This is a genomic window from Tamlana sp. s12 (assembly GCF_016767215.1).
Taxonomy (GTDB): domain Bacteria; phylum Bacteroidota; class Bacteroidia; order Flavobacteriales; family Flavobacteriaceae; genus Pseudotamlana; species Pseudotamlana agarivorans.
Map to the genome: position 1 here is coordinate 288,356 of NZ_CP068547.1, position 461,373 is coordinate 749,728.

At 35.2% G+C, this 461,373-nt stretch carries 377 protein-coding genes, 7 tRNA genes, 2 pseudogenes and 1 riboswitch (1 of these 387 running past the window's edge); of the genes and pseudogenes, 179 read left to right on the forward strand and 207 right to left on the reverse strand.

From position 1 onward, the window contains the following. Together JJL45_RS01250 and JJL45_RS01255 are read left to right on the forward strand one after the other, a co-directional pair. Positions 1-1,658 carry the 3' portion of a TonB-dependent receptor gene (locus JJL45_RS01250; protein WP_068601258.1) on the forward strand. The gene continues 1,147 nt to the left of window position 1, outside the view, so 1,658 of the gene's 2,805 nt are visible here — the last part of the coding sequence; its start codon lies off the left edge, out of view; the stop codon is at positions 1,656-1,658. Positions 1,659-1,668: 10 nt separating this feature from the next. Beyond that, complete coding sequence (locus JJL45_RS01255; RefSeq protein ID WP_068601256.1) at positions 1,669-3,171, forward strand: SGNH/GDSL hydrolase family protein; 1,503 nt, start codon at positions 1,669-1,671, stop codon at positions 3,169-3,171. 202 nt (positions 3,172-3,373) lie between these two features. Here the strand turns inward: JJL45_RS01255 and JJL45_RS01260 are convergent, their stop codons facing one another. Continuing rightward, complete coding sequence (locus tag JJL45_RS01260; protein ID WP_067144950.1) at positions 3,374-3,691, reverse strand: toxin-antitoxin system YwqK family antitoxin; 318 nt, start codon at positions 3,689-3,691, stop codon at positions 3,374-3,376. A gap of 375 nt (positions 3,692-4,066) precedes the next feature. Here JJL45_RS01260 and JJL45_RS01265 point away from each other — a divergent pair, with 375 nt between their 5' ends. From JJL45_RS01265 to JJL45_RS01280, 4 genes are all read left to right on the forward strand, one after another. Continuing rightward, complete coding sequence (locus JJL45_RS01265; protein WP_068601254.1) at positions 4,067-5,263, forward strand: porin; 1,197 nt, start codon at positions 4,067-4,069, stop codon at positions 5,261-5,263. Positions 5,264-5,334: 71 nt separating this feature from the next. Further along, the gene (locus JJL45_RS01270; protein ID WP_068601251.1) at positions 5,335-7,668 is read left to right on the forward strand and encodes an inorganic phosphate transporter; all 2,334 of its coding nucleotides are present in this window, start codon (positions 5,335-5,337) and stop codon (positions 7,666-7,668) included. A 162-nt stretch (positions 7,669-7,830) separates the two neighbouring features. After that, positions 7,831-8,112, forward strand: a complete 282-nt coding sequence (locus JJL45_RS01275; protein WP_068601249.1) for a pyrimidine/purine nucleoside phosphorylase — start codon at positions 7,831-7,833, stop codon at positions 8,110-8,112. Between the two features lie 81 nt (positions 8,113-8,193). Beyond that, positions 8,194-9,024 carry a flagellar motor protein MotB gene (locus JJL45_RS01280; RefSeq protein WP_067144954.1) on the forward strand — a complete coding sequence of 277 codons (831 nt, stop codon included), beginning with the start codon at positions 8,194-8,196 and terminating at the stop codon, positions 9,022-9,024. Between the two features lie 169 nt (positions 9,025-9,193). Here the strand turns inward: JJL45_RS01280 and JJL45_RS01285 are convergent, their stop codons facing one another. The 3 genes from JJL45_RS01285 to JJL45_RS01295 all read right to left on the reverse strand — a co-directional run bounded on the left by JJL45_RS01285 (position 9,194) and on the right by JJL45_RS01295 (position 13,287). Further along, entirely contained in the window at positions 9,194-10,984 is a 1,791-nt protein-coding gene (locus JJL45_RS01285; RefSeq protein ID WP_068601247.1) for a ribonucleoside-diphosphate reductase subunit alpha, read from the reverse strand. Positions 10,985-10,986: 2 nt separating this feature from the next. Beyond that, complete coding sequence (locus JJL45_RS01290) at positions 10,987-12,261, reverse strand: ribonucleotide-diphosphate reductase subunit beta (RefSeq protein ID WP_068601245.1); 1,275 nt, start codon at positions 12,259-12,261, stop codon at positions 10,987-10,989. 462 nt (positions 12,262-12,723) lie between these two features. After that, the gene (locus JJL45_RS01295; protein WP_068601244.1) at positions 12,724-13,287 is read right to left on the reverse strand and encodes a DUF3109 family protein; all 564 of its coding nucleotides are present in this window, start codon (positions 13,285-13,287) and stop codon (positions 12,724-12,726) included. Between the two features lie 203 nt (positions 13,288-13,490). On the opposite strand from JJL45_RS01295, the gene JJL45_RS01300 reads away from it, so the two are divergent. From JJL45_RS01300 to JJL45_RS01310, 3 genes are read left to right on the forward strand one after another with little or no spacing between them, the layout of a single operon-like run. Then, a complete protein-coding gene (locus tag JJL45_RS01300; RefSeq protein ID WP_067144958.1) occupies positions 13,491-14,084 on the forward strand; it encodes a MarC family protein in 594 nt (197 codons plus the stop codon). Between the two features lie 14 nt (positions 14,085-14,098). Next, positions 14,099-14,302, forward strand: coding sequence for a hypothetical protein (locus JJL45_RS01305; protein ID WP_068601242.1), 204 nt, complete (start codon positions 14,099-14,101; stop codon positions 14,300-14,302). Further along, positions 14,302-14,910 (forward strand): FAD-dependent oxidoreductase, encoded by a 609-nt coding sequence (locus tag JJL45_RS01310; protein WP_068601239.1) that lies wholly within the window; start codon positions 14,302-14,304, stop codon positions 14,908-14,910. The genes JJL45_RS01305 and JJL45_RS01310 overlap by 1 nt, the downstream gene beginning before the upstream one ends. 93 nt (positions 14,911-15,003) lie before the next feature. On the opposite strand, the gene JJL45_RS01315 is transcribed toward JJL45_RS01310, so the two are convergent. The 4 genes from JJL45_RS01315 to JJL45_RS01330 form a co-directional block, all read right to left on the reverse strand. Next, entirely contained in the window at positions 15,004-16,635 is a 1,632-nt protein-coding gene (locus tag JJL45_RS01315) for a S41 family peptidase (protein WP_068601237.1), read from the reverse strand. 6 nt (positions 16,636-16,641) lie between these two features. Next, a complete protein-coding gene (locus JJL45_RS01320; RefSeq protein WP_068601235.1) occupies positions 16,642-17,073 on the reverse strand; it encodes a deoxycytidylate deaminase in 432 nt (143 codons plus the stop codon). A 284-nt stretch (positions 17,074-17,357) separates the two neighbouring features. Beyond that, entirely contained in the window at positions 17,358-17,948 is a 591-nt protein-coding gene (locus JJL45_RS01325) for a HupE/UreJ family protein (RefSeq protein ID WP_067144967.1), read from the reverse strand. 35 nt (positions 17,949-17,983) lie between these two features. Continuing rightward, a complete protein-coding gene (locus tag JJL45_RS01330) occupies positions 17,984-18,934 on the reverse strand; it encodes an NAD-dependent epimerase/dehydratase family protein (RefSeq protein ID WP_068601232.1) in 951 nt (316 codons plus the stop codon). A 154-nt stretch (positions 18,935-19,088) separates the two neighbouring features. Between JJL45_RS01330 and JJL45_RS01335 the strand changes: the two genes are divergently transcribed. Beyond that, positions 19,089-19,613 (forward strand): hypothetical protein, encoded by a 525-nt coding sequence (locus JJL45_RS01335; RefSeq protein ID WP_202664213.1) that lies wholly within the window; start codon positions 19,089-19,091, stop codon positions 19,611-19,613. Between the two features lie 246 nt (positions 19,614-19,859). Further along, positions 19,860-20,324: a CBS domain-containing protein gene (locus JJL45_RS01340; RefSeq protein ID WP_067144970.1), complete on the forward strand. Its 465-nt coding sequence runs from the start codon at positions 19,860-19,862 to the stop codon at positions 20,322-20,324. Between the two features lie 71 nt (positions 20,325-20,395). Here the strand turns inward: JJL45_RS01340 and JJL45_RS01345 are convergent, their stop codons facing one another. Together JJL45_RS01345 and JJL45_RS01350 are read right to left on the reverse strand one after the other, a co-directional pair. After that, on the reverse strand, positions 20,396-20,746 hold the full coding sequence (locus JJL45_RS01345; protein ID WP_068601228.1) for a hypothetical protein: 351 nt from the start codon (positions 20,744-20,746) through the stop codon (positions 20,396-20,398). Positions 20,747-20,816: 70 nt separating this feature from the next. Next, positions 20,817-21,164, reverse strand: a complete 348-nt coding sequence (locus JJL45_RS01350; RefSeq protein WP_068601226.1) for a hypothetical protein — start codon at positions 21,162-21,164, stop codon at positions 20,817-20,819. Positions 21,165-21,432: 268 nt separating this feature from the next. On the opposite strand from JJL45_RS01350, the gene JJL45_RS01355 reads away from it, so the two are divergent. After that, complete coding sequence (locus JJL45_RS01355) at positions 21,433-21,765, forward strand: single-stranded DNA-binding protein (RefSeq protein WP_068601225.1); 333 nt, start codon at positions 21,433-21,435, stop codon at positions 21,763-21,765. 346 nt (positions 21,766-22,111) lie between these two features. Here JJL45_RS01355 and nadB read toward each other — a convergent pair whose 3' ends face one another. From nadB to JJL45_RS01375, 4 genes are all read right to left on the reverse strand, one after another. Next, positions 22,112-23,671: an L-aspartate oxidase gene (gene nadB, locus JJL45_RS01360; protein ID WP_068601750.1), complete on the reverse strand. Its 1,560-nt coding sequence runs from the start codon at positions 23,669-23,671 to the stop codon at positions 22,112-22,114. 2 nt (positions 23,672-23,673) lie between these two features. Continuing rightward, complete coding sequence (nadA, locus tag JJL45_RS01365) at positions 23,674-24,600, reverse strand: quinolinate synthase NadA (protein ID WP_067144975.1); 927 nt, start codon at positions 24,598-24,600, stop codon at positions 23,674-23,676. A gap of 278 nt (positions 24,601-24,878) precedes the next feature. Continuing rightward, positions 24,879-25,154, reverse strand: a complete 276-nt coding sequence (locus tag JJL45_RS01370; protein WP_068601222.1) for a hypothetical protein — start codon at positions 25,152-25,154, stop codon at positions 24,879-24,881. Between the two features lie 39 nt (positions 25,155-25,193). Beyond that, positions 25,194-27,002 (reverse strand): hypothetical protein, encoded by a 1,809-nt coding sequence (locus tag JJL45_RS01375; RefSeq protein ID WP_068601219.1) that lies wholly within the window; start codon positions 27,000-27,002, stop codon positions 25,194-25,196. 294 nt (positions 27,003-27,296) lie between these two features. Between JJL45_RS01375 and JJL45_RS01380 the strand changes: the two genes are divergently transcribed. After that, complete coding sequence (locus tag JJL45_RS01380) at positions 27,297-29,888, forward strand: phosphoenolpyruvate carboxylase (protein WP_068601217.1); 2,592 nt, start codon at positions 27,297-27,299, stop codon at positions 29,886-29,888. Positions 29,889-30,242: 354 nt separating this feature from the next. Here the strand turns inward: JJL45_RS01380 and JJL45_RS01385 are convergent, their stop codons facing one another. From JJL45_RS01385 to JJL45_RS01400, 4 genes are all read right to left on the reverse strand, one after another. Then, on the reverse strand, positions 30,243-31,469 hold the full coding sequence (locus JJL45_RS01385) for an ammonium transporter (RefSeq protein ID WP_068601215.1): 1,227 nt from the start codon (positions 31,467-31,469) through the stop codon (positions 30,243-30,245). A gap of 34 nt (positions 31,470-31,503) precedes the next feature. Further along, entirely contained in the window at positions 31,504-31,842 is a 339-nt protein-coding gene (locus tag JJL45_RS01390; RefSeq protein WP_068601213.1) for a P-II family nitrogen regulator, read from the reverse strand. A gap of 213 nt (positions 31,843-32,055) precedes the next feature. After that, a complete protein-coding gene (locus JJL45_RS01395; protein ID WP_068601211.1) occupies positions 32,056-33,342 on the reverse strand; it encodes an ammonium transporter in 1,287 nt (428 codons plus the stop codon). 97 nt (positions 33,343-33,439) lie between these two features. After that, on the reverse strand, positions 33,440-34,459 hold the full coding sequence (locus tag JJL45_RS01400) for an outer membrane beta-barrel protein (protein ID WP_068601208.1): 1,020 nt from the start codon (positions 34,457-34,459) through the stop codon (positions 33,440-33,442). Between the two features lie 513 nt (positions 34,460-34,972). Here JJL45_RS01400 and gltB point away from each other — a divergent pair. The 3 genes from gltB (at position 34,973) to JJL45_RS01415 (ending at position 43,040) form a co-directional block, all read left to right on the forward strand. Then, on the forward strand, positions 34,973-39,487 hold the full coding sequence (gltB, locus tag JJL45_RS01405; protein ID WP_242521403.1) for a glutamate synthase large subunit: 4,515 nt from the start codon (positions 34,973-34,975) through the stop codon (positions 39,485-39,487). Positions 39,488-39,491: 4 nt separating this feature from the next. Continuing rightward, positions 39,492-40,955, forward strand: a complete 1,464-nt coding sequence (locus tag JJL45_RS01410) for a glutamate synthase subunit beta (RefSeq protein WP_068601207.1) — start codon at positions 39,492-39,494, stop codon at positions 40,953-40,955. Positions 40,956-41,282: 327 nt separating this feature from the next. Continuing rightward, positions 41,283-43,040: a carbohydrate-binding protein gene (locus tag JJL45_RS01415; protein WP_068601205.1), complete on the forward strand. Its 1,758-nt coding sequence runs from the start codon at positions 41,283-41,285 to the stop codon at positions 43,038-43,040. Positions 43,041-43,134: 94 nt separating this feature from the next. On the opposite strand, the gene fbp is transcribed toward JJL45_RS01415, so the two are convergent. Further along, positions 43,135-44,148, reverse strand: a complete 1,014-nt coding sequence (fbp, locus tag JJL45_RS01420) for a class 1 fructose-bisphosphatase (RefSeq protein WP_067144986.1) — start codon at positions 44,146-44,148, stop codon at positions 43,135-43,137. A 121-nt stretch (positions 44,149-44,269) separates the two neighbouring features. On the opposite strand from fbp, the gene JJL45_RS01425 reads away from it, so the two are divergent. The 5 genes from JJL45_RS01425 (at position 44,270) to JJL45_RS01445 (ending at position 49,170) form a co-directional block, all read left to right on the forward strand. Further along, a complete protein-coding gene (locus JJL45_RS01425) occupies positions 44,270-44,749 on the forward strand; it encodes a GNAT family N-acetyltransferase (protein ID WP_068601203.1) in 480 nt (159 codons plus the stop codon). 1 nt (position 44,750) lies between these two features. Then, positions 44,751-46,001, forward strand: coding sequence for an aspartate kinase (locus JJL45_RS01430; protein ID WP_068601202.1), 1,251 nt, complete (start codon positions 44,751-44,753; stop codon positions 45,999-46,001). Positions 46,002-46,023: 22 nt separating this feature from the next. After that, on the forward strand, positions 46,024-47,871 hold the full coding sequence (locus JJL45_RS01435; RefSeq protein ID WP_068601200.1) for a GNAT family N-acyltransferase: 1,848 nt from the start codon (positions 46,024-46,026) through the stop codon (positions 47,869-47,871). A 123-nt stretch (positions 47,872-47,994) separates the two neighbouring features. Further along, positions 47,995-48,522, forward strand: coding sequence for a hypothetical protein (locus JJL45_RS01440; RefSeq protein WP_068601198.1), 528 nt, complete (start codon positions 47,995-47,997; stop codon positions 48,520-48,522). Between the two features lie 255 nt (positions 48,523-48,777). Then, complete coding sequence (locus JJL45_RS01445) at positions 48,778-49,170, forward strand: DUF805 domain-containing protein (RefSeq protein WP_068601196.1); 393 nt, start codon at positions 48,778-48,780, stop codon at positions 49,168-49,170. 205 nt (positions 49,171-49,375) lie between these two features. On the opposite strand, the gene JJL45_RS01450 is transcribed toward JJL45_RS01445, so the two are convergent. From JJL45_RS01450 to JJL45_RS01460, 3 genes are all read right to left on the reverse strand, one after another. After that, the gene (locus JJL45_RS01450; protein WP_068601194.1) at positions 49,376-49,780 is read right to left on the reverse strand and encodes a TM2 domain-containing protein; all 405 of its coding nucleotides are present in this window, start codon (positions 49,778-49,780) and stop codon (positions 49,376-49,378) included. Positions 49,781-49,925: 145 nt separating this feature from the next. Beyond that, the gene (locus JJL45_RS01455) at positions 49,926-50,384 is read right to left on the reverse strand and encodes a DUF1801 domain-containing protein (protein ID WP_068601192.1); all 459 of its coding nucleotides are present in this window, start codon (positions 50,382-50,384) and stop codon (positions 49,926-49,928) included. Positions 50,385-50,405: 21 nt separating this feature from the next. Next, the gene (locus JJL45_RS01460; RefSeq protein ID WP_068601190.1) at positions 50,406-51,341 is read right to left on the reverse strand and encodes a 2-hydroxyacid dehydrogenase; all 936 of its coding nucleotides are present in this window, start codon (positions 51,339-51,341) and stop codon (positions 50,406-50,408) included. A gap of 299 nt (positions 51,342-51,640) precedes the next feature. Between JJL45_RS01460 and JJL45_RS01465 the strand changes: the two genes are divergently transcribed. The 3 genes from JJL45_RS01465 to JJL45_RS01475 all read left to right on the forward strand — a co-directional run bounded on the left by JJL45_RS01465 (position 51,641) and on the right by JJL45_RS01475 (position 60,696). Further along, entirely contained in the window at positions 51,641-55,810 is a 4,170-nt protein-coding gene (locus tag JJL45_RS01465) for a two-component regulator propeller domain-containing protein (protein ID WP_068601188.1), read from the forward strand. 300 nt (positions 55,811-56,110) lie between these two features. Then, complete coding sequence (locus JJL45_RS01470) at positions 56,111-59,137, forward strand: SusC/RagA family TonB-linked outer membrane protein (RefSeq protein WP_068601186.1); 3,027 nt, start codon at positions 56,111-56,113, stop codon at positions 59,135-59,137. Between the two features lie 20 nt (positions 59,138-59,157). Beyond that, entirely contained in the window at positions 59,158-60,696 is a 1,539-nt protein-coding gene (locus JJL45_RS01475) for a RagB/SusD family nutrient uptake outer membrane protein (protein ID WP_068601184.1), read from the forward strand. Positions 60,697-61,265: 569 nt separating this feature from the next. On the opposite strand, the gene JJL45_RS01480 is transcribed toward JJL45_RS01475, so the two are convergent. The 5 genes from JJL45_RS01480 to JJL45_RS01500 form a co-directional block, all read right to left on the reverse strand. Next, positions 61,266-63,512 carry a glycoside hydrolase family 3 N-terminal domain-containing protein gene (locus JJL45_RS01480; RefSeq protein ID WP_082935831.1) on the reverse strand — a complete coding sequence of 749 codons (2,247 nt, stop codon included), beginning with the start codon at positions 63,510-63,512 and terminating at the stop codon, positions 61,266-61,268. 11 nt (positions 63,513-63,523) lie between these two features. Then, complete coding sequence (locus tag JJL45_RS01485) at positions 63,524-64,420, reverse strand: SMP-30/gluconolactonase/LRE family protein (protein WP_068601744.1); 897 nt, start codon at positions 64,418-64,420, stop codon at positions 63,524-63,526. A gap of 80 nt (positions 64,421-64,500) precedes the next feature. Beyond that, positions 64,501-66,714, reverse strand: a complete 2,214-nt coding sequence (locus JJL45_RS01490) for a beta-glucosidase family protein (protein WP_068601182.1) — start codon at positions 66,712-66,714, stop codon at positions 64,501-64,503. 443 nt (positions 66,715-67,157) lie between these two features. Next, on the reverse strand, positions 67,158-67,496 hold the full coding sequence (locus tag JJL45_RS01495; RefSeq protein WP_068601180.1) for a hypothetical protein: 339 nt from the start codon (positions 67,494-67,496) through the stop codon (positions 67,158-67,160). Between the two features lie 96 nt (positions 67,497-67,592). Continuing rightward, a tRNA-Leu gene (locus JJL45_RS01500) sits at positions 67,593-67,672 on the reverse strand. Between the two features lie 145 nt (positions 67,673-67,817). Between JJL45_RS01500 and JJL45_RS01505 the strand changes: the two genes are divergently transcribed. The 3 genes from JJL45_RS01505 to pth all read left to right on the forward strand — a co-directional run bounded on the left by JJL45_RS01505 (position 67,818) and on the right by pth (position 70,150). After that, the gene (locus JJL45_RS01505; RefSeq protein WP_067145000.1) at positions 67,818-68,759 is read left to right on the forward strand and encodes a ribose-phosphate pyrophosphokinase; all 942 of its coding nucleotides are present in this window, start codon (positions 67,818-67,820) and stop codon (positions 68,757-68,759) included. 66 nt (positions 68,760-68,825) lie between these two features. Continuing rightward, on the forward strand, positions 68,826-69,449 hold the full coding sequence (locus tag JJL45_RS01510) for a 50S ribosomal protein L25/general stress protein Ctc (RefSeq protein ID WP_068601177.1): 624 nt from the start codon (positions 68,826-68,828) through the stop codon (positions 69,447-69,449). Positions 69,450-69,523: 74 nt separating this feature from the next. Then, on the forward strand, positions 69,524-70,150 hold the full coding sequence (gene pth / locus JJL45_RS01515) for an aminoacyl-tRNA hydrolase (RefSeq protein ID WP_068601176.1): 627 nt from the start codon (positions 69,524-69,526) through the stop codon (positions 70,148-70,150). Between the two features lie 14 nt (positions 70,151-70,164). On the opposite strand, the gene JJL45_RS01520 is transcribed toward pth, so the two are convergent. Together JJL45_RS01520 and JJL45_RS01525 are read right to left on the reverse strand one after the other, a co-directional pair. Further along, complete coding sequence (locus JJL45_RS01520; protein WP_068601174.1) at positions 70,165-70,488, reverse strand: HNH endonuclease; 324 nt, start codon at positions 70,486-70,488, stop codon at positions 70,165-70,167. A gap of 104 nt (positions 70,489-70,592) precedes the next feature. After that, entirely contained in the window at positions 70,593-73,289 is a 2,697-nt protein-coding gene (locus JJL45_RS01525) for a reprolysin-like metallopeptidase (RefSeq protein ID WP_068601171.1), read from the reverse strand. Positions 73,290-73,360: 71 nt separating this feature from the next. On the opposite strand from JJL45_RS01525, the gene JJL45_RS01530 reads away from it, so the two are divergent. The 11 genes from JJL45_RS01530 (at position 73,361) to JJL45_RS01580 (ending at position 84,615) form a co-directional block, all read left to right on the forward strand. Next, on the forward strand, positions 73,361-74,299 hold the full coding sequence (locus JJL45_RS01530; protein WP_068601169.1) for a bifunctional riboflavin kinase/FAD synthetase: 939 nt from the start codon (positions 73,361-73,363) through the stop codon (positions 74,297-74,299). Then, positions 74,289-75,599: an HTTM domain-containing protein gene (locus JJL45_RS01535; protein ID WP_068601167.1), complete on the forward strand. Its 1,311-nt coding sequence runs from the start codon at positions 74,289-74,291 to the stop codon at positions 75,597-75,599. Before JJL45_RS01530 ends, JJL45_RS01535 begins: the two co-directional genes overlap by 11 nt. A 73-nt stretch (positions 75,600-75,672) precedes the next feature. After that, complete coding sequence (gene serS / locus JJL45_RS01540) at positions 75,673-76,944, forward strand: serine--tRNA ligase (protein WP_068601165.1); 1,272 nt, start codon at positions 75,673-75,675, stop codon at positions 76,942-76,944. Positions 76,945-77,478: 534 nt separating this feature from the next. Further along, positions 77,479-79,254, forward strand: a complete 1,776-nt coding sequence (locus JJL45_RS01545) for a tetratricopeptide repeat protein (protein ID WP_068601163.1) — start codon at positions 77,479-77,481, stop codon at positions 79,252-79,254. A gap of 37 nt (positions 79,255-79,291) precedes the next feature. Continuing rightward, the gene (locus JJL45_RS01550; RefSeq protein ID WP_068601161.1) at positions 79,292-79,615 is read left to right on the forward strand and encodes a DUF4286 family protein; all 324 of its coding nucleotides are present in this window, start codon (positions 79,292-79,294) and stop codon (positions 79,613-79,615) included. Between the two features lie 55 nt (positions 79,616-79,670). Continuing rightward, on the forward strand, positions 79,671-80,465 hold the full coding sequence (gene rsmA, locus JJL45_RS01555) for a 16S rRNA (adenine(1518)-N(6)/adenine(1519)-N(6))-dimethyltransferase RsmA (protein WP_068601159.1): 795 nt from the start codon (positions 79,671-79,673) through the stop codon (positions 80,463-80,465). Between the two features lie 20 nt (positions 80,466-80,485). Further along, positions 80,486-81,859 (forward strand): magnesium transporter, encoded by a 1,374-nt coding sequence (mgtE, locus tag JJL45_RS01560; RefSeq protein ID WP_082935829.1) that lies wholly within the window; start codon positions 80,486-80,488, stop codon positions 81,857-81,859. 92 nt (positions 81,860-81,951) lie between these two features. Then, on the forward strand, positions 81,952-82,809 hold the full coding sequence (locus JJL45_RS01565) for a YicC/YloC family endoribonuclease (RefSeq protein ID WP_068601158.1): 858 nt from the start codon (positions 81,952-81,954) through the stop codon (positions 82,807-82,809). Positions 82,810-82,847: 38 nt separating this feature from the next. Beyond that, entirely contained in the window at positions 82,848-83,438 is a 591-nt protein-coding gene (gene gmk / locus JJL45_RS01570) for a guanylate kinase (protein ID WP_067145013.1), read from the forward strand. A 13-nt stretch (positions 83,439-83,451) separates the two neighbouring features. Further along, entirely contained in the window at positions 83,452-84,030 is a 579-nt protein-coding gene (gene nadD, locus JJL45_RS01575) for a nicotinate (nicotinamide) nucleotide adenylyltransferase (RefSeq protein WP_068601156.1), read from the forward strand. Between the two features lie 186 nt (positions 84,031-84,216). Next, positions 84,217-84,615 carry a hypothetical protein gene (locus JJL45_RS01580; protein WP_068601154.1) on the forward strand — a complete coding sequence of 133 codons (399 nt, stop codon included), beginning with the start codon at positions 84,217-84,219 and terminating at the stop codon, positions 84,613-84,615. A gap of 141 nt (positions 84,616-84,756) precedes the next feature. Here JJL45_RS01580 and JJL45_RS01585 read toward each other — a convergent pair whose 3' ends face one another. Next, a complete protein-coding gene (locus JJL45_RS01585) occupies positions 84,757-85,689 on the reverse strand; it encodes a nicotinic acid mononucleotide adenyltransferase (RefSeq protein ID WP_068601152.1) in 933 nt (310 codons plus the stop codon). Between the two features lie 133 nt (positions 85,690-85,822). Here JJL45_RS01585 and JJL45_RS01590 point away from each other — a divergent pair, with 133 nt between their 5' ends. Further along, positions 85,823-86,824 (forward strand): NAD(P)H-dependent glycerol-3-phosphate dehydrogenase, encoded by a 1,002-nt coding sequence (locus JJL45_RS01590; protein WP_067145017.1) that lies wholly within the window; start codon positions 85,823-85,825, stop codon positions 86,822-86,824. A 27-nt stretch (positions 86,825-86,851) separates the two neighbouring features. Here JJL45_RS01590 and JJL45_RS01595 read toward each other — a convergent pair whose 3' ends face one another. The 11 genes from JJL45_RS01595 to JJL45_RS01645 all read right to left on the reverse strand — a co-directional run bounded on the left by JJL45_RS01595 (position 86,852) and on the right by JJL45_RS01645 (position 99,327). Beyond that, positions 86,852-87,247, reverse strand: coding sequence for a hypothetical protein (locus JJL45_RS01595; protein ID WP_068601150.1), 396 nt, complete (start codon positions 87,245-87,247; stop codon positions 86,852-86,854). Positions 87,248-87,427: 180 nt separating this feature from the next. After that, a complete protein-coding gene (locus tag JJL45_RS01600; RefSeq protein WP_068601148.1) occupies positions 87,428-88,849 on the reverse strand; it encodes an efflux transporter outer membrane subunit in 1,422 nt (473 codons plus the stop codon). Positions 88,850-88,851: 2 nt separating this feature from the next. After that, positions 88,852-91,986 carry an efflux RND transporter permease subunit gene (locus JJL45_RS01605; RefSeq protein WP_068601145.1) on the reverse strand — a complete coding sequence of 1,045 codons (3,135 nt, stop codon included), beginning with the start codon at positions 91,984-91,986 and terminating at the stop codon, positions 88,852-88,854. 12 nt (positions 91,987-91,998) lie between these two features. Beyond that, positions 91,999-93,126 (reverse strand): efflux RND transporter periplasmic adaptor subunit, encoded by a 1,128-nt coding sequence (locus tag JJL45_RS01610; RefSeq protein ID WP_068601143.1) that lies wholly within the window; start codon positions 93,124-93,126, stop codon positions 91,999-92,001. Positions 93,127-93,132: 6 nt separating this feature from the next. Continuing rightward, on the reverse strand, positions 93,133-93,642 hold the full coding sequence (locus tag JJL45_RS01615) for a transcriptional regulator (RefSeq protein ID WP_317191976.1): 510 nt from the start codon (positions 93,640-93,642) through the stop codon (positions 93,133-93,135). A gap of 179 nt (positions 93,643-93,821) precedes the next feature. Continuing rightward, positions 93,822-95,054 carry an ATP-dependent Clp protease ATP-binding subunit ClpX gene (clpX, locus tag JJL45_RS01620; protein ID WP_067145022.1) on the reverse strand — a complete coding sequence of 411 codons (1,233 nt, stop codon included), beginning with the start codon at positions 95,052-95,054 and terminating at the stop codon, positions 93,822-93,824. 73 nt (positions 95,055-95,127) lie between these two features. After that, positions 95,128-95,802 carry an ATP-dependent Clp endopeptidase proteolytic subunit ClpP gene (clpP, locus tag JJL45_RS01625; protein WP_067145023.1) on the reverse strand — a complete coding sequence of 225 codons (675 nt, stop codon included), beginning with the start codon at positions 95,800-95,802 and terminating at the stop codon, positions 95,128-95,130. A gap of 139 nt (positions 95,803-95,941) precedes the next feature. Continuing rightward, on the reverse strand, positions 95,942-97,270 hold the full coding sequence (gene tig / locus JJL45_RS01630; RefSeq protein ID WP_068601141.1) for a trigger factor: 1,329 nt from the start codon (positions 97,268-97,270) through the stop codon (positions 95,942-95,944). 214 nt (positions 97,271-97,484) lie between these two features. Further along, positions 97,485-97,826 carry a phage holin family protein gene (locus JJL45_RS01635; protein WP_068601139.1) on the reverse strand — a complete coding sequence of 114 codons (342 nt, stop codon included), beginning with the start codon at positions 97,824-97,826 and terminating at the stop codon, positions 97,485-97,487. A gap of 26 nt (positions 97,827-97,852) precedes the next feature. After that, positions 97,853-98,614, reverse strand: coding sequence for an alpha/beta fold hydrolase (locus JJL45_RS01640; protein WP_068601137.1), 762 nt, complete (start codon positions 98,612-98,614; stop codon positions 97,853-97,855). Continuing rightward, on the reverse strand, positions 98,614-99,327 hold the full coding sequence (locus JJL45_RS01645; protein ID WP_068601135.1) for a pyridoxine 5'-phosphate synthase: 714 nt from the start codon (positions 99,325-99,327) through the stop codon (positions 98,614-98,616). Before JJL45_RS01645 ends, JJL45_RS01640 begins: the two co-directional genes overlap by 1 nt. Before the next feature lie 88 nt (positions 99,328-99,415). On the opposite strand from JJL45_RS01645, the gene JJL45_RS01650 reads away from it, so the two are divergent. The 8 genes from JJL45_RS01650 to murI all read left to right on the forward strand — a co-directional run bounded on the left by JJL45_RS01650 (position 99,416) and on the right by murI (position 107,708). After that, on the forward strand, positions 99,416-100,075 hold the full coding sequence (locus JJL45_RS01650) for a CBS domain-containing protein (protein ID WP_068601134.1): 660 nt from the start codon (positions 99,416-99,418) through the stop codon (positions 100,073-100,075). Positions 100,076-100,078: 3 nt separating this feature from the next. Further along, positions 100,079-100,966, forward strand: coding sequence for an NAD kinase (locus JJL45_RS01655; protein WP_068601132.1), 888 nt, complete (start codon positions 100,079-100,081; stop codon positions 100,964-100,966). A 122-nt stretch (positions 100,967-101,088) separates the two neighbouring features. Further along, positions 101,089-101,775 (forward strand): DUF6089 family protein, encoded by a 687-nt coding sequence (locus JJL45_RS01660; RefSeq protein ID WP_068601130.1) that lies wholly within the window; start codon positions 101,089-101,091, stop codon positions 101,773-101,775. A 2-nt stretch (positions 101,776-101,777) separates the two neighbouring features. Further along, positions 101,778-102,518, forward strand: a complete 741-nt coding sequence (locus JJL45_RS01665; protein WP_068601128.1) for an isoprenyl transferase — start codon at positions 101,778-101,780, stop codon at positions 102,516-102,518. Next, positions 102,451-105,090, forward strand: a complete 2,640-nt coding sequence (locus tag JJL45_RS01670; RefSeq protein ID WP_068601127.1) for an outer membrane protein assembly factor — start codon at positions 102,451-102,453, stop codon at positions 105,088-105,090. The genes JJL45_RS01665 and JJL45_RS01670 overlap by 68 nt, the downstream gene beginning before the upstream one ends. 165 nt (positions 105,091-105,255) lie before the next feature. Continuing rightward, on the forward strand, positions 105,256-106,323 hold the full coding sequence (locus JJL45_RS01675) for an OmpH family outer membrane protein (RefSeq protein WP_242521404.1): 1,068 nt from the start codon (positions 105,256-105,258) through the stop codon (positions 106,321-106,323). A 31-nt stretch (positions 106,324-106,354) separates the two neighbouring features. Beyond that, entirely contained in the window at positions 106,355-106,855 is a 501-nt protein-coding gene (locus JJL45_RS01680) for an OmpH family outer membrane protein (RefSeq protein WP_067145033.1), read from the forward strand. 73 nt (positions 106,856-106,928) lie between these two features. Beyond that, the gene (gene murI, locus JJL45_RS01685; protein ID WP_068601125.1) at positions 106,929-107,708 is read left to right on the forward strand and encodes a glutamate racemase; all 780 of its coding nucleotides are present in this window, start codon (positions 106,929-106,931) and stop codon (positions 107,706-107,708) included. Between the two features lie 202 nt (positions 107,709-107,910). Here the strand turns inward: murI and JJL45_RS01690 are convergent, their stop codons facing one another. Beyond that, positions 107,911-108,426, reverse strand: coding sequence for a gamma carbonic anhydrase family protein (locus JJL45_RS01690; RefSeq protein WP_068601123.1), 516 nt, complete (start codon positions 108,424-108,426; stop codon positions 107,911-107,913). Positions 108,427-108,498: 72 nt separating this feature from the next. After that, a complete protein-coding gene (locus tag JJL45_RS01695) occupies positions 108,499-109,509 on the reverse strand; it encodes a type IX secretion system membrane protein PorP/SprF (RefSeq protein WP_068601121.1) in 1,011 nt (336 codons plus the stop codon). 412 nt (positions 109,510-109,921) lie between these two features. On the opposite strand from JJL45_RS01695, the gene JJL45_RS01700 reads away from it, so the two are divergent. The 4 genes from JJL45_RS01700 to JJL45_RS01715 all read left to right on the forward strand — a co-directional run bounded on the left by JJL45_RS01700 (position 109,922) and on the right by JJL45_RS01715 (position 112,525). After that, a complete protein-coding gene (locus tag JJL45_RS01700; RefSeq protein ID WP_068601119.1) occupies positions 109,922-110,824 on the forward strand; it encodes a NifU family protein in 903 nt (300 codons plus the stop codon). A gap of 50 nt (positions 110,825-110,874) precedes the next feature. Next, the gene (locus JJL45_RS01705) at positions 110,875-111,075 is read left to right on the forward strand and encodes a dodecin family protein (RefSeq protein WP_067145039.1); all 201 of its coding nucleotides are present in this window, start codon (positions 110,875-110,877) and stop codon (positions 111,073-111,075) included. Between the two features lie 189 nt (positions 111,076-111,264). Next, positions 111,265-111,621, forward strand: coding sequence for a DUF1304 domain-containing protein (locus tag JJL45_RS01710; RefSeq protein WP_068601117.1), 357 nt, complete (start codon positions 111,265-111,267; stop codon positions 111,619-111,621). 88 nt (positions 111,622-111,709) lie between these two features. Continuing rightward, positions 111,710-112,525: a mechanosensitive ion channel family protein gene (locus JJL45_RS01715; protein WP_068601115.1), complete on the forward strand. Its 816-nt coding sequence runs from the start codon at positions 111,710-111,712 to the stop codon at positions 112,523-112,525. 5 nt (positions 112,526-112,530) lie between these two features. Here the strand turns inward: JJL45_RS01715 and tsaB are convergent, their stop codons facing one another. The 33 genes from tsaB to JJL45_RS01880 all read right to left on the reverse strand — a co-directional run bounded on the left by tsaB (position 112,531) and on the right by JJL45_RS01880 (position 153,968). Further along, positions 112,531-113,211: a tRNA (adenosine(37)-N6)-threonylcarbamoyltransferase complex dimerization subunit type 1 TsaB gene (gene tsaB, locus JJL45_RS01720; protein ID WP_242521405.1), complete on the reverse strand. Its 681-nt coding sequence runs from the start codon at positions 113,209-113,211 to the stop codon at positions 112,531-112,533. Between the two features lies 1 nt (position 113,212). Beyond that, positions 113,213-114,589 carry a TolC family protein gene (locus JJL45_RS01725; RefSeq protein WP_202664215.1) on the reverse strand — a complete coding sequence of 459 codons (1,377 nt, stop codon included), beginning with the start codon at positions 114,587-114,589 and terminating at the stop codon, positions 113,213-113,215. 4 nt (positions 114,590-114,593) lie between these two features. Next, positions 114,594-115,727 (reverse strand): efflux RND transporter periplasmic adaptor subunit, encoded by a 1,134-nt coding sequence (locus JJL45_RS01730; RefSeq protein WP_068601111.1) that lies wholly within the window; start codon positions 115,725-115,727, stop codon positions 114,594-114,596. A gap of 15 nt (positions 115,728-115,742) precedes the next feature. Further along, positions 115,743-116,987 (reverse strand): ABC transporter permease, encoded by a 1,245-nt coding sequence (locus JJL45_RS01735; protein WP_068601109.1) that lies wholly within the window; start codon positions 116,985-116,987, stop codon positions 115,743-115,745. Between the two features lie 2 nt (positions 116,988-116,989). Beyond that, a complete protein-coding gene (locus JJL45_RS01740) occupies positions 116,990-118,219 on the reverse strand; it encodes an ABC transporter permease (RefSeq protein WP_068601107.1) in 1,230 nt (409 codons plus the stop codon). Continuing rightward, the gene (locus JJL45_RS01745; protein ID WP_067145045.1) at positions 118,212-118,913 is read right to left on the reverse strand and encodes an ABC transporter ATP-binding protein; all 702 of its coding nucleotides are present in this window, start codon (positions 118,911-118,913) and stop codon (positions 118,212-118,214) included. Before JJL45_RS01745 ends, JJL45_RS01740 begins: the two co-directional genes overlap by 8 nt. Positions 118,914-118,995: 82 nt before the next feature. Beyond that, positions 118,996-119,220: a hypothetical protein gene (locus tag JJL45_RS01750; RefSeq protein WP_068601105.1), complete on the reverse strand. Its 225-nt coding sequence runs from the start codon at positions 119,218-119,220 to the stop codon at positions 118,996-118,998. A 10-nt stretch (positions 119,221-119,230) separates the two neighbouring features. Next, on the reverse strand, positions 119,231-119,767 hold the full coding sequence (locus JJL45_RS01755; protein ID WP_068601103.1) for a DUF420 domain-containing protein: 537 nt from the start codon (positions 119,765-119,767) through the stop codon (positions 119,231-119,233). A 22-nt stretch (positions 119,768-119,789) separates the two neighbouring features. Beyond that, complete coding sequence (locus tag JJL45_RS01760) at positions 119,790-120,533, reverse strand: SCO family protein (RefSeq protein ID WP_068601101.1); 744 nt, start codon at positions 120,531-120,533, stop codon at positions 119,790-119,792. After that, positions 120,520-121,242 (reverse strand): hypothetical protein, encoded by a 723-nt coding sequence (locus JJL45_RS01765; protein WP_068601099.1) that lies wholly within the window; start codon positions 121,240-121,242, stop codon positions 120,520-120,522. Before JJL45_RS01765 ends, JJL45_RS01760 begins: the two co-directional genes overlap by 14 nt. A gap of 120 nt (positions 121,243-121,362) precedes the next feature. After that, positions 121,363-121,743, reverse strand: coding sequence for a cytochrome C oxidase subunit IV family protein (locus JJL45_RS01770; RefSeq protein ID WP_067145050.1), 381 nt, complete (start codon positions 121,741-121,743; stop codon positions 121,363-121,365). 59 nt (positions 121,744-121,802) lie between these two features. Beyond that, the gene (locus JJL45_RS01775; protein ID WP_068601097.1) at positions 121,803-122,783 is read right to left on the reverse strand and encodes a cytochrome c oxidase subunit 3; all 981 of its coding nucleotides are present in this window, start codon (positions 122,781-122,783) and stop codon (positions 121,803-121,805) included. A 150-nt stretch (positions 122,784-122,933) separates the two neighbouring features. After that, on the reverse strand, positions 122,934-123,515 hold the full coding sequence (locus JJL45_RS01780; RefSeq protein ID WP_068601095.1) for a heme-copper oxidase subunit III: 582 nt from the start codon (positions 123,513-123,515) through the stop codon (positions 122,934-122,936). 2 nt (positions 123,516-123,517) lie between these two features. Next, positions 123,518-124,411 carry a heme o synthase gene (gene cyoE / locus JJL45_RS01785; RefSeq protein ID WP_068601094.1) on the reverse strand — a complete coding sequence of 298 codons (894 nt, stop codon included), beginning with the start codon at positions 124,409-124,411 and terminating at the stop codon, positions 123,518-123,520. A gap of 110 nt (positions 124,412-124,521) precedes the next feature. After that, positions 124,522-126,621: a gliding motility protein RemB gene (locus JJL45_RS01790; protein WP_068601092.1), complete on the reverse strand. Its 2,100-nt coding sequence runs from the start codon at positions 126,619-126,621 to the stop codon at positions 124,522-124,524. 241 nt (positions 126,622-126,862) lie between these two features. Beyond that, a complete protein-coding gene (locus tag JJL45_RS01795; protein WP_082935827.1) occupies positions 126,863-127,651 on the reverse strand; it encodes an energy transducer TonB in 789 nt (262 codons plus the stop codon). Positions 127,652-127,790: 139 nt separating this feature from the next. Beyond that, positions 127,791-128,510: an energy transducer TonB gene (locus tag JJL45_RS01800; RefSeq protein ID WP_067145055.1), complete on the reverse strand. Its 720-nt coding sequence runs from the start codon at positions 128,508-128,510 to the stop codon at positions 127,791-127,793. A 71-nt stretch (positions 128,511-128,581) separates the two neighbouring features. Next, a complete protein-coding gene (locus tag JJL45_RS01805; protein ID WP_082935826.1) occupies positions 128,582-128,950 on the reverse strand; it encodes a VanZ family protein in 369 nt (122 codons plus the stop codon). Continuing rightward, a complete protein-coding gene (gene gcvH, locus JJL45_RS01810; protein WP_067145056.1) occupies positions 128,943-129,323 on the reverse strand; it encodes a glycine cleavage system protein GcvH in 381 nt (126 codons plus the stop codon). Before gcvH ends, JJL45_RS01805 begins: the two co-directional genes overlap by 8 nt. A gap of 71 nt (positions 129,324-129,394) precedes the next feature. Next, the gene (gene sprA, locus JJL45_RS01815; RefSeq protein ID WP_202664216.1) at positions 129,395-136,636 is read right to left on the reverse strand and encodes a cell surface protein SprA; all 7,242 of its coding nucleotides are present in this window, start codon (positions 136,634-136,636) and stop codon (positions 129,395-129,397) included. Between the two features lie 6 nt (positions 136,637-136,642). Continuing rightward, complete coding sequence (gene ruvA / locus JJL45_RS01820) at positions 136,643-137,224, reverse strand: Holliday junction branch migration protein RuvA (RefSeq protein WP_067145058.1); 582 nt, start codon at positions 137,222-137,224, stop codon at positions 136,643-136,645. A gap of 69 nt (positions 137,225-137,293) precedes the next feature. After that, positions 137,294-139,576, reverse strand: a complete 2,283-nt coding sequence (locus JJL45_RS01825) for an NADP-dependent malic enzyme (RefSeq protein WP_068601088.1) — start codon at positions 139,574-139,576, stop codon at positions 137,294-137,296. 150 nt (positions 139,577-139,726) lie between these two features. Beyond that, positions 139,727-140,656, reverse strand: coding sequence for a tRNA epoxyqueuosine(34) reductase QueG (queG, locus tag JJL45_RS01830; protein ID WP_068601086.1), 930 nt, complete (start codon positions 140,654-140,656; stop codon positions 139,727-139,729). A gap of 74 nt (positions 140,657-140,730) precedes the next feature. Further along, complete coding sequence (locus tag JJL45_RS01835; protein WP_068601084.1) at positions 140,731-141,267, reverse strand: hypothetical protein; 537 nt, start codon at positions 141,265-141,267, stop codon at positions 140,731-140,733. Between the two features lie 44 nt (positions 141,268-141,311). Beyond that, positions 141,312-142,334: a Holliday junction branch migration DNA helicase RuvB gene (gene ruvB / locus JJL45_RS01840; protein WP_068601081.1), complete on the reverse strand. Its 1,023-nt coding sequence runs from the start codon at positions 142,332-142,334 to the stop codon at positions 141,312-141,314. Between the two features lie 208 nt (positions 142,335-142,542). Further along, positions 142,543-144,336 carry a cbb3-type cytochrome c oxidase subunit I gene (locus tag JJL45_RS01845; RefSeq protein ID WP_068601078.1) on the reverse strand — a complete coding sequence of 598 codons (1,794 nt, stop codon included), beginning with the start codon at positions 144,334-144,336 and terminating at the stop codon, positions 142,543-142,545. A gap of 32 nt (positions 144,337-144,368) precedes the next feature. Next, positions 144,369-145,436 (reverse strand): cytochrome c oxidase subunit II, encoded by a 1,068-nt coding sequence (locus JJL45_RS01850; protein ID WP_068601076.1) that lies wholly within the window; start codon positions 145,434-145,436, stop codon positions 144,369-144,371. A 34-nt stretch (positions 145,437-145,470) separates the two neighbouring features. Then, on the reverse strand, positions 145,471-146,838 hold the full coding sequence (locus JJL45_RS01855; RefSeq protein WP_068601074.1) for a quinol:cytochrome C oxidoreductase: 1,368 nt from the start codon (positions 146,836-146,838) through the stop codon (positions 145,471-145,473). 22 nt (positions 146,839-146,860) lie between these two features. Continuing rightward, complete coding sequence (locus JJL45_RS01860; RefSeq protein ID WP_068601072.1) at positions 146,861-147,412, reverse strand: c-type cytochrome; 552 nt, start codon at positions 147,410-147,412, stop codon at positions 146,861-146,863. An 8-nt stretch (positions 147,413-147,420) separates the two neighbouring features. Next, positions 147,421-147,951, reverse strand: a complete 531-nt coding sequence (locus tag JJL45_RS01865; RefSeq protein ID WP_068601070.1) for a DUF3341 domain-containing protein — start codon at positions 147,949-147,951, stop codon at positions 147,421-147,423. Positions 147,952-147,960: 9 nt separating this feature from the next. Continuing rightward, a complete protein-coding gene (nrfD, locus tag JJL45_RS01870; RefSeq protein ID WP_068601068.1) occupies positions 147,961-149,409 on the reverse strand; it encodes an NrfD/PsrC family molybdoenzyme membrane anchor subunit in 1,449 nt (482 codons plus the stop codon). A gap of 92 nt (positions 149,410-149,501) precedes the next feature. Continuing rightward, a complete protein-coding gene (locus JJL45_RS01875; protein ID WP_068601067.1) occupies positions 149,502-152,612 on the reverse strand; it encodes a TAT-variant-translocated molybdopterin oxidoreductase in 3,111 nt (1,036 codons plus the stop codon). 60 nt (positions 152,613-152,672) lie between these two features. Further along, a complete protein-coding gene (locus JJL45_RS01880; RefSeq protein ID WP_068601064.1) occupies positions 152,673-153,968 on the reverse strand; it encodes a c-type cytochrome in 1,296 nt (431 codons plus the stop codon). Positions 153,969-154,183: 215 nt separating this feature from the next. Between JJL45_RS01880 and JJL45_RS01885 the strand changes: the two genes are divergently transcribed. Then, complete coding sequence (locus JJL45_RS01885; protein ID WP_068601062.1) at positions 154,184-154,567, forward strand: SPOR domain-containing protein; 384 nt, start codon at positions 154,184-154,186, stop codon at positions 154,565-154,567. Positions 154,568-154,721: 154 nt separating this feature from the next. On the opposite strand, the gene infB is transcribed toward JJL45_RS01885, so the two are convergent. The 3 genes from infB to rimP all read right to left on the reverse strand — a co-directional run bounded on the left by infB (position 154,722) and on the right by rimP (position 159,372). After that, the gene (gene infB / locus JJL45_RS01890) at positions 154,722-157,586 is read right to left on the reverse strand and encodes a translation initiation factor IF-2 (protein WP_068601060.1); all 2,865 of its coding nucleotides are present in this window, start codon (positions 157,584-157,586) and stop codon (positions 154,722-154,724) included. Positions 157,587-157,665: 79 nt separating this feature from the next. Next, positions 157,666-158,898: a transcription termination factor NusA gene (nusA, locus tag JJL45_RS01895; protein ID WP_067145072.1), complete on the reverse strand. Its 1,233-nt coding sequence runs from the start codon at positions 158,896-158,898 to the stop codon at positions 157,666-157,668. A 12-nt stretch (positions 158,899-158,910) separates the two neighbouring features. After that, positions 158,911-159,372 (reverse strand): ribosome assembly cofactor RimP, encoded by a 462-nt coding sequence (gene rimP, locus JJL45_RS01900; protein ID WP_067145073.1) that lies wholly within the window; start codon positions 159,370-159,372, stop codon positions 158,911-158,913. A 407-nt stretch (positions 159,373-159,779) separates the two neighbouring features. Here rimP and JJL45_RS01905 point away from each other — a divergent pair, with 407 nt between their 5' ends. After that, entirely contained in the window at positions 159,780-160,610 is an 831-nt protein-coding gene (locus JJL45_RS01905; protein WP_068601058.1) for a universal stress protein, read from the forward strand. Between the two features lie 53 nt (positions 160,611-160,663). Here JJL45_RS01905 and JJL45_RS01910 read toward each other — a convergent pair. Beyond that, positions 160,664-160,736, reverse strand: a tRNA-Gln gene (locus JJL45_RS01910). Positions 160,737-160,888: 152 nt separating this feature from the next. On the opposite strand from JJL45_RS01910, the gene JJL45_RS01915 reads away from it, so the two are divergent. Together JJL45_RS01915 and JJL45_RS01920 are read left to right on the forward strand one after the other, a co-directional pair. Further along, positions 160,889-164,197, forward strand: coding sequence for a DUF2723 domain-containing protein (locus tag JJL45_RS01915; RefSeq protein WP_068601056.1), 3,309 nt, complete (start codon positions 160,889-160,891; stop codon positions 164,195-164,197). Positions 164,198-164,214: 17 nt separating this feature from the next. After that, positions 164,215-164,877: a polysaccharide deacetylase family protein gene (locus tag JJL45_RS01920; protein WP_068601054.1), complete on the forward strand. Its 663-nt coding sequence runs from the start codon at positions 164,215-164,217 to the stop codon at positions 164,875-164,877. Here JJL45_RS01920 and JJL45_RS01925 read toward each other — a convergent pair. Together JJL45_RS01925 and JJL45_RS01930 are read right to left on the reverse strand one after the other, a co-directional pair. Further along, entirely contained in the window at positions 164,874-165,170 is a 297-nt protein-coding gene (locus JJL45_RS01925; RefSeq protein WP_068601051.1) for a thioredoxin family protein, read from the reverse strand. The two genes, JJL45_RS01920 and JJL45_RS01925, sit on opposite strands and share 4 nt — an antisense overlap. Positions 165,171-165,649: 479 nt before the next feature. Beyond that, positions 165,650-166,885, reverse strand: a complete 1,236-nt coding sequence (locus JJL45_RS01930; RefSeq protein ID WP_068601049.1) for a metallophosphoesterase — start codon at positions 166,883-166,885, stop codon at positions 165,650-165,652. 471 nt (positions 166,886-167,356) lie between these two features. Between JJL45_RS01930 and polA the strand changes: the two genes are divergently transcribed. The 6 genes from polA (at position 167,357) to JJL45_RS01960 (ending at position 179,216) form a co-directional block, all read left to right on the forward strand. Then, positions 167,357-170,212 (forward strand): DNA polymerase I, encoded by a 2,856-nt coding sequence (gene polA, locus JJL45_RS01935; RefSeq protein ID WP_068601047.1) that lies wholly within the window; start codon positions 167,357-167,359, stop codon positions 170,210-170,212. Positions 170,213-170,315: 103 nt separating this feature from the next. Then, positions 170,316-171,557 (forward strand): DNA cytosine methyltransferase, encoded by a 1,242-nt coding sequence (locus tag JJL45_RS01940; protein ID WP_068601045.1) that lies wholly within the window; start codon positions 170,316-170,318, stop codon positions 171,555-171,557. A gap of 1 nt (position 171,558) precedes the next feature. Then, a complete protein-coding gene (locus tag JJL45_RS01945; RefSeq protein ID WP_068601043.1) occupies positions 171,559-173,028 on the forward strand; it encodes an ATP-binding protein in 1,470 nt (489 codons plus the stop codon). After that, positions 173,025-175,853, forward strand: a complete 2,829-nt coding sequence (locus tag JJL45_RS01950; RefSeq protein WP_068601041.1) for a Z1 domain-containing protein — start codon at positions 173,025-173,027, stop codon at positions 175,851-175,853. Before JJL45_RS01945 ends, JJL45_RS01950 begins: the two co-directional genes overlap by 4 nt. 2 nt (positions 175,854-175,855) lie before the next feature. After that, positions 175,856-176,836 (forward strand): PD-(D/E)XK motif protein, encoded by a 981-nt coding sequence (locus JJL45_RS01955; protein ID WP_068601039.1) that lies wholly within the window; start codon positions 175,856-175,858, stop codon positions 176,834-176,836. After that, complete coding sequence (locus tag JJL45_RS01960; RefSeq protein WP_068601037.1) at positions 176,829-179,216, forward strand: AIPR family protein; 2,388 nt, start codon at positions 176,829-176,831, stop codon at positions 179,214-179,216. Before JJL45_RS01955 ends, JJL45_RS01960 begins: the two co-directional genes overlap by 8 nt. Before the next feature lie 44 nt (positions 179,217-179,260). Here the strand turns inward: JJL45_RS01960 and JJL45_RS01965 are convergent, their stop codons facing one another. After that, the gene (locus JJL45_RS01965; RefSeq protein WP_068601036.1) at positions 179,261-179,512 is read right to left on the reverse strand and encodes a hypothetical protein; all 252 of its coding nucleotides are present in this window, start codon (positions 179,510-179,512) and stop codon (positions 179,261-179,263) included. 93 nt (positions 179,513-179,605) lie between these two features. Continuing rightward, positions 179,606-179,749: a hypothetical protein gene (locus JJL45_RS01970; protein WP_202664217.1), complete on the reverse strand. Its 144-nt coding sequence runs from the start codon at positions 179,747-179,749 to the stop codon at positions 179,606-179,608. A 217-nt stretch (positions 179,750-179,966) separates the two neighbouring features. Here JJL45_RS01970 and JJL45_RS01975 point away from each other — a divergent pair, with 217 nt between their 5' ends. Together JJL45_RS01975 and JJL45_RS01980 are read left to right on the forward strand one after the other, a co-directional pair. Continuing rightward, on the forward strand, positions 179,967-180,209 hold the full coding sequence (locus JJL45_RS01975; protein WP_068601034.1) for a type II toxin-antitoxin system ParD family antitoxin: 243 nt from the start codon (positions 179,967-179,969) through the stop codon (positions 180,207-180,209). Beyond that, on the forward strand, positions 180,206-180,508 hold the full coding sequence (locus JJL45_RS01980) for a type II toxin-antitoxin system RelE/ParE family toxin (RefSeq protein WP_068601032.1): 303 nt from the start codon (positions 180,206-180,208) through the stop codon (positions 180,506-180,508). The genes JJL45_RS01975 and JJL45_RS01980 overlap by 4 nt, the downstream gene beginning before the upstream one ends. A gap of 125 nt (positions 180,509-180,633) precedes the next feature. Here the strand turns inward: JJL45_RS01980 and JJL45_RS01985 are convergent, their stop codons facing one another. The 3 genes from JJL45_RS01985 to JJL45_RS01995 form a co-directional block, all read right to left on the reverse strand. Continuing rightward, entirely contained in the window at positions 180,634-182,592 is a 1,959-nt protein-coding gene (locus JJL45_RS01985) for a YgiQ family radical SAM protein (protein WP_068601029.1), read from the reverse strand. 135 nt (positions 182,593-182,727) lie between these two features. Further along, positions 182,728-183,699 (reverse strand): lipase family protein, encoded by a 972-nt coding sequence (locus JJL45_RS01990; RefSeq protein WP_202664218.1) that lies wholly within the window; start codon positions 183,697-183,699, stop codon positions 182,728-182,730. 610 nt (positions 183,700-184,309) lie between these two features. After that, a complete protein-coding gene (locus tag JJL45_RS01995) occupies positions 184,310-185,941 on the reverse strand; it encodes an ABC-F family ATP-binding cassette domain-containing protein (protein WP_068601025.1) in 1,632 nt (543 codons plus the stop codon). A gap of 221 nt (positions 185,942-186,162) precedes the next feature. Between JJL45_RS01995 and rplM the strand changes: the two genes are divergently transcribed. The 11 genes from rplM to JJL45_RS02050 all read left to right on the forward strand — a co-directional run bounded on the left by rplM (position 186,163) and on the right by JJL45_RS02050 (position 198,205). Next, positions 186,163-186,618, forward strand: a complete 456-nt coding sequence (gene rplM, locus JJL45_RS02000; RefSeq protein ID WP_067145100.1) for a 50S ribosomal protein L13 — start codon at positions 186,163-186,165, stop codon at positions 186,616-186,618. After that, a complete protein-coding gene (gene rpsI / locus JJL45_RS02005; protein WP_067145102.1) occupies positions 186,619-187,005 on the forward strand; it encodes a 30S ribosomal protein S9 in 387 nt (128 codons plus the stop codon). It begins immediately after the preceding gene. A 239-nt stretch (positions 187,006-187,244) separates the two neighbouring features. Next, positions 187,245-188,015, forward strand: coding sequence for a 30S ribosomal protein S2 (gene rpsB, locus JJL45_RS02010; protein WP_068601023.1), 771 nt, complete (start codon positions 187,245-187,247; stop codon positions 188,013-188,015). An 85-nt stretch (positions 188,016-188,100) separates the two neighbouring features. Next, the gene (tsf, locus tag JJL45_RS02015) at positions 188,101-189,075 is read left to right on the forward strand and encodes a translation elongation factor Ts (RefSeq protein WP_068601021.1); all 975 of its coding nucleotides are present in this window, start codon (positions 188,101-188,103) and stop codon (positions 189,073-189,075) included. A gap of 182 nt (positions 189,076-189,257) precedes the next feature. Further along, positions 189,258-189,965, forward strand: a complete 708-nt coding sequence (pyrH, locus tag JJL45_RS02020; protein WP_067145107.1) for a UMP kinase — start codon at positions 189,258-189,260, stop codon at positions 189,963-189,965. A 39-nt stretch (positions 189,966-190,004) separates the two neighbouring features. Then, positions 190,005-190,562 (forward strand): ribosome recycling factor, encoded by a 558-nt coding sequence (gene frr, locus JJL45_RS02025; RefSeq protein WP_067145109.1) that lies wholly within the window; start codon positions 190,005-190,007, stop codon positions 190,560-190,562. Positions 190,563-190,618: 56 nt separating this feature from the next. Further along, positions 190,619-191,893 (forward strand): hypothetical protein, encoded by a 1,275-nt coding sequence (locus JJL45_RS02030; protein ID WP_068601020.1) that lies wholly within the window; start codon positions 190,619-190,621, stop codon positions 191,891-191,893. Positions 191,894-191,939: 46 nt separating this feature from the next. Beyond that, positions 191,940-194,348, forward strand: a complete 2,409-nt coding sequence (locus JJL45_RS02035; protein WP_068601018.1) for an efflux RND transporter permease subunit — start codon at positions 191,940-191,942, stop codon at positions 194,346-194,348. 125 nt (positions 194,349-194,473) lie between these two features. After that, the gene (asnS, locus tag JJL45_RS02040; protein ID WP_068601730.1) at positions 194,474-195,907 is read left to right on the forward strand and encodes an asparagine--tRNA ligase; all 1,434 of its coding nucleotides are present in this window, start codon (positions 194,474-194,476) and stop codon (positions 195,905-195,907) included. Positions 195,908-196,139: 232 nt separating this feature from the next. Then, positions 196,140-197,600, forward strand: a complete 1,461-nt coding sequence (gene rpoN / locus JJL45_RS02045; protein WP_068601015.1) for an RNA polymerase factor sigma-54 — start codon at positions 196,140-196,142, stop codon at positions 197,598-197,600. Then, on the forward strand, positions 197,600-198,205 hold the full coding sequence (locus JJL45_RS02050; protein ID WP_068601013.1) for a hypothetical protein: 606 nt from the start codon (positions 197,600-197,602) through the stop codon (positions 198,203-198,205). The genes rpoN and JJL45_RS02050 overlap by 1 nt, the downstream gene beginning before the upstream one ends. A 158-nt stretch (positions 198,206-198,363) precedes the next feature. Here the strand turns inward: JJL45_RS02050 and JJL45_RS02055 are convergent, their stop codons facing one another. The 11 genes from JJL45_RS02055 to JJL45_RS02105 all read right to left on the reverse strand — a co-directional run bounded on the left by JJL45_RS02055 (position 198,364) and on the right by JJL45_RS02105 (position 206,030). Further along, positions 198,364-199,539, reverse strand: coding sequence for a C45 family autoproteolytic acyltransferase/hydolase (locus JJL45_RS02055; protein WP_202664219.1), 1,176 nt, complete (start codon positions 199,537-199,539; stop codon positions 198,364-198,366). Between the two features lie 158 nt (positions 199,540-199,697). Then, positions 199,698-200,342, reverse strand: a complete 645-nt coding sequence (locus tag JJL45_RS02060; RefSeq protein ID WP_068601009.1) for a hypothetical protein — start codon at positions 200,340-200,342, stop codon at positions 199,698-199,700. A gap of 169 nt (positions 200,343-200,511) precedes the next feature. Next, positions 200,512-200,847, reverse strand: coding sequence for a hypothetical protein (locus tag JJL45_RS02065; protein ID WP_068601006.1), 336 nt, complete (start codon positions 200,845-200,847; stop codon positions 200,512-200,514). 27 nt (positions 200,848-200,874) lie between these two features. Further along, positions 200,875-201,567 carry a porin family protein gene (locus tag JJL45_RS02070; RefSeq protein WP_068601004.1) on the reverse strand — a complete coding sequence of 231 codons (693 nt, stop codon included), beginning with the start codon at positions 201,565-201,567 and terminating at the stop codon, positions 200,875-200,877. Positions 201,568-201,669: 102 nt separating this feature from the next. Further along, entirely contained in the window at positions 201,670-202,146 is a 477-nt protein-coding gene (locus JJL45_RS02075) for an ExbD/TolR family protein (RefSeq protein WP_067145129.1), read from the reverse strand. Positions 202,147-202,169: 23 nt separating this feature from the next. Beyond that, positions 202,170-202,757: an ExbD/TolR family protein gene (locus tag JJL45_RS02080; RefSeq protein ID WP_068601001.1), complete on the reverse strand. Its 588-nt coding sequence runs from the start codon at positions 202,755-202,757 to the stop codon at positions 202,170-202,172. Positions 202,758-202,761: 4 nt separating this feature from the next. Beyond that, positions 202,762-203,193 (reverse strand): hypothetical protein, encoded by a 432-nt coding sequence (locus JJL45_RS02085; protein WP_067145133.1) that lies wholly within the window; start codon positions 203,191-203,193, stop codon positions 202,762-202,764. A 27-nt stretch (positions 203,194-203,220) separates the two neighbouring features. After that, positions 203,221-203,991, reverse strand: a complete 771-nt coding sequence (locus JJL45_RS02090; RefSeq protein ID WP_068600999.1) for a MotA/TolQ/ExbB proton channel family protein — start codon at positions 203,989-203,991, stop codon at positions 203,221-203,223. Between the two features lie 75 nt (positions 203,992-204,066). Continuing rightward, positions 204,067-204,154 (reverse strand) — tRNA-Ser (locus tag JJL45_RS02095). A gap of 73 nt (positions 204,155-204,227) precedes the next feature. After that, positions 204,228-205,259, reverse strand: coding sequence for an asparaginase (locus JJL45_RS02100; protein WP_068600997.1), 1,032 nt, complete (start codon positions 205,257-205,259; stop codon positions 204,228-204,230). Between the two features lie 3 nt (positions 205,260-205,262). Continuing rightward, a complete protein-coding gene (locus JJL45_RS02105; protein ID WP_082935846.1) occupies positions 205,263-206,030 on the reverse strand; it encodes a TatD family hydrolase in 768 nt (255 codons plus the stop codon). An 84-nt stretch (positions 206,031-206,114) separates the two neighbouring features. Here JJL45_RS02105 and JJL45_RS02110 point away from each other — a divergent pair, with 84 nt between their 5' ends. Together JJL45_RS02110 and JJL45_RS02115 are read left to right on the forward strand one after the other, a co-directional pair. Then, positions 206,115-206,558 carry a retropepsin-like aspartic protease gene (locus JJL45_RS02110; RefSeq protein ID WP_067145140.1) on the forward strand — a complete coding sequence of 148 codons (444 nt, stop codon included), beginning with the start codon at positions 206,115-206,117 and terminating at the stop codon, positions 206,556-206,558. 9 nt (positions 206,559-206,567) lie between these two features. Further along, positions 206,568-207,212 carry a response regulator gene (locus tag JJL45_RS02115; RefSeq protein ID WP_067145142.1) on the forward strand — a complete coding sequence of 215 codons (645 nt, stop codon included), beginning with the start codon at positions 206,568-206,570 and terminating at the stop codon, positions 207,210-207,212. 484 nt (positions 207,213-207,696) lie between these two features. Here JJL45_RS02115 and odhB read toward each other — a convergent pair whose 3' ends face one another. Both odhB and JJL45_RS02125 read right to left on the reverse strand, forming a co-directional pair. After that, a complete protein-coding gene (odhB, locus tag JJL45_RS02120; RefSeq protein WP_068600992.1) occupies positions 207,697-208,905 on the reverse strand; it encodes a 2-oxoglutarate dehydrogenase complex dihydrolipoyllysine-residue succinyltransferase in 1,209 nt (402 codons plus the stop codon). A 35-nt stretch (positions 208,906-208,940) separates the two neighbouring features. After that, complete coding sequence (locus JJL45_RS02125) at positions 208,941-211,685, reverse strand: 2-oxoglutarate dehydrogenase E1 component (protein WP_068600990.1); 2,745 nt, start codon at positions 211,683-211,685, stop codon at positions 208,941-208,943. Positions 211,686-211,842: 157 nt separating this feature from the next. Between JJL45_RS02125 and JJL45_RS02130 the strand changes: the two genes are divergently transcribed. Further along, complete coding sequence (locus tag JJL45_RS02130) at positions 211,843-212,376, forward strand: alpha-ketoglutarate decarboxylase (RefSeq protein ID WP_317191978.1); 534 nt, start codon at positions 211,843-211,845, stop codon at positions 212,374-212,376. 123 nt (positions 212,377-212,499) lie between these two features. After that, positions 212,500-213,000: a c-type cytochrome gene (locus tag JJL45_RS02135; RefSeq protein ID WP_068600987.1), complete on the forward strand. Its 501-nt coding sequence runs from the start codon at positions 212,500-212,502 to the stop codon at positions 212,998-213,000. Positions 213,001-213,151: 151 nt separating this feature from the next. Here JJL45_RS02135 and JJL45_RS02140 read toward each other — a convergent pair whose 3' ends face one another. From JJL45_RS02140 to JJL45_RS02160, 5 genes are all read right to left on the reverse strand, one after another. Further along, positions 213,152-213,445, reverse strand: coding sequence for a F0F1 ATP synthase subunit epsilon (locus JJL45_RS02140; RefSeq protein WP_068600985.1), 294 nt, complete (start codon positions 213,443-213,445; stop codon positions 213,152-213,154). Positions 213,446-213,548: 103 nt separating this feature from the next. Then, entirely contained in the window at positions 213,549-215,057 is a 1,509-nt protein-coding gene (gene atpD / locus JJL45_RS02145) for a F0F1 ATP synthase subunit beta (RefSeq protein ID WP_068600983.1), read from the reverse strand. A 293-nt stretch (positions 215,058-215,350) separates the two neighbouring features. Then, positions 215,351-217,540 carry a hypothetical protein gene (locus JJL45_RS02150; RefSeq protein WP_202664220.1) on the reverse strand — a complete coding sequence of 730 codons (2,190 nt, stop codon included), beginning with the start codon at positions 217,538-217,540 and terminating at the stop codon, positions 215,351-215,353. 38 nt (positions 217,541-217,578) lie between these two features. Beyond that, a complete protein-coding gene (locus tag JJL45_RS02155) occupies positions 217,579-220,377 on the reverse strand; it encodes a TonB-dependent receptor (RefSeq protein ID WP_202664221.1) in 2,799 nt (932 codons plus the stop codon). Between the two features lie 310 nt (positions 220,378-220,687). Beyond that, a complete protein-coding gene (locus JJL45_RS02160) occupies positions 220,688-221,080 on the reverse strand; it encodes a carboxypeptidase-like regulatory domain-containing protein (protein WP_068600977.1) in 393 nt (130 codons plus the stop codon). Between the two features lie 188 nt (positions 221,081-221,268). Between JJL45_RS02160 and dgt the strand changes: the two genes are divergently transcribed. Then, entirely contained in the window at positions 221,269-222,609 is a 1,341-nt protein-coding gene (gene dgt, locus JJL45_RS02165; RefSeq protein ID WP_068601728.1) for a dGTP triphosphohydrolase, read from the forward strand. Between the two features lie 226 nt (positions 222,610-222,835). Here the strand turns inward: dgt and JJL45_RS02170 are convergent, their stop codons facing one another. Then, on the reverse strand, positions 222,836-223,309 hold the full coding sequence (locus tag JJL45_RS02170; RefSeq protein WP_068600975.1) for a regulatory protein RecX: 474 nt from the start codon (positions 223,307-223,309) through the stop codon (positions 222,836-222,838). 92 nt (positions 223,310-223,401) lie between these two features. Here JJL45_RS02170 and JJL45_RS02175 point away from each other — a divergent pair, with 92 nt between their 5' ends. After that, entirely contained in the window at positions 223,402-225,825 is a 2,424-nt protein-coding gene (locus JJL45_RS02175; RefSeq protein WP_068600973.1) for a hypothetical protein, read from the forward strand. A gap of 92 nt (positions 225,826-225,917) precedes the next feature. On the opposite strand, the gene recO is transcribed toward JJL45_RS02175, so the two are convergent. From recO to gdhA, 3 genes are all read right to left on the reverse strand, one after another. Beyond that, a complete protein-coding gene (recO, locus tag JJL45_RS02180) occupies positions 225,918-226,637 on the reverse strand; it encodes a DNA repair protein RecO (protein WP_068600971.1) in 720 nt (239 codons plus the stop codon). Further along, a complete protein-coding gene (locus JJL45_RS02185; protein ID WP_082935845.1) occupies positions 226,637-228,985 on the reverse strand; it encodes an ABC transporter substrate-binding protein in 2,349 nt (782 codons plus the stop codon). The genes recO and JJL45_RS02185 overlap by 1 nt, the downstream gene beginning before the upstream one ends. Positions 228,986-229,142: 157 nt before the next feature. After that, the gene (gene gdhA / locus JJL45_RS02190) at positions 229,143-230,486 is read right to left on the reverse strand and encodes an NADP-specific glutamate dehydrogenase (protein WP_068600967.1); all 1,344 of its coding nucleotides are present in this window, start codon (positions 230,484-230,486) and stop codon (positions 229,143-229,145) included. Between the two features lie 197 nt (positions 230,487-230,683). Between gdhA and JJL45_RS02195 the strand changes: the two genes are divergently transcribed. Next, entirely contained in the window at positions 230,684-231,487 is an 804-nt protein-coding gene (locus JJL45_RS02195; protein WP_068600965.1) for a THC0290_0291 family protein, read from the forward strand. A 122-nt stretch (positions 231,488-231,609) separates the two neighbouring features. Continuing rightward, positions 231,610-232,326: a DUF3298 and DUF4163 domain-containing protein gene (locus JJL45_RS02200; protein ID WP_068600963.1), complete on the forward strand. Its 717-nt coding sequence runs from the start codon at positions 231,610-231,612 to the stop codon at positions 232,324-232,326. Between the two features lie 14 nt (positions 232,327-232,340). On the opposite strand, the gene JJL45_RS16290 is transcribed toward JJL45_RS02200, so the two are convergent. Further along, positions 232,341-232,712: a DinB family protein gene (locus JJL45_RS16290; protein WP_082935823.1), complete on the reverse strand. Its 372-nt coding sequence runs from the start codon at positions 232,710-232,712 to the stop codon at positions 232,341-232,343. A 123-nt stretch (positions 232,713-232,835) separates the two neighbouring features. On the opposite strand from JJL45_RS16290, the gene JJL45_RS02210 reads away from it, so the two are divergent. From JJL45_RS02210 to JJL45_RS02230, 5 genes and pseudogenes are all read left to right on the forward strand, one after another. Next, complete coding sequence (locus tag JJL45_RS02210) at positions 232,836-233,186, forward strand: arsenate reductase family protein (RefSeq protein WP_068600961.1); 351 nt, start codon at positions 232,836-232,838, stop codon at positions 233,184-233,186. 213 nt (positions 233,187-233,399) lie between these two features. Further along, a complete protein-coding gene (locus JJL45_RS02215; RefSeq protein WP_068600959.1) occupies positions 233,400-233,840 on the forward strand; it encodes a PID-CTERM protein-sorting domain-containing protein in 441 nt (146 codons plus the stop codon). After that, positions 233,827-234,423 (forward strand): exosortase/archaeosortase family protein, encoded by a 597-nt coding sequence (locus JJL45_RS02220; protein WP_068600957.1) that lies wholly within the window; start codon positions 233,827-233,829, stop codon positions 234,421-234,423. Before JJL45_RS02215 ends, JJL45_RS02220 begins: the two co-directional genes overlap by 14 nt. Next, positions 234,401-234,856, forward strand: a complete 456-nt coding sequence (locus JJL45_RS02225) for a hypothetical protein (RefSeq protein ID WP_068600955.1) — start codon at positions 234,401-234,403, stop codon at positions 234,854-234,856. The genes JJL45_RS02220 and JJL45_RS02225 overlap by 23 nt, the downstream gene beginning before the upstream one ends. 733 nt (positions 234,857-235,589) lie before the next feature. Further along, positions 235,590-236,544: pseudogene (locus JJL45_RS02230) on the forward strand (ISL3 family transposase). An 85-nt stretch (positions 236,545-236,629) separates the two neighbouring features. Here JJL45_RS02230 and JJL45_RS02235 read toward each other — a convergent pair. Both JJL45_RS02235 and rseP read right to left on the reverse strand, forming a co-directional pair. Then, a tRNA-Asn gene (locus JJL45_RS02235) sits at positions 236,630-236,703 on the reverse strand. 73 nt (positions 236,704-236,776) lie between these two features. Further along, positions 236,777-238,120 (reverse strand): RIP metalloprotease RseP, encoded by a 1,344-nt coding sequence (gene rseP / locus JJL45_RS02240; RefSeq protein ID WP_068601726.1) that lies wholly within the window; start codon positions 238,118-238,120, stop codon positions 236,777-236,779. A 199-nt stretch (positions 238,121-238,319) separates the two neighbouring features. On the opposite strand from rseP, the gene JJL45_RS02245 reads away from it, so the two are divergent. The 5 genes from JJL45_RS02245 to JJL45_RS02265 all read left to right on the forward strand — a co-directional run bounded on the left by JJL45_RS02245 (position 238,320) and on the right by JJL45_RS02265 (position 244,648). Further along, positions 238,320-238,985 carry an SCO family protein gene (locus tag JJL45_RS02245; RefSeq protein ID WP_068600953.1) on the forward strand — a complete coding sequence of 222 codons (666 nt, stop codon included), beginning with the start codon at positions 238,320-238,322 and terminating at the stop codon, positions 238,983-238,985. Between the two features lie 554 nt (positions 238,986-239,539). Continuing rightward, entirely contained in the window at positions 239,540-239,776 is a 237-nt protein-coding gene (locus JJL45_RS02250) for a ferrous iron transport protein A (protein WP_067145183.1), read from the forward strand. Then, positions 239,769-241,868, forward strand: coding sequence for a ferrous iron transport protein B (gene feoB, locus JJL45_RS02255; RefSeq protein WP_068600948.1), 2,100 nt, complete (start codon positions 239,769-239,771; stop codon positions 241,866-241,868). Before JJL45_RS02250 ends, feoB begins: the two co-directional genes overlap by 8 nt. A 20-nt stretch (positions 241,869-241,888) precedes the next feature. Further along, positions 241,889-242,026 carry a FeoB-associated Cys-rich membrane protein gene (locus JJL45_RS02260; protein WP_082935822.1) on the forward strand — a complete coding sequence of 46 codons (138 nt, stop codon included), beginning with the start codon at positions 241,889-241,891 and terminating at the stop codon, positions 242,024-242,026. A gap of 378 nt (positions 242,027-242,404) precedes the next feature. Then, positions 242,405-244,648 (forward strand): TonB-dependent receptor, encoded by a 2,244-nt coding sequence (locus tag JJL45_RS02265; protein WP_068600945.1) that lies wholly within the window; start codon positions 242,405-242,407, stop codon positions 244,646-244,648. Positions 244,649-244,684: 36 nt separating this feature from the next. On the opposite strand, the gene JJL45_RS02270 is transcribed toward JJL45_RS02265, so the two are convergent. Both JJL45_RS02270 and JJL45_RS02275 read right to left on the reverse strand, forming a co-directional pair. Continuing rightward, positions 244,685-247,216, reverse strand: a complete 2,532-nt coding sequence (locus JJL45_RS02270) for a hypothetical protein (RefSeq protein WP_202664222.1) — start codon at positions 247,214-247,216, stop codon at positions 244,685-244,687. A 509-nt stretch (positions 247,217-247,725) separates the two neighbouring features. Further along, the gene (locus JJL45_RS02275; protein ID WP_068600942.1) at positions 247,726-248,175 is read right to left on the reverse strand and encodes a DUF3157 family protein; all 450 of its coding nucleotides are present in this window, start codon (positions 248,173-248,175) and stop codon (positions 247,726-247,728) included. Positions 248,176-248,471: 296 nt separating this feature from the next. Here JJL45_RS02275 and JJL45_RS02280 point away from each other — a divergent pair, with 296 nt between their 5' ends. From JJL45_RS02280 to bioB, 6 genes are all read left to right on the forward strand, one after another. After that, entirely contained in the window at positions 248,472-249,623 is a 1,152-nt protein-coding gene (locus tag JJL45_RS02280; RefSeq protein ID WP_068600940.1) for an aminotransferase class I/II-fold pyridoxal phosphate-dependent enzyme, read from the forward strand. Further along, on the forward strand, positions 249,620-250,033 hold the full coding sequence (locus JJL45_RS02285; protein ID WP_068600938.1) for a DUF2007 domain-containing protein: 414 nt from the start codon (positions 249,620-249,622) through the stop codon (positions 250,031-250,033). The genes JJL45_RS02280 and JJL45_RS02285 overlap by 4 nt, the downstream gene beginning before the upstream one ends. 48 nt (positions 250,034-250,081) lie before the next feature. After that, complete coding sequence (gene bioD, locus JJL45_RS02290; protein WP_068600937.1) at positions 250,082-250,702, forward strand: dethiobiotin synthase; 621 nt, start codon at positions 250,082-250,084, stop codon at positions 250,700-250,702. Positions 250,703-250,848: 146 nt separating this feature from the next. Beyond that, complete coding sequence (gene bioA / locus JJL45_RS02295; protein WP_068600934.1) at positions 250,849-252,114, forward strand: adenosylmethionine--8-amino-7-oxononanoate transaminase; 1,266 nt, start codon at positions 250,849-250,851, stop codon at positions 252,112-252,114. 1,121 nt (positions 252,115-253,235) lie between these two features. Then, positions 253,236-254,450, forward strand: a complete 1,215-nt coding sequence (locus JJL45_RS02300; protein WP_068601724.1) for a beta-ketoacyl synthase N-terminal-like domain-containing protein — start codon at positions 253,236-253,238, stop codon at positions 254,448-254,450. Between the two features lie 128 nt (positions 254,451-254,578). Then, positions 254,579-255,679: a biotin synthase BioB gene (bioB, locus tag JJL45_RS02305; RefSeq protein ID WP_068600932.1), complete on the forward strand. Its 1,101-nt coding sequence runs from the start codon at positions 254,579-254,581 to the stop codon at positions 255,677-255,679. Between the two features lie 109 nt (positions 255,680-255,788). Here the strand turns inward: bioB and JJL45_RS02310 are convergent, their stop codons facing one another. The 3 genes from JJL45_RS02310 to JJL45_RS02320 all read right to left on the reverse strand — a co-directional run bounded on the left by JJL45_RS02310 (position 255,789) and on the right by JJL45_RS02320 (position 269,433). Further along, complete coding sequence (locus JJL45_RS02310) at positions 255,789-259,745, reverse strand: LamG-like jellyroll fold domain-containing protein (protein ID WP_202664223.1); 3,957 nt, start codon at positions 259,743-259,745, stop codon at positions 255,789-255,791. A gap of 221 nt (positions 259,746-259,966) precedes the next feature. After that, positions 259,967-263,905 (reverse strand): discoidin domain-containing protein, encoded by a 3,939-nt coding sequence (locus JJL45_RS02315; protein ID WP_082935820.1) that lies wholly within the window; start codon positions 263,903-263,905, stop codon positions 259,967-259,969. Positions 263,906-264,354: 449 nt separating this feature from the next. After that, positions 264,355-269,433 (reverse strand): LamG-like jellyroll fold domain-containing protein, encoded by a 5,079-nt coding sequence (locus JJL45_RS02320; protein ID WP_068600925.1) that lies wholly within the window; start codon positions 269,431-269,433, stop codon positions 264,355-264,357. Between the two features lie 309 nt (positions 269,434-269,742). On the opposite strand from JJL45_RS02320, the gene JJL45_RS02325 reads away from it, so the two are divergent. Both JJL45_RS02325 and JJL45_RS02330 read left to right on the forward strand, forming a co-directional pair. After that, entirely contained in the window at positions 269,743-270,219 is a 477-nt protein-coding gene (locus JJL45_RS02325) for a CAP domain-containing protein (RefSeq protein WP_068600923.1), read from the forward strand. A 160-nt stretch (positions 270,220-270,379) separates the two neighbouring features. Then, positions 270,380-271,933 carry an aldehyde dehydrogenase family protein gene (locus JJL45_RS02330; RefSeq protein WP_068601722.1) on the forward strand — a complete coding sequence of 518 codons (1,554 nt, stop codon included), beginning with the start codon at positions 270,380-270,382 and terminating at the stop codon, positions 271,931-271,933. Between the two features lie 129 nt (positions 271,934-272,062). Here the strand turns inward: JJL45_RS02330 and JJL45_RS02335 are convergent, their stop codons facing one another. Genes JJL45_RS02335 through JJL45_RS02345 form a run of 3 tightly spaced genes read right to left on the reverse strand, consistent with a single transcriptional unit; the run spans position 272,063 to position 273,956 of the window. Further along, positions 272,063-272,938, reverse strand: a complete 876-nt coding sequence (locus tag JJL45_RS02335) for an endonuclease/exonuclease/phosphatase family protein (RefSeq protein ID WP_068600921.1) — start codon at positions 272,936-272,938, stop codon at positions 272,063-272,065. Beyond that, complete coding sequence (locus tag JJL45_RS02340) at positions 272,935-273,495, reverse strand: YciI family protein (RefSeq protein WP_068600919.1); 561 nt, start codon at positions 273,493-273,495, stop codon at positions 272,935-272,937. Before JJL45_RS02340 ends, JJL45_RS02335 begins: the two co-directional genes overlap by 4 nt. After that, positions 273,483-273,956 carry a CYTH domain-containing protein gene (locus JJL45_RS02345; RefSeq protein ID WP_068600916.1) on the reverse strand — a complete coding sequence of 158 codons (474 nt, stop codon included), beginning with the start codon at positions 273,954-273,956 and terminating at the stop codon, positions 273,483-273,485. The genes JJL45_RS02340 and JJL45_RS02345 overlap by 13 nt, the downstream gene beginning before the upstream one ends. A gap of 95 nt (positions 273,957-274,051) precedes the next feature. Between JJL45_RS02345 and dinB the strand changes: the two genes are divergently transcribed. The 3 genes from dinB to JJL45_RS02360 all read left to right on the forward strand — a co-directional run bounded on the left by dinB (position 274,052) and on the right by JJL45_RS02360 (position 279,263). After that, a complete protein-coding gene (dinB, locus tag JJL45_RS02350; protein ID WP_068600914.1) occupies positions 274,052-275,149 on the forward strand; it encodes a DNA polymerase IV in 1,098 nt (365 codons plus the stop codon). Positions 275,150-275,409: 260 nt separating this feature from the next. Further along, on the forward strand, positions 275,410-277,866 hold the full coding sequence (locus tag JJL45_RS02355) for a TonB-dependent receptor (protein ID WP_068600912.1): 2,457 nt from the start codon (positions 275,410-275,412) through the stop codon (positions 277,864-277,866). A 17-nt stretch (positions 277,867-277,883) separates the two neighbouring features. Further along, positions 277,884-279,263: a hypothetical protein gene (locus tag JJL45_RS02360; RefSeq protein ID WP_068600910.1), complete on the forward strand. Its 1,380-nt coding sequence runs from the start codon at positions 277,884-277,886 to the stop codon at positions 279,261-279,263. Between the two features lie 133 nt (positions 279,264-279,396). Here the strand turns inward: JJL45_RS02360 and pyk are convergent, their stop codons facing one another. The 11 genes from pyk to JJL45_RS02415 all read right to left on the reverse strand — a co-directional run bounded on the left by pyk (position 279,397) and on the right by JJL45_RS02415 (position 288,989). Further along, positions 279,397-280,842, reverse strand: a complete 1,446-nt coding sequence (gene pyk, locus JJL45_RS02365; protein WP_068600908.1) for a pyruvate kinase — start codon at positions 280,840-280,842, stop codon at positions 279,397-279,399. Then, complete coding sequence (locus tag JJL45_RS02370) at positions 280,842-281,327, reverse strand: IPExxxVDY family protein (RefSeq protein ID WP_068600906.1); 486 nt, start codon at positions 281,325-281,327, stop codon at positions 280,842-280,844. Before JJL45_RS02370 ends, pyk begins: the two co-directional genes overlap by 1 nt. Positions 281,328-281,518: 191 nt before the next feature. Continuing rightward, complete coding sequence (locus JJL45_RS02375) at positions 281,519-281,935, reverse strand: hypothetical protein (RefSeq protein WP_202664224.1); 417 nt, start codon at positions 281,933-281,935, stop codon at positions 281,519-281,521. A gap of 296 nt (positions 281,936-282,231) precedes the next feature. Then, a complete protein-coding gene (locus JJL45_RS02380; protein ID WP_068600902.1) occupies positions 282,232-282,558 on the reverse strand; it encodes a hypothetical protein in 327 nt (108 codons plus the stop codon). 4 nt (positions 282,559-282,562) lie between these two features. Further along, positions 282,563-282,904, reverse strand: coding sequence for a hypothetical protein (locus JJL45_RS02385; protein WP_068600900.1), 342 nt, complete (start codon positions 282,902-282,904; stop codon positions 282,563-282,565). Between the two features lie 67 nt (positions 282,905-282,971). Continuing rightward, the gene (locus JJL45_RS02390) at positions 282,972-283,910 is read right to left on the reverse strand and encodes a hypothetical protein (RefSeq protein WP_202664225.1); all 939 of its coding nucleotides are present in this window, start codon (positions 283,908-283,910) and stop codon (positions 282,972-282,974) included. A 64-nt stretch (positions 283,911-283,974) separates the two neighbouring features. Next, a complete protein-coding gene (locus tag JJL45_RS02395; RefSeq protein ID WP_068600895.1) occupies positions 283,975-286,029 on the reverse strand; it encodes a hypothetical protein in 2,055 nt (684 codons plus the stop codon). Next, positions 286,030-286,419 (reverse strand): PAAR domain-containing protein, encoded by a 390-nt coding sequence (locus JJL45_RS02400; protein ID WP_068600893.1) that lies wholly within the window; start codon positions 286,417-286,419, stop codon positions 286,030-286,032. It lies immediately after the preceding gene. A 225-nt stretch (positions 286,420-286,644) separates the two neighbouring features. Further along, positions 286,645-287,385 carry a ribonuclease III gene (gene rnc / locus JJL45_RS02405; protein WP_068600890.1) on the reverse strand — a complete coding sequence of 247 codons (741 nt, stop codon included), beginning with the start codon at positions 287,383-287,385 and terminating at the stop codon, positions 286,645-286,647. A gap of 97 nt (positions 287,386-287,482) precedes the next feature. Next, positions 287,483-288,733, reverse strand: a complete 1,251-nt coding sequence (fabF, locus tag JJL45_RS02410; protein ID WP_068600888.1) for a beta-ketoacyl-ACP synthase II — start codon at positions 288,731-288,733, stop codon at positions 287,483-287,485. 22 nt (positions 288,734-288,755) lie between these two features. Next, positions 288,756-288,989 carry an acyl carrier protein gene (locus JJL45_RS02415; RefSeq protein ID WP_007647141.1) on the reverse strand — a complete coding sequence of 78 codons (234 nt, stop codon included), beginning with the start codon at positions 288,987-288,989 and terminating at the stop codon, positions 288,756-288,758. Positions 288,990-289,429: 440 nt separating this feature from the next. On the opposite strand from JJL45_RS02415, the gene JJL45_RS02420 reads away from it, so the two are divergent. The 4 genes from JJL45_RS02420 to JJL45_RS02435 all read left to right on the forward strand — a co-directional run bounded on the left by JJL45_RS02420 (position 289,430) and on the right by JJL45_RS02435 (position 293,891). Beyond that, complete coding sequence (locus JJL45_RS02420) at positions 289,430-289,996, forward strand: phosphoribosylglycinamide formyltransferase (protein WP_068600887.1); 567 nt, start codon at positions 289,430-289,432, stop codon at positions 289,994-289,996. Between the two features lie 169 nt (positions 289,997-290,165). Then, on the forward strand, positions 290,166-290,807 hold the full coding sequence (locus tag JJL45_RS02425) for a viroplasmin family protein (RefSeq protein WP_068600885.1): 642 nt from the start codon (positions 290,166-290,168) through the stop codon (positions 290,805-290,807). Positions 290,808-290,950: 143 nt separating this feature from the next. Further along, positions 290,951-291,877 (forward strand): PfkB family carbohydrate kinase, encoded by a 927-nt coding sequence (locus JJL45_RS02430; RefSeq protein WP_067145243.1) that lies wholly within the window; start codon positions 290,951-290,953, stop codon positions 291,875-291,877. Between the two features lie 115 nt (positions 291,878-291,992). Beyond that, the gene (locus JJL45_RS02435) at positions 291,993-293,891 is read left to right on the forward strand and encodes an amidophosphoribosyltransferase (RefSeq protein ID WP_068600883.1); all 1,899 of its coding nucleotides are present in this window, start codon (positions 291,993-291,995) and stop codon (positions 293,889-293,891) included. 471 nt (positions 293,892-294,362) lie between these two features. Here JJL45_RS02435 and JJL45_RS02440 read toward each other — a convergent pair whose 3' ends face one another. Both JJL45_RS02440 and JJL45_RS02445 read right to left on the reverse strand, forming a co-directional pair. Continuing rightward, positions 294,363-296,402, reverse strand: a complete 2,040-nt coding sequence (locus tag JJL45_RS02440) for a carbohydrate-binding protein (protein ID WP_068600881.1) — start codon at positions 296,400-296,402, stop codon at positions 294,363-294,365. 202 nt (positions 296,403-296,604) lie between these two features. Further along, a complete protein-coding gene (locus JJL45_RS02445) occupies positions 296,605-297,213 on the reverse strand; it encodes a superoxide dismutase (RefSeq protein WP_067145251.1) in 609 nt (202 codons plus the stop codon). 123 nt (positions 297,214-297,336) lie between these two features. Here JJL45_RS02445 and JJL45_RS02450 point away from each other — a divergent pair, with 123 nt between their 5' ends. From JJL45_RS02450 to JJL45_RS02475, 6 genes are all read left to right on the forward strand, one after another. Then, complete coding sequence (locus JJL45_RS02450) at positions 297,337-300,474, forward strand: UvrD-helicase domain-containing protein (RefSeq protein ID WP_068600879.1); 3,138 nt, start codon at positions 297,337-297,339, stop codon at positions 300,472-300,474. Between the two features lie 21 nt (positions 300,475-300,495). Then, positions 300,496-301,689 (forward strand): glycine C-acetyltransferase, encoded by a 1,194-nt coding sequence (gene kbl, locus JJL45_RS02455; RefSeq protein WP_068600877.1) that lies wholly within the window; start codon positions 300,496-300,498, stop codon positions 301,687-301,689. A gap of 146 nt (positions 301,690-301,835) precedes the next feature. Then, a complete protein-coding gene (locus tag JJL45_RS02460; protein ID WP_067145258.1) occupies positions 301,836-303,194 on the forward strand; it encodes an OmpA family protein in 1,359 nt (452 codons plus the stop codon). 75 nt (positions 303,195-303,269) lie between these two features. After that, complete coding sequence (locus JJL45_RS02465; RefSeq protein WP_068600875.1) at positions 303,270-306,023, forward strand: PD-(D/E)XK nuclease family protein; 2,754 nt, start codon at positions 303,270-303,272, stop codon at positions 306,021-306,023. 1 nt (position 306,024) lies between these two features. Beyond that, positions 306,025-306,864 carry an alpha/beta hydrolase family protein gene (locus JJL45_RS02470; RefSeq protein WP_068600874.1) on the forward strand — a complete coding sequence of 280 codons (840 nt, stop codon included), beginning with the start codon at positions 306,025-306,027 and terminating at the stop codon, positions 306,862-306,864. A 23-nt stretch (positions 306,865-306,887) separates the two neighbouring features. After that, a complete protein-coding gene (locus JJL45_RS02475; RefSeq protein WP_068600871.1) occupies positions 306,888-308,567 on the forward strand; it encodes a glycerol-3-phosphate dehydrogenase/oxidase in 1,680 nt (559 codons plus the stop codon). A 203-nt stretch (positions 308,568-308,770) separates the two neighbouring features. On the opposite strand, the gene JJL45_RS02480 is transcribed toward JJL45_RS02475, so the two are convergent. Further along, positions 308,771-309,010 (reverse strand): hypothetical protein, encoded by a 240-nt coding sequence (locus tag JJL45_RS02480; RefSeq protein WP_068600869.1) that lies wholly within the window; start codon positions 309,008-309,010, stop codon positions 308,771-308,773. A gap of 66 nt (positions 309,011-309,076) precedes the next feature. Then, the gene (locus tag JJL45_RS02485; RefSeq protein ID WP_202664226.1) at positions 309,077-309,322 is read right to left on the reverse strand and encodes a hypothetical protein; all 246 of its coding nucleotides are present in this window, start codon (positions 309,320-309,322) and stop codon (positions 309,077-309,079) included. Between the two features lie 133 nt (positions 309,323-309,455). Between JJL45_RS02485 and JJL45_RS02490 the strand changes: the two genes are divergently transcribed. After that, positions 309,456-310,328 (forward strand): helix-turn-helix domain-containing protein, encoded by an 873-nt coding sequence (locus JJL45_RS02490; protein ID WP_068600865.1) that lies wholly within the window; start codon positions 309,456-309,458, stop codon positions 310,326-310,328. An 11-nt stretch (positions 310,329-310,339) separates the two neighbouring features. Here the strand turns inward: JJL45_RS02490 and JJL45_RS02495 are convergent, their stop codons facing one another. Then, a complete protein-coding gene (locus JJL45_RS02495; RefSeq protein ID WP_068600863.1) occupies positions 310,340-310,897 on the reverse strand; it encodes a hypothetical protein in 558 nt (185 codons plus the stop codon). 7 nt (positions 310,898-310,904) lie between these two features. After that, positions 310,905-311,327, reverse strand: a complete 423-nt coding sequence (locus JJL45_RS02500; protein WP_068600860.1) for a hypothetical protein — start codon at positions 311,325-311,327, stop codon at positions 310,905-310,907. Positions 311,328-311,570: 243 nt separating this feature from the next. Here JJL45_RS02500 and JJL45_RS02505 point away from each other — a divergent pair, with 243 nt between their 5' ends. The 7 genes from JJL45_RS02505 (at position 311,571) to arsB (ending at position 315,240) form a co-directional block, all read left to right on the forward strand. Further along, entirely contained in the window at positions 311,571-311,900 is a 330-nt protein-coding gene (locus JJL45_RS02505; RefSeq protein ID WP_068600858.1) for a YtxH domain-containing protein, read from the forward strand. Between the two features lie 6 nt (positions 311,901-311,906). Next, the gene (locus tag JJL45_RS02510) at positions 311,907-312,254 is read left to right on the forward strand and encodes a hypothetical protein (RefSeq protein WP_068600856.1); all 348 of its coding nucleotides are present in this window, start codon (positions 311,907-311,909) and stop codon (positions 312,252-312,254) included. 1 nt (position 312,255) lies between these two features. Further along, a complete protein-coding gene (locus JJL45_RS02515) occupies positions 312,256-312,471 on the forward strand; it encodes a hypothetical protein (protein WP_068600854.1) in 216 nt (71 codons plus the stop codon). Positions 312,472-312,681: 210 nt separating this feature from the next. After that, positions 312,682-313,014 (forward strand): ArsR/SmtB family transcription factor, encoded by a 333-nt coding sequence (locus tag JJL45_RS02520; protein ID WP_067145283.1) that lies wholly within the window; start codon positions 312,682-312,684, stop codon positions 313,012-313,014. A gap of 48 nt (positions 313,015-313,062) precedes the next feature. Further along, positions 313,063-313,536, forward strand: coding sequence for a DUF6428 family protein (locus tag JJL45_RS02525; RefSeq protein WP_068600853.1), 474 nt, complete (start codon positions 313,063-313,065; stop codon positions 313,534-313,536). A 29-nt stretch (positions 313,537-313,565) separates the two neighbouring features. Then, entirely contained in the window at positions 313,566-314,183 is a 618-nt protein-coding gene (locus JJL45_RS02530; protein WP_068600851.1) for a low molecular weight phosphatase family protein, read from the forward strand. 1 nt (position 314,184) lies between these two features. Continuing rightward, positions 314,185-315,240, forward strand: a complete 1,056-nt coding sequence (arsB, locus tag JJL45_RS02535; protein ID WP_068600849.1) for an ACR3 family arsenite efflux transporter — start codon at positions 314,185-314,187, stop codon at positions 315,238-315,240. Between the two features lie 98 nt (positions 315,241-315,338). On the opposite strand, the gene JJL45_RS16210 is transcribed toward arsB, so the two are convergent. Further along, complete coding sequence (locus JJL45_RS16210; protein ID WP_262895024.1) at positions 315,339-315,467, reverse strand: hypothetical protein; 129 nt, start codon at positions 315,465-315,467, stop codon at positions 315,339-315,341. 386 nt (positions 315,468-315,853) lie between these two features. Here JJL45_RS16210 and hutH point away from each other — a divergent pair, with 386 nt between their 5' ends. The 10 genes from hutH (at position 315,854) to JJL45_RS02585 (ending at position 330,183) form a co-directional block, all read left to right on the forward strand. Beyond that, a complete protein-coding gene (hutH, locus tag JJL45_RS02540) occupies positions 315,854-317,389 on the forward strand; it encodes a histidine ammonia-lyase (protein WP_068600847.1) in 1,536 nt (511 codons plus the stop codon). Positions 317,390-317,407: 18 nt separating this feature from the next. After that, positions 317,408-318,142: a 3-oxoacyl-ACP reductase FabG gene (gene fabG, locus JJL45_RS02545; RefSeq protein WP_068600846.1), complete on the forward strand. Its 735-nt coding sequence runs from the start codon at positions 317,408-317,410 to the stop codon at positions 318,140-318,142. A gap of 11 nt (positions 318,143-318,153) precedes the next feature. Beyond that, complete coding sequence (locus tag JJL45_RS02550) at positions 318,154-319,371, forward strand: beta-ketoacyl-[acyl-carrier-protein] synthase family protein (RefSeq protein ID WP_068600844.1); 1,218 nt, start codon at positions 318,154-318,156, stop codon at positions 319,369-319,371. Positions 319,372-319,378: 7 nt separating this feature from the next. Beyond that, positions 319,379-319,621, forward strand: a complete 243-nt coding sequence (locus JJL45_RS02555) for an acyl carrier protein (protein WP_067145297.1) — start codon at positions 319,379-319,381, stop codon at positions 319,619-319,621. Positions 319,622-319,925: 304 nt separating this feature from the next. After that, the gene (locus JJL45_RS02560) at positions 319,926-321,122 is read left to right on the forward strand and encodes a DUF2062 domain-containing protein (protein ID WP_068600841.1); all 1,197 of its coding nucleotides are present in this window, start codon (positions 319,926-319,928) and stop codon (positions 321,120-321,122) included. Then, on the forward strand, positions 321,115-324,795 hold the full coding sequence (locus JJL45_RS02565) for an MMPL family transporter (RefSeq protein ID WP_068600839.1): 3,681 nt from the start codon (positions 321,115-321,117) through the stop codon (positions 324,793-324,795). Before JJL45_RS02560 ends, JJL45_RS02565 begins: the two co-directional genes overlap by 8 nt. Before the next feature lie 2 nt (positions 324,796-324,797). Next, complete coding sequence (locus JJL45_RS02570; RefSeq protein WP_068600837.1) at positions 324,798-326,342, forward strand: phytoene desaturase family protein; 1,545 nt, start codon at positions 324,798-324,800, stop codon at positions 326,340-326,342. Between the two features lie 4 nt (positions 326,343-326,346). Continuing rightward, positions 326,347-327,222, forward strand: a complete 876-nt coding sequence (locus JJL45_RS02575; RefSeq protein ID WP_067145305.1) for a cupin-like domain-containing protein — start codon at positions 326,347-326,349, stop codon at positions 327,220-327,222. A gap of 1 nt (position 327,223) precedes the next feature. Next, complete coding sequence (locus JJL45_RS02580) at positions 327,224-328,897, forward strand: C45 family autoproteolytic acyltransferase/hydolase (protein WP_068600835.1); 1,674 nt, start codon at positions 327,224-327,226, stop codon at positions 328,895-328,897. Then, positions 328,894-330,183, forward strand: a complete 1,290-nt coding sequence (locus tag JJL45_RS02585) for a phenylacetate--CoA ligase family protein (RefSeq protein ID WP_068600833.1) — start codon at positions 328,894-328,896, stop codon at positions 330,181-330,183. Before JJL45_RS02580 ends, JJL45_RS02585 begins: the two co-directional genes overlap by 4 nt. A gap of 163 nt (positions 330,184-330,346) precedes the next feature. On the opposite strand, the gene JJL45_RS02590 is transcribed toward JJL45_RS02585, so the two are convergent. From JJL45_RS02590 to JJL45_RS02615, 7 genes and pseudogenes are all read right to left on the reverse strand, one after another. Further along, positions 330,347-330,871, reverse strand: a complete 525-nt coding sequence (locus tag JJL45_RS02590) for a hypothetical protein (protein WP_068600831.1) — start codon at positions 330,869-330,871, stop codon at positions 330,347-330,349. A 2-nt stretch (positions 330,872-330,873) separates the two neighbouring features. Next, positions 330,874-330,948, reverse strand: a pseudogene (locus JJL45_RS16295) (hypothetical protein); the annotation flags it as partial. 442 nt (positions 330,949-331,390) lie between these two features. After that, on the reverse strand, positions 331,391-332,119 hold the full coding sequence (locus JJL45_RS02595; protein ID WP_068600829.1) for a glycosyltransferase family 2 protein: 729 nt from the start codon (positions 332,117-332,119) through the stop codon (positions 331,391-331,393). Between the two features lie 14 nt (positions 332,120-332,133). After that, positions 332,134-333,273 carry a His-Xaa-Ser system radical SAM maturase HxsC gene (gene hxsC, locus JJL45_RS02600; protein ID WP_068600828.1) on the reverse strand — a complete coding sequence of 380 codons (1,140 nt, stop codon included), beginning with the start codon at positions 333,271-333,273 and terminating at the stop codon, positions 332,134-332,136. 2 nt (positions 333,274-333,275) lie between these two features. Further along, positions 333,276-334,769, reverse strand: coding sequence for a His-Xaa-Ser system radical SAM maturase HxsB (gene hxsB / locus JJL45_RS02605; protein ID WP_202664227.1), 1,494 nt, complete (start codon positions 334,767-334,769; stop codon positions 333,276-333,278). Continuing rightward, a complete protein-coding gene (gene hxsD / locus JJL45_RS02610) occupies positions 334,766-335,098 on the reverse strand; it encodes a His-Xaa-Ser system protein HxsD (RefSeq protein WP_082935818.1) in 333 nt (110 codons plus the stop codon). The genes hxsB and hxsD overlap by 4 nt, the downstream gene beginning before the upstream one ends. Positions 335,099-335,100: 2 nt before the next feature. Then, on the reverse strand, positions 335,101-335,367 hold the full coding sequence (locus JJL45_RS02615; protein WP_068600823.1) for a hypothetical protein: 267 nt from the start codon (positions 335,365-335,367) through the stop codon (positions 335,101-335,103). A gap of 33 nt (positions 335,368-335,400) precedes the next feature. Between JJL45_RS02615 and JJL45_RS02620 the strand changes: the two genes are divergently transcribed. After that, positions 335,401-336,753 (forward strand): hypothetical protein, encoded by a 1,353-nt coding sequence (locus JJL45_RS02620; RefSeq protein WP_068600821.1) that lies wholly within the window; start codon positions 335,401-335,403, stop codon positions 336,751-336,753. 273 nt (positions 336,754-337,026) lie between these two features. On the opposite strand, the gene JJL45_RS02625 is transcribed toward JJL45_RS02620, so the two are convergent. The 3 genes from JJL45_RS02625 to JJL45_RS02635 all read right to left on the reverse strand — a co-directional run bounded on the left by JJL45_RS02625 (position 337,027) and on the right by JJL45_RS02635 (position 339,558). Continuing rightward, positions 337,027-337,100: transfer RNA gene (locus JJL45_RS02625), tRNA-Ala, on the reverse strand. Between the two features lie 136 nt (positions 337,101-337,236). After that, positions 337,237-337,890, reverse strand: a complete 654-nt coding sequence (locus JJL45_RS02630) for a hypothetical protein (RefSeq protein ID WP_202664228.1) — start codon at positions 337,888-337,890, stop codon at positions 337,237-337,239. 156 nt (positions 337,891-338,046) lie between these two features. Then, complete coding sequence (locus JJL45_RS02635; RefSeq protein ID WP_242521408.1) at positions 338,047-339,558, reverse strand: arylsulfatase; 1,512 nt, start codon at positions 339,556-339,558, stop codon at positions 338,047-338,049. Between the two features lie 328 nt (positions 339,559-339,886). Here JJL45_RS02635 and JJL45_RS02640 point away from each other — a divergent pair, with 328 nt between their 5' ends. The 4 genes from JJL45_RS02640 (at position 339,887) to JJL45_RS02655 (ending at position 344,179) form a co-directional block, all read left to right on the forward strand. Next, positions 339,887-340,450: a TetR/AcrR family transcriptional regulator gene (locus JJL45_RS02640; RefSeq protein ID WP_068600818.1), complete on the forward strand. Its 564-nt coding sequence runs from the start codon at positions 339,887-339,889 to the stop codon at positions 340,448-340,450. 69 nt (positions 340,451-340,519) lie between these two features. Continuing rightward, positions 340,520-341,086 (forward strand): carboxymuconolactone decarboxylase family protein, encoded by a 567-nt coding sequence (locus JJL45_RS02645; protein ID WP_068600817.1) that lies wholly within the window; start codon positions 340,520-340,522, stop codon positions 341,084-341,086. A gap of 305 nt (positions 341,087-341,391) precedes the next feature. After that, a complete protein-coding gene (locus JJL45_RS02650) occupies positions 341,392-343,536 on the forward strand; it encodes a tetratricopeptide repeat-containing sensor histidine kinase (RefSeq protein WP_068600816.1) in 2,145 nt (714 codons plus the stop codon). After that, the gene (locus tag JJL45_RS02655) at positions 343,526-344,179 is read left to right on the forward strand and encodes a response regulator (protein ID WP_068600815.1); all 654 of its coding nucleotides are present in this window, start codon (positions 343,526-343,528) and stop codon (positions 344,177-344,179) included. The genes JJL45_RS02650 and JJL45_RS02655 overlap by 11 nt, the downstream gene beginning before the upstream one ends. A gap of 15 nt (positions 344,180-344,194) precedes the next feature. On the opposite strand, the gene JJL45_RS02660 is transcribed toward JJL45_RS02655, so the two are convergent. After that, positions 344,195-345,133, reverse strand: a complete 939-nt coding sequence (locus JJL45_RS02660; RefSeq protein ID WP_068600809.1) for a PorP/SprF family type IX secretion system membrane protein — start codon at positions 345,131-345,133, stop codon at positions 344,195-344,197. A gap of 3 nt (positions 345,134-345,136) precedes the next feature. After that, the gene (locus JJL45_RS02665; RefSeq protein ID WP_202664230.1) at positions 345,137-352,543 is read right to left on the reverse strand and encodes a BspA family leucine-rich repeat surface protein; all 7,407 of its coding nucleotides are present in this window, start codon (positions 352,541-352,543) and stop codon (positions 345,137-345,139) included. 181 nt (positions 352,544-352,724) lie between these two features. On the opposite strand from JJL45_RS02665, the gene JJL45_RS02670 reads away from it, so the two are divergent. From JJL45_RS02670 to JJL45_RS02695, 6 genes are all read left to right on the forward strand, one after another. After that, complete coding sequence (locus JJL45_RS02670; protein ID WP_068605106.1) at positions 352,725-353,987, forward strand: cellulase family glycosylhydrolase; 1,263 nt, start codon at positions 352,725-352,727, stop codon at positions 353,985-353,987. A gap of 129 nt (positions 353,988-354,116) precedes the next feature. After that, complete coding sequence (locus JJL45_RS02675) at positions 354,117-357,482, forward strand: VIT domain-containing protein (RefSeq protein WP_068605104.1); 3,366 nt, start codon at positions 354,117-354,119, stop codon at positions 357,480-357,482. A gap of 253 nt (positions 357,483-357,735) precedes the next feature. Then, complete coding sequence (locus tag JJL45_RS02680; RefSeq protein WP_068605102.1) at positions 357,736-358,296, forward strand: hypothetical protein; 561 nt, start codon at positions 357,736-357,738, stop codon at positions 358,294-358,296. Positions 358,297-358,430: 134 nt separating this feature from the next. Further along, positions 358,431-358,868, forward strand: a complete 438-nt coding sequence (locus tag JJL45_RS02685) for a DUF6646 family protein (RefSeq protein ID WP_317191981.1) — start codon at positions 358,431-358,433, stop codon at positions 358,866-358,868. Between the two features lie 207 nt (positions 358,869-359,075). After that, entirely contained in the window at positions 359,076-360,410 is a 1,335-nt protein-coding gene (locus JJL45_RS02690) for an MATE family efflux transporter (RefSeq protein ID WP_068605100.1), read from the forward strand. A 28-nt stretch (positions 360,411-360,438) separates the two neighbouring features. Further along, positions 360,439-360,609, forward strand: coding sequence for a hypothetical protein (locus JJL45_RS02695; RefSeq protein ID WP_202664231.1), 171 nt, complete (start codon positions 360,439-360,441; stop codon positions 360,607-360,609). A 651-nt stretch (positions 360,610-361,260) separates the two neighbouring features. Here JJL45_RS02695 and JJL45_RS02700 read toward each other — a convergent pair. Beyond that, on the reverse strand, positions 361,261-361,902 hold the full coding sequence (locus JJL45_RS02700) for a 2OG-Fe(II) oxygenase (RefSeq protein WP_202664232.1): 642 nt from the start codon (positions 361,900-361,902) through the stop codon (positions 361,261-361,263). Positions 361,903-362,014: 112 nt separating this feature from the next. On the opposite strand from JJL45_RS02700, the gene JJL45_RS02705 reads away from it, so the two are divergent. The 7 genes from JJL45_RS02705 (at position 362,015) to JJL45_RS02730 (ending at position 367,091) form a co-directional block, all read left to right on the forward strand. Beyond that, the gene (locus tag JJL45_RS02705) at positions 362,015-362,470 is read left to right on the forward strand and encodes a 6-pyruvoyl trahydropterin synthase family protein (RefSeq protein ID WP_202664233.1); all 456 of its coding nucleotides are present in this window, start codon (positions 362,015-362,017) and stop codon (positions 362,468-362,470) included. 240 nt (positions 362,471-362,710) lie between these two features. Next, entirely contained in the window at positions 362,711-363,784 is a 1,074-nt protein-coding gene (locus tag JJL45_RS02710) for an endonuclease/exonuclease/phosphatase family protein (protein ID WP_202664234.1), read from the forward strand. 195 nt (positions 363,785-363,979) lie between these two features. Further along, a complete protein-coding gene (locus tag JJL45_RS16215; RefSeq protein WP_262895026.1) occupies positions 363,980-364,111 on the forward strand; it encodes a hypothetical protein in 132 nt (43 codons plus the stop codon). 38 nt (positions 364,112-364,149) lie between these two features. Next, entirely contained in the window at positions 364,150-365,346 is a 1,197-nt protein-coding gene (locus JJL45_RS02715; RefSeq protein ID WP_068605094.1) for a hypothetical protein, read from the forward strand. A 30-nt stretch (positions 365,347-365,376) separates the two neighbouring features. Continuing rightward, on the forward strand, positions 365,377-365,901 hold the full coding sequence (locus JJL45_RS02720) for a hypothetical protein (RefSeq protein ID WP_068605093.1): 525 nt from the start codon (positions 365,377-365,379) through the stop codon (positions 365,899-365,901). 96 nt (positions 365,902-365,997) lie between these two features. Then, on the forward strand, positions 365,998-366,561 hold the full coding sequence (locus JJL45_RS02725) for a Crp/Fnr family transcriptional regulator (RefSeq protein ID WP_068605092.1): 564 nt from the start codon (positions 365,998-366,000) through the stop codon (positions 366,559-366,561). Positions 366,562-366,704: 143 nt separating this feature from the next. Then, positions 366,705-367,091: a RidA family protein gene (locus JJL45_RS02730; protein ID WP_068605091.1), complete on the forward strand. Its 387-nt coding sequence runs from the start codon at positions 366,705-366,707 to the stop codon at positions 367,089-367,091. Positions 367,092-367,210: 119 nt separating this feature from the next. Here JJL45_RS02730 and JJL45_RS02735 read toward each other — a convergent pair whose 3' ends face one another. Further along, complete coding sequence (locus JJL45_RS02735) at positions 367,211-367,585, reverse strand: cupin domain-containing protein (protein WP_067145375.1); 375 nt, start codon at positions 367,583-367,585, stop codon at positions 367,211-367,213. A 271-nt stretch (positions 367,586-367,856) separates the two neighbouring features. Here JJL45_RS02735 and JJL45_RS02740 point away from each other — a divergent pair, with 271 nt between their 5' ends. Next, on the forward strand, positions 367,857-368,615 hold the full coding sequence (locus tag JJL45_RS02740) for a UDP-2,3-diacylglucosamine diphosphatase (protein WP_068605089.1): 759 nt from the start codon (positions 367,857-367,859) through the stop codon (positions 368,613-368,615). Between the two features lie 6 nt (positions 368,616-368,621). Further along, on the forward strand, positions 368,622-369,182 hold the full coding sequence (locus JJL45_RS02745) for a hypothetical protein (RefSeq protein WP_068605087.1): 561 nt from the start codon (positions 368,622-368,624) through the stop codon (positions 369,180-369,182). 71 nt (positions 369,183-369,253) lie between these two features. On the opposite strand, the gene JJL45_RS02750 is transcribed toward JJL45_RS02745, so the two are convergent. From JJL45_RS02750 to JJL45_RS02760, 3 genes are all read right to left on the reverse strand, one after another. Next, positions 369,254-370,522: an MFS transporter gene (locus tag JJL45_RS02750; protein WP_068605085.1), complete on the reverse strand. Its 1,269-nt coding sequence runs from the start codon at positions 370,520-370,522 to the stop codon at positions 369,254-369,256. Between the two features lie 172 nt (positions 370,523-370,694). Next, a complete protein-coding gene (gene recJ, locus JJL45_RS02755) occupies positions 370,695-372,386 on the reverse strand; it encodes a single-stranded-DNA-specific exonuclease RecJ (RefSeq protein WP_068605084.1) in 1,692 nt (563 codons plus the stop codon). Between the two features lie 155 nt (positions 372,387-372,541). Beyond that, positions 372,542-372,964, reverse strand: coding sequence for an OsmC family protein (locus JJL45_RS02760; RefSeq protein ID WP_067145384.1), 423 nt, complete (start codon positions 372,962-372,964; stop codon positions 372,542-372,544). Between the two features lie 322 nt (positions 372,965-373,286). On the opposite strand from JJL45_RS02760, the gene JJL45_RS02765 reads away from it, so the two are divergent. Continuing rightward, the gene (locus JJL45_RS02765; RefSeq protein WP_068605083.1) at positions 373,287-373,904 is read left to right on the forward strand and encodes an HPP family protein; all 618 of its coding nucleotides are present in this window, start codon (positions 373,287-373,289) and stop codon (positions 373,902-373,904) included. On the opposite strand, the gene JJL45_RS02770 is transcribed toward JJL45_RS02765, so the two are convergent. The 6 genes from JJL45_RS02770 to JJL45_RS02795 form a co-directional block, all read right to left on the reverse strand. Next, positions 373,901-374,470 carry a uracil-DNA glycosylase family protein gene (locus tag JJL45_RS02770; protein ID WP_068605082.1) on the reverse strand — a complete coding sequence of 190 codons (570 nt, stop codon included), beginning with the start codon at positions 374,468-374,470 and terminating at the stop codon, positions 373,901-373,903. The genes JJL45_RS02765 and JJL45_RS02770 overlap by 4 nt on opposite strands. 509 nt (positions 374,471-374,979) lie before the next feature. Further along, complete coding sequence (locus JJL45_RS02775; protein ID WP_068605080.1) at positions 374,980-375,324, reverse strand: HopJ type III effector protein; 345 nt, start codon at positions 375,322-375,324, stop codon at positions 374,980-374,982. A gap of 39 nt (positions 375,325-375,363) precedes the next feature. Further along, positions 375,364-376,125 (reverse strand): hypothetical protein, encoded by a 762-nt coding sequence (locus tag JJL45_RS02780; protein ID WP_068605079.1) that lies wholly within the window; start codon positions 376,123-376,125, stop codon positions 375,364-375,366. Continuing rightward, positions 376,112-376,813, reverse strand: coding sequence for a hypothetical protein (locus JJL45_RS02785; protein ID WP_068605078.1), 702 nt, complete (start codon positions 376,811-376,813; stop codon positions 376,112-376,114). Before JJL45_RS02785 ends, JJL45_RS02780 begins: the two co-directional genes overlap by 14 nt. 22 nt (positions 376,814-376,835) lie before the next feature. Continuing rightward, a complete protein-coding gene (gene rsmI, locus JJL45_RS02790; protein ID WP_068605077.1) occupies positions 376,836-377,507 on the reverse strand; it encodes a 16S rRNA (cytidine(1402)-2'-O)-methyltransferase in 672 nt (223 codons plus the stop codon). Between the two features lie 36 nt (positions 377,508-377,543). Beyond that, positions 377,544-378,344: a hypothetical protein gene (locus JJL45_RS02795; RefSeq protein WP_068605075.1), complete on the reverse strand. Its 801-nt coding sequence runs from the start codon at positions 378,342-378,344 to the stop codon at positions 377,544-377,546. 107 nt (positions 378,345-378,451) lie between these two features. Between JJL45_RS02795 and JJL45_RS02800 the strand changes: the two genes are divergently transcribed. The 6 genes from JJL45_RS02800 to JJL45_RS02825 all read left to right on the forward strand — a co-directional run bounded on the left by JJL45_RS02800 (position 378,452) and on the right by JJL45_RS02825 (position 385,280). Next, positions 378,452-379,099: a thymidine kinase gene (locus tag JJL45_RS02800; protein WP_068605073.1), complete on the forward strand. Its 648-nt coding sequence runs from the start codon at positions 378,452-378,454 to the stop codon at positions 379,097-379,099. Then, complete coding sequence (gene alr, locus JJL45_RS02805; protein ID WP_068605070.1) at positions 379,092-380,201, forward strand: alanine racemase; 1,110 nt, start codon at positions 379,092-379,094, stop codon at positions 380,199-380,201. The genes JJL45_RS02800 and alr overlap by 8 nt, the downstream gene beginning before the upstream one ends. Positions 380,202-380,330: 129 nt before the next feature. Next, entirely contained in the window at positions 380,331-380,732 is a 402-nt protein-coding gene (mscL, locus tag JJL45_RS02810) for a large-conductance mechanosensitive channel protein MscL (protein WP_068605068.1), read from the forward strand. A gap of 146 nt (positions 380,733-380,878) precedes the next feature. Beyond that, complete coding sequence (locus tag JJL45_RS02815; RefSeq protein ID WP_067145406.1) at positions 380,879-381,868, forward strand: aspartate-semialdehyde dehydrogenase; 990 nt, start codon at positions 380,879-380,881, stop codon at positions 381,866-381,868. 270 nt (positions 381,869-382,138) lie between these two features. Then, positions 382,139-384,235 (forward strand): prolyl oligopeptidase family serine peptidase, encoded by a 2,097-nt coding sequence (locus tag JJL45_RS02820; RefSeq protein WP_242521409.1) that lies wholly within the window; start codon positions 382,139-382,141, stop codon positions 384,233-384,235. Between the two features lie 133 nt (positions 384,236-384,368). Further along, positions 384,369-385,280: an ABC transporter ATP-binding protein gene (locus JJL45_RS02825; protein ID WP_068605064.1), complete on the forward strand. Its 912-nt coding sequence runs from the start codon at positions 384,369-384,371 to the stop codon at positions 385,278-385,280. Positions 385,281-385,328: 48 nt separating this feature from the next. On the opposite strand, the gene JJL45_RS02830 is transcribed toward JJL45_RS02825, so the two are convergent. From JJL45_RS02830 to pdxA, 10 genes are all read right to left on the reverse strand, one after another. Next, positions 385,329-386,096, reverse strand: coding sequence for a zinc-dependent peptidase (locus tag JJL45_RS02830; RefSeq protein WP_068605063.1), 768 nt, complete (start codon positions 386,094-386,096; stop codon positions 385,329-385,331). A gap of 142 nt (positions 386,097-386,238) precedes the next feature. Then, positions 386,239-386,847 (reverse strand): superoxide dismutase family protein, encoded by a 609-nt coding sequence (locus JJL45_RS02835; RefSeq protein WP_068605122.1) that lies wholly within the window; start codon positions 386,845-386,847, stop codon positions 386,239-386,241. A gap of 236 nt (positions 386,848-387,083) precedes the next feature. After that, a complete protein-coding gene (locus JJL45_RS02840; RefSeq protein WP_068605062.1) occupies positions 387,084-387,542 on the reverse strand; it encodes a 3-oxoacyl-ACP synthase in 459 nt (152 codons plus the stop codon). After that, a complete protein-coding gene (gene mtgA, locus JJL45_RS02845) occupies positions 387,529-388,218 on the reverse strand; it encodes a monofunctional biosynthetic peptidoglycan transglycosylase (protein WP_068605061.1) in 690 nt (229 codons plus the stop codon). Before mtgA ends, JJL45_RS02840 begins: the two co-directional genes overlap by 14 nt. A gap of 85 nt (positions 388,219-388,303) precedes the next feature. Next, positions 388,304-389,647: an acetyl-CoA carboxylase biotin carboxylase subunit gene (gene accC, locus JJL45_RS02850; RefSeq protein WP_067145421.1), complete on the reverse strand. Its 1,344-nt coding sequence runs from the start codon at positions 389,645-389,647 to the stop codon at positions 388,304-388,306. Between the two features lie 89 nt (positions 389,648-389,736). After that, complete coding sequence (accB, locus tag JJL45_RS02855; RefSeq protein ID WP_067145423.1) at positions 389,737-390,222, reverse strand: acetyl-CoA carboxylase biotin carboxyl carrier protein; 486 nt, start codon at positions 390,220-390,222, stop codon at positions 389,737-389,739. Positions 390,223-390,244: 22 nt separating this feature from the next. Further along, positions 390,245-391,246, reverse strand: a complete 1,002-nt coding sequence (locus JJL45_RS02860; RefSeq protein ID WP_067145425.1) for a beta-ketoacyl-ACP synthase III — start codon at positions 391,244-391,246, stop codon at positions 390,245-390,247. Between the two features lie 181 nt (positions 391,247-391,427). Beyond that, complete coding sequence (rpmF, locus tag JJL45_RS02865) at positions 391,428-391,631, reverse strand: 50S ribosomal protein L32 (protein ID WP_067145427.1); 204 nt, start codon at positions 391,629-391,631, stop codon at positions 391,428-391,430. A 9-nt stretch (positions 391,632-391,640) separates the two neighbouring features. Beyond that, the gene (locus tag JJL45_RS02870) at positions 391,641-392,186 is read right to left on the reverse strand and encodes a YceD family protein (protein ID WP_068605060.1); all 546 of its coding nucleotides are present in this window, start codon (positions 392,184-392,186) and stop codon (positions 391,641-391,643) included. A 124-nt stretch (positions 392,187-392,310) separates the two neighbouring features. After that, positions 392,311-393,363, reverse strand: a complete 1,053-nt coding sequence (gene pdxA, locus JJL45_RS02875) for a 4-hydroxythreonine-4-phosphate dehydrogenase PdxA (RefSeq protein WP_202664235.1) — start codon at positions 393,361-393,363, stop codon at positions 392,311-392,313. Positions 393,364-393,429: 66 nt separating this feature from the next. Between pdxA and JJL45_RS02880 the strand changes: the two genes are divergently transcribed. Next, complete coding sequence (locus JJL45_RS02880; RefSeq protein ID WP_068605057.1) at positions 393,430-394,023, forward strand: riboflavin synthase; 594 nt, start codon at positions 393,430-393,432, stop codon at positions 394,021-394,023. Between the two features lie 4 nt (positions 394,024-394,027). Here the strand turns inward: JJL45_RS02880 and JJL45_RS02885 are convergent, their stop codons facing one another. From JJL45_RS02885 to mce, 3 genes are all read right to left on the reverse strand, one after another. Next, positions 394,028-394,231 carry a hypothetical protein gene (locus JJL45_RS02885; protein ID WP_202664236.1) on the reverse strand — a complete coding sequence of 68 codons (204 nt, stop codon included), beginning with the start codon at positions 394,229-394,231 and terminating at the stop codon, positions 394,028-394,030. A gap of 228 nt (positions 394,232-394,459) precedes the next feature. Beyond that, positions 394,460-394,533, reverse strand: a tRNA-Ile gene (locus JJL45_RS02890). Positions 394,534-394,581: 48 nt separating this feature from the next. Further along, positions 394,582-394,986, reverse strand: a complete 405-nt coding sequence (gene mce / locus JJL45_RS02895; RefSeq protein WP_068605055.1) for a methylmalonyl-CoA epimerase — start codon at positions 394,984-394,986, stop codon at positions 394,582-394,584. A 233-nt stretch (positions 394,987-395,219) separates the two neighbouring features. On the opposite strand from mce, the gene rbfA reads away from it, so the two are divergent. The 4 genes from rbfA (at position 395,220) to JJL45_RS02915 (ending at position 398,872) form a co-directional block, all read left to right on the forward strand. Then, complete coding sequence (gene rbfA / locus JJL45_RS02900; protein ID WP_067145483.1) at positions 395,220-395,618, forward strand: 30S ribosome-binding factor RbfA; 399 nt, start codon at positions 395,220-395,222, stop codon at positions 395,616-395,618. Positions 395,619-395,841: 223 nt separating this feature from the next. Beyond that, the gene (locus JJL45_RS02905; protein ID WP_068605053.1) at positions 395,842-397,044 is read left to right on the forward strand and encodes an ABC transporter permease; all 1,203 of its coding nucleotides are present in this window, start codon (positions 395,842-395,844) and stop codon (positions 397,042-397,044) included. Between the two features lie 268 nt (positions 397,045-397,312). Further along, entirely contained in the window at positions 397,313-398,467 is a 1,155-nt protein-coding gene (locus JJL45_RS02910) for an ATP-binding protein (protein ID WP_068605051.1), read from the forward strand. Between the two features lie 9 nt (positions 398,468-398,476). Then, positions 398,477-398,872: a hypothetical protein gene (locus tag JJL45_RS02915; RefSeq protein ID WP_068605050.1), complete on the forward strand. Its 396-nt coding sequence runs from the start codon at positions 398,477-398,479 to the stop codon at positions 398,870-398,872. A gap of 149 nt (positions 398,873-399,021) precedes the next feature. Here the strand turns inward: JJL45_RS02915 and JJL45_RS02920 are convergent, their stop codons facing one another. The 8 genes from JJL45_RS02920 to JJL45_RS02955 all read right to left on the reverse strand — a co-directional run bounded on the left by JJL45_RS02920 (position 399,022) and on the right by JJL45_RS02955 (position 411,857). After that, on the reverse strand, positions 399,022-399,861 hold the full coding sequence (locus tag JJL45_RS02920; protein ID WP_202664237.1) for a DUF4249 domain-containing protein: 840 nt from the start codon (positions 399,859-399,861) through the stop codon (positions 399,022-399,024). Between the two features lie 6 nt (positions 399,862-399,867). After that, positions 399,868-402,237 carry a TonB-dependent receptor gene (locus JJL45_RS02925; RefSeq protein WP_068605046.1) on the reverse strand — a complete coding sequence of 790 codons (2,370 nt, stop codon included), beginning with the start codon at positions 402,235-402,237 and terminating at the stop codon, positions 399,868-399,870. Positions 402,238-402,353: 116 nt separating this feature from the next. Then, on the reverse strand, positions 402,354-403,232 hold the full coding sequence (locus JJL45_RS02930) for a LytTR family DNA-binding domain-containing protein (RefSeq protein WP_068605044.1): 879 nt from the start codon (positions 403,230-403,232) through the stop codon (positions 402,354-402,356). 114 nt (positions 403,233-403,346) lie between these two features. Continuing rightward, positions 403,347-403,856, reverse strand: a complete 510-nt coding sequence (locus JJL45_RS02935) for an OmpH family outer membrane protein (protein WP_068605043.1) — start codon at positions 403,854-403,856, stop codon at positions 403,347-403,349. Between the two features lie 239 nt (positions 403,857-404,095). Continuing rightward, positions 404,096-404,944, reverse strand: a complete 849-nt coding sequence (locus JJL45_RS02940; RefSeq protein WP_068605042.1) for a class I SAM-dependent methyltransferase — start codon at positions 404,942-404,944, stop codon at positions 404,096-404,098. A gap of 1,133 nt (positions 404,945-406,077) precedes the next feature. Then, entirely contained in the window at positions 406,078-407,949 is a 1,872-nt protein-coding gene (mnmG, locus tag JJL45_RS02945; RefSeq protein ID WP_068605119.1) for a tRNA uridine-5-carboxymethylaminomethyl(34) synthesis enzyme MnmG, read from the reverse strand. A gap of 79 nt (positions 407,950-408,028) precedes the next feature. After that, entirely contained in the window at positions 408,029-408,439 is a 411-nt protein-coding gene (ybeY, locus tag JJL45_RS02950; protein WP_068605041.1) for an rRNA maturation RNase YbeY, read from the reverse strand. Further along, positions 408,432-411,857 (reverse strand): DUF4175 family protein, encoded by a 3,426-nt coding sequence (locus JJL45_RS02955; protein ID WP_068605040.1) that lies wholly within the window; start codon positions 411,855-411,857, stop codon positions 408,432-408,434. Before JJL45_RS02955 ends, ybeY begins: the two co-directional genes overlap by 8 nt. A gap of 151 nt (positions 411,858-412,008) precedes the next feature. Between JJL45_RS02955 and gltX the strand changes: the two genes are divergently transcribed. Beyond that, positions 412,009-413,526 carry a glutamate--tRNA ligase gene (gene gltX, locus JJL45_RS02960; protein WP_068605038.1) on the forward strand — a complete coding sequence of 506 codons (1,518 nt, stop codon included), beginning with the start codon at positions 412,009-412,011 and terminating at the stop codon, positions 413,524-413,526. 268 nt (positions 413,527-413,794) lie between these two features. Next, positions 413,795-414,727, forward strand: a complete 933-nt coding sequence (locus JJL45_RS02965) for an SPFH domain-containing protein (protein ID WP_067145507.1) — start codon at positions 413,795-413,797, stop codon at positions 414,725-414,727. A gap of 332 nt (positions 414,728-415,059) precedes the next feature. Here the strand turns inward: JJL45_RS02965 and JJL45_RS02970 are convergent, their stop codons facing one another. From JJL45_RS02970 to JJL45_RS02980, 3 genes are all read right to left on the reverse strand, one after another. Beyond that, entirely contained in the window at positions 415,060-416,214 is a 1,155-nt protein-coding gene (locus JJL45_RS02970) for a hypothetical protein (protein ID WP_068605037.1), read from the reverse strand. 72 nt (positions 416,215-416,286) lie between these two features. Continuing rightward, a complete protein-coding gene (locus tag JJL45_RS02975; RefSeq protein WP_068605035.1) occupies positions 416,287-416,772 on the reverse strand; it encodes a DUF1761 domain-containing protein in 486 nt (161 codons plus the stop codon). A 240-nt stretch (positions 416,773-417,012) separates the two neighbouring features. Then, positions 417,013-419,007: a glutamine--tRNA ligase/YqeY domain fusion protein gene (locus JJL45_RS02980; RefSeq protein ID WP_068605117.1), complete on the reverse strand. Its 1,995-nt coding sequence runs from the start codon at positions 419,005-419,007 to the stop codon at positions 417,013-417,015. A gap of 141 nt (positions 419,008-419,148) precedes the next feature. On the opposite strand from JJL45_RS02980, the gene JJL45_RS02985 reads away from it, so the two are divergent. The 3 genes from JJL45_RS02985 (at position 419,149) to JJL45_RS02995 (ending at position 419,867) form a co-directional block, all read left to right on the forward strand. Further along, on the forward strand, positions 419,149-419,355 hold the full coding sequence (locus JJL45_RS02985; protein ID WP_068605033.1) for a zinc ribbon domain-containing protein: 207 nt from the start codon (positions 419,149-419,151) through the stop codon (positions 419,353-419,355). Between the two features lie 2 nt (positions 419,356-419,357). Beyond that, entirely contained in the window at positions 419,358-419,720 is a 363-nt protein-coding gene (gene folB, locus JJL45_RS02990; protein ID WP_067145515.1) for a dihydroneopterin aldolase, read from the forward strand. 76 nt (positions 419,721-419,796) lie between these two features. Further along, positions 419,797-419,867, forward strand: a tRNA-Cys gene (locus tag JJL45_RS02995). Between the two features lie 142 nt (positions 419,868-420,009). On the opposite strand, the gene JJL45_RS03000 is transcribed toward JJL45_RS02995, so the two are convergent. The 5 genes from JJL45_RS03000 to JJL45_RS03020 form a co-directional block, all read right to left on the reverse strand. Continuing rightward, a complete protein-coding gene (locus JJL45_RS03000; protein ID WP_068605031.1) occupies positions 420,010-420,939 on the reverse strand; it encodes a hypothetical protein in 930 nt (309 codons plus the stop codon). 79 nt (positions 420,940-421,018) lie between these two features. Beyond that, positions 421,019-421,699, reverse strand: a complete 681-nt coding sequence (locus JJL45_RS03005) for a LysE family translocator (protein ID WP_068605029.1) — start codon at positions 421,697-421,699, stop codon at positions 421,019-421,021. A gap of 122 nt (positions 421,700-421,821) precedes the next feature. After that, a complete protein-coding gene (locus JJL45_RS03010) occupies positions 421,822-422,496 on the reverse strand; it encodes a head GIN domain-containing protein (RefSeq protein ID WP_068605028.1) in 675 nt (224 codons plus the stop codon). A gap of 73 nt (positions 422,497-422,569) precedes the next feature. Continuing rightward, complete coding sequence (gene rnr / locus JJL45_RS03015) at positions 422,570-424,768, reverse strand: ribonuclease R (RefSeq protein ID WP_068605027.1); 2,199 nt, start codon at positions 424,766-424,768, stop codon at positions 422,570-422,572. A 944-nt stretch (positions 424,769-425,712) separates the two neighbouring features. Next, positions 425,713-426,666, reverse strand: a complete 954-nt coding sequence (locus JJL45_RS03020; protein ID WP_068605026.1) for a Fic family protein — start codon at positions 426,664-426,666, stop codon at positions 425,713-425,715. Positions 426,667-426,873: 207 nt separating this feature from the next. Between JJL45_RS03020 and JJL45_RS03025 the strand changes: the two genes are divergently transcribed. The 5 genes from JJL45_RS03025 to JJL45_RS03045 all read left to right on the forward strand — a co-directional run bounded on the left by JJL45_RS03025 (position 426,874) and on the right by JJL45_RS03045 (position 431,881). Continuing rightward, positions 426,874-427,308 carry an RpiB/LacA/LacB family sugar-phosphate isomerase gene (locus JJL45_RS03025; RefSeq protein ID WP_067145535.1) on the forward strand — a complete coding sequence of 145 codons (435 nt, stop codon included), beginning with the start codon at positions 426,874-426,876 and terminating at the stop codon, positions 427,306-427,308. Continuing rightward, positions 427,309-428,226: a cation diffusion facilitator family transporter gene (locus JJL45_RS03030; protein ID WP_067145537.1), complete on the forward strand. Its 918-nt coding sequence runs from the start codon at positions 427,309-427,311 to the stop codon at positions 428,224-428,226. A 211-nt stretch (positions 428,227-428,437) separates the two neighbouring features. Then, positions 428,438-428,884, forward strand: a complete 447-nt coding sequence (locus tag JJL45_RS03035; protein ID WP_202664371.1) for a GNAT family N-acetyltransferase — start codon at positions 428,438-428,440, stop codon at positions 428,882-428,884. Positions 428,885-429,056: 172 nt separating this feature from the next. Continuing rightward, positions 429,057-430,970, forward strand: coding sequence for a S9 family peptidase (locus JJL45_RS03040; RefSeq protein ID WP_068605025.1), 1,914 nt, complete (start codon positions 429,057-429,059; stop codon positions 430,968-430,970). A 29-nt stretch (positions 430,971-430,999) separates the two neighbouring features. After that, complete coding sequence (locus tag JJL45_RS03045; protein ID WP_202664238.1) at positions 431,000-431,881, forward strand: sugar phosphate isomerase/epimerase family protein; 882 nt, start codon at positions 431,000-431,002, stop codon at positions 431,879-431,881. A 14-nt stretch (positions 431,882-431,895) separates the two neighbouring features. Here JJL45_RS03045 and JJL45_RS03050 read toward each other — a convergent pair whose 3' ends face one another. From JJL45_RS03050 to JJL45_RS03125, 16 genes are all read right to left on the reverse strand, one after another. Continuing rightward, positions 431,896-432,756, reverse strand: a complete 861-nt coding sequence (locus JJL45_RS03050) for an OmpA family protein (RefSeq protein ID WP_067151710.1) — start codon at positions 432,754-432,756, stop codon at positions 431,896-431,898. Positions 432,757-433,003: 247 nt separating this feature from the next. Further along, the gene (locus tag JJL45_RS03055; protein ID WP_202664239.1) at positions 433,004-434,638 is read right to left on the reverse strand and encodes a S41 family peptidase; all 1,635 of its coding nucleotides are present in this window, start codon (positions 434,636-434,638) and stop codon (positions 433,004-433,006) included. Positions 434,639-434,646: 8 nt separating this feature from the next. Beyond that, positions 434,647-435,024 carry a ribonuclease P protein component gene (gene rnpA / locus JJL45_RS03060; protein WP_068605012.1) on the reverse strand — a complete coding sequence of 126 codons (378 nt, stop codon included), beginning with the start codon at positions 435,022-435,024 and terminating at the stop codon, positions 434,647-434,649. A 101-nt stretch (positions 435,025-435,125) separates the two neighbouring features. Continuing rightward, entirely contained in the window at positions 435,126-435,686 is a 561-nt protein-coding gene (locus tag JJL45_RS03065; RefSeq protein WP_202664240.1) for a helix-turn-helix domain-containing protein, read from the reverse strand. 5 nt (positions 435,687-435,691) lie between these two features. After that, complete coding sequence (locus JJL45_RS03070; RefSeq protein WP_202664241.1) at positions 435,692-436,030, reverse strand: type II toxin-antitoxin system HigB family toxin; 339 nt, start codon at positions 436,028-436,030, stop codon at positions 435,692-435,694. A 201-nt stretch (positions 436,031-436,231) separates the two neighbouring features. Further along, positions 436,232-437,362, reverse strand: coding sequence for a 2-iminoacetate synthase ThiH (gene thiH / locus JJL45_RS03075; protein ID WP_202664242.1), 1,131 nt, complete (start codon positions 437,360-437,362; stop codon positions 436,232-436,234). Between the two features lie 102 nt (positions 437,363-437,464). Continuing rightward, positions 437,465-438,235 (reverse strand): thiazole synthase, encoded by a 771-nt coding sequence (locus JJL45_RS03080; RefSeq protein ID WP_202664243.1) that lies wholly within the window; start codon positions 438,233-438,235, stop codon positions 437,465-437,467. A gap of 50 nt (positions 438,236-438,285) precedes the next feature. Then, positions 438,286-438,936: a thiamine phosphate synthase gene (gene thiE / locus JJL45_RS03085; RefSeq protein WP_202664244.1), complete on the reverse strand. Its 651-nt coding sequence runs from the start codon at positions 438,934-438,936 to the stop codon at positions 438,286-438,288. A 53-nt stretch (positions 438,937-438,989) separates the two neighbouring features. Further along, positions 438,990-439,355, reverse strand: coding sequence for a four helix bundle protein (locus JJL45_RS03090; RefSeq protein ID WP_068605000.1), 366 nt, complete (start codon positions 439,353-439,355; stop codon positions 438,990-438,992). A 34-nt stretch (positions 439,356-439,389) separates the two neighbouring features. Then, positions 439,390-440,196, reverse strand: coding sequence for a hydroxymethylpyrimidine/phosphomethylpyrimidine kinase (locus JJL45_RS03095; protein WP_068604997.1), 807 nt, complete (start codon positions 440,194-440,196; stop codon positions 439,390-439,392). A gap of 335 nt (positions 440,197-440,531) precedes the next feature. Next, positions 440,532-441,134: a thiamine phosphate synthase gene (locus tag JJL45_RS03100; protein WP_068604994.1), complete on the reverse strand. Its 603-nt coding sequence runs from the start codon at positions 441,132-441,134 to the stop codon at positions 440,532-440,534. Positions 441,135-441,243: 109 nt separating this feature from the next. Continuing rightward, positions 441,244-443,103, reverse strand: coding sequence for a phosphomethylpyrimidine synthase ThiC (thiC, locus tag JJL45_RS03105; RefSeq protein ID WP_068604992.1), 1,860 nt, complete (start codon positions 443,101-443,103; stop codon positions 441,244-441,246). A gap of 103 nt (positions 443,104-443,206) precedes the next feature. Beyond that, positions 443,207-443,410: a sulfur carrier protein ThiS gene (gene thiS, locus JJL45_RS03110; protein ID WP_102997157.1), complete on the reverse strand. Its 204-nt coding sequence runs from the start codon at positions 443,408-443,410 to the stop codon at positions 443,207-443,209. Positions 443,411-443,522: 112 nt separating this feature from the next. Next, positions 443,523-443,617, reverse strand: a riboswitch (TPP riboswitch). Between the two features lie 225 nt (positions 443,618-443,842). Then, positions 443,843-445,714, reverse strand: coding sequence for a M1 family metallopeptidase (locus tag JJL45_RS03115; protein WP_068604991.1), 1,872 nt, complete (start codon positions 445,712-445,714; stop codon positions 443,843-443,845). A gap of 141 nt (positions 445,715-445,855) precedes the next feature. Beyond that, on the reverse strand, positions 445,856-447,466 hold the full coding sequence (locus JJL45_RS03120; protein WP_068604990.1) for a S8 family peptidase: 1,611 nt from the start codon (positions 447,464-447,466) through the stop codon (positions 445,856-445,858). Positions 447,467-447,497: 31 nt separating this feature from the next. Next, the gene (locus JJL45_RS03125; protein ID WP_068604989.1) at positions 447,498-448,361 is read right to left on the reverse strand and encodes an MBL fold metallo-hydrolase; all 864 of its coding nucleotides are present in this window, start codon (positions 448,359-448,361) and stop codon (positions 447,498-447,500) included. 416 nt (positions 448,362-448,777) lie between these two features. On the opposite strand from JJL45_RS03125, the gene JJL45_RS03130 reads away from it, so the two are divergent. The 6 genes from JJL45_RS03130 (at position 448,778) to eno (ending at position 458,720) form a co-directional block, all read left to right on the forward strand. Continuing rightward, positions 448,778-449,149: a hypothetical protein gene (locus JJL45_RS03130; protein ID WP_202664245.1), complete on the forward strand. Its 372-nt coding sequence runs from the start codon at positions 448,778-448,780 to the stop codon at positions 449,147-449,149. Positions 449,150-449,295: 146 nt separating this feature from the next. Further along, positions 449,296-451,647 carry a TonB-dependent receptor domain-containing protein gene (locus JJL45_RS03135; protein ID WP_068605111.1) on the forward strand — a complete coding sequence of 784 codons (2,352 nt, stop codon included), beginning with the start codon at positions 449,296-449,298 and terminating at the stop codon, positions 451,645-451,647. Positions 451,648-451,660: 13 nt separating this feature from the next. Beyond that, the gene (locus JJL45_RS03140) at positions 451,661-452,905 is read left to right on the forward strand and encodes a PepSY-associated TM helix domain-containing protein (RefSeq protein WP_068605110.1); all 1,245 of its coding nucleotides are present in this window, start codon (positions 451,661-451,663) and stop codon (positions 452,903-452,905) included. Positions 452,906-453,094: 189 nt separating this feature from the next. Then, positions 453,095-454,942, forward strand: coding sequence for a cation:proton antiporter (locus tag JJL45_RS03145; RefSeq protein WP_068604987.1), 1,848 nt, complete (start codon positions 453,095-453,097; stop codon positions 454,940-454,942). A gap of 440 nt (positions 454,943-455,382) precedes the next feature. Further along, complete coding sequence (locus tag JJL45_RS03150; RefSeq protein ID WP_068604986.1) at positions 455,383-457,287, forward strand: alkyl sulfatase dimerization domain-containing protein; 1,905 nt, start codon at positions 455,383-455,385, stop codon at positions 457,285-457,287. Positions 457,288-457,448: 161 nt separating this feature from the next. After that, positions 457,449-458,720 (forward strand): phosphopyruvate hydratase, encoded by a 1,272-nt coding sequence (eno, locus tag JJL45_RS03155; RefSeq protein ID WP_068604985.1) that lies wholly within the window; start codon positions 457,449-457,451, stop codon positions 458,718-458,720. Between the two features lie 200 nt (positions 458,721-458,920). Here the strand turns inward: eno and JJL45_RS03160 are convergent, their stop codons facing one another. Then, positions 458,921-461,326 (reverse strand): glycoside hydrolase family 31 protein, encoded by a 2,406-nt coding sequence (locus JJL45_RS03160; protein ID WP_068604982.1) that lies wholly within the window; start codon positions 461,324-461,326, stop codon positions 458,921-458,923. Positions 461,327-461,373: the final 47 nt, after the last annotated feature.

Genomic DNA, 461,373 nt, shown 5'->3' on the forward strand with positions numbered 1-461,373 from the left:
ATGACTTTGAGGTTTCATACGTCGGAAAAGTGGGAACAGGTTCAACCATTTACCAAGGATTAAACCGTTACTACATTGACAACTTTTTTCAAGAACAACATAAAATTGAATTACGCAATAGAAATTTTTTCCTAAGAAGTTATGTGGTTGCTGATAAAGCAGGTGATTCATACGATATGGTTTTCACAGGTATCAATATTAATAGAGCATGGAAACCAGATTTAAACTGGTTTGCAGAATATGCTGGAACTTATGTTTTATCTACTTTAGGTGGTGCTAACGATGCCCAAGCACATGCTGCTGCACGTGCTCAGGCAGAAACAGGAAGGTTTGAACCAGGTACACCAGAATATATAGAAGCTTTTAATAGAAGTATAAATGACCCCGATTTATTAACAGGATCAAAATTTCAAGATGCTTCAAAATATTATCATACCGATGGGAATTATAATTTTAGCGAAATCATAAAATTTGCTGAAATTCAAGTGGGTGGTTCTTTTAGACAGTATAGTCTAAATTCTTTCGGTACCATATATACCGATTACGACGGCCCTATTGATTATTACGAATATGGCATGTATACACAAATTCAAAAAGATCTAGAATTAAATGAAAGTCTAGATCTGAAACTAACAGGATCTGTTCGTTATGATAAATCCGAGTTTTTCGACGGTTTCTTCTCTCCAAGAATATCGGCTGGTTTAACTTTAAACAAAAACCACAACTTCCGAGCTTCTGTTCAAACGGGGTTTAGAAACCCTACCACTCAGGATTTATTTATTGGTCTAGATGCTAATCGCGCCGTATTAATAGGTTCTGCCCCAACAAACTTAGACCGCTATTCTGGTGATTATAATGTTAGTGGAAGCGGACAAATAGCAGGACAACCAAGTACCATCACGCAAACAGGTGCTGCTGCATACCATAACTCCTACTCTGAAAATTCGGTGTTAGCTTATCAAGCTTCAGGTGATGTTAACGACCTGGTGGTTTCTAATCCAGATATAATCAAGCCTGAACAGGTGACCTCTGCTGAAATTGGATATCGTGGTAAACATAAAGGCTTTATTATAGATTTTAACGCCTACTTCAATAGCTACAAAAATTTTATCGCACAAGAGTACGTGATATCGCCTTTATACGGTCAAGCAGGTGATAATTCACTGTCTATAGACGCACTTAATCGCGGTGATGATGTAACCTACAACGCTTATACGAATTCTAAAGCAGCCGTAAAATCGTATGGTGCTTCTATTGGTGTATCTACAAAAGTATTTGGTAATTTCGATTTAGGCGCCAACTACACCTTTGCTAAATTAGATTTCGACGAGGAGAAATATCCAGACTTCACTACAAATTTCAACACGCCAGAACATAAATTCAAAGCGACTTTTGGAAACACTAATGTTTTTAAAAATCTTGGTTTTAATATCGCTTATCGTTTTAGTGATGATTATTATTGGGAATCAACTTTCGGAAACGGACTAATTCCACAATACCACGTGGTAGATGCCCAGGTAAACTATACAATTCCTAGCTTTAAATCGACGTTTAAATTAGGAGCCACTAACTTACTAGGAGACGAATACTACACGGCTTACGGAACTGGATTTATAGGCTCTATGTATTACATCTCATGGACTATTAACAACTTATAAACTTACTATTATGATTAAATCTAAATATATAGGAATAATTTTAGCCGTTTTGAGCATTTCGGCTTGCAATTCTCCAGAAGATGTGGTTCCTCCAGTAAACGAGGAAACCCTCCCTGAATTAACCTCTGGCAATGCCAATTTTTCAAAATATGTAGCCGTAGGTGCTTCACTTACGGCTGGTTATACAGACTTAGGGTTATTTATTGCAGGACAAGAAAATTCATTCCCAAACATGTTAGCCTCACAATTCAAAAAAGTTGGAGGTGGTGATTTTTTACAACCACTAGTTAAAGATGACACAGGAGGTATTTTAGTTAGCGGCACGCCTGTTCGTGGATACCGATTAACATTTAACAGCGAGATTCCTGGTCCGCAACCTTTAAATGAATTTTTAGAAGGAATAGGCAAACCTGTACCACCAATTACTACAGAAGCAGGAATTAATATTGGTAGTGACTTTAATAATTTTGGTATTCCAGGTTCCAAAAGTTTTCATTTAATTACGCCAGGATATGCCGGTGCTAACCCATATTATGCTAGAATAGCTTCTGCCCCCACTGCGACGGTTATTGATGATGCCGTTGCACAACAACCTACATTTTTCACTTTATCTGAAGTTGGGGCAAACGATGTTTTAGGTTATGCGCTATCTGGAGGCGACGGCTCAAACCCTATCACAGATCCTGCAACTTTTAGCGCATCTTTAGAAGTTTTAATAAGCAAACTCACAGCAAACGGTGCAAAAGGAGCCATAGCAAATGTACCAAGTATTACAAGTGTTTCTAATTTCACTACCGTAACACATAACCCCGTTCCATTGGATCAATCTACAGCGGATTTACTTAATAGTATGAACGGCTATGGCGCTTATAACGCTGGAATTACCCAAGCATACGCGTATTTAGTAGCTAATACCCCATTAACTCAAGAAATGGCCGATGCTGAGATTGCTGAACGGACAATCTCCTTTTCTGCTGGTCCAAATAATGCTTTGGTTATTATTGATGAAGATTTAAGGGATCTAACAGCCTTGAACCCCGCTTTAATCAATTTAAGACAAGCTACAGCAGATGACTTAATTTTACTTACAGCATCATCTGAGATTCCTAAAGGTATAGGCGTATCGACCCCAATGGGTGATAAATTTGTACTGACACCAGAAGAACAAACCGAAATTAACGATGCTACTATGGCCTACAACACCAGTATTGAAGCTATGGCAAAATCAAATGGTTTAGCTTTAGCCGATTTAAAAAGTGTTTTGGATGAAGCTTCTACCAATGGAATTGCCTTTGATGATTTTGTTCTAAATACAGATTTAGTCTTTGGAGGGCTCGTAAGTTTAGACGGTATCCATTTAACAGCACGAGGGTATGCCTTAATGGCAAATACCTTTTTAAAAGCTATTGATACTACATATGGGTCTAATTTTGAAGCTTCAGGAAACTTAATGAAAGCTGTAGATTTCCCAATTTCATATTCTCCAACGCTGCATGAAGAAGATCTGAATTAAATTTAAGACCTTTTAGATTAACCCCAAAAAAAGCTCTAATACGTATCGTATTAGAGCTTTTTTTTAAAACAAGAAGTTTTATAATTTATATTATTAGAAGACCCACTATATCATAAATCTGATTAATGATGTATAAGCTCTAACAACAAAAAAAAACACTCTATAAAAGAGTGCTTTTTTTAGTATCTCAAAGTTGCTACTTTTAAAGTGAAGCAACATTTTTACTATAATCTACTTCTTTGGCTACACCGTCTACCCAGTGAATCCATTTGCCGACTTTTTTACCATTATCATAATTAGCTGAAACAATTTTTTTGCCTTCAGTGTCAAAACTTAACCAAACTCCCTGTAATTTACCATCTACTGTGTAAGACCCTGTTTGGCTTACAACACCATTGTCATGATAATAAACAACATCGATTAAATTGGTTTCTTTATTAAGTTTTAATTCCCTCTTTTGTTGCGCAAAAGAAACCACTGTCATTAACAAAGCGAAAAATATTAAAATTGATTTCTTCATAATTATGGGGTTTTAATGTTATAATACAAATATACGATATTATTAACATTTAGACAATCTTTACGTAACATTAATTTAACATTGAAACCATAACCAGTTGTTTGTAAATTATTTACAAAAACCCATTAACATAAGTTTATTAATAATTACATAATATTTAAGTTACATTGAAATGAACTATAAAAGGGATATTTGCCATGTCTTAAGACAAAATAGTATTTCATATAATTTATTAGTTTTTGTCGACTACATTATTATGATTTCTAGGAAGACTGCCCTGGCCAAGGCAGTCTTTACTGTTTCTAATATTAACATTTACATAACATTGGGTTAACATTAGAGTTAGTTCTTTGCCGCCGACAAAAACTAATTTTAATGAATACTAAACATCCCCTACTAGGGGTAGCGTTTCTTGTATGCACATTTTTGAATGCACAAGAAATTAAGACAGGCACATTCGGAAAAGGCATTTTCAATATTACAGGAAAGGATAGTACTTTTACGATGAAATTCGCAGTACGCTTCCAACTCCTAGGCTTTTCAAGTTGGAAAGAAAACCAACCAGCTGATCTAAATTTTTTAGTGAGACGTTCTAGACTAAAGCTAGATGGTTTTGTGTATTCCCCTAAATTAAAATATAAATTTGAAGCCGGCTTCTCCAACAGAGACATGTCTGGAGGTTCCGATGATTTTACTCATGGTTCTCCTAGGTTTATTATGGATGCCTATGTAGACTGGAACTTCTACAAAAATATGATCCTTCGCGTCGGACAAGGAAAGCTCCCAGGAAATAGAGAACGTATTATTTCTTCAGCAAATCTCCAACTGGTAGACCGCTCATTATTAAATGGCAAGTTTAATATTGATAGAGATATTGGTTTTCAGCTAAAACATTTTTTTAATCCTTTTGGAAATGTCGTGTTTCGTGAAATATTATCCATTTCGTTAGGAGAAGGACGAAACGTTACCACCGGAAATTTAGGTGGCCTTCAATATGTTGGTGGTGTCGAAATATTACCTTTCGGAAATTTTAAAAATAAAGGCGATTATAAAGGGGCTGATTTAGAACGAGAGCCCACACCTAAACTCGCGATTGCCGCAAGTTATGAATTTAACCATGATGCGGTTAGAACCAGAAGTAACCAAGGAAGTTATATGTTTATTGACAATAACAATGCTCTCTATAAAACAAATATAAACACGGTATTTGTAGACGCCATGTTTAAATTTAGAGGCTTTTCTTTTATGTTTGAATATGCCGATCGTACTGCCGACGATCCTTTTGCTAAAAATACTGATGGTAGTCTAACAGGAGACATCGTAGAAGCAGGGAACGCTCTAAATTTCCAATCTGGTTATTTATTTCCCTCAAATTGGGAAGTCGCAGGACGCTATACTGACTTAAATATGAGCGCTTTTACTATGCAAAACTCTAAAGATATGTATACCTTAGGGGTTTCAAAATATATTGTTGGGCATAAATTAAAAATTCAAAGTGATTTAAGTTACATAAAAACCTTCGGTGGAACCAATGAAATCCTAGCAAGATTACAAATGGAAGTACACTTCTAAAACATAACAATTAGGTAACACAACACACATTTATACTCATGATATTTGCAAACTTATTTCAATTAAATACTATGGATAACATCTATTTGTACATGATTATCGCATTAGCCATTTTAGCCATTGCTGATTTGGTTGTTGGGGTTAGTAATGACGCAGTAAACTTTTTAAATTCGGCGATTGGATCTAAAGCCATTTCGTTTAAAACCATCATGATTGTTGCCAGTTTAGGCGTAGCAGTTGGAGCCGTTTTCTCCAGCGGAATGATGGAAGTGGCAAGAAAAGGCATATTTAATCCAGGGGAATTCATGTTTGACGAAATCATGATAATATTTCTCGCCGTCATGATAACCGACATACTCCTATTAGACTTTTTCAATTCTATAGGTATGCCAACATCGACTACGGTGTCTATTGTATTTGAACTTTTAGGTGCTGCAGTGGCCATTGCCCTTATAAAAATTGGCCATGACGGTGGAAGTTTTTCTGATGTTATCACTTATATAAACACCTCTAAAGCCACACAAATTATTTTTGGCATCCTACTCTCGGTAGTCGTCGCGTTTTCAGTGGGTGCCTTTGTCCAATGGTTTTCAAGACTTCTATTATCCTATAACTTCGAAAAGAAGGCTAATTGGGTAGGTGCTTTATTTGGTGGATTTGCATTAACGGCAATTACCTATTTTATATTTATGAAGGGACTGAAAGGTACTTCATATGCGAGTCAGTCATTCGATATTTTTGGTGGTGATACTATGAGTCACTTTTTAGAAACACAAGTAGTTTCTATAGTGCTAGCTAACTTTGCTTTTTGGTCTTTACTATCTTATGCCTTAATTATATTTCTAAAATCAAATATTTACAAATTAGTTATTGTAGCAGGAACGTTTGCTTTAGCTTTAGCGTTTGCAGGTAACGACCTTGTAAACTTTATAGGTGTTCCTGTAGCTGCTTATAATGCCTTTACCGCATGGTCCAGCTCCGGTGTTCCAGCTAGTGAATTTTCAATGGGCATTCTAGCTCAAAAGGTTCCAACAAACAACTGGCTTCTTTTTTTAGCAGGTATGATTATGGTTTTAACGCTTTGGTTTTCAACAAAAGCTAAAAATGTTGTAAAAACTTCTTTAGATCTTTCTAGCCAAAGTGAAACAAAAGAACGCTTTCAACCAAACTTCTTATCTCGAATTTTTGTAAGAACTGCGGTATTAATGTCACAGATTTTCGGCTACATGCTTCCAAAATCATGGCAAGAAAAAATTGATAAGCAATTTGAGGCCCCTGTAATTAACGTTTCAAAAGATAAAAAAATTGAATTACCAGCTTTCGATTTAGTTAGAGCTGCAGTAAACCTTATGGTCGCTGCTGTACTTATTTCGATTGCAACATCATATAAATTACCGCTTTCTACAACATATGTAACTTTTATGGTAGCCATGGGTAGTTCCTTAGCCGATCGTGCTTGGGGTGCAGAAAGTGCAGTTTATAGAGTTGCGGGAGTAATCAATGTTATAGGTGGTTGGTTTTTTACGGCCTTTAGTGCCTTTACAGCTGCTGCTCTTGTAGCTTACTTACTAAATTTGAATATTGGTTTAATGTTTCCAATTTTATTACTAGTAGCCTTGGCTCTATTAATAAGAAGCTCTATAGTACACAACAAAAAATCAAAAGAGCTAAGAGCTGAAGATAGCTTAATAAAAGCAGAAAGCAGCTCTATCCAAGGTGTTATTCACGAAAGCGCTAATAACATTGCCAACGTGGTTAAACGTGGTAACAAAATTTATACAAATTCTATAAACGGATTGGCTAAGCAAGATTTAGTCATGCTGAAAAAGAACAACAAACAAATTGTTAAATTATCACAAGAAGTAGAAGGCCTGCGAGATAATATTTTCTACTTTATTAAAAACTTAGACGATTCAAGTATTGGTGCCAGTGATTTTTACATAAATATTTTAGGTTATCTACAAGATATGACACAGTCATTAGAATATATTTCTAAAGCGGTTCATAAGCACGTTAATAACAATCATAAAAAATTAAAATTCAATCAGATTAAAGAGTTGAAGGAGGTTGATGTTATTTTAGAACAACTTTTCAATGATACTAAAGAGGCTTTTGAAACTCAATCCTTCAGTAAGATTTCGCATATATTAACAAGTAAAGAACCTTTATTTAAATTGCTTACTGAAAAAATTCATAAGCAAGTAGAACGCACAAGAACAGAAGAATCTAGTCCGAAAAACACAACCTTATATTTTAGTTTATTATTAGAAACTAAGGATTTGTTATCGGCAACAATGAGTCTTTTAGAAGAATACGACCATGCACATGACGATTCGGTTAAACCAGCTAAAATAGCTGAAACCAATACGGTTCAAACGATTAAAATTAAAGATGAGGAAGAATAAGTCTTAATCCTCATTACCGACTAAACAGCCATAAAACACTTGTTTTATGGCTGTTTTTTTTGATGTCATAAATCGTGTTTCCTAAAAAACCCGCAATATTTTCGCTCAGCTCATTAAAACTTATACCTTTGTTGGCAATAAAAACAAAAAACAAATAATTTTATGATTTCAAACAACGCGTATTTTAACGACAATGTAAAATCTTTAGGTTACACGACTTCAGAAGGTAACTCAACTTTAGGGGTTATGAACCCAGGTGAATATGAGTTTGCTACCTCTAAGCATGAAACTATGCGAGTTATCGAAGGCGAAATGGTTGTTAAATTACCAAACGCTACAGACTGGGCTACTTTTAGTGCGGGAGAAGCTTATGAAATTGACGCAAACGAAAAATTTCAGGTTAAAGTATCTTCACAAACTTCATACTTGTGTACCTACAAATAATCGTTTAAACGCATAAATTTTAGTTCTTCGTAATCTATATAGTTTTTTTGTACGTAAATGCATTAAACAAAAACTATAATTATGAAGAAAATTTCGATTTTACTACTCGCAGGCCTAACGTTATCATGTGTATCTAAAAAAAAGTATCTGGCTTTAGAACATGAGAATGGGGAAATAAGAAGCGAATTACAAAAAACGAAAGTTGAAAAAGAGGATTTAGAGGCGAAATTTGCCAGAATTGAGGAGCGTGTAGAAACCTACAACTCTAAAATCTCATCTTTACAAGCCGAAAATGACACAAAACTTGATGTTGTAGAAAACGGAACTGTCATTTCTAATGATGCTAAAATTAAAATGCGTGAAACATTAACACATGTGGATGCTGAAAAATTAAGTCAAGCGAAAACACTTAAAGATTCTATGAATTTAGCTGTGGCTTATAACCTTGAAAAAGTAATTAACTCTTCAGAATTAGATGACGAAGAAGATTTTGGTGTGAGTATTGACGGCACTGTGGTTATGATTTCTATTGCAGACGACATGCTTTTTAACACAGCTAGTTACAGATTAAGCTCTAAAGCAGATCCTATCTTAAAAAAATTAGCTGATGTTATTAACTCTGAAGAAAGTTTAGATGTTATGGTTGAAGGTCATACAGACTCAAGAACCATCAATACAGATCATATCGCAGATAACTGGGACTTAAGTGTATTAAGAGCCACATCGGTAGTTAGAAAGCTACAAGACAAATATAATGTAGCTCCAGAAAAACTGATCGCTTCAGGTAGAAGTAGCTATCAACCAATTGTAGATAATGATAGTTCTGACAACCGTGCGAAAAACAGAAGAACACGAATTATCATTCTTCCGAATATTGACAAGTTTTTTGCTTTAATGGCTGATGAAAGTTAATTTATAGCACTTCCACAATAATGTATAAAACAAATACGAGCTGCCTTTGGGCGGCTCGTTTTGTTTTTATATAACTCGGTGTATTATACTTTGAGTCAAAAAAAATCGCCTAAAACATGCGTTTTAGACGATTTAATATTTAAAAGATTAACTTATAAAGTTAAGACGTTTAACCTTCACAGCTTGCACATTCTTTCTTCTGTTTAAACTTTTGTGCAGCATTCATACTATGCTGGTAATACAATGATTTAAGCCCTAATTTCCATGCCGTAACATAAATGTTATTTATATCTTTTACAGGCATATCTGGATGCACAATAATATTAACCGACTGTCCTTGGTCGATATGGTTTTGACGATTAGCAGCTTGATATACAATAACCAACTGATCGATTTCAGAATAAGTTTTAAACACATCACGCTCGTGTTCTGTAAGGAAATCTAAATGTTGTACCGAACCATCGTAATCGCGGATACTACGCCAAACTTCAGGTGTATTTTTACCTTTCTCTTCTAGCAATTGCTCTAAGAATGGATTTTTAATCGTGGTTTTAATCTTAGCGATATCTTTCACATAGATATTAGACCAGATTGGCTCGATACCTTGTGATACTTGTCCTAAAATAAAGGCTGAAGATGTCGTTGGTGCGATCGCGTTTAATGTCGCGTTTCTTCTTCCGTAGCCCTTTAAAACTTCCGGCTCGCCATATAACTCAGCTAATTCTTCTGAAGCTTTATAAGACTTCTCTTGAATTAACTTAAAAATCTCACTGTTTAAACTATATGCCTCTTCACTATCAAATGAGTACATTTTAGACTGTAATAAAGAATGCCATCCTAAAACACCTAAACCTAAAGCACGGTTAGATTTCGCGAAGTTATAAGCACGTTCCATAAACATGAACGTTTGTCTATCCTCTAAGTCTGAAGAATCTCTGTACTCCTCTAATTTCTGAACAAATTCTGTAATTACAGCATCTAAGAAATACACCATTGTTTCAACAGCATCGGTATCTTTCCACTTATCGTAGTGCAATACATTTACTGAAGATAATACACAAACGAATGACCACTGATCATTTGAAGGTAACATAATTTCAGTACATAAATTAGAAGCTACTATTTTATGATCATTTTCTTTATAAACTTCTGGAGCTTGATTGTTAGCATGATCTTTAAAGAATATATACGGGTAACCTATTTCACCACGACGCTGAATCACTTTTGCCCAAATAGAACGTTTATCAACATCACCATCAATCATTTCCTGCATCCATTTATCGGTTACAGAAACACCATGAGTAAGTTCTTGGATTGAGTTTCCTTCGGTGCCAATTTCTAAAAACTCTTTAATATCTGGATGCTCTACAGGTAAATACGGAGAGAAACGCCCTCTACGAACAGAACCTTGACTAACCACATCCACCATTTTTTCAAAAAGTTGCATAATGTGTACCGCACCAGATGAAACGCCATTATTTTTTACCGGTGCCCCACGGTGACGTAAATTACCAAAATAACCAGAGGTTCCTCCTCCTAATTTTGACATCATACCTACTTCCGATTGGGTATAAAGGATATTCCCCATATCATCGGCGATATTCGAACCAAAACAACTAATAGGTAAACCACGTTTTTTACCGAAGTTAGACCATACTGGCGAAGCTAAAGAGAAAAAACCCTCCGCCATATATTTATAAAACTTATCAGCATAACCATCAATTTGTAGAATCTCTTCTGCACGATTCGCAATTTCACGAATACGTTCTTCAGGGGTAGTCCCATCGGTTAAGTAACCCGATTCTAAAAATTTTCGACTGTTTTCAGTTAACCATTTAAATTCAGGAGCGTCTTCCTGTTGCGTTGCTTTTTTAATTTGTTCTTTACGAGCATTTACTAATTCGTCGTAGTTCGTAGATTTTTCGGTTTTAGATTCTTGGAGGTTCGTTTGTACTTTCATAATTAAAATAGGTCATCGCTGGTTATACTTTTTGTTCTTTTACTATAGTTGATTGAGCGTTTCACAAAGAAATCGCCGTGTTTGGTACCTATAATTTCATCATCAAACCATTCGGTTTCTGCTACTAATTTTTCGTTCACAGTAAACACCTTACCTATACCAATACTTTCTAGTGAGTTATTAAAACGATTTTTAATAAACTCGTTTATAACATCTTTTGGAAGAAAATCTAACTCGCCTTCTTCAAAAATCCAATCGATGATATCGCTTTCGGCTTCAAAAGCTTCTTTACAAATGATTTGGATTTTTTCGTTGTATTCTTCTCCAAACCATTTCGGGTTTTCTTTCTTTATAATATTTATAACATCAATTCCGAAATCGCCATGAATTTGCTCTTCTTTTGATGTTGCTTCTACCACATTCGATATACCCTTCAGCATGTTTTTATGCTTATTGAAGGCCATAATAATTAAAAACTGAGAGAATAGCGAAACATGCTCGATAAATAAAGAAAACAACAAAATAGATTCAGCATACTCCTGAATATTTTCACTTTTAGAATTTTTAAGTGCCGTTTCTAAATAGTGTACACGACGCATAATTACCGGCTTCTTTTTTATAGATTTAAATTCAGAATTTAATCCTAAAATCTCAAGAAGGTGAGAATATGCATCATGATGACGCACTTCACTTTCGGCAAAAGTAGCTCCAACCGAACCAATTTCAGGTTTTGGCATTTTTTGATAAATATCGCCCCAGAATGTTTTTACAGCAACTTCAATTTGTGAAATGGCTAACATGGTATTCTTTATAGCCGATTTTTCAACTGAACTTAGTCCGGTTTTAAAATCTTGAATATCACTTGTGAAATTAAATTCACTATGGATCCAATATGAATGTCTAATAGCATTTACATATTCATATAAATCAGGATATTCATAAGGCTTTAAATTGATACGTTTTTCAAAAATATTTGTTTGACGCTTTCTATTTTGTTCGTCACGATATAATATATAAGCCTTTGCTGCATCATGGAAGGCACTACCCATCAATTTATCTTCAACAATATCTTGAACTTGCTCTACAGTTGGCACGTAGCGTGCATCTAAAGCTTTTCGAGCCAAAAGGCCTTCGAACACTTTGTTTGAAATGTCTTCTGCATCTTCACGAGTGCCGTGATTTACAGAAAGCATTGCCTTTTCAATGGCATTTGTGATCTTTTCCAACACAAAAGGGGTTGTGTCGTAATCGCGTTTAATAATGTGGGTAATCTCCATGGTTGTGGCGCTGATTTAGATTATTTAATTAATATAGCAACTAACATTCCCGAATAACGACTTTAAATCCACCTCATTCGCTATAAAGCCCATTGAGTAAAAAGACTTCTTTAAAGCTAAGATTTATTAAAAAAGGTATTCGGTGATTTCAAAATACATTTTTAACAAGTTTATTAACAGGCTAAAAAAAGGATTCTATTCTTGTATTTTGAGCAGAACAAAGATTGTAAAATGATTGATATGTTTTAACAAAAAAGAAGAAAGCTTTTCAACAAGTTTTTAACAAACATTGAAAACACTAAAAATCAATAAGTTTACACAAAAAACCACTTAAAACGCTATAAATGTGTGTTTTACAAGTTTTAAAACTTCAAAAAGTTTACAAAAAAATTTAATGATTTTTACAGTTAAAACCCTTAATTTAAAGGGGTTTTAAGCGTTATTAACAGATAAATTAGAAAGCTACATAGACGCAGCAACCTTCTCTAATTCGATATACCAGTCTATTCCAAATTTACGAATCAGACCTTCCTTTACAAATTTATAGATAGGCACTTGCAACTCCTGACCAAGGGCACAGGCATCGTCACAAATTTGCCATTTATGATAATTAACTGCCGAAAATTCGGAGTAATCCTGAACTCTTACAGGATACAAATGACAAGACACAGGCTTTTTCCAAGTGATCTCTCCTTGATTATAGGCTTCCTCAATAGCACAAAGCGCCACATTTTTGTCATCAAAAATAACATAAGCACAATCTGCGCCATCAATTAACGTGGTTTCTAAATCACCATCTTCAGTTTCGGTATAAGTACCTTGTTCCTCAATAGCGTCAATACCTGCTTGTCGCAAAAAAGGCTTAACCTTCGGATAAATATCATCCAGAATTTTAGCTTCCTCAGCATCTAGAGGTGCACCAGCATCCCCATCTATACAACAAGCACCTTTACAAGCCGACAGATTGCATAAAAAATCCTTCTTTACTACATCTTCTGAGACAATAGTTTTCCCTAACTGAAACATAAAAATCACCTATTAAAATCGTGGGCAAAAATAAACAAACTTTAGCGTAAACTTTTAAGATTATTCGGCAATAATGGTATATTTTTGCCGAAAATTCAAAATTACCTGAAAAACAGATTTTTAATTTAGAATTTTCTTAAAAGAATATAAAATACAAAACTAAAAAAACCAAGTGTTATTACTAGGTTAACAATTTAATACCTATGGAACTAAAATTCAATTTTAAAGAAATATTTACAGCATTCATGATTTTATTCGCTGTAATTGATATTGTTGGAAACATTCCCATTGTTATCGATTTGCGAAAAAAGGCTGGACAGATTCAAAGTGAGAAAGCCTCGATTATTGCTGGAGTCATATTAATTATGTTCCTATTTCTAGGAAAAAGCATTTTAAACCTTATTGGTATCGATGTCAATTCGTTTGCTGTTGCTGGTTCATTTATCCTATTTTTTATTGCCTTAGAAATGATTTTAGGTATCACACTTTACAAACAAGAAGAACACGATGCCATGACAACAGCTGTTTTCCCTTTAGCATTCCCGCTTATTGCAGGACCAGGAAGTTTAACCACCTTACTATCCTTACGTGCTGAGTTCGCTACCGAAAATATCATAATTGCGGTATTATTAAATGTTATCATTATCTTTATCGTGCTTAAAACATCAGCTAAGATCGAACGTTTAATAGGACAGAACGGTATCAACATCATTAGAAAAGTATTTGGTGTGGTGCTACTAGCCATTGCCGTAAAACTATTTGCCCACAACATTAAAGCGTTGTTTGAGCTTATTTAAAAATTTATTTACCAATGAAAATTTTCACCATTATACTAAGCATCATTGCTTTAGGCTTAATCATTTTTAATTGTACGCAATTGGATTTTAACGCACCGTTTGAAGGCGAAAGCATGATTGCTATAATTACCATTGTTGCATCACTTTGTGTTATTGTTATGATGGCCATTTTACGTACTTCAAAACGCATCGAACAAAAAGTAAAAAACAGAAAATAATGTACGATGCCCTTATTATTGGTGGTGGCGCTGCAGGTTTATCTTGCACTTTAGTTTTAGGTTCTGCAAAAAACAAGGCTTTTGCTAGCGATAAAAAGATTGGTATCATCGTACACCAAAAAACATCACATTTACAAACAGCCCTATTCAATAATGTTTTAGGACTAACCCCAGGAACCACTGGGGAAAGTATTTTAGAAGACGGCAAAAATCAACTCGCGAACTTATACCCGCACGTTGAGCAAATAGACCACGAAAAGGTTTTAAGCATCACCAAACAAGACGATACTTATAGCGTAACCACAAACAGAAACACATACCTCACCAAAATAGGGGTTATCGCGGTAGGTTACACTAACTTTATGACCATTGAAGGCTTGGAGCCTTATATTGAAGCCCATCCTAGAGCTGCAGCCGAAAAAAATCGTATCTGGCTAAAAAATACCGATCACCTTATTGAAGAAAACCTATATGTGGCTGGCACTTTAGCAGGTTGGCGCAGTCAGTTTGCCATAGCTTCAGGAAGTGGCGCTCATGTGGCTACCGAAATTTTAACCATTTGGAATGATGGTAAACATGTGAAGGTGCATGATAAGGTTGCGGGGTAATCTCGAATTCAAATAATTTAACTCTAGAATCTTTGTCATTTTCAGGATGTTTTACAGCATGAACCTTCAAGCAAAAGCAAACTAACGTCTACCCTACTCTCCGCTTTCAAAGTCTGCATCCTCAACATCATCAACAACTTCACCACGACTCAAGCGCACCACCTCTTCAATCATGATATCGGTTTGATTGTACACTTCTTCAAAAGCCCCATTCCCGTAAAGCTGATCGGCTAAAGTTGCTTTAATGTATTGCTTCACCTCATCATGATAAGCCACGAAAGTCACTTTAGAATCGGAACGCAGATTTAAATAATCCTGAAAAGCAAAAACGAGGTCATCACCCACTTCAAAATTATCAATAAATTCACGCCTTGAAACACCATCGTAGAGATGACGGTCTTTTTCAAGTTCTTCAAACACAAAGTTTCCAAAAAACCCACGACGCAATAAAAAGGAAAGGGTTTCATTTTGCATGCTGCTATCAATGGGCACAAAAACATCGGGGATGATACCGCCGCCGCCGTACACAATTTTTCCGCCTGGGGTTTCAAATTTTAAGGAATCGTCGACATGAATTTTCTCAGGATCTAAAAGCTCACCACTGGTAATTCTATCAAAATACTCATCATAATAATCTTTATTACCCTGATCGTAAGGCCGCTGAATAGAACGCCCCGTAGGCGTATAATATCTAGAAACCGTTAATCGCACCGCAGAACCATCACCCAAATCCATTTCACGTTGCACCAATCCCTTACCATAAGATCGACGACCCACAATGGTACCTATATCGTTATCCTGCAAAGCTCCTGCTACAATCTCACTTGCCGAAGCAGAGTTTTCATCAATCATAACATAAACTTTACCGTTTTCAAAGTCCCCTTTGCTGGTTGCAAAACTCTCCTCGATATCGCCGCGCTTGTTTTTAGTAAACAAAATAAGCTTATCATCCTCTAAAAACTCATCAGCAATCTGCTCGGCAATCCCCAAAAAGCCTCCAGGGTTTCCTCTTAAGTCTAAAGCAATCTCGGTAGCTCCCAAAGCCTCGAGCTCTTGAATGCCTTTTCGGAATTCTTTATAGGTAGACTCAGCAAAGCGATTCACCTTAATATAGCCTAGCTTGTCGGTAAGCATGTAATAAGCATCCACACTATTTATAGGAATATGATCGCGTTTTACCGAGAATTTTAATAGTTCGGGTTCGCCGCGTCGATACACCGTTAAATTCACTTTAGAATTTATAGGTCCTTTAAGTTTTTTAACCAAAGCGCCATCTTCAATATTTTTCCCAAACAAGGTATCGCCATCTGCAAAAATAATACGGTCGCCACCTTTAATCCCAGCCTTCGCACTTGGTCCGCCTTCAATGGCACGAATCACCGCAATCGAATCTTTATAGGTATAAAAACTCACACCAATACCCACAAAATCACCTTTCATTTCTTCGGCAACTCGCTGCATGTCTTCCTTGGGAATATATACGGAATGCGGATCTAAATTCTCAAGAATTCCGTTCACAGTAACATCAACAATACTATCGGTATTGACATCATCCACATAATCGTATTCAATATAATCAATGAGTCTGTTAAGCTTATCTTTCTTGCTATTGGTAGTAAATAAACGGTCTGGCGAATCTCTAAAGCTTAATTTTCCGCCAATAAAAATACCCGCCGCAATTGCAGCACCTATAAATAAGGGAAGGTATTTTTTTTGAAAAGCCATAAAACGTTATGCTTTTAAATCTTCTATTCTTTTAAGTTTTATACCCGCTTTTTCTAAGAATTTCAATCCGGAATCATCCTTATAAGCTTGGTGATACACCACTTTTATAATGCCTGCTTGATGTATAAGTTTACTACACTCTTTGCATGGCGACATGGTAATATACAGGGTTGCACCTTTACACGATTGTGTTGAAGCCGCTACTTTTAGAATGGCATTGGCCTCAGCATGTAACACATACCATTTTGTGTAACCTTCATCGTCTTCGCAAAAATTTTCAAATCCGGAAGGTGTTCCATTATATCCGTCGGAAATAATCATTCTATCTTTCACGATAATCGCTCCTACTTGTCGGCGATTACAATACGATAATTTACCCCACTCCTGAGCAATGCGCAAATACGCTTTGTCGTACTTTAATTGTTTGTGTTCTGGCATTAAAAATTATAATCATTAGGGCGTTACCCTCATTTCAAGTCCTCGTTAAAACGGGAACCTTACTACAATTCGGGTCAGGCTTTACGCTGCAATCTTTTGCTGAAAAAAGCAAAAGGATTTCCACTGCAATCCTTAACGCAAATTCACGTTCGAACTCTAATCCATTCTGATTAACGAAGATAGGTGCTTCGTATTTTAATTACAACGTAAGCCCGTTAAATTTTAAGAATAATTTAAGCATATTCAGCCTTTAACTGAAAGACAGGAATAAGTAAAGTCTGTTTTTAAGCTAAAAAATCGCTATTCAAGATCATAGGAATAACTAAACCTACAACAATAGCCGAAATAACCATCACCCAATCACGCTTAGAAAACCTAAAAATCGTTTGTACTAAATAACCTAAAAATAAGACTAAAAACACGATAATCACTTGGGCGATTTCAATACCCAAAGCAAACTCAAAAAGCAGCAATAATTTACTATCAGAATCCCCCAAAAGGATTCTAAACTCTCTAGCAAACCCTAATCCGTGGATTAATCCAAAAAATAAGGTCGACAAAAACAAGACACCAACCTTTTCTTTTTGCGCTCCTTTTCCAGCGGTAAACACATTAAAAAGTGCAATGATTAAAATAGTTATAGGAATTAAAAACTCCACAATGGAAGCATTAATACTTACCACCCCATAGCTTGCCAATATTAAAGACAAAGTATGCCCTAAAGTAAACATGGTTACCAAAAGCAATACACGTTTCCAATCTTTAAACAAATACGGCACAGCCAATACGATTAAAAACAAAACATGATCGTAAGCATTAATATCAAGCACATGGTTGATACCATATTCCACGTGAAACCAGAAATTTTCAAGCATAATTATAACAATTTGGGTGGTTCAAAGATATACAATTAATTATATTTTAAACGGAGTTGCGACAACATCTCCTCTGTGATATCATCTAAAGAAAATTGATGTTTCCATTTCCAATCTTGCCTCGCATAGGAGTCGTTAATACTTTTTGGCCAACTGTTGGCGATATCCTGCCTGTAATCGGGTTTATAAGATATTTCAAACTCAGGAATTTGCTTTTTTATGGATTCAGTAATATCCTCTGGCGTAAAACTTACTGCCGCCAAATTATAGGAAGAACGGATTTTAATATCTTCAGCTTTAGCTTGCATGATATCTACAGTAGCTTTAATGGCATCATCCATAAACATCATAGGCAATTCACTTTCATCTTTTAAAAAACATTGATAAGATTTGTTTTTTATGGCTTCATGGTAGATCTCTACAGCATAATCGGTAGTTCCACCTCCTGGCAAGGTTTTCCAACTGATAATACCCGGGTAACGCAAACTTCTCACATCAACCTGATATTTATTGAAATAATATTCACACCAGCGCTCCCCAACTTGTTTGGTCATCCCATAAACCGTTGTAGGCTCCATAATGGTATATTGTGGCGTGTATTCTTTAGGGGTTGTCGGTCCAAAAACAGCGATACTAGAAGGCCAAAACACTTTTTTTATAAAATTATCCTTGGCTAAGTTTAACACATGAAATAACGAGGTCATGTTTAAGTCCCAGGCTTCCATAGGATATTTTTCCCCTGTTGCACTTAACATCGCGGCCATTAAATAAACGGTATCAATATTAAACTTTTCAACACAAGTTTTTACACTTGCATAATCTTTGGCATCAACAATTTCGAACAGTCCTGAATTAACAATATCTAAGTTACTATAACTTATATCACTAGCGACCACATTTTCATCGCCGTAAATGCTTCGCAACTTAAAAGTTAATTCTGATCCAATTTGCCCACAGGCACCAATAATTAGTATTTTAGAGCTCAATATTCAAGGTGTTTATAAAGAATTTTCAAAAATAATAAGTTTTCGTTAAAAATAATCTACAAAAAGATCGAAATATTCTTAATTTGCTATCCAGCTATGTTATTATAAAATCAACTATTCCTATATCTTTGTAGCCTATTGTCTCAAAATGAAAATGATGCGTAATAAATTTTTATGGTTAGTCGGCATAAGTATCCTACTTTGGAATTGTAAAAAAGATCCCGATCAAACAGCAGCAACCGAAACTGAAGTCGATAACAGTAAACTCATTTCTGAAAACGACATTAAAAGTTTCGATTACACCGAGTTTTCCATAGACAATAAAGTACAAGCTCAAATTAAGGATTGGACCGAGTATTATAAACTTCAAGATGTTATCGAGAAGGTAAAGGCTAGCGACTTACACTTTTTTAAGGATAATGAAAAAACAATAAAAGACGCTTTTAAAGAGTTGAAAGCAACCATTCCTGGCACTATAAAATCTCCTTCAATTGAGGCGCGTATTTTGGTTGTAGAAACTAAATTTTATAAACTGGAAAGTTTGTTTAATCTGGGCACCACTAGCGAAAAGGAGCTAGAGGCCAGTGTTGAGGAAGTATTGGTAGCTTTTTCGAATTTAAACCTTCAAATGAATAAAAAAGCAGAGTTTGACGCCATCAACATTGTAAAACCTCAATAAACATTTCTCGTTTTAAGCGCAACATCTAGGATTAAGGATTCATAAAAAACCTTAATTTAAATTGTTTTTTCTACGGCATGACATGAGTTTCGCCTTCTCAAATTAATCTGATTAAAAGTCAGCCACACCCCTGTTAAACACCTACCTCAACACTATAACCGTGTTAACCAATAGTTTATCTCCAATTATATTAGGAATTCCAAATTAAATACATTATATTTAGGATTACCAAAAAATCTAACTACTATGGGGATAAAGAGTTTTATAGGCGCAAGAAAGCGTACTGGCACCACCACAACACCATCATTAACCGTAAGCGATTATATGAGCCGTAATTTAATTACATTCCGGCCAGACCAAACGATCGAAAGCGTGATGCAATCATTAATAAAAAATAGAATATCTGGTGGCCCAGTTGTAAACAGAAAAAATGAACTTGTTGGCATTATTTCTGAAGGTGATTGCATTAAACAAATTAGCGAAAGCCGTTACTACAACATGCCTTTACAAGATCAGACGATTGAAAAACACATGATTTCTGAAGTTGAAACCATAGACGGCAATATGAATATTTTCGATGCCGCTAAGAAATTTTTAGAATCGAAGCGCCGTAGGTTCCCAATTATTGAAAAAGGCAAACTCGTTGGACAAATAAGTCAGAAAGACATCCTAAAAGCCGCTATGACTATGAAAGGTCAGACGTGGAAATAATATTATAATTTTACACACTGCAATTTATTTAAAGCTTTTAGCTCTTTTTTGGCTGAAGGCTTTTTTTTGATTTACCCCTCTCGTTTTACAAGTGCATAAAAATCGTTTTCCAAAGGCAAATACCCTTGATCGTAGACGAAATAATATACCGTATTCGCTTTAGTCCTATAAATACTCGTGAAATAATTAAAGTCGAATCCGGCTTCGATAAGTTTGGCTCGTGAGGTTTTGGTTTTCTGGTTCGGGTTTAGGCTTTCTAAAATGCGGTAGTTTTTACGTAGGCGATTATTGGTATTACGAATGAGGTTTTTGCTATCCTTATTCACGCGATTGTTATACGCGTTTCTACAGGCGTCACAGCAAAATTTCTTATCGATACGTCCAACAATTTTATCGCCGCATTCTAAACATTTCTTATCCATTAATCGGGTTTTATAATATTGAATCTAACCACCTTTGCTTGTGTTTTATGGTGGATTTCTAATGGTTTTTTCACAATAGATTACCAACTAGAATTTCCCCAAGCTTAAAACTAAGCAAACCAAAAAACACGCCAAAAGCCATCCAGTACATGCGGTGGTTTTTATTATAACCAAGACTGCTCGTTTCAATTAACTTTCCATTTTCAAAAAGTTGGATATTAATGTCACTTTTGGCCAATAATCTGGCTGTAGATTTCAATATATAATTTTTGGAATTCATTTCGAATTTATGTTCAGTTCCAGATATTGAAAATTTACTTGAAACTTTCTTACCGTTTATTAAAACATGCTCCAATCCGAGTACAGAATTTGTGAATTCTATTTTATTCGTGTTAATATTAAATTCAACGTATTTCATTTGTTTTAAGTTTTAATTCAAAATATTTTATTTCAAATCCCTTCCACACATTACCAAACATACAACAAAATCACATTGAAAGCAAAAACCTACAAACAAAATACATCCATTTTCAAACGACTACAAACGTTTACAAACGATTTTAAACATGTAATTACCGACTAAAACTTTGAAGCTATCGCATCTTTGCCCTGTCCTTGTTTGATAAAATTCACATTCAAACAGACATGAACACTAGTATTAACTGTTTAACGAAAAAATTTAAATTATGAACACGCTTAGAAACAAAGTACAGTTGATTGGAAACTTAGGAAACGATCCAGAAATCACCAATTTAGACTCGGGAAAAAAGATGGCAAAATTCAGACTAGCCACAAACGACTATTACACCAACGCGAAGGGTGAAAAAATAACGGATACCCAATGGCATTATGTGGTTGCTTGGGGGAAAACAGCCGACATTATTGAAAAATATGTTGGAAAAGGTAAAGAAGTCGCTATTGAAGGCAAACTGACATCTAGAACATATGATGATAAACAAGGCCAAAAAAAATTCATGACCGAAATTGTTTGCAACGAGCTTTTAATGCTGGGAAAATAACACAACAATAGGAGTTATCTGAAAAGTTAAGTTTTAGTTGCATGAAACTTATCGACCTATCTTTTTAATGTTCGAATACAATTGGTCTTCGAAAGGCTCGGACTGACAAACAAGAATTGGCATGATATGTTTTTCAGGAAATATCTTTATCAAGTTCGAAATTAAATTAGTTTTCGAAAGTCTCGGACTGACAAATTAAAGATATAAAAGGCTTTTAATAAAGCTCCTAAAAACACTAAGCCTGCTTAAACCAAATTATGAATCACATAATAGGTTAAGCAGGCTTAGTAAATATTATTTATCGTGCATTTATCGTCACACTTAATTTTATAAAGACTATAAAATTTTACTTTTTAATATTATCCAAGTTGTAGTAACCGCCTTTATTTTCTGTACGCTCTAAAGACTGCCAGATAATTAAATAGGCGACACTAATCATGTTACGAAGCTCACAAAGAGTTGTAGAAATTCTTGATTCTTTATACAAATCTTCTACTTCACTAGAAATTACATCTAAGTGTTTTAGGGCACTTTTCAAACGCTTGTTACTTCTAACAATACCCACATAGTCACGCATAATCGCCTGAACTTGTTTTAAGTTATGCTGTACCAGTACATGTTCCTTAGGAATTACAGTACCGTCGTCGTTCCAATCGGGAATATTAACATCCTTTACGGTATTATCACTTTCGGCTAAGTGCTTATAAATATTATGAGCATAAACCAAAGCTTCTAACAGTGAATTTGACGCCAAACGGTTAGCCCCGTGTAAACCGGTTCTAGTACATTCGCCACAGGCATACAAATTATCGATCGTGGTTTTACCAAGCATATCCACATCTACCCCACCACACAAATAGTGACAAGCCGGTACTACAGGAATCCAGTCGGTTTTAATATCGATATGGTGCTCCAAACACTTTTCATAAATGTTTGGGAAATGCGCCATAAAACCATCCATATCCAAATGTGTACAATCTAAGTACACATGCGAATCTCCCGATTTTTTCAATTCGTTATCGATACTTTGCGATACTATATCACGAGACGCCAATTCGGCGCGCTCATCATAATCGGGCATAAAGCGATACCCTTTACCATTTCTTAAAATGGCTCCGAAGCCTCTAACAGCCTCAGAGATTAAAAAAGACGATTCGCCTTTAGCATCATAAAGTGCTGTAGGGTGAAATTGTATAAACTCCATGTCCTTAATGCGTGCCTTAGCACGGTGTGCCATTGCAACACCATCGCCTGTAGCAATAACAGGATTTGTGGTATGCCCGTATACACGACCAATACCTCCAGAAGCTAAAAGGATACTATTAGATTTTATGGTGAAAATCTCACCTGTATTTTGATTCATCACATAGGCCCCATAGCAACATAAATCGTCGGGATCTTTCCCTTCAATATGGTGATTGGTTACTAAATCGATGGCAAAATGATGCGGTAATATAGAAATATTAGGTAATTGGTGTGCTCGAGTAAGTAGGGCGCGCTCAATTTCGAAACCTGTAATATCTTTATGATGTGCGATACGGTATTCGGAGTGCCCACCTTCTTTTCCTAGGTCGAACTTTCCAGCATCGTTAGCATCAAAATTTGCACCCCATAATAAAAGTTCTTCAAAACGGTCTGGACCTTCATTAACTACCATTTTAACGACCTCTTTGTTACAAAGTCCGTCGCCAGCAATTAAAGTATCCTTAATATGTTTTTTAAAAGAATCTTCTTCTTTATTTAAAACAATGGCAACACCGCCTTGAGCGTATTTGGTATTTGACTCATCCTCACTAGCTTTAGTAACGATAACTACCTTACGATCTGAAAATTTTTCAGCAATTTTTACTGCAAATGTTAACCCGGCAACACCAGACCCAATAACTAAATAATCTGAAGTCATCATCATTATTTAGAAAGGTCTAACATACGTTGAATAGGTAATAAAGCACGTTCGCGTATTGCTTCATCAACATCCACCTGTGGCGATTCGTTAAGTAAGCAATCGTGTAATTTCTGAAGGGTATTCATTTTCATGAAGTGGCATTCGCTACAAGCGCAGGTATTATCTTCCTTAGCAGGAGCAGGAACCAATTCTGTATTTGGCATTTCTTCTTGCATTTTATGAAGAATACCAGCTTCGGTAGCCACGATAAATTTTTGATCTTGGTGCTGTCTCACATAGTCTATCATCCCTGAAGTAGACCCAATATAAGTTGCCGTGTTTAGAATATGAGTTTCCGATTCTGGATGCGCAATGATTTTATAATCTGGATATTTTTTATGTAAGTCTAAAAGTTTTTCCATTGAAAAAGCTTCGTGAACAATACAGCTACCATCCCAAAGCAACATGTCTCTACCTGTTTCATTTATAATATATTGCCCTAAATTTCTATCTGGAGCAAAAATGATAGGTTGATCTTTAGGAATAGAGTTTACAATTTTTAAAGCATTAGATGATGTACAAACAATATCTGTAAGGGCTTTTATCTCTGCAGAACAATTCACATAAGTAATCACGATATGATCGGGATGTGCTTTAGTGAATTTCTCGAAGGCGTCTGGCGGACAAGAATCAGCTAGCGAACAACCTGCATCTAAATCCGGTAATACAACTTTTTTAGTTGGGTTTAATATTTTGGCGGTTTCAGCCATAAAATGTACTCCTGCAAATACAATGATATCGGCATCAGTTTCTGCAGCTTTTTGAGACAAGCCTAAACTATCACCAACATAATCTGCAATATCTTGTATCTCTGGCACTTGATAATAATGCGCTAAGATCACAGCATTTTTCTCCTTCTTAAGGCGTTGTATTTCTTTTACTAAATCCATTTTAAAGTTTCTGGAACAATTTGAAATTCATAATTGGCAGCCATTAACCACCTATAAAGATACAAATATCCTAATTATTAATTTTATTAAATGAGATTCTATCAAAAAAAAGCATCAAATTAACAACCTACGCCCTATTTATTGCATCTTTTAATGTTTCTGAAATGATTCCCTCTAAAAATTAACAAAATAGAAATCCCTTTATTTTTATCCATAAAAAAACTCTTTACTTCACAGTAAAGAGTTTACAAATCCTTATAATAATTAAGGCTTACTTATTATTTGGCTGCTTTCATTCCTGCCTTAAAGGCCATACTAAAACCAGCTTTATATGTGTTTGGGCACTCACCACAATCCTCGGCTGTAGGGACAGCAGGGCAATCAGTACCTTTTACGAACTTCCAACCTTCACAATACCCATCTTTCCAGCCTGTAATGTAATTTAATGCTATTTTAGATTCCGTTGCTGTTTCTTGTTGACTTTGATTGTAGGTATAGGTTACTAAAAAAGTAACACCTACAGCAATCAACACAGCTAATATTAATTTTTTCATTTTGTTGACTTTTAAATTTATACTTAGTTATATTGATATTTAAAACTTAACTGATAAATTTTGAATATCTAATTGCATTTGATTTAACACCGCTTCCGTTTTTTCAAGCTCGCTAAGCACTGAACTTCTTATATCTTGAAAACTATCTTTAACACCATTAAACAATTCCTGATAGTAGGCTACCCCAGCTTTCATATTGGTTGTAAAGGTTTTCAAATACTTCTCCTCCTTTTTATTCATATCAACCTTAGCCTCTTCGAATTTATTTTTTAGGAAATCCATATAAATGGCTAGCTCCTTCACAAATAAATTTGGACGATCGGCTCGTGATACCATATTTGCTCTTCCGTAAATATGATCGGTCATATTCGCCAAACTCATGACTTTCGAGTAATATGCCATATTAGGCCCTGGACAAACCGATACCCCTTCACCTTCCACTTTGGTATCTAAACCATAGGCCAACAATGCTGAAGTTCCTAACCCTACACAAGTACAAGACTTTTCAATTATTTTATTAAACGCTTTCTTATATGATTCGGAGTCCAGACCTTGCTCGTCTAAAGCCTTTATTTTTAAATGTTGATATTCTCTTGAGGCCGTACAAATTCCAGTTTCTTTAAACTCCTTATTAAGGGCCACAAATTTCTTTGGACAAGCACTACCTGGTCTATTTTTATCAATATTCACTTGCTTTTCGAGATCCTTGGTGTTGTTTTTTAAATTATTAAACGGAATCCCTAGAGGCGAAATATCGCTTAAATATAAGTCTTTTTCCTTAGCATTTACAAGCTTTTGTAAAGTACTATCATCAACAGTTGTCGCTTCTGGAACTAGTAAAAAAGGACTTCCCCAACCTACTGAGTCTAAATCATATTCTTCAATTAAAAAGTTATGCTCTTCTTCGGTACCAACACCACCTTGCGCCGTAACTTCGAAAGTTAAATCTGCTTCAGGCATGGTTTTGTTTAAATTTTCAAGTTCCTGAAACAAAACTTGTTGAATGGTTTCTTGTAAAGCTTTTCTATTTGTTTTAAACTCCGCTAAAACAGGTCCTAATAAATACCCATCAGTAGCAAAAGCATGGCCACCACAATTCAACCCAGATTCAATTCTGTATTCTGAAACCCAAAGTCCTTTTTTAGCTAAAAATTTACCTTGAATTAACGCCGATCTATAATCACTAACCTTTAAAATGATGCGCTTTTTAAACTGACCATTTTTATTAGGAAAGAAATCATTAAACTGGGCCATATAACTGTACAGTCTCGGGTTCATCCCTGCCGAAAGCACTACAGAAGAATTCAACTTACTGTTTGCAAAACCACGCAAAGCGGCATGCGCATCGTTATATTCGGTTGGCAACAACTCCTTATCCTTGTAATTGTCTTTGTCAACTTTAGTCATAATGTTCACATCAATAGAACCCATAACTAAGTTATTTGATGCCCAACGCTTCACTTCAGTAAAATTAAACTCCTTTTCGGTAAGCTTTTTATATTCTGCTTTAAGCTTAGAATTATTTGGCAACATATTGATGTAAGCCAAAATATCATCGCTTGTTTTAGAGGTTAAATTTTTTAAAGCTTCAAACTTTTTATCGGCTAAATCACTAATTAAATTTAAATATGAGGTTATTCTTTTTGCTCTAAAATCATCAATTTTATCGGTGATTTCTTGGTAAGGTACCTCAAACTTCTCGCTATACATTTTCCGTAATTTCTCGAGTAGAATATCATCTACTAACGAAATTACAGAGTCCATACCATATTGTGCCACTTTCAAAGGTGTATCGATGGTAAAACCGATACCCATAACTGGAATATGGAACGAATGTGTCTTTTTCATAATTTATATTTTGAGCTACAAAGATAGGACGACATCTTAGCTAAAAACATGACTTATGTCATACTTAAACCAAGCATTTTTCGCACTAAAAAGACCAAAAAAGCCACTTTTTAACTCATTTTGTTGTCTTTTCGTTCAAAAACTAATTACAAAAACTTTGGATTAAACTGTCTTTTATTTCATTTTTCACAACGAGAAATCCCTTATCAGCAAATATTGATAAAACTTTGATAAGACTATGTGTTTCCCTTAAGCTTTAGTACTTTTATGCGTAAAATTCAATAGAACCATAACATGTCAATAGAGCCAAAATTAACACGATTTAATCAAAGCGTCTTGTCTAAATACCAGATATTCAACAGTATCTTCATGACATTACCCTTTGATGCCGTAACCAAAACAGGCGTATTACTTCCGCTATTTCACGAAACTTGTAAAAAAGGGTTCGAAAACGGCGACAATCCCACAACGATAGTTGATACTTTTTTTGAAAAATACCAAGCGCGTAGAAACAAAGAAAGCCAGATCAACTTATTGTTCCGATTCATTCAATACATAGAAAGACAAGTTGTACTCTTTGATGCGATTGAAGATGCTGCCTTTCCTATTGTAAACAACATGGAAGGTGTAGGAACCCTAAGAAACTTAAAAGATAAAGCACAGGCTGAATACAATTTAGATGAGTTAAAAGCTTATTTAGATGACTTTAAGGTACGTATCGTTTTAACGGCACACCCTACACAGTTTTACCCAGGTTCGGTATTAGGAATTATTACCGATTTATCTAAAGCCATTGAACAGAATAATTTATCTGAAATTAATAACCTTTTTGGGCAGTTAGGTAAAACACCTTTCTTTAAGCATAAAAAACCAACACCATACGATGAAGCTAAAAGCTTAATATGGTATTTAGAGAATGTATTCTATACGTCGTTTGGTAAAATTTACAATTACATTCAAACGAATATTTATGCTGACGAACAAAAGCATAATGAGATTATTAACATTGGTTTCTGGCCAGGAGGTGACCGTGATGGAAATCCGTTTGTGAAGCCTGAAACCACTTTAAAAGTAGCTAAAAAGCTTAAAAAAGCGATTCTTAAGAAATACTATGAAGACCTTAAGAATTTAAGAAGAAAACTAACTTTTAAAGGCGTTGAAGATCGTATCATTAAATTAGAAACGATTTTATACGATTACAGTATTAACCTTAAAAGTAAAAAAGCCATTTCGGTAAAGGAATTGACTGAAGAACTTTTAAGTATTAGAAAAATAGTAGTTGAGCAACACCAATCGTTATACGAAAATGAGATTAATAATTTAATTAATCGCATTCACCTATTCGGATACCGTTTTGCCACCTTAGATATTAGACAAGATAGTAGAATTCACCACAGTGTTTTCACTAATGTTGTCGATCAATTACTAGCAAGCGGAAACTCTTGCTTACCTGAAAATTACCATGATTTATCTGAAGAAGAACAAATCGATATTTTATCGAAAACTACTGATGTCATAACCGATTTAGATGTTTTTGAAGATGAAATGACCTATAACACGTTAAAAACGATACAGGTTATTAAGCAAATTCAGAAAATGAATGGTGAACGTGGGGCTAACCGATACATTATTAGTAACAACCAGACGGCATTAAACATGATGCAACTTTTTGCCATGTTGAAAATGGTATCATTCCAAGATGATCTAACCGTTGATTTAGCACCGCTTTTTGAAACTATTCCAGATTTAGAAAATGCTCCTGGGGTTATGGAACAATTGTACACCAACCCTGCTTATATGGCGCACTTAAAAGCTAGAGGCAATAAACAAACTATCATGCTAGGTTTCTCTGATGGAACTAAAGACGGTGGTTACTTAATGGCTAACTGGGGAATTTACAAAGCCAAAGAATTGCTAACCGAAATGTCTAGAAAATATGGTATTACCGCCATATTCTTTGACGGACGTGGTGGACCACCAGCACGTGGAGGAGGAAAAACGCATAACTTCTATTCTTCTTTAGGTCCTACTATTGAAGATAAAGAAGTACAACTTACTATTCAAGGTCAAACGATTAGTTCTAATTTCGGAACATTAAACTCGTCTCAATTCAACTTAGAACAGTTAATTAGTTCGGGTGTAACAAACCGTATAGGCAGTGAGAAAAACAAACTTTCTGACGAAGATCGTGCTGTTATGACCGATTTAGCTGAAACCAGTTACCAAGTTTACAAAGACTTTAAGAGTCATGAGATGTTTATTCCTTACTTGGAGCGCATGAGTACTTTAAAGTATTATGCAAAAACAAACATTGGTAGTAGACCATCAAAACGTGGTTCTTCAGATAAATTAGTATTCTCTGATTTAAGAGCTATTCCTTTTGTAGGATCTTGGAGCCAATTAAAACAAAACGTTCCTGGATTTTACGGTGTAGGAACCGCGTTGAAAAAATACGAAGATCGCGGCGAGTTTGATAAGGTTGAACAACTTTACAAAAACAACAAGTTCTTTAAAACGCTTCTTGAAAACAGTATGATGTCACTAACAAAGTCTTTCTTTAACCTGACAAAATACATGTCTAACGACGAAGAATTTGGTGCTTTTTGGAACATCATCCACACGGAATACGAAACCACAAAACGTTTGCTTTTAAAGCTTACGGGATATGAAACTTTAATGCAAAATGAGCCAACAGGAAAGGCTTCAATTGAAGTTAGAGAATCTATCGTACTACCGTTATTAACGATTCAGCAATACGCCCTTAAAAAGGTTCAGGAGTTAGAAAAAGCGGGAGTTCCTGCCGATGATCCTGAAAAGTTAATTTTTGAGAAAATTGTAACGCGTTCGTTATTCGGAAATATTAATGCAAGTAGAAATTCAGCTTAGTAAATCGCTTTTCGAATTATATTATAAATAAAAAACCTTCACATACAGTTGTGGAGGTTTTTTTGTTAAATTGATTAAGTACTGTATCAAAACCAAGACTATAATTCTAAACCTTTATAATCACGAACGATTTCAAAACCTCTAATTAAAACACTAATTTCATCCTATATCACAAAGAACAAACCTGAATAAAACCAGTATTCCCTATTACCCAATACACCTACAAAAGGCTGTTTCAGACACGAATACGGCAACTATAGATAACGATCAAAACAGGTATAGAAACAAAAAAAGGATGTTTCACATAAAGCAAAACATCCTTTTAACAAATTAATTGATAATAGCTATATCATATTAATGCTCATTAAGTCTGAAGTCTGGATAAGCATCCATACCGTGCTCATGTGCATCTAATCCTTCTAATTCTTCTCTTTCAGATACTCTAATACCTAGAGTCTTCTTAAGCGTAAAAATAATAATAAAAGAGGTTACTAAACAAAATCCTGCATAACATGCCACACCAATAAGTTGTACTACAAAGCTATGCTCTGGGTTAGTTGAAAAGATTCCAACAGCTAAAGTTCCCCAAATACCACAAATTAAGTGTACGGCAATGGCTCCAACAGGATCATCTAATTTAATAGCATCTACAAAACTCACTGCAAAAACGATAAGTGCTCCAGCAATAGCACCAATAATAATAGCACTTTCAGGAGTCATTACATCCGCACCAGCAGTAATACCCACTAATCCACCTAAAATACCATTTAAAAACATGGTTAAATCTAAGTTTTTGTATTTAAAGAACGACACTAAAGCCGATACTACACCACCGGCAGCTGCAGCTAAACATGTAGTTACTAAAGTTAAAGAGGTTAAACTAGGATCGGCAGAAAGTACAGAACCACCATTAAATCCGAACCATCCTAACCAAAGAATTAATACCCCTGCAGTCGCTAAAGGAATACTATGACCAGGAATCGCCTGAGGCTTTCCATTTTTAAATTTCCCGATACGAGAACCTAATAACCAAACAGCGACTAAAGCAGCCCATCCACCAACAGAGTGTACTAAAGTAGAACCAGCAAAATCATAGAATCCCATTTGATCTAAAAATCCGCCACCCCATTTCCAAGAACCAGCGATTGGGTAAACCAATCCAACGTAAATGATTGTAAAAATCATGAAAGGTCCGATTTTCATACGCTCAGCTACCGCTCCAGATACAATCGTTGCAGCTGTAGCAGCAAACATACCTTGAAATAAGAAATCAGTCCACCAAGTATAACCACCATCGGCATATTCAGGCGTCATTCCGTTTTCAGGAGGTGCAATACCAAATCCTGCGAAATCAAAAATACCAGCAGAATCTTCAGCAAATCCTGGGTACATTAAATTGAACCCTACTATATAATAAAGTAGTAAGCCAATTGTAATAATAAAAATGTTTTTAAATAATATGTTGATGGTATTTTTCTGTCTTGTTAAACCAATTTCCAAAAATGCAAATCCTGTATGCATAAAGAAAACGAGCGCTGTACAGACCATCATCCATACATTATTAATTGTTAATAATTCCATAAATCTTTAATTAGTTTTTTGTGTATTTATTAGTTTATTTTAATGTGTCTCCACCTTTTTCTCCTGTACGAATTCTGTAGCATTCACTAACATCAGAAACGAAAATTTTTCCATCACCTACTTCCCCTGTAGCAGCAGAATTAAGAATCGTTTTAATGGTAATCTCTTCAAAATCGTCATTTACTACAATAGACAAGTATCTACGTTGAATATCACTTGTACTATAAGAAACACCACGGTAAACATGACCTTCCTTTTCATTTCCTAAGCCGGTAACATCCCAATACGAGAAAAAATTCACTCCAACTTCATGAAGAGCTTCCTTTACCACGCGGTACTTAGATTTTCTAATAATTGCTTCAATTTTTTTCATAATATCATTTCGTTTTAATGGTTAGGTTTCAAATATAAAAATTTATATGCTTCTTAAGATTTTTCCTGTTAACTATATGCTAATACTGTAAACACAAAAGAATACCTGCTTTATCAGCAGGCATCTTTCTATAAACTTAAACTTAATCACTTAAATCTTAATAAACATTTGAGTTTTCATTTTAAAAACTAACGTTATTCAGTTTAGAAGAGTTTATTCTTCTATTTCTCTTTGTCTCTTACCTGGGTAAGCTAAAGTACCGTGCTCAGAAAGATCTAATCCTTCTACTTCTTCTTTTTCAGTTACTCTTAATCCTAATGTTTTCTTAAGAATAAAGAAGAAGATGAACGCCGTTAATAAAGCCCAAACAGCATAAGACACTGTTCCTATTAATTGAGTTACGAATTGCGCAGATCCACCACCATTGAATAATCCAATAGCTGTATCTCCATCAACTCCCCATAGACCGATTACTAAAGTACCCCATGCACCACATACACCGTGTACAGAAGCAGCACCTACAGCATCGTCAATTTTTAATTTTTGCTCTATAAATTCCATAGAGAATACCACTAAAAGACCACCTATGAAACCAGCGATTAAAGCACCACCTTCTGTCATGTTTCCACAACCTGCAGTAATACTCACTAAACCAGCTAAGGCACCGTTTAAAGTCATATCTAAGTTTGGTTTTTTGTATTTGAACCATGATAAGAAAAGCGCACCAACTGCACCAGCAGAAGCTGCTAGGTTCGTTACTAAAACTACCATAGAAGCACCTACAGCATCATCACCTCCCCAAGCTAATTGAGAACCACCGTTGAAACCAAACCATCCGAACCAAAGGATGAAAACCCCTAAAGTTGCTAATAATTTGTTGTGTCCAGGAATAGTAACAGCTTGACCATTGATGTATTTACCAATTCTAGGTCCTACTAAAGCAGCACCAACTAAGGCAGCCCATCCACCAACAGCATGTACGATTGAAGATCCAGCGAAATCGATGAAGCCCATTTGAGCTAACCATCCATCGCCATTCCATTGCCATCCACCAGAAATTGGATAGATAACAGCCGTCATCACTAAAGAAAATAAAATGTAAGTTGTGTATTTTGTTCTACCTGCAATAGCTCCAGAAACGATTGTTGCTGTAGTCGCACAGAAAACGGTTTGGAAAAACAAATCGGCTGGTCCTTGGTTATACATAAAACCACTCCATCCAATCCACCCATTGGTAGATCCATACATTAAAGAATATCCCATGAACCAGAATACAATCGATCCAACGGCGATATCTAAAACGTTTTTCATTGCAATATTTACAACGTTCTTAGCACGTGTCATTCCCGACTCTACTAAGGTAAATCCAGCCTGCATCAAGAATACCAAAATCCCTGAGATTAGCATCCACAACATTCCCATATCACCTATGATACCTTCAATGTCGGCTTTGGTTGCAGCAACATCTTGAATTAATAGGGGCAAATTTAATATTGACATAATTAATATATTTTTGGTTAGTTAATTAAAGGAGCGTAAAAAAAGATGGTTATGACTTTACTTTACCCTCCCTCTTTATAGGTTTGTTTTTCTTGGTTTAGAAAGAATAGATCACAGCAAGTGTGAAGGCTGCTAAACTTTTTGAGTTTGGAATAGGAGTTCCATTAACATCATAACTAAAATCGTTATCGATGTACATATCTTCATTCCAAGAATCTAATCTAATTTCTGGCTTGATAATTAAGTTTTCAATCGTGTAACTACCAGTTAATGTCGTAGCAAACACAGTACTATCATCACCTACTTCTTGGTATGTACCATAGTACTCCCCTCTTAATCCGATAGAAAAAGCATCAGAAGCAGCAAGCTGAGGATATAAGGCAGCACCATAGAAACCAGATCCATCATTATCGTTATATGCAGCATTTATACCTAAGTAAAATGCATCAGATAAATCGAATCCACCTGTATAATCGATTTCAAATCCTAAACCTCCGTGATTACCACTATCGTAGTAAAGGTTTAAAAATTGTCCTTTATAACCTAATTGTGCTCCAAGAGCATACTCACCAGTTAAAGATGTATCATTAGTATCCCAAGGATTTGTTACTGCTAACATTAAGCTAAAATCATCAGATAAAGCAAAATCAGCTTTTAAACCCATATGAGAGAAAGGTCCGCTAGAAAATAAATAAGACGTACTATAGTTGAAGTTTGCTGCAGGAGCAATTACCTCATACCCTAAGAATGTATTCCATCTACCCAAAGTTAAAGTTGTTTTATCAGAAACATTCCAGTAAACGTATGCTTGATTAACGATACCATCTACAATATCATTACTAAATGTAGCACCAGCACCTCTTGGGCCAACTACTAAATCAAGTACAGCTCCTGCTTTTTTTCCTTCGTAAGCAAAAATCACATTCCCCATACCTAAGGCAAATCCAGATTGTCCTGCGAAAGCAGTTCCGAAGCTAACTCCCTCGTTGTCTGGAGCAGTTAAATACGTTTGATAATAAGTATCAACAGACCCACTAATCGATAATTTTTTTGGCTCGTCTTGCGCGAAAACTACGCTAGCTAGTAATAATGCTGATAGTGTAAATAGTTTTTTCATAATTGTAAATATTGTTAAGTTGTTAATAATCAAGATCTAAGCTGTTGTTTTGTTTAAGAGTTTTGGTTGATTTCCTTAGATCTTTATCCCTTAAGAATGGTCCAAACTTATACTAAAAACTTTTAACCCCCATAAAAAAAGGGGGTATTTGGTTCACTTTTATCAATTTTCCATTTTTACCCCTATTTTTTTAAGGGTCTTCGCAATTATTTTTAATTTATTGTTTTTTTAACATCTTCTCCATTTGAATTATCAGCAATATTTTTCAACATTTCATAACATTACCCTAATATTTAATTGAATTGCTTGCATTAAATTAGATATCCCTATAAATAGACCTCTTTTTTCGCGTTTGAATATTTATTAAAAAAGTCCATTAATATTGACATATCATTATAATAATATTGAGTTAACTCGTAAAACCGAAATAATGAATTCCTGCCTATTGTTATTCAAACACTAGTGCATATCTTTACGCTTCAACTCAAGTTTTTAAAACCAATATTGTTGATTATGCTGAAGAAACAAGGACTTTATTTGCCCGAATTTGAACACGAAAACTGTGGCGCTGGCTTCATTTGTAATCTTAAAGGAGAGAAGACCAATCAAATCATTCATGATGCCTTAGAGATACTCGTAAAACTGGAACACCGTGGAGGTGTAAGTGCTGATGGAAAAACCGGTGATGGTGCTGGATTATTAATAGATATTCCCCACGATTACTTTAAACGCGTTTGCGATTTTACGATTCCGGAACAACGTGAATACGCTGTAGGAATGGTGTTTTTACCAAAAGTATCTAACCAATACCAGTTTTGTAAAACGACCTTTGAAAAAGAAGTAAATGCGCAAGGACTCACTGTTTTAGGATGGAGAAAAGTTCCTGTAGATTCTTCACAATTAGGTGAAATTGCATTAGCATCAGAACCTAATATCGAACAATTATTTATTGGTAAAACAGAAGATATTTCTGAAGCTGATTTTAAAGCAAAATTATACGCTGCTAGAAAAATCACAGAACATGCTATTAGAGAATCTAAAATCTCTGAAAGCACATATTTTTATGTACCTAGTTTATCTAACACCACCATTATCTATAAAGGTATTATCATGCCTGAAGATATTGGACCTTATTATACCGATTTACAACAAATCGATTTAGTAACACGTTTAGCGCTAGTACACCAACGTTTCTCTACCAACACCATGCCTACATGGGAATTGGCTCAGCCATTCCGTTTTATGTGTCAGAATGGAGAAATCAACACTTTACGTGGTAACGTAAGCCGTATGCGTGTTCGTGAAGAAATCATGAAAAGTGACGTATTCGGTCCGCAAATCGACAAATTATTCCCAATCATCCTTCCTGGCAAATCAGATTCTGCTTCTATGGATATGGTTGTGGAATTATTAACACATACAGGACGTTCACTTCCAGAAATCATGATGATGATGATTCCTGAAGCATGGGAAAAACACAAAACCATGTCGGAAGAACGTAAAGCATTTTACGAGTACAACGCTTGTATTATGGAGCCATGGGATGGACCAGCTTCAGTACCATTTACAGATGGTGATTACGTAGGTGCTTTATTAGATAGAAATGGTTTAAGACCTTCACGTTATACCGTAACCAAAAGCGGTAAACTAATTATGTCTTCAGAAATTGGTGTGGTTGAAGTTGCTCCAGAAGATGTTAAAGAACACGGTAGATTAGAACCAGGGAAAATGTTCCTGGTAGACATGAACGAAGGCCGTATTATAGGTGATGAAGAAATTAAAAGTAAAATTGTTTCTGAAAGACCTTATAAAGAATGGTTAGACAAAACAAGATTACACTTAAAAGACGTTCCTTATACTAGTGAAACTTGTCCGATTGAAACCATCGACATCAAAACAAGACAACGTTTATTCAACTATACGTTTGAGGATATCCAAGAAGTGATCACGCCAATGGCAATCGCTGGAAAAGAAGCCTTAGGCTCTATGGGTATTGATACACCTTTAGCTGTGTTATCGGACAGACCTCAACTTATTTCAAACTACTTCAAACAATTATTCGCACAGGTTACCAACCCACCTTTGGATGGTATTCGTGAAGAAATTGTAACAGATATCAGCTTAAACCTTGGTAAAGACAGAAACATATTCAGTATTACCGACAGACAATGTAGAAAGCTTCGCATTCAAAATCCAGTAATTTCGAATGCCGATTTAGAAAAAATCAGAAGTATTTCTATCGAGAGTTTTAAAGCTGAAACTATTCAAATATTATATCCAAAAGCTCAAGGTCTAAACGGACTAGAAGATGCTTTAGAAGATATCGTAGTTCAAATTGAAAAAGCTATTGAAAGAAAAACGAATATCATTATTCTTTCTGATAGAGGTGTAAATCAAGAATTCGCACCAATACCTGCTTTGTTAGCCTGTTCTTATGTAAACCACCAGTTAAACCGTTTACGTAAGCGTTCTTATTTCGATATCATTATCGAATCGGCAGAACCTCGTGAACCGCATCATTTTGCTACCTTATTTGGTTATGGCGCAAGTGCTATTAACCCTTATATGGTTAACGAAATTATTAGAATGCAGGTAAAAGAAGGTTTCATTGAAGGTATGGACGAGCAAAAAGCCGTTGATAACTTTAATAAAGCTATTGGAAAAGGTATTTTAAAAATCATGAATAAAATTGGAATCTCTACTTTACACTCGTATAGAGGTTCTCAAATTTTCGAAATCGTTGGTTTCAACTCACAATTTGTTGAGAAATATTTCCCATACACCGCTTCTCGTGTAGAAGGTATCGGATTATATGAAATTGAAAAAGAAATTAACGAACGTTATAAACAAGCGTATCCAGACAACTTAATCGACAAACGTTTAGGTCTGAATATCGGAGGCGATTACAGATGGAGACGTAACGGCGAGCGTCACTTATTCAACCCTACTACCGTTGCTAAACTGCAACAAGCGGTACGTTTAAGTGATCAAAAAAGTTATGATGTTTACTCTAAAGCCATAAACGAACAGTCTGAAAATTTAATGACCATCCGTGGGTTATTTGAGTTTGACAATTTAGATCCTATTCCATTAGAAGAAGTGGAACCATGGACCGAAATCGTTAAACGTTTTAAAACTGGAGCAATGTCTTACGGTTCGATTTCACGTGAAGCTCACGAGAATTTAGCCATTGCCATGAACCGTATTGGAGGAAAATCTAATTCAGGTGAAGGTGGAGAAGATAGAAGACGTTTCCAAAAAGATATGAATGGCGATAGTAGAAACTCTGCTATCAAACAAGTAGCTTCTGGTCGTTTTGGTGTGACTTCGCATTACTTAACCAATGCTAAGGAAATTCAAATTAAAATGGCTCAAGGTGCTAAGCCTGGTGAAGGTGGACAATTACCTGGTGAAAAAGTTTTACCATGGATTGCTTCTGCTAGAAACTCTACGCCTTTCGTAGGATTAATTTCGCCACCGCCTCACCACGATATTTATTCAATTGAGGATTTAGCGCAGTTAATTTTCGATTTAAAAAATGCGAACCGTGATGCTAGAGTTAACGTAAAACTAGTTTCTGAAGTTGGTGTTGGTACTATTGCTGCCGGTGTTGCCAAAGCGAAAGCCGATGTGGTGCTTATCTCAGGATACGATGGTGGTACAGGAGCGTCACCGCTTACTTCTTTAAAACACGCAGGTCTTCCTTGGGAGCTTGGTTTATCGGAAGCACAACAAACTTTAGTATTAAACAACCTTAGAAGTCGTATCGTAGTAGAATGTGATGGTCAGTTAAAAACAGGTCGTGACGTTGCCATCGCTGCCCTTTTAGGTGCTGAAGAATTTGGTTTTGCTACCGCGCCACTTGTGGCTTCAGGATGTATCATGATGCGTAAGTGTCATTTAAATACCTGTCCTGTTGGAATCGCAACTCAAGACAAAGAGTTACGTAAAAACTTTAAAGGAACTCCAGAGCACGTGATTAACTTCTTCTTCTATATTGCTGAAGAATTAAGAGGCATCATGGCTCAGTTAGGTTTCAGAACGCTTGCTGAAATGGTTGGGCAAACACATAAAATTAATGCTAATAAAGCCATTAAGCACTATAAAGCTAAAGGTTTAGATTTATCTAGCATTTTACACCGCCCAAGTGCATACAGACAATTAACGGTAAGAAATACAGAAACACAAGATCATAACTTAGATAAAGTTTTAGATTTTACTATTCTGAAAGATTCACACCGTGCTTTATATAGAAAAGAAAAAACAAATCTATCATACCCTATCAATAACATTAACCGTACGGTTGGTGCGATTGTAAGTAATGAAATTTCTAAAATTTACGGTCACTTAGGTCTACCGGAAGATACTCTAAACATCAACTTCACTGGTTCTGCTGGTCAAAGTTTCGGAGCATTTGGTGCGCACGGTTTAACTTTTACAGTAGATGGAAACACCAATGATTATTTAGGTAAAGGTTTATCTGGAGCTAAATTAATCATCAAAAAACCTGCTAAAGCCGACTTTATTGCTGAAAACAATATTATTGTAGGTAACGTTTGTTTATTTGGTGCTGTTGAAGGCCAAGCTTACATTAACGGTATCGCAGGAGAACGTTTTGCAGTAAGAAACTCTGGAGCTACAGCTGTAGTTGAAGGTGTTGGTGATCACTGTTGTGAGTACATGACTGGAGGACGTGTCATTGTATTAGGTTCTACAGGTAGAAATTTTGCCGCAGGTATGAGTGGAGGTATCGCTTATGTATACGATCCAGAAAACAAATTTGTTAATGGTTTATGTAATACAGAAACTATCGAGTTTGAAGACATCACTACCGAAGATGCCAACGAATTAAAATCAGCTATCGAAAAACACGTATTATACACCGATAGTAACAAAGGAAAAACCATATTAGACAATTGGGAAACTAGTTTAGGCAACTTTGTAAAAGTTATGCCAATAGAATACAAACGTGCCTTAGAACGTTTAGAGAACGAAGAACCAATGGTAGAAGAATTAACAATAGCATAGTGTCATGGGAAAAGTAACTGGATTTAAAGAATTTGAAAGACAAGATGAACAAAACGTTCCTGTAAAGGAACGTGTAAAGAATTATAATGAATTTACGATTCCATTAAGTGAAGAAGACCAGGTAAAACAAGGTTCCCGTTGTATGGATTGTGGGATTCCATTTTGCCACAGTGGATGCCCGTTAGGGAATTTAATCCCTGACTTCAATCACATGGTACACCAAGGTGAATGGCAAAAAGCTTCTTGGTTATTACATTCAACAAACAACTTCCCTGAATTTACAGGAAGACTTTGTCCTGCACCATGTGAAAAATCATGTGTATTAGGTATTATTGAAGACCCTGTAGCTATTGAAGAAATAGAAAAAAATATTGTTGAACGTGCCTTTAAGGAAGGATGGATTAAACCTCAACCTCCAAAAACAAGAACAGGTAAAACTGTAGCTGTTGTAGGTTCTGGACCTGCAGGATTAGCTGCAGCACAACAATTAAATAGAGCTGGGCACACCGTAACCGTTTTTGAACGTGACGATGCTATCGGAGGCCTACTTCGTTATGGTATTCCTAACTTCAAAATGGAAAAAGGTATCATTGACCGTCGTGTGGCTATTTTAGAGGCTGAAGGCATCACTTTTAAAACTAATGTAAATGTTGGTGTTAATTATGATGTTAAAGACTTAAAAGCCTTTGATTCGGTTGTACTTTGTGGCGGTGCTACAGAAAGAAGAAGCTTACCAACGCCTGGCATTGATGCTGACGGGGTTGTACAAGCAATGGATTTCTTAACACAACAAACTAAAGTGGTATTTGGTCAAGACATAAAAGACCAAGTACTAGCTACCGACAAAAACGTTATTGTAATTGGTGGTGGTGATACGGGATCTGACTGTGTTGGAACCTCTAACCGTCAAGGTGCTAAATCGGTTGTTAATTTTGAAATTATGCCGAAACCACCTGGACACCGTTCGCCAACAACACCTTGGCCATTCTGGCCTTTACAATTAAAAACATCTTCTTCTCATGAAGAGGGCGTTGAAAGAAACTGGTTAATTAACACCAAAGAATTTGTAAAGGATGATAGCGGCAAGCTAATCGCTCTTAAAACGGTAAATGTTGAGTGGAAAATGATTCCTGGTGAGCGTCCGCAACTTATTGAAATCGCTGGAACAGAAAAAACATGGCCTTGTGACTTAGCTTTATTAGCTTTAGGTTTTACAGGTCCTGAAGGCAACTTAGCCGATAAATTAGGTATTGAAAAAGATGCCCGTTCTAACTACAAAGCAGAATATGGCAAATATCAAACTAATATACCTCACATCTTTACTGCTGGTGATATGCGTCGCGGACAATCATTAATTGTTTGGGCGATTTCTGAAGGTAGAGAGGCTGCAAGACAAGTAGATATCTTTTTAATGGGTAAATCGAATTTACCATCTAAAGACATGACTGGTGATCTTGTTGCCCTGTAGTTAAAATAAAATTAGTGTAATATTAAAAAATGCGAATCTTTGAGATTCGCATTTTTTTTGTTTCAACTTGAGTTAAAAACAGAAATCTCATTACGAATATCGTAATCTCATAAACATCTAACAACCAACACTTTTAGCGTGATAATTCAAAAAATATCCGACAAACGGTAATTTTTTAACATATTTTTTATAATATTCTCACTTTTTATGTACTAAAATTTGGAAATTCTAGTTATTCATTTACATTTGGAAAACCATTCTGGTTGACCACATTAGTTAACCAGCTAAAAATTAATCTTTTACTAAACTAGTTTAAATGTATTAAACATGAAAAACAGATTTTCAAAATTTGTAAAGTTGACATCAGTGAGCTTTGCAACATTAGCCCTCACCCTAGTATTTTACGCATGCTCTAATGAAGAGATTTTAGAAGAAGATGCTGCAACCGAAGACACAAACTTGTCTGCCACTGCCCTATCCAAATCGACCCTATCAGCCAAATCTGCTGTAACCATTCAAGCTGAAGCTTATGATAGCATGAGCGGAATAAAAACTGAAAACACTTCCGATTCTGGTGGCGGACTTAATGTAGGCTGGATAGACACCAGTGATTACCTCGAATACGATATCGAAGTACCAGCATCAGGAAGTTACAAATTTGAGTTTAGAGTAGCTTCTAAAACTAACACCTCTAAATTTGATTTCTATCAAGATGGCACAAAACTAAGTAATGTAAACAAAGCGGCAACCGGTAACTGGCAAACTTGGGTAACCACCGCTAAAACCGTTGACTTAGAAGCTGGAAGTAGCACATTAAAATTGCTCGCTACAGGCGGAGGCTGGAATATCAATTGGATTAAAATCACTCCAATTGATGTGGATGAAACCTCATCTGAAAATTTAGCATTAGGAAAAACAGCCGAACAATCTTCTGTATCTCATGGAGGTGTGCCAAGTAGAGCCGTAGATGGGAATACATCTGGTGTATGGGCAAACGGTAGCGTAACGCATACCTTAAGCACTGCCCAGCCATGGTGGCAAGTAAGATTAGGTCAAGATTACGAAATAGGTTCCATCAAAATTTGGGGACGAACCGATAGCTGTTGTAAAGCGAGACTAAGTAATTTTGATGTTTTTGTTTACAAAGACAATGGCGATTTAGCTTATAAAACAACGATTACAGATGCTCCAAATCCATCAGTTACTATAAATACAGGAGGCGTAACAGGATCACGTGTACGTATTAAATTAAAAGACACCAATGCTCTTTCTTTAGCTGAAGTACAAGTATTTTCTACGGGTAGCGGAACCATAGATCCTACAGATCCAGAAACACCTAGCCCAGGGAACGCTAGCATTCCATCAGATTTAATGAGCAACTGTAACCAATGGAAAATTACGTACCCAGATGGTGAAGAAGATAAAACGTTATGTGGAGAAGCTAATAACGAATACTTCTATGTAAATAGTGACAAAAATGGTATGGTTTTCCGTGCACCAATTAGAAGTAATAACGGTACAACACCTAACTCTGATTATGTACGTTCTGAACTTAGAGAAAGAAAAGAAGATGGTAGCTCAGATATTTACTGGACCACTTCTGGAACTCATGTGGTTTACGTTAAACAAGCCATTACACATTTACCAATTGTAAAAAGTCATTTAGTAGCCACCCAAATTCATGGTAATAAAGATGAAGGTATTGATGATTCTATGGTATTACGTTTAGAAAACAAACACTTATTCTTAAGTTTTAATGGTGGTAAATTAAGAGACGATTTAACGATTAAAACGAACTATAACTTAGGAACGGTTCATGAAGTCATTTTTGAAGTTAAAGATGGTAAGCACTACTGTTACTATAGTGAAGATGGCAACCTTAAAAATGCTTACGCTAATGGTAATGCCTCTTCTTACCTTGTAAAAGATGGTTCTAGCACTATTTTAATGGATAAATCTTATGGAGAAGCATACTTTAAAATAGGAAACTATACACAAAGTAATGCGGAACAAGAAGGTAGCGAAACTGGAAAATCAAATAACTACGGAGAAGTTGTTGTTTACGACTACTTTGTAGCGCATTAATCCAAAACTAAATCCAACCTTTAACGGTTGTTTAAAACAAAAAATGCGAACTGTAACAGTTCGCATTTTTTATATTTATAATAGCTTGAAACACTTATTTCTCTTGAGCAAGGCGCATAAATTCTTCAGCTTTTTCAACCATATTTTTACTCCCACAAATAAATGGCACACGCTCGTGTAATTCGGTAGGTACCACATCTAAAGTTCGTGTAAACCCATCACTAGCCTTACCTTTTGCTTGTTCCGCTAAAAAGGCAATAGGATTACACTCATATAACAAACGAAGTTTTCCCTTTGGGTTTTTAGAACTTTGAGGATATAAATAAATACCACCTTTAATCATATTTCTATGGAAATCGGAAACCAAAGATCCAATATATCTAGAAGTATAAGGGCGATCGTCTTCTTCTTGCTGACAATATTTTATGTAATTTTTAATCCCTTGTGGAAAGTGAATGTAATTCCCTTCATTTACAGAATAGATATGACCATCTTCTGGAAAAGTCATATCAGGATGAGACAGATAAAAAGAACCAATAGCTGGGTTTAATGTAAATCCGTTTACACCAGCGCCCGTAGTATAAACAATCATAGTAGACGTTCCATAAACCACGTAACCTGCAGCCACTTGCTCGCTTCCTTTTTGAAGGAAATCTTCAATTTGAACTGGGGTTCCTACTGGCGTTACCCTTCTGTAAATTGAAAAAATCGTTCCAACAGAAACGTTTACATCAATGTTTGACGACCCATCTAAAGGATCTATTAAAACAACATACTTATTTCCATTATTTTCATCTTGACTATTAATCGAGATAAAATCATCTTCCTCTTCACTAGCAATACCACAAACAATATTACGCTTAGTCATGGTTTGAATAAACTTTTCGTTAGCATAAACATCTAACTTTTGCTGATCTTCACCTTGTATATTCGTGTCTCCTGCAGCACCAATAATATCAACCAATCCGGCCTTATTTACTTCGTGATTCACAACTTTGGCTGCTAATCGAATGGAATTTAGCAAACTGGACAACTCTCCTGAAGAGTATTTAAAAGCTGATTGATTTTCAATAATAAATTCTCCTAAGGTTTGTTTTTTATGCGACATATGTGAGGTTATTTGTTTGGACAAATATCTATAATTTTTTAGTAACTACAACGATTTCGAAAAGGTTATACACCGAAAATATTCAACTTTAAACTATATTTGACTCTCAATTATATCCAGAATGAACTTTACGATTAGAGACGCCGAAAAAACCGACATGCCTCAGGTACTCCATTTAATTAATGAACTAGCCATTTTTGAGGAAGAACCAGAAGCTGTAGAAGTTACGCTTAGCGACTTAGAAAACGATGGCTTCGGAGACCAGCCTGCGTTTCAATGTTTTGTTGCTGAAGTAGACAACAAGGTTGAAGGCATTGCTTTAATTTACAACCGTTATTCGACTTGGAAAGGTAAAATCATTCATTTAGAAGACTTAATTGTTAGCAAAGCGATGCGTGGTAAAGGCTTAGGAACGGCTCTTTTAGATCAAGTTATCAAATACGGTCACCAATTAGGAGTAAAACGCATCAATTGGGAAGTACTGGATTGGAATGAAGGCGCTATCGCTTTATATGAAAAAAAAGGTGCTAAAGTATTAAGAGACTGGAATGTGGTTCACCTCGATGAATCTGGTATAAATAACTATATAGCAAATTTGTAGTATGCGTATATTTAAATTTGGCGGCGCCTCGGTAAAAGATGCCCACGGTGTGAAAAATGTTGCTTCGGTTTTACAAAAAACAGGATACGAGCATACACTTATTGTTATTTCGGCAATGGGCAAAACCACCAATGCCTTAGAAATTGTCATCAAAAACTACTTTGAAAACAAAGAGGAATTACAAAGCTCAATTCAAGATATTAGAAAATATCACAATGCTATTTTACTGGATTTATTTGACAATGAAAACCACGCCATTTTCCATAAAATAAATCAGTTTTTCGAAGAGCTTAACACCTTCTTTAAAATAAACAAATCGCCAGATTACAGCTATGTTTACGACCAAGTTATTGGTTATGGCGAATTGGTTTCTACGAGTATTGTAAGCGCCTATTTAAATAGCATAAACATTAAAAACACCTGGATTGATGTGCGCGAACACATTAAAACCGATAGTTATTTTAGACGTGCCAATGTAGATTGGGAAAGCACCCAGCGCCTTATTAACCAGAATTACAATCCGAATACATTAACCATCACCCAAGGTTTCCTTGCCAGTGATTCGCACAATTTCACCACCACATTAGGACGCGAAGGCAGTGATTATACAGCTGCTATTTACGCCTATTGTTTAAATGCTGAAAGCGTTACCATTTGGAAAGATGTACCTGGCGTATTAAATGCCGATCCACGCTACTTTGAAAATGCCAAATTACTAAACAAAATATCATATCGCGAAGCTATTGAATTGGCCTTTTATGGCGCTTCCGTGATTCACCCAAAAACCCTTCAGCCTTTACAGCGCAAAGAAATCCCTTTATTTGTAAAGTCCTTTTTAGATCCAGAAGCTCCTGGTACACAAATAGGTAAAAACGAAGATTTAGAACCTAAAATCCCGTGCTTTATTGTTAAAAAAGATCAAGCACTTATCGCTTTATCGTCTTTAGATTTTTCATATATCGTAGAAGAGAATATCAGTGAGATTTTTAGTTTACTTGCCACTTATAAAATGAAAGTTAATGTGATTCAGAATTCTGCCATTAGCTTTTCCGTGTGTATCGACAACATTTATGACAATCTTGAAAAACTTTTACATCACTTAAAAGCAAAATTTAAAGTAACTTGCCACGAAAATGTTTCCCTATACACGATAAGGCACTATAACGAGGCTTCCATTCATCAAATAGAAGCCAGTAAAACCGTGTTATTAAAACAATTAACCCAAGAAACAACCCAAGTAGTAACTAAATAAACAATTTAGTACTTTTACAGCTATGAGTAAACCGCAAGATTTAGGACTCGTTTCCGCTAAAGAAGTTGCAAAAGCCATCCAGTTAGATAAATATGGTTTTCTGGGTACTTTTACGGGGTGGATTTTAATGAAAGTTTTAAAAATATCTACGCTCAATAAAATTTATAAGCGTAATAAACACCTGAGTGACTTACCTTTTCTAGATGGTATTTTAGAAGACTTTCAAATTAAATTCGAGATTCCTGAAGAAGATTTAAAGCGTTTACCTAAAGATGGCGCATACATTACCATTTCTAACCATCCGCTTGGTGGTATAGACGGTATTTTACTACTTAAACTCATGCTAGAACAGCGCAGTGATTTTAAAATTATAGCCAATTTTTTACTGCATCGCATCGAGCCAATGAAGCCTTTTATCATGCCTGTGAATCCTTTCGAAGACCGAAAAGATGTCAAGTCGAGCGTTACTGGTTTTAAAAATGCCATTTTACATATTAGATCGGGTCACCCTTTAGGTATTTTCCCTGCCGGGGAAGTTTCCACCTATCGTGATGGTAAATTGGTTGTAGACCGACCTTGGGAAGAGACCGCCATGAAACTTATTCAAAAAGCTAGTGTGCCCGTAGTGCCTATATATTTTCATGCTAAAAACAGTTCTCTTTTTTATAAACTATCTAAAATTAGCGACACTTTTAGAACGGCCAAATTACCTTCGGAATTACTTACTCAGAAAAAACGCGTTATAAAGGTTAGAATAGGAAAACCTATTTCTGTCGACGACCAAAAGGAATATCCGTCTTTACAAGATTTTAGCGATTTTCTAAGAAGGAAAACGTACATGCTTTCTAATTCCTTTGAAGAAGCTTCAAAGCTAACTAGCAACATCACTTCGAATTTCAAAACAGCCAAACCACCAAAAAAAATCGTAACACCGGTGGATCAACTCTTAATGTTAGAAGAGCTTAAAATAGTGCGAGAAGACGGCTCACGACTTCTTGAAAGCAAGAACTATGAAGTGTTTCTAGCCGAACCGAAAAAAATACCTAACATCCTTAGGGAAATAGGGCGTCTTAGAGAAATTACTTTTAGAGAAATTGGCGAGGGTACCAATGAAGCTATTGATTTGGATCCCTTTGATAATTATTACCACCATATGTTCCTTTGGGACAACGACAAAGATGTTTTAGCTGGGGCTTACCGTATGGGGCTTGGTTCTCAAATTTTTAAGGCATATGGAATTGATGGTTTTTATTTGCAGGATCTTTTTAGGTTTGAACCCGAACTGTATAAAATGATGAGTGAATCTATTGAAATGGGTCGCGCTTTCATCATTAAAGAATATCAACAAAAACCCATGCCTTTATTCTTACTTTGGAAAGGCATCGTACATACCACACTACGTTTTCCAGAACACAATTACCTTATTGGTGGCGTGAGTATTAGTAATCAGTTTTCAAATTTTTCAAAATCATTGATGATTGAATTTATGAAATCGCATTACTACGACCCATATATCGCCCAATATGTTCGTCCGAAAAAAGAATTCAAAGTAAAACTTAAGGATGCCGATAAAGATTTTGTTTTCGATGAAACAGAAGCCGATTTGAATAAATTCGATCGTTTTATTGATGAAATTGAACCAGGCGCCTTACGCCTTCCTGTATTACTTAAAAAATACATCAAACAAAATGCACGTTTAGTGGCCTTTAATGTCGATCCTTTATTTAATAATTCAGTGGATGGGTTGATGTATATCAAAATCGCCGATTTACCAGAAAGCACCGTACGTCCTGTTATGGAAGAATTTCAAGCCGAGTTAGAAAACAAGCTTCAAAACGGACAAAAAGACGAGGAAGAGGAGGAGAATTGATTATTGAATATTGACTATTGATTATTGACCAAAAAGCTATAAATGTTTAAACCCTAGTTTCCCGTTTAAACCTATTTAATATCTAATATCTACTATTTTATATAACCAATTAACCAACTAAATATGAATTTAAAATTTTTAGCTCTTTTCACACTTTTTATTACAGCAGTTGGCTGTTCATCCGACGATGGAAATAATAATTCAAATGGCGAAACCGACATGACACTTGTTACGGGTCTTAATTTGAGAAATTCAGAATTTTCACAGCCATATCAATTAGGTAATCCGAATGCTTTAATAGCTGATCAACTTATCATATACCCTAATCCAACTTTAGGTATGTTGAACATAAAAGCCAATTCTGGCATATCAGACGTATGGATTATCCCTTCACAAGCCAATAAAATATACCAACAAACGGACTTTTCTACGATATTGAATTCAAACCTATATGATGAATCAATAATTGCATCACATGCTGAATTAGAAATTACTGACTTGACTGCCTCCAGGGTAATTTTCGATTTAAAGGAGATAAACTTTGGCTATTATAAAGTTTTTGTAAAAATCGACGGAAAAATATACTGGGAAAACATTTATTTTCAAGACAATAATACAGACATAGATGATTTAATTAATTACTGGGAATAATAAGAGGAATGTACACTCCTCTCTCTCCTTTCTAGTGTAAAGCAAAGTTTCATACACAACTGCTTTTCACTAAAAGACTAAATGAAATCTTATAGTCTACAAATTGATTTTTAAATCAGCCTTTTACTCACAGCTTCACGCATAAAGCATATAGCATATAGCTTAAGGCGTACTGCTAAAACCCATTGCCATTTTTCTTTTCTACTATAATTAACTATCTTTAAAGGCATTAACCACAAAAACCAACCTCAACTTATGAAATGGTATAAAAAAGTATTATCACAGTATGCCGATTTTAAAGGTCGTGCCAGACGCAAAGAATTTTGGATGTTTGTTTTATTTAACTTCATCTTTGCTTGTATCGCAGCGGTCATTGACAATATTTTAGGACTCACTTATAGCGAAACCGGTACTGGACCAATTTATGGTATTTATGCTTTAGCTGTTTTAATCCCAGGGCTAGCTGTTTCGGTAAGACGTTTACACGATATTGGTAAGAGCGGCTGGTGGTTATTAATTACTTTAATACCAATTATTGGTGGTATCTGGTTATTTATTTTATACTTAAAAGATAGTGAAGCTGGATCCAATAAATGGGGACCAAACCCTAAGGAAAGCCGCGATAGTATTAACGATATTGGGGTTTAGTTAGAAGTTAGAAGTTAGAAGTTAGAAGTTAGAAGTTAGAAGTTAGAAGTTAGAAGTTAGAAGTTAGAAGAAAACTAATAAAATGATTTTCTACTATTGCATACCTCTTTTGTTTTTTATTATTGATTTTTAACAATATAACATATTACCTAAAGCGTAAAGCATTTAGCTCATAGCCCATAGCATACAGCTTATTCCATCCAACCTAAAACCAAGGTTTTTTCCCTACTTGATAAGTGTTATAAAAATCGGCATCCGATTTGGTTAAATAAATAACACCTTCAACAACACCAATAGCCGTAGGCACCCAAACAAATAGAGCTCCTATTCCGAAGCAAGATAATAACACGCCTAAAATTGTTATTCCTAAAAGCGTGGCGCCTTCTTTGGTATAACCCAAAATAAATTTATGAAGTCCGAAGGATCCAAATAACAAGGCTAAGATTCCAGCTAACACTTTCTGATTATCGTTTGATCCAAAAGTTTGTTTGGCATTTTCGGCAAACTCTGTAGCGGTTTCTTTAGCTTCTTCAGCAAAACCCTTTGCTTTTTCTTTAGCCGACTCAAAAGAATCATTAAAATGCTGATTTTTATTATTTTCTTCAGTCATAGTATAATTGAATTTCTAAAACAGTTCCAAATTACACAAAAAGAGCATTAAAAAAAGTCAAAATATTAAAATTATAGTTGCATAACCCCATCTACACCAAAGTATTCTTTAGCCATCTATTATGCTTTTCCGCGAAAGCGTAACATCAATTTCTTTTTATAGCGTTCTCATAAAGTGCTATCCACTCCGCCACGCTCAACTTCGTTGTCAGTTCCCCTATAAGCTCATAAGGAATAGCCTCTACTTTTTTAAACCGAATGCAGCTTTTCCCCATATCCAACTTGTATTTACTGTGTTTAGGGTATTCGGCAACAAACCAATCGTACAATTCTGGAATGGCATAAATGCCACTATGGTAAAGATTAATCGAATTCTTTTGAGAAGCGAAACTCATAAACGGCAAAGGTTCTTCAGGCTTGCAGTGGTAGCCATCTGGATATAGGCTGTGTGGCACGTAATACCCAATCATACCATATTGAATGCCCTCTTCAAAACCTTGAGGTAAATGTTCTAAAACAGTTGCTCTTAACTTTTTAATAGGTTCTACCCTATCTTCTGGCAACTGACTGATATAATCTTCTGGAGAAGTTGCTTTGTACTGCACGTTTTTTTGTTTTTCCTAAAGTTAACAAAATTTCGCTTTAATCTTATCTACTATAGTTTGAGCTAGTTTCTCCTTACTTTCCACAGTCCAACCAGCCACATGAGGTGTGAGCAACACATTTTCAGCTTCAATTAAATATTTAAAAGCTTCAGGGAGCTCTGTAGAAAATAAGGTTTCAAAAGAGGCTTTTTCGTATTCCAAAACATCCAATCCCGCTCCTAATATTTTCCCTGATTGCAAAGCTGCAACCAAATCTTGAGTCACCACACTTTTTCCGCGTGCGGTATTAATTAACCAAAAGGGCTTTTTCACTTGATTAATAAAGTTCCTATCAATCATGTTTAACGTTAGTGGCGTTTGTGGGGTGTGCAAACTCACTACGTCGACTTTATCTTGAAATTCAGCAAGTGAAACCTGTTTCGCATTATCATCACCAACGCCGTCTTTTATATCGTAACAAAGCACCTCAACATCAAAACCTCGTAATTTCTTAGCAAAGGCTTTACCCATGTTTCCGTAACCAATAAGCCCTACGGTTCTTCCATCCAATTCAATGCCGCGATTGGCCTCGCGCAACCACTTACCAGCTCTCACTTCGGCGTCAGCTTTATTTAGTTTATTAAATAATGACAGTAGCATCCCAAGAGCATGTTCGCCAACAGCATTTCTATTGCCTTCTGGTGCCGACACTAAAAACACGCCTTTGGATTCGGCATAATCGCAATCAATATTTTCCAAACCAGCACCAACACGCCCTATAAACTTTAAATGGCTTGCGGCATCTAAAAACGTTTTATCAATCGTGAAACGACTTCTTAATACAATACCATCGTACTCATGCATTTTAGCTTCAATTTCGGTTTTGGAAGAAGTATAATCTTCATGATTTTCAAAACCTAAAGCGTTTAATTGATCAATTAATAACTCGTGATTGGTATCTAAATGGAGAACTTTCATAAATCTGGATTTCGATTTCAAATTTACAAAGTTTTAGCATACTGAAGCTCCTCCGAATCTTGAAAAAGGAAACACGAGCAACAAGCCTATAAACCGTTCACGATTTAAATAGCACAAAGTCCGATTATAGATTCTTTCAAACTCCATTTCAAGCCAACACATCCACAAACCCTTAATTATGCAACATTTACAACCCAAATGCAACATAATTTACAATGGATGCTTGTTTAATTTCAGTAGCTAATTTTCTTAAAATTTATCTTTATCTTTAAATACAAATCCAACGAACCACTTTACTAATGAAAAAAACCATATGTTTATCCCTACTTTTATTGTGGGTTTTTTACTCCTACGCTCAGAAGCAGAACCAGCAGCAGCAATATGATTTTGTAAGTATTAAAGAAGGCATTCCCAAAGTTGGAATTCCCGATATCGTGCAAGACCATAAAGGCTTCATTTGGATTGCCACCAATGCCACAGGACTGTTCAAATTTGATGGCATTAATTACACTTCCTACAAACATGTTTTAAACGACTCCACATCTTTAAGTAGTAGCCGCGTAGATTGCACCTTTATTGATAGCAAACAACGACTTTGGGTTGGCACCGAAAACGGATTAGACTTATACCATAGTGCCACAGATCAATTTCAACGCTTTATACTAGATCCTAACAATCCTAACAGTGATAAAATTACAACCATAACCGAAGACGCCTCCAATCATCTATACGTAGGCACCTATGGTAATGGCATTTACAAATTAAACATCGACACTTTTAAAGTTGAAAAAGTAGGGAATTCGACTTTTCAAGATCAATCGCATCGCATCAATACCAACTGTATTGAACATGTGGGCAACAACAAATTATACGTGGCCACAAATTATGGTTTAAAGGAAATTGATGTTTCCGAAAATAAACTGGTTCACGCCAATTTTTATACGAAAGACAAAAGCAGTTTTGAAACCGAAATATCTACCCTCATGGTAGACAGAAACAACCATTTATGGATTGGCACACAAGCCAACCAAGGGGTTTATAAGTGTGCTTTGAATAAAAATCAAAACTATAGCATTATTGCTGTTAAACAAATTCCATTAACTACTAAAAAAATCATCACCCTAGCTCAATTACCCGATGACACCATGATGATTGGCACCGAAAACGATGGGCTTTTTCATTTAGATCACAACGATGCCATTGTTAAAAATTACATCTATAGCAAGGAAGACGAAAACAGCTTATTACACAATTCCATCTGGAAGTTATACGTAGATAATGATGGTCGCATTTGGATGGGCTATTTCAATAGCGGTGTTGCCATTAGTGATGCTTTATATGACAAATTTGAGGACATTAAAAGTTCTCCTAACAAAGACAATTCACTAAAAATCACCTCTATAATGGCCCTAATTAAAGATGAAGATGAAAATCTTTGGATGGCTACTGATGGCGGAGGAATCGATGTTTTAAACACAAAGTCCTATAAAATCACACATATAAATAACGAGGACCAAAGTGTGTATTCTGGATTAACCTCTAACCATATCATGTCTTTATTTAAAGATTCCAACGGAAACATTTGGGCTGGAAGTTGGGATCACGGTTTATTCTTTTTAAAGAAAGGTAGTAGAAAATTTATTTGCTATTCAACCGAAAATGCCAAAGGATTACAATCCAATACCATTAGAAGTATTACTGAAGACGCTGAAGGCATTATTTGGATAGGCACTTCCTTCCAGGGACTCCATGCTTTTAATCCGAAAACACAAAACTTCAAACATTTCAATTCTGAAGCTTTTGTGAAGCATCGACTAAACACCACCGACGTTTCCAAAGTGCTTGTAGACACCAACGATGATTTATGGCTTGGCTCCGTAGACGGACTTTTTAAAATAGAAAAAGACGGCATGCGCATCAAGAAAATCCACCCTTTTTCAGATAAAATAAACAAAACGTTTAACAGCACATCAAACACCAATTACATCCTAAGTATTTACGAAGATTCTAAAGCTAATATTTGGGTGGGAACGCGAGGCACAGGTCTTTATCAATACAATACCTCAAACAAACAATTAGAATGGTTTAACAGATCAAATGGTTTGGATGAAGACAACGTTGCTGCCATTATTGAAGATGCCGACAACAACATTTGGGTTAGCGGTAATTCCGGATTAACAAAAATAGAATTAGAACCTTTAGGGTACACCAATTACACCATTAACGATGGCTTGCTCTCTAACGATTTTAATTCTGGAGCTGTTTTAAAAGACTGCCAAGATATGCTCTACTTTGGAAATTTAAAGGGGCTGGATTATTTTCACCCCAACAACCTAAAAACCAATGCAAAGGTTCCTGTTTTACATTTAACCGATTTAAAATTATTTAATGAAAAAGTAACTCCCAACCAAGATGACTCGCCTTTAAACAAAACCATCTCTGAAACTAGTAGCATTACACTTAACAGTGCGCAATCGGTTTTCACCATTGAATATACTGGCATAAACTTTACCAGACCCGAAAAAAACAATTATGCCTATTATTTAGAAGGCTATGAAGACTCTTGGAATTATGTAGGCCAAAAACGCAGTGCCACCTATACCAACCTCGATCAGGGCAACTATACTTTTAAATTAAAAGCATCAAACAATGATGGCGTTTGGACCGAAACTCCTTTAGAACTAAGCATTGAAATTCTACCGCCATGGTGGAAATCTAACTGGGCCATCACCCTATATGTACTCTTGTTTTTAATCAGCTTCTACTACCTCAACTACCTTACTCAAAGCAGAATAAAGGAAAAAGAACTTATTAGAAATGAACGCATGCAGCGTTTACAACAAGAGGAACTGAATCAGAAAAAAATTCAGTTTTTCACCAATATTTCACATGAGTTTCGCACACCACTAACTTTAATCATGAATCCCTTAAAAGATCTCATTCATGATACGCAGTTAATCTTACCACATCATGTAAAAAACAAACACGCCATTATTAATAAAAATGCAGATCGCTTATACCGTCTCATTAATGAGCTCATGGATTTTAGAAAACTGGAAATGCATAAGCTTCATGTTAAAGCCAGAGAAATAAATCTTCTTGATTTCACAAAAAACATCGTGAGCTATTTTAAAGAAGAAGCTATTAATAAAAACATCTTATTAAGCGTCGATTCCGACAACCCCCATGTAACTGTTTGGGCCGATATTAAAATGTTGGAAAAAATCATTTTCAACCTGCTATCTAACGCCATTAAAATTACGCCTGAAGGTGGCGCTATAAACATCGATTTATTAGCTACTGAACAGTTATATCATTTGCCTTTGGCTAATAAGGATGAAAATGTGCAAGCCGTAGAAATTATTATTTCAGATACGGGCCCTGGACTAAACCCTGAAGAAGCCGAGAAAATATTTGAACGTTTTTATCAAGTAGAAAACCAAAGTAAAACCTATTTTGGAGGCACAGGCATTGGTCTGGAAGTCGTACAAAGCTTTGTGCAGTTACATAAGGGCAACATTGAAGTAAGTAGCAAAGTTGGTGAAGGCACCACTTTTAAAATACTACTACCCACAGGCTATAGTCACTTTGAGGTAAATCAAATTGTTTTTGATGATGCATCAGAATTTCTTAAAGACGATGATTTCTCCTATGTCCCAACGGTAACTTTAGAAGAGGAAGAAGAACACTTAGAAGGCGCTTCTCAAAAACAACATACCATTTTGGTCGTTGAAGATAACCAAGAACTTCGAGCTTATTTAAAGCTTGAGTTAGGCAAGCAATATAAAGTGCTCATTGCTAACAATGGCGCCGAGGGACTAAAAATTGCCAAGGAAACGTTTCCTGATGTGGTGCTTACCGATGTAGTTATGCCCGAAATGGACGGCATGGAATTTTGCAAACATTTAAAAAAGGATTTAAGTACCAGTCACATTCCCGTGTTAATGCTTACCGCCAAGGCCAAAGTAGAAGATCGTATTCAAGGTATTGAAACAGGAGCCGATGCCTACTTGGTAAAACCCTTCAACATACGATTACTTAAACTGAGATTGGCTCAGCTTATCACCAGCAGACAACTTATTTTCAATAAATACTTTAGCGTGATTAGTGAAGTTCCACAAGACGTAAACAGTACACCTTTGGATAAAGAGTTTATTGAAAACGTGCTAAATCACATTAACAAAAATATTAGCGATCCGAACTTAAATGTAGAATCCTTGGCCTCCCAACTCAATTTGAGTAGGAGTCAGTTTTATCGTAAAATTAAAGCCCTTACTAATCAAACAGCAAGTGAGTTTTTAAGAAACATTAGACTACAAAAAGCGAAGCAAATTTTAGAAATGGGAGAAACTAATATTAGCAAAGTTTGTTACGCTACTGGGTTTTCGTCGCACTCCTATTTCACCAAATGTTTTAAAAACCATTTTGGCTTTTTACCTACCGAAGTAAAGACCAAAACAGCGTCATGAAAGCATTTAAGTCATTAAACACTCCTTAACACACTGTTAGTAAAATTGTTGCACCATCTAATTCAAATGTCGCAAACCCCGGTCACGAAAGGCTTTTGCTACAAAATTTCTAACACATGCTTTAAAGGTTACATCTTTCATTTAATAATTTTTTAACATTTGGGATATGTTTAAAACAAATAGATACAAAAAGATAGGAGAAGTCATTTTAATACTATGCATTATAGCATTACTTCTTTTCATCATTGTATATGTGTTTTAAAACAAGGATAGTAATAACTTAAAAACTAGCTAAACTTTATGAAAAACAGATTACTCAAAAAATTGATACTTCCCGCCTTTTTATTACTTGGCAGTATCATTTATGCACAATCAGTTTCGGGAACTGTTTCCGACAAAACAGGACTTCCTATACCAGGAGTGAATGTTGTCGTTGAAGGAACATCCATTGGAACTGTAACAGATTTTGACGGAAATTATGAATTAAACACCAGTTCAGGAAGCACCCTTGTATTCTCCTTTGTGGGTTATGAATCACAAAAAATAAAATATACGGGGCAAACCTCCTTAAACGTCACTTTAGCTGAGGATACTTCGGTACTGGATGAAGTGGTTGTTGTAGGTTACGGTACTAAGAAAAAGAGCTTGGTTACGGGCGCTATTTCCAGTATAGACAATGAACGTATTGGTTCCTCTTCTGACCAAAGAGTGGAGCAAGTCATTCAAGGTCGAACCTCTGGTGTTACTGTATCATCATCTTCAGGAGCACCTGGTGCTGGCGCGAAAATTAGAATTCGTGGAGCTGGTTCCAGTGGTAATTCCGAACCCCTTTACATCGTGGATGGTATGAAAACCTCATCGATAGAAGATATTGCTCCTTCAGATATTGAAAACATTGAAATTTTAAAAGATGCCGCTTCGTCATCCATTTATGGTACCGAAGGTGCTAACGGGGTGATCATTATAAATACTAAAAGTGGTCGTGCTGGCGATTTAAGATTTTCATTTAACAGTCAAACAGGTGTACAGTTTGTAAATACGAGCATGGAGTTAATGGATGCTTCGCGGTTTGAAACCTATATGAACGAAGCCGGAATTGGAACAGTAACCGATAATGGCTACAACACCAATTGGGTAGATGAAATCTTTTCAACAGCCATGCTACAACGCTACGATTTTAATGTATCTGGTGGTAGTGAGAAATTTATGTACTATGCTTCAGCTTCTCACTTGGATCAAGATGGTGTCGTTGGAAGATCAAACTCTAACTTTACAAGAACCACCTTTCGTACCAATTTAAAAAGTAAATTAGGTAAGGTTGTTGAAATCGGACTTAACGCCACTTATTCCCTATCCGATAGAAATGGGATTCAAGAAAACAGCGATACTAGAGGGGTTATTCAAAACATGTTAATCATTGATCCTTTAACCCCTGTTACCTATCCCAACGGACAAGTACCTCAATCGGTTATCGATAATGCTAATAACAATGGTGTACCTTTATTAACCAATGGCGCCGGAAACGTTTACGGCTACCCTGCTTTTTCAACAGGTGAAGTTATAAACCCAGTAGCCTATGCTAATGAAATTGACAAAACCAATTATGATGGCGACCAATTTTTGGCTTCTATTTACTTAAAATTAAATTTAGCTAAAGGCCTGTCGGTAACCTCAAGATTTGGTCTTGACCAAGAAGACACCAAAACCACAACCCGCATTATTCCATATTATGTGTCTTCAGAAGCCGCAAACACCACGTATACAGGTTCACATGAAGAAGTAGAAAGCACGAGATGGTTGTGGGAAAACTTCCTAACCTATGAAAAATCTTTGGGATCACATAACATGAAATTACTGGTAGGGTATTCCGCCGAGGATCAAGAAGTGAACACCCCTGTAAAAAACAGTGGATCGGTAGCTATTGCCGATTTTACGGGATGGGATTTTAGCTTACCGGGTTTTAATACACAGCAAGATATTGTTGATCCATATTATGATAATATGGTGTCTTTTTACAGTAGATTCTCTTACGATTATGCCGACAAATACCTCTTTGAAGCTTCAGTAAGATCGGATAAGTCTGATAAATTCCCAACAGATAACAAAACAGGTGTTTTCCCTTCATTCTCTGCAGGTTGGATCATTTCAAATGAAAACTTTTGGAACACACAAGCTGGGTTCAACTATCTTAAATTTAGAGCAAGTTGGGGTCAAAATGGTAGCCGAACGAACTTAAAAGGTAATTCTGATAAAACTTATATTACCAACATCGTTAACGAACTTCCTATTATTTATGAAGGCAACGAGGGTGCAGAAATCACCGGTTATGCCAACCCGAATTTAGTATGGGAAACCTCCGAACAATTTGATGTTGGTATCGACTTAAGAGCTCTAAGCAATAGACTTTCTTTCACGGCCGATTACTACAAAAAAACCACTAGAGATGCGATTGTAGAAGACGGCTCGTTAATTACACCAGGATCTGCAGGATTTCTATCCAATGAATTTAATGCAGGTACCATTGAAAACTCTGGTTTTGAATTTGAGCTTGGTTTTAGCGACACCACCACTAGCGGATTTAGCTATAGTATAAGTGCGAACCTTTCGACGCTTAAAAATGAAGTTACCGAAATTTTATTCGTTCCAGAAGGTGCATCCCTAGTAGGAGCAGGAGCACCTCAAAATGCCGATGGTATTACGCGATTTACCGAAGGCTTGCCATCGTGGTATTTCTATGGGTTTGAAACGGACGGTATTGATTCGGCTACTGGTGAGGTTATTAAAGTTGACAAAAATAATGATGGTTCCATCACCGATTCAGATAAGACCTTCATTGGTTCGCCGCATCCAGACTTACTTTACGGTGGAAACATCCACTTAGCGTACAAGGCTTTTGATTTTAATTTACAATTTCAAGGTACTGCAGGTAACGATATCGTAGCGGTATACCACCAACCATCTCGACCAATCACCAATAAACCGATTCATTTTTATGAAGACAGATGGCAACAACCTGGTGATAACGCAAGTTATCCTGGAGCTGCCAATGTAATTGATTCTTATGATACCGATTTAGTGGTAGAAGACGGTTCGTATATGCGAATCAGACAAATTCAACTAGGTTACAACATGCCTGATGCCTTTTTAAGTCAGTTGAAAATTAAAAACCTAAGACTTTATCTCTCGTTAGACGATTATTTCACCTTTACAAAATACAGTGGTTTAGATCCAGAAATTGGAAACTTTAATTACGATTCAATAGGTGTCGATAGAGGTTTTTATCCAACAGCTGCTAAGCTTTTGTTCGGATTATCGCTAAACTTTTAATACTAAAAAATTAACTTTTTATGAAAAAAACAATTATAACTCTTATAGCAATAATCTGTATTGGTATGGTGTCATGTAGCGATGATTTTACCACCAATCCGAGATTAAATGTAGAAGACCTAGATACCTATTTTCTTGAAGAAGAAAATGTAGAAACGGCTATAATAGGTATTTACGATTTAATGCAACACAACTACAGTAAAGACTGGAGTAGCGCATTTTTTGTAAAACTACTTCCTGGTGATGATTGCAATGCAGCAGGAGGAAATTCTGGTGACCAACAGCAATTACAGGATATTGATGATTATACAGACGTATCCTCTTCAAACGCTTCTATTGCCAGTATTTGGGATTTGTATTACCGAACCATTGCCCTGTCTAATCTGGTTATCGAAAACATTAAAGACAGTAGCCTAAGTAATAAAGACACCGCCTTAGCCGAAGCAAAATTCCTTAGAGCCTGGTGCTATTTTGAACTGACTACCATGTTTGGAGATGTACCTATGCGATTAACCATTCCTTCTCAAGCCGATGAATTTGGAATTCCAAAATCAACACGTCAGGACATATACATTCAAATCGAATCCGATTTAAACGATGCTATAGCTTCGCTTCCAGACAAATCGGCAACTGATGATTTTAGAGCCTCAAAAGGAACAGCGCAAGCCTTAATGGGCAAGGTTTTAGTTTTTCAAGAAAAATATGCTGAGTCCATTCCATTCTTCAGCAGTGTTATTTCTAACTCAGCGCACGATTTAGAACCTAACCCAGAAGATGTTTGGAGCATTGACCACGAGTTTGGTATCGAGTCCTTGTTTGAATTAGGCTTTATATCGACCACCCAAAGAGACTGGGGTAATTTTAACTGGGGCGGAAGAAACGAAAGTAATATTCACATCCAGTTGATGGGGCCTCGTGGCGATGGTATTTTTGATCTTACTGGCACCGATTTAATTAATGGCTGGGGCTTTAACTTGCCAACAGCAAAACTAGCCACTGCTTTCGAAAATGCTGGAGACACTAAAAGAAAAGCAGCCTCTCTAATGACTGAAGCTGAACTTATTGCAGCTGGTGGTGCTGTAAATGCTGGTGCCGCTACAGGTGGCACCATTTGGGACTATGAAGGTTCCATTAGAATAAAATACGCCACCAAAGCAGAAGATACCAGTCCTGATGGTGTTAGAGAATTAAATTATAGCACCAATTACAGATTATTGCGCTACGCGGAAGTATTATTACTAGCTGCTGAAGCCTATCAAAAACTTGGACAAGATGATGCGGCTAGAACGGAATTAAATAAAGTAAGAAATAGAGCTGGTATAGGTGATATCGATCCTTCGGTTTCAGGCGACGCTCTTTTTGATGCTATTGTTAATGAAAAATACCTAGAACTCGCTTTTGAAGGCCAACGTTTTTGGGATTTAGTGCGTTGGAATTTAGCTGCAACAGAATTAGCAGGCACAGGTTATACGTCTAAAAATGACTTATTCCCCATTCCGATTACAGAAATAGAGAAAAATTCAGAATTAGATGAAAGTGACCAGAACCCTGGTTACTAGTTAAAACATAATTAATTGGTTTAGTTTGTTTGTTTATAAGGCAGCTGGAATACTTTTCTTGCTGCCTTATTTTTTTATCCATGACTTTGTTACGAGTGGCAACTTCCATTCAGTGAAGTCAAAAGGAGATAGACGAACTTGTATAATACGAACATGACGTTTCAGTCATTTTATAGTTACATTATCCTCCTCCTGTTTCTTTTTTATTTCGATAACAACCCTACAAAAAAAGAGCCCATTTCACTTAAAATAAGTTGATTATTCAGCGGAAATAACCTCCTTTTACCCCTATTTAAGCCTCTGTAAGGCTTTTACAACTCCTACCAAACCATCCTACTAGAATAAAATATCATTACCATTACACCGAGTCTTATATACTATCTTCCAAATTAAGTTTTCCTTGATCAAATTAAAGGGCAAAACGAATCATAAATCCTATTGATTCATAGAAAACCATAGCTTTCTCCTCAAACTAAAGCGCATAAAAAAATTAAGGCAGGTTTAACCCCACCTTAATTACCATAAACTAAAACAACAAAAAAATAAATTCTTGTATGAATAAAATAAAACTACTCCTTTAAATAGAATGCCGTTTTTAACCCAGAAGCTGCATTTTCACCAATCCACACATTAAAATCTCCTGCTTCGGCAGCTTTAATCATTTTATGATTTACGAACTCTATATCTTTAGAACTTATTGAAAAACGAACCTCTTTAGATTCACCAGGTTTTAAATACACATGTTCAAAGCGTTTCAATTCTCTAACAGGTCTTGTAATACTCCCAACCACATCTTGAATATATAATTGCACCAAGTCGGTACTTGCCCTTTCACCAACATTGGTAATTCTTGCTTTGATGGTTATTTTTTCATTAAAACCAATGGTATCTTTAGAAATCGACAAGTTTTCATAACGAAACTTGGAATACCCAAGGCCGTAGCCAAAGGGATATTGTGGGGTAAAACCAACATCTAAATAATGTGAATCATTCCCTAAGGAGCTTTGCCATGCGTGAATTGGAATAGAATCCATTTCAATAAATTCTTCAGCTGATGCAGGCCTTCCGGTATTTTTATGATTGTAAAAATAAGGCAGCTGTCCAGCAGTTTTAGGCCACGATACCGGCAAACGCCCTTGAGGCTCCGCAACTCCGTAAATCATATCATAAAGCGCTTCGCCTCCCATAGTTCCAGGGTGCCATGCCATTAAAATCGCATCAGTTTTATCCATAATGTTAGACACTGAAATGGGTCTACCTGCCATAATCACTAAAACAATAGGCTTATTTAATTTTGCTAATTCGTGGATTAAAGCCTCTTGTGCACCGGGCAGATTGATGTAAGCACGACTATGAGCTTCCCCAGAAAGAATAGCCTCTTCACCCCCAAAAAACAAAATCACATCGGAAGCCTTTGCTGCCTGAATCGCTTCTTGAAACCCCTTATCTGATCGATCTCTACTGTGCGTAAAACCCGCTGCAAAATTGATATTTACCTTGGCTGCTTTAAAAGCATCAACTGGTGTGATAGTGTGTTCCTTTTCGCCATCAAAAGTCCAAGTACCTAACTGCTCATGTGGCGCATGGGCTAGCGGACCAATTAAAGCGACTTTCGTATTTTTATCCAAAGGTAAAATGCCTTCATTTTTTAATAAAACCGAGCTTTTAATAGCTGCTTTTTTTGCTTCCTGCATATGAGCTTCGGCATAATAATTTCCTGTATGGGATTTATCACGATACGGCTTTTCAAACAAGCCCAATCGGTATTTAATACGCAGAATGTTTTTAACAAAGGTATTCAGTTCTGTTTCAGAAAATTTACCTTCTTTAATAAGTTGCTTTAAATTATCTGCATAACACGTGCTATTCATCTCCATGTCCATCCCCGCATTAGCAGAAAGTTCTGCGGCATGCTTTTTATCTTTTGCAAATCCGTGAGCGATCATTTCTTCAGTAGAATCCCAATCACTCACCACAAAACCATCAAACTTTAATTCGTCACGAAGCACCTCTTTTAGTAAAAAGGCATTTCCTGAGGCCGGTATCCCGTTTATTTCATTAAAGGACGCCATTACCGTTGCCGCTCCAGCATCGATAGCGGCTTCAAAAGGAGGTAAATACACGTTACGCAGCAAAGGTTCACTAAGGTTTACGGTGTTATAATCTCTACCGCCAATAGCTGCTCCATAGGCAATATAGTGCTTAGCACAAGCCGCTATGCTAGTGGGATTACTTAAATCATCTCCTTGAAAACCTTCCACATAAGCTTTCCCTAAAAGACTAGCCAAATAAGGATCTTCTCCTGGCGATTCTGCAATACGTCCCCAACGGCTATCTCTGGCAATATCTAACATAGGAGCAAAAGTCCAACGAATGCCCATAGCTGAGGCTTCAAAAGCTGCAATTTCGGAAGATTTTTTAGCCACTTCGGTATCCCAGGAAGCCGCAATACCTAAAGGAATAGGAAAAACAGTTTTAAAGCCATGAATAACATCGCGACTAAAAATTAATGGGATTTTATTCGGACTCTCCTCTACGGCAATGCGTTGTAGCTCATCGACATAATCTAAATTAGAGATATTTAAAAAAGCCCCGATTTCTCCGTTTCGAACGGCTCTTTTTAGGTCTTCGGGTAAGGCTTTTGTCATACTCGAAGTACCTCTTAAATTGGTTTGTCCAATTTTTTCTTCTAAGGTCATTTTGGCCAACAAGTCGTTTACAAATCGATCTTCATTGTTGCTATTAATCGATGTTTTTTTTGTGTATGAAAACAAAAAGACACTTAGTATACATAAAAGAAAAACTATCTTTTTCATAAGTTTTGAGATTAGTAATTAGTGGGTTTATTAAAAAAATTAGCGCACACGCCTTTTACTCCAGGAACCACCGAAAACAAGGAACCAGCATGCGGATATTTTAGTATTTCTTCAGCAGTCATATCTACCGAAGCGGTGGTGATATATAGCACATCTAAGTTTTCACCTCCAAAAGCACATGAGGTGACATTATGAGCGGGGACTTCTATTTTTTGAATTGCTTTTCCTGTTTTAGGATTGAAGCGTATCACGCCATTACCATTCCACATCCCCACCCAAAGCATGTCTTCTTCATCGATAGTCATCCCATCGGGAAAACCAAAATCTACCGGAATTTCAACAACAACACGTTCGTTAGAAATAGTAGCAGTGGCATCGTCGTAATCATAAGCCTTAATCTGTGAAGTTGGGGTATCAATGTAATACATGGTTTTCTTGTTTGAAGTCCAAACAATACCGTTAGAAATGGTTCTATTGGTCAGCTTTTCTTCAAGTTCCCCACGACCATTTAAACAATATAAATTAGCCTTTCCAGTCTCTTGATTTAAGTGCATAGACCCAACCCAAAAACGTCCGGAAGGATCACATTTCCCGTCGTTTAATCGGCTGCCTACTAATTCGTTTTCCATGTTAACAAACCTGTTAGTGGTTCCGGAATTCAAATTCAAAATGTACACCCCATCTTCTAGCGCTACTAATGCTTCACTTTCAGACACAGGCACGACGGTTCCTATGCGCGATTTGGTTTTAAAAACGGTATTCGTTTTCGTTTTTGGATCGTAAATGTTCAAGGTCTTGTTTTCAATATCCACCCAATACAATTCTTGGGTTTTACAATTCCAAAGCGCCCCTTCACCCAATTGCGCATGGATGTTATAGACCAAATCCGCTTTAAGATTTGTATCCAAATCCTTATTTTTTTCTGTTTTACAACCAAAAACACAAAAACTAACCAACAAGTACACGAGGGGCTTCAGAATTTTCAGCATTACTTCACAGTGATTTTTAAAGTTTCCGAAATATGATTAGAAGCGTTCCCTACATAAATTTGGTAATCGCCGGTTTCAATTTCCCAATCGGATTGCTCTTCATTATAAAAAGCTAATTTTTCAACAGGAATTTCTATGGTTACCGATTTGTTTTCCCCTTCATCGAGGGACACTTTAGTAAAACCTTTCAATTCTTTTAAAGCGCGGTCTACTTTGGAATCCTTTTTACCAACATATACTTGTACCACTTCGGCACCAGCCATATTTCCTGTATTTGAAACCTCTGTTTTTATTTTAATATGATCGTTTTTCGTGTAGTTTTCCTTATCGGAAGAAATATTTTCCAGCTTGAAATTGGTATATGACAAGCCAAAACCAAAGGCGTACAATGGTTCGATATTTTTTGTATCATGCCATCGGTACCCTACTAGAATATCCTCTTTGTAATGCTGAGTCATATCTACCCCAGGATATGAGGTTTCTCCAAAGGCATGCGCCGCATTATCCTCCAACTGCTTCGGAAAGGAAAACGGCAATTTCCCGGATGGGTTGACATCACCACTAACCACGTCGGCAATGGCATGGCCCGCCATACTACCCAAATACCAAGACTCTATCAAACCCTTCACTTGATCTAACCAAGGCATGGCCACAGCATTTCCTGTTAAAAGTATAAACCCAAGGTTTTCATTCACATGACTGATATCATTAATAAGGGCTTCTTGTCCGAAAGGCAAACCGTATTGTTGTCTGTCGTCCCCTTCACTATCTTGTAAGTGACTTTTATTTAGTCCGCCCACAAACAACACCACATCTGCCATTTTTGCTATTTTGATGGCTTCCGCTTTAAGCGAATCTTGGTTTAATTTTGGTGGATGTACCACATCATATTCTGAAATCCCTGTTTCGTAGCCCATCGTATGAATCACTTTCGCTTTTTTGAAACGTGCTTTAATCCCCTCTAAAGGTGAAATTTCAAATTGAGGTTTCAATTCTGAAGACCCTCCACCGGCAGTCATTGAGCGTGTGGCATTTTCACCAATAACAGCTATGGTAAGTCCTTTTTTATCTTCTATAGGAAAGAAATTATCGTCATTTTTAAGCAATACAATTCCTTCGGTTGCCACTTTTCTAGCCACTTCGTGATGTTCCGGAGTGTTTAAACTTCCCAGAGGGCGATCATCTTTCATATTGGTTCTAAACCGTAATCTTAAAACACGTTTTACTTTATCGTTTAGAACAGCTTCTGAAATTTCACCACTTTTTAGTTTCTCTAAAAAAGGATTGGCCAGATAATAATGTTGGTAGTGATTTTCAGTTGTGGTTCCCAAACCATCGGTTCCGGTTCCCATCTCAATATCCAGTCCATTGTTCGCGGCTTCGAGTGTGCTGTGTGCAGAACTCCAATCGCTAACAACAACCCCATCAAATCCCCAATCGCGTTTTAATATTTTGTTGGTTAGCAATTCGTGATGCGTAGTGTATTGTCCTCTAAATTTATTGTAGGCTCCCATGATGGCCCAAGAATTCCCTTCCTGTACGGCGGCTTTAAAAGCTGGTAAATATATTTCATAAAGCGCTCTGTCACTCACTTCTACATTCACGACATCGCGCCAATGTTCTTGATTATTTAAAGCAAAATGCTTCACACAGGCGGCCACGCCATTTTTTTGCACCCCTTGAATATAAGGCACTACCATGGTAGATGCTAAAAAGGGATCTTCACCCAAATATTCAAAGTTCCTTCCGTTAAACGGCGTTCGGTAAATGTTTACTCCCGGACCAAGTAAGACATCTTTTTTGCGGTATCTAGCTTCTTCACCTAAATTAAAACCAAATTCACCTGCCAAATCAGGGTTAAAAGTTGCTGCCAAACAAGTTAATGCGGGAAAAGCGGTAATAGAATCATTCGTCCAACCGGCATAATCCCAAGAATCCCAACTAATTTCAGCACGAACGCCATGCGGACCATCAGACATCCATATTTCTGGAATCCCCAATCGAGCAACACCTTTAGTACTGAATTTAGATTGCGCATGACATAAATCGACCTTTTCTTCCAAAGTTAACAATGGTAAAATACTATCGATTTTAGCTTCTATGTCTTGATTAACGTTTGTTGTAGGACTCTTTTCTTTCTCTTTTTTTGAAGTACAGGAAGCTAGGAGCAGCACAATTCCTAATATCAAGAGGCATGGAAATTTCTTTTTCATAAAATAGTTAAACTTTTTAAGCCAAAATGCAGAACGCAATTTTTGAGTTGGTTTGAGAAAATAAAACTATCTAGAAATGGAAAATAACTTTAAAACAAATACAGCACCTTGTAAAACATTTGTTGCAAATGCTTGTTTTACTAGACTAGGAAGGGCTTTCGCTAAGTAGGAATAACAATTATGTGGAGAAAATCTGTTGCATGCCCCAAATTTGCAGCATGAATTTATTGAAGTTTGGGAGGGGTTATAAGGTTGAGTATTTTGTGATTCAGAATTAATTCCAAAAAATTCAGAAGCCGATCAACTCAATAATTAAAATATAAAATCTCAAGTTCAATATATTAAGAATAAAAAAAGAGGTTGAATTAATTAAACTGAGGTTACGTTTTCTAACTATTGCACTGTAAGAGTTAACGCCTCATAGGAATCAGCTTCTATGCCAATCAGGCCGGGCTTTGCTTCAGCGTCTTATAAACTTTATTGTTATCCATAACGTAAAGTTCGTGTCCGTTAACATAACCTAATTTGACATCTCTACCGAAAATGATATCTTTTTCGGAGTTGTTGGTTATTCTAACAGCAACAAGTTTGACACCTCTTTTGGTTTCTTTTTTAGCATATTTTTTATCAAGTAAATCATATTTATACTCTAAAATAATGTCTGAATCCTCATTTTTAGAAATATAATTAATGGATTTCAACTGAATCTCCTTGTAACCTGATGCACAATTTGTGAGCATGGATACAGCAAAAAACATAAAAGCAATTTTAATAATTCTCATTTTGGTTGGTTAAGTTGGTTAATCTTATTGATGCGCTATACCAAAAAGTAAGGCATAAAAAAACCGTAACAACTAAAGCTATTACGGTTAAAATTGTACTCAAGGCGGGAATCGAACCCGCACTCCGAAGAATCGGATTTTGAATCCGACGTGTCTACCAATTCCACCACTTGAGCAAATGGACTGCAAAAATATATATTTTTTCCATAATTAATCATAAAAATACCGCGCAATATGCTTTTTAGGTAAAAATAAATCCATAAATTTGCACCTCGTTAAAAACCAGGTAGCGTTTAAACACTCTAAAACAACAAGTTAACTATGCCAATTGTAATCACAGAAGCAAAAATTTTTGCATGTACCCAAAGTAAAGCTTTAGGAGAAAACATTGCTAAAGCCTTTGGAGCAGAATTAGGAAATGTTATAACGTCTACTTATAGCGATGGTGAGTTTCAACCGTCATACGAAGAGTCTATTCGTGGTACAAGGATTTTCATTATTGGTTCTACCAATCCTGGTGCCGAAAACTTAATGGAAATGTTATTAATGATTGATGCTGCAAAACGTGCATCAGCAAGACACATTACCGCTGTTTTACCTTATTTCGGTTGGGCAAGACAGGATAGAAAAGACAAACCTCGTGTGCCAATTGCAGCAAAATTAGTAGCTAAAATGTTGGAAGCTGCAGGAGCCACCCGTATTATTACTATGGATTTACACGCCGATCAAATTCAAGGGTTCTTCGAAAAACCGGTAGACCACTTATTTGCATCGACTATATTTTTACCATACTTACAAGAATTAAATTTACCAAATTTAACTATAGCATCTCCAGATATGGGAGGTTCTAAACGTGCTTATGCATACTCTAAAGCTTTATCGAGCGATGTTGTTATTTGCTACAAGCAACGTGCTAAAGCCAATGTGATTTCTCACATGGAGCTTATTGGTGATGTTACTGGTAAAAATGTTGTTTTAGTAGATGATATGGTAGATACCGCTGGAACATTAACTAAAGCAGCCGATTTAATGATGGAGCGTGGTGCATTAAGCGTAAGAGCTATTTGTACGCACCCTATTTTATCGGGACCTGCTTACGATAATATCAATAACTCAAAATTAGAAGAATTAATAGTAACCGATTCTATTCCTGTAAAGCCTTTAAGCGACAAGATTAGAGTTTTAAGCTGTGCCAATTTATTTGCTCAGGTTATGGAAAAGGTTCATAACAACCAATCTATAAGTTCAAATTTTGTAATGTAAAGGTTCTATCTCCACAAAGGAGACCTGAACACTAAAAAAGAATTTTTTAATTAATATATATAACAAATGAAATCAATTACAATCGACGGATCTCAAAGAGAAAGCGTAGGCAAAAAAGCAACAAAAGCCTTACGTAATGCTGGTCAGGTTCCTTGCGTATTATACGGAGGAGATAAACCAGTGCATTTCTCTGCACCAGAATTAGCTTTCTCTAAACTTGTATACACGCCTAATGCGCATACAGTTGTGATTAATTTAGACAACGGTGAAACTTTAAATGCTGTTTTACAAGACATTCAATTTCACCCTGTAACAGACAGAATTTTACACATCGATTTCTACCAATTATTTGAAGATAAAGAAATCGCTCTTAACATTCCTGTACAATTAGTAGGTAACTCTAGAGGTGTTAAAAACGGTGGTGTTTTAAGAAGAAACAACCGTAAATTACGTATTAAAGCACTTCCTGCTAACTTACCAGATTTTATCGAAATCGATATTACACCACTTAAAATTGGTGATAAAGTATCTGTAAGTGATCTATTAAACGATGATTACACATTCTTACACACTAACAACACTGTAGTTTGTCAAGTTAGAACATCTAGAACTGCTGTTGCAGATGTTGATGATGAGGATGAAGATGTTGAAGAAGGTGCAGAAGCAGCTGCTGAAGCAACTCAAGAATAAATTCTATTCTATAACTTATTTAAAAGCATCCTGATACATCAGGATGCTTTTTTTATTTTTACATAAAAACGTTTATGTGGCCGTTTTTAAAATACTTTATTAAGAATAATCCCCTTGTAGAAGAAACAGATCCCATGAAAAAATTTTTAATCGTAGGTTTAGGAAATATTGGTGATAAATATGAAAATACACGCCATAATATTGGCTTTAAGATTTTAGATTTCTTAGCTGATAAAGAAGCTCTAACTTTTGAAACTCAAAAACTAGGTGATATCTGCACTTATAAGTTAAAAGGAAGAACCTTTATTTTCCTGAAACCGAATACCTATATGAATTTAAGCGGAAAAGCCATTTTATATTGGTTAACAAAAGAAAAAATTCCTTTAGAAAACTTATTAGTTATTACAGACGATTTAAACTTACCCTTTGGTAGCATTCGTGTTAAAACTAAGGGTAGTGATGGCGGACACAACGGATTAAAGGACACACAAGAAAAACTAAACACCACAAAATATAACCGCTTCCGATTTGGTATAAGCGATGCTTTTTCTAAAGGGAGTCAAGTAGATTATGTTCTTGGTGAATGGACACCTGAAGAAAGCAATCAGCTAAAAGAACGCCTAGATAAATCTATGGAACTTATTAAATCTTTCGGATTAGCAGGTATTAATAATACTATGAACAGCTTTAACGGAAAATAAACCTTTAAAAGGTATTATTTCAATTTAGGAGGATTATCAATCGCCTCTCTTACAACAGGGGCTACTAACTGCTTACTGATTCCTTTGTTTTTACAGTAATTGGTATTCAACCAATCTTCCAATAATTTTGCACCCTTACTAGCATTACATGATACACAACATAGAGCGATATTATTAGCCTGATTTATTCTAATATCATTTACAATGTGTTCCCACGATTGTTTTGTTTTTCTAGAAGTATCATTTTTAGTAAAAGCTACTCCACAGTAAACACAGGATTTATCTCTCAATAAAACCAATTCTTCAACTTCTATAGGAATCCCCCATTTATTCGCCATATCTCAATTATACAATATCAAAAATTCTTTGACAACCACTTTTTTAAAACAGGAAAAGGAAAGTCTCATGAAATTTCGGTATTTCCATAGGTCTAATTAATAAACTATCTAATAACAAGTTTTTTGGTAAAGTTTTTTTCCGAATTTGAAACCGTTAAAAAATACATACCTGACTTCAACTGGTTTAAATCTAATTCATGTTCTAAATTAGTTAATCCTTCCAGTGTTTCTTGATACACCAATCTATTGTTAATATCTATCACGCGAATCTCAATGTTATTCTGAGAGGGGTTGTACATTTTTAAAATAAAGTCGCCGTAACTCGGATTAGGAAATACAACTAAACTCTCATTTTTATTAGGATTCTCAGGACTATCCAATGCCGTTTCGGTAGTATCGCATACTTCAATAAACCAGGAATTTAAGGTGCCAGCATCACCAGCTTCAAAATCACCTAATCGAATCGTCCAATCTCCTGAAATATTTTCACCATCAAATTGTGATAACAATTCAAATTGTGGCTGAAAAGACAAACCTGCTCCCGAATTGGAACAGATATAAGGTTCAGCTTCATCATCATACAGCCCTAATATATTAACCTCATCACTACAATCTTGGTGATTTTTAAGCATCACTTCTGTTCCGCTAGGACTCACTACTGAAAATTCTAAATCGCCAATATAATCGTGGGTAATATTCACACCAATATTTAAATCAGAAATGGTTTTAGAGGCTCCAATATTAATGGTATGACTTTGGGTATAAGCCTTACCGTTATCAGTAATATGTATCCCTAAATTAGACCCCGAAGCATATTGGTTACACTGGGTCTCTACTTCGTAATTTATAGTAAAATCATGGGTGTTGATGCTAAAAAACTGATGATTTGTAGGTACAATCATTACCCTGCAATACGGTGCAGGCGTATCGGGAACCACCAAGGTGTGCGACCCGCTATTTGGCACATTGGAAGCCAAAATTAGATTATAAGTCATACCTCCATCGGTAGACAATAGAATATTAACCTGTGAGGCACCACTCATATTATTGGTGTTATTCACGCGCCAAGTTATAGTTTCGGTAGTCCCTGCCGTCCATGAAACACCTTCAGTATTCTGAGAGGTTACTTCAAAAGGTCCGTAACTAGCGTCAAAAGTAACACGCATATCATCATGACTATTACTACCACCACCAACCCTTTGGTCTCTTACGGTTAATCTAAAATCGGCTGATCGAGCCACATTGGGCACTTTTTCCCATTGTGTGGCATTAAAACCAAACCTTAAATCGGAAAGATTAGGAAAGTATCTTGTATCCTCAACACTTGGCAAATACGATCGGAATAAGATACTATTAGAATCGGTAGAATTAGGATCTGGGTAGGTTGTTGCTGCATTATTTTCATCAAATTGCTCCCAGCAATAACTAAGGGTATCTCCATCGGCATCGCTGGCTGTGGCCTTTAACATGAAAGGGGTTCCAATAGGAAGCGTTAAGTCATCACCAGCATCAACAATCGGTGTGCTATTTCCAGTATCGGTTTCAGTTGCGCAGCTGGTAGCTATTACAACGCTTGTAACTTCTTGAATGGAAATCGCATGAAAATAAGGATCGCTATTACGTTGTAAATTATAGGATCCCGTAATACCTGCATAGCTCATAATAGTTGAACCTCCTCCGGGTTCCATTTGTGAATTATAGCCTTCATTACCATTATGAGACCAGGTGTGCGTGGCTCCAAATTGATGACCTACCTCATGGGCAACATAATTTATTGCAAAATTAACACCACTCGGATTCGAACTGGTAGAAAACCCTGACCCTTTATGATTTTTTGCGGCATAGGATCCGCCGTTATTACACACACAACCTAAACACCCAGCATCTCCCGTACCATTGCCATTGGCATCATTTATACCACCAAAAAGATGACCAACATCGTAATTGGCCTCTTGAATAACGCTATCTAAAGTATTTGCTAATTGCTGATTATAACTCCCTAAAGAAGTATAAGGATCGGTATTCGGATTTAAATAAACAACAGCATCGTTTCCTGCAATCAACTCCAACGACACATTAAAATCATTTTCAAAAACGGCATTGACTTGTGTTAAAGTCGCATTTATTTCGGCGTTTACCGATGCCATCGTGCCGCCATTGGCTTGAGCATACTCGCCAGTGACAGAAATAGCGATTCTATATTTACGATTAATACCATCGTTAGCATCTTTTTGAGCCGCTAATTTTGAAACTTTTCCCAAATCGCCGTCTAAATTACCACAGTTTAGAAAAACATTTTCAAGAACATTAGACTTTGAAGTCACTAATATTTCATCAAGATTATTTTTTACAGGCTGATAAACAAGCGTTTTATCATAACCAAAAACCACGGCTGAAAGTCCGTTATACGGCGACAAACTAAAACGCATACGCACATGGGGATCCTCTAAACTTTGGGCTACAAACGATTTAATTTCTGGGTATTTGGCTTGTAATTCGGGATGTAAAACTGAAGCTTCCTGAACTTGAAAACGCTCAAAAGCACCATTTTTACTAGGAAAACTCAAAATAACCCCAGACGATTTCGATGAACTCGAAACTTTTGATGTTACCGCTAAAGTTTCTGTTAAGGCTGTATAATCAAATTGATAATAAGTGCCTTTACCTTGGTTTTTAGTTAATCTACCCTTCTGTAACGATTTACTATCACCAACTTTAACAAAAAAATTAGTTTGAGCAACAGCTGAAAATGCAAACAAAAGTATTGCGGTTGTTAAAACATAATGTAGTTTTGTTTTCATAAACAATTTTTGGAGCTATATTTTAATCTCAAATATAGCAAAACTATAAGTATTAGGTTTTAATTCATTAAATGCGAAAAGTTAAAAATATAGAAACGTATCATTCTGTTGAGCCAGCAGTTGTTACTATTGGTACTTTTGACGGCGTTCATATCGGTCATCAAAAAATAATAAAACGCTTAATAACAACAGGCAAACAAGAGGGTTTAAAATCTGTTATTCTTACCTTTTTCCCGCATCCGCGGATGGTTTTACAAAAAGATGCTAACATCAAATTGATAAACACCATCGAGGAGCGTCATGATATTTTAGACGCTTTAGGCTTGGATTATTTAATCATTAAAAATTTCACCAAAGAATTTTCTCGAATTTCTGCCGAAGACTTTGTTAAAGACATTTTAGTAGATAAAATAAACGCTAAAAAGGTTATTATTGGCTACGACCACCGTTTTGGTAGAAACAGAAATGCCGACATTAATGACCTAAAAGCTTATGGTAAAACCTACGGATTTGAAGTTGAAGAAATATCGGCACAAGATATTAACGATGTTTCGGTAAGTTCAACTAAAATCAGAAAGGCTTTAGAAGAAGGCGATATTATAAAAGCCAACGCTTATTTAGGGTATCCCTTTATGCTTTCGGGTGAAGTAACCAAAGGTAAAGGCTTAGGAAAACAATTAAGCTTCCCAACAGCAAACCTTAAACTGACGGCCGATTATAAAATCATCCCCAAACAGGGCTCCTATATCGTTCGTTCATCTATAAACGGAAAAACGGTTTTTGGTATGATGAATATTGGCACCAACCCTACAGTAAACGGCAAAAAACAATCGGTTGAAGTACACTTTTTCGATTTTGACATGAACCTTTATGGTGAAACTATAAAAATTGAATTTTTACACCGCTTACGAGACGAAGAAAAATTCGATTCGGTTGAAGTTCTCACACAGCAACTCATTATAGACCGCAAAACTGCACTTGAATACATCGCCGAACACCATGCTGAATAAGTGGTTTTTTAAACATATAGACAACTCGGCTTTAATTGTTTTTCGAATAATTTTCGGAGCTCTTTGCTTTTTAGAAACCGTAGGCGCTATTTTCACTGGATGGATTAGACGTACCTTAGTCGAACCCAATTTTACTTTTAATTTTATAGGATTCGAGTGGTTACAACCACTTCCTGGCGATGGCATGTATTATTATTACGCCATTATGGGCGTTTTTGGCTTACTTATTATGGTTGGGTACAAGTACCGATTAAGCATGATTTGTTTTACACTCATGTGGACAGCGACCTACTTAATGCAAAAATCGTCGTATAACAACCACTATTATTTGCTAATCCTTATTAGCAGTCTCATGGTGTTTCTTCCTGCAAACACCTATGCCTCGGTAGATGCTAAATTAAACCCAAAACTCCAAAGCTACAGCATGCCGCAATGGTGTCGCATTGTTATTATTTTACAATTATTTATTGTTTACACCTATGCATCCATAGCGAAATTATACCCCGACTGGCTGGATGCCACGGCCATGGAAATCCTTATGTTTGGAAAGCGTAATTATATGCTTGTTGGCGAATTACTGCAACAAAAAGGCGTGCAGTATTTTTTAGCCTATGGCGGTATTTTATTTGACGGCCTTATTGTACCGCTTCTACTTTTCAAACCAACTCGAAAATATGCTTTTGCCGCTTCAATCATATTTCATCTTTTTAACTCGTTTGTATTTCAAATTGGCATTTTCCCTTATTTATCCTTGGCTTTCACCTTGTTCTTTTTTCCTTCAGAAGTCATTCAAAAAATCTTTTTAAAGAAAAAACCTCATTACGATGCCTCGGAAATCATTGTTCCTAATTACAAACCGATTTTTTTAACCATTTTCTTCATCTATTTCATCATACAGATAGGCCTACCACTTCGTCATCATTTTATTGCTAGCGATGTCCTATGGACGGAAGAAGGTCATCGTTTATCCTGGCGCATGATGCTTAGAACGAAACGTGCAAGAACCACCTATTGGATTGAAAACAAAGCCAATGGCAAACGAATAAAAGTGAATCTTCGCGACCATTTAACACGAAAGCAAGTTCGAACCGCCAGTGCTAAACCCGATGTCATTTGGCAATTTTCGCAATATCTTAAATCCCATTATAAATCTTCGGGAATGGATATTGGGGTGTATGTAGATTGCCAAGTAAGCGTGAATGGCAAAGCTTACCAAACCCTTGTTAATCCTGATATCGACATCGCCAACCAACCTTGGGAAGTCTTTAAACACAGCCCATGGCTATTACCTGTTAAGTAATCGTAAAATTCGTGAGTGCTTTCGTTTAGAATTCTTCGTAATTCCCTAAATTTGCAGCTTAAATTTTTACAACATGTTACAAGTTCCTTTTATTAGAGAAAACAAAGAATTGGTAGTTGAGCGTTTAGCAAAGAGAAATCTTAATGCGGTTCAATTGGTTGAAGATGTTATTACTTTTGATGAAGACAGACGTCGTTTACAAGCAGAATTAGACAATACCTTAGCCGAATCCAACACCCTTTCCAAAGAAATAGGAAACTTATTTAAATCTGGTCAAGCCGAAAAAGCCAACGAATTAAAGGCAAAAACAAGCTTACTAAAAGAAACATCTAAAGAACTTTCGGAATTGCTAAATGCCAAAGCCGATGCTTTAAATGAATTGTTGTACAAAATCCCAAATGTCCCAAATGAGATTGTACCTCGAGGTGTTTCTGAAGATGACAATGAGGAGGTTTTTAAAGCTGGAGAAGTACCAACTTTACATGAAGGTGCTTTACCTCATTGGGAATTAGCAAAGAAATACGATATTATTGATTTCGAATTAGGAAATAAAATTGCAGGTGCAGGTTTCCCTGTTTATAAAGGAAAAGGTGCGCGTTTACAACGTGCTTTAATTGCTTACTTTTTAGACAAAAATACGGCTGCAGGCTATACAGAATATCAGTTACCACACGTAGTAAACGAAGCTTCAGGTTTTGGAACTGGGCAATTGCCAGATAAAGAAGGGCAAATGTACCACATCACTGAAGACAACTTATATTTAATCCCAACCGCTGAAGTTCCTGGAACCAACATTTTTAGAGATGTGGTTTTAAATGAAAGCGATTTACCTATCGGAATTACTGGTTACACACCATGTTTTCGTCGTGAAGCAGGAAGCTACGGTGCCCATGTAAGAGGTTTAAACCGTTTACACCAATTTGATAAAGTTGAAATTATTCGTGTAGAACACCCAAGCAAGTCTTACGAGGCTTTAGACGGCATGGTAAATCATGTGAAATCAATTTTAGAAGATCTTAAATTACCATACCGTATTTTACGTTTATGTGGTGCCGATTTAGGATTTACCTCTGCACTAACTTACGATTTTGAATTGTTCTCTACAGCCCAGGACCGTTGGTTGGAAATATCGTCGGTATCAAACTTTGAAACTTTTCAAGCCAATCGTTTAAAACTACGTTTTAAAAACAGCGATGGTAAAAACGAATTAGCGCATACACTGAATGGAAGCTCTTTAGCTCTTCCACGTGTTCTTGCAGGTATTTTAGAAAACTGTCAAACTCCAGAAGGGATTGTTATTCCAGAAGCACTTCAATCTTATACGGGGTTTAAAATAATAAACTAAGTCGACGCTTAGCGCCAAGTAAAAGACTACGAATAAGATAGGATTTTTAACAAATTATCGATAAACCACACTCTGAAAACGTCATTCAACGATAAGTGTGTGGTTTTTTTGTGTTTTACAATAAAATTCTTCAAGTTAGCCTTGCTAACCCCTCTCAATCTTTCAAACATGAAAAACTTAATACGCCTTGGGCTATTAATTGCCCTCATTGTTTTTGCAAGTCAATTGTTGTCATCAGGTTTTGAATCCACAAAATCGATAGATAAGACAACCAAGATTGCTGGTAAGTAGTAACTGTTGTGTTTATTATTTCAAAGTTTAATAATAAAGTCTTTCTTGCACAAACAAGGGCTTAAAGACTGTCCCCAATCGAGTGTTTAATTTAATAGTAGCAATACAAATTATTTTGATTGGTAAATGCCCGAATAAAATTCGGGCATTTTTTTATCCCTACCCTACACGTTAATAGGCCTCAAAGCTTAAAAATTGCTAATTCGCATAAATACAACAAGGCACATTGCTTATCTTTACCCCATGAGAAGATTCCTAATTTTATTTCTACTGCTTAGCGCTTCATTAGTTGCGCAGGAAGATATTTTAGCTAAGGAATATTACAAAAATGGGGAATACGAAAAAGCGCTAATTGCTTATAAAAAGCTTTACGATAAGTCACCTTCAAACATCAATTACATCAATCAAATTGTTAGTGCACAACAACAATTGGAACAGTATGATGAAACCCATGCTTTTTTAGAAGGCATCATGAAACGGGTGCATTATCCTGCCTTTTTGGTTGAAATGGGTTATAATTATCAGCTTAAAAAGGATCAAAACACGGCTGAATCGTATTATCAAAAGGCGCTATTGGCTTTAGACAATCAGCCTACCCAAGTATTTGCCATAGCGCGTGCATTTCAAACCCATTCGCTTTTGGATGAAGCTGCTCAGGCTTATGAAAAAGCCATGACCTTAAACCCAAACTTTAATTTTAGCGTACAATTGGCTCAAATTTATGGCGAGCAAGGTTTACTCGACAAAATGTTCACCAGTTATATCGATTATGCTGAAAACAACCCTTCTGCAGTAAGCGACATCAAACGCGCCATCAATGATTTTATTAGTGAGGATGCTTCAAATGAAAACAACATCCTATTCAAAAAAATCTTGTTAAAAAAAATGCAGCAAGACCCAAAAACACTTTGGAACTCCCTGCTAAGCTGGTTGTTTATTCAGCAAAAGGAATACAACAAGGCTTTTATTCAAGAGAAGGCGATTTATAATAGAGATCAACAAAGTCTTTATCGCATTTTTGAACTGGCTAAAATTGCTGCAAACGACGAAGATAGTGACATCGCCAAAGATATTTACCAATATATTATTGACACCTCAACAAGCAACGACACCAAATTAGATGCACATTTTAACCTGCTAGAGTTAGAGGTGAAAAATAGTAAAAAAGGCGACTATGATCGTATAAAATCTGATTACCAAACGCTTTTATCGGAATACCCTAATAATGATAGAACTCTGGATTTACAAATTTCGTACGCCAATTTTCTAGCCTTTTACCTTAACGAAACTGATGAAGCCGTTAGTTTCTTAGAAGATGTTTTAAAAGCACCCTTATCAAAATTAGAACAAGCACAAGTTAAACTTAAGTTGGGTGATGTATTGGTGCTTCAGGAAAAATTCAACAAGGCCTTAATTTATTATTCACAAATTCAGCGTAATTTAAAAAACAGTACCATATCGCAAGAAGCGCGTTTTAAAGTGGCAAAAGCCAGTTATTACAAAGGTGATTTTAAATGGGCCGAATCTCAACTGAAAATATTAAAATCTTCAACCTCGCAACTCACCGCCAACGATGCCTTAGATTTAAAACTTCTTATTAGTGATAATAAATATGAAGATTCCCTTCAAACAGCTTTAAAAATCTATGCTAAAGCCGATTTATTGGCTTATCAAAACAGAAATGACGAAGCCATTTCCTTATTAAATAATATTTTAGAAGCGCATAAAACCGAACCTATCGTAGCCCAAGCTTTATACAAACAAGCCCAATTGTTTGAAATAGAAGAACAATACGACAAAGCACAGCATAATTACGAAGCTATTATTACAAATTACAGAGATGGTTTGTTAATTGACGACGCTTATTTTCATCTAGCAAAAATTTATGAAAATCAGCTTAACCAGCCCGAGAAAGCCAAAGCATTATACGAAAAAATCATTTTTAATCATGCCGATAGTATTTTTTTCGTAGAATCCAGAAAACGATTTAGAGCTTTACGCGGCGATGCGATTAACTAGTTTCTAAAAACAAAACAGATTACAAAAAACATACAACATGTACATATATAACGAAACCATGAATGTTGATGATGCCGTTCATGATGAATGGCTCGTTTGGATAAAAGCACACATCCCAAAGGTTTTATCGACCGGAAAGTTTGAAAAAGCCACTTTAACGAAGGTTTTGGTTGAAGAAGAGCTAGGCGGACAAACCTATTCTGTGCAATACAGAAGCTATTCGCGTGAAGCTTTAGATGCTTTTTATCGCGATGATGCTGAAAAATTTCAATTAGAAGCTTTGAAACAGTTTGCCGATAAAATGCTGACCTTCAAAACCGAGCTACAAATAGTAGACGAGTATACCGTAAACTTTAAATAACGTAGCTTTGCATCGCAGGTCGTAAGAGCTTTTTACTAATTATAAATCCGAATTCGTGGCACACCATCAAAATCAACATCAAGTAAAAGCAAAAAAACATTTAGGTCAGCATTTTCTAAATGATGAATCTGTTGCCGAAAAGATTGCCAATACGCTCACTTTAGAGCGATACAAAACGGTTTTGGAAATAGGGCCAGGCATGGGCGTACTTACAAAGTATCTCCTAAAAAAAGATCTTACTACTTATGTTATTGAGATTGACACCGAATCGGTAGCCTATTTACAGGCCAACTACTTAAATCTTGCTCCGCGCATTATTGAAAAGGATTTTTTAAAGTTCGACTTAAACGATGTTTTTAAAGGCGAGCCCTTTGCTATTATTGGAAACTTCCCATATAATATTTCTACGCAAATAGTATTTAAAACGCTTGAAATGCGCGATCAAATTCCAGAGTTTTCGGGCATGTTTCAAAAAGAAGTCGCACAACGTATTTGCTCCAAAGAAGGCAGCAAAGTGTACGGCATACTTTCGGTGTTAACACAGGCTTTCTACCATGCTGAATATTTGTTTACCGTGCCACCAAACGTTTTTAATCCGCCACCAAAAGTCGATTCTGGGGTATTAAGATTAATTCGAAAAGAGAATTACACATTGCTCTGTGATGAGAAATTGTTTTTTAAAACGGTAAAAACAGCCTTTCAGCAACGACGAAAAACACTTCGTAACAGTTTAAAAACATTCAACATATCCGATAATTTAAAAGCAAACCCTATATTTGGCCAGCGACCAGAACAATTGCGTGTTGAAGACTTTATTGCCCTCACCCAATTGATTGAAAACGACGTTTAAACCGCCTAAAACCCCTTAATTTGGCAGAAGAAAAAGAAAACATACAATTTCAACTAACCGACGCCCTTATTGAGCAGGTAGAAAATCTTGTTGAACAACAAAACAACAAAGAACTACAAAAGCTTTTAAAAGAGTTTCATTACGCTGATATTGCCGAAATTCTAGATGAATTAAATCTAGAAGACGCCATGTATGTGATTAAACTTCTGGATTCTGAAACCACCTCCGATATTCTTATGGAGCTGGACGAAGACAACCGTGAAAAGGTCTTAAAAAATCTTTCAGCCAAAGAAATCGCCGAAGAGGTCGAAGAACTAGACACCGATGATGCGGCCGATATTATTGCCGAACTGCCCTTAGAGCGCCAACAAGAAGTAATCTCTAATATTGAGGACATCGAGCATCGTGCCGAAATTAGAGAGCTTTTAGCCTATGATGAAGATACAGCTGGTGGTTTAATGGCAAAGGAGCTGGTAAAAGTTTACGATACCTGGACCGTTGCGGGCTGTTTACGACGTATTCGTGGCCAGGCTGAAGAAGTAACTCGTGTACACTCGGTTTATGTGGTGGACAAGCAAGAAAAACTCGTTGGTAGGCTTTCTTTAAAAGATTTGATTGTTGCAAAAAATGATCAAAAAATAGCCGATATCTATATTTCAAATGTAGATTTTGTTAATGTTCATGATGATGCTGAAGAGGTTATTAAAATCATGCAGAAATACGATTTGGAAGCCATTCCCGTAGTGGACGACAACCACACCCTTTTAGGAAGAATCACCATTGATGACATTGTAGATGTCATGAAAGAGGAAGCCGAAGAGGATTACTTATTAGCGGCAGGTATTACCAGTGATGTTGAACATGACGATAGCATTTGGGAACTTACTAAAGCACGATTACCTTGGTTATTAATTGGGATGTTTGGAGGTATTGGTGCTGCAAGTATTATAAATGGATTTAGTGATGCCATGCTAAAATATCCAGCATTGCTTATGTTTATTCCATTAATTCAAGCTACCGCAGGAAATGTAGGCGTTCAATCGTCTGCGATTGTGGTTCAGGGATTAGCCAATAACAGTATTGATGGTAAAATTTTTAGCCGTTTATTAAAAGAATTTGCCTTAGGACTTGTTAATGGAATTGCTATTGCGGCAATCGTGTTATTAATTAGCCACTTTGTTTTTAAAACCACCTACTTAGAGTCCATAACCATTTGTGTCGCTTTAATTACCGTTATTATTATGGCAGCACTTATCGGTACTTTTATTCCTATCTTTTTAGATAAAAAAGGGGTCGATGCAGCCGTAGCCACAGGGCCTTTTATCACCACGAGCAATGATGTTTTCGGCATTTTTATTTACTTTCTAATTGCTAAGCTCATTTTAGGGTTTTAACCCAATTTATGGCTTGATGCCCTTTTACTACATTTAACTGTTTCCTATACCTATGGTTTTAATTACCTTTGCGTAACTTAATACTTCAGCATATGATATATTCGATGACGGGTTACGGAAAATCTGTATTGCAATTACCTACTAAAAAAGTAACGATTGAACTGAAATCTTTAAACAGTAAAAATTTAGATTTAAATGCTAGGATGCCTTCGATTTATCGTGAAAAGGAACTTGCCATTCGAAAAGTTTTAGCCGATCAATTAACGAGAGGAAAGGTTGATTTTTCAATTTATATAGAAACAACTGCTGAAGACACGTCTACACAGATAAACGTCCCTGTTGTAAAACAGTACATGACGCAGTTAAAAAATGTTGTGGATGGCAATGATATCGAATTACTTAAAATGGCCGTGCGTTTTCCCGATGCCCTAAATACTGTAAGGGAGGAAATTGACGAAACCGAATGGAAAAGTATTGAAACTCATATTGAAAACGCCATAAACGACCTAAACAACTACCGTTTAAATGAAGGAAAAGTTTTAGAACAAGACTTCAATCAACGCATCAGTACCATTGAAAACATTTTGGAAAAAGTGATTGCTATGGATCCTGAACGTGTTGAAGGTGTACGTGAACGCTTATTAAAAGGGGTTGAAGAATTAAAAGAAAAATATGATGAAAACCGTTTTGAGCAAGAACTGGTTTATTACATCGAAAAATTTGATATCACCGAAGAAAAAGTCCGTTTAAAAAACCACTTAAACTACTTTACTGAAACCATAAACTCTAAAGATTCTAACGGAAAAAAATTAGGTTTTATTAGTCAGGAAATGGGTCGTGAAATTAACACTATAGGCTCGAAAAGTAACTACGCCCCTATGCAACAGTTAGTGGTTCAAATGAAAGACGAATTGGAGAAAATTAAAGAACAATTATTAAACGTTCTTTAACGGTATAAAAATATATTAAGCCATAAAAACATTAAGGTTTGACAGCACAACAAGAAACAAAAAAAGGGAAACTTATTGTATTTTCAGCACCATCGGGCTCTGGTAAAACAACTATTGTAAGACACTTGCTTGGTCAAGAATCTTTAAATTTAGAGTTTTCTATTTCGGCCACCTCTAGAGCTAAACGCGGCACCGAAATCGATGGAACAGACTATTATTTTTTATCGACAGACGACTTTAAGCAACACATTAAAAATGACGATTTTTTAGAGTGGGAAGAAGTGTATCGCGATAATTTTTATGGCACCTTAAAATCTGAAGTAGAACGCATTTGGGCCAAAGGAAAAAACGTTATTTTCGATATTGATGTTTCTGGAGGACTCCGTATAAAACGCAAGTTCCCCGATGAAACCTTAGCTATTTTTGTTAAACCACCAAGTGTTGATGAGCTAAAAATTCGTTTAAAAAAACGTAAAACCGAAACCGAGGATAAAATTAATATGCGTGTTGCAAAAGCTTCGGCCGAGTTGGCCACAGCACCATTATTTGATACCATTGTGGTTAACGACACCCTAGAACATGCCTTAGAAGAAGCGCATCAAAAAATTAGCGATTTTATTAACTCATAGTCATTTTTTGTAAATGAAGATTGGATTGTACTTTGGTTCTTTTAACCCGATTCATATCGGACACATGGTTATTGGGAATCACATTTCAGAATATAGTAATTTAGATGAAGTATGGTTTGTTGTGACCCCGCATAATCCTTTTAAAGAGAAAAAAACACTGCTGGCAAATCACCACCGCCTAGAAATGGTATATCGAGCCACAGAACCCTACCAGAAATTACAAGCTTGCAATATTGAGTTTAACTTACCTCAACCCAATTATACCATTAATACTTTAGTGTATTTACAAGAAAAGTATCCAAATAAAGAATTTTCATTGATAATGGGCGAAGACAACTTAAAGAGTTTTCACAAATGGAAAAACTACCAACTTATTCTTGAAAACCATTTTATTTATGTGTACCCGAGAATTTCTGAAAACAAAGTAGAAACACAGTTTGATGGCCATGAAAAAATCATACACATTGATGCCCCTATCATGCAATTGTCATCATCATTTATAAGAAAATCAATTGCCGATGGCAAAAACATCCAACCCATGCTTCCTGAACACGTTTGGGAATATATGGATGAAATGAATTTTTACAGGTAAAACCTTACAATATTTATCAATTTCATTAATACTTTGAACAATATTCAACAAAAAGCTTATTTGTTTAAAAACTTTACAATTAATTAACACTCTATTAACCTTACTGTTTGGTATAGAACATACTTTTAATCTATTAATTTAGTCATAGTCTCAAATTCTCAAGAGCAGTGCTAAGAAAAAGATTAAATGAACATAGATAATACGGCCGATTTTTTAGAAAAGTTTGACTATAAGTACGAACGTAAAGGCAAAACTTTAACCATCATCATGGATTATAGTCATCGCATTTTCATGGATTTCAAAAATCCGAATAAGATTATAATTAGAGATGAATTAGTAACATGGAATTTTATTACTGGCGTTCTTAAAATGAGTATTAGAAGAGCTATTTTATTAAACCTCATGTGCAACATCGTTTTAAGTGCTATTATCGCCTTTTTCAACTTTAAAATTGGAATAACTGTTTTCTTCCTCCTAGCTTTATGGACCACCTATTGGTCGGTGACTCATATTTCAAAATATGAAAATCTAAAGCACATCTTAACACACGGTAATAATTCTGCCATATACTCTATTGAATCGTAAACACGACCAGCTCAAAAAAACATTCTCTCTCGTTCTCTTACCTCTAGCAACCAAATACCCTCTATTTCACATAAAAAAAGAAACCGCTCAAAGCTATGGACTTTAAACGGTTTCAAACTAAATAACCAACCAAAAAAACTCTTATAAAACCCTTGAACTAACTCGCGGGTTATCTTTTCTTTCTTTTTTAAACTTACGTTTCTTCTCTTTTAAGACTGTTTTACCTGTTTTGGTATCTGTTGCTTTTATGTATTGGATATAACCTCTACCGGCAAATCTATAAGTTGTATTAGACGATGGCTGATACAACGAAATGGTCACGTCATCTATAACGCGCAATTCAAAAAACTCATTGCCGTACTGATCATAATTTAATGTTAAAGTTTTTAAATAGAAATCATTAGCCACATCACCTACGCCATAAGCACCAGTATAATCCCAATAAACGCGATTTGGATTTAATCCTGTAGGGTCCTGGGAACTCTGGAACGTTTCATCATTTCCTCCAGCTATAAAGCGTAGATAATTTTCTGCATCAAATGGATTAACAGCGCCTGTGTTGCTAGTATATATTTTTTCCCAAGCTTCATAATCCTGTAAGAAATAATGAATGTTATCATAAAATACAAAATCATAGTCAAAATTAGATCGTTGGTAGCCACCTAAAAAATAAGAAGTATTGTTATCGGGGTTATGCAATTCAATGCGATTATTAGAAATTTGATAAACATCGTAGGTAGAAAACCCATCGATATCATGGTCTACATCTAAAATCATTTCATAAGCATCGTAATAGCCAACATCAATTCCAAAACCATTGCCTGTAACACCAATACCAGCGATATTATTATTAGCGTAAAGCACGCCGTTACGAAATGACACGGTAAAAGCCTTTTGCAACCAAGGGGTTTCACCATAACCTAAGGTGGCATTAATATCGACATACCATAACTCGTAAGACCCTAATAACTGATTTAATGAAATCCCAGGATCAATGTCCTCTCGTACGCTGTCACAGGACGTAAAAAAAACGCCACTTAATATAACTACTAAAAATAATTTTATCGCTTTCATATCTAAACAAGTTAAGGATTTCAAAACGATTAAATTCAAAACACATGCCAAAATTACAAAGGCTTAACCTCCAAAATCAACCTCATCATTATTTTTTTATGTATTTTTGACTCAGAAATTAGATAGAAATTTCATGGATAAACCATTAAAATATGCCGTTTTCGGAGCAGGAAGTTGGGCGACTGCCATTGTAAAAATGCTTTCTGAAAATTTAAATGAAATTGGTTGGTATATGCGTAGCGTTTATACGAAAGAACACCTATTACGCGAACAACACAACCCCAATTACTTAAGTTCTGTAGAGTTTCACTTAGAACAACTCAAACTCAGTAATGATATTAATGAAATTGCCGAATATGCCGATGTTCTTATATTCGTAATCCCCTCTGCTTTTATACATAGTGAATTAGAAAAACTGAAAGTAGATATTTCTAACAAGATTATCGTTTCGGCTGTTAAAGGTATTATGCCTGAAACAGAACTATTGGTAGGCGAGCATTTTCATGATATCTATCAAGTACCTTATGAAAACATAGCCGTTATTGCTGGTCCTTGTCATGCCGAGGAAGTCGCTTTAGAGCGTTTGTCATACCTCACCATTTCTTGTGCCGACCAAAGTAAAGCCAAGGCCATAGCCAATAGTTTAAGCAGCGACTATATAAAAACAAAAATAACCGATGATGTCATTGGTGTGGAATACGCCGTTATGCTTAAAAACATTTATGCTATAGCTGCCGGAATTGCCCATGGTTTAGGTTACGGTGATAACTTCCAAAGTGTCTTGATGAGTAATGCGATTCGAGAAATGAAACGTTTCATTAAAAAAGTTCATAAAATGAAGCGTAACATTAATAATTCGGCGTATTTGGGAGATTTACTGGTTACAGGCTACTCCGTGTTTTCCCGAAATCGTATGTTTGGTAATATGATTGGTAAGGGTTATACCGTAAAATCGGCGCAAATGGAAATGAACATGGTTGCTGAAGGTTATTACGCCACCAAGAGCGCGCATGAACTCAACCTTAAAAACGCCAAGAAAACACAAATGCCAATCATTAATGCGGTTTACGAGATTTTATATGAAAATAAAAATCCGAAGAAAGTATTTACGAAACTTACCGAGAAATTAGATTAACAAGATTCCTGCGAAAGCAGGAATCGGTTATTTTACCAGCACACCTTTTACCGACATGAGCGGCACGGGCTGTAAAGCTTTCAAATTAATGCTGTTTTTCCTAAACAAATACGTTTTATCATACATTTGATTGCCTTCAAAAAAAGTCACCTTAAACGTGTTATTTAAAGCAAAAAGTTCTTCCTGCATCAGTTCTATTTTGGCGTAACTTTTTTTAGGTAGTACATCTATCTTCTTTCTAAAAACGGAAGTCGTTTTATTTTCAGAATACCCACTTGTTACAATAAGAACCATCTCCAAATCGACTTCTTTATCATTTATGATGTATGCGTTCCAATCTTGAGTTTTATAAATGTCGTTGAATTCGTTAACTACTGCTATGTAAACAGATTCAACTTTAGGGATTTTGATATCTTCTTTCATCTTGCAAAAATAATAAATTCCGTTGTAGAAGATTCAATTTCATAGCGTTTGAAAAACAATTTTAAACACTATTCCAATAACTTTGAAATTTTAAATCTCCATTAAAAAAACAAATAAAAAAGCAAGCCATTTTAATAATGACTTGCTTCATAACACAATTAATGAATAATCAAAAAAATGTTAATTCAATCCGCCACCAAGGGCTTTATATAAATTAACAATAGCTATTAATCGATCTAGTTTATTTTCAATACTTGTTAATTCTGAAGTTAATACACTTTGTCTGGCGACTAATAAATCTAAATAATTAGCATAACCGTTATTTAATAATTCTTCGGAATTCACTTCGGCACGACGTAAAGCTTGCACCTGTTTATCGAGGTATTCCAGTTTTTCCGTTTCGGCATTATAGGTATACAAAGCCTCTGAAACTTCTCGTCCTGCCACCAGCAACGTTTGCTTAAAATTTAACAAAGCTGTTTCTTGCTGAGCTTGAGCCACTTCATATTGGGTTCTAATTTTACGCTGATTAAATATCGGCTGGGTAATACCACCCACAATATTAGCAAACAAAGAATTGGTATTAAACCAATTATCAAACTCTAAACTTTGAAAACCTCCTGAAGCGCTTAAAGTTAATGAAGGATAGAAATTCGTTAAAGCCACATTGGTTAATTCAAACGACTGAATGAACTGACTTTCGGCCGCCACGACATCCGGACGGTTTCTTAGCAACAAATAAGGAACACCTAATTTTATAGGCGTTGTTATACTTTGTGCATCTAAGGTACTTCGTTCAAATTGTTGCGACTCTCTAGCTAATAATATACTAAGAGCGTTTTCGGTTCTAAAAATCTCCCGTTCAATATCAACCTGAATGGCTTTAGCATTATTATATATCGCAATGTTTTGATCTACCGCCACTTGAGTAACCTCACCTGCATCTTTTAAAGCTTGAATTGTGACCACACTTTTTTCACGAGTGTCCACCGTTTCTTTAGTTACAACCAACTGCGCATCTAAAGCCACCAAGGTGTAATAGGTTGTTGCAATACTTTCAATTAATTTAGTTTTCACAGCTTGGTGTGCTGCTACACTTTTTAAATAACTTGCATGAAAAGCACGTTTGTTACTACGAATCTTCCCCCATATATCAGCTTCCCAAGACAGTGTAGCAACGGCTTCATACTGATTGATGGCACCGTTAAAAAAGCTACCAAACTGACTGTTTTTGGCCAATTCTTGGTGCGTTACAGACGTTCCGGCACTTAAAGTAGGCAGATACCCAGCATTACCTTGTTTCATATAGGCTTCGCCTGCGATAATTTGCTGAATGGCGATACGGATATCTATATTGTTAGACAGCCCTTCTTCAATATATTGTTGTAAATATGGATCTGTAAAAACCTCTTTCCAAGAAACATCAGCCATCGACAAGCTATCTACGGGCAAATTATCAGTTCTATACAAGCTGTCTGTTTCGGTTTCTATAACCTCTGGTCGCTTGTAGTTTTTAGCAACAAAACAACTTTGAAGCGTCAATGACACAACAACTAGAAGTAGTGCCCTATGTAAATATTTTGGTTCTTTAATCACTTTCATAATTAGTCTTCGGTTGTTTGAATTTGTGGTTTACTAGATACTTTTTCTTGTAACCATTGGAAAAATATGAACAAAATAGGAATAACGAACAGCCCCAATATGGTACCAATTAGCATACCCCCAGCTGCACCTGTTCCAATAGAATTGTTTCCCGCAGCACCAACACCTTTAGCTAAAACCAATGGCATCAATCCTAAAATAAAGGCAAATGAGGTCATTAAAATAGGTCGTAAACGGGCTTTTGCACCATCTATCGCAGCATCGACTATAGTTGCCCCTTTTCGGCGGCGTTGCAAGGCAAACTCCACAATAAGAATCGCATTTTTGGCTAACAATCCAATAAGCATGATTAAGGCTATTTGAAAATAAATGTTGTTTTCTAAACCTAAAAACTTGGTACTAATATATGCTCCAAAAACACCAAAAGGTAAAGAAAGCACCACGGCTAGTGGCAAAATATAACTTTCATACTGAGCACATAATAAAAAGTATACAAACAAGATACTTAGTATAAAGATAAAAGTTGTTTGGTTTCCGGCATTAACCTCTTCTCTGGTTAAACCAGAGTAAGCGATTTCGTAATTATTAGGCAGTTTTGAAGCCTCCTCTTCAATCACACGGATGGCATCACCAGTACTAAAACCTGAATTGGTTGCACCAGTTAAGGTTGTTGAATTAGACAAATTAAAACGAGTTACCGATTGTGGCCCATATACTCGTTTTAAAGTAACAAACTGTGTGATAGGAGTCATCTCGTTTTTATCCGTTCTAACATACATGCTATTTAACGAAGACACATCAGCTCTATCTTCTGGTAACGACTGAATATATACACGAAACTGTTTCCCAAATCTAGAGAAATCGGAAGCATAAACCCCTCCAATATACCCTTGTAAAGTAGCAAAAATACTATTAATAGGCACCCCTTTTTCTTTAGCTAGCGGTACATTAACATCCATTTCATACTGCGGATATTTGGTATTAAAAGCCGATTGCGCATACTGGATTTCAGGATGCTTCATTAAAGCTCCAATAAACTCTTGGTTGGTTTTATCGAGCTCGGCAAAATCGCCTCCAAACTTATCTAACAAGTTTACTTCGAAACCAGCTGAGTTTCCAAAACCTTGAATACTTGGTGGTGCAAAGAAAATAATATTAGCCCCAGGAACGGTTGATGCAATTCCAAATAGTTTTCCAATGGTAGCCTGTGTAGAAAGTGATGGATCTTCTCGTTCAGACCAATCATCTAACTTAATAAAACCAATAGCGTAATTACTACCTGAACCACTTAATAAGCTTCGGCCTCTAACAAAGGACACCCCTTCTACACCAGGTAAACCTTCTGTTTTACCATAAAGGTCTTGAATAATTTCGTTGGTTCTATCTAAAGAAGCTCCTGCTGGCAATTCGATATTGGCGAACACCATGCCGCGGTCTTCATTAGGCACAAACCCTGTAGGTGTTGTTTTAGAAGCCCAAATAATACCAACAGCCGCAATAATAACTAGCACAACCGATATCCATTTCTTTTTATATAAAAACTGAAGTGATTGTCCGTATCTATAAATTGTCGCATTAAAACCACGATTAAAAAGAGTATAAAAACGTTGTAAGGCATTTTTATCTTTAAGCGCTTCCTCATCATGAGATTTTAGAAGTAAGGCACATAAAGCGGGGCTTAGCGTTAAGGCATTAACAGCAGAGATAAGAATGGCAATAATTAAGGTGACTCCAAACTGTTTATAAAAAACCCCAGTTGGCCCTTGAATAAAGGTTACAGGAATAAATACAGCCGCCATAACGAGGGTAATAGAAATAATAGCCCCTGATATTTCATGCATGGCGTCGAGTGTTGCCTTTCTCGGATTTTTCTCACCTTCATCTATTTTGGCATGAACAGCTTCAACAACAACAATAGCATCATCAACAACAATCCCAATTGCCAATACAATAGCAAATAGGGTTAATAAATTAATTGAAAACCCAAATACATTGAGGAAGAAAAAGGTTCCTACAATAGATACTGGCACGGCTATAGCTGGAATTAATGTCGATCTAAAGTCCTGTAAAAAGATAAATACCACGAAGAAAACTAACAAAAAGGCTTCAAAAATGGTATGTACAACTTTTTCAATGGAAGCTCCTAAAAACAAACTGGTATCATAAGGTGTAAAAATATCTAACCCTTTAGGCAGATCCTTTTTAATTTGCACCATGGTTATTTTTATGTTGTCGATAATTTCCTGAGCATTGGAACCTTTGGTTTGGTAAATCCCCATAAAAACAGCGGGCTTCCCTAAACTTTGCGCACCCGAGGAATAGGATTGTGCATCTAATTCGATATCGGCCACATCTGCTAAGCGTAGAAATTCACCATTCCCTAGAGCTTTAATAATCATGTTGCTATACTGACTCTCATTTTTAAATCGTCCGCTGTATTTTACGATATATGAAAACGCTTCACCATTATTTTCTCCTAAAGCACCAGCAGCAGCCTCTAAATTTTGTTCTTGTAAAACGGCTGTAATGTCGGAAGGTATTAAATTGTATGCGGCTAGTTTTTCTGGTTTCAACCAAATACGCATGGCGTAATCCTGTTGAGAGAATACATTCACATCACCAACACCATTAATACGTTGTAATTTAGGAATGACATTAATTTTTAAATAATTCTGAATAAAAGTGGCATCGTAATCATCGTTATCGGAATACAAGGAAGCAAACATCAATGCACTTGTTTGTTGCTTTTGGGTAGTTACACCAATTTGCTTCACCTCTTGAGGTAACAAAGAATTTGCTCTAGACACACGATTCTGAACGTTTACAGCAGCGATATCGGAATCCGTATTTTGATCAAAATAAACGGTAATATCGGCTGTCCCATTATTTGATGCAGTAGAGGTGATATAAGTCATCCCTTCAACACCATTAATCTGTTCTTCAATAGGAATGATAACACTTTCTAAAACCGTTTCGGCATTAGCACCAGGATAGGAAGCCGAAACTTTAATGGTAGGAGGCGCAATATCCGGATACTGTTCAATAGGCAAGCTTGAAATACTTATTAACCCAAGCATGACAATAATAATAGAAATCACCGTAGACAGTACAGGTCTTTCAATAAATGTTTTTAACATGGATATAAGTTTCTAGTTTCTAAATAATTTTGCAATCGGCTTAACGGCCTTTTCGAAAGGAACCTCTTGAGGGGTAATGGCCATGTCGTTTCTTAGTTTCCCAACGCCAGACATTACAATTTTATCACCTTTTTGCAGTCCAGACTCTACAACATATAAATGTTCTATGGCCGCTTTAACTTCAATCATGGCTGTTGTAATCTTATTACCTTCTTGGAGTTTAAAAACCATAATATTCCCTTGTTGCTCGAAAGTCGCTTCTTGCGGAATCACGATATGATTTTCGTAAACCGTTGGAATTTGAATCTTTCCACTATTCCCATTGGTTAATAACTGATTTGGATTATCAAAAACGGCCCTAAAACTTACCGTACCAGTATTCTGATTGATTTGTCCCGAGCTGGTTTGAATCTGACCTTTTTCGGAATAAAGGGAACCATTAGCTAAAATTAAATTCACCTCGGCATAATTAGATAATTTTTCTTCTAAACTTTTACCTTCGGCATGTTCTAAAAAATCTAAATACTCGGTTTCATTTAAGCTAAAAAAGGCATACACTTCTTTAATATCACTAACCGTGGTAAGTGGTGTAGCATCATTCGGACTAATTAAAGCTCCTTCTCTAAAATTAATCCTTCCAACGTGTCCGTCAACTTGACTTCTTATAGTAGCGTATCCTATATTTGCTGCAATACTGCTATAATTAGCTTTGGCTTGAGCTAAATTGGCTTTAGCAGTTTCTAGCTGTACCGAACTAATAATATTCTTTTCCACCAAAGGAACTAATTTATCCACCTCAACTTGAGCCACATTAACGCGGGCTTTTGCCGCACCAGCATCTTCCGATAAAGCTTGCGTTTCAAGTTTAAAAAGCACCTGACCTTTTTTTACTTTCTGACCTTCGTCTACTAAAACCTTTTGAATATAACCAGCCGTTTTTGCTCTAACATCGCTGTTAATTACCCCCTCAATATTTGTAGGATACTCTTTAAAACCAGTAACTGTTTTTGTAGTTAATTGAATGACTGGAATAGATGGTGGTGGCCCTTGAGCTACTTCCTTTTTTTCTTGTTTACCACAGCCAACAACCGCGAGAAAGGCCGAAAAAAGGATTAATTTATAGGTGTGCTTTCTTTTCATATTACATTATTTGAGTTTGGATTGCGTTTTAATTATTTTCTCTTTTAAGTCGTTTATTGCAGACGTAGCGTTATCTATAAAATGAACAAAATCATTGTGTATGGTTAGATCAAATTTTTCTTCATGAGGCACTGTATCTAAAGCATTAATAGTCTTCTTATAATTCATTAATTCGGTGTGAATTTCTCGCTCTTCGGTCCAATTAAAAATCATCTCATCAATTTTTTGCAGAATGCTATTATCATTGACTTTAAAATATTTTTTGCGATCTCCTGTTTTAGTGAAGTATTCAATTTTTTTTAAATCTTGCAAATGATTGAGATTTGTAGAAATTGTGCTTTTACTGGCACATAAAACCTGAACAAGATTATCAAATGTCGTCCCCGATTTCCCAGTTAAAACTATATAAGCAAAGATGCGAGCTGCTACGGGTGCTAACTGTTCTCGCTTCTCCAAAAACACCCCGAATTTCTCTACCAGGATCATTTTATCCTTACAAACATTATCGTTCATCATATATTATTTAAACTGCTTTCATGATTAATAACATTGATACGAAGCAGCAAAATTAAGCTACAAATATAATATTGGTTCGAAACAAACCGAACTAAAATGAAGTTAATAAAATGTTAAACAAAAAAAAAGAGACTACCTTTTATAGATAGTCTCTTTTTCAATATACTTTAGACAACGTTTTATGAAACCGCTTTTAGTTTCTTTAATGTTGTTTTTGTTAATTTCTCTTCGGCATAAGCCTTAGTTACATTCAACGTTTTTTCTTTACTACTTGGCAATTCAAACATCGCATCGGTTAATATTTCTTCACATAAAGAACGTAAACCTCTTGCTCCTAATTTATATTCGATAGCTTTATTTACGATGAAATCTAAAGCGCCATCCGTAATAGAAAACTCAATATCATCCATTGTAAACAACTTTTTATATTGCTTAATAATAGCATTTTTAGGTTGTGTAAGAATGGCTCTTAAGGTTTCTGCATCCAATGGATCCATATACGTTAATACAGGTAAACGCCCAATAATTTCAGGAATTAAACCAAAATCCTTTAAGTCTTTTGGAATAATATATTGTAATAAGTGATCTTGATCAACGACATCTTCAGAAATCGATGCGCTATAGCCAACAGCTTGCATATTCAAACGTTTAGAAATAACACGATCAATACCATCAAAAGCACCACCAGCGATAAATAGAATATTTTCAGTATTTACTTCGATAAATTTTTGATCTGGGTGTTTTCTTCCGCCTTTTGGTGGCACGTTAACTACCGTACCTTCTAAAAGTTTTAAAAGAGCTTGTTGCACCCCTTCACCAGACACATCTCGTGTTATGGAAGGATTATCACTCTTTCTCGCAATTTTATCAATTTCATCAATAAAAACGATACCCTTTTCTGCCTTTTCAAGATTATAATCGGCAGCTTGTAATAAGCGGGTTAAAATACTTTCAACATCTTCACCTACGTAACCAGCCTCTGTTAAAACTGTAGCATCGACTATAGCCAATGGTACGTTTAACATTTTTGCAATGGTTTTAGCCATTAAGGTTTTTCCTGTACCTGTTTGACCAACCATCATGATATTACTCTTTTGGATTTCTATATCATCATTGGTAACCGGTTGTAATAAACGCTTGTAATGGTTATAAACAGCTACAGACATGACTTTTTTAGTCACATTTTGACCGATAATATATTCGTCTAAGAAATTCTTGATTTGTTGAGGTTTCCTTAGTTTTAATTCTGCAGATAAATCACTACTGTCACTCTGCTTCGATTCTTCCAAAACAATGCCATGCGCTTGCTCTATACAGCGATCACATATGTGCGCATCTAGACCTGCTATAAGCAGATTTGTTTCTGGCTTTTTTCTACCACAAAACGAACATTCTAATTCTTCTTTTGCCATTAATTTTATTTTGAGAGGATTTCAAATTCCATAAACCCTTAGGTAACAATTATTTAAAATTACAAATTTTTATTTAATTACGGGCCAAAATCTCATCAATCATACCGTACTCCTTAGCTTTATCCGCTTTCATCCAGTAATCACGATCACTATCCTGATATACTTTGTCGTAATCCTGCCCTGAATGCTTACTAATGATTTGGTATAATTCCTCTTTTAAAGTTAAGATCTCCCTAGCTGTAATTTCAATATCACTAGCTTGACCTTGTGCACCACCTAAAGGCTGATGAATCATAACACGGGAATGTGTTAAGCCACTACGTTTCCCTTTAGCTCCTGCACATAAAAGCACAGCCCCCATAGATGCTGCCATTCCTGTACAAATCGTTGCCACATCCGGTTTAATAAACTGCATGGTATCATAAATACCTAAACCAGCATACACACTTCCTCCTGGAGAGTTGATATAAATTTGAATATCTTTATTAGCATCGGTGCTTTCTAAAAACAACAATTGTGCTTGCACAATATTCGCCACTTGATCGTTAATGCCTGTCCCTAAGAAAATGATTCTATCCATCATTAATCGAGAGAATACATCAAAAACAGCAATATTCATTTGGCGCTCTTCTATAATATTTGGAGTCAGATTTTGCGGGTACATACTACTAATAATTTTATCGTAATAGGTGCTGCTAATCCCTTGATCTTTTATCGCGAACTTTTCAAATTCTTTTGCGTAATCCATAGTTTTCTTTCTTATTATTTAATGTGATCTTGATTTTCAAACAAATACCATGAAAATCACTAAAATAAGCTTTTCGTTTAAAAAAAAGCGCTTAAACCTTCCGGTTTAAGCGCTTAAAGATAAACAATTATTCTTTTATTTATTTGTCACCGTAAACTTCTTTAACAAAGTTTTCGTAACTCAATTCTTTTACTTTAAGATTTGCTTTTTCTTTGTAAACAGCTAATAACTTTTGGCTGATTAACTGCTCAGAAATACGACGTGCTTCATCTTGGTTTCCAAGCACACGTGCTGCGATATCTTCTAACTCTTTATCTGAAGGGTTTAATTGACCAAATTGAGCCATTTGCCCTTTAATCATTTCTATAGCATGATTTTTAATATCGTCCATTGTTACTTGAACGTCATTATCGGTAATTAATTTTCCTTCAATTAATTGGTAACGTAAACCTTTTTCAGATTTCTCATACTCTTCTTTAGCTTGATCGGCATCAATTTCTTTTTCACCTGCAGTTTGCATCCATTTTGTTAAGAACTCAGCTGGTAAATCGAATTTTGTGTTTTCAACTAAATATTCAGTAACGTCGTTTAATAACTTTTGATCGGCTTGTTGAGCGAATTGTTTTTCAGCGTCTTCCTTGATTTTAGCTTTTAACTCATCAACAGATTTTACTTCACCTTCACCAAAAAGTTTATCAAAAAGCTCTTGATCTAAATCAGCTAACTCACGTTCGTTAATTTCAGTAATGGTAAAGTTTACTTCAATATCTAAACCGTGAACATCATCATGACTTAATTTTAAAGCATGCATAAGTTCGTGATCATCATCGTAAAGACCTTTAGTTTTTAAAGCAATAACATCACCTACTTTAGCTCCTACAAATTGTTTTGCAGTAGCTTTACCTTTGAATTTATCTAGAGTTAAAGTTACCGTATTATCGATTTCTTTTTCTTCGTTAGTAAAAGTTCCAGTGATTTCACTGTCTTTTTCAACAGCATCTTGAGACACTAATTTCCCGTATTGCTTTTGAATACGCTCAATTTGCTCGTCGATCATTTTATCATCAGCAACGATATTATATTGTGTGATGGCTTTTTTACCTTTTAACTCTACATCAAATTCTGGTGCAAGTCCTAATTCAAATTCAAATGAAAAGTTATCAGAATCCCAATCAATACCTTCTTGAGCTTTTGGTAATGGTTGCCCTAATACATCTAATTTTTCTTCAGTTAAATATTTGTTTAAAGCGTCTTGTAATAATTTATTCACTTCATCAACCAAAACAGCTTTTCCATACTGCTTTTTAACCATGCCCATTGGCACATGTCCTTTTCTAAAACCTGGAATGTTTGCTGTTTTACGGTAATCTGATAAGATTTTCTCAACTTTATCACTATAGTCTTCTTTAGCGATATCCACTTTAACAACAGCATTTAATGCATCAACGTTTTCTCTTGTAATATTCATTTTAAATGATATAAAGCCTTAAATTAGGCATTTAACAATAAGGTTTTTTGTAAAACCTAAAATTAATAGATCCCCGAATTAACGAGCCTGATAATTTCAATGGAAAACTCTAAGAGTGAATACACGTAGAGTTTGTGCTACTAAAATCGGGATGCAAAAATAATATATTTTTATATCCTGACAAAGTTTTTAAGAGCTTGATTTTTAGAGTGATTTAATCCTCTTTTATAAGCGAATGGAGTATAGATTCTAGAATAGACAATAGAATACTAAATATAATAGCAGTCCAAATACCATTTACATGAAACCCACTAATAAGATTACTTGCCAGAAGTATAATTATAGCATTGATAACAAGTAAAAATAAGCCTAAGGTAAAAATCGTTATCGGTAAAGTAAAAATTACCAAAATGGGCTTCACAAAAAGATTTAACACTGCTAAAATAACCGAAACTATAAGCGCTGTAGTATAACCATCAACAGTGACACCAGATAAAAAATTTGCCAATAGAAACACGGCAGCAGCAGTTAATAACCATTTTAGAATAAGTTTCATGATTTTAGAATTTAAATTCCTACAATTTACACAAACTTCATCACTTCAGCATAAAAATCTTTTGGATTTTCAGCATGTAACCAGTGACCTGCGTTAGAAATCGTAACGATATTTGCTTTAGGGAAATGTGTTTTAATAATACGCTCATCACCCACACCTATATATTCTGAGCGATCGCCTCGTAAAAATAAGGTATCACCACTATATGTCGCATGACTTGGCAAGGCCTCACCTACTTCGGCAACTTCATTTTGAAGCACCTCTAAGTTAATACGTAAACCCAACTGTCCTTTTTCAACCCAATACAAGTTTTTAAGTAGAAATTGTCTGGTTCCTAAATCCTGAACATAGTCACTCAAAACCTTATCTACTTGTCCGCGACTCTTAACTTCATCAAACTTAATAGCGCTTAATCCGTTTAAAATAGAATCGTGATGCACCGGGTAAAACCTAGGTGATATATCGGCAACAATTAATTTAGACACCAATTCTGGGTAAAGTGTAGAAAACATCATAGCTGTTTTTCCGCCCATAGAATGCCCAAGAAGCACGATATCTTGTAAATTATAGTGTTCGCAATAAAATTTTAGATCCTCAGCAAGTACTTCATAGCTAAATGCATCATCGTGAAAACTACGTCCATGATTACGCTGATCAACTAAGTGCACTTCATATCCTGCCTCGCTAAACTGCATCCCTAAGGTTTTCCAGTTATCGCTCATACCTAAAAATCCGTGTAAAATAACAAAAGGCTTTCCTTCACCTAAAACTGTTGAATGTAATAGCATTATTTAAGTTTGTTTAAATACATTTGAATAACGTTTTCTACCCCTAAATACAAGCTTTCGGTAATTAAGGCATGACCGATAGAAACTTCTAATAAATTAGGAATTTCATCCTTAAAAAATTTAATGTTTTCTAAAGACAAATCGTGTCCAGCGTTGATTCCTAAATCAAGTTCGTTTGCCAATTGCGCGCTTTCAAAATAGGGTTTGATGGCCGCTTTATTTCCTAAACCATATTGATGTGCAAAAGCTTCGGTATATAATTCAATGCGATCGGTTCCTGTAAGTTTAGCGCCTTCAATTTGCTTTAAAACAGGATCGACAAAAATAGACGTTCGAATGCCGTTATTTTTAAACTCCTGAATCACATCAATTAAAAAATCTTTATGTTTAATCGTATCCCAACCAGCATTACTGGTTATGGCATCAACCGCATCTGGAACAAGTGTAACCTGTGTGGGTTTAACTTCAAGAACTAAATTCATGAACGACTCTACTGGGTTTCCTTCAATATTATATTCGGTGTAGACCTCTGGTTTTAAATCGCGCGCGTCTTGATATCTAATATGTCTTTCATCGGGTCTAGGGTGAATAGTAATCCCTTCGGCCCCAAAACGCTGGGCGTCTTTTGCAAACCCTACCACATTTGGCACATCGCCACCACGTGAATTTCTTAACGTTGCGATCTTATTGATGTTAACACTTAACTTTGTCATAAATCCGTTTTAAAAAGCAAAAATACAAAGTAGAACAGCCTATCATACTTTTTTTTTGATTAATTTGCAGTCCAATTCAACAGGAATTATGAAACTCTCAGAATATATTATAAACGATATAAAGCCTTTGGAGATAGAGAGCAAGGTGAGTGATTTACAGTTACTTTTCAACCAACTAACCTTTTCTCATATCCCTGTTAGTGATGAAAACAATGCTTTTGTTGGCAGTTTTTCTGAAGCCGATGCCTATTGTTTTGAGAAAACTAAATCCTTAACGGAGTACAAATATTCAATTGAAGGTTTTTTTGTTCAAGACACCACATTATGGTTGGATGTTTTAGAGGCTTTTGCCAAAAACTCTACCAATATAATGCCGGTGCTAAACGATAAAAATGAGTATTTGGGCTACTACGAGCTTAACGATATTATTAGTTTATTTAGTGACTCTCCATTTTTCACGGAGTCTGGCGGAGTTTTAGTGATCGAAAAAGGCACCAACGACTACTCGTTTAGTGAAATTAGTCAGATTGTTGAATCTAATGGCGGTAAAATACTCGGAGCTTTTATTTCTAGAATGAGCAGTGATTTAACCCAAATCACTCTCAAAATTGGACAAACAGATATTACAGACGTTATTCAAACCTTTAGAAGGTATAGCTATAATATCGTATCTGGACATGAACAAGATGGTTATATTGAAACCCTAAAAGAGCGTTCAGATTATTTAAAAAAATACTTAAACATATAATATATGAAAGTTGCCGTTTTCGGACGATTTTACAATAAAAACACCTCTGTTTCAGTAGAAAGATTATTCAATTATCTCTTGAAAAAAAACATCGATGCTTATATCGAAACCCATTTTTTCAACCTTATAAAAGAAAATTCGGCTCAAATAAACGATTTCAGTTCCTTTAAAACTTTTGATACTCTAGATACTTCTTTCGATTTTTTAGTAAGTATTGGAGGAGACGGAACCATTTTAAGAGCCATCACCTTTGTTAAAGATATTGACATTCCAATTATTGGTATCAATACAGGACGCCTTGGTTTTTTAGCTACCATTCAGGTCGATGTGATTGAAAACGCCATGCAAAATATTATTGATGGCAATTACAAAATATCGGAGCGTAGTTTATTAGCTGTGGAAACAACACCGGAAAATAAAGACATTAGCGCGATGAATTTTGCGCTGAACGAAGTTGCGGTTAGCCGAAAAAATACCACATCCATGATTACCGTGGAGACTCATTTGGATGGCGAATATTTAACCTCCTATTGGAGTGACGGATTAATTTTATCAACACCAACGGGATCCACAGGATATTCCTTAAGCTGTGGGGGCCCGGTAATTACACCAAGTACCAACAGCTTTGTTTTAACACCCATTGCGCCTCACAACTTAAGTGCCCGCCCCCTAATTATACCAGATTCTACCGAAGTTCACCTCAGGGTTAGCGGTCGAGAAGAAAACCATTTAGTATCTTTAGATTCGAGAATTGCCACACTTGATAACGGGACTTTAATAAAAATTAAAAAAGCCGATTTCAAAATAAAAATGATTGATCTTCTAGACGAAAGCTTCCTAATTACTTTAAGAAAAAAACTACTTTGGGGAGAAGACAAACGCAACAACTAACCTAACTATCTACACTTATAAAAGCAATAATTATATAGAAATGCTGTTTTACACTAAGACTATTTAGTTCAATGTACTACAAACTAATCTTATTTATTATATTTGCAAACTTTTGAATTTTTATGAGGCATTTAACCCTATTGATAATAAGCATTTTAAGCATCCATTTTTGTGAAGCACAAATTCACGAAATTGGTGGTTTTGCAGGAGGCAGTAATTTAATTGGTGATGTTGGTTCTACGGAATACATCGCGCCAAACGCCCCAGCACTGGGTCTCCTATACAGATGGAACAGAAGTACCAGACACTCTTGGAGAGCGTCGATTATCTATTCCGATTTAAAAGCATACGACTCCAAATCAGAAGACCCAAGACGTATTCAACGTGATTATGACTTTGATTCTAACCTATTAGAAATCTCTGCTGGAATGGAATTCACCTTTTTAGATTTCGATTTACATTCCGGAAAAAAAGAATTTACGCCTTACCTATATAGTGGTATTAGCACGGTACATTATGATAATTACTATTTTGTTAACGGAAGTCAAACGTCAGAAAACAAATCAAGTTGGGATTTTGCTATCCCCATGGCCATAGGTGTAAAAGCCAAAATAATTGGAAATTTTGTTGTTGGTATAGAAGTAGGTGCTCGCTATACATTTACCGATGAAATTGATGGTAGTATGCCGAGTTCCGACAATTTACAGCAATACCAATTTGGAAATATAAACAATAACGACTGGTACATGTTTTCTGGGCTTACCCTAACCTATACGTTTGGACAAAACCCATGTTATTGTGTGAAATAAAAATGGATTTAAAAAATAATATAATAGCCGACGCTTTACCAAAACATATTGCCATAATTATGGATGGCAATGGTCGTTGGGCGAAGCAAAAAGGTATGATTCGTGCTTTTGGACATGAAAATGGCACCAAAACAGTAAGAAAAACCGTAGAAGCTTGTGCCGAACTTGGCATAGAAAACCTCACGCTTTATGCCTTTTCAACAGAAAACTGGAATCGCCCAAAGCTAGAAGTTAAAGCTCTTATGAAACTTTTAGTCTCATCTTTAACAAAAGAATTAAAGACCCTTCAAAAAAATAATATCAAACTTTCTGCTATAGGCTGTTTAAAAACCCTACCTAAAAAAGTTTTTGAAGAGCTTTCATCTGCTATTGAATCAACCAAAGACAACACGCGAATGACTCTTACTCTTGCACTTAGCTATGGCTCAAGAGATGAAATAGTAAACGCTGTAAAAGAAATTAGCAATAAAGTTAAAAATAATATAATTTCGCCCGAAAATATTGATGAATCAATTATTAATGAGCATCTTTACACGCAAAATTTGCCAGATGTAGATTTACTTATCAGAACCAGCGGAGAACAGCGCATAAGTAACTTCTTGTTGTGGCAAATTGCTTACGCCGAATTACATTTTACAAGTGTGCTATGGCCAGATTTTACCAGACAACATTTGTATGAAGCTATTATTGAATATCAAAAAAGAGAACGACGATTTGGGAAAACCAGCGACCAACTTAGTTAATACACCTTCTGTATTAACACTTTTGAAATATTGTACCTCTATAATTCTTTTTATAGGCAGCTTTATTATTGAAGCACAAAACCCTAACACAAAGTATACACTTGGCGAGATATCTGTAGAAGGAAATACAACCTTTAGCGAGCAAACCATTATCACATATTCCGGTTTAAGTAAAGGCAAAGAAATATACATTCCTGGAGAAGAAATTAGTAACGCCATTAAGAAACTTTGGAATTCTAAACTTTTTAACGACATTGAAGTTTATGTTACCAATATAGAAGGTAACGTTGTGACGCTACAAATTAGGCTTTCTGATTTACCTCAGCTTAACGAACTTAGAATTAACGGTGTTAAAAAAGGGAAGCAAGACGAAATTATTAAAGAAAACAACCTTAATAAAGGTGTAAAGGTTACTGAAAACTTAATTACTACAACCAAAAACTTCCTTACTAAAAAATATAAAAAGGACGGTTATTATAATACCAAAGTACACATAAACACTATTGAAGTTAAAGATTCTATTGATACGCAACGCGTGAATATGGTATTAAACATCGATAGGGGTGCCAAAGTAAAGATTAAAGATATTACATTTAATGGTAATGAGGTTTTAGAGGATAAAAAACTTCGTGCTAGTATGAAAAGCACGAAAAAAAGAAATCGTTTACGCATTTGGAAACGCTCTAAATTTATCGATTCTGCATATCAAGCCGATTTAGGTCATGTTATTGATACGTATAAGAAAAATGGTTATAGAGATGCCCGAATTATATCGGACAGCCTTATCGTTAACGACGATAAAACCATATCACTTCAAATCAATGTTACCGAAGGAGAACAATATAAATTTGGTGAAATCAATTTTATTGGAAATACCGTTTACAGCGATTTATATTTAAAACGATTACTACGAATTAACAAAGGTGATGTTTATAACAGTATCCTTTTACAGGAACGTATTGCTGACAACTCCAAGCCAGATGCCTTCGATATTACCAATCAGTATCAAAATAACGGGTATTTATTCTCAAGTATCAACTCGGTGGAGGTGAATGTTGAAAATCATGTTATTGATACTGAAATTAGAATTTCTGAAGGAAAACCAGCCTATTTCAACAATGTAAGCGTTGTTGGAAACGACAAAACAAACGATCACGTGATCTATCGAGAAATACGTACACGTCCGGGAGAATTATATAGTAAAGCAAATGTGGTTCGTACGGTGAGAGAACTTGGACAGTTAGGATTTTTTGATGCCCAAGAGTTAACGCCAAACTTCCTAAACCCAAATCCTGTTGAGGGCTCTATAGATATGGAATACTCGGTTAAGGAAACAGGATCTAGTCAAATTGAATTACAAGGTGGCTACGGTGGTGGTGGATTTATTGGTACTTTAGGACTATCCTTTAATAACTTTTCTATAAAAGATATCTTTAAAAAGGACGCCTATAAACCAATTCCTATGGGTGATGGTCAAAAACTAGCGCTTCGTTTACAAGCCAGTCAGTTTTACCAAACCTACAGTTTTTCGTTCTCGGAACCTTGGTTAGGAGGCAAAAAGCCTGTACAGTTTTCGGCTTCTTTATCGCATACGAAACAGTTCGGACAGAATCCATACACTTACGAGGTAGACAAAAGTAGAAGTTTTAACATTACAGGTATTACTTTCGGTTTAGCAAAACGTTTAAGTGTTCCAGATGATTTCTTTACGCTTTCGCAGGCTGTTGGTTACCAACGTTATGATTTGAACAACTACAACACAGGACTTTTTGAATTTGGTGACGGTTACTCGAACAACCTTTCGTACACTATTGGACTTAGTAGAAATAACACCAGTGTAGATCCTATTTATCCAACAGGAGGATCGAGTTACTCGGTAAGTGCTAAACTTACTTTACCATATTCACTCTTTAACAATGTGGATTATGAAGCGTTAAAAATAGAACGAGAGGAAAATGATATCATAAGAAATCTACCGGGTACACAGCCTGACGAAGTTCTAGCTGCGAACGAAAGAATCTCTGAAATAGACCAAGAACGTTACAAGTGGCTGGAATTTTACAAAATAAAGTTTAAAGCCGAATGGTTTACACAAATTGCTAAAGATTTAGTCTTAAGACCAAGCACAGAATTTGGGTTCTTAGGGGCTTACAATAATGATAGAGGGGTTATTCCTTTTGAGCGTTTCTTCGTTGGTGGTGATGGTTTAGGAAATTACAGTTTAGACGGTAGGGAAACTATCCAATTACGTGGTTACCCAAACAATTCCTTATCTGGCCAAGACGGAGGTACTATTTACAATAAGTTTTCATTAGAATTACGTTACCCAATAACATTAAAAGCCTCGGCTAAAATATTTGCTTTAGGTTTTGCCGAAGCTGGAGCCTCCTATGATAGTTTTAGAGATTATAATCCTTTCGATTTAAATCGATCAGCTGGTGTAGGACTAAGAATTTTCATGCCTGCATTTGGATTATTAGGCATTGATTTTGGTTATGGATTTGATCCAATTCCAGGAACAACAGTAAGTAATGGATGGGAAACACATTTTATTATTGGGCAACAATTTTAAAAACTTAATTTATTGTGGCACGATATTTTCTAATAACACTTTAATGTTTTGCATGGGAATTAAAATTTTTAAGATTATATTTCGTTAATTTTGAAGATTGTATTTTAAAAGGCGTCATTATTTAACCTTTTAAAACTTTAAAACCAAACACTAAACATTAACCAAATGAAACGAGCCTTGTTAAAAAACACAACATTTAAAAATGACATTATAAGCCCGTTATTTGTTACCCAAATTAGAAACATGTTGACAAAACATAAAAGCAACGTTCTTTTTTTACTGATATTAATTTTTACGGCATGTTTTAATTTACATGCCCAGCGTGGGGTTAGAATAGGCTATATTGATACCGAATATATTTTAGAAAATGTACCCGAATATCAAGAAGCCACGAAACAGTTAAACCAAAAAGCTGAGAAATGGAAAAATGAAATCCATGAAAAGCTGCAAGCTGTTGAACAAAAAAGAAAAGACCTAACCACTGAAAAGGTTCTTTTAACTGAAGAACTGATTCATGAACGCGAAGAGGATATCGATTTTGAAGAAAGTGAAATTTTAGACTATCAACAAAAGCGATTTGGTCCAAATGGTGATTTGTTCATTCAAAGAAAGCAATTAATGCAACCGATACAAGATCAAATTTTTTCGGCAGTACAAGATATCGCAGAAGGTAAAAAATATGATTTTATTTTCGATAAATCTTCGGATGCCACTATGTTATTCTCGGCAAAACGTTATGATTTAAGCGAGCAGATTTTAAGAAGTATTTCAAGAACTGCAAAAAGAAATCAAGCACAAAACCGAACAGAGCGTAAAGCGGCCGAACAAGAAGAACTGGTTCCAGAAATAAATGAGGAACTTGAAGCTCGTGAAAGTGCTGCCGAAGCTCGAAAACGAGAAGTTTTGGCTGCTAGAGAAGCAAAAAAACAAGAAGCTCTAGAAAGACGTCAGAAAATCATTGAAGAGCGAGAACGTGAACGTCAAGCCAAGTTAGATGCTAGAAACGGTGTTACACCACAAGAAGAAAGTGAAGTCGGTGATAACATTGAAGAATCTGGAGAAACCGCTAAGGAAAATGCTCCAGAAACCAAAACTAGAGAACAACTCATAGAAGAAAACAGACAAAAGAAACTCGCCGATCGAGAAGCTAGAAAAAAAGAATTAGAAGAAAGAAAACGTAAAATATTAGAAGAGCGCCAACGCGCAAGAGACAGTATAAACCAAAACAAATAATCAATTTATAACACACTTAATACTATTAAAAATGAAACAATTAAAAAATCTCTTATTAGCAACTGCATTTTGTATTGCAACAGTTAGTTTTACTCAAGCACAAAGCAAGATTGCACATATAAATACGCAAGAGTTAATCGCAGCAATGCCAGAAGCTAAAGCGGCTCAAACAGAGATTGAAACTTTAGGTAAAACATACCAAACAGATATTCAAGCTTCTATTACTGAGTACCAAAACACAGTAAAACAATACGAAGCTGAAGCTGCAACAAAAACAGATGAAGAAAACCAAAAAAGAGGTTTAGAATTACAAGAAAAACAACAACGTATTCAGCAGTTTAGAGCTGATGCTCAACAAGACATCGCTAAAAAAGAAGCTGAGTTATTTAAGCCTATCCAAGAGAAAGCGATGAAAGCTATTCAAGAAGTTGCTAAAGCTCAAGGTTACGATTACGTAGTAGATAGAGCTTCTTTAATCGTTGCTGACGGAAAAGACATTTTAGCCGACGTGAAGAAAAAATTAGGAATCTAATTTTTTAAATTTATCAGAATAAATTAAAACAAAAGCTGCCTTGTATAGGCAGCTTTTTTATTTTTGTTAAACTATGAGCAAACAACCTATTGGCATTTTCGATTCTGGTGTTGGGGGGACTTCCATTTGGAAAGAAATCCAAGCCTTGTTACCGCACGAAAATATGATTTATCTAGCCGATAGTAAGAATGCCCCATATGGCCCTAAAGGGAAACAGGCCATTATAGACCTCAGCATTAAAAACACAGAATATTTAATCGTGCAAGGTTGTAAACTTATTGTAGTGGCTTGTAATACGGCTACAACAAACGCTATAGATTACCTTCGGAAAAATTACGAAACACCTTTTATAGGTATAGAACCAGCCATTAAACCAGCCGCATTAAACAGCAAAACACATACTATAGGTATTTTGGCCACAAAAGGTACTTTAAGTAGTGAGCTTTTCCATAAAACGGCTCATTTATTCGCTAGTGACTCTAAAATTATAGAACAAGAAGGGCATGGTATTGTAGAACTTATTGAAGACGGAAAACTACACTCTGAAGCCATGACAGGACTGCTAGAAGTATACCTTAAACCCATGATTGATGCCGATATAGATTACCTTGTTTTAGGTTGTACCCATTACCCTTACCTTATCCCAATACTTTTAAAGATATTACCTAAATGCATAAAAATTATAGATTCTGGTGAAGCGGTTGCTAGACAAACGAAAGCCGTTTTAATTCAACACAATTTACTAAACCAGTCTACTAAAAAAGGCAAATCAACATTATTTACAAATGCGAATCCTCAGGTTATTACAACGCTTTTGGGGGCGTCTAATGATATTTCTTATCTGGACTTTTAAAAGGTGAGATTTTGCGTTAGCGGTCGCAACGGCATCCTTTTTTGGCTGGGTAACTACAATTGTAGCTTCTATACCTTCATTTTGAATCAAAATACTAAAAAAGCTACAAAAACATAACCAAAAAAGATATAGTGGAAAACGCGACCCTTGTGGTAACGCCCTAAAAAACAACCCTAGGAGCTTATACTTAAAGTATTGCTGTTTATTCTTTAAACCAACTAGAATATTTAATGTAGTTATCGGCAATACGGTTAATTTCGCCCGACAGTAACTCTGGACTTACATCCTTAACCTTTTTAGCAGGTACACCAGCATAGATACTGCCAGCCTCTACTCTAGTATTTTTAGTGACTACAGCACCAGCCGCAATAATACTATTGCTTTCAACAACGCAACCGTCCATAACGATACTCCCCATACCAATAAGGACATTGTCGTGAATGGTACAACCGTGCACCAGAGCATTATGTCCTATAGACACATTATTACCAATATTGGTGGGTGCAGTGAGGTACGTAGCATGAATTACAGCACCATCTTGTATGTTCACCTTATCTCCCATTTTAATGTAATTAACATCGCCACGAACTACAGCACTAAACCAAATACTGCTTTGTTTACCTATGGTAACATCTCCAACAATGGTGGCATTTTCGGCTACAAAACAATCTTCTGGAATTTGAGGCGATTTGCCATTTACGGATTTTATTACAGGCATGCTGACTATAGGGTTATTGGTTAATAGTTATTGGCATTTAAAATCTTGGCTCTTGGTTCTAGTCTCTTAATTCTAATTAACAGCAGGACAATGACACTCGTAACGCTTAGGAGCACAATTGAAGTCATAACCTAAAGAAAATTGATGAAATCCACCATTTGTAAATACAATATCGTTGGTTTGGTAGGTGTAAGTATAAGCAAACATAAAACGATTGTAATTTACACCAACAATAGGCGTGATTTGATTAAGTTTTTGGCTATCTACATTTCCTGATTCTGTAAGATACTCAGCACCATCTAGACTTTGACGATATGATAAACCTGCCCAGAATTGTCCGAAATCCATTTGCTTATAAACCTTAGCATTGATATCGATAATATTTTCCTTTGTACCCGCCTTATATTGATATAACGTCGATGGCTCAAAAGACCAAGAGCTCCCTGGTCGGTTAAACACATAACCTGTTGAAAATAAAAAACGTCTTAGGTTACTTGTAATTTCAAGATCGTTATTAATACCGGAATTATTAAGTAAGTTTTTAACGGTAGCATGAGCATAAAAGTTTAAGTAAAAGTATGAAAACCCAAAATCTAAATTAAAATTGGCATCACTTTGTACAATTCCATCGATATTAGGATCACGAACTGGCAAATCGTTTAAAAACTCGGTTTCATCCAATTTATACTGAATAAACCCAGCACTTAAACCAAAAGAAAGCATGTTTAAGTCGGTTGCACTTCTAGAAAACATAAGATGATGTGCATAAGTTAAATAACCTCCCGTTTGCGAATGGTAGCCATTTTTATCAGTATAAACAATACCACCAATTGCCGATTGCGATTCACCAATTTTACTATTAGCACTTACTGTTAATAATTTAGGAGCATTGTCTTGCCCAAACCACTGCTGTCTACCTGTTACTCGAATTTTACCACAATTAGCGGCACCAGCCATCGAAGGGTGAATTAAATAATAATTATCACTTAAATAATCGGAATAAATGGGCATTCCTTCCTGGGACCTTACAAATTGAAAGCTTAGTAGAGCTACAACCGCAAGAATAACGTGGTTTAGTTTCATAATATAAAAGTAGTCTTTGTTTAATTAATTGACAAACATAACGTATTTACATAAAAAATAAGCCACATTTCTATATGTAAATTATTAAAAAGGCAATACAACTTATTACCTTTCAACACCTTCGCTATATTAGTGTGTAATAAACGAAATTTGTTAGGAATATTATATCTGTTTTTACGCTTTAGGTAGTAAAATTCATGAATTTAATAAGAATTCCCCCAAAAACCCCCTCTGAATATAGTACCATATCTGCTTTGAAATTACTGTGAAACGCATCACAACATCAAATCATATTGGAACGAACAACTTGATAATTTTTCCATATAATATCGAAATTTAGAAATATCGAAAGCCTTTCAAATATATTTAATGCTCACATTTAGTTTTCGTATTTTTGCAAAAAATAGATAAAATGAACACTTTTAAAGTTTCCGTGCAAGAGACCACAAATAATGCGATTGTAAAATTTGAAGTCAATCAATTTATTACGCAACACCAAAGTTTTGAGTTTAATAATATCGACGAAGCTAAGGCCTCACCTTTAGCACAGCAATTATTTTATTTACCATTTGTAAAAAAGGTATATATATCCGGGAATTTTATTGCTGTAGAACGCTATAATATTGTAGAGTGGAATGATGTACAGGATGAAGTAGCCGAACAAATTGAAGCCTATCTTAATGATGGTGGTATTGTAATTGAAGACACGACCACTGCTAAAAAAGTACCTGTTACTGTATACGCTGAAAGCACGCCTAACCCTTCGGTAATGAAGTTTGTTGCTAATAAAAAAATAGTGAACGCCCTTTTTGAATTCACAAGTATCGATGAAGCGAAATTATCGCCATTAGCGACTGAATTGTTTCATTTCCCATTTGTAAAAAGTGTGTTTTTGGATGAAAACTACGTATCTATTACTAAATATGATATGGCCGAGTGGCAAGATGTTACTATTGAAGTTAGAGAGTTTATTAGATCGTTTATTGAAAACGGAAAGGAAATCGTTGTGGCAAATGCTGCTGAAAGTTTAGAAAAAACAAATCAGCAATTAGATAGCCATTTCGAATCGTTAGACGATACTTCAAAGGAAATTATAAATATTCTTGAAGAATACGTTAAACCAGCTGTAGCGAGTGATGGTGGTAACATTCAATTCATATCATACGACGCCGATACTAAAAACGTTAGTGTCCTGCTTCAAGGGGCTTGTAGCGGTTGTCCTTCGTCAACCTATACCCTAAAAAGTGGTATTGAGAACATGCTAAAAGAAATGCTTCCAGGAAAAGTCGCTATGGTTGAAGCAATTAACGGATAATCCCAATTATTTTTGTTAACTTTAAGATTCAACTTAAATAAACAAAAATCATGGCAGTATTAAAAGTAATTGAAATTTTAGCAAACTCAGAAAAAAGCTGGGAAGATGCAACCAAACAAGCCGTTAAACACGCTTCAAAATCGTTGAAAAACATCCGATCTGTGTATGTTCAAGATCATAGCGCTAACGTAAAAGACGGTGAAGTAACGGAATTTAGAGTCAATGTGAAGATCACTTTTGAGGTAGATTAGACCGTTTCAAAAAAATCAAAGAGGCTGTCTTAAAAGTTAAACCAATCGTTATTCTGTGCTCGACACAGAATCTCATAACATTGAAATTCAATTATTATGAGAATCTGAAATAAATTTAGATTGACGTAAAAATAACTTTTAAGGCAGCCTTTTTTTTATACAACGTCATTAAAAACGACCAAATCACTCATGACAATCATCCAAATCATCCTTTTAAGCTTCATAGCCTTTTTACATTTTTATTTTTTAATTCTAGAAATGTTTTTCTGGGATAAACCTAAAGGCATTAAAGCTTTTAAATTAGAATCAAAAGAATTTGCTCAAAACACGAAAGTATTAGCAGCAAATCAAGGACTTTATAATGGCTTTTTAGCTGCTGGGTTATGGTTTTCTATTTATGAAAACTCCGAAAGACTTGCTTCTTTTTTTCTAATTTGTATTGCTGTTGCAGGTATTTATGGTTTTTATTCTACAAAAAATAAAGTCATCTTTTTTGTACAGGCACTTCCTGCCATACTTGTTTTTCTGTTTTTCGTCTTTTTTTAATGAAACTTAACTATTTTTTATCGTTTCATAGAAGAATTGTTCCGAATTGTTAATATTTTTGATCCAAACTTAATTTTTAAACAACATGATGGAATTAGAAAAAATTGACTTTGAAGCCTGGATGGCTTTAGCCGTAGATTACGGACTTAAACTAATAGGAGCCATAGTTATATGGATCATTGGTTCTTGGGTTATCTCAAAACTTTTAAAAGGCATAAGAACAGTAATGTCTAAAGGAAACTACGACGAAAGTCTCCAAGGTTTCTTATCCAATCTTGCTAGTTGGGGCCTTAAAATCGTATTAATAATCGTTGTGCTAGGCACTTTAGGTGTGGAAACAACATCATTTGCCGCTATTCTTGCTGCTGCTGGTTTGGCTGTTGGTTTAGCCTTACAAGGATCGCTTTCAAACTTTGCTGGAGGTGTGCTTATTATGATTTTTAAACCTTTTAAAGTTGGTGATGTTATTGAAGCTCAAGGTGAAATTGGTGGCGTTAAAGAAATTACCATTTTTACTACCAAACTTACAGGTTTATCAAACAAAGAAATTATTATTCCTAATGGATCTTTATCTAACGGAAATATTGTAAACTATACGGTTGCAGGAACACGTCGTGTAGATTTAACTTTTGGTGTTGATTACGCTTCAGATATCAAAAAGACTAAAGAAGTATTAATGAATGTTTTAAAAGCACATCCATTAGTAATTGAAGAACCTGCACCAACAGTTAATGTTTCTGAATTAGCTGATAGTTCGGTAAACTTTGCAGTGAGACCATGGTGTGCTTCTGGAGACTATTGGACCGTGTACTTTGATATTACTGAAAACGTAAAAGAAGCCCTTGATGCAGCTGGAATTGAAATTCCTTACCCACATCAAGTTGAAATTCATAAAGAGTCTTAATACTTTTAAGACTTTGGTTTTGGCTTTAAAGCCACAAAATCTTTCAAGTAATAAGGTTCAAAATAAGCGACATCTTCGGTGTCGCTTTTTTTGTACTTCATATTAGCGATCTCACCCATATAATTGGCCGATGGTAATTTGCCCTCTATAAAACGCGCATTGGGATGCTGAATTATGGTTTTTGTTTTTTCTACACCGCTTCCAACAAAATAAACCAATCCTTGTTCTAAATTTTCTATGAAAGACGATTCATCTAAAATTTGGGCTTGTGTCTCCCGTACCACATGATAATCCATATCATAAACGGCCGAGTACACTTCCATACGTCTAGCATCTAACATGGCTACAATAACACCACTTTCAGCCTTAACTTGTTGCGCTAATGCTTCTAGCGTAAGAACCGCTATTAAAGGCTTGTTTAGGGCATAAGCAAGACCTTTTGCTGCTGAAACACCAATACGCAATCCGGTATAAGAACCTGGTCCTTTACTGACTGATATCGCTGATAAATCTTCAGCAGTAATGTTCCCTTCCTTTAAAACCGTATCGATATACACATGAAGGCGTTCGGCATGCGAATAATTTTTATCATTGTCTTCTTCTAAAACAATAGTTTTACCATTTTTAGACAAAGCTACCGAGCAATTAGTGGTTGCTGTTTCAATGTTAAGTATGTATGTGCTCACGTTAATCTGTTAAAGGTTTTCCCATGTAAAAGTCTAAAACTTTTGTCTTAAAAACAAAATTGTATTTGGCATTTATAATGTTGGATTTTGAATTTACCAATCGGTTTCGAACCTGTTCAAAATCAAAAGAGTTCATAACGCCTAATTTATAGCTTTCCTCGGCATTTTTAAAAGACTCTGTTTGAGCATCCAACGACGCTTTTGAGGCTTGATATTGATTAAATGCGGCCTTAGCATCGGCGTAAGCTTGTTCTATATTGGTTCTTAAATCTTGCTTCTCTTGTTCTAAAGAATATTCTAATTTTTTAACGTTGATTTCAGCTTTGTTAACATTGACTTTAGTTTGAAATCTGTTGAAAATAGGAATATTCAAACTAAACCCGAAGTTATAACCTAAATTATCTTCTAATTGCTGACCGAAACCATTATCTACAAGAATAATATTATTTGGATCTGAAGGATCTATAATGGGTCTTAAATCTTCCTGACCTTGAAAATGCTGATACGACGTTCCTAAACCAGCGCCAAAACTTAAAGTTGGATAAAAACTACTTTTAGCAATATTAGTCCCTAATTCTGCATCTTCTATATTTAGTTCTGCAACCTTAATTTCAGGCCTGTTTGACAGTGCAAAATCATAGATCTCAGAAGCACTCTTATGTTCTAAAACAACATATGGCAATTCTATTTCCATAGCACTTACCTCAAAACCTTCATTTGGGATTTGTAACAATTGCGCTAAGGCCAAATTGGCTAGTTCTAAACTGTTTTCAGCATTAATTAACTGCTCTTGATCGCTTGCCAATTGCGCCTTCACTTCGTATAAATCGACTTTAGCGCGAACACCAGAATTCACCAGTTCCTGTATTTGATTAACTTGTTTCGTGGTAATCTCGACTTGCTCATGTGCCACTTTTAAATTCTCACGATTAAGCATAATGTTTAAATATTGATTTACAACATTTAGCGAAATGTTATCTTTCAAAATAGACAACTGTAACTGGCTGGATTGAATACCTAACTTTGCCTGTTTATAAATATTTGTGTTTTGAAAGCCATTAAATAAAACAGCACTAGAATTTAATCCAAAGTTGTTACCACGAGAATCTCTAGAAACACGGTTTCCATCTTGACCAATAAAAGAACCAAAGTTATAATTTTGTGAAGCAGACCCATTTAAATTTGGTAGAAACTTTCCCTTTGCACTTACTAAATCTTGATCGGCAACTTGGGTATCTAATTCTGTTTGTTTTACAGAAATATTATTTTCTAGTGCATAATTAACACAATCCTGAAGTGTCCATAATTTTTCCTGAGCGATCGACACGGAAGCTACTAAGAAGCAACCTAATAATATTTTATATTTTAGAATTTTCATATGATTAATGTTTTCCTCCTTTACGACCTGCTTCGTCTTCATTATCTTCTGAAGCTTTGTTCCAAACTTTAATTTTATCACCTTCTTTCACCCCTTTTACTATCTCAACATCGATACCGTCGGACAAACCAAGCTCGACATCTTGTTTTTTGTATTTGTTTTCACCATCTAAAATTTCTACAAAAGGCTTTTCGGTAATACGGTTGTATTGTAATAAGGCTTCCCGAATGGCTAAAACCTTTTCTTTATTCTCCAATTCTATTTCTGCATTAGCGCTATAGCCTGCTCTAATATTCGATTTGCCTTCAATTTTTACGTCGGCCTTTATAGTAAACTGTACCGCGCCATTTTCTTCTACCCCTTTAGGAGCAACAAACGTTAAGACTGCAGGATATTCTTCATCTTGAATCGCACCTAATACTACTTTTATTTCTTTGCCTTCTTTAATTTTTCCAACTTCGGCTTCGTCAACTTTACCCTCAAAAATCATCTTGCTCATATCGGCGATAGTAGCAATGGTTGTACCGTCGTTAAAATTATTACTTTCAATAACTTGATTACCTTCACGCACAGGGATTTCTAAAATTGTACCAGCAATTTGCGCTACAATACTGGTGTTTGAAGTCGCTCCACCAGACACCGATCCTTGCTTTATAATCTGATAATCGTTTTGCGCCTGATGATAGGTTTCCTTGGCTTGCATAAAAGACAACTCGCTATTTTCAAAATCCTGTCTTGAAATCACCCCTTTATCGTATAAATTTTTGTTTCGGTCGTACAAAATTTTCGAGTTTTCATAAGATAACTTAGCAGTCGTAATTCTACTTTTTGCACTTACTAAATTTTGCTCATTTGGCACCACACGAATAGTAGCTATTAAATCGCCTTTCGCTACAACATCGCCTTCTTCTACCATAATTTCATCGACAATTCCAGAAATTTGGGGTTTTAGTTCAATTTCTTCTTCGGGATTTAATTTTCCCGTAGCCACTGCCTTGGTATTTATCGAGGTATAAAAAGGTTCCTCAACCTGATATTCCAAGATGTCTTTGGAATTTGAATCTTTAAAATATTTTAATACAAAAGCTAATAGTACAATAACGACTATGACTAAAATAATTTTTACGGTTTTATTCATTGTGTTGCTTATTATTTATTCTTCTCTTAATGCTTCAATGGGTTTAATGCTAGTGGCTTTGGATGCAGGAATTAGTCCGATTAAAGTTCCTAAAACCACTAATATGGCTAAGGCTACGAAAACGACCGTTATGGAAACTGAAGCGTTCACGATGGCAGCATCTTCACCCTGACCAAAAAAGTGATCTAAGGCTATGAGTATCCATCCGCCAGAAATAATTCCTATAATACCTGCTACTAAAGTGATAAAAACGGCCTCAACCACAATTTGTCTCTTTATTTCAAACGGTGTCGCTCCAAGGGCTCGCCGTAATCCAATTTCTTTTGTACGTTCTTTTACGGTGATTAAAAGGATATTTCCAATAGCAAAAACACCTGCAATTAAAGTCGCAATACCTACAAACCAAGTTAAAAACTGCATGCCTGTTAAAAAGCCTGTCACTTTTGCAAATTCTTTACCCAAATTAAAACTACCAAAGGCTCTAGTATCCTCTGGATGAATGTGGTTTAGATTCTTAAGTAATAATTTAGTATCGGCTTCAATTTGTTTGATATTGTATTCGGGTTTTCCCGTTATCATCATCCAACCAATTTGATCGCCCTTATTGTAAATCTGTTGAAAAGTAGTAAATGGAATGTGCACATCGGTTGCAGGTCCCATGTTGACATCTCCTGTTTCAAACATACCAACTACCATAAAATTAATGCCATTAACATCTAAATACTTTCCGATAGGATCTTCATCAACTTCGAATAGTTGCTTATAGGCATCTTCAGAAATCACTGCAATTTTCTTTCGATCGTGAATATCACTTTGATTAATAAAACGCCCGTGAATTAACTTCTTCTTCTGTAATTGATCCAGTAAGGGGTAATCACCAGCCATTTGAAAACTGCCAGACAAAAAGTTTCTAGTGATGACTGTTGATTGCTGACTCCGAGGCAATACAAATTCGACACCTTGAACATTTTCTTCGATTTTTTTAGCATCAGTGAGCGTTAAATTAACACGACGACCTTCTTGAAACCCTTTAAATGGTTTCCCGGTATTTTGCCCCCATATAAAAACAGTATTCGTGGCAAAATCGCCAAACAATCTGTTAAATGAGTTTTCTAAGCCTCTAGCTGAACCTAACAGACCGATTAATAATAAAATTCCCCACCAGACACCTACCATAGTTAAAATAGACCTCAGTTTATTTTTACTCAAGCTATCAAAAACTTCTTGCCATGTATCTCTATCGAATAAAAATCTGAACATCGTTAATCGTTTCTTAAAGCTATTATAGGTTTAATTTCTGACGCCTTTTTAGCTGGTAAATAACCCGCAATAGCACCCGCGACAATAAGTGTAAGAGTAGCACCAACCACTAAACTGTTACTAACTCCAGGATCTTTTATAAAATAGGCTTCCAAACTTGGCCCTACAAGTTCCAATACACCAACGCCTATTAACAGTCCGATGTAACCTGCTATGGTAGTTATGATAATCGACTCGATTAAAATAATCGACACAATAGAACGCGGTGTAGCTCCTAGTGCTTTACGAATACCGATTTCTTTAGTGCGCTCCTTAACCACAAAAATCATGATATTGCTTATCCCCACAATTCCTGCGATAAGGGTGCCGAAACCAATAACTAGGATAATAACGGTTAAACTTGAAGTCATGAGTTCCACTTTTTTGGTGCCTTCGGCCATGTTCCTCATTCGGATGGCACGTTGGTCGTCTCTAGCAACATCAAATTTATCTTTTAAAACTTTTTTAATGGAATTCCCAAAAGCTAAGGCTTGATCGTTAGACATTTCAGGATTATAAGTGAGATGCAGTAAGTCTATAAAATCATTATTGCCATAAACAAACTGTGCGGTTGTAATGGGCATATAAATCACACTTTCTTCACTATCGCCTTCATCATCAGTAAAGACCCCAACGATTTTATATTGAATACCGCTCAGGTTAATGTATTTACCAATGGGGTTTTCTTTATAGAACAAATCATCTTCAACAGATTTACCTATGACCACGACTTTAGCTTTATTATCTAAGTCATTCTGATTAATATACCGTCCCGATTTAACCACATTGTTTTCAATAAACATAAATTCGGGGTACACCCCTCGCAGCTCATAATTATTTTTTTCACCGCGATAAGAAGCACTGACACTTTTATTGACTTTGGATGTGATAAACTGTACTTTATCTCCGTATTTCTCTTTAATAAGCGCGCGATCTTCATTTTTAAACTGAATTTGTCTTCCTACCTGTAACCCTTTATAAGCTTTTGTAGTACGTCCAGGGAAAATCATTATGGAATTATTCGCATCGGTACCAAAAGCCTCCTTAAAAGTGTTTTTTAATCCGTTTGCGATACCAAAAAGTATGGCAAAAAGTAGAATAGCAAAAGCTACAGTAAATCCGGACATCAAACTACGTGTTCGGTTTTTATTGATGCTTTGAAATATTTCGCGCCAAAGATCGATATCAAACATACTGCTCTGCTCTAACCTGGTTTACAATGGTATCTTCAAGAATTATCCCATCGCGTAAGCGAACAATACGTTTACACATATTAGCAATATCTTCTTCATGCGTTACCATTAAAATGGTTTTACCTTCATCATTAAGATGTTGAATAAAAGCCATAATTTCATGCGATGTCTTGGTATCTAATGCACCTGTAGGTTCATCTGCTAAAAGTAGTTTTGGGTTTGCAGCTAAAGCTCTTGCAATGGCCACACGTTGTTTTTGACCTCCAGAAAGCTCTTTAGGTAAATGATGTGCCCAAGCTGAAAGTCCTACTTTTTCTAAATGAAAAGCAGCCTTTTCTAGGCGTTCCTTACGTTTTAAGCCTTGATAATACAGTGGTAAAGCAACATTTTCGAGCGCATTTTTATAATTGATTAAGTTGAAGGATTGAAAAATAAATCCTAAAAACTTGTTTCTATAAACTGCAGCTTTTTTTTCTGTGAGGTTTTTTATAGGTAAGCCATCTAAAATATACTCGCCTTCATCGGCTTCATCTAGCATGCCTATAATATTAAGTAGTGTTGATTTTCCGGAACCTGAAGACCCCATTATAGCAACCATCTCGCCTGCTTCAACAGAAAGATCGATACCTTTTAAAACATGTAAACTGGAATCGCCTATTTTGTAGGACTTGTGAAGTTCGCTGATTTTCAACATTTCTATTTAAGTTTTTTGGCTAAAGACTTTACAATAAGACTAACAACACAAAGAAATGTTACAATACAACATAAAAAAAATTTTAGCCTTCCTTTTTTAGCGTACGGTACTTTCTATAAACAAAATAACCCATTCCCGCCACTAACACGTATGGTATAGCCATGAGATACACAATACCATCGTTAATGCCTTCTGCAGCAGACTGCCCTTCGGCTGTTTCTAAAACGGCCCGACACATGGCACACTGTGCTGAAGTTTGAAACAAGCTAGCACAAAAAAATAATATTATTAAAACCCGTGTTCTCATGTAAACCGTTTTAAACGTAGTAAGGAGAAATCATAATATAAACAATCACTCCGGTAATAGCTACATATAACCATAACGGAAAAGTAATTTTCGCTATTTTTTTATGCCTTTCCACCTGATTGGTGAGTCCGCGTAAAAAAGTAATCAATACAAAAGGAATCACTACGATAGATAAAATAATATGGCTTATCAAAATGAAATAATAAACATATTTTATAAGACCCTCGCCTCCAAATTTTGTAGAATCGCTAGTCATATGATATGCCACATACATCACTAAAAAGGATGTTGACAGAACTATGGCAAAAATCATTAGTTGTTTATGCAGCTTCACATTCTTTTTTCGAATCGCTAAAAAAGCTAAAACAAGCACTAAAGCGGTAAACGCATTGATCGATGCATAAATTGGTGGCAAAAACGATAAGGGCTCGACGTTAGGAATTTTAACTCCAAACAAAATAGCAACCACAACAGGTATTAGTACAGACAATACAATAATTAATCTGTTATACTTTTTTTCATTCAGCATCATACTTGAGTTACTCATATTCTGTAATTGTAGGTTATAACTACTCGTTTAATAATTTTTTAATATCGGCTTTTAGGGCACTAATTTCTTCTTTCACACCGTCTTCATCTACCTGTTCCTTTTCTGAAACGATGCCTCTGTAATAGATAATCGGATTTCCAAAATCATCTTTTCTTGAACGGATGAAACCATTTTTATCAACTAAAGCAAAATTTCCTGAATGTTCAAAGCCACCAGCGGCCTCTTCATCTTGAGCGCTATAAAGATTAAAACCTTCGTTAGACAATTTGTAAATAGCGTCTTTATCGCCAGTCATTAAATGCCAATTTGGGTTTGTAATACCATAATTTTCAGCGTAAGCTTTAAGTACTTCTTGGGTATCGTAATCGGGGTTTATAGTAAAAGAAGCCACTCCAAAGTCCTCAAAACCCTCAAAAGTATTTTGAATTTGAACGAGGTTGGCATTCATACGCGGACAAATGGTTGGACAAGTCGTGAAAAAGAATTCTACAACGTAAACTTTACCTTCATAATCTTTATTCGTAATCGTGTTACCATTTTGATCGGTAAAAGAAAAATGAGGTACCTTTTTAGCCTCTCCATTGATTTCGATGAATGCTAAATCAGATGTTTGAGCCGGATTTTCTTTGACAGAATTACTTCTGCTTTCGTTTCTAATGACATCCTTATTGGTAATTCTATCTACAATTTTAGGAATGAAAAGAATTCCAAAAACCAGAATAATAAAGGCAATGCCAATGTATGAATAGTTATTTTTCTTCATTTTGACTATTTAAATCGTTTGCACGTCTGGTATCCGAATTAAACTCCCCTTTGCGTTTTTGACGGTATTCGGTAAAAACAATACGCAAATCGTCACTCATTTTATTTTTAATTTCGGCCACCTCAATACAGTTATATGCGTTTAATCGGTATACGGGTTTATTTTTCTCGATTTCAGGATCGGTTCTATCATCCAATCGTCCGCGCTGATTCAGGTCTTTATCAACCAAAAAGATATAGTCGGTTGCTAAATCGGCATCAAGGTCCTCAGTACTTTTTAAACTATAAAACACCCGTTTAATATCCTGAGGTTCGCCAAAGACAAAATGCCAGAACCGCATATCTTCGTAGGAGTTAATTTCGGCTTGTAATTTTTTAACGGCTTCCTCAGTACCTCTTGGCATTAATATAACAATTTGAAAGCGCTTAAAACCTTTAAATTTATCGTAAACTAATTCCTTTAAATTAGAAGCTGCAATGGTTTTGCCTAAAGGCTGAGCACCCAAAAAGCCTAATACCGTAATATGGTCTTTAAGAACGATTGGCGTATCGGAATCTGAAATAAAATGCTCCAAATCTACCACCGATTCATTTACAATATCTAAAGGCTGATAGTTATGAGTAGCGGGGTACAAAAACAATAAAAATGTGACGGGAAGGAAAAATAATATTCCTAAAATCACATAGCGACTTACTTTTTTATAATCCATTAACCATCCTTTTTACAGCCTTTTTTAAAGCTCTGCAAAAATAGAAAAAGGTGGTTAAAAAAACCACCTTACAACTCTATTTAACACTTAGTCTATACGCTATCAAGCGCTATTTAATTCTTAAAAATCTCTTTTTATATAGCCTTCATCATATACGCTAAATACATAACCACCTTCTTGTAATAAAATAAATACCAAGTAAGCTATTAAAAAGATGGCTGTCCAAACAACAGCACGTCTTAATCCTGGAGTTTCATCACGCATGTGCATGAAATCCCAAGTGATATAATAAGCTTTTACAATGGTTAGGATAATGAAAATCCAGTTTAAGGCTTTCATTCCAAATACATAACCCATTAAGATTTCAGGCTTGATAATACCTAAAATAACTTCAATTACAGTTACTATAGTTAACAAGATTAATACACCCCAAATTTTTTGAGTATTCGATTTGAATTTTAATGCGCCTCTAAATATTTCTAATTTATGATCTGTTGCCATTTTAAGTCTATTTATGTTTAGATTCCCGTTTTCACGGAAATAAAAAAGAATCTATTTTATTAAACTAGGTAGAAGAATGTAAATACAAATACCCAAACTAAATCTACAAAGTGCCAGTATAACCCCACTTTTTCAACCATTTCGTAACTCTTACGTCTTTCATAAGTTCCAATAACAACGTTGAAAAATATGATGATGTTTAAAATTACTCCAGAAAATACGTGGAATCCGTGGAATCCTGTAATGAAGAAAAAGAAATCAGCGAATAAAGGCGACCCATATTCATTTTCATGAAGATTAGCCCCTTCAACAACTTTTACGCCGTAGGTTTTAACTAGTTTTATAGACTCGTCTCTTGACAGTACGGTTTTATGACCTTCTTCTGTTAAAGTTTGCGTTCTAACTAAAATATTATCGTTTGCTTCTAAACCATGCAAAACTTCATCAACAGTAAAACTTGGTAAAGTACCTTCTGACACGAACCAAAGTCCGTTTTTATTTTCCTGTTGAACACGTTCAGCATGAGTGTCAGCAATAGCAAAATCGCCAATGGCTACACGATGACCTTCGGTATCTACAAATTGTAAAATATTACCACCTTTTGTTTTTACAGCTCCAAATTCACCTTTAATGAAAGTGTTCCACTCCCAAGCTTGAGAACCTACAAAGACCAAACCACCAATAATCGTTAAGAACATATAGATGGTTACTTTGCTTTTATTTAAATGATGACCTGCATCTACAGCTAACACCATAGTTACAGACGACATAATAAGTACAAATGTCATAAAAGCCACATAATACATGGGTGCTTCTACACCATGTAAAAATGGAAAGTGAGTAAACACTTCATCGGCAATTGGCCATGAATCAATAAATTTAAATCTTGAAAATCCGTAGGCCGCTAAAAACCCAGAAAAAGTTAATGCATCTGAAACGATGAAAAACCACATCATCATTTTACCATAACTGGCTTTTAAAGGCTCATTACCACCCGTCCATGTTTGGTCCGATCCAGCGTTTACAACTGTAGTACTCATATATAATGGTTGTTATTTAAAAGTTGCACAAAAATAATCATTTTATTCATCTGACGAAATATACGCCTTGAAATTTTAAACTATGATAATTGTCAGTTTTACTGAGAGTTAGCTGTTAAAATAATCAAAAAAATAAATGATCACTACTAATTACCTTACAAAGTAGAGGAATAAAAAGAGGTAAACCCACAGAATATCAATGAAGTGCCAAAAGGTTAGAGCTAACTCAAAACCGAGCATATTACTAGCGCTATAACGTTGTTTAAATTGATTAAAAATTACAACCAACAAACAAATTATCCCGACCACAACGTGTAGAATGTGAACCACGGCTATTAAATAAATATACGACATGGTTACATTACTTGTAGGCCCTGTAAAATTGTATCCCAAATCAATAATTTGCTGAAATCCCGCAAATTGGTTATAAATAAAAAACACGCCTAAAACTAGTGTCGCTAACAACCAAAGCATAGTAGCTTTATTTTGGCCTGCTTTTAAAGCTTTTTTGGCCATTATAAAAGTAACACTACTAATTACAATAAACACCGTACTAATTAAAAAGGCATTTGGCAATAGGAAATCTTTTAACCAATCAGGTCGGCTACTACTCACTACAAAGGCACTGGTCCAACCAGCAAAAGACATTACCAATGAAATGATTCCAAACCAAAGCATCATTTTTTTTGCTCTGCCAATTTTCTCTTCTTTAGTCCCTTGGGTTAAGTCCATGATTATCGTATAAATTTATCTATAACGTAAACAATTTGAATAAGTGTTATGTAAGACACACTCACTAACATTAATTGTCTTGCAGCTTTCTCGGTCATTTCTCTAAACAATCGTACCGCATAATGCAGCATGAATAGTCCGCACAGAAATACAATAACCGCTGCTACAATCGAAAGTTTTAATTCGCCTGTAAAACCAAAAACAGGAATAATAGACACAATGATGGTCCAAATGGTATACATGATAACCTGCACTGCAGTTCCGCGATCTTGTTTTCCGGTGGGCAACATAAAGAAGCCCCCTTTTTTATAATCTTCAAATAAAAACCAACCTATAGCCCAGAAATGTGGGAATTGCCAAAAAAACTGTAAAGCGAATAAAGTTCCTGGCTCAATACCAAAATTATCGGTTGCAGCAACCCAGCCTAACATAAAAGGAATGGCTCCAGGAATGGCTCCTACAAATACCGAAATAGGTGTTTTGGTTTTTAACGGCGTATAAACACAGGTGTAAAGAAAAATAGAAATCGCACCAAACATAGCCGTTTGCTTGTTAATGGTATACAGAATAATGATGCCGAGTACTGTAAAAATAGAAGCAATAACAAAAGCGGTATTAACAGACATACGTCCAGCTGGAATTGGTCTGTTTTTTGTACGGTCCATTAAGGCATCTAAATCTTTTTCTATAATCTGATTGAAAGCATTGGAAGCACCAACCATGAAGTACCCTCCAAAGGCTAATAACACGAGCACTTTAAGATCAATAACATCGACACCTAACAAATAGCCTGCAAGCGATGAAAACACGACGCTTAAAGACAAGCGCATCTTGGTGATCTCTTTAAAATCTGAAATAACAGTAGGTTCTTGTATGGCTGATTTTGAACGACTCAATATAATTTTCCTTGACGGTTTTTTTAATGCGAGTGCAAAGATACTCTATAAAAGCATTTTAGCAAGCCGAATAAAGTTAAAATAACGAGGCTGAAAAAAGGCAAATTAACTTAAAAATCGAAATACCAGTTAAATAAATCGGTACGCACACCAACAGTAAACCACACAGTATTATTTTTATATGTCGTAGATGTTGTAGCATCTGGATCGAAATCTCTAAAGGTCACATCTCCAAAAATCTTCATGTTAGAAGCTACATTTAACAAATATCCTGCTTGTAAATTACCATTAAAGATATTGGTTCTAATACCCTGGCCAACTTCAACACCAGTATCATAAGGACGATCATAATAGTCTCTGTAGATATCCCCACCATAACTGTAATTATCAACATCATCATCAAAGTCGAAACCACGAACTCCAAAAATAAGTTTAGCATTAGCAAACCATCTTTTATAATGATAACGTCCAATAACAATAGCTTCACTAAAATTGGAATTCCATAAATGCGCCATAGACTGGTTACTATTGGCATAATTAAGCACAATAGTATTATGGGAGTATGTATACGGTCTTACGCGATTATACTCAAATTGGAGCAATAAATTATCAACTTTAAAGGCATCAAAATATTTTATACCCAATTGGTATCCGTATTTATTCTTATAACTTTTTTCACCTCCTGTCATGTCTGCAAGTGAAAATTCATCTAAAATTAGCTGTCCATATAAGTACATCTTATCATTCCACTTATATTTAGCCGTAGCTCCCAAAAGGGCATTACCTGCTCCTTGACCCGTTTCAAATTCTATAGCTCTATAAAAAATAATCGGATTCAAGTAATTCACATCGAAACCTCTATCATTGGAATCATCCCACACTACCGATTCAAAGAAACCCAGATTTAAACGTTTCGTTACATTCCAACTTAAAAAATGATTACCAATATATTTTCTTTTGTAGGCTTTATCTTCAAGAACTTCATCGCGAACATCCATAAGCCACATCCAAGTATTGGTATACTTCATTTTCCAAAAAGTGGTGTTAATTTTGAAGAAGGGGTACGGCGTTGAAACATCACTTAGAACTAAAGATCTATAACCATCTCCTATAAAGGATTTCCCATGTCCGAATTGAAAATTAAAATATTTTGAAGGTGTATAAGATAAATAAGCCTCGGCAACCGGATAATCGTATGCATCTGTTCTGTAGCGCTTAGCAATGCCTCGACCAGGTATGAGGGCTGGGTCTGGCCCTGCAGCTTTCAGGGTTTCTGCATAGCGATTAAAATAATCGGAAAAACGACCTTGACTTTCTAAAAACGAGGTGAAAAAACTAAATTTATCGCCAAAACCACCTTGAATTACAATACCTCTGGTATTGTTATAAGTATAACTAAAGTCGGCATCCTGATCTTTACCCATTTGAATATCAAAAACAGGATCGACTGTAAACCAATAATTATCGGTTTGTAACTGAACAAAGTTCTCGTTCCAAAGTTTACGCCCTACCCAGGTCTTTCTATCTTGAAGTAGTTTTTCATTTTCGGCATTGAAATCGTAATATTTTGAAACTTCTGAGTAGATAAATGGTTTGGCACTGGTATGGCTGTTCGTCCCTACGAGATTCATCTCTTTATCGAACTTTGCATAGTCACTATGTACAAATGGAATGTTTAACTGACTTTTATAATTTGGTTTATTGAAGGCACGCGTTTGGGCTGTTACACTATCGAATTCACGCTTCGCCTGCTGCTCTAATACTGTTAATTTATTTGCTTTAGCTAAGTCTTGAGAAGACACTTTTTGATTAACTAATGGAATTTTAATAGGAAAGGAATACTGCTTAAAAGTATTTCGAGAATTATAGGTAGCTGGTGTAATAGTAGGAAAAGTAGAAAAAACACGAATGGCTTCCTTTTTAAGCTCATCATACATCGCATCGATATAAATCACTCGAAAAGTTCCAGTGGTATCCACCTCAAAAAGTACGACTACTTCACCTTTATAATTTTCTTTATAAACCCGCTCTGGCACCTGAAACTCATTATAAATATGATTAAAAACGGATTGATCAAAACACTGTTGAAGCGAATCTATAGATACCGATGTACACTCTGGAAAAACAGGTGGTTTTTCTTTTAAAATAGAGCGTTGTGCATGCCCTTTAACCTGTATAATAAGTAGGATAAGTACAATGAATTGCTTCATGTTTGTTTGGATAGAATGGTTTTAGAGCGGAAAGATACTATATTTTTTATATTCTTAATTTAAAGTACTCTATATTGATACTGTAGATTGAAAAAAAGAAGTCACTTTGCCATTTATTAAATGAGCCGCTTGAAGGATAGAACTTGCCGAAACACATGTCCATAATAAATATTAGAGTATTTCGACAAGCTTCATTTAACACATACTACTTCGCTTTTCGGACAGTATACTTTTTAAGTCATTATTGTACTTGAAAAACGATAGGCAAAGTATATACCACACCAACGTGCTTGTCATACTGTCTACCTGGTGTCATTTCTGGAATATAGTTAATAACACGTTTGGCTTCCTGCTCTAACTCCTGATTAGGAGCACGTGTTTTAACATTAGTAACATGCCCTGTTTTATCAATAGTAAACTGCACTTGGATACGCTGACGTCCTGTTAAACCATAATTGGATGCTATATCGCTACCTTGAAACTTCTTTTGAACCAATTGGGTTATTTTATCGGACATACATTTTTTTCTAGCTTCATTTCCATTGACTTTTTCACAGCCAGGATAAATTGGAGCTTCTTGAATAGCTCTAAAAGTAACAGGTTCCTCATCGGTAGGTTTTTCAACTAACGGTGCTAGCGTTTCGAGGGTAACAGGCTGAATTGGCACTACCCTTTCGACATCCTCAAATAAAAGATCTTCCGGCTCATCATTTTTTATAACTTCAAAAGACAAAGGTTCCTTTGGGGCCCTTTTTTTGATGGGCTCAACGGTTTCTGGAACTTTTGTTTTAATAAGCGGCACGTCTACCCAAGCTAATTCCTCAATTGGAGGTAAATCGTCATCAACTTTTGGAATGGTGGTTTCAAAATTTAATTCCAATAAACCAAAAGCAACCAACAAGCATAAGATGATACCTACTTGGAAATAGATGGTGGTGTTTTTCTGTAAATTCACATCATGCTTTTGTGACTTTCTCATGGTTTTACCATCTTGACGTACAAAATCCCGGTTTTTACTTTGAATCTTCATAATATTACCAAATTAAATGTTAATAATTTCTTAAAGACACAAGAAGCATACCAAAAAAAGAAATCCCGTTACAAAAGGATTGTAACGGGATTTTGATTTATTATCTAGATTACATTGAGTAACCTTGTATATGAAAACCTTAATCTTGAACTTGGAAGATAATTGGTAAAGAATAAGGTACATTTACCGGCTTACCACGTTGTTTTCCAGGTTGCATTTTAGGTAATAAGTTAATTACACGAGCAGCTTCCTTTTCTAAACCAGGGTGTGGTGCTCTTGCTCTTACTCCTGTAATAGATCCTGTTTTATCAATTTTAAAGATCACGTTAATACGCTGTCTTCCCGATAAACCTAACTCACTAGCTAACTCTGTATTAAACTTTTTATTTACAAACTGAGAAATCTTTTTAGACATACAATCTCTTTTCTCGTTGTTGCTTCCTTTTTCACAACCAGGGAAAATTGGCACATTTTCAATTACTGAAAACGGTACATCTACATCTTCCTCTACCTCTTCTACTTCTACTTCTTCAACCTCTACAATTTCAGTTTCTTGATCAACTTCAGTAGATTCGATTACAGTTTCTTCAACCTCTACCTCATCTTCAACGATCTCGATAACTTCTGGAGCTGCAGGTGGCGGTGGTGGCGGTGGTGGTGTTTGAATTTGTTCTGTTAATGGAATATCTTCTTCTAATTCCTCATCCATATTCACCATTCCAATATCTATATCTTCCTTATCGTAAGTTTTATAGTTTATTGCATAATTTGTAAGAAATAGCATTAGTGCTAGGCCAACAGCAAAATATAATGAACTGTTACGTCCTACATTTGCTTTGGGATTTTTTTTAACTTCCATAATTTAATTCGTTTATCAAGATTGCTAAAATAACTATTTATTTACCAAAATAACAAGCGTTTCAAAAGTTTTTAACGCAGGACTTTGTTTTTAACTAATAGGATTAAAGATGCTAAGAGGGCGCCAAGGGTATTTGCCACCATATCATAAACATCTAACGACCTAGAAACCGTCAATGTACCTTGTAAAACCTCAATAATTATACCAAAAACTACGGCTAAAATTAGTGCGTAATATACAGCGGGTTTATTGGCCATCTTAAAATTAAGTAAAAAGGTTCCAAACCATAAAATAGTTAAGAGACCATAGGCCAGAAAATGAAAAATCTTATCACCAAAAGAAACCCCAATATCTGGAACATTCTTAAGCGTGATAAGACAAACCGTTGCTAATAAAACAGTATAGCTTACTGCAGCGATAGGTACAATTTTATTAAGCACCTATAAGGCTTTTATATTCTTCAGATGAAAGCAAACCATCAGCTTGAGATAAATCAGAGCATTTCACTTTAATCATCCATCCATCACCGTAAGGATCTGAATTTACCTTTTCAGGTTCATCTTCTAACGCATCGTTAAACTCAATAATTTCACCAGCTAGAGGCAAAAATAAATCAGACACGGTTTTAACAGCTTCAACTGTTCCGAAAACTTCATCGGCATCTAATGTTTCATCTAGAGTTTCAACCTCCACATAAACGATATCTCCTAATTCACTTTGTGCAAAATCTGTAACGCCTATCGTAGCGATATCGCCTTCTAATCTAACCCATTCGTGATCTTTAGTGTACTTTAATTCTGAAGGAATATTCATGTCTAATATTTTAAGTTAATAATTTGCAACAAATGTATTTATTCAAATGTTAAATTCAAACTGCTTTTCTGTTAATTCCCAAAATTATAACGAATAGTTAATCCTGACCTTACAGTTGTTTGTGGAAATGCGGTAGAAATAGCATAATCTGAAAACGTATAATCGAAATAAAAGATTCCCGTTAGGTTTTTACTAAAGGCATAGTCGGCTGTATACTTTACACCCCAAATGGTTTGCCCTGAAGTAATTTGATTATTATCTAAATCCAAATACCTAACAATCGTTTTATTATCTCTTACCGAAACATCGGCTTTCATATTTAAATCACTAATAATACGCTTCTGAGGCCCCGCTAATTTAGATCGGATTCGTAAATCTTTAATACGATATCCCAATCCTAATATGTATTCATTACCATGAACTTCGGTCATTAAATTATTATCAAAACTCAGGGACAGCAATCGGTCTTTTTTAATTTCGGCTAATATTTTAACCGAGTTTTTCATTTCCATGTCAATGCGCATAAGCGGACTAAACATTTCGGTTAAATTGATATTACTATACAGTGTTTCGTTTTTAAAATTCCCTGATTGATCTAAAGCCTCGGCTGGTTGATTCACGTAAGGTGTACCAGGTATTGGTTTTTCATTGTCCTTCGGATCTAAATTCAAGTTTAAATTCGTTGAAAACTGATTGATGGTATACGTGGAACGGTAACCATGTGTTAACGAGAATCGTTTAAAGTTCTTTTTAAACCACCCAAACTTCATGAACCCGGTATATTTCAAATCCCAGTTCGGGATTGGCACGTTTCTAAAAGTTTCTGTAGTTATGTTTTCGGCATCTTTTCCTTGGTAGGCTGCTAAAAATGATGGCAATAATACCTGTTGATTGTTCTTACCAAATCCTAAAGGATAACCCTCAGCATCTCTAGCATAATTGGTAGTACCGTAAAACTCCTCTGCCAAACGATCGGCTATTTTTATTCTATTCGATCTAAATTCTGTAAAAGCTTCTGAAGTCGTTTCATCGCTAGCTTGAAAGGCTGTTTTTATTAATAGTGTTGAAATATTATAGTTTCCAAAGGTATTTGGTGTTAAGGAAAGATACTCATCGTTTTCTATTCTATAATTTTCGGAGTAATTTTCATAGTATGATCGGTTACCCAGAATATCAATTTTTAAATCTCTTACTGGTTGTACTGACGCCGAAATATCTAACTGCTTGGTTTCAGTGGTGGTATACTGCTGATTAAATTCTGGAAACAGTGTTAACCATCCATTTCTAGCTGCCCTGTAACGTACATCACTTTGTCCTCCCAAAACAAATCCTAACGTTGGCTTTGTAGTCCCTAGGAAACCAGGCGTGTGAACAAAACCAGGTAAAAAGGTTCCGTTATTTTCAGAATAATTAATTTGAATTCTTTTAACGCTTGTTAAAATATCGATAGCGGCATTTAATGCTTTTGTTCCGGCTTGCCCCTTTGTTTTAGGCTCCGGTTTTTGTTCCATGCCTTCGGGAGTAGCAGCTGGTCGACCTGGCACACCTCGTGACCTTGCGCGACTAACAGGCCTTTTGGTTAAACCAATATATTTATATAATCGATTCATATCCATAGACGAGTTGATGGTATGAACGTTAGAATTCTGAATGGTATTTCCTAAGTCGTAAACCGCACCAGTAGACTCCAGAGTCACTTCTTGATACAAATCGGAACTTTTTTGCCATTGGAAGCTACCTGTGTATTGGTAGGTAAGATCTAAAAAGCTAAAGGTTGGAATTTTATTGATGGGCACTTTATAGGTAAGCCCTAAATTCTGCATCTGTCGGTTAGGGTCTCCAAAATCTAGCATGCCATTCCATATATCTAGGGTTTCATCCTGTTCACCAGCTTCAAAATCGTCATTCTTAAAATAGTTTCGTACAATATTACTATTAGTGGCCGTATAATTTAACTGTAAGGATTTGGTTAAATTATAATTTATAGTGTATTGGAAGTCGAACATATAGTTTCTTCGATACAATTCTTCAATGCCGATATTGTCACCCGTAAGATCTACTTCTCTAAATTTTTGTCGGTTATATTGTCGATTTAAATCGGAGTTAACCGTAAAACTTGCTGGCAACAGGTTTAAGTTAAAATCCTTTAAAATTTTCCAATACTTACCTGTAAACAAAGAATCGTTCTTTTGAAAAGGCTCGATAACCAGAGGCTCAAAATTATGGGCATAATTAGCCCCTAATCGTAAAGTTTTATTAACAGAGTTCTCAATTTCAAAATCTCGATGTTCAATTTTATTATAAGAATAATTAAGCGTAAAATTTTCAACATCGTAAAAACGAGGTTTCGCATCGGTAGTACGCACCTTTCTGACGCCTATAAAGTTAATACTGTGACGCATGGTGTAATCTTCCGACTGTTCTTTAATACGTTCTCTTTCGGCAGCATCATTAGCAGCATCCAAACGTGATTCTAACGTTAAATCTTTATATAACTGATCATATTTAGGTGTAATAAGAGCTTCACCTCGACCATAATTAAAAGGCAATTGTACGCCCCATTTTTTAGGTAATAGCTGCCCCACATTCACATTGGTAACCACATCATATTGCTGAAGATCTTCAAGACTCCGTTGGCTTGGCCCTTGTTCTAACGACCCAAAACCAGAAGTGCTTTGACGCCCTGTCGCGCTTATATTTGCAAAATCTGCAATGTTAGAATCCATGCTTACCACAGCCGCCCAACCGCCATGATTGTCAAGGTCTGACATGCGCAATTCGTTAAACCAAATTTCTCCACATACATCAGTGCCACTAGCATTCTTAACCCCTACCATTAGTGTTCGAATATCACCAAAGTTAGGATTTCCTTTAATTGCCACACGATTCTGCCCTAAAACATAGCCCGTAAATGGATCGCTTACAGGTAATACATCATCGCCAATGACATCATAATATGTTAAATCGGCATTGCCGCTAGAGATGCTTTCGGCTTTAATATCTCCTAATACTTCAATAGGCAAGTTTATTTCATTCACGTCTGGCCATAACTCGGACCCTTTGACTTGTAATGGAATTTCAATTTGATAGTAATTCTCTGTAAGGTCATTACCCATACGAATGAATCCTACTAAGTCTTTATCATCTAAGGTTCCAACAGAAGCATCTTGATCTTCGGCATGAAAGAACATGCGAATGCGTTTGTATTGACGCATATCTAAATCGATATTTTTGTATACACCTCTTGAATCTTCGGCTTCCAGACCACAAACTTCAACCACTAAAGATTGTTCATTTTGACGAATAACGGTGTTGTTATTATACAATTGTTCTGGAACAATACCTGGTGGACTTTCATAACGCCCTTCGTTCTCTAGAGTACCTATAACCCCAACTGAAAATTCGGTGTTAGGATCGATAGGGTCTGGGTCATTTTCATCTAAAGGCAAGGTATAACGTCGCCAATCGCTTCGCACTAAATCGAGTGTCCCAAAACGGAAAACCGTTGGCTCGGTAAACTCTTTTAAATAAATTCTTGAAAAACGTACCGATCTTAAATCTGAAATATTTCCAACAGATTTAGCATGTGTACCTTCAACAGGAACTCTAAACTGATACCATCTTACATTTACAGACTGACCGTTTGGTAATTGACGTGGACGTTCCTTATAATCTCTTAAAAACTGCTTTAAAGGATTACTATCTGGAATGTTCTCAAAGTCAGCTTCGGTTGTTGGTAAATTTTGTCTGTTTAATTCCAGCTCATACTCGTAATAACTATCAATGGTGTTCATGGTGTTATCACGATTAATATCTTCCACATCGGGTTGGGTGTTTGCACCACGGTCTGTGTTAGAAAATCCGTCAGGGGTATTCCCTTCTACCCCGTTATACTTTTTATATCTATCGAAAATATTACCATCGGTATTTAAAAAATATACATAATTATCATTAGAAGGGTCGTCGCCAAACTGTGCTCCAAATTCCATAATTTCTTGAGCATCACTATAACCATCATAACCTATATCCTGATTAATCCGTTCCTCCCCTGTACTATCAAAAGCATATACTAAAGATTGGTTTTGTGGTGTTACCGTTCCCCAGTCGGTTGGCTGTAAGAAAGTAACATCACCATCTTTTGGCAATCCATTTTCATACAACTTCTTCCCATCCTTAATAATATCTTCTGAAATATTTCCTAAGTTAAAAACCAGCTTACCTCCAGGGTTATTAGGATTATCTTGAAAGGGATCCTGTACCCAAAAATCGATATACTCTACATTTTGTTGTTCAAAATCGGTTGAAGTAATTTGTCTCGTAATTCCAGCCCAACTGTCCTGCGGATTATTTATCACGCCACTAGCGGCATTGGGATCGAAGTTATAAGGCCCGCGTTCGTTAGGATAATAAGCTAAATCTAAAGTAAATAATACGGAATTCTGCCCCTGAACTAAATCTCTATCTGGAAATAATTCGTTAATAAATACACGACTGGTATACAATCCTGAAATATCATCATCGGTCATACCATCTGGACGTTGACTACTGTAAAAAACAGGGTCGATAGAATACCAGTTTAACATGGCACGTTGATATCCATTTTGAATACCATTATTATCTTGATTTGGATTACTTGGAATATTTAAATCCAAGGGCCTACTAGACAAAACCCATGACAGTTGCGATTTTAAATCAATACTATTTTGAGAACCTTCAAAGTCGTCTATATATGAGGTCGCTTCTCCGTTCAAATCGGTACCCTTTGGAGCACCTGGAGAAAGATAAGCGAATTCCCCTCTAAGAGAAACGTTCGATTCTACATCGGTATCGATATTTGGTAGTTTATTAACTAAACGCGTTAAGAACGGTACTTTAGTAGCGTAATTTCCATTTACACCAAAAATAGAGTTGTTTATTGATTCCGTGCCGTAGTTTGCTTTTTGTGTTATAGGACGCTCATTAAGATTTAAAAACGTACCACCTAAAACAAAATTATCGTTAAACTGATGTTGGACGTTAAATCCTGTAAAACGTCTTGTTTGTTGTCCGAAAACGGCATTATTCTCTGTAGAAACTTCAATGGGCGTGTTGGAAGCTTTTAAAGCTTCATCTAAAATTTGCACCCTTCCCAATTGGTAATTTACGGTATAATCGATGCCTTCAACTAAAACACGACCTCCTGCTGTAACACGTACAGAACCACGAGGCACATTAAACGAGCCTATTGGAATACCATCGCCACCAGTAGATTTATAACGCCCTTGTAATTTAAACTTGTTTTTTTCTACGTAATCTAAAGCCTTCGTTTTAGTTTCTGAATAAAGCTTATCAAATACATATTTCTTTTGATCGTCGTTATAGGAAGTATCATCCTCATAATTTCCACCCCCAAGCACATCAAATAAATACTCTCCAAAAGGCTCGGCACTTGTAAACACAATTTTACCATTTACGGGAATGACTGTGATACCTGGAACAAAATCGAAAAAACCATCACCACGACTTTGTGGATCGTTATTATAATTTAATTTATCTAAGTTGAAAACCCTTAATAAAGGTATATTTTGAATTAAGTCTTCTTGATTGGTATTAGTTCCAATCGGATTTCCATTAATATCGTTAGCAAATTCACTACCAACAGGTTTTATAAAGTTTAAAGGCGTCGATTCATTGTAAAAGATATTCAGTTTAAAATCCTCAACACTTAGATTATAAGCCCCCGTGTCGTAGATGTTTTTCATCATTAAATCCCAAACTGGCTGATTTACATTGGTCACACTACTTTTTAACATTTTAAGCAAAAGTGCCGAGTTAACCACATTGGTAACGTTTCCATTGTTATCGGTATCCACATCGGTAGCATCTACCCCATCATTAGCAAATTCTCCAACCTGATACACCTTCCCTGAAATAGTATATTGAAAAGCTACAGCTAAAACTTCATCGTTACTTAACCGTTGGTTTAACGAAATATATCCTAATTCTGTATTTAAAGTATATTCTTGACCCTCAATTAATTTTCTTGCATTTTCTAGTTTAGCATAATCAGGCCCTTCACTTACATTTGGCACTAAAATACCAGATTGCACAGTAGCAATATCCCTTACAGCAGGAGTTAGTTGTGATCCAGGACCACCAATATTGGTTGGGTCAAAATCATTATTTCCATTATCTGGAAAGGCACCAGGCCCAACGTTTACGAAATCATTTGGAGGTGTTTGCAAACCAATTCTATCTGATTCTCCTAAATCTTGCAAGGCCACAACGTTTCGTACATTTTCAGTACGATTACTTCGGTTGGTTACCCAAACTTCCAAACGTTTAATTTGTAAACCTTTGTTATTTATAAAAGGATAGTTAGATAACGCAGCGTCGTAGGTTTCTCTAAAATATTGTGCTAAGAAAAAGTGCCTGTTTTCATCATAATCCCTAATAAAAACATCAAACTCTTCGAGGGTTCCACCACCTTGAGCCACAACGGTATTGGATTGTGATTTTTGTTCAGAAAAAATCCCTGTAATGGTGGTTTTACCAAATTGAAGTTGCGCCTTAACACCGAATAAACTTTGTGCTCCAGTAATCAAGGAACTATTCAATGGCATGCTCACATTACCAACTTCTATTTTCTGAATAATATCGTCTTCAGTTGGTGTGTATTCTAATTTTATTAAATTCTGAAAATCGAATGTAGATTGTGTATCGTAATTCGTGTTTATTTGAAGACGTTCTCCTACTTTACCTGTCAAACTCAAACTTATTCGCTGATCGAAATCAAAGGTTAAGTTACTTCTATTTCTAGGTGAAAATGATGGGTTGTCTTGTTTTGAATACAATATTCCCAGATCCATTTCAACAGAACCTTGAGGAATAATTTCTATAGTATTTCCTCCAAAAATGCTTTCAAAAAGTCCGGAGTTGATATAAAACTCAGGCAGTAAGTTTCTACGACCTTCTTCAGAGCCTTCTTTTTTACCATCAAAAGCATCAATTTTTTCTTTATAATATGCTCTTAGATTTTCTCTCGCGACTAACTCATAATACTCCTTTGGCGTTAAGATTACCGGAAAACGAATATCATACTCCCCAATTTTTTCGGTATAAATATATCGGTTAGAAACAGGATCGTAAGTGTATTTAGATACTACACTTGACGGCATTGGCTCTTTTATATTTCCAACATGATACCCAGGTTCTGGCGGAATGGAATCTTGAGGTGTTCCTTGCCCCCATACATCTGTAAAACAGCATAGGGCAAAAAGCAATAAAAAACACGGTTTAATTGATTTATAAAATTGAAGGTTAGTTATTTTCAAAATGAATTATAAATTTTTTAAAGCCTGCTTAATGATGGTTTCGACATTAGCATCTGGTTGGGCTATCATAATCTTATCTACTACACGTTCGGCTTGTTTTTTAACAAAACCAAGAACTTCTAAAGCTGATAACGCTTCATCCTTATTGGTATTGCCCTGTGAAACAGAAACTTCATCAATATCATAAATCTTAATGATTTTATCTTTCAACTCAATAATAACACGTTGTGCTGTTTTGGCTCCAATTCCTTTAATGGATTGGATTAAAGCCACATCACCAGTAGCTATCCCTTCACGAACTTGCTTAGGCGTTAGTGACGACAACATGGTACGTGCAATGCTAGAACCAATGCCACTTACAGAAATTAGCAATCTAAAAATTTCACGTTCGGCAAGACTTGAAAAGCCGTATAAAGTATGAGAATCTTCTTTAACTTGAAGATGAGTATATAATTTTAAGTGTTCTCCCTCGGGAATTTGAGAGTAGGTATGTAAAGATATATTAAGTAAATAGCCCACGCCGTTACAATCTATAACAACGTGGGTTGGATTTTTATCGGTGAGTTTACCTTGAATATGGGTTATCATCTATGTCAGTTGGTTATCTGACCAAATGTAATAAAATTATTTTCATTGGAAATATAATGAAACCCCCTTTTATGAATCTAATTGTTCTTTCTTCTGTGCATCAATCACAGCAATTGCGGTCATATTCACAATTTCGTCTACACTAGCACCTAATTGTAGGATATGAACAGGTTTACTCATACCCATCATAATTGGTCCTATAGAATCTGCCTCATTCAATTCCTTTATTAATTTATATGTGATATTGGCTGAGTCTAAATTTGGAAAAATAAGCGTATTCACCTTTTGTCCTACTAATTTCGAAAACGGGAATCGCTCTTTAAGCATCTCGTTATTAAGTGCAAAATCGGTTTGTAATTCACCATCAACAATTAAATCTGGTGCATGACGATGTAAATACGATACCGCTTCTCTCACTTTTGTAGCCATTGGATTTGATGAAGACCCAAAGTTAGAATAGGATGTCATGGCCATAACAGGTTTCATTCCAAACATTTTAACAATCTGAGCGGTCATTTGTGCTATTTTAGTAAGTTCTCTGGCATTAGGATCAATATTAATAGAGGTATCACTTAAAAATAAAGGACCACGTTTGGTCATCATCACGTTTGTAGTTGCTACTCTATTGACCCCTTTAGCCATACCAATAACCTCTAACATAGGTTTTACAACGGTAGGATAGCTTCTTGAATATCCTGAAATTAATGCATCGGCATCACCTTCACTAACCATCATGGCTGCAAAATAATTACGCTCTCGCATTAAACGTTGTGCGGCATATAGTGTTACACCTTTACGTTTACGTTGTTCCCAGTAAACTTTGGCATATTTATTTTTACGTTCGTCTTCTTCATCAGTTTTAGGATCAATGATGATCACATCATCAACGTCAAACTCAATTTCGTTCATTAAGCTTTTAATGGTATCCTTTCTTCCTAATAAAATAGGAATGGCCACACCTTCTTCATGAACAATTTGAGCAGCTTTAACAACGGCTAATTGATCAGCTTCAGCAAAAACCACACGTTTAGGATTTAATTTAGCACGGTTTAAAAGCAATCTTACAAATTTATTATCAGACCCCAAGCGCTCTCTTAAAACATCTTGGTAATCTTCCCAATTGGTAATAGGCTCTTTAGCAACACCACTTTCCATAGCCGCCTTTGCTACTGCTGGAGGCACTTCGGCAATTAAACGTGGATCGAAAGGTTTAGGAATGATATACTCTTTACCAAAAGTTAAACGTGTTTCCCCGTAGGCAATGTTTACTTGTTCTGGAACTGGTTCTTTAGCTAATCGCGCCAGAGCTTCTACAGCAGCCATTTTCATGGCTTCATTGATTTTAGTTGCTCTAACATCTAATGCTCCTCTAAATATAAACGGGAAACCAAGAACGTTATTCACTTGATTAGGATGGTCGCTCCTACCCGTTGCCATAATAATATCTTTACGTGTTGCAATAGCCACCTCGTATTTAACCTCTGGATCTGGGTTTGCCATGGCAAAAACAATAGGATTTTCGGCCATTGCCAATAGCATTTCTGGCGATACAATATTGGCCATAGATAAACCAATAAACACATCGGCATCAATCATAGCTTCATCTAGAGTATCTATTTTGCGGTGGGTTGCAAATTCGGCTTTCTCGGCAGTGAGGTTGTCGCGATCATCACGAATGACACCTTTACTATCCAGCATCACCATATTTTCACGTCTAGCTCCAAAAGCTTGGTATAGACGCGAGCATGAAATTGCTGCAGCTCCAGCACCACTAATCACAATTTTTACTTCTTCAATATTCTTATTCGCAATTTCTAAAGCATTGATAAGCGCTGCCGCGGAAATGATTGCCGTACCATGTTGGTCGTCGTGCATCACAGGAATATCCAATTCTTCCTTTAAGCGTCTTTCGATTTCGAATGCACCAGGAGCTTTAATATCCTCTAGATTTATTCCTCCAAAGGTTGGCGCTATATTTTTTACAGTTGCGATAAACTCTTCAACATTTTCGGTATCTACTTCAATATCAAAAACGTCAATATCAGCAAAAATCTTGAATAGCAAGCCTTTACCTTCCATCACTGGTTTTGATGCTTCGGGACCTATGTTTCCTAAGCCTAAAACGGCTGTTCCGTTAGAAATTACGGCTACCAAATTGCCTTTAGCGGTATACTTATAGGCGTTTTCCTTGTCTTTTTCAATTTCCAAGCAAGGCTCTGCCACACCAGGTGAATAGGCTAATGATAAATCGCGCTGTGTTGCATATTTCTTAGTTGGAACAACTTTTATTTTGCCGGGGGTAGGTTTGGCATGATATATAAGGGCTTCTCTGCGTTTGCTTTCTTCGCTCATGTAGTAATTGTTTTTGTGACTAACAAATATAAGAATCCTATATTAGGATTACATGACATTTGATCTATTTAAGTCGTAAAATTTACATAAGTGACGTGCCATTTAGTTTGCAAATATTATAATTATAAACGCGTCTTAACCAACTATAGATTACTGGCCCTTTAAAAAATTTACATTTCGATTAAGTCCAGAGAACTTGGTGCGTTTGACAGCCGATTTTTTAAAAACCTTTTGAAAAGTCTCCGTCGTGATCTCCTCCCAATCCTTTTTAGTCATGGATAATAATTCGGGGTGCGGATTAAAAAGCGGTTCGTTATGTGGTTTTGAGAAGCGATTCCACGGACAAACATCTTGGCAGACATCGCAACCAAACATCCAATCGTCAAATTTACCTTGAAACTCTGAAGGGATATTTTCTTTTAACTCAATGGTAAAATATGAAATACACTTACTACCATCAACCACATAGGGTGCTGTTATGGCTTCCGTTGGGCAAGCATCAATGCAAGCCGTACAAGTACCACAGTGGTCGGTAACTCGTGAATCATATTCTAAATCCAAATCAATTATAAGTTCAGCAATAAAATAAAAAGAGCCTACTTGCTGAGTTAACAAATTACTATGTTTACCAATCCAACCCAATCCCGATTTTGCAGCCCAGGCTTTGTCTAAAACCGGTGCCGAATCGACAAATGCCCGACCGTCTACTTCACCTATTTCATCTTGAATAAAATGTAAGAGTTCTTTAAGTTTATCTTTAATCACAAAATGGTAGTCGGTACCATAAGCATATTTAGAAAGCTTATAGCTGTTTTCCGTTTGAATGTCTTCAGGATAATAATTTAACAATAAGGAGACGACACTTTTAGAACCCTCAACGAGTTTTGTAGGGTCTAGGCGTTTATCAAAATGGTTTTCCATATAACGCATTTCACCATTCATGTTATTTTTTAGCCATTTTTCCAAACGAGGCGCTTCCTCTTCCAAAAATTCGGCTTTACTAATACCACAAGACAAAAAACCGAGGCGCTTGGCTTCGGTTTTAATCAATTGACTGTATTTCGCTTTATTATCTAACATGTCATTAAGCTGCTCTATGGGCTTCTGCTCTAAATTAATAAAATTAAAACGAAGCCACTTGGAACTTTTACCTCTTAAAGTCCGAATATTTTAGCATCAACAAAAAACACTGACTTCACATTAATATGGTGATCTGATGTAATAATTTCATCGGTAATGGTAGCTAATCTTAAATTAAATTGATCCTTTTTAAGATATTTTTGAAGATCGTCATTAGAGGTATCCAATTTCAAAACGCGACTGCCGTTAGCTTCAATTTGGTCTTTCCATGAGATTTTAACTTGAGGCTCATTTTCTGCAGAAATGTAGATTTCGATGCTGTTTAGAAAATCGAAATTACCATGATCTGGTCCATCAACCTCCAAAGTCATCGATTTTAACTCAATATATTCGATAAGATTCTTTCTGGTATTATTATTTTCAAAAGTCCATTCTGAATTAGAACTGATTTCTGGGGTAAAGGCATTGAAAGGTAAATCGACTACCGCTGAAGATTCTATAACAACTTTTTCGTTATACTCTATATCAAATTGAGTAAGCTTATCCACCTTATCACAAGAAAAGACAAGGCATAATAATAACATTGAAGTAATTAATTTAAATGGTTTCATAGGTTATTTGGGGTTGATTTCAATGTAATATAAAAGATGGTTTGTTAAAATAAGCCACCTTGAGTAGCACCTTTTACACGCCCTAAATGTTTATAAGCTTCAGCAGTCACTTCACGACCGCGAGGTGTTCTCATAATAAATCCCTGCTGAATTAAAAAAGGCTCATAAACTTCTTCAATCGTTTCTGAGCTTTCACTTACAGCCGTAGCAATAGTCGAGATACCAACAGGTCCTCCTTTAAATTTATCGATTATGGTAGATAGGATTTTATTATCCATTTCATCTAAACCATGAGCATCCACATTAAGGGCTTCTAAACTGTATTTTGCGATTTTAATATCAATACTACCATTCCCTTTAATTTGGGCAAAATCGCGCACACGACGTAGTAAAGCGTTTGCTATTCTAGGGGTGCCTCGGCTTCGTCCAGCGATTTCAATGGCCGCTTCCATAGAAATAGGCACATTTAGAATACTGGCACTTCGCTGAATGATGGTGGTTAATAAATCTGTTTTATAATATTGTAAGCGACTTTGGATTCCAAATCGAGCACGCATTGGAGAAGTTAACAAACCAGATCTGGTTGTAGCGCCAACAAGCGTAAACGGGTTTAAGTTAATTTGAACCGTTCTGGCATTGGGACCCGATTCAATCATGATATCGATTTTAAAGTCTTCCATAGCTGAATACAAGTATTCCTCTACAATAGGACTTAAACGATGAATTTCATCAATAAATAAGACATCACGTTCTTCGAGATTCGTTAACAAACCAGCTAAGTCTCCTGGCTTATCTAACACAGGTCCAGAGGTCACCTTTATGCCTACATTCAATTCATTAGCAAGTATATTGGCTAGTGTGGTTTTACCCAGACCTGGAGGCCCATGAAAAAGGGTATGATCCAAGGCTTCTGAACGCAAATTAGCGGCCTGAACAAATATTTGAAGATTTTCCAATACTTGGTCTTGCCCCGTGAAGTCATCGAAAGACAGCGGCCTTAATTTCTTTTCTACATCAAACTCTTCTGGAGAAAAATTATCGTTGGTAGGGTCTAGGTTTTCGTTCATGCTAACTTCCTGCGAAGGCAGGAATCTATTTAGGTTAACTTATATTATAAATTATTATAACTCAAACTTTAATGAGATTTATAAATTCTTATAATTTAAAACACAAAAATACAATTTCAAATATAAACAAAAGCCTCTCCATAAAGGAAAGGCTTTAAATAATCTTTTGGATACTCTATTAAGAGATTCCTGCCTTCGCAGGAATAAATTAGTGATGTAACTCCACTTCACCTTCTTTGAAAGGTACGTTTTGCGGAACGAAATCAACATCATAACCTGGTTTACTATAATCGTAAGCCCAACGGTATACGTGAGGAATTTCACCTGGCCAGTTACCATGGATATGCTCTACAGGCGTAGTCCATTCTAAAGTTGTCGCTTTCCAAGGATTTTGAGTGGCTTTCTTTCCGAAGAAAATACTACTAAAGAAGTTATATAAATACACAATCTGTACCACACCACCAACTAAAGCGAACACCGTGATAATCACGTTTACGTTAGCTAAATCATCAAATAATGGGAAGTTACTGTTTGTATAATAACGACGTGGTAAACCTGCCATTCCAATAAAGTGCATTGGGAAGAATACACCATAAGCACAAACCGCAGTTAACCAAAAGTGGATATAACCAAGATTTTTATTTAACATACGTCCGTACATTTTAGGGAACCAGTGGTAGATTCCAGCAAACATACCATATAATGCAGATATACCCATTACTAAGTGGAAGTGTGCTACTACGAAATATGTATCGTGAACGTTAATATCTAAAGCTGAATCTCCAAGAATGATACCTGTTAAACCTCCAGTGATGAAAGTAGAAACAAATCCGATTGAAAATAACATCGCTGGATTCATTTGTAGGTTACCTTTCCATAAGGTTGTAATCCAGTTGAAGGCTTTTACCGCCGATGGAATCGCAATTAATAAGGTTGTAAACGTAAACACAGAACCTAAAAATGGATTCATTCCTGAGATAAACATGTGGTGACCCCATACGATTGTAGATAAGAAAGCAATGGCTAAAATAGATACAATCATGGCACGGTAACCGAAAATAGGTTTACGTGAATTTGAAGCCATAATTTCAGAAACAAGTCCCATTGCAGGTAAAATTACGATGTATACCTCTGGGTGACCTAGGAACCAAAATAAGTGCTCAAATAAAACTGGAGAACCACCTTGGTAATGTAATACTTCACCTTGAATAAATATGTCTGATAAGAAGAACGATGTACCGAAACTTCTATCCATAATTAATAACAATGCAGCTGATAATAATACTGGGAATGAAATCACACCAATAATAGCTGTAACAAAGAAAGCCCAAATAGTAAGTGGCAATCTTGTCATTGACATCCCTTTAGTACGTAAGTTTAAAACAGTAACTACATAGTTAAGAGATCCTAATAATGATGAAGCAATAAAGATAGCCATAGACACTAACCATAAAGTCATACCCATACCAGAACCACCTTGAGCCATTGGTAAAGCACTTAATGGCGGATAGATTGTCCATCCTGCAGCAGCTGGTCCAGCTTCAACAAACAATGAAATAACCATGATTACACTTGATAAAAAGAATAACCAGTAAGAAACCATGTTTAAGAAACCTGAGGCCATATCACGAGCACCAATTTGCAACGGAATAAGTAAGTTACTAAAAGTACCACTTAAACCTGCTGTAAGTACAAAGAATACCATGATGGTACCGTGGATGGTTACTAATGCCAAATAAATATCGGCATCCATAACACCGTCGGGAGCCCATTTACCTAATAATGCTTCAAATAATACATTTGGCTCTTCTGGCCATGCAATTTGCATACGGAACATCATTGACATCATGATACCAATAATTCCCATAATCGTACCTGTTACAAGGTACTGCTTAGCAATCATTTTATGATCCTGACTGAAGATGTACTTCGTTACGAAAGTTTCTTTATGATGATGTCCGTGGTCGTCTTCGTGAGCGTGAGTATCTGCGTGTGCTGACATAATCTTATAATCGGTTTGGTTTCTTGTTTAAATTAATTAATTAAAGAATTTTTAAATTCCTTTTGTTGAGCAATCCAAGCATCATATTCCTCTTGAGTTTCAACAATAATCTTCATTTGCATGTTGTAGTGTGATTTACCACAAATTTTATTACACAATAACAGGTAATCAAACTCGTAACGCTCAAGAGCATCGTCACCTTTAGCAACTAATGGCTTACTATTCTCAACTCTTATTTCATTAATATGAGCTACTTTTTCAGCCATATCAGGATTCTGACGCATTTCAGCAGTCGTTACAGTAGGTGTAAATCCAAATTGTGTGATCATACCAGGAACACAGTTCATTTGTGCTCTAAAGTGTGGCATGTAAGCTGAGTGTAAAACATCTTGAGAACGCATTTTAAACAACACAGGCTTTCCTACAGGTAAGTGTAATTCGGTAGTAATAATATCATCTTGAGCATTAGGATCAGCTTCATCTAAACCTAAAATATTAGCACGATCAATATCAATTAAACGCACATTGGCTTTACCTAAAGTATTATCGGCTCCAGCATATCTCGCTTTCCAGTTAAATTGCTGAGCATATAATTCAACGATTAAAGGATCGTCACTTTCATCAACACTAGTAATGTTAATCCAAGTATTCAAACCGTAGATAATTAAACCTGCTAAAACGATAACAGGAATAATCGTCCAAATCATTTCTAACTTATTGTTATCTGCAAAGAAAAATGCTTGTTTTCCTTTTTCACCTTTATATTTAAAAGCGAAGTAGTGTAACAAAAATTGCGTAATGGTTTGTACAAAGAATATAATTACTAATGAAATAACCATAAGGTTATCAATAGTAGGTCCGTGTGCTGATGCAGAATTTGATAAAAGCGGTAAATCGCCCCATTTAACAATACATACAATAGTTATGATGTAGATGAACGCTAAAAAGCCCATCATTAAATAACCATTTAAGGCATTGTCTTTATCGTTAGCTACTTGAGAGTTTTCAGTTTTAGCTTGTGCCAAATCGAAAATCTTAACCATTTGCCAAATGGCAATTAAAATAAATACTAAAACTATAATCGTTAATAAAGTAGTCATGGTGGTTCTTCTTTCTTCTTTATATAAATCTTAATTAATAATGGAAATCTTCACTCTCCTTCATAAGTGGGTATCCTTTTGCTAGTAATGAAGCCTTAGATAAAGACGTGAATACTACAAATATGAATAATCCTCCAAATAATAAAACAGAGCCTATTTCAGGAATTCCTATAAACCATCTATCTCCAACAGTTGCAGGCATAATCATATTGAAAATATCAATATAGTGACCAGCAAGTATCACGATTCCCGCCATAACAACAAACCAAGGCATACGCTTATACTCTGCGTTCATTAATAATAATAATGGGAATACGAAGTTCATAACTACCATTCCGAAGAAAGGTAATCTGTAATCATTAATTCTCGTGATGAAATAAGTAACCTCTTCAGGAATGTTAGAGTACCAAATTAACATGAATTGTGAGAACCAAAGGTAAGTCCAGAAAATACTAATACCGAACATAAATTTAGCTACATCATGTAAATGGTTTTCATTTACAAATGCTAAGTAACCTCTAGATTTTAAGTAAATTGATAATAGTGCAATTACAGTAATACCACTAACAAACATTGATGCGAATACGTACCAACCGAATAAAGTTGAAAACCAGTGTGGATCAACACTCATAATCCAATCCCAAGACATCATAGATTCGGTATAGATAAAGAATACTAAGAATCCAGCTGTAATACGGAAAGCTTTCTTAAAGTTACTTTTATCACCAGGTTCAGCATTATCTTGAGCAATAGAAAATTTACGTGCAAAATGACGATATAAAGCCCAACCAGCAATGAAAATGATTCCTCTAATAGCAAAACCACCTAGGTTTAACCATCCTGATTTACCTTGAATAAGTTTATCGTGAGCTACAACATCTGGATCCATCCAAATAAATATGTTATAGTGACCAATAGTACCTGATGCAATAGCAATAAGAAGAACAATAATAGCCCCTGGTAAAAGGTAAGCCGTAATGCCTTCCATCACTCTAAATAAAACAGGAGACCATCCTGCTTGAGATGCAATTTGAATCGCATAAAAAGCTAAAACACCTAAAGCGATCATCATAAAGAAAAACGCTGCTACATATAATGCAGACCAAGGTCTGTTTGCAATTTGGTGTTGTACGTGTTCAACATGCTTCGTATGTTCATCAACTTGAGCATGTGCTTCTTCACCATGACTACCTTCAGCCTTAGCGTTGGTATCGTGACTTGGTGTTGCATGGTGCGCATTAGCTTCACCGTGACCACCACCATGATGTGATTCTTCAGCAAGTAAGTGTTCAACCTCCTCAAAAGATTTATGAGACGTCATAAAACCATAACCTACACCTAATGCTCCTAAAATCATTAGAATGAAAGAAAATGTCTTTAATTTATTTGAAAATGTATACATATCTATAATAATCTTATCAATCTTACTTTTCTAAATCTGCTTTTAATTGTAACACATATGAAACCACTTGCCAACGCTCTTCCTCTTGTAATTGGTTAGCGTAAGATCCCATAGCATTTTTACCATAGTAAATAGTGTGGTAAATGCTTCCTGCATTTATAGCACGACCCGCATCATCATAACTTGGAATACCAAGAATTTTTTCACGTTTTACCAAGTTACCTTGTCCATCACCTTTACCACCATGGCAAATTCCACAGTATATATCGTATAATTCTTTACCTCTATTTAAATCTACTTGAGTAGAATCTAACGGACTAACCAAATTAGCTTTAGCAAATTCATAACCTTCGGTTGAATTTTCAACATCAAATGGGATAAATCCTCTAGCTACAGAACCTTCAGCAGGTAATTGCGCTTCAAAGCCATTAGAAAATGCTGCTTCTCCATAAGTTTCATAACCTGCAGATTCGTACATGTTAGGCATGAATTGGTAATTTGGTGCAGTACTCTTATTACAAGAAACGGCTACAAAAACAACTGCTACTGCTAATATTTTAATTAAGCTTTTCATATCTTTTATTAATGGGCTTTATCTACTAAATTAATCTCTACGGCTCCAGTATCTTTAAGCATACTAGCAAGAGCCTCTTCATTACCATTTACGGCTATTTCCATTAAGAAATGATCATCGGTAGTTCTAGGATCTGGGTTTTCAGCACTTTTAAATGGCCACATTCTACTACGTAAGTAAAAGGTAATTACCATAAGGTGCGCAGAGAAAAATACCGTAAGCTCGAACATAATTGGTACGAATGCTGGCATGTTTTCTAAATAACTAAAACTTGGTTTACCACCAATGTTTTGAGGCCAGTCTTCGATCATGATGAAGTTCATCATTAAGGTAGCTACTGTTAAACCAATAAGACCATAAATAAAAGCTGTAATAGCGATACGTGTAGGAGCAAGTCCCATAGCGCGGTCTAATCCGTGAACTGGAAATGGTGTATATATTTCTTCTATATGATATCTTTCAGCCTTAACCCTTTTTACGGCAGACATTAAAATATCGTCGTCGTTATAAATAGCGTGAATTACTTTTGAAGCTTCCATATGCTACTTTTAGTTTTTTGGTTCATTATTAACGTTCGAAGTTCTAGGATCTGCACCAGTTCCTGACAAACTTCCACCGCTTTCTCTTATTCTTTTGTACTTATCACCTGAAGATTTCAAGATGGTTTTAACCTCTGCTTGAGCGATTACAGGGAATGTTCTAGAGTATAATAAGAACAGTACAAAGAAGAATCCTATAGTTCCGATAAAGATTCCTATATCAACAAATGTAGGTGAGAACATCGTCCATGATGATGGTAAGTAATCACGGTGTAACGAGGTTACAATAATTACGAAACGCTCAAACCACATTCCTACGTTTACTACAATCGAGATAAAGAAAGAGAACATGATACTTGTTCTTAATTTCTTAAACCACATAAATTGTGGAGAGAAAACATTACAAGACATCATCATCCAGTATGCCCATGCATAAGGACCTGTTGCTCTGTTTAAGAATGCATATTGTTCGTATTCAACACCAGAGTACCATGCAATAAATAACTCAGTAATATAAGCCACACCTACGATAGAACCTGTAATCATGATTACAATATTCATAAGCTCGATGTGTTGCACTGTAATATAGTCTTCAAGGTTACACACTTTTCTCATAATAATAAGCAATGTGTTTACCATCGCGAATCCAGAGAATACCGCACCAGCAACGAAGTATGGTGGGAAAATTGTTGTATGCCAACCAGGAATAACAGATGTTGCGAAGTCAAACGATACAATCGTGTGTACAGAAAGTACTAATGGCGTTGCTAAACCTGCAAGTACCAAAGATACTTCTTCAAAACGTTGCCAATCTTTAGCACGACCAGACCATCCAAAACTCAATATCGAGTAAATTCTCTTTTGAAAAGGTTTGATAGCACGATCTCTTAGCATCGCGAAATCTGGTAATAAACCAGTCCACCAGAATACTAGTGATACCGATAAATATGTTGAGATGGCGAATACGTCCCAAAGTAAAGGTGAGTTAAAGTTTACCCATAGTGATCCGAATTGATTCGGAATTGGTAATACCCAGTATCCTAACCATGGACGACCCATGTGAATGATTGGGAATAAACCTGCCTGAACTACCGAGAAGATAGTCATCGCCTCTGCAGAACGGTTAATTGCCATTCTCCATTTTTGACGGAATAATAAAAGTACTGCAGAAATAAGTGTTCCTGCGTGACCAATACCTACCCACCAAACAAAGTTGGTAATATCCCAGGCCCAACCTACAGTCTTGTTAAGACCCCAGACACCAATACCTGTTGTAATGGTATATAAAATACATCCAATTCCCCAAAGGAAAGCGACTAGTGAAATACCAAAAACTATCCACCATTGTTTATTTGCTTTTCCTTCTACAGGTTTTGCCACATCCACAGTTACGTCGTGGTAGGACTTATCTCCTGTAACTAAAGGTCTTCTAATAGGTGCTTCGTAATGAGACGCCATATTTATTGTTATTTGTTATTTGTTACTTGTTATTTATTTAAAAGTTGACCTCGTATTTTTTCAACTTTTAAACTTAAAACCTTTTAACTATATTATGCTTCAGTTGTATTTCTCACTTTTGTTTGATATTGCACATTAGGCTTTGTTCCTACATGCTCTAACAAGTGATACATACGGTTATCTTCTTTAAGTTTTGCAACTTTACTGTCTTTATCGTTGATGTCTCCAAATACCATCGCACCACTGCTACAAGCTGCAGAACAAGCTGTTTGGAATTCACCATCTTTAATCACACGTCCGTCACGTTTAGCGTCAAGAACTGTTTTTTGTGTCATTTGAATACACATAGAACATTTTTCCATTACCCCACGAGAACGTACAACCACATCAGGATTAAGTACCATACGTCCTAAATCATCATTCATATGATAATCGAACTCATCATTTCCATTGTATAAGAACCAGTTGAAACGACGTACTTTATACGGACAGTTGTTTGCACAATATCTTGTACCTACACAACGGTTATAAGCCATATGGTTTTGACCTTGACGACCATGAGAAGTTGCTGCTACAGGACAAACTGTTTCACAAGGTGCGTGATTACAGTGTTGACACATTACCGCTTGGAAAGCGACTTGTGGGTTATCGGCTGCATGTTCCATTTCACCAAATCCACCTAAGGAACCATTATCACCAAACAGACCTGAGAAGCCTTCTTTTTTAGCATTATCTTCTTCAAAAGTATCATCAGAAGAGTAGTATCTATCAATACGCAACCAGTGCATATCTCTACTTCTTCTCACTTCTTCTTTACCTACTACAGGCACGTTGTTTTCAGCATGACAAGCTATAACACAAGCTCCACATCCTGTACAAGCATTTAAATCGATTGATAGATTAAAGTGATGCCCTATACTACGATCAAACTCATCCCATAAATCAACATCTGGAGATGTTACAGGCGTTTCTTCATGATTTAAAGACACCACAGGCATCGCATTCCAATGCGCTTTGTCCTTAGTGTTGAAAATCTCTAAAGTCGTTTCTTTAATGATATCACCACGTCCCATTAAGGTATTATGAAGCTGTACACAAGCAAATTCATGTTCACCTGAAGCCGCTTCGATAGTTACATCTTGAACGTTTGATAAGTTATGATATAAGGCATATGCATTTACACCTGTTTGCATTTCTTCTTTTAATCCTGCTGTTCTTCCGTAACCGAAAGATAAACCTACAGAACCTTTAGCTTGGCCTGGTTGAATTAACACAGGTGCTTTTACTGTTACACCATTAGCTGTAACGTTAGCATAGCTACCATTTAACGCTCCAGTTGCAACGTGTCTGTTAATTAATCCTAACTCTTCAGCATCAGCTTTAGAAACCGTTAAGTAGTTATCCCATGACACTCTTGAAATCGGATCTGGAAACTCTTGTAACCAAGGGTTGTTAGCTTGTTGACCATCACCCATACCTGTTTTAGTATAAAGACTTAACTCGATACCTTTTGATTTGGCAGATGACGCTAAAGCTTGTGCAGCTCCAGAAAATGCATTTACAGATTCTTCAGTTTCTTCAACCTCTGCTTCTACTTCTTCAGAAGCAACTACAGACTTCACAAAGAAACCATCATGTAAAGCTTGGTTGTAAGATCCTCCATTTAGAATATCACTATTCCAAGTGGTTTTAATATAATCACTATAAGAAGCGCTGTTACCAGTCCACTTTAATAAGACATCCTGAAATTGTTTCGTATCAAATAAAGGACGAATGGTTGGTTGGGTTAAACTGTAGTGACCAGTTTTTATTTCAACATCACCCCAAGCCTCTAAAAAGTGAGGAGCTGCAGCGATATATTGCGTATGAGAAGACGTTTCATCTTCCTTCATTGAAAACGCAATAGATAATTTTGTTTTCTTTAAACCTTCAGCAAAATCAGCTGCATTTGCTAAAGTATATAACGGATTAACACCGCTCATGATAATTGCTCCTACTTTCCCTGCCTTCATATCGGCAACAAGTTGAGCAACATCATTATCGTTACCTTGCTTAGTTTTAATAGCTACTTTACTATTAAAAGCTTTACTTGCTAGGTATTCATTAAGTTCTAAAACAACAGTTTGTGCATTAACATCCTGAATTCCAGTAACCACAACAGCTTTACTACCTGCCTTTTTAAGCTGAATAGCTGCATTTTTAACAGCAGTTTCAACGTGCTCAGGTAAACCTTTTACAGAAACATTATTTCCTGTAACCAGGCTGTATAATTTCGCTAAGGCTAATTTTTGCTGAGTAGGAGTCACCGGTACACGCTTATCAGCGTTAGCACCAGATAAAGACATATTCGATTCAAACTGAATATGACGTGACATTTTTCCGTTTTGAGGCACGCGGTTTTTAGCATATCCTGCATCAAAACCTCCACCTTGCCAATCGCCTAGGAAATCAGCACCAACAGAAACAATAGTCATCGCCTGAGAAAAATCGTAATCGGCTAAACCTTTTTTATTGTATTTCTTTTGAAAAGCTTGAACAGCAGCAAATTCTGAAACAGCATCATAAACCACATGCTTAACGTTACCGTAAGTTTCTTTAAACTCAGCAACCAGCTTGTTAGTAGAAGGACTAGCGAAAGTCTGTGTTAACAACACGATCGACTGACCTGAATCTTTAATACTGTTTAAACTTTTAGTAGTTTCCGCATTAAAATCACTCCAAGAAATTGAAGCACCATCTTTTTTCGGACCTTGAATTCTTAAACTGTCATACAAACCTAAAACTGAAGCATTCACTCTAGCATTAGCACTGCCATGAGTAGAAGCTAAGGTATTGTTTTCAATTTTTATTGGACGACCTTCACGCGTTTTAACCAAAACACTTGCAAAATCAAAACCATCTGCAACTGTTGTAGCGTAATAATTTGCTACTCCAGGAATAATCTCAGTTGGTTGTACAACGTAAGGAATCGCTTTTTTAACAGGACCCTCACAAGCTGCTAAAGAAGCAGCGGCTGTACTAAACCCTACATATTTTAAGAAATCACGACGCGTTGTAGAGCCAGACTCTAACGTCTCTTTATTTCCTAAAAACTCATCAGTAGGTATTTCTGCTACAAACTCGTTTTGTTTAAGCGTCTCAACAATAGAGCTATTTTCGTTTAGCTCTTCAACACTTTTCCAGTATTTCTTGTTTGATGACATATTATATAATTGAATTACTTCTTAAATTAATTTTTGGTTTTTCGTATTTACGAAAAGTTTTTAGTAGTGACATTTACCACATTCCAGACCACCCATTTGAGCTGCTGTTAAAGTCTCTACACCATACTTCTTAGAAAGCTCAGCGTGAATTTTCTCATAGTAAGCGTTATCTTTTACTGTCACGTCAGTTTCTCTGTGACAGTTAATACACCATCCCATTGTTAATGGTGCATGTTGATAAACCACTTCCATTTCTTGTACAGGACCATGACATGTTTGACATTCTACACCTGCAACAGTGACGTGTTGTGAGTGGTTAAAGTATGCGAAATCTGGTAAGTTATGAATACGCACCCATTTTACTGGTTGAGATTCACCTGTATATTTTTGATCGGCATCACTCCATCCTGCAGCTTTGTATAACTTTTGAATCTCACCATCGTAAAATTCTTTAGTGTACTCTGCTGAAGTTTCACCGTTGTATTCGTAAATTGATTTATGACAGTTCATACAAACATTCAAAGAAGGAATCCCTGATGTTTTACTTACTCGAGCTGAAGAGTGACAGTATTTACAATCGATACCGTTATCACCTGCATGCACTTTGTGCGAGAAGTGTATTGGTTGTACCGGTTGGTAACCTTGATCAACACCTACTTGCATTAAGAAACCAAAAGCGAAGTAAGCACTAGTAAGCAAGAAGAAAATAGCTACTACAATCATTAAAAACTGATTCTGAATAAAAGCTTTCCAAAGTGGTGTTCTACCAGTTTCTGTTTCTAACTCAATATTTTGAACAGTAGCAAAGCGACGTAAGGTTTTATTAACTAGATATAATCCTATAGCTAGTAAAATAAACAGAATCGCTAAAGCTCCTAAAATAAGCTCGTTTGAAATACCATCTGAAGCACCAGTTGCAGCAACTGCTCCTGCAGCGCCTGCCGCCGGAGCTGGAGCCGCTTTCTTTTCTTCAGCGGTATACGCCAAGATGTTATTTAAATCGTCGTCAGATAACTGAGGAAAAGCTGTCATGGCAGCACCTCCAAATTCGTTATACACTTTATTTGCATACGCATCACCAGACTTGATTAAACCTGAACTGTTACGTATCCATGCATGTAGCCACTCACGATCTAATCCTTGTTCATCAGACAGACGTGCTTCAACATGACGCAATGCAGGTCCTGTCATTTTCTTATCTAATTGATGACATGCTGCACAATTGGCATTAAATAAAGATTTTCCTTTTGCTGGATCGCCTTCCTGAGCTGAAAGCGAGCTTGTAAACGCTAATAATACAATTAAGCTTAAACGAAGTAAGTTTCTACTTAATTTACGGTGAATCACCTTTCTCATATTGTTGGTTAAATTAACTTCTTAACTTTTGGTATGACTTTTGTCATTTAATAAATGAAAAAGCATAGCTTTAAAATCTCTCGCAAAAGTAATATTTAAACTCGATTAGCAAAATACTAAGGAAGCGTTAACAGTTAATTTAGAGGCATTCTAAATAATAAAATAAGCAACTATTTAGTTTAATACTTATACATTTGCATAAACACTATTAAAATATGATTCCTATTAAATTTAGAGCTCTAACATTCATGGCTGTATGCCTTTTGTTTACAACAAGTTACACCCAAGCCCAAGAAGGTCAGGTGAGCATTAACCAGGATAAGAATATTGAGAAACTGTTGGAATTGAAAAAAAATATGAACGACGACGATGCCGACAGATATAAAATACAAATTTACAACGGCAATCGACAAGACGCATATGCGGCTCAAAAAAAGTTTAGTTCCACCTTTTCTGACTGGCGTCCTAGCATTCACTTCGAACAACCTAACTTTAAGATATGGGTTGGTAACTTTAGAACGCGTTTGGAAGCCGATCGCGCTTTAAAACGTATTAAAAAAGAGTTTTCGAGTGCTTTTATCTTTAAGCCTAAAAAATAAAACGTCATCATCATAAAAATATAAAAAGGGTGTTTTGGAATCGTAAATCCAAAACACCCTTTTTTTTTGCTCTAATACCAGATGATAAAGTTCCAAATAAAAAAAGCACCTACAAGAGGTGCTTTTTTATTTTATAGTTATGAAAACTTAAATATTACTTAAGTTTCTTTTTTACTTCTACTTCGTGGAAAGCTTCTATAACATCACCTTCTTTAATGTCGTTATAGTTTTTAATTTGCATACCACAATCGTAACCTTTAGTTACTTCCTTGGCATCGTCTTTAAATCGTTTTAATGACGCTAATTCACCAGTATAAACAACTACACCATCACGTATTAAACGAATGCTAGAGCTTCTAAGGATCTTACCATTGGTAACCATACACCCTGCGATGCTTCCAACTTTAGACACCTTAAAGATTTCTCTAATTTCAGCGGTACCAGTAATTTCTTCTTTAAGTTCTGGAGATAACATACCTTCCATCGCATCTTTAAGATCATTAATAGCATCGTAGATGATAGAGTACGTTCTGATATCGATTTCTTCCTTATCAGCAATCATTCGAGCATTTCCAACAGGACGCACGTTAAATCCAACGATAATCGCATCAGAAGCCGAAGCTAATAATACATCACTTTCAGTAATCGCACCTACACCTTTATGTAAGATATTCACTTGAATTTCTTCAGTAGATAGTTTCTGGAACGAATCGGTTAATGCTTCCACAGAACCATCAACATCACCTTTAAGAATGATATTCAATTCTTGGAAATCACCAAGAGCAATACGACGACCAATTTCATCTAATGTAATATGACGTTGTGTTCTAACAGATTGCTCACGTTGTAATTGAGCACGTTTAGAAGCAATTTGTTTCGCTTCACGTTCATCTTCGAAGACATTGAATTTGTCACCCGCTTGTGGCGCTCCATCCAATCCTAATATAGACACTGGCGTTGAAGGTCCAGCTGCAGCAACATCATGTCCTCTTTCATCATGCATCGCTTTAACCTTACCACTGTGTTGACCAGCTAATACATAGTCACCAACTTTAAGTGTTCCAGCCTGAACTAAAATAGTAGATACATATCCACGACCTTTATCTAAGTACGCTTCTACAACCGTACCATGAGCGATTTTATTTGGATTCGCTTGAAGCTCTAATAACTCGGCTTCAAGTAATACTTTTTCTAATAATTCTTTAACACCTGTACCTACTTTAGCAGAGATATCATGAGATTGAATTTTACCACCCCAGTCTTCTACTAACAAGTTCATTTGTGCTAATCCTTCTTTAATCTTATCAGGATTTGCATCAGGCTTATCAATTTTATTGATAGCAAATACGATAGGCACCCCTGCAGCTTGTGCGTGAGAAATCGCCTCTTTGGTTTGTGGCATGATTTCATCATCGGCAGCTGCTACGATAATGGCAATATCTGTGATTTGAGCACCACGAGCACGCATCGCTGTAAAGGCCTCGTGACCTGGTGTATCTAAGAAAGCAATTTTTTGTCCGTTTTCTAACTCCACACCGTAAGCACCGATATGTTGCGTAATACCACCAGACTCTCCTGCGATTACATTTTCCTTACGGATATAATCTAGAAGCGATGTTTTACCGTGATCAACGTGTCCCATAACGGTAACAATTGGAGCACGAGGTAATAAATCTTCAGGTTTATCTTCAACCTCTTCAATAGACTCTTCAATATCTGCTGTTACGAATTCAACTTGGTAGCCAAACTCATCTGCAACGATAGATAAAGTTTCTGCATCCAGACGTTGGTTCATCGTTACCATCATACCAAGTGACATACAAGCTGATATAATTTGAGTCACACTCACATCCATCATGGTTGCCATTTCACTAGCGGTTACGAACTCTGTAACTTTAATGATTTTACTTTCTGCAGCTTCGAGTTGTTGATCTATTTCAGATTGCTCTCTGTGTTGATCTCTTTTATCTCTTCTGTATTTAGCACCTTTACCTTTGTTAGATTTCCCTTGAAGTTTTTCAAGCGTTTCTCTAACTTGTTTTTTAACATCTTCTTCTGAAGGCTCTTCTTTAACGATGTTACGACGTCCTGCACCTGGACCTCCTGGTTTCCCTTTAAAACGGTCGTTTCCTCCCGGTCTACCTCCACCTGGTCTGTTTTGACCACCGGTGTTAGGCGCTCCAGCTTTACTGATACGACGACGTTTTTTCTTAGGATCACCACCACCTTGCTTAGGATCTGGCTTTTTCTCTACCTTCTTTTTAGGCTTATTAAACTGTGATAAATCAATTTTATCTCCAGCAATTTTAGGCCCAGAAAGCTTTTGGTATTGTGTTTTAACGCGTTCCTCAACGATTGGATTACCATCTTCATCAACCTTACCAGTAGCTTCAGCCTTAGCTGGGGTAGCTTCTTTTTTAGGTTCTTCTTTTACAGGTGTTTCCTTTTTAGGCGCTTCAGTTTTAGCAGGCTCAACCTTTTTAGGTTCAATCTCTAACTTTTTATCGCCAACAGGTTTTAATCCAATTTTAGGTGCTTGAGCTTTAATAACCTCTGGTTCTTTAGCAGGTTCTGTTTTCTTTTCAGTAACAGGCTCCTCCTTTACAGGGGTTTCTTTTTTCTCAACAACAGGTTCTTCTTCAACTTTCTTTTTTGGCTCTAAGTCGATTTTACCAACTTGTTTAGGACCTGAAAGTGCTTTTGAAGCTTTTACAACCTCTTCTTGCTTGGCTTTTTCTATGGCTTCTTGTGCTTTCTGCTTAGCTTCCAATTCTTTTTCACGCTTAACACGTAAATCTTCCTTTTCCTTTTGCTTCGCTTCACTAACTTCTTGCGATCTCACCTTTTTATTAGCATCCGTCTCAAATTCATCTGAAAGAATCTTATAAGTTTCCTCAGAAATTTTTGTAGTTGGTCGCTTCTCTATATCTACACCTTTAGAATCTAAAAATTCTACGGCGCGATCTAGAGAGATGTTAAGTTCGCGTAATACTTTATTTAATCTAATTGTTTCAGCCATAAATCGCCTTTAAAATACTCAAATATATACATTATACCCGTTAAGGCATAACAAACGTGCAAATCTGCACTTAATTTTTTTAATCTTCGAATTCTTCTCTTAGAATACGGATCACTTCACTTATAGTTTCTTCTTCTAAGTCTGTTCTTTTCACCAAGTCATTAATGTCTTGCTCAAGAATACTTTTAGCGGTATCTAAACCTGCTTTACTAAACTCCTCAATAATCCATCCTTCGATTTCATCTGAGAATTCGCTTAATTCAACATCTTCTTCCGCTCCTTCTCTAAATACATCAATTTCAAAACCTGTTAATTGACCAGCTAAACGGATGTTGTGACCGCCACGACCAATCGCTTTACTTACTTCTTCAGGTTTTAAAATAACCTCAGCGCGCTTCGTTTCTTCATCAATTTTAATTGATGTTACACGTGCTGGGCTTAATGCTCTAGTTATAAATAGTGGTAAATTACTTGTGTAATTAATCACATCGATATTTTCATTTCCTAATTCACGAACAATCCCGTGAATTCTAGATCCCTTCATACCTACACAAGCACCTACAGGATCGATTCTATCATCATAAGAATCTACAGCAACTTTTGCTTTTTCTCCAGGAATTCTAACTACATTTTTAATGGTAATTAATCCGTCGAAAACCTCAGGAATTTCTTGTTCGAATAATTTCTCTAAGAATACAGGTGAACTTCTTGACATGATAATGGTAGGTTTTGCGCCTTTAAGCTCTACACCATCAATAACACCTCTTACATTATCTCCTTTTCTGAAGAAATCTGAAGGTATTTGTTTATCTTTTGGTAATACAATTTCATTCCCTTCGTCGTCTAATAAAATAACGGCTCTATGACGAATGTGATGTACTTCTGCAGTATAAATTTCTCCTACTAAATCTTTAAATTGCTTATAAATTATAGTGTTATCGTGCTCATGAATTTTAGAAATTAGATTCTGACGTAACGCTAAAATAGCACGTCTACCTAAATCGATAAGTTTCACTTCTTCAGAAACATCTTCACCAACTTCAAAATCTGGTTCAATTTTACGAGCTTCAGTTAAAGAGATTTCTTGATTAGGCTCTTCTACTTCACCATCGGCAACAACAACTCTATTTCTCCATATCTCTAAATCACCTTTATCTGGGTTTACAATAATATCAAAATTATCATCATCACCAAATTTCTTTTTCAAGGCGCTTCTAAATACATCTTCTAAGATTGCCATTAAGGTTACCCTATCAATTAGCTTATCGTCTTTGAATTCCGAAAAAGATTCAATTAACGCGATATTTTCCATAACTCTTTTTAATTAAAATTTAATCATAACTTTTGCTTCTACAATATCTTCATAAGGAATACGCCCTTCCTTTTTTACAGTAACCTTGCCTTTACCTACAGGTTTTGGCTCACGAACTTTCCACTCTAAAACAACCTCATTATCGGTTGCTTCAACAAGTGTCCCTTCAATCTCTTCGGTTTTTGTTCTTACCTTAAGGGTTCTGTTTAAATTTTTCTTGTACTGACGATTGTGAACTAACGGTGATGCTGCTCCTGCCGACATCACTTCCAGAGAAAAATCCTCTTCCTCACGATCTAAATTGTGCTCGATAGCGCGACTGATGAACATGCAGTCTTCGACTAACACACCAGAATCGCCATCAATAATCACTTTAATGTGATTTTCATTATTTATAGAAAAATCAATAAGAAACAAGTCTGGTCTTTCAACCAGGGCTGCATCTAATAATTCTGTAACTTTATTTTTAAACATTTTTAGTATAAAAAGAGGGGACTTTTCGTCCCCTCATATCTTTAAATTCGCCTTTCAACGGCGCAAATATACAATATTTTATTGATTTTTAAAGCATCATGCTAAAATAAGTCTAAACTTAAAGCTTTACAAAACGCTTAACACCAGAATTTTTGATTTTCGTAATACCCACCTCTTCAGTTAGATGCACCTCACTTAAAGCTGACTTATTTACGAAGGATTGAACGGTTTATCTGCAGATATAAAAAACACTTCTCTAAACAAGAAAAACCACACCTAATGAATATGAATAAAATCAACCAAATAAAACGTTAAAGCCCCCACAAAAACTAACTTTTAGTAGAATATTTCTTATTTTAGAGCTAATCAAAAAATTTGAATTTGACTTCAAAATAAAAACTAAAATCATGAACAAAATTCTAGTCCCCACCGATTTTTCACCACAAGCAGAAAATGCGCTAAAAGTTGCTGCTCAACTGGCTAAGAAGCACAACTGTGAAATTCATATTCTCCATATTTTAGATTTACCATTACAGCAAATTGACCCTGTAAACACCATGAATTTCTCTTCAGGCCCCGAGGCGTTATTCTTTATGAAATTGGCAAAACAAAAATTTGATGATTTGCTTAAACGCGATTACCTAAAAGACATTCGTTTAATTGACAGCATAGAATTTACTGAAATTTACAACGGTATTTCTAAGCAATGCGAAAAAAACAACATCGACCTTATTATTATGGGTTCGAATGGTTCTAGTGGTATTGAAGAAATTTTAATAGGAAGCAATACTGAAAAAGTGGTTAGAAATTCTGAAACTCCAGTTTTGGTAATTAAAAGACCGCATACCGAATTCAACATCAATAATATTGTATTTGCATCAGATTTTGCTGAAGAAAGTATACCTGCCTTACAAAAAACTATAGATTTTGCTAAACTATGGCAAGCTAAAATACATTTACTCTTAGTAAATACGCCAAATCAATTTATCACGACAAAAACAGCGACTGAACGCATTACAAAGTTTGTAAAAAATCTAAACACTGAAGACTTTACGATAACGATTTACAACGACAACACGATTGAAAAAGGCATTATTAATTACAGCTACAGCATAAACGCCGATTTAATAAGCATGAGCACCAGAGGCCGAAAAGGCATCTCGCACTTTTTTAACGGCAGCATTAGTGAAGATTTAGTAAATCATGCCATGCGTCCCGTGATTACTTTTAAGGTTTAATTACAAAACACTACAAATAAAAAAAGTCTTCCTAAATAAGGAAGACTTTTTTGTTGGCCCACTAGGGCTCGAACCTAGACTCTTTGGTACCAAAAACCAACGTGTTGCCAGTTACACCATAGGCCATTCGTGTAATGAGGCTGCAAATTTAAAACAAAGTTTTAGTTCTACAAACATTTTTACAAAAAAATATTTCAAAAAACTTAAGCTTAATATAAAATCGCCCGCTATACCATATTTATTCTTAAATTCGCATTGCAAAAAAAATAACGATATACATGGCAAATTTTGACTATAAAAAATGGAATACCATTTTAGGTTGGTTTTCTTTTTTAATAGCACTTACTACATACAGTTTAACCGTTGAACCTACAGTAAGCTTTTGGGATGCAGGAGAATACATATTAACCTCTGCAAAACTAGAAGTAGGACACCCACCCGGAGCTCCTTTATTTCAAATGCTTGGTGCCTTTTTCTCCATGTTCGCACTAGAACCTTCTCAAGTTGGTTTTATGATGAATATGATGAGTGCTGTAGCCAGTGCCTTCACTATTTTATTCATGTTTTGGACCATTACCCTACTCTTAAAAAAAATGGTAGTGCAGGATGATAACATGACGCAAAGTAAAGCTATCGCTATTTTAGGAAGTGGTTTTGTTGGTAGTTTAGCCTTCGCATTTACAGATTCGTTTTGGTTTAATGCTGTTGAAACCGAGGTATACGCCATGGCAACCTTAATTATGTCGGTACTGTTCTGGCTAGGCTTACGCTGGGAACAAGACATGGACAAACCAAGAGGTAACCGTTGGCTCATTTTGATTGCTTTTATTATCGGACTTTCTTTTGGGGTTCACTTTATGGGCCTTTTAACCATTCCTGCTATTGGTTTAATCTATTATTTTAAAAATTACAAAACCATAACCGTTAAAAACTTCATTATTGCCAATGCCGTTGCGGTTGGCATCCTACTTTTTGTATTTAAATTACTTGCACCTAACATTCTAAAAATATTTAGTGTTTTTGAAATCTTCTTTGTGAACACAGTAGGATTACCGTTCAATTCGGGATCCATTATTGCTGGTATTTCCTTAGTTGCTCTTATTTACTATGCATTAAGATATACGCGAAACAAAAGCTATGTGCATTTAAATACGGCCATTCTGTGTGTAACTTTTGTTATTATAGGTTTTGCTACATGGATTATGCTACCTATTCGCGCCAATGCGAATGTGGTTGTAAACGAAAACAACCCCAATAGTGCGAGAGAGCTTTTAGCATATTATAACTTAGAGCAATACCCAGAAACCCATTTGTTTTATGGTCCGCAATTCACCGATCAATACGCTTATTTGGATGAAAATAACCCTTATGTAGACGACAAACCCAATTACGAAAAGGACGAGGAAGCTGGTAAATATGTCATCGTAAACGACTACAAAAACGCCAAACAAAATTATAACTCTAAACACGCCTCTATTTTGCCGCGTATGTGGAGCTCCGAGCATGCCGAGAACTATATGATGTTTACTGGATTTTTAAAATTCAAATTAAAGCCAGAGTATCAAATGGAAAACGAGCTTCGTGCCTCGGTAGCTAATTTCCAAAAAGATGTAGCTAGAGGTAATGTCGATTACGAAGATTACCATAATTTCCTAAAACGATTTAAGGACTATATCGACATCGAAAAACCATCGCTTTTCAGTAATATCTCCTATCTGTTTGAATACCAATTAGGCTATATGTACTGGCGTTATTTTATGTGGAATTTCACAGGAAGACAAGATGATATTCAAGGACGTTATGATAACCATGGTAATTGGATTTCAGGTATAAACTTTATAGACGAGTGGCACCTTGGGCTTCCTCAAGAGAATCTGCCTAGTGATGTAAAAAACAACAAGGCTAGAAACACCTATTACTTCTTACCTCTATTATTAGGACTTTTAGGTTTTTTCTTTCTTTTTAATAAAGACAAAAAAATATTTTGGGTAACCCTAGTATTCTTCCTATTTACAGGTTTGGCCATCCAGGTATACACCAATGTACGTCCGTTTGAACCAAGAGAACGCGACTATTCGGTAGTAGGATCATTTTATGTATTTGCACTCTGGATAGGTTTTGGGGTATATGCGGCTTATGATTTTATTAAAAACTATATTCCTAAAATTATAGCAGCACCTGTGGTATCGGCACTTTGTTTGATATTGGTGCCTTTAAATTTAATAGCAAGCAACTGGGATGACCATGACCGTTCAGGAAAATACACAGCCAATTCTATGGCTAAAATGTATTTAGACTCCTGTGCCGAAAACGCCATTTTATTCACCATTGGCGATAACGATACCTTTGCCCTTTGGTACGCTCAAGAAATTGAAGGTTATAGAACTGATGTACGTGTTGTAAACACCAGTTTATTCCAAACCGATTGGTACATCGACCAAATGAAGCGTAAGGCTTACGAGAGTGACCCAATTCCTTCTCAACTTACACACGATTTATACCGTTTTGGTACTAACGATTATATTATCATTCAACCCGTAATTAAAGACACCTTACAAGTCAAACAGTTTTTAGATTTTGTTGGAAGCAACAACCCTAAAACGAAATACAAATACGTATTACAACAACAAGGCGTAGATATATCGAAAGTAAGAAGTCAGGATGCCAATGCCACTTACTTACCAACACCTCATTTACGTATTCCAGTTAACAAAGAAAATGTTCTAAAATCTGGTATTGTAAAAGAAAAGGATGTCGATAAAATTGTTCCGTATATAGATATCACGGTATCTGGTGGTGCGCTTTACAAAAACAGACTTCTTATGTTAGATATCGTAGCTAACAACCATTGGGAACGCCCTATTTATTTTACAGGCGGAAGTTTTGGTGACGACGATTATTTATGGATGAAAGACTATTTACAATTGGATGGTTTATGCTATAAATTAGTTCCTATTAAAACGCCTATTGATAAAAACAACCCATTCGACATGGGACGTGTAGATAGCGATTTAATGTATGAAAAGGTAAAGAAATGGTATTGGGGTAACAGTGGAAGCCCAGACATTTACCATGATGTAGAAACCAGAAAAAATTCTATTACATATCGTGGTAACCTAGCGCGTTTAGGGGAACAATTAATTAATGAAGGCAAATTAGATAAGGCTGAAGAAATTGCAGACATCGCCATGAAGAATATGCCTGTAGAGTATTTTGGGTACTACACGCTTTTAGAACCTTACATTAGCTTGTATTACGAAGTTGGTAATCAAGAAAAAGCTCGTAAATTATTTAAAGATGTCGCTAAAAAATACCAAGAAAACCTAAGTTATTATAGCGGATTAAAAATTGAAAACCAAGAGCGGTTATTTGAAGATATTTATACCGATATCCAGCGCTACAAAGGCTTGATTGATGTTTTAATTCAGTATGATATTAAATTCGCTGAAAGTGAAGGTGATATTTTTAACAACCACTTACGATCCTTTAAGCATTTTTATGGTGAAGATGAACCTGAAGATGCTGTAGAACCCGTAACACCGCCTGAAGCGGTTGAAGGATTACAGATTATAGACAGTCTGAAATAATTTTAAATTAAGGTGGCATGCCCTTAATTCCTGTAAAAGTTCCGTTGGTAGTAAAAAAGATGTTCCCAAAGTACATTTGGGACATCCCTACCAACGATAAAACCATCTACCTCACTTTTGACGATGGTCCCACACCAGAGGTTACCGATTGGACTTTAAAAAAATTGGCCGAATATCAAGCTCAAGCTACATTTTTCTGCATTGGTAACAATATAGAAAAACACCCCGATATTTTTAAAGCTATTTTAAAAGACGGCCATGCCATAGGCAACCATACCCATCATCACCTTAAGGGCTGGAAAACCAAAACAGAACCCTATCTTGAAGATGTTGCGAGAACCCAAAACCTCATCAACGACCTACTAAATCAAGAGCAGGGTTTAAAACCTCGTTCCCAAAAACTATTTCGTCCGCCATACGGCAGAATTAAAAATTCACAAGGCAAAAAACTAATCGCCTTAGGTTATAAAATCATCATGTGGGATATTATATCGTTTGATTGGGATCGCGAAATAAGCGAAGAAAAGTGTCTCGACCACGTACTTTCAAATGCCGTACCTGGTAGTATTATTGTGTTTCACGACAGTGTAAAAGCCGCAAAAAACATGCAATATGCGCTACCTAAAGTTTTAGAGTATTACACAAAGCAAGGCTTTTCATTTAAAGCTTTGAACTTCTAAATATAATCTTGAATAATACCAATAAGGGTGTTAGCGTCTTGCTCGCCACTATAACGCCATTTCATTTCGCCATCTTTGTAAATCATAAGCGTAGGCAAAGCCTTTACACGCAAAGCATCGGCAAGCGCTTTGTTTTTTTCAATATCAATTTTAATGACTTTCGCTTTATCTCCTAAAGCAGCAGCCACATCTCTAAGTGTGAGATTCATGGATTCTGATTGCGAATGCCATTCGGTATAAAAATCTAATAATACCGGAATATTCACATCTATAAGTTCCCCAAATTTTGACATACTATGTAGTTTAATTTTGAAACACACTTTTAAAAGTTCCGTTTCCATGTCGTTTAAATACCACCTGAATACGGACTATTAATTATCAGTGTATTAGTATAAAAATACGCAATTTCTAGTCAATTGCAACTTTTATATGGAATCATTACTTCTATGTAATGTATAACATAGTTCATTTTTTTCATTGATAAAAAAACGAACCAATCCTTCGACTTCGCTCTGGACAAGCAAATCTAGGCTTACGAACCTTTATCTAAATTTTTTGTTCGACACCTAAATTTCAGGAACTCGCAATAAAAATTAGAACTAAATTATAAAATTCGTTTAGCTCAAACAGCCCGAAATTTCACGGTGTTTTCACTTCAAATTTCACGATAAATTTTCGATAGGCCATAAAAATACGTTTCATCACAAATAATTCTTAGAACAATAAATCAGATAAATCCTTAACAAAATCAGTTGAACTCAATTACAGGAAATTATGCTTCAGCCTGACCCTTTTTTAGTTCAATAACCGTTATTTCTGGCCAAATACCTACACGTCCTGGAAATGCCAGATATCCAAATCCGCGATTCACGTTAATAAATTGGCCTTTCTCTTTGTAGATACCTGCCCAATATTTGTAACGCCATTTTACGGGACTCCATTTAAACCAGCCTGGAATTTCAATACCAAACTGCATCCCATGAGTATGTCCGCTTAACGTTAAATGGTAGTGGTAATCGTCATCAATCACTTGTTTTTCCCAGTGGGTAGGATCGTGACTCATTAATATTTTAAAATCGTTGGCGTCAACAAATTCGGAAGCCTTTTTTAAATCGCCAGCCTGTTTAAAACCACCGATTCCCCAGTTTTCAACGCCTACCAAGGCGATACGCTCGCCATTTTTCTCTAAAAACCTGGTTTCATTCAGCAACATATTAAAGCCCATTTCCTTTTGAATAGCCTTTAAATCGTCTAAGTTTTTCTTTTGTGCTTCAGCAGAACCCCACTTCACATAATCGCCATAATCATGATTTCCTAAAACCGAATACAAGCCGTCTTTCGCTTTTAATCGTCCGAAAACAGATTTATAGGGTATGAGTTCTTCAGCTTTATTATTCACCATATCACCGGTGAAGAGAATCACATCACTATCCTGTTCATTAATTAAATCGACCGCATATTCCACCTTTTCCATATCATCAAAACTTCCCGAATGAATATCACTTAGTTGGGTGAGTTTGTAACCATCGAAAGCCTCAGGAAGGTCTTCAAAATACATGGTATATTTTAAAACTTTGTAATTGTAACGTCCTTTATAAATCCCATAAATAATAGACGCAAAAGGAATAGCAGCTAGGCCCAAGGCTACTTTACTTATAAAATGACGACGCGAAGACATATATTGTCTGTTGTCGCTCTGGCCTTCTGTAAAATATCTGTAAATAGCTTGCGGCACTCGAAAAACATCTTCTAGAAGCATCACACCAACTACCAAAATAAGCGGTACAGCCACAGCAATTAAAAACCCAACCGCATAACCATGAGTATGTGAAAACCCATCGCTACGGTTAAAACCATAAAACTGAAAAACGAAATTTCCAAGTACAAAAAGGGTAATCACCCAATATAAAGCAAGAAGTATATTATTTTTTGTAACGGTTCTAAACGCTTGAAAAGCATAATAATCGGCCACTAAAAAAATAACAATAAAAATAATCCAACGTATCATTTTAAATTTTTGCTAAAGATAGTCGTATTATAAGGGAATAGTTAACGAAGGGTTTTTTATTTAACGAATCGTTAAGAATTAACATGTTTTATTTGAATGATAATAATGTTCATTTTTTCCATTGATGAAAAAACGAACCAAAAAAATCTAGGCTTACGAACCTTTATCTAAATTTTTCGTTCGACACCTAAATTTCAGGAACTCGCTATGAGAATTTAAGGTTCAAAGAAAACTCCGTTCAGCTCAAACAGCCTGAAATTTTACGGTGTTTTCACTTCAAATTTTACGATAAATCTTCGATAGGCCATGTACCACGTTTCAAAAAAAAGGCAATTACAGTCCTTTCAAATAAATCTTTTTGATGTTAACTATTTTAAACCATAAAACCCCAACCTCAGTAAAGCAAGGTATTATATTTCTTAAATTAAGCCTAAGTTTTCGTAGTTTTGACTTTCTATCAAAACAAATACAATGTCCGATCAAAAACGTCTTTTTTTAGTCGATGCTTATGCATTAATTTTCCGTGGTTATTACGCTTTTATAAAGAATCCAAGAATCAATTCCAAGGGTGAAGACACCTCGGCTATTATGGGGTTTATGAACTCTTTATTAGATGTAATAAAGCGTGAACGCCCAGATCATTTAGCGGTTTGTTTTGATAAAGGCGGTAGCGCCGATCGTGTTGAAATGTTCGAGGCTTACAAAGCCAATCGTGATGAAACACCCGAAGGCATAAAAACAGCCGTGCCATACATTTACGAGATATTAAAAGCCATGCACATTCCTATTATGGTTAAGGACGGCTATGAAGCCGACGATGTTATTGGAACCCTTGCCAAAAAAGCAGAAAAAGAAGGCTACCAAACTTTTATGGTAACACCAGATAAAGATTTTGCACAGTTAGTAACCGAAAATATTTTTATGTACCGCCCTGTTTTTGGAGGCGGTTACGAAACTTGGGGCATTCCGGAGGTGAAAGCCAAGTTTGAAGTAGAAGACCCTATGCAGGTGATCGATTTTCTGGGTATGATGGGTGATGCTAGTGATAACATTCCTGGACTTCCAGGTGTTGGCGAAAAAACAGCCAAAAAGTTTATTGCACAATTTGGAAGCATGGAAGGTTTGCTTGCCAATACCGATCAGCTTAAAGGGAAGATGAAAGAGAAAGTTGAGGCTAACGGTGAATTGGGCTTGCTTTCTAAAAAACTCGCCACTATTATGCTGGACGTTCCTGTGGAATTTAATGCGGAAGACTTTGAAATGTCGGAACCTGATATTCCAAAAGTGACCGAGATTTTCCAAGAATTAGAGTTTAGACGATTAATTGATAATTTCACCAAGACTTTTGCTGTTCAAGGGGTTTCGGGAACTTCAACTGAAACTACTAAAGCTTCAGAAGTAGCAGAAACCAAAGAAACGCCTAAAGAAGTAAAGGCTGCTGGAGCAGGGCAGTTCTCTTTGTTTGGAGCAGACCCTTCTTCCGCGGAAGCGCCAATAACAAACACTTTTGAGCGCAAAAACATAGCAAACACCCCACATTTTTACCAAAGTGTCGCTTCGGGCATGGCCACCAAATTGTTTATTAAAAATTTATTGAACCAAACCAGTGTGTGTTTTGATACTGAAACCACAGGGTTAAATCCGTTATCGGCCGAATTGGTAGGCATTGCATTTTCATGGGAAGTGGGCAAAGGCTTTTACTTACCGTTTCCGGAAAACAGAGACGAAGCTCAAGAATTGATAGAACAATTGCGTCCGTTTTTTGAAAATGAAGCCATCGAAAAAGTTGGTCAGAATTTAAAATACGACATTAAAGTTTTAGCCAAATACAACATTTCGGTAAAAGGCAAATTGTTCGATACCATGCTCGCGCATTATTTAATTAACGCCGATATGCGTCATAATATGGACGTTTTAGCCGAAACCTATTTGAATTACACGCCAGTTTCTATTGAAGCTTTAATTGGGAAGAAAGGTAAAAATCAGTTATCAATGCGCGACGTCGATTTGGAAAAACAAACCGAATACGCCGTTGAAGATGCCGATATTACGCTACAGCTTAAAGAACATTTTAAAAATGAATTGGGCGAGGCTAATACCCAAACCTTATTTGATGATATTGAAATTCCGCTACTTCGCGTTTTAGCAGCCATGGAATTGGAAGGGATTAATTTAGATAAGGCCTTTTTAAACAGCCTTTCGGAGCAACTTAATAGTGACATCGCTACCCTAGAAACTCGTATTTACGAAACGGCTGGCGAGACCTTTAATATTGCATCGCCAAAACAATTGGGCGTAGTGCTTTTCGAGAAACTGAAACTGGTAGACAAACCTAAAAAAACCAAAACGGGACAGTATAAAACGGGGGAAGACATCTTAAGTTATTTAGCCAAGGAGCACCCTATTGTTCAGGATATTTTAGACTTTAGAGGTTTATCGAAATTAAAAAGCACTTATGTAGATGCTTTACCAAATCAAATCGATGAAGTTACGGCACGCGTACACACCGATTATATGCAAACGGTAGCTGCAACAGGGCGTTTGAGTAGTAACAACCCGAATTTACAAAACATACCAATTCGTACCGAACGTGGCCGACAAGTTAGAAAGGCTTTTGTACCGCGAAACGAAGATTATATTTTACTAGCTGCCGATTACTCGCAAATAGAACTGCGTATTATCGCGGCTTTAAGCAAGGAAAAAACCATGATTTCGGCCTTTAAAAATGGTGAGGATATTCATGCTTCAACCGCTTCTAAAGTTTTTAATGTGGCACTAGAAGAAGTGACTCGCGAACAGCGTAGCCATGCTAAAACGGTTAATTTTGGTATTATTTATGGTGTTTCGGCATTCGGACTTAGCAATCAAACCGATTTATCTCGTGGGGAAGCCAAAGAGCTTATTGACACCTATTACGAAACCTACCCGAAGCTTCGCGCTTACATAAGCGAACAGGTAGATTTTGCTCGCGATAACGGTTATGTGCAAACCCTTTTAGGGCGTCGCCGTTATTTAAAAGACATCAACTCTAGAAATGCCGTAGTTCGTGGCGCAGCAGAACGTAATGCCGTAAACGCACCCATACAAGGTAGTGCCGCCGATATTATAAAAATTGCCATGATTAACATCTATAATAAGCTAGAAGCTGGAAATTATAAAACTAAAATGCTCCTACAAGTGCATGATGAATTGGTATTTGATGTGTATAAACCGGAACTAGAAACCATAAAAGCTTTAGTAAAAACGGAGATGGAAAGTGCTTATACTTTAGAGGTGCCGCTTGATGTGGAATTGGGTACTGGTCGTGATTGGTTGGAGGCGCATTAGGGATGATTTGACGAATTAAAAAATAAAATAACTTAAACATAAATTATATCTAATTGAACTTTTTATTTGTTTAATTAAAATTTGAATTCATACAACATGTATTATGTCTAAATTTACATTTATTGATTTATTTTCTGGAGCAGGTGGTTTGTCTGAAGGCTTTATAAAAGCTGGATTTGATCCAATTGCACACGTGGAAATGAATAAAGATGCTTGCGACACTTTAAAAACAAGAACAGCTTACCATTATCTTAAAGATAATAATAGTATTAACATATATCACAAATACTTAAAAAAGGAAATAACAAGAGAAGAATTTTGGAATACAGTACCTCAAAATCTAATTAATTCAGTTATCAACACTGAAATTTCAAAAAAAACTCTTAATTCAATTTATGAACAAATAGATTCTTCCCTTGAAGATAAAAATGTTGATTTAATTATTGGGGGGCCCCCATGTCAAGCTTATTCTATTGTAGGAAGAGCTAGAGACCCAAAAGGAATGGTTGATGACCCAAGAAACCATCTTTACAAACATTATGTAGGTTTTCTAAAAAAATATCAGCCTAAAATGTTTGTATTTGAAAACGTTCCGGGAATTCTATCAGCTAGTAATGGTACTTTTTTAAAAAAAATTTTTAGCGCAATTGATAGAGCTGGTTACAAAATAGAAATACCAAAATCAAAACATCTTAACTCCAAAAATTTTAATGTCTTACAAGATAGGAAAAGAGTTATAATGATTGGCTGGAAAAAAGGGTATAATCATGAATATCCTGATTTTGAAGAAAAACCAATTAAATATAATCTTGGAAAAAGTTTGTTTTCTGATTTACCTAAACTAAAACATGGAGAAGGTTCTCTTGGTATTGTTAAGTACGGCAAACCTATAACTGAATACTTACAAGAAACCGGTATCAGAAATTGCATTGATTTCACTACTCAACATATCGCTAGACCACACAATGAAACAGATTTGGAGATTTATAGAATAGCAGTTAATTTACTTCTTAAAAAAGGAAAAAGATTAAATTATGCTGACTTACCTAAAAGACTAATTAAGCATAAAAACACTACATCATTTACAAATAGATTCCAAGTTGTAGACCCTAATGGTATATCTAACACTGTTGTTGCTCATATAGCAATGGATGGACATTATTATATTCATCCAGATATAAAGCAAAACAGATCAATTTCATTAAGAGAAGCTGCTAGAATTCAATCGTTCCCTGATGATTTCTTTTTTGAGGGTAGCAGAACATCTGCATTTAAACAAATTGGTAATGCGGTACCTCCTTTAATGGCTGAAGGAATTGCTAATAAAATTAAGGAAATGCTATAATATGGATAAATACAGAGCTGAAAATGCAAGACCTAACCCAAAATCAACAATAAATTCCTACCGAAGTTTTGGATATAATTTATCAACAGCTATTGCTGATATTGTAGATAATAGTATTTCTGCAAATGCAGACATGGTAGAAATAAACTACAAGTGGGAAGGAGAAAAGTCTTTCATATCAATCATTGACAATGGAAACGGGATGAATTTAGAAGAGCTTATTGAAGCCATGACTCCCGGTAGCAAAGATCCTGAGGAAATTAGAAATGAGAATGATTTAGGTAGGTTTGGTATGGGACTTAAAACAGCTTCATTCTCTCAATGTAAAAGACTTACTGTTGTTACAAAAAAGAAAGGATACAATACAATAAAAAGATGCTGGGATATTGACTATATCAATCAAATTGAAGAGTGGGCTTTATTAGATTATATTTCAGATTTAGACTTTTTAGGACTACTTGATAAATTTGATTCTGGAACATTAGTATTATGGGAAAATTTAGATAGAATAGTAGGTAATGCTCAAAAAAACAATGAAAGTGTGAAAAATGCTTTCTATGAGGAAATGTCTATTGTTAAAAAGCATCTTGGGTTAGTTTTTCATAGGTTTATTGAAAATTCTAAATTAACATTGAGTTCTAACTCCTATTCCATCGATTCTTGGAATCCATTCTTATATAATCTCACTACAAAACCAGAAATGGGACAACCAGAAAGGATGAAAAATAATGTTGAAGTAACCTATTATATTTTACCCCATATGTCTCGTATTTCACATGATGAATATGAAAAATCTGGAGGACCTTTAGGGTGGTTTAACCAGCAAGGGTTTTACATATATAGAGGAGATAGACTTCTGGTTTCAGGAGATTGGCTAGGACTTGAAAAGAAAAGAGACTATTCTAAGTTAGCTAGAATTGCAATTAACTTTCCTAATACTGGAGATTTTGATTGGAATTTGGATATAAAAAAATCTACAGCAACACCTCCTATTGCAATCCGTAGAGAATTATCTCGAATAGCTAAAATTGCTATTAAGAAGTCTGCTAAGATTTATAATTGGAGAGGACAAAAATCCTTTTCACAAAATGGTAGTGAAAAAAACTTAGAAATGCTTTGGAAAGACACGACAAATAGAGATGGAATCAAAAAATACCAAATCAATAGAAGGCATCCTATAGTAGCTCAAGCTCTAGAAATAGAAGGTTCAAAAAAGATTTTTTCTAAAACACTTAAGTTAATAGAAAGTAATATTCCTATTGAACTTATTTTATACAACCAAAATGAAGACCCTTCTCATCATGAATTAGAGAAAATATCTGAAACACCGGATGATGCTTTAATTCAGTTAGCTATTGATTTGTTTAAAATAAATATAGAAAATGGTATACCTGATTCACTAGCAAGACAGCAGATAATGAACTCTGTACCATTCAATCTTTTTCCACTTATAAACGACTATTTAAAATGAGTAACATAAACGGAACAGCTAGAATGATTGCTCATTCTTTATTAGACCACGAGAAAAAAAATGGAGAAATAACTGAAGAAATAATACTCTCAATAATAGATAAAGTATCCGCAATAGATATTATACCTGGTCAACAAATTAATAAAGAGGATTTATTTGAAGTCTTAATGTCTGACTTAAGTATTGGCCAAGGCTCAATTACTTCAATGACAGATGATATTGAACCATGGCTTAATGACGAAAAGGTAAACATAAAGTTTGAACTTTGGGAAAGGTACAAATTGTATTTAAAAGCAAAAGATCCTTCTTTTCCAATTCCATCACTAGATGATTTTACTGATAAAATCCTAGACAAGTGTGTCAACCCTAAACAGAAAGGCTCTTGGGATAGAAGAGGAATGGTAGTTGGACATGTACAATCTGGAAAAACATCAAACTATGTAGGATTAATAAATAAAGCAACTGACGCAGGTTATAAATTAATCATTGTTATTGCTGGAACAATCAGTTCTCTGAGAAGACAGACACAAGAAAGAATAGATGCAGGCTATATTGGAAGAGACAGTTCTGCTTATTTAAGAAACAAAAGGGAAAATAGAATAAAAGGTGTTGGAGAATTTAAGGTAAAAACAGATATATACCCTTTAACTTCTTCATATTACCTTAAAGGAGATGAAGGTGACTTTAGTACAAAACAATTGCATAATTCTAATATTCCAATTGGTAAAAACCCAGTTGTATTTGTCATCAAAAAAAACAAAACTATTCTTGAAAACTTGATAGATTGGTTGTCTCACAATGAAGATATTAAAACCATTGAAGGACGAAAAAAACTGTTAAATATTCCTGCGTTAATTATTGATGATGAATCGGATTATGCATCAGTAAACACTACCAAAGATATTAATGAAGTTAAAACAATAAATAAACTAATAAGAGTCTTACTTAACTTATTTGACCAAAATACATTTATAGGTTACACTGCTACACCTTATGCTAACTTATTCATCTCTCAAGAATACAATGAAGACTTAACTACTTATGTCAAAGGCAAAGAATATTTCATTGGAGATGACTTATTTCCCAAGCATTTTATTGTAAATATTAAAGCTGCTAAGAATTATATAGGAGCTTCTACTTTGTTTGGATTAGAAGACCTCAATTCTGAAGAAAACACAGAGCCACTAGACATTTTTAGACCAATTTATAGCGAAGAATATAATCCTCCCCTTTTTGAGAAAATCAATCAGCACAATAAAGACGATTTACCTGAATATCTACCAAATAGTCTGAAGTATGCCATCAAATCTTTTATTCTTACTTGTGCAATTAGAAGGTTAAGAGGACATGAAAAAAAACATAACTCAATGCTTATCCATGTTGCTTTATACGTTAAATGGATAGACAGAGTGGCTATGCTTGTCAATGAATTGGTAAAGGAATTCACCAATAATATTGAGGCTAATGATATTGAGTTTATTGAAGATATGAGAAATATCTTTGAGTCTGACTTTAAACCAACCACTGAAAATGTCTTAGAAAATCTTAGATATAAAGACAATAGAATTAAACCTCATACTTGGGAAGAAGTAGAACAAGAAATTAGAGCAGCTATAAAAAAGTTTGATGTTAGAGCTGTTCATGGGACTACTTCATTATCAAAAATCGACTATCATAATATTGCCAATATAGATTATGACAGACATGAAAACGGTTTATCTGTAATTGCTATTGGTGGAGGTAAACTATCAAGAGGAATCACTCTAGAAGGTCTCTCTGTGAGCTATTACCTGAGAACTACTAAAATGTATGATTCACTTATGCAAATGGGAAGATGGTTTGGATACAGACCTAGCTACGTTGATTTATGTAGACTTTTCACTAATAATAGAATTTTTGATTGGTTTAACCATATCACAATGGCTACAGAAGAAATGAGAAATGATTTTGACATTATGAGTTCTCAAAATCTAAAACCTAAAGATTTTAAATTAAAAGTTAGAAACCACCATGGTCTATTGGCTGTAACTAGTGCTTCTAAATTATATTGGTCTACTAACATAAAAATTTCATTTTCTGGAACTAACCTACAAACATACTTATTAAACAAAGACTTTGATTCTATAAGCAACAATTTCAAACAATTACAAACTTTAACTCAGAGGCTTAGCAGCGCAAAAACAATTAATAAAAGAGGTAAATTGAGATATTTAATCTTTAATGATGTGAACACAGAACCTCTAACAGAATTTATAAATGGTTTTAGTGTTGACACCCCACATATAAACAAGCAAGTAATAACTGACTATATTGAATTACAAAGAGCTAAAAATAGTATTAATGAGTGGACAATATGTATAGTATCTAATACTGATAAAGAAGTAGGTTTTTATACCAATGAAGATGATAAGAAAAACAGAAGAAAAACTAAAGGTCTTCCTACGCAATACAATTTAATCTCTGAAGGAAAAACTTACGCCTTGACTTGTAGTATAAGAAATCAGACTGAACCATCTGATCAGTATAAGATAACTAAAAATCAAATAGATGACTTAGTTGATAGACAAGTTGATTTAGAAAAACAAGATTTAGGGTCATACAGTTCAATTAAACAACAAAGAAAAACAGAAAGAAAAGGATTGCTTTTAATTTATGCACTAGATGAAAGAGGAACAAGTGGTTTGACAAACAACACACCTATAGTTGGTTACAGTATATATTTCCCTGAAATAGATAACGAGACTAAAACATCTTATACGGCAACAATTTTTGATGATTTTGATGAAGAAGTTATGCCTGAAGAGGAAAACCTTAAAACTGAATAGCTATGTTAGATTTAAAATCAATTTGGGAGTTTCAAAAGCCTTCCAAAGATGAGTTAATAGTAAAAACGAGAATTGATATATTACCTCAATTTAATTGTTTTGCAGCTACAAATCATATAACAGGCAATCATCTGTATTTGATGGAATTATCAAAACACACTATTATTCCAGAATTTAAAAATTCAAGTTTTAAAGGAGTTAGAATTGCTGTTTTTGACCTTGATGATAGTAAAGAGTTAAATATATATTTAATTGATAATGAACTTAAAGGTATCTTTAGTTTATTTATTGAAAATATTATTGAGGAAATAACCAACATACCAACAGAAAATGAAGCTATTACTATTACATCAAACGTCATTCAAAAATGGAAAAAATTATTTGATAAATTAAACACACAAGGACTAACTTTAGAACAACAAAAGGGTCTTTTAGGTGAACTTTTATTTCTGAATGAATTAATTGATAATAACATAAACCCTGACTATCTATTAAATTGCTGGACAGGACCTGATTATGAAGACAAAGATTTTACACTTGGAACAACTAGTTTTGAAATCAAATTCACTACATCTAAACTACCTAGAATAAAAATCACTACTGAACGACAATTAGAAAATTCAAATCTTGAAAATTTATTTTTAAACAATTATATTTCTGAAACTCTTAAGGAAAACGGTATTTCACTTAATTCAATAGTAGATATTATTCGAGGAAAAATATCAAATAACACAGCTACTCTAAAGTACTTTAATGAAAAACTTGGATCAGCAGAATATAATGATGAAGATAGAGATAATTATAACGCTCAATATGGTATAAAATCAAGATCTTTATATCAAGTCAATGATTCTTTTCCAAGACTAACCACGAATAGCTTACCTCAAGGAATATATAACACCTCCTATTATATTGAAAATTCTGCTATTGAAGACTATAGAGTTGATTTTGACACAATAATTAATGAATTAAAAAATGAATAGAGCTTTAAATAATTATATTGAAGAAGTGAAATCTGAAATTGCAGCTCTTGTATATTCAGATGGTGAGGGATCAAGCTTTGAAGACAAATTCACCGAATACTGCATAGAAATACTTGAATCCATAGGAAAGACAGATGGTGCAAGAGTGCTATCTTTTGTTCATCCTAATTCTAAGGGAGGAATAGACTGGAAAATTAATGGCTACTGTTTAAAAGACAATTACAAAGACGACTCAAATAAAAGTTATTTTGAAACATTAGAACTTTTTATCACATATTATATTCAAGATGACTATACATATAATATATTAAAAACAGATTTTGATAAAGCTCTAAATCAAATTAAACGTTTTATTAATGCAGCATTTAAAAAACATATAGATTATATTGACGCTTCTAATATCGAGTTGATAGAATTATTAAAAGTTATAGGTAAACAGAATCATCTTTTTGATAGAGTTAATATAAATCTTCTTATCAACGGCAATTCTAATCAAAATGTTGATAAAATCGTTATTAATGGTTTAGATGAGAATTTAAGTATTAACCTCAATATTTGGGACATTAATAGATTCTTTAGAATTAATGAAACAAATAGTAGTAGAGAGCCTATAGAAATAGAATTCTCAAAATTTTTAGATCCGCAACAAAAAGGAATACAATGCTTAAAAGTACCTAGTATTGATGAGTTATACGATTGTTATTTAGCTATCATCCCAGGTTCTGTATTAGCTAATTTATATAAAGAATTTTCTAATGAACTATTGGAAAGTAATGTAAGAGCCTTTCTAGGTCAAGCAGGAAAATTTAATAAAGGTATTAGAGATACTATAAGAGAAAAACCACAAATGTTTTTACCATACAACAATGGTATTACTGCTACAGCTAATGAAGTAGAAACTCAAACTATTAATAACAAATTATACATAACCAAATTAAATGATTTTCAGATAGTAAATGGAGGTCAAACGACGGCTTCGTTATTTCATACTCAAAAAAAATATAAGGATGCGGATTTAAGCAGTATCTCTGTCCAAATGAAACTAACTGTTATAAAAGATGTTGAGCAAAAAAATCTAGAAGTTCCAAATATTGCAAGGTTTGCAAACAGCCAAAACAAAGTTACAGAATTAGACTTATCATCTAACAACCCTTATTTTGTCGAAATAGAAAGCTTATCAAGAAAAAAATATGTTGTTAATCCTGAAAATAAAAACCAATCCGTTTTATGGTACTTTGAAAGAGTAAAAGGACAGTATAGGGAATCTATAAATAAACTTACTCCAAGTATGCAAAAGAAGTTTAAAGAACAAAACCCTACTAATTTTAAATTTGTTAAATCAGATATTGCTAAATATATAAATCTATGGGACCTTAAACCATTTATGGTTGCTAGGGGTTCACAAAAGAACTTTGTTGATTTCACTAAAAATATTAATGAATTAGTTGAAAAAAACAAAATGCCAGGCGAAAACTTTTATAAAAAGCTAATCGCTAATGCCATAATTTTCAGAACAGTCGACAAACTATTTGGAAGAAAAAATGTTAACGCTATTGGTGACACAAACCTTAAATCATATTCGGTAGCATATACTATTTCGTATTTCCATTACTTAACAAAAAACAGAACTGATCTTTGGAAAATTTACGCAGAACAACGCTTAAATGATTCTATAATTAATTTACTAAAAGAATTATTAGTTTTTGTTTATAACCACTTAACTAAGAATGCAGCAAACACACTCATATCAGAGTATGCAAAAAAAGAAAGTTCATGGAAAAAACTACAAGAAATAGAATACAGCCTAAATAGCAACGCAACAAAAGACTACTTAATTTCAGAGGAGGAAGCAATTTCAAGAGCTAAAGAAAAAGAAGTTAATCAAAATGACACTGAAAATGAGTTATTTGTAAAAAGTGAAATCAAAAAATTTGGTGTAAAATTTTGGGATGGTTTCAAATTCTATGTTGATAAGCATCCAATAAAAGGATTGGATTATTATGACCTCTTTGATTTAGTTAAAAAGATAAAAGAAAATAAAAATTTAAATTCCAAAGATTGTCATATTGGAAAAAAAGGGTTAGAATTTATTTCTGAAAATCCAAATAAATTAATAGAGATAAAAACTTTATCTACATTAAAAGAAAATGAAGTTATAGAAATAAAGCCTATTTATGATAGATTAAAATTAATAACTTCTGATGATTGGAAAAAAATTATTGCCTTAGGTGAACAAACAAAATTATTTGAGTATAAAGAGTTATCTAATATCAAATATGTAAGTTCAAAACTTTTAAAGAAAGATTCAGTGAAAGAAGGCTCTTTAATTAAGTGTTTTGACTCATTAGATAAAGTAAAAAAGTTTGGAATAAAATTTTAATATCCAAAATCTGTTTAGTCAATATAGAAATAGCTTCTTTTTACCTAAAATAAACCATGATTACCATGCTTCAAATAGTAATCTAATTCGAAAGTCTGACCTTCATCAACTTCTAAATCTTCAGCTAACACAAGGCTAACTGGCGGAAACGATAATCCTGTACCTGCTGCTTGAATTTTTGCTCTAGACCTAGAGCCATCTTCTATATATTCAAGAACAACATAAAGTTGTTCTGGATCTTCATCATGATAAGGTGTATGGAATTTTACGATTTGACCTCTTCTATTTGGCTTCATAATATTATTGTTTTATACAAAAATATAACCTAAACAAATGGTAGTCAACATACAATAAGTAGCATTTTCATTTAACGGAAACTCATAATCCCCCTACCTACGCTTCCGATTCTTCTTCCCTTGAAACTTCACCTTATTCTTGCGTTTATTAAAAGGCACAGCATCATCAAAAGTATGTTTAGCATCGCCTTTAGGTTTGTTTTTACGCCATTTTTCGTTCTTTTCTGGAAGTAGCACTTTTAGTAAATCCTGACGCCCTAGTTTGTTTAAGGATGCCGCAAAGCTTTCTGTTGGTTAAAAAAACATGTGACTTCTTAACTAAAAACGTGAAGCATTGTCCTCGAGGAGACTTTAAGGGTGCCCTAAACGAAATTAACGTATTGATATTCTTTTGTTCTGTGCAATTTGGCAACGTTACCAAGATTTGGTATTTTTGAGTAAAAATATTTTCAAAATGGGAAAAAACACATCAATATCACTCGGAAATCATTTTGAGGAATTTATCAGAGAAGAAGTAAAATCAGGCAGATATGGTTCGGTAAGCGAAGTTATCCGTTCTGCATTACGTTTGCTGGAACGTGAAGAAAAAAAGGAAAGAGAATTAATTAAAGCACTCGAAGTAGGTGAAAATAGTGGTTTTATTGAAAATTTTGACCCAAAACAAAACCTGACTGATTTACATCGCAAACACTTATGAGTAAAAACAAATATCGAATAAGCAAACAAGCGATTGATGATTTAAATGATATTTGGGTATATACTTTTCACAAATGGTCTAAAGAACAAGCTGACAGATATTACGACTTGATAATCGGAGAGATTGAATTTATAGCGGACAACTATTTAATTGGAAAATCGGCTGAACAAACTCGAAAAAACTATCGCGTAACAAAAATCAAATCGCATCTGATTTTTTACAGAAAGGTTGAGAATGAAATTGTCGAAATCGTTAGAATTTTACATATAAGAATGGATATTAAAAAACGACTGATATAAAAAACTGCACACAACAACGTATAAAATACATCCCTATAGTCCCTCAAGGGGCTTTTAGGGGCTCTTAAACGAAATTAACGATTAATATCTATGTTTTGAAATTTGTGACAATTCTCAAATAAAAACTACCTACGCTTCCTATTCTTTTTCCCCTGAAACTTCACCTTATTCTTGCGTTTATTAAAAGGCACGGCATCATCAAAAGTATGTTTAGCATCGCCTTTAGGTTTGTTTTTACGCCATTTTTCGTCCTTTTCTGGAAGTAGCACTTTTAGTAAATCCTGACGACCCAATTTGTTCAAGGTCTTTTTAATCCAGGCTTTATTTTCGTCTTTATACCAAAAGAAAAAACGGTGTTGTTCCTCTTTTTCTTTAGCGGTAATAGGCGTTTTTACTTTTTTAAGCGTGTATGGATGGTAACCACTATAATAAATTACGGTAGCCACCGTCATAGGCGTTGGCGTAAAACCTTGCACTTGCTCCAATTGGAAGCCCATATCTTTAGTTTCAGCAGCTAGGTTAGCCATATCTTCAGCCTCACAAGCCGGGTGATTCGAAATAAAATACGGAATCAACTGAAGCTTCAATTTATTCTTAATATTAATCTTATCAAAACGCTCTTTAAACATATGGAAATACCTAAAAGAAGGCTTTCTCATTAATTTTAAAACCGGATCGCTGGTATGTTCTGGCGCAACTTTTAATCGTCCAGAAATATGCTTAGTCATCACCTCTTCGGTGTAGGCATCTAGTTCTTTCGGGTCCGCATTTTTATTAAATTCCGGCACCAACATATCATGACGAATACCAGAACCAATAAAGGATTTTTTAATTTTTGGGTGACTATCAACCGCTTGGTATAATTCCGTTAACGGTTTGTGCGATGTATCTAAATTGCTACAAATAACAGGCGAAATACAAGACGGCGCCACACACTTATCGCAAATAGATTGTACTTTTCCTTGCATTTTGTACATGTTCGCACTTGGTCCACCAATATCCGACAAATAGCCTTTAAAATCAGGCATATTCGCTACTTTATCCACTTCACGAAGCACCGATTCCTTACTTCTAGAAGCAATAAATTTTCCTTGGTGTGCCGAAATGGTACAAAAACTACAGCCTCCAAAACACCCACGGTGAATGTTTATCGAGAACTTAATCATTTCAAACGCTGGTATTGGCCCACGCTTGTTATATTTCGGGTGTGGTAAACGGGTGTAAGGCAATTCAAAAGACGCATCAATTTCATCTTCCGTCATGGTTGGGTACGGCGGATTAATCATCAAGGTTTTATCCCCAATCTTCTGAAAAATACGACGTGCCGCTAATTTATTACTCTCCTGCTCTATGGTTTTAAAGTTAGAAGCATAGGCTTTTTTATCCTTTAAGCATTTTTCGTGCGATACAATTTCAACATCCTCCCAATTGCTATTTTTCGGAATTTTAGCATCGGCATCCAACAAAACTGCGGTTTGTTTTATGGTATTTATACTACTAAAAGGCACCCCCTTTTGCATTAAACGCACCACTTCGCGCAAAGGCTGCTCGCCCATACCGTAAACTAACATATCGGCTTTCGAAGTTTCTAAAATAGAAGGTAACAGCTTATCGCTCCAATAATCATAGTGGGTAACACGTCGTAAAGACGCTTCAATCCCACCAATTAAAATAGGAACATCGGGAAATTTATCTTTTAATATTTTCGAATACACCGAAGTGGCGTAATCGGGTCTAAAGCCAATATCACCATTTGGCGTATAAGCATCTTTATCGCGACGCTTTTTATTGGCGTTGTAATTGCTAATCATCGGGTCCATACAGCCCCCGGTAATCGCAAAAAATAATTTAGGCGTTCCTAGCTTTTCAAAATCCTGAAGGTTATCATTCACGTTAGGCTGCGGAACAATCGCTACACGCAATCCGTAACTTTCTAGAATACGTCCAATAACAGCAGGCCCGAACGATGGATGATCCACGTAGGCATCGCCACTAAATAATATCACGTCTAGGGCATCCCAGCCGCGTATTTTCACCTCTTTGTTTGTGGTAGGTAACCAATCTGAAAGTTTTAATTCTTGCATAGCGCTGCAAAAATAGTCAAAAAACTACACGACACCATAACTACAATGATTTGATTACCAAATATTTAACTAAAATCAATTTGTTTTTATATTAAAAAGACACTTATAGACGCGTAAATCTAAAAAATATACCATCTACAAATCGCCAGACAAATACTTAAGATCTAAGGCATCATATGAAGGATATTGCCATTTTTTTAAAACCCCAACGTAGTAATTATAAGGTTTGTGCTGAAAAAACTTCGTTTCCTTTTTAAACCATGTTCCGTCTTCATCTTGAACCAAATCATCTAGCTCCGCTTCGGTTAAACCAGTAACATCGACTTCAATTTTAGGGTAATCAAATTTCGGCAACTCTTTGCGCTCACCGGTGGGGTAATAATTAATATCGGCCACAAACTCTGGCATGGTAATACTTCCAAATTTAAAATCTAGAATCCTATTAATTAAAGCATTACTGTTATTAATATATCCGGTTAAGCCTCCTTCAAACAAACGAATAACAGCATCTTGCCCGAGCTTTTTCGGCTTAATTTCTTTAGTTCCCAAAAGCCAAGAAACCACCTTTTCTTTGGTAACCAATCGCTCTTCTTCATAATTGAATGGCATATAAGGCACCGGGTCTTTCGGGTTGACAATAGAATAACTGGTTCCGAGGTGACTATATCTCGTATCGTATTCTTCAGCAAACTCTTTGTTTCCAGACATGGGCTGCGCAAAGGCATAGGTTTTATAACGGTTGTTTTCAGGCAAAACACCTGCTGGTAAATTCTCGAGATAAGCACGTGTTAAAGTCGCCAAAGCACCACCTTGACTATGACCCGTAATGATGATATGATGAATACCAGCTTGGTTGAGTGCGTTGATTTGTTCTATTAAATCTTCAGAAATAATAACCACAGTTAAAGCATAACCAGCATGAACGGCCGCCAAGGCATCTTCAGCAAATTTATAATTAAAGGATTGTTCATTAAGGAGGATACTTCCGTTTGCGGGAATCATAGCAGAATAACAATTTTCAATCCAACTAATTAATTTTGCCGTAGAACCACGGTAGTTAATAATACCAATGGAATCGTTCTGATAAACTTCAAATTTATTGTCCATACTCAATATATTTGAAGTATGACGTAACCGAAAACCCTTGGGAATTATAGCTTCGTTACTCTGAAACTGTTCTTTAAAATTAAAACTGTTACAAAAGGCAATTGCCGTAACAGCTTCCTCTTCATTAAAACCAGGTGGCATTTGCGATGAGACACCGAGGCTATTCAGCAGAAAAATAAAAACGATGAAAATTCTCATGGTACTATAACATGGTATTACATTTATTATTGTGACGCTTTTACTTGATGCCACAAGGACTTCTTACAGCTTCACCGAACATTTGTATCATGCGACCCTGAAACGCCTTGCCTGCCGGCAGGAGTTCAGGGAGACGACAAAACATCGATTTCGTCATTCTGAGCTAGTCTCAGAATCTCATCCTATATACATCACCACTATAAAAGCCTATTAAAAAACACCACAAATATCGAAATTTCCACAGACCCTTCAGGTTTCAAAAACCTGAAGGGTCTTTCATGTAAAAGAAAAAAATATCAATATGGGATATTCCTATTCAGCATCTTTCTTAAGACTATTTTTCACTAAAGGCTTATAATATGAGACCCTGAAACGAGTTCAGGGTGACGTCAACTCAACAATTAAACGCCCTTTACAAATCTATAGCTTTCAAGCTCTCAATTCGGTTTCTAACTAAGAAATCGTCAATCGTTTCAAAATGCTCGATAACACGTTGGTCTTTAAACTCGAATACCTTTTTAGATAAGCCTTGAAGAAAATCTCTATCGTGGGAAACCAAAACCAAAGTACCATCAAAATCTAATAAGGCTTCTTTTAAAACATCTTTCGATTTTAAATCTAAGTGGTTCGTAGGCTCATCGAGAATCAGCAAGTTTACGGGCTCTAGTAATAATTTTACCATGGCTAATCTGGTTTTTTCTCCACCAGAAAGTACGCCTACTTTTTTATCGATAGCATCGCCTTTAAACATAAAGCGTCCTAAAATGTTTTTTATTTGCTTTCGCACATCGCCTTGGGCAACTTCATCAACGGTTTGAAATACGGTTAGTTCTTCATCTAACAAGGCCGCTTGGTTTTGTGCAAAGTAGCCCACCTGTACATTATGACCTAAAGCACAAGTACCATCAACCTCAATTTCACCTAAAATGGCTTTAATCATGGTCGATTTCCCTTCACCATTACGACCTACGAAACACACTTTTTCACCTCTTGCAATAGACATGCTAGCATTTTTAAACACCACATGGTCGCCGTAAGATTTCGAAACCTCTTTTACTGTAATAGGATAATCGCCTGAACGCTGAGTTTTAGGGAAACGTAATTTTAAGGCCGAGGTATCGATATCGTCCACCTCAATAATCTCTAACTTTTCAAGCATACGCTCGCGCGAATTCACCTGATTGGTTTTAGAATAGGTTCCTTTAAAGCGTTCGATAAAAGCCATATTATCGGCAATAAATTTTTGCTGCTCTTCGTAAGCTTTTATTTGATGCGCTCTACGCTCTTCACGCAACTGTAAATAATGGGAGTAATTGGCTTTGTAATCGTAAATACGTCCCATCGTCACTTCAATCGTTCTATTGGTAATATTATCAATAAAGGCTTTATCGTGTGAAATCACCACGACGGCATTGGCTTTATTCAGTAGAAAATCTTCTAACCAAATGACCGACTCTATATCTATATGATTGGTTGGCTCATCTAAAAGAATTAAATCCGGCTTTTGTAGTAATATTTTAGCCAGCTCGATACGCATACGCCATCCGCCACTAAATTCGTTGGTCAATCTTGTAAAATCTTCTTGTTTGAAACCAAGTCCTTTTAATGCCTTTTCAACTTCAGCATCGTAATTCACATCTTCTAGGGCATAATACTTCTCGCCAAGATCGGAAACCCTTTCAATGATTTTCATATATTCATCCGATTCGTAATCTGTACGCGTTTCTAGTTGCTTGTTTAAAGCTTCCATTTCGTTACGCATTTCGAATACATGACTAAAAGCTTTAGAAGCTTCATCGAAAACGGTGGTATTATCTTCCGTTAATAAATGTTGTGGCAAATAAGCAATTACAGCATCCTTAGGAAAACGCACGTTACCTCTTGTCGGACTTTGTTCTCCTGCAATAATTTTCATCATGGTAGATTTTCCTGCACCATTCTTACCCATTAATGCAATTTTATCGTTGGCATTTATGGTAAATGACACGTCACTGAACAAGGTATGTCCGCTAAACTCTACGGCTAAATTATCTACTGAAATCATATGCAAAAATTTAAAGCTGCAAAACTAATAAAAGCATGGTCTTGAAAAACAAATATTTAACTAAAAATGATTTTCAATTTAAAGGGCTTATAATGAATTCAAAATCAGTTAATAAGTGCAATTAAAAATAAGTGAGCTCACTATTTGGTAATCAAATATATAATCGTAAATTTGCAAACTCTTTTTAAGAGAGGAATGTTTAATAATTAAAAATAATTAGTGTGGACACATTAAGCTACAAAACGATTTCAGCAAACAAAGCTACTGCAGATAAGCAGTGGGTAGTTGTTGATGCTGAAGGTCAAGCGCTTGGACGTTTAGCTTCTAAAGTTGCAAAACTTTTAAGAGGTAAACACAAGCCTAACTTCACACCTCACGTGGATTGCGGAGATAATGTAATCATTATCAATGCTGAAAAAATCACGTTATCTGGTAACAAATGGAACGACAAAACGTACATTCGTCACACAGGATACCCAGGTGGTCAAAGAAGTTTAACTGCTACAGAATTGTACGGAAAAGATCCTGCAAGAGTAGTAGAGAAATCAGTTAAAGGAATGTTACCTAAAAACAAATTAGGTGCAAATTTATTCCGTAATCTAACAGTTGTTGTTGGTTCAGAACATGCTCATGCAGCACAAAAGCCAAAAACAATTAACTTAAACGAATTCAAGTAAATGGAAGTAATTCACAAAATCGGCCGTAGAAAGACGGCTGTTGCTCGTGCTTATGTTTCTGCGGGAAGCGGTAACATTACGATTAACAAAAAAGACTTAACTAACTACTTTACTACAGCTACCTTACAGTACAAAGTAAAGCAGCCTTTAGTTTTGACTAACAATGACAGCAACTTTGATATTACAGTAAATGTATATGGAGGTGGTATTACTGGACAAGCAGAAGCTGTTCGTTTAGCAATTTCTCGCGCTATGTGTGAGGTTGATGCTGAGAACAGATTAACACTTAAGCCAGAAGGTTTATTAACTAGAGATCCAAGAATGGTAGAGCGTAAGAAATTCGGTCAGAAGAAAGCGCGTAAGAAATTCCAATTCTCGAAACGTTAATATGCGCATGCTGAACTTAGTTCAGCATCTTTTGAACATGTTTCAACACCTTTATAGGTTTACATCCATATTCAAAATAAACACTCTGAAATTTTCAGAGCATCGATTTAATTTAAAAAGATTCTGAATCGAATTCAGAATTGAAAGTTTAGCATCTAAATGAAGCCAAAGGCCGAAGCTTAACAGCCAAAAACCGAACGGAACATTGCTAATTTAAAAGAACGTAAACTATTACAAAAATGGCAGTAGAAGTAAAAGAATTACTTGAAGCAGGTGTACATTTCGGACACCTTACACGTAAGTGGGATCCAAACATGGCGCCTTACGTATACATGGAGCGTAACGGCATCCACATTATTAACCTATACAAAACAGCGGCTAAAATTGAAGAAGCTGGTGCAGCACTTGCTAAAATTGCAGCATCTGGTCGTAAAATTTTATTCGTTGCAACAAAAAAGCAAGCTAAAGATATCGTAGCTGAAAAAGCTGGAGACATTAACATGCCTTACATCACTGAAAGATGGCCAGGTGGTATGTTAACTAACTTCGTAACTATTAGAAAAGCTGTTAAGAAAATGGCTTCTATCGATAGAATGAAGAAAGACGGTACTTTCATGACTTTATCTAAAAAAGAGCGTTTACAAGTTGATCGTTTAAGAGCTAAGTTAGAAAAAAACTTAGGTTCTATTACCGATATGACTCGTTTACCAGGTGCTTTATTTGTTGTTGATATTAAGCGTGAGCATATCGCGATTAAAGAAGCTCAAAAATTAAACATTCCAATTTTTGCAATGGTTGATACCAACTCTGACCCACGTCAAGTTGATTATGTAATTCCTGCAAATGATGACGCTTCTAAATCGATAGATAAAATTTTATCTCACGTATCATCTGCAATCGCAGGAGGTTTAGCAGAACGCAAAGCAGAGAAAGATGCTTCAGCTAAGGACGATGCTCCTAAAGCTAAAGCAGCACCTAAAGCTAAAGCAACTGCTGAAGAAGAAGAATAAATAACATTTACACAACACAAATAAGTCGTTTAGTTCTTTTCTTTACAGAAAATGTATTGAACGACTTTTTTAAATTATAATCACTATGAGTACTACAGTAAAAGTAACAGCGGCTGAAGTTAACAAATTAAGACAAGCAACTGGTGCAGGAATGATGGACTGCAAAAAAGCTTTAGTTGAAGCTGAAGGTAACTTTGATAAAGCAATCGAAGTTTTACGTAAAAAAGGACAAAAAGTAGCAGAAAAAAGAGCCGACAGAGATTCTTCTGAAGGTGCTGCTGTAGCTAAAATTAATGCAGACCAAACTGCTGGTGTTGCTATTGTTTTAGGTTGTGAAACTGATTTTGTTGGTAAAAACGAAAACTTTTTAGCGTTAGCAAACCAATTAGCTGATATCGCTTTAGATACAACTTCTAAAGAAGAATTTTTAGCTGCCGATTTTGGAGGCATGACTGTTGCAGACAAATTAGTTGAGCAAACTGGTGTTATTGGTGAAAAACTAGACATCACTTCTTTTGAAAAATTAGAAGCTGCTTATGTTGGTGCTTACGTACATATTAACAAAATTGCTGCTTTAGTAGGTTTAACTGCAAAAGTTGATAACGCTGAAACTTTAGTTAAAGATGTAGCTATGCAAGTAGCTTCTATGGGAGCAACTTCATTATCTTACAAAGATTTTGATCCTGCTTATGTAGCTTCTGAAACTGAAGCTAGAATCGCAGTTATCGAAAAAGATAATATCGAATTAGGTCGTTTAGGGAAAACTCTTAAAAACGTACCTCAGTACATCTCTATGCAACAATTAACTCCTGAAGTTCTTGCTGCTGCTGAAGAAGCTGCAAAAGCTGAGTTAGCTGCTGAAGGGAAGCCAGAGAAAATTTGGGGTAACATCTTACCAGGTAAAATGCAACGTTTTATCTCTGATAACACAACTTTAGATCAAGAGCAGTGTTTATTAGATCAAAAATTCATTAAAGATGAAAAGAAAACTGTAGCTGAATATGTTTCTTCTTACGGTGAAGTTGCCATCGCTGGATTTAAACGTGCTTCTGTAGGTTAATTTAATTCCTGTGAAAACAGGAATCTCTTAAATACAAACCACCACTCTAAGCTTTAGAGTGGTGGTTTTTTTTATAACTAAATTCTAAATTCATATAAATTCAAAAAAATAAAAATTTTATGTAGTTTTGCTAAACTTTAATTTCCGCGAAAGCGAGAACCTTTAACAGATTAATCCATTCCATGAAATACAAAAGAATACTCCTAAAACTCTCAGGTGAAGCCTTAATGGGAAATCGCCAATACGGCATCGACCCAGATCGTTTAGCAGAATATGCTCAAGACATTAAAACCATTACCGACAAAGGTGTAGAAGTTGCCATTGTAATTGGTGGAGGTAATATATTTAGAGGTGTTGCTGGAGCAAGTAAAGGTATGGATCGTGTACAAGGTGACCATATGGGGATGTTAGCCACGGTTATAAATGGCTTGGCTTTACAAGGTGCTTTAGAAGATGTAGACATTCCAACACGATTACAATCGGCCATCAAAATTAACGAGGTTGCCGAACCGTTTATTCGTAGAAAGGCCATTCGTCATCTTGAAAAAGGACGCGTTGTTATTTTTGGAGGTGGTACAGGGAACCCTTATTTTACAACCGATTCTGCAGCCGTTTTAAGAGCTATTGAAATTGAAGCGGATGTTATTTTAAAAGGAACACGTGTAGATGGTATTTACAATGCAGATCCTGAAAAAGATAAAACAGCCGTTAAATTTAACAGCATTACTTTTGATGATGTGTTACGTAAAGGCCTTAAAGTTATGGATACAACAGCCTTTACCTTAAGCCAAGAAAACGAATTACCAATTATTGTTTTCGATATGAATACCATTGGCAACTTACTTAAAGTTGTTTCTGGAGAAAATATTGGAACCGTTGTTAACATATAAGACTTACTTTTTTTGATTTAATACAAGAATTTTAAAATCATGGACGAAGACATTAAATTTATATTAGACAGTACTAAAGAGGCAATGGAAAATGCCATTACTCATTTAGAAAAACAATTTGTAAACATTAGAGCAGGAAAAGCAAGTCCTGCTATGTTAGGTAGTGTTATGGTTGATTACTACGGTTCACAAACACCATTAAGTCAAGTAGCCAATGTAAATACGCCAGATGGAAGAACCATTACGGTACAACCATGGGAGAAAAACATGTTGCAAGAAATAGAACGCGGTATTGCTTATTCTAATCTTGGTTTTAATCCGATGAATAATGGTGAAACCATCATTATAAACGTACCACCATTAACGGAAGAGCGTCGTAAAGATTTAGCCAAACAAGCCAAAGCTGAAGCTGAAGATGCTAAGGTGAGTATTAGATCGGCGCGTAAAGAAGCCAATAACGATCTTAAGAAAAACGATGACATTTCGGAAGATTTAAAAAAGAATGCCGAAATAGATGTACAACAATTAACCGATAAATACGTTAAAAAAGTTGACGAGGTCTTCGAGAATAAAGAAAAAGAAATCATGACCGTATAATATGAAAAGCGACAGTATTGTCGCTTTTTTTAAATCCTTATTTTCAGTCGGCCCTAATGCTAAAAAAATGTACGTTTTTATTGTTGCTCCTATTCTGCTCTACCTTTGTGGAAGCGCAATCATTTACCGAGCAACCACAAAAAACTTCTAAAGACACATTAAAAAAGCATTTGCTCCTAAAAAGTATTGGTACAGGTTATTTCCCGACCAAATATTTCAATTTTGATTTAAGATACCTCATAAAATTTAATCAATTTGAAGGGATTAGAACCGGGATTGGAGGGGTCACTAATGACAAGTTTTCAGAAAAATACCGTCTAAATAGTTATGGTGTTTATGGATTTAGAGATCACCGCTTTAAATTTAGTATTGGCGGCGGTATGCGCCTAATTAAAAAATCGAACACCTGGTTAAACTTTGCTTATACCGACGACCTTCAGGAAACAGGAAGCACAAAATATATTACTGACAATCGTGTCTTTCAATTTTTTGAACCTCGTTTGCTTAACATCGATTTATTTTACAAGTACATTAGTAAATCTTTAACCTTCGAACATCAAATATCTAATCACTTATTGAGTAAAGTTGAATTTGCTGTAAGTGACATCGATCCTACTTACGATTATGCCTACGCCCTAGACGATCAGCTTTATACTACTTATAATTTAAGCACAGCCATTATAGGATTTCAATGGAGCCCATTTAGTAAATTTAAGGAGACCCCTTTAGGAACACAAGAAGTGAAATCGGGTTTTCCAAAATTTTCATTTCAATATACCAAAAGTTATCACGATGTTTTCAAAGGTGATTTTGATTTTACCAAATTAGATTTTAGAACCATTTTTGAACTGGGTCAGGAAAACAGTCATTTTGCACAAATCATTTTCGTTTCGGGAATGGCTATCGGCGATACACCGCTAACCCATTTATACCATGCCTACCCTAATAATATTAGAAAAGAAAAAATCCTTGAACGCTTTTCCATAGCAGGTTTAAATAGTTTTGAAACCATGTATTTTAATGAGTTCTTTTCAGATAAGTTTTTTACGTTTCAATTAAAATATTTCATAAAACCCTTTCATGTTACAGAACGATTTAGGCCTCAGGTTGTATTAATAACGCGTTATGCATTAGGCGATATGGACAACATAGACCGACATCAAGACGTTACTTTCGACACTTTAAATTACGGCTATACCGAATCTGGATTTGAAATCAACAAACTACTTTATGGATTTGGATTAAGTTTCACCTACAGGTATGGGGCCTATTACCTTCCTACCTTTAGCGACAACATTGCTTTTAAATTCACATTTAACGTCTCATTATAAGGTATTATGCTCCTTTTTTCTAACTTTGCCCTCATTAAATTAACGCATGCTTAAACTATTTACTGAAGATTTTTGGGACGCAGTCGCTAGACTCATTTTACGAAATAAAATAATAATACTTATTTGTATTATCACAGCGACTTTCCTTTTAAGCTTGAATTGGAAAAACATGCGCTTCACTAATACCGAGGCCAATTTACTCCCAGATGATCATGAAGTAAATCTAGCATACAATAAATTCTTAGAAACCTTTGGTGAAGAAGGTAACCTTATTATTCTTGGCGTTAAAGACCCAAGTCTTTTTACCGTTGAAAAGTTAAACGCTTGGAACAATTTAACCACCTCATTTAAATCAGCTCCAGAAGTTGAATCGGTGCTATCTATTAAAGATCTTCAAAAACTTGTAAAAGATAGCGAACACGAAAAATTCAAACTAGAGCCTTTCATTAAAGATTCGGTAAGTTCCGTAGCAGAAATTGAAAAGCTGCAATCGGATTTATTTGAAAAATATCCTTTTTATGATGGTTTTTTATTCAACAAAGAGACCAAAACCATTAGGTCGGCCATTTATTTAAAGAAAGACATTGTAAACACGGCTGCACGGAAAAATTATATTCTCAACGATTTTATCCCTAAGGTGAAAGCATTTGAAGAGGCGCAAAACTTACACGTTCATGCTTCAGGAATGCCTTATATTAGAACGCTTAACGCTCAAAATATTATTGACGAAATAGGACTCTTTCTTGTAGCAGCCTTATTAGTTACCTCGCTCATATTTTTCTTCTTTTTTAGATCATTTAGAGCCACGCTTATTTCTATAATTGTTGTTTGTATAGGCGTGATGTGGACCTTTGGTATTTTAGGTTTCCTGGAATATGAAATAACGGTTTTAACCGCTTTAATTCCGCCGCTTATTATTGTCATTGGGATACCTAACTGTATCTTCCTTATAAATAAATATCAGCATGAAGTTAATCTTCATGGAAACAAGGTAAAATCATTACAACGTGTCATTACAAAAGTTGGTAACGCCACGTTAATGACCAATGTGACTACAGCTTCTGGTTTTGCGACTTTTATACTTACCGAAAGCAAGCTTTTAAAAGAATTTGGTATTGTAGCATCCTTGAGTATTCTAGCCATTTTTATACTATGTTTACTTATCATCCCTATTATATACACATTTTTACCATTCCCGAAAGACCGCCATTTAGAACACCTCAATAGACGCTGGATTGGTGGTTTTGTAGATTGGATGGAACGCATGGTAAAACACCGACGCATTACCATTTATATCACGTCTCTTGTTTTACTTATAGCCAGTATTATTGGTGTTTACCAAATTAAAATATCAGGTAGTCTTATTGAAGACATGCCTCAAAAATCGGAGTTTATTAAAGACATCCGTTTCTTTGAACAAGAATTCAATGGTATTATGCCTGTTGAAATCATGATTGACACCAAACGTAAAAAAGGTGTCATGAAACGTTCTACCTTAAAACGTATTAACGACTTAGAAGAACTGATTATTGATATACCAGAATTATCGAAACCTATTTCGGTAGTTGGGTTAGTAAAATATTCGAAGCAAGCTTACTATAACGGAAATCCTAAATACTATCAATTACCTACGGCTCAAGAAAATAGTTTTATACTTTCTTACGCTAAAAATTCGACATCAAATTCGGATATCGATTTATTAAAAAACTTCGTTGATTCTACTGGACGATATGCACGTATCACCACTTTCATGAAGGATATTGGTACAGATAAGATGGAACGTATCGAGGAAAACCTTCAAACTAAAATAGACAAAACTTTTCCTAAAGACCGCTATGATGTCACCATGACTGGTAAAGCATTAGTTTTCCAAAAAGGGACAAAATACTTGGTAAAAAACTTAGTCATTTCACTCTCACTAGCCATTGTATTAATTGCTTTATTTATGGCTTTTATGTTCCGATCAGGGAAGATGATTATTATTTCTTTAATCCCCAACCTTCTACCCCTAGTAATCACCGCTGGTTTGATGGGCTATTTGGGCGTGCCTTTAAAACCGTCAACCATTTTAGTGTTTAGTATAGCCTTTGGAATATCGGTAGATGACACCATTCACTTTTTAGCAAAATATCGTCAAGAGTTACAAGCCAATAAATGGAAAATCAAAGTATCGGTTTACGGGGCACTACGCGAAACTGGTGTGAGTATGTTTTATACCTCTATCGTGCTTTTCTTTGGGTTCTCTGTGTTTACCATTTCTAGCTTTGGTGGTACTGTAGCCTTGGGCGCTTTAGTTTCGGCAACCTTACTATTTGCCATGTTGGCTAACCTACTGCTTTTACCATCTTTATTACTGTCTTTAGAACGTAGTATTGCAAACAAAAAGGAATTTAAAAAACCAGCTATCGATGTGATTCCTAAAGAGGATGACGATAAAAACACACAGAATTACTAAAACTCACCGATTACAATTTAGCACCTTTTACTGCTTATATTTAGAAATTCAATATCACTTTTTAGTTTTATTATTTCAATTTTAATGATATAATGCTTTATATTTACAGTTCAAAACTTAAACCTATGCAACTAAAAACCATTTCAGATTTATTAACACAAAATACGGTAATCCCAGAAGTGGAAATAAAAGGGTGGGTAAGAACTTTTAGAGCAAACCGTTTTATTGCTTTAAATGATGGTTCTACCATAAATAATATACAATGTGTAGTAGATTTCGAAAAGTTTGATGAAGCTACTCTAAAACGTGTCACTACGGGTGCTGCCATTCATATAAAAGGTGAATTAGTAGAAAGTCAAGGTAAAGGTCAAAGTGTAGAAATTCAAGTCGCAAGCCTTGAAATTTTAGGAGATTCCGATCCTGAAACTTATCCCATTCAACCTAAAAAACACTCTTTCGAATTTTTAAGAGAAAACGCCCATTTACGTACTAGAACCAATACTTTTAGTGCCGTAATGCGTTTAAGATCGTCACTTTCATTTGCCATTCATAAATACTTTAATGAGCATGGTTTTTACTACATGCATTCACCAATTATTACTGGAAGTGATGCTGAAGGCGCCGGTGAAATGTTTAAAGTTTCAAGTTTAGATCCTAAAAATCCGCCTTTAACTGAAGAAGGCAAAGTGGATTATACTAAAGATTTCTTCGGAAAGGAAACCAATTTAACGGTTTCCGGACAGTTAGAAGCTGAAACCTATGCGATGTCTTTAGGTAAAGTTTACACTTTTGGTCCTACATTTAGAGCTGAAAATTCTAATACATCACGCCACTTGGCAGAGTTTTGGATGATAGAACCCGAAGTTGCCTTTATGGATTTAGCTGGTAATATGGATTTGGCCGAGGACTTTATGAAATCGGTGATTAAATACATCTTAGAACATAATCGTGAAGATTTAGAGTTTTTAGATCAACGTTTACAGGAGGAAGACAAAAAGAAACCACAGGCTGAACGTAGCGATATGTCTTTAATTGAAAAATTAAACTTTGTTACCGACAACCATTTTAAACGTGTTAGTTATACCGAAGCTATTGATATACTACGTAATTGTAAGCCCAATAAGAAAAAGAAATTTAAATACCTTATTAACGAGTGGGGTACCGATTTACAAAGTGAGCACGAACGTTACCTTGTAGAGAAACACTTTAAATGCCCTGTAATTTTATTTGACTACCCAGCGAATATTAAAGCCTTTTACATGCGTTTAAACGACGATGGTAAAACCGTAAGAGCCATGGATATTCTTTTCCCTGGAATTGGCGAAATTGTTGGTGGTGCACAACGCGAAGAGCGACTAGACATTTTAAAAGAAAAAATGGCCGCTATAGATATCCCTGAAGAAGAACTTTGGTGGTATTTAGATTTACGTAAATTTGGAACCGCTGTTCATTCTGGCTTTGGACTAGGATTCGAACGTTTAGTCATGTTTGCCACAGGTATGAGTAATATTAGGGATGTTATTCCTTTCCCTAGAACGCCTCAAAATGCAGAATTTTAAAGCATTTTTCTAGTTCATAACAAACTAGAAGTATCTTTTAAAAACATACATATCAAATAACTTAGACCATTAATATTCTAGGTAGCCTAAATATCCCATGCTAGCAACAAGCTGTAAGTCATGGGATTTAAACTTCTCATTAGAAATAGCTTGACCCTAATAGAAGAAAGCATACGATCTATTCCACTTATTAAGCGATTTTAATTATTTTTGGTTAATGTAATTTCAAATCATGCTTAAACAACATTTACAATTTAAATTATCTCAAAAACTGTCGCCGCAGCAAATTCAATTAATGAAATTGATACAGCTGCCTACGCAAGCTTTTGAACAGCGTTTAAAGCAAGAGTTAGAAGAAAACCCTGCCTTAGAGGGTGGTAAAGAAGAAGCCTTAAACGACCTAGACTCCGAATTTGATAATTCATCTGAAGAATATAACGACAACGAATCCATCAATACCGATGACATTAATGTTGACGAATATTTAAGTGACGACGAGATCCCTGAATACAGAACCCAAGCTAATAATTACAGTAGTGATGATGAAGAAAAAACCATGCCTTATGCTGCAGGAACATCGTTTACTCAATATTTAATTAACCAGTTAAACACTTATAGATTAACCGACGAAGAACGTGATATTGCAGAATTTTTAGTAGGTAGTGTCGATGAAAGTGGTTATATACGCCGTGAAATAAGTGATATCATGGACGATTTGGCCTTCACTCAAAATGTTTACACCAGTGAAGAAGCCATATTAAGAGTACTTAAAATTGTACACCAATTAGACCCTGCTGGTGTTGGGGCTCGCAATTTACAAGAATGTTTAAGCATTCAATTACACCGAAAAAATAAAACCGAAGATACCGATTTGGCTATTGCCATTATTGATAAAGCTTTTGATCAATTTACTAAGAAGCATTACAAAAAATTGATTCAAAAATTTAATATATCAGAGGAACAGCTTAAAGGAGCCATCACCGAAATTGAGCATTTAAATCCGAAACCAGGCGGATCGTACGCAGGAAATAATCGTATTGTAGAGCACGTCGTTCCAGATTTTGCCATTAAAATTGTAGATGGTGAATTAGAATTGTCTCTTAACGGAAGAAACGCTCCCGAACTTCATGTCTCTAGAGAATATAACAACATGCTGAAGGGTTATAAAGACTCAAAAGAGAAGTCTAAATCGCAAAAAGATGCTGTGATGTTCATCAAGCAAAAATTAGATGCCGCCAAATGGTTTATTGAAGCCATTAAACAGCGCCAGCAAACCCTGTTTGTTACGATGAGTGCGATTATGCATTATCAAAAAGATTATTTTCTAACCGGAGATGAACGCAACCTGAAACCCATGATCCTAAAGGATATTGCTGACGAAATTTCTATGGATGTCTCGACCGTATCACGTGTAGCCAATAGTAAATATGTGGATACCCCATATGGTACCAAACTCATCAAAGAATTCTTTTCGGAATCGATGAAAAATGATCAAGGTGAAGATGTTTCAACTCGAGAAATCAAAAAAATTCTTGAAACTGTTATTGAAGAAGAAAATAAGAAAAAGCCATTAACCGACGAAACGCTAGCGTCAATTCTGAAAGACAAAGGCTATCCAATCGCTAGAAGAACCGTTGCCAAGTATAGAGAACAATTAGACATTCCTGTAGCGCGATTACGTAAAAAAATATAATGGATAAACTACTAAAGAGTATTTCGTATATTTTTCATCCGCTATTAATGCCTATTGCTGGTGTAGCGTTTTATTTTGCTAAGTCACCACGGTTTATTCCTTTTGATATTATTTCAGCGAAATTAATTTCCTTATTTATTTTAACTGTAATCCTGCCTATTTTACTGTATTTATTACTAAAAATCACAGGGCGTGTGAACAGTATTCGATTAGAAACAGCTAGGCAAAGGGTGTTACCTTTAATGCTGAATTGCATCATACTACTTTTGGTGATAAAAAAAATTACAACACCCAATCAATCCATTGAGATTTACTTTTTCTTTCTGGGTATTCTCATTTCAAATATGGCGTGCCTGTGCTTGGCTATGTTCGGATTTAAGGCCAGTATTCACATGATTGGAGTAAATGGCTTAGCCATGTATTTTATTGCCCTTAGCATACATTACAGCATTAATATAAACGGTACTTTAGCTTTAATGGCTCTAATAATTGGCGCTGTAGCCACTTCTAGACTTCACTATAAAGCCCATAATTTCATAGAGCTCGTTATAGGCGCTTTTATAGGCTTTATTCCTCAATTGATACTTGTGCCCTATTGGCTGTAAAAAATTGAAAGGTTGTTTGCCTAAAGAGCCACAATTATGAAGAGTTTAGGATGTTTAAACTTGAAACTAGGATACACGCACAGAATAGAAAACCCGATTGTGTTTTCATAAGCACACAAGAATTAGCTATTAAATTTATATTACAGTGGCATTTGTGATTATTTCCTCTCTGTAAAATCAACTCTTTTATATTCAGACTCATCAGGTGGGCCAGCAAGAATTTGAATATACGGATTTTCTGAAAACGTCATAATAATGGAGGCAAATGTAAAACCATAGCCATTTTCACTATATGTATTACACACAGGGTTATCCTTATCATCTCTTGAGCGCAAGGCTTCTTTTATAAGGCTATCATCTATATTTTGACTAGACGTCATTCTATTTTCAATAGCCTCGAGACGGAGGTAACTGTTGGAGTTTTTTGGTTTTAATTCTTCCTTCAATTTTGGACTGTATTTCTCAAATCCTTTTTTAATATCATCATTTACAATAGGATGATTTGTATGGTATACGGTTCCATTTTTATTCTTTGGATCAAATCGAACTACTTTATGAGCTGATGCTTCAAAATCAAACACTTCACCTCTAATTCCTATAATATAATTCTGTCCAGAAGCATGATTTACGTTTTGAATAAAGGCTAATACGTCTTCTCTATCTGTGGAATTAATAATGCGTCTAATAACAAATGCAACAGGTAATCCCGTAGAGGATGCCTTAAGTTCCATAATGGTATTAACACAAACACCTACTCCCTGTTCATTCATTCCGTTCAAGGCTATTAATCCAGGATGGGTTAAGATTAATTGCTCAGGTCGATTATCCGTTCTTTTTAAACGCATAAGCACCTGAAAGCCTTCAGTATAATTTTCAAGGTCCATATTTTGGGATATATACCCAGGATTTCCATTGCTTGCTGGAACACCAACACCACTACAATGATGATTCATTTGAAGATCTACAATGTAAACCCAAAACTCATCAAGCAGGTTTAAAACTAGAACATCATTTAACTTCTGTTCAGACCCATCGGCAATACCTTTAATTTCCTCAAACAATTCTGGCGTCCATTTCTTAATGGCTTTATCAAATTTAGAATATTCGAAGAAATTTTTTAGGATTATATCTGCATCTTTTCCTAAGGCCGATGAAGCATTCTTTTTCCAAGCTACTATAATTTCACCTATTTCTTTTTTTAATGTCTTTCCATGTTGCAGTCCAAGTTCATAACCTTTTCCTGAAAAAGTAACTGTCTTTAATTCTCTATCAGATGTTTGCCCAAAACATCCTACAGTTATAATAAGTCCTAGTAAAATTATTAGTTGTTTCATATTACCTGTATTATACTATTGCTAATTGTTTCGTGTATGATTAGTGGCGTGATGTAGAACGAAAGTTAACAAATAATAACCGAATAGAATATTCCGCAGGAATATTCGTAAGCAAGCTCGAACAAGCCATTAATTATACACCTTGTTGGTATTAGTTTTTATTCCGCGAGGTAATTTCCGTTTGCCCATTTTATTGTTGGTTCAATCCATTCTTTTAAAGGTTTAAATAAAAATCCGTGTCCCATTCCTGTTTTCAGTTCGATTTCTTTAAAGTGTTTTATTTCGCAATTCGAGATTTTCTTTCGTTCCAATGAAGAGACTCCAAATGGGTCTGATTTTTCGTAAATCGTTAAAATATTTCCGCAAAAATTGATTTCAGGTATATTTTGAATATCGCTATTCCTAAAACTTGCAATAAATACAAAATTCAAATCTTGATTATTTGCTAAAGTCGAAACGTATTGAGCAATATATCCGCCTTTTGAAGTTCCAACCACAGTAATTTTTCTCGGTTCTATTCTGTTTTTTATTAAACTGTCAATTTGGGTTATAATTCCGATTGCGTATTCTCTTGCGTTAACATTTCCACTCCGTTTTTCGCTTATTACTTTAAGACCTTCTTTTTTAAATTCAGCAATAATTTCGTTGTATTCAGTTCTTCCAAATTCGGGATGCAATTCATTCAGATCGTGTTCTTCTAAAAATCGGTTGTGAAGGAAGAAAATAAATCGGTCATCATTTTTGCTTCCGCATGCAAATAAAGTTGAGCAAAAAAGAATTCCGATTAATAGATTTATTTTCATTGATTTACGATTTTCTCAAATTGTAGGCAACGTTTATGTGTATGGAAAGTTGCGTGCTTGTGTGCGAGGATTTTCCGAAGGAAAATCAGAAGCTAGCAAACGAGCGACTAACATTGGTTTAGCTAAAACTAGCAATTTTTTATATACTGTGTTGTGCAACGTATTTTAATTATATATTTAAGTTTTGAGTCATACTATTCCTATTTTGAATAAACTTAGCTTTACTCTCATTAAAACATTTCTTTACTTCTTTTTTAAAGAGATAATAACTTTCAAGGTTAATAGGTTCATTTGACAGATATTTACCTTTAGTAAAATATTCGTAAAATCTTTTTTTTATAATATCCGTTGCATAGGATTTTATAGTTTCGATAGGTAAGTTCATTTCAGAAACTCTTTTTTTACAATATAGAAAGACTTCTGGTTTATATTCTTTACCAGATTCAATTACTTCAATTAATTTAATTGCATCTAATTCTCCGTAATATTTTTCTAAATCGACCATTTATTAGGTGTTGGGTATGTTGCACAACTACAGAATATAAAAGATAAGTCCCATTTTAATGATACTCATATCTATGGATTCACCATCTAGCTTTGCTGAATCAGAAAATAAGGGATTAAGCAGATAGTTAACATGTAAATTCCATGTATTATAACCTACACTTAAGGTTAGGCCATATTGAAAATTATTAAAGTCGGGGTTATTTGCATAACGAAAACTTCCCAGATCACCTTTATAATTTGATATATCGCTTATAACATAGCCTAATTTAAAGCCTGTATAGATTCTCCAAAAGGCAGATTCGGTAGGTGTAGAAGTCCGCCAACGATACTCTATAGGCAATTCGATAAGGTGAAAAGTAAATTTATTTTTAGAAAAGGAACTATCTCCATCAATAACTTCATATATAAAACTCCCATCAACATCTTCACGAACCAATAAATTTTGATTGTATGAATCGGCAGCGTAGCCTAGTCCTACTCCAAAAGCTTTATTTCTTGCTTTATTAATAGGCATATCTTTAATATACCCTAAACTCAAACTCCAAGAAAACCCATTTTGAGATAGCCCTTCTGGTCGTTTGCTAATAAAGTTATAAGTAATTCCTGCATAAAAATGGTCCTCCTTATAAAGCGAATCGACTTCCACAGTTGTGACGTCCTGTGCCGTACATAGGAAGAAACTATGAAGCAGAAATATTGTAAAGACCAAGTACTTCATTAAATCAGAATCGGTTTAAAATTAAAATATTAAAGGTATTAAAAAATAAAAGGCGTTTTGAGAAAATCAAAACGCCTTTTATTATAAAATTAAGAATGTAAATTAATCTCTTCCAAATACACTACCTTTTTTGGTTGTGTAATTTATTTTAAGGGCATTAACCTTACGTAGTTCTTGTTTAATATCACTAATTAATCCCATGTTAGCACCTTTATCTACTTTTAAAGCAGTGGTTAAAAAAGGAATTAATTCTTCTCTTTTAGAAGCTCTTTCTGCAGCAATAAAGGCAGCAATTTCTTTAACATCGGCGAACTTATCATTCAACTGAATTTTAGCCTCTGTACCGTATTGCTTATAATTTTCGCTTGGTTTTCCTGCATAAATATACATAACCAAATCTTTCTTATCCAGCTTTTCTACTTGATCTGCAAAAGGTAAATTATTCTCAATCATTAAAGTGTTTTGCCTCATTACAGTGGCCACCATAAAGAAGAATAATAACATAAATACAATATCAGGTAAAGCTGCTGTGTTTACTGCAGGTACGCCTCCGTCTTTTTTCTTTTTAAATTTAGACATATAGTTTAAACGTTATTTTTAATCTATTGAACTTCTGAAAGTTTTTGAGGATAATCAAGCTTAATTTGCTCAATTTGTTCCTTTAACTTTTCTTTATTCCCAGGCCAGTTAACATCATTATAGTTGGCTTCCATTTCTTTAAATGATTTCCCGTATAATGATTGCGCCCTAGAATCTCTTAATTCGTTATACGCTGCTACCAATTCATTTTGTACAGCAATATAAGTTTTATAAGAGGTCTCACGTTCATTCTTAAGCGAAATAATAGCTTTATCTGGATTATCAGATGAAGCTGGATCCTTTTTTCCTGAACAATAATCGCATGATCTATCACCGCCATTATCTAAAAACTCCTTAGCAGCTTGTCTTAAATCTTTAAGCTCCATAAGTTCATCTTCAACAAGCAATTGATCTTTACCATTTAATAAAACGGTGAAGATGTTTTTTTGCTTGATAACAACATCGACATCAGATTCTTCCATTGGAGGAAGTTTACGGTTAATACCTGAATCTGTTTCAATAGTTGTTGTTACTAAGAAAAATATTAATAGTAAGAACGCGATATCGGCCATAGAGCCTGCATTTACTTCTGGTGATGCTCTTTTCGCCATAATTTTATTTATTAAATAATTTTTTCGCTCCTCCGTAAAGCATTGATCCAATAGCTAAAGCTGCAAGGATGTAAAATGCATACAATCCAGCTCCAACATTTTTAGATGTTGCTTCAGTGATATCTAAACCTTTATCTGTAAAAGGTTTTAAGTTTAAATCTGTTCCAGAAGATATTCCGTAAGAAATCACAATAATTAATGCGAAAGCACCAACAGTCATGATTGTCTTTTTAATATTACCAGCAAACAGGCCTTTAATTACAAACAATAGTACAAGCAACAATACGATACCTAATACGATGTAGGCAATATACAGCATGTTTCCACTCATACTTAAAGCAGTCTCATCGTCACCTGCCATAATCATTAGTGCGAAAATGGCACCAATAATAGCAAGAGCGAAAGCCACTATTTTTAATACTTTATGTAAACCCATAATTTTAGTCTTTTAAATTTGTTACTCTTACTTTTTGTGTCTGATTAATAGATCCATTAACGTAATAGAAGCATCTTCCATGTTGTTAACGATACTATCGATCTTAGCAATAATGTAATTGTAAAAAATTTGAAGTATAATCGCTACTACAAGACCAAATACTGTTGTTAAAAGTGCTACTTTAATACCACCAGCTACAAGAGAAGGTTGCATATCACCAGCTGCTTCAATTTTATCAAAGGCTTGAATCATACCGATTACCGTCCCCATGAAACCAAGCATTGGTGCAAGAGCGATAAATAAAGATATCCAAGATACATTCTTTTCTAACTGTCCCATTTGTACACCACCGTAAGCTACAACAGCTTTTTCAGCAGCATCAAGACCTTCATCAGTTCTATCTAAACCTTGGTAGTAGATAGATGCTACAGGTCCTTTTGTGTTTCTACAAACTTCTTTAGCTGCTTCAACACCACCTGATGCTAATGCGTCCTCAACATCTTGAGTTAATTTTTTAGTATTTGTAGTAGAAAGGTTTAAAAAGATAATTCTCTCAATAGCAATTGCTAAACCTAGAATTAAACATAATAATACGATCCCCATAAATCCAGGACCACCTTCAATAAATCTCTTTTTTAATTCTTGGTGAAACCCTAAAGTTTCAGCAGGCGCAGCGTCATCTTGTGTAATAGTTGTTGCTACTGTTGTCGTAGTAGTTGTACTTGCAAGTGTAGTTGCATTAGCAGTTCCAAATACCATCATTCCTGTTATGGCAAGGATAGAAAATAATCTTTTCATGTTCTAGATCTTAATTTTATTAGTTAAAGGGTTAAAGATAAAAAAAAAAAGCAATTAAACTGCAAAAAATCACAGCAGAGAGGAAGGGATTCGAACCCTCGATACCCTTTTGAGGTATACACACTTTCCAGGCGTGCGCCTTCGACCACTCGGCCACCTCTCTATTGTATGCTTATTTTTTTTCGGGGATGAAATAACAAAAAATTCTTTGAACCCTAAAATTTTGAAGGTTAATTTTAAGACAATTCTCCGCGTAAAGGCGTTTCATACATGGTTTTGAACCGATTACCCGATATTTCTTTCCCTAGTAAAAACATTAATTTCCCTAGAGCTGCTTCGGTGGTAATGTCTTTTCCAGAGATCACGCCAATGTTTTTTAAAGCACTACTGGTTTCATAATGCCCCATCATAACACTTCCTCCTACACACTGTGTAATATTTATTATATGAATACCTTTTGAAATATTTTCTGTTAAAATATTTAAAAACCAAGATTCGGTGGTACAATTTCCAGCGCCATATGACTCTATAATAACCGCTTTTAGGTTTGGAGTTTGAAATATACTTTGAATTACAGCTTCAGTAATACCTGGATATACCTTTATTAGGGCAATATTATTGTCTAGTTTTTTATGAACTTTAAGTTTTTTACGTGTATTGGGTTTAAACAAATACTCATAATTTACCTTGAGGTGTACACCCGATTCAGCCAAATCATGATAGTTAAATGATGAAAAAGCTTGAAAATCTTCAGCATTTAATTTCGTTGTTCTATTAGCGCGATATAATTTATATTCAAAATACAAACAAACTTCCTGAATAACAGGCTTTCCTTTAGTTTGCAATGAAGCCACCTGAATAGACGTAATTAAATTTTCTTTGGCATCGGTTCGTAAATCTCCAATAGGTAATTGAGAGCCTGTAAACACCACAGGCTTTCCTAAGTTTTCCAACATAAAACTCAAAGCTGAAGCGCTATAACTCATCGTATCACTACCATGAAGTACAACAAAACCATCGAAATCATCATATTGATCTTCTATAAGTTCTGCGATTTGAACCCATGAATCGATGTTCATGTTACTAGAATCAATAGGTTCTTCAAAAGACACCGTATCGATATCACAGTCCAAAAGTTTTAATTCTGGAATTTGATCGAGTAAGGTTTTAAAATCGAATGCCTTTAAGGCCCCTGTTTTAAAATCTTTTACCATCCCAATGGTTCCACCTGTATAAATGAGTAATATTTTTACTTTCGAACTTTTCATATCCTATTTATTAAAGACCTCTACCGAATTCTTTGTGGTTATTTCTGCAATTTCCTCTATGGATTTACTATATATCACGGACAACTTCTCTAAAACCTTTAGTATATATAAACTTTCGTTCCGTTTTCCGCGATACGGTACTGGTGCTAGATAGGGCGCATCCGTTTCTAAAACAATATGTTTAAGATCAATATTATTGAGAAACTGATCTATTTTACCATTTTTAAAAGTGACTACCCCGCCGATCCCTAGTTTCATATTATAAGAAATGGCTTGATGAGCTTGTTCTAAATTTCCGGTAAAGCAATGAAATATACCAAATAAATCATCGGACTTCTCACTTTCAAGAACTTCAAAAATCTCATCGAAGGCTTCACGGCAATGAATTACAATGGGTAATTTATATTTTTTCGCTAAGCGGATTTGATAAATAAAAGCCTTTTTCTGAATGTCTAATGTAGTTTTATCCCAGTATAAGTCAATCCCTATTTCACCAACAGCATAAAAAAATCGATTTTCTAGCATGTCTTCTACATGTTGAAGTTCGGCCTCATAATCTTCCTTAACATGTGTAGGATGTAAACCCATCATTAAGAATACATTTTCAGGGAAACGGGTTTCTAATTCCAGCATCGATTGAGTATATGCAGAATCTATGGCTGGAATGAAAAACCTTGAAACGCCTTGATCTATGGCTCGGGTAATCATCTCCTCACGATCGTCATCAAAAGCTTCACTATATAAATGGGTGTGTGTGTCTGTAATTATCAAAGGCAAAAATTTAAATTAAACGGTAATGGCTTTTGGCAAAAATAATCGTTTTTACATGATTATATTTGTATAAAACATGATGATATGGAAACGCTTCAACAATTTCTTACTGATAAAGGGTATTCTAAGATAAAACTACACCTTACTAAAACAAATCATTTTGAAATTAAGGCCTCCATAAATGGGAAAAAAGGACTTTTTATTTTAGACACCGGAGCTTCGAATTCCTGTGTTGGTTTTGAAGCCATTAAATCCTTTAAACTAAACGCCGAAGATTCCTTAATTAAAGCTGCTGGTGCAGGTGCCACTGATATGGAAACCAAACTCTCTAAAAAGAACAAAATAAAAATAGGAAAATGGTCTAGTAATAAGGTTGTATTAGTTTTATTCAACCTCAATCATGTGAATGCTGCATTAATTAATCACAATTCCAAACCTGTAGATGGCATTATAGGGGCCGATATTTTAAAAAAAGGGAAAGCTGTAATAGACTACGAAAAGAAATACTTATATTTAAAGCTGAGTTAATAGCAAAATATGAAAAGTTCTATTGTAATTGCGGATGACCACCCCCTAATTTTACGTGGACTACTAGATTTTTTAACCACAGAAGGTTATCCAATTTTAGGAAGTTCTAGTGACGGGCAAACGGCATACAACCAAATTGTAAAACACAAACCTGAAGTCGCCATATTGGATATTAATATGCCAGTAATGTCGGGACTTGAAGTAGCTGAACTCTGTTTAAAAAATGCTTTACCTACTAAAGTGGTTCTGCTTACTTTACATATTAATGAAAAATACTTCAATCAAGCGCTTGAATATAAAGTACAGGGTTATATTCTAAAAGAATTAGCCATAGAACAAATTGAAGAATGCATTGAGCAGCTTAAACAAGGTAACACTTACTTTAGTCAGGAAATTGATGCTTATTTAGATCCCGATCACATAGATAACCAGCCAACTGATGCTATGCGCCAGTTAACTAAATCGGAGTTAAAAATAGTAAAACTGATTTCAAAGCATAAGTCAAGTCACGAAATCGCCGAGCATTTATCTATTTCTGTTAGAACAGTAGAAAAGCACAGAAGTAATATTGTAAAAAAATTAGAGATTAATAACAGACCTACTTCTTTAGCTATCTGGGCTTTAATAAATAAAAGGTTACTATTCAAACTTTAAAAATACAGTAAATTTAATTTTTAAATTTCACAAGAGAAAACCTAATGCTTTTACGCTTTCTCTTGTAAAATCATTAGTTAAATTAAGCTAAAACCCTACAATTCAGTGTCTTTTTATGAATTTTCTTAAGTAAATCACAATGATTTCTTAAAATTACGTAGAACTGCGTATTTGTTATTAAGGTATAAGCCACTATCTTCGTATTGCTATTAATTCTTTTGAGAGAGAATTTTTTTTAACACTCTGCACTGGAAACAGTGCAGGGTTTATTAAGAAATCCTCTTAAAACTAAAAACATTACTCTCATGGAAAATAACACATTCAACAGGTACTGTACAATTGGTCTAACACTCCTTATTGTTTTTATACTCAGTATAAACATTTACGTGTTTTTCATTTAATGCTATTATCAACTAAACTATATTAAAAAAGGGCCCTGAAATAAATTCAGCGCCCTTTTTTGTTTGTTATAATAACTATAGACTTATAATTCTAAAGCCTTTTTAATATCGTTTTCCATTAGAATTTCAGTAGGGTTCTCTAAAGCTTCTTTAACAGCTACAAGGAAACCAACACTTTCTTTTCCATCAATAATTCTGTGGTCGTAAGATAGTGCTACGTACATGATTGGTCTAATTTCAACTTTACCATCGATAGCTACAGGTCTTTCAACAATGTTATGCATACCTAAAATTCCACTTTGAGGAGGATTGATAATAGGCGTAGATAACATACTTCCAAATACACCACCATTAGTAATAGTAAAGGTACCACCAGTCATTTCATCAACAGTAATTTGACCGTCTCTTGCACGTAATGCTAGACGTTTTACTTCGGCTTCAACACCTCTAAAACTTAAGTTTTCAGCATTTCTAATAACAGGAACCATTAATCCTTTAGGTCCTGATACTGCAATACTAATATCACAGAAATCGAAAGAAAGCATTTCTTTACCACTAATCATTGAGTTTACTGCAGGGTACATTTTTAATGCTCTCACTACAGCTAATGTAAAGAAACTCATAAATCCTAATCCAACACCGTGTTTAGATTTGAAGGTTTCTTTATACTCTGAACGTAAAGCAAAAATTGGCGACATATCAACTTCGTTGAAAGTCGTTAACATAGCTGTTGTATTTTTTGCTTCTACTAAACGCTCTGCTACTTTTCTTCTTAGCATCGACATTTTACTAGTCGTGCTTGTTCTTGATCCTCCAGTTGGTGTTCCCATAGAAGGTACGGCATTAATCGCATCGTCTTTAGTAACACGACCATCTTTACCTGATCCAGAAACAGCAGATGCTTCAATACCTTTTTCGGCTAATATTTTCTTAGCTGCAGGGCTTGCGCTTCCTGTGGCATAAGTTTTAGCTTCAGGAGTCGCTTTTGGAGCTTCAGCAGCTGGAGCTTCTTCTTTCTTTTCTTCCTTTGCAGGAGCGTCACCTTCAGGTTTTTCAGCACTAGTATCGATTAAACAAACCACGGCGCCTACTTCTACAGCATCACCTTCTTCCGCTTTAAGCGTAATTATTCCGCTAACTTCAGCAGGTAATTCTAGGGTTGCTTTATCACTATCAACTTCAGCAATAGCTTGATCTTTTTCTACGTAATCTCCATCTTCAACAAGCCATGTTGCAATTTCAACTTCTGTAATAGATTCCCCTGGTGAAGGGACTTTCATTTCTAAAATCATTTTTTATAATTTTAATGGTATCTTATTTCTTTAATCTAACTTTTTATATCAAATACAGCATTAATAACTTGTTGCTGTCTTCTTTTATCTCGAGTACTTGACCCTGGTGCAGGCACAGAGTTATATGGTCTTGAGCAAACTTCAAGTTTTACAAGTTCCATACGTTGTGCAATATGCATCCAAGCTCCCATGTTTTTAGGTTCTTCTTGTGCCCAAATATATTTCTCAACATTAGGGTAACGTTTTATTACCGCATCTATTTTATCGATGTGCAATGGGAATAATTGCTCGATTCTAACTAAAGCAACTTCTTCGGTTCCTAATTCTTCGCGTTGCGCTAATAAATCGTAGTAGAATTTCCCTGTACAGAACACTAATTTTTTAACGTTCTCTGGATTGATCGTATCATCAATAACTTCCTGGAATTCTCCTGATGCTAATTCACTTATGGAAGATACGGCTTTTGGGTGACGCAATAAACTCTTAGGCGTGAATACGATTAAAGGTTTTCTAAAATCGCGTTTCATTTGACGACGTAACAAGTGGAAAAAGTTTGCTGGCGTTGTACAATCGGCAACAATCATATTATCGTTTCCACATAACTGTAAGTAACGTTCTATTCTTGCAGATGAATGCTCAGACCCTTGTCCTTCGTATCCATGAGGTAATAATACAACAATACCATTTTGTGATTTCCATTTATCTTCTGCAGCCGATAAGTACTGGTCGAAAATAATTTGGGCACCGTTACTAAAATCTCCAAACTGCGCTTCCCAGATGGTTAATGTATTTGGATTGGCCATGGCGTAACCATAATCGAAACCTAACACACCGTATTCTGATAGGAAGGAATTGTAAATATACATTTCCCCTTTATTGGCTGGGTTTGTGTTTAATAAATTGATACGCTCTTCAGAAATTTCATCACGTAAAATCGCGTGTCTATGACTAAAGGTTCCACGCTCAACATCTTGACCTGAGATACGTACATTAAATCCTTCTTCTAGCAAACTTCCGTAAGCTAAAGTTTCGGCCATACCCCAATCTAAAGTATCGGTTTCAAAAACCATTTTTGCTCTTCCGTCAAGAATTCGTTCAGCTTTACGTAAAAACTTTACACCTTCTGGAACGGTAGACACAATTTTTGAAATCCCTTCTAATTTATCTTTAGCATAGGCTGTATCGGCAGGCTCTAACATGGCATCAACACCGCGACGTACAAATCCGTTCCAACGCTCCATCATGAACTCGCGAACTTTAGAAGAATCGTCTTCTTTAGATTTTGTATAAGCCGTTTCAAGCGTTTCTTTAAACTCTTCAACAATTTGAGTTGAATATGCTTTATCTATAGTGTTTTCAGCAATTAACTTATCCGAGTAAATTTTAAACGGATTGGCATGCTTTGCAATATGTTTATATAAATTAGGTTGTGTAAACCTAGGCTCATCACCTTCATTATGACCATATTTTCTATAGCCTAATAAATCGATATACACATCTTTTTTGTAACGCATTCTGTATTCTAATGCTAGCTCAACCGCGTGAACTACAGCTTCAGCGTCATCTGAATTAACATGTAATACAGGCGACAAAGTAACTTTAGCGATATCTGTACAGTAAGTACTAGATCTTGCATCTAGATAGTTGGTAGTAAATCCTACTTGGTTATTCACAACAACATGAATAGTACCTCCTGTTTTATATCCGTTTAGCTGACTCATTTGAGCAACTTCGTAAACCACACCTTGACCTGCTATGGCAGCATCACCATGTACGATAATTGGAATGATTTTAGAATCATCACCATCGTAATCATTATCGATCTTCGCTCTAGTGATCCCTTCGGCAACCGGGGCAACAGTTTCTAGATGCGATGGATTAGGCACCAAGTTCATTTTGATAGTCTTACCGTTTTGGTATGTTTTATCAAGTGTTAAACCTAAGTGGTACTTAACATCACCATCGATATAAGCATCTTCAAAATCTTTACCATCAAACTCACTAAAAAGCTCATTCATTGGCTTTCTAAAAATATTAACCAAAGTACTTAAACGACCACGGTGCGCCATTCCTAGAACACACTCTTTTACATCGTATTTTTTAGACGCATAAAAAAGCACATTACTAATAGCAGGAATTAGAGATTCTCCACCTTCTAATGAAAAACGTTTTTGCCCAACATACTTGGTCTGCAAGAAGTTTTCAAAAGTTACGGCTTGATTTAATTTAGAAAGAATATACTTTTTAGTATCTGCCGAAAAGGTTGGGTGATTATCATTTTTATTTAATTGATCTTGCCACCACTTAATAACCTCCGGGTTTCTCAGGTACATATACTCCACACCAATAGAACTGCAATAAATACGTTCAAGGTGCTTTACAATTTCTCTTAATGTTTTAGGTCCGACACCCAAAACTTCACCAGCATTAAAAAGTGTATCTAAATCGTTTTCGGAAAGATCAAAATTACTTAATTCTAAAGTTGGGGTATAGCTTCTTCTGTCGCGAACAGGGTTGGTTTTGGTGAACAAGTGTCCACGCATTCTGTACCCATCAATCAGTCTTAATACATTAAATTCTTTCTGAACATGTTCTGGTATTTGTGTTGAAACACCTTCAATAATCTCACCGTCTAACCCATAGTTCTCTGTTCCAAAGTCGTAACCTTGAAAAAAGGCTCTCCAACTAGGTTCTACACTATCTGGGTTTTCTAAATATTGATTATATAAGTCAGAAAAATACGCCGTGTGTGCGGCGTTTAAAAAAGAATATTTATCCATTGTAAGTTAAAGTCTCCTGTAGTTTTTTCAAAAAAAATATTTCTCAAAAATACAACTTTTAGTAAAATTAGATGATTCTTTGCCTATATTTATGGCAGTTCATCTTCATTTCGCGAATATGATCAAAATAGTGTTAATTTTTTAATATATTATTATTTTGAAGAAGACTTTATTTCATATTACTAAAAAAGCAAGCCTATTATGCCTTGTTTTTTCTTTCTGCTTTAACATTATTCAAGCACAACAAACTACAGGCGATTTTTGGGACCAGGTACGCTATGGTGGTAGCGTGGGTTTAAGCTTCGGCAATGATTTTTTTAGTGGTACGATTGCACCAAGTGCGATTTATCAATTTGATGAGCGTTTTGCCTTAGGTCTAGGCCTAAATGCCACATTTAACAGCCAAAAAGACCTATACAAATCTACCATTTTAGGTGGTAGCCTTATTGGTTTATACAATGTGATTCCTGCGATACAACTTTCGGCAGAATTCGAACAGCTTAATGTTGACCAAAATTTCGATGCTACTACGATTTACCGAGATGAAAATTATTGGGTTTCGGCACTATATTTGGGCGCTGGTTACCGCACCGGAAATTTTGCGTTTGGCGTGCGTTATGACGTGTTATATGACGACGATAAAAGCATTTATTTCAGCCCATGGTCGCCATTTTTCAGGGTGTATTTTTAAACCTTAGTAAAACAAACACAAAGCCACGATTATAAAAATCTCTTTAAAAAGGGTCGATAATTATGACAATTATCATAATTTCTAAAAATTAAGGCCATTACTTTTGCCATATTAATTATTTCTATGAAATCAGCTTTTAAAATTGTATTCCCAGTCATACTGACTGCCCTAATAAGTTGTGGTGATACTTCGGAGAAAAAAAAACCGGGTTTTACCTACGAAAACAAAACAACATCAGAATCTAGTGCTTCAGCTGCATCTGAAGAATTGCCGCCATCAAAAACGATAGATTTAACGAATAAAGGTGTTGGCCCTATTTCTAATATCATTTTAGATGCACAAATAAATACAGAACTAGCAAATCAAGGCGAAGACATTTTTAAAAGCACTTGTACAGCGTGCCACAGAACAGACAAAAAATTTATTGGTCCAGCACCGAAAGACATCCTAAACCGACGCACTCCAGAATGGGTTATGAACATGATATTAAGCCCAAATAAGATGGTTAAAGACGATCCTTTGGCCAAAGCCTTATTGGAAGAGTACCACGGCTCTCCAATGCCCGTTCAAATCACTTCAGAAGAAGAAGCTAGAGCGCTATTAGAATATTTTAGAACCCTTTAAATCTATCATAAACTTATTATTACACTTTACCAACAACAACTAAATTTAAACTCGGCAAAAGTCTGAATCCACCACATTTTACTTTTGCCAAAAACAAAAAACGCGAAGCCTATGCTTCGCGTTTTTAATTTATATCTTGTTGAAATTAAATTTAATCGGCTAAAATAATAGCTTTATTATCTTTCATTTCAAGTGTACCAGATTTAATATCAATTAGTAATACTTTTGTATCAACCATATGAGGTTTTACTTCTGGATGTAATTTATCGTAATCTAAATGGCTCTTAGTATGCACACGGATTTTAACAGTTCCAGCTGTTAAAAGCGATACTATTGGCGCGTGATTTTCTAACATTTGAAATTCACCATCAACACCTGGCACAGCCACAGATTCCACTTCTGAACTAAAAAAGGTTGCTTCAGGCGATACAATTTCTAAATACATAATTTTAGTTATTTGTTATTAGTTGATAGTTATTAGTTTCTTGTTATTGATTGTTAGTTTTCACATATCAACCAGAAACTAAAAACTAGTAACCGAAAACCTATTAAGCTTCTGCAAGCATTTTATCTCCAGCTTCAATAGCTTCTTCAATGGTACCTTTAAGGTTAAACGCTGCTTCTGGTAAGTGGTCTAATTCACCATCCATAATCATGTTAAATCCTTTAATAGTTTCTTTGATATCTACTAATACACCTGGAATCCCTGTAAACTGCTCAGCTACGTGGAAAGGTTGAGATAAGAAACGTTGTACACGTCTTGCTCTACCTACGGCTAATTTATCTTCTTCAGATAACTCTTCCATACCAAGGATGGCAATAATATCTTGTAATTCTTTATAACGTTGTAATAACTCTTTAACGCGTTGTGCACAAGCATAATGCTCTTTACCTAAAATATCGGCTGTTAAAATTCTTGAAGTAGAATCTAAAGGATCTACCGCAGGATAAATACCAAGCTCTGCAATTTTACGAGATAATACTGTAGTGGCATCTAAGTGGGCAAACGTTGTTGCCGGTGCAGGATCCGTTAAATCATCCGCAGGTACGTAAACCGCTTGTACAGATGTAATAGAACCTCTTTTAGTTGAAGTAATACGCTCTTGCATAGCACCCATCTCTGTTGCTAATGTTGGTTGGTAACCTACCGCAGAAGGCATACGACCAAGTAGTGCAGATACCTCTGATCCTGCTTGTGTAAAACGGAAGATATTATCTACGAAGAATAATACATCTTTTCCTTGTCCTTCACCAGCACCATCACGGAAATATTCAGCAATAGTTAAACCAGATAAAGCCACACGAGCACGTGCTCCAGGAGGCTCATTCATTTGTCCGAATACGAAAGTTGCTTTCGATTCTTTCATTTTAGACTTATCTACCTTAGATAAATCCCATCCACCATCTTCCATAGAATGCATGAAATCATCACCGTAACGGATAATTCCAGACTCTAACATCTCTCTTAAAAGGTCATTTCCTTCACGTGTTCTTTCACCTACTCCAGCGAATACTGAAAGTCCACCGTGACCTTTTGCTATATTGTTAATTAACTCTTGAATCAATACTGTTTTACCTACACCGGCACCACCAAATAAACCAATTTTACCACCTTTTGCATAAGGCTCGATAAGGTCGATTACTTTAATACCTGTAAATAAAACTTCTGTAGACGTTGATAAATCTTCGAATTTAGGGGCAGAACGGTGAATTGGTAATCCCGCATCTCCTGCTTTAGGTAAATCTCCAAGACCATCAATAGCATCTCCAATTACATTAAATAAACGTCCGTAAACATCATCACCAATTGGCATTTGAATAGGAGCACCTGTTGCAGTAACTTCAGTGCCTCTACTTAAACCATCAGAGGAATCCATTGCGATAGTACGAACGATATCTTCTCCAATATGAGATTGTACTTCTAATACTAAAATAGAACCATCGGCTCTCTTAATTTCTAATGAATCGTAAATTTTTGGAAGTTCTGATTCCGAAGCGAATTTAACATCGATAACCGGACCTACTATTTGAGCAACTTTACCTGTAACTTTAGACATTACTTATTTATTTAATTTTATGCGACTTAGTTGAGTGAAAACACTTTTTGTTTTCGCGCTGCAAAGATATATTTTTTAATTTAAAAAGAAAGTTGTTTTTATTGCTTTTTTAGACTGAAAAATGAAGCCTAATTTTGAATATAGTTTTTAATGGCTTCGGAAATCTATTATTTGTTAAATAGTACCTTATATATATGCTAAAAACACAAGAAACCCTGCAAAATAATTTACAGGGTTTCTAGAATTAGAATATTTAAGAATCTTAGAACTAAGACTCCTATTTTAAATAATCATTATAGTTCAGCATAGTGAGACCATCCGTCAAAAGCAGAAGTATCAGCACCTGTAGCAGAAGCATTGTTAGTAATAAAAGAACTAATTAATACAGAACCATCTACATTGTTAACAACCTCGGTAGTTGTATAATCGAAGTTAGCGTTAGTAAACACTAAAGATCCGTCATTTACTTGATCCAATTGATCGTTTAAGAAAATTACAGTCTCTACGTTTGTTACAACGATGTTATCGAAATGACCCGCAGTTCCTTGTTTAAGATCGAAGGCAGCTTTACCTGTTCTGTTACTTCCTCTAACAGTAACATCTTTTACAACAGCATTAGCTCTTGGTGAAGCATTAAACTCACCACTTCTACTTGCTAATTCGAAAGCGTAATCACCAACGTTATCATATTGATGAATAACAATGTTTGTTAAAGTTCCTGCATACCCTTCATCCCAGTCGATAGAATCATCTTCCATACCAACCATAGATAAGTTAGTTGCTTCTACAGTACCACCATAAAATTCAAAACCATCATCAGCTCCTTCAAAAGCTTCACAGTTTTCTACGATAGTTCCGCTACCACATGCGAAGAAAGAAAATGCATTAAATTCGAATTCACCATCTGAAGACGCTTGACCAGCATACTCAACACGAACATATTTTAAAGACCCTGAGCTATCAGAAGGATTGTTTCCTCCGTAAGGTTGTTGTCCAGCTTCAGATAATGAATCTGCTGGTCCGTTAAAAGGCGCTCTACCGTGTAAAGTAATTCCACCCCAGTCACCAGCACCACCTTCGGCGTTTTTGTTTTCTGATGTAAATACGATTGGCTCATCAGCAGTACCTTCAGCGATTAATTTACCACCTTGTAATACCATTAATAAGTTAACACCTGCAAGTTGATCTTCAGCAGTTACAGTAATAGTAGTACCTTTTTCGATAGTTAAAGTAGCACCATCTTCAACGTATACTGCTCCTTTTAATGTATAATTTCCAGCTGGAATAAATACTTCACCTGTAATTGTTCCTTCAATAACACCAGTGTTAGCTCCAGTTCCGTCAATTTCAGAATATCTAGACCATCCAGCAAAAGCAGAAGCATCAGCTCCTTCTGCAACAGGGTTTTGAGATACTAAAGTTCCTGAAATATCGGTACCATCAACGTTATTTACTACTAAGTTTGTACTGTATTCAAAATTAGCGTTTGTAAATACTAAAGTTCCATCATTTACTTGATCTAATTGATCGTTTAAGAAAATAATTGATTCCGCATTTGAAACTACGATATTATCAAAATTACCAGCAGTACCTTGTTTAAGATCGAAAGCAGCTTTACCACCTCTGTTACTAGCTCTAACTGTAACATCTTTAACTAAAGCATTAGCTCTTGGTGTAGCATTAAACTCACCACTTCTGCTTGCTAATTCGAAAGCGTAATCACCAACGTTATCATACTGGTAAATCACAACGTTTGTTAAAGAACCTGTATAACCTTCATCCCAGTCGATAGAATCATCTTCCATACCAACCATAGATAAGTTTGAAGCGTGAACAGTTCCTCCATAAAATTCGAAACCATCATCAGCACCTTCGAAAGCCTCACAATATTCTACAACAGTACCGCTACCACAAGCGAAGAAAGAAAATGCATTAAATTCGAATTCTCCGTCTGAAGATGCTTGACCAGCATACTCAACACGTACATACTTTAAAGACCCTGAACTATCTGCCGCGTCATTTCCACCGTAAGGCTCTTGACCAGCTTCAGATAATGAATCTGCAGGACCATTAAAAGGCGCTCTACCGTGTAAAGTAATACCACCCCAGTCACCAGAACCACCTTCAGCGTTTTGGTTTTCTGAAGTAAATACGATTGGCTCAGAAGCTGTACCTTCAGCAATTAATTTACCACCTTGTAATACCATTAATAAGTTGATTCCTGCAGCTTGATCTTCAGCTGTTACCGTGATAGTTGAACCTTTTTCAATAGTTAAAGTAGCATTTTCGTGTACTTTAACTGCTCCTCTAAGAATGTAATTACCTGTTTCTAAAAATAGATCTTCTGTGATATCTCCTTCAATAATGCCTTCGGCTCCTCCTCCATCATCACCTCCAGTGGCATCATCATCATTACTACATGACATTGCAGCTAAAAATAAGCTTGCTACAAGTGTAATTTTTAAAAAGTTTGTTTTCATCATTTTTGTTATTAAATTGTTACTGTTTGTATTAAAATTAATTATAGTTTATATGTTAGGTTAAAACTAAAGTTAACGCCTTGGTTAAAACTTTCAATTATGTTACTATACTTTTCTGGGAACTGCACTTCTTGTGTTGCATCTTGAGTGAAAAGTGTTTTTTCGTTAAGGATATTTCTAACGGTAAAACGCAATCCTATTTTTTCATTAAACTGTGTGTTCCATGAAAAATCTAATTGATTAATTGGTTTTTCATAAATCTCATCGGCACCTTCTACACCTACAGCGTAAATACGTCTTCCGTATGTGTTAAAAATCAAGTTTAGTGAAGAATTAGTTTCTCCTTTATCGACCAACTTATAACTCAAATCGGTATTTATTCCCCAATCTGATGCTCCTTGTAATTTTCTGTTAGTGTTAGTCACCGAAGCAAACTCATCACTATCAGGATCAGCTGAAGCTTCCGAATCCATTAGAATCCCATTAAGACCAAAAGTGAATCCTTCTAAAACCTCTGTATTGGTAACATTACCAATATTTAATTTGGCTTCAATCTCAACACCATATATATAGGCTTGATCGAAATTATCGAAGTATGTTCTATAACCTACAGATGTAGCTCTAGAAAGACGCTCTATAGGACTATCAATAAATTTTCCGAAGGCTGTAAAGGCAAGCACCTCAGAGTTTGATGGAAAAATCTCATACTTTAAATCAAGATTGTAGTTTTTAGAGTTTTCAATTTCTGGATTACCAATAACTTGGTTACCATCTCCATCTTGAAATGTTGTTGGTAAAATCTCTCTTAAACGTGGTCTCGTTACGGTTTTAGAACCCGCAATACGAATATTTGAAACATCGTTAAGTGTATATTTCACGTTGAATGATGGACTGATATCGAACGGCTCATATTCTAATTCGGAGTAAGGCGAATTAATTGAAGTTAACTGCTCACGGTACGTAATTTTTCTATAAGCATACTCTCCTCTAACTCCTATTTGCACTAATAATCGGTCCCATTCCTTCGTAAAATCTAAATACCCTGCATGAATAGATTGGTCGATAAAACTCTTGGCTTGTGGATCGGCTGTGTTTCTATAAAACAAGTAGCCATCTTCAAACCCCTGATCAAAAAATGCTTGAGGGTCATTCGTATTAATAAAAGGCAAAACACCATTATAATTTTGATCTACAGATATCGTTCTATTAAAGAAATCGTAAGAGATCTCATCGTAATTATACCCAGCTTTTAATATGGCGGTATACTTATCTAATTCTTCATTTTTCTGTAAACCAATTTGATAATCTAATTTAGCATTTACGTTATAGTTTTCTAACTCTTGATAGAATTTAAAAGGATCGATACCATTGGTAGTAATATACTCTGCTTCTTCTCCTTCTCCAGCAGTTCTTAACACACGTCTATCTGGAACATTATTATTACCCAAAGCATAAGATCCTCCAAATGAAAGAATGTGTTTGTCATCTCTCCAAGATTTCTCTCCTAATAATTGAAAAGACACTAAATCATTTTCAGTATACTTCGTATCTCTAATGTAGAATACTTTATCGTTTAACTGAGTGAATCCATTATTTTCACCTGCCGCTTCTCTAATAAAGTTGGAAGAGTTTTGAAGGTAAATGGTATTAAATAATAAATTGAAATTATTATTTCTTTTATAGTTAAGTCCGAATAAAGAAGACTTTTGTGTCGAGAAATTGTAATTCGTTGTTTGAAAATCCTGCTGTGCAGTACCCTCTGAGTTCAAGGCTCTTTCTACACCCTGTTGAGTAAGAAATGAGTTTCTATAATCTAAGCTAAAATAAAAACCTACTTTATCGGTTCCATTATTATAAATACTTTGACCATGAGAAATACCAAATCTTGTACTTAAAGGTGCTTTTGTTGTTTCGGGCGTCCATGAGGTATCGAACATTGTTGCCGATTCTGATGGGGTTGCCGTGTAACCTAAAGTAGCATCTTTATTATAAGGACCAGGAAGACTACGACCACCACCTGTGTAACCTAAAAACTCTAAGTCACCACTATTATCTATATTGAAATCTTTTAAAGTCGTATTTGTATTTACACCTGCACCAAAATTAACAACAGTTACAGGTTGACTAGGAATTTGCTTCGTATTAATTTGAAATGTTGCACCGGCAAAATCTTGATAAATGCTACTATTGAAAGTTTTTAATACATCAACCGATCCCACAATACTTGTAGCGATATAGCTTAGTGGTATAATTTTATTATCTGGATCTGCTGAAGCTAATGGCAGGCCATTAACTAATAAAAAGTTATAACGGTCATCTAATCCACGAACAAAAATACCACGATCTTGTACCGTAGTAATCCCTGATACTTTTGTTAACCCTTGCTCTACGTTAGAAACAGCTTTTCTTGTTAACTCTTCAGCACCAATACTTTGTTTGATTTCAACCGCTTTTTTCTGCTCTAAAAGTAAAGCTGTTTCACTTTCTCTTTTAGTGCTTGTGGTTACTACCACCTCATCTAGAGAAGCTGCACTGGCGGTCATCACTATATTAACTTCTTCCGTTTTTCCTGGAGTAACAGTAACAGCTACCTCTTGAGTTTCGTACCCTACGAAACTAAAAACTAAAGTATAATTTCCTGGTTCAATATTATCAAAGTAGTAAAGGCCATCAAAATCTGAAGTCGTTCCTTTTGTGGTTCCTTTAATTAATACGTTAGCGAATGCCAAAGGCTCGTTGTTGTATTCTTGATCGGTTAATTTGCCTTTAACCGAACCGGTAGATTGCGCGAATGCTACTGCCGAAGTAAAAATTGTAAATAGTACTAATAATTTTTTCATTGTTTTTGTCATAATTTCACGCTGCAAAGAAACCATAGGAGATTAATTTTAGTGTTACCACATGATTAAAGAACAGTAACATAAGTGTTATGTTAAGGTTATCTAAAAATAAAACCCACCAAAAATGCATTACATTAAGTTAACATGAAAAGACCAAGAACCTCAATACCAATAAATTAGACTGTAACATTTTCCAAAAGACACAAACTTAACCTAACTAAAAAAGCTGCTTCCATTTTACTAGAAAGCAGCTTTTTTAAATTTTATAAAGCCTGTATTATTACCTAACCTTATACTAAATACTTTATGTTTATTTATTACTTACGATACCTGAATCATTACTAGCCGTTGAAGCACTAGCAAAAACCGAAGCCAAATCATCTAAAGACACTGTACTAGCTCCTAGGTACAATTTTAAATTCTGATCGTTAGCCGATAAAACCTCAACTTTAACTTCTTTTGTTTCGTACCCAACAAAACTATAAACTAAGGTATAAGTTCCTGGTGTTACATTTTCGAACTTAAAAAAGCCAGCTTCGTTAGATAAAGCTTCAACACCTGTTTCCTTTACCTTAACTTTTGCATACAATAGCGGTGCATTGTCTTCTTCTAAATCCAATAAATTTCCACTTATCGAACCTGTATTTTGAGCAAAACCAAATGCGGAAAGGCAAAAAACGAGCATATATAAAAATTGTTTCATTGTTCTACTGAATTATTTTGCAAAGTAACTACAGATCTGAATGTTATGTGTTACCAAAAGATTAATCGTTTGTGATTATAATGTTACCACAATGTTAAGAGACCTACTATTAATAATCCGAAGTACGACCAACATAGCCCATTTTATTAATGAAAATAAGTATCTTGCCACCACTTTAAATGACAGCAATGAACTGGGAACAACTACTATCCTTAAAGCGCTTTGGCGACACCAATAAACGTATAAGAAAAGAACAAGATGAAAACCGTATAGGATTTGAGGTGGATTACGACCGTATTATATTCTCTTCAGAATTTAGAAGTCTGCAAGACAAAACACAGGTTATCCCACTATCCAATACCGATTTTGTTCATACAAGACTCACCCACAGTTTGGAAGTTAGTGTTGTTGGCCGTTCCTTGGGCCGAAGTGTAGGGCATAAACTCCTAGAAAAGCATCCGCATTTAAAAAACATTCATGGATACCATGCTAATGATTTTGGAGCTATTGTTGCCGCAGCTGCTTTAGCGCACGATATTGGTAATCCGCCATTCGGACATTCAGGTGAAAAAGCCATTGGTGAGTTTTTTATTAACGGTTCTGGAAAAATTTACAAAGACCAACTCACCCCTACAGAATATCAAGATTTATGTGATTTTGAAGGCAACGCAAACGGATTTAAAATCCTAACCGAAACCAGAGCAGGGCGACCAGGAGGTATACGTTTAAGTTATGCTACCCTTGGAGCCTTTACTAAATACCCTAAAGAATCGCTTCCTAAAAAACCTACCTCACATATTGCCGATAAGAAATATGGCGTATTCCAATCGGAAAAAGAAAACTTTGAAGATGTCGCTAAGGAGCTCGGCCTTATAAAACGTAGTAGCGATAGTATGAGCTATTCCAGACATCCGCTTACCTTTTTAGTTGAGGCTGCCGATGATATTTGTTATACTATTATCGATTTTGAAGATGGCATCAACCTAGGTCTAATTCAAGAAGAATACGCTTTAGAATATTTATCGAAAATCATTAGAAAAAACATCATACCCGAAAATTATTACGCTTTAGAAACGCAAAAAGACCGTATTGGATATTTACGTGCACTAGCTATAGGATCCTTAATTAATGAAGCTGTAGATATTTTTATGGAAAACGAAGAGGCCATTTTAGAAGGCTCTTTTGACTGTGCTTTATTAGATAAAAGTGCTTATGAAGCCCAAATTAAGGACGTTATAAAAATTAGCGTTGACAAAGTTTACCAATCAACTGAAGTTATCGATAAAGAAATTGTAGGTTACGGTGTTATAAACACACTTCTGGAAACCTATACCACAGCCGTAAATAACAGTTATAACAATACGCCATCAAACTACGACCTGCTAATTTTAAAAGGCTTACCCGACACCCTAAAAACGAAAGACGACGATTTATACACCCGTTTACTTAGCGTGTGCCACTATGTGTCATTACTATCCGACAGCAAAGCCATGTTAGATTATAAAAAAATTAAAGGCTTAGGGTATTGAAATATTTATTATTGAATATTGACTATTTAATATTAGGGGCTAGCTTTGAAGTTTAGACTGTACTATCGTTTATTCGTTTATTTGTTGAAGCGTGTAATCGTCGGCGAAGTACTTAAAAATTATACATCGTGGTCATTTGATAATTGACTAACTACTGTATAGGAGAATTTTTCACTTTTCACTTTTCATTATTAATTATTAATTATTCATTTTTAATTATCAATTCTCAAAATATAATCTCATGAGCTTTGTCGTAAACCAAATGTGATTCCCAACCACGATACAAAAAATAATTAATAAATTTCTTACGTTTTTTGTAGATATTTCTTTCTTTTATTAAATTCGCTCGGTTTTCTGCTAGTTCAGAAAACACGGTCAGGTAATCATCATAGTCGATTTCAGCTAAGGCTAGATTGATATTAAATTTTGATATATCTCTTTGCTTTAATTCTGATGTTAAACGACGACGACCCCAATGTTTTATATTGAATTTACCACGAACGAAGGCTTTCGCAAAGCGTTCTTCATTTAAAAAATTATGATCTAGCAGATGCACCATAATCACATCAATAGCCTCAGGAATCATGGACATGGCTTCCAGCTTTTTTCGAACTTCCTGGTGGCAACGTTCTTGATAAGCACAGAAATGCTCCAGCTTTTTAGTAGCCTCTTGAACCGTATATGTTTTTTTTGATTCCATAAGACATCAAAAGTAACAAGGATAAACAAACAATTAAAAAAAAATTTAAAAACCAGTTTTAGTTTCTCTCACATAGACACAAAAAACACCTCTTGAAAAAATCAACTTTACTACAACTTTTCCTATTAATTACCATTATAGGGTATTCTCAAACAACACTAACCGAAGGCGATATCGCTATAACAGGATATAATTCTAAAGACCCCGATCAATTTTCATTTGTATTATTAACTGATGTTTCTGATGGCACCAGTATAAATTTCACAGATAAAGGTTGGGTTTCTGCTGGAGGCTTTCCTTTAAACGCCGATGGCAAACCTAAAACTGAAGGTATCGTGATATGGAATGCTACAAGTAATTTACCTTGTGGAACCGAAATTATTATTTCTGAAACTGCTACAGATTCCGGAATTTATACAGCTACTCTAGGCAACGCCACCGAAGACCCAACTGATCTAGGTTTCTCTCTAGCTTCTAACAACAGTGATCAAATCATTGCCTTTCAAGGCACCAATGTGGAACCCACCATGTTATTCGCCATACATTTTGGAAGCGATACCGGCTGGACAGATGCTAAAGACAATAACAATACGAATGACCCGAACAACAGTGAAGTTCCTGCAGGTTTAACCGATGGGGTCAATGCCGTTTACATTGGAAACCTAGGCAACGCATACTACGATTGTAGCACCAATCAGGATCAAACCTTAATTTTAGAAGCTGTTGTAAACCCCTTAAACTGGGTAGGTAAAAAAACCGTTCCACAAATATTAGGAGGCTGTATGTATACCTGTTCTGCCGCACGTAGTTGCATAGGAACCATCACCACATGGAATGGATCCTCTTGGGATAACGGCCTTCCAAACTTAACAACCCAAGCTATAGTTTCGGGAGATTATAACACAAATATGGGCTCGTTTAAATGCTGCAATCTAACCGTAGACTCAGGATTCACTTTAACTGTTGACAACAATAGCTTCATAGAAATTGAAAACGACGTCATTATAAACGGTCATTTGATTGTAGAAAACCAGGGAAATTTTGTTCAGAATGACCATTTAGGTACTTTCGTTGTTAACGATCCTGGAACAGCCATACTCCACAAAGAAAGTGCTGTTAAATCCAATTGGTATCATTACACCTATTGGAGCTCTCCAGTAGAAAATACCACAATAGACCAGGTTTTTCCGAATGTGGATAGTGACAGACGATTTTACTTTGAAGCCCAAAACTTTATTGATAACGATGGAGATGATATTGATGATAATGGCGACGATTGGCAACTTGTAAAAGGCAGCGACCTCATGCTTCCTGGAACTGGTTACGCCTGCACATCGAGTCGTAATAACACATTTCCAGCTACAGATAAAATCAGTTTTGAAGGCACATTTAACACAGGAGACATAACGACTCCTATAGCTGTAAACGATCAAAATTCAGGTTATGCATGGAATTTAATAGGCAACCCTTACCCTTCGGCTATCGATTTTGTAGCTTTTCAACAAGCCAATGCCACAGTCATAGATGGGGCCGCCTATTTTTGGTCGCATAATACAGAACACCATGTATCGCATGCAGGCCATCAACAATCCAATTTTCATCAAAACGATTATGCCACTTATACCATTGGTTCGGGAGGCGCAGCAGGAGTCAGTAAAAAAACACCAGGCAAATACATTTCTACCGGACAAAGTTTTTTTGTTCCAGGATTAAAAAACGGCACCGTTAAATTTACAAATGCTATGCGAATGGCGGATAACACGAGTAACACCCTCTTTTTTAAAACCAAAAATAACCATAAAACCGCCGAGATTACATCTAATAAATTGTGGCTAAATCTTACCTCAGACAACGGAGTTTTTAGTCAGATTTTAATGGCCTACGTCGAAGGCGCAACTGATAAAAATGACGGCCTAGCATATGATGCTAAAAGACTTATAACAGAAAATTATTCGGCCATTTTATATTCCACAATAGCTCAAGACAAAAATAAATATGTCATTCAAGGTAAAAACCCAAATAACCTCCATGACAATGAAAACATTAATATTGGATTTAGCACCAATATTAGCACGCCAACACTGTATAATTTATCAATTGATCATTTACAAGGTGATTTTTTAATTGAAAATAACATCTATCTGAAGGACAACTTACTGAACAAGACACACCATTTAAGTAGCGTTCCATACGTCTTTACCTCCGAGACGGGGGACTTTAATAGCAGATTTGAAATCCATTTTAAAGATGTGAATTTATCAAACCATCACACCGAATTAAATACAGAAGAGTTTCAAATATCAAATCTGGAAAACAAACATATCCGTTTCAAAACATCACCAGATTTAAAAATAAAGACACTGACCATCTATAATACTTTAGGTCAAACGCTATACCAACTAAAAGGTTCCAGCCATACTGAAACCTATTATTTACCAAACATAGATTCCTTTTATATAGTAAAAGCAAAACTCTCTAATGGCGATATAGTGATTAAAAAATCTATAACACCTTAAAACTATAAACACCCATTGTTTAAAATAACTTAGATTTTCAAAATATTTATAAGTCGTTTTAATAGCAAGAAAAAAAATAAAAAACGCTATGACTAACTGAAAACCTGATTAAAAACTTGTAAAGATTTAGGAGCTCTAAAACTCCCTAAGTGCAATTCAAAATAAAGCAGCATCATACTTAAAAATGACTGCCTTTGCTTGGCATTAATTTTTATATCCGGTAAGCTATCAAAGGAGGCATCTAATAGCTGTTTCAACAGAATTAAATTTGGTCCAGAAATGTTATTTCTATAGACTGGTTTTAGCTCAAATTTACCTTCATTTAAATTAAAATTTGGAAAATCTATATCGGTTATATCAGGGTAAAACCCTAAGTATTTGGTTAGTTTTAGTAGAAACAAAAGGTGAAAATTAGCATATTCCGACTGGCCATCTAACCACAACAAGGTATTTTCTAAATAGCTATAAAGCGTTTCATCTTGTTCTTCTTCATGCAATGTATTGGATAAGACCTCCGACAAAAACAAAACAATAGCACTTTTTAAAACATGCGTATGTAAACTGGTGTAAAGGACATTAAGTTTAGTGTCTTTTATGGTTTGCAAGGAACGTTTCTCCTTGTAATCTACCACAATTTGAATTTGAGATAAGGGCTGAAAATAAGCAGCTTTATTTTGAGTCTTTTTACTTTTTAAGATCCCTCTTAATAAAAAGCTTACAACACCCTTTTGCTGAGTAAAGCATTTTACGATTAAATCGTGATCTCTATACTTCAGCTTAGATAATACAATGGCATGAGTAGTGAGTAACATTAGCGTACAACCATGAGTTTAATAACCTTGGTCTCAAAGGTATCTAAATCGGCTAGCATCACTAGGTACACGCCTGAAGCTACGGTGTTATTCGCTAGATTTTTTCCGTTCCAATACGCTGTCCCTCCGTCAATTTCTAAATTATAACCACTGTAACGCTGATTGGTTTTAGATTGTGCTTCGGCAACCAAATTACCTTCAATATCGGTGATTTTAATATTCACGTTTTCAGAAATATCTTTAATTTTCACCTTTTTGTCAAACATATCAAATTCCGGTCGCACAGGATTTGGATACACAAACGCTTTTTCTAAATTTTCAATAGGATTAGACCCTCCTGATAGAAAGGATACCAAGCCTTTCTCGGTAGCGATATAAACAATACCTTTATTGCCATCAATAGACACATCTAACACCGTATTGGAAGGCAAAGGGGAATTGGTTTTTGTAAAATGAAATATGGTGTTTTGTCCATCTGGCGAAAAATAAAACAATCCAGCATCGGAAGTAGCTACCCATTTATTATTAGAACCATCCACTTCTATATCTGTTATATTTTGTTCAAACAATAACTCCTTGGCAACACCATCTTCTTCGATAATAATTTCATCGACACTAACATTTTCACTGAAAAAATTAGACGTATTATAAAGCACCCTTAAACCTCTAGAGGTCCCAATCCACAATTGATTTCTTTGATCCAAGGCTAAAGCTGTGGCTGCTGTAGAAGGCATATTTTGCTCAGCGGTATACACACCCTTTAAAAGTTGACTATTTCCTTCTTCTTGAAAACCAATCAAACCAAATCGAAAACTAGCTATCCATTTGGTACCATCCGAACCAATAACCAAATCGGCATAACCTAAGTTTCCTCCCGAAAAACCATCGCCAATTACAGCTGTAAAATCATAAGCTTTCCACTGATTATTGCTAAGATTATAGGATTTAAGCGGACGATCAATTCGGGTAGTTAGCGTCCATAACAGGCCGTCATCATCAAACGCAGAAGGCCCCACTCGAATATCAACATAATTGGGGTCGGCAGGTAAGTCTAAGGATTCCAAACCACTATTGGATTCATTGAATAAAATAGTAGGCAAGTCATCCTCAACAATCAACAATCCACTAAAAAACGAACTCATATAAACTTGATTACTATTGGAAGGATTAATAGTAATAGCATTTAAACATTTAGCTTCAAATACCTCACTATAAGGAGTGTTAATCCATTTATCATACTTCAAATGACTAAAACCGCGATTATTTAAGGGATATGGATTATAATCAAAATCATATTCACCAAAAGTAACCCAAACTCCATCGACACTAGCTTCAACTGAAAAAGGAATATTCATTAAAGGGCCATCGGGATGTACTTCTTCAAAAACTGTAGGGTTAAGAATTGGCGTTTTTAGTATGCCAAAATTTTCGGTGCCAATATAAATAAAATGAGTGTCTAAAATTCCGGCTGTATACTTTGTAGTGAAGTCTGGAACCACGCCAATTTGAGCAATTTCATTAAAACTTGAATCGTAAACAAACACCTGATTTTGAGTGGTTATCATTAAATTATCTTCAACCGACTCTAAGTCCAAGGGCACACTGCTATAAGTCGCAACTTCTCTAATTGACGTATCGTTAGTTACCTGAAACAATTTTCTATTGGTATTGGCAGCATATAAAGTATTCCCATGGGTTTCTACACCAACCCAACTCCCGGCGGTTATGGTTGTCCAATTTTGATAATCAATCAAATTAGAACTTGATAGGTTGGCCCGTTTTAATCCATTATTATCTAAACAAGATGCGTATATATAATTATCATAAACTGTAGTTTCTGTTACTGGAATTTGTGAACCATTGGGACCTATAAAATAACTATCTCCAAACTCCAAGCGTTCCATATTAAAAACCGAAATCCCATAGTTTGTTGCGATATACAGTAAATTATTTTGGGCATTAAAATGATTTATTTGCTTTTGTGTAGGAGCAATAGTTGCTTTATCCAGAATATCAACGATGCTTAACACCCTAGCCCCATCATCTAAAACAATCTCTATTAAGCCTGTTTGGTAGCCTATCATTAACAATTCGTATTCTTCATTATAGTAAATTGATGAAATGAATTCACCAGACAATCCGTTTACCGTGGTTATTTCATCTAAGTCCCCCGTAGTTTGATCACTAACAAAAATAGCATTATCGGAAGCCGCAAAAATTTTGTTATGTCCACGCGTTACGGCCTTAATGTTGTTATATGAAAAATACCCATCCCACGATCCCGAAAAATCTTGAGAAAACAACATGAACGGTAGAAAACAACAAATAATTAGAATGTTTTTTTTCAATATGCTAAAATTTTGAATTTCAAATATATTTATATCTAACGAGTTTTGCTTTAAAAAAATATACATATCCTCAATAAACTGAAATTTAAAGCAATAAGACTCTATCAAACAAAAAAAGCTCCCAAAACAGGGAGCTTTTCTATATATTTAATTTCTATTAAACAATACCTTGAGCTAACATAGCATCGGCAACCTTTACGAAACCAGCAATATTGGCACCTCTTACATAATCGACGTAGCCATCTTTATCTGTGCCGTACTCAATACAAGACTTATGAATATCCGTCATAATATCTTTTAATTTATTATCTACTTCATCACGAGTCCATTTAAAACGCAATGAATTTTGTGTCATTTCCAAACCAGAGGTAGCTACCCCACCAGCATTAGAAGCTTTCCCCGGAGCAAATAAAATTTTCGCTTTATGGAAGGCTGCTATAGCCCCTTTAGTTGAAGGCATATTTGCACCTTCAGCCACGCAAACACAACCATTTTTAAGTAATATTTCTGCATCATTTTCATGAAGCTCATTTTGAGTTGCACATGGTAATGCAACATCACATTTAACCTCCCAAGGGGTTTTTCCTGGCACAAATTTAGCATGAGGATAAGCCTCCAAATACGCTTTAATTCGAGCTCTTTTAATATTTTTAAGGTCCATAATATGTGCTAACTTTTTAGTATCTATACCATCGGCATCATAAATATAACCAGAAGAATCAGACATCGTTAACACCTTTCCTCCTAATTGAAGTACTTTTTCTGCAGCATACTGCGCAACATTTCCTGACCCGGAAATGACACATGATTTTCCAGCAATGTCCCAACCTTTAGTTTCTAACATTTTTTGAGCAAAATACACAGTACCGTATCCAGTAGCTTCAGGTCTAATTAAAGAGCCGCCCCAAGACATACCTTTTCCTGTTAGCACCCCTGTAAAGCCATTACTAATTTTTTTATACATACCAAACAAATACCCTACCTCTCTTGCTCCTACACCAATATCGCCGGCAGGCACATCGGTATTATGACCAATATGTCTAAACAACTCACCCATAAACGCATGGCAGAACCTCATGATTTCATTATCACTTTTACCTTTAGGGTCAAAATCACTACCGCCTTTACCACCACCCATTGGAAGTGTTGTTAAACTATTTTTAAAAACCTGCTCGAAGGCTAAAAATTTTAAAATACTTAAGTTAACTGTAGGATGGAAACGCAACCCACCTTTATAAGGTCCTATAGCCGAGTTCATTTGTATACGATACCCTCTATTAACTTGAATTTCCCCATCATCATCAACCCAACACACTCTAAACATGATAACCCGCTCTGGCTCGACCATTCGAAGCAAAATGTTTTTACCATAATATATGTCATTTTCAACAATATAAGGAATAACTGTTTCAGCAACTTCTTCTACAGCTTGAAGAAACTCTGGCTCGTGGCCATTTCTTTCTTTTACTAAATCTAAAAAAGCATCAATCTTACTTTTCATAGCACAATAAATAGTTTAAATTATTATATAATTAGTATTTTAAAACAAATATACATTATCTTCAAAAAAATATAGCTTTTATTTTAAATTCTTCAACAGTTATTTTTTTTAAAAATTTAGAAAATTTATATTATTTGTTTTCAGTAAGTGTTTTTATATATTTGTTATATAAATAACCTGACTAAAAACAAGCTTTTATGATAAAACCAAAAAATGTAACGATTGTTTTTTGTTTTTTTGCTTTGATACAATCCCTTGGTGCACAGTCAGGTTTCTCACATGAATTGGGCCTTGTAGCAGGTTATGTTGAGATGCGTTCAGACTTTGGAGAGCGTGAAAATTTCTCAAATAATTTCAAAAATTCAGGATTTGGTATTGGACTTGTTCATTATATGAATTTCACGTTAAAAGCAGACTGTAACTGCTATACTGCCGATAAATATTTTAATGATCACTTTAAACTACGTAGCGAGATTTCCTACAACAGAACTCATCTAGAACATCATGGCGAATGGGTTGACCCTTCATTAACAAGCCCTGATGCAGATAAACTTCGTGCACATACTGGTTTGGCTAAAAATTATAATATCGGAACCCAACTCGAATACTACCCTCTAAGCATTAGAGATTTTCAAGCTTACGCCTTTAGGTTTACACCATTTATAAGTCTAGGGATTCAGTATACCTATCACTCCCCTGAAGTAGAAACAACTTACAACAATCCCGACCCCAATGCTATCGGCGATGTTACCGACCCAAGCAACTTCTACTCTGGATGGGCTCCAGGGTCTGTCGATGCTTCACCTGGAAGCAGCTGGGCTGTTGTAAGTAATGTTGGTGTTAGATATAAACTGTCTCGAGTTTCAGATTTAATGCTAGACTTTAGATGGCAATTTTTTATGGATGATAAGGTTGACGGCTTAGACCACAACCTACCATCAAACAAGAATAACGATAGTTTAGTTTGGTTAAGTTTAGGATATATCTATTACCTCAACTAGACCCATTTTTAACATATTATCGCCCCAGTTCTTTTTTCTACCCTACGGCTTTTTCAATAAAATTTAAACATTGAGGTATTTTAAACTATACCTACAATTATGAAAAACTCCTTACACAAACTATGCGTAATTTCAAACACTTATTCATTTACTTAGCAGTATTGTTATGCTTATCTTGTGATAAGGAATTTAATATTAGCTTTTCTGAAGTACACATCTCACCAAAAAACAACAGTATCGTTGAAATAAACATCCCAAAAGCTTCTGGTAAAGAGTCAGTTGCGCAACTAATTAACCAAACCATAGAGCAAAACGTTATTTCCTCTATTCAAACAGGATCAATAGATAACGAAAATATTCAGGCAAAATCTATTAATGAAAGTGTCACCACTTTTGTAAACGAATACGAAGCTTTGAAAAGAGATTTTCCTGAAAGCCCCCAAATTTGGGAGGCTCAAATTGACGGCGAGGTTCTATATCAATCGAAATCAATTATCAGTATAGCCATTACCTCATATACCAATACAGGTGGCGCCCATGGAAATTTAAAAATTACTTTCCTAAATTTTAATGCTGAAAACGGTCAGTTAATAGCCAATAAAACGCTTTTTAGCGATATAGACGCCGTAAAAAAAATTGCTGAACCCTATTACAAAAAAACAATTGAAGACAAAAGCATACTATTAAATCAGGATCAATTTATCCTACCTTCAAATATGGCTTATACCGAGGATGGTCTTGTTTTTTTATACAACACATTTGAAATCGCTGCCTATTCTGAAGGCATTATCGAATTTAAAGTCCCTTACAACGAAATTGAGTCTTATTTACTTTTTTAAAGCTTTCATTAGAGCTAATACATAACCATAATAAATCCTTCATATATCACGGCGAATTGCAAAGCATCCTCTATTCGGCTTATCGTATTCCCAGTTGTTGCTACTGTATTTCCCGTATAGCTTTTAAAAACACCTTGACTATAATCTTTCTGCGTTTTTTCTATACTAGAATTCAAAAAGTTTTTTTTCTCATGAAGTTCATCCAGACATATAGCGCTTTCAGGCTTGGTACCTTTTCTATACTTACCGATAAGATGTATTGGTATGGCGACTTCTAATCCCGAAAGCTTGTAACAGAACAATCGCTGTGTCACTACACTATGAGCGATATTCCAAATGATATTATTGTTAAACTCTTCAGGAATTTTATTTAATCGTTTAAGAATATGTTTCTATAATACCTTTAAATATATTCCTAGTATTCCTTAAAACCTCAAAGGTAAAATCCCTTTTTTAATTCATTTTTCGATAAATATACTTTTAATTTGTTTTATCAAAAACCTTAATTTATGAAAAAAGTATATTACCTAAAGACTTGTAGCACCTGTATACGCATATTAAAAGAGCTAAATTTACCTTCAGATTTCATTCTGCAAGACATAAAAACCGAACCCATAACTGTTGATCAATTAGACCAAATGAAAACGCTTTCTGGAAGTTATGAAGCTTTATTTAGCAAAAGAGCGAAGCTTTACAAAGAGATGGATTTAAAAAACCAAAATCTAACAGAACGCGACTTCAAACACTACCTTTTAGATCATTATACTTTTTTAAGTCGTCCTGTAATTATTATTAATGATTCTATTTTTATTGGAAATTCAAAGAAAACAATAGCAGAAATAAAATCCTTACAACTTTAAAAACAACCCGTTTGTCTAGTTTTATAAAAAATCAAAGAAAAATACTCTAATTAACTAGCTTTTAGATATTTCCGTTTATCGATAAAATTAACACGAGTTTGTGTTTCAAAGTAAAAAAAGCACGCTATATCGAAAACTTCAGCTAAAAAAGTTTCTGAATTAAATTCCTGATTACTTTTATATACGCTATTATTAATATTAAACATTAACAAGATGAAAAACAAAAAGAAATCAGTTTTTGGGCTCATTAATGTATTTGCGATATTGCTTGTTTTTTCGATTACAACAAACACGCATGCCGCAACTTCAACATCGAGCTCACCCCTTCCAGAATCAAATTTAAGCGCACTAACCTTAAGCATCACACCTGTAGCGTTAACCACTGTTATTGGAGATCGAGACAAAGGCCCGTGGGCCAAAAGCTCGTCTAAAGACAATGGAAAAAAGAATAGGTTTGACAAAGGAGGTGACAGAGACCAAGGTAGTAAAAATCGTAACGGCTGTTCTCACAAAAGAGGATGTAAATGTGGTGGTGATAATCCAGCCCCTCCAACTGACGACATCCCTCTAGATGGTGGTTTAAGTCTTTTGGCTTTAGGTGCAGCAGCTTTTGGTATTAGAAAACTACGTGGAAACAAAAATGCTAAAGCTTAACTCAATAAAAAATGAAATTCCATTACCAATAAGGCTTTTTCTAGGAAGAGCCTTATTATTTTATATTATATGGGAAATCCTTTATAGCCTTTTTATTTACGACTCAACCTATTTAGATAGAGCCTTAACTTCACATGTTGGAGAAGCCTCTGTATCCCTATTAAATAATTTAGGCAATATGTCTGGATTTGTAGCTACCGACAACCTTGACATTACAACCAATGAAGGTGAAAACATCTCACGGTTTTACACGACAATTAGCCACCACGGTAATAGCATTTTAAATATAGCAAATGTCTGCAACGGACTAACACTTATGGCGCTATATATCGGGTTTATAACATGTATCCCTGCGAATTTTTGGCGTAAATTAAAATATATAATTCTAGGAATTATTATCATTGATTTTATTAATATCCTAAGATGTGTTGGCTTAATCTATTTAAGAGAATATTTTCATGTCTATTTCGATTTTGCACACCACTATTTATTTAAAGCAATAGTATATACTTCAACATTTCTAATTTGGACCATTTTTACCCGAAAAATCAACCTAAAACATGCCACTTTACAAAACGGATAAAGCTCGGTTCTTCGCAGGCCTACTTATAATCATCTTAATCTACTCCTTATATTACATATATTTTGTTGAATATTACCTTTATTTTGACGAAAACAATGATGTTATAAAAACACCTAGAATTATAAGACAAATAATTAGATTTACAACAACCATAGTTGTATACCTTATAGGCACCATTCATTTAGGCAAACTAAAAGACTCTTGGATGTCTTCACTATGGCATCTTGTACATATTTCCGGATTATGTATCCTAACATCATTAGGACTATTCGATTTACTTATAACCGATATTGGTCACAAATTAAAAACATTCTGTATTTCCGTTCAAGAAATTCTAATTTCACCGGTTTTATACGTAGCCATGGGATTACTTAACAGTTCCTTAAACAAATCAAACAACACCGAACTTACAGATTCTGGTTCTAAAAATTAGATTACCCTTAATACTACCAATAATTTTACTTATTCAGGTTTTAAAAATCTAAACAAGACGCTTGTTAATCATGAATTTATACGATTCCATATCACATAATTCTAGACTAAAAAAACCTCATTAATGATTGTGGAATAATTAGGCGGTAACAGCACCAGCTTCATTTTTCCATTAACCGCACAATAAATAAAACCGATAAGTCTTCGGCTCATTTAATGCTTTTAACCGCCATTCCATATTAATTACCAACCCTCAAGCATCAATTATTTTACGGTATATAAGAGTTTCTATGAACCCCTGCCTCTTCTTTATAAGTAAAACATCATATGTGTTTACCAAAATGCATGACACTCCTTAATAAATGCTTCCTTCACAGGCATGGCCGTATATGTATTTTGAAGAAGACCCCTAAAATTTAGAATATCATATTGGATCAATCCTATAAGTGTTCTCGATGTTTCTTCTTTTGAAACTGCTTTTCGTGCTTCAAAAGAAGAAACATCGAGAACACTTATAGCTCATGGTTTTCACAAGGAAGTCACTATTCAAGATTTCCCCTTAAGAGGTAATACCGTATATCTTCATGTCAAACGCCGTAGATGGTTTGATAAACAAACAAATGAAGTGGTTCAAAGAGATTGGAATTTAGTAGCCCAGGGAACACGGATGACCACCGAGTTCGCTGCTTTTTTAAAAGAAATTAGTAGATACTAAAGCTTACGATTGCCATACTATAGGTGGTTTTTATAATATTGATGGTAAAAAATTTAGCAGACAATATCGAGACTATCTCAGTGAATTTAAAGCCTGGAAACAAAAACCACACGCCAAGCAATGGCTTATCTTTCCAGAGAATATTGGAGCTTATTTATCTATCGATGAAACAGCTCTTTCTAAAGGAGAGCTCTATACCATTATTACCAATAAAAAAGCTAAAGGAAAAAAGGGCTGTATTGTGGCAATTTTTGCAGGCACAAAAGTTGAGCCTATTGTAAAACAGCTTCTCACCATATCAGCTAAAAAAAAGAGCAGAGGTGAAAGAAATCACATTAGATATGGCTAACTCAATGAAAACCATAGCAAAGAAATGCTTCCCTAAAGCCACACAAGTTACAGATCGATTTCATGTACAAAAACTAGCCTTAGAAGCTTTGCAAGACATAAGAATTAAACACCGATGGCATGCTATAGACTTAGAAAATGACGCCATTAAAATAGCCAAATCCGCTAACAAAACATACAAACCAAAGCTCTTTAGTAATGAAGACACCAGAAAACAACTCTTAGCCAGAAGCCGATATTTACTATATAAATCACCCTCAAATTGGACCAAAAACCAATATGAAAGAAGCAAAATACTCTTTAATGAATACCCTGACATCAAAACCGCCTTTGGACTAGTACAAAAGCTTCGAAATATTTTTAATTCAGCTAATTCAATAAAAATAGCATATACCAAACTTGCACATTGGTATAAAGAGGTGGAACAATCTGGATTTAGAGCTTTTAAAACAATAGCAAACACCATAACGGTAAACTATCGTTCAATACTCAATTATTTTATCAATAGAAGTACAAATGCTTCTGCAGAATCCTTTAATGCTAAAATTAAAGCGTTCAGAAGTCAATTTAGAGGAGTCAAAAATATAGAATTCTGCCTTTTTAGATTAACCACAATTTTTGCATAAACACAACAATTAGGATTGATCCATAAACTTCTCACCCAATTTAATCCACAAAAAAACCCAATACTTTCGTATCGGGTTTATGTTGCTCCTTCTCTTGGGCTCGAACCAAGGACCCTCTGATTAACAGTCAGATGCTCTAACCAACTGAGCTAAGAAGGAGTGTTGCTGTTTTGCTTAGCGAGTGCAAATATAAAAGCTTTTTTAGTTTCTGCAAACATTTTTTAAAAAAATTTTATTCAAATAATGCTTTATAAATATCATTACCATTTGCAAAGAGTACTAAAGCTATTAAAAGGAAGAATCCAACCATCTGTGCATACTCCATAAATTTATCGCCAGGCTTTCTTCCAGAGATCATTTCATATAGTAAAAACATGACATGTCCGCCGTCTAACGCAGGAATAGGTAATAAATTTAAAACACCAAGCATAATAGATAAAAAAGCTGTAATGCTCCAAAAGTACTCCCAACTCCAAGTGCTAGGAAATATATCGTAAATAGCTTTAAACCCACCTACACCTTTATAAGCACCTGTGCTAGGTGAAAAAATAGCTCCTAACTGATCCCAGTAAGACACTACTTTATCCTTTGCCTTTGTAACACCAACTGGAATAGACTCGAAGAAACCATAATCTTTAACATCAAACTTATAATATCCTAAAGCCTCTAAAGTTTTTGGTGTACTAGCACCTAAAACCACGCCAAGCTTTCCTTCGGAACTCACTTTAAGTGGTAAAGAAATTTCTTGATCCTCGCGTTTTATCGTTGCAGCAATTTCCTGCCCCTTCAATGTTTCTAATGACGCGATAACTTGATCGGCATATTTTGTAGCTTGATCATTCATCCCTACAATGATATCGCCTTTTTTTAAGCCACTCGAATAATTTGCAGAGCTATCTTGCACTTGAACTACCACAAAAGGTTGTCTTAAACTAATGAATCCTTTTTCCTTGGCATCCATTAACTGAGATAAAAAATCTACAGGCATGGTTACGGTAGATGGTGTACCATCACGTTCTATTTCAATCTCATGACCAAAAAGCACCTTTTCTGAGATGTCTGAGAATTTTTCAATTTTTTCACCATCAACAGCAATGATTTTGTCTCCAGTATGCAATCCAGCCTTGTTAGCCACAGAGCTTTGTACTAGAAGACCATCATTAATATTTTCTACCGGTAAAAAGGTGTCCCCATAAAAAAAGCTAATACCTATATATATCACAATGGCTAATAAAAAATTCACGGTAACCCCACCAAGCATAATAATTAAGCGTTGCCAAGCTGGTTTCGAACGAAATTCCCAAGGCTGTGGCTCTTTGGCCATTTGCTCGGTATCCATACTCTCGTCTATCATTCCCGATATTTTTACATATCCGCCAAGAGGTAACCATCCAATCCCATAAACCGTATCCCCTATTTTCTTTTTGAATAGTGAAAACTTCACATCAAAAAACAAATAAAATTTTTCAACACGCGTTTTAAACAGCTTTGCAGGAATAAAATGTCCCAATTCGTGCAAAATAATGAGCAACGAAAGGCTTAGTAAAAACTGAGAAATCTTTATAACAAAATCCATATGATAGTCTAACATTTTTATAATCGTGCAAAAGTAAGGTTTTAAACCAACTTTGGGAAAACAAATAAACAAAGCCATACGATTTAACATCATTTTATATATAAACCGTACCAAGCAAGGGCATTTCTTATCTATTATATTTTTAGACACAGGAGAATCATCGTATTTTTGCAGGCATCTAATTTTCATAACAATCTTTATGTTATCATTTTTTAAGGATTACAAAATATTCGCCATTGTTTTCATGATTGTTTCCATTATTATTGTTTCAATCATTTACAATACTTTAAACGTATACCAACCCCTACCTATATACCAACCTACCATGGTACAACCTGAATTGGTTGATAGTACGCTTCATTATAAAAAGAAATACCATAAGATTGCCGATTTTAGTCTAACGAATCAAAACGGTAAAACGATTACCCAGGAAGACTACAAAGACAAAATTTATGTTGCCGATTTCTTCTTCACGACATGCCCTACTATTTGTCCGATTATGACCAAAAACATGGCTAGCATTCAAAAAGACATATTAAATGATGATGATGTTATGCTGCTTTCACATTCGGTTACTCCAGAAATTGATACCGTTGCACAGTTAAAACGATATGCCATTAAAAAAGGCGTAAACGACAAGAAATGGAATTTAGTTACAGGTGATAAAAAACAGATTTACGAATTGGCCAGAAAAAGCTATCTAGCAGTTAAGGACAATGGCGACGGCGGCCCTTTTGACATGATTCACACCGAAAACTTTATGCTAATCGATAAGAAGCGTCAAATTAGAGGGTTTTATGATGGCACCAGCCCTGAAGAAATTGAGCGCCTACTTGATGATATTACAATTTTAAAACAAGAATAACTTTAGTTTAAAGCAAAAAAAGGCGCTTCATGTGAAGCGCCTTTTTTTTAATCTTATTTTATTTATTTGTAACGTCTTTTGGCATTCCAAACTAATGAGCTTGTATTGCTAAAGGTTTTAGTTACTGTTCCTACTTTCGTTTCTGCTGCTACTTTTGTAATATTTGTAATTGTTGTCATATTTTATTTTTTACTGGTGCAAAATTACGACGCTTATATACGTAAGAAAACAACAGGCTTGGTGTGTATGTATGTTAAATTAACATTAAGTTTTCCTACAGTGCTTTTAATCGATGAATATGATATTTTTAACGACAATTCATTGTATAACAGACTAGTCACTGCTTTTTAGTTTCTTTTTTTTAGGATATCGTCACTGCGTTAGGGATTGCAGTGGAAAGCCCACAGCGCTTTTTTTTTAGCGCGAGGACTTGTAACGTAAAGCCCGACCTTTAGGTAACGCCAAAAAAAATAATTACATATTATAAACTCATTACCTTTTAGGTTTTAAAGTTTTAAAGTATTTTTGCTTCTTTAAAATCAATCTAAATAGCATTGCAAGATACTTTAGCACAATTAGAACACGGTGAAAGTGCCATCATTACCGATGTGTCTTCCGTTCATATTCCTCTAAAACTTTTAGAAATGGGCTGCCTACCTGGTAACACCGTACAGTTAGTACAGCTAGCGCCTTTTCACGACCCTATGTATTTAAACATAAATGGATCGCATCTTGCTATTAGAAAAGAAACTGCAACCCACATATTAATTGAAAAGGTAAGGCATGAGTAAACAGATTAATGTAGCTCTAATAGGTAATCCGAATACAGGAAAAACCTCGGTTTTTAATGCCTTAACAGGATTAAACCAAAAGGTTGGAAACTACCCAGGCATTACGGTTGAAAAAAAGGAAGGTGTTTGCAAGCTACCAAGAGGCCTTAAAGCTCATATAATTGATTTACCTGGAACTTACAGTTTAAACGCGTCATCACTTGATGAAAGTGTGGTTATTGAATTGCTGCTAAACCAGAATGATAAAGATTTTCCAGACATTGCTGTGGTTGTTACCGATGTAGAAAATTTAAAACGTAACCTTTTAATTTTTACACAAATAAAAGATCTTAAAATCCCAACGCTACTTGTCATAAACATGGCCGATAGAATGAGTTATAAAGGGATTTCTTTAGATATTGCATATTTAGAAGAACAACTACAAACAAAAATAGCCCTTACAAGTACGAGAAAAAAAATTGGTATTGATACGCTAAAAGAGCTTATTGCAAACTACAAAGAAGTGCCTTCTGAACCCTGTTTAGACATCGCTCAAATTGATGCTAACTACTTTGAAAATTTACGCAAGGCTTTCCCGAATCAGTTATTATACAAACTATGGCTTGTTATTACGCAAGATGTAAACTTCGGTAAAACTGACCGCAAAGAGTTTGATGCTGTTGCAGATTTTAAAACAAAAAGTGAGGGCGACTTAAAACGTCTTCAGCAAAAGGAAACCATTAAGCGCTATCAATACATAAACAACGTTCTTAAAAAGGGACAAACTATTGATGCTACTCAAGCTAAAGATTTACGTTCTAAACTAGACCGTGTATTAACACACAAAGTATGGGGTTACGTGATTTTCTTTATCATATTAATGGCTTTATTTCAATCTATTTACGACTGGGCTACTGTGCCTATGGATATGATTGACTCGGCTTTCGCTTTTTTAAGTGAATGGACAAAAGACCATCTGCCTTCGGGAGCTTTTACAAATTTACTTTCTGAAGGTATAATTCCTGGCTTAGGTGGTATTGTTATATTTATTCCACAAATTGCCTTTTTATTTCTCTTTTTAGCCATTTTGGAAGAAAGTGGTTATATGAGTCGTGTGGTATTTTTAATGGATCGCGTTATGCGTCGTTTCGGACTAAGCGGAAAAAGTGTTGTCCCGTTAATTTCTGGAACAGCCTGTGCCATTCCAGCAGTTATGGCTACTAGAAATATTGAAAGTTGGAAAGAACGCCTTATCACTATTTTAGTAACGCCTTTTACAACCTGTTCGGCCAGATTACCGGTTTACCTAATTATTATTGCATTAGTTATCCCAGACGGTAGCTTCCTAGGCTTCAGTTATCAAGCCCTTACCTTAATGCTATTGTATTTATTAGGTTTTGGAACGGCTGTCGGTTCGGCTTATATTTTAAACAGAATCCTTAAAATAAAAAGCAAATCGTTTTTTGTGATTGAAATGCCTAATTACAAATTACCTTTATTTAAAAATGTTTTTTATACGGTGGTTGAAAAAACCAAGGCCTTTATTTTTGGTGCTGGTAAAATCATTTTAGCCATCTCTATTGTCCTATGGTTTTTAGCATCTTATGGCCCTGGTGAAAATTTTAATAGTGCCGAAAACATCATCACTGAACAATATGCTTCGGATAATTTAGAGGAAGAAGATTTAGAACACAAAATAGCCCAATACAAATTAGAACACTCTTATATTGGTATTGCGGGTCGTGCTATCGAGCCTGCTATAAGACCTCTAGGCTACGATTGGAAAATTGGTATTGCGATTATTAGCTCCTTTGCTGCCCGTGAAGTTTTTGTGGGTACCTTAGCCACTATTTACAGCGTAGGTAGCGATGACGAGGAAACCATTAAAAATAGAATGGCTGGTGAAGTGAATCCTATTTTAGGCGGCCCTTTATTTACTTTTGCATCGGGTATTTCGCTATTGCTTTTCTATGCTTTCGCTATGCAATGCATGAGTACTTTAGCCATTGTAAAACGAGAAACAAACTCTTGGAAATGGCCCGTTTTACAACTGGTAATCATGTCTATTTTTGCTTATGTTGTGGCCTTAATAGCCTTTCAATTATTGAAATAATAAATTCTAACTAAAAACACATGAACGCCTTCATTCAAAACATATTGGTTATTGCAGCGCTTATTTTAGCTCTGGTGTTTTTAGTTAGAAAATACATCTGGAAAAAGAAAAAGCCTAAAAAAGGCTGTGGTGGTAACGATGACTGCGGTTGCCATTAAGGCAATAAGCGTCTAGAAGTTAGACCTATCTCATTTTGAACTGTTGACATAATTTACCTATCCTCCTCTTTACTATTTTGCTGATCTAAGTAGCTTACCAAAACCTTTACCTTCCATGAGTGTAAAGAGATATTTCGACAAGCTCAATATGACAAGTAATAAATTATAAAGGCTTCACAAACGATTTATATTTTATATCATACCCATTCCCGAGAAGCATCTCAGCATGGCTTCTGTATAACAATCTAAACACTTTTTAACTTTAACCTTCCATAAGTTTGGAGCATATCAACCCTACTTCAAGCATATTACCTATTTTCTTATTTTTATTTTTAGTCTTATCTAAAAATATATTTATATTTGAAAAAATTAAATTTAATGAAATATCTAATAATATTTTTTTGTTTAACTTCAACAATCATAAATGCTCAAGATATTACAGGTCATGTGTTATTTGACAACTTACCACTAGCCTATGCAAACGTTTATTTGAAAGGCACACGGCAAGGCACAACAACAAATGAAGACGGCAACTATAGCCTTAAAAATATTCAACCAGGAAGCTATACTATCATTGTTTCTTATACCGGATTTAAATCTGAATCAAAAGCCATAAATATCGCTAATGAAGATATTGTGATAAATTTTAATCTAGAAACATCTGCAGATCTGGAAGAAGTGGTTGTTACTGGAACTTTAAAAGCCGTTTCAAGATTGGATAGCCCTGTTCCTGTTGAAGTGTACAGCCCTACGTTTCTAAAGAAAAATCCAACGCCTAATATTTTCGAATCTCTACAAAACGTGAATGGTGTACGTCCACAAATTAATTGTAGTGTTTGTAACACCGGGGATATTCACATCAACGGACTCGAAGGTCCATACACCTTAGTCCTAATAGACGGCATGCCCATTGTTAGTGGCTTGTCTACCGTTTATGGTTTGTCGGGTATACCAAATTCACTTATTGAACAGGTAGAAATCGTAAAAGGCCCAGCCTCCTCACTTTATGGAAGTGAAGCGGTAGGTGGTTTAATTAACATTATCACTAAACGCCCCGAAAATGCCCCCTTATTTTTTGCGGATAGTTTTGTTTCAGGCTGGGGAGAATGGAATTTAGACATGGGGTTTAAAGCAAAAATTGGTAATAAAACCGATCTGCTTTTAGGGGTGAATTACTTTAACTACAGCAACCCTATTGATAATAACAACGATAATTTTACCGATGTAACGCTTCAAGATAGATTATCGGTTTTCCAAAAATGGAATTTTAAACGTAAAGAAAATAGAGTTTTTTCGTTAGCAGGGCGATTCTTTTATGAAGACCGTTGGGGTGGAGAAATGCAATGGAATCCATCTTATCGCGGTGGCGACGATGTTTATGGCGAGAGTATTTACACGACGCGTTACGAATTATTAGGAACCTATCAACTTCCTGTGGCCGAGAAAATGATGCTGCAATTTTCGTATACCGATCATGATCAAAATTCCGTTTATGGAAACACCCCTTATCTGGCAAAACAACGAATTGGATTTACACAACTTACCTGGGACAAACCGCTTAAAAAGCATGATTTATTATTTGGTGTTGCAGCCCGATATAATTATTATAATGACAACACGCCTGCCACTATAACTGCCGATGAAATAGTTATTCCTTCACTTTTTGTTCAAGATGAAATGGTACTTCATAAAAAACACCGTTTACTATTGGGTGCGCGTTATGATTACGATACGCGCCACGGGTCCATTTTTACACCACGTTTGGCTTATCGATTTAAACCTTCAGACCAGGCTATTGTTCGACTTAATGCTGGCACAGGTTTTCGCGTGGTAAATCTGTTTACCGAAGAACACGCGGCGCTAACAGGCTCAAGGAATGTTGTTATTACTGAAAATTTAAACCCAGAGCAATCCGTTAATTTCAACTTTAATTATTTACAGAAATTTTACAGTAAAAAAGGCATGATGTTCACCTTAGATGCTTCTGCTTGGTACACCCATTTTTCTAATTTAATTGCCCCCGATTATGAGACTAACCCCAATCAAATTATTTACTCTAATTTGGAAGGCAAAGCAGAAAGTAAAGGTGTTAGCGTTAACTTAGATGCCAATTTAGCAAGTGGCATTAAGATGCTTTTAGGGGCAACAGTACAAGATGTTACCACCACCCATAACAACGTCACACAACGCCAAATACTAACCGAAAACTTTACAGGAACCTGGGGTATTTCATATAAAAATTACAAATACCAAACTACAGTAGATTACACAGGAAATATTTATGGCCCCATGCGTTTGCCTCTATTAGGGGATTTAGATCCTAGGTTACCCGAATCACCTGTTTGGAGCATCCAAAACATTCAGTTTACATTTGACGGTTTAAAAAACTTTGAAATTTATGGTGGTGTTAAAAACCTTTTGAACTGGACGCCTAACAAAGGTAACCCCTTTATTATAGCTCGAGCTCATGACCCTTTTGATAAAGATGTAGCATATGACAATAACGGAGACGTTCTTGTAACACCAGATAACCCTTATGGTTTAACTTTCGATCCCACTTACATTTACGCACCAAACCAAGGGAGGCGATTATTTATAGGCCTACGTTATGCTTTAAAATAAAAGCGTATCGCCTACCCTTAAAATTTAAACCACCCCTTAGCGTTTTAACAATTGCCCCAAGCCTTTTTTAGTTAAGACTTGGCCGTTAGAAAGTTTAATTTCGGCAATATAGACCCTACTTAAATTAGGAAGATGATAACTCTCTAAACTCTTATTTGTCTCCAAATTATATATTTGTTGTCCCATTAAATTATAAATTATAATTTGTTTTATTTTTAAAGGCTCTGGGATTTCAAAAAGCACCTCATCATTTTCTAATGCTATAATTTGCAGGTCATCAGGATTTAAAACAAGTGGATTGTTCGATAATGTTTGCTCCTGAAAAACAATTTCAAAACGGTCAATAAATTCGCCCGTTTGCGATGAAGAAAATGTATAGTCGTTTCGACTTAAATTCCACTGTTTAGCTGGAGACTGCGCTTTATCTATTAAAAAAATGTCGTGATTGTTAAAAAAGTCGCCTTCTGTTTTGTGTATGGTTACGGTGTATAAAATAGAAGCTCCTAAAGTGGTTTTAAAACCTAAAGGAATCACTTCATTCTCGCTAAGACTGCTTGAATTTTTTCCTTGTATAACAAACTTTTTATCTACACCTGGAATGGTTGAATACAACAAGGCTCCATATAAAGGGTTTATGTGCGCATCGTAAGAGAGGCCATCATCCATATCGGTTGCTCCATCAACATAGCCTACTAAGAGTTGGTTAGAGGTGTTGTCGGTAGAGTTTAAATTAAGCCATAATTTATTGGCTTGGGGTTGCTTGGTTTTAGAGTTGTTATTTTCTTTAAAAAATACGCTGTTAGAATTATCATCGGCGGCTCTTATACTATTGTCAAATGTGATTTTTACAGCGTTTACACCTGTTTTAAAATTGCCATCAAATAAAGAAACAAAAAAGCTTTGCCCTGAAGGTATTGCATATCCAACACTTGAACCAGCAGGAGCAGGCACTTGACCATCACCACCGGGATCGATATCTCCAGTACCATTAAGTATGGCGTAATCGGCAGTATTAAAATTAACTTGCTGGTTTCCATTTAAAATAGAAGAAGGTGGAGCATTCTGTGACCAGAAATAGATAACAGTTTCAAGTTCGGGGTTTAAGGCAAAAAACAAATCAGAATCGATTGCCGAAGGATATGGGTTGCCTATTAAATTCCAATTCGTATCGCCGAAATGGTCATCATTTCTGTACGCGTCAACCTGTATAATGCCATTGTTAAATGCACCTGAAAAGATAGCCATAAATGTGCTTCCGGATCCAGATCCATTGGCGTTAAAATAGCTTGGAGTGGTTGTGGTAATATAGCCTATACCTGGCTGCATGATGGTATTACCGCCAGTTAGCGTCCAATCGTCGCCATTATCGTCAATATCGTCGTGACCTGTAACCAGATTGTTATCATTATTTGATTCTTTAAAGGCGTCCAAATAATTTTGGGCATTAAAAGTAAACAAGCGGTTGGGATTGTAATGCGGTAAAGCTGTAGAAATTTGCGCACCAGCTACTGGCGAACTCCAATAGGTGTATTCGTACCAGGCGTCCATGGGAGCGGTTTCGCGATGAAAAGACATGTTGCCATTGTTTGTAACCAATCCATTGTCGTTATGCTGTACTAAAGCGCCGCCATTTTCAATAACAAAAGAGCCACCACTGTTTACGGTAACGTCATTCTCTACAACTACTGCAACAGCGCTATCTATAGTTAAAGTCACACCGTTATTTACGGTTAAGTTACAAGCTTCAAATGCACCGCCATCAAAATCGGTATTATAATCAGCAGCTATAATAACATTGGCATCTATGGCTGGTGTACCAGTCCAGCCACTACCATCCCAGGTTGCCGTACCTCCAAAGCAAAATCCAGGTATAGGGTCGCCCCAAATTTCGATGTTATCTATGGCGATGTCTTCTTCACCGGCATCTAATTTAAAAGAAACCACAATATCTAACGTAGAACCTGTTTGTGTGATGGTGTTTGTAAATTGGGCAAAATTATTACCAAGCTGAGTACCGTCACCATTACCATCAAAATTGGTATCTATAGCAGAAGGTTTATCATCTGAACCTTGACCACCTACTGGAGGTACAGCCTCAACCCACATTAAAGGAGTAGCAGTTGAGCTTCCGTCTATAAAGCCATCAAAATGAACGTAGTCGTCTTGTTCCCATGAAAATGTTGGGTTTCCTGCACTATCATCTTGATCTTCCGCTAAATACACACGAAATTCTAAATTTTGATAGCCAGCGATATTGATATTCGTAATAGTTAATGTAAAAGGTAAGGTGCTACCGCTAACACCATCTATATCTTGAGCGGCAAAATAGTATTCGCCAGGACTTGGGAAGCCATAGTATCTCATATTTGACTGAGAGATTCCTGCATCATTTGTTCTTTTGAAAAAGTCATTATCTTTTCCTTGAACATCAGTATCCCCTTCGGCAGGATTGGTGGTATAACCTCTAGGAGTCTCGGTTTCAAAATCGAGAATATACAATTGTTGGGCTTGTCCAGTTACAAGATGGCAAGTTAAGAGCAGCCATAGAAGTGATAATAGTTTTTTCATTTTGAGGGATTTTTACAATAACACTTTATTCCGTAGGTTAAAAAATACGTTGCTTTACTTTTCGTAAAACTTTTTTATAACTACATGATAAACACCAGAAGTTCCACATGGATTAACATCTGGAATTTTAGTGTTTTAGAATTGTTAATTTAGTGAAAATCAGACTATAAAAAAAATAATCTTAACCCTTGTTATTTATACGTACATTGTGATGCCCTTGACCTGTTTTTTATGTTTTTCATCGAAAAATTATGGCCATCTGCAAAAAATATTGAAAAGAATACAGGGGCTTTATAAAAAATTCAGGTAACATTATGCTGTAAAGTAGCCTTTACATAACGTTGATCAATATCTAAACCATTAAAGATATGGTTACAGCCCCCAATCGTACTAAACCTTATAAGATATGCCCTAAACTTTTAAGATAGCTTTCTTTTTTCTGGTCTATAAAATTATAAGGCAAATGTAGGCAGCTCATATAGCCTAAGTAGAATAAAAAAATACGGTCGTTAAAAAAATTTTCCAGCTTCAATAATAGAATTACCAACACGTTTATATTTTACCTTGGTACCCTTGGCACAAAACATGTAAACAGCCTTAGATTTTTGTTCTTTAACCCATAATAGGATGACCTCACCAGCCTGGCAATCGTAATCGCTAGCTACTTTTTGTTTAACATGATCTATGGTAGCTCTCCCTTTTTTAAGCTGGCTTTGTATTTTAGAATTTAATTTAGGCTCTTCGTAGTCGGCTGGAATTTGGCATCCCTCGGTATTTTCGGCTTTAGCCACGGCAGCTTCAATTGCGTTTGGTTCTGGAGCTTTCGCATCAATATACTCCCAAGTAAAATCGGCTTTAAGTAATACACGTCGCCCATCCTCTGTTTTAACAATATGGTTATTTTGGGCAAAACTTAGGACTGTAACAAAAAATAATAGGGTTAGAATGCCGTATTTCATGGGTTTCGTTTATTTTATTGGTATCAAAAGTACAGAAATTAATAGAAACAAAGCATCCTGTTTAAGCTTTAAGCTGTATGCAATAGGCAGTATACTAAATCCGTGTTCATTCGTATACTAAGCTATTCGTTAAAATGAGACCGTACTTTGAGGTTTTGTAACTTTGTAACTCTACAATACACCCCCAGCCCCCTCAAGGAGGGAATTGGCTCCGACCTAACATTTAACGATCATTTCCGCGAAACTCAGCGTTACCTCAACGTAACCTCTGTGTAACAATTCACTATATTTACGCCATGTTTCCAGAAAAGCTACATCGCAAATTAGAAAGCCGAAAGACCGACAACGCCCTGCGTGAACTTGGTAAATCAAACGATCTCGTCGATTTCTCATCTAACGATTACCTAGGCTTTTCTAAAAACGAAACCATTTTTAAAGCTAGTCATGCGCTATTAAATGAGCAAAATATGCTTCAAAATGGTGCAACAGGTTCACGTTTGCTTTCAGGAAATCACAAATTATATCCCATAGTAGAAAAGCAATTAGCCAACTTTCATAACAGTGAATCGGCCTTAATTTATAACTCGGGTTACGATGCCAATATTGGTTTTTTTGCCAGTGTACCGCAACGTGGCGATATTATTTTGTACGATGCTTATAGTCATGCGTCCATTCGCGATGGTATGCTTATGAGCCATGCGAAGGCCTATAAATTTATGCATAACGATTTAAGCGATTTAGAAACACTGTTAATTCGTTTTACGGAAGGAAGCGCTCATGATAAACAGCATATTTATGTCGTTACCGAATCTGTTTTTTCTATGGATGGCGATTCGCCAGATTGTATTCGTTTGGTGAACCTCTGTAAAAAATATGCTGCTTATTTAGTGATTGATGAGGCGCACGGCCTTGGTGTTTTTGGAAAACATGGCGGCGGACTCATACAACACCAAGGCTTGGAAAAAGCCGTGTTTGCCAGAATTGTAACCTACGGAAAAGCCTTAGGATGCCACGGCGCTGCCATACTGGGTAGCGACCTTTTAAAACAATATTTAGTTAATTTTTCTAGGAGTTTAATTTACACCACGGCACTCCCGCCTCACAGTTTGGCTACCATTCATGCCAGTTATACAGCACTAGAGCAAACTCAAACACGCCAGAAACTGAAAGAAAACATCCAGTTTTTTAAGTCCGAAATCATTAAAAACCAGCTTCAAAAGTTGTTTATAGAAAGTGATTCGGCCATACACTGCTGTATCATTTCAGGAAACGACCGGGTAAAACACATAGCCAAACATATTCAGAATTCAGGTTTTGATGTCAAGCCTATCTTATCTCCAACGGTTTCAAAAGGTCAGGAGCGCTTACGATTTTGTTTACACGCCTATAACACCGAAGCTCAAATTTCTGAAGTTTTAAAATTACTAGCACCCTTGGTAACCTCATGAGCAATCGTTTTAAAACCATAGCGCGATTTCAGTACTCTACCGAAGCCCAAATTGTAAAAGGCCGATTGGAAGCCGAAGGTATACAGGTTTTTTTATCCGATAATTTAACCATCGATACCGATCCGCTAGTAAGCCATGCCATTGGTGGGGTGAAGCTAAAAGTGCTATCCAAACAAGCGTTAAGGGCACAACATATTCTAGAATCCATTAGTAAATATTCCATAGACGACGAAGGCCAAACCATGGTTTGTCCAAATTGTAAAGGCCAAAAAATTGCCCTCTTTTCAACAATTAAGGATGCTAAATCATTATTCTGGTTTATTTTTGGCGTTTTATTTTCATCGCTTCCATTTTATATGAAACATAAATATAGATGCGAGTTGTGCCAAACGGAGTTTAATATCAAATAAACAACACGTTGCACGTCCATAGGAATGCGATACAGAAAATCATGCAGCATGACGAAAAAAACAAACACTTATTTCATAACAGGCATTTCTACCGAAGTTGGTAAAACCGTGGCCTCGGCCATTGTAACAGAAGCTTTGGAAGCCGATTACTGGAAACCCATTCAGGCTGGAGAATTAGACCATTGCGACACCAAAAAAGTGCAAAATTTAATCTCCAATACCAGCACAAAATTTCATCCTAACGCCTATGCATTAAACACGCCTATGAGTCCGCACGCTTCCGCGGAAATTGACGGCGTTACAATCGATTTAAAGCAGATAAACCCTCCCAAAACCAACAATCATTTGGTTATTGAAGGTGCTGGTGGTTTGTTAGTTCCTTTGAATGATGAAAACACGATTTTAGATATTATCAAACCCAATTATAAGGTTATTGTGGTGTCTAGACACTATTTAGGAAGCATCAATCACACGCTTCTAACCGTAAAATTATTACAGGAAAAAGGATTTGAAGTCTCTCTAATTTTCAGTGGAAACGAACATAAAACCACAGAAGACATCATTAAAAAAATGACCAAAGCTCCCGTTATTGGAAGGATTGATGAAGAACCGTATTTTGATAAAAATGTGATTCGGGAATATGCTGATAAATTTAAAACTAATTTGTAACGTCTTTGGATCAACATCGCAACGTCACCCTGAAGTTGTTTCAGGGTCACATCAACACATGAATCTGAATATAATTACGTTAAAATAGCAGTACAACAAGAACAATGAGATGCTGAAACGAGTTCAGCATGACGACAATGAAGCTTATGACACTACAACAACGCGATAAAAAACACCTCTGGCACCCGCTTACCCAACATAAATTGCACCCCGAATCTATTGCCATTACAAAAGCAAAAGGCTGCGTGTTGACCGACGAAAATGGTAACGAATATATCGATGCTATCGCCTCATGGTACACCTGTATGTACGGGCACTGCAATGATTATATTACCAGTCGAGTTTCAGAACAAATGAAACAGCTGGATCAAGTGGTTTTTAGTGGATTTACACACGAACCCGCCGTGAAACTATCCGAAGCTTTAATCAACATACTTCCCGATAATCAACAAAAAATATTTTTTAGTGATAACGGCTCCACATCGGTTGAAATTGGTATTAAAATGGCCCTACAATATCATTTTAACAATGGCGAAAAACGCAATACCCTAATCGCTTTCGAGGATGGTTTTCACGGCGATACCTTTGGCGCCATGAGCGTTTCTGGACTCTCGGTTTATAACGGTCCGTTTGAAGAGTTTTTTCTCGATGTGAAACGTATTCCGGTTCCAAACGGTGAAAATTTAGAGGCCATTTTAGCACAATTAGAAAAAATCTCTAAAGACCATAAAGTCGCAGGGTTTGTTTACGAACCTTTGGTTCAAGGTGCAGCAGCCATGAAAATGCACGATGTTAATGACTTAAATGCCATTTTGCAATTTTGTAAAAGCCAACACATTATAACTGTTGCCGACGAGGTGATGACGGGCTTTGGTAAAACCGGTAAACATTTCGCATCGTTACACATGGAAACCAAACCAGACGTTATGTGTTTAAGCAAGGCGCTTACTGGCGGATTACTTCCTATGGCATTAACTACCTGTTCACAAGATATTTACGATGCTTTTTATAGCGACGATATCGGAAAAGGCCTTTTTCACGGACACACCTACTCGGCAAACCCTCTAGCTTGTACAGCTGCTTTGGCGAGCATAGAATTGCTACAAACCGAAGCCATTCAAAGCAATATACAGCGCATTATAAACTCACATCAAGCTTTTGGCGAACACATTAAAAAGCATCCTAAAGTAAAAGGTATCAGACAATCGGGGGTTATTTTTGCCTTAGATATAGATGTAGAAATGCAGCGCTACGGAAATCTGCGTGATAAACTGTTCAAGTTTTTCATGGATCACGGCGTGTTTTTACGACCGCTCGGAAACACCATTTACATTCAAGCGCCTTATGTAATCACAGAAACTCAGTTAGAAAAAATCTATCAAGTTATTGAAGAGGCATTGGATATTGTTTAATGAATTAGAGAAATTAGTGTCAAAGCCAACTTTTACTTCATCTCAAAGTTGTTTTTCTCTCTGCGTAACTCTGCACATCTCGGAGTAAGAATTACTATTTTTATTTCACAAAGGTTCACGGAGCTACACTGAGAGACACAGAGGCTTCGCGTTGTTTTTTATTCACGAATTACACAGATTGTCACGAATAAATTTACACGTAAACAATTTGTGTGAATTCGTGAAATAAGTGTCAAAGTTATTTTTCTCTCTGTGTGTCTCTGTGGAAACTCTGCGCACCTCGGCGTAAGAATTACTATTTTTATTTCACAAAGGTTCACGGAGCCACACAGAGAGGCACAGAGGCTTCGCGCTATTTTTTAGACACGGACTACACAGATTGTCACGAATACTTTTAAGCGTAAACAATTCGTGTAAATTCGTGAAATTAGTGTTAAGATTAAATGTTATTTCAATTGAAGATTACCTCATGCTCCGCGTGTCTCTGTGGAAACTCTGCGCATCTCGGCGTAAGAATTACTATTTTTATTCCACAAAGATTCACGGAGCCACACAGAGAGGCACAGAGGCTTCGCGCTATTTTTTAGACACGAATTACACAGATTGTCACGAATAATTTTGAGCCTAAACAATTCGTGTAAATTCGTGAAATTAGTGTCAAAGTTATTTTTCTCTCCGTGTGTCTCTGTGTACCTCTGCGCATCTCGGCGTAAGAATTGCTGTTTTTATTTCACAAGGATTCACGGAGCCACACAGAGAAGCACAGAGGCTTCACGTTATTATTTTTTTTGAAAATTAAAAAGGATGCAATTTCAATAAAAATGTTAACAATGAGTAATCCCTAACGCATAAATAGTACTTTTGTGAACTAACGTAAAACTGAATTTTGATCTAAAAAATTAACAAGCGATTTGCCTGAAGTGAACTTTAGAGATTATCCCCTTGAGGGGACTTTAGGGGTGTTCAAAAGTGTTTTTAAACTCCAATGTACATACCAACTTCAACAAAAGCTACTTGACAACGTTCAATGATGTTAACTTTTTAGATTCACATCACCATATTATGAGATGCTGAAACACCTTGCTTGCCGGCAGGCAGGAGTTCAGCATGACGAGATATTTATGCAACAACCCATTTCCATTACAGCCATATCGTCTATTTCTTCCTTAGGAAAAACACCCGACGAAGTTTGGCAAAGTTATTTAAAAAATAGCCATTGTTTGACTTCAAAATCCGTTTTGAATCAAGAGCTACCAGTCGCTCAAATTCCAGAGCATGCTAAAGGGGATATTGAGGCTTTAAAGCAATCCGATCAAAAATACAAGTCTTTAGATCATTCTGTTTTATATGCCATTTACGCTTCTAGAGCTGCTGTAAAGCAAGCCAAATGGCATGCTAGTGATAATTTTGGAATCAATTTAGGTTCTTCCCGAGGAGCAACCGAACTTTTTGAAACCTATTACGACTCCTTTTTACAATCCAACAAGGCTGAAACATTGAGTTCACCAACCACAACCTTAGGCAATATCGCATCTTGGGTGGCTCATGATTTACAAACTGGAGGCCCAGAAATAAGTCACTCCATAACCTGTTCTACAGCTTTGCATGCCTTGTTAAACGGTATTGCTTGGATTAATTCGGGCATGTGTAATAAATTTTTGGTTGGAGGAAGTGAAGCGCCATTAACGCCATTTACCCTAGCGCAAATGCAGGCGCTAAAAATATATTCGCAAGTTAAAATTCAAAACGATGGTCACGCTGATAGTCACGATCAGCTTGTCGAAGCGCACGAAGCAACATTCCCATGTCGCGCCTTAGATCTCGAAAAAACCAAAAACACCATGGTTTTAGGTGAAGGTGCATCGGTAGCTTGCTTAGAAGCCGGCATTCAGGAGGATGCCTTGGCGATTATTAGTGGCTATGGGTATGCAACCGAAATTTTAAAACATAACATTTCTATTTCTAGTGATGCCCAGTGTTTCCAGAAATCGATGAAAATGGCTCTTGGCGATTTAAATCCCGATGAGGTCGATATTATTGTTATGCACGCTCCAGGGACTGTAAAAGGCGATTTATCGGAAGTAAAAGCCATCGAAAAAGTGTTCCCTAACCCACCAGCACTTACCACCAACAAATGGAAAATTGGGCATACTTTTGGCGCTTCGGGGGCTTTAAATATCGAATTAGCTGTTTTGATGCTTCAAAAGCAGCATTTTATAAGTGTTCCTTTTTTAAAGCATCAAAAAGAACCAAAAAGAATTAAAAATATTTTAGTAAACGCTGTTGGTTTTGGTGGTAACGCGGTTTCTATTTTAGTATCAAAAGCTAACAAATAAGTTGCTTTCCTTTTTGGAAGGCCTAGAGTATAGGTTTCGTAGGCAATACCGTTAGCATTTTAATAAGCAAAAGCTAAATCCATTCCTATATTATTACTATTTTTGCCCAAAATTAAGTATTGGCTATTATGAGTGAGATGAGACACAATTGGACCAAAGAAGAAATTTTAGAGATTTATAACAAACCTTTTATGGATTTGCTTTATGAAGCAGCAACTGTTCACCGTTTGCATCATGACCCAAATACCGTTCAGGTGTCAACTTTATTATCTATAAAAACAGGCGGATGTTCAGAAGATTGTGGCTATTGCCCACAAGCAGCCAGATACCACACCGATATTGAAGGTAACGATTTAATGTCTGTACAACAAGTTAAAGCACAAGCTTTACGCGCAAAATCAGGCGGAAGCTCACGTGTTTGTATGGGAGCTGCTTGGCGAAATGTAAAAGATGGCGAAGAGTTCGATCAAGTTTTAGAAATGGTAAGAACCATAAATAAACTGGATATGGAAGTATGTTGTACCCTTGGAATGGTAACCGAAAACCAAGCAAAGCGTTTAGCTGAAGCTGGCTTGTATGCTTACAATCATAATTTAGATTCTTCGGAAGAATATTATAAAGAAGTGATTTCAACCCGTGGTTATCAAGATCGTTTAGATACTATTGATAACGTGCGTAAAACCAATGTTACGGTTTGTAGCGGTGGTATTATAGGTATGGGTGAAAATATTGAAGATCGTGCTGGTATGTTAGTGGCGCTTTCTACCTTAAATCCGCAACCAGAATCGACACCAATAAACGCTTTAGTAGCTGTTGAAGGAACGCCTTTAGAAGATCAGGAACCCGTTTCCATTTGGGATATGGTGCGTATGGTAGCCACCACAAGAATTGTGATGCCAGAAACTCAAGTGCGTTTAAGTGCAGGGCGTACCCAAATGACTAGAGAAGGTCAGGCGATGTGTTTCTTTGCAGGTGCAAATTCTATTTTTGCAGGAGATAAATTATTAACAACTCCAAATCCTGATGTGAACGAAGACATGAAAATGTTTGAATTATTAGGATTAAAACCTCAAAAACCCTTCACTAAAAAAGTACAACCTCAAACAGTAGAAGCAAAAGATTCTAAAATTGAAGCTTTAGGTGAAAAACCAAAATGGACACGCCCAGAGCATAAAATTGAACGTAACGAAGCTGCTAGAGCTTTAAGAAAAGAGGCGTCACAAGATTAAGTAAGTGCTTCGCATAAAAGATAAAACCCGAGTTTGATTGGTATCAAATTCGGGGTTTTATTTTATTCTTAAAGGCTAGGTTTACACGCATAAACCATTCAATACCTCATTAATTAGCAACTATCACTTTTCTAGAAACCTCAGCATCTGAAGTTTTAATTGAAAACACATAAACGCCGGAAGCAAAATGTATAGGTATACTTATTTTCATTTCTGAAGACTGAATGTCTTGTTCTAAAACCACTTGACCCAGCATATTTACAGCCTTTAGGCTTTTAATATTTGTAGCATTAGGATTACTTATTACAATATGATTGTTTTGACGATTGTAAAATAATTGTAACAGTTTATAATTTTCTGAATCTACCTCAAGAGTACCATTTGCAACATCTGAAAACGCTAACGCAAAACGGTCTTCAATCAATCCGCTACCTACGTTTACAAAAAACGATCCTGCTTTTAAATCGTGGTATGTATCGTAATCTTTTAAATAGACCTTATAGTTTTGAGCAGCGTTTTCTAAAGTATCAATTTTAATTTCTATTAAGCCTCCCGATTGTGTTTTTACGGTTAAAGGCAACACGGTTTCTGTGGTAATGGTATCTACTCCTTGAATAAAATACTCAGCCTTATCGATGCTCCAGTACAAATCTTCCAAATTATCTTCGTTTTCAGGCGCATCGTAACCCCAATCGTAGTGTAGTGATGCGTTTTTATCTACGGTTGTTAGCAACTGGCGTACATACCCTTTTGGCGACTGGTAGCCCAATCTAATTTTAGGTCTGGCATCGCCAGCCTTTGCAGCTGTTGTTTTTGCCTGTTTGGTAGCTGATTCCTTAATAAAGACTGAGGAGCCTAAATTGCCTTCACGTTCAAAATAGCGCTGGCCGTTATTAAAAACAATATCATCACTAGTTTTACTACTACTGGCAGCTTTAACAAAAAAGCCTTGCGCTACTGGAATATATTGTGTTGGTATTTTAGTACCTTGTTTACCTGAAGCGGCAGGTAAATCTTGATGCCCAAGAGCAACAGACCCAAGAGACCCAGAAAGATTATACATCGCATAACCACCTACATATTCTTTTAAAATATGAGAATTTCCTCCAAAATGATCCCAAAAATAAAGGGTACCCTCAATAGTATTTTTGTTATCGGTTAAAAATTGATTTGCATCTAGTGCCGACGGGTATGGGTTACCTACCAAATACTCGTTACCAGCAGTTAAGGTTAACTTAATTTCCCCATTGTTAGGCATGCCTTTAAAGGTATAATTTTGTTCATCGGTAATCGGGCGATCGCCTGGACCTTTCATGGTAAACCCTTCACCTATTTTTAAAGGACTAATTCGTGTTAACCTTTCCCAAGCGTAATAATTATCTGCTTTTTTGTTAGTAAATTTATTCAACCAGTACAACGAAATGGTTATTGGGTTTGTGGCATCACTTCCATCATAACCAGTAGTGTAGGTTATCGGATTTCCACGATCTAGAAGCACCCCTCCAATAAAGTAGTTGATTCTATCGTTATTAACAGGGGAACCCCAATAGTTATAATTATACTTATTAGCGGTGCCCTGTTGCGTACGCTGTATTTCTCCATCATCCGGACCCAAAATACTTTCTGTAGTTTGCAAAAGTTGTCCTTCGCCTTGTAAATCTATTAGGCCACCATTACCAATATCAAGATACCATGTGTTCTCTAGCTTTTTATTGTTTTTAAATTCGAAATAAGCTCCTGGATCTACAATTAGTCCTATGTTCGTAACATCCACTCCTCTATTTCTACCATTTTGATGGTTGGAGTAATGACTATTAGTAATATGGTTTTTAATACGAACAATAGACGCCTCATTTTCTGGCTTATCTTTTATACTCCACATATCCTCATGTAACCATGTTGCTGCTTCACCCCACTCGCCATCTGCTTTAGTTTCATAAGGTAGCGGTGCGGTTTGTGCAACAGTACGCAATGTCGTACCATCGTTATGTATGGCTGCAATAACATTTTCGTCTGTATCTAAAAGTATATCGTTTTGATATTTATCAAATTTATAATACCCTAATAATGATGTTGCTATATCGGGTCTTATTTCTAGATGTATGGTTTTTCCAAAGTTAGGATCGACTTCATCCAATTCTTGACATACCATTTTTTGAATTTCTCGAGTCGATAGATTTTTATCAAAAACACGAGCCTCATCCATTTCACCATGAAAAAAATTGGAATTATTTATAGGATTTCTACCCATGTTTAAATTGGTGGTTGAAGGCCCTAAATTCCCAGAGGCACTTGGGTTAAAATCTTCCCTTTCTCCATCTATATACAACTCCATGTCACTACCATATCTAGCGGCAACATGCGTCCAAATACCAGGAGTTATCGTGCTACTACTCGTTAAAGTCGTACCGTTTGCTGTAGCCACAAGGTTGCCCGAACCATTTATTTCTAAATGAAAGTTATCTTCCCCCATAATAAATTGGGTACCAGAAGCCGATGGGTCTAGTTTTATCCAGCCCATTAAAGTAGCCTCAGTTAAATTGTTTATTAAAGAAGGTGCCTCCACATAGTCGTCTGCCCCATCAAATTGCATGGCATGTGAACCTATAATAGGCTCTCCATAAATCCAAAGTTCTGTAAAACTCATATACCAATAATCATTATCAGGTTTATAATCACCACGACCAATGCCATCAAATCGAACATAGCGGGCATCGATGGTTCCTGTAATAAAGTTATCTGCAAAGGGAAGAAAACTAGTTGTTGGAAGTCCTTGTTTATCAGGATTCGGATCCCTATCAACAACTTCAACATAGGAACCAGGACTATCATCTGGTGAAACTGAGATTTTATAACCATAATTTCTATTACTAAGCGTGAGCACCTCTGCAGCATTAATAGAATATGTTTTACCTAAATCAAAAATAGCATATTTAGGAGTTGGGAAATTAGTGGTATCAGACCCATGTCCCCCAAAATAAACCCACCTATCAAACCTATTACGAAGACCAAGCCCTCCATTAACCAACTTATCCGGACTACTTTCTTCGTAATAATTCGTTGAAAAATCAATAGGTGTTTTTCCCAATATAACGTTATAGGCATCTAACTTGTGGTAAAAAGGGACTCCAAAAATGAGAAATTCATTTAATGCAGGACCTCCTGAGTAATTATGCACTCCATCTACAATTAATTTTACATACCTCCCGATTGCCAAATTATAGGAATCTGTAAAGGCTATAGTAGATACTGTATTACCCGTTCTATCAACAACCTCTTTATAGGTGGAAGGGTCACCATCTACTGAGACTTGAATACGATATCGATAAGCTCTTTTACCGTAAGGTATTAATGTGGAATTCGTTAATAAATGTACCGATCCTAAATCGACGATGACTTCTTGTGGATAACTACTGCTTGAAGAAACCCAACTAAGGGAATCGATTACCTCCTGATCTATAAGATATTCTAATGGATGGTCTGTAATACCCGGATGTTGTGAAGTAATTGAAACATTAGGGTTATTAAATTTATCTGCTACATTAGCTAAAGTATTTGTGTTAGAAGTGGCTCCACCACCACTTCCTCCACCACCACTTCCACCTGAAGAAATAGAGTCCCCTCCTCGAACGGTAAATATGTATTCGGTGTTGGGGTGTGTGTGGTTAGCTTTATCTTTCCATGTATACTTAAGCTTCACTGTAGCGGTAACGACGCCTCCAGAGGGTGTGAATTTGATGGTAAAATCTTCTGTTTGACCACTATTAAGCTTGGTTCTGCTCAATCCATTTGTTATGGTAAATGCCGGATCACCAGTAATAGATAATACCATGTGATCAACGGTTCTAGACGACCCAGAAACATCCCTTGATATCACAAATGTATGGCTGTCTGTAATAAGTCCAAAATCGGTACCTAAAGAAGCATCAGGAGCACTACCTTCTGGTATTTGTGTACTTCCATATAAAATTCGTGCTTTTCCATCTTGGGCAAAACCAGTAAAACTGAAAGCCATAAAAAGAAAAAAAAACAACAGAAAAAACCTAAAATTTAAAACTGTCTTCATTACAATAGGGATAAATTTAATACCTTCTATTAACAACTATTGTTAATAGAACATGTAGGAATCCTATGTAAATTTGGGTGCTATTAAAGTTACACAATAAAAAGACTCAACAAAGTTATTTCCGTTTTAAATTCGACAAAATGTTTTTTTTAGGGTATGAATGACACCAATTTTAAAACCTTTATTATAGGAAAAAAAATAAAAATTTATGAGTTTCAATTTTAATTAGAGATTACCACTTTCTTCGATACCTCAGACTCAGAAGCTTGTACCGAAAACACATAAACGTCTGAATTTAAATTTATTGGAACACCAATTTTCTTGTCTGAAGATTGAATTTCAATATCAAAAACCTCTTGTCCCAGCATATTTACAGCCTTGAGGCTTTTAATATTTGTAGCTTTAGGGTTACTGATTATAATATTATCGTTCTGGTTATTAAAATACAGTTGAAGTTGGTTATTACTCTCTGAATTCACACCTAAGGTTTCTGATGCCTCTGAAAAAGCAATCGCAAAACGATCTTCTATTATTCCGCTATCAACATTTACAAAAAAGGACCCCGATTTAAGATCATGATAGGTATCGTAATCTTTTAAATAAACTTGATAGTTTTGAGCTGAATTTTCTAAACTATCAATTTTAATTTCAATTAAACCTCCCGATTTCGTTTTTACGGTTAACGGTAAAACAGTTTGAGTAGTTATGGTGTCCACCCCTTGAATAAAGTATTCCTTTTGGTCGATATTCCAGTATATGTCTTCGGCATTATCTTCGTTTACTGGCGCATCATAACCCCAGTCGTAGTGAAGTGATGCCTTTTGATCTACCGTGGTTAGCAACTGGCGTACATATCCTTTTGGCGATTGGTAGCCAAGCCTAATTTTAGGTCTGGCATCGGTAGCTTTTGTATATGTTGTTTTCGATGCCTTAGTTGTTGTTTCTTTAATAAAAACGGATCCAGGGTTGGTATCCAATCGTTCTCTATAAAATACACGCTGATCGTTATTAAAAACAATATCGTTACTCGATTTATTGCTCGTGGCAGCTTTAACAAAAAACCCTTGAGCTACAGGAATAAATTGCGTTGGTACTTTTGTCCCTGGACCACCATTCGGACTCACCCCAGCAGCTGGCGTTGTAGCAGCCGAGCCTACCCCTCCAGAGAGGTTATACATGGCATAACCGCCTTCATACTCTTTTAGGTAATGAGAAAAACCACCATAATGATCCCAAAAATAAAGCGTACCTTCAATAGTATTTTGGTTATCGGTTAAAAATTGATCGGCATCTAATGCCGATGGATATGGGTTACCCACCAAATACTCATTACCAGAATTTAAGGTAAGAGTAAAATACCCATTGTTAGGCATCCCTGTAAAAGTGTAATTCTGTGTTTGAGTTAAGTCTGTATTAGTGGTGGTCCCTTTCATGGTAAACCCTTGTCCTACGAGTAACTCTCCCGTACTCTTTATACGCTCCCAAGCATAGTAATTATCGGCTAAAGCATCCTCAAATTTATACAACCAATACTCCGAAATTGTAACAGGGCTTTGTGAACCATCATAACCACCAGTGTATTGTATTGGATTAGAGCCATCATACAAGATGCCTCCAACTGTATATTTGCCACTGCCATTATTAACTGGAGAGCTCCAATAATTATAAGTATATAAGTTCTGTACCCCCTGTTGGTCACGTTCTATGACCCCATCTCCAGTACCCAAAGTACTTTCTGTAGTTTGTAGCAATTGCCCCTCGCCTTGTAAATCGATTAAACCACCAGTACCAATATCTAAATACCAGGAATTTTCTAGCTTTTTATTGTTTTTAAATTCGAAATGAGCTCCTGGGTCAATAATTAATCCTAGGTTAACAACATCGACACCATTATTGCTGTTATTAGAATGGTTATTATTAATATGTTTTTTAATATGAACAATAGTAGCTGCACTTTCTGGAGTATCTTTTATACTCCAAATATCACCATGTAACCAAGTATTGGTATCGCTCCAAGCGCTCTCTCCCGTAGCGTCTTTAGTTACATAAGGCAGTGGGGCGGTTTGAGCCACAGTACGCAATGTGGTTCCATCGTTATGTATAGCAGCAATAACATTATCATTACTGTCTAATAGAATATCATTTTGGTAATTATTAAATTTATAATAGCCTAGGATGGATTTTGCTAAATCAGGGTTTATTTGAATAGGTATTGTTTTTCCAAAATTTGGATTGACATCATCTAATTCTTGACATACCATTTTTTGAATATCTTGTGCCGATAAATCTTTTTCAAAAACTCGCATTTCATCCATTTCACCATGAAATAAAATAGAAGTATTCAATGGGTTTCTACCCATATTAAAATTAGTTGTAGAAGCCCCTAAATTACTAGAGCTATGTGAGTAAGAAACATCGCTTTTGCCATCTATAAATAACTCCAATTCACCACCACCATATCTAGCGGCAACGTGTGTCCAAATACCAGGAATTATCTTGCTACTACCTGTTAAGGTTAAACCGCTTGTTGTAGCAACAAGTTGCCCCAAATTATCTATCTCTAAATAAAAATTAGATTCCCCCATAATAAATTGATCACCAGTAGCCAATGGATCAAGTTTTATCCACCCCATTAAAGTAGCTTCAGATAAATTGTTTATTAAGGAAGGTGCCTCCACATAGTCGTCTACACCATCAAATTGTAAGGCATGCGAATCTACAATAGCCTCTCCAAAAACTTGTAGTTCTGTAAAACTCATAAACCATATATCATTACTAGGCTTATAAGAACCAGGATTAAGGCCATCAATTCTAACATACCGTGCATCGATAGTTCCCGTACTAAAGTTATCTGCAAAAGGCGTTCCTGCTGGCGTTCCTGAGGGATGACCAGGATTCGTTTCCCTATCAATTACTTCGGTATACATGTTATTATCGGAAGAAACTGAGATTGTATAACCGTAATTTCTATCGTCAAGCGTTAACAGCTCTGCAGCATACAGAGAATATGTTTTACCTAAGTCAAAAATAGCATACTTAGGAGATGGAAAATTACTAGGGTCAGTCCCTGTTCCCCCTTTATAAACCCATCTATCAAAGGTATTGGCCCTGCCAATTCCTCCATTAACCAACTTATCGGGACTACTTTGTTCGTAATAACCTGTTGTAAAATCTATAGGTGTTTTTCCTAGTATAACATTATAAGCATCTAATTGTTGGTAAAAAGGGACACCAAAAATGAGAAATTCGTTTAGCTCGACAAGGTTTCCGCCATAACCCGTACCAGTTCCTGTTACGGTTAATTTCACATACCTAGCGATTGCCAAATTATAAGAGTCTGTAAAGGCAAGAAGCGATTCTGTATTACTAGTTCTATCAACAACCGTATTATAGGTCGTACCATCAACAGAAGTTTCAATTTTATATTGATAATCCCTCTCATCGTATGGTATTAATGTGGAATTCGTTAATAAATGTACCGACCCTAAATCGACAGTGGCAGATTGGGGATAACCAGTAGTTGAGGAAGCCCACCTATCATTATCATCAACACTCTGGTCTATAAGATTAGCTATTGGATAACTTGTAGTACCTCCATTAGTAGCAGAAATAGTAACAGCAGGATTATTATAAATATCTGCTACATTAGCTAAACTCGTTGAGGAAACATTGCCACTACCCCCAGAAATTACAGCACCTCCTTGAATGGTAAAACTATAGGTGGTGTGAGGGAATGTGGCATCAGCTTTATTTTTCCATGTATAATCTAGAGTAACAACAGCCGTTTTAAGCCCACCAGCAACATTTGGTGTAAAAGTGATGGTAAAATCTTCTGTTTCACCGGCATCCAGTTTATCATCTGATGCTGAAATTCCTTCCGTAATAGCAAATTCAGCATTGCCAGAAATTTTCAAGGACATGTCATCAATGGTTCTATCCGACCCTGAAATGTTATCCCTAGTGATTTCGAATGTATGACTTACTGTATTAAGGCCAAAATCGGTACCTAAAGTAGCATCTGGAGCACTGTTTTCAGGAATTTGTGTGCCGTTATATATAATTCGTGCTTTTCCATCTTGGGCAAAACCAGCAAAACTGAATACCATAAAAAGAAAAATAAGCAAAAATGACTTGGTAATAATTTGGGGGGACTTAATCATACAAAAGCAATTTAATTTAGAGAGAAATTATTACGTGCTCCGAAAAGGCATTTAAAATTACTAACTGACAAACCAAACTGGTTTACCAGTTCAAAAATAAATAATAAATTAAAACAGGCAAAAAGAGGGATGTTTTTTCGATGAAAATCACTGACTTACAACGATTTTTATTATTATTTTACGAAATCAGCAAGAAAAGCACTACTTTTTTAGATTAATTCTTGACTACTTAAACCTTCTCATGAGAATTTTTAAAGATTTAAATAGCAGGCATACGTCAATTTAATGCTTGCAGGATGTGAATGTTTCATGAATTTGATGACTACTATTTATGAGCATTCATAGCATACAAAAACACCTCTACAATCTGGTTTTAATAGATTGTAGAGGTGTTTGAAAAGCGTCGATTTAGAGTTCGCTTTAAAGATTAAACAGCATAAAAAACGGCCTTACTCCGAAATTACTATTTTTTTAGAAACCTCCGTCCCATCAACAATCATAGAGCACACATATACGCCTGATGCTAAGCTGGTAGGTAGACTTATTTTTGTATCGGAAGCATGCACAGGATATTCAAAAACCATCTGACCAAGCATATTCACGGCCTTTAAACCTTCGATGTTCATGTTTTTAGGGTTGTTAATGATGATACTAGAACTTTGCTTATTGTAAAACAACCCTAAACTTTGGATGTTTTCTTCAGCAATATCTAATGTATTTCCTTCATTAGAAAAGACAATTGCAAAACGATCACTAATGAGTCCGCTATCAACATTCACGAAAAATGAACCTGCTTTTAAATCGTGATAAGTATCGTAATCCTTCAAATATACCGGCACATCATCAGGTAGGTTTTCTAAAGCATGTATACTAATTTCAATTAAACCTCCCGATTTCGTTTTTACGGTTAATGGCAGAACAGTTTGTTCGTTTATAGCATCAATCCCTTGAATAACATAATCGGCATCTTCAACTTCCCAATACATATCTTCTATATTGGTTTCATTGATTAGACCGTCGTAACCCCAATCTACACCCATAGTAGCATGATCATCAACCGTCGTTAATAATTGGCGTACATATCCTTTAGGCGATTCGTAATTGATTCTAATTTTTGGACGCACATCTTCATTCTTTGAATCCTCTTGCTTCGAAGTTTTAGTACTGGCATTTTTTACAAAAACAGAAGTATTTGTGGTTTCGGTTACAAAAATTCTTTGATCATTTTGGAAGACAATATCAGCTTCGGTAGCTGTATCTGCCTTTACAAAGAAACCTTGACCTACAGGAATATAGCGGTGAGGTGTTTTTTCTGGAGATGCCGAATGACTAGGGTCAGCTGTGGCTGCAGTTCCTGTCATTGCCGGTGTCCCTCCCGAATAATTATAGACCCCATAACCACCTTCGTAATCCTTAGAATAATGCGAATTTCCGCCATAATGCTCCCAAAAGTATAAAGTACCATCTAAAGCGCTTTGGTTATCTTCTAAAAATTCATGGGCATCGATAGCTGAAGGGTATGGATTCCCAACCAGGTACTCATTGCCAGGATGAATTTTTAACGTGATCTCACCATTATTAGGAACCCCTTTAAACGTATAGTTTTGTTCGGGTTTACTTCCTTTAGCTCCCGGTCCTTTCATGGTAAATCCTTCAGCAACAAACAGCTCCCCGCCACTTTTCACATGTTGCCATAAGGCATAGGTATCGCTCTTATTGTTTGCGTATTTCCAAATCCAATATTCGGCTATAGAGATTGAGGTGTCGGTTTTCACTCCATCGTAACCGCCTATAAAACTAATGGCTTTTGGGTTATCTTCATCAGAACCATCCATTAACACACTACCAACCGTGTAACTTTCATCACCATCAATAACGCTATTTGGATTAGAACTGTGTACAGGCGACGACCAATAATTATAGTTATGTTGAGAGGTTTCACCTTGTTGATCAACTTCTAAAGCACCTTGAGTACCAGCTACCAAATCACTGTCTTTGGTTTGTATTAATTGAGATTCACCATGTAAATCGATATCACCATTCAACTCTAAATACCAAGTATTATTTAAATCGGAGTCATTTAAAACATCAAGTCTTGCATTTTCATCAACAATCAAACCTAATGTTGTATGTGAATAATTGGTAGTGACTTCGTGAGCTACATTAACGATTACCCATTCGTTAATATTCGCTTCATCATCAATATCCCAAACATCACCATGTAACCAGGTTGACTTACTTCCCCAGTCGCCATTTGCTTTTGTCACAAAAGGAAGTGGTGCGGTTTGGCCCATGATGTCTTTTACATTATAAATGGTTGCTACTGCACTATTATTAAGTGAATGATCCTTTAATTTATCATCTTGAAAATCATCTAATTTATAATAACGCTGTAATCCTGAAGAAAGGTTGGAATTTATTTGTTTAGGAATGATTTGACCTTGATTTAAATTGGTTTCGTCTAATTCTTGATAAATCATTTTTCTAATGGGACTAGAATATACAGCTTCATTAAACACACGAACTTCATCAATTTCCCCCATAAAATAATTAGAATCGCTATCGGGAGTACGCCCAATACTGAAACTTGAAGTTGAAGTCGCTAAACCTCCAGAAGCACTTACTTTGTCAGCTGAAAAATTTCCATTAGTGTATAACCATAAATGATCTCCAAAACGAGCTGTTACATGAATCCAAACTCCTGTAGCTAAAGGTTCATCACTAGTTATTGTTTTTCCACCACCACTAGCTATTAAATAGTTATTACTATCAAGCTGCATATAAAAATTATCCTGCCCCATAATAAATCGCGTTCCTGTTGCTGAAGGGTCAATTTTTATCCAGCACATCAATGTCGCTTCCGCCCAACTACTCATAAACGAAGGTTCTGCCACATAATCATTACGACCATCAAAGTACAAAGCATAGGAACCAACTAAATCTCTAGGCGAACCAAAAACAGCAGTATCGGTATCGAAGGCGTCCAAAATACCATCTTTATCGATATCAGTAGACCCATCAATAACGCCATCGTTATCAGCATCGAGATGGGCAAAAATTTCTGGAATATCATTGCTTCCTCCAGATTTCGGATTTAAATAATCTGGAGTTCCTGAAGTGGTTTCAACAGGAGGCGCATAAGATGCTACTCCAAAACCAACGTAATTATCTACGCTATCTAAAACGCCATCACCATCACTATCAACGCCATCGCCTACTCCGTTTCCTGTAATATCGATATCTCCGAAACCATCGTACTCAAGGGCATCAAAAACACCATCATTATCAGAATCTAAATCTAAATAATTAGGTATACCATCTCCATCAAAATCTTGTAATAAAACACCTGAAGGATAACTATCGTGCACCCCATCTTTATTGGTATCAGCCCAATCGGTATTACCATATAAGGTACCATCACCATCAGAATCGCTAAGTCCAAGTTCCACAACATTGGGTATACCATCGTTATCATCGTCTATATCTAAAACATCGGCAACGCCATCGCCATCGGAGTCACAAAATAGTTGTTCTACCAAAATATCATCTATAGCGAGATCATTACCATATCCTCCGCTTGCAAGATTGCTTAATCTTACCGTAAATGACGAGGTACTAGGTATAAAGGTAAGTTCGTTAATTACCCAACCCGTATTATCGGAAGCTCCAATTGGATCAATATTTTTTGAGGCTATAGTACTCCCATCGGGCGCTATAACTTCCATTAATATTTCTGGCTTACTTCTACTAGGATCATCTACACGATCTAAATTAATAGCAGCAAAGCTGTAGGTCACCGTTACATTTGGTGTTACACCATCAATTTGATTTTCGTAAAATATGCCTCCAGCAACATTTTCTGCATTAAAAATGGCCATTCTACCATTCGTATCATTAGGTGTGTAATCGTCTCCTTGATACCAGTAGCCTGCGGACCAACTCGCTATGTCTCGTGCATTATGGTAAACAGTATATTTACCATCAACAACGTCTCCACTAGCAAGATACTCATAGGTTGTACTTGCAGCCGCAAAATTTTCGTCTATTTCAACACGGGTAGTACCTGTTCCAAAAGTTTCATATAAGAAAACGGTTTTGGCCACAGTAGCATAAGGGTTTAAAGTACAATTACTGTTTTCAACGGTATCTAGAATACCATCATTATCGTCATCTAAATCGATATTATCGGTAATACCATCGCCGTCGGTATCTGGATATACTGTTGGGTCGCTTGGCGTTGGAGACGGAGACGGATCTGGAATTGGGCTTGAGGATGTGATGTTTACGAAGTAGTCTTCGAATTCTTGCGTTTTACTTGTACTTCCACATGGAGATGGGTTTGCATCAAACCAATACTGATTTATACCAACTCGCATAACTGTAATTCCTTCAACTACATCACTTGGAACGGTAAAAACAACAAATTCGGCAGTATTCGAAGTTCCCCGAGTTATTTCTGATGTCTCAAACACCCCATTCCGATTGTAATCTATATACAAAAAACGATGCATTTGTTCTCCAGTTACGTCAACATATATTGTATAACTCTTTCCAGGAAATAGCTGTACTGAAGACGCATTAAAATAGCTAGCATATCCACCATCATCACCTGAACTATTATTGATAGCAGTAGAATATTCTCCATTAAGATCTACGTTAGTTATAGCAAAACCTGCTTTACTCGTATTTGGGATACAAGCTCCATAATTAACAGCAAGATACACTGTTGCTGAATCAAAATTACCAGTACTATCAAAAAAAGAATAAGTAAAACTATCAGGACCTACATAGTCAGTATTTGGAATATATTGAATAACTCCGTCACTAATTTCTGTTACAGTTCCATATTTAGGGGATGACGTGATCGAATAATTATCAGCACCACTTCCATGAATACTTTGTGTATCATTTGAAGCAATATTTATTTGATTAGCCGTACCAGAACTACTGTTTTTTGTTACTACTAATTGATCATCATAAGCTTTTGGAGTGCTTGGAGTTGCTATATTTAGAGTATAATCTTCTACTTCTGCATCTTTTCCTGAGAAATCACAAGGACCTGTGTCGTATTTAGGGTCGCAAGTTTCGCAATAGAAAGTTGCAATACGTAAAACAGCGGTGTTTTGTAGTTTTTTAGTAATCTCAATAGTTCCAGAAACATCTAGGTTGTTGCTGTATGCACCAGAATCATAGGCTCTTACAAAATCACCATTGCCGTAATCTATCCAAACTATCGTTTTTATACTGCTCCAACTATTGTTTTTGTTTTCAGCAGAAAAAGTGTAAGTTTTTCCTGCTGTAACATTAACCGACATTGAAGTAAAGTTTTCGTGTTTTTGTTCAACAGAACTAGGATTATTTATTGTAGAACCAGGGTCACCATTAATAGTAAAGTTTGATATTCCGGTACCCCAATTTGATTTTATACCACTAGGAGTAGGACATTGTGCATTTAATGAAAACTGATTAACGAAAAAAAATAGAGCTACAAAAAGCGCTCTATGAAACTGAGAGTAGAATTTTGCCATAAGATTTGAGAGACTGAGAGATTATTATACTAATAATTTTTAGTGTAATATTTTAATTTTTAATAACAAGGGTCAAATTTATACTTAAAAAAACATAGCTTCCTGATTTTCTGGCATTTTTCGATAAAAAGCATGATTTTCATCACATTTCATCTATAAAAGCATGAAAATGACATAATTACACGCACTCAAACAAGTCTAAACCTACATATGAGAAAGAATTTTCGTATAAAAAACAACAAATTACAAAATTTACAAGACCAATCTGCCACATTTAAAATGTATATTTGAGAACCCAAATCTATAAATATGAAAACTACCTACCTAAAACCATGGTCGCTCATGGTTATTTGCACTTTATTTTTAAGTGTATTGTCTTGTTCTTCAAATGATGATGACTCTAATCAAGAAGACTCTAGTATTAACGGTCAAATTCTAAACTTATTAAACGACCATAGGTCAGAACTAGACCTACCCACCTTAGCCTTTAATGCTTATGCGACTACTTTAGCTGAAGAACACAGCTTGTACATGGCTACCCAAGACAAATTGAGTTACGACAACTACGAAGAACGTGCTAGTTTATTAATTTCAGCCGAAAACCCTACTAAAATGGCAGAAAGCGTGGCTAATAAATATCAAAACGCCGACAATGTTGTTGAAGCCATGCTAAACGACTCGGGACATAGAAACAATATTGAAGCCGATTTCACGCAAATAGGCATAGGCGTTAGTAAAAGCGAAAGCGGTATTAATTACTTCAGTTTTATATTCTTGAAAAAGTAAAAAACAATTATTTTTCAAATATTATAACAGATTGGCTGTCTATTTTTTAGACGGCCTTTTTTTGTTAAAGTTCTGTTTAGGAAAAGATGATACGCTTTAAAACCCACATTTAAATATTACTTTAGTAAAAATGGCTGAAAAGCCTTTAAATTATTTAAAAATGACTCACCCTAACACCTCTTTCGGTATAGATAAAGCCCTTGACATTTTAGGTATAAAACCTGTTAACGCAGGTACTTCTACCGGTTCAAACCAGTTTTCAAACGGAAAATCCATCGATAGCATCTCCCCTGTTGATGGCCAACTAATCGCTAAGGTAACGAGCACAACAAAAGCCGATTACGAAAAAATGATGGAAAGCGCTACCCAAGCCTTTTTACATTGGCGAAAAATCCCAGCACCGCAACGTGGCGATATCGTAAGGCAATTTTCAAATAAATTAAGAGAGAAAAAAGAAGCGCTGGGCAAATTGGTTTCCTATGAAATGGGTAAAAGTTACCAAGAAGGTTTAGGTGAAGTACAGGAAATGATTGATATCTGCGATTTTGCGGTTGGCCTGTCCCGTCAGTTACACGGCCTGACCATGCATAGCGAACGCCCTGGGCATCGCATGTATGAGCAGTACCACCCCCTTGGTGTGGTTGGTATTATTTCTGCCTTTAATTTTCCTGTAGCCGTTTGGGCCTGGAACACGGCTTTAGCCTGGGTATGTGGTGATGTTTGTGTTTGGAAACCTTCGGAAAAAACACCGCTTTGCGGCATCGCTTGTCAAAATATCATAGCTGAAATATTAGCTGAAAACCATTTACCTGAAGGTATTTCTAATCTGATTATTGGCGATGCTAAAGTGGGTGAATTTATGACTAAAGATACCCGAATTCCTTTAATTTCGGCAACCGGATCCACTAGAATGGGTAAAACTGTTGCACAAGAAGTGGCTGCCCGTTTAGGAAAAATTCTTTTAGAGCTTGGTGGTAATAATGCCATTATTGTGACGCCTGATGCCGATATAAAAATGACAGTTATCGGAGCCGTTTTTGGTGCTGTAGGCACTGCAGGACAGCGCTGCACCTCAACAAGACGCTTAATTATTCATGAAAGCGTTTACGATAAAGTGGTCACAGCCATTACTAAAGCTTACCAACAATTACGCATTGGAAATCCTTTAGATGAAAGCAACCATGTAGGCCCTATCATAGATACTGATGCTGTTAAAATGTATAACAAAGCCCTAAAACAGGTTGTAAAAGAAGGCGGCCAAGTACTTGTTGAAGGCGGAACCCTTAAAGGTTCTGGATATGAAAGTGGTTGTTATGTGAAGCCCGCTATTGTAGCTGTTGAACCACATTACAACATGGTTAAACAAGAAACTTTTGCCCCTATTTTATATGTGATGACATACGAAGGTGAGATTGAAAATGCGATTAACATACAAAATGACGTCGCCCAAGGGTTAAGCTCGGCGATTATGACTAATAATTTACGTGAAGCCGAACGTTTTCTTTCGGTGGAAGGCTCCGATTGTGGTATTGCTAATGTAAACATTGGGACTTCTGGCGCTGAAATTGGTGGTGCCTTTGGCGGTGAAAAAGAAACTGGTGGCGGTCGTGAATCGGGATCGGATGCGTGGAAAGTTTATATGCGCCGACAAACCAATACCATTAACTACACTACTGAACTGCCTTTGGCTCAGGGGATAAAATTTGATTTATAGATTTTTTAAGTTAGAAAGTTACAAAGTTTCAAAGCTTGAAAAGTTAATCCTGTCAGGAGGAGGTACGACTGAAGAATCTTTCCGTTTAAAGAAGACGCTTTACCTCTTTCTGCATGACAGGTTTATTCACTACCGTTTAATCACCGTTTTTATCATTTCATGATCCGATTCTAGAGAATTGATTTTTTTAGAATCCAAAATCTCTAAATCTTTAGACACCCAAATATGATCTAGTGATAATAAAGGCAAACCCCATGGCCATGTTTCTCGAAAGCCATTGCCCTTCGAAGAAAACCAGTGGTTGAAATGCGTTTTGATTTCCCTAAAAAACAGGGATTCGTAAGGCAAATTAAAATCACCTAAAACCATAGTTCGCTCACCAAACCCAATTTGTTCATCTACAAAATCGAGCTCCCAATGCCTAGGCACATCCTTGCTACCCATAACATCGACCGCATAGAAATGAATACCCGAAGTTTCAAAATGGACTACCGAAGTATGATACTTGGAAATATTATCGGAAATAACAGTCATGGGATGCTTCGAAAAAACAGAAAGTTCTAGTTTAGATTTGTAAAAATGATACTGCGGGTACAAAGCCTGCAAGCGCGTAAAATCGGTATCACTAGCTTCGGCAAGCACCATAACATCAGGAAAACTACCATATTGCTCAACGGCATCTTCAAAATGATGTTCGCGAGAGGTGTTCCAAAAAACGACTTCTAAATCTTTTTCGGTAATGGGTTCAGCAAAGGTAAACCTAAAGCTTCCGACCAACCATATTACCAGTAAAATTCCAGCCACTATTAAGTTATATTTTCGCCATTTCCCAAGAAATATAGACAACCCAACTACAATACCAATAATTACAGGCAAAGGAAAAGGGTAAAATATCAACGACCACTCGTATGTGCTATCTTTAATTACAAAATGAAGTAAGAGTAGCGCTAAAATGATTGCGATGTTTACAACGAAATAAAGACCTTTAATAAATTTAAAAATCATCTTAAATGAAAACCTTTTGCTGCCCACCAAGGATGGATTTCAACCTTTAAACGATTTGCTTTAACCATCGGATCTTCATTAGCTAAACGTTCGGCCATTTTTTTTGTAGGTACATTGTATATGGTAATACCTCTAATATCACCATCATCACCAAACGGTCCAGAAATATCGGCATGACCTTCCTCGTACATTCTTCCTAAGTATTCTAAATGTTGCTTTTGAAGCTCGGCTGTTTCTTCTTCATTCTGACCTCGAATAGCGCCAGACTTCAAAAAAGCGATATAGTATTGCTGCATTAAAATGGTATCCTGTGTTTTTTCATCCACATAATCGAAAGTTTTATAGCCTTTCGCATCTAAAGCCTCTTTAATTTGTTTCTGTGTTTTTTTATTGGATTCAGCCTTTACAAAAGCATGGTATAAAGAATCTTTAACTTTCATGACAGCCAATTCTTCTGGAGTAGGTGGTATAACTTCTGGTGTTTTAACTTCCTCTTTACAAGAGACAATGTATAACATGATTAAAAAAACTGAGGCTATTTTTTTTATGATTTCCATAATTTAAATGGGTTTTTACTTAATTGTGAATTATAATATCTAATATCTCCTGTAACTTCTTCGGCTAACCATTCGGGTTTTATAAAAGTTTCGGATTCTGTTTTGAGTTCTACTTCGGCAAGTACCAAACCAGTATTATCACCAAAAAATTCATCGACTTCAAATACATGAATACCAACTTGTACTTCATAGCGTATTTTATCGATAATGGCTTCTTCACAAAGGTTAATAAGGGCTTCAGCTTCTTCTAATGAAATCACCTTTTCCCATTCAAATCGCGATAAGCCCGATTTTGAAGAGGCGCCTTTAATCGTGATAAAGCCTTCATCATCTCTTATTCGGATTCTAACCGCCCGATCTTTATGAGAGTTTAAATACCCTTGACAAATACGGGTTTGCTTAAAAGCTTCTTTTTTAAAAGTTTCAGAGTTCACTAAAAACTTACGTTCGATCTCTATCATATGCCATCGGACCCATTTACCATATGGTCGCTATTTAATTTTAAAATCTGAATAAACAAAGATTACACCTTCTCAGGAATTCATAAATTTACAGTATGTTATCCGATTTACCAATAAGAAAAATAATTCATGTCGATATGGACGCCTTTTACGCGTCGGTAGCGCAATTGGATAACCCAGAATTAAAAGGGAAAGCCATAGCTGTAGGCGGTAATGAAACACGTGGCGTAATTAGTGCCGCTAGTTACGAAGCTCGAAAATTTGGTGTTAAAAGCGCCATGTCTGGTAACTTGGCCGTAAAACTTTGTCCGGAACTCATATTTGTAAAAACCAATTTTGAACGCTATAAAGAAATCTCCAAAAGGATACGAAAAATTTTCTTAGACTACACCGATTTGGTGGAACCGCTATCTCTCGATGAAGCCTACTTAGACGTCACACAAAACAAAAAAGGGAACCCGAGTGCCTCTCTAATTGCTCAAGAAATTAGGGAACGTATTTTTAATGAAGTAGGTTTAACTGCTTCTGCCGGTATCTCAATAAATAAGTTTATTGCTAAAGTGGCTAGCGATTATAATAAGCCTAACGGACAAAAAACAGTGAATCCAGAAGAGGTGCTTTCATTTTTAGAAGCTCTAGATATTAGAAAGTTCTATGGTGTTGGAAAAGTCACTGCCGAAAAAATGTACCAAAAAGGCATTTTTACAGGATTGGATTTAAAAAACAAGTCTTTAGAGTTTTTAGAAACCCATTTTGGGAAATCTGGACGCTATTATTACCACGTGGTTCGTGGCATACATACTAGTGAAGTGAAGCCCAACCGCATTCGAAAAAGCTTAGCTGCCGAGCGTACTTTCAGTGAAAATTTATCCTCTGAAGTCTTTATGCTTGAAAAATTAGACCATATCGCCGAAGAAGTTTCCAAACGGCTTTCTAAATCAAAAGTTGCTGGAAAAACAATCACTCTAAAAATAAAATATAGCGATTTCAGCTTGCAAACCCGAAGTAAAACCCTCCCCTATTTTATAAATGATAAAGACCTCATTTTTGAAACCGCTAAAGACCTGTTATACCATGAACAGCTTAACAATTCCGTTCGACTTTTAGGAATTTCTTTATCAAACCTAAACACCGAAACAAAAAAAATACCAGAAAAAGAAAGCGTAAGTGTGCAGTTAAAATTTGGATTTTAACATTATTTCACATTCCTGCAGCAATTTATGCCGTTTATTAACGTCTTTCCACTTTTAATAACCCAAAAAACTAGAAATATTCGATTGTCATAAATTCATTATTTGTAATTAATCTAAATTAATATTGTGCATTTAGTGTTTTTCAATACTTCAAATTATCACTTTATTTGTTTCACTTCATTTTTTTAAAAAATTACGAAATCTTAAACCTCTATTTGTAATTAGTCTAAATAAGTATAATTTTGACAAAAAATTAACAAATGCCTTTTCGCAAAATATATTTAACGCTAATCTTCGCACTTATAAGTTATTTAAACTTTAGCCAAAATGGACATTTATATGGTGAAATCGCCTTTAATAATGACGAACCCGTTCTAGGAGCTCAAGTGACTCTAATAGGGAATTCTGTGAGAAGAATAACGTCTTCGGGTATTAATGGTGAATTTGTGTTTAAAAATTTGCCGTATGGTAAGTACACCATTCAAACACATTCCTTAGAGGCAAAACCTCATACCATGGAAACCGAGATAAGCAACAAAGAACACAATATAAAATACGTACTAGAAATAACAGAATATCAGGATTTAGATGAAGTTCATTTACGTACTAAAACCAAAAAAGAGAAAATTGAAGAGGGTGGTTTTGCAGTCGCCATTATAGACACCAAAGAAGCCTCGGTAAGAAACTTAACACCAAACGAACTATTAGACAGATCGGTAGGTGTTCGTATAAGACAAAATGGAGGAATCGGTTCTAATGTTGAATATAATCTTAATGGGATGTCTGGAAGTGCCATTGGGATATTTATTGATGGGTTAGAAATCTCAACCTACGGTCAATCCTTCAATCTTAATAATATACCTACTTCTATGATTGAGCGCATAGAGGTTTACAAGGGCGTCCTGCCATCACACCTCACAGGCGATTATGCTGGTGGTGCTATTAACGTGGTACTAAAGAAAGACGTATCTCAAAACAATATAAATCTTGCGGCTTCTTACGGATCCTTTAACACCTTTCAGTCTGATATTGGTGTTACCTATAGAGATAAAAAAACAGGACTCTCCTTTCGAGGAGCAGCATTTTACATCTATACCGATAATAGCTATGAAACCTGGGGACGCTCAACAACTTATGTAAATTATTTAGGACAAATTACCAGACCTTACCGTGCTAAACGCTTCAACAACACCTATAAATCTATTGGCGGACGTTTTGAAGCTGGATTCACCGACACCAAATGGGCAGACCAATTTTTTATAGGTTATAACGGCTCTAGTAACTATAAAGAAATCCCTCATGGTACAACCATGGCTGTGCCTTATGTTGGAAGGTTTAATGAAACCGCAGCTAACGTCATCTTACTAAATTACAGCAAGAAAGATTTCCTAACTGAAAATTTAGCACTTACCATAAATGGTGCACAAAGTTATAGAAATACTTATTTACAAGACACTGTGGGAGTAGCCTATAACTGGGATGGTAAAATACGTGAAGTTATTGAATTTGGAGAAAGAGTTCCACTAAAAACGCTTCAAGGAGGACAACAAGCAGAAAAAACCATGCTTGATATAGACAGAAAAATCACAAATATCAGATCAAATTTAGGATATATGGTGGCTCATAGACATCGTGTTTCTCTTAATCACAAATACGAAGGCACAAGGCGTACAGATCAGGATTTATTAGACCCTATTAACCAAGATCTGGCAACAAAAAGTATTATATCACAAAATATTTTGTCGCTTAATTACGAAGCCGAAACTTTTAATAGAAAGCTAAAAACAAACTTATTAGGTAAATACACCAGCAACAGAACGAAACAAACAAAATCGGAAATAGGGGTAGTAAACGGTCAAAATACCGTAATAACAAAAGACACGCTTACAGCAAATTCAAATTTTGGTTATGGCGGAACTATATCTCTAAACGCCTTTTCCAATTTTTACCTGATTGCATCAGGGGAAAACTCTTATATAGCACCTACCGAGAACCAATTATTTGGAGCTCCAGAAATTAACATCCTAGCCAATACAAATTTAAAACCAGAACAAAACATCAATTACAATTTAGGATTTCGATTTGGCACTTTAGAGCGCGGGAAACACAAAATATCGGTTTACGCCAATGCTTTTTGGCGTAATGGACTCGATAAGATTACGCAACAAGCCGTTGATGAAGATGAAATCGAAGATGAAGAAGATGCCGATATTCAAACCACAAGATATGTGAATTTGGGTAAGACACAGGCCCGCGGCTATGAAGCAGAGCTTATATATATCTATAATAACAGATTAAATACCTCTTTTAATTTTTCAAAATTTAGAAATGTATTTAAACAGGAATACGATTCAAATAACAATCCGCATTCCCTAAATGGTGAACAAGTTCCTAACGAACCTTTTTTCACCATAAATGCAAATATTCAATACCGATTTGATAATCTATTTCAAAAAAATTCCATTCTAAATACCTACTACACTATAGGCTATGTAGGTGATTATTACACCGTTTGGGGACAACCAGAATGGTCTAAAACACCAAGTCAAATCTCACATGATTTAGGTGTGAGTTACCGTTTCCCTTCTAAAAAATTAGTAGCTAGTGTCGACATCAAAAATCTGTTTAATGCCGAGCTCTACGACAACTTTGCGATACAAAAACCAGGAAGAGGAATCTATTTCAAATTAAATTACATAATCAATAACTTTTTATAATCAATTTAACTTTTAACATGAAAAAAAATCTAATCAAAATAGGAGCATTAAGTCTCATTTTAGCTTTTACAAGCTGTAGCAGTGATGATAAAATATCAGAAGGTGAAGGAACAACACCAGAAGAAACTGGGACACGTTGGATAACCATTACAGGATCTTTCCCAGACGATAATGGAACTGGAGGAAATGGTGGTACACGTGCCTACGCCTTAACTGAAGAAAATGCAGCAGACCCAAACTTCGAACTAGACCTTTTTAAAATAGAGGGCGGAAACTTTGTTGAAGGTCTTGGTTTAAAATCAAGCCGTACAGCTCGTGTTCAAGCCTCTGAAGATGGTGCATATTTATACAACATACAATATACAGGAACTGAAGGTGGTGTATTTAACAAGTACGCCGTAAACGGAGAAGCTAATTTCGAAGAGGTAGGTTACGAATTAAATACCGCAGCTATTTTAGGAACAGCTCCTCGTTGGATGAAAGCCGCTGAAGGTATTGGTATTGGTGTTTATGCAAGCACATACGATGTAGAATATGAAGGAGAAGCTCCAAACTACACCTTTGTAGCTCATGATAGTGAAGTAAAAATAGCTTTATTAGATTTAGATGGAACTGCCATTACAAACACTGCTATATTTGACTTCCCTTGGACAGACGAAGAAAGAGCGGCTGGTTACAGTGTAGGTCGTGTAGATGTACCAATTTTAAACGATGCCCAAACCAAACTTTTTATTGGATGTAGAGTAAGAAAATTAGACCCTAATGCGACACCTGAATTAGATGAAGAAGGTAAACCTGTTTGGCCAAGTGATTCTGAAATAAATGGTACGAAAACTTTAATTGTAGATTTTCCATCATTAAGAAATCCTACTTATATTACTTCTACGCTTTCAAAAGAAAACAATAATGCATACCGTACTATGACGCAGTACATAGGTACCGATGGTCATATTTACCAAGCTACAGCTACTGGTGGTTCTGAAATTTTACGTATTAATAGCGCAACTAGTGATTACGATCCTAACTTCTATTTTAGCTTAAATGATGCTTTAGGTCTTACGGGCGCAAGAATTAGAGCTTGGAGATATGTGAAAGATGGTATTGGTGTTGTTTTATATACTTCCGACGATGCTGAAGGTGGATATATTGCTTTAATCGATTTACACAATCCGTCTAACTCGGTTAAATTATCTACTGATATAGAAACTGCTCCTGAATTATCTTCAACTTTAGGTCAATACCAAAACATTGGTCTTATTGGAGATATGGCCTATGTACCATTAACGCCAGCAGGTATGGAAGGTGCTATATATGTTATAAATACAGCAACAAAAGAAATTAAAAAAGGTGCTAAGTTAAAAACCATTTCTGGTAGCTACTACTTAGGAGCTTACTAAATAAATGCCGAGCCTATCAAAAAGAGCTGCCTAAAGGGCGGCTCTTTTTTTTCAGCCTCTGTATCCCTAGAAATAAAAAAGCCCAACGAATTTAAATTCGTTGGGCTTTTTTAATAATGTATGTTTTATAAATCTATGCTTTACTAGACTTTTTAATTTCGGTAACACGTAACGTATTTACCATACCTTTTTCCTGAATTGGCATGGCCGCTAAACTAATAACCATATCACCAGCTTCTAAATACCCTTTGTCGCAAGCAATGGCGTTTACGTCTTCAATGGTTTCATCGGTGCTTACAAACTTATCGTAGTAAAAAGCACGAACACCCCAAAGTAAACTTAAACGTGTTAAGATACGCTTATTTGAAGTAAACACTAAAATATGACATGATGGACGCCAAGCCGAAATTTGGAAAGCTGTATAACCACTATTTGTAAGTGTAGAAATCGCTTTAGCACTAATTTCGTTAGCCATATTTGCTGCATGATAACAAATAGCCTTAGTGATGTAACGATTTGTGCGGATATGTGGTGGTAATTGAGGTACTTGAATTAATCCTGAATTTTCAACACTTTTTAAAATATCCGACATTTGCTTAATAACCTGTACTGGATATTGCCCTACTGAAGTTTCACCAGAAAGCATTACGGCATCAGCACCATCCATAACCGAATTCGCCACATCGTTAACCTCTGCACGAGTTGGGGTTAAGCTAGAAATCATCGTTTCCATCATTTGTGTAGCAATGATTACCGGAATTCTGGCCTTTTTCGCTCGTAACACTAATTGTTTTTGAATAAGTGGTACTTCTTGAGCTGGAATTTCAACACCAAGATCTCCACGAGCCACCATTAAACCATCACAATGTGCAACAATTTTATCAATGTTTTCAATCGCTTCTGGTTTTTCAATTTTAGCTATAATAGGAATTTTATGCTCGGTATGCTCAGCAATTAAATCACTCAACTGCATTAAGTCTTCAGCATGACGCACAAACGATAAAGCAATCCAATCGACATTTAAGCTAATGGCAAAAATAGCATCCTCAATATCCTTTTTAGTTAATGCAGGCTGAGATATGTTCGTATTAGGAAGATTTACACCTTTTTTAGATTTTAAAGGACCTCCTTGGATAACTTTAGCCTTAACTTCAGATTCACTATCGGTTGAAACTACTTCAAAAATAAGTTTTCCATCATCCAAAAGGATACGCTCTCCAGGTTTCGCATCTTGCGGGAACCTTTTGTAAGTCATATACACACGCTCTTTAGTACCTTCAAAACGTTCGCCTGTAGCAAAAATGATTTCATCACCAGCATTTACTACAACTTCTTCCTTCATAACGCCTACACGAAGTTTTGGTCCTTGCAAATCGGCTAGAATTGCAGCAGTAAACCCGTATTCTTCATTCAACTCACGTATCATTTTAACACGTTCTGCAACGTCGTTATAATCGGCATGAGAAAAATTAATTCTAAATACGTTTGCTCCTTCTTCAAGCATACGCTTTAAAACTTCTTTGGAGCTTGTAGCAGGACCTAGAGTTGCTACTATTTTGGTTTTCTTTGTTGTCGCCATTAGTTAAAAATTAAATTGTCTTTAGATTTCAATATGCTAGAATCAATACTGTAGGCTGTTGCAATTTGAGGTATTTTTAAAAGATTATCTAAAATATACTTCGTTTTGCTGGAGCTTATTTCACTATCAATTTTTAATAGGAAATTTACAGTTTTATACTCTGGCAATAAATGAAATGTTTTTATTATTTTTTCTTGAGAGTCGAATAATGATTCAAAATTTCGACTTTGAAACTCTTCTTTTTTACAAATATTAGAGACTAAACTCCAGTTGATTAATTGTTTTTGGTCTTCCCATTCATAAATGGAAAATCCTGCTTGACTGTGACTTAAATCTAAATCTGTTTTCCTTCTTTTCAAGGCAATCCCTAAACCTTGGTTTATAAGATATGCTAGGCGATAATCTTCAACGTTACAGTGTATACCAATTAAGGTATAAAATGCTTCATCAAAAGCGTCATCTAAAACAAATTTTTGAACAGCCATAACTTACATTCAAACTTCACAAAGATAATATTATATCATAGCGAAATGAAACTAATGATAGTTTGTTAACAATAATTCCTACTAAAACGTTGTAGTTCGTTTGAATAGTCAAGAAGATTAAATAATCATTATCTTAACCTAAAAAACTTGAGGTTTTCATAAAAAAAGAATACATATTAATTAGCCTCGTTTTACTTTTCAAGAATTTTTATGCGCTTTTCAATAGCTTGCTGATGTTCTTTTTCAAGCTGAAATTTGTATTCGGGTAGTTGTTTGTAATTTTTAGGGCGAATGGCATAAAACCCAGCAAAAGATTTATTGGGATACATGCTATTAGGCTCCTGTTCTATGAAAAAGACTTCATCACTACCTCCTAAAGCTTTGGGAATTTGATAAACAAACATTTCTGAAGACACGCCCATCGCCCCATAACGTCTAAATTTTAAAGTATCACCCTGTGGTAAATAAAACTCTAACATGTAATAGCCCGATGAAAAGGTAATGGGATTCAAACCGATACCTTTTTCGCTATCCTGCTGAATGTAATCTACAACCTTTATGGTTTTAGATTTCATTAAATCTTCCATGCTTTCTTTAAGTGGTAGCATACGGATGTCTTTGGGATCTTTGGCTGGGTAGAGCTTAGTGAAATTTTCAGGACAATCTTTAAACCGTAAAGGATCTTCTTCTATTTTAAACCATTTATTATCTACTTTAAAATAGTAGCCAGTGAAATTCTCGTATACGCAACTTGCTTTATTATATAATTCATCAAATTTTTCGCTGTATTTCCCCCAGTTCTTCTTATCCTCGTTTGTTAAGGGATCAATATAGTCATGCTTAGTGGTATCTCCATTAAGTAACCAGTTTATATAATGTTCACTCCCCCATAAAGTTCCATCGCTTAACGTTTTATAAATTTATCAATTGTGTTACCCAAAAAATCAACTTTCTTTCTTGCTGATATTTTTTGTTTTTCATCACGTCCTATTACAGACAAAAACTGTTGTTTCTCTTCTATGAGCTTTTCTTTAATAATTGAGTTTTCATTGTATATGATTACAACTTCATAATTTTCAGTTCCCTGATGTTTATGTAGATCTTCATATTCGAAGTATTCTTGCATCTTTTTATGTGCTTTTTTATTTTTAAAATAATTGCAACTTGTGAAAAACACAAAAAAAATAAAACTAATTTTTATACTGTTCTTCATCATATAACTTACTTTCATAATCTTACTTTTTATTCACATAGGCCAGTTTTACATTATTAATATACTCGGTATCGGAAATAGAGGAATTAATTAACTTATTTTTTGTTTTGGTCCGTTCTACAAACTTTTTTTCTTGCTCCCTTTTTTCTTCATCTGTTAGCTCTTCTATTTCTTTTCCATTACCGACATATTCCACCCTATAAAACCGATCTTCGCCAGCCTTTTTAATACGATCAAATATGGAGGTTTTTCCTAAGTCATCATCAGGGAAATCGGTAAGTATTTTTTTATGGGTAATCATAGCGACGGGACTAAAATGCGCATACAAATCGGCTGTTTGAAGTGGTGCATATTGCAAAAGCATGTTTTGGTAAGTCACGTATGCTAAATTGTAATATTCTCTTATTCTTCATAAAGTTACAAGAGTTTATCTAAAATTTTCTGCGCTTTTCAACAGCTTGCTGATGTTCTTTTTCAAGCTGAAGTTTGTATTCGGGTAGTTGCTTGTAGTTTTTAGGACGAATGGCATAAAACCCAGCAAAAGATTTATTAGGATACATACTATTAGGCTCCTGTTCTATGAAAAAGACTTCATCACTACCTCCTAAAGCTTTGGGAATTTGATAAACAAACATTTCTGAAGACACGCCCATTGCCCCATAACGTCTAAATTTTAAAGTATCACCCTGTGGTAAATAAAACTCCAACATGTAATAGCCCGATGAAAAGTTAATGGGATTCAAACCGATACCTTTTTCGCTATCCTGCTGAATGTAATCTACAACCTTTATGGTTTTAGATTTCATTAAATCTTCCATGCTTTCTATAAGTGGTAGCATACGGATGTCTTTAGGGTCTTTGGCTGGGTATTGTTTGTAAACGTGTTTATTAAATAGCTCTGGTATAAATAATGATTTGTCATATTTAAATTTGTACCATTTCTCTTCAATTTTCATATAATAACTCCATGAAGATTCATAAACATAACTAGCTTTATTATAATATTCTATAAATTCCTTTAACCATTTTTCAGGTTCATTTTTATCTTCTAGTGTTAAAGGATCAATATAGTCATGCTTAGTGGTATCTCCATTAATTAACCAGTTTACATAATGTTCACTCCCCCATAAAGTTCCATCACTTAATGTGTTATAAATTATAAATTTATTAATTGTGTTACCAAAAAAATCAACTTTCTTCCTTTCTGATATTTTTTGTTTTTCATCACGTCCTATTACAGACAAAAAATGTTGTTTCTCTTCAATGAGCTTTTCTTTAATAATTGAGTTTTCATTGTATATAATTACAACTTCATAATTTTCAGTTCCCTGATGTTTATGTAGATCTTCATATTCGAAGTATTCTTGCATCTTTTTATGTGCTTTTTTATTTTTGAAATAATTACAGCTTGTGAATAAGACTAGTAAAATAAGACTAGTGTTTATGCTTTTCTTCATCATATAACTTCTTTTCATAGGCTTCTTTTTCATAAACATAAGCTTGCACTACATTATTTATATATTGAGTATTGGCAATAGACGTATCAATTAATTTAGTTACTAACTGACCATTAACACTAACATTTTCTTGCTCCCTTTTTTCTTCATCTGTTAGCTCTTCTATTTCTTTTCCATTTCCCTTATACTCCACCCTATAAAACCGACCCTCGCCAGCCTTTTTAATACGATCAAATATGGAGGTTTTTCCTAAGTCATCATCAGGGAAATCGGTAAGTATTTTTTTATGGGTAATCATAGCGACGGGACTAAAATGCGCATACAAATCGGCCGTTTGAAGTGGTGCATATTGCAAAAGCATGTTTTGGTAAGTCACGTATGCTAAATTGTAATACAAGCAACTTTTTTTATCCTCACTACTAATACCTTGTTTTAAATGTAAATAACTAGGTAATTTTATGGGGTAATCAAGATTGTTTTTAAACAATTTTAAAAGACTAACTTCTATGGGTTTGTCCTGATAAATTTTAATTAAATTAGAATATTCTCTTATTTTTTGGTTATTTTCTTCAATAAAAGCATGGGTGCCTATTAAAACCTCTCCAACAGTTTCATGGTCAAATTTATGTTTAGACTGTTTTTCGTAGTTCTCCTCAGCAACCCTAAATGCATTCATGGCGATTGCCCAACGCAATGCTACTTTTTTATAAGCTCCCCATTCTTTACCATGAATTAATTCTTCATCACTACTTTTATTATGAAATAAATTACTTTCCCCATGTACATCCTCAAAATTAAAACGGCGGTTGGCAACATAAGGTGGAATGACCAAGAAACCACCATCGGCACCTTCCAACCATAAATCTATAACTTCTTTATCTTGACTATCTAAATAATAAGAAGGAATACTTTTTTTATGGTGAAAATACTCTGCACTAAATAATGTTTTATCAGTTTTGGGATGACAAGCACTTTTAATTTCTGGAATGTCACCATCAATAGTCACCAAATCACCTCTATCATTAGGAAAGGTAAACTGTACCGCTCTACTTTTAAAAGCTTCCCAACTGCCACAAATTTCTTTTACGTGTTCAAAAAGCCCCCTATAATTATGTACTTTTTTATATTTCGGATTGTAAAGGTCTGATAAGGCATTTAAAAACTCCTTCCCACTATCCTCTTCTTTACCAAACAATACGGCATTTTTATTCACCATATATTCTTTGGTTTTCTTTTTTACCAAGGTATTATAATCATCACCAAAAAGTCCACGAGGTTGATGAACCCCTAAGAAAATGGAATTTATAGCGACCTCACTATACCCCATATCTTTGGCATACTTTATAACACCCAATTTTACGCCTGCTGCCATACAGGCCCCTTGACTATGCCCTACAATAGTTACAGGTTTATAATGTGGTGTATAACTTTCTATTTGTGGCTTTTCACTTATTTTAGCATCTACATCCTCCTTTTCTAAAAGCCCCCAATTATGCTTTGCCCACTCGTAACCCAAAGAGATTCCATGATCTACGCGGTGTGCGCCACTACTACCTAAACCGTGAGATCCGTTTACATAATGTACACGCCCCTCGGCATTAAAATATTTAGCATAGGTTTCTGTAGCCTTGAATTGATTCTCTTTAAGGTTCCAATATCCTGTATATTTACTTTCTGGAGTGCTAAAAACCGTTGTATTTGGGTTCCTTAATTTTTCTTCAACTATTTTTCTGATTTTACTTTTCTGTAAATCTGCTTTATGTTGGTCTGCCGTGTAAAAATCATCATGATCTGCACGGTTGTATTCGTTTGTATTTTCACCACGCCTAGTAAACCACCCTGTTTTATCTGGATTTAAATCCATTATGGCATTCCAATGCGATTCACTATTGGTTACGGGGTCGCTTAAATACCCGTGTACAAAAATAATTTCACCTTGTAACTTTGGTAAGCTTTTTTCTTCTTCATTCTGCTCTTCAGCAAGATTTCTAATTGTTTCCTGATTTTGTTCTGCTATTTTAAGATTTAACAATTAACCAACTAGTCCAGCTTTAATTCTGTCTAAAAAGGTAATTTCAGGAAATGGAATTTTATCTATTGGCATTACAGCCCTAGGAGGTTCTGGGGCACTGCTACTAACAATAACATTAGCTGATCCGGACACAATAACACCGCCGTGAGCCGTCATATCCCCTAAACAAGCAATTGCTTTACCATTAATTAAAACCGTTGGATTTCCGGTAACCACTGTATCTGGACCACCAGCACAAGTGCAAACACTTCCTATAGTAGCGACAGGATTTCCGTTTATTAATACATTAGGTGCGCCTTGTATAATTGGTCCACCAATGTGTGGCGTGGTGCCACTACACATGGGACAAGTATGGTGACTTCCTAATGTTGCTGCTGGTTTCCCTGACATGCTTCCGTTTTAATTATCTTCCACATTTTAATAAACTTAACCTTTTGAATAAACAAAACAGTACAGCATATCGAAAAGTATCATGATATATTCACCCCAGCAATATAGTAAGAATTTTCTTCATAAAATTAATTTACATATGAAAATAAAACTAATTATAGTTATAGAAAGTATAAATCATATCTTTACTTTACGTAGAATCTTTTCTTCGGAAGCATAAAAAATCTAAATAGTTTTAGAAATTCTACTCTGGAAAGCAAAGAAGGCACGTTTTGATGCTTTTTCTTCGGCTTTTTTCTTGGATGTCGCACGGGCTTTAGCTACGACTTTGTCGTCTATGGAGAGTTTTACTGAGAAATGACGCAGCTCGTCGTTTCCGGTATCATCATAAACATGATAATTAAATGTTTTCTTTTCCTTTTGGCACCACTCAATTAATAAGCTTTTATAGCTAATCACTTTACCTTCTAGGGTTTCAATATCTACATGAGGGATTATAAGGCATTTGGTTATAAATTTTTCGCAGTATTTATAACCCCGGTCTAGGAAAATAGCTCCTATTAAGGCTTCAAATAAGTTTCCATGGATATTATCGCCAAACTGACCTGCTGGGATTTTACTTTCAACAAGATTGATTAATTTAAGTTCCTTACCCAACTCATTTAAATGCTCTCTACTTACAATTTTAGAACGCATTTTAGTGAGATAACCTTCATCACCACCTGGTACTTCCAGATATAAGTGTGAAGCTATTACAGAACTCAACATCGCATCCCCAAGAAACTCTAAACGCTCGTAATTAAAAGGGTTTCCTTTACTGTCCTTGATATTCATGGAACGGTGTGTAAAGGCGCGTTTGTAATACTTAATCTCCTTGGGCTTAACACCAAGGATTTCAGTTAATTGTATAAAAAAATTCCCGTTGCGTTTAAAACGGGAATTTAATATGTTGCGAATGCTTTTCATCTGATGTCGAATATACTATTTTAATGTCAGATGTAATAAACCATGTTTCATTTTACTGTAAAAATTAATTTATCGTTATGGTTTATAGCGTTCGGATTTAATCTAATTTTTTGAATACCACACAAGCGTTATGACCACCAAATCCAAAGGTGTTACTCATAGCCACTTTTACGTCGCGTTTTTGAGCCTTATTTAAAGTTAAATTTAATTCAGGATCAATTTTTTCATCTACAGTTGTATGGTTAATGGTTGGTGGTACAATACCCTTTTCCATAGCCAAAATAACCGATATCGCTTCAATAGCTCCAGCTGCACCTAATAAGTGCCCTGTCATTGATTTTGTTGAATTGATATTTATAGACTTTGCATGATCACCAAAAACCTCTGAAATGGCTTTAAGCTCGGCAACATCTCCTAATGGTGTTGATGTACCGTGTGTATTAATATGATCTACATCTTCAGGTTTTAAACCTGCATTTTGCAAACAATTTTTCATTACCGCTATAACACCAATACCATCTGGGTGCGGAGCTGTCATATGATGCGCATCAGAAGATAAACCTCCTCCAATAAACTCGGCATATATTTTAGCGCCTCTTGCTTTAGCATGCTCGTACTCTTCTAGGATAAGAGCTCCAGCACCTTCGCCTAAAACAAAGCCATCTCTTGTGGCATCGAATGGACGAGAAGCCGTTTCTGGGCTTTCATTTCTAGTTGATAAGGCATGCATGGCATTAAATCCACCCATTCCAGCAATAGTTACTGCCGCTTCACTACCTCCTGTAACAACCACATCGGTATGACCTAAACGTATAGAGTTTAAGGCATCAAACATCGCGTTAGCAGAAGAAGCACAAGCAGAAACCGTTGTGTAATTTGGCCCCATAAAACCATGTTTTATAGAAATGTTTCCTGGTGCAATATCAGCAATCATTTTAGGAATAAAGAACGGGTTAAATCTTGGTGTTCCATCTCCAGAGGCGAAGTTCAAAACTTCATTTTGGAAGGTTTCTAATCCACCTATTCCTGCACCCCATATCACACCAACACGTAATTTATCAACCTCATCAAGATTCAATTTAGCATCTTCAATGGCCTCGTCTGCAGCTACCATAGCATACTGGGCAAACTTATCCATTTTTCGAGCCTCTTTTCTATCGATAAAATCGGTTACGTTAAAGTTCTTTAATTCGCAGGCAAATTTTGTTTTGAACTTTTCGGTATCATAATACGTTATAGGCGCAGCCCCACTTTTTCCACTAACTAAGCCTTCCCAATATTCATCTTTGGTATTGCCTATTGGTGTTAAAGCTCCTAATCCTGTGACTACAACTCGCTTTAATTCCATAAAGTATTTTGCTTGTTTTTACTTATTTTGCTGCTTCTATGTAAGAAATAGCTTGACCAACTGTTGCGATATTTTCAGCTTGATCATCTGGTATTTGAATATCGAATTCTTTTTCGAACTCCATAATTAATTCTACAGTATCTAAAGAGTCTGCTCCTAAATCATTTGTGAAGCTAGCTTCAGTAACAACTTCGTTCTCATCTACTCCTAATTTGTCTACGATAATCGCTTTTACTCTTGATGCAATGTCTGACATAACTTTTAATTTTAAAATTTTAATTTAGGCTGCAAAAATAAAAAACTTTATTTTTAAAACACGTCTTTACTTTAAAAATGTGTCTGTAATTTACTAAAATTACTTTTAAGTATTTATATAATTGCTTCTAATTGTTAATAATTATTCTTTTTTTTGCCGGTACAAATATAAGTCTATAAGTCTGTATAAAAACGTAACATAGGAGGTTTTTAACAAGAATTCTCCTTATTTAGCGTTAATACCATTTTAACCATATAAATGTCGCATGTAATTTGTTTCTTTTTCGCCCATATTTCAATATAAAATAAAACCGTAGCTAAGGCTATGCTTGGATTTTCTATTTTATCTGAACAAAAAATAATTCAAATTAAGAATACGACATTATACAATTAAATTTGTATAAAATCTTTTACAACACCTAACAAAACTCTTCAAAATAGATGAAACGCATTGTGATTTTTGCTTCAGGAAGCGGCTCAAATGCCGAAAATTTAATTCGTTTTTTCGAAAATAGCCAAACCGCATCGGTGGTACAGGTGCTTACAAACAACCCACAAGCGAAAGTATTGGATCGAGCAAAAAAACTTAACGTTAGTGCTTTATCCTTTAATAGGATAGCCATCTCAAAAACGGAAGACGTCCTTAATATATTAAAAGCCTCTAAACCAGACTTAATAGTACTTGCAGGATATCTTTGGAAATTCCCTGATAATATTTTGAATGCCTTTCCTAATAAAGTTATTAATGTACATCCTGCTTTACTACCTAATTATGGAGGAAAAGGCATGTATGGTATGCATGTTCATAATGCGGTGGTTGCCAACAAAGAAGCACAAACAGGCATCACCATACACTATGTGAATGAACATTACGATGAAGGCGCCATTATTTTCCAAGCTACTTGTGAAGTTGATCCAACCGACACAGCCGATGATGTTGCTGCAAAAATTCATACCTTAGAAATGGAGCACTTTCCTAAGGTGGTAGAAAAACTACTCCATACGTAATTGTTATTAAAATTCACTCTGAAGAACCTTTGTATATTTATAACATTATATAAGGTGTTCTCAGCTTATTACATGTAGCATACTTTATTAATCGGTGAAAATCTGTGAAATCTGTGTCTAGAACACAACTAAAATTTATGAGATTCCCTCCTTCGAGGCAATAACAAAAATGTCGAAACCTAAAAAGAAATACTATACCATTTGGAAAGGTCACAAAACTGGGGTTTTTGACTCCTGGAACACTTGTAAATCTTTAATTAAAGATTATCCTGGTGCCCAATACAAATCCTTTCCTTCTTTAGAAGCTGCGAAAAAAGCTCTGGATGGTAATTATTTCGACTACGTCGGAAAAAACAAATCTTTTGAAAGCGTCTTAAGCGCCGAACAACTAAAAAAAATAGGGAAACCTAATTACCATTCTATTTCCGTTGATGCAGCCTCTAGCGGAAACCCGGGAATCATGGAATACAGAGGTGTCGACACAAAAACCAAAAAACAACTTTTTATTCAAGGCCCTTTTGAAGAAGGCACCAATAATATAGGTGAGTTTTTAGCCCTAGTACACGGTTTGGCCTTACTGAAAAAAAACAATAGCGACCGTATTATGTACACCGATTCTAAAATTGCTATGAGTTGGGTAAAAAAGAAAACTTGCAATACCAAATTAAAACGCAGTGCAAAAAACAAGGCTGTTTTTGACTTAGTTGATCGTGCTTTAGACTGGTTAAAAAATAATACTTACCAAACCACCATCGTAAAATGGGAAACCAAAGCTTGGGGGGAAATTCCTGCTGATTTTGGAAGAAAATAAACCCAACAACCTCATCATCAGCACCAAACAACATCTTAATCTTTAACCACTAAAGTATCAAACTTCAATCAATTTGAAATAAATATAATCGGCCTAATCTGTAAAAAGGCTTATATTTGCACAAAAATTATCCATTCTCTTTTATGAGTAAATTAGTAATAGTTGGCACAGTAGCTTTTGACGCTATTGAAACGCCTTTCGGGAAAACCGATAAAATTCTTGGGGGCGCTGCAACTTTTATCGGTCTTGCGGCTTCTTATTTTAATATCGATACTGCTGCTGTTTCAGTAGTAGGAGGCGATTTTCCGCAGGAATATTTAGACTTATTATCCAATAAAAACATTGATATTTCAGGAATTGAAATCGTTAAAGATGGTAAAACATTCTTTTGGAGCGGACGCTACCACAACGACATGAATTCTCGAGATACCTTAGTTACGGAGCTAAACACCTTGGCAGATTTTAACCCTGTAGTTCCTGAAAACTACAAAGATGCTGAAGTCGTGATGTTAGGAAATCTACATCCTCTCGTCCAAGCTAGTGTTTTAGATCAAATGTCTGCAAAACCAAAAATGGCCATTTTAGATACCATGAATTTTTGGATGGATTGCGCATTGGAAGATCTATTAAATGTGATTAAGCGTGTGGATGTGATTACAATTAACGATGAAGAAGCTAGACAACTAACAGGAGAATACTCGTTGTTAGTGGCCGCCCAAAAAATTCAAACCATGGGACCTAAATATGTGGTAATTAAAAAAGGGGAACACGGTGCTTTATTATTTCATAAAGACCAAGCTTTCTACGCTCCTGCATTACCGTTAAAGGAAGTGTTTGACCCAACAGGTGCTGGCGATACTTTTGCCGGAGGATTTGCAGGTTACCTAGCTAAAACAAACGATTTTTCATTCGAAAACATGAAAAAGGCCGTGATTTACGGTTCTACCCTAGCCTCCTTTTGTGTAGAAAAATTTGGAACAGAACGCACACAAAATTTGTCAGATCAAGAAGTTCATCAACGCTTATTGCAGTTTAAAGATTTAACGCAATTTGATATAGAATTAGCATAACACAACGCGCTCGTAAAAGAGTGCGTTTTTAATTATAAACCTTTTAGAATTCAGCAAAACTTAAAAATTCATTACAACATATCGAATTTTTAAAAAAAGCGAAAACAAGAATATTATGAGTGATGCCTTAAAACACGAATGTGGAATAGCTGTTATACGCCTATTAAAACCTTTAGAATATTATAAAGAGAAGTATGGCAGTGCATTTTATGGGGTAAATAAAATGTATTTAATGATGGAAAAACAGCACAATCGTGGTCAAGATGGTGCTGGATTAGCAAGTATTAAATTAGATACAAAACCTGGAGAGCGCTACATAAGTAGAGTACGTTCGATCGCGCAACAGCCTATTCAAGATATTTTTGCCCAAATTAACGATCGTGTTAATAAGGAATTTAAAGAGCATCCAGAATATATGGATGATGTGGCGGCACAAAAAAAGAACATCCCTTATATAGGCGAAGTTTTTCTAGGTCACGTACGTTATGGAACCTTCGGAAAAAATAGCGTAGAAAGCGTACACCCTTTTTTAAGACAAAATAACTGGATGCACCGTAATTTGATTATGGCTGGTAACTTTAATATGACTAATGTTAAAGAATTATTCGGAAATCTTATCGAATTAGGACAACATCCAAAGGAATATACCGATACCATAACCATTATGGAAAAAATTGGTCATTTCTTAGATGATGAAGTAAGCAAGGTTTACAGAGATTTAAAAAAGGAAGGTTACAATAAACAACAAGCGTCTCCGCTAATTGCAGAACGTTTAAAAGTGGCTAAAATATTAAAACGTGCTGCTAAAAACTGGGATGGTGGCTATGCCATGGCTGGACTTATTGGTCACGGTGATGCCTTCGTATTAAGAGACCCAGCAGGTATTCGTCCGGCATATTATTACCAAGATGACGAAGTGGTTGTAGTAGCTTCTGAACGCCCTGTAATTCAAACTGTTTTTAACGTTGACTTTGATAAAGTAAAAGAATTAGATCCAGGACAAGCTATTATTGTTAAAAAATCTGGCGAAGTTCGATTTAAAAAGATATTAGAACCTTTAGAAAGAAAATCTTGTTCTTTTGAGCGTATTTATTTCTCTAGAGGTAGTGATGCCGAAATTTATCAAGAGCGTAAAAAACTAGGTAAATTATTAATGCCAAAGGTATTAGAAGCCATAGATAACGACACTAAAAACACGGTATTCTCATACATTCCTAACACGGCTGAAACGTCGTTTTTTGGTATGATTGAAACGGCTGAAGCCTATATCAACGAGAAGAAAACTGAAGCCATATTGAATGGCCAACGTTCCTTATCGGCTGCAAAAGTGACCGAAATTTTATCGGAGCGTGCCCGTGTTGAAAAAATCGCAATTAAAGATGTAAAACTAAGAACCTTTATTACCGAAGATAGTAGTAGAGATGATTTAGTAGCGCATGTTTACGATGTAACTTATGGCGTTATAAAACCTAATGATAATTTAGTAATCATTGACGATAGTATTGTTAGAGGAACCACTTTAAAGAAAAGTATCCTTAAAATGCTCGACCGTTTAAATCCGAAGAAAATCGTCGTGGTATCGTCGGCACCTCAAATTCGATACCCAGATTGCTACGGTATTGATATGGCCCGTCTTGAAGATTTAATTGCTTTTAGAGCCGCTTTAGAGCTTCTTAAAGACCAAGGCAAATATGATATTGTTAAGGAAGTTTACGAAAAATGTATCACGCAAACAGAACTTGCCGATAAATACGTCCAAAATTTTGTAAAAGAAATTTATGATCCATTTACGGACGAGCAGATTTCAGATAAAATCTCTGAATTATTAAGTGATGAAAGCGTAAAAGCTGAAGTTAAAATCATTTTCCAACCGGTAGAAAATCTACATAAAGCATGTCCAGAACACCTAGGTGATTGGTACTTTACAGGAAACTATCCAACCGTTGGGGGTAACCGAGTGGTAAACAGAGCTTTTATTAACTTTTTTGAAGGTAATCGAGAGCGTGCGTACTAGTAAAAACAACAAAACAATTTTGTGGTACAAAACCTACTTTTAAGCGTTTTGTACCACATAAAAACATTTAATCTTATAAATCTACCGTTTATCTAATAAATACTCTAGTTAGAGGAATTACCTATAACTTGGTAATACCATAACATAAGTAGGTTAAGTTCATGGTAGATTTGGGGCAAAAAAGGTGGACATCTGTTCACCTTTTTTATTTCTCTATTTTTCGCAGTACAACACCTACAATTCTGAATTACTGAAGGTTACACGTACACACTTCAATCAAAACATTTCTTTTAAGCCAATATTTACGTAGTTCAGCTAATATATTTTAGCAGTTGGCTAATCAACTTTATATTTGGGGCACCATAACATAAGTAGGTTAAGTTCATGGTAGATTTGGGGCAAAAAGGTGAACATTAGGTTGTTCACCTTTTTCATTTTATATACTTCCATGAATTTTACCCTTTTAATAGCCTATTCCTTTATAAACATCAAAGATTGCTTAGCCTTTTTATATTCCAGCATCAATACATATTGTCCTTCTTCAAAATTTGTAGTTTCAACCGATTGGTTTGGACCTACTATGCCCTGTGATACATGCCTTCCTAATAGATCATAAACCTTATAATTTACCGATTGCTTAAGATTACCGATATACAAAAATGATTTTGAAGGATTTGGATAAACAAATAAGTCATCTAAAACATCACTATCTTGCGGATAAAGGCTTAATGCCGATTGTTTCTCTAAGTAAAACTTATCCATATTCCAATGCCAATCGTTGCTTCCATTTGCTAAAATGCGAATCACATGAACACCAGATTCAATATGAATAAGCGATTGATGCTTTAAAAGCTCGTAATTCGACCAGCTACCATTATTAGGCACGGTCGTATTAGCAACAATTTGCCCATCTATTTGCATTTGCACAGCAGCGTTATCAGAAGGTGTACTAATAAGATACGTGAGCTCATACATACCAGTTTCAAGAATATGTACTGTAAACTCCATCCAATCTTGGCGGTTAACGTGGTCAACCCCTGTGGCGTTGGCATGCACACCATCATAACCATTTGGTGCATATCCCACTTCATTTTTAGTAGCTTCAAAATCCTCAGCTTCTATAATAATGGCATCACTTGAGGGTTCGTTGACTTCTTGTACCAAATCAAAACGTTTTAAATGCATCCAACCGCCTTGAACCTGATCCCAGTTAAGTTGATGTGCCAATCCCCAACTAACCCCAGATGAAGGTGTTGTGCCTTCCGTGTTTGAACGAAAAATACCTAACGCATCAGGTACGTGCGTTGCTGTCCCCTTCATTTCAAAATTTACCCCATCGGTAGAGAACTGTACCGAGCCTCTTTCGGGACCATCCAATTTTTGAATGATAGCAATACCATTATTATAATGCCAAACACTAACTTCGTGTCCCGAAGTGGTAATAGGGTTGTATTCAGATTTTACATAAGGTCCAGTAGGCGAATCGGCAATAGCAACGCCCCAACGAATTTCACGTTCTCCACAATATCGCTCCTCGCCCATACGCTCGCCTTTATAATATAAGTAGAATTTATCATTATAAAACATAAGGCAAGGATCATGTACCTTATGACTATCAAAATCGCCTTTTTCAATCACATCAAGACGACTTGTAGAATTTGTTGCCCAAATACCATTATCGGTGGCTCTTAAAATAGGCGAATCTAGTTTAGTCCATGGACCATTAGGCGAATCGGCTACCGCCATGGCTACGGTATTCTTAACCCGCTCGATATAAGGATGCTGAACCGCCTGATATATTAAATAGAATTTATCTTCATGCTCAAAGATTTCTGGTGTAAACACAGAGCGATCGTCGAAACGTCCGGAAGCTCCCCTAGCCACAGCAACACCCTGTTCATCCCAATTAAAGCCATCTGCAGAGGTAGCGAAATAAATATCACAATAATCCCAGGGAAACACATTATCGTTAACATCGTTGGTACCAAAATAAGTTGAAGTCTCAGATAATTTATAAGTGTACCACACATAATACAGGCCATTATGCTGAATTACTGCACTAGGATCTCGACGGGTGTAAGTCGCATTGGGAGCAAAATCGCCAGTTAAATTCGTTTCGGTAAAGGTGACATTCCAATTGGCATCATCTGGGATATTTGGATTATTATATGCGGTGCAACTCGATAAATAATTCTCCCAACGCGACGTTGCCGAACTTTTTATTTTAGCTCTTAGCTGAATATCGATATTAGTGGTTGGCGTAAGACTTCTTAAATCTTCAAAAACATAGCCTGCTTTTTTAATTTGAAGAGTTCTCGGCGAATTATCGGTTACCGAGAATGAAAACTGTCCGTTGCTTGTTGTTGTAATTTGTTGGTTAGTTTCAACCAAAGTCACTAAGGCGCCTTCAATAAAAGCACCTGTAGATTTATCGGTAATGGTCCCTGAATAGTTTTGTGCCGTGAGTTGAAAAGCACAGCAAAGTATAAGTAGGTAATTAAAAAGTTTCATACGATTTGGTTTTAAACAGTAAAACTATATTAAAACCTTAGCCTCGCCTCGAAATTAAACTCGACATGAACTATACAAACGAGTTAAATCATAAAATAAAAGCTATATATGCGACTCGAATGAGTAATTAGTAAAATCGAAAACAAAAAAAACGCCTCGGTTTAAGCCAAGGCGTTTTCAAAATTTAATAACAAAGTTATGCTTATTTCGCTGCTGCGTAACGTTTTTCAACTTCGTTCCAGTTTACTACATTAAAAAATGCAGAAATGTAATCTGGACGACGGTTTTGATAGTTTAAGTAGTAAGCGTGCTCCCATACATCAAGACCTAAAATAGGTGTTCCACCACATCCAGTTCCTGGCATTAATGGGTTGTCTTGGTTTGGCGTTGAGCAAATTTCAACTTTTCCTCCTTTATGTACACATAACCATGCCCATCCTGATCCAAAACGTGTTGCTGCAGCCTTAGAGAAAGCTTCAACAAATGCTTCTTTTGATCCGTAAGCAGCTTCAATAGCATCTTTTAAATCTCCTGATAAACGACCTTTATCTTCTGGGCTAATAACGTCCCAAAATAAAGAGTGGTTATAAAAACCACCACCATTATTTCTAACAGCACCATTACTCATATCTAAATTCGTAAGAATATCTTCTATAGATTTTCCTTCTAAATCAGTTCCTTCAATAGCAGCATTTAAGTTGTTTGTGTAACCTTGGTGATGCTTAGAGTGGTGAATCTCCATTGTTTTTGCGTCAATGTGTGGTTCTAAAGCATCGTATGCATATCCTAATTTCGGTAATTCGAAAGCCATAATTTTAGTTTTTAATTAATAATATTTGATTTGTCCAAATTTACACATAAAAGCGGGCAATTAAAAATAATTAATTGTTATCAAATCATCGATAGTTTTTATCTTGTATGCAAATTTCCTTTTATGCAATCCACAGCACCCTTTACCATTTACAATGCTTCGGCTGGAAGCGGTAAAACCTACACACTGGTTAAAGCCTACTTAAAAATACTATTTGGTTCGCATTCAAAAGATCAATTTAAGCGCATTTTAGCCATTACCTTTACCAATAAAGCGGTTGCCGAAATGAAGGATCGCATTATTGAAACCCTAAAAAACTTTGCGCAACCTTCTATATTAACCGCTAACGACAGTATGTTTAATGACATTTGTGAGGCTTTAGAAATGACTCCGGAAGCGCTACACAAAAAATCGGAAAACCTATTAAACTACATCATACATAATTACGCAGCTTTTGATATTTCGACTATCGATGGATTTACGCACAGACTCATTAGAACTTTTGCCCACGATTTAAAATTACCCTTAAATTTTGAAGTGGAACTCGACCAAGAGTCTTTGCTTTTTGAGGCCGTAGACAGTTTAATTACCAAAGCAGGAACCGATACCGAACTTACCAAGACACTTATTGATTTTGCTTTAGAAAAGGCCGATGATGATAAAAGCTGGGACCTCTCCTATGATTTTAATAAAATAGCCAAACTGCTTACCAACGAAAATGACATTCCTTTCATTGAAACCTTAAAAGATAAAAGTTTACAAGATTTTAAAAACTTAAAAGTTCAGCTGAAACAGGAAATCGCAAGTTCAGAAAGCAAGATTCAAACTAAAGCACAACATGTATTAGACATCATTAAGGATAAAGGTTTAGAGCATTCAAATTTTTCTAGAAAAACACTTCCGAATCATTTTTTAAAAGCATTAAACTTAGACTTCCTTAGACTATACGACAATAAACTGGGAGAAAACATAAGTGAAAGAAAAGGCATATACACCAAATCCTTAAACGCCGACTTAGCTAGTGCCATTGATAGCCTCTTACCACAAATTGAAGAATCATACAATAGTATTAAAGAAGAAGTCTATCATCTTAAATTTTTAAAGAACTTTTATAAAAACATCACGCCTTTATCCGTATTAAATGCCATTAATAATGAATTAATCGCTTTAAAAGAAGCTCAAAATAAAATGCTGATCTCCGAATTTAATGCCATTATTAGTACCGAGATTAAAGCACAACCTACACCCTTTATTTATGAGCGTATTGGCGAAAAGTTTAAACATTATTTTATTGATGAATTTCAAGACACCTCGGTATTACAATGGGAAAATCTCATCCCCTTATTAGAAAACTCTCTTTCCGCTCAAGGCGGAAGCACCATGCTAGTAGGTGATGCCAAACAAGCTATTTACCGTTGGCGCGGAGGAAAAGCCGAACAATTTATAGGACTGTTTAACGATGTTAATCCGTTTCACATCCAAAAAGATGTTGCAAACCTGCCCGCTAACTTCAGGAGTTTTAAAGAAGTCATTGAATTTAATAACGGTTTGTTTCAGTTTTTAGCCAATCAGGTATTTCATCATGAGGCCTACCAAAAGCTATACAACGACGCGTCACAACAAATCACTAAAGATGAAAATGGTTATGTGGAACTTTCCTTTTTAGACATCAATAAAGAAGACGACAGAAACGACATATTTCCAGAAATCACCTTAGAAAAGATTAAAAACAGTCTGGAAAACGGTTTTCAACTGAAAGACATTTGCGTTCTAGTAAGAAAAAAGAAAGAAGGTGTGGCTGTAGCCAATTATTTAAGTCAGCATAACATCCCAATCATTTCATCGGAAACGTTATTGATAAACAATGCTCCTGAAGTTGGTTTCATAACCTATTTATTAACGCTACTGCTTCAGCCAAAAAATAATGAAATAAAAATCAAGGTCTTGCATTTTCTAACCGAACATTTTCAAATTGAAAACAAGCACGACTATTTCATCAATCATATTCATCTTTCTATAGAGGAACTCTTTGAGAGCTTTAAAGAATTTAATATTTCTATTTCAAGCTCCGAACTGCTACAACTTCCACTTTACGACATGGCCGAAACGATTGTTAGAACCTTCGGACTTGTTAAAAACTCTAATGCCTACATTCAGTTTTTCTTAGATATCATTCATGATTTTGCTCAAAAGAAAGGATCAGACATTTCTGGTTTCCTTGAATTTTTCAATAAGAAGAAAGACAATTTAAGTATTATTTCACCTAAAGGACAAGATGCTGTACAGATTATGACCATCCATAAATCTAAAGGCTTAGAATTTCCAGTGGTTATTTTTCCTTATGCCGATTTAGATATGGCTCGTGATGTCGACCCTAAAGAATGGTTTAAAATTGATGAAGCCCAATACCAAGGCTTATCGTATACCCTTTTGAACTACACTAAAGATTTTGAATATTTTGGTGATGAAGGTTTAAACATTTTTAACCGCCATGAATCGGAACAGGCTTTAGACAATATAAATTTACTTTACGTGGCGCTTACCCGATCGGTAGAACAATTATTTATCATTTCAACCAAAGACATTTCGGCTAAAGGGGAAGTCAATTCCAAAAAATATTCAGGTCTTTTAATACTATACCTACAGCATTTAGGATTGTGGCAGGATGCTCAAGAGTTATACGCTTTTGGTTCGCCAAATAAAACATCAAAAGCTACAACAAAACAACAAGAAACCGAATTTCAACAGGCTTTTATTTCAACAGCTAAAGAAACACACAACATTAAGGTAGTAACTAAATCTGGGCTTTTATGGGATACGAATCAGGAGGCAGCCATAGAAAAAGGAAACCTTATTCATGATATCATGGCTGGCATTAAAACAGATAAAGACATCGACCCTGTTTTTAATCAATATCTGAAATCCGCTATCATCAATCCAAAACAAGCCAATACGCTCAAAAAGTTGGTTACACAAATTGTACAGCACCCAGAATTATTAAAATACTACAACAACCCCGAACACACCATATATAATGAACGGGATATTATTACAAAAACAGGCATGGTATACCGTCCAGATCGTGTGGTAATCGATAGTGAAAATAACGCTACCATTATTGATTATAAAACGGGCCTAGCAGACAAAGAGCACGCCCAACAATTACAGTTATATCAAGATGTTTTAGAAGAGATGTTATTTACCGTTAAAAAGAAGATTCTTATATACACAAATAATGAGATTACCGTAAAAGTTGTTTAATTTTGCATAAAATTCAATAAAATGTACGGAAAACTGAAAAATCATCTTCTTGAAAAAATTCAAGACATCAAAGATAACGGACTTTATAAAGAGGAACGCATTATTACTTCGGCGCAAGGTGCTGAAATCACATTAAATACAGGCGAAACGGTTTTAAACTTTTGTGCCAACAATTATTTAGGACTCTCGTCGCATCCCGAAGTTATTCAAGCAGCCAAAGATACTATGGACACTCATGGTTTTGGCATGAGTTCGGTACGCTTTATTTGCGGAACACAAGATATTCATAAAGAACTAGAACAAAAAATTGCCGATTTTTACCATACTGAAGACACCATATTATATGCCGCAGCCTTTGATGCCAACGGTGGTGTATTTGAGCCATTACTTGGTGCTGAAGATGCCATAATTTCAGATTCTTTAAACCACGCATCCATTATTGATGGGGTACGGTTATGTAAAGCCGCGAGATATAGATATCAAAATAACGACATGGCCGATTTAGAAGCACAACTTATTGCTGCGAACTCTAAAGGCGCACGTTTTAAAATTATTGTTACAGATGGTGTATTTTCTATGGATGGACTCGTAGCGCCCTTAGATAAAATTTGTGATTTAGCCGATAAATATGATGCTTTGGTTATGATCGATGAATGCCACGCCGCAGGATTCATAGGTAAAACAGGCCGTGGTACTTTAGAAGAAAAAAACGTATTAGACCGCATTGATATCATTACCGGAACCTTAGGTAAAGCCTTAGGTGGCGCTATGGGAGGTTATACCACAGGCAAAAAAGAAATTATTGATTTGCTGCGTCAACTGTCTAGACCTTATTTATTTTCTAATTCCTTAGCCCCTGCAATTGTTGGCGCCTCCATTAAAGTTTTTGACATGCTTGCTAACAATACCGAGCTTAGAGACACTCTAGAATGGAACACCAGTTACTTTAAAAAAGGTATGAAGGAGGCAGGTTTTGACATTATAGATGGTGATTCTGCCATTGTCCCAGTTATGCTGTACGATGCTAATCTAGCTCAAAGCATGTCTAAAGAACTGCTAAAAGAAGGCATTTATGTCATCGGATTCTTTTTTCCGGTGGTTCCTAGAGAAAAAGCAAGAATCCGTGTACAACTCTCAGCAGCACATACTAAGACCCATTTAGACAAGGCAATTAGGGCTTTCAGTAAGGTTGGAAAGGCGTTAAACGTTATTTAAACTCAGTCTGAAATAAGTATTACGCCCATGCAAACTTAGGTTGGCCATACTTATATCTACAATATTTTTATATATTTGTCTTTGTTAATAAGAATTAACAACTTACTTTTGTTTACAATTAACACTTAAAATTTAAACTTTTGAATATGAAAAATCTTAGCAGATTATTGTTCGCTATGTTGCTTGTACTTGTTTGTAGCAACGTAAATGCGCAAGACAAAAACAATCCATGGCAGATTACCATTGGAGCAAACGCAGTAGACTTTTACCCAGTTGGTGAAGATTACCCACAAGGTGAATGGTTTGATGAATTCTTCAATGCAACTGATCACTGGAACATATTACCTTCTCTATCAACTATTTCTGTATCGAAATATGTAGGTAGCGGACTTACTTTTGGTGTTGCTGGTTCTTTAAACAAAATTTCCAAATTTGGAGATGACGAAGATGGAATGTACAGCGATGCTTCTTACTATGGAGTTGATGGTACTATTAAGTACAACTTTTTACAAGGAACTACAATCGATCCATTTATTGGTGTTGGTGGTGGTTACACTTGGGTTGACGAAATTGGTGCTGGTACTGTAAACGGAACTGTTGGTACAAACGTTTGGTTTACTGAAAACATCGGTTTAACTCTTCAAGTTGCTTACAAACATTCTTTCGAAGATTACTTATACTCTCACTTCCAACACACTGCTGGTATCTCTATCAGATTTGGTGGTGCTGATACTGACGGTGATGGTGTATATGACAAAGATGACGCTTGTCCACATGAACCAGGTTTAAAAGAATTTAACGGATGTCCTGATACTGACGGTGACGGAATCCAAGATAGCAAAGACGATTGTCCTAACGAAGCTGGTTTAGCTGAGTTTAACGGATGTCCTGATACTGACGGTGACGGAATCTCTGATAAAGATGATGCTTGTCCTACTGTTGCTGGTATTGCTGCATTAAACGGATGTCCAGATGCTGACGGTGACGGTGTTGCTGACGGTGATGATAAATGTCCTAACGAAGCTGGTCCAGCTGCAAACAGTGGATGTCCTTGGCCAGATACTGATGGTGACGGTGTATTAGATAAAGATGATAAATGTCCAGATACTCCTGGTACTGTTGCTAACAACGGATGTCCAGAATTATCAGAAGCTGTACAAAAATCTTTAAATGCTTACGCTAAAACTATCTTATTTGATACTGGTAAAGCAACAATTAAATCTCACTCTGCAGAAGTATTACAAAACATTATCGATATCTTAAAAGAGTACCCTCACGCTAAATTTACAGTTGAAGGTCACACTGATAGTGTAGGTTCTGCTTCTTCTAACCTTAAGTTATCTGATGCTAGAGCACTTTCTGTAAAAGATTACTTAACTAAAAACGGTGTTGAAGACTTCAGATTATCTGCTAAAGGATATGGAGAAACTAAACCTATCGATACTAACAAAACTAGTGCTGGTAGAAGAAACAACAGACGTGTTGAAATTAACTTAGTAAAATAAGACTATATTTTAAAAAGTTATAAATAGATTAAGAAAAACGCTTCGGGTATCCGAAGCGTTTTTTATTTTTATAACATGACAACATTCATATTTGATGTATTACAAGATTTAAAAAACAAACAAACAAACTTCTCTGAAGTTACCTTTGTTTTACCCAGCAAACGTGCTGGTGTGTTTTTAAAAAACCAACTCCCAAAGGTTCTAGACCATACATTATTTGCTCCAAAAATTATAAGTATTGAAGAGTTTGTAGAAGAAGTAGCAAAACTAGAAAGCACTTCTAATACCGAATTACTTTTTGAATTTTACAACAGTTACCTTCAAATTTCAAAAGGCGATGAGATCGACAGTTTCGAAACCTTCTCGAAATGGGCGCAAATCCTACTTCAAGATTTTAATGAAATTGATCGCTACCTCATTCCGCAAGAACACATCTTTGAATATCTTGCTGCCATTGAAGATTTAAAGCACTGGTCCCTTGAAGAGCCTAAAACAGAATTTGTTAAAAATTATTTGGCCTTTTGGAATAAGCTTTTTGCTTATTACAAGCATTTCACCAACCACCTTATAGAACAAGGCATAGGCTACCAAGGTCTCATTTACCGAGAAGCAGCTAAACAAATAAAAGCATACATTACAGCACATCAGGATAGTCAGTATATATTTCTAGGGTTTAACGCCTTAAATACCGCCGAAGAAATTATCATTCAAGACATATTAGAACATGGACTTGGACAAATTTATTGGGATATAGATCAGGTCTTTTTCGAAAACCCATTACATGATGCTGCCTTATTTACGAGACAGCATAAAAAATACTGGAACATTTTTAATACCCACCCCTTTGAGTGGATTACAAATAACTATTCCGGATCAAAAGACATCACCATATTCGGAATTCCAAAAAACATAGGGCAGGCTAAATATATTGGCACTATTCTTCAAGAATTACACCAGGAGCACGCCACCTTAGAAAATACCGCAGTTATTTTAGGTGATGAAAACTTACTCATACCCGTATTAAATTCCATTCCAGATGCTATTAAAGATTTAAACATCACTATGGGATTTCCTCTAAAATCAATCCCGTTAGCTTCTTTTTTTGATACACTTTTTAATATTCATAAAACTCATTCAAAATCCTTTTACTATAAGGACATTATTAAAGTTGTTTCCCATCAATTCATACGTCCTATTTTTAATGTAGAAAATATAGATTATGCGTCGTTACTCATAGAAACCATTGACAGCAACAATATGGTTTATCTCTCGGAAAAACGCTTAAAACAATTGGCACCTCCTTGCGCTACGGTTATCGATTTACTTTTTTCAAATTGGCATAAGTCCATTGATCAAGCCTTAAAAAATTGCACAGATTTAATTCTTGCTATCAAAGAGCGCTTAGATAAAAACAGTAAATCTGATATTCTGTCCTTAGAGTATCTTTTCCGTTTTAACGAGCTTTTTAATGGGTTAACACAATTAAACAATACACATGAGCATATTAAAGACATTTCAACCTTATACAGCGTCTATAATGAGTTATTGAGCTCCGAATCCTTAGACTTTCAAGGTGAACCTCTTCAAGGTCTTCAAATTATGGGTATGTTAGAATCGCGTGTATTGGATTTTGAGACGGTTATAATTTCATCTGTTAATGAAGGGGTTTTACCTTCTGGAAAAAGCAACAATTCCTTTATTCCATACGACGTTAAAATTGAAAATAAACTTCCAACATATAAAGAAAAGGATGCCGTTTATACCTATCATTTTTACCGTTTATTACAACGAGCAAAACGTGTCATTATTCTATATAATACAGAAGCAGATGTACTTACAGGTGGTGAGAAAAGCAGATTTATAACCCAATTAGAACTTGAAGGCATTCATAATATTAAACACCAAATTATTGCGCCTCAAGTACCCATATTGGAACAAAAATTGACCGTCGTAAAAAAGAACGCTGCACTGAATAGTGCTATCGAAAAATTGGCAAGTGGAGGCTTTTCACCTTCTTCGTTAACCAATTACATGCGTAACCCCATTGATTTCTATTATCAAAATATATTAAAGATACGGGATCATAACGATGTGGAGGAAACTGTTGCAGCAAATACCCTTGGAACCGTTGTACATAACACCTTAGAAGATCTTTACAAACCGTTAATAAACCGTTTTATCGACTTGGAGGTAATTAAAAGTTTAAAAGCGCATATCGAAGAACGTGTTACACATCATTTTAAAACAGAATATAAAGAAGGTGATATAACCAAAGGAAAGAACCTCATTATTTCTGAAATTGCAAAACGCTACGTTTCTAACTTTTTAGATTTAGAAATTAAAAGTATAAAAGCGGGAGACCAAATCAAAATTCTTGCTATTGAAGCCCAAAACGACATCATTATAAACATTCCTGAATTAGACTTCCCAGTTCGTTTAAGAGGTATTGTAGATCGCGTTGACGAATGCAACGGTGTGATTAGAATCATTGATTACAAAACAGGGAAAGTAGACCAGAATCAAGTAGAAATCACCAACTGGGAGGACATTACCACAGATTACAAAAAATACAGCAAAAGCTTTCAAATACTCGCTTATGCCTATATGATGCAACAACAAGGCATATTAAAATATCCTATGGAAGCCGGTATCATTTCATTTAAAAATATGGGTGCGGGCTTTTTAAAATTTTCAAAAAAGGAAGCAGGAAGCCGTTCTAAAAACGCTTTGATTACTGAAGAAACTTTAGCCTCCTTTGAAAAAGAACTAAAAAGTTTAATATTAGAAATATGCGATCCTAAAATTGATTTCACCGAAAAAGAAGTGTAATATGATCATAGAAAAGAATAACATCATTCCTGGTAAACACAACAAACCGATTCTAACAGATGTCTTTTTTAAAGACAACAAAAAACCTAAACCTGTGCTTATATTTTGCCATGGTTACAAAGGTTTTAAAGACTGGGGCGCCTGGGATTTAATGGCCAAAGCTTTCGCTGAATTAGATTACTTTTTTGTAAAATTTAATTTTGCTTATAATGGAGGAACCGTTGAAGACCCCATAGATTTCCCCGACTTAGAAGCGTTTGGCAATAACAACTACAGTAAAGAGTTAGATGATTTGGAAACCATTATAGATTGGGTAACCGAAAATCAAATGTATAAAAACGAATTGGATGCTAATAACATCATCCTTCTAGGACATAGCAGAGCTGGTGGCATTGTAAGTATAAAGGCTCATGAAGACCGACGTGTAAAACAAGTAATAAGTCTAGCAGGTGTTAGTGATTATGCCAACCGTTACCCTATTTCTGGTGATGCTGAACAGTGGAAGAAAGATGGGGTAAAATATGTGGTAAACGGCAGAACAAAACAACAAATGCCACACTTTTACCAGTTTTATGAAGATTTTACCAAGCACAAAGAACGCCTTAATATTAAACGAGCGGTTTCAAACCTCAACCAACCTTTTCTAATTATTCATGGCGATAAGGATACTAGCGTATTAATAGAAGAAGCAGAAAATCTTCATAAATGGAACCCTAAAAGCACTTTTAAAATTGTTGAAGGCGCCGATCATGTTTTTGGAGCATCACACCCATGGAAACATGACACTCTACCAGAACACCTAAAAAAAGTTATTCAATTGGTTAATAACTTTGCTAAATAACACGTTTAATATAGACTTCCTATATGCTTAACTCTGCGGATCATTTTTCAATATATGAAAGAGAAGAAATTCTCGAAAAGCTAAAAACAAGCACTTTCGACCTTGCTATTATTGGCGGTGGTATAACTGGAGCCGGCATTGCCTTAGATGCAGCTTCCCGTGGATTACGTGTTTGCCTAATTGAAAAAAGTGACTTTGCTTCTGGCACAAGTAATAAATCTACCAAGCTCATACATGGCGGTTTGCGTTACCTCAAACAATTTGAAGTGGGCCTAGTAAGGGAATCTGGATCCGAACGTGCGATTGTGCACCAACTTGCGCCACATTTAGTCCTTCCGGAAAAAATGCTGTTGCCGTTAAGCGAAGGCGGCACTTATGGAACATTAATGACCTCTATAGGATTAAAAGTTTATGATTTTTTAGCTGATGTACATGGTGAGGACGGAAGAATCATGCTGAACAAACAAGAAACCCTAGCAAAAGAACCCCTACTTAATCCTAATACCACAACAGGTGGTGGTTTGTATGCTGAATACCGTACCGATGATGCCAGACTCACTATTGAAATACTAAAAAAAGCAGCTTCATTTGGTGCCACAATCTTGAACTACTGCGAACTTAAAACTTTCAATTATCATAAAGACTCGCAAATAAAAAGTTTAAACTGTGAAGATCAGCTTGCAAAACAAACCCTGAACATCACAGCAAAACATTACATCTCCGCAACTGGTCCTTGGGCCGATCTTATACGCCGAACCGACCATTCGATTAATCATAAGCACCTCCATTTAACAAAAGGAATACACATCGTAATTCCGCGAGATAAATTGCCTATAAAACAGGCACTTTACTTTGATGTAAAGGACGGACGTATGATTTTTGCCATTCCGCGCGGTCGTGTAACTTATGTTGGCACCACAGATACCAATTATACAGGGAATAAAAACCGGGTTGTAAGTACCAAAAATGATTTACTATACATACTAGAAGCTATAAACGCCACTTTTCCTGACATTAAATTAACTGAAAATGACGTAGAGTCTAGTTGGGCCGGTTTACGCCCTTTAATTCATGAGAATGACAAAGGTCCATCAGAATTATCTAGAAAAGATGAAATTTTTGAATCACCAACCGGTTTAATAACCATAGCTGGAGGTAAACTTACAGGCTACCGAAAAATGGCCCAGCGTGTCTTGGATGTTGTACTAGACCGTATGTCTTCCGAAGAAAAATCAAAACTAAAAAACTCTCAAACATACAAGATCCCATTAGTTGAACCTTATTTTAACTCCATTAATGAGGTAAAAACGTTTCAAAAGGAACTCGAATTAAAATTAAATAAAATAGAAGTTTCAAACGATTATCATGCTTGGTATTTATGTACCAATTACGGGATAAAAGCCCTAGAAATTTTAACCAAAATAAAGGATTTTGAAAACCAATCACCCTTAGAACGCCTTATAAGAGCAGAGCTTTGGTTTAGTATCACCTACGAAATGACCACCAGTTTAACTGATTTTTTTGTGAGACGCACGGGACGTTTATATTTTGATATCCAAAGTGTTCACCAATACCGAGAGCTTGTTTTGGCAGATTTCAGCATCTATTTAGATTGGAAAGCCCCTAAAATTGAACAGGAAAATAAAAAATTAGATCTAGCCATTCAGGATGCCACAACATTTTACGATGAAGAAATATTATAGATTCAAGTTTAAAAAAAGAGGGCAACAAAAATAAATTCTGCTACCCTCCCAAACTTAAAAATCAAACTTCAAATTGCTATTAATCCGTTCTAATTTTTAATACATTAATTAATCCTTAAACTTAAAATACTTTTGTAATTCTTAGCTCAACAAATTTACGACAAGCCTGACTAATCTTATACGACATGCTGTGTCCTAGATAGTTATATAGTCACAAATATTGTTCTCACCAGATTTTCTTCTTCTAAAGACAAATCATCACCCTTTAAATGAATTAAAAGATCCAAGGTTCTATCTAAAGACAAATCCGTGATATGCTCAGATTTATAATCGATTTGAAGCAATAAATCCTTTAGCGCTGAAGCCGTTTGTATTTGTTCCAAACTAGAATTTTTGCTATCATCTATCGCAGTTTCTATTTCTTTTAATTTATGTAGAAGCATCCTATAATTATTTTTTAGTATACCGGAAATGTGACATTTATAACTTCTAATGGATAAATCAAAAAACTAAAGTTCCAAACTTTTAGGAACATACACCGAAGCATATTGCCCATCTTCTCTGAAATTAATTAACCATTGCACCAATAAATTTTCTGCTTTATCTAAAGGCAACATAAATAAATTAGCCACAGCAGGAGCCATACCAAACATGTCTTCTTTTGTATACTTAGAAAGCATATGCAAATAGATGAAAACACGACACTCCAAAGAAGTAATCGGCCTATAGTTTTCATTTTCTGTACGTTGACACATGGTATTGGAATTAAAAAACCACAAGGTTTCCAGTTACATGTTGCAAATTTAAGAGGGCCCAACCGTAATTCTTACGACATTAAATGTCATGAGGCTATTTTTAATTATATTTATTGACTATTTTAACACATAGATGAAAAGATATCATTCCATAGGCGAGTTATTTAAGGATTATCGAGAATACAATAACTTGTCTCAAATCGATTTTGCCGCAAGTATTAAAGTCGATTTACGAACCATACAGCGCTGGGAAAAAGATTTAACCCTAGTGAAATCTGAAAAAGAAGAAGATATTGTTTTGGCAACATTAATGCCTTACCAACTCATACACAACCTGAATGCTGCGGTTCCAATTCCTACTTTCTACAGCTTTAAAACCAGAAAGTACTCGCTTTCAGAGCAAAACAGCAAACTTCCAAATTTATCTTGGTACAAAGATCAACTCGATCTAACCACACCAAACATAAGAACGATTGACTATGATTTGGATATCAAGCATATCGATAATTACATAGATTCTCAGCATAAAGACGACAGTTACGTAAACGATGAATTGATTCGAGAGGCCGTTAAATTACTGCCGGAACTTAACTTTGTATTTACAGGAAGAACAGGGTATTATGCAGGACACTGTATCGTTTTGCCAATTAAGGAAGCGACCTATATAAAACTTAGAAACCGAGAAATAGATAACAAAAACCTTAGAGCCACCGATTTAATTAGTCCGAAACAATTAGAACGTCCCATTTATTACCGATATGAAATTTCAGGAGATTGTAATGAAACCATTTTTTATGTGATGGCCGAGTTTTTTAGATATTTTAAAAATTTAAACAAAAAATATCTGCTTTGTGGCTATACCGAACGTGATGATAATTATCACTTAAATTTGGAACTTGGATTAAAAAATGTTTGGGAAGACAAAGCCTTACAAGAGACCTTAGGTTTGGAATATCCTCCACGATTTATTGAAGGTGATTTTGACCATTTTCTATTTGACGACTAAACATAACCTCCTCATTCGAAAGCGCATAACATCTCACTTTCTGGATATATTTTTTGAATCCAGAACAGTTCATCAAAAATGTGTAGAAATGAGATGAGATGTTTAAAATCTTTAGTATCAACAAAAATATTGTAGCCCAATAAACGTTCATCAACGACTAGTAAATGTTTAGGGTCATTGGAATAGCTGAAATAACTCATTAAAAACTCGAAACAATCATGGCCTGCAATTTTTTCGTTTCTTACAACCCATTGTTTGCATTCAAAAATATCATTTTTAACCTGTTCATAAACTAGCAATTCATTTCGAGCATACGCTTCATTTTTGTGATAAAATGAAAACTCCAATAACCTTTCATACAGAGTTAAAAAAAGAAGAGCATCTTCTTTAGTCGTACAGGAGCAACTCCCAGTGAATTTATAACGACATTCCGAATTTGGGCAAGACCAGTTATACTTGATATCTTTAAATTCAGATTCAAAATCCAACAGCCATTGCTGAACGTCATTAAAAGTAAAAAGCTCGTTTTTTTGTAGGTTGTGAAATGCTGATAAGGCCTTAATTTTCATAAAAATATTAGTGAATAGCTTCTCTAGTATACATATTCAACGTCTTTTCACAAATAATATTATACTGTTCTATTTGTTTGGATGTAGGCGTAACACGAATATCATAAAGCATAGCACGTAAAGCTGTTTCAAACCACTTTTTTTGTTCAAAATTTAAATCAGCTAGTAAGTCATAGGCTTCAGCATCCGCTCTGGAAGCATATTTATGCACATAAGCTTTCTTAATATCAAAGCCCACACCTTTAAATTGTTCATGTATGTAATTATACATTTTAAGGTTTAAGGCAGCTTCATCGGCCATAACAATTAAAAAAAAGGCATGCACCATGGCTTCTAATTGATCGGTATTTAAAGTTTCACTAAACGTTTTAATATTCGGATTTTCATGAAATCCTAGTATTTTTTTCTTACTACCTAATAAATTAATCACTTGCTTACAGTTTAAGTTTAAAACAAAACTAATTGTAAGACTGTAAAAAATAGACGACATTAGGTGTCGGCTAGAGGTCTATACCATAGATATACCTTTACCCTACTTAATCAAGTATCCATAATATACCTGCATTTTAAGGGTGTAAGAAGTATTTTACTTTAGTCCTTAAATTCTTTTCAGAGAATAAATCATTTTGTATATTGTATACTTGTATAGCATTAATAATTAAAAACAAAAATTATGAATGATAATGGTAACACATTTTTAGGACTTCTAGCAGGAACAGCTATTGGTGCAGTTTTAGGAATTTTATTTGCTCCAGATAAAGGCGTAAATACAAGACAACGTATTAGTGACGAAGCAGATACTGCTAAGGATAAATTAACTAATTTAGCGCACGATTTAAAAGAGCAAGCAATAAGCACTGCTTCAACAAAAAAGCAGAGTTTGGACGAGCATGTTGAAGCCCTTGTTACTGATGTTAGTTATAAAGCAGAAGATATTATTTCAACGCTTGAGAAGAAATTAAAAGATCTTAAAGAAAAAAGCAAAAATTTACAAAAATCATAAATACATATGAGTTTAAACGACTCCTTGGCCAACACTAATCAAAAAGCAAAACAAGTTAGTGAGAAGTTTTTTCATACTTCTTATGAGTACTATAAACTCAAGATATTTCAACAATTAACAACCTCCTTTGGTATCGTTTTTAAAACGATATTCATTGGAAGTTTGTTAATTATTGGTTTAACTTTTCTAGCTGTTGCTTTGGCTTTTCTAATTGGTAAATCTTTAGGAAACTACACTCAAGGATTTTTAATTGTAGGCGGAGGATTTGTTTTACTGTCTATAATTGCATTTATGTTAAGAAAATATATGAGCAATTTTATAATCAGTAAACTGTCTGAAAAGTTTTTTAATTAGTATGAAATCATATAAAAATACACAAAGCATAGAGCGCGATTTAAAAATTTTAGATTTAGAACGCAAAATCGCCTTAGAAGAAATAAAAATGCTTAAGCATGATTATACTGAAAGCTTGAATCCTATTAACTGGATACCTGAAAAACTAAGGTGGTTAGCGACTACATACTCAACAAAACTTATTATTAACAAGCTTTTTGGGAATAGAAAATGGTAAAATAATTATCAAAATCAATGAAAAAGCTGCTATTGAAATTATTCAGTAGCAGCTTTTTTGCTTCTATAAATAAAATGCTAACACAGCAATACACCCCTATTTACACACTAATAATCAACACCTTAAAACAAATTCCTTTTAAAAATAAACTAAAAACAGTTCTGATTTCATTTATTTATCGTAATATTGCAATGTACAAATAATAAGATTATGGGATTAGCTAAAACCGAAATGTTTAACGACTTACAAAATGAAATTTCTTTAATTTCAAAAGCCTTTAGTCACCCTGCACGTGTAACCATTTTACAATATCTATTTAAAATAGATAGCTGTGTTTGTGGAGATTTGGTTAACGAAATAGGTTTAGCACAACCCACAATCTCTCAACATTTAAAGGAGTTAAAGCAGCTTGGCTTAATAAAAGGAACTGTTGAAGGCACTAGCGTATGTTACTGTATTAACCACGAAAAATGGGCACAAATGAAAACGGTTATGTCCGAATTTCTAGATCAAGACCTCCCTACTAAACAAGACTGTTGTTAAAAAAATTTAAACGCATCAATCGTAATATTACAATAAAAAAGAATAATTATGACACTATCTGAAGTAAAAAACAAACTCACCACCTTAGACAAAATAGCTTTTGAATTGCCAAATGGTGAATTGGTACCTAGTCATTTTCACGTTACCGAAGTTGGAAAAATAACCAAACATTTTATAGACTGTGGTGGCACGGTACGTCATGAAGAAGTGGCCAATTTTCAATTGTGGAATGCCAACGATTACGATCACAGATTACATCCTGAGAAATTACTAAACATCATAGAGCTATCAGAAAAGGTCCTAGAGCTTGGTGATTTAGAAATTGAAGTTGAATATCAAGGCGCTACTATTGGCAAATACGGATTAGAATTCAATGGCGAACATTTTCTTCTAGTAACAAAGCAAACTGATTGCCTGGCTAAGGACAACTGTGGTATACCTCAAGAAAAGCCAAAAATGAAACTTTCTGAAATTCAAAAACCAACCGCTTCAAGCTGCTCACCAAATAGTGGCTGTTGCTAAATCATAGTTAAAATTTTAAAGAACAAAAAATGAGCCTTTTTAAAAATATTGAAACCACCATTTCAACCTTCAATGTTGAAAATATTTCTCAGGAACGTAAAGAAACCCTACAACCCTTAATCGATTTTATTCAAGCTAAAGTAAATGCTAAACAGGACATACGCATCAACTTTATTTGTACCCATAATTCTCGACGTAGTCATTTGTCGCAAGTATGGGCACAAACGCTTGCTTATCATTTTAATATTGAAAAAGTATTTTGCTATTCTGGAGGAACCGAAGCTACAGCCCTATTTCCAGTTGTAGCAGAAACTCTAAAAAACACAGGATTTGAGATTGAAACCCTATCGGAAAACAAAAACCCAGTGTACAGTATAAAATATACTAATAACGCCCATCCTATAATTGGGTTTTCTAAAAAATTAGACGCCGCTTTTAATCCAACTTCAGAGTTTGCAGCTATAATGACTTGTTCTCAAGCCGACGGTGGTTGTCCGTTTATAGCCGGAGCAGAAAAGCGTATTCCAATTACGTTTGAAGACCCAAAGACTTTTGACGGCACGCCGCAACAAGCTGAAAAATATAACGAAAGAAGCATACAAATCGCTACCGAGTTATACTATGTATACTCACAAATAAACGCATAAGATGGCATCAAATAAAAAATTAAGCTTTTTAGACTCTTACCTGACTCTTTGGATTTTTATAGCCATGGCTATTGGGGTAGGTATCGGATATTTTGTGCCTTCGTTTCCAGAGATCATTGACTCATTTAGCGTTGGAACCACTAATATCCCAATTGCTATTGGACTGATATTAATGATGTATCCGCCTCTAGCCAAAGTGAATTATGCCTTACTTCCTAAGGTTTTTAAAAACACTAAAATCCTATCCATTTCACTCATATTAAACTGGATTGTGGGTCCGGTACTAATGTTTATCCTGGCCATTACCTTTTTAAGGGATTACCCAGAATACATGGTAGGATTGATATTAATAGGTTTAGCACGCTGTATTGCGATGGTTTTGGTATGGAATGATCTTGCTGAAGGTAATGCAGAGTATGGCGCTGGCCTTGTAGCCTTAAACAGCATATTTCAAGTTTTCGCTTATAGCTTTTACACTTGGATATTTATCACCATTTTACCGCCTTATTTTGGTTTTGAAGGTGCTATAGTTGATATTTCCATAGCTACTATAGCTGAAAGCGTGGCTATTTACCTTGGTATTCCGTTTTTATTAGGCATATTAAGTAGACTTATTCTAGTGAAATTAAAGGGCGAGCATTGGTATAATACCAAATTCATTCCAGCCATTTCACCTTTAACACTGATTGCCTTACTCTTTACAATCATAGTTATGTTTTCTCTTAAGGGTGAGTTGATTGTTGAAATTCCAATGGATGTCCTCATCATCGCGGTACCATTACTTATTTATTTTGCCCTCATGTTCATCATTGGATTTTTCTTTACAAAGGCTATGGGTGCCGAATATGACAAAACAGCTGCAGTCGCTTTTACAGCTGCCGGAAATAATTTTGAACTCGCCATAGCAGTAGCCATTGCCGTTTTCGGATTAAACTCCGGTCAAGCTTTTACAGGTGTTATTGGGCCTTTAGTTGAAGTACCAGCCCTTATATTACTCGTGCGCGTGTCTTTTTGGTTACGTAACAAATACTTTGTTAAAAGTTCTCAAAAAGCCTAATTCAAAATATAATTTCAATTATTACATAAAAAAAGCTCTTGAATTAAATTTAAGAGCTTTTTTAATTATTAAATTTTTCTTTTTCTAACTATTGCTTTTTAAAAACCGTTAACAACTAAATTTGTTAGCAACCCTCCCAAACTAAAAACAAACAAAGTCAAGTAGCTATATTTAAACAAATTGTATCCTAAGCTTTCTTCTACGATATCTAATTCTAAAGTATTCATGATAATAAGGTTTTAAATTAATTGCCGAAATCATTAGCAACAACCAATAATTAGTTTTACTAACATTAGGCAACTAAGCGTTAAATGATACTTCAAATTTAAAACCTCTTAGCTGATTTTATGATGACATGCCATGTCATAAGGTGATATTAAAATTTAAAATTTTAGAGAGGTGATTTAAAGCCGGATTCAAACATCATTTTTTCTCATACTAAAATGTGAAAATGCATGCATTTTTATGAAAAAACTAGAATAACCGCGTACTATATTAGAAACTACAAACATCTTCTTATAAAAAACTCATTTATTATTCTAAATTTGCACTCCAAAATAACTACTTTACAAGCCGTTATTAAAACACTTATTTATACACCAAAACGATATAGATGCTAAAACTAGATGGAACTCTTAGGATTGAAGAATTTTATAAAATTATTTTTGAAAACAACCCTTTAGAAATTGATCCCAGTGTATATCAAACCATAGAAAACAGTTTTAACTTTTTAAAGGACTTTTCTCAGAATAAAACCATCTATGGAGTTAATACGGGCTTTGGCCCCATGGCTCAGTACAAAATCAACGATGAAGATCGTATCAAACTTCAATATAATTTAATTAGAAGTCACGCATCTGGAACTGGAAAAGTTATCGATCCGCAATACGTGAAAGCGGCTATGCTAGCCAGATTAAACACCTTGTCTTTAGGACACTCTGGAGTTCATAAATCGGTTATCGAGTTAATGACAGAGCTTATAAACAGAAATATTACACCCTTAATTTATGAGCATGGTGGCGTTGGTGCTAGTGGCGATTTAGTACAGTTAGCCCATTTAGCGCTTGTTTTAATTGGTGAAGGGGAAGTTATATATAAAGGCGAATTCCGTTCGACAAAAGAGGTTTTCGAAATTGAGAATTTAAAGCCTATTTCTGTAGTACTGCGTGAAGGTTTAGCTTTAATGAATGGGACTTCGGTAATGACAGGTATTGGTATTGTAAACACCATTAATACGCGTAGATTACTAAACTGGGGTATTTTATGTGCTTCAGCCATCAATGAGATCATGCAGGCTTATGACGATCATTTATCTTTAGAACTTAATCAAAGTAAAAAACATAAAGGTCAACGTGACATTGCTAAACGCATGCGCGAGCATTTAGAAGATAGTCAACTCACTAGAAAACGTGAGGAATTCCTATACAACAAAAATCCAGATGTTAGGGTTTTTGAAGAAAAAGTACAAGAATATTACTCTATTCGTTGTGTTCCTCAAATTTTAGGTCCTGTTTTAGATACCCTAAATGATGTAGAGCGTATATTGATGGAAGAAGTGAACTCGGCAAACGACAACCCTATTGTAAGTGTTGAAAAGCAGCATGTATATCACGGTGGAAATTTCCATGGCGACTACGTCTCTTTAGAAATGGACAAGCTAAAACTTGTGGTTACCAAAATGAGTATGCTGGCCGAACGTCAACTTAACTATTTATTAAACCCAAACCTGAACAATACACTTCCAGCTTTTGTTAACTTAGGGACTTTAGGGCTCAATTTTGGAATGCAGGGTGTTCAATTTACAGCAACCTCTACAACAGCAGAAAATCAAATGCTTTCAAACCCGATGTATGTGCATAGTATCCCAAATAACAACGATAATCAAGATATTGTTAGTATGGGCACCAATGCGGCACTTATTACCAAAAGGGTTGTAGAAAACGCTTATGAAGTGATGGCCATTGAATTGATAACCATTGTACAGGCTATAGAATATTTAGGTTTTCAAGATAAAATTTCATCTAAGACCAAAAAAGCTTACGATGCTATTAGAAAATTAGTCCCTGTATTTAAGGAGGATGTCGTTATGTATCCTTATGTCAATGAGGTTAAGGCTTTTTTGATGAATCATGAGAATAATATTGTATAATTAAAGCACAATTGGGTAATGACAAAATACGCATTAGTAACAGGAGGATCACGAGGTATTGGAAAAGCCATTTGCATACAATTGGCTAAAGATTCTGATTACCACATCATTATAAATTATAATAGTAATAAAGAAGCCGCTTTAGACACCTTAAAAGCTGTTGAAGAAGCTGGCGGACAAGGCGAATTACTACCTTTTAATGTTTCAAACCTAGAGGAAGTCGGTCAGGCTTTAGACACCTGGCAAGAAGCTCACAAAGATGATATTATTGAAGTAATTGTAAACAACGCAGGAATCACGAAAGATGGTTTATTCATGTGGATGAAACCTGAAGATTGGAGCGATGTTATAAACACCAGTCTTAACGGATTCTTTAATGTAACCAACCACCTTATTCAAAAGTTGCTGGTTAACAAATATGGTCGTATCATTAACTTGGTTTCTGTTTCTGGACTAAAAGGAACTCCAGGACAAACCAATTATTCGGCTGCAAAAGGCGCTGTAATTTCGGCAACAAAAGCCTTGGCACAAGAAATTGCCAAAAGAAATATTACGGTAAACGCTGTAGCTCCTGGGTTTATTAAAACTGATATGACAGGAGACTTAAATGAAAAGGAACTAAAAAAATTAGTACCAGCAAACCGTTTTGGAGACCCTGAGGAGGTTGCACATCTTGTATCATTTTTAGCTTCCAAAAAAGCTTCTTATATTACCGGAGAAGTTATCAATATTAATGGTGGCATTTATTCCTAAATAATCAAAAAATGAGAAGAGTTGTAATTACGGGCATGGGCATTTATTCCTGCATTGGCAAAAATTTAGATGAAGTCAAACAGTCCTTGTATAACGGAACTTCGGGAATTATTTTTGATGACAAAAGAAAACCATTCGGATTTCGCTCTTGCTTAACAGGAATGGTTGATACCCCCGATTTAAAAAAACAACTTAGCAGAAGACAGCGTATTAGTTTAGGTGAAGAAGGTGCTTATGCCTATGTAGCCACCATGGAAGCCCTAGAAAATGCAAAAATAACGCAAGACTATATAAACTCTCATGAAGTAGGTATTCTGTATGGTAATGATAGCACCGCAAAATCTATTGTAGAATCTACAGATGTTATTCGTGAAAAGAAAGACACGAATTTGGTTGGTTCAGGAGCCATTTTTAAAGGAATGAACTCCTCTATCACTATGAATTTGGCAACCATATTTAAATTAACAGGCATCAATTTTACGGTAAGTGCTGCTTGTGCCAGTGGCTCTCATGCTATTGGAATGGCCTATCAGCTTATAAAAAGCGAACTTCAAGATTGTATTATTTGTGGTGGCGCTCAAGAAATAAACGAACTTGCCATGGGAAGTTTTGATGGTTTAGGTGTTTTTTCTGTGCAAACAGACACGCCTGGAAAAGCCTCAAGACCTTTTGATAAAAACCGTGACGGTTTAGTGCCCAGTGGTGGTGGCGCTACTTTAATTGTAGAAAGTTACGAGTCGGCGGTAAAACGTGGCGCTCCTATTTTAGCAGAAATTGTTGGTTATGGTTTTTCATCTAACGGCGAACATATTTCGACACCTAATGTGGAAGGTCCGTCGCGCGCCATGAAAAAAGCCATTGAACAGGCGAATATACCAACCAACCAAATTGACTACGTTAATGCACACGCAACCTCTACTCCTATTGGTGATAGCAATGAAGCTAAAGCTATATTTGATGTTTTTGGAGAAAATGGGCCGCATGTAAGTTCTACCAAATCGATGACTGGCCATGAATGTTGGATGGCAGGAGCCAGTGAAGTGATCTATTCCATGCTGATGATGCAAAATTCATTTATTGCACCAAATATCAATTTGGAAAACCCCGACGAAGATGCAAGCAAATTAAATTTAGTAAGCAAAACGCTAGATAAAAAAATTGATGTATTTTTGTCCAATTCTTTTGGATTTGGAGGAACAAATTCAGCATTAATAATAAAAAAATTATAAGACAGAGATGGAAAAAGAAGTTATTATTGAAAAAATAAACAACTTTCTTGTTGATGAGTTTGAAGTGGAATCGGAAGATATCGAGCCAGGAGCAAATTTAAAAGAAACACTAGAACTTGATAGCTTAGATTTTGTTGATTTAGTAGTGGCTATCGAATCAAATTTTGGTGTAAAATTAGTAAGTGATGATTTTATAAATGTAACAACACTTCAAGATTTTTACGATCTTATTGAAAACAAATTAAAGTAAAGGCTTTAAATAAACACCATAACAAAAAGCATCTATTCATTCAATAGGTGCTTTTTTGTTTTGAGATACTTCTCTTTTAATCACAACACCTTCTTTGGCCATACTAAACGCCTTCAATATCTTACTTTACTATTAAAATAAGCATGCTTTAATAAGCTTTGAAATCGAAGATTAACTAAGTTTACCAAGTTTATGCCGATAATCATTTTCATGATTATGTCTACGAAATACAAAGCATATTTTAAGTTATAGTATATTTGTAAAAAATACCCATTTGATTATACCAATCAAATGCCAACCAACAATGAAAGAGACTGTAGCACAAACTAACCCAAATGAATTGCCGTGTTGCGTTATTATACCAACCTATAATAACCAAAAAACATTGCAGAAGGTCATTGATGGGGTTTTAGAACACACCAACCATATTATTATCGTAAACGACGGCGCTACCGATAATACTCCAAATATTATTAAGCAGTACCCGAATTTAAACCAAATTCACTTTCCAGAAAACAAAGGTAAAGGTCAAGCGTTGCGAGCCGGTTTCAAAGAAGCCTTACGTTTAGGCTACGATTATGCCATCACTATTGATTCTGACGGGCAACATTTCCCAGAAGACATTCCTGTTTTTTTAGACACTTTAAAAGCAAGTGAAAACAAAAACCTGCTGTTAATTGGTTCCCGTAACATGAACCAAGAAGGTGTTCCGAAGAAAAGCAGTTTCGGGAATAAATTTTCAAACTTTTGGTATAAGTTAGAAACAGGAATTGAGTTACAAGACACCCAATCGGGCTTCCGCCTTTATCCAATTGGCCATTTGAAAAACTTGAAATTTTATACCTCAAAATTCGAATTTGAAATTGAAATTATTGTAAGGGCTGCGTGGAAAGGCACTGTGGTAAAAAACATACCTATAAATATTTTATATGATGAGGCAGAACGTGTATCGCATTTTCGCCCTTTTAAAGATTTTACGCGCATCAGCATCTTAAACACATGGTTTGTGATACTCACCTTTCTGTATATCAAACCCAGAGATTTCTTCAGAAAATTAAAAAAAAAAGGGATTAAACGCTTCGTTATTGAAGACTTTATCAGTCAGAACGACTCTCCTAAAAAAAAGGCCTTATCACTAACTTTAGGCGTGTTCATCGGACTAACACCTCTATGGGGACTACATTCGGCTTTGGTAATTTTTTTATCGGTAATTTTCAAACTGAATAAGGCCATTGCCTTTACCTTTTCCAATGTAAGCTTACCGCCTTTCATCCCTTTTATTGTGTTTGTGAGTTTTGTATTAGGAAATTTCATTTTAGGCCAAAACGAAACTTTTAATCTTAATGAAATCACTTTAAATATTGAAGTCTTAAAACACATTAAAACATATATAGTAGGAAGTTTCAGTTTAGCTACAATTGCGGCTATTATTGTTGGACCTTTAAGTTATTTGCTTTTTTCTGGATTTCAAAAGAAAAAAGAATCGGTAGTTAATGCATAAGCTGTTTTACAACATATATACCTACATTCATGCTAGAAAAGCATTAGGTTTCGGGCTATTAATCGTATTATTTTCTGCTTTAATTTACACCGCTTCAAAAATTGAATTTGAAGAAGACATAAGCAAACTCATTCCAACCACTGAAGCCAATTCCGATTTACACAAGGTTTTAGACCAAGTTAATTTTACCGATAAAATTATCGTTCACATTAGCAAAACGCCAGAAGCTCCGGTAGATGAACTCACTCAATATGCATCGCAGTTTATAGATAGTGTTACTAAAAATTCGGAACCCTATATTAAAAACATTCAAGGTCAGTTTGACAATGCCGACATGCAAAATACCATCGATTTTGTTTACAACAACCTGCCGTTGTTTTTAGACGAGAACGACTATACGCTTTTAGCACAAAAAATAAATGAAGACAGCATAAAGGCTGCTACCATTCAAAATTATAAAACCTTAATTTCACCTTCGGGTTTTATTGCCAAGGATTTAATTTTAAAGGATCCCTTAGGCCTTTCCCTTACCGCCTTAAAAAAGTTACAGGATTTAAGCTTTGGCGGCGATTTCACCTTACAAAATGGTTTTTTAGTCAGTGAAGATCAATCACACATTTTATTATTTATCACACCGGTTTTAGACGCAAACGAAACCTCAAAAAACACCTTGTTTGCAGAAAATTTATATCAAACCAATAGCGAATTAAATGAGGCTTTTAAGGGCCAAGTGCAGAGCGAGTATTTTGGAGGACTTTTAATTGCTGTTGCCAATGCCAACCAAATTAAAAAAGATATCCAGCTAACCATTGGTATAGCCCTAACGGTATTGCTGCTTATTTTCATCATATTTTACAGGAAACTGAGTGTGCCTATCATACTATTTGTGCCCACTATTTTTGGAGGCTTATTGGCCATTGTGTTACTGTTTCTCATCCGTGAAAAAATTTCGGCCATTTCCTTAGGTATTGGTTCTGTGCTTTTAGGTGTGACTTTAGATTATTCATTACATATCCTAACACATCTTAGAAACAAAAATGATGTAAAAAACCTCTATACAGAGATTTCCAAACCCATTTTAATGAGCAGCTTAACCACGGCTTTAGCCTTTTTATGTCTGCTTTTTATCAACTCTCAAGCCTTGCAAGATTTAGGCATTTTTGCTGCCATTAGTGTTTTAGGATCGTCGGTTTTTGCATTATTATTTATTCCGCATGTCTATCGAGAATCGGCTACCAAATCGAATAGAAATACCTTATTGGATAAAATCGCTTCCTATAACCTACACAAAAAAAAGTGGGCCGTAATCACCGTAATATTACTGTGTATAGCAAGCCTTTTCACCTACAATACGGTGAAGTTCAACAACGACCTCACCCAGCTTAATTATCAGCCTAAGCATTTAAAAGCTTCAGAAGTCCGTTTAGACAAACTCATTAACAGCAGTTCCAAATCACTGTATATTGCCGCTTATGGCACTTCCGAAGAAAACACTTTACAAGTCAACGAAGCCGTTTTAAACGAACTGGAGGATTTAAAAAACAGTAAGGACCTCATCAACTACAGCTCGTTAAGCACCTTAGTGCATTCGGAAAAACAACAACAAAAGCAAATTGCCCGTTGGAATGCCTTTTGGGATGATCAAACCATTAACAGCACCAAAAGTGATCTTATTGAAAGCGGTAATGCCTTAGGGTTTAAACCTTCAACATTTCAAGCCTTCTATAATCTATTACATAAAGATTTCAAACCATTAAAGAGCTCCGATTATAAAACTTTAAAAGCATTTTCTGTAGATGATTATTTAGCCACAGAAGACCATTTCACAACCATTACAACTTTAGTGAAGGTGAAAGATGACACTCCGGTTTTAAACCGCTTCAAAAACCAAGAGCACATTGTTATTATAGACAGAAGGCAAATGAATGAAAGCCTTTTAGGACATCTTAAAAGTGATTTTAATAAACTTATAGGCTATTCACTTATCGTGATTTTAATCATTTTATTGGTATCATACAAAAGCTTTTCATTAACCTTAGTAACTGCTATTCCCATTTGTTTAACTTGGTTATTAACCATTGGGATTATGGGCTTTTTTAATATTGAATTTAATATTTTCAATATCATCATATCAACCTTTATTTTTGGCTTAGGCATAGATTATTGCATTTTTATAACCAATGGCTTGCTTCAGGAATGTCGCACGGGGGTCAAAGCATTGCCCACGCATAAAACTTCTATTTTACTTTCGGTAATCACGACTATTTTAGGTGTTGGGGTTTTAATATTCGCCAAACATCCTGCCTTACACTCCATTTCATTGGTTTGTTTAATAGGTATTTTGTCTGCCCTGCTTGTGGCGTTCACCATACAACCTATTTTGTTTAAACTGTTTATTGGTGGCCCTAATAAACGACCTGTTTCTTTAAGGGTATTGGTACATTCTATACTATCGTTCACTTACTTTGGATTAGGAGGGTTTTTGCTCTCACTTTTTAGTGTGACAGTTATGAAAATTATCCCTTTACCTAAAGAACCCAAGATGAACTGGTTTCATAAATGCATTTCAAAATTTATGAAATCGGTATTAGACTCCAATCCATTTCTTATCAAAACCATTAGTAACGAACCCAGAGAAGATTTCAAAAAACCAGGTATCATTATCGCCAATCACAGTTCGTTTTTGGACATTTTGGCTATTGGTAAATTGCATCCTAAAATTATATTTTTAGTAAACGATTGGGTTTACAACTCGCCCATTTTTGGAAAAGCCGTAAAGTTAGCCGGTTTTTACCCCGTATCGAATGGTATAGACAACGGTCTTGATCATTTAAAAGAAAAAGTAGATCAAGGCTACACTCTAATGGCTTTCCCCGAAGGAACACGCTCTACAACTCATAAAATTAAACGCTTTCATAAAGGTGCTTTTTATCTTGCTCAAGAATTCAATTTAGATATTATCCCTGTGCTTATTCATGGTAACTCGGAAATTATACCTAAAGGTGAATCGGTTATTCGTGATGGCCAACTTGATCTTAAAATATTAGATCGCATCCCAGCAAATAACAACCCGTTTGGAAATAACTATTCACAACATGCCAAACAAATTGGGGCCTATTTTAGAAGTGAGTTCAATACATTTAGGAAAGAAAAAGAAGGGCCAACCTACTTTCATAAAATGCTTTTAGACGATTATCGTTATAAAGGACAGGCACTTTATAAAAAAGTGCGTTTAGACTTAAAAACACATCAAAACGATTACTACGAGATTTTAAATCGTGTAGAACTAAAGACCTCGATTGCGCATATTACAAACGATGCAGCACAACTAAGCCTTCTATTAGCCATACATTCGGGAGATCGAAAGATCTTTTCCTATATTGAAAATGCTAAAACTAGGTGTATTATTCAAAATAGTTATATCACCAAAACACGTCAAATAACCTGTACAAATAGCATGGAAGCCTTGGTGGAATATCAAGCAAAAGTTTTAATTTTAAACTCTAGTCAAATAACTCATGAAAATATGCTGAAACCTTTTCTTAATAATCTAAATCAGATTATTCTATTGAACAGCAGTAGGCATCTAGAGACACCTAAATTAATTGGTTTAGGATTTCAAACGAGCTATCAAAATGAAAACATTAAAGTTTTAACTAACACAGCCATTTAAGAATGAAATCACATTACGATGTTGTCATTATAGGAAGTGGACTAGGCGGTTTAGTCTCGGCCAATATTTTAGCTAAAGAAGGCTATAGTGTTTGTGTTTTAGAGAAAAACAACCAATACGGAGGCAATTTACAAACCTTTGTTAGAGACAAAACCATTTTCGATACTGGCGTACATTATATAGGTGGTTTAAGTGAAGGTCAAAACTTATATCAGTATTTTAATTATCTAGGCATTATGGATGAATTAAAGCTGAAGAAATTAGATGAAGATGCTTTTGATGTGGTGTCCTTTGGCGACGATAACACCGAATACAAACACGCTCAAGGTTATGAAAAGTTTATTCAACAAATGGTCTCTCAGTTTCCAGACGAAGAAAAGGCCATTATAGCCTACTGTGATAAACTGAAAGAATTTTGCGGTAAATTCCCTTTATACCGCTTAAAACACGGAAAACCATATTACAAAAACTCTGATATTTTTAGTTTAAAAGCTAAAGATTTCATCGACTCTTTAACAACCAATGAATCTTTACGTGCCGTGCTGGCAGGCACCAATTTTTTATACGCAGGAGATCCAGACCGCACACCTTTTTATGTGCATGCTTTAACGGTAAACTCGTATATAGAAAGTGCTTACAGGTGTATAAATGGGGGCAGCCAAATCTCTAAACTTTTAATTAGAAGACTTAAAGAAAATCATGGCGAAGCCTATAAACATCAAGAAGTAGTAAAGTTTGGTTATAAGGACAAAAAAATAACGTCGGTATTCACCAAAAAAGGTGATGAAATTAAAGGTGATGTATTTATTTCTAATATCGAACCTAAATTAACCATTCAACTGGTTGGAGAAGATAAGTTCCGAAAAGTATACTCTAATAGAATTAAAAACATTGAAAGCATTATTGCTGGTTTTAGCTTATATATCGTCTTGAAACCAAATTCTTTTAAATATCATAATCGGAATTACTACCATTTTAAAAACCGAGAAAAGGTTTGGACTAGCCAGGATTACACAAGCGATAGTTGGCCTGAAGGTTATATGGTATCGATGGGGATAGGCAAAAACACAGCCGAATACGGCGACAGCCTCACGGTTTTAACTTATATGCGTTACGAAGAAGTTAAACCTTGGGAAAACACGGTTAACACGGTTGTTAACAAAAATGAAAGAGGCCAAACCTACGAAGAATTTAAAGCCGAAAAAGCCGAAATCCTCATTAAAGAGTTAGAGAAAAAATTTCCAAACATTAGAGATTGTATAGAAGAGATCTATACCTCTACCCCACTATCATATCGTGATTATATTGGTTCTAATAACGGTTCGATGTATGGCTATGTAAAAGATGCCAACAGCCCACTAAAATCGTTTGTATCGCCACGTACTAAAATACAAAACCTCCTATTAACGGGTCAAAGTTTAAATATGCATGGCATATTAGGCGTTACTATAGGGGCTGTGCTCACAAGCTCTGAAATTGTTGGTATGGACCCCATATTAAACAAAATACGTAAAGCAAATAATATAGAAGATAACACGGAAAATTAAAGGCATGGGAAAATTTAAAACAACCCCTATTACGAGAGTTAAAAGTATTAGTAAGGCAGATTTTATTGAACACTACTACAAACCTCAACGCCCCGTATTAATTGAAAATCTTACTGCCGATTGGCCTGCTTATGAGAAATGGAGCTTGGACTATATCCAAGAACGTGCGGGAGATCAAGTGGTGCCGCTTTACAACAACAAACCTGCAAAAGGCAAACAAAGCGTTTATGCCCCTGTGAAGGAAATTAAATTAAAGGAGTACATCGAAATCTTAAAAACAGAACCTACCGATTTACGTATTTTCTTTTATAATATTTTAGACAGCATGCCCGAATTACTAAAGGATTTTAAATATCCCGACATCGGACTAAAATTCTTTAAACGCTTGCCGGCATTATTTTTTGGAGGCGGTAAATCAAAAGTTTTTATGCACTACGATATTGATTTACCAGATAGTATGCACTTTCATTTTCATGGCAATAAAAGTGTTACCCTTTTTTCGCAAGAACAATCTAAATATCTATATCAAGTGCCATTTTCCATTCATAATATTGACAAAATTGATATGGACAACCCAGATTTTACAACCTATCCGGCACTACAATACGCTGAAGGTATTCAAGCCGATATGAAACATGGCGATGCGCTTTATATGCCCAGTGGTTATTGGCACTACATCAAATACCTTGATGGCGGATTTTCAATGACATTAAGAGCCTTACCTAAACGTCCAAAAAAGTTTGCAACCATGCTTTATAACGTTTTTATAATGCGTCATTTCGACAATTTGATGCGTCGTTTTTACGGACAAAAATGGTTGGACTATAAAGAAAAGCTCAGTATCAAAAAAGCCGAAAAAATCTTAAAAAAACAGGCCTAATATGAATAACAAATTTGGGATTACATATAAGATTTTATGCTTGGCTTGTATCATATTGGTTTTAGTATCCTGTGGTGTATCTAGCTCGTTGCAGGATGTTCCCTATGTTAGCGATTATAACGATTCCATTCCTAAACGTATTGAAATAAATGACTCTTCCTTTGTTTTAGGAAATAATACTTTAAACAAAAACAAACAAGGCTTATGGGAGCTTTATGTTGAAGGCGACCCCTACGAAAGAGGACTAATAACAGGAAGCCTTACCAGAGAATTGTTTCAAAATCAAGAGCGATATTTCCTTTCTAAAATAGAAGACTTAGTCCCTTCTGAAACCAATCAAAAATTCTTGCAACGATTTGTAGCTTGGTACAACCGTAAAATGTATTTACATGTTAATAACGAATATAAATCTGAAATTTACGGGCTTTCGAAATACGCCATAAACGATCGCACACCTTTTGCCTCACCCTATTTAAGAGGTCTTTATTTTCATGCTGCTCACGATGTTGGTCATGCCCTACAAGATCTCGCTTTGGTTGGTTGTTCCTCATTTGCAGCTTGGGGCGACAAAACAGAAGACGGCAACCTCATTATAGGTAGAAATTTCGACTTTTATGCCGGCGACGACTTTGCCAAAGACAAAATTATCACCTTTATAAACCCCACAACAGGTTATAAATTCATGTCCATTTCTTGGGGTGGTATGATAGGTGTCGTTTCAGGCATGAATGAGCACGGGCTTACCGTAACCATAAACGCCGGAAAATCGAAAGTACCATTAATCGCCAAAACTCCAATTTCTATAGTAAACCGAGAGATATTACAATACGCCACAAACATAGAAGAGGCCATTGCCATAGCTAAAAAACGAGAGGTTTTCGTGTCAGAATCCATTTTTGTAGGTAGCGCGATCGATAATAAAGCCATTGTTATAGAGGTTTCTCCCGATAATTTCGGCGTTTATGAAGTCCCTAATAGCAATCAAATTATTTGTTCTAACCATTTTCAAAGTGACGCTTACGCGGAAGACAAAATAAACCAAAAACACTTGGTTGAAAGTCATTCGTTGTACCGCTACCAACGTATGGAAGAACTTTTAAATGCTGAAGATAAAATAACCCCACAAAAAGCGGTGGCCATTTTAAGAAACAAAGAAGGTCTAAACGGAAAAGCTATAGGCTACGGAAACGAAAAGGCCCTTAACCAACTTCTTGCCCATCATGGCGTGGTTTTTAAACCCAAAGAAAGACTGGTTTGGGTATCGTCTAATCCTTATCAATTAGGTGAATTTGTTGCTTATAATTTAAACGATGTATTTAGTCACCCTGAAAAACAAGGCTATGCCATTGCCAGTTTAAACATTGAAAAAGATCCGTTTCAATATACCGAAGCTTATAAAAATTACGAACGCTTTAGAGTCCTAAAAGCACAGGTTTTAAAAGCCATTAATAATAAGGACACTTTAGATTTTTCGGTGCTTCATGAATTAGAATCGGCTAACCCAGACTTTTGGGAAGCACATTATATTGTAGGACTTTATTATTATAAAAACGATTTTGATATGGCCGCATTACAGGCCTTCGAAAAGGCCAAAACCAAGGAAGTCACTACGGTTCCCGACCTTGAAAACATGAATAGCTATATCAAAAAATTAAACAGAAAATTAGGTTTATGATTCCAGAAATAGAAAAAGCCTCTACCGCCACCATCAAAGCATACCAAGAGGCTGAATTAAAAAAACTGCTTCAGTATTTAAATACACATTCAAGCTATTATAAACGTCTGTTTAAATCAGAAAACATAAACCTGAACAGCATCAATACGCTAGAAGATTTAGTTCAAATTCCAACCACAACTAAGGAAGATCTTCAGCGTTATAACGACGATTTTATTTGCGTACCAAGACATGATATTATCGATTATGTGACTACCTCGGGCACCCTTGGCGAACCTGTTACCTTTGCTTTAACCGATAACGACCTCAAGCGTTTGGCGCATAATGAAGCTATTTCTTTTGCTTGTGCAGGCGTAAAAAAAGCCGATGTTATTCAACTCATGACCACCATAGACCGCCGCTTTATGGCTGGACTAGCTTATTTTTTAGGCGCTCGCGAACTAGGAGCGGGCATTATTCGTGTGGGCAATGGAATTCCTGAACTGCAATGGGATTCTATTAAAAAATTTAAACCCACCTACATTATTGCGGTACCATCATTCTTACTAAAGCTCATTGAATATGCCGAGCAGCATAACATCGATTTGAATAACTCTGGTGTAAAGGGAGCCATTTGCATAGGCGAGTCGCTTCGAGAGCAAGACTTTTCATTAAATATTTTATCCAAGAAAATAAAAGACAAATGGGATATTGATTTGTTTTCTACTTACGCTTCTACAGAAATGAATACCGCTTTTACCGAGTGTGAAGCACAACAAGGAGGCCACCATCATCCAGAATTAATCATTATCGAAATTCTAGACGAAAACAATGCACCAGTTGCGGCTGGTGAACCTGGAGAACTTACTATTAGCACTTTGGGCGTGGAAGGCATGCCTTTACTACGCTTTAAAACAGGTGATATTGTAACGGCACATACCGAAGCCTGCTCCTGCGGCAGAAACACCACGAGGCTAGGTCCTGTGATAGGCAGAAAAAAACAAATGATAAAATATAAGGGCACCACACTGTATCCGCCAGCCATGCACAATATATTAAACGATTTTAATGCCATTGATTCTTATGTTATCGAGATTTCACACAACAACATAGGCACCGATGAAATCCTGCTTAAAATCGCTACAAACAATGCTACAGAAGAATTTCTACAAAAAATAAAAGACCATTTTAGAGCCAAACTTCGCGTGCTTCCTAAAATCGAATTTTGTGATAAAAAAGAACTTCAGAAACTGCAATTCCCTAAAATGAGTAGAAAACCTGTTTTGGTGATTGATAGGCGGGAGTAGGTGAAATGAATGGAAGGTATTAACAAATGGCCTACCATGGCCATTCATAGATTAATATAAAATTATATAAATAACTACCATTTAATTACATTGAACTAGAATTTATGATTATCTGATATATCATCATTTTCAGACTTTTATGTTCGACCTTGTTTATCCCAAATTAAAAGTCTACTTCATCATCATCCTTATATTTTAAGTCTATAAATATCTCCATGAATTCTATTAGACCTTTAAAGTCATTGCTGTCAACATATACCCTATAACCTAGTAGACTTTCTCTTACTACCAATAAATGAACTGGATTTGAATCATAGCCTTGATGTTCAAATAAAAAGAAAAAACATGCTTCACCAACTTTGTCGTTTTCTTCCAACCATTTTGCAACTAACTTTTCATCATGACTTATCGTATGATATTTAATTAATTCTTGCTTAGCATAATTTTCACTTTTACGATAATTTGAAAGTTTATCTAACGCTTCAAACAATTCTAAAAATTTAAACTCATCATGTTTAGTTTTACATGAACAGTGTTGTATTATGCGATGCAAACAATCTGGATTAGGACAATACCAATACCCTTTTAAATTTTTATAATGTGTTTCATGTTTTAACAACCACCATTCAACTTTGTCTATTGAATAAATTCCATGGGATTGTAAACTTTTAAATTCTTCTAAGATCAATTTTATTTTTGGTTTTTATGGAAAAAGCTAATGTAATCATCTTTTGCAATAATCAAATGGTCTAATAGTTTTACATCTAATTATTCCCCACATTTCTTAATTTTTAGTTAATTCCTTGCCACTCCAGTTTGGTTTGAAGCTTTATAATGGATGGTTAGCCTTGAATACAGCAATTACAAAGTGATTTTAAGTCTACAATTGTGCCCCAAGCGCCAGCCTTAATAAGCAGAAAACTTTTAAAATTTAATTTTGGATAAATAGAGTGGTTGTTTTTCCTAAAGTATTATAAAGCTTTTAGGCAGGACATGGCATGATGAATTTGGAAGGCTATAAATATATAATTTTAAAAATTTTTAAATACCTCGAACATCCCTAATGAAATTGCTGAACAAAATTGAGAAACAACTATTTATTTTATCTTCTTTTTAGTTTCGAAGGCTTAAAGAAGAAAATAAAGAATAACTCCTTGAACTATTCCATCCCAATAAATTAATTTTAAAACACTGTAGTTCAATAAATTTACCTATTAAAAATAGCAGAATTTATTAACTTCATTTTATTCAATCTGTATAGGAATGAGGTAACTATTACACCATAAGCATATCTAACACCTTTTGCAAAACCAATTGAAGAAGCTTCTCTGAAAAAGTTAGTAGGACATGATATTTCGGCTAAATTATAATTAGAATAAAGTATTTGGCAAACTACTTGATTATCAAACAGAAAATCATCAGAATTATAATTATAGTTTATACCACAAAGAGCCTTTCTAGAGTAAGCTCGATATCCTGTATGGTATTCAGACAGATTTTGGTTAATTATAATATTTTGTCCTAGTGTCAAAATCTTATTAAGAATAAATTTATAAGTCGGCATACCTCCTTTTAATGCTTGTTTCCCCAACATTCGAGAACCAAAAACAACATCATAGATACCTGTTTGAATCATTGAAACCATAGCCGGAATTAATTTAGGAGTATATTGATAATCAGGATGCAACATAATTACAATAGTAGCCCCCAATTTTAAAGCGAGATTATAGCAAGTTTTTTGATTTCCTCCATAACCCTTATTGATATCATGTCGATATATATGATTAATCCCTAGTCTCTTCGCTAATTCTATAGTATCATCCGAACTACAATCATCAACTAAAATCACATCATCAACAACATCAAAAGGTATTTCATTATAAGTTTTTTCTAAGGTCTGATGTGCGTTATAAGCAGGTAGTACAACAATAATCATAATTTTAAATTATGCTATAAAAAAACAGGAACAGTGTCAAATGCTTTAATTTGATTACTACGTTTACTTTCAGCAGATTTGAAGAAGCCTCCACATTGTACTTTAACAGCACATTTTTCACATTCATCAAAATATATGTTTTTCCAATCAGAAATCGATTTTACGGCAAATTCCCATAACGTAAATGGTAATAAACACAATGGTGTATTATATATTGAAACATTAATTTTTTTAGAAGCCAAATACAAAACAGCCTTTTCAAGTGGAATAATATATTCACTCGGTTCAATCCATAATTTATCCAAATTTGCTTTTGTAAATCCCATAATTTCTAAGCCCATGAAAGCTACATGATCGACAAATGGTAAATTTTTATAAATAAATTTTGAATAATTTTCTAATCTTGATATTGTAATTTCATGTAAGACCATTCTTAATTCAACTCGAATTCCATATCTTTTTAAATTTGAAATTCCCATTAAAGTTTGATAATAGGCATCCTTTGATTGTACAACGTAATCATGAATTTGATAATAATCACTATAAAGTGGAATGCCAAACATGATTCTAGGGTGATTTACTTCCGAAATTTTTTGAGCCAAAGCATTTATTGCAAATGATCTTCCATTTGTTAGGACGTGTATTTCAGTTTGAGGTAATTCGTTTTTTAGTATTGATAGTAATTCAATGAATAAATCTCCTAAAATAGTAGGTTCACCTCCAGTAATTCCTAATTCTTTACAGCTCTTAGGAATTAACGGTATTAATTTTTTATGAATATTATGATGATGCATTATATCATCAATATCTTTAGGTGGTTGGGAACACATTAAGCAATTACTATTACATCTTTCAGTTACAAACAGTGAATTTTGCCTTGAATTAACCCTATAAAGAGTGCGAATGTTTCCTCTTTTGTCTATAGAAACAATATCATCTTCTGACAAATGATCTAGTGTTTTAACATAAATTTGCTTCGAACAAGTCAATTGCTCCTCTCTTGTTGTTATAGCAATAGAATCTCCATTATAATCACTAAAATCGTCAATTAGTAGGCAATAGGAGCTATCATTTAATTTATTTCTATACCTAGTTACTTTTAATACTAAAATTTCATTAACATTCTTTGGAGTTCCCTTAATATGTAATTTCATAATTATTTCAACCAGTTTTCAAAAATTTTCTTTACTTCAGTATCAGAATCCATTAATTCAAAAACATATCTTATAATTTCCATATTTTTTTGACAGAAACTACTGTTAGGTCTATAACCGTAGACATCCCCTTGGGTAGCCCAGTTATGCACAGGGTCAGCACCACAGTATTGTTGAAATGCACAATCAGCACAGCCAGCTATGGTTTCATTTGCCCATATTTGTGCAATTCTTTGAGATTTATTCCCATAGAATATTTCATCGTAGGTACTATCATCTAAATTTCCAAGTCTAAATGAATGGTCATTTTCCTCTGCAAGCATTCTACTTTCATCTGTAGCATAAACGCCACCATCATAATTGAACACAATCACACCATTAATTAGTCCGGCTGGAGATTGCAAATCAACAAAAGAGACATTGAAAGGAGTGAGTACTTTAGTTAATATAAGCCTTGTGAATTCTTCTATAAATAATACTCCTGTTTTATTTATTTCTAGGATTCTATTTAAGGCTACCTTATAAAAATCTAAAAAATCTTGTGTATTATATTTATTCTTTTCTGTCCTTAATGCAAAACCATAAGGACTAATATTTCTTAAAAAGATGCCGTTAAAACCTCTATTTAAATATTCATCAACAATTTCTATCGGATATTTTAAGGAATGGCTTGTTGTAGTCATTAACGCAGAAATAGAATCTTCACCCAATATCTTTCGCGTCAACTCAATTCCCTTTATAGCCAAATCATAACTACTGGCATGGGGTTTAGTTCTGTTAGTATCATGAACATGTTTAGGTCCATCCAAAGAAGCTGATACTAAGACCGAATTTTCTTTACACCAAAATAAAATTTCTTCAGTAATTAAAGCAAGGTTCGTGCAAATAACATAATTGATTTCTTTACCAAACTTTAAAGCTTCTGCTTGAGCTTTTTTTACTCCATACTTAATATTTTCAAAAGCTAAAAGAGCTTCCCCTCCTTGAAATTCCATTGTCAAATATTTATTAGGAGACCTCATCATAATGTCGATACCTTTATCTATATGAGATATACTCATATCAAATTTATCTTTGTTTTGAGTGACTCTTGATACTTGACAATAACTACAAGTATGTTCGCATCTAAGTGAGATTACAAAAATATGTAGAGCAGTGAATGAATCTAAAAATAATTTTTTAGTTCTATACCTATTTGATAATAGGTCTATATTTGGAGAGTAAACTTCTTCTGATATAAAAAAATTACTTATTAAATCTTCATACAATGACTTGTCGTCATATTTATTAATTTTTCTGTTTACAATTTTTTCAAAGGTACCATTATCTACCATCAAAAAATCACCAACCTCATTTACTAGAACTTCCCTCTCATCATTTATTCTGTGAAAATTAAAAGGCATTAAATAATAATGCCCCTTTGATTGATCATAATAATCAAAATCTTGAAATTCACGAAAGGCTTTTCTTCTTTTAACTATTTCAGCATCCATCATATAAACTTTATTCCTAATGGATCCATCATATCCCCTTTAGGTTCTTCATCATATTCACCGTTTGAAAAGGCCTTAGCTATAATTAATTCCCTGATTGGGGTAGTTTCATTTTTTACTATTTGACGTAGATTAAAATCTAACAAATCTTTATTTAAGACTTTCTTAAAGTTATCGTCTAATTCTTTATTTACAGAAGTTATTTTAATAAAAAAATAGTCTTCTCTATAATCCATACTTATATCGTAATCATCTGAATACCAATACAAACATTTCGAAATACCTTCTTTAGAGTATATCTTACTGGATAGTTTTAATTCAATAGTACTCATTACTAATATCTACTAGAATAGTGTGAACTGTGAGATCTATGTGAACTGTGAGATCTATGTGAAGAATGGAATGAAGCTTGACTATTTTCCGTATTTTCAAAGTTAACTTTAAGAACCAACTGAGGTTTTCTAACTTTATTAGATTCAGAAATATTATTACTAGAATTTAGTTCACTTAAATTCTCGATAGCAGCAAAAGAATCTGTAGAACTAATGGCTGCAATTGAACTAGCTATTATGGCTGTTATTTTTTTTGATAATTTACTCATAGATTTAGCGCGTTAAATTATATTTGCAAATATATGAAATATATACCTACATTCATTGGGGTTTTAACATTGTATTCACTAACCTGGCACCTTCCATTTTTTGGCTTTGAGTACGAAGATGCTTTTATAAATTCTTTCATTGCTAACCAATCAAATTTTTTAGATTATTATAATTATTTTAGAACTTTAGGCTGTGATTTTTACTCTAATGGCAACTGCCTAAAATACTCATCATTTTCTGGTCATTATGGAAGCTATTCTTTGTTCTTAAAAATTTTCAATTTTTTATTTAACCCCAAATATTATCAACTACATATTATAGCAAACGGAAGTATTTTATTTATTTCACTAATTTATTTTCAAAACATATATACAAATAAAAAAAACACATGGCTGATATTATCATCCTTGTTTGCAAGCTTACCCTTTATCTATGTATTTAACAGCTCTTTAATAGAAACATTATCTTTTTCAATAGGTCTATTGTTCTTCACAACACTATATGATAATCATAAAACACCTCTCAACTATAAAGTAATAATTTTAATTACTTTAACTCTCATTTTGTCCTTATTAAAACGGGAGAATTTAATTTATTACTCCTTTATACCTATTTACTTAAACCTTATAAACATAAAGAATTTTAAAATAGCCTTCACTTTTTTATTATCCATTGTGTTAATTGTATTATTAAACCCATTCTATACTGAATTTATAGAGACTGCTCAATTAAACAAACATACTTTTAGTTTTGATTATCTAACCAAACAGCTTCCCGTGTATCTTTTCTCTTTCTTTAATATTGAAGGCTACATCACTATCACATGTTTACTTTTTCTAGTAAAACGACATTCAAAACTTTCATTATACATCTTATTAATTTCCATTTTATTTTTGTTTTTATATTCCTTTCACTATAGAAGTCAGTTTATTGTTAATGGAGAAAAAATGATATTGTTTGACACATACCGTTATATGACTAACATTATACCTTTATTAATAGGTGTTTTTATTTTTTCAAAAACTATTAGAACAAATAAATATTTCATAAACACATTTTTTATTGCTTCAGTCATTTTATTTCTTTACAATCAATATGTTTTCAATTCCTTTGTCAATGAAGAATGCTTCAACTATCATCATGTTAACAAAGTCATCGAAAATCATTTAAACCCAAATGATGAGGCAATAATTTATGATGATTGTCCAATTATTTCAATAATGTACTTCCAAAAACATAAGAATATCAAAATCATCAATTCTGAAATGTTTTCAAAAATTGAAAACAAAAAAATTTTTGTAATCAAAAGGTATGGTCAATCATTTCAAGAAGAAAATTATAAAAAGGAAAAAGTTGGCAACAACTGTAATTTATATTACAATTAATCAAAAATATTAACACTACTAATTACATCAATTACTTAATACCCATAAGCATGAATACCCTCACAATGATATTTTGAACTTACACAGATTTCCGGATAGTGTCTCATTTGGCAGGTTTTATAATCAATACCTTAAGGAGAATTACACTTTTTTAGTTAAATAATGTTCCTCTAGAGATTACTTCTGCGAACAAACGGTTACAAATCTGTAAACTGTGGGCAAATAAAAAAGGCTTACAACATTAAAAACGCTATAAACCCTTATAAAAATTAGTGGAGAAGACGGGATTCGAACCCGTGACCTCTTGACTGCCAGTCAAGCACTCTAGCCAACTGAGCTACATCCCCAATACTAATATGTTGTTTAAAACAACCTTGTAAAAGTATACAATTATCTGTAATTACATCACATTTTTTTATGACAAAAATTCGCTCTTGTAAATAGATTTAAACAACCTCAAGTAATTCAACGGATATTAACAAATTAAAACAGTGTTTTAAGCCCTGTATAGAGCATCCACCTGCCATTTACCACATCGTATTGAGGTTCAAAAAAGAGGTTGAAAACCGTATTTGAAGGCTTAAATATTTTACCTATACCAGCACCTAAAGGCACTTCATGCTGTCCGTTAACAAAATTGAATAACATACGCGGATGACTTCTAAAATACCAACCTTTATCGAAGTCCTTATACAAACCTGGCTGAAATTCCATAGTAAATATATCGTCGCCACCTTGAAGGGTTGTTAAAGTAATCGCTTTCCAGGCTCCAAATTTACTTACAGAAACGAAATTAACACCTCCGGCCATACCACTATTGTGAATATAACTAACCACACCACCAACACCATATTGATGCTTTCCATTTTTAGACTGAAATAATCTGGCTACTAATAAATTGGCGCCATTAAATTCATTACCAGAATTATAATTAAACTGCTGTTCTGCCGTAACTCTAACAAACCATTTGTTTAAGGTTATGTTTCCTAGTATCTGTAATCGTGAATAATCGTCAGCATAAAAGCGATTCCAGATTCCAAAAGTAGGACTAGGGTCTATAGGATTATTAGCATCTTGAGCTGTAGCTATTTGTATAAATAATAAACAAATAATTATGTAGATACTTTTTTTCATCATAATGATACAGGTTTTTAAAAATGAGGATTAAAATCAAGTGACATTTACCTTGGTTCGCACCAAGCTTTAGCCTTTTTTATAAAAAAGGGCAGTCAACCTATTGGACGACTACCCTTTTACATTCTTTAAATTAAAAAATATTAACTAGAATTTATTTTAATTTTGTGGTTTTGATGTCATTGTTTGTACAACCTCATCAATAGACAATGAAGAACCTTTAACCGGAGGGTATTCTTTAAATGTAGAAAGGAAATTGGTAGCCAATTGTTGTGCTGGTACAAACATCCACATATTTTCGGCATACCACTTTAAATATAATCCAGACGTATATGAAACCTCATAGGGATCTGCTCTTAAATTAATAACAACTGGCCAGCTAGGCGTTTTACGATAAGCTTCATTAATGGCACCTTCCATAATTGTAAAATGCAATTTAAAATCTTTATAACGTATCGCGTTTAGGTTACCGGCAGCATCGAAATAAAAAATTTCTTTACGAGGTGCTTCTTTAACTTCGCCTTTAAAATATGGCAATAAGTTATACCCATCTAGGTGAGATTTAAAGGTTTTACCATTTGCACTATACCCGCTTAACATTTTCTTTTTTAAATTAGGTTCACCTGCTGCAGCAGCTAATGTTGGCATCATGTCTTCATGAGAAAAGATGTCGTTATAAACGGTTCCTGGTTCGATAACACCAGGCCAACGGATAGCACATGGTACACGGAAACCACCTTCCCAGGTCGTTCCTTTTTCACCTGCAAAAGGTGTAGAACCACCATCAGGCCAGCTAAATTTTTCTGCACCATTATCGGTAGAATACATGATAATAGTATTATCTATAATGCCTAATTCTTCTAATTTATCTAGAACACGTCCTACAGCAGCATCATGCTCTAACATCCCATCTCCATAAATACTAATTCCAGATTTTCCATAACTTTCATCCGATAAGTGTGTCCATACGTGCATTCTAGTAGAGTTTAACCATACAAAAAACGGCTTACCATCGGCATGCGCTTTTTCTATAAATTTAATGGCTGCAGCTTCAAATTCCTTATCTACAGTTTCCATTCGTTTTTTGTTTAATGGACCTGTATCTTCAACTTTACCATCTGCCGTACTATGTAACACTCCACGAGGTCCATATTTCTTTTTAAATTCTGGATCTTTTGGATAGTAATAACCTTCTGGCTCCTCTTCTGCATTTAAATGATATAAGTTTCCAAAGAATTCATCAAAACCATGTTGCGTTGGTAAATGCTCATCACGATCGCCCAAGTGATTTTTACCAAATTGTCCAGACACATAACCATGTGGCTTCAAAACTTCGGCAATAGTCGCTTGATTATCTTGTATCCCTTGCTTCGCACCAGGCATTCCAATAGTAAGTAATCCTGTTCTAAATGGGTGTTGCCCTAAAACGAAAGCAGCACGACCAGCTGTACAAGATTGTTGTGCATACCAATCGGTAAACAAGGCGCCTTCTTTAGCAATACGGTCAATATTAGGCGTTTTGTATCCCATCATACCGTTGTTATTAAAACCTACATTACTCCAACCAATATCATCGCCCCAAATAACAAGGATATTAGGTTTTTTTTGTGCATACACACTAAATACCATACCACAACCAAGCAGCATGGATAAAAGTTTAATTTTTTTCATAAACATTAAATTTTATTAATTAATGTAATAAATATACACAAAAAAACGCAACAACTTAATATACAGACACAAACAAGTTAAATCCAAAGCCACGATATATATTGTGAATTTTAAAACAATGAAATCCTAATCTAAAGGATGAGATTAAAAAGAGTATCTATGGGTATTGTTTGTTTACTAAACTTCCAAAAACCTCAACAAGACATGGACATTCTGATAAAATAAAACTCATAGAATAGCGACACCTGTACCCCACAAACCAAATAAAACGTTAAATATTTTTTTATTTCTAAACGATTGTTTAGTTTTGTCCTGTATTTAAAAAAGTATGGCCAGACAAAAAGCATATAGAGAGGAAGAGGTTATCGAAAAAGCCATGAATTTATTTTGGCGAAACGGTTATGAAACCACCTCTATGCAAATGCTTGAAAAGGAAATGGGCATTAATAAGTTTTCCATTTATGCCAGTTTTGGAAATAAAAACGGCGTGTTTTTAGAGAGTTTAAAATGCTACAAGCAAAAGTTAAACATCTTAATTGACACATTAGAGCAATCGAAAAACGGGGTTCTAGGCATCAAACAATATTTTTATGACTTTATTGAATTTGCTAAAGAAAACGAATTCGGCAAAGGCTGTTTGGTAACCAATACCGCCAACGAATTACGAGATGGTGCCAACGATGCAATAAAAAACGTCCTATCAACCTTTACAGGTGAAGTCAAACAAGTTTTTGCGGATGTTTTAAAACAAGATGCCTCAAATAAGGAAGCAACCATTGAGCAACAAGCCGATTTTTTAATTATAGCGATGTTCGGACTCGCCTCTGCCACGAAAGTTTTTACCTCAGCACAACTGGAAAACTATATAGAACACACCTTTAATAGGCTGTAATATTTTTTTAACCCATTTCTAAACGATTGTTTAGAAATAAAACAATAATAAAATTTAAAAACAAAGATTATGAGCACAAAAGAAAAAAGTACCACCTTAACAAATCACAGTATTGAAACAGCTCCAGAAGGTAGCAAAGCTTTACTTCAGAAATCATTAGATGCCTACGGATTTATTCCAAATTTACACGGGGTTTTAGCAGGCGCTCCAGGTTTATTAGAAGGCTACCAAATACTACATGAACTGTTTTCAAAATCTTCATTTGATAAGGACGAACTTACAGTTGTATGGCAAACGATTAACGTAGAACACGGTTGTCACTACTGTGTTCCTGCACATACAGGTATCGCTAAACAAATGAAAGTGGACGATGCCATTACTGAAGCATTAAGAAACCAAACAGCATTACCTAGCGAAAAACTTCAAGCGTTACATAACATGACTCTTTTGGTAACTAAAAACAGAGGTAAAGTGTCAAAAGACGCCATTAAAACCTTTTACGAAGCTGGTTATAATGAAAGACATTTATTAGAAATCATTTTAGGTTTATCTCAAAAGGTAATAAGCAACTATACCAACAGTATTGCCGAAACACCTGTTGATGAACCCTTCCAATCATTTGCTTGGGAAAAGTAATTTAAAGAATTCAAAAAGAGCCAGTTTGTTAACTGGCTCTTTTTGTTTATACCCTAAGCCCCTTCATACACCACATTAAAACCAGCCTATTTTATCCATTTGATTAACTAATTACGTTCAAACACCCAAGTTATAAATGTAAAATAACTAGTTATGGTTCTTCCAAAAAACCATTAATTTAAAAAACTCTATTTTTGATCATGTAATTTCGCCCCCTCACACTATTATAAAAGATTAAAGAAAACTAGTTTATGATAAAGCACAGCTAATTTTAGGAATTTTTAAACGCCCCAGCCAAATCAAAAATGCCTAAATTTTTAAGTCACTTTATTCTATTATTGACACTGAGTCTATCGCTAACTGGAGTTGCCCAAGATACCGATATCGATGGAACAGCTTCAAAGAAAAGCATTCCTATAATAGATCAGGAGAAAGCTCTTGTTTTAAAAGCCTTTCAAGATTTTAATAACGGTGATCCCCATATTGTAAAAACTGCCAACCACTTATTAGCAACCAGTAAAACAAGCTACGCAAAAACGGCGACCAATTTACTCTTAGCGTATTATTACAAGAATAAAACGGCTATCGATTCTTCTATTTACTATGTCAACCAATCCTTAAAGTATAATGCTCAAAGTAGCGATTCTTTAAGGGCCCGTGGTAACGCCATTGCATACAACATTCTCGCCATAAATTACAAGAATAAAGGGCTGCTAGATGAAAGTAAAAAATGGCATCAAAAAGGTATTTCTGAAACGCAAAAATTCGAAGAAACCGATTTGTATTATACGCATATCCATGGATTAGCATTAACCTATAGCACTCTTGAAAACTACGAGGAAGCCCTAATACATTTTAAAGAATGTCTACAGTACAATAAGGACCCCGAACTTATTTTGGGCAGCTACATTAACATGTCTGACATATATACGCAGCTTAACAAATTTGATACCGCCATTTCATATCTAGAAAAAGCCAATAAATTAGCTGATAAAAGCCAGTCTGGTCAAGCTCATGCCGTTATTGCCCTTAACTTAGGTATTAATTATGAAAAATTAAGTAAATACGAAGAGGCTATAACTCAATACACCCGTGCCATTACAATCGCGGAAGAATTTAATTTACATACCATCTCCCTAACCGCAAAAAATAACTTAGGCGGTATTTACACATATTTAGGCCAGTATCAAGATGCCGAACTCATCCTCTCATCTGCCCTACACGACGCTAAAACTTTAGGACTTCTTGCCGATGAAATGGATATTTACAATGCCTTAAAATTCCTTGCGGTAAAGAAAGAAAATTATAAAAGTGCCCTTGATTTTTCTAACAAATCATCACAGCTTAAAGACTCTATTCATAAGCTCCAAAAAGATGAAGACATCAATATTCTGGAAGTAAAATACCAAACCCTAAAAAAAGAAAAAGAAATTAAGCTGTTAACAATAGAAAATGCCCATCGCGATTTAGAATTAAAACATCAAAAGGAAGCCATAAAAAACCTACGCTTAAAACAACAAATCAAGCAGCAGGAAAATGAAAATACCTTACTAGAAATTACCAATACCAAAGAAAGAATACAAAATGAAAATATCATATTAAAAAAGGATGGCGAACTTCAACAGGCTGAAGCTAACCGACAAAAAACCATTCGGAATATTATAATCTATTCGTTTATAATCATGTTGCTTCTCGTTATTGGCTTGCTTATCGCCTATTATCAAAAACAACAAACAAAACACGAACTCAACAAACAACGTGAAGAAATTAGCGCACAAAAAATTGCGGCATTAATTAAAGATCAAAAACTAAAACTAATTAACGCAGCTGTTGAAGGAAAAGACAAAGAACGTAAACGTATTGCACAAGAACTCCATGATAGTATTGGCGGGAATTTAGCCGCCATAAAATTACAGCTTAACAACTCATCAAATCTAGATAATGCTCCTCTATTTAAAACGATTAGCACACAACTAGACGATACTTACGAGCAGGTTAGAAACCTTTCTCATAATTTAATGCCTAAAAAATTTAAAGAGCAAAAATTTAGTAACATTCTAGAGGAATACTTTAACAATATTGGTAACAGTAGTAACCTAACAACAACTATTTCGGTATACCCTAGAGCAGAAATTGATGCTTTAATGGAGACCAAACAAATTGAAATATTTAAAATTATTCAAGAACTTATCGCTAATACCATTAAGCACGCAAAAGCATCAACCATTACCCTCGAATTAAATGTATTTGAAGATCATCTTAGTATGCTATTTGAAGATAATGGTTTAGGCTTTGAAACTAAAAACGCCACCGATGGCATTGGTTTTAGAAACATAAAAAGCAGATTAAAAAAAATAAAAGGCAGCCTGAGTATCGATTCTAGAATAAATCGTGGCACTATAATAAATATTGAAATCCCAACCCAAACCTTAGCCCAAAATGACCTATAACCTCATTATTGTAGACGACCATAAAATGTTCCTGGATGGTCTACTTAGTATTCTTAGTCATGAAAAAGATTACCATATTTTACTTACCGCGCAAGACGGTAGGCACATTGTAAAATATCTAGAAGTAAACCCGAATGAGAAGATAGATTTAATTATCACTGATATTTCGATGCCAGAATTAGGTGGTATAGAACTTAACCATATTATAAAACAACATCATAACTCGATTAAAACATTAGTGGTAAGCATGCATAACGATGCGCATATGATTAATACTCTTATCGATCAAGATGTTGATGGTTACGTGCCCAAAAATGCCGAAAAAGAAGTTTTTCTAAAAGCTATAAAAACCATTGTAAACGGAGAAAAATATTTCCCTGAAGCCATAAAAGCAATTTATTTAGACAATAAATTCTCCCAAAAACAGCAAGAAGCCATTACACTTACGCAAAGAGAAATCGATGTGATTACGCTTATCGCGGAAGAATGTACAAGTCAGGAAATTGCAGATAAACTCTTTTTAAGCAAGCATACCATTGAAAGTTACCGAAAAAATATCATGTCTAAACTTCAGGTTAAAAACCTTGCAGGTTTAACCAAATATGCACTAAAAAAGGGGTACACTAATTACGATTTAAAATAGAGCACTAGTCACGAACTAATAGTATTTATCATACCTACGAAAACCGTCACCAAAGCGGTAGCTTAAAACAATACCGTGGGTGTTATTAACAGGCATATTTCTTAATGTTTGATTATAATTATAAACAAACTTTAAATGGTTGGTGATTCGAAATCCAACAAGAACATTGAGGGACTCATTGGTTTTATACCCAACCCCTAGCTCTAAGTTATTTTCATAGTTAACTATGGTATTCAATTCAATTTGAGCTGGAGCGCCAGGTTCATATTTTGTTAGTACGCTAGGCTTTACCAAGAAACGCTTCGCACGAGTTACATAAAAACGATATCCCGCATAAGCATAAAACGGATTACTCACTTCGATATTTACGCTATCATCAGATGATAAGTGATCACTTAAAAGGTTTGGTGCCGATAAACCCAGATAAAAATGTTCGCGATTATAGAGCACCCCTACTCCTAAAGTTGGAATGGTAGCACCTACATTATTAGCGAATTCTATATCATTTGAAATATTTAATTCCGATAAGTTTTCATTATAAATAGCCATACCTGCGGTAATTCCAAAAGACAGTACATTAGGATTATAAGTCCACCAACGACCACCTCTATTCGGGTTTTTAAAAAATATTTTATAGGCATACGACACAAATGCACTGGAGGTACGACTTACTCCGATTTTATCGCTATACACACCTGCTCCAAGTCCAAAACGCTCCGATTTTAAAGGCGTATTAAAAGTTAAACCGATATTCTTTGGACTACCTTCAAACTGATTAAAATACCCTAAATTCGTTAAGGTTAAATCGGCATCGGGATAATAACCGGCATGCGCAGGATTAATCACTACCGTATTATAATTATAATTAGCAAATACGGGTGTTTGTTGTCCAAAAACAGTACATACCATCCCGCTAGATAACATGAGTGCTATCCCTATCAATAATTTTCTCATAAATTAACGCTTTAAAACAAGGAAGCCTGTTTCTTTTTTCAAATTGTGATTACCTTCTATGTTTATACTGAAGAAATAAGTGCCTTCTGGCAATTCATCGGCTCCTAATTGTCGCTTTCTATTAGCTATGCCTCTGAAAACAGTGGTTCTGTTGTTATAGCCTCTAACTTCGAAAACTAAATCACCCCAACGGTTATATATGGAAACCGTATTTCTCGGGTACTTTTCAATCTCATGAATTTCCCAGTAATCATTTACCCCATCTCCGTTAGGGGAGAAACCATATTTGGTTTCATCGTCTTCTTGCTTATTTACATAAACCGTAACCGTATCCTCAACATGACAACCTTGAGTATTGGTATAGCTTATCGTGTATGATGTGGTTTCTGTTGGGGACGCTATTGGGTTCGCAATTTTAGAATCATTCAATCCTGTAACCGGCGACCAGCTTATTGTCCCAACTCCTGAAACTACGGCTTCAAGCTGAACCTCATCACCCTCGTCTATTTCTTCATCGTCTCCTGCTTCTACAACACACGGAACAATAGGAGCTTCCTCAATAACAGTCACGTCAAAACTACAGGTCGTCGTATTTCCAGCAGCATCACTAATTTCAAAAGTATTTGTAGTTGTTCCTATTGGAAATTCGGCACCCGGTGCTAGTCCAGCAATTTGGGTGGTTGTAGTTGCCGAACAATTATCAGCTCCCGTTGGAACGCTGTAGTTTATCACTCCAAAAGAGGTACCATGTGCAATTTGTTGCGTTATATGAGACCCACAAGTTACTGTTGGGTTGGTGGTATCGTGTACCGTAATAATTTGTTCGACATCAATAGAATTACCTGCTTGATCAGTCACCCGATAGATTCTGGTAATGATTTCTGGGCTGGTATGGCCATCACTTATATCGCCTACAAAAGTTACAATTGGCAATGGGGTACAATCATCGGAAGCATCGGTAATTACCTTAATATCTTCGGAAGGCACATCGTTAGCACATTGCACATGAATTGCAGAAGGGGCACTTGCCGTTGGCTTGGTAGTATCGCTTAGGCTACAATCTGTGATAACTTCTTCTTCGATATCCACATTAAAACTACATGTTGCCTTGTTTCCTGCCGCATCACTAACTTCAAAAGTTACTGTAGTGCTACCTACTGGGAAAGCTGAACCTGATGCTAAACCTGCAACTTGAGTTATAGTTCTTAGGTCACAATTATCGGTTCCAACAGGTGTTGCAAAGGTTACTACAGCAGTTGATAACCCTGAATCCACGGTTTGGATGATATCTGATGGACAAGTAATTCCTGGGTTGGTGGTATCGTTTATAATAAAGATTTGTTCTACATCTATACTGTTCCCTGCGTCATCTGAAACACGATAAGTTCTTGTGATAGTTTCGGGATTATTGCTTCCATCGCTAACATCACTGATGAAGGTTACAGTTGGAGTGCTGCAATTATCGGAAGCATCATCAATTACTGAAATATCTGCTGAAGGCACATCGCCAGAACATTCTACATGAATTGAAGCGGGTGTGCTTGCCGTTGGATTAGTGGTGTCGTTGATGCTGATGATTTGTTCTACATTTATTGAGTTTCCTGCTGCATCCGTCACACTATAAGTTCTTATAATAGTTTCTGGATTGGTATTGCCATCGCTAACATCACTGATGAAAGTTATAATTGGAGTGCTACAATTATCGGAAGCATCACTAATTACTGAAATATCTGCTGAAGGCACATTTCCAGAACATTCTACATGAATTGAAGCGGGCGTGCTTGCCGTTGGATTTGTGGTGTCGTTTATTGTGATGATTTGTTCTACATCTATAAAATTCCCGGTGGCATCCTCTACACGATAAGTTCTTGTGATGGTTTCGGGATTATTGCTTCCATCGCTAACATCACTGATGAAAGTTACAGTTGGATTACTACAATTATCGGAAGCATCATTAATTACTGAAATATCTGCTGAAGGCACATCGCCCGAACATTGTACATGAATTGAAGCTGGCGTGCTTGCCGTTGGATTAGTGGTGTCGTTGATGCTGATGATTTGTGCAACATCTATAAAATTTCCTGCAGCGTCTGTAACACGATAGGTTCTGGTGATGGTTTCCGGATTGTTATTGCCATCGCTTACCTCACTGATGAAGGTTACAATTGGAGTACTACAATTATCGGAAGCATCACTAATTACCAAAATATCTGCTGAAGGCACATCGCCCGAACATTGTACATGAATTGAAGCTGGCGTGCTTGCCGTTGGATTAGTGGTGTCGTTGATGCTGATGATTTGTGCAACATCTATAAAATTTCCTACTGTATCCTCTACACGATAAGTTCTTGTAATAATTTCAGGATTGCTACCTCCATCGCTAACATCACTTACATAAGCAACTGTAGGTGCTACGCCACTATCATCGGCTTCATCGGTGACTACGTTAATGTCTGCCGCAGGAACATCCCCTAAACATTGTACGTTTACGGCAGCTGGGTTACTGGCCGTTGGATTCGTGGTATCTGTTAAAGTAATAGTAACATTAAAACTTTCCTCAGACGCACCACAACCCGTGCCTGGATCGTAAGCATATAGATTTACGGGGTAGCTCGGAAAATCGGCGTAACTTAGTACATCGCCTATTTCGTATGCAGTTCCAGTACCACCTGTTTGTGTATAATATTTTTGGTTTCCAGATAAATTTGCCCCAACTATGCTTGGCAACGTATAACTATCGGCCACGTTAGCATCGCTAATGGCTGTTATTAATGGTGATGTTACTTTGCCACCATCGGTAATGGTCCAACCAAATGTATCCATTATATCTTGACGTTCAGTTTCAGCTGTACAGTATTGACTATTTCCGCCATCAAATGCGACACCCGATTGTAAATTTTGAGCACTCCAGCCTTTTAAAAGGGCATCGTAATTAGCTACAGATAAGGTAGCACCTGCCAACATTTCACTCATATCGGTTACAAGCTCTACATTCCAATTTCCTAAGTTTTGATCAAAAGAAGTCGCCGCATAAAACATCCTATCCATATTAATAACGCTCGAAACATCCCAAGAGCCTATATCTTGGTTAAAAGCTTCTGCGCTAGAAAACATATGAGACATGTCGGTTACATTTTCTACATTCCAATTTCCTAGGTTTTGATCAAAAGCTTCTGCGAGAGTAAACATAGCACTCATATTAGTAATACTTGAAACATCCCAGGAACCTATTTCCTCATTAAATGCTAATGCTTTGAAAAACATACTCTTGGTCGTAGTAACATTGGATACATCCCAAAGATTTAGATTTTGATTAAAAGCTAATGCTTGGGAAAACATATAACTCATGTTGGTAACACTTGAAACATCCCATGAACCTATATCTTGGTTAAAAACTGTTGCCTTATTGAACATATATGACATATTGGTAACATTGGATACATTCCATAAACCTATATCCTGGTTAAAAGACGTCGCTTCACCAAACATAAACCTCATGTTAGTAACACTTGAAACATCCCATGAACCTATATCTTGGTTAAAAACTTTTGCTTGAGAAAACATGTACTCGGTACTAATAACATTGGATACATCCCAACTGCTTATATCCTGATTAAATACCTCTGCCCCGTTAAACATATTTCTCATCGAAGTTACACTAGATACATCCCAATTGCTTAAATCTTGATTAAAAGATGTCGCATAAGCAAACATGCTCCCCATATTAACTACACTAGAAACATCCCATTGACTCAAATCTTGATTAAATTGAATTGCCTCTTTAAACATATTAGCCATAAAGGAAACTTTTGAAACATCCCAGTTACCAATACCATAATTAAAATTAAACGCCTGATTAAACATAGAGCTCATACCTGTAACCTGTGACAAATCTGGAACATCAATACTTGTATTGGTAATATTAATATTCGAACATCCGTAAAAAGCACTATCCATCGAGGTCCAGACGATATCTCCCCATTGCTCTATGCTTTGTATTTTGTCTTTATCACCTGTGTTATTAAAATAAATTCTAGGAAAATCGCCTGAAATACTTACGGTACGCGTACCTGCAGTGGCATATATATGGGTTGCATCGCCTGTTTGATTGGTTTCTACCGTACCGTCTCCCCAATCAATCGTATAATCGTAACCTCCACCTGTGGTTGGTACCGTTATCGATTCGTTTGCTGTAGTGGTTTCCCAGGTGGTGATAAATGGCCTAAAAGCTGCTGACTCTGTTAAGGCTAAATTAAACCTCATTTCGGAATCGCCACAACCGTTACCTGGATCGTAAGCGTATATTGAAACGGGATACGTAGCAAAATCGGCGTAATTTAAGACATCGCCAATTTCGTATTCAGTTCCTGTTCCTCCTGTTGCACTATAATATTTTTCGTTTCCAGTTAAATTTGTACCAACTATAGTTGGTAACGTATAGCTATCTGCCACATTTACATCGGTAATTGATGGAATTACAGGTGAAGCTACTTTGCCTTTATCTGAAATAACCCACCCATAAGTATCAATCATCGATTGACGCTCGGCTTGGGCTGTACAATATTTACTATTTCCACCATGAAAAGTAACTCCGGATTGTAAAGACTGCGCACTCCATGCTTTTAATATCGCATCATAATTATTTACTGATAAAGTAACACCATTAAAAATGTATGATAAAGTCGTTGCATTTTGTATTTGCCAAGCGCCGAGATTTTGATCGAAAGCTGTGGCGTTATGAAATATATAACTTAAATCGGTTAGCTGAGATACATTCCAAGAGCTTATATCTTGATTAAAAGCTTTAGCAGAACTAAACATACCTTGGATATGCTTTACACTATCGGTTTGCCAACCACTAACATCTTGATTAAAGACGGTGGCACCAGCAAACATAAACTTCATGTCTTCCACATTGCTTACATCCCAATTTGATATATCTCCATTAAAAACAGGAGTTTGATTAAAGGTATTATTCATATTAACCACAGCACCGACGTCCCAATCATTTAAATCTTGATTAAAACTAATGGCTTCAGAAAACAAGAAAGACATGTTTGTAACCTTGCTAACATCCCAACTATTAATGTCTTGATTAAAAGCTTTGGCTGCTCTAAACATTCTAAACATATTGGTTACGTTTCCTATATTCCACCCCGAAATATCATGATTAAATACTGTGGCTAGCTCAAACATATAAGACATATTGGTTACACCCGAAACATCCCAATTTGCTATGGCACCATTAAAAGCACTTGCCTCGGCGAACATATAAGACATATCTGTAACTAGAGATAAATCTGGACTGTCTATAGCTGGATTGGGCATACTAAGGTTAGAGCATCCACGAAAAGCACGATTCATAGAAGTCCATGCAATATCCCCCCATTGTTCGATGGTTTGTATTTTGCCATTATCTGCTGAATTATTAAAATAAATTCTAGGAAAATCGCCTGAAATACTTACGGTATGTACCCCTGCTGTTGTGTAGGTGTGTGTCGCATTACCTGTTTGATTGGTTTCTACCGTGCCATCGCCCCAATCAATCGTATAATTGTACCCTGAACCCGTGGTTGGTATCGTTATAGATTCATTAGCTGTTGTGGTTTGCCAAGTGGTGATAAAGGGCGCTGTTGGTTCTGCTAAGGTTGTTACATTATCACCACTAAAAATTTCGCCTTGGTTTCCTGCAGCGTCTTCTAAAAACAAATACACATCATAAGTGGTATCTGGAGATAAGGATGAAATAATCTCTGAAATATCGGTATTTGCAGTATCCATTAAAAAACTACCATGCGCTACAGCTCCAGTTCCAGAAAGTATCGTGTTGTAGTTATTTACCGGAGCCATTGTTCCTGGAAAAATAGCATAATGAATGCTGCCTATTTCCGGTCCATTAACTACAAAAGTAAAACCTGAAGTAGTCAAATTTCTAACTACATGAGTGGTTAAAGGGTTTGCATAATGATCGCCTCCAAAAATAACAGTTACCTGTCCTGTTGACACACTTGGTGTTCCTGACATAGTCCCTGGACTTCCTACTAAAAAATCTGAAATACCATCGCCATTAAAATCACCATCACCACTTACAGGCCTTCCGATATTACTTCCTATTAAATTTGGAATAATAAAACCATTAGTGCCATCTAGTGTTGTTTCATCAATAGGGTTAGGAAATCCCGTTGTGCTTCCAAAAACAACATAGGCTCTATTATAGCCATACGCGGAAATAAAATCATTAATACCATCACTATTAATATCTCCAATGGGAGCTGAAGTTAATTTACCTGGCAATACAAAACCATAAGTTCCATCTGTAACACTACTTAAAGGAATATGAGCAGGAAAAGGACTCGCTCCAGTTTTACCATAAATAGCAGCCTGTTCTGAGAAAAAATCATCAATACCATCATTATTAATATCACCTAAAGCCCCTGTAAAGGCTAAAAAATTCCCTCCTGTATGATCTACCGTAAAACCTTCGGTAATCGACATCGCTTCTACATCCAATAATGAAGAAAACGTATTTCTTCCGTAAACTAAAAATGTTCTTTCTAAATGTGTTGAAAAGCCACTAGACCAATCTCCGATAATTAGATCATCGATACCGTCATTATTAATATCACCTGCTCCGCCTACTAAAAAACCAGGTATTGAAGAATTAGAATACGTCTTAACCGCAAACCCATTAACCCCGTCTATCGAGGTTGCATTTAATATAGCTGGAAAATTGGTCGTTTTTCCAAAAAAGACCCATACACACTGAGAATAAGTAGCCCTTGATATGGCAAAATCATTAATATTATCGCCATTTATATCACCCACATTCGCAAGTTCATTACCATAAGTAAAACCCTGTATTAAAAAACCATTGACGCCATTGGCATAATCAATATCAAAAACAGCAGGAAAAGCACTTGTTTTCCCGTAAATCACCATAGCATCACTTGATGTTAAAATAGCCAAATCATCAATACCATCACCATTTATATCGCCTAACCCTTCAACAGTTTGCCCCAGTCGTTTACTACCATCTTTACCTTCAACAGCAAAACCATTAGCTCCATTCAGTGTTGTGATATCAAACGAAGTAGGAATACCGGTATTTGTCCCAAAAATGACATAGGCAGCACCAGCCAAATCTAAGCCATTAATGTCTGCATTATTAACACCAACAGCAATATCATCGAAGCCATCATTATTAATATCTCCTATAAATTTAGTTTCTGCTCCAAATTGAGAACTCGCTTGAATTCCAGGAATTAGAAAACCATTTGTACCGTTTAAAGTCCCAATGTCAAAAATTGCTGGATAAAGCTGCTGAGACCAAGATATCATAGAAAAGAAATGACAAACAACAAGGAGTACGGTAAGTTTTAATACCTGAATATGACGATGTAAACGACCCATATTTGAATAAATAAATAGTTTTCGCAAAACTATTTATCCATACACTGGTATCAACCACCATAAATGGGGGTATTATTTTTAATATACCCCCCTGTAAACAGGGGTGATTAATTTTTTTTTGTGGCACACTCACAACGTAGTACTATATTTACATTTTAAATGAATAACAAAAACTAATCCTATGTCCCTAAAAAAACACCTCCTACTATGTATTATTTCAACCTTTGTAACCTTAAATACCTTTTCCCAAACCCCCTTTGGCATTAATCTAGCTGGAGCCGATTTTGGTTCCAATATGCCAGGAACCTTTAATGTCGATTACACCTATCCTACCGAAAGCGAACTCGATTATTACAAAAACAAGGGTTTAAAACTCGTTCGATTGCCCTTTAAATGGGAACGTATTCAGCACACACTAAACGGTAATTTAAATACGGATGAGTTATCACGTATTCAAACGTTTTTACAAGCCGCAGCCACTAGAGACATGCAAGTCATTCTCGATTTACATAATTATTGCCGCTACAAATTAAATGGACACGAGCAAATTATTGGCTCCAACAACCTAAGTATTGCACACGTAAAAGATTTGTGGACCAAACTTGCCGCTGCTTTAAAGGACACCCCGAATATATATGGTTATGGCATTATGAACGAACCCCATGATTTATTAAACAGCACACCGTGGTTTGACATTGCCCAAGAAATTATTAATGGCATTCGCTCTACCGATACTAAGACTACGATAATTGTTGGTGGTGACAGTTGGAGTTCGGCAGAACGCTGGATGACTTATAGTGATAATCTAAAAAACCTTTCTGACCCATCCAATAAGTTAATTTATGAAGCACATGTTTATTTCGACAAGGATGCTTCGGGAACATACCCTAATAATTATGATGCCGATGGTGCCTATCCGAACATTGGCATAGACCGCGTTACACCTTTTGTAAACTGGTTACAGGCCAATAATTTAAAAGGCTTTATTGGTGAATATGGTATTCCTGCAAACGATAGCCGATGGCTTACTGTGCTTGATAATTTTTTAAGCTACCTCAACCAAAATTGTATTAATGGTACCTATTGGGCTGGTGGCCCTTGGTGGGGAAATTATATCCTATCTGTAGAACCCGAAGCCAATACAGACAAACCCCAAATGACCATTTTAGAAAAGTATTTAACCACAAATAACTCCTGCCCTACTTTAGGCTTGAATTCACAAAAAGATAAATATAAAAACCTTAAGCTATACCCGAATCCGTTTAAGAATCATCTTTTTATAAAAGGTCTTGAAGATGGTACTTCTATAAATATTTATGATGTACAAGGCAGACTAATTTTAACACGCTCATTGGAAAATTCTAAAATTACTTTAAGTGTTTTATCATCTGGCTTGTATTTCCTAAAGCATGGAAATCAATTGGTTGGTCGTGTTGTTAAATAAATTTAATTTAATCGGATCAAATAACACCTTGCAAATAACCGAAACTAATTGTTTATATTTCCTACCTCAAATAGCCTTGAAATCTTTCAATTGAAACATTATGGCCAAATCTAACCTTCTTTCAGTTTTATGAAAAAACTAATTCTTCTTTTTACCCTAGTTTCATATAGTACGTTATTCTCACAAGAAACACCAAAAGTAAAAATAAACGATTCTTTACAGTTAAAGCTTGTCAGTTTAAAGGTTGATGTAAATGTAATAGGTAATTATGCTACGACCACATACGACATGAAATTCTACAATGAATTGGACAGAACTCTAGAAGGCGAATTAGCCTTTCCGCTAGGTGAAGGCCAATCGGTATCTAGCTTTGCTATGGATTTAAATGGAAAACTACGAGAGGCTGTTGTTGTAGAAAAAGAGCTTGCAAGAGTGGCTTTTGAAAATACAGTAAGACAAAACATTGATCCTGGTTTGCTAGTGAAAACCCAGGGCAACAACTATAAAGCAAGGATATATCCTATTTTACCAAAAAACTCTAAACACATTGTTATTACTTACGAACAAGAGCTCAAATCAACCAACAGTTTTCTGGTATATGAACTTCCTTTAAGTATATCAGAAAAACTGACCAATTTTGATATAAACATTCAAATTTCTAAAGCTAAAAACCTTCCTATAATAAAAAACAATCCCTACGAAAACTTCTTTTTCAAAAAAGATGAGGATGGATATACCACTAAATTAACAAGGAAAAATCATACACCTAACAAATCTGTTATTGTTCAAATACCTAACACTTTAAACAATGAAAAAATAATTACATATAACGATTACTTTTATGCTTATAAAGCCTTAAATCCCAATTCAAGATTAAAAGGAAAACCAAAAAAAATCACACTTTTATGGGACAATTCATATTCGTTACAGTATAGAGATTTAGAGGCTGAAATTAAATTACTGAAAAGCTACTTAGAGTATTTACAAGATATAGAGGTTCAATTTATTAGCTTCAGTAATGCCATACATCAAGAAAAAACAATAAAGATCACTCAAGGTCATTCAGAAGAACTAGAAAATATAATTAGAAATTTAAAATATGATGGCGGAACAGCCTATAATCTTTTCAATCATTTAAAATTTAAGTCAGACGAAATCCTATTTTTTACCGATGGTTTATCAAACTTAGGTGCTTTTTCAGATAAATTTAAAAGCCCCATTTACACGATTAATTCTACGATTTCTGCAAACCATGAAGTTCTTAATAACATAGCAACTAACTCTGGTGGTAACTATCTTAATTTAATTAAACAATCTTATACAAACGCACTTCATCTTTTAAAACAAGAAACCTACCAATACTTAGGTATTAAAGCCAACAGTAGCGTACATGAGGTATATCCTTCTAGACCTACTAATGTGACTACAGATTTTGCAATTTCTGGACGTTTTAATGAAAACACTAATATTGAGTTATTGTTTGGATATCAAGGTAAAGTAACTGAACAAATTCAAATACCACTAAAAGAATCTGAAGGGTCAAAAATAATTAAACGTCTTTGGGCAAAACAGAAAATTAAATCTTTAAGCACCAATAAAGTGCAAAATAAAAAGAAGATTATCGCTACAGCAAAACAGTATCATTTAATTACAGACTATACCTCAATGCTTATTTTAGATCGAATTGAAGACTATGTTCGATATAGAATTGAGCCACCACAAGAACTAAAACGAGAATATAAACAACGTATTAAAAACATAGAAGAAGAAAAAAACGATCCAACAATAAAAGAAGAACTTTTTGATGATTATAGTGATATTCTCGAATGGTACCAAACCAAATACCCTTTAAAGAAAAAAGTAAAAAAACATAGCTCAAGTTTAACAAATCGAAATGACAGTATACGATCAGTAAATGAAACTTCCGTTACTCCATCAACCGCCCCTCCATTAAGACCAAATCCCATTATCGCCATAGATTCAACACGACAAATTGTTTATGGCAATATTAAAGATAGTGAAGGCCTTCCGCTTCCTGGAGTAAATATTATAGTAAAAGGTACTACACATGGAACTACATCAGATTTTGATGGAAATTTTAGTATCAATGCCGAAATTAATGATGAATTGGTAGTTACTTATTTAGGGTTTATTTCAAAAACATTAATTATTGAAAATTCTAATTCTCTAGATATTTCATTAGAAGAAGACTCCTCACAACTCGATGAAGTCGTAGTTGTTGGCTATGGTACAAGAAACATGGAGGCCTTAACTGGTAGTGTATCAGGGGTTGAAATTTCAGAACATCGGGATGCAACGGGCTCTTTAAACATAAGAGGAAATGCCTCAATACAAAATACACAGCCACTTTACATCGTTGATGGTATAGTGGTCTCTACAAACCCAAACTTATCCCCAGAAGAAATTGACAATATGCAAGTCATCAAAGGCTCGAGCGCAACAAAACTGTATGGTGCACGGGCAGCTAGCGGTTTAATTATTATCACTACAAAAAGTGGGAAAGAAAAAAATAAAGCAACTATTGAAACATTAAATAATCAAATTTCTGATAAAATAGAGTTAAAATCATGGAATCCAAACACCCCTTATCTTTCGATTTTAGAAAAGGAAAAATCAGTTGAATTGGCCTACAGTAAATATTTTGAAATACGAGACCAATATTCTAACAGCCCTGCATTTTATTTAGATACTTCCGATTTTTTTGATAAAAAAGGCAGCCCTGAAATAGCTATTACTATACTTACCAATTTAATTGAAGTAAAGCTCGACAACCATGAATTAATGAAAGCTTTAGCATATAAGCTAGAATACTATAAACAATACAAGCTCGCAGTTGTAGTTTATAAAAAGATTTTAGAGTTAAGACCTGAAGAACCGCAATCCTATAGAGATTTAGCTTTGGCTTACGAACAAAATAATGAGATACTAAAAAGCTTTGATTTACTTCATAAATTATACAGCGGAGAACTAAAACATTTAGATGAACAAGATCGCTTTTATGGTATTGAACATATTGCATACATTGAATTGTCCAGACTTGTAAATAAATACAAGAACGAACTCCAATTAACTAAAGAAGAAAATGAAAAATTTCATCAATTACCAGTTGATATCAGGGTCGTTATCGATTGGAATCATAATGATACAGATATCGATTTATGGGTTGTCGATCCAAATAATGAAAAAGCATATTATAAAAACCCTGAAACAGCATTAGGAGGTCGAATGTCGGAAGATTTAACCGATGGGTATGGCCCAGAAGAATTCATGCTAAAAAATGCCATCAAAGGAAATTACAAGGTTTTAGTAGATTATTATGCCGATAACGTTCAGAAAATTTCAGGACCCACTATTTTAAAAGTTACGCTGTTTAAAAACTACGCTGATAAAAATGAAATTAAAAAAACAATCATTGTCAGACTAGATAAAGAAGAAGATGAAATCGAAATTGGAAATATAGAGGTAACGAACTAACTAAAGACTTTGTGATAAGGAGCTAAATATATTTACACTCTATAGCTAATATGTGCTTCCGACAAGCTCTACCTAACAAAAACTTAACCAACGAACCTTTAAAACTCACCCTTAGCTATTGTAAGTCTTCATATTCTCATTACGCTTTTTAACACCATTACATTAAAAACCAATTATTACTTTTTACTAACCATCCTAAAAAATTATTATGAAAAGCTTCGCTTGTATTTTATTACTCTGCCTTACAAATCTCATGTCATCGCAAGAAGACTACAAAATAGAAATAAACGGTAAAGAATTTGAAGTCGGCCTGGATAAAGATTATGAATTTAATATCAATAATGAACTTTACAAAATCAAGATTAAACAAAAGGATACATTATTATATACAGATGACGCCTTCAGTTTCAAATTTCTTAAAGATCACAAAGTAGCTAAAACTTCAATTGATCAAGGCATAGAACAACTCATGTTAATGACAGCTGAAGGTTCTGGGTTTATTATTCAAAAATACTCCACTATCAATCCAACCATGCTGAATGAAATCATGCTTAGTGAAGTCACTAAAGAAAGTATTAATTATGGTTATACCATGGAAAGACAAGAGTATGAAAGAACATTAGTCTCTGGCGAAAAAATTAAAGTCATCAAAGCAATTTTAACATACAAAGACGAAATTAATATTTATGAAATAGCTACTTCAGGCAAAAAAGATTCCGGGATATTAATATTAACCATGTTAATGGAGGACTTAGAAAATTCGGTAGGGAAAAGTCTCATTAATTTAACTTGGAACACTTTAGATATTAAATAACTCCAGATAACCAGAAACTATTCATCATAAATAATAAAAAAACAAGCCCTATTTTTAAATGGATTCCCATCCATAACCCGTAATATTATTAATATCTTTGCCTCTGTTTTTTTAAACCTAAAACATATTAATTGATGAAAAAGATATTAGTTATTGCAGCCCTTTTAACTGTCTCATTTGTAAATGCTCAAGCCTTTTCTGGACAAGGTGATCAAAAATTTCAAGTAGGTGTTAACCTTCAATCTCACGCTACTGGCATTAATGTTAGTTATGATTATGGCCTGGGTGAAAATATCTCTATTGGTTTAAGTTCTAGTTATGCCTTAGGCATTTCTGATGAATTAGAAATTGTAGACGACCCAGCTTTTAAAGATCGTTTTGATGTGAAAGCGCGTTTTAATGCCAATATTGGTAACGTTATAAATATCGATGACAATTTCGATTTATACCCTGGACTTAATTTAAGTTTAAAAAACTTTGGTGGTCATGTTGGGGCTCGTTATTTCTTTACCTCTGGTTTCGGGATTTTTACAGAAGCTCAGTTCCCAATTGCCAATACAATAACGACTTGACGCCTGCTGAAGAGCTTTACAATCAGTTTTCAATGAATATTGGTGTGAGTTTCAATATTTAACATTTAACCATATCATTTAAAAAGCCTTTTACTCAACTAAAAGGCTTTTTTTATGCTATAAAACTCATTTTACCTTGATATAAAAAACAGTTACAACAAGAATAGTAAATTTGCAATCCCTCAATTAAGTTTTTCACGTCGCTACATGCAAACCAACATCAGTCTAAAACACATAAATAAACTGGCTATACCCGCTTTAATCGCCGGGGTTTCCGAGCCTATATTATCTTTAACAGATGCCGCTATTGTTGGAAATATTGATATAAACGCTACCGAATCGCTTGCTGCCGTTGGTATTGTAACCACATTTATATCCATGCTCATCTGGGTGTTAGGACAAACTAGAAGCGCCATTTCATCCATTGTATCGCAATATGTGGGTGCCAATAAAGTTGAACAGATTAAAAACCTGCCCGCCCAAGCTATATTTATAATTACATCATTAAGCATCTTAATTATTTTAAGTACTTACCCTTTCGCTTCTCAAATATTTAAACTATATAACGCCACCAATCTAATTCTAGATTACACCGTAGTCTATTATAAAATTCGCGTTTTAGGCTTTCCCTTTACCCTTTTTACCATAGCTGTTTTTGGCGTTTTTCGAGGTTTACAAAACACCTACTACCCCATGGTTATCGCCATTATTGGTGCCGTTTCAAATATCATTTTAGATGTGGTTTTTGTTTATGGCATTTCAGGTTATATACCACCTATGCATATCGAAGGCGCCGCCTACGCCAGTGTGATAGCACAAATTTTAATGGCAGGGCTTTCGGCTTTTTATATACTTAAAAAAACAGATATTCCATTACGTCCAACATTTCCGTTTAATCCAGAAATTAAACGCTTTATATTTATGATTCTTAATCTGTTTATAAGAACAATAGCGCTTAATGTTACCCTCTATTTTGCAAGCGCTAAAGCCACAAGTTACGGGGCACAATATATTGCGGCATATACGATTGCTATAAATTTGTGGTTTCTGGGAGCTTTTATTGTTGATGGCTATGCCAGCGCTGGTAATATCTTATCCGGAAAGTTATTTGGCGCCAAAGCCTACCACACGCTACTAAACTTGAGCAATAAACTTATTAAATACGGACTGGTAGTGGGTATTATTCTGGGTTTAACAGGCGCACTATTCTACTATCCTATCGGACGTATATTCACCAAAGAACCTGAGGTTTTAGAAGCATTTTACCAAGTTTTTTGGATCGTTCTGGCCATGCAACCCCTTTGTACTTTAGCCTTTATTTTTGATGGCATTTTTAAAGGCCTTGGCAAAATGAAATACCTTAGAAACGTATTGCTTTTTTCTACCTTTATTGTATTTGTACCCATCGTCTTTTGGCTCGATGCCTTAAACTATAAACTTCACGGTATTTTTATAGCCCTTACTTTTTGGATAATCGCCAGGGGTGTTCCTCTCATTATAAAATTTAGAAAAACCTTTATCCCTCTTGCACAAAAGCCTTAGTTTTGTAGTGAAAAGCAATTAAGCCCCTATGAATTTATTCATAAACCTGCTTCAAGAGGTTAACATAGAAGAGAAAATAAAAACCGCCCCAAACAACGCCTACGAAATAGGCGTGTTCATTGGTTCTATGCTTCCCTTTGTTATTCTTGTTGCCATGGCTTATTTAATATATTATTTCAACAAAAAAAAGAATCAATAGTTATGGATATCATGTCATTTTTAAGCGGAAACGGATTGTTCCTCGTTCTTGCTCTAGTATTAATCATTGTTTACATTGTAAATCGTAAGCGCAGACCTTAACATTCTCGAGTTCTTTATCTGTCCTCCAGAAGGAGGTACTACTGGAGGAGCTGCAAACCGTAACACCCCCACCTCAAGGGGGAAATGATGCTCGTTTTCAGCTCAACTGTAAACCTACAATTGAAAAAGACACCTTCAATTTACCAATTTAGCATATCAGGTAGGATTATCCCCTTGAGGACTACCGAAATGAAAACATCGTTTTCGTTGAAGGTACCTGGCGTAGCCAATAGGGGTGTTTTTACGATCTACTACGTAAATTGTTGAATCGTGTAATTGTGTAACCGAATTGAACCATTAGATTTCAAGATCTTTATCTGTCATCCAGAAAGAGGTGCGACTGAAGGATCTGCAAACCGTAACACCCCCAACCCCCTCAAGGGGGAAATGACGCACGTTTTTAGATCAACACAGTATTAAATAGAAACTCCAAACCTCAACATTACCGTAATCACCCGTAAGTAGCTAATATCCCCTGGAGGACTACCGAAATGAAAACATCGTTTTCGTTGAAGGTACCTGGCGTAGCCAATAGGGGTGTTTAAACCATTTACCGCGTCTTCAACCAACCCGTTATACTCAAGCGTTCTTGTTTAACGGGGCGCACTTCGTGCTCGATAATTTGGCTCTCGAAAACCACAATGCGTCCGGGAAACGGATAAATGACTTTTTCAACTTCTTCGCCATTTTCATTAAGGTATAGCACCAATTCACCACCATTTTCTGGCAACCAGCCATCTTCATTTAAATAGCAAACAAAGGATAATTTTCGTCGGTCGTCATTTTGAAACGTATCAATATGGCGCTTGTAAAAGGTATTTATGGGGTAAATCGCATAATGAAATTCCTTGTGAAGAATCCCCAAAAAGCAGGTACGGTTTAAATAAGCCACCATATCGTTAATTTTCTTAAAAAAGAATGTCTCTTTGGCCGTGGCTTTAGATTCGTCCATCCATAAAATTAAATCGCCACGAATAGATTTTACAATCGTTTCATTTATACGATTACCAATGGCAGCTTTTTTAAAGGTATCCTCCTCATGCCTTTCAATAAGTGCTTCTCTTAACTCTTCAACTTCTTCAGCAGAAAAGAAATTTTCAATCACACTAAACTGTTGCTTTCCCAAATCAGAAATAATCTGTTCGTAAATGGGATTTTCAACAAAATCAATAGCCTCAAATAAGTGACTCATATATTTCAAATAAAAAGCCTATCCTTATGTAGATAAAAGCGCGCAAATGTAAACTAAAAAACGATTGGTAAAACAAAATGAATATCTTTGTACTACCAACACAAAAAAGCACATGGCAAATAACATTCGCATCACCAAACAATTCTCTTTTGAAACCGGTCATGCCCTTTATGGCTACGACGGAAAATGCAAAAACGTACATGGCCACAGCTACAAGCTTTCGGTAACCGTTATTGGTAAACCCATTGCCGATAAAAGCAACGTAAAATACGGTATGGTTATCGATTTTGGAGACCTAAAAAAGATTGTTAAAGAAGAGGTTGTCGATGTGTTCGACCATGCCACCGTTTTCAATAAAAACACACCCCATGTCGAGTTGGCTAAAGAGCTACAAGATCGCGATCACAACGTATTGCTCGTCGATTACCAACCCACCAGTGAGATGATGGTTTTAGACTTTGCCAGTAAAATTGCCAAACGCCTTCCGCAGCATATTAAATTACATTCGCTAAGACTTCAAGAAACCGATAGTTCGTTCGCCGAGTGGTATGCTTATGATAATATTTAGGGCGTTACCCGAGGGTCGGGCTTTCCGCTATATCTTTTTTATAGAGCTATGACCCATTCAATCAAATAGCTAAATTTAAAGTTATTCAACCTTTAAAACGCGTGGTATTCAACATAAAAAAGGATGCCGCTGCAATCCCTAACGCATGCTTTCCAACAGACTTTTATACTAATTTCGAATACCTTCAACACTTGTGCTTTAGAATTTTTATATTTGGATAGTACATTATAAACATTTCAAATGGGTACTTTTTTTATAGGGCTTTCGGTATTACTCATTGTTTTAAGTCTGCTGCCATTTTTTAATAATCAGCATTGGCTGTTTCGTGTTCCCGAATTCATCAAAATACAACTGCTCGTACTTCAAGTTATCGCTGTAATCGGACTCTGTTTTTTCAGTGATAAAAACGCCTGGTTCTGGGGTGTTTTAGCCATTCAAAGTCCACTAATTATTTATCACAGTGCCATTTTAATACGCTACACCAGTATTTACAAAAAACGCCATAGATTGCCAAAAGATGATACCAATACACTAAAAGTCATTTCAGCAAATATTTACCAGTTCAACACCAATTTCGAGCGGTTTAAAAACCTCATCCGTAAAGAAAACCCAGATATTTTTATTACCATAGAAAGCAATAGCGACTGGGAAATGGCCATGCGCGATATGGAAACAGCCTACCCGTACAGCCAAAAAATAACCTTAGAAAACACTTACGGCATGCACATGTATGCCAAAATTCCTTTCGATAAAGTACAAACGCACTTTTTTGTTGCCGACGATATCCCAAGTATCGAAGCCCATTTTAAAACACCCAATGGCGCTTCGTTCGTCCTGTTCTCGGTACACCCACCACCACCAAGCCCTACCGAAGAAGACACATCAAAAGAACGAGATGGCGATTTATTGTGCATTGCAAAGCACAGTAAAACCCTAAAGAAACCAACCCTAGTTATTGGCGATTTTAACACTGTAGCTTGGTCTAAAATATCCCGTTTATTTCGTAAAAATAGCGGCTTAATCGACGGACGCACCGGTCGCGGTATTCTAGCCACCTACCACACCAAATATTGGTTTTTTAGAGCACCGTTAGATTTGGTGTATCATAGCACAGACCTTGTACTTAGAGACCTCAGCCTATTAGAACACATAGGTTCCGATCACTTTCCTATTTGTTGCATTTTTAGTATAAATAACACATCCACCACGTCAAAAAACACCGAAGAACCCCTAACGCCAGAGGAAAAAGAAGAAACAGAAAGCCTTATTGAAGACGGAAAAGACGAAATAAGCACAAATAGGACAGCTTCGTAAAAATGTGTTACACAACAATTTTACTCCTAAATATACGCTTCTCGAAACCTAACAAGGTAAAAAGAAAGAAAATAATTTATGTGTGAATTTTCTCTTTTTTTGTGTTATTGCACTCTCGTATCATGAAGTATAATTCGGAATACGCTGAAGCCGAAAAAGCAAAAAAAGTAATTTATTACCACTAATTTTATTAACATGAAAAATGAACTAGAAATGCTAGAACACTTTCAAGTAGAAAATCTTGAAAAAAAGTATGAAATGGGCTGGGTTAAAGTAGAGGTAAGCGCGTCTCCAGCGGAGATGGATGAATCTTATCCTGCCCGCTAATCTCACAAAAAACCAATAAAAACTTAAACCTATTGATAATGTTTACTTTAAAACGTACTAAAATAAATATAATAGCTTTTAAAAAAGCTCAAGTCTTATTGTTTTATATGTTTTTTTCAATGGCTTATAGTCAACAAAAAATAATAAAAACAATTGTTAATCAAGAAACATTATTACCTGTAGCCCATGCAGATGTAGTAAGTAATGATGGTTATACTATCGCTAATTCTGAAGGGAAATTTGAATTGTTTACAGATTCAAAAAAAATTAAAATTAGAAGGATTGGTTATGAAGATTACGAAATTCTTATTGAAAAACTCAAAAAAGTAGATTCTATTTTTTTAAAAGAAAAACACATGGAACTCCCTGAAGTTATCTTAAGCAATACCATGTTAATTAATACATATTTAGATAGTACAATTGGAAAATTTCCTAAAACAAAACACAGTGAAAATTTCTTCTTAAGAGCCACACTAAAAAAAAATAATGAACTAGTAAAATTAATTGATATTTCTGGACAACTGGAGCGACAAAAAACATTTAGCTCAAAGAAGGACTATAAGAAAAATTTTTCCTTTGAAATTAAAAATATTCGTAAAGCGGGCATATTAGATCAATCGAAAAACACCTTAGATTTTGAAATGTTTTCCCTGAGTGAACTATGTTATAGAATCAATTTCTTCATCTATCGTCCTAAGTATTTCAATTATGAATACGAATCTTACATTGATGAACACATCCTTAAAGTAAATTTCGCTCCAAAAGATGGTAAAAAAACTTTTAGTGGTCATTACCTTATAGATACAGCCTCTACGACTATAATTAAAGCTCATATAACGTCAACAACCATTTCAGAATTCACAAAGAAAAACAAAAATAAATGGCGCACCGTAGGCTGGCATTTGGATACACGTTTAGAGCATGAAAACAGCCAAAAAAATATGCATGTTCGCCATGCTATTTTAACATTCGATGTTGAATATATCAATAAATTAGGTGAAACAGATTTATACCATATTAAGTATGATATCTACTTTGACAAAAAACTCAATGAGACCCGAGTAAGTGAAAACATTAAAGCCAATAAAGATATGTTTACTCTAGATCATGACTATAATGAGGAGTTTTGGAAGAACCAAAATCAACTGCCATTAACCAAAGAAATGGTGGATTTCATCAACAGTCAAGACACATTAAATCAGAATGAATTTCGAAGCAATACGAATATAAAATAATGATTAATCAACAAAGCTACAATTCAAGAAATGAATCGACCGAAAGTTAAAATAACGAAAAATAACATTGACAAAGGCATAGAAATTCTAACGTTTTTTCTGATATTTATTTCAGTAGTATTAATCGGAATTTATTATAAACAACTACCTGAAAAACTACCGATCTATTTTAACTGGCCATCAAAAGACAAAAACGGTTTCGGTACTAAAGACCTTTTATGGGCAACCCCAATACTTTTTGGAATCATTGTATTAGGACTTTATAAGCTGAATCAACACCCTTGGATTTTTAATTATCCCACTGAAATTAATGCAAAAAATGCCAAATACAATTACAAAATGTCAACTCAAATGTTACGGGTCTTGGGTCTTCTTATTGGTATAATGTGTTTTTTAATGACATTAGCTTCCATATTAAACGGACTAGGTTATGACATCGATTTTGACCAATACATATACCCCTATTTTCCAATCCTGTTTACTGGGTTGCCAATCGTATATCTGATAAGAATATTAATGAACAAAAAAGATAAACAAAATAACGAATTTAAATAATGGCTTATTTTGGGCTTAAACATAACTTCAAGTAATGTTAATCTGATTCGCTAAACCATAATAACCAATGCTTATGAAATTAAAATGCGTTATTAAATGAAAGAAAAATTAAAAGAACATATAGGGAAAACAATTTCCATTTCAGACGACGAGTTTACTTTTATTGTATCACATTTTACACTTGAAAATTATAAAAAGAATGATTTTCTTATTCAGGAGGGAGAACATGTAAATCACTGTTATTATGTTATTTCTGGACTCTTAAAACTCATATTTAATGACAAAAATGGCAAACAACATATTGTATCATTTGCCATGGAGGATTGGTGGGAAAGTGATTTCTCGGCTTATTTTAAGCAAACTAAATCTAACATGTCATTACAATGTATTGAAGACACCTGTGTCTATTCCATAAGCTTTAAAAACTATCAAAAACTGTCAACCGAATTACCAAAAATGGAGCGCTTTTTTCTTTTGAAATCACACTCAGGACATATTGCTTCACAACAAAGAATCTTATCTTTTCTAAATTCAAATGCTAAGGAAAGATATGAGCAATTGCTCAATCAGTATCCTTCATTATTTCAACGCGTACCAAAAACGCTTTTAGCGTCTTATTTAGGAGTCTCACGTGAGACGCTAAGTAGGTTTTCTTCTTAAGTATTCACTTCTTTAAAATTGTGATGTTTGTCACGCTCAATCGACCCTTTTATTCAAATATTTGTAGTGTAAATACAAAACTATGATTATGAGAATTAAAGTAAAATTAGTGGTAATCATTTTATTAACTACTGTGTCAACTTTTGCACAAAAAGAAAAGAATAATCAAATGGCAAAACGAAAGAAGCTATGCGCAAGCAATTGAAATCACAAACCCTGAGGGCACTTTATATGTTTCAGGACAAACTGCGATCAACTCACAAGGAGAATCAAGTTCTGGCGACATGAAAACTCAGCTAGTTGAGGCTATAAAAAATTTAGAACAGGTAATTCAAGAGGCTGGATACGAATGCAAAAACATTGTTAGATTAAATATCTATACCACTTCATCAGATGAGCTATTTTCTTGTTTTGATGTTTTCCAAAAATGGGTAACTAAACACCAAATAAAACAAGCTAGTACCGTGTTAGAAGTAAAAGGCCTTTTTGAAACTTTGAAGGTAGAACTAGAAGTTACCGTTGTCAAGTAGCATTATTTGATTAAGTTCCTTCAATTAAAAAAAAAAGAGGCTGTCTAAAAAAGTAAATTTGACTTTTCAGACAGCCTCTTTAAATCGTTTTCGTTTAAGAAACGATTTATTTATTTTACTTATTCCTTATCGCTAAAATAAGAAGGACCTTCACCTGTTAAGAAATCTTCTCTTACTGGGCTAAAAGTATCAATTAACTGACCTTCTTCTAAACAAACGGCACTATGTAATAAGTTAGGCTCGATGTAAACACCATCTCCAGCTTCAACGATTTGTTTTACGCCATCAATTTCAAATTCGAATTTACCTGAAACAACGTAAGTAGCTTGAGTGTGAAAATGTTGGTGAGGTGCTCCTAAAGCGCCTTTTTCAAATTTCACGCTTACCATCATAATTTGGTTATCATAACCTAAAAATTTTCTTGAAACTCCACCACCTAGCTGTTCCCATTCCATGTCCTTTGTGATGACGTACTTTTCACTTAATCTTTTCATTGTTTTAATATTTTATAATAGTTTATAAATAATTCCGATTACCAGAAAAATAAGTTTAGTTGATTGTTTTTCTATAAGTTAAAACGCAATATTTTAATTAAGACAACCTATCTTTCATATACGAAATCAACTGGTTAACCAGTTGGTCAATCACAAAAGTAACACTTTCAAAACAACTATCCAATCGCATTAAAAACTATATGATTTTTTTAAGATATGTTTCCTAGGACATCAAGAATGTTGACTTAATAGGAATTACTATATTTACAGCATGCAAATCCCTGAAGGAAAAAAAATATACTTTGCGTCCGATAACCATTTGGGCGCCCCAACCGCTGAAGCGTCACGTCCGCGTGAAAAGAAATTCGTAGCTTGGTTAGACACCATTAAACAGGATGCAGCGGCTATTTTTCTATTGGGCGATATGTTCGATTTCTGGATCGAATTTAAAACCGTAGTCCCAAAAGGCTTTACCAGAACCTTAGGGAAATTGGCCGAAATTAGCGACTCGGGAATTCCTATTTACTATTTTGTTGGGAATCATGACCTGTGGATGAATGGATATTTTGAAGAAGAATTGAATATCCCTGTGTATCATAAACCTAAAGAGTTCACCTTCAACAACAAAACTTTTTTTATAGGTCATGGCGATGGTTTAGGCCCTGGAGACAAAGGCTATAAACGCATGAAAAAAGTGTTTACCAATCCCTTTTGCCAATGGTTATTTCGTTGGTTACATCCCGATTTAGGAGTTCGATTGGCACAACACCTTTCTATAAAAAACAAACTGATTTCTGGCGATGATGATGCCAAGTTTTTAGGTGAAGACAACGAATGGCTTGTGCAATACTGTAAACGCAAATTAAAAGAAAAGCACCATGACTTTTTTGTTTTTGGCCACAGACATTTACCGCTTAATATCGATTTAAATGACAACTCCAAATACATTAATTTAGGCGACTGGATTCAATATTTTACCTATGGTGTTTTTGATGGAGAAACCATGACATTGGAGACTTATAAAAATTAACCCCTCATGTTTATTTACGGATTAAAGCCTGTTCTTTTAAAAACCTCTAAAACCCCTTCATGTCCCTGCCCTAATTGTCATGAAAAAGGAGGATTAACTATTAACATTTACAGAAGGCATTTTCATATTTTTTGGATTCCTATGTTCCCTGTTGTGAAAATAGGACGTCTTACTTGTAGTTTATGCAACCACCGTATGAAAATGCGAAAGGCTCCTGAAAACACAAAACTAGATTATCAGAACCTCAAAGCAAAAACCAAAGGGCCGCTTTGGCAGTTTTCTGGCTTAGCCATACTGGTGCTACTCATTAGTGCATTCATCACTTATGGAAAACTAAATAGTGAAAACTACAGAAAAGAGAAATACGAACAATACACCAACCCAAAGCCCGGCGATGTTTACGAATATGTGATAAAAACAGGACAGTATACCACCTTAAAAATCACCAAAATCACTTCAGATAGTATCTCTTTTGCACCCAACAAACTCGAATCGTCTAGCGTGTTTAAATTGTATAAGATTAACAAGCCCGAAAACTATACCAATGCCGTTTTTTCGGTTTCTTAGTCCGAATTAAGGCAAATGTTTAAAGAGGGGAAAATCATGGATGTAAGGCGTGAATAATCAGCAGTAATCGCTTATTCTGCCTTTTCGTGTACTTCCAAATCCTTGGTTAAATCCAGCTTCCTAAACGTTGGTGATACAATCGCTGTGGTAATAACCGTGATTAAAGTCATCGTGCCCCCAAAAACAACCGCAGTGGCTGCGCCCATAAATTTGGCTGTCACCCCACTTTCAAAAGCCCCAAGCTCGTTAGAAGAGCCTACAAACATCGAATTTACCGACGACACGCGACCACGCATATGATCGGGCGTTTTAATTTGTAGAATGGTTTGTCTAATTACCATAGAAACCCCATCGGTAATACCACTAAAAAACAGTGCTAACAACGAAATCCAAAACACCGAGGACAATCCGAAAACAACAATACTCAATCCGAAACCAAAAATAGCCACCAACAACTTCATTCCGGCATTTTTACTAATGGGAATATACGCGGTAACCAGCATGGTAATAAAAGCACCTACTGCCGGCGCCGCTCTTAATACCCCAAAACCTTCACTACCCACTTTTAAAATATCTTGTGCAAAAACAGGTAAAAGCGCAATAGCACCACCAAATAAAACAGCTACCATATCTAAAGTCATCGCTCCTAAAATGGCTTTGGTTTTAAAAACAAAGCGCACCCCTTCTTTTAAACTCTCCACAACGGGTTCCCCGATTTTCGGATTTAAAACAGGTTTTTTTTCTATAAAAAGTAGAATAAAAAAAGATAACATGATTAATCCGAAAACGATACATAAGGCCCAATGCACGCCCATCCAACCAATAGCAAAACCACCAAAGGCAGGCCCTAATACCGCAGCCATTTGCCATGTTGAACTGTTCCAAGTGGCCGCATTCGGATATATTTTTTTAGGCACAATTAAGGCTACTAACGAGAAAATGGTAGGACCGAAAAACGAGCGTAAAAAACCTCCGAAAAACACCAAGGCATATATTGAATATAAAATCGTTTTGTTATCCCAGCCAGCAACAACCACATCCCAGGTAAGTAAAAAGAGTCCTAAACTAATTAATGAAAATGCGGCAATACAAAGCGCCAAAAGGTTTCGTTTTTCTTTCTGGTCTACAATATGCCCCGCAAACAATGCCATAGTAAACGCCGGAATAATTTCCATAAGCCCGATAACTCCTAAGGACAACGGATCCTTGGTTAAACTATATACTTCCCACTCAATAACAATAAATTGCATGGTCCATCCAAAAACTAATGCAAAGCGCACCAATAAAAAAATATTGAATTCTTTGATTCGGAGTGCTGCGTAGGGGTCTTTTTTAGGCATAATACACTTATTTAATACGGGTTAGATTAGCTTTATTTTGTACTGGCACTGTCATTCTGACGAAGTATGAGGAAGAATCTTCACGCTAAAAGATTTCTCGTCAGTCGTTCCTCCTTCTGTCGAAATGACAAAACCCTAAAAAACCGTTTTTTTATAACTTTAATAATTCAATTTATTTAACATCCCGCAATTTCAACTGTAACGAAACATTCCCCTGCCACTCATTTTCATCAATAGAATAAATGGCCGAAAATGGTTTTCCTTCGGTTGTTAAGGCTAATTTTTCACCCAAACCAAAACCAATACACACAATTTGCGAGTGCGACGGTGGTTGTTTTACTGTTAACCGTAAATGGGTTTCATCGGCGCCAACACATTTACCGTAGCCTGTGTCTACAAGGTTTTCAGTCATAAATACGGGCGACATATTACTGGGTCCGTAAGGTGCAAACTGTTTTAAAATGCGGTAAAATTTTGGGGTAATCTGTTCCAAATCGATTTGCGCATCAATTTGAATTTCGGGCGTTAAAAGGTTTCTGTCGATGGTTTTAGAAACCTCAGCTTCAAAAGCCTGTTTAAAAGCCTCATAATTTTCTTCAGCTAAAGTTAAACCCGCGGCGTATTTATGTCCTCCAAACTGTTCGATGTGTTCCTGGCAGGCTTCCAAGGCATTGTAAACATCAAAACCTTTAACCGATCGTGCTGATGCTGCTAATTTATCGCCACTTTTCGTAAACACTAAAGTAGGTCGGTAATAGGTTTCGGTTAATCGCGAAGCCACGATACCAATAACCCCTTTATGCCAACTTTCGTGATATACAACGGTCGTTAGACGGTCTTGCTCATTGTGATCCTCAATTTGTTGAAGCGCTTCGAGCGTAATTTGCTTATCGGTCTCACGACGGTCTAAATTGTAATTATTAATGTCTTCAGCGTAAGCTTCAGCTGCTTTCTCATCGGTTTCCATTAACAAAGTCACGGCATAATTACCGTGTTTCATTCGGCCAGCGGCATTAATTCTAGGCGCTACAATAAATACCACATCCGTTATGGTAAACTCGGTTTTATGAACCTGTTTTAAAATGGCTTGGATACCTGGTCTAGGGGTGTTATTTACTACCTGCAAACCAAAATAGGCAAGCGCTCGGTTTTCCCCGTCAATAGGGACAATATCGGCTCCTATAGCCGTGGCTACAAGGTCTAAATACTCGGTTAAATTTTCTGCTGATTTTCCTTCTTTAGACGCTAAAGCTTGAATGAGTTTAAAGCCCACACCGCAACCACATAATTCCTTATACGGATAGTTACAATCCTCACGTTTCGGATCTAAAACGGCGACAGCATCTGGAATTTCATCACCTGGCCTGTGGTGATCACAAATAATGAAATCGACACCTAATGATTTGGCATGTGCCACCTTTTCTATGGCCTTAATACCACAGTCTAAAGCAATGATTAAAGTGAAATCGTTTTCATGCGCAAACTCAATCCCCTTATACGACACGCCATAACCTTCGTCGTAGCGATCGGGGATATAGGTATAAACCTGTTCGTGTTTGGTTTTTAAGTACGACGCCATTAAAGCTACCGAGGTGGTACCATCGACATCATAATCGCCATAAACCAATATGTTCTCATTATTTTGAAAAGCCTTTTCAATACGTTCCACAGCCCTATCCATGTCTTTCATTAGAAACGGATCATGGAGATCTTTGAAACTGGGACGAAAAAATTGTTTGGCCTGATCGTAGGTTTCAATCCCACGCTGAACCAATAAACTGGCCAAAACAGGATCGATTTGAAGGGTATTTGCTAAGGATTTAACCTTTTTTGAGGGTGGAATTGGCTTTAAAGTCCAACGCATATTTAGGTTTGAAAATTACAAGTTAACAGGTATTGAGTTCTCATTCAACTCTATGGTACCATCTGAAGAATGTTCGGTCTCCACATCATCTTCTATTTAAAATGTTGCGAATTATCATGTCTTCAAAAAAAGGTACAAAACGGGTGAATTAAACCTTATTTTTTATGAAAATGCGTTTGCACATCAAGCTCAGCGAATTGGCGAAACATTTCCATAACACCGCAATATTTTTCGATGGATAAATCAACCGCTCTTTGTAATTTTTTTTCATTGAGTTCGGCACCATAAAAATGAAACGCCATAGTGACTTTATCGTAAATTTTAGGGTCGGTATCGGTAAGATTCGCATCAATATCTACTTTAAAATCATCCACCTGTAACTTCATTTTTTTAATAAGTGAAGCCACGTCCAGACCAGAACATCCTGCTAAACCAGAAAGCATTAAAGCTTTTGGTCTGTAACCTTCGCCTTTACCTCCGTTTTCTTCGCCTGCATCAATAAATAAATTATGTCCGGAAGGGTTTGTGCTTTCAAATCGCATCTCCCCTAACCATTTGGTAGAAACTTGAACTCCCATAGTGTAAATGTTATAATTAGTATGAATCTCCAAAAATACTGAACTCATTTGAACTTTTTGCGTTTAAGCAAAAATTAGACATCTTTTGACCATTTGAAAGTTTTTTTTGAGTTCCATAGCCGAGCTACGGAAGAAAAAAAAAGGTGAAAAATGGGTAGAAAAAGGCAATTTTTTAGAAAATGGAAAATGTTTAAATCAGTTCACTGTATTAAATAAACAAAAACAAGTTCGTGTTCAAGAAACAATAACACAGTGTGTTAAAAATATTTTCTGATATCACTTAGATTTCAATTTATATCTTTGCAACGCAAAAGTATATTTAATGTTTAAACAAAAATTAAAGCGTTATTATAGAATTATAAAATACATATTACACAAAGAAACACTAGTAGATTATAGAGAATCGCTGTGGTCTTTTTTAGGGTCGTTTATTGGAATTTCTGCAATAGGATTTATTCAAAGTAAATACTTATTACCTATAGAGAACATTTCATTAATAGGCTCTTTTGGTGCAACCTGTGTTTTACTATATGGCGCAATCGACAGTCCGCTTGCACAACCCAGAAATTTAATTGGCGGACATTTAATTAGTGCATTTATTGGGGTAACGGTTTATAAACTGTGTCCAGACCCCATATGGTTTAGTGCGCCTTTAGCAGTCGCCTTATCTATTATGGTGATGCAATACACTAAAACCTTGCACCCTCCAGGTGGTGCTACAGCTTTAATAGCGGTTATTGGCACCGAAAAAATAAAATCTTTAGGATATTTATACCTGTTTTCTCCAGTTTTATCGGGTATCATCATACTGCTTTTTGTCGCTTTTTTAATTAATAACCTAGACGCTAAAAGGCAATACCCTGCTAAAAGTAAACTGCCAAAAACCATTAAAAGAGCTATTATTCCTTTAAAATCGCACAACAAGAAAAATGCGGCTTAGATAAGCTCCTTTATACGAGCTTGAAGTGTTGGCAACACCTCCACATCAAACCATTTATTTTTTATAAGCCAAAACCGGTTTCGTGGCGATGGATGTGGTAGTGGTAAAAATCTAGGCAAATAATCATTATAATTATTAACCGTTTCAGTGAGGGTTTTCTTTGTTGATTTGCCGAGGTAATACTTTTGAGCATAGGCTCCAATTAACAAGATGAGCTCTACTTGTTTAAGTTCATCAAAAAGCAATTCATGCCATTCAGGAGCGCATTCTTTCCGCGGCGGTAAATCGCCCGACTTGCCTTTTCCGGGGTAGCAAAAACCCATGGGGATGATGGCAAATTTAGTGGCATCGTAGAAATCTTCAACCGATACATTGAGCCATTTTCGTAGCTGATTTCCGCTCGCGTCGTCCCAAGGAACTCCCGAAGCATGTACTTTGGTTCCCGGGGCTTGTCCTATAATCACGATTTTAGCATCTGGGTGCGCAGATACAACAGGTCGCGGTCCAAGCGGTAAATAGTCTTCGCAAATCCGGCATTGTTTTATATTTTGGAGGAGTTGTTCCATTCGATTGTTATTAGCTTCTTACCCTTAGGGTCACAATTGCGGGACGTGAATATGTTCCATGTTATTTTTTACACTGAGATACACGAAGTTTCACAGAGAGGCACAGAGTAACAAACTCATTATAAAAATAAATAAATTATCCGTGATGAAAGACTCCGAGAAGCTCTGTGTGTCTCTGTGAATCTCTGAGTAATATTTTTATTGGACGCTTTCTTAATCTTACGGACACAAGACCACTCTCCTGATATTGGAAAGTAAATATCTGCCAAGTAATTTTTACACTGAGATACACGAAGTTTCACAGAGAGACACAGAGTTATAAACGCATTATAAAAATAAATAAAATCGTTATGACACAAATTTCACGGATTAGCATATAATGGTTTCAGACAACATCTATCAGTGATAAACTGACCTAAAAACTCCGCGAGCCTCTGTGAATCTCTGAGTAATAACAATGATAATTCGAATTATTTACAAATAATTCTCATCAAAGAAATAAAAATATTCTATTTAGCGACCAAAGCAACACCGTCAAAAATCAAACCTTCAAAACCGGTTTTCATAAAATTTCTAATGTTTTGGTGCCCTGTTCCATTAGGATCTTCAAGAACATCTTCAAAGTAAAACTGACCAAAACAAGCTAAAGTTTCTTCTTTTGTAAAGCCTTGTTTTTGAGCAAAAGCAAACAATTTGCAAGATCCAGAATTTTCGCCTTTAGCGTTTTTTAAAGCACCATTTAAAAAAGCAGTTGGTGTAAACTCATAAAGCTCTTCAATTACACTCATGGTATCGGCAAATATTATAGACTTTGGATTATTTTGTAATTTTTCTTTAAATGTTTCTATGTTCATTTTAGTACGGATTATTTATCTAAATTTATTTGAAAGCAACTAGTTTAATTCTTGATTTTTCTTCGAATCTATTAAAGCTATTAACTTGTTTAAAGATGATTTAATTTCTTTTGACTCACTTTTATTTAGCATCAATTCTGCTTTCTTTTTCATTCCACTATAATCCCCATTAGGGTAAAGCGCTATTAATTTTGAAAAATAGACATCGATCCCCTCAGCTAATTTTGCTTTACCAGCTTCTGAAAATGATTTTTCATCATTAATCTCATCTAGGTAAATAATATAATTATTGATTAAAATTTTAATATTAGAATCTACCCTTCTTTTAAGGGAAGTAGAATTAGGATCATCTGCACTTTCTTTAATTTGTTCATTACCAAGACTAAAATAATCCAATTGTAAGCCTAAACCATATTGCCAAACAGCTAGCATTTCCATATCATAAACATATTTATCTTTTCTGTCTGTGGCAGTGTAAATTTGCTGCATATCTTGCCAATGCTTAAAAAATTCGGATGCAACGTCATTACGATGTTTTAGTCCTAATTCATTATCACGCAATACAACTAAAAAATTTTGTTGATCAGTAAGTTTTTCAACAACTACTCTTCCTTCAGGATTACTAAATGTTGGTTTTTTTTCATCATTTTCATACCCAAACCTTAATTCTAAAATAGCTTTATCATAATCATCAACATCCCAATATCTCTTGTTTATCGGATATTCATGGTCCTCTTCCGTTTTACACTGTGTTAACGCTAAACAACAAATAGCTAAAAATAAATACTTAAACTTGGTCATTGATTTTAATTTTGGGGTTTTTATATTCGGACAGTAAAGTTAACAAACTATCCACTTGTCTTTCGTATCTTTTTTGTTCACTAAGCACATAGCTATGAAACGTATTATAATCATATTCCCTTTGAAAAGCTCTTTCTTCCTCCTTGGTGGCTCGAATCACCTCGCTAATTTTGTCTTTATCAAAATGGTTTAATTGCGCTACTTTTTGTTTGGCTTTACGAGCAAATAGTTCCGTTATTTTTATATGATATTTTTCATGTTGCAGAAGCTCTAGACTGTTGGTTTTATTATTATAAACGTAAGATTGAGATGGATGAAAAAAAGATTTTACCTCAACAGAATCGTCTTCAATATTACTTTCAATAGTTGTTACAACATACGCAAAGTGCTTATTCCCATATAATGACTTTCTAAAAAACTCTAAACCTCGAAAATTTTCAAATGTAATCTCCTCATACTTATCATATGTCATTGGTTTTTCGTAATCTAAATAATTGGTGTGATTGATGGTTGCAAAAAAAGCAATCAGAATAAATAAAAAAAGGAAAGTATATTTAGCAGTCTTCACTAACCGCTTAAAAGGTATTATATTACCACGTTTACGTTCTTTTAACACCAAAACCAACTGATAAACGAGTGGCGAGAAATATAGCAGTAAAATGAGAGTAGCAACTAGATTTTCATTCATAGGTCAATCTCTAAATTAAGAATTATCGCTTCCCATCCACCACAATAACAATTTCGCCTTTTGGTGGTTTGTTGGTATAATGTTCTAAAACTTCTTTGGCCGTCCCTCTAACGGTTTCTTCAAACATTTTGGTTAACTCTCTTGAAACCGAAACGATACGATCTTCTCCAAAATATTCACAAAAATGAGCAAGCGTTTTGACCAATTTATGCGGACTCTCGTAAAAAATGATGGTTCTAGGCTCTTCAGCTAAAAGCAATAATCGGGTTTGGCGCCCTTTTTTAACCGGTAAAAAACCTTCAAAAACGAATTTATCATTGGGCAAACCAGAGTTTACTAACGCTGGCACAAAGGCTGTTGCTCCGGGTAAACATTCTACAGCAATGCCGTTTTCAATACAAGCTCTTGATAGTAAAAACCCAGGATCTGAAATGGCTGGCGTACCCGCATCACTAATTAACGCAACCGTAGTACCGGCTTTTAATTTTTGAATGATATTTTCAACCGTTTTATGCTCATTATGCATGTGATGCGACTGCATGTGCGTTGAAATTTCAAAATGTTTTAGGAGTTTCCCCGAAGTACGCGTGTCTTCAGCTAAAATTAAATCGACATCTTTTAAAACCTCAACAGCTCTAAAAGTCATATCCTTTAAATTCCCAATGGGTGTAGGTACAAGGTAAAGTTTACTCATACGCAAAGGTAGAAATTGTAACTTTTAAAAGTAAACTTAATTAAACTTAGCTTCTATAATTTCTACAAAACGTTCTTCAAATTCTTCTTTCCCCTCCCAATTGTTGTAGTCTGGCTTCACCATATTCTGAATAAAATTCATAGCATTATCCCAAGAGTCGATCGTATTTAATTGCGAAATCACACGATCGTAATCTTCATGTTTCCCATCAAACAAATGTTTTATAAAACCAATTTTTTCGTTTAAACCAATTTTAAACCCACCTACTTTTAATCGGTCATTCAAAGATTTTTTTCCCTGAGACATTCCGTTTGAAGCTTTAGAAACAGGTTCAAAAATAGGCATGTCTTTAAAACCAGCTGTCAAATCGTCGAAATCATCTTTTCTAACCGGTGGCTCAACAGGTTTAACCGATTCTACGGGCTTAACTGGTTCTATGGGTTGAACTGGTTCTTCTGGGGTAGGTCTCTCAAAAACAGGCTCCACAGGGTCGGGAGTTTCAGGCATATGCTGTAACATATCCTTTATTTTAGCCATGGCGGGCTCGGTAATGACATCGCGATTGGCGTCGTCAAAATTAACGTATATCTTATCTTCAACTTCAATATTATCACTCACCTTATTATTAAACGCACTGTCTAACATTCCAAAAAACGAAGAATCGCTACCAATTTTAGGTAATTCACCATCAAAATTTTCCTCAGCAAATTTTAGTACCGTTAGTGCTTCATATAAAGCCCCTGCTTCAGCTTGTAATTTAACCACATCCTCTTTCCCTTTCAGCTTAAGAATTCTATGTGCAATACTAACAAGATCCGATTCTAACTTCTTCTTCATTGTTTATAAATTTTTAATTATTACCCTGAGGGCTTTTGATTTTTAATAAATTTGCGCCACCTTTATGCAAATGAATATTTCCTTTGTTTTAGTGTTAAAATTACAAAATGTTTCTCGAAAATACAGTAAATCATAAAGAACAATTTGGCTGGATTGAAGTGATCTGTGGTTCCATGTTTTCCGGAAAGACCGAAGAACTTATACGCCGATTAAAACGCGCTCAAATTGCCAGACAAAAAGTAGAAATTTTTAAACCTGCTTTAGATATTCGTTATGATGAAGATAAGGTCGTTTCTCATGATGCTAACGAAATTCGATCTACCCCTGTGCCTGCCGCTGCCAACATTCCTATTTTAGCCGACGGTTGTGATGTGGTTGGTATCGATGAAGCTCAATTTTTTGATGATGAAATTGTACGCATTTGCAATGACCTCGCTAACAAAGGCGTGCGCGTTATTGTAGCTGGTTTGGACATGGATTTTAAAGGCAATCCTTTTGGCCCCATGCCCAATTTAATGGCTACTGCCGAATACGTCACTAAAGTACATGCGGTTTGTACAAAAACTGGCAATTTAGCCCAATACAGTTACCGAAAAAACAAAAATGACAGCTTGGTTTTATTAGGCGAAGTTAATGAATACGAACCTTTAAGTCGTGCGGCATACTACAAAGCCATGATGCGTGATAAAGTAAGAAATATGAAAGTGAATGATGCCGAAGAATTAACCAACAAAAAAAATCAAGACGATGCCTAAAGCACAAGAGACTGTGCTCGAAATTAACTTAAAAGCACTTCAGCATAATTTTGACTACTTAAAATCGAAATTAAAACCTCAAACAAAATTTATAGCCGTTGTAAAGGCTTATGCCTACGGCAATGACTCTTGTGAAATAGCCCTTTTTTTAGAAAAATTACAGGTTGATTATTTTGCAGTGGCTTTTATTGAAGAAGGCGTAGCCCTGCGAGAGGCAGGAGTAAAAGCTCCTATTTTAATACTACACCCACAAATTGTTAACTTTGATATTTTAGTTGAAAACCGTTTAGAACCAAGTTTATACAACGAAAAAATACTTAAAGAATTTATAGCTGCTATTTCCGAAAAAAATATTGAAAAATATCCCGTTCACCTCAAGTTTAACACGGGTTTAAACCGATTAGGATTTTGGCATACCGATGTTAAAATGATTGCTGAAACGTTGAGTGAAACCAAAACTTTAGAAGTGGTTTCGATACTTTCTCATTTGGCAGCCAGTGAAGATTTAAACGAAAAAACCTTCACCCTAAACCAAATTGAAGATTTTAATAATATCGCTGAAAATTTCACTAAAGAAACCGGCCTAAAACCATTAAAACATATTTGCAATACGTCGGGTATTTTAAACTATCCCGAAGCACATTTCGACATGATACGATCTGGAATCGGATTGTATGGCTTTGGAAATTCCGAAAAGGAAAATCCGAATTTTAGACCCATTGGTACTTTAAAAACGGTTATTTCTCAAATTCATAATATTATTGAAGGCGAATCCATTGGCTACAATCGCGGCTTCAAAGCGACCGAAACCTTAAGATCGGCAACTCTACCTATAGGTCACGCCGATGGTATTGGTAGGCATTATGGACATGGTAAAGGTTTTGTAACCATACATGGTCAAAAAGCTCCCATAATTGGAAATGTTTGTATGGACATGATTATGGTAGACGTTACTCATATTGATTGCCACGAAGGTGATGAGGTGATTGTTTTTGGAGAATCGCCTACTGCAGAAAATCTTGCCGAAGCAGCTAATACCATTTCCTACGAGTTAATTACACACATCTCGCAACGCGTTATGCGTATTTTTACCAACCATTAAACCAATTAGTTACATTCTTTTTACTATTTTTAGAACTGAACTGATGTAAACTTTTTACGTTTAAGCGAAAATTATTTTTTAGCAAATGGAAAAAGTATAAATCAGTTCGCTTAACCAAAATTTAAAAATATGCTAAAAGAATTTAAAGAATTTGCCATGAAAGGCAATTTGGTCGACATTGCTGTTGGTTTCGTTATGGGTGCCGCCTTTAAAGAAGTGGTCACCTCTTTTACAGGAGGCATTGTTTCTCCATTAATCGGATTAATTTTCCAATCGGATTTCAAAGATCTCAAATACGTAATTACTGAAGGCGTTACTAATGCTGAAGGTGTTGTAGAAGGCGAAGTTTCTATACTTTGGGGTGCATTTTTAACCAATGTTATTGACTTTATCATCGTAGCTTTCGTGATGTTCATGGTTGTTAAAGCCGTGAATAAAATGAAGAGAAAAGAAGAGCCTGCTCCAGAACCACCAAAAGGACCAACTCAAGAAGAATTACTTATCCAAATTAGAGACTTGTTAAAAAAATAATTAATTGTTAAATAAATAACACTGTGTTATTTCTTGTTAAAAAGCTCTCATTTTCAGAAAATGAGTGCTTTTTTTAGATTTATAAATAGAATTAATACTTAGTTTTGCCTCTCAGAAATTTAATATAAATAGAAAATTTATTTATTATGAAAGTTGCAGTAGTTGGTGCCACTGGTATGGTAGGCGAAGTGATGTTAAAAGTTCTTGCAGAACGTAATTTTCCAGTAACAGAATTAATTCCTGTTGCCTCAGAACGTTCGGTAGGTAAAACAATAAGCTACAAAGGAAACGATTATAAAGTTGTTGGATTAGAAACCGCGGTTTCAATGCGCCCAGATATTGCCTTGTTTTCGGCAGGAGGCGACACGTCTTTAGAATGGGCTCCTAAATTTGCTGAAGCAGGAACCACAGTAGTTGATAACTCTTCTGCTTGGCGTATGGATCCTACTAAAAAATTGGTAGTACCAGAAATTAATGCAGGTGAATTAACTAAAGAAGATAAAATTATTGCTAATCCAAATTGTTCTACAATTCAATTAGTAATGGCTCTAGCACCTTTACATAAAGCCTACAACATGAAACGTGTTGTAATATCCACTTACCAATCGGTTTCTGGAACTGGTGTAAAAGCTGTTAAACAACTAGAAAACGAAATTGCAGGTATCGATGGCGAAATGGCTTACCCTTACCCTATTGGAAGAAACGCCTTGCCACATTGTGATGTTTTCTTAGAAAATGGGTACACCAAAGAGGAAATGAAATTAGCTAAAGAACCTCAAAAAATATTGAGTGATAACAGCTTTGCAGTTTCTGCTACAGCCGTTAGAATACCAACAGCTGGCGGACATTCAGAATCTGTTAACGTACAATTCGAGAAGGATTTCGATTTGGCTGATGTTCGTAAACTGTTAAGTGAAACTCCAGGTGTTGTTGTTCAAGATAATACCAGCACAAACACCTACCCTATGCCAATTTACGCGCATGATAAAGATGAGGTTTTTGTAGGTCGTATTAGACGTGACGAATCACAAGAAAACACCCTTAATATGTGGATTGTAGCCGATAACCTTAGAAAAGGTGCGGCGACTAACACCATTCAGATTGCTGAATACTTAATTAAAAACGGATTGGTTTAATACCAATAACTTTATACTTTTAAAAAACTCCTGCAACATCTGTAGGAGTTTTTTTGCATCGAATAATTACGTCGCTTTTTCCACAAACATTTTCATTAATAAAACGTAAATTTCAGGTACGCGAATTCACTGCAGTTTTAACTTTTCCTTAAGCCTTTTTACTAGTTATAACTCCTTGATTCTTTTAAGTTTTCTATATTTTTGACAACTTAAAAATAGCAGAAAATTATGTATAAATTCGCATGTTCCGTCTTATTTCTAATTCTATTTATGGCCTGTAAACAAGAAGCAAAAACATCTCACATTATAATTGCTGAGTACCCTGAAACAAAAAAAGTTGATACCGTAGACACCTACTTTGGTGTGAAAGTTAAAGATCCTTATCGCTGGCTAGAGGATGATAGAAGTCCCGAAACCGAAGCTTGGGTGGTGGCAGAAAACAAGGCTACTTTCGATTATCTAAATCAAATTCCGTACAGAGACACCTTAAAACAAAGACTCTCAGAATTATGGAACTACGAAAAAGTAGGCGCCCCGTTTAAGGAAGGTGATTATACCTATTTTTCTAAAAACAATGGTTTACAAAACCAAAATGTGATTTACAGAAAAAAAGGCAATGATGAAGCTGAAGTTTTTTTAGACCCTAATACCTTCTCTAAAGATGGTACAACTTCCCTTGGCGGACTTAGTTTTTCTGAAAATGGAAAAATTTTGGCTTACTCTATTTCTGAAGGCGGAAGCGACTGGAGAAAAGTCATTTTAATGAATACTGAAAACAAAGAAATTATTGAAGATACGCTTGTAGATATTAAATTTTCTGGATTGTCATGGTTCAAAAATGAAGGTTTTTATTATTCAAGTTACGATAAACCAAAAGGTAGTGAGCTTTCAGCTAAAACCGATCAGCACAAAGTATATTACCATAAATTAGGAACTCCTCAAAAAGAGGACCTTTTAATATTTGGTGGCACTCCTGAAGAAAAACACCGTTATATCATGGCGGATGTTACTGAAGATAACAAGTATCTAATCATTTCGGCGAGTATTTCTACCTCAGGAAACAAACTTTTTATTAAAGATCTAACCGCACCTAACAGCCCTTTTGTTACCATTTTAAATCATAGTGATAGCGATACAGATGTTTTGAAAAACAATGGGAGTACATTATTCTTAGCAACGAATTTAAACGCACCAAACAAAAAAATTGTAACTGTTGATGCCTCGAATCCATCACCAGAAAACTGGGTAGATTTAATTCCTGAAACCGAGCATGTGTTATCACCATCTACTAGTGGAGATTACATTTTAGCACACTATATGGTCGATGCGTTATCTAAGGTAAAACAGTACAATTTTGAAGGCGAATTAATAAGAGAAATTAAATTACCTGGATTAGGAACCGCAAGCGGATTTGGTAGTAAAAAAGATGAAAAAATCGATTACTTTTCATTTACAAACTATAACACACCTTCAAGCATCTACACCTTAAACCTTGAAACTGGTGAAACAACATTATACTGGAAACCTGCTATTGATTTTAATAGCAACGATTACGAAAGTCACCAAGTATTTTATACCTCAAAAGATGGTACTAAAATTCCAATGATGATTACCTATAAAAAAGGCTTAGAGTTAAACGGAAAAAATCCAACCATGCTTTATGCCTATGGCGGTTTCAACATCAGTTTAACTCCAACCTTTAGTGTTCCTAATGTTGTATGGATGGAGCAAGGTGGTATCTATGCCGTACCTAACCTACGTGGTGGTGGCGAATACGGAAAAGCATGGCACGATGCTGGAACAAAAATGCAAAAACAAAATGTATTTGATGATTTTATAGCTGCTGGCGAATACTTAATTAAAAACAACTACACCTCATCAAAGTACTTAGCAGTAAGAGGTGGATCAAATGGTGGTTTACTTGTTGGAGCAACCTTAACACAACGCCCAGATCTTATGCAAGTCGCCTTACCAGCAGTTGGTGTTTTAGATATGCTAAGATACCACACTTTTACAGCTGGTGCCGGTTGGGCCTATGATTATGGGACTGCAGAAGACAGTAAAGAGATGTTCGAATACCTTAAAAAATATTCACCTGTTCACAACGTGAAAAAAGGCTTTGAATATCCTGCAACTCTAATTACAACTGGCGATCATGACGATCGCGTTGTTCCTTCACATAGTTTTAAATTTGCTGCTGCTTTACAAGCCAAACAAGTTGGAAAACATCCCGTTTTAATTCGTATTGAAACCGATGCGGGCCATGGCGCTGGAACACCTATTAGTAAAACTATTGAGCAATATGCCGATATTTTTGGCTTTACATTAGACAATATGAAATTTAAAAGCTTACCGAATAAAATATAAACATGTTTATATAAATAATACCTTTGAGCCAAATTCTAAATTAGAGGATTTGGCTCATTTTTTTTAACTATCCTTGTATAATTTTAAAACCTCAAACGATTTTTATCGTCTTAATTATTAGGACTTCTTCCATATGCTACGCGTTGATCAACTTACTTTTTCTTATCATAAAAAACCTGTTTTAACCAATATATCATTTCAGGTAAAACCGGGTGAAAACTTAGCCATTATTGGAGAAAGTGGTTGCGGAAAAAGCACCCTTTTAAAGCTGTTGTATGGCGAATATGATTTGGATGGCGGACATATTTTTTGGAAGGAAGACGAAATTCTAGGACCCAAATACAACTTGGTAGTTGGCTACGATTTTATGAAATATGTGGCACAAGAATTTGATTTGATGCCCTTTACCTCGGTAGCCGAAAATATTGGAAAATTCCTATCTAACTTCTTTCCCGAGGAAAAAAAAGAACGCACTGCCGAACTTCTTGAAGTGGTAGAACTTACAGCTTTCGCAAAAACCAAAGTAAAACTATTAAGTGGCGGACAAAAACAACGGGTAGCCATAGCGCGGGCTTTAGCAAAACAGCCCGAAATCATGTTTTTAGATGAACCTTTTAGCCATATTGATAATTTCAAAAAGCAAAGTTTAAGACGGAATGTGTTTCAATATCTGAAGAAAAAAAACATCAGCTGCATTGTAGCCACGCATGACAAAGAAGACGTGCTAGGTTTTGCCGATCAAATGATCGTTTTAAGCGATCATAAAATCTTAGAGCACAATACCCCTGAAAAATTATATAAAAGCCCTAAAACACCCTTAATTGCATCTTTTTTCGGGGAATTTAATACTATTGATGGTGATTTAGTTTATGCCCATCAATTGCAAGTGGTAAATCATTCCAATATAAAAGCTACTGTTAAACGCGCCTATTACAAGGGACATTTCTATTTGGTGGAAGCCGATTTAAAAGGTCAAACCATATTTTTTGAGCATGATAAGCCCTTAATGACATCTGATGAGGTATATCTTGTGGTGAATAAATAAGTGGTACTCCTCGAAAAGCAGCTTAAAAGCAGATAAAAGAAACTAGTTTCAATTTTTAGTATGAAAACACATTTGAAGCATACGGTATAATTCGGGATGCTTCTTTTCCATGAGCTTAGGATTTTCAAAGAAATACTCGGAAGCTACAGCAAAAAATTCCGCTTGATTTGTTCCCCCATAACTTCTTATATCCGATTTGTTTTTATGTATGGCTTCCATTTCTTTATGAATGAGATTCAACCAGGGAATACTGTAACTGTGTTTCATAATATACTCCGGTACACCATCGGTAGCACCATCCATTTTATCTATGAGATGTATAAACTCATGTATAGCGGTATTGCTTTTATCATTCGCATTAGAAAATCCGTGATGTAAAGCCTTCCTAGAAAGTATCATTTGCTTTTCTAAACGGCCTGTACCAACCATGCCCATAATATTTCGGCGCTCGTTTTTATGCCCAAATTCGTAATCGGCATTAAAATTATCCGGATATAAAATAACACCACTCAAATTGGTATAATGCCATTCTGGAAATCCGAATACAGGAATAACAGCACTAGCCCCTACTAACAATCGATCTAAGTCCTCTAACTCAAATTCAACAGCCTCAACATTAACTTCATTTAGAAAAATCATGATACGATTTTCAAAAACCCTTTGCTGTTTAGGTGTTAAGGCCTTATAAAAAGCAACATGCTCCACTAAAAGCTGTTTCCATCCCTCTGGAAAAGTGTCCGGCTTTTTTGTTTTTAGCAAACGGAAAGCAAAAATGACTATAGCAACTAAGCATAAAAATGAAATAGCGTAAAACATAGATAACTTTAAAAAAAATGACAAGTTAAAATAAAATAAGGCTAGTGCATTAAAATTTTAAATTAAAGACACAAAAATAGGGTCAAGTTATTGTTAACCTGACCCCTGTCTTTAAAATTATTTAGATAATAAAATAATGTTATTACATAACAGCACCACATGCAATTCTAGCTCCTGCATCTCCTGTGGGTTGTGTTTTATAATCATCCTTACCTTCGTGAATTATGATACCACGGCCATTAATGGTTCTCGTTGTGTCTTGACAAGAAATACACCATTCGTCTGTTTCAAAATTAATAGTGGCTTTTCCGTTTTCATCAGCTGTAAAATTACCAATGTCACCACGATGATATCCTTGAACATCTCCCCATTTACCATGCTTGGTATTTGTTGGATTCCAATGTCCTCCTGTGGATTTGGCATCATGAGCAGAACAATCGGAAGTCTCATGTAAATGTACGGCATGAACGGTGTTTGGTTTTAAACCTTCAAATTCTGCCATCATCTTTACAGTATTATTAATTTCTGTAAAAACAATAGTACCTGACACATGACTTCCGCTTTTAGAGGCTATATCAACTTTAATCTGTGGCACCTCTGCTTCAGTTGCTGATTTATTATGTTCCATATCGTTTTCAATCTCTGGTGAATAGCTAGGATCTGACGTCGAATTATTTTCCTTCTTTTTGTTATTGCAAGACATCATTCCTATGATGCATATAGCAATAACCAATAGTTTCTTAATTTTCATAATATTGATTTTTAATAGTTTAAAAGCAGTCCTCATAAATAGATGACGAGCGTATAACTATAAAATTATAGAATCAATACCACGGAGATTGGTGGAAAAACATAAAAAGTTAACTCTAAAAATAATGTTTAGAAAGCTAAACTTGGTATAGAGATAGAGGTAGAAGCAAAATAAGAGGGGTGTTAACAGAATTTCCTTCTTGCACTATAGTTAATCGGCTAATAAAAATAAAGCCATTAAAAGACACCTGTGATGGTGAAATTTTGATCTCTAAAGGTGATGACATCATTTACGGTATGCCCCATTAATAATTTCCCAATAGGGGTATTTGAAGAAATAGCGTAAAAATGATCTTGTTCTACTTTTAGGACGCCTGCACTAATAGCAATAAAATAGTTGGCTTGACTGGTATAAACCACACTCCCTAAACCAATCTGCTTAGAAACTTTACCCACATTGACCTTATCCAGAATTTCTTTGGTTTTTTGAATTTCAGACCATTGATTTCCTGCTTTCTCGCGTTCCAACTGAAGCATGGCTCTACCCGTTTCATGTTTATCGCCGGCACTACTTTTAGTTTCTGAAGTTAAAGACTCTTGAATTTCGGAAATTGTTTTTTGAATAGTTTTAAATCGATCATCAATAAAATCGCAACATAAACCGTATAATGCCTCCTTAGTTTTAGCGTTTGCCATGATCCTTTTCTTTAAACTTTAAAGGGCCAAAATAGCGCATTTGCTTCACAATCCAAGCTTTTCTAGACTCAATGTAAGCTGTGGCGGGAGAAGCTATATATTTCCTCGGGTTTGGTAATATAGCCGCAATGGCAGCCGCTTCATATTGCGATAGGTTTTTAGCTGACTTTTTAAACCAATACTTCGAAGCTGCTTCAGCTCCATAAATACCTTTACCCATTTCAATACTGTTCAAATACACTTCTAAAATGCGCTGTTTAGACCAACACAACTCTATTAAAAAAGTGAAATAGGCTTCAAAACCTTTTCTAACCCAGCTACGTTCTGGCCAAAGAAATACATTTTTAGCCGTTTGCTGACTTATAGTACTTCCGCCACGCATACGTTTTCCTTTTTGGTTAGAAGTAATCGCCTTTTCTATGGCTTTATAATCAAAACCAGCATGTTTTAAAAAATTTTGATCTTCACTACAGATGACTGCACGTTGTAAATTAGTAGAAATGTCATCAATAGAAACCCAATCATGTTTTAATACTTTGGATGAATCGTCTTCAAAATAACGAATAGCCATTAATGGGGTGAATGGCACTGGCACAAATTTAAACAGAAGCACTAAAGCCAGAGTAAACACAACAAACCAAAAGCAAATTTTAAACAGAAATCTAAAAAAACGCATAAGTAAATACTAGATATTTGACTGTAAAAATAAGGCATAAAAAAACTCCGAAAGCAATTTCGGAGTTTTATTCTATATGGTTTTACTATTCCTTTTTCATAACGAAATCTTCCATAAACTTAGTGGTATAATTACCAGCCAAGTAATCTGGGTGATCCATTAATTGTCTGTGGAATGGAATGGTCGTTTTAATACCTTCAATCACGAACTCATCTAAAGCACGCTTCATTTTATTAATCGCCTCTTCTCTAGTTTGCGCCGTTGTAATTAACTTAGCAATCATAGAATCGTAGTTTGGCGGAATGGCATAACCAGCATACACGTGAGTATCTAAACGCACACCGTGACCTCCTGGAGCATGTAATGTAGTAATCATTCCTGGTGATGGTCTAAAACCATTAAAAGGATCTTCAGCATTAATACGACATTCTATAGAGTGTAATTTTGGTAAATAGTTTTTACCAGAAATTGGCACACCAGCAGCTACTAAAATTTGCTCACGAATTAAATCAAAATCGATCACTTGTTCAGTAATAGGGTGCTCTACTTGAATACGCGTATTCATTTCCATGAAGTAGAAGTTTCTGTGTTTATCTACCAAAAACTCAATAGTTCCAGCACCTTCATATTTAATGTACTCTGCCGCTTTTACAGCCGCTTCACCCATTTTTTTACGCAATGCAGGCGTCATAAATGGGGAAGGTACTTCTTCAGTTAATTTTTGATGACGACGTTGTACCGAGCAGTCTCTTTCAGATAAGTGACAGGCTTTTCCAGTAGAATCACCTACAACTTGTATTTCAATATGTCTTGGCTCTTCAATAAGTTTTTCCATGTACATATCGTCGTTTCCGAAGGCAGCTTTCGATTCTTGTCTTGCTGAGTCCCAAGCTGCTTTTAAATCTTCTTTTTTGAAGACACCACGCATACCTTTTCCTCCACCACCGGCAGAAGCTTTAAGCATGACTGGGTAACCTGTTTCTTCAGCAATTCTTTCGCAATCTTCATAAGATTCAATAACCCCATCACTACCTGGAACACAAGGAACACCTGCAGCTTTCATAGTTGCTTTAGCATTCGCTTTATCTCCCATTCGGTCAATCATTTCTGGAGAAGCTCCGATAAATTTAATACCGTGCTCTTCACAAATTCTTGAGAATTTAGCGTTTTCAGATAAAAATCCGTAACCTGGATGAATGGCATCTGCGTTAGTAATTTCTGCAGCAGATATAATATTTGACATCTTTAAATAAGACTCGCTACTCGCTGCTGGTCCAATACATACAGCTTCGTCTGCGAACTTTACATGTAGACTTTCTTCGTCGACTGTAGAATATACAGCCACGGTTTTAATGCCCATTTCTTTACAGGTTCTAATAACACGTAGTGCTATTTCACCTCTATTGGCTATTAATATTTTTTTAAACATCTTGTTAGAATTAGATTATACAGATCATTGGGTCCTTCGAAAATTTAAAGGGTTATCCCTTTAAAAATTGGCGCCCTAATAATCTAAAATTAAGATGGGTCTACTAAAAATAATGGTTGATCAAATTCAACTGGTGAAGAATCATCAACTAATATTTTAACGATTTTTCCTGAAACTTCAGACTCAATTTCATTGAAGAGTTTCATCGCTTCAATAATACAAAGTACATCACCTTCAGCTATAGTTTGTCCAACCTCAACAAATAATGGTTTATCTGGAGATGGTTTTCTATAGAAAGTTCCAATAATTGGAGATTTGATAGTTATATATTTTGAATCCTCATCGGCAGGAGCAGCAGCGGCAGGGGCAGCAGCTGGAACGGTTGCTTCTACAACAGGAGCAGCAGCAGCAACTGGTTGCGCTATTTGTGGCGCAGGTACTTGGTGAACAATAGTTGTGTCTGACTCAGACCCAGTTCTAATGGTGATTTTAATATCATCCATTTCTAGTTTAACTTCGCTTGCACCAGACTTGGCAACAAACTTAATTAAGTTCTGAATTTCTTTTATATCCATAATATTGCTAATTATTTAGTGGTTAGTTTTTAGAGTCGTACGCCCATTTTAAATAAATAGACCCCCAATTGAATCCGCCTCCAAAAGCGGCAAATATAACATTATCTCCCTTTTTTAATTGCGATTCATAATCATTTATTAATAAAGGTAAAGTTGCTGATGTAGTATTCCCATATTTGTGAATATTAATCATCACCTTTTCTTCGTCTAACTCAATACGTTGGGCTGTAGCATCGATAATTCGCTTATTCGCTTGATGAGCTGCTAACCAATCAACGGTATCTTTGGTTAAATTATTTCGTTCTAATATTTTTACTGCTGCATCAGCCATATTAAACACGGCATTCTTAAATACGGTACGTCCTTCTTGGAAAGCATAGTGACCACCTTTTTCAAGAACTTCAGCTGTTAAAGCATGGGATGAACCACCATAAGTGGCTTGTAAAAACTCACGTCCAGTACCATCACTTCTTAAGTATTCATCTTTAAGACCGTAACCTTCATCATTAGCTTCAAATAAAACCGCTCCAGCGCCATCACCAAAAATGATACACGTGGCTCTATCTTTATAATTAATTATTGACGACATTTTATCGGCCCCAATAAGTAATACATTTTTATACCTTCCAGATTCGATATAACTGGCTGCAACCGACATTCCAAATAAGAAACTAGAACAAGCAGCGTCCATATCAAATGAAAACGCATTGGTTGCACCAATTTCAGTTGCTGTATAAGAAGCCGTTGAGGCTGCTTTCATGTCTGGTGTTGCTGTTGCAACAATAACCAACTCGATAGATTTGGGATCTAAATTGTTTTTCTCAATGAGATTTTGGGCGGCTTTTATAGCTAGGTAAGATGTACCTTTACCGTCATCTTTAAGAATACGGCGTTCTTTAATACCGGTTCTGGATGTAATCCATTCGTCATTGGTATCAACCATCGTTTCAAGAATTTGATTGGTTAATACGTATTCTGGCACATATGCACCTACAGCTGTGATTGCCGCTGAGACTTTACTCATAACTTTATAGTTAATTTGACCAAAAATTTATTAAAAATGGACAAAAACGTTCAAAATTTGGCGAAAACTACTAAATTCTGAAATAATATTCTGCAAATTACGCGTTTTTGTTAATCATAAAAATTAATTCATAAAAAAAACGCTCATAAATGAGCGTTTTTTAATATGCGTGCATAACTAATTATGCCACATTTTCTATTTCTGCAGAATTATCAATCAATACTTGACCTCTGTAGTATAATTTTCCTTCATGCCAGTGAGCTCTATGATATAAATGTGCCTCACCTGTTGTAGGGCATGTAGCAATCTGTGGCGCAGTTGCTTTATAATGTGTTCTTCTTTTATCTCTTCTTGTTTTCGAGATTTTTCTCTTAGGATGTGCCATTTTAAGTTTCTATTTATCCGTTAATAATTTCTTTAATGTATTCCAGCGAGGATCAATATCCTCTAACTCCACTTTCGTTTCGTCTTCCTTAAGCTTAGGGCTTAATTCTTCTAATTTTTTGAGTATTTCCGAATCTAAGGTGCCATCTTCAACACCTGGATGTATACGTTTAATAGGGACAGCAAGAATAATTAACTCGTAAATATACTGCTGAATATTAACTTCATAACTTCCATGAGGAAGAATTAATAAGTCAATGTTTTCATCGTTATATTCATCACCAAACTTGACTACCAAATCAAAATCGTTTTCTATATCTTGATTATAAGGTTCGTTAGTGAGATCACAATGGACATTAACCCATCCAGAAATTTTAAAATGTAATTCTAGTAATGTTGATTTTTTTTCTAAAACTAAATCAACATGAACCTTAACATCATTAAAATCTTCATACTCAAAATGTTCAAAGAACGATTGCTCAATTTCATACTCAAAATGATGCTTGCCAATTTTTAACCCTACAAATGGAATTGTAAACTCTTTTAACGACTTCATAATCACATCTATTTTGAGCCCGCAAATATATAAATTTTTATTTACGGAGCATTACTTATTAACATTTTTTTGTTTATATCTCAATTTATTTTGGTTTTACCCAAAAAAACTAGCAATCAAGGGGTTAACGACGCTCACTACGCGATGCCTTTTTTAGGGGATTTGCAGTGAGTTCTTCATAATCGGTTCTATTTTTAAATATTTGCATCGCGCTGTAAACCGCTTCCTTAAAAGAATTTTCATCGGCTACACCTTTTCCAGCAATTTCATAGGCTGTCCCGTGGTCGGGAGAGGTTCTCACTTTATTTAAGCCCGCCGTAAAGTTTACGCCTTGACCAAAAGATAAAGTTTTAAAAGGAATTAACCCTTGATCGTGGTACGAAGCGATAATAGCATCAAAGTTTTTATAATTATTAGAACCAAAAAAACTATCGGCCGCATATGGCCCATACACCAATTTACCACTTTCTTTTATTTTTTGCAAAGTTGGTCTTAAAACATCGTCGTCTTCATGACCAATAACACCATTGTCCCCTGTATGTGGATTAATCCCTAAAACGGCAATTTTCGGTTTTTGTATTTTAAAATCCTTTTTAAGGGATTCGTAAACCGTATTTATTTTTTGCTCGATAAGTTTTGGCGTTATGTGGTTGGCTACATCTTTAACAGGAACATGATCGGTAAGTAAACCAACTCGTAATCTGTCATTAATCATAAACATTAAACTTTCTCCTTCTAATTCTTGAGCCAAATAATCGGTATGCCCAGGGAATTTAAAAGCTTCCGATTGAATGTTATGTTTATTTATAGGTGCTGTCACTAACACATTAATAAAACCTTCTTTTAAAGCTTTAGTTGCCGCCTCTAGCGATTTTATAGCAAAGGTACCTATAGTAACATCTTCTTTACCAAATTCAATTTTAACAGGATCATTCCAACAATTAAAAACATTAACCTTTCCTGCAGTAATCTGATCTAAATCTTTTATACTATTAAAATTTATCTCCGATTTAAAATGCGTTTTATAAAAAGTCATGACTTTAAACGAAGCAAAAATTACGGGAGTACAAAAATCTAAAATTCTTGCATCTTCAAATGTTTTTAAAACAATTTCTCCACCAATGCCGTTTAAATCACCTATGGATATTCCTACTACTATATTTTCTGTCTCCGTCATTAAATAATGATAACTTTTGTTTGTAATTTTGATGCAGCAAATTTAATTAAATAAACCCACAATATTATGTTTACTGGAATTATTGAAACGATTGGTACGGTTTCTCATTTAGAAAATGAACTAGACAACCTACATATCACTATAAAAAGCAGCATCACTTCCGAATTAAAAATCGATCAAAGTGTAGCACATAATGGCGTTTGTTTAACTGTGGTGAAGGTTGATGAAGACGCCTATACTGTAACCGCCATTAAAGAAACGTTAAATAAAACAAATCTAGGCACTTTAAAAATTGATGATGCTGTCAATTTAGAGCGTGCTATGAAACTTGGCGACCGACTCGATGGTCATATCGTACAAGGACACGTAGACCAAACCGCTGTGTGTACGGAAGTGAAAGAAGAAAACGGTAGTTGGATATTTACTTTTAAATATGATGCAGCTTTAAACAATATCACCATTGAAAAAGGCTCAATAACTGTAAACGGCACAAGTTTAACCGTTGTAAACTCACAAAAAGACCAATTTAGCGTAGCTATAATACCCTACACTTACGAGCACACTAATTTTAAAACCTTTAAAAAGGGAAGTGTTGTGAATTTAGAATTTGATGTATTAGGAAAGTATGTGGCGCGCTTAAACGCCTTAAATAAAGTATAAAAAACTACTTTTCTTTATTAAAAAGTGTTTTTTTAGCTCCATAAGCTATAGCGACAACTATACCCGCAAGAATACCACCATCTATAGGAAGACCTGGAGGGGGTGGTGGAGCTGGCACAGGAGGATCTTGAACCAAAGCTGTTCCAGCAAAACTTACTATTAAAAATAAGCCTACAAGAATACCTCTTTTAAATTGTTTGTCTTTCATACATGAACAAATTTAAAAAAAATTATTAGTAAACGATATTAACATAAAATTATTTTTCAATTAGCGTACATTTATAGTTTTCATCTTCTTATGAATCTATAAATTAATATTCTAAACTTATATCCAGAGCAAACTTAATCCTTTGATTTTAAAAAAGTACTGGTTTCTAAAAAATAAATTTACAAAAAAAAGCCTCACATTGCTGTAAGGCTTTACAATTTCTAGATGTGGTCCCACCTGGGCTCGAACCAGGGACTTTCTGATTATGAGTCAGATACTCTAACCAACTGAGTTATAGGACCGAAATTGGAGTGCAATATTACTACTTATTTTAATACTTCACAAGAAAATTATTCCTTTATCTCTTGGCACAATTCAATTAATACGCCGTTGGAAGATTTTGGATGTAAAAAGACCACCAGCTTATTATCGGCACCTCTTTTAGGCGTTTCATTAAGAATACTGAAACCTTCCTTTTTAAGACGCTCAACCTCAGCATAAATATCTTCTACATCAAAAGCGATGTGATGCACACCTTCCCCTTTTTTATCAATAAACTTGGCAATGGGACTATCGTTTCGGGTGGCTTCGAGCAGTTCAATTTTATTTTCCCCAACTTGAAAAAACGATGTATTTACACCTTCACTAGTTACCATTTCAGTTTTATAATGCGGTTTTCCCAACAACTTTGAGAATAAATCGTTGGAATCTTCTAGACTTTTAACAGCAATACCGACATGTTCAATTTTCTTCATAAAACAAATCAACCTTTATTTAATTACTGAGTTACGGACCTTCCTACGCCAATATGATTGATTACCATCTAAATAAACACGATATGAACTTATTTAAACCACAACCAGAAAAACATCATGAAACGAACCCAAACAACAATCAAAATACGAAAATAACCAACTAAAGCCTTTAAAATCTCTAAATATCCGTATTTTTGCAGTCTAAACCTCTAAGGGTTATAATTTTTTATACTGTGGAAGAAGAAAGTCAAAGACAAAAAAAGATAGGAACGGTTTTACAAACCGATTTAGCCGATGTGCTACAAAAAGCAGCCACTCAAGGCGGCATGCGTGGTGTATTAATCTCTGTTTCTAAAGTTAAAGTCACCGTAGATTTATCGGTAGCCAAAGTATATTTAAGCATTTTTCCTAACGACAAAGCTAAAACCCTACTTGAAGGTATAAAATCTAACACCCCATTAATTCGTCATGAATTGGCACAACGCACACGAAATCAACTACGTCGCATGCCTCATTTAGAATTTTTCATAGACGATTCACTAGAATACATCGATAAAATTGAAAAATCACTTAAAGGTGACGAGAATCCTATCAAAGATCCTTCGATGTTAGACTCTAGAAAAAAATCATAATTCTTTTTAGTCTGGTTTTGAACATTCATTAAGAACTGAATTAAACTTTTTGCGTTTAAGCGAAAATTAGATATTTTTTGACCATTTGAAAGTTTTTTTGAGTTCCATAGTTGAGCTACGGAAAGAAAAAAAGGTAAAAAATGGGTGAAAAATGGCCATGTTTTAGAAAATGGTAAAAGTTTAATTCAGTTCTAAATCATTATTTTTTCATAATATTAACCTCATGAATGTTTCATTATACATCGCAAAGCGTTATTTACGCTCCAAAAGCACCAATAATGCCATCAATTTCATTACCTATATCGCCATTGCAGGAGTTATTTTAGGTGCTGGCTCCCTATTTATTGTGCTTTCTGGTTTCTCAGGCTTAAAAGATTTCACCCTTCAGTTTACGAGTGTAGTCGACCCCGATCTTAAAGCCGAAGCTGCCACAGGGAAATCATTCATTCTTACCCCAGAAAATATTGAGAGTCTTAATAAAATTGATGCCATCACATCCTATTCAAAAACCATTGAAGAGCGCATCATTATTGAGTCTCAAGACAAAAATGCTTTAGCCGTTATTAAAGGTGTCGACGAAAATTTTCAAAGCGTTGTTAGTATCGATTCAGTTATCGACCATGGGAATTGGTTAGATCAAAACAGCAATCAAATTGTTGTAGGTTGGGGTATTTCAAACGATTTATCATTAGGCGTTTTAAACTTCACAAAAAACATCAATCTATACGTTCCTAAACCAGGAAAAGGTGCTATAACTTCTGCTAAAACAGCATTTAATACCGTAAAAGTTATTAATGTTGGTGTGTTTTTTATCAATGAAAGCCTCAATGAAACCTATGTCTTTTCATCTCTCGCTTTGGCTAGAAAACTTTTAAATTACAAACCCAATCAAATTTCAACCATCGAGTTTAAGCTTAAACCAGGTGCCGATGTCGAACAAACCCGCTTACAAATTCAAAACAGTTTAGGCGATAAAGTCATTTTAAAAAACCGAGCCCAGTTAAACGACTCGTTGTATAAAATGCTCAACACCGAAAATTTAGTGGTGTATTTAATATTTACATTGGTTTTAATTATTGCCTTTTTTAATGTGATTGGCTCCTTAATCATGATGATGTTAGATAAAAAACAAAGCCTTTCTACGCTTTTCAATATCGGTGTAACCATAAAAGATATCCGACAAATCTTTTTCCTCCAAGGTAGTTTAATGAGTATTATTGGCGGAATTATTGGCATCCTCATCGCTTTTGGCGTGACCCTTTTGCAGCAAAAATTCAGCTTGGTCATGATTACTCCAACCCTGGCCTACCCTATTGCCATAGAGGTTGAAAACTTTTTTATTGTGTTTTTTACCATTTCCATTTTAGGTGTTATCGCCTCAAAAATCGCCTCGGTACGCATCACAGAATCCTTGGTAAATAAATAGCTACTGGGCAAGTTGCCAAGAAAAATGGCAACCAGGCTTTCACAACTCGCTCTCTGCGAGGAGCTCAAACAAATTGCTCAATCCTTCTTGCGGAACCTTCGTTTTCATAGGAATAGATCAGCTTCAAATCAACAACTGAACGTATCTCAACCAAAAGTCTCAAACAATTTTCTCTGTGAATCTTCGTGCTTACTCAGTGTATCTCTGTGAAACTTCAGTCCTCCAAATAAACCACATCAAAGATTAATTTTTTATGTAAGTTTGTCTCATGTTATTCTCCGATATTTTAGGCCAAGAACACATTAAAAAACACCTTACACAAAGTGTTGATAACAACCGTATTCCGCATGCGCAATTGTTTGTTGGTAAAGAAGGCTGTGGCACCTTGCCCATGGCTTTGGCTTATGCCCAATATATTCTGTGTTCAAACTCTGGCGGCGAAAACAATACAGGTAACGAGTCATGTAACTTAAAGTTTAAAAACTTTTCGCATCCCGATTTGCATTTTGCCTTTCCTGTAACCACTAGCGATAAGGTTAAAAGCAAACCCGTTTCAAGCTTTTATTTGGAAGAATGGCGCCAGCTCTTAAATGAACAACCCTACGGTAATCTTTTCGATTGGTATAAACTCCTTGGTGTGGATAACAAACAAGGACAAATAGGTGTAGATGAAGCCGTTGAAATTGTAAAATCCCTTACCCTAAAATCTTACGAAGGTGGTCATAAAGTCATGCTTATTTGGATGGCCGAAAAAATGAATACCGCCTGTGCCAATAAACTTTTAAAACTGATTGAAGAACCGCCAAAAGACACGGTTTTTATTCTCATTGCCGAAGATGAAGAGCAGATTATAAACACCATTCGCTCGCGATGTCAAATTTTACATTTTCCACCGCTAGCTGAAGAGGTTATTAAAGACGCCCTGATTAAACAATATGAGGTAGAACCCGCTCAGGCCACCAAAATCGCCCACCAATCTAACGGAAACTACAATAAGGCTTGTGACCTTATTTATCGCGATTCGGAGGACATTCAGTTTGAAACTTGGTTTATTTTCTGGATTCGTAGTGCCTTTAAAGCCAAGGGCAACAAAGCTGCTATTCACGATTTAATATCTTGGAGTGAGGATATTGCTAAAACGGGACGTGAAACACAAAAGCAATTTTTAAACTTTTGTCTCGATTTTTTCCGTCAGGCTTTACTATTAAATTACAACGCCACCGATTTGGTGTTTTTCGAACCAAAAACCGATAAATTTAAACTTGAAAATTTCGCGCCTTTTGTTCACGGAAATAACATTATGGACATTAGTAACGAATTACAAGATGCCATTTACCACATAGAGCGCAATGGTAATTCGAAAATTATTCTAACCGATTTATCTATAAAACTCACCCGGTTACTCCATACCAAAAAGGCCTAAATTTTCAGGATGCAAACCATTTTAACCTATAGCGCCGAACTCCTCATTTTAAGCTTTTTAAGCATCACTTTTATCATGAGTTTTTACGATAAGGTGAGCGATTGGAAAGGTCAGATTTTATTCTTAAAACAATATTTTTCAAAAACCTTTTTAGTCAATCTCATACCTCCTATTTTAGTTTTTGTTGTGCTTTTAGAAGCTTTAATCACTGTATTTTCTGTTTTGGGCATTTACCAACTTATAGCCTTTCAAGTCAAACTATATGCGCATATAACTTGCATACTGTCGTGTATACTGCTTTTAATCTTTTTACTGGGCCAGCGCATCGCAAAAGACTTCGACGGCGCAAGGAACATCACAATTTATTTTATAGTAGCTGCTTTTGGAGCGTACTTGCTTCAGTGAAAACAAAATTCATACTTATTTAAATTCTAAACATCTCGCTTTAACGCTTCCCTTGTATATGTTATCATACAACAAGATATGCTATATTTTAAACCTTCAAATTAAAATACCTACACAAAAATCATCAGCATAAAAATTCAGTTCACAGGTTATTCTATAAAAGTATAATCTTGTTTATCGGTTTCCGTCACACGAAAATAGCCATAAGGGTAGTTCTCAGGGTTTGTAAGGTTAATACAGTTTCCGCGTAATTCAACTGGGGTAGGTGCAAATGGGTTTCCAGATCCGGATTGACTATTTAACAGTTGAATAAATCTATAATAACGCTCGGATACATTATACAAATTAATATCAACGGTATCACCCGGCTGAAATTCGTCTTCATCATCATCGCCACGTTTTTCATAAAAAATATTAATTTCATTTCCGTTTAAAAATTCATCTGAAACATCTCTTAACTCTGGATACAAATCACCTTGACGTAGGAATTTCAAAATATAAAAATTAGTTTCATCCTCAGGATCATCAAAATGCACATTAACCTCTAGAGCATCGGGTAAAAGACCACCACTTCGCGACTGAGTAATATAGGTTATTGGCGTTGTAGGCAACAAAGTTTCTGTAGAGGTATAGGTTTCATTTTCATACTGCACCGTAAGCGCATAATCCTCATTAAAAACTGGCACAAATTCATTAGTAGTATAGGTCCCATCATTTTTGTTTACAAAATTATAAATATCATTCGTGCTTAATCGTGTGACAGAAACCACGGCATTGGTAACCGCATTGGATTGATCGGTATCAAAATAAGGCGTTGTGGTACTCAATTTAACCGTTTGATAATTACCTGGAGTGCCTTTTTCCCAATCTAAGGAAGCCTCTATAACCAATCGTGGATCGGCTGTTGGGACTTCCACCTCAATAACATCTGTACAGGACAGGAAAAGCCCTAAAATCGCTATTAAACTTGTGTATATATACTTTTTCATGATGGTTTAAAATTTAAAGTTGTAGGTTATCGATGGTACGATACCAAAAATGGCTGTTCTTGTAGCTTCATTAACGCCAGTTTCAAGATTTTGACCGAATGAAATAGAGGCTGCATTTTTTCGATTATAAACGTTATAAAGACTAAAAACCCACTCCCCTTTCCATTTTCCTTGCGGTTTGCGGTTTGGTTTATACGTTGCAGCTAAATCCAAACGGTTATAGGCCGGTAAACGATTTGCATTTCTACTATCGTAATTTGCTATAGACAAACCTTCGTATTCATATTGTCCTACCGGATATGTTACGGGACGCCCTGTTTGAAAGATAAAATTACCACTTAAACTCCATTTTTTAGTCAATAAGTAACTTCCTGTAAGCGAGATATCGTGTGTTCTATCAAATGGAGTATTGTACCAATCACCTTTATTTATCCCTGGTCCGCCAGCAGATCCACCAGGGGTTTGTTGTTCAGACTTTGATAGGGTATACGCTAACCAGCCCGTAAATTTTCCTTTATTTTTTCGGAATAAAAACTCCAAACCATAAGCACGAGATTGTCCTTGTAAAATTTGAGTTTCGATATTATTATTCGCAATTAAATTGGACCCATCTATGTAATCAATTCGGTTATCAACCGTTTTGTAATACACTTCGGTTTCTATGGAAAATCGACCACCTTGCAAATCTTTAAAATACCCTGCAGAATATTGATTAGCCATTTGCGGATCGATAAAAGAACCACTTGGTGTCCAAACATCTAGGGGTGTAGCATTAGCAGTATTGGATAATAAATGTAAATATTGGGCTATTCTTGAAAACCCTAATTTCACAGACGAGGTTTCATTTAGCTGATAAGCTAATCCTAAACGGGGTTCGAAATTATAAAAATCGGCAATGCTTTCATTTTTAGCATAATCTATTTCTCCAGTGCGTTCCCCTTCTTCATAAATACCCAATTCATCATTATAAACCACTGGCTGATCATTTAAGTACGTTGAAATGGGCTGTCCGCCTAAGCGATTAAACATACTCAATCGTAGACCAACTTGTACATTCAATTTGTCAGTAAGCTTATGCTCAATTTGTCCGTAAAGTCCAGATTCTAAGGCGCGTTTTTTATCTAAAATATTTTCATTGATTGCGGAATCATCATCTAACGGTTTCACATCACCAGGATTGAAATTATAATGGATGGTACTTAATCCGAAATCAATTGTCGTTTTATTATTGAGGTAATATTTTAAATCGTATTTCGCGTTAAAATTTTTAATGCTAGAAGTCCAGTCCAATCCAATAAACCCGAGTTTCAATTGGTAATTATAATTCCCATAAATGAAGGATAAATTAGAAAAAAGTTTGTCATTAAAAATATGATTCCAACGCAAGTTAAACGTGCTATTACCATATGAATTTGTAAAGGAATCATCGAAATTTAAAACATCTCTACCAAAATAACCCGATAAATACAGGCGGTTATTTTGATTAATCTCATAGTTCGCTTTAGCATTAAAATCGTAGAAATAAGCTGAATTATCTTCATTGGCTAATTTTAAAAATAAGTGGGCATAAGAGGAGCGCCCAGCTACAATAAAAGACCCTTTGTTATTAAACATGGGACCTTCGGCAGCCAATCTACTAGAAATTAAACCAATGCCTCCAGTTAATTCAAAATCCTTACTATTCCCATCTTTTTGTCTGATATCGAGCACAGACGACACTCTACCACCAAAATTTGAAGGAATATTTCCTTTGTATAATTTGATATCCTTAACCACATCGGCATTAAAAACCGAGAAGAAACCAAATAAGTGGGATTCATTAAAAATAATGGCTTCATCAAGAAGCACTAGATTTTGATCGACCGCACCACCTCTAACATTAAACCCGTTAGAGCCCTCTCCGTTGTTAGTAACACCAGGTAATAGTTGAATGGATTTCACCAAATCGACTTCACCCAAAACCGCAGGAATTTGTTTAATAGTCGTACTTTTTATAACAGCAACACTCATTTGTGGGTCTCTAATATTTGCTTTTTCAGACTCTTCAGCTGTAATTACCACTTCATCTAAAGACGTGGTATCTTCTTTTAGCTCAAAAGCTATACTTTGGTTTTTATCCAAGATCACCACTTGTTTTTCAGTAACATACCCCAAATACGACACCACAATGTTATAGGTCCCTTCAGGGGCTGTAATGGAGTAAAAACCATAGGCGTTTGTAATGCTTCCGTTAGAAGTATTTTCTAAAAAAACCGAAGCCCCAAATACGAGTTCGCCATTAGAAAAATCCTTCACCGTACCACTAATCGTATAGTTTTCTTGAGAAAAGACCAAGAGGCTAAATAAAATAAAAGAGGCACTTAATTTAAATTTCATAAAAATAGGTTCGTTTTAAATGGAGTTGTAAAAGAAGCAAATATTTATAAGAAACACACTAAAATAAGGCACTTTGGAGTGAATCGAATGAAATACGGAGTGAATTAATTTAAAAATTAAAGGATAGCAGCTTTAATATCTGACAAATAAGAGTTAGAAACAGGTACACGCAATTGATTTACCTGTAAGGTCAAAAATTGTTTGGAACCTCTTCTTTCTAATCTTTCTGCAAAATGTTGGTTGACAATATATGACCGGTGGGCACGTAATAAACCCTTGTTTGGATAGGCATCAAGAATGGATTTTAACCGGGTACGAATTAATTGCGTTTCCAACTGTTCGTCTTTAAGATAATTCACTTTAACATATTGATTATCAGATTTTAAAAATACGACATCTAGAATATCAACCGTTAATTCCACCTGATCGTTTTCATTTTTTATATGAATGATTTCTGAGAAACTGTCTTGATTAACAGAAGGTTCATGAACCGCAGACTCTAGCTTATGAAGTTTTAAATTTTGGTATTTATAAATCGTTACTAATAAGGTTATTATAAACGGAAAGATTAGAATAGCTAGCGTTTGTAAAATGTTTTTTAACTGAAATAGAAAAGTCCATTCCTCACTTTGTGAAGCGCCGCCTAAATCGGGTATAAAAAGACTCACTATAAAATAAACCGCTACCAAAATAACAGGTTCTGTTACAAACCAAAGTAAATAGGTTTTTAATGGCTTATTATGCATTTTAAAAAGTGGTCTTAAGATAAATTGCGACAGGTACAACCCAAAAAATACAGCAATTGAAACTCCAAAAAGCAGCCCTAAAAAATCAAAATATGACTTAGAATTATAATGCAGTTCTTCCGATATGCCGAAGGGTTGAAACACCACAAGGAAAAGAATAGTAAAACCAATTGTACACCATAAGTAAAGCCATTTAAAGGCTTTAGAATCCAAATAAATAGCCGAATGCTCTTGATAAATTTGAAACATCTTTGATTAACTTATGGTATATCACACCTATAAAACTAAAGTTAGATAAATCTATTGTACAAAAAAAGCCAAATGAAAACATTTGGCTTTATAAATCATGTTATAAAATAATTATTATTTTTTGTATTCAGCATTTAAAGCTTCTAACACGGTTTGCGTTAAATCGTTTTCTTCTGCACCATAAAGTACTGAAGCTGCAGCATCACTAGTCCCTAAAATAAAAGTATAACCATTTTTCTTACCGTAATCTTTAACGAAGTCTTTAACCTTCACAATTACAGTATCAATTTGTGTTTGAAACTCTTGAGTAAGCGCTTGTTGTTCAATTTGCATTTGTTGTTGTAGTCTTTGTTGCTTTTGTTGTAAACCACCCATAATTTCTTGAGCTTTTTGAGGTGTTTTTCTAGCGACAGTTTGTGCTTCTTTTACTTCGGCTTGAAATGCTTGACCGATACTATCAGCACGTTTTTTAAAAGCCTCATCTTTAATTTGAAACTTAGTTTCGATATCGATCTTTTCTTGAAAATCGTTTATAACGATTCCATTATCAATGTAACCGATTTTTTGTTGGTTACAAGATGTTATAACCAGAGCAACTAAAACGAGGTAAAATATGTTTTTCATTCTTTTATTATTATTATTTGATTTTATATGCAAACAAATGTAGGAAAGTAAAGTAGAATCAAATCATGATTTGAAATGATTTTAACATATAAATAAAAATTATAGACATTAAAACCTTAATAACAAATTACTATTAAAAACAACTTCAAATAAAGCTTTTTAAGCCACTTTTAAAAAACGCCTTTATGATTGGCTGTTTATAATGTTTTAAAACGCTTAAACAAGAAACAAATAAGTTTTTACTCATTTTTAACCACAAAAATCAAAGACGAAGCTTCTTTTGAACGTTTTGCTTTCGAATTTGATTTAAAACCAGTGATGAAAGCTCGAAATAATTTAAAGCTTGCTTTTCTATATTTTTCTGAAAGCAGACTCACATAATAAGCATCGTACTTCATAGGAATCACATCAACAACTTTTAAAAAATGTTTTGATAATAATGCCGCCATAGAATCTTGACAAAAATGCCAAAGGTGTCTTGGCACATCATAAGCTGCCCAAAATTCTTGATAATAAGCAGCATCGTAACTCTTATGGTTAGGGACTGCAATAATTAAAGTCCCACTCGGTTTTAGGAGTTTTTTATAAATTTCAATTTGATTTTCTAGATCTGGTAAATGCTCTAAAACGTGCCAAAGTGTGATAACATCAAATCGATGCTCTTTAAATTTAAGAAGCTCATCGGTATCAAAAACCCCTTGATTTGTTTTCTTATTTGCAATCTCACGAGCATGAGCATTGGGTTCGATACCATAACCATACCATCCATTTTCTTTAGCTACTTTTAAAAAATCGCCAGTTCCGCAGCCAATATCTAGCAAAATTTTACCATCTGAAGCATGCTCATCAATAAGCTGAACCTTCTTTTTAAGAGATACCCCTCGTACAATATGATATATAATCTCCACTAAATTCCTTCTAGAATCGGTATGAGAAATATAATCTTTACTCTCATAATAATGAGGTAATTTATCGATATCTGGCTTAGGAGTGGTTTCTAAAAACCCGAATTCTGAATTTTTAATCAGTGTAAATTCTTCTCCCGAAACGGAATGATCTATAACTTTTAAGTCGTTTTCGTCTGTCACAGTTTAAAATAATTAAGTGTAAATAACAGTTTTATTTAGCTAATAAACGGACTAAATGTAATATTTAAACAGAACAGTTTAAAAGAAAAGTTCGAAAAAAAACACAACTACGATTCAGAATAGTTTTCTATCATGGAAAAATTCAGCCTATTTGATAACGATACTACTTTAGATTTTTAAAATAATTAAGCTGAAAAAGATACCGTTTTTACTTAATATAGTTCCCAGATGTCCTTAGCTCAAACCAATTTATATATCAAAATCTGATTCAAAAAACACTTAGATACCCTCAGTGTGACATGAAAATTGGGGTTAAACCAAGAGATATTTATTGATAAAAAACCATTTTTGATTGTGTTTTCATTCTGAATTAAGACAAAAATTTTATTTAAAACAAACCTTACCTCTCCTCTATCGGATAATTATGGAGTGATTTTTAAATGATTTTTGATTAAAATGTATGCGTTTTTAACTAAATACGATGTCAGTCTGAGCTTGTCGAAGACACATTTCTGTTTCAAAATTTAACTAAAAAACACTTCAACAAGCTCCGTGTGACATAAAAATTAAGATTAAAACAAAAGGAATTTATCTTAAAATGAAAGCATATAGATTGTTTTTGACCTCGGAATCTAGGCTAAAAACTAGTTTAAAAACACCCCTATTGGCTACGCCAGGTACCTTCAATTAAAACGATGTTTTCATTTCGGTAGTCCTCAAGGGGATAATAACGCAGATATTTTTAATGACGTTTTAATTCAAATTGATACAATTTTAACTAAATATGACATCAATTTAAGCCTATTGAAAACCCATTTCTACATCAAAATTTAACTAAAATAACACTTGGTCAAACTAAATAAAATATAAAAACTATAATTAAAACACCCCTATTATCCCCTCAAGGGGATAATGACGAACCTGCATTTAATGACGTGTTTATTAAAATTTGAAGACAATTTCAAATAAATAAGAAGCCATTCTAAGCTTGTAAAAGGTCTATTTCTGTATCAAAATTTAACAATAAAAAGATACTTCAACAAGCTTAGAGTGACCCAAAATCACAATAAAAACACTCTAAAAAAACACATGTTCCACGTGGAACGTTTTAAAAAGAAATGCTTTTTTCGGTATTATCTACCCATATAAACAAGCAATACAGAGATGTCATTTGGAGAAACACCACTGATTCTGGAAGCCTGAGAAACGGTAGTAGGTTGTATTTTTTTAAGCTTTTCACGAGCTTCAAAACTCATAGATTTGATTTGAGAATAATCAAAATTAGATGGTATTTTAACGTACTCTAAACGGCTTAATTTATCGGCGTTATTCTTTTCCTTTGCAATATACCCAGCATATTTTACTTGTATTTCTGCCTGTTCAATAATCTCACGATCTAAGTTGTTTTCTTGAATATAAGCCTCTACACTATCCACTTTTCTAAGATCGTCCATTTCGATATTTGGACGCGCAAAAACCTTAAACAACTTCCCTGATTGATTTACAGGCGATGAAGATTTGCTCTCTAAAATAGGATTAATCACCTCCGGTTTAACGCTGGTTTTCTCAAAGAAATCAACAAACTTTTCGGCAGCTTCATGCTTTTCTTCCATACGTTTTAAACGTTTTTCAGAAGCCAAACCAAGCTCAAAACCTTTTGGTGTTAATCGTAAATCAGCATTATCCTGACGCAGTAAAGTACGATATTCAGCTCTCGACGTAAACATACGATAAGGCTCTTCCGTACCCTTAGTAATTAAATCATCTATTAAAACTCCTATATAAGCCTCATCTCTTTTTAAGGTAAACGCATCACGTTCTTGAACTTTTAAACTAGCATTAATACCAGCCATCAAACCTTGAGAAGCGGCTTCTTCATAACCTGTTGTTCCGTTAATTTGACCAGCAAAATACAAACCTTCAACCAACTTAGTTTCTAAAGTATGTTTAAGCTGTGTAGGCGGGAAATAATCATATTCAATAGCATATCCTGGTCTGAAGAATTTCACATTCTCAAAACCTACTACAGAACGTAACGCTTTAAATTGAACATCTTCTGGAAGCGATGTAGAAAAACCATTCACATAAACTTCACAAGTATGCCAGCCTTCTGGTTCGATAAATAATTGATGCCTGTCTTTATCCGCAAAACGATTTATTTTATCTTCTATAGACGGACAATAACGCGGGCCTAAACTTTTAATACGTCCGTTGAACATAGGCGAACGATCAAACCCCTCACGTAACAAATCATGAACTTGTTCACTAGTATAAGTCATATAACAAGAACGTTGTTCAACTAACGGTTTTGTAATGTCTAGAAATGAAAATTTTTCTGGATTATCATCTCCTGGTTGTTCGGTCATTTTAGAATAATCTAAACTACGACCATCAACTCTTGGAGGTGTACCTGTTTTCATTCTTCCAGATTCAAAACCTAAATCCACCAATTGTTCAGTAATACCCGTAGCAGCTTTTTCTCCTGCTCTACCACCACCAAAATTTTTATCTCCAATATGGATTAAACCATTTAAAAAAGTTCCATTGGTAAGCACAACAGATTTTGCTTTAATAGAAATACCAAGCGAAGTTTTTACACCAGCAACACGTCCGTTTTCAATTAACAAACCAGCCACCATTTCCTGATAAAAATCTAAATTAGGAGTGCCCTCTAAAAGCATACGCCAATCTTCAGCAAATCGCATACGGTCACTTTGAACCCTCGGACTCCACATAGCAGGCCCTTTAGATTTATTAAGCATTTTAAATTGAATAGCCGATGTATCAGACACAATACCACTGTAACCACCTAAAGCATCAATCTCACGAACAATTTGCCCCTTAGCAATACCTCCCATCGCTGGATTACAAGACATCTGAGCGATGTTTTGCAGGTTCATGGTAACTAATAAGGTTTTACTTCCCATATTAGCCGCAGCGGCCGCAGCTTCACTTCCTGCGTGCCCAGCACCAACAACGATAACATCATAAACTTCGTTAAACATAATATCTGGTTTCAATACAGTGTTCCACGTGGAACACTAAAAATTTTTAGTTTGCAAATATACACTGAAATAAGGAAATCTACTTAAGTCGAGATAGATAGAAATTTTCCTTGCTACGCATCTGCTTAGCTTCATCATCTGTTTTGTCTTTATAGCCACAGTAATGTAAAACGCCATGAATGATCACCCGACACATTTCTTCATCGAAGTCAACATCATACTCTAAAGCATTATCACGAACACGATCAACAGAAATATAAATATCACCTTGAATTAATTTTCCTATAGAATAATCGAAACTGATAATATCGGTTAAGGTGTCATGTTTAAGAAACTCGACATTCAAATTATATAAATAATCATCATCACAAAAAATATAATTGATCTCTTCAAGCTTATATTCTTCATGCTTAATAGTGTCAGCAATCCATTTAGAAATACCCGCTTCAGAGGCGAGTTCAAATTCCGTTTCGTAATTAAAGTTAATCATGATCTTCCTTAAAATATTCCTTTACACGTTCCTTGTAATTTTGCTGCAAAGGTAAAGCTTGTCGGTTTAATATTTCGGTAGTTTTAAAATATTGTTTTGCCTTCGGAATTTGATCACTAGAAGTGCCTTTGAAATCATTATTAGGCGTTTGTGATTCCCGTTTATCTTCTTCACCTTGTTCTAGAGTCGCGTTTTCTAAACGCATTAATTGATGTTTCAAATTCATCATACGCTGAAGGGTTCGTTTCGTAAATCCTTCATTCAACAAATCCATTTCAATACGCTCCATTTGACGCGTTAAAGAACCTCCAGTTCCTGATTTGCCTTCCTTAGCTAGTTTATCTTCTAAAGCTTGACGAAGTGCTTGCTGCTGTTTGTAAATTTCAAATAATAAGGCTTCTTGCGAATCGCCATCACCATTTCCAGAACCCGATTTACCATCGCCTTCTTGTCCCGATGATTCACCATCTTGACCAGGCTTACCTGATTTACCTTTTTCGCCATTTTTATCGCCTTCCTTAGAACCCTCTTGACCTTCACCTTCCTGCTGCCCTGTTCCTTCTTTAGGCTTTCCCTTTTCACCTTGAGACATGCCTTCCTCCATCATCTTGTTTAATTCCTCCTGCCCCATAATAATATCAGGAAGCTGCATTTCACCTTCTCCACCTTTTCCAGCAGACATACTCAAACTCTCTTCCATGTTGTCTAAAACATCACTTAAAAAATCGGAAAGATTGTTAGTAGCCGTAATAGTGAATTGCTGATTAGAGATGCCTTGAAACACATGATTCTCTGCAAATAACTCAAGCGCTTTATCAATGTTGTAATATACCTCGGAGATTTCTTTATTAACTTGTTCCGATAATTTTGGTTGACGTAAAGACAAAGCAAAAAGGCTATCATCCACGTGCTCGAAATAAACCCTTAAATCATTTTGCTTTTTAAGGTAGTTGGCAAACTTATTATGATCGCCTTGGATATTTCTAAACCGATCCATAAGTTCTTCTTGTTCGAAAGAGAACAGCACTAAATTGTCAAGTACCTGACGCAACATTTCGGTGTCTTCTTGCATCGATTCGGCACCACCCATTTGCATAGCAGATTTCATCTGAGCACTCATCTGCTTCATTTTTTCAGCAGCTTTCTTCTGACTCTTATGAGCATTTTTTAAATTTTCATTTTGTTCCTCAGGTTTACCCTCTCTATCTTCTTCTAATTTTTGAAGCTCATCAAGCGCATTTTTTTGTTCGGACTGCACTTCATTTTCGTCAAGTTTATCACGCGGAATTTCAATAGGCTTTTTAAGAGATTTACTTTCTTCTTCTAAATTTTCAATCTCCTTTTTATAGCCTTCAAAACTTTTATTCAAAGCATCTTGTTTTTCAGATTGATTTTCAGATTTAGGTTTATTGGAAAGTGCTTCTTGTTCCTCAGCAAGTTTTAACAAATCCTCCTGGAGTTTCTCCAATTTCTTTTCAACGTAAAAACGCTTGGTTAACTCCAACATTTGCTCCAAGCTACGTTTCTTGTTTTTATTTTGTTTTGAGAGTTCCTCAAGTTTATTAATCAGTTCCTCTTTATTAATTTTTTCTTGAAGACGTTCTAGCTCCTCCAGCAATTTTTCATCCTTTTTTAACTGTTTTTCGTTGTCCTTTAAACGCTGTTTCAAATCTTCTTTAAATTCGTCCTTCTCCTCATTTTCTTTTTGAAACTCTTCTAAATTATCATTAAGCTTTTTGTTGAACTGTTTCATCATAGCATCCTGCTGCTTTTGATATTTCAGAAAAGATTCTAACTTCTTTTTATCATTAAAATTTAAAACCTTTTTTTCGCGTTGCGTTTTGGTTAATTGCTCCAAAGACTTTTGTTGCGTATCAAATTTATTTAGAGATTTATTCAAATCCTGAATCGCATCTTGCTGTTCATTGAGATTTTTCTCAATAGCTTCTTCATTCGTACGCTTTCTATAGTTAAAAACCTGACTTTTAACCGATTTAAAACCGTTAACTGCATCATTATCAATAACTTGAAAATACAAATCATAAGATATCCCTGCTTCAATATTTAAATTATTAGGAAAAGCGGTAACAAATTCTGAAACATTGGAATTAGAAAATGGCAAGGCAACAAACTGTTTGGCTGATTCATCATTAGAAGGGTAATAAACCATTTGTAATTTAGAAAAGCCATAATCGTCACTCACCTGCCCATAGAAATAAAGGGTTTGTAAATCTACCGTATCCTTTTCAACCTTGATGTTCAATTCAGGATGCTCATCTTTAACAACAGCAATAGAAAAATCTAAATTTTCGTAATTTTTAAGTTTGGTATTACTGGTACTTAATCCGTAATTGAAATGATTAAACGCCTGCTTAGAATATTTAAAGGCATTAGCACCATCAGAAATAAAAAGACTGGTGTCTTTAGATACAAACTGTACTTCGTTAGTAGACTTGGTTTGAACTTGCCAAGTGATTTTGGTGCCTTCAGGAACCAAAGCATTCCCAGTACTCTTCAAAGTTTCATTAGCTTTTTTAGTATAATTTGGATAATCCAAAATCATATTAAAACTCACTAAAGACGGCGTAGGAATAACATTTATCTGATAGTCTTTAGAATACACATCATTTGCCGACAAACGAAAATCTATTGTTTCTTTAGGTTGAGAAAACACATATTCAAACGTTCCTATCCCCTTTTCTTCTAAAAAATAAACCTCGTCATTATAGAGAATTTGAACAGATTCAGGAACCACTTCACCAACAGTTTCTACACGCAAAGTAAAATCCTTATTCTCTACAGCGTTTAAATCATTATTAATTACAAAAAATTTGAAAGGTGCTGGCGGTTCGTAAGCCGTTTTATAATCGACCACCCGTTTATAACTCGCGCTAAATCCATTAATATGACCAGACAAAAACACCAATAAAACAATAAGCACGGGAATGGCAGCATATTTTAAATACTTTGTCGTCGATTTAAAATTAACAGCTAATTTAAAAGGCACTGGTTGGAGCTCTAATGATTTTTGCTCAATACTCGCCAAGAGTAATTCCGATTGTTCCTTATTCTGATGTAATTGTAAAACGTTAAGCAATTTATCGTTGACTTCGGGAAAATGTTTACCAATAATTTTAGAAGCAAATTCGTAATCAATTCCCTTTTGGAGTTTAAATAGTTTGGCCAATGGGAGGACTAAAAATTTAATAAGCAAACCTAATTCCACAATCACGAACAGCCAAAACAGTACCGTTCTAGATGTAGGGTTTAACCATAAAACAGATTCTATAAAAAGAGTTAGAAGAAAATATAGCAAGCCTATAGTAAAAAATAATAGGGCACCTTTAAGCAATTCATTAATATAAAATCGCCTTATAAATACCTCTAACTTTTCTTGTATGATTTTAAAATGATTCATGCACGCCTCTAAACCTATTCGTTGATAATCTTTTAACTTACTAAACTACAATTTTATTTTTTACGAGGTTCTAAATTAGCTGTTAATTGTATCTTTGCAGCGCTTCTTGACGCCTTGTTTAAGAGGCTATTTTCAACAGAAACATTATATCATGACCAAAAAAGTTCGTGTGCGTTTTGCACCTAGCCCAACAGGACCTTTACATATTGGAGGCGTAAGAACCGCCTTATTCAACTATTTATTTGCCAAGAAACATGGTGGCGATTTTATTCTACGTATTGAAGATACCGATCAAAACCGCTATGTTGAAGGTGCTGAACAATACATTATTGATGCCCTAAAATGGTGCGGAATGCCTATTGATGAAGGTGTTGGTAAAGAAGGTGCCTTTGGTCCCTACCGACAAAGTGAACGTAAAGATTTATACAAACAATACGCCGATGAGTTAATCGCATCGGGTAATGCCTATTATGCTTTTGATACAGCTGAAAATTTAGATTTCCACAGAAAAGATCATGAAGCAAAAGGAAAGACTTTTATTTATAATTGGCACAACCGCTTAAAATTGAGTAATTCTTTATCGCTTAGCGCGGAAGAAACTCAGGCTAAAATTGATGCTGGTGAAGATTACGTGATTCGTTTTAAATCGCCACAAGATGAAACTTTACATCTTAAAGATATTATTCGTGGTGATATTAAAATCGATACCAATATTTTAGATGATAAAGTATTGTTTAAAAGTGATGGCATGCCAACCTATCATTTGGCGAATATTGTAGACGACCATTTGATGGAAATTACCCATGTGATTCGTGGTGAAGAATGGTTACCTTCATTAGCATTACACTACCAATTATATAAAGCCTTCGGATGGGAAGCTCCAGAATTTGCGCATTTACCTTTAATTTTAAAACCTACAGGTAAAGGAAAATTAAGCAAACGTGATGGTGATAAATTAGGTTTTCCTGTATTTCCTTTAGAATGGAAAGATCCAAAAACAAACGAAATTTCTAGAGGCTATAAAGAAGATGGTTATTTCCCTGAAGCCATGGTAAACTTCCTAGCCTTTTTAGGGTGGAACCCAGGTACAGAACAAGAGATTTTTAGTCTTGATCAGCTAATTAACGATTTCGATTTAAAACGTGTGAACAAAGCAGGGGCTCGTTTTGATCCGGATAAAACAAAATGGTTTAACCACCATTACATGCAAGAGCAACACGACGAGATATTAGCTGAAGCTTTTAAACCTATTGTTGACGCTAAATTAAATACCGACATCGATAGTCAGTACATCGGTATGGCCATTGGTTTGGTTAAAGAACGTGCCACATTTGTGTCAGATTTTTGGGAGTTAACCCATTATTTTTTCACGGCACCAACATCATACGATGAAAAAGCTTCTAAAAAGGCATTTAAAGAAGATACAAAAGCTATTTTATCTGAAGTCATTTCTATCGTGAATGGTATTGAAGATTTTACTGTTGATAACATTCAAACAGCAATAAAAGGATGGATTACAAGCAACGAGATTGGTTTCGGAAAAGTGATGATGCCTTTACGTTTGGCTTTGGTTGGCGCTTTACAAGGTCCAGATGTTTTTGATATCATGTACATGATTGGCAAAAATGAAAGCATAAAGCGTATTGAAAACGTAATAACCTTACTTTAATAAAGTAAAAATATACATCATAAAAAAGGGAAGTATTTTTAACGAAATGCTTCCCTTTTTATTTTCAGTTACAGTACTCAATAAATTTGCCTTTTTAAATCCATTATATGGTTAAAATTAATTCGTTTAAAAAAATCATTTTGTAACAAAAAGGAGTGTATAGAAGACTAATAGTAAAAATGACTTATATTTCATACATCAAACTTTAACCTTTCAATATAGATTAAAGTTTGTATATTAATTTCTATAAATTTTTAATCTAAAAATTATGTCTTTCATTTTATTTCCCATTATTTTTTTAGGCCTCATTATCATTATTACAGGCTTATTTACAGTCAAACAACAAACGGCAGCCATTATAGAACGCTTTGGTAAATTTCAAAGCATTCGCCAATCTGGATTACAACTAAAAATACCATTGGTTGATCGAGTTTCTGGGCGTTTAAGTTTAAAAATTCAACAATTAGACGTTATCATTGAGACTAAAACTTTGGATGATGTATTTGTAAGACTTAAAGTATCTGTACAATACAAAGTGATAAAAGAAAAAGTATATGATGCCTTTTATAAACTGGATTATCCGCATGAGCAAATTACTTCATACGTCTTTGATGTGGTTCGTGCCGAAGTTCCAAAAATGAAATTAGATGATGTCTTTGTTAAAAAAGATGATATTGCATTAGCTGTAAAAGCTGAATTAAATGATGCCATGCTTGATTATGGTTTTGATATCATTAAAACTTTAGTTACCGATATTGATCCTGATCCACAAGTAAAGGCAGCCATGAACCGTATTAATGCTGCCGACAGAGAAAAAACAGCAGCGCAATATGAAGGTGATGCACAACGTATTTTAATTGTTGAAAAAGCAAAAGCAGAAGCCGAAAGTAAACGTTTACAAGGACAAGGTATTGCCGATCAACGTCGTGAAATTGCACGTGGTTTAGAGGAATCGGTTGAAGTTTTAAATCGTGTGGGTATTAACAGTCAAGAAGCATCAGCTTTAATCGTTGTAACACAGCACTACGATACGCTGCAATCTTTAGGAGAAGAAACTAATAGTAACCTCATTTTATTACCAAATGCACCACAAGCTGGTAGTAATATGCTAAACGATATGGTAGCGAGTTTTACAGCAAGTAACCAAATTGGAGAAATGATGAAGGAGAATAAAAAGAAAGCTCAAGAGAATAATGATTAATTTGTTCTTTGTTAATTTGATTATTTAACAAAACGTAACTTATTGCTAAATTCTAAAAAAGCCTTATGTTTTAACAACCTAAGGCTTTTTTTATTGAAGATTCTAATTGTATTGAATTAGACACTAATTTGTTCTTTATGAATTTTAGTTTAAACAAGTTACAATTGTTTGTTTTTCGTCATGCCGAACGTGTTTCGGCATCTCATTAGGTATGAAATCTATATTTTATAATGTGACCCTGAAATAAATTCAGGGTGACGTGTAACTTTACTATCACTAGCGGATATTCAAAAAACATCTACACCATTAAACGCTTAAATAAATAAACAATCCTACTTAAAAGGGTGTCTTTCCTCCCACTCTTGCTTGGGATTCATAAGTTTAAAAACCGGCTTTAATACCCAATTCCAGAACTTATTGGTGTGCTTCATATACATTTCCATAGGTATTGCTTTAGCCCCTATAGAACTCTTAATAGCCATAGCAGTTCTTGCATAAACCACATTTTTAAAGTTATTTTCTATACCAAACTGCAGCATATCATACAGCATATTTAAATAAAGCTGATTGGTAAACTGATGGGCTTTGTCATAACCCAAAAAGTAAGTTTCTAATTGCTGACCGTTTAAAATAAGAGTGTAAAAGCCGACTAAGGTACCATCTAAAAAGTAACCATATACTTTAAAATTGGTTCCTAGTTGTTGTTTTAAGCTTAAAAAATGGTTTTCGGGTAATACAAAAGAATTAAACTTGGCGTTATTGGAGACATTCAAATATAATTTATGAAGCGTCTCATGATGGATTTTAACAAGCTCTAAATCCAGTTCTTTGCTAATAATTTTTCCAAACTTTTTTTTAGCGCGTTTATAACGGTCTCTATATTTCTTGGTTAGTTCTGAAGTATAGTTTCTAAAATTTTCCCAATTGGGCTGCAGGTTCATTATCATATTCGGCTGCACGGCCACTTGATGTAATCCTTCGCTTAGATATACCTGAGATTGGTTATATAGTAAATCATCTTTAAAAAAATCCTTAAGAATGATTAAGCGCACCGTTTTACTATGGTTTTCTTTAATACGCGTTTTAAGCGTTTTTAAAGCATTAAAAACTAAACTCGTGTATACACTAAAAGAAATGGTGTTTTTATCGTAGAACATGCCGTGTTGGCCTGTGTGTGTAAGATTTCCAACTACTAACACATTACCTTTTAAAACTTTTGAAATATGCTGTTGAAAAAACTCTTTAACGCAGGACACCTCAGTTTTCCGAAACATATCTTTAAGATATAATTTCACATGTTGAACGATACTTATCCCAACCAATTGATCGTCTATAAAAACACCAACATAATACAACTGAATGTTATTGGGAATACCCTTTTCTAAAGCTTGTAAATACTTTTTTTGTAGAAAAATGTCATGTTCCACTAAATCATCCCATGATTGTGGAAGCACTTCAGAAGCATCGTAAATTTTATAGGTTTTCAATAGAAATTAAAAAGACTGAAAATTACAATTCTCAGTCTTTATTTTAGTTAAAACTTTACAAAAATAATAGGATTACCAAGCACAAATAATACCTCCCATAATAGCTAAAGTGACAATCCAATAGCCACTATTTATAAAGATATATTTTGCGCCCTTTCTTTCAAAAAGTGCATTAGTACCTAAAATGGGTAAGGCAATAAATATTCCTGTTAATGTACCATGTAAGGCACCGTGTTTAAAGGTTCTAAAGGCATTTCCATAATCTGAAAGAAATGCAGCATAGGAAGGCAAAGCGTTAGAAGGATCACCACCAACCAAGCTTAAAGCGCCAACTTGATGAATAACAATACCAGGAAGTGCCGATGATAATAAAAAGGCAAAAAAGAGTGCTAAAATAAAGATCTTAGCCATATTACCGCCTTTCAAATCGGCTTCAGTTAAGCCAGTAGCACGCATCCAAGCAGTTCCAAATACTTTAGGGTGATACCAAATAAATCCGATAACCAGTGCCGAAATAGCAGCTACAAGCATCGCTAGAAGATTAAAATAAGATTCCATTATTTAATGTTTAGTGGTTAGAATTCTAAATATAATTAAAATACCTGATTATCAGCCCATAAAATAAAGAAGCTGCTTAAAAAGTTGGTTTTACGTCAATCTGAATTTATTTCAGATTCTCACAATTATTGATTCATAATGTGAGGTGATACTGTGTCGAGCACAGCATGACGCTTGTTATAACTTTTTAAGCAGCCTATTTATTAAATTGGTGTTTATTAAAAACACCAATTTTATCTACTAAATCGCGTTGGCTACAGCCACTAATATGTCATTTTTATCTTCGGTAGCTTTATCTATAAAAGCATTAATGTCATCATTTTTAGCTTGACCATTTTTTAATAATACGCCTAAAGTTAAAGCAACAGCAATACGCGTTCCTACCTTTTTAGCAGCCGTATTAAACAAAGGCTGTAACTCTTCATAACTCACTTTTTCAGCTAATTCTAATATTTCAGCTTTAACCTTTTCTTGCTTAGCTTCAGGTAAATTGGTGTATTTTTTACCCAATTGCTGAATCACATCTATAGCCTTACGTTCTGGTCTATTTTGAGTATTATTTTGTGCTGGTTTATTTTGTGATTTTGGTTGGGCCTTAGCCCATGAATCGCGTAAACCAACTGTTTTATTAAAAACTAACTTTTCTGAAGTGCTATCGTCATCAACATTAAAATAACCTAAACGTTGAAACTGAAAACGCTCGCCAATTTTAGCTTCTTGTAAACTAGGTTCTACAAAGGCATTGATAATTTTTAAAGAATTCGGATTGATAAATTCCATAAAGTCTTTGTCTTGATGACTATCTGGAGCTTCATCATTAAACAAGCGATCATACTCACGAACTTCAGCTTTAATCGCATGCGGAATAGACACCCAATGCAATGTGCCTTTAACACGCTTGGTGGTATCTTCAGAATACGTACAATGAATTTCAATTACTTCTCCATTGTCATCTTTAACAACCGATTCAGCCTTAATGATGTAAGCATTTTTTAATCGAACTTCACCTCCTAATTTTAAACGGAAAAACTTGTTACCAGCTTCTTCTTTAAAATCTTCTTTTTCAATATATAATTCACGAGAAAAAGGCACCTTTCTAAATCCGGCACTCTCATCTTCCTGATTATTTTCAGCCTCTAACCACTCTACTTTATCTTCTGGGTAATTAGTAATAACCAGTTTTACAGGATCTAAAACAGCCATAACACGTGGTGCTGTTTTATTTAAATCTTCACGAATACAAAATTCTAAAAGCGATACGTCAATCACGTTTTCACGTTTAGCCACACCAACCGTTTCTACAAATTTTCTAATGGCTGCAGGGGTATATCCACGACGACGTAAACCAGAAATGGTAGGCATTCTTGGATCGTCCCATCCATTAACAATACCATCTTCAACCAATTTAAGCAGCTTTCGCTTACTCATAATCGTATAACTTAAATTTAAACGTGCGAATTCGCGTTGTTTTGGTCTAAGCTTATCATCTTCTACAACCTGGTCTAAAAACCAATCGTAAAGTTCTCTATGTGGTTTAAATTCCAAAGAACATAAAGAATGTGAAATTTGCTCTAAATAATCACTCTCACCATGCGTCCAGTCGTACATCGGATAGATACACCAATCGTTAGCTGTTCTGTGATGATGCTTCTTTAAAACACGGTAAATGATAGGATCACGCATAAGCATATTTGGGTGCTGCATGTCAATTTTTGCACGTAAAATATGTTCACCTTCATCGAATTCACCATTTTTCATGCGTTCAAAAAGGTCGAGATTTTCTTGTACCGTTCTATTTCTAAACGGCCCATCAACACCAGGTTGTGTAGGCGTGCCTTTTTGCTCGGCCATAGCTTCACTAGACTGGGAATCTACATAAGCTTTATCATCTTCAATTAACTGTACGGCCCAATCGTAAAGTTGTTGAAAATAATCGGAAGAAAACAATTCCTTATCCCAGGTATACCCTAACCAAGCGACATCTTTCTTAATCGCATCAACATACTCCTGCTCTTCTTTAGCCGGATTAGTATCATCGAATCTTAAATTAACCGGGGCCTTATATTTTTCACCTAAACCAAAACTAATACCGATGGCTTTCGTATGACCAATATGTAAATAACCATTTGGTTCTGGAGGAAATCTAAAACGTAAGTCATCTTTAGACATCCCGTTAGCTAGATCTTCTTCTATAATTTGCTCAATAAAATTGAGAGATTTTCTTTCTTCAGACATTTTCTGATTTTTTTCAACTAAATAAGGGTCAAAATTACGGAAAATCAAGTTATTTTTGTCCATTATATCTAATCAAGCGTAATAAAAATTATTTCAGTATATTAAAGCATCTAACGACGTTATACTAAAAGAAATATTTTTATGAAAAATTTAGATTATACCTGTCCGAAATGCCAAAACAAAACCTATAGCATCGGACAAATGCGCGCAACGGGTGGTACATTATCTAAAATATTTGATGTACAAAATCAAAAATTTACATCGGTAACCTGTAAACGTTGCACTTATACAGAATTTTATAAAACTAAAACTAGTGCGTTAAGTAACGTATTCGATCTATTTACATAAATATGGGAATTATAACCGTTGAAAACATTAGAATTTTTGCCCACCATGGTTGTTTAAAAGAAGAAACTAAAATTGGTAGTGATTATTCGGTGAATTTAAAAGTTGAAGCTGATTTACAAAAATCGGCAAAGTCTGATAAACTAAGTGATACTGTAGATTATGTATTCTTAAATCGGGTTATTAAAGAGGAAATGAATAAACCTTCTCAACTTTTAGAAACAGTTGCAAAACGCATATTGAATCGTATTTTTAAAGAAGATGATTTGGTTAAAAAAGCGACCGTTTGGGTAAGTAAATTAAACCCTCCCATTGGTGGCGATGTCGAGAAAGTGACTATAAAAATGCGCAAAAAGCGTAAAAAGTAATTTTATATAAAAAAAAGTCACATTTTTTTATACATTTGCAGCAGATTTCAGAAACCCTGAAATTTCACATATTAATGGCGTCGTGGCCGAGTGGCTAGGCAGAGGTCTGCAAAACCTTGTACAGCGGTTCGAATCCGCTCGACGCCTCAAAAAAGCTTTCAGTTTTCTGGAAGCTTTTTTTTGTCATCATACTTATCTTTAATTTCCTAAATTAATTGAAAAGTTTATCCAATAAAAAAGGAGAAATCCTGTGAAATTTCTCCTTTTTTAAACTTATTAAATTAGATTTTTATCTTCTAAAACCACCACCACGGAATCCGCCACCAAAACCACCGCCGAAACTAGAACGGTTAAAAGTTCCTCCTCGATTCATGTATAAATTATGTGCATTATAAGAATTTGGTCGACGATCTTGAAAAGTTTGTTTTGGATGATTATCGAAATGGTCATTTCTCGATAACTCATGATGGTTTGTGTTTGATTTTAAATTATGATTTGGGTTATTAGGATGGTTATTATGGTTTGGATGGAAGTGATTATAATTACCATGATGATAAACATTATGTGTATTAATACGAACATTTATGTTATTATGGTAAATGTATGGTGGGAATGGTCGCCAAGGACGGAAAAAAGGAGGAAAATAACCCCAATAAAACGGTGATATCCATGGTCTAAACATAGGTCCCCAAAACCAATCCATAATAAGTGGCGTCATGGCAAAATCTGGGTAAATATAATAATCAGGGCCATAAATATTCACATTACCAACAACTTGAACTGACTTGTCTTCTTTTTTAACGTTTATAGTGGCAACGTCCTGGTATTTATCTTTACCAATAATATCTTGTATGATAACAACTTTTTCATCCTGGTTATCTTTACAAACCACTCTTAAATAATCGACATCACCATCTTTATTTAAATCAAGATTAGAAATTTGTGTTTTAGGATCATTAAGCCTTTTTTCAAAATCTTCTAAATCTTTTGATTCACCAAATACAGATGATACGGCCTCTAAATCTAAATTATCACTAATATCAGGATCGTCCTTAACTAATTGGGCTGTTGGAGTTGTGTTAAACAACTGAGTATCTGTTGGAGGCCCAAGTGTATCGTTATTTGTAGAAGAGGTTGAACTACTAGTACTAGAACTAGAACCACAACCAAACACACTAAATAATACCGAGGCACAAATAACCAAAGCTTTATTTTTCATACTTTTTAAATTTTTATTAAACTGAAATAAATATAAAACTATTTTTACAGTGTATCACTATTTTCTATGTATTCAATAGTTAATCGTGATATATTTGATGCTCTAACTTTTCTTTATTTTTCTCATAAGCATTTGGAAATATACCTTGAACTAACAATAATATACCAAAAGCAAAAATAACGATAGCAATCACTTTTTTAGTTTTAAAAATAAGTCGTGGTGTAAGCTTAGCTTTTAAGCGTTTAGCTATAAGAATTTTAATTAAATCTGTAATAAAATAAGAAGCCACCATTGAACAAATAAAAATAGCTCCACCATGCTCTGAAGACGTTAAAGAATCTCCTAAAACTATAAAACCAAGCCAGCCTAAAAGCACCCCAATATTGATGAAATTAAGTAAAAATCCTTTTATAAAAAGTTTACCATAAGCTTTATTAATTTCAACCTTATAGTACTCTTTAACAATGGTTCTAAAGGATTTTGAGGTTTTTATAAAGGAAATAATACCATAAACAATGAGTAAAACGCCTCCAAAAATCAAGAAACTGGGATCGTTTCCAATTTTACCTCTTAAATTATTGGTACTGTAAAAAGCAATTAGAATGAAGATAATATCGGCAAGAATAACGCCTAAATCGAAAATCAAAGCCGCTCTAAACCCCTTCGTGGCACTGGTTTCAAGTAACACAAAAAAAACAGGACCAATGGTAAAGGCTAATATGATTCCGAAAGGAACCGCTGTTAAAATATCATCGAACATAAAGTTGAAAAGCTTTATACAAAGTAAAGAAATATTTAAAGTAAAAGAAAAGTGAATGGCTTATAAAAACCAAAAACCATCAATTACTTGATGGTTTTGAGTGTTTTTATATTGGTAATGTTCTATTTATCCATTCGCTTTACCGTACCGCCTAAAGCTGTGTTTTCGTTAATAACTTCAGGTTTCCCATATATGTAAACATTACCACCAGCGCGAATTTTAGCATTAACTTCTTCAGTAGCGTTCACATGAGCTTCACCTGCCGCTTTAATCGACACATCGGTATCTTCGGTGATGAGTTCCTCACCTTTAAAAATTCCACCAGTATTGATATCTATTTTTTGATCTTTAGAGTTTCCTTTGACTGTAATAACACCACCTGTAACCGCTTTAACTAAAGTATGCTTCACTTCTACCGGTACAGATATAGTTCCGCCCTCTTGAGCTCTTAAATCAATTTCAAATTGTTTTATAACATCGTTAGAAGTTACTTGAGCACCTTCATTAACATCGATAATATCAATATGTTTATAATACAAAGTTACTTTAGTACTATTACCATTGAATATTTTTTCGATATTCATTTTAATTTTCAGCTTACCATTTTTATTATTGATAACCACATTATTAGAATTTTCTCCTGTGATCACAATTTTATTTTCGGAAGCCTGTACCAATTCCATTTGAATTAAGTCGTAAATCTTAAGTTCGGTAAATTCACCAACCGATTTTTCGACCTTTTCTTGAGCGAATAGCGTTGAAGAAATTAAAGTAAAAATGAAAAATATGCGTTTCATAGTTTGTATGTTTTAGTTGTTTCGGACAAAATTATCAATAATTGTTCCACGATGAATTCACTTTGTGATAATTTTAAATCGGTGTTTCAGGTTTACCTAATAGGTTAAAATCTAAATGTTTTTTAACTAAATCGGTGTTCTTAACTTTAACAACCACTTCATCACCAAGTTGATAAGTAACACCCGAATTTCTACCAACCATAGCATATTGATCTTGGTCGAATGCATAATGATCGTCGGTCATATCGCGAACACTCACCATACCTTCACATTTATTTGAGATAATTTCAACATATATACCCCAATCGGTAACTCCAGAAATTACACCCACGAAAGCCTCATCTTTATGATCTTGCATGAATTTAATTTGCATGTATTTTATAGAATCACGTTCGGCTTTAGTAGCTAGGTTTTCCATGTTACTGGAATGCTGACATTTTTCTTCGTAAACATCTTCATTAGCCGATTTTCCACCATCTAAATAATGTTGTAATAAGCGATGCGCCATCACATCGGGGTAACGACGAATAGGTGAGGTAAAATGGCTGTAATAATCGAAAGATAATCCGTAATGCCCAATATTATGCGTTGTATATTCGGCTTTACTCATACTTCTTATCGTAAGCGTATCTACTAAATTTTGCTCCTTTTTACCATTCACTTCTTTTAATAAATGATTTAATGAAGCTGCTGTAGTTTTACGGTCTTTAAAATTAAGTTTGTAACCAAATTTAGACACAATACCTTGTAAATTAGCTAATTTACTATCGTCTGGTTCGTCATGAACACGATAAACAAAGGTCTTTTTAGGCTCTTGTTTTCCTATAAATTCTGATACTTTTCGATTCGCTAAAAGCATAAACTCTTCAATGAGTTTATTAGCATCCTGGCTGGTTTTAAAAAATACACCAATAGGATTAGCCTCTTCATCTAAATTGAATTTAACTTCAACCTTATCAAAAGAAAGCGCTCCAGAACGCATACGAATACCGCGCATAATTTTAGCTAATTCATCCATTTTTAAAACGGCATCGGCTATTTTTTGATCGGTTTGATACGTTTTTCCTGTTAAAGACACTTCAGCAGGAATGGTATTTGTTTTAGATTCTAAAATCGCTTGAGCTTCTTCATAAGCAAAACGGGCATCACTATAGGTTACCGTTCTACCAAACCATTGATTTTTAATCTCGGCTTTATCATTCATTTGAAACACTGCAGAAAAAGTGTATTTTTCTTCATGCGGACGTAAAGAACAAGCTTTATTTGAAAGGACTTCAGGAAGCATAGGCACCACGCGATCTACTAAATAAACCGAGGTAGCACGCTCGTAAGCTTCGTCATCTAAAACGGTGCCTTCTTCTAAATAATGCGACACATCGGCAATATGAATCCCTATTTCGTATAAACCATTGTCTAACACTTCAAAAGATAAAGCATCATCAAAATCTTTAGCATCTTTGGGATCTATAGTAAAGGTTAAATCTTTACGCATGTCGCGACGTTTGGCTATTTCTTCAGCAGTAATAGAAGTATCTAAATGATTAGCAAACTGTTCAACTTCATAAGGAAATTCGTGAGGTAAACCATATTCTGCTAAAATCGCATGAATTTCAGTGTTATGATCTCCTGGCTTTCCTAAAACTTGAACCACTTTTCCGTTAGGAGAATCGGCCTTTTCTGGCCAATCTTCGAGTTTCACTAAAACTTTATCGCCATCTTCAGCTTTAAAGGTTTTATTGATAGGTACAAATATATCTTTGTACATTTTATTGCTATCGGCTACAACAAAAGCATAATTATCATGCAGTTGAATCACACCAACATACTCCGATTTAGCACGTTTTATGATATTGGTAATTTCACCTTCAAGCTTGCCGCGCTTTCTACGTTTATAGACGTAAAATTCAACTTCGTCGTTATGTAAAGCTTTATTAATATTATTAGAAGCGATAAATACATCATCCTCAAAATCGTCGCAAATTACATAGCCGTTACCTTTAGAAGCTAAATCAAGGATACCGGTATGGTATTCGGTATTAACAATGGCCTTAAATTTACCGCGATCTACTTCTTCAATCTCCTGTTTGCCCTGTAAATCTCGTAATTTTTTTATAATTTGATTACGACTACTCGCATCGTTTACGCCAAGTTTGGCAGCTATTTGTTTGTAGTTAAACGTTTGGTTACGTTCTTTTTTTAAAATACTTAATATGGTATTTGATAGGTTGGAAATGCCTTTATTTTTGGATTTTCCTTTTCTTTTTCTAGTCATTAAATTCTGTGATCGTTTACAATTTCTAAGATACTAGAAATTGTGTTATTAAATAGCATGGTTTTGGGAGAAGATACGCTATTTATTTTCTACAAAGCTACGGTTTATATTTTAAAGCGATGTTTTGTAAACATTAATTCACAATATATTAAGCAATTTGAAGCTGAATTTATCTATATTATAAGCTTAACTTAATTATGAAAGAAAGAGTAGACTATATAAGTTCTTTGAGAAATCATTCCATTTTATAGTTATCAACATATATCTATATATTATTATTTTTCTTTTAAAAATTTAAAAAAACAATGGTGGTTATTATAGGGTGTTAATAAGTGGTATAACTTTTTTAAGTTTTGTTTTGATGGCGTTAAATTTACAGTTTGTTAATAGGTTCTTAACAATAGAAATATTTTTAAAAGCTTTATTTTGAATGAATTTCAATTTTATATACACAGTTGTTAACAACTCCATTTAACCACTTTTTACTCATAACTTTTTTCAATTTTATGTTTATAGCGATCAATTTTTAGGCTCATAACATTGAAAAAAAAAGTGAGTTAAATATTTGTTTTTTTAGTTACGGTTTTTGATTGGAAAAATAAATGGATATTCAATATTTTTCTTTTAAAAAACTATTAACAGTTATTAACAAGTTGTTAAAAGCGATGTTTAAAGTAATCAACATTCATAAGGGATGGCAGTGATTTTGGAATAAATATATTCCATTAATTTGATTATGAACCACTTGTGTTTTTTAGAGTAAAAAGTGTTGGTAAAAACACTTTGTGAAGGTTATTTTTAGTATAAAAAATAACAGTCGCTTTTATGATTTGTAGTGTGATTCGGTACCAAATTTATCAAAGAAAAAACGAATAGAAAATTAGAAAGGTTTTGTCGTAAGCTAGTTTGAACTAGTCCTAAATGGTGTACTGAATTGTACTCAATTATTTTATACGATAAATTGTCTTATTTTTTTCTCCGATTTTTTCAAATAAACCTAATTCAGTTCCTTTTTTTAAATCTCTACTAGCTGTTGCTGAAGAAATATCTTTAAAAATATTCATATAATCTTTTCTTGAAAATTCAGTTTTATTTAATGAAACAAAATATTCTAACCTATCTTTTTCATTTAACGTTCGATTATTAAAATCTAATAATTCACTTATTGAAAGGTTAATTACGTTTAGCATATATTCAATAAATTTCGTTGATTTTCCTGATTTATCACTTTCAGCCAAAGCTTGATAATATTTATCTTGGTCGTTACTAATTAAAGTTTCAAAAGGTAAAAACTCAAATACTGGATATTTTTCCATTAAAATTAATGTTTGCCATAATCTTCCCATTCTTCCATTTCCATCTAAAAAAGGATGTATAAATTCCATTTCATAATGGAAAACACAACATTTAACTAATTCAATGTCATCAGACTTTTTCAAATATTCAAAAAGATCTTTCATTAAGTATCTCACATTTTCAAAAGGAGGTGCTAAATGTTCAACTTTTGAACCTTTTACAATTCCGACACTTTGATTTCTATATTTACCTGGATTTTCAATTAATCCTGTCATTAAATCTTTATGAGCTTTTAAAAATGATTTTTCATTAAAAGGATTGTATTGTTCTAAGTTTTCATAAATTTTGATAGCATTTAAAACCTCCAGAACATCTTTTTTAGGACCAATAACTTTTTTGTTTTCAAGAAGTGCTGTTATTTGTTCTTCTGTAAGTGTATTACCTTCTATTTTTAAAGAGGAGTGAATCGTTTTGATTTTATTTTGTTTTCTCAATCTTGGTGAAGGTTTGTTTAGTAAATTAGCGTTTACTTCACCTATTTTCTCTGAAATAGAAGTTATTAATTTTAAAATGGATGATGTAATTTCGTAAGGTGGTTTCATTTTATGATACTATCATTTGATACTATCAAATATACTATCATTTATTTTGAATGATCTTATTTAACTATATTTTTTAATAGACGATTTTAAATCCTTTATAAAAAAGTCAATAATCTTGATTCCCTTATCAAAGCAGTCTCCAATCTTAACAAGAAAACAATGATATATTTAGTAACTTTGCTACTTAAAATAATTAGAATTTAAATCATGACAATTTCTATAGGTAACGATCACGCAGGAACAGAATATAAATTTGCTATTAAGGAACTTCTTGAAGCTAAAGGTTATACTGTAAATAACCATGGAACCGATGCACATGACAGCGTTGATTACGCCGATTTTGTACATCCAGTAGCTACCGATGTTGTTAACGAGACCTCTACTTTTGGTATTCTTATTTGTGGTAGCGCTAATGGTGTGGCCATGGCAGCAAACAAACATCAAAAAATTCGTGCTGGCTTATGCTGGAATAAGGAAATTGTACATTTAATAAGAAGTCATAATAACGCTAATATTTTATGTATTCCAGCTAGATTTACAGCTATTCCACAAGCTTTAGAAATGGTGGATGTGTTTTTAAATACCGAATTTGAAGGCGGACGTCACCAAAAGAGAATAGATAAAATTCCTGTTTCTTGCTAAATGGGGGCACATCATGGGCATCATCATACTCATGATCATCCCGATCTTAAAGGTCGGAATCTCGTTATATCCATACTTTTAAATATCGTAATAACGGTTGCCCAAGTTATTGGCGGTCTTATTTCTGGTAGTTTATCACTTTTAAGTGATGCTTTACATAATTTTAGCGATGTCATTTCTTTAATTATTAGTTATATAGCTAATAAATTAGCTAAGAAAAGGGCATCCTTTCAAAGGACTTTTGGTTATAAAAGAGCTGAAATTTTAGCTGCTTTTATCAACGCTGCCACTTTAATCGTTGTGGCTGTTTTATTGATTATTGAGGCTATAGAACGCTTTCAAAATCCGCAAGCTATAGAGTCTGATCTTGTTATTTGGCTATCCCTAGTCGCTATTTTAGGCAATGGTTTTAGTGTGCTTTTACTTAAAAAGGATTCTAAAAGCAATATGAATATGAAAAGTGCCTACATTCATCTTTTAACCGATATGATGGCTAGTGTTGCTGTATTGATTGGTGGATTACTCATGAAATATTATCAGCTTTTTTGGGTGGATAGTGTGCTTACCTTTGCTATTGCTGTATACTTAATATGGATGGGTTTTGATTTGCTTATCAATTCTACTAAAGTTTTAATGCTTTTCACTCCAGCCTCGGTACCTATTGAAAAAATTGTAGCTGAAATTAATGCTTTTGATAGTATTAAAAATGTGCATCACGTTCATGTTTGGCAATTAAATGAAGATGAAGTGCATCTGGAAGCTCATATCGATTTTAGTGAGGATATAACACTATCAGAATTTGATGCCATTTTACATGATATTGAAGATTTGGTCTTTAAAAAGTACGATATTAATCATGTAAACATTCAGCCTGAATACAGTAAAGATGATGCTAAAGACGTGATCGTTCAAGACTAATTCCTGCGTAGGCAGGAATCTCCTCATAAAGGGGCAGTAAGTTCCAATCTAAAAAAATAGTTTTAATGATGCTGCGAAAATTTTAGAATCTGCGTTAACAAATAAAAGGGGCTTTCGTAATCGAGAAGTGAAAATTGAATCAATATAAAGGTTCTCGTCTCCGCTCGAACACCTTTAAATTTTAAACTTAATTACATTATTAATAAACATGATGTTATCCATTAAACTAAAATCTTTTGAAGCTTTAACTACACAGGAACTCTATGATATACTTCAATTACGTAGTGAAGTTTTTGTGATAGAACAAGACTGTGTATATCAAGATATTGATGGAAAGGATCAAAAAGCATGGCATGTTTTAGGTTTTAAGGGAGACAAGTTGGTGGCTTATACACGTATTTTTAAACCTGGTATTTATTTTGAAGAATCTAGTATTGGCCGGGTTGTTGTTAAAAAAAACGAGCGTAAACACCAGTATGGTAATCAGATTATGGTGTTTTCAATGGAAGCGATTAAAACACATTTCCGCGAAAGTGTTATAAAAATATCGGCACAGTATTATTTAAAAACCTTTTATACCAATTTAGGTTTTAAAGCTGTTGGTGAAACTTATTTGGAAGATGGCATTCCGCATATTGCCATGTTTCACAGGTTCTAAAAATGCTATTTTCTTTATTGTAGCATACTTTTTTCAGCCTGAATTAGTAAGATGCATTTTTATCTTCTTCCCTATTTAAAATGTAAAAAACTAAAAAACAGTAGTTTATGTGTTGTTACTATGAAATTTGTTATAAATTTAAACACATAAGAAATTATAAAAATCTGTTATTATGAAAACTAAAATTTTAGGGCTAGCCATTATAACGCTGTTTTTTTCTTGTAAAAAGGAAACTAAAGTCGTTCAAAAGGAGATTAAACACTATTCTATTGAGGAGTTTATGGATAATGAATCTGTTTACGGAGGCAGTTTTTCTTCAGATAACAGTAATATAATTGTTTCAAGTAACCGTTCGGGTATTTTTAATGTGTATGCTATTCCAGTAACAGGTGGTGAAATGACGCCTGTTACAAGTTCTGACAGTACATCCATTTTTAATGCGTCATATTTTCCAAACGACAACAGGATATTATTTGCTACTGATGGAAATGGCAATGAAATTACTCATCTTTATGTGAAGGAATTGGACGGATCTGTTCAGGATTTAACACCAGGTGAAAACGCTAAATCTAGTTTCTATGGCTGGTCTGAAGACGAAAAATATTTCTATTACGGATCTAATAAAAGAGATCCAAGTTATTTTGATGTTTATAAATTATCGATTGATGATTACTCTTCGACATTGATTTACCAAAATAACGATGGTTTATCGTTTAGTGGCATGTCTAACGATGAAAATTTTATAGCCTTATCAAAATCTATAAATACAAACGATAGCGATTTATCTATTTACAATGTTAAAACAAAGGAAATTATAAAAATCAATGATAATTTGAGTGCTAATACGTCTCAAGATTTTTCAGAGGATAATTCAACGTTTTATTATACAACCGATGATGGTAGCGAGTTTTCATATCTTATGGCTTATGATTTGGAGTCAAAAGAAAAGAAGAAAGTCATAGAGAAACCTTGGGATATCTCAGGAATTAGTTTTACTTCCAAAGGTACTTATATGGTTGTTTATGTTAATGAAGATGGTAAAAATGCGGTTGAAGTTTTGGATTCAAAAACCATGAAACCAATAGATTTACCAGATTTTAAAGACAGCAGTATTACAGAAATACGTTTTAGCAAGGATGAAAAATGGATGCGTATGTTCGTGGGTGGCTCTAACACACCTTCCGATTTATACACTTATAATTTGGAGACTAAAGAACAGCATAAATTAACAAACGTATTAAACGATGCTATAAATATTGACGATTTAGTTACAGCAAAAGTTATTAGGTACAAGTCTTTTGATGGTACCGAAATTCCAGCCATATATTATTTACCGCATCAAGCCTCCAAAAATAATCAAGTCCCAGCTATGGTTTGGGTTCATGGTGGTCCTGGAGGGCAAAGTCGCCAACAATTTTTACCTTTAATTCAGTATTTAGTTAATCATGGTTATGCCATTCTAGCGGTTAATAATCGCGGAAGCAGTGGATATGGAAAGACTTTTTATAAAATGGATGATAAAAACCATGGTGAAAAGGATTTACAAGATTGTATTGAAGGTAAAAATTGGTTAGCAAATCAATCTGAAATAGATGGTAGTAAAATAGGAATTATAGGTGGTTCGTATGGGGGTTACATGACCATGGCAGCACTAACTTATACGCCCGAAGAATTTAAAGTTGGTGTTAATTTATTTGGGGTTACCAATTGGATACGGACTTTAAAAAGCATTCCGCCCTATTGGGAAGCTTATAGAACGTCGTTATACTCAGAATTAGGTGATCCATTTACGGCCGATTCGGTACGTTTAAAACGTATTTCACCATTGTTTCACGCCGATAAAGTAACTAAACCTTTAATTGTTTTACAAGGCTCACAGGACCCTAGAGTGTTACAAGTTGAATCGGATGAAATTGTTGAGGCGGTGCGTAATAATAATGTGCCTGTAGATTATGTTTTATTTGCTGATGAAGGTCATGGTTTTCGAAAAAAGGAAAATCAAATTGAAGCTAATAGTCGAATTTTGAAGTTTTTAGATAAATATTTAAAAAAAGAGACAGAATCAACCGATTCCGCATTAAAGTGAGACTTTAATAGCGGTAAATACTAAGATTAATGATTATTAAAATACTAAAAATTAAACTGGTATTAGTTTTACTAGCTTTAAATTTTGCTTGTTCTAAGTCTACAAAGCAGATTCATATTGAGGATATATCCCCTTGGTGTATCGTGTCTTTCGATTCCCTAGAGCGACAACCTAAGGAACGTATAGCCATGTTAAAGGCCATGGGGTTTTCTAAATATGGTTACAATTGGAAAGAAAATCATTTATCCTATATCGAAGAAGAATTTGCTCTTGCTAAAGCCAATGATTTAGAAATTGTATCTATTTTTTTGTGGTTAAATGCTAAAAGAGATAGTATCGGAAAATTAAGTGCTTTAAATGAACAGTTATTTAATAAGCTCAAATTAATTGATAATAAACCAGAAATATGGTTGAGTTTTAGTGATAATTATTTTGAAAATTTATCGCAAGAAGAAGCTTTAAATCGCGCCATCTCATATATCAAATTTGTAAAGGAAAAGGCCGATAAAGTCGGATATGATATTGCATTATACAACCATCATGGTTGGTTTGGAAATCCCGATAATCAAGTTGACATCATTAAAAAACTCCCAGAATATGATTTAAAGATGGTGTATAATTTTCATCATGCTCACGATTATTTAGATGATTATCCGAGGATCTTAAAAAAGATAAAACCTTATTTAACCTATGTTAATTTAAATGGATTACGAAAAGATGGTCCTAAAATATTAACCATAGGTGAAGGTGATTATGAGTACGATATGATTAAAACTCTGTTAGATGAAGGTTATTACGGCCCTTGGGGCATTTTAGGTCATATAAAAACTGAAGATGTTGAAGTTGTTTTACAAAGAAATATGGCAGGAGTAGAGCAAATAAATGAACGATTATTAGATGAAAATAAATAAGCTTTCTAAAAGTCTTATTTTACTTGATCGTCTACATAAGTGATTACAATTTCAACGCGTCTGTCAAATTTAGGATCACCGCCTAATGGAAATTTTCTGCGCATGCCTAAGTGTCTCATGCGTTTTTTACTCACACCTTTTTTAGCAAAGTAGTTATAAACAAATTCGGCACGGGCTTCAGAAAGGTTGCGTTTTTTGGTTTTTCTATCTACGGCATCACGGGTGTTTTGCGTGCAACACACATGGCCTTGAATGGTGAAATAAATGTCTTTACGGGCCACAAGTGCATCGGCTATCTCTTCAAGATTACGCTGAGATTCGGCGTTTATAGTAACTTCACCAGTTTTAAAGAGTATGGTACTAAATACTATTTTATCACCTTTTTTACCTTCTTTAATCTGTTCAATGATGGTTTTTTCTTTTTCCTCATTCAGAATTTTAACTTCTTCAATAGGTTCTGGCTCTGGAAGTTTAGGTTCTACGATAATTTCAACTTTTCGGTTTAATCCTCGAATTTTTAAGATATCTTCTTCTTTTACAATTCTGAGTAAAATTTTTCCTTTGCCATCCACATTGGTAATTAAACTTTCGCTTATTTCATTGTTTGAAAATATGCTTTTTATGGCATCAGCACGTTGTTGAGAAAGGATTAAATTATAATTATCGGCACCGCGATCGTCGCAAAATCCGAATATAGAAATGGATTCAATTTGGATATCATTTAAGGTGGAAATGAAGAGTAGTAAGCGGTTTTCTTCGGTACTAGGAACATCGTATTTATCGGTCTCAAAATACACTTCATGTGTCAGTGCTTGTTGCGAAAAAGCACAGATACACTGGAGTGTTATTAATAAGAATACCAATAATTTAGTCATAGTAGGAAGTCATAAGCGATATAAATATAATATTTTTAATTTATAAATAGCAAGAAGCTAGGGCATCTGAATTTTTTATAGATGAACGGGAAGAAATGATGATATTTGGCTGTATGCAATATGCTTTAAGCAATATGCATAAGGCTTATAGCTAATAATATTATACAGAGCGTTACAAAGTATGTTGTGAGGTTTCTCTAAAGCGCGTAATGCATATAGCCTAAAGCTTACAGCTTGAACTTCTCAACTACCTTAAATAACTTTGATAAGTTGTAGAATTACTTAATATTTCAGTTGCTTTTTTAATTTCAGTATCATGAATTTTATAATAATCATATAATCCTTCACGATACACGTAGCATTTCACAATGTCTTCGGTTAATAATTCTAGTAAATAGTCTTTATTTTCGTCTATAACCGTGTTTTTAGAAGCGTTTAAGTGACTTATTAGCGCATTGTACTCTTTTTCAATATTGTCGTTTAAATCTTCTTTTTTAGCGGTTTCAAAAGCTTTTTTCAAGTCTTTTTCTGTTTCGGTTTCAAATGAAAAATTATTGGTTTTTAAATAACTTTTGAAACCTGCGAAATCTTTGTCTGTTAAGCTGAAATTATTAATATCCTTGATATCATGATTGTAGTAATAATTCACCGCGTAATTAAATATAAAATCGCTGTCATGAATAGCCTTGGTAATGGTTGCGTTTTTTGTAGCGCCTAAAGCCACATCGGGTAATACGCCTCCTCCATCAAAAACTTTTCGTCCGTTTTTAGTTTTAAATTCGTGATAGTTTTCTTTTTTAACTCGTACCGCCTCTCCTTTTTCGTTTCTATTCCAATAATCTAAAGACTGAATACATCGACCCGATGGGGTGTAATATCTTGATATGGTAATTTTAACTTGAGTACCATAAGTGAGTTGTTTAGGACGTTGTACTAAACCTTTTCCAAAACTTCTAGAGCCTACAATAACGGCACGATCTAAATCTTGCAACGCGCCCGATACGATTTCACTTGCAGAGGCACTGGCACCATCGATTAAGACTACTAAAGGAATTTCGGTATCTATAGGCTGATTTTGAGTAATGTAAGTTCTGTTATACTCTTTTACTTTCGATTTTGTGGTAACCACCAATTGCCCTTTTGGAACAAATAGATTTACAATTTTAATGGCCTCATTAAGTAATCCGCCTGGGTTTCCTCGTAAATCTAAAATGATTTTTTTAGCACCTTGAGCTTTTAAATCACGTAAAGCGTAATTGGTTTCAGAATAAGCTTTGTTATTAAAACGGGTTAAAACAATGTATCCGGTTTGATCGTTTACCATTGAAAAATGCGGAACCGCCTTAATATCTACCTCGGCACGTTTTATAGTGGCTGTATGTGTTTTTCCTTGGCGTAAATAGGTCACTTCAACCGATGAATCTGAAGTTCCTTTTAATAAATCGCCAGCATGATCTTCGTAATTAGCAACTACCGTATTTCCTATTTTAATGATTTCATCACCAGGTTTTAATCCAGCTTTATCTGCTGGATAATCTTTATAAGGTTCGATAACCAGAAGTTTGTCTTTTAGCGTTTTTATACGTGCGCCAATACCTGTGTAATCCCCTGTATTATTAATTCTAGCAGCTTCAACATCCTGTTCGTTCATAAAGTTCGTGTAGGGATCTAAATCGGCTAGCATGCTTTTAATAGCCGTGTCCATAAGCGCGCCAGGATTGGTTTCATCCACATAATTCATGTTGAGTTCTTTGAATAATGTGGTGAAAATTTCTATTTGTTTCGCTATTTCAAAAAAATCATTTTTAAATGCCGATGTCGTTAAAAATACAACACCAACTACAACTGGAATTATAACTTTTTTACTAAAGATTTTTTTCATGTAAACTATTATTTTTCAGAAATATGACTTCTAAATTTTTCAAACAGAAGCTGCATGCGTTTTTCTATATAATCAAATTTTGGTTTGTCTTTACCAATGTACAAAATCATAAACGCATAGGGCTGACTTAAATTGTTAAAATAAGTGGCTTTGTTTAGGCGATAAGCTTCTCTCATCAAACGTTTTATACGATTTCTATCTACAGCCAATTTAAAATGACGTTTACTTACCGATATACCGGTCTGTGCCAAGGTATTTTCTTCGAATTGGCATGGCATAAAAACCAAGCGTAAGGGATAGGTCGAAACCGACTTTCCTTCAGCAAATAATTGCTCGATGCGTTTTTTGCTTTTAAGTTTTTCTTTTTTACTAAAAGTGAAGCTCAATGGGTGTGTTTTAAAGCTTCAAAGGTAATGAAATAAAAAAGTAGGTTATTAATTATCCGTTTTTTAGTGTTGAAATAGTTTAAACGAGTTCGTTATTAAATTTAAACTAAAACGAAGTCATTCTTACTTAATTTAACTTTAGGATTGCCTAGCTTTTTTATTGAAGTTCTTATTTTTAATTGTTCTGATTGTGGTAAAAATGTGGGAACTAGATCGGTTAAATCAATCTTTAGTAAACGGTTAATGACAATTAAATCTTTTAATGAAAACGGACTTAAGCCATTCATTAATTCGGACATATAGGATTTGCTTTTATGTCCTAATATTAATCCAAGCTCTTGTTGCGTTACATTTAAATGTTTTAATTTTTTCCTTATTAGCAATTTTCTTTTTTGAATAAACAGTCGCTCTTTTTCGGCTATTAATTCGGCTACATCACTTTCTTGTAATTTTGTTTCTGAAATTTTACTACTTGAAGACCAATTTTTAGCTTCATAATCAGCAATTAAATCTCTTAATTTCTTACGAATTATTTTATATTTTGAATCTTCTTTAGAAAGCACTCTTAATTTTCTGTCTGCAATTAAAGCTTTTTCAAAATCTAATTCATTTTGAATTTCTCCAATCTCTAATAATTTTGATATGTCAAGTTGTGTTTTCATAATATTTAAATCCAATCATTGGCTTTAAGCCATTTTTTTATGGTATTCTTATTGTTTTTGAATCTTTTTTCATATTCCTGATGGGTACCAGTCCAAACTACTGATGCTTCACCTTCATCAAACTCAATAAGTACCATGGTTCTGTGTATGCTTATATTAAAAAAATAAAAACCATCACTATGTACGCAATCGGCGTCTGATCTCGTTTTAGTAATGCCTTCTTGGCTTGTCCATGTATTGCCTTCTATATCGTTAATCAATTTATCAATGGCATTTGATAAAGGGACATTACCTCTATTTTTTCTTTTTAATTTTTCTAATGCTTTTTTATTGATTAATCTCATAATCAGTTACAAAGATATAAAAAAAGTTCGGTTATTTTCCGAACTTTAAATTAGTTATTATTAAGTCTTTCAAAAAATTAAATCTTTCAGGTTTTCAAAACCTGAAAGGTCTGAAATCTAATAAGTCATAATCACGCTAAATGATTAATAAGTTCAATATTCGAATCGTGATTCAATTTTTGTAACCCTATAAATTGAATTTTATTTATAAAATGAATTCACATAACTCCTATCCCAATCTTTCCAAACCACTTCGTAACCCTGCGATTGAATCATGTCCTTAATAGCATCGGTTGAACGTTCATCAGAAATTTCAAATTGCTCTAAAGATTGCGGTTCTACGGCGTAACCTCCAGGATTGGTTTTCGATTCGGCACTAATTGAAGTAATTCCTAATTTAATGATGTTATTTCTAAAAATCTCGCTCTCACGTGTAGACATCGATAATTCTACATCTTCATCAAGTAAGCGGTATGCACAAATAAGTTGAACTAAATCGATATCGGTCATTTCAACTTTAGGTTGCACTTCTCCTTGATGCGGACGCAAGCGCGGAAATGAAATTGAATATTTTGTTTTCCAATACGTTTTTTGAAGGTATTTTAAATGCAATGCCGTATAAAAACTATCAACACGCCAATCTTCTAATCCGAATAAGGCTCCCAATCCAATTTTGTGAATACCTGCCTTCCCTAAGCGATCAGGGGTGTCCAAACGGTAATTAAAATTTGATTTTTTTCCTTTCGGATGATGTATTTTGTATGTCGCCTCATGATAGGTTTCTTGATATACCAAAACGGCATATAAACCTTCGGCGATAAGGGTTTCATATTCCTCTTGATCTAGAGGTTGCACTTCAATACTAATGTTGGAAAAATGTTTTCTAATAAGAGCTATAGCATGTTTTAAATACGAAACGCCCACGGTTCGGTTTGCTTCTCCAGTTACCAATAAAATATGATCGTAACCTAAACTTTTTATATGAGCCACTTCTTTTAAAATTTCGGCATCACTTAAGGTTTTGCGCGGAATTTTATTGGTCATACTAAATCCGCAATAGGTACATATATTTTGGCATTCATTGGATAAATACATGGGGATATACATCTGGATGGTATTCCCAAATCGCTTTTTAGTGAGCTCATGGCTACGTTGAGCCATTTGTTCTAAAAACGGTGTAGCAGCAGGCGAAATAAGCACTTTAAAATCGTCTAACGTTATTTTATCCTTCGCCAATACGCTCTTCACATCAGCTTCAGAAAACCCATATATGTCATGTTCTAAGGTGTCCCAGTCGTATTTGTCGAATGTATTTCTGAAAGTATTTTGCATGTTTTTTGTGGGGGGGTTGCGCGGTTATGTCGTTAAGGAGTTTAGCAGTTTAGCAGTTTAGATGTTAAGAAGTGTGGAAGTTAAGGAGTTAAGATTTTTCTTTTAATTTAAAAATGAGGTTAATGGGCTACTAGCTTCGGCGTGCTTTTTAACAGGTGCTAATTTTGCATTATAAGCCATTCTACCAGCTTCTACAGCCATTTTGAAGGCTTTACCCATAGCAACAGGGTTTTGAGAAACGGCGATGGCAGTATTAACTAAAACGGCATCTGCTCCTAATTCCATAGCGAAAGCCGCATGCGATGGGGCTCCAATACCAGCGTCTACAATAACAGGAACATTGCTTTGCTCAATGATGATTTCTAAAAAATCGTTTGTCTTCAACCCTTTATTACTGCCAATTGGTGCGCCTAAAGGCATCACACATTGTACGCCTACTTCTTCCAAACGCTTGCATAACACAGGATCGGCATGAATGTATGGCATGACTACAAACCCTAATTTCACTAACTCTTCAGCAGCTTTTAAGGTTTCTATAGGATCTGGTAATAAATATTTGGGGTCAGGATGAATTTCTAATTTTACCCAATTAGTTTTTAAAGCTTCGCGAGCTAATTGTGCAGCAAAAACAGCTTCTTTGGCCGTTCTAACTCCAGATGTATTTGGTAGTAAGTTGATGTGGTTTTCTTTTAAATGCACCAGCATATCATCCGACTCGTTATCCATGTCAACGCGTTTTAAGGCCACGGTTACTAGTTCACTTTCTGAAGCTAAAATACTATCGCGCATTAAACTCGTATTACTAAATTTTCCGGTGCCAGTAAACAATCGTGAGGTGAAAGTTTTATCGGCTATTTGTAAGGTATCTTTCATTTTTCTTTTTCTTTTTTTGAGATGTTTTAGGAGTAGAAGATTTATAAACCTTACTTCTCCCCTGGTTTCCAAACTTGTTCTACCAAATCGATTTCACTTCTAAGCAGTTTATTAATTTTTCCTATGCTATTGAAGGCTTTGGTAATTTCTCCCGAAGCGGCTATACCATGGATACCTGTTTTTAGCAACTCTGGAATATCATTTATGGTAATACCTCCTATGGCAATTATGGGTGTTTCTGAGTTTAGACTTTCTATAATGCTTTGGTAACCCGATAGCCCTAAAATCGGACTCAAATTTTCTTTAGTTTCTGTGAATCTAAATGGGCCTAAACCTATATAATCCACTTTTTTGTTGACTAAATTCTTGCAATCTTCAAGCGTATTTGCTGTTCCTCCAATAATTTGCCATGAATACAACGTTTTTCTAACGGTTTCTGGATCAGCATCCGATTTTCCTAAGTGGACCCCATCAGCTTTTACCGTTTTAGCTATTGTATAATGGTCGTTAATTATTAGCCGGGTTTGAAAATGGGCTGTAATGTCACGCGCTTCTTCTGCAGCTTTTAAAATTTTCTTTTCTGAATAATTTTTTAAACGTAATTGAACCAATTCTGCTCCCGATTGACAAGCCTGTTGGATGTTCTCCAGATGTGTTTTAGGTGAACTTCCTTGCGATATGTAGTGTAGTTTTGGAATCATTTTTTTTTTAGAAGTTAAGTAGTTAAGTAGTTTTAGAAGTTTAAGTAGTTAGGTTAATTCATGGACTTGATAATGCTTCGACAATAGGCGTTTAACATTTTACTCACTTCTTGTATTAATTTTACTTGTTTATCGTTGTTTTCTACATAACCTAAGTCTTTGGAAAGGATTAAAAAGTATCTACATTCTTCTAGTGAGGCTTGTGAAAAATTATAAAACCTTAGTTTCTCTTTCGGACTTTTACGTTTATATCCTTCGGCAATATTGGCGGTTATTGAAACCGCTGCTCTTCGAAATTGAGAGGTTAATCCGTAAATTTCTTCTCTTGGAAATTGTTTACTCATTTTATAAACCTCCAGTACGAATTGATGACCGGTTTGCCAAACTTTTAATGCTTCAAAACTTTTTGTTAATTCCATACTCAATTACTTAAAACTTCTATAATTCATACAGCTAAACCACCGCGACATTCATTTTGTGTGTTCCTAAAAGGCTTTCACTGCTACGTAAATAGGTTTCAATATATATTTTAGCGTTTATAGCAGCGTCTTTTAAAGGAAAACCGGCAGCGATATTACAAGCTAAACTCGATGATAACACGCAGCCACTACCATGCTTTTCGTAAATTGTATTGTAAATAGGAAAAATTTCAATGGCTTCGGTGGTGTCGTAATACAATTCATCCCATCCTTTTTTATCTTGACGGTGCCCCCCTTTTAAGTAGATTTTAGTATAATTTGAGATGTGCTTAATGGTTTGTTTAACAGTAAATTCCGGATAAAGGGCTTTAATTTCATCGTAATTTGGAGTAATGATATAGCATTGTTTCCAAATTTTTTCAAGGAGCTCTTGACTTTCCTTAAAATGGAAATCGAAGCCCGAACTTGCCTTAATTACGGGGTCTAAAACCACTTTAATTTTTGGGTTTAACAGATGCAGTTTATCTAAAATTAGGGATAAAGTCTGCCAATTTTCAATAATTCCAATTTTTACAACTGAAATATTAAAACGTTCGAAAAGGGTTTCAATTTGATTTAAAATAACCTTCGGATTGGTCCAAATACATTGTTTGAAATCAATATCATTTTGAATGGTGATGGCGCTACAAGTTGATAAGCCATAGAAGCCATGGGCTTCAAAAGTTTTGATGTCTGAAGTAATTCCTGCCCCTCCAGAAGGGTCGTGGCCTGCAATACTTAATATGCAATTATCAAATAACGAGGTACCATTTGTAGTAAGTGTGGTGTAGTTAGTTTTCATACTATAAATTAGTTTAGTTATGTTGATAATAGCAGCTTAGGATATTTAGGTATATAAACATACTTTTTTTGGTATGATTTATATGGATTTGGGGAGAGTTGTATCCTTAGTTTTATTGTAGATTCTAGTTCATAGGTTAATTGTTTTAAATTATCGAATTTCAGATTTTTTATGCCATCATTTAAGATTAATAAGGTATTAACAACTTGGTCGTAAATTAAGAGTACAAACCATCGAGAAAATAATTTTTCTGTAATCTTTTGTTTAAAGTCAGCGAAAATACGTGATTTTTTTAACATAAAATTCCTGCTTATTAATTTTCTTGATTTTGCAAGTTATTGATTACCATTTGGGTATTTTAAATGATACAAGGTTTTAAAACTTTTAATAGGATCTTGACTTTGCCAAATACCTCCTAAAACACCTACGCCTTTAAAACCTAATCCTTCAAATTCGTTTATGTTTTTTGCCGTGACGCCACCCATACCTACGATAGTTTTATCGATGTGATTGACATCAAATTTTCGGCCTTCATATCCTGGTTTTGATATGGAGGAAAATACAGGACTTAATAAATGATAATCGAATTCGAAATAACAATTTTCTAGTTCTTTAGGATCATGAAAGGAAGCACTAATTGTTTTTCCAAACATATTTAAATTTTTAAAGTACTGCCCTGGATTATCGATATGATCCCTTCTTTTTTGTTCCTGAAAATGAATCCCCTTTAGTTCAAATGCATTAACCAACTCATGAAAATGATGCACGACTACCCTGTTGTGATATTTTTTATCAATTTGATTTAAGTAGTTCACGTATTGCTCGTAAGTTTTACTCGGTTTTCTTAAATGATAATATTGTAATCCTTCTTGAAATAGCTGATGTAGTATTTCAATTTCGTTTGGAATATCATTTTCTGGAGCTATAACGACTATCATGTTTTCGAGTTAGGGATTGAAGCGGCATCCTTTTGCTTTTTCGCAAAAGATATAGCGGAAAGCCCGACCACGCTTTTTTTTTCAAAAGCGTGGGAACTTCCTAATATTATTAAAGATAAACCTCTGAACCTTTTTCTTTAAATTCTTGAGACTTCTCTTCCATGCCTTTTTGGATCACTTCGTTATCGACAATATCATTTTCGGCAGCGAAATCGCGCACCTCTTGTGAAATTTTCATCGAGCAGAATTTTGGTCCGCACATCGAACAGAAATGCGCCACTTTAGCGCCATCGGCAGGCAGGGTTTCATCGTGATATTCCAAAGCACGCTCAGGGTCTAAACCTAAGTTAAATTGGTCTTCCCAACGGAACTCAAAACGCGCCATACTTAAAGCGTTATCACGGTGTTGTGCGCCTGGATGTCCTTTGGCTAAATCGGCAGCATGGGCCGCTAATTTATAAGTTACCACACCAACACGAACGTCTTCTTTATTTGGTAAACCTAAGTGTTCTTTTGGCGTTACATAACATAACATCGCGCAACCAAACCAACCAATCATGGCAGCTCCAATACCGGAAGTGATGTGATCGTAACCTGGGGCAATATCGGTAGTTAAAGGGCCTAAGGTGTAAAAAGGCGCTTCGTCGCAAACTTCAATTTGCTTTTCCATGTTTTCCTTAATCTTGTGCATTGGTACGTGACCTGGACCTTCAATAAAGCACTGAACTTCGTGCTTACGTGCAATTTGTGTAAGCTCACCCAGCGTTTCTAATTCGGCAAATTGCGCTTCATCATTGGCATCGGCAATCGATCCTGGACGTAAACCATCGCCTAAAGAAAAGGCTACATCGTAAGATTTTAAAATTTCGCAAATTTCCTCAAAATGGGTGTATAAGAAACTTTCTTTATGATGTGCTAAACACCATTTAGCCATGATGGAACCACCACGAGATACGATACCAGTTACACGATTGGCGGTCATTGGTACATAACGTAACAATACCCCAGCGTGGATGGTGAAATAATCGACACCTTGCTCGGCTTGTTCTATTAAGGTATCACGGAAAATTTCCCAAGTTAAATCTTCGGCAACGCCATTTACTTTTTCTAAAGCTTGGTAAATAGGCACGGTACCAACTGGAACTGGTGAGTTACGCACAATCCACTCACGGGTTTCATGAATGTTTTGTCCGGTTGATAAATCCATGATATTATCGGCTCCCCAACGGCAAGCCCAAACGGCCTTTTCTACCTCTTCTTCAATAGATGAGGTGGTTGCTGAGTTTCCAATATTGGCGTTTATTTTTACTAAGAAGTTACGACCTAAAATCATAGGCTCAGCTTCTGGGTGATTGATGTTTGAAGGTATAACGGCACGGCCTCTAGCAACTTCCGAACGTACAAATTCTGGTGTAATTTTTTCTGGAATAGCCGCTCCAAAGTGTTCTCCTTTGTGCTGCTTTCTTATTTCGGTCATTTCATCGATACGCTGGTTTTCACGAATCGCGATATATTCCATTTCTGGCGTGATGATTCCCTTTTTAGCATAGTGTAACTGCGTCACATTTTTACCTTTTTTGGCACGTTTTGGTTTGTGTTTTAAATCAAAACGCATGTGGTCTAAACTTTTGTCGTTTAAACGCTCGTTACAATATTTAGAAGTAAAAGCATCTAATTCTTCCACATCGCCACGGTCTAAAATCCACTGTTCTCTAATACGTTCGATACCGTTATGAACGTTAATTTCTTTGTTCGGATCGGTGTATGGACCAGAAGTATCGTAAACCGTTACTGGTTCGTTAGGCGTTTTCTTTTTGGTCATCGAATCGGTGGTATCGCTTAAAGAAATTTCACGCATCGCTACTTTAATTTGCGGATGAATTTTACCTGATACATAAATCTTTTTCGAATTTGGAAAAGGCTTTCTTGTAATTTGACCTTCTTTTGGAGCAGTGTCTTTGTTTTTCATTGTTATTTTGTTTTCCTCCTAAGCCCGAAGGGCAAATAAAGAGTGGTTATTTTTAATATGATTTTAAAGCGTTTTAGTTTCCCTTTTTAGGAATAAAGGGTATTTACCCGCCCTGTGTAGCCTGTATAATGAGAATATTATCGTTTTCGGAAAAATTTTGCGAAGCCCAAGAATCCCGTGAAATAATGGCGCTGTTTATGGCAACCGCGATACCATTTTGCGACGTGTTTAATTTTTCTAGTAATTGAAGAATATTGAAGTCTTTAGCAACCTCTAAAATTTTCTCGTTAACCCGTATTTTAATCATAAACAGAATATTTAAATATGCTGTAAATTTTGAAGGGTCGAGAAAAATGGGCTTTGAAAATAAAGTGCGCATGTTGGCACTAAAATGAAAAGGTTTGTAAACACATATGGCCATGTGCTTTTCAACTTTTCCCTTCGGCGGTACTAACCGCATCAGGTTCAAAGGGTTTTTCTCAGTTCGATTTAACGAACACCCCTAAAGTTTACTTTGCGAAGATATTAAAAAAATGAATAGGGTTTAAAAGGTAGGTCTGTTTCTTTTTTGGTTGTGTGTGTTCAAAAGAGTTATTACACAGTGTTTTTTTAGTGTTTCACAGAGATACACAGAGATACACAGAGATACACAGAGATACACAAATGTATATTCAGTTTGTAAAAATAAAAAGCCCTCTTGAATTAACAAAAGGGCTTTTAAAATTTGGATAAATTATTATTAACGCTTGTTATTTTCTCTGTCGATATCAGCCATCATTTGTTTTGGGTCGATGGTAACACTTTTTACGGTTTTAGGTGTTTTAAAACTGTAAGTTGGATAGGCCCAAGCCCAATCATTTAATGTCGTTGCAGTGGTTGGTTTTTCACCACGCATCATTTGTAATGGAATGTAAAAATCTTGAGTAGTCCCGTCGGTGTAAGTTACGCTTACATCTATAGGCATAGGCATTAAACCAATACGTTCTAAAGTGATGGTGTTGCCTTCCACAGATTTAACACCGTAATCTATAGTGTTTGTAGTACCTGTCCAATCGGTGAGATACCATTCCAATTCTAATCCTGAAACTTTTTCAGCAATGCGAATAAAATCAACGCGATTGGGGTGTTTAAATGCCCAATTGTTAAAGTATTCTTTTATGGTGGTTTCTAAGTTTTCTTGTCCGATGATATAAGCCAATTGATTTAAAAAGATATATCCTTTATAATATGCAGAAATGGAAGAAGAACGGTTGAGGTGAAAACGATCGGCCTGAGTCGTTAGAGGTTGCTCTGTTCCAGACTTCACATAATAAGTGTACACATCGTAGGTTTGTTTGGTAGATTTTTCGAATGAAATACCATTTATTTTATCTTCTGCCCATTTACCAAAATACTGGGTGAACCCTTCGTCCATCCAATAGTTTGTTAATTCGTTAGTGGCTAATAAAAACTGAAACCATGAGTGCGCCATTTCATGAGCTGTAACACCAAATAAACCTTCAAAATTACCTTCTCCAAGAATTAGAGTACACATAGCGTATTCCATTCCGCCATCGCCACCCTGAATGATAGAGTATTGATCGTAAGGATATTTACCAATATGGTCACTATAAAACTGCATAAGTTCCACTGATTTTGGCTGAAGATTCTTCCAGTTTTCTAATTTATCCTTTGGCATATTACTTTTATATAAAAAGTGTAGTAAAGGACCATTAGGCACTTGCATGGTATCATGCTTGTATTCTGGATCGGCTGCCCAAGTAAAATCGTGTACATTTGGCGCTTTAAAATGCCAAGTTAATTTATCGGAATTTGGTCGCTTAACAGTTCCGGTTTCGTAACCATAACCTACTTCATTCGGATTTTGTAAATAACCCGTACCACCAACCACATAATTTTTATCAATATGAAGGGCCACATCAAAATCGCCCCAAACACCATAGAATTCACGTCCTATGTAGGGGTCGGCATGCCATCCTTCATAATCATATTCGGCTAACTTAGGGTACCATTGTGTCATGGATAGGGCGACACCTTCCTTGTTATTTCGTCCTGAACGACGAATTTGAACAGGAACTTGAGCATCAAAAACCATATCGAAAGTGACACTTTCACCTGGTTGAATAGGTTTAGCGAGTTGTACTTCTAAAACAGTACCAACGGTTTCATGTTCAATTGTAGTACCGTTTTGTTTAAGTGAATTAACCTTAATGTAACCTATTTCATTAGGTTTTAATTTACCAATACGATCTTTAACTCTGCCATCGGCATCGGGGATGTTTTGTGAACGTACATCCATTTCGCTACCTGGCTGAAAAGCGTTAGGGTATAAGTGATAAAACACTTTGTTTAAAACGTCGGGTGAATTGTTGGTGTACACCAACTTTTGCGTCCCTTTGTATTGATAGGTGTTTACATCCATATCAATATCCATTGTGTAATCGACATGTTGTTGCCAATACGAAGTTAATCGTGGACCATTTACTTTTGATGGTTTTAATGGCGCTTGTTTTGAAGCTGTTTTTGCGGGTTGTACTGCTTCTGTTTGCTGTGTAGATTTACACGAAACGAAGCATGCTACACAAAAAACAGTGAGAAGAAAGCGATTCATAAGGAGTAGAATAAAAAAATTAATTTGATTAATATAAATAAAAATGCCTGTGGATTATAATCGACGTGTTATTAAAATTAGAACAGCATTCGATTATGTTCAACAGGCATCATTAATATTTATTTTGTGTTACTACAATAATTACTTAGCAGCAGACATTTGAGCAGCCATAATTAAAGCATTATAAGCATTAACCATTCTACCAGATTTACTTAAATCTGAAAAAGGTCTAACATCTGAAGTGTCACCTCCAACAATAACTTTTCTGTTGATGGCTAAACCAGAATCTAAAATAATTTGTTTTACTTCAGAAGCAGATAAATTCGGGTAGTAAGAGCGTATCAAAGCAGCTACTCCAGCTACTGCAGGGGCAGCCATAGAAGTTCCTCCTTTAGTATCGTATTCGTTTTCTGGAGTAGTTGAGTAAACACTAGCACCAGGAGCGAAAACGTCAACATTTTGCTTACCGTAATTTGAAAAACCAGCAACCATTTTAGAACCGTAAGAAGGCGCTAAGGCACCAACTCTAATATAAGTATCTGAAATTTCTTTACCGTTTACATTATCATCTGGGAAGTTAGGTTCTGTATCAACATCTTTACTATCATTTCCAGCGGCATGAACAAATATAACATCGTTTTTAGCAGCGTAAGCAATGGCTTCTCTCACGATATCGGCATGAGGAGAAAAGCTTTTTCCAAAACTTCCGTTAATAACTTTGGCACCGTTATCTACAGCATAACGAATAGATAAAGCGACATCTTTATCATATTCATCACCGTTTGGTACCACTCTTACACTCATAAGTTCCACATTGTTAGCAACACCATTTGCGCCTTTACCGTTATTACGGCCAGCAGCAATAATTCCGGCTACGTGCGTACCGTGGCTTTCAGATTTCTTTACAGGTTTTACATTGGCATCACCGTAATACTTGGTAGAAAAATCGTCAGGATCATCACCATTTACACGACCATGAAAATCTTTATTTAAGTTGTAGTTTAGTCTTTCATTAATGCTTTCAATAGCACCTTTCATTTCTTTTTCGGCGATATCTAAAGACTCTAATCCGTTTCCATACATTCCCATAGCTATTTGTTTAGCTTGCGATAATGTCTCGTCACTAGTAACTAAGTTTTTAACCTCATCTTTGGTGTAATCATCTTTTCCAAAATGGGCTTTTAAAGCGGCATTAGCATTAGAAACCAATTGTAAATATTGGTCGTATTGTTTTTTTCTCGTTTCCCAAGTAGGGTATTCTTTTTCGTATTCAGCTTCAGCTCTAGCGTAATCAGGATCGTTTTTATCGCCTTTTACCAGAATTCTTACAAACTCTAATTGCTCATCGTAACCTTTTCCTAAGAAATTCCAACCATGAACATCATCGACATAACCATTTTTATCGTCGTCGATGCCATTGCCAGGAATTTCATCTTCATTGGTCCAAAGAATTTCATTTAAATCTTCATGGTCGATATCAATTCCAGAATCGATAACCGCTACGATGACTTTTTTACCTTTTTTATTTTTAATTAATTCCGCGTAAGCGCGATCTACACTCATTCCAGGAATGGTATCTTTAACAAGATCTAAATGTCCCCAATTATGAGCTTCGGCTTCGGTAAGTTCTGAAACTTTTAAAGGTGAAGAATCTATATTTTCAGGGGGTGTAGAAACAATACTTGATCCGCCACAGCCAGAAAGTAATACAGCTGCAAAGGCTGAAGTTGCTATTGTTTTAATGGTTTTCATAGTTACCTTTTTTATTAATTGTGTTATGATGTTAATTGTTAATTATTTGTTTTGTGGTAAAGGTGTCTTTTAATCGCACACCTTTTTCGGTATGTTGTACGGTTATAATTTCGTTATGCGCATCGTGCTCTAAAAACAGATAAAGGTTTTTATCGGCAGCCATGTTTAGAAATTTTTCTTTTTCATCCATGGTAAGCAAAGGTCTGGTGTCGTAGCCCATAACGTAGGGTAGCGGTAAATGCCCTACGGTAGGCAAAAGATCGGCCATAAACGCAATGGTTTTATCCTGATATGTTATCATAGGAATCATTTGCTTATCGGTGTGCCCATTGGCAAAAAAGATATCGAAACCTAGTGCTGAATTTTTAAGGAAATCATTTTCAGGGAGTGCGGTAAATTTTAGTTGTCCGCTTTCTTCCATAGGCAGGATGTTTTCCTTTAAGAAAGAGGCTTTTTCGCGGCGATTGGGCTGTGTTGCCCATTGCCAATGATCTTTATTAGTCCAAAAATGAGCGTTTTTAAAGGCTGGTTCATAGCCTGTTTTATCTTTATTCCACTGGATACTGCCTCCGCAATGGTCGAAATGTAAATGTGTTAAAAAAATATCGGTAACATCGTCGCGATGAAATCCGTATTGCTTTAAGGAGCTATCTAAACTAAAATCGCCCCACATGTAGTAATAACCAAAAAATTTATCTGATTGTTTATTTCCCATGCCGTTATCAATTAATATCAAGCGGTCACCGTCTTCTATAAGTAGACATCTTGCCGATAAATCAATCATATTGTTAGCATCAGAAGGATTGGTACGTTGCCAAATGGACTTCGGAACAACGCCAAACATGGCGCCTCCATCCAGTTTAAAATTGCCCGTATTTATTGGATATAAGGTCATAAGTGAACAAAACTAACAAATCTATTAACAAAGTGTTTAAATGTTAAGAATTTATTAAGATTAAAATAGCCTCAAAGTGGAATTATACTTTCAATTTTCATGAATCTAACTAATAATAGATTCTAAAATTGATCACAATTCATTTTGGGGTTAAATAATGCTGTTTAGTTTTTCCTTTAATTACAAAATAAAGAAGCCTTCATGTATGCCATCGTAAATTAAAGCTAGGCATACGAATCTTAGATTAAATTTTTCTATTCTAAACATAGGTCTCAGGTATCTGATAAAAATTAGGGATTCACAGAAAAATTCGGTAAAACGTAATTCGTTTTATAAAATTTAATTTTTATAAAATTAATACTTAAGTAAGATTTTTTTGATTTATTTTTGGCTTCCTTAAAACGGTTTCATTTTAAGTGAAGGTATATTTATCATATTTATTATTTTTTGTATTGGCTTTACGACCTATTTATAATATGGGTTGTGTTGCGTATTACGAATTAAATATCGATTATATTATTGAAACTTATTGTGTTAATAAGGAAAATCCAGAATTTAAATGTAACGGTAAGTGTCACTTAGCCACGCAGTTGGCAGCAAACTCGAATCCTCAAGACGAGAATTCATATTTAAGCTTTTTGTTTGAAACCTTTATTCCTGTTTACTTCCAAGAAGCACAACCCATTACTTTTTATAAAAATAATGCTAACCGCATAAACTACTGGCATTATAAAACTTCTCATAATGCTGTTTTTAGAGATCAACCCGACCTTCCTCCACAAGTTTAATCGTCTTTTTTAACGAACCACATTTTTTAATAACCTATTAAACTAGGTTGTTATGGCTATACATTAAACTTTTATCCGGCTGTGTTTCACACCTGCGTACTTAAATAAGCATGGGTGAAAATGGCACATCTAAAATTAAAAAACAGATGAAACATTTATTAATGCTTGCTATAGTTTTAGCAAGTCTATCTGCGTACGCTCAAAACACGTATGCAGGAAAAATTGTTGATGCAAATAATCAACCTTTAACAGGAGCAACTATTCAATCAAAAACAAATACCAACCTTGCGGTTATTTCAGATGGTAGCGGCGATTTCACCATAAATCTTAACAATGATCCTACGGTTATTGTAAAATTCATGGGGTTTTTAACTGTAACCAAAACGCTTTCAGAAGCTAAAAATATAATTACACTTACCGAAAACGATGAACTTTTAGACGAAGTCGTTATTTCGGCAAGTAGAGAAAAGCAGCAAAGAAAGGAAGTACCGGCATCTATTTCGGTTATTTCTTCGCAAGATATAGCCGAATCTAAAGCTTTTGGCATCGACCAATTGGTAAACGATGTGCCTGGGGTTAATATGTCTACGTCTAGAATGTCTGGCAACGAGCAGCATTTAATGTCGGTGCGTTCGCCAATTTCCACAAGATCCTTGTTTTTGTATGTTGAAGACGGTTTACCCATTCGACCAACGGCGGTTTTTAATCATAACGCCTTATTGGAAATGAACGATGTAGCTTTTGATAGAATTGAGGTTTTAAAAGGGCCTGCATCGAGTATTTACGGTAGTGAAGCTATTGGTGGAAGTTTTAACTTTTTAACTAAAAACCCGACGCAAGATTTTACGGGCGATGTTGGTTTTCAAATTAACGATATGGGCTTAACCCGTTATAATTTGGAGTTGGCTAAATATGCCAATGACGATGTGGGTTTTTATTTGGGAACACAATATATTCAACGAAAAGACGGACCAATACAGCACAGCGATTATGAAAAATTTGCCTTAACCTTTAAAAATGTAAATCATCTTTCTGATAATTTAAACTGGACGAATGTGTTTGATGTGGTCGATTATCGATCGGATATGTCGGGGTCTTTAAGCGAATCCGATTATTCGGGGGGCAACTACGAAAGCGATCAAAATTTTACCGAGCGTGTGGTTTTTGCTTTTCGCTTCAGAAGCACGTTGGATAAACAATGGAATGCTAAAAATAAAACAGCATTTAATTTCATATATAGAAAAAATGAAACCAGCCAAAATCCGTCGTATCGTATTACACAATTCCGTGAAAACGGTCAATTAACAGGCTTAGGTGTTGGCGAGGTTAATAGTAATTATTTTAACAGTTATGTGGGTTTATTACAGCATAAAATGGATTTCAATTTTGCGAATTCGTCATTAATTTTTGGCGCTTCCGCGGATTTTTCTCCGCAACATTATCAAGCTGAAACCATTGCAGTTAGAGTAGATGTTAACACAGGACAAAACATAGATTTTACCTTAAATTCTGGTGATTATATTCTGAATTATGATGCTGATATACTGAACTATGCTGGTTATTTTCAATATGAAATTAATCCGTTAGAAAAACTAAAATTAACAGCCGCTTTACGTTATGATGGGTTTAATTACAGCTATAATAATTTAGTTGATACTATTGCAGGACCTCAAGATTCTAAAAACAATTATAAAAACCTATCGCCTAAAATTGGAGCCAATTATAACCTATCTAGAAATTTAGGTTTGTATGCCAATTATTCAAACGGATTTACACCACCGCAAACATCATCCTTATACCGAAATAGCCTTGTTGGCGTTGGAGGCGTGGTATTCGATTTAAAACCTAGCGCTTATAATAATTACGAATTAGGAACCTATTTTAGTATCTCTAATAAATTAAAAGTTGATATGGCTTTATATCTATTAGACGGTAGAAATACACTAGTTACAAACACGACCGATACCGGCGAATTTTTTAATGCTAATGCAGGAAAAACGAGTTCTTACGGATTAGAATACGGACTTAATTACACGCCAATTAACAGTTTAACCTTTAGTTTTAATGGAAGTTTCGCCAAGCATAAATATGTGCGTTTTTATGATAGATCTGGAAATTCTTTAATCGATTATTCTGGAACCGATAGGCAATCGGCACCAAGCTTTATTGGAACTAATAAAATAATCTATAAACCTCATTTTATTAAAGGTTTAACGCTAACGGCAACTCAAGAGTTGGTTAGTAAGTACAACACAAGTTACGAGAACCAAATCGATAACGGCGATGGTACTTTTAGTACCACAACCTACGGTGGCCATGATATTATTGATGTGCTTATCGCTTACAGATATAAGAATTTTGAAATTTGGGGACATGTCTTAAATGTTTTTGACGATTTATACGCAACCTATGCCAGCTACAATAGGTATGCAAACCAAAACAGTTATACCATTGGTAATCCAAGAGCCTTTCATTTAGGTGTTAATTACAATTTTTAATAAAACAGCAACTATGAAAAACAGAAAATTAAATCAATGGCTTTGGAAATGGCATTTTATTGCTGGAATAATAGCCCTACCATTTGTAATCTTATTAGCTGTTACAGGCGGGATTTATTTGTTTAAAGATAATTATGATGCATCTAAACAGGCCACTATAAAAACCGTTCAGGTTGAAGGTGAAGCCATACCGTTTCAAGAACAATGGCAATTGGCAAAAGGAGCCTTGCACAAAGCTCCAAATTCCATGGTAATTCCCACGGAAGCTACGCAGGCTACCGAGTTTTCATCTGGCATGTTTTCTCATAAAAACAACGCTTATGTGAATCCGTATAAAGGTGTGGTAACTGGGAATATTAGTCCGAAAGATTCCGATATGCATACCGTTAGAAAACTGCATGGCGAGCTGCTTTTAGGGAAATTCGGAACTAAAATAGTCGAGCTTATTGCCAGCTGGATGTTTGTTTTAATTATTACAGGCATCTACGTGTTTTGGCCTACTAAAAAAGAAGGTATTAAAGGCTTTTTTAGAATTCGTTTAAACCACGGAAAACGTACACTTTTTAGAGATTTACACACGGTTTTAGGCTTTTGGATTTCTATTTTATTATTAATGACGTTAGCTGGAGGCATGCCATGGACCGATGTTTTTGGAGGAAATTTCAAGTCGTTACAAGATGCTACCCATACAGGGTTTCCAAAAACCTGGGATGCTAGAGCTTTAAAATCTGATGTAAAAGGGGAACCCATTTCATTAGATAAAATGGTAGCGTTAGCCAAGTCTATGGACTTAAAAGGCGAGGTAAGCATTGGTTTGCCTAGTAGCCCAAAAGGTGTTTATAGCATTTATAATTCGACTTTCGATTTAGGGGCTCAAAAACGTTTTCACTTAGATCAATATTCGGGCGAACAATTGGTTAATCATAACTGGGAAGATGTTGGCGTTTTAATGCGCGGGCGTATGTGGTTTATGGCCTTTCACCAAGGACAGTTCGGACTCTGGAACTGGGTTTTAATGCTTTGTGTCGCGCTATTATTGACCTTTGTTGCCATTGCCGCTTTAGTGTCGTATTTAAAACGTAAAGAAACAGGCAAATGGGGCATCCCAAAAGTGTCTGCTAAATTTAATGTTGGTTATGGAATTGTGGCGCTCATTGTATTATTAGGGGGTATTCTTCCGTTATTCGGATTGAGTGTTATTGCGATAATAGTTGTGGAGTTTTTAAGGAAGAAAAAAACACAAAACAAGCTGGCTTAAAACCATAATAGATTCCAAGTAATTTATGTTTATGGTTTGGTTAAAATGCAACACCATTTCCAATGCTTTGTTGGGTTTTAGTGTCAAAAAGAGGTTAAATTAGTTGTTTAAGATGAAAGATAGTATTGTTTAAAACCTTTAAACCATCGGATTTACTTAAATTAGTGCCTTCAAACCGATTTTTAAAGTATGTTAGAACTCGCTGGAATTATAATTTTAGGCATATTGGCTCAATGGGTAGCTTGGAAATTTAAAATCCCTGCCATTTTACCTCTAATCCTGATAGGCTTGTTGGTGGGTCCCATAGCTGCAGAGTTTATTACAGCCGATGGTTCCAAATGGATTGAACCTGTTTGGAATGGTAAAAAGGGCTTTTTCCCTGGAGATGGTCTTTATTATTTTGTATCCTTAGCTATTAGTATTATTCTTTTTGAAGGTGGTTTAACGCTTAAACGCGCCGAGATTAAAAACGTAGGCCCGGTTATTACAAAGTTGATAACCGTAGGTGCAACCATTACTTTTATAGGTTCTGGTATACTTGCTCATGAAGTTTTTGGTTTAAGTTGGGAATTATCTTTCCTTTTTGCAGGTTTAATTATTGTTACAGGACCTACGGTAATAACGCCTATTTTAAGAAATATTCCCCTTAAAAAAGATGTGTCTGCCGTACTAAAGTGGGAGGGTATTTTAATTGATCCTATTGGTGCATTGGTTGCCGTTTTGGTTTTTGAATTTATTAGTGTTGAAGGCCATGTAGGATTCACAAAAATGGCCTTAATTGAATTTGGTAAAATTATTTTATTTGGTACTACCTTCGGATTTACCTTCGCACACGCCTTAGCCTTTTTGATTAATAAAAAAATGATTCCGCATTATTTGCTTAATGTGGTGTCTTTATCCACCGTATTGCTGGTGTTTGTAGAATCGGAACTATTTGCTCACGAATCGGGGTTATTAGCTGTGGTGGTTATGGGTATGGTTTTAGGAAACGGAAAGCTTAAAAATCTTAAAGAATTGCTTTATTTCAAAGAATCCTTAAGTGTTTTATTGATTTCTATCTTATTTATTTTATTAGCAGCCAATATTAATTATCAGGATTTGATGTTACTCTACAATTGGAAAACACTCGTGTTATTCTTGTGCATTGTTTTTGTAATACGACCATTAGCCGTGTTTTTAAGTACGATGAATTCTAGCTTAACGATTAACGAACGATTATTTATTAGTTGGGTAGGGCCTCGAGGAATTGTAGCAGCTGGTATTGCCTCGCTTTTTGGTAGTAAGTTGATAAAGGAAGGTGTTGAAGGTGCCGAGTATATAACCCCTTTGGTATTTACCGTCGTTCTAGGAACCGTTTTACTTAACGCGACAACCGCTCGTTTATTTGCAAAACTGGTTGGTGTATTTCTTAAAAAATCTGATGGTATTTTAATTATTGGAGCATCAAAAGTATCACGTCTTTTAGGACATTATTTATACGAAAACGGTAGGCATGTCGTGCTTGTTGATAGTAATGAAAAAAACATCGAAAAGGCAAAAGAACTTGGATTGGAAGCGCTAACCTCTAATATTTATTCTGATACTTTAATGGATAATATTGAATTGAACGATGTAGGTTATTTAATGGCTTTAACGGGGAATTCCGATATCAATAAATACGCGATTAGTAAGTTTAGCAGCGATTTTGGAGAAAATGGAGCTTTCAGACTTGTAACACCTTTAGAGATGTTAGATGAGAGTGAGAATCCCAAGGAAGGTCTATTCTCTCATAAGGATGATTATAGTACCTTATATGCTTTATCACGCAGACATCCTTCTATAAATGAAATAGAATTAGAAGATAAAGAACAGTACCAAAATTTAATTAAAATTACTAATAAGGATAAAGATATGATTCCTTTATTTATCAAAGATACTGAAGGTGAATTGCATATTATTTCTTCTTATAATTTGGACATTGATACCATTGAGAAGGGCTATCAATTGGTGTATTTAGGAAAACCTTTTGATGTTGAAAAGGTGTCCACTTCTTCATAATTGTTTTTATAGAGCTGTGTAGCACATAATCCTGTTGACAAACATGCTTCTCGGTCTGATAAAAACAGCGGTTTTACAAAAGAATGTAAGGCAGACCTCTCTTCAAACTAAAAATTTTTCTAATAACAATTACGGTTATAAGTTTTGTAGTAAAGTAAAATGGAATAAACCAGGTTTTCACACTCTTTCTTTTCAGACCAAAGCATGATGTAAATTGGATGGTGTAGACTGATAAATTTTACACTTAAGAAAAACATAGAAGTTGATTTGACTAAAAAACCAATAAACATATACTAAAATTATGTTAAAAAATTACTACTTTTAGGAAGAAACTAAGGGTAACAACTTTTTTTGGAGGATTAATTTACTGTGGAAAATCATGATCTTCTTATCGCTACTTTCTATATATGATGCCTTTGACAAACATTAAAACAAATAAAATGAAAGAAATCCTGAAACTCGTAATTCCAATTCTTTTAATTGGATGTGCTCAAAACGAAAATTCTCAAAATTCATTTGATAATACCTTGTTAGAACATGAGAATATCGACCAAAATTTACCTTTGGAGGTAGAACCATATGCAGACCCTGCAGTTATTAAAAATTTAGCACCAATAAGGGAACAATTTGACAATCTTGCGATAACTGAAAGTAGTGAAACAATAAATCCTAGAATGACTTCCTTTGCTAAACAAATGGCAAAAACCATATATGAACCAGTTAAGGATAGAGTATTTCTTATGGCTGGCTGGCAATTAACATCTACGTTGATTGTGGTTGGAGAAGATGGTTTAATAGTTGTGGACCCTGGAGAAAGTGATGAAGCATCTGCAAGAATAATGTCAGATTTTAGAAAATCTACAAACATTGAGCTTCCTGTAAAAGCTGTAATTTATTCTCATAGACATCCTGACCATTCTTTTGGTGCAGCAGGAATGGGAGTAACTCAAAAGCAAGTTGATAATGGTGAGGTGAAAATATTTGCACACTATCAATTTATGGATTACTTGGCTAATGATGCTAGTGTGGTTGGTGGTATTTTAACAGAGAGAACCGCATATGGTGGAGCAACTTATTTAGGTCAAAATAAAGAAGGTTTAGTTCATGCAGGGTTAGGACCTACCTTTGCTGGTGGAAAAATATCTTTTTACAAGCCAACAGATATTGTAAAAGGGCAACTAGAGGCTGAAGTTTCAGGTGTTAAAATTGTGATGTTTGAAGCTTATGGAGATGCTGAAGATGAAATAGATATATTCTTTCCAGATTTAAAACATGTTCATGGTTCTGAAACTACACAAGGCGAGTCCTTTCCTAATTTATACACTCTTAGAGGCACTAAATATCGTGACCTAGTAAAATGGTATAAAGGGGTAGATAATCTTTTAGAGTTTGCTAAAAAGAGTAATAGTTTTAGTCATTCACATATGCGTTCTTGGGTTGGTAGAAATTTTATAGTTGAACGCATTCAAAATTACAGAGATGCCATTCAATACACTCATGACCAATCCATATACCACATGAATAAAGGTGCAACTAGAGAGGAACTTGTTAGTCTTATTTCTTTACCAGAGCAACTAAAAAAAGACCCTTGGTTACAGGAGTTTTATGGAAGTGTAGAACATTCCGTTAGAAATGTTTATAATGGTTACCTCGGCTGGTATTCAGGCGATGCTACACAATTAGCAACACCTAATTTTCATAGAAAGGCGAAACTCTATGTTTCTGCGATGGGTGGTAGTGATAATGTGCTGAAAATTGCCAATGCAGCAATAGATGCAAAAGATTATGGTTGGGCCATGGAAATATTAACTCATGTAGTTAGAGCTAATCCTGATAATAAAGACGCCAGAAATGCTAAAGCTAAAGCTATGCAATTATGGGGTTACGAACAATCTAATATTTATTATAGAAATTTTGCGCTATCTGGAGCTAAAGAACTAGATGGAACTTTAGACAAATCTGGTGCCTTTGATTTTGCAAACCCAGTAATAATTCAACAATTTAGTATTGGAACTATATTAGAAAACTTAAGAGTAAAAATAGATGCATCAAAAGCAAATGATGCAGATTTTAAAATTGGATTTAATATTACAGACCGAAAAGAGACTTATGGTTTCCATGTGAGAAATGGTATTGCAGCATTTTATAATTATGTACCAGAAAACGCTGATTTAGTTTTGGATTTACCTAGTAAAGTTGTTTATGACTTTGTTTTAGGAAAAGGAAGAGTAAAAGATGCAATTAAAAATGGAACTGGATCGGCAAAAGGAGATTTAAATAATTTAGATGCATTTGCCAGTTACTTTGATTTTTCTAAATCAGATATTAATTTGTCTTCTAGATAAAAAACGTTAACCAAAAGTGGCTCCTATAAAACGTACTTGCCAAGTACTGAAAATTTAGTTTCTCCCGTACTTTCAAAATTAAGTATTAACCAGTTAACTACATTTCACAGGGGCTTTGTTAACAAACAGTATGAAATTAAATACCTAATAATTGATTATATATGAAAACAACAATTAAGACAATTTCAGGGTTAGAGATTTTAGACTCTAGAGGTAATCCCACAGTTAGAGTTTATGTAGAATTAAATGATGGTACAAAAGCAACAGCTTCTGTTCCTTCTGGTGCTTCCACAGGCCAAAATGAAGCAAACGAATTAAGGGATGGGGATAAAAGATACGGAGGCAAAGGAGTATTAAATGCAGTTGCCAATGTAAATGGAGCTATAGCAAATGCATTGATTGGAAAAAATGCAACCGAGCAAAAAGACATTGATTATACCATGATTGAACTTGATGGCACTGAGAATAAATCAAAACTTGGTGCTAATGCGATTTTAGGAGTATCAATGGCTGTCGCTAAAGCCGCTGCAAAATCGCGTAACATACCATTGTATGAATATCTTGGAGGCACCAATTCAGTTCGATTACCTGTTCCTTGTATGAATATTTTAAATGGTGGAGAACACGCTGATAATAGTGTGGATTTTCAAGAATTCATGCTTGTTCCACACGGGGCCCCTTCTTTTAAAGAAGGTTTACGTTATGTTACCGAAACCTTTCATGTATTAAAAGGAATTTTAAAGAAAAAAGGATTAGCCACGAGTGTTGGAGATGAAGGTGGTTTTGCGCCTAACTGTGCAAGCAATGAAGCTGCTATTGAATTAATACTAGAAGCTGTTGAGAAAGCAGGATATAAACCAGGAGTTGATCTTTCTATTGCTATAGATAGTGCTGCTAATTCAATCTCACCAAATTTAGACAACAACTACGATTTAGCATGGTCTGGAAAAGGCAAGATGTCAACACAAGACTTAATTAATCTTTCTGAAGAATGGCTAAAGAAATATCCAATTATCCTGTGGGAAGACCCATTAAGTGAGGGGGACTGGGAAGGTTTTGCGCAATTCACTAAACGATTTGGGAAAGAGTTAGAAGTAGTTGGCGATGATATTTTCGTTACAAATACTAAATATATTGCCAAAGGCATTGCCCAAGGTACAGCCAATTCAGCACTTATAAAACTGAATCAAATTGGTACTGTTACAGAGAGTATTGAAGCTGTTAGGATGTGTAGAGAAGCAGGTTGGAGATACTTTTTATCTCACCGATCAGGTGAAACTGAAGACACATTCCTCGCTGACTTTGCAGTTGCAATGGATGGAGGGCACTTAAAAACAGGTTCGGCATGCCGCGGGGAAAGAATAGCAAAATATAATAGATTATTAGAAATAGAGCATGAATTAAAGGGGCGTTCTGAATATCGTTGGAAATAATGTTTGCTAAAAATGTATAAAAATAGCCGATATTGAAGTAAGTTGAGAGGTTGTGGCACGTTTAATTAGATAGTAAAATGAAAGTGCAGCGCCCAACTACTATTCTTATTTTGTACATATTTAAAAATTTAAATTTATTTTATAAAAAAAACCTCAGCTTCCATAAGATAAGCTGAGGTTTTTTGTGTATAAAGGATTGGCTATTCTCCTATAATATGTAGCTCGGTAAACTCTTTAGTAAGCTTTAAGCTTGTTCCTCCTTTAAAACGGAGTTCTTCAAATGGAATGATCACATTATCGATTTCTATTTCTTTAATTTTAAAAGGTAATCCGTGGAAGTGGATTCTAAAGGTTTTATAAGTGGTAATGTATTTTCCAGACTTATGTTGTTGGATAATAATTTCCTTTTCCTTGCCTTGAAACTTAAAGTTTCTTAAGCTATAACGGCCTTTAATATAATCGTAACCGTCGGTAGCATCTTCATAAACTTCTGAAATTTCGTTGCCTACTTTATAATACACATCTAAGGTTAATTCTTCTATCGTTTTTTCACCTACATATTGTTGTATCGGATATTTCGGGATAATAGCACCTTCTTTTACAAAAATAGGCATGCTATCTAAATCGGCATCTACCCAAATTTCTTGTCCGCCACTCACCAATTCATCGGTCCAGAAGTTATACCATCTTCCAATAGGGATGTACATGCGTCTTCCTTTTTGGTTCGGCCCCGTAACTGGGCAGGCTAATATCTTCTCTCCAAAAATAAACTCATCATTTCTGTAATGGGTTTGTGGATCCTTTTGATCGTAAAGCACTAATGACTTTAAGATAGGCACACCTTCTTCGGCATAACGCCAAAATGCGGTATATAAATAGGGTAGGAGTTGATATCTTAATTCAATGAATTTTCTAACCACATTGGTGATGGTATCTCCAAAAGCCCAAGGTTCTTGGTCGCCATGATCTCCAGAGGAGTGCGTTCTACAAAACGGATGGAATATCCCCAATTGAATCCAACGGGCATAAAGTTCGCCATTAGGTTGCTCAGCAAAACCACCAATGTCAGACCCTATAAATGAGAATCCAGACATACACATACGTTGTGCTTGTAAATTAGCAATGTTGAGGTGGTCCCAAGTCGCTACGTTATCGCCAGTCCAACTTGAGGTATAACGTTGTGTTCCCGAATAAGCGGCTCTAGTAATTACAAATGGACGCTTCGGATAAGAGAATTTTTTTAATCCTTGGTAAGTCGCACGAGCCATTTGCATGCCGTATACGTTATGCGCTTTTCTATGGCTACATTGGTTGCCGTCGTAATCATGGCGCACGTCGTTAGGGAATGTTTTACCTGGTACATCCATTACAGCAGGTTCGTTCATATCGTTCCAAACACCTTTTACACCAATCTCTTCAACGAGTTCTTTAAATAAATCGGCCCACCATTCTCTTACTTCCGGATTAGTAAAATCTGGGAAGTAACACTCTCCAGGCCATACTTTACCTTTCATATAAGGACCATCGGCACGTTTACAGAAGTAGTCTTTTTCGAGTCCTTCCCTAAACACCGAATAATCCATGTCTATTTTAATCCCTGGATCTATTATCACGATCGTTTTAAAGCCATCATCGGCCAATTCCTTCACCATACGTTTTGGATCTGGGAAATGTTGCTCGCTCCATGTAAAGCATCTAAAGCCTTCCATATAATCGATGTCTAAATAAATAGCATCACAAGGAATTTGTAGCTCTCTAAATTTAGAAGTGATTTCCTTAACGTTCGATTCTGGGTAGTAACTCCATTTACATTGGTGGTATCCTAAAGCCCAAAGTGCAGGCATCGCATGGGGTTTTCCTGTTAAATCGGTATAGTTAACCACCACATCACCCATATCTGGGCCATAAATGAAATAGTAGTTCATTTCACCGCCATGAGCCCAAAAACTGGTAATATTTCTACGTTCGTGACAAAAGTCGAAATACGATCTGAAGGTATTATCGAAAAATACACCGTAAGATTTTTTGTTGTGTAAAGCCGTATAAAATGGAATGGTTTTATAAATAGGATCGGTATCGCGCCCATAAGCATACGAATCGGTTACCCAGTTTTCAAAACGCTTACCTTTTAAGTTATTATCTACAGGTTTATCACCTAGTCCGTAGTAACTTTCTCCAGGTTGTGCGGTTTTGGACATTTTAACCACATCGCCCCCAAATTCATAACTCTCTTCCCAGTGAAAACCTAATTCGTCTTCACAAATTAGAGATTTATCAACAGCATCGTAAATGGATGTACGTAAATCTTGTTTTGAGATATTACAGATTAGTTTTGAGGTCGTTATAATATAGTGATTATCATCTTCGGTAACTTCAAGGTGGTTGTAGCCACGACTAGCATATTTGGTAATGGCATAAGAAAAGTCGTTTTCAAAAATACCTGTGGTTGTAAATCGAAACCTTAAAATACTATCTCTTCGAACAGTGACTTGTAGAATAACGCCATTTTTTGTAGTAAATGAAAGTACATTTAGGTTCTTTTCGTATTTAACTATTTGAGTAGGAAATAGGTTTCCTTTATATTCTAATTCGGTATTTAAAATCATATATGTTGGTATTAGAATTAGTAAACGAATTTAATAAAATTAACTAC

What these genes read in the sequence shown, in the direction of transcription:
- JJL45_RS01535 (WP_068601167.1), top strand. Translation starts at nt 74,289, where the DNA reads ATGCTGAATAAGTGGTTTTTTAAACATATAGACAACTCGGCTTTAATT.
- JJL45_RS02170 (WP_068600975.1), bottom strand. Translation starts at nt 223,309, where the DNA reads ATGGAATCAAAAAAAACATATACGGTTCAAGAGGCTACTAAAAAGCTG.
- JJL45_RS02735 (WP_067145375.1), bottom strand. Translation starts at nt 367,585, where the DNA reads ATGAAAAGATTAAGTGAAAAGTACGTCATCACAAAGGACATGGAATGG.
- JJL45_RS02420 (WP_068600887.1), top strand. Translation starts at nt 289,430, where the DNA reads ATGAAACGCATTGTGATTTTTGCTTCAGGAAGCGGCTCAAATGCCGAA.
- JJL45_RS01320 (WP_068601235.1), bottom strand. Translation starts at nt 17,073, where the DNA reads ATGCCAGAACACAAACAATTAAAGTACGACAAAGCGTATTTGCGCATT.
- JJL45_RS02460 (WP_067145258.1), top strand. Translation starts at nt 301,836, where the DNA reads ATGAAAAATCTTAGCAGATTATTGTTCGCTATGTTGCTTGTACTTGTT.
- JJL45_RS02555 (WP_067145297.1), top strand. Translation starts at nt 319,379, where the DNA reads ATGGAAAAAGAAGTTATTATTGAAAAAATAAACAACTTTCTTGTTGAT.
- JJL45_RS02640 (WP_068600818.1), top strand. Translation starts at nt 339,887, where the DNA reads ATGGCCAGACAAAAAGCATATAGAGAGGAAGAGGTTATCGAAAAAGCC.
- JJL45_RS02915 (WP_068605050.1), top strand. Translation starts at nt 398,477, where the DNA reads ATGCAAACCATTTTAACCTATAGCGCCGAACTCCTCATTTTAAGCTTT.
- JJL45_RS02675 (WP_068605104.1), top strand. Translation starts at nt 354,117, where the DNA reads ATGAAAAAACTAATTCTTCTTTTTACCCTAGTTTCATATAGTACGTTA.
- kbl (WP_068600877.1), top strand. Translation starts at nt 300,496, where the DNA reads ATGTACGGAAAACTGAAAAATCATCTTCTTGAAAAAATTCAAGACATC.
- JJL45_RS01835 (WP_068601084.1), bottom strand. Translation starts at nt 141,267, where the DNA reads ATGAAACCATTTAAATTAATTACTTCAATGTTATTATTATGCCTTGTC.
- JJL45_RS02505 (WP_068600858.1), top strand. Translation starts at nt 311,571, where the DNA reads ATGAATGATAATGGTAACACATTTTTAGGACTTCTAGCAGGAACAGCT.
- JJL45_RS02965 (WP_067145507.1), top strand. Translation starts at nt 413,795, where the DNA reads ATGTCTTTCATTTTATTTCCCATTATTTTTTTAGGCCTCATTATCATT.
- JJL45_RS03045 (WP_202664238.1), top strand. Translation starts at nt 431,000, where the DNA reads ATGATTATTAAAATACTAAAAATTAAACTGGTATTAGTTTTACTAGCT.
- JJL45_RS01700 (WP_068601119.1), top strand. Translation starts at nt 109,922, where the DNA reads ATGAACACTTTTAAAGTTTCCGTGCAAGAGACCACAAATAATGCGATT.
- JJL45_RS02335 (WP_068600921.1), bottom strand. Translation starts at nt 272,938, where the DNA reads ATGATTTTTAAATTTATTAAAGGTCTTTATTTCGTTGTAAACATCGCA.
- JJL45_RS02975 (WP_068605035.1), bottom strand. Translation starts at nt 416,772, where the DNA reads ATGGAATCTTATTTTAATCTTCTAGCGATGCTTGTAGCTGCTATTTCG.
- JJL45_RS01600 (WP_068601148.1), bottom strand. Translation starts at nt 88,849, where the DNA reads ATGAAAGTGATTAAAGAACCAAAATATTTACATAGGGCACTACTTCTA.
- JJL45_RS02370 (WP_068600906.1), bottom strand. Translation starts at nt 281,327, where the DNA reads ATGGCTGTTCAAAAATTTGTTTTAGATGACGCTTTTGATGAAGCATTT.
- ruvB (WP_068601081.1), bottom strand. Translation starts at nt 142,334, where the DNA reads ATGAACGAAAACCTAGACCCTACCAACGATAATTTTTCTCCAGAAGAG.
- JJL45_RS01690 (WP_068601123.1), bottom strand. Translation starts at nt 108,426, where the DNA reads ATGCCTGTAATAAAATCCGTAAATGGCAAATCGCCTCAAATTCCAGAA.
- JJL45_RS02425 (WP_068600885.1), top strand. Translation starts at nt 290,166, where the DNA reads ATGTCGAAACCTAAAAAGAAATACTATACCATTTGGAAAGGTCACAAA.
- ruvA (WP_067145058.1), bottom strand. Translation starts at nt 137,224, where the DNA reads ATGATAACCCATATTCAAGGTAAACTCACCGATAAAAATCCAACCCAC.
- JJL45_RS01750 (WP_068601105.1), bottom strand. Translation starts at nt 119,220, where the DNA reads ATGAGAACACGGGTTTTAATAATATTATTTTTTTGTGCTAGCTTGTTT.
- JJL45_RS01490 (WP_068601182.1), bottom strand. Translation starts at nt 66,714, where the DNA reads ATGAAAAAGAAATTTCCATGCCTCTTGATATTAGGAATTGTGCTGCTC.
- JJL45_RS01880 (WP_068601064.1), bottom strand. Translation starts at nt 153,968, where the DNA reads ATGAGAAAGGTGATTCACCGTAAATTAAGTAGAAACTTACTTCGTTTA.
- JJL45_RS02715 (WP_068605094.1), top strand. Translation starts at nt 364,150, where the DNA reads ATGTTTACTTTAAAACGTACTAAAATAAATATAATAGCTTTTAAAAAA.
- arsB (WP_068600849.1), top strand. Translation starts at nt 314,185, where the DNA reads ATGGCATCAAATAAAAAATTAAGCTTTTTAGACTCTTACCTGACTCTT.
- JJL45_RS02515 (WP_068600854.1), top strand. Translation starts at nt 312,256, where the DNA reads ATGAAATCATATAAAAATACACAAAGCATAGAGCGCGATTTAAAAATT.
- rnc (WP_068600890.1), bottom strand. Translation starts at nt 287,385, where the DNA reads ATGAAAAGCATTCGCAACATATTAAATTCCCGTTTTAAACGCAACGGG.
- JJL45_RS02670 (WP_068605106.1), top strand. Translation starts at nt 352,725, where the DNA reads ATGTCCCTAAAAAAACACCTCCTACTATGTATTATTTCAACCTTTGTA.
- JJL45_RS16215 (WP_262895026.1), top strand. Translation starts at nt 363,980, where the DNA reads ATGAAAAATGAACTAGAAATGCTAGAACACTTTCAAGTAGAAAATCTT.
- JJL45_RS03000 (WP_068605031.1), bottom strand. Translation starts at nt 420,939, where the DNA reads ATGAAAAATAAAGCTTTGGTTATTTGTGCCTCGGTATTATTTAGTGTG.
- JJL45_RS02615 (WP_068600823.1), bottom strand. Translation starts at nt 335,367, where the DNA reads ATGAGTAAATTATCAAAAAAAATAACAGCCATAATAGCTAGTTCAATT.
- JJL45_RS03010 (WP_068605028.1), bottom strand. Translation starts at nt 422,496, where the DNA reads ATGAAACGCATATTTTTCATTTTTACTTTAATTTCTTCAACGCTATTC.
- gdhA (WP_068600967.1), bottom strand. Translation starts at nt 230,486, where the DNA reads ATGAAAAGTAAGATTGATGCTTTTTTAGATTTAGTAAAAGAAAGAAAT.
- JJL45_RS01435 (WP_068601200.1), top strand. Translation starts at nt 46,024, where the DNA reads ATGAGTAAACCGCAAGATTTAGGACTCGTTTCCGCTAAAGAAGTTGCA.
- JJL45_RS02150 (WP_202664220.1), bottom strand. Translation starts at nt 217,540, where the DNA reads ATGATGAAAACAAACTTTTTAAAAATTACACTTGTAGCAAGCTTATTT.
- JJL45_RS02720 (WP_068605093.1), top strand. Translation starts at nt 365,377, where the DNA reads ATGAATCGACCGAAAGTTAAAATAACGAAAAATAACATTGACAAAGGC.
- JJL45_RS01765 (WP_068601099.1), bottom strand. Translation starts at nt 121,242, where the DNA reads ATGGATTATAAAAAAGTAAGTCGCTATGTGATTTTAGGAATATTATTT.
- mtgA (WP_068605061.1), bottom strand. Translation starts at nt 388,218, where the DNA reads ATGCGTTTTTTTAGATTTCTGTTTAAAATTTGCTTTTGGTTTGTTGTG.
- JJL45_RS02695 (WP_202664231.1), top strand. Translation starts at nt 360,439, where the DNA reads ATGAATTTATTCATAAACCTGCTTCAAGAGGTTAACATAGAAGAGAAA.
- JJL45_RS03145 (WP_068604987.1), top strand. Translation starts at nt 453,095, where the DNA reads ATGTTAGAACTCGCTGGAATTATAATTTTAGGCATATTGGCTCAATGG.
- JJL45_RS01550 (WP_068601161.1), top strand. Translation starts at nt 79,292, where the DNA reads ATGTACATATATAACGAAACCATGAATGTTGATGATGCCGTTCATGAT.
- JJL45_RS02195 (WP_068600965.1), top strand. Translation starts at nt 230,684, where the DNA reads ATGATAAAACCAAAAAATGTAACGATTGTTTTTTGTTTTTTTGCTTTG.
- JJL45_RS02935 (WP_068605043.1), bottom strand. Translation starts at nt 403,856, where the DNA reads ATGAAAAACATATTTTACCTCGTTTTAGTTGCTCTGGTTATAACATCT.
- hutH (WP_068600847.1), top strand. Translation starts at nt 315,854, where the DNA reads ATGCTAAAACTAGATGGAACTCTTAGGATTGAAGAATTTTATAAAATT.
- JJL45_RS02825 (WP_068605064.1), top strand. Translation starts at nt 384,369, where the DNA reads ATGCTACGCGTTGATCAACTTACTTTTTCTTATCATAAAAAACCTGTT.
- JJL45_RS01530 (WP_068601169.1), top strand. Translation starts at nt 73,361, where the DNA reads ATGCGAAAAGTTAAAAATATAGAAACGTATCATTCTGTTGAGCCAGCA.
- JJL45_RS02090 (WP_068600999.1), bottom strand. Translation starts at nt 203,991, where the DNA reads ATGAAAAGATTATTTTCTATCCTTGCCATAACAGGAATGATGGTATTT.
- JJL45_RS03055 (WP_202664239.1), bottom strand. Translation starts at nt 434,638, where the DNA reads ATGAAAAAAATCTTTAGTAAAAAAGTTATAATTCCAGTTGTAGTTGGT.
- JJL45_RS02570 (WP_068600837.1), top strand. Translation starts at nt 324,798, where the DNA reads ATGAAATCACATTACGATGTTGTCATTATAGGAAGTGGACTAGGCGGT.
- JJL45_RS02340 (WP_068600919.1), bottom strand. Translation starts at nt 273,495, where the DNA reads ATGGAAATCATAAAAAAAATAGCCTCAGTTTTTTTAATCATGTTATAC.
- JJL45_RS01340 (WP_067144970.1), top strand. Translation starts at nt 19,860, where the DNA reads ATGGGGATAAAGAGTTTTATAGGCGCAAGAAAGCGTACTGGCACCACC.
- JJL45_RS02445 (WP_067145251.1), bottom strand. Translation starts at nt 297,213, where the DNA reads ATGGCTTTCGAATTACCGAAATTAGGATATGCATACGATGCTTTAGAA.
- pth (WP_068601176.1), top strand. Translation starts at nt 69,524, where the DNA reads ATGTGGCCGTTTTTAAAATACTTTATTAAGAATAATCCCCTTGTAGAA.
- JJL45_RS02510 (WP_068600856.1), top strand. Translation starts at nt 311,907, where the DNA reads ATGAGTTTAAACGACTCCTTGGCCAACACTAATCAAAAAGCAAAACAA.
- JJL45_RS01845 (WP_068601078.1), bottom strand. Translation starts at nt 144,336, where the DNA reads ATGTCAGCACACGCAGATACTCACGCTCACGAAGACGACCACGGACAT.
- JJL45_RS01590 (WP_067145017.1), top strand. Translation starts at nt 85,823, where the DNA reads ATGGATAAACCATTAAAATATGCCGTTTTCGGAGCAGGAAGTTGGGCG.
- JJL45_RS02225 (WP_068600955.1), top strand. Translation starts at nt 234,401, where the DNA reads ATGCCACTTTACAAAACGGATAAAGCTCGGTTCTTCGCAGGCCTACTT.
- gltX (WP_068605038.1), top strand. Translation starts at nt 412,009, where the DNA reads ATGACCAAAAAAGTTCGTGTGCGTTTTGCACCTAGCCCAACAGGACCT.
- gcvH (WP_067145056.1), bottom strand. Translation starts at nt 129,323, where the DNA reads ATGAATATTCCTTCAGAATTAAAGTACACTAAAGATCACGAATGGGTT.
- queG (WP_068601086.1), bottom strand. Translation starts at nt 140,656, where the DNA reads ATGTTAGATAATAAAGCGAAATACAGTCAATTGATTAAAACCGAAGCC.
- JJL45_RS01985 (WP_068601029.1), bottom strand. Translation starts at nt 182,592, where the DNA reads ATGCAAGAATTAAAACTTTCAGATTGGTTACCTACCACAAACAAAGAG.
- JJL45_RS02075 (WP_067145129.1), bottom strand. Translation starts at nt 202,146, where the DNA reads ATGTCTAAATTTAAAAAGAAAAAAGACGGAGGCGTACCTGCAGTAAAC.
- fbp (WP_067144986.1), bottom strand. Translation starts at nt 44,148, where the DNA reads ATGTCGCATAAAAAACAAACCTTAGGAGAATTTATTATTGAAAATCAA.
- JJL45_RS02060 (WP_068601009.1), bottom strand. Translation starts at nt 200,342, where the DNA reads ATGAAAATAAATCTATTAATCGGAATTCTTTTTTGCTCAACTTTATTT.
- JJL45_RS02310 (WP_202664223.1), bottom strand. Translation starts at nt 259,745, where the DNA reads ATGAAGACAGTTTTAAATTTTAGGTTTTTTCTGTTGTTTTTTTTTCTT.
- JJL45_RS02435 (WP_068600883.1), top strand. Translation starts at nt 291,993, where the DNA reads ATGAGTGATGCCTTAAAACACGAATGTGGAATAGCTGTTATACGCCTA.
- JJL45_RS02905 (WP_068605053.1), top strand. Translation starts at nt 395,842, where the DNA reads ATGAATGTTTCATTATACATCGCAAAGCGTTATTTACGCTCCAAAAGC.
- JJL45_RS02550 (WP_068600844.1), top strand. Translation starts at nt 318,154, where the DNA reads ATGAGAAGAGTTGTAATTACGGGCATGGGCATTTATTCCTGCATTGGC.
- JJL45_RS02375 (WP_202664224.1), bottom strand. Translation starts at nt 281,935, where the DNA reads ATGCTACCACTTAAAGAAAGCATGGAAGATTTAATGAAATCTAAAACC.
- JJL45_RS02055 (WP_202664219.1), bottom strand. Translation starts at nt 199,539, where the DNA reads ATGAAACAACTAATAATTTTACTAGGACTTATTATAACTGTAGGATGT.
- JJL45_RS02450 (WP_068600879.1), top strand. Translation starts at nt 297,337, where the DNA reads ATGCAATCCACAGCACCCTTTACCATTTACAATGCTTCGGCTGGAAGC.
- nusA (WP_067145072.1), bottom strand. Translation starts at nt 158,898, where the DNA reads ATGGAAAATATCGCGTTAATTGAATCTTTTTCGGAATTCAAAGACGAT.
- JJL45_RS02575 (WP_067145305.1), top strand. Translation starts at nt 326,347, where the DNA reads ATGGGAAAATTTAAAACAACCCCTATTACGAGAGTTAAAAGTATTAGT.
- JJL45_RS02115 (WP_067145142.1), top strand. Translation starts at nt 206,568, where the DNA reads ATGAAAAGTTCTATTGTAATTGCGGATGACCACCCCCTAATTTTACGT.
- JJL45_RS01380 (WP_068601217.1), top strand. Translation starts at nt 27,297, where the DNA reads ATGTCAATAGAGCCAAAATTAACACGATTTAATCAAAGCGTCTTGTCT.
- JJL45_RS02475 (WP_068600871.1), top strand. Translation starts at nt 306,888, where the DNA reads ATGCTTAACTCTGCGGATCATTTTTCAATATATGAAAGAGAAGAAATT.
- JJL45_RS01615 (WP_317191976.1), bottom strand. Translation starts at nt 93,642, where the DNA reads ATGATGAACGATAATGTTTGTAAGGATAAAATGATCCTGGTAGAGAAA.
- JJL45_RS02265 (WP_068600945.1), top strand. Translation starts at nt 242,405, where the DNA reads ATGAAATATCTAATAATATTTTTTTGTTTAACTTCAACAATCATAAAT.
- JJL45_RS02035 (WP_068601018.1), top strand. Translation starts at nt 191,940, where the DNA reads ATGCTTAAACTATTTACTGAAGATTTTTGGGACGCAGTCGCTAGACTC.
- JJL45_RS01740 (WP_068601107.1), bottom strand. Translation starts at nt 118,219, where the DNA reads ATGTTTGATATCGATCTTTGGCGCGAAATATTTCAAAGCATCAATAAA.
- JJL45_RS01355 (WP_068601225.1), top strand. Translation starts at nt 21,433, where the DNA reads ATGAACACGCTTAGAAACAAAGTACAGTTGATTGGAAACTTAGGAAAC.
- JJL45_RS01370 (WP_068601222.1), bottom strand. Translation starts at nt 25,154, where the DNA reads ATGAAAAAATTAATATTAGCTGTGTTGATTGCTGTAGGTGTTACTTTT.
- JJL45_RS01305 (WP_068601242.1), top strand. Translation starts at nt 14,099, where the DNA reads ATGAAAATTTTCACCATTATACTAAGCATCATTGCTTTAGGCTTAATC.
- JJL45_RS01715 (WP_068601115.1), top strand. Translation starts at nt 111,710, where the DNA reads ATGGAATTAGAAAAAATTGACTTTGAAGCCTGGATGGCTTTAGCCGTA.
- dgt (WP_068601728.1), top strand. Translation starts at nt 221,269, where the DNA reads ATGAACTGGGAACAACTACTATCCTTAAAGCGCTTTGGCGACACCAAT.
- JJL45_RS02400 (WP_068600893.1), bottom strand. Translation starts at nt 286,419, where the DNA reads ATGTCAGGGAAACCAGCAGCAACATTAGGAAGTCACCATACTTGTCCC.
- JJL45_RS01610 (WP_068601143.1), bottom strand. Translation starts at nt 93,126, where the DNA reads ATGAAAAGAAAGCACACCTATAAATTAATCCTTTTTTCGGCCTTTCTC.
- JJL45_RS02795 (WP_068605075.1), bottom strand. Translation starts at nt 378,344, where the DNA reads ATGAAGAAGAAGTTAGAATCGGATCTTGTTAGTATTGCACATAGAATT.
- dinB (WP_068600914.1), top strand. Translation starts at nt 274,052, where the DNA reads ATGTTATCCGATTTACCAATAAGAAAAATAATTCATGTCGATATGGAC.
- JJL45_RS02565 (WP_068600839.1), top strand. Translation starts at nt 321,115, where the DNA reads ATGCATAAGCTGTTTTACAACATATATACCTACATTCATGCTAGAAAA.
- JJL45_RS01670 (WP_068601127.1), top strand. Translation starts at nt 102,451, where the DNA reads ATGAAGCTATTATTGAATATCAAAAAAGAGAACGACGATTTGGGAAAA.
- JJL45_RS02155 (WP_202664221.1), bottom strand. Translation starts at nt 220,377, where the DNA reads ATGAAAAAATTATTAGTACTATTTACAATTTTTACTTCGGCAGTAGCA.
- JJL45_RS01395 (WP_068601211.1), bottom strand. Translation starts at nt 33,342, where the DNA reads ATGTCAATATTAAATTTGCCCCTATTAATTCAAGATGTTGCTGCAACC.
- JJL45_RS01585 (WP_068601152.1), bottom strand. Translation starts at nt 85,689, where the DNA reads ATGAAAGCGATAAAATTATTTTTAGTAGTTATATTAAGTGGCGTTTTT.
- JJL45_RS02215 (WP_068600959.1), top strand. Translation starts at nt 233,400, where the DNA reads ATGAAAAACAAAAAGAAATCAGTTTTTGGGCTCATTAATGTATTTGCG.
- JJL45_RS01375 (WP_068601219.1), bottom strand. Translation starts at nt 27,002, where the DNA reads ATGAAAAAGACACATTCGTTCCATATTCCAGTTATGGGTATCGGTTTT.
- thiC (WP_068604992.1), bottom strand. Translation starts at nt 443,103, where the DNA reads ATGAAAAACAAAGACACTGCTCCAAAAGAAGGTCAAATTACAAGAAAG.
- JJL45_RS02635 (WP_242521408.1), bottom strand. Translation starts at nt 339,558, where the DNA reads ATGAAAAAAATTAAACTTTTATCCATGCTGCTTGGTTGTGGTATGGTA.
- JJL45_RS01645 (WP_068601135.1), bottom strand. Translation starts at nt 99,327, where the DNA reads ATGACAAAGTTAAGTGTTAACATCAATAAGATCGCAACGTTAAGAAAT.
- JJL45_RS01495 (WP_068601180.1), bottom strand. Translation starts at nt 67,496, where the DNA reads ATGAGAATTATTAAAATTGCTTTTATGTTTTTTGCTGTATCCATGCTC.
- JJL45_RS02345 (WP_068600916.1), bottom strand. Translation starts at nt 273,956, where the DNA reads ATGATAGAGATCGAACGTAAGTTTTTAGTGAACTCTGAAACTTTTAAA.
- asnS (WP_068601730.1), top strand. Translation starts at nt 194,474, where the DNA reads ATGCAACTAAAAACCATTTCAGATTTATTAACACAAAATACGGTAATC.
- JJL45_RS01980 (WP_068601032.1), top strand. Translation starts at nt 180,206, where the DNA reads ATGAGTAAAAACAAATATCGAATAAGCAAACAAGCGATTGATGATTTA.
- rpsB (WP_068601023.1), top strand. Translation starts at nt 187,245, where the DNA reads ATGGCAGTAGAAGTAAAAGAATTACTTGAAGCAGGTGTACATTTCGGA.
- JJL45_RS01855 (WP_068601074.1), bottom strand. Translation starts at nt 146,838, where the DNA reads ATGTATACATTTTCAAATAAATTAAAGACATTTTCTTTCATTCTAATG.
- JJL45_RS01675 (WP_242521404.1), top strand. Translation starts at nt 105,256, where the DNA reads ATGAAACGAGCCTTGTTAAAAAACACAACATTTAAAAATGACATTATA.
- JJL45_RS01595 (WP_068601150.1), bottom strand. Translation starts at nt 87,247, where the DNA reads ATGAAAGAAGATATCAAAATCCCTAAAGTTGAATCTGTTTACATAGCA.
- nadB (WP_068601750.1), bottom strand. Translation starts at nt 23,671, where the DNA reads ATGATGACTTCAGATTATTTAGTTATTGGGTCTGGTGTTGCCGGGTTA.
- JJL45_RS03025 (WP_067145535.1), top strand. Translation starts at nt 426,874, where the DNA reads ATGACAATTTCTATAGGTAACGATCACGCAGGAACAGAATATAAATTT.
- fabG (WP_068600846.1), top strand. Translation starts at nt 317,408, where the DNA reads ATGACAAAATACGCATTAGTAACAGGAGGATCACGAGGTATTGGAAAA.
- JJL45_RS02480 (WP_068600869.1), bottom strand. Translation starts at nt 309,010, where the DNA reads ATGCTTCTACATAAATTAAAAGAAATAGAAACTGCGATAGATGATAGC.
- JJL45_RS02315 (WP_082935820.1), bottom strand. Translation starts at nt 263,905, where the DNA reads ATGATTAAGTCCCCCCAAATTATTACCAAGTCATTTTTGCTTATTTTT.
- odhB (WP_068600992.1), bottom strand. Translation starts at nt 208,905, where the DNA reads ATGATTTTAGAAATGAAAGTCCCTTCACCAGGGGAATCTATTACAGAA.
- JJL45_RS01460 (WP_068601190.1), bottom strand. Translation starts at nt 51,341, where the DNA reads ATGAAAGTTCTCCATTTAGATACCAATCACGAGTTATTAATTGATCAA.
- rnr (WP_068605027.1), bottom strand. Translation starts at nt 424,768, where the DNA reads ATGACTAGAAAAAGAAAAGGAAAATCCAAAAATAAAGGCATTTCCAAC.
- JJL45_RS01350 (WP_068601226.1), bottom strand. Translation starts at nt 21,164, where the DNA reads ATGAAATACGTTGAATTTAATATTAACACGAATAAAATAGAATTCACA.
- JJL45_RS02580 (WP_068600835.1), top strand. Translation starts at nt 327,224, where the DNA reads ATGAATAACAAATTTGGGATTACATATAAGATTTTATGCTTGGCTTGT.
- murI (WP_068601125.1), top strand. Translation starts at nt 106,929, where the DNA reads ATGAGCAAACAACCTATTGGCATTTTCGATTCTGGTGTTGGGGGGACT.
- polA (WP_068601047.1), top strand. Translation starts at nt 167,357, where the DNA reads ATGTCCGATCAAAAACGTCTTTTTTTAGTCGATGCTTATGCATTAATT.
- JJL45_RS02430 (WP_067145243.1), top strand. Translation starts at nt 290,951, where the DNA reads ATGAGTAAATTAGTAATAGTTGGCACAGTAGCTTTTGACGCTATTGAA.
- JJL45_RS01525 (WP_068601171.1), bottom strand. Translation starts at nt 73,289, where the DNA reads ATGAAAACAAAACTACATTATGTTTTAACAACCGCAATACTTTTGTTT.
- gltB (WP_242521403.1), top strand. Translation starts at nt 34,973, where the DNA reads ATGCTGAAGAAACAAGGACTTTATTTGCCCGAATTTGAACACGAAAAC.
- JJL45_RS01770 (WP_067145050.1), bottom strand. Translation starts at nt 121,743, where the DNA reads ATGGCAACAGATCATAAATTAGAAATATTTAGAGGCGCATTAAAATTC.
- JJL45_RS03040 (WP_068605025.1), top strand. Translation starts at nt 429,057, where the DNA reads ATGAAAACTAAAATTTTAGGGCTAGCCATTATAACGCTGTTTTTTTCT.
- JJL45_RS02470 (WP_068600874.1), top strand. Translation starts at nt 306,025, where the DNA reads ATGATCATAGAAAAGAATAACATCATTCCTGGTAAACACAACAAACCG.
- accB (WP_067145423.1), bottom strand. Translation starts at nt 390,222, where the DNA reads ATGGATATAAAAGAAATTCAGAACTTAATTAAGTTTGTTGCCAAGTCT.
- JJL45_RS02065 (WP_068601006.1), bottom strand. Translation starts at nt 200,847, where the DNA reads ATGGTCGATTTAGAAAAATATTACGGAGAATTAGATGCAATTAAATTA.
- JJL45_RS01730 (WP_068601111.1), bottom strand. Translation starts at nt 115,727, where the DNA reads ATGAATAAAACCGTAAAAATTATTTTAGTCATAGTCGTTATTGTACTA.
- JJL45_RS02100 (WP_068600997.1), bottom strand. Translation starts at nt 205,259, where the DNA reads ATGAAAAGTTCGAAAGTAAAAATATTACTCATTTATACAGGTGGAACC.
- mce (WP_068605055.1), bottom strand. Translation starts at nt 394,986, where the DNA reads ATGAAGAAAATTGAACATGTCGGTATTGCTGTTAAAAGTCTAGAAGAT.
- JJL45_RS03050 (WP_067151710.1), bottom strand. Translation starts at nt 432,756, where the DNA reads ATGACTAAATTATTGGTATTCTTATTAATAACACTCCAGTGTATCTGT.
- JJL45_RS02765 (WP_068605083.1), top strand. Translation starts at nt 373,287, where the DNA reads ATGTTTAAACAAAAATTAAAGCGTTATTATAGAATTATAAAATACATA.
- JJL45_RS02930 (WP_068605044.1), bottom strand. Translation starts at nt 403,232, where the DNA reads ATGTTTCAAATTTATCAAGAGCATTCGGCTATTTATTTGGATTCTAAA.
- JJL45_RS01410 (WP_068601207.1), top strand. Translation starts at nt 39,492, where the DNA reads ATGGGAAAAGTAACTGGATTTAAAGAATTTGAAAGACAAGATGAACAA.
- JJL45_RS02680 (WP_068605102.1), top strand. Translation starts at nt 357,736, where the DNA reads ATGTCATCGCAAGAAGACTACAAAATAGAAATAAACGGTAAAGAATTT.
- JJL45_RS02385 (WP_068600900.1), bottom strand. Translation starts at nt 282,904, where the DNA reads ATGCTTTTGCAATATGCACCACTTCAAACAGCCGATTTGTATGCGCAT.
- pdxA (WP_202664235.1), bottom strand. Translation starts at nt 393,363, where the DNA reads ATGACGGAGACAGAAAATATAGTAGTAGGAATATCCATAGGTGATTTA.
- nadD (WP_068601156.1), top strand. Translation starts at nt 83,452, where the DNA reads ATGAAGATTGGATTGTACTTTGGTTCTTTTAACCCGATTCATATCGGA.
- JJL45_RS01865 (WP_068601070.1), bottom strand. Translation starts at nt 147,951, where the DNA reads ATGGAAGCTTCAAAAGTAATTCACGCTATTTATAACGACGACGATATT.
- JJL45_RS03160 (WP_068604982.1), bottom strand. Translation starts at nt 461,326, where the DNA reads ATGATTTTAAATACCGAATTAGAATATAAAGGAAACCTATTTCCTACT.
- JJL45_RS01280 (WP_067144954.1), top strand. Translation starts at nt 8,194, where the DNA reads ATGAAGAAAATTTCGATTTTACTACTCGCAGGCCTAACGTTATCATGT.
- JJL45_RS02815 (WP_067145406.1), top strand. Translation starts at nt 380,879, where the DNA reads ATGAAAGTTGCAGTAGTTGGTGCCACTGGTATGGTAGGCGAAGTGATG.
- JJL45_RS01755 (WP_068601103.1), bottom strand. Translation starts at nt 119,767, where the DNA reads ATGAGTAACTCAAGTATGATGCTGAATGAAAAAAAGTATAACAGATTA.
- JJL45_RS01335 (WP_202664213.1), top strand. Translation starts at nt 19,089, where the DNA reads ATGATGCGTAATAAATTTTTATGGTTAGTCGGCATAAGTATCCTACTT.
- JJL45_RS02595 (WP_068600829.1), bottom strand. Translation starts at nt 332,119, where the DNA reads ATGATTATTGTTGTACTACCTGCTTATAACGCACATCAGACCTTAGAA.
- rpoN (WP_068601015.1), top strand. Translation starts at nt 196,140, where the DNA reads ATGCTTAAACAACATTTACAATTTAAATTATCTCAAAAACTGTCGCCG.
- JJL45_RS01945 (WP_068601043.1), top strand. Translation starts at nt 171,559, where the DNA reads ATGGATAAATACAGAGCTGAAAATGCAAGACCTAACCCAAAATCAACA.
- mnmG (WP_068605119.1), bottom strand. Translation starts at nt 407,949, where the DNA reads ATGTTTAACGAAGTTTATGATGTTATCGTTGTTGGTGCTGGGCACGCA.
- atpD (WP_068600983.1), bottom strand. Translation starts at nt 215,057, where the DNA reads ATGTCTAAAGTTACAGGTAAAGTTGCTCAAATAGTAGGTCCGGTTATC.
- JJL45_RS01955 (WP_068601039.1), top strand. Translation starts at nt 175,856, where the DNA reads ATGTTAGATTTAAAATCAATTTGGGAGTTTCAAAAGCCTTCCAAAGAT.
- JJL45_RS01255 (WP_068601256.1), top strand. Translation starts at nt 1,669, where the DNA reads ATGATTAAATCTAAATATATAGGAATAATTTTAGCCGTTTTGAGCATT.
- accC (WP_067145421.1), bottom strand. Translation starts at nt 389,647, where the DNA reads ATGTTTAAAAAAATATTAATAGCCAATAGAGGTGAAATAGCACTACGT.
- JJL45_RS01665 (WP_068601128.1), top strand. Translation starts at nt 101,778, where the DNA reads ATGGATTTAAAAAATAATATAATAGCCGACGCTTTACCAAAACATATT.
- JJL45_RS16210 (WP_262895024.1), bottom strand. Translation starts at nt 315,467, where the DNA reads ATGAATACTTTAGAATTAGATATCGTAGAAGAAAGCTTAGGATACAAT.
- JJL45_RS02955 (WP_068605040.1), bottom strand. Translation starts at nt 411,857, where the DNA reads ATGAATCATTTTAAAATCATACAAGAAAAGTTAGAGGTATTTATAAGG.
- JJL45_RS01960 (WP_068601037.1), top strand. Translation starts at nt 176,829, where the DNA reads ATGAATAGAGCTTTAAATAATTATATTGAAGAAGTGAAATCTGAAATT.
- thiE (WP_202664244.1), bottom strand. Translation starts at nt 438,936, where the DNA reads ATGATTCCAAAACTACACTACATATCGCAAGGAAGTTCACCTAAAACA.
- JJL45_RS03100 (WP_068604994.1), bottom strand. Translation starts at nt 441,134, where the DNA reads ATGATAGTCGTTATAGCTCCAGAAAATGATATTCCAAACGAAATTGAA.
- mscL (WP_068605068.1), top strand. Translation starts at nt 380,331, where the DNA reads ATGCTAAAAGAATTTAAAGAATTTGCCATGAAAGGCAATTTGGTCGAC.
- JJL45_RS02830 (WP_068605063.1), bottom strand. Translation starts at nt 386,096, where the DNA reads ATGTTTTACGCTATTTCATTTTTATGCTTAGTTGCTATAGTCATTTTT.
- alr (WP_068605070.1), top strand. Translation starts at nt 379,092, where the DNA reads ATGCCTAAAGCACAAGAGACTGTGCTCGAAATTAACTTAAAAGCACTT.
- JJL45_RS01950 (WP_068601041.1), top strand. Translation starts at nt 173,025, where the DNA reads ATGAGTAACATAAACGGAACAGCTAGAATGATTGCTCATTCTTTATTA.
- fabF (WP_068600888.1), bottom strand. Translation starts at nt 288,733, where the DNA reads ATGGAATTAAAGCGAGTTGTAGTCACAGGATTAGGAGCTTTAACACCA.
- JJL45_RS02665 (WP_202664230.1), bottom strand. Translation starts at nt 352,543, where the DNA reads ATGGGTCGTTTACATCGTCATATTCAGGTATTAAAACTTACCGTACTC.
- JJL45_RS01990 (WP_202664218.1), bottom strand. Translation starts at nt 183,699, where the DNA reads ATGGACAATAAATTTGAAGTTTATCAGAACGATTCCATTGGTATTATT.
- JJL45_RS02745 (WP_068605087.1), top strand. Translation starts at nt 368,622, where the DNA reads ATGTTTATTTACGGATTAAAGCCTGTTCTTTTAAAAACCTCTAAAACC.
- JJL45_RS01860 (WP_068601072.1), bottom strand. Translation starts at nt 147,412, where the DNA reads ATGAAAAGCTTAATTAAAATATTAGCAGTAGCAGTTGTTTTTGTAGCC.
- JJL45_RS02200 (WP_068600963.1), top strand. Translation starts at nt 231,610, where the DNA reads ATGCGTAATTTCAAACACTTATTCATTTACTTAGCAGTATTGTTATGC.
- JJL45_RS01295 (WP_068601244.1), bottom strand. Translation starts at nt 13,287, where the DNA reads ATGTTTCAGTTAGGGAAAACTATTGTCTCAGAAGATGTAGTAAAGAAG.
- JJL45_RS02285 (WP_068600938.1), top strand. Translation starts at nt 249,620, where the DNA reads ATGAGCAATCGTTTTAAAACCATAGCGCGATTTCAGTACTCTACCGAA.
- JJL45_RS02530 (WP_068600851.1), top strand. Translation starts at nt 313,566, where the DNA reads ATGAGCCTTTTTAAAAATATTGAAACCACCATTTCAACCTTCAATGTT.
- JJL45_RS01725 (WP_202664215.1), bottom strand. Translation starts at nt 114,589, where the DNA reads ATGAAAATTCTAAAATATAAAATATTATTAGGTTGCTTCTTAGTAGCT.
- JJL45_RS02775 (WP_068605080.1), bottom strand. Translation starts at nt 375,324, where the DNA reads ATGAACATAGAAACATTTAAAGAAAAATTACAAAATAATCCAAAGTCT.
- JJL45_RS02325 (WP_068600923.1), top strand. Translation starts at nt 269,743, where the DNA reads ATGAAAACTACCTACCTAAAACCATGGTCGCTCATGGTTATTTGCACT.
- JJL45_RS03070 (WP_202664241.1), bottom strand. Translation starts at nt 436,030, where the DNA reads ATGAGATTAATCAATAAAAAAGCATTAGAAAAATTAAAAAGAAAAAAT.
- JJL45_RS01260 (WP_067144950.1), bottom strand. Translation starts at nt 3,691, where the DNA reads ATGAAGAAATCAATTTTAATATTTTTCGCTTTGTTAATGACAGTGGTT.
- recO (WP_068600971.1), bottom strand. Translation starts at nt 226,637, where the DNA reads ATGTTACTCACTACTCATGCCATTGTATTATCTAAGCTGAAGTATAGA.
- JJL45_RS02355 (WP_068600912.1), top strand. Translation starts at nt 275,410, where the DNA reads ATGCCTTTTCGCAAAATATATTTAACGCTAATCTTCGCACTTATAAGT.
- JJL45_RS02160 (WP_068600977.1), bottom strand. Translation starts at nt 221,080, where the DNA reads ATGAAACAATTTTTATATATGCTCGTTTTTTGCCTTTCCGCATTTGGT.
- JJL45_RS03115 (WP_068604991.1), bottom strand. Translation starts at nt 445,714, where the DNA reads ATGAATCGCTTTCTTCTCACTGTTTTTTGTGTAGCATGCTTCGTTTCG.
- JJL45_RS02620 (WP_068600821.1), top strand. Translation starts at nt 335,401, where the DNA reads ATGAAATATATACCTACATTCATTGGGGTTTTAACATTGTATTCACTA.
- folB (WP_067145515.1), top strand. Translation starts at nt 419,358, where the DNA reads ATGGGAATTATAACCGTTGAAAACATTAGAATTTTTGCCCACCATGGT.
- JJL45_RS01925 (WP_068601051.1), bottom strand. Translation starts at nt 165,170, where the DNA reads ATGTCAAAATTTGGGGAACTTATAGATGTGAATATTCCGGTATTATTA.
- JJL45_RS02880 (WP_068605057.1), top strand. Translation starts at nt 393,430, where the DNA reads ATGTTTACTGGAATTATTGAAACGATTGGTACGGTTTCTCATTTAGAA.
- JJL45_RS01465 (WP_068601188.1), top strand. Translation starts at nt 51,641, where the DNA reads ATGAAAAAAACCATATGTTTATCCCTACTTTTATTGTGGGTTTTTTAC.
- JJL45_RS01995 (WP_068601025.1), bottom strand. Translation starts at nt 185,941, where the DNA reads ATGATTTCAGTAGATAATTTAGCCGTAGAGTTTAGCGGACATACCTTG.
- JJL45_RS02770 (WP_068605082.1), bottom strand. Translation starts at nt 374,470, where the DNA reads ATGGAACAACTCCTCCAAAATATAAAACAATGCCGGATTTGCGAAGAC.
- serS (WP_068601165.1), top strand. Translation starts at nt 75,673, where the DNA reads ATGTTACAAGTTCCTTTTATTAGAGAAAACAAAGAATTGGTAGTTGAG.
- JJL45_RS01475 (WP_068601184.1), top strand. Translation starts at nt 59,158, where the DNA reads ATGAAAAAAACAATTATAACTCTTATAGCAATAATCTGTATTGGTATG.
- JJL45_RS02860 (WP_067145425.1), bottom strand. Translation starts at nt 391,246, where the DNA reads ATGAGTAAAGTCTCAGCGGCAATCACAGCTGTAGGTGCATATGTGCCA.
- feoB (WP_068600948.1), top strand. Translation starts at nt 239,769, where the DNA reads ATGAGTAAACAGATTAATGTAGCTCTAATAGGTAATCCGAATACAGGA.
- JJL45_RS02360 (WP_068600910.1), top strand. Translation starts at nt 277,884, where the DNA reads ATGAAAAAAAATCTAATCAAAATAGGAGCATTAAGTCTCATTTTAGCT.
- JJL45_RS01545 (WP_068601163.1), top strand. Translation starts at nt 77,479, where the DNA reads ATGAGAAGATTCCTAATTTTATTTCTACTGCTTAGCGCTTCATTAGTT.
- JJL45_RS02740 (WP_068605089.1), top strand. Translation starts at nt 367,857, where the DNA reads ATGCAAATCCCTGAAGGAAAAAAAATATACTTTGCGTCCGATAACCAT.
- JJL45_RS02275 (WP_068600942.1), bottom strand. Translation starts at nt 248,175, where the DNA reads ATGAAATACGGCATTCTAACCCTATTATTTTTTGTTACAGTCCTAAGT.
- rimP (WP_067145073.1), bottom strand. Translation starts at nt 159,372, where the DNA reads ATGTTTAAAAATAAAGTTACAGAATTATTAGATGCAGCCCTGGTTGAA.
- JJL45_RS02210 (WP_068600961.1), top strand. Translation starts at nt 232,836, where the DNA reads ATGAAAAAAGTATATTACCTAAAGACTTGTAGCACCTGTATACGCATA.
- JJL45_RS02585 (WP_068600833.1), top strand. Translation starts at nt 328,894, where the DNA reads ATGATTCCAGAAATAGAAAAAGCCTCTACCGCCACCATCAAAGCATAC.
- JJL45_RS02725 (WP_068605092.1), top strand. Translation starts at nt 365,998, where the DNA reads ATGAAAGAAAAATTAAAAGAACATATAGGGAAAACAATTTCCATTTCA.
- JJL45_RS01315 (WP_068601237.1), bottom strand. Translation starts at nt 16,635, where the DNA reads ATGGCTTTTCAAAAAAAATACCTTCCCTTATTTATAGGTGCTGCAATT.
- nadA (WP_067144975.1), bottom strand. Translation starts at nt 24,600, where the DNA reads ATGGATTTAGTAAAAGAAATACAACGCCTTAAGAAGGAGAAAAATGCT.
- JJL45_RS01965 (WP_068601036.1), bottom strand. Translation starts at nt 179,512, where the DNA reads ATGAAGCCAAATAGAAGAGGTCAAATCGTAAAATTCCATACACCTTAT.
- JJL45_RS02690 (WP_068605100.1), top strand. Translation starts at nt 359,076, where the DNA reads ATGCAAACCAACATCAGTCTAAAACACATAAATAAACTGGCTATACCC.
- JJL45_RS01325 (WP_067144967.1), bottom strand. Translation starts at nt 17,948, where the DNA reads ATGCTTGAAAATTTCTGGTTTCACGTGGAATATGGTATCAACCATGTG.
- JJL45_RS02490 (WP_068600865.1), top strand. Translation starts at nt 309,456, where the DNA reads ATGAAAAGATATCATTCCATAGGCGAGTTATTTAAGGATTATCGAGAA.
- JJL45_RS01640 (WP_068601137.1), bottom strand. Translation starts at nt 98,614, where the DNA reads ATGCTATTACATTCAACAGTTTTAGGTGAAGGAAAGCCTTTTGTTATT.
- JJL45_RS01415 (WP_068601205.1), top strand. Translation starts at nt 41,283, where the DNA reads ATGAAAAACAGATTTTCAAAATTTGTAAAGTTGACATCAGTGAGCTTT.
- JJL45_RS02330 (WP_068601722.1), top strand. Translation starts at nt 270,380, where the DNA reads ATGACTCACCCTAACACCTCTTTCGGTATAGATAAAGCCCTTGACATT.
- JJL45_RS01510 (WP_068601177.1), top strand. Translation starts at nt 68,826, where the DNA reads ATGAAATCAATTACAATCGACGGATCTCAAAGAGAAAGCGTAGGCAAA.
- JJL45_RS01705 (WP_067145039.1), top strand. Translation starts at nt 110,875, where the DNA reads ATGGCAGTATTAAAAGTAATTGAAATTTTAGCAAACTCAGAAAAAAGC.
- rpmF (WP_067145427.1), bottom strand. Translation starts at nt 391,631, where the DNA reads ATGGCACATCCTAAGAGAAAAATCTCGAAAACAAGAAGAGATAAAAGA.
- JJL45_RS02645 (WP_068600817.1), top strand. Translation starts at nt 340,520, where the DNA reads ATGAGCACAAAAGAAAAAAGTACCACCTTAACAAATCACAGTATTGAA.
- JJL45_RS02415 (WP_007647141.1), bottom strand. Translation starts at nt 288,989, where the DNA reads ATGTCAGACATTGCATCAAGAGTAAAAGCGATTATCGTAGACAAATTA.
- JJL45_RS01390 (WP_068601213.1), bottom strand. Translation starts at nt 31,842, where the DNA reads ATGAAAAAAATTGAAGCAATTATTAGAAAATCTAAGTACCGCGTGGTA.
- JJL45_RS02465 (WP_068600875.1), top strand. Translation starts at nt 303,270, where the DNA reads ATGACAACATTCATATTTGATGTATTACAAGATTTAAAAAACAAACAA.
- JJL45_RS02925 (WP_068605046.1), bottom strand. Translation starts at nt 402,237, where the DNA reads ATGAAATTTAAATTAAGTGCCTCTTTTATTTTATTTAGCCTCTTGGTC.
- JJL45_RS02835 (WP_068605122.1), bottom strand. Translation starts at nt 386,847, where the DNA reads ATGAAAATTAAGAAACTATTGGTTATTGCTATATGCATCATAGGAATG.
- JJL45_RS03135 (WP_068605111.1), top strand. Translation starts at nt 449,296, where the DNA reads ATGAAACATTTATTAATGCTTGCTATAGTTTTAGCAAGTCTATCTGCG.
- JJL45_RS01635 (WP_068601139.1), bottom strand. Translation starts at nt 97,826, where the DNA reads ATGAAACTTATTCTAAAATGGTTATTAACTGCTGCTGCCGTGTTTCTA.
- infB (WP_068601060.1), bottom strand. Translation starts at nt 157,586, where the DNA reads ATGGCTGAAACAATTAGATTAAATAAAGTATTACGCGAACTTAACATC.
- JJL45_RS02030 (WP_068601020.1), top strand. Translation starts at nt 190,619, where the DNA reads ATGCTAAAAAAATGTACGTTTTTATTGTTGCTCCTATTCTGCTCTACC.
- JJL45_RS02440 (WP_068600881.1), bottom strand. Translation starts at nt 296,402, where the DNA reads ATGAAACTTTTTAATTACCTACTTATACTTTGCTGTGCTTTTCAACTC.
- frr (WP_067145109.1), top strand. Translation starts at nt 190,005, where the DNA reads ATGGACGAAGACATTAAATTTATATTAGACAGTACTAAAGAGGCAATG.
- JJL45_RS01275 (WP_068601249.1), top strand. Translation starts at nt 7,831, where the DNA reads ATGATTTCAAACAACGCGTATTTTAACGACAATGTAAAATCTTTAGGT.
- JJL45_RS02700 (WP_202664232.1), bottom strand. Translation starts at nt 361,902, where the DNA reads ATGAGTCACTTATTTGAGGCTATTGATTTTGTTGAAAATCCCATTTAC.
- hxsB (WP_202664227.1), bottom strand. Translation starts at nt 334,769, where the DNA reads ATGATGGATGCTGAAATAGTTAAAAGAAGAAAAGCCTTTCGTGAATTT.
- JJL45_RS02705 (WP_202664233.1), top strand. Translation starts at nt 362,015, where the DNA reads ATGGCAAATAACATTCGCATCACCAAACAATTCTCTTTTGAAACCGGT.
- JJL45_RS01470 (WP_068601186.1), top strand. Translation starts at nt 56,111, where the DNA reads ATGAAAAACAGATTACTCAAAAAATTGATACTTCCCGCCTTTTTATTA.
- JJL45_RS02820 (WP_242521409.1), top strand. Translation starts at nt 382,139, where the DNA reads ATGGCCTGTAAACAAGAAGCAAAAACATCTCACATTATAATTGCTGAG.
- JJL45_RS01440 (WP_068601198.1), top strand. Translation starts at nt 47,995, where the DNA reads ATGAATTTAAAATTTTTAGCTCTTTTCACACTTTTTATTACAGCAGTT.
- JJL45_RS03140 (WP_068605110.1), top strand. Translation starts at nt 451,661, where the DNA reads ATGAAAAACAGAAAATTAAATCAATGGCTTTGGAAATGGCATTTTATT.
- JJL45_RS02220 (WP_068600957.1), top strand. Translation starts at nt 233,827, where the DNA reads ATGCTAAAGCTTAACTCAATAAAAAATGAAATTCCATTACCAATAAGG.
- JJL45_RS02910 (WP_068605051.1), top strand. Translation starts at nt 397,313, where the DNA reads ATGTTATTCTCCGATATTTTAGGCCAAGAACACATTAAAAAACACCTT.
- JJL45_RS01450 (WP_068601194.1), bottom strand. Translation starts at nt 49,780, where the DNA reads ATGACTGAAGAAAATAATAAAAATCAGCATTTTAATGATTCTTTTGAG.
- JJL45_RS02300 (WP_068601724.1), top strand. Translation starts at nt 253,236, where the DNA reads ATGCAACAACCCATTTCCATTACAGCCATATCGTCTATTTCTTCCTTA.
- JJL45_RS01800 (WP_067145055.1), bottom strand. Translation starts at nt 128,510, where the DNA reads ATGGAAGTTAAAAAAAATCCCAAAGCAAATGTAGGACGTAACAGTTCA.
- JJL45_RS02650 (WP_068600816.1), top strand. Translation starts at nt 341,392, where the DNA reads ATGCCTAAATTTTTAAGTCACTTTATTCTATTATTGACACTGAGTCTA.
- nrfD (WP_068601068.1), bottom strand. Translation starts at nt 149,409, where the DNA reads ATGGCGTCTCATTACGAAGCACCTATTAGAAGACCTTTAGTTACAGGA.
- JJL45_RS01760 (WP_068601101.1), bottom strand. Translation starts at nt 120,533, where the DNA reads ATGAAGAAAAATAACTATTCATACATTGGCATTGCCTTTATTATTCTG.
- JJL45_RS02980 (WP_068605117.1), bottom strand. Translation starts at nt 419,007, where the DNA reads ATGTCTGAAGAAAGAAAATCTCTCAATTTTATTGAGCAAATTATAGAA.
- JJL45_RS02885 (WP_202664236.1), bottom strand. Translation starts at nt 394,231, where the DNA reads ATGAAAGACAAACAATTTAAAAGAGGTATTCTTGTAGGCTTATTTTTA.
- JJL45_RS01885 (WP_068601062.1), top strand. Translation starts at nt 154,184, where the DNA reads ATGATTCCTATTAAATTTAGAGCTCTAACATTCATGGCTGTATGCCTT.
- JJL45_RS01660 (WP_068601130.1), top strand. Translation starts at nt 101,089, where the DNA reads ATGAGGCATTTAACCCTATTGATAATAAGCATTTTAAGCATCCATTTT.
- JJL45_RS01790 (WP_068601092.1), bottom strand. Translation starts at nt 126,621, where the DNA reads ATGAAGCAATTCATTGTACTTATCCTACTTATTATACAGGTTAAAGGG.
- JJL45_RS02485 (WP_202664226.1), bottom strand. Translation starts at nt 309,322, where the DNA reads ATGTGTCAACGTACAGAAAATGAAAACTATAGGCCGATTACTTCTTTG.
- JJL45_RS02260 (WP_082935822.1), top strand. Translation starts at nt 241,889, where the DNA reads ATGAACGCCTTCATTCAAAACATATTGGTTATTGCAGCGCTTATTTTA.
- JJL45_RS02780 (WP_068605079.1), bottom strand. Translation starts at nt 376,125, where the DNA reads ATGACCAAGTTTAAGTATTTATTTTTAGCTATTTGTTGTTTAGCGTTA.
- JJL45_RS01605 (WP_068601145.1), bottom strand. Translation starts at nt 91,986, where the DNA reads ATGTTAAAAACATTTATTGAAAGACCTGTACTGTCTACGGTGATTTCT.
- JJL45_RS02655 (WP_068600815.1), top strand. Translation starts at nt 343,526, where the DNA reads ATGACCTATAACCTCATTATTGTAGACGACCATAAAATGTTCCTGGAT.
- tig (WP_068601141.1), bottom strand. Translation starts at nt 97,270, where the DNA reads ATGAATATTACAAGAGAAAACGTTGATGCATTAAATGCTGTTGTTAAA.
- JJL45_RS02710 (WP_202664234.1), top strand. Translation starts at nt 362,711, where the DNA reads ATGGGTACTTTTTTTATAGGGCTTTCGGTATTACTCATTGTTTTAAGT.
- JJL45_RS01825 (WP_068601088.1), bottom strand. Translation starts at nt 139,576, where the DNA reads ATGAGCGAAGAAAGCAAACGCAGAGAAGCCCTTATATATCATGCCAAA.
- JJL45_RS02685 (WP_317191981.1), top strand. Translation starts at nt 358,431, where the DNA reads ATGAAAAAGATATTAGTTATTGCAGCCCTTTTAACTGTCTCATTTGTA.
- JJL45_RS01580 (WP_068601154.1), top strand. Translation starts at nt 84,217, where the DNA reads ATGAACATAGATAATACGGCCGATTTTTTAGAAAAGTTTGACTATAAG.
- JJL45_RS02070 (WP_068601004.1), bottom strand. Translation starts at nt 201,567, where the DNA reads ATGAAGTACTTGGTCTTTACAATATTTCTGCTTCATAGTTTCTTCCTA.
- JJL45_RS02660 (WP_068600809.1), bottom strand. Translation starts at nt 345,133, where the DNA reads ATGAGAAAATTATTGATAGGGATAGCACTCATGTTATCTAGCGGGATG.
- JJL45_RS02840 (WP_068605062.1), bottom strand. Translation starts at nt 387,542, where the DNA reads ATGGCAAACGCTAAAACTAAGGAGGCATTATACGGTTTATGTTGCGAT.
- JJL45_RS01780 (WP_068601095.1), bottom strand. Translation starts at nt 123,515, where the DNA reads ATGGACTTAACCCAAGGGACTAAAGAAGAGAAAATTGGCAGAGCAAAA.
- hxsC (WP_068600828.1), bottom strand. Translation starts at nt 333,273, where the DNA reads ATGAAATTACATATTAAGGGAACTCCAAAGAATGTTAATGAAATTTTA.
- JJL45_RS01940 (WP_068601045.1), top strand. Translation starts at nt 170,316, where the DNA reads ATGTCTAAATTTACATTTATTGATTTATTTTCTGGAGCAGGTGGTTTG.
- JJL45_RS02110 (WP_067145140.1), top strand. Translation starts at nt 206,115, where the DNA reads ATGGAAACGCTTCAACAATTTCTTACTGATAAAGGGTATTCTAAGATA.
- JJL45_RS03150 (WP_068604986.1), top strand. Translation starts at nt 455,383, where the DNA reads ATGAAAGAAATCCTGAAACTCGTAATTCCAATTCTTTTAATTGGATGT.
- JJL45_RS03120 (WP_068604990.1), bottom strand. Translation starts at nt 447,466, where the DNA reads ATGAAAACCATTAAAACAATAGCAACTTCAGCCTTTGCAGCTGTATTA.
- JJL45_RS02320 (WP_068600925.1), bottom strand. Translation starts at nt 269,433, where the DNA reads ATGGCAAAATTCTACTCTCAGTTTCATAGAGCGCTTTTTGTAGCTCTA.
- JJL45_RS01710 (WP_068601117.1), top strand. Translation starts at nt 111,265, where the DNA reads ATGACAATCATCCAAATCATCCTTTTAAGCTTCATAGCCTTTTTACAT.
- JJL45_RS02245 (WP_068600953.1), top strand. Translation starts at nt 238,320, where the DNA reads ATGTTATCATTTTTTAAGGATTACAAAATATTCGCCATTGTTTTCATG.
- clpP (WP_067145023.1), bottom strand. Translation starts at nt 95,802, where the DNA reads ATGGATTACGCAAAAGAATTTGAAAAGTTCGCGATAAAAGATCAAGGG.
- JJL45_RS02125 (WP_068600990.1), bottom strand. Translation starts at nt 211,685, where the DNA reads ATGGATAAATATTCTTTTTTAAACGCCGCACACACGGCGTATTTTTCT.
- ybeY (WP_068605041.1), bottom strand. Translation starts at nt 408,439, where the DNA reads ATGATTAACTTTAATTACGAAACGGAATTTGAACTCGCCTCTGAAGCG.
- JJL45_RS01905 (WP_068601058.1), top strand. Translation starts at nt 159,780, where the DNA reads ATGAACAAAATTCTAGTCCCCACCGATTTTTCACCACAAGCAGAAAAT.
- JJL45_RS01480 (WP_082935831.1), bottom strand. Translation starts at nt 63,512, where the DNA reads ATGAAAAAGATAGTTTTTCTTTTATGTATACTAAGTGTCTTTTTGTTT.
- clpX (WP_067145022.1), bottom strand. Translation starts at nt 95,054, where the DNA reads ATGGCAAAAGAAGAATTAGAATGTTCGTTTTGTGGTAGAAAAAAGCCA.
- JJL45_RS03030 (WP_067145537.1), top strand. Translation starts at nt 427,309, where the DNA reads ATGGGGGCACATCATGGGCATCATCATACTCATGATCATCCCGATCTT.
- JJL45_RS01745 (WP_067145045.1), bottom strand. Translation starts at nt 118,913, where the DNA reads ATGTTGAAAATCAGCGAACTTCACAAGTCCTACAAAATAGGCGATTCC.
- JJL45_RS01695 (WP_068601121.1), bottom strand. Translation starts at nt 109,509, where the DNA reads ATGAAACTAAACCACGTTATTCTTGCGGTTGTAGCTCTACTAAGCTTT.
- rpsI (WP_067145102.1), top strand. Translation starts at nt 186,619, where the DNA reads ATGGAAGTAATTCACAAAATCGGCCGTAGAAAGACGGCTGTTGCTCGT.
- JJL45_RS02920 (WP_202664237.1), bottom strand. Translation starts at nt 399,861, where the DNA reads ATGAAAAAGTATATATACACAAGTTTAATAGCGATTTTAGGGCTTTTC.
- eno (WP_068604985.1), top strand. Translation starts at nt 457,449, where the DNA reads ATGAAAACAACAATTAAGACAATTTCAGGGTTAGAGATTTTAGACTCT.
- JJL45_RS01795 (WP_082935827.1), bottom strand. Translation starts at nt 127,651, where the DNA reads ATGAAGATTCAAAGTAAAAACCGGGATTTTGTACGTCAAGATGGTAAA.
- JJL45_RS02495 (WP_068600863.1), bottom strand. Translation starts at nt 310,897, where the DNA reads ATGAAAATTAAGGCCTTATCAGCATTTCACAACCTACAAAAAAACGAG.
- JJL45_RS03125 (WP_068604989.1), bottom strand. Translation starts at nt 448,361, where the DNA reads ATGACCTTATATCCAATAAATACGGGCAATTTTAAACTGGATGGAGGC.
- JJL45_RS01290 (WP_068601245.1), bottom strand. Translation starts at nt 12,261, where the DNA reads ATGGAGATTACCCACATTATTAAACGCGATTACGACACAACCCCTTTT.
- pyrH (WP_067145107.1), top strand. Translation starts at nt 189,258, where the DNA reads ATGAAATACAAAAGAATACTCCTAAAACTCTCAGGTGAAGCCTTAATG.
- JJL45_RS01655 (WP_068601132.1), top strand. Translation starts at nt 100,079, where the DNA reads ATGAAAGTTGCCGTTTTCGGACGATTTTACAATAAAAACACCTCTGTT.
- bioD (WP_068600937.1), top strand. Translation starts at nt 250,082, where the DNA reads ATGACGAAAAAAACAAACACTTATTTCATAACAGGCATTTCTACCGAA.
- JJL45_RS01265 (WP_068601254.1), top strand. Translation starts at nt 4,067, where the DNA reads ATGAATACTAAACATCCCCTACTAGGGGTAGCGTTTCTTGTATGCACA.
- JJL45_RS02270 (WP_202664222.1), bottom strand. Translation starts at nt 247,216, where the DNA reads ATGAAAAAACTATTATCACTTCTATGGCTGCTCTTAACTTGCCATCTT.
- JJL45_RS02750 (WP_068605085.1), bottom strand. Translation starts at nt 370,522, where the DNA reads ATGCCTAAAAAAGACCCCTACGCAGCACTCCGAATCAAAGAATTCAAT.
- JJL45_RS02870 (WP_068605060.1), bottom strand. Translation starts at nt 392,186, where the DNA reads ATGAAGTCGTTAAAAGAGTTTACAATTCCATTTGTAGGGTTAAAAATT.
- rseP (WP_068601726.1), bottom strand. Translation starts at nt 238,120, where the DNA reads ATGGATTTTGTTATAAAGATTTCTCAGTTTTTACTAAGCCTTTCGTTG.
- JJL45_RS01735 (WP_068601109.1), bottom strand. Translation starts at nt 116,987, where the DNA reads ATGTTCAGATTTTTATTCGATAGAGATACATGGCAAGAAGTTTTTGAT.
- JJL45_RS01385 (WP_068601215.1), bottom strand. Translation starts at nt 31,469, where the DNA reads ATGGAATTATTAACAATTAATAATGTATGGATGATGGTCTGTACAGCG.
- tsf (WP_068601021.1), top strand. Translation starts at nt 188,101, where the DNA reads ATGAGTACTACAGTAAAAGTAACAGCGGCTGAAGTTAACAAATTAAGA.
- JJL45_RS02785 (WP_068605078.1), bottom strand. Translation starts at nt 376,813, where the DNA reads ATGAATGAAAATCTAGTTGCTACTCTCATTTTACTGCTATATTTCTCG.
- JJL45_RS02280 (WP_068600940.1), top strand. Translation starts at nt 248,472, where the DNA reads ATGTTTCCAGAAAAGCTACATCGCAAATTAGAAAGCCGAAAGACCGAC.
- thiS (WP_102997157.1), bottom strand. Translation starts at nt 443,410, where the DNA reads ATGATTAAAATACGGGTTAACGAGAAAATTTTAGAGGTTGCTAAAGAC.
- JJL45_RS02560 (WP_068600841.1), top strand. Translation starts at nt 319,926, where the DNA reads ATGAAAGAGACTGTAGCACAAACTAACCCAAATGAATTGCCGTGTTGC.
- JJL45_RS01775 (WP_068601097.1), bottom strand. Translation starts at nt 122,783, where the DNA reads ATGAGTACTACAGTTGTAAACGCTGGATCGGACCAAACATGGACGGGT.
- JJL45_RS02390 (WP_202664225.1), bottom strand. Translation starts at nt 283,910, where the DNA reads ATGCAAGAATACTTCGAATATGAAGATCTACATAAACATCAGGGAACT.
- JJL45_RS02380 (WP_068600902.1), bottom strand. Translation starts at nt 282,558, where the DNA reads ATGAAAGTAAGTTATATGATGAAGAACAGTATAAAAATTAGTTTTATT.
- JJL45_RS01505 (WP_067145000.1), top strand. Translation starts at nt 67,818, where the DNA reads ATGCCAATTGTAATCACAGAAGCAAAAATTTTTGCATGTACCCAAAGT.
- JJL45_RS01345 (WP_068601228.1), bottom strand. Translation starts at nt 20,746, where the DNA reads ATGGATAAGAAATGTTTAGAATGCGGCGATAAAATTGTTGGACGTATC.
- JJL45_RS02800 (WP_068605073.1), top strand. Translation starts at nt 378,452, where the DNA reads ATGTTTCTCGAAAATACAGTAAATCATAAAGAACAATTTGGCTGGATT.
- JJL45_RS02080 (WP_068601001.1), bottom strand. Translation starts at nt 202,757, where the DNA reads ATGGCGAAAAGAGCATCACCAGAAGTAAATGCAGGCTCTATGGCCGAT.
- JJL45_RS03065 (WP_202664240.1), bottom strand. Translation starts at nt 435,686, where the DNA reads ATGAAAACACAACTTGACATATCAAAATTATTAGAGATTGGAGAAATT.
- JJL45_RS03005 (WP_068605029.1), bottom strand. Translation starts at nt 421,699, where the DNA reads ATGTTCGATGATATTTTAACAGCGGTTCCTTTCGGAATCATATTAGCC.
- JJL45_RS02135 (WP_068600987.1), top strand. Translation starts at nt 212,500, where the DNA reads ATGAAATCAGCTTTTAAAATTGTATTCCCAGTCATACTGACTGCCCTA.
- JJL45_RS03020 (WP_068605026.1), bottom strand. Translation starts at nt 426,666, where the DNA reads ATGAAACCACCTTACGAAATTACATCATCCATTTTAAAATTAATAACT.
- JJL45_RS01445 (WP_068601196.1), top strand. Translation starts at nt 48,778, where the DNA reads ATGAAATGGTATAAAAAAGTATTATCACAGTATGCCGATTTTAAAGGT.
- JJL45_RS02760 (WP_067145384.1), bottom strand. Translation starts at nt 372,964, where the DNA reads ATGGGAGTTCAAGTTTCTACCAAATGGTTAGGGGAGATGCGATTTGAA.
- JJL45_RS01285 (WP_068601247.1), bottom strand. Translation starts at nt 10,984, where the DNA reads ATGAAAGTACAAACGAACCTCCAAGAATCTAAAACCGAAAAATCTACG.
- pyk (WP_068600908.1), bottom strand. Translation starts at nt 280,842, where the DNA reads ATGGCGACAACAAAGAAAACCAAAATAGTAGCAACTCTAGGTCCTGCT.
- bioA (WP_068600934.1), top strand. Translation starts at nt 250,849, where the DNA reads ATGACACTACAACAACGCGATAAAAAACACCTCTGGCACCCGCTTACC.
- JJL45_RS01875 (WP_068601067.1), bottom strand. Translation starts at nt 152,612, where the DNA reads ATGTCATCAAACAAGAAATACTGGAAAAGTGTTGAAGAGCTAAACGAA.
- JJL45_RS02140 (WP_068600985.1), bottom strand. Translation starts at nt 213,445, where the DNA reads ATGTATTTAGAAATTGTATCGCCTGAAGCAACCTTTTTTAGTTCAGAA.
- thiH (WP_202664242.1), bottom strand. Translation starts at nt 437,362, where the DNA reads ATGCAAAATACTTTCAGAAATACATTCGACAAATACGACTGGGACACC.
- recJ (WP_068605084.1), bottom strand. Translation starts at nt 372,386, where the DNA reads ATGCGTTGGACTTTAAAGCCAATTCCACCCTCAAAAAAGGTTAAATCC.
- JJL45_RS01920 (WP_068601054.1), top strand. Translation starts at nt 164,215, where the DNA reads ATGCCCTTAATTCCTGTAAAAGTTCCGTTGGTAGTAAAAAAGATGTTC.
- JJL45_RS01310 (WP_068601239.1), top strand. Translation starts at nt 14,302, where the DNA reads ATGTACGATGCCCTTATTATTGGTGGTGGCGCTGCAGGTTTATCTTGC.
- JJL45_RS01300 (WP_067144958.1), top strand. Translation starts at nt 13,491, where the DNA reads ATGGAACTAAAATTCAATTTTAAAGAAATATTTACAGCATTCATGATT.
- JJL45_RS02050 (WP_068601013.1), top strand. Translation starts at nt 197,600, where the DNA reads ATGGATAAACTACTAAAGAGTATTTCGTATATTTTTCATCCGCTATTA.
- JJL45_RS01930 (WP_068601049.1), bottom strand. Translation starts at nt 166,885, where the DNA reads ATGATACGTTGGATTATTTTTATTGTTATTTTTTTAGTGGCCGATTAT.
- JJL45_RS03090 (WP_068605000.1), bottom strand. Translation starts at nt 439,355, where the DNA reads ATGGAATTAACAAAAAGTTTTGAAGCATTAAAAGTTTGGCAAACCGGT.
- JJL45_RS02525 (WP_068600853.1), top strand. Translation starts at nt 313,063, where the DNA reads ATGACACTATCTGAAGTAAAAAACAAACTCACCACCTTAGACAAAATA.
- JJL45_RS01680 (WP_067145033.1), top strand. Translation starts at nt 106,355, where the DNA reads ATGAAACAATTAAAAAATCTCTTATTAGCAACTGCATTTTGTATTGCA.
- JJL45_RS01520 (WP_068601174.1), bottom strand. Translation starts at nt 70,488, where the DNA reads ATGGCGAATAAATGGGGGATTCCTATAGAAGTTGAAGAATTGGTTTTA.
- JJL45_RS02985 (WP_068605033.1), top strand. Translation starts at nt 419,149, where the DNA reads ATGAAAAATTTAGATTATACCTGTCCGAAATGCCAAAACAAAACCTAT.
- JJL45_RS03080 (WP_202664243.1), bottom strand. Translation starts at nt 438,235, where the DNA reads ATGAAAGATACCTTACAAATAGCCGATAAAACTTTCACCTCACGATTG.
- JJL45_RS02520 (WP_067145283.1), top strand. Translation starts at nt 312,682, where the DNA reads ATGGGATTAGCTAAAACCGAAATGTTTAACGACTTACAAAATGAAATT.
- JJL45_RS03035 (WP_202664371.1), top strand. Translation starts at nt 428,438, where the DNA reads ATGTTATCCATTAAACTAAAATCTTTTGAAGCTTTAACTACACAGGAA.
- JJL45_RS01650 (WP_068601134.1), top strand. Translation starts at nt 99,416, where the DNA reads ATGAAACTCTCAGAATATATTATAAACGATATAAAGCCTTTGGAGATA.
- JJL45_RS01915 (WP_068601056.1), top strand. Translation starts at nt 160,889, where the DNA reads ATGGCAAATTTTGACTATAAAAAATGGAATACCATTTTAGGTTGGTTT.
- JJL45_RS01430 (WP_068601202.1), top strand. Translation starts at nt 44,751, where the DNA reads ATGCGTATATTTAAATTTGGCGGCGCCTCGGTAAAAGATGCCCACGGT.
- JJL45_RS02630 (WP_202664228.1), bottom strand. Translation starts at nt 337,890, where the DNA reads ATGATGAAAAAAAGTATCTACATAATTATTTGTTTATTATTTATACAA.
- JJL45_RS01850 (WP_068601076.1), bottom strand. Translation starts at nt 145,436, where the DNA reads ATGACTACTTTATTAACGATTATAGTTTTAGTATTTATTTTAATTGCC.
- rsmI (WP_068605077.1), bottom strand. Translation starts at nt 377,507, where the DNA reads ATGAGTAAACTTTACCTTGTACCTACACCCATTGGGAATTTAAAGGAT.
- JJL45_RS02085 (WP_067145133.1), bottom strand. Translation starts at nt 203,193, where the DNA reads ATGGGTTTACATAAAGTATTAAAAATAGTGGCTTTCGCTCTTGCTATT.
- JJL45_RS01270 (WP_068601251.1), top strand. Translation starts at nt 5,335, where the DNA reads ATGGATAACATCTATTTGTACATGATTATCGCATTAGCCATTTTAGCC.
- bioB (WP_068600932.1), top strand. Translation starts at nt 254,579, where the DNA reads ATGAGTGAGATGAGACACAATTGGACCAAAGAAGAAATTTTAGAGATT.
- JJL45_RS01565 (WP_068601158.1), top strand. Translation starts at nt 81,952, where the DNA reads ATGATATATTCGATGACGGGTTACGGAAAATCTGTATTGCAATTACCT.
- JJL45_RS01975 (WP_068601034.1), top strand. Translation starts at nt 179,967, where the DNA reads ATGGGAAAAAACACATCAATATCACTCGGAAATCATTTTGAGGAATTT.
- hxsD (WP_082935818.1), bottom strand. Translation starts at nt 335,098, where the DNA reads ATGAGTACTATTGAATTAAAACTATCCAGTAAGATATACTCTAAAGAA.
- JJL45_RS01425 (WP_068601203.1), top strand. Translation starts at nt 44,270, where the DNA reads ATGAACTTTACGATTAGAGACGCCGAAAAAACCGACATGCCTCAGGTA.
- JJL45_RS03095 (WP_068604997.1), bottom strand. Translation starts at nt 440,196, where the DNA reads ATGAAAACTAACTACACCACACTTACTACAAATGGTACCTCGTTATTT.
- JJL45_RS01400 (WP_068601208.1), bottom strand. Translation starts at nt 34,459, where the DNA reads ATGAAAAAACTATTTACACTATCAGCATTATTACTAGCTAGCGTAGTT.